Origin of the sequence: Mycolicibacterium austroafricanum, from assembly GCF_902705885.1 — a bacterium.
Taxonomy (GTDB): Bacteria; Actinomycetota; Actinomycetes; order Mycobacteriales; family Mycobacteriaceae; genus Mycobacterium; species Mycobacterium vanbaalenii_A.
This window is the reverse complement of sequence record NZ_CACSIP010000001.1, coordinates 43,918-496,914: the sequence shown is the minus strand read 5'-3', so window position 1 is coordinate 496,914 and position 452,997 is coordinate 43,918. Positions and strand designations below refer to the sequence as shown.

Genomic DNA, 452,997 nt, shown 5'->3' with positions numbered 1-452,997 from the left:
CGTCCGTCGACCCGGGTGGTTGCTCGACTTCGCCAGGGCCGGCCGGGTCCCTGACCTGACCGCCCCGAACCTGGCCGACGGCGGTGCGGCGCCGACGTTTTTCGGTGCCTACGGCGAGTGGATGCAGACCCCATTACCCACCTGGGACGACATCGCCTGGCTGCGCGAGCAGTGGGGTGGGCCGTTCATGCTCAAAGGCGTCATGAGGGTCGACGACGCCCGACGCGCGGTGGATGCCGGCGTGACGGCGATCTCGGTGTCCAACCACGGCGGCAACAATCTCGACGGCACCCCCGCCCCGATTCGGGCCTTGCCCGCGATCGCCGCGGCGGTGGGCGGACAGGTCGAGGTCGTGCTCGACGGAGGTATCCGCCGCGGCAGCGACGTCGTCAAGGCCGTGGCCCTCGGCGCGCGCGCCGTGATGATCGGCCGCGCCTACCTGTGGGGTCTGGCCGCCGGCGGGCAGACCGGCGTGGAGAACGTGCTGGACATCCTGCGCGGCGGTATCGACTCCGCGCTGCTCGGGCTCGGGCTGTGCTCGATCAGGGACCTCAGCGCGGCCGATGTGGTGATTCCCGACGGCTTCGGCCGGGTCCTCGGGGTCTGAACCGCTGCCACGTCGCGAAGCTGTCAGCTCGGAAGGTCCCAGGTGTGCACCGGGTCGTTGGTATGCATCTGCTCGCAGTACAACCGCAGCATCTCCGCGAGCGCCGCGGGCCGGGTCAAACCGCGGTCCTGGAGCGCGTCGACCGCGGCGGACTGCCACGCCGCGCCGTTGCGGCCGGTCTTGGCCCGGCCCTCGATCACCCCGAGGTAGCGGTCGCGCACGTCGGCGGCGACCTCCCAGCGGCGCAGCCCCTCCTCTGCCATCGGCAGCAGCTGGCGCAACACCAACTCGTCGGGGGTCACCTCACCCAGACCGGGCCAGTACATCCGTGCGTCCATGCCGTGCTGTGCGGCGGCCAGGAAATTGGATTGCGCCGCAGCAAAACTCATCTTCGTCCACAGCGGCCGGTCCTCCTCCGAGAGCGCCCGCAGCATCCCGTAGTAGAAGGCGGAGTTGGCCATCATGTCCAGCACGGTCGGCCCGGCGGGCAGTACCCGGTTCTCGACACGCAGGTGCGGCCGTCCGTTCACGACGTCGTAGACCGGCCGGTTCCACCGGTAGATGGTGCCGTTGTGCAGCCGGAGTTCTGACAGGTGCGGCGTGCGCCCCTGGGCGAGTTCGGCGACCGGGTCCTCGTCGGAGAGCTCGGGCAGCAGCGACGGGAAGTAGCGCACGTTCTCCTCGAACAGGTCGAAGATCGAGGTGATCCATCGCTCGCCGAACCACACCCGGGGCCGCACCCCCTGGGTCTTGAGCTCGTCAGGGCGGGTGTCGGTGGCCTGGGCGAACAACTCGATGCGGGTCTCCGACCACAGATGGTGGCCGAAGAAGTACGGCGAGTTGGCCCCCAGCGCCAATTGCGGACCGGCCAGCACCTGGGCGGCGTTCCAGTTGTCGGCGAAGTCCGCGGGGGACACCTGAAGGTGCAACTGCATGCTGGTGCAGGCGGATTCGGGCGCGATCGAGGCGGTCTGCAGGGACAGACGCTCGGGCCCGGCGATGTCGATCATGATGTCCTCGCCGCGGGCGGTGAAGATGGAGTCGTTGAGCGCCTGGTAGCGGTTCGACTCGCTCATCCAGTGCCCGGAGAGGTGTTCGGGCATCAGCGTGGGCAGGATGCCGATCATCACGATGTGCGCGCCGTGATTGTTGGCCTTGGCTTCGGCCGCGTTGAGGCTGGCGCGGACCTCGTCCTCGAGCTCGAGCGCGGCACGTCCAGGAAGCCGCTGCGGCGGGACGTTGAATTCGATGTTGTAGGCGCCCAATTCGGTCTGGTAGGCCGGGTCGGCGATCGAGGCCAGCACCTCGGCGTTGCTCATCGCGGGCTGGTATTCGGAGTCCACCAGGTTGCACTCGATCTCCATGCCGGTCAGCGGCTTCTCGAAGTCGAAGCTGGACTGGGCGAGCATGGTCTCGAACACATCGAGGGACAGTTGCACCTTGCGGCGGTAGTCGCGGCGGTGCACACGACTGAAGTCGCTGTGCCTTAGTTCCTCACCCACACCGCCCATTGTCGGCGAGCGCGCGGGTTTGCGCGCCGACACGCCGCGATTGCCGTCATTTGGCGCGCGGTCGCGGAGTTTCAGGGTGCGCGGGACGCCACCACGACCTGGGGACTGAGCAGCCCGCCGCGTAGCTGCACGTCGATGGCGGGGTCGGCATGGCGGGCCAGGGCCCGCAGCGCCGACGAGCTGTAGGCGCGCAACGAACTGATCACGCCGTCGTGGACGAAAGGGGCGAACGGGGCCAGCGGCAGCATCGTCGCCAGCCGCAGCAGGTGCAGCGGCGCCGGCGGCCGAGGCAGGTCGATGATCAACAGTTTGGTCGCCACCCGGGTGCCCTCGGTGAACACCCGCGCTGCCGCCGCCGGGGCCAAATGGTGAAACGACAAGACGAATACCGCCAGGTCGAACTGTCCGTCGGAGGCATCCATCGCGGTCGCGTCCATCTCCCGGACCGTCGCCCGCGGATGCGTCCCGAGATCCCCGGCCGCGATGGCGGCCACCGACGCGGGTTCGACGTCGGTCACCGTCACCGTCGCGGTCGGGTGCCATTCAAGCAGCGTGCGGGACAGCCCGCCGTGCCCGGCGCCCAGCTCGAGGATCGCCGGATCGGCGACGTCGGCCACCTCCTCGAGCGCGATCGCGGCGAATCTCTCGTGGTTGCCGAACACCTGGCCGGTCCAGTCCAGCGCGCGCACCACGCTGCGCTTGACCCGGGGGTCGACGTCGTCGCGGTCGAGGTACTCCTGCCGGTCGGTCTGCAACAACCGATCCAGACACGACGCGTCCGGGCCTCCCCGTGGCATCCGGGCGATCTCGTCGACTGTCGCCATCCTCATGCGGTCCATCATGGACGAATCACCGTCCCGGCCGCAGCCACTGTTCCCGGCCCGGGAACCCGTACGGCGGTCATCCAGCGGAAACACGCGGCTCACATACTTGAAATCCCCACGTCTTAGCGTCACGTCATCTTCGCACCGTCGTGGTGCGCCAGTGCCTAGGGACCGTGGCGGGCGGTCCGGGGAAGGAGCCCGATGGCCACCGACGGGGGCAACGACAGCAGCGGCATCCCGAGCCCGGAAGCCATCGTCGTCGCGTCGTCGCCGTCGGCTGCGGCCGTGGTCGACGGCTTCGTCGCATCAGAGGCGCACGGTTCGCTGCACAACGACGAACTTGCCCCGACTACACCGGCCCAGCGGAAATGGGGCTGGTTCGAGATCTTCAACGTCTGGACCAACGACGTCCAGAGCCTGGCCGGCTACACCCTCGCCGCCAGCCTCTTCGTCACCGCCGGCATCAACGGATGGTTCGTCCTGGCAGCCATTGTGCTGGCCGGGGCCCTGGTGATGTTCTTCGTGAACTGGTCGGGGCGGCCGAGCGTGAAGTACGGCGTGCCCTACCCCGTGGTGGCCCGGGCCTCGATGGGCGTCCGAGGGGCGATGTTCCCGGCGACCGTCCGGGGCATCGTGGCCATCTTCTGGTACGGCGCCCAGACCTACTTCGCCTCCACCGCAGTCGCATTGGCGATCAACGCGGTGCTCGGCGCGACGCCGACCGGAATGTTCCTCGGGATGACCTGGGTGGACTGGGTCTCCTACACCGTGGTGGCAGGCTTCCAGATCTGGCTGTTCGTCCGGGGTCTGGACGGAATCGTGAAGTTCCTCAACTTCGCAGGACCCGCGGTCTATGCGGTGATGATCCTGTTGCTGGTCGCGATCTGGTGGCAGGCCGGATCAGGTCTGCTGAGTTCGGTCGGGGATCTGTTCGCCGGTGAAAAGCAGGGCACCGCTGCGCTCGCCGCGTTCGTCGGGGTGGTGGGGACGATGATCGCGTACTTCTCGGCGGTGATCATCAACTTCGGTGACTTCGCCCGATTCACCCGCAGCGATCAGGAGATGAAGCGCGGCAACCTTCTGGGACTGCCGGTGAGCCTGACGGTGTTCACGCTGTTGTCACTGTTCATCACCGCCGGTGCCTACATCGTGTTCCAGGATGGGCAGGGCGACCCGATGACCAACCCGGCCGACATCGTCGGCGCGGTCGGCAACGTGTGGCTGAGCATCCTGGCCGCGGTCACCTTCTTCGTCGCGACGGTCGGCATCAACTTGGTCGCCAACTTCATTCCGCCGGTCTACGACATCGTCAACCTCAAACCGGAGAAACTCAACTTCCGGATCGCCGGATTCATCACCGCAGCACTGGGATTCATCATCGGAGCACTATGGGTGGCGGTGATCGGCAACGCCGGTCTGCCCAAGTTTGTCGACACGCTCGGTGCGGTGCTGGCGCCGCTGTACGGCATCATGATCGCCGACTACTTCCTGCTGCGGCGCCAGCATCTCAAGCTCCAGGACCTCTACTCGGTCGACCCCGCCGGCACGTACTACTTCACCAAGGGCTGGAACATCCGGGCCCTGTGGGCTTTTGCGGTGTCGGGCGTGTTCGCGATCTCCGCGGTGTGGGTGCCCGCGCTGCACGCGCTGTCAGGCTTTGCGTGGGTGTTCGGCGCAGCCCTGGGTGCGGCACTGCACATGCTGGTGATGCGGGGCCAGCCGCTGGATGCGCCGAAGCAGTCCGTCACCGCGTAAGGGCCGCTAGTCCTCTCCGAGGCTTCGGCAGCTAGTCCTCTCCGAGGACGTGGTAGATCTCGCGGCGGGCATTGTTGACGATGTCGACGATGCGCTGTTGCTGCTCCGGGGTCGCCGCGTGGGCGGATTGGGCCACCGCGCCCATCAGCTGCCCGACAGCGGTACGCAGGCCCATCGCGGCGGGGTCGGCGCCCCGGGTGATCTCGTCCCATGGCGCCGTCTCGATCTTCTCGGCGGCCGCGCGCCCGTCTTCGGTCAGCTCGAACAGCTTCTTGCTGCCCTCGGACTCCGTCGCCACCAGCAGGCCTTCGTCGACCAGCAACTGCAGGGTGGGGTACACCGAGCCCGGGCTGGGCTTCCACAACTGCTGACTGCGCTCGTTGATCTCCTGGATCATCTCGTAGCCGTGCATCGGACCCTCGGTGAGCAATGTGAGGATCGCGGCGCGCACGTCACCGCGCCTGCCGCGGCCGCCTCCCCGAGGCCCGCCGCGCCTGCCGCCGCGGCCACCGGGGCCGAAGCCGAACCCGAAACCCGGGCCGAATCCGCCGCCGGGGCCGCCGAAACCCGGTCCGAAACCGGCGTCACCGCGATGCTCGCGAACGTGATCCCGGAATTCGCGACGGGACTGCCTGCGCCGTTCATGGAGCACACGACGGTCCTGGGGGCTGAAACCCGCGCCGAAGCCTGCTCCGAAACCGATGCCGTGACCGCGTCCCGCGAACGGGTTCTCCGGAGATGTGAAAGGGGTGTCCATGTCTGTTGTCCTTCGTTCGACAGGAAGCACACCGTGTGCTTCCGATGCGTTGACGATATATCGGAAACTATCGCGATGCAACCAAGCCGGACTAGGTTCGGGTGCGCTCGTCGATGGACGCGACCAGCCAGCGGGCCCACTGCTCCTCCATGGCCACGTCCCGTAGCCCGAACTCCAGTGCCGCGCGACCGTAGAAACCGGCATCGGAGTCCACCCAGTTGATCGAATCGCGCAGTTGCTCGAGCCGTTTGAGCTCGGATGCGGCGCGTTCGGCGAACTCGACGGCGTATCTGCGGGCGTCTTCGGGGGGCAGTTCGCCGAGCAGGAAGACCCGTAGTACGTCCGGCCGGCGCATCGGCGGATCGTCGTGGAAGTCGCCGATCCACCGCAGGAGCTCGATGCGGCCGGCATCGGTGACGCGGTACTCCTTGCGGCCCCGCGGGCCGATGTCCGCCACTTCGATCAGCCCGGCGTCGGCCAGCTTGTTCAGCTCGCCGTAGAGCTGGCTCTGGGTCGCGGGCCAGACATTGGCCATCGACTTCTCGAAACGCTTGAGCAGGTCGTATCCGCTGCCCGGATGCTGAGCGAGCAGGCCGAGCGCAGCGAAGCGAAGACTCATGGCGGCATCGTACGGCCCGACATTCCTGGATTGGAGTATTGGCGGCGAGCACACTACCTTCCACCATTGACATGTCATTAATGAAGTGTCATCGTGGTCGGACACCCCGACAGGAGGTTCAGCCCATGACCGACACCGCCTCAGACCACACGGACACCGCCACGCTCTTCGGCGCCGGCGAGTTCTTCCAGCGCGGGAACTACGCCCCCGTCCCCGAGGAGTTGACCGCGTTCGATCTCGAGGTCGAAGGTGCGATCCCCGCCGAGGTGACGGGCTGGTACCTGCGCAACGGACCGAACCCCCGCGAGGCGACGGGCCACTGGTTCACCGGTGACGGCATGATCCACGGTGTCCGGATCGAGGGCGGCCGCGCGGCGTGGTACCGCAATCGGTGGGTCCGCACCGACAGCTTCGAGAACGACTTCCCGCTCTACGGCGACGACGGCACCCGCAATCTGCGGGCCAGTGTGGCCAACACTCACGTCGTCAATCACGCCGGCAAGACACTCGCCCTGGTCGAATCCTCACTGCCGTACGAGATCACCAACGACCTGGAGACGGTGGGCGCCTACGACTTCGGTGGCAAATTGACCAACTCGATGACCGCCCACCCGAAGATCTGCCCGACGACCGGAGAGATGCACTTCTTCGGATACGGCAGCCTCGTCGCACCTCATGTCGTCTACCACCGTGCGGACTCCGACGGGCAGTTGGTGATCAATCGGCCGGTGGAGGTCAACGCGCTGACGATGATGCACGACTTCGCGTTGACGGCCCGCCACGTCGTGTTCATGGACCTGCCCATCGTCTTTGATTTCGACATCGCATCGAGTGGTTCCGGCGCCATGCCCTACCGCTGGGACGACGACTACGGCGCCCGACTGGGACTGCTGCGCCGCGACGACCCGTACGGCGAGGTGCGCTGGTTCGAGATCGACCCCTGCTACGTCTTCCATGTCGCCAATGCCTACGAGCACGGTGACACCGTGGTCGTGCAGGGGGTGCGCTACCCCGAGTTATGGAGGGGAAACGATGGATTCGACGCCGACGGGATGATGTGGACGTGGACGGTGGACGTGCGGCGCGGCACGGTCACCGAAAGCCAACTCGACGAGCGCGCCGTGGAGTTCCCGCGGATCGACGACCGGCTCGCGACGCTGCAGGCGCGCTATGCGGTGTCCGTCGGTGACGGCAGCCTGGTACGTCACGACCTCGTCACCGGAGACGCCGCCGAGCACCGCTTCGGCACCCCGGATGCCCCCGGCGGACCCGGTGAAGCGGTGTTCGTGCCCGCAGCGGGCGCCGCCGACGAGAGCAGCGGCTGGTACCTGGGTTGCGTCTACGATCCCACGCGCGACGGCAGCGACCTGGTGATCATCGACGCGTCCGATTTCACCGGCTCACCGGTCGCCAGAATCAAGTTGCCGCAACGAGTTCCGTACGGCTTCCATGGCAATTGGATCGCCGACTGATCTCTGTGCGCGGGTCAGGACGGCGGGGTGAACGGACCCGGCTCCTGAGGGGGAGACGGCGTCGTCGACAGCGACGGGACCGGGTACCGGGGATCGGTCGGCCCCTGAGTGGGCCAGACCGGTGGCCGGCGCGAGGACTGCAACCTGCCCAGCTCCCGGCGGTGCCGCTCGGCGAGGACGGCGGCCAGGATCAACGGCGCCGGCGTGCCGGGTGGCGGCGGTGGTGAGATGCGGGCGACCACCTCGACGGTGATCCGATGTGCCATCTGCTCTCGCATCTGCGGGTTGAGTTGCGAAGCACGGGAGAGGAACTGACGGGCGAGTTCGGCCTGCTCGGCGTCCAACCCGGAAAGCTCGAGCGAGGTCGCCCACCACGCGAGCTGCGGAGGCATCGGAGGTGGCGGCGAAAGTTTCGCTGCACGTTCGCTGATGACCAGGGTGCCAGCGAACACATCGCCGATCCGCTTGCCCTTCGGTGAGAGCAGGCTGCAGATCACCGCCGGGCCTCCGGTGAGCATCCAGATCTCGACGACCCCGGACAACGCGCGAAACAGCGCCTGGCGGAATCGTTCCGGTCCGCCGTCTTCGGACACCACGCGCAAGCCCATCGCCATTTTGCCCAAGGACCGACCGCGCGTTGCGGTCTCGAAGATCACCGGGTAGCCCACCAACGCCAGCACGGTGAAGATGATCAGCACCGCACCGGAGAACGCCTCGTCGAGCTCCGACAGGGTCACCGCCCACAGCACGACGCCGATGACGTAGCAGACGAACACCACGGTGATGTCGATCAGCGCCGACAACGCGCGTACCGGGACCTGGGCGATCTGCACATCGAGGACCACCGCGTCTCCGGTCACCACGGGTTCTTGCTGACCGACCATGCCAGCCACGCTACTAGGATCGGCGAGGTGGATGTCGACGCGTTCGTGGTGGCGAATCGCCCGACCTGGGACCGGCTGGACCGACTGGTGAAGAAGCGCAGGCAGCTCACCGGCGCCGAGGTCGACGAGCTCGTCGACCTGTATCAGCGCGTGTCCACCCACCTGTCGATGGTGCGTTCGGCGTCCTCGGATGCGGTACTGGTCGGCAAGCTGTCCGGGCTGGTGGCCCGGGCCCGCTCCGTGGTCACCGGTGCGCACGCGCCGCTGTGGAGCGAGTTCGTCCGTTTCTGGACGGTGTCCTTCCCGGTGGTCGCCTACCGCGCGTGGCGCTGGTGGTTGGGCTCGGCGATCGGCTTCTTCGTCGTCGCGGTGCTGATCGCCGGATGGATCGCCGGCAACCCCGAGGTGCAGGCGGCCTTCGGCACGCCGAGCGAGATCGACCAGCTGGTCAACAACGACTTCGCCTCGTACTACAGCGAGCATCCGGCGGGATCGTTCGCGCTGCAGGTGTGGGTCAACAATGCGTGGGTCGCCGCGCAGTGCATCGGTTTCTCGATCCTGCTCGGCATCCCGATTCCCTATGTGCTGTTCCAGAACGCGGCCAATTTCGGGGTGACTGCGGGGTTGATGTTCGACGCCGGAAAGGGGGATATCTTCCTAGGCCTGATCACTCCGCACGGCCTCATCGAGCTGACCGCGGTGTTCCTTGCGGCCGGGGCCGGGATGCGCCTCGGATGGTCTGTGGTCTCACCGGGGAACCGACCGCGTGGTCAGGTGCTGGCCGAGCAGGGCCGGGCCGTGATCTCCGTCGCACTCGGTCTGGTGGTGGTACTGCTGGCTGCCGGAGTCATCGAGGCGTTCGTCACGCCGTCGCCGTTGCCGACGGCCGCGCGCATCGCGATCGGCATCGCAGCAGAGGTGGTGTTCCTGGGGTACGTGTTCTACTTCGGCCGCAAGGCGTCGCGCGCCGGGGAGACCGGCGACATCGACAACGCGCCGGACCTGGTGCCCACGGGCTAGCCGCCCCACCCTTGCCCCGCGATTGCCCCGCGCGGAGCGCCCCGCGAGCAGACACAAACTCGTGCGATTCCGGCCCGAAATGTGCGAGTTTGTGTCTGCTCGCGGGTCAACTGGCGATCGACGCACGCACCAGATGATCGGCGATCCGGCCGGCAAGTTGACCGGGGTACAGGCGGACGTCGGACACCACGATCGGGATCATCGTCCAGCCGAGCTGCTGGATCGCAGCGAATCGGCGCTTGTCGCGCAGCATCTCGGACCTGCCGGCGTGCCATTCGATGCTCTCGTACTCCGCGGCAACCCGGTGTTCCGGCCAGGCGAAGTCGACCCGCCAAGTCTCACCGGCACGGCCGTGGATCACGTACTGAAGCTGCGGACGTGGCAATCCGTGGTCGAGCATCACCAGCCGGGCTTCACTTTCCATCGCGGATTCGGCGCGACCGTCGGCCAGCTCCACGAGTGCGCGGACGGCGACGATACCGCGGCGCCCGCGCTGCTCGGACACCGCAGAAGCCAGATCGGCCGGCGTGCACCGGCCCGAGTGCAGGGCTGCGTCCAGCGTCGCCAACGCCCGCGGGCGCCGCAGTTCACGGGCCACCTCGACCGCCGTCCACGCAGGAGCAGTGGCGAGACGGCCGCGAACACGCTCCAGCGGTGCGCCGCCACGCTGATGCACCATCAGCCCCACCGTCGGACGGAGCCTGGTACCCGGGTCCAATACATGAACACAATCTGTTCCCTCGGTGTCGAATCCGTACAACGCGGCGGCAGTCCCCAAGCACGCGACCGAACGCTGGCCGAGGTACGCGTCCAGCGCCGTCAACCGGCCGAGGAGATCCGGCGTCGTGCGGCTGTAGACGCCGTGCCACACGCGGACCAGCCAGCCCTTTTTCACCTGCAGATCAAGCTGTTGACGGGACATCACCTCGAGTAGCTCGGCTGTGGTGACGTATCCGCCGCCATGTCGAAGCAGGTCGTCAAGCGCTGTGTGCACCCTCGAATCGTCAACCCGCACACGGTGGGGACTCGTCGGTGATACCACGGCCTGTGGATGAAATCCGGTTGTTGAATACCGGCTTGCCCGGCGAGCAGACACAAACTCGCACATTTCGGGCCAGAATCGCACGAGTTTGTGTCTGCTCGCGGAGAGAAGTTCTACAGCCGGCCGGTGGCCTTCATCGCCAGGTAGTGGTCGGCGAGCGCCGGCGCGATCTCCTCCGGCGGTGCGTCCACCACGTCGACGCCGCAGCGCCGCAGCCGGGACGCGACCTCGCGCCGCTCGTTGCGGGCACGCTCGGCGGCGGCGGCGTCGTAGACCGCCACGGCATCGGCGCGGCCTGCGGCGAGCGTGTCCACCCGCGGATCGCCGACCGCAGCCAGCAGCACCCGATGCTTGGCGGTCAACTGCGGCAGCACCGTGATGAGCCCCTCGTCGATCGCGGAGGCGTTGAGGTCGGTCAGCAACACCACCAGCGCGCGCCGGCGCGCCCGCCGCTGGATCGCGGTCACCAGCGCGCGCGGATCCGACTCGATAAGCGCGGGTTCCAGCGGCGCCATCGCCTCGACGAGCTTGGCCAGCAACCCGGTGCGTGAGGCGTTGAAGACGCCGGCCCGGGTGACGCGGTCGTGGGCCAGGAAGTCGACGTGGTCACCTGCCCGCGCGGCCAGCGCGGCCAGCAGCAGGGCCGCGTCCATCGACCAGTCCAGCCGCGGCCAGCCGGCCGGTTCGGCTCCCGGCGAACGCGCGCCGATCGGGTCCACGCCCACCCGCCCAGCCGAGGTGCGGCCGGTGTCGAGCACGATCACCACGCGCCGGTCACGCTCAGGCCGCCAGGTGCGCACCACCACATCGGCCCGCCGCGCGGTCGCGCGCCAGTCGATCGAGCGGACGTCGTCACCGACCACATATTCACGCAGCGAATCGAATTCGGTGCCCTGGCCCCGGATCAGCACCGGAGTCATGCCGTCGAGCTCCCGCAACCGTGCCAGCCGTGCCGGCAGATGCTTGCGCGACAGGAACGGTGGCAGAATCCGGATCTGCCAGGGCACCCGGTGCGAACCTTGCCTTCCGGCGAGGCCCAGCGGCCCAACGGATCTGGCGGTAACCAGAGCCGATACCTGATCACCGCGACGTACCGGCTGCAGCTGGGTCTCGAGGGCAACACGCTGGCCCGCTGCGAGATTCACCGGGTGGGTGCGGGGTTCGGCGCGCGCACTGGGAGCCCAGGCGTCACGAATCGCTCCGCGGAACCTGCGCCGGCCACCGCTGTCGACGCTCAGCTGCGCCACCACCGGCTGGCCCAGGCGTGCCGACGTCTGGCCGCTGCGCGTCAATGTGAGGGCTCGCGGGCTGCCTGCCAGGGCGACATCCACCGCCACAGCGATCGCAAGAACCGCCAGCAACACGGCGAAAGCCAGTGCGGGACGGGGGGAGAACGCGATGGGTACCACGCACAGCAGCGCGACCAGCCCGGTGCGCCCGGTGAGTATCACTGTTGAGCAATCATCTCGGCACCTGCACAGCGGCCAGGATGCCCTCGATCACCCCGTCTGCGCTCGCCCCTTCCAGCTCGGCCTCGGGGCGCAACGCGACACGATGCCGCAGCGTGGGTCTGGCCATCGCCTTGACATCGTCGGGAGTGACGTAGCTGCGGCCCGACAGCCACGCCCACGCCCGCGACGTGGACAGCAGAGCCGTCGCCCCGCGCGGGGACACCCCGAGCTGAAGGGACGGCGAATGCCTTGTGGCACCGACGATGTCGACGATGTAGCCGAGCACTTCATCGCCGACGAGCACCTGCCGGACCGCTTCTCGCGCGGCCGCCAGTTCGGCCGGACCCGCGACCGGTCTCACGGCGGACAGGTCGCGGGGGTCGAATCCGCGGGCATGGCGGTCGAGGATCGCGATCTCCTGATCGCGCGGGGGCAGCGGCACATTGAGTTTCACCAGGAACCGATCCAGCTGGGCCTCGGGCAGCTGGTAGGTGCCCTCGTACTCGATCGGGTTCTGAGTGGCCGCGACGATGAACGGGTCCGGCAGGGCGCGGGGTTCGCCGTCGAGGCTGACCTGACGCTCCTCCATCGCCTCCAGCAGCGCAGCCTGGGTCTTGGGTGGCGTGCGGTTGATCTCGTCGGCCAACAACAGGTTGGTGAACACCGGGCCCGCGCGGAACTCGAACTCCGCGGTGCGCGCGTCGTAGACCAACGACCCGGTGACGTCGCCGGGCATCAGGTCCGGGGTGAACTGCACCCGCTTGAAGTCCAGCTGCAACGCCGCCGCCAGCGTGCGCACCAGCAGGGTCTTCGCGACGCCGGGCACCCCCTCCAGCAGCACGTGTCCGCGGCACAACAACGCGATCACCAGGCCGCTCACCACGGCATCCTGGCCGACGACGACCTTGCCGATCTCGGTGCGCAGGGCCATCAGCGCGGTACGGGCGCTGTCATGCTCGGTGGGTTGTGTCACGACTGTGCGACCAGCCTTTCCATGTCGTCGAGTTCGCGTGCGAGGGTGACCAGTTCGGTATCGGTGGTCGGCGACGGTCCGTAGAGGGTGTGGGCGACTGCGCGGGCTTCCAGACCGCACCGTGCCGTGACCGCCTCGGCGACCGTCGATTGCCGGGCCGTCGGGCTCAGACCGAGGCGGGGCAGCATGCGCTGCAGTGTCGACGTCCGCAGCGCCTCGGCAGCCCGGTCCCTGGCGCGCCGCGAACGGTACAACCGGCCACGGCCCTCCACGGTCTCGGAGGCGCGCACCACGACGGGCATTCGCTCGGCCACCAGCGGGCCGATCCGGCGGCCCTTCCACAGCGCCAGCAGCACCACCGCGAGCGCCAGCTGCAGCGCCACCCAGGTGACCTGTGCGGGGATCAAGTCGGAAATCGTTGCGCCGCCGCCGGAGTCGTCGGGCTCGCTGCTCTGCGGTGCGTACCAGATCACCCGGGGGCTCTGTCCCGCGAGATTCATCGCGAGCGCGGCATTGCCCTCCTCGAGCAGGCCGTCGTTGGTCATGAAATGCGCGCTGCCCACAACGGTCGTCGTCCGGCCGTCTTCGGTGTAGCGCGCCAGCACACCGTCGTAGCACCGGGTCACCGGGGTTTCGCCGGACGCGTCGAAGCTGTCGGCCCCACCGAAGTGCACGGTTCCGGCCTGCCGGGCCTCCCGCAGGTCACACTCCGGGGCGAGGCCACCGAAACTCGTCGAATCCGCTCGGCGGACCGCCGGCGCGAGCTGTTCGCGAGTTCGCCCACCCGGCTCGACCAGGAGCAGATCAGACGGCACATCCGCGAGCCGGCTGAGCAGTTCATCGCCGAACAGGTGGGCCGTCTGTACCACCACCAGCAGGTTTCCGGGCTGCGCTTCGCGTTCGACGGCTTCCACCGTCTCGGCCTCGACGACCGTCACCCCGTTGTCACGCAGCAGCGTGACCAGGGCTCGGGCCCCGTCGGGAGACGTTGATGTCGCTTCCATCCGACCGCCGCTTCGCGGTGAGGTCAGGTAGGTCGTCACAGCGGCGACGGCGACGATGACAACGAGGGCGAGCAGCACCCATCGTCCGGTACGCCACCGCTGGCCCATGGTCGCGCCGACCACGGTCGACGAGGTATCTGTCATCGCACCTCGGCCCATGTCTGGGGTGACGAAGTGGCCGGCGGCTCGGCGGAGCGCCGCGCCGTGTGTGTTCCCAACTCGCTGTCCAGCGAGGCGATCATCCGGTACTGCGATTCCAGTCCCGGCCGCTCCCCATAGGTAACGTCGTTGAAAATCTCTGCTGCGGTGAATAATTCGTTGGTCAGAGCGGGTAGTGCCCGGCCGGCGGTTCGGGCCAGTTCGGTCGCTGTCCGGCCGGGAACGGGTTCCAGTACCCCGTTTTCCTCGAGTTGTCGCGCCACCGCGCGAAGCCGGTGGCGAATGGCGGCTGCCCACTCCCCGGTCGCGGCATGTGCTTCGGCGGTCGCGCGGTGTTCGGCCGCAGTGAGCTCGTGGCCGTCGAAAAGGCCGGCGGATTGGCTGCGTTCGGTGCGCATGGCGCGGCGGGCGATGCGCACCGCGACGAACACGGCGACGCCCAGCAGCATCAGCAGCACCGACACGGTGAACCAGCCGCCAGGGACGTCGGCGCTACCGGCGACCAGTCGGTAAAGCAGTTCGTCGATCCAGTCGAGGATCTGGTCGGTCAGTGACGGCCTGGGGTAAATCGGTTTGCCGAGCTCGCGTTGGGCCGCCTCGTGGGCCGCGTCGCGGTCGATGTCGATCGTCGGCATGTCAGCTCTGGCGCGTCAGCCAGAGGTCGTCGGTGGAATCCGGCGAGGCTGTCGGGCCGCCTGCTGCGCCTGTCTGCAGGACGAGGTCAAAGGCCTCCGACCTGATGCGACGGTCGGTGTACTGCAGCACGACCACCCCAGCGGTGAACGGGGCGGTGATGATTTGACCGATGGCGCCGCCGACGGCGAAGGCGACCAGGGCGAGCATTGCCGCCGTGGTGGACGCCGAGGTGGACAGCACGATCTGACCGCCGAAACTGAAGGGGATCGCGACCGCCCCGGCGATCAGGTTGGCCACCAGCGTGGCGAGCAGCCGGATCCCGAAGACCCGCCAGAAGTCACCCTTGATCAGCGCGAACGACCGCTTGATCGACGAGATGATGTCGCGGCGCTCCAGCACGATGGCCGCCGGGGTGAACGTCAGCATCGTGCCCAGATAGACCAGGGTCGCGATCAGCGCGAGGACCAGCGGAACGCCGAAGAGGAACGCGATCATCACGTCAGTCGCGAGCGCCACGGCCAGCACGGGCAGGAACACCAGCGCGATCAACAGCACCGCGCCGATGGTCTGCAGCACGGTGAACCCGATCAGCGCCCAAAGCCTCGGACGGAGTCGCCTCCAGGCGTCGCCGATCGTGATCCCGGCGCCGAACACCGCCCGCCCGACCACGACCGTCAGCAGGCCGCTGAGCAGGATCGCCGACACGAAGGTGGAGACGGAGGCGGTGAGGCTGGACGCCGCCCAGCTCACCAGCATCTCGGCGGTGGGCTCGTCGCTGCCCATGGACTGGGCGAGCTGGCCGGTGAACGCGAACGGCAGCAGTGACAGCACCAGCGTCAACAGCTGCGCAGCGACCACGACGATCGTCGTGACACCCAGCGTGGCTTTGGGATTGGCCCGGATGTAGGCCACTGCCCCGTTGAAGATGTCGGACAGGCTGAGCGGACGCAGGGGGACGACGCCGGGCTTGAACGCCGGCCGCGGACCGTATCCCGGCGGCGGGCCGTATCCCGGCGGCGGGCCACCGTAGGGCGGTGGGTAGCCCGGAGGTGGTCCGTAGTAGCCGTACCCCGGTGGTGGGTAGCCCGGGTAGCCGGGCGGGGGATAACCGGTGGGCGGGCCGCCGGGGGGAGGTGCCCCCGGCGGTCCGGAGCCGCCGGTGTCGTACGTCATGCGGACCATCCTGTCGATCGATGCCGGAATTGACAACGTCAGTCACTCCAGCCGCACGCGTCGGCGTCCCTGGCGCAACACCGTTTCGTAGCGGGGAGCCCGGGTATCCGAAGCCCATGACGCGTTTCGGCTACACCCTGATGACCGAGCAGAGCGGCCCCAAAGAACTTGTCCGCTATGCAGTTTCGGCAGAGAACGTCGGCTTCGACTTCGAAGTGTCCAGCGACCACTACTTTCCGTGGCTGTCGTCACAGGGCCACGCACCGTACGCCTGGTCGATGCTGGGAGCAGTCGCCCACGCCACCGAGCGGGTCGAGTTGATGACCTACGTCACCTGCCCGACCATCCGCTACCACCCCGCGATCGTCGCGCAGAAGGCGGCCACTCTCCAGATTCTGGCCGACGGCCGGTTCACGCTGGGGCTGGGCAGCGGGGAGAACCTCAACGAGCACGTGGTCGGCAAGGGCTGGCCCACCGTCGCGCGCCGGCACGACATGCTGCGCGAGGCCATCCAGATCATCCGCGAATTGATGACCGGCGAGATGGTCGACTGGAAAGGCGAGTACTTCGAGGTGGACTCCGCGCGCCTGTGGGACGTTCCCGAGATTCCGGTGGCGATCGCGGCGGCGGTCTCCGGTGACCGCTCGATCGAGGAGTTCGCCCCACTGGCAGACCACCTGATCGCGGTCCAGCCCGAGAAGTCGCTCGTCGACTCCTGGCACGACACCCGGCGGGCCACCGGTCTCCCGGGCGATGTCAGGGTGATCGGTCAGATCCCGATCTGCTGGGATCCCGATCGCGACGCCGCCGTGGCCCGCGCACACGATCAGTTCCGGTGGTTCGCCGGCGGCTGGGCGGTGAACTCGGATCTACCGACCACGGCGGGGTTCGACGGTGCGACGCAGTTCGTCCGACATGAGGACGTCGCCGAGTCCATCCCGTGCGGTCCCGACCTGGACGCTATCGTCGAATCGGTGCAAAAGTACTGGGAGGCGGGATTCACCGACATCGCGATGGTGCAGGTCGGCGGCGAAAGCCAGGAGCTGTTCCTCGAGGAGGCGGCGGGCCCGCTACTGGACAAACTCCGAAGCGCTTCGCAGTGAGAGGAACTCGATGACCCGCGGCAGAGGAATCTACGACGACGAAGAAGGTTCGGCCGCCTCCAAGAACGCCAAGGCGAAACAAGCCGACGGCGACGACCGCAAAGACACCCCCGACGTGGACGAGGATGCCGGCGAGCCGACAGACTGAGCCACATGACCTGGCTGTATCTCGGCGGCGCGATCCTCTGCGAGGTGGCGGCGACGCTGTCGCTCAAGGGGTCGGCCACCGTCCCGGTGCTCTACATCGTTGTGGTGGCGGGGTACCTCGCATCCTTCGTCTTCCTCACGGCTGTGCTCAAGCGCGGTATGGGAGTCGGCGTGGCCTACGGCATCTGGGCGGCGACGGGTGTCGCGCTGGTGGCGTGCCTGTCGGCGCTGCTGTTCGGCGAGGCGTTCACGATGGCGATGGCCATCGGGTTGGCCTGCATCATCGCCGGTGTGCTGATGGTCGAAACCGGTTCGCGCCCTGTGCGGACTGACGTCGGCGCGTCCGCGGCAGGCGACTGACGAGGTGCAGTACCTGCTGCTGGCGGGCGCGATCGTGTCCGAAGTCATCGCCACGCTGACATTACGGGCCGCCGCCGACGGCCGGCCACGGCTCTATGCGGTGGTCGCGATCGGCTACGCACTCGCCTTCACGATGCTGCTCGGTTCGCTGCGTCAGGGCATGCCGCTGGGAATCGCGTACGGAGTCTGGGCTGCGGCGGGAGTGGCCATCACGGCCGTCGCGTCCCGCTACCTGTTCAACGAGCCGCTGACCCGCCGGATGCTCGGTGGGATCGGACTCATCGCGGTGGGAGTCCTGCTCATCGAGATCGGCGCCGGACACTGAACCGCCATGCACGCCGTCGCGGTCAGGCGGTGGCGACCGGCAGCTCTGCCAGCCGCCACTCGAGCATGCCGTCGTTGAGTCGGATCGCCCGGCGACCGCGATCGGCGAGTAACCGCACCGCGTCGTAGGCGAAGACGCAGTATTCGCCCCGGCAGTACACCACGATCTCCCTGTCGTCGGGCAGTTCGTCGATCCGACTGGCCAGCTCGTCGACCGGGATGGACACTGCGCCGGGGATGTGGCCGGACTCGTACTCCTCGCGTGGCCGCACATCCAGAACCACCTGGGTGTCGTCAGCCATCCGGGCGACCAGTTCGTCGCGGTGCAGCGCTCCCGGATCGGTGCCGCCCGACAGGAGATAGTCGTCGCGGGCGGCGGGCACTTCGGCCCGGTGTGCTTCGGCGACCTTGCGCAGCAGCACAAACAGTTGGGCGACATCCTCGCCGGCAAGCCGATAGTAGATCCGGACGCCGTCACGCCGGGTGGTGACTAACCCGGCCGCCTTCAGGATCTGCAGGTGGGCGGACGCCGTGGTCAGGTTCAGGCGGGACGCTTTGGCCAGCGCGTCGACCGTCCGTTCCCCCTGTCCGAGCAGGTCCAACAGCTCGAGTCGGCTGGCGTGCGCCAGTGCTTTGCCGCTCGCGGCGAACGCGTCGTACAGCCTCGTCTTCCCGGGTGACCGATCTACTCCAGCCATATTCCACCTTTCCATGGATTAATGTACCTTAGGTACCCGTGTGGCGGCCGACCCACGGTCCGACACGGCGCGAGGAGAACACGATGGCCTTTGATGGCTTGGTCGCGGCGCTCCGATGACCACCGCCCCTGACCGGCGGGGACGCCCGGTGCGGCTGGGGCTGCGCGAGAACTGGTTGCAGTTCACCCTTCTGGTGATCGTCAACATCTGCGTCGGTGGTCTGGTCGGGCTGGAACGCACCACCGTCCCGCTGATCGGCACCGAGGTGTTCGGCCTGACCAACGACCTGACCGTGTTCGCGTTCATCATCGCCTTCGGGATCACCAAGGCGCTGACCAACCTTGCCGCCGGGGCCCTGACCGCGCGGTTCTCCCGCAAGCAACTGTTGCTGGCGGGGTGGGCACTGGGAGTGCCGGTGCCCTTCATGCTGGCATGGGCGCCGTCGTGGTGGTGGATCATCGCGGCGAACGTGTTGCTCGGTCTCAACCAGGGGCTCGCCTGGTCGATGACGGTCAACATGAAGATCGATCTGGTCGGGCCGTCCCGCCGAGGCCTGGCCACCGGGCTCAACGAGGCAGCCGGCTATGTCGCCGTCGGTGCCACGGCCCTGCTGACCGGATACCTCGCCACGTCCTACGGGTTGCGTCCGGTTCCGGAGTTGATCGGTGTGGTGTTCGTCGCCGCCGGGCTCGGCCTGTCCCTTGTGGTCCGCGACACCGCCGCCCACCTGGAGTTGGAGCTCTCCCAGCACACCGTGACGGAACCCGATGAGAAAAACGGCTTTTGGACGATCTTCAGCCGCACCTCGTGGAAGGATCGCAGCCTGCGCGGCGCCAGCCAGGCCGGGCTGGTCAACAACCTCAACGACGGCCTCACCTGGGGCGTGTTCCCGCTGCTGTTCACCGAATACGGGCTGGGGCTCGCTGCTGTCGGGCTGATCAAAGGCATCTACCCGCTGCTGTGGGGTCTGGGACAGATCCCGACCGGGCATCTCGCCGACCGCATCGGCCGCAAACCCCTCATCGTCACCGGAATGCTGGTCCAGGCCGCCGGTTTCGTGCTCGCCCTGACGCTTCTGGCTTGGCCCCTGCTCGCGGGTATCACCTCCGCTGTCGCTCTGGGCATCGGCACAGCGATGGTCTATCCTGCGCTGATCGCCTCGATCTCAGATCACGCCCACCCCACCTGGCGGGCGAACGCCCTGGGCACGTACCGGTTCTGGCGTGACATCGGCTACGCGGCCGGGGCCCTGATCGCCGGAGTGGTGGCCGACGCGCTGAACCTGCACGCCACCGTCGTCGTCGCCGCCATCATGACGGCGCTGTCGGGATTGTTGGCCGCCCACTGGATCACCGAGCGCGAACAATCCACTGCCCCCTCCGCCGCCTCATGATCGATCCGAAGCAACCCGCGGTGGCCCCGCTCGGCGCCACCCGCGCGCACCTCGACGCGGTCCAGAAACGTACCCTGCGGGTGCTGGTGGCCGCGCAGATCTTCAGTGGCGCTGGGCTGGCCGCCGGCGTCACCGTGGGAGCACTGCTGGCGCAGGAGATGTTCGGCTCCACCGGGATGGCCGGGATCCCGAGCGCGCTGTTCACCATCGGGTCGGCAGCCGCGGCGGCGGGCGTCGGTCAACTCTCGCAACGGTTCGGCCGTCGTGTCGGCCTGGCCTCCGGCTACCTCGCCGGAGCGCTCGGCAGCGTCGGTATCGTCGCCGCAGCCGTCCTCGACAACATCGCGCTGCTGTTCGCCGCTCTCTTCGTCTACGGCGCCGGCACCGCCACGAATCTTCAGGCACGTTATGCCGGTGCGGATCTCGCCCATCACGACCGCCGCGCCCGCGCGATCAGCACCGTGCTGGTCGCGACCACGGTGGGTGCGGTCATCGGTCCAAACCTCGTCGGGGTGCTCGGCGATCTCGCGGATGTGATCGGGGTGCCTCGGCTGGCCGGCCCGTTCCTGCTCGCCGCCGTCGCGTACGGCGCGGCAGGGATCGTCATCTGGATTCTGTTGCGGCCCGATCCATTACAGCTCGCGGCTGAGCTTCCCGACGCTCCGGTCGCCACGGTCGGGGTAGCCGAACCCCGCGAGAGAACATCGTCGTGGAATCCCGTGGTGCTGGCCGGGGCAGCGGTGATGATGATCACCCAGCTCGTCATGGTCGCCGTGATGACGATGACGCCGGTCTACATGCAGCACCACAACCACGACCTCGCGGCCGCCGGGCTGGTCATCTCGATCCACGTCGCGGCGATGTACCTGCCCTCGCCGATCTCCGGGTACCTTGTCGACCGGTACGGCCCGGCCGTCACCGCCGGTCTCGCCGCGGTCACCCTGATCGCCGCCGGCGCGCTGGCCGGCTTCGCCCCGGCCCATTCGATCGCCGCGCTCGCGGTGGCGCTGGCGCTGCTGGGGTTCGGCTGGAGCCTGGGTCTGATCGCGGGCACCACCGCGATCACCAACGCCACCGCGGTGGCCGGCCGGGCGAAAACACAGGGCACCGTCGACCTGTTCATCGCCGTTGCCGGTGCGGCCGGCGGTCTGGGCTCCGGTCTCGTCGTCGCCCAGACCAGCTTCCCCACGCTCGCGGTGATCGGCGCTGTGGTCGCCGCGACGATCGTGCCCATCCTGCTGCTGCGTCGCCGCGGCACCTGAGAAGACCGCACGCCGCGAATGAGGTACATTCATTTCACTGACCGACCGGACGGTATGTGAAAGGTGGAACGGTGACGAGGATGACGCGACGAGTTTCCGTGGTGGCCGCGTTGGTGGCAGTGATCTTCGGCGCCGGCCTCGCCGACGGGGGAGTGGGCCCGGCGGGCGCGTTCTCGCGACCGGGCCTGCCGGTGGAGTATCTGGATGTGCCGTCGCCGGCGATGGGGCGCGATATTCGCGTCCAGTTCCAGTACGGCGGTCCGCGCGCGGTTTACGTGCTCGACGGAATGCGCGCCCAGGACGACTTCAGCGGGTGGGACATCAACACTCCGGCCTTCGAGTGGTACGAGGGCTCGGGGCTGTCGTTGGTGATGCCGGTCGGTGGCCAGTCCAGTTTCTACACCGACTGGTATCAGCCTTCCGACGGGAACGGGCAGTCCTACACCTACAAGTGGGAGACGTTCCTGACCCGCGAGCTTCCCGCCTGGTTGAGTGCGACCAGATCCGTATCCGCCACCGGGAACGCCGTCGTCGGATTGTCGATGGCCGGGTCCTCGGCCCTGTCCCTGGCGATCTGGCACCCGACACAGTTCGTGTACGCCGGAGCACTTTCGGCGGCGCTGAACCCGTCAGAAGGGTGGTGGCCGACGCTGATCGGCATCGCGATGAAAGACGCCGGCGGGTTCGACGCCGAGAGCATGTGGGGCCCGTCCGACGACCCGGCCTGGCAGCGCAACGACCCCACCGTCAACGTCGCGAAACTCGTCGCCAACCAGACCAGGATCTGGATCTACTCCGGCACCGGAGCGGCCTCCGACTTCGACGCGCACGCCAGCGTCGGGAACCTGGCCGCGGCGCAGTTCCTGGAGAAGTTCCTGGGCCGAACCAGTCGCACGTTCCAGGAGCGCTATCTGGCCGCGGGCGGGAGCAACGGGGTGTTCAACTTCCCCCATGATGGCACCCACAGCTGGGGATACTGGGGTCAGCAGTTGTTGCAGATGAAGCCGGACCTGCAGCGGGTGCTCGGGGTCGCGACCTAGCGCAAGGCCGAACGAATCGGTTCGCGGGCAACCGATTACGCTGCGTCGCCCAAAAAGGCAAGCGTGGCCGGCGCCCGGTGACCGTCGCGATACCATGTGGCATGACCAGGCAGGAATCGGCGGCACGGACCCGGTTGTCATTGCTCGACGCCGGTGTCCGCGCGTCGAAGGACACCGGCCTGTCCGGTCTGAGCATCAACCGCATCGTCGAGGAAGCGGGCGTCTCCAAAGGCGCCTTCTTTCATCACTTTCCGGATCGTGCGGCCTATCTGCTGGCGTTGCACCGCGATTTCCACGACCGCATCCTCGACGAGACGCGGGGTGTGATGGACACCTACCCGCCGGGGGCGGAGCGGTTGCTGAGGGCGAGTCGCACCTATCTGGACGCCTGTCTGCGCGAGTACGGTGTCCGAGCGCTGCTGCTAGAGGCGCGGGCCGAGCCTGTCACCGCCGCCGAGGTCCGCAGGCGCAACCGGGACACCGCGCATCTGTGTGAGCCGGACTTCGCCGCGATGGACTGGCCCGACCCCTACCCGGCAGCACAACTGTGGGTCGGCATGACCGCCGAAGCAGCCCTGCTGGAGGTCGACGCGGGCCACCGCGTTCGGGCGCTGCGGCTGTCGCTGGCCCGGTATCTGGACGGCTCACCGGAATTCATCGGTGCCTGATGGCGCCACGGTCAGACGAACTCACCCGCTTCGTTCGCGAGGCGCTTCAGCGCGGCATCCCGCGTCCGGAGATCGAGCAGGCGCTCCGCGATGCCGGCTGGCAGCCCGAACAGGTGAAGAAGGCCCTCGCCGGTTTCGCCGAGGTCCCGTTCCCGGTCCCGGTTCCCCGGCCCGTTCTGCAGGTCTCGGCAGGAGAGGCGTTCCGCTATCTCCTGCTCTTCACTGCGCTCGGGATCACGGCGTTCTCGGTGGTGGGGCTCTTCTTCACGCTGATCGACTACCTGTTCTACGATCCGGCCGCGGTGCCGCTGGGTCCGGACATGTGGGTGCCGGGCGTCCTGTGGGCGGTAGCGCGGGTCATCATCGCCTTCCCGGTGTTCCTCGTCGCCTCGTGGCTCGTCGCCCGATCGCTGAGGCGCGACCCGGCCGAACGCGGATCGGCGATCCGCCGCTGGTTCACCTACCTCGCGATGTTCGTGGCGGTGGCCGTCATCATCGGCGACTTCGTGACGCTCGTCGCCTATGTGCTCGGCGGCGGCACCACGGCACGGTTCCTGCTGAAGGTGCTGGTGGTGGCGGTCGTCGCAGGGTTGATCCTCGGCTACTACCTCTGGGATCTGCGGGACACCGAGCGCGGTCGGCGGCCGGTCCCGGCACTGTTCCTCGGCGTCGCGGTGCTGGCGAGCGTGACGGCGGTGGGGGCGGGGCTGTGGCTGATGGGGCCGCCGTCCGAGCAGGCGGCCCGGCGTATCGACGACCGGAGGGTGGAGGATCTGCGTTCACTCGCCGCCGGGGTCGACCGCTATTACGAGCAGAACTCGGAGCTGCCGGAAAGCCTCGGCGAGCTGAGTGCGGCGCTGCCGACACCGATTCCGCTCGACGACCCGTCGACCCGTGCGCCCTACCGCTACTCGCCGGGCGCCGACAGGTCGTTCGAGCTCTGCGCCGATTTCGCCCAACCCTCGGGTGACACCCTGGTGCGCGACTCGGTCTGGACGCATGCCGCGGGCACGCAGTGCTTCACGCTGACAGCCGGAGACAAAGAGCGGCGTTGAGGCCTGGCCGAGTCGGTGGCCATGGTGCTCACCTGCTCGGGACCGTGGCCCGAATCCCGGCGAGCACGACGTCGACAATGCGCTCCGCGTCCGTGCGGGTAAACGGGCGGACGCCGCGGTTGACGATGAGATGCACCGGGCCAGAGAGCATTTCACCGAGAAAAGTGCTGTCGAATGGCGGCAGGTCACCCCGGTCGACAGCCACGTTCACCCGCTGCCGGATGGCAGCCCCGCGCTGCTCGAGGATCCTGGCCACTGTCTGCCTCACGGTTGAGCTTTCGCGAGTGGGCTGGATGGCCAGCCCGAGCGCCTGACCGAACGGTGTGTCCAGCCCATTGGCGAGCGCTGTCAGATAATCCACCAGATCACGGCGCAGGTCGCCCGTGTCAGCGATGGACGCCAGGTCCTCGGCGTACTGCAGAAGGGCCTCGGCGACCAACTCCTCGCGGTCGGGCCAGTTGCGGTAGACGCTGGTCCTGTGCACGCCGGCGACCTCGGCGACCTCCTCGTACCGGAAGCCGGCGATACCGTCGCGCGCGACGAGTTGGGCCGTCGCGGCGAGAATCCGACCGCGCACCAGCGCACTGCGCCCACCGGGCCGGCGTGCCGGCGACCGGCTGGCGGTGCCGTCGGTCATCCCCGTACCCACCTTCTGCCTCCGCTCGGGTGCCGATTGTCGTCACGTCGTGCGTTGCAGTGCAAGCGAATCATGACTAGCCTCACCTTAAAGAGACAAAATGTCGCTTTAAGGTTGGGAAGGCTCGTCGCTTCCATGCAGAGAACCCGGAGCAAGCACCATGCACATCCTCGTCTCCGGCGCCGGCATCGCCGGGCTCGCCGGCGCGCTTGAACTCGGCTCCGATGGACACGACGTCACCGTCGTCGAGCGCGCCCGCCGCATCCGACTCGATGGAACGCCCGTCGACATCCGTGGCGAGGCGATCGAGGCCGTGACCAGCATGGGACTGCTCGAGAAGATCAGACAGCAGCGGCTGCGTATGTCGGAGTCCAGCCAGTTCGTCGACGGTGCCGGGAAACCGGTGGGCCGCGTCGCGATGGCGGAGATGAGCGACTCCGACGCCGACATCGAGATCCTGCGTGAGGACCTCGTGCGCATCCTTGCCGACGCGCTCCCGCAAGCCGTGACAATCCGTTTCGGTGACTCGATCCGGACACTGACCGATTGCGGCCCCGACGTTCACGTCCGCTTCGGCTCCGGCCGCACCGGGCGCTACGACCTGGTGCTCGGCGCCGACGGTCAGCACTCCGTGGTCCGGCGGCTGATGTTCGGACCTGAACAGGACCATGTCCGGCATCTCGGTGTCTACTTCGCCCTCGCCGATCTCCCCGGCCAGGCCTGGTCCGAGCACGTCAATTCCGTCTACAACGTCCCCGATCGCCTGGCCGGCGTCTTCCGGTACAAGACCCGGACCGTCGCGGTCTTCCAGTTCCGCTCGGAACCGCTCCACTACGACCATCAAGACCTGGACGCGCAGAAGGCGATACTCCTCGCCGCCTTCGCTGACTACCGTTCCTGGAAGATTCCCCAGTTGCTCGACGCCGTCCGCGCCGCCCCCGACTTCTTCTTCGACGCCGCGAGCCAGATCGACCTGCCCTGCTGGCACCGCGGCCGCGTCGCCCTCGTCGGAGACGCGGGCTACTGCCCGGCCTTCCTCTCCGGTCGCGGCACCTCACTCGCCCTGACCGGCGCCCACGTTCTCGCCGAGGAACTCCGGTCGCGCGGTCCTGACCCCATCGCCGCGTTCGAACGGTACGAGACCCGGCTTCGGCCCCACGTCACCGCCGCCCAGCAACACGTTCACCGGGGCAGCGACCACTTGCTGCCAGCCAGCTGGGCCGCCATCACCGCACGCAACAACCGCCTGCAAAGCAACGAGCACGCGCGGCGCCGGGATGCGGCGGGAAGCGCCCGCTCCGGCTCCGGACAGCCTGTGCAGTGAACGTCACACAAGGTGCCTCCACTGTCCAGGAGCACCGGTGGAGCAGGCGACTCATCCTCTGGGTGGCCGTCCTGATCCTGGCGAACGTCCTGGCCGACGTCGCGATCGCCTCGCCGTTGATGGTGCTGCCGCAGATGTTGGCGCACTTCGACACCGACCAGGCCGCGTGGCTGAACGCGAGCGCGATGTTGGCCGGAGCCATCTGGTCACCGTTGCTCGCGAAGTGTTCCGACATTTACGGCAAGCGCCGGGTGCTCATCGCCACGCTGCTGCTGGCATGTGCCGGAGCGCTGATCTGCCTGATGGCCCCAACCATGTGGTTGTTCCTGGTGGGACGCTGCGTTCAAGGCGCCGCTTTCGCCGCGATCTTCATCACCGTGGCGCTCGCACGCCAGATCTGCACCCCGCGGGTGGCGATGGCCGTGGTGGGCCTCGTGACATCCGGCTCGTCGATCGTCGGAATCGTCGAACCGTTCCTGATGGAACCGGTCATCGAGGTCGTCGGCTACCGGGGCGTGTTCGTGGTGGCGGCAGTGCTCGCCGCGGCCGCTGCGGCGTCCGTGCACGCGTTCATCCCGGAGTCGCCGGTCCGCAGCACCGGCCGGATCGATGTGGTCGGGGCGTTTCTCCTCGGCGGCGGCCTCGCCGCGGTGCTCGCCTACACCAGCCTCGGCAGGGACTTCGGATGGCTCTCGGGAGGCATGATCATGCTGCTGGTCGCCGGTGCCACCGCGTTGGTCGGCTGGGCACTGCTCGCGCTGCGCGTCGACGAGCCCATCATCGACCTTCGGGTCCTCAGCCGCCCGGTCCTGCTGACGCTGTTGGCGCTGATACTGGCGGCAGGCTCGTTCCGGAGCATGCTGCAGCTGACGAGCCTCATTGCCCAGGTGCCAGCCGATCTCGGGCTCGGTTACGGGCTGGGTGACGGAGAGACTGTCGCGGTGCTGCTCGCCACGCCCAATGTCGGCATCGTGATCGGCGGGGTCGGCGCCGGGTGGTTGGCGGGACGTATCGGTCCGGCGATTCCGCTCCTCGGCGGTATCGCCCTCGGCGTCGTGGCGACCTTTACGATGCTCGCGGGGGTATCGGTGCTTCCGTTGGCCATCGTCTGTACAGCGATGCTCGGTGTGGCCGCCGGGGCGATCGGTGCGTCCGGCTACAACCTAGCGACCGACCTCGCACCGACCGAGCGGCAGGGCACCGTCGCCGGTCTGGTGTCTGTCATGCTCGCGCTCGGATCGGTCACCTTCAACGTCCTCGGAGGTGAGGTGCTCAAGGCCACCCGGATACCCGGTGCCCTCGCCGACGGCGCGCCCGTGAGCATGGCGATCGGCGTACACCTCTACGTCCTTCTGGCCGGGACACTGTTCGTCCTCGCGGCGGTGCCCGCGACGAACCTGGTGCGACACCGCCGGGGCATGCAGTCAGCGGATCGTCCGCGGCGGGCCGATTGGTGCTGACTGGAGGGCCTTCGTGCGTCACGACGGGGACCATCGGCCCTACAGAGTGATGCATAGGGGGCGCATCGTGGGTCGAAGACGACAAATCGGGCTGCGGTGGGGTGATTTCGGTGATGTATGGCGGCGACGGCTGGATGTGGAACCACGGCTGGGGTGGGGGCGGCTGGATCATGATGGGCCTGGTCATGGTGGTTTTTTGGGGGGTTGTGATCACTTTGGTGGTCTTGGCCGTCCGCTACTTCACCTCTGATCGTGGCGGGAGTAGAGGACCGCAGCAGGGCCCGAATGTGAACCGAGCCGAGGACCTGCTGGCTGAACGGTTCGCCCGGGGCGAGATCGACGAGGACGAGTTCCGGCGTCGCATGACCCTTCTGCGCGAACACCGCTGACGATCATGGCCACAAGACGTTTGCGGCTTGCTCTGCTGATCGGCTTGGCGGCCGTCGTACTCGGAGTGGCGAGCACCTTCGCCCTGGCAGCAACGGTTGGACCGGGCATTCGGAGTGCTGGACCTGGCGGGCCGGTCGCCCCGCGCTCATACCCGCCACAGTCGTGTGAGATCCCGCCGTTGCCCGGCACAGTCGTCGACGTCAACCTCACCGATACGCACGGCAGCATGATGGGGCCCCGGGTGATGCACGGCCAGGGCATGAGGGGTACCGGCCCGGGTGGCCCATACGGCCCGGCCACGATGAATCAGGAGTATCCGTGGCGCGGAATGCGGATGATGAGCATGGTGATCGACCCGGCCACTGTGCCCGCCGGTGAGGTGTCATTCAGGGTGCTCAATACCGGAGCGTGGATTCACGAGCTGACCGTTCTGCCGCTCGGTCCGGGCGAGTCGATCGGCCAGCGACGCATCGAGGCGAGTCATCAGGTTGATGAATCGGCGGGCCTCGGCCACGTGGAAGCCAGCTGCGGGGCGGGCGAGGGCGAGGGACTGGTCCCCGGCGCGGCGGGCTGGACGACCATCGCACTGGAACCCGGCCGCTACGAGCTGATCTGCAACATCGCCGGCCACTACTGGGCCGGGATGTACACCGAGCTCACCGTCACCGGCTGACAGGACCCGAGCCGAGCTCCGACCGAAACGGCGAACTAACGGCCTGACCGGTCTCAGCGGGTGCTGACCGGGTCGCCGCGACGTTTGCTCTCCAGTCGGTGCCAGGTCCACCAGAACAGCAGCGCGGCGGCCACCGAACCGGCAGCGGCCAGCCACTGCGACCCTAGAAACAGATGCCACTCGGCGGGCTCGTCGTTCAGATGGGCTGACGCCCCGCGCAGCACTTGCACCACGCCCAGGGCCAGGCTCGCCGATCCGGCGGCGCCGACCAGCACGACGAACACCGTACGAAGGGTGTAGCGCGTCGCCGGCGGGGAGATCACCGCGCGGATCCGACCGCTGCGGGCCAGGAAGTGCGACGCAGCGCAGGCCACGATGAGCGCCACCGCGTCGGCGGCCAGGGTGTCCGAGAGCCTGTGGGCCTTGATGATGACGGTGTAGGCACCGATGCCGACCGCCCAGGTGAGCGTGAAGAACATCGCGACACCGCGGAACCGGTACGGCATCACGATCAGCGTGGCGAACAACAGCGACATCGCCGCCGTGGTGTGCCCGCTGGGCAGTGTGTTGTCGGCGAACGTGCCGTTGATCGAGACCAGTTCGGGGCGCGACAACACGTGGTACTTCAGCACTTGGGTGACGGCCTGCCCGCCGAGGATCACCCCCACCCCGGCCACAGCCAGCCACACCTGGCGGCGCAGTAGCCCGATCACGGCGACGATCACCGCCGCGGCCAACTGCGACGTGACGGTGATGGTGTGGAACTGGTCCAGCGCCGCTTGACGCACCCCGGCGTCGACCTGGGTGGCGCCGCGCAGCGCCGCGTCTTCGAACCGCTGGCCCGTCGTCGTGTGCACGGCCAGCAGGTAGACCACGGTGCCGAACAGCAATGCGGCGATCAGCACTGCCGTCCACCGGTGCCGGGCCCGACGCAACCGGGCGTTCCCGTCGAGCGCCACCCGCCTTTCGGTCCTCGTCACCGTCCCAAAGCTCCCATTCGTGCGTCCGGATCGGACCGAACCCCCAGCGTTCGACCGAGCGTACTGGCCGTCGGTATCCCCCACCGTTTGTACGCAAGAGCGTGGCCGCCCGCAGAATGGGTCCATGACGGATGGGGTGAGCATCGCTGCGACGCCGGTGGACACCGTGGCCGTGGTCGACCTGGAGTCGGCGTGCGCACTGTTCGGCCGGGAAGCGCCGCCCTATCCGCTGGGGCGTAGCCGACCCGTCGGGTCGGTGTGGCTCGCCACCAGAGCCGGCGAGCCGGTTGCTGATCGCATCGCCGCTGGCGATCTTCCCGGAGTTCGATCATGGGTGGAAGCCCTTGTGCGAAGCGATGTCTGCGTGGAATGCCGGGTGACTCACTCAGACGCAGACACGCCGGACGTGCGGCTGCACGCGCTGCGTGGGGGCGAGTCCGGGTTCGTTGCGCGGCAGACCCGCGATCAGGACGGTGTCGACGTCGTCGACATCTACTCGGTGGCGCCGGATGCGTTGGCGACCGCGATTGCAGAATCGGTGGGACTGGTCGGCGCGGGTGCCCACCCGCGGATTGTGGTGGCAGCAGGAGAGAGCCGCCTGCCGACGATGCCGGAAACGGCGGAGGAATACGATGACCTCGGATTTCCTGTTCAGCGCGCCGATCCCGACGAATCCCCTGCCCGTATGATCGACGGCAGCGAGGTGGTGGCCACGGGGACGGTGCAGACTCGTCACGAGCCGGCGCGGCGCTGGGGTACGGATCCGCAGCGTCGGATGCTGCAGTGGGTGCAGATCAGCGGCGACGGCGACTACATCTACGAGTTCGACGGCCACGCCGAGCCGCTGAGCCGAGACATGCTGCGGGGGTTCATCGAAGGTTTCATCGCAGACGATATGGAGGCCGCGCGGGCGCACCGCGGCCTGATGTGAGGGCGGGGGAGTTGTGATCACCCGGGTGCTACGAGAGCCGACAACCGATCCCCGACGCGGTGCACAAGCGTCGTGTGCACCCGCCACACCTCGGTGGTTGAGGTGCGGGTCGAGCCCGGCAGCGCCCACAGTGTTTCGCACGTAGCCAGATCGACGCCCTCGGCCGGCGAACGGGAGCCCGACGTCACCACCACGTCTTCGCCGGACCCGATGTAGCCATACCCGAGTTCCTCCCGGTCGCAGACCGCGCCTTCGTGACCAGTACCCAGCTCAAACTGTCGCCACGTTCGATGCTCCTCGTCTGTGGAGATCAACAGGGTGGTGCCGGCCAGTCGGGTACGGGGATACAGAACGGATTTGGACAGCTCGAGCAGCGGCTTGCCGGCGATCGTGAGAACACGATCGTCGGTGTCGGTCTGGACCATGGGGAGGATGTCGGAGCCGCTGCGGAGTTGTACCGCACCAACGACGCGGCTGCGCGCACGACCGTTGTTGTCGAAGAACGCGATCCCGACCGTGGCGGAGGAACCGCTTCTGAGTTCGGCGGCGAATCCCCCCGGGTAGGCGACGGCACGCTGGACTGATTCACCGGGCGCCAGCTGTGGTGTGACCACCGTGCCGTCGGCGAGCGAGAACACCACGTCAGGCTCGCGGAGACGGGACTGTACGGCGACGACCGGTGCTGCGACGTCCAGTTCGTCGTCAAGGGGGAACGTCATGGATCCGGTGCCCGGGACGTGCCACGTCAGCTCGGCCTGCTGGCCGACGCCGTAGACGCCGACGCCATTCACGGTGGCGACCAGGTACTGACCGACCTGCTCGACGTAAGGGTCGCCGACATCGCGCTTCCACGTCAGGTCGGTGGCGCCGTCGTAGACCAATCTGCCGGTGCGGGTATCGATCACCCATGCGTGGTTGCGACGTTGCGCATCGGCGTCATCCCGCAGGCACACCGCCATGGTCGGCCCGTTCAGGAAGCACGCGGAGGCCATGATCGCTTCGGCATCGTCATGTGGACCCAACCAGACCGGCTCGAACAGGCGGCTCCCGTCGGCCACGTCGACACCGAAAACCCACCATTCTCGAGCGGAGTTCGCCAGAAAGATACCTCGGTTCTCGTCGTTGCCGATCGGGGAGTAGCGGATCCCTGCGCCTGATCTCATCCCCAGGTCGACGGCGTTGTGTGTCCACCCCGGCACAGGCTTGCGTCTCAGCGGGATGTCCAGCAGGAACTGTTCGGGCAGGCCGAGTTCCGTTGCGGACTGCCCAGAGTTGTTGGAGGTGGCCGGGGGCGGTTCACCGCGAACCGGGCGTCCGTCAGTGACGCATCCCGTGATTGCCGCTAGCGCGATCATGAGAAGTGCAGCTGTCGCCGCGCGGAATTGATGACCTCGAATCCGACGCGGTAGGCCAGACAAGTGCTTTGCCAATGTCATTCCACGGTGAACTTCTCGTCCTGGAGACGCTGCAGGCCGCGGCGGTCGACGAGTTCGTCGCGGAATTCGGGGTGCTGCCAATAGAACCGCACCCACTCACGAAGGGAGTCGCTGTTGCCGGTGACACAGTCTGAGAGCAGGGTGGCGCTTCTGCCCTCGGGCAGCACCAGCACGATCAACTCTCTGCCACGGAGTTTGCGACGCACTGGGTGATCCAGGATCTGCTCGATGTCCTCCCACTTGGCGCGCCGGAATGCCAGCCACGGCCCGTTCCACACTTCGCAGCGGTCGGGAGTCAAGCGCAGATAGCAGTCGCCGCCGTGAGCGATCATGCGCCACAGCGTTGCCACGCCTGCCACGAATACGAAGACCATGGCCCAAGCCAAGGAGGACCGGTATGTGGGTATGTCGACGACGTCGAAGAATGAAACAACGATATAGAGCAGGGCGCCAAAGGTGGCGCCGCCGATCCAGATCAGGGAAAGGACATCGAATAGTCTTCTCGGCCTGATGGTCGTCCCAGTAAGACTGCACTCGCCCCGGGGATCAGCCATCCATCTCATGACCGCCCACTGGACCGCGAAGAAAAAGAAGGCGCCGCTGAAGAGAAATGCGATCACTGAGGAGAAGGGGTTGCCATCGGAGATAGCCCCAATACCCCACCAGGCGAACATAATTACGCATGCGCTGAGAAAACCGAATAAGGCGGCATCGCGGGCGTTCGTCATCGCGAGCAGAACTGATTTCCGAGAAAGGTGCCGAATGCGCCGACCACTTGCGAGCCACCGATCGACATGATGCCTGCCGTAATCCAGCCTGCGCCTGGAACGAGCAGAGGGGCGAATCCGCCCGCGACAGATCCGGCACCGGTGTAGGTGTCAACGCACCGCTCGAAAGCACTTTGCGCGCCGGCGACATTGAACAACGTCTCAGCGATCCCGACGGCAGGGCCGGCGAACTTCGCTCCTACGCCGACATTCTTGAGTGCGTCCGCGCTCAAGCCCGGGATGGACCCACCCTGTCCGACGTATCGCTCCAAACCGGTGAGAGCACCGCCCGCGATGGCGGTAGGGGGGTTACTGAGAATCTCGATCGGGATGTCGCCTTCCCGCCCATCGGGTGTGTAGACCTTGGCTTCGGTCCTGCCGTTCGGCCACCGATGGGACTCTAAGAGCGTGCCGTCCGCAAGCCGTGTACTCGTCGTTGTGGCACCTCGGAGTGAATAGGTCGTCGAATCCTTCCACGTGACAGTGCTGGTCTGCGACAAGAAGTTCCCATCGTTGTCGTAGTGGGTGACGCGCAAGGTAGGGCCACGGTCCCACCGGTACTCGTTGTCCTCGGTCACCACTTGCTTGCTGCCATCTTGCATGGTGTGCGTTGTGGTGGTGGTGTCGCCGTCGACTTCCACCGCCGTGTCTCGGATCGTTTGTGACATGTCGATGTCACGCAGCATGGCCTGCTGCATCAGTCCGGTCGCTGCGGCCGGACTGGGCACCTCGTCGCTGGGCCTCGGCATTCCGGGAAGCAGGTTGTCCAGTCCGGTGGGATCGGGTGCTTCGAATCCGTGCTTCTTGGCGGCGGCGGTCACCGCGGCGGCGGTGTCGTCGTCGGCGGCGCCCACCGCGAGCAGCAACCCGTTGACGGTGATCTGTTCGGCTTGCGCGCGTCGCTCCAGCGCCGCCGCCTGTTCGGCGGTCATCGCGGCGCCGGTGATCAAGACCACCCACTGGTCGCTGACGTGCAACTGGCCGCTCGTGTCGATCTCGTCGGCCTTGTTCAGCAATGCTGTCCGCGCTTCGCCGATGGTGCCGGCGCCGTCCCGGAAGGCTGCGCCGACGGCCTTGGTGTAGGCCGCCAAGGCGCTGGCGGCCTCCGCGGCACGGCCGAGCATCTTGGAGGCGGCGGCGTGCGCGTCACCCGACCACGCTCTGGTCTCGGGCATGGTGTCGATGTTGTTGCTCATCGTGGTGACTGCTCCGGCGACAGCTCGGCCGCTGTCCTTGACCGCTTGTCCGGTGAAAGCCAGCGAATCGGGATTCCAGCGCTCCAACCGGGAACGAGACGGCAACACGGGTCAGAAGATTCCTTCGAAGCTGCCGGCGAGTTCGTCGTCGGTCACCTCGTAGCTGTTTCCCGCGCCGCGCACTGCGGTGCCCATGTCGCCGACCTGGGTGGCGATGTGGTCGGCGATCTCCTTGACGTGGGCGCCGACGAGTCGGGCCGCCCACTGGGTGGTCGAACCGTCCAGGCCGTCGGCCGCGGTGGCCACCTTGGCCCCGACATCGGCCTCGCGGATCAGCGCCGCGGCGTTATCGACCTGCCCGGCGAAGGCACGCAGAATCTCCGGGTCGACTTCCATGGTGGTCAGATTAATGCAGCCGGAGGGGTCGGCTGTGCACCAATTTGGACCGCCGATCCAATTACCTAGAGCCTGACCGCCCCCGGAGGCAACGAGGACTGCCGGCACGCGGTCGGGCATTCGGTCGGCGAATGCTAATGCCAGCGCGTTGCGTTCATGCCGCGCAACTCGCCAACCGAGGCTAGCGAAACCGCCACTCATACAAGGGTTCCGGACAGACCCGGGCATTCGGGTCAGCCGCTAAGAGTGTGGGCGGGTGGTGCGAGGAACGCCGTGAGAAGCGAGGTGTTTAGGGCCACGGCAGCGGCGTGTGGTGATTCCCAGGAGCGGGTGGTGGCGGTCATCGCGTGCGGTTGCGGGTTGCCGATGCAGTGCCGGGATAGGTCGGCGAAGAACGCGGTGGGGTCGAGCAGGATTTCGGGGGTGTGCACGCCGGGGCGAGCACTGGCGGCGACTAGAGGCGCGGCAACAGCTAGGGGGATGCCGGTGTTGGCGGCCATGGACAGGCCAGGGATCTGCGCGAGCGCGGTGGCAACTGTGGCGGGCTGGTTGTCGCGGCGGCCGGTGGCAATGGCGAAAAGGGGTGGCATGCCGCCGGGTTTGATGATGCTGGCGGGGTTGGCTGGGATCAGGCGCTCGGTCCAGCCAGCGAGCCGGGCAGCCCGCTGGGCAGACACGATGCGGCGGTCGATAGCCCGGCGCAGCGTCGAAAGTCCAGCCAGGGTGGCTCGGTCGCCGACGACGATGTTGGTGTTGTCACACAGCTCGGGAAACGCTCGGTTGAGGGTGACCGCCTCGGGGTGCCCAAAGCTGCGCCCAATCCCCGGCCCGATACCGGGGTAGTCGAACCTGATCTGTTCCAAGGCGGGTCGCTGCACCACTGTGCCGTCGCGGGTGAGCGGGATGGTACCGCTGATTTGGCGCATCGCGTGTAGCAGCGCGGCACTGGTTTGATGGTCGGCGCCCGGGCCGGGTTGTGCCGCAACAACATTCCATCCGGTCAACATCGTCTCGACAGTGTCGAGTTGACGTCCGGCAAGCACGGCGAGCAGGTTGGCGATGCCAGGGCTGGCGCCCATCCCGATCAATGCTGTCACTCCGGCGGCCTTGGCGCGCTCGCCCATTGCGAGCATCTCCAGGGTGGGCTGCGGATCGTCGCAGATATCGACGTAGTCGCGTCCGGTTTCGATGGCCGTCGCCAGGGTCGGCACCCCGAACCGGAAGAACGGGCCCACGGTGTTGACGACCAGATCGCAATCGCGCATCGCGGCCATCAGGGCGGGATGGTCGGTGACATCCAGCCCCCGCGCTGACACCTTCGAACCCAAAGTGTCCGCGACCGCGGCGGCACGCTGCTGGTCAAGGTCGGCCACGACCAGCCCGGTCACCCTCTCGTCGTCGGCCAGGACACGGGCAGCGACAGCGCCCATCTCACCGGCGCCGCCCAACGCCAAAATCCTCATCCGATCCGCCCCTCGTTGATAAGCTGACTGTCGTGACAGTAAACAAAGTCGGGCGGCCGAGCAAGGCCCGGGAACGGATCGCCGAAATCTTGCGGGCCACGGCCACGGTGGTCGCCCGCGACGGTCTGGCCAACACCACCCTGTCGCAAGTCGCCGCTGCGGCCGGGATGCAGCGCACGTTGGTGCTGCACTATTTCGGCAGCCGCGACAGCCTGATCCAAGCGTTCGTCGACGAGGCTGTCGCCGCCTACGGCACCGCGATGCTGCGCGTCGACAACGACGAGAAGCTATTGCGCCGCATTCATACGATGTTCGCCCCGGGCGCGTATCACAGCAGAGAGGACTTGGTGGTGTGGAGCGAGTTGGTCGCCCTGGGTGCGCGCGATCCTCATGTGCGGCAACGACTGCACGCGCTATGGGCACGGCGGTGGCTACCCGAACTCGAACAACAATTAGCCGATCAGTACCCCTCCGCAAGTCCGGACGAGATCAGTTCAGCCGCCTACGGACTGGCCTGCCTCTTCGAGGCCCACTGGGCGTTTCACCTACAAGGCATCACGGGCCCCGACCGCCAGCGCCAAGCCCAACACTCAGCCCAAGCCATCCTCGACAGCCTGACCACTACCGCCCCATAGCGAACCTTGCTCGCGAGAAGGCCGCCCGCACCGGAATCGGCGGCAGCCTCGCCACGTCAATCCACAGGTCTTGACAACTACTCCACAGCGGTACCTGCGTTTTGCCGGACATGAGGATCTGTGGTCGAGGCCTGAGCAACGCCTCGCGACATGAGTCTCGCGACGAGGCCGTGCAGGTGCCCTTCGTCGACACCTACGCGGACCTGTTTCCTGATGATCTGGAGATAGTGGCGGCCGCGCTGGACGACGCGAGGCGGGGCGCGCTCGAACGCCCGCGCGAATCTACTGCGGACTAGCTCGCGGACTGGACAGCAAGAAAGCCCTGACCGAACTACGGATCAGGGCCTCTGCGATCACACGAGTCGGGGTGGCGGGATTCGAACCCACGACCTCTTCGTCCCGAACCACGCCACCTGGGGTTTTGATGACGTTGGGTACGTTGGCCCGCGTAAGTTTTCCCAGCTCAGCTGCATTGGGTGGGTTGGCGCGCGCAGGAGTCGCGAAAATCTACTGCGGACTGCCTGCGGACTGAGACACCTTGGTGGTCAAGGCCGCCTTTGATTTACCGAGAGCGGGAACCTTGAAATCAGGATGTCAGTTTGGACGCTTACTCGACGGGCTTGCAACACCAGATCACGACGGATCCGCAACCAAAGATCACGTCTGCGAATGGACCTCGCGTTCCTCGCATTCCTCGCTTCCACTAGTAGTGCGTTGCTCCTTATTTCTGCGTGGCGGTGTCAGCTACTGGGGTCCGCGTTGCTTTGGAAGGCCACCAGCTGGCTTCGCGTAGAAGTGTGGCGATGGCGGGCACGGTGAGGGTGCGCACGAGGAAGGTATCGAGCAGCAATCCGAAGCCGATGATGAGGCCGGCTTGGATCATGATTGCGACTGAGCCGACCATGAGGCCGAACATGCTGGCGGCGAATATCAGACCAGCTGAGGTGATGACGGCTCCGGTGTTTGCCACGGTGCGCAGGACGCCGACGCGGATGTTGGTCCCGGATTCTTCGCGGAGCCGTGAGACGAGCAGCATGTTGTAGTCGGCGCCGACGGCGACGAGGATGATGAATGCCAGTAATGGTACGGGCCAAGCGATTTCGTAGCCCAGTCCCCATTGGAATACCACAACGCCGATGCCGAGCGAGGCGAGGTAGTTGAGCACGACGGTGCCTAAGAGGTAGAGCGGTGCCAGGAGTGCGCGCAGCAGTAGGACCAGGATGACGCCGACGATGATTATGGTGGCGACGGCCAGTTGTGCGAAGTCGGCCCATAGGAATCGTTGGATATCGGAGTTGACGGCGGGGAAGCCGGCGACGGATACGGTGGCGTCGGCGAGCGACGTGTTGGGTCGTGCGGTGTTGGCGGTGTCGGTGATGCGGCTGGCGAGCTCCATGGCTTCGACGCTGTAAGGGTCGTGGCTGCTTTCGATCATGAACCGCGCGGTCTTGCCGTCCGGTGAGAGGAATTGCTTGGCAACATCGGTGAATTGCCGGTTCTCGAATGCATTAGCGGGCAAGTAGAAACCGCTCGAGGAGTCGGAGTCCGCCGCTGCGCGTGAGGAATTCTGTAGTTGGGTGGCGATCTGGCTCATACCGGACAGCATTTCGATGTTGCTGTCGGCGAGGGTGCGGACACCGGTCGCGAGTGCTTGAGCGCCGGAGGCGAGCTGTCCGATTCCCTCCTGCAATCGGCGGAGATTGGTGGCTAGGTCGGCGGGGTCACCGAGGGCTCCGAATGCCTTGTCCAGCGAGGCGACTGCGTTCTGGACGTTGGAGAGGGTGCCACCAACGGTGGCATTGGTCGCGGGATCGTAGCGGTCCCCGAGGTCGGCGATCTGGTCGAAGAATCCGCTGTCGCGCAGGCTGACCAAAATCTTCACCTGGTCACGAATTTGGGCGCACTGCGGGGTGGCGGCACACCACGGTGAGGTGTTGAGCGCGCCCACGAGTGGATCGAGCTGGGTGATCGCGTTCTGCGCCTGGTTGGCCAGCGGTCGCAGTCCTGGGCCGGATTGGATGGCTTGGTCGACGGCGGGGGCGGTGGCGGAAAGTTGTTGCAGCAGTGGGCGGAACTGGTTGACCTGAGTTCCCGCGGATTGAGCTTGGGTGAGGATTCCGGCCAGTGGCGCGAGGGCGGTGCGCACCGTGCCATCGAGTTGGGCGAGGCCGTCGGCGAGCTGGTCGGCGCCGCCGGTGAGTTTGGCGAGGTCGTCCTTGCGTGAGTTGCCCTCGGCGACCGCGCCGGCCATTTTCTCGCCGATCTGGCCGTTCTGCCAGGCCAGTTCTGCTTGGTCGAGGCGCTCCCCGGTGGGGCGGGTGACTCCGGACACCCTGGTGACGCCGGGGATCTGGGAGACGCGAGAGGCCATCTCGTCGAGATCGGCCAGCCCCCTCCCGGTCCGCATGTCGGTCGGGTTCTCTACGACGAGGAACTCGCTGATGACGACGTCCTTGCGGAAGTGGCGGTCCAGAAGTTGGTAGCCCTGGTTGCTGGCCGTGGTGTCTGGTTGTCCCTTGCGGTCGTCGTAGCTGATTTTGATGGTCGCAGCGGCTGCCGACAGGGCGAGCAGGATGGCCAGGCTGACGATCAGCAGTGGCACCGGACGGCGGACCACGGCGACGGCGACGCTGTTCCAGTAGCGGCGGGTGCGATCGGATTTGGGTTCACCGATGCCGCGTTTGGCGGCTAGCGACAGCACGGGTGGCAGCAGGGTGACGGTCGCCAGAAATCCGAACAGCACGGCGATGGCACACGCGGGGCCCAGGGCGGCGAAGACGCTGAGCCGCGCGAAGACCATGGCCAAGAACGCGAGTGCCACGGTGGCGGCGGACGCCAGGATGACGCGCCCGATGCTGGCGGTGGCGTGGATGATCGCCTGATCGGCGGGTACTTGGGCGCGGCGCTGCTCGTGGTACCGGCTGATCAGAAAAACTGTGTAATCAGTTCCGGCGCCGAGCAGGATCGCCGTCATGAATGCGACGGTGAACTGGGAGACCGGCATGCCCATCTCGCCGAGGGCGGATAGCACGCCGCGCCCAACCGCCAGGCTCAACCCGATTACCAGCAGTGGCAACAGCGCGGTGAACACTGACCGGTAGACGATCAGCAAGATCAGGGCGATCACGCCGGCGGTAGCGATCGAGATCAACAGCAGGTCGTGCTCGGCGGAGGCGATCATGTCGCTGAAGGTCGCCGGTGGTCCCGTCACTTGGACGGTCGTGGTCGATCCGGTGAACACCTCCGCGGCGATGTCGCGCACCGCGTTCAAGGATTCGGCTGCCGTGGGGTCTCCGAGGGTGCCGGTGACACCGACGGGCAGATACCAGGCTTTGCGGTCGGCGCTGACTGCCTGAGCTTCGGTAATCGGATCGGCCAGCAGGTCCTGCACCAGCAGGACGTGGTCGCCCTCGGCCTGCAACCGGCGCACGAGTTCGCCGTAGCGCTGCCGTGCAGTTGGAGTCAAGCCAGTGGGGTCTTCCATGGCGACGAACACCATGGTTTTCGAGCCTTCTTCGCCGAACGCGGCGCTCATGCGGTCAACCGTCTGCAAGGACGGGGCGTCGCGAGGAATGAGGTCCACCGACTGTTGGCGCACCACGGTTTCCAGCTGTGGGAACAGCAGCGCGAGAACCACCGCGGCGCCTAGCCATACCCCGATGACGAGCGCTTTGTGTCGGAGGGTGAACCGGGCCAGGGTCGCCAACCGTTCGCTGTACTCGCGAGTGTCGGCCGGGTCGGTGGATCCGTTGGCGCGCCGACCAGGCCGCTTGGCCTGGCTTGGGGCATCTGCACTGCCGTCGGTCACTTGGCCTCCACTGGTAGCGATACTGCCGGTATCGGTACGCTACCGCACGTAGTGCAAGTGGTGACGGCGACCGGTGGGGGCCTCGCTCAAGAGCGTCATGAGTCGACTCCCTACGGGATTGCGGCGGGCCAGTCGGCCGCGAATACCTGCACGGCGTGCAGGGCGCCTCCTACCGCCACCGTCGCCAGTGCCGCACGATCACTGCTGGGGGCGGGAATGACGACAGCCGCTGCCACGTCTCTGAGAACTCGAAGTTTGAGCGTTCTGATCGTCAATCGCTGCCCTCCGCGGAGTCCTATGGTGGCACGCGCCCCCATTGGGGGCGGATGCTACCAAAGTGTTGCGACCTACTGTGGCTTGCCAAGATGGACATGTGCGGACGCGGTCGAAGAGATGGGGCGGGCGTACCGGTGCTGAACGCCGGGCGGAGCGCCGTCAGCGCCTCATTGATGCCGCGACGGAAATCTGGAGTGAAAGCGGTTGGGCAGCAGTCACGATGAGAGGAGTGTGCGCCAAAACCGGCCTGAACGACCGTTACTTCTACGAAGACTTCAAGACCCGCGACGAGTTACTTGTCGCTGCATGGGACGGCGTGCGCAACGAGATGCTCGGTGAGGTTTCTGCGACGCTCGCAGAACGCATCGGGCAGCCGCCGATGGAGACCATCCGCGTGACCATCGCCGCGGTGGTCGACCGGATTGCAGAGGATCCGGGCAGGGCGAAGATTCTACTGGCTCAACACGTGGGCAGTTCCCCGCTTCAGGATCGGCGCGCTGTCGCACTGCAGGAGGCGACACACCTGGTGATCGCAGCCAGTGAGCCACACCTGAGGCCGGAAGCCGATGAAACCGCCCTTCGGATGGACACACTGGTGGCCGTTGGTGGCTTCGTCGAATTGATCACCGCATGGCATGCAGGTTTGCTTGACGTCATCCAGGGGGAGATCGTGGAGCACACGAGTCGGCTTGCCGAGACGCTCGCCGAACGTTATTTGGTCGACGACGCTGGCCTCTAATGTTGTACAGCGGCGTTCATGTGTTCAGTCCGGAATGAAGCAAGCGGAGGCACCTCGACATTCGCGAAGCGCGGCCGGGAGGCGCCAGAAGCTAACTCTGAGGTTTGGCTTTGGTCGTGGCCGACTCGACTGCGTTCTGCAGCAGCACATAGCTGCCGAGGCTGCCCAGGAAACCTGCGCAGTGCTGAACGAGTTCATCGGTGGTGAACTCGAGTTCTCCGTCGAGCCAGCGGCGCAAGACTTCGAATAACCCACCCACACCCAATGTCGAGGCCAAATGGGCAACGCCCACTGCGGAGTCGGCGATGTCAAGGTGAAGTCTGGCCTCACGCAATACGAGGTCGGTGAAACCGGTCATCATGTCGCTGCGTAACTCCCGAAGCAGCGGCTCCGTTGCAGATTCCACGAACAAGATCCGACCCAGTCGAGGATCATTGTTGATCATGCTGACCAGCCCGCGGATCGGCGCGTACGCGAGCACCTCGGGTGGGGCGCCGGCATCGGGGATCGCGTCAACTATCACCTCCTGGAAGGTTGCGTAGAGCTGCTGGTAGACAGCTCGCAAGAGGGCGTCTCTGTCAGGGAAATGCTGATAGAAGTAGCGTGACGTCACGCCGGACTCAGCGCATACGGCAGTCACCGTGGCGGCGGCAACGCCGTGCGTGCCGATCAACTCCATCGCGGCCTCGATGAGACGCGTGCGCCTGTTCCGGTGACGCTCCTCGGCGGACATCCCGCTGTACACCCGCACCGATCGCACAACGCATAGCTTGCCATCTAATTCTGACTAGGCGTAAAGTCAGATCATCAGTGCCCATGACAACAGGAGAACAACATGAGCGACGATTCGTCCACACGGCCCACCACGCGGGTCGTCCCGAAGCCCCGCCGTGTCCGATTCGACATGCCTGCTGAGACCAGTCGGCAGCACTTCGTCGATGGCGACTTGGTGATGAGCCACTTTGTGTCCACCTTGTCGGCCACGTTCCCCGAAGGCGAAGACTTCTTCATCCGGTCAGTCCGCGAGTACCGGGACCACATCAGCGACGCTGACCTGAAGGAGGCGGTCAAGGGATTCATCGCTCAAGAGGCCACCCACCGGCACCAGCATCGGCTGCTCAACGATCGCCTTCAAGCGATGGGCTATCCCACCGAGGGGATCGATCGGCATATCAAGAAGTTGGTTGGCCGACTCGAGAAGCGTTTTTCTCCCAAGATGCGCCTGGCTGTGACGGCAGCCCTCGAGCACTACACGGCGACATTCGCCGAGATCATTCTCACCAGCGACGAAGCTCAAGAACTGATCGGCTACACCGAGGTGCGGCCGATTCTGCTTTGGCACGCACTGGAGGAATGCGAGCACAAGGCCGTCGCTTTCGATGTCTACGAGACGGTCGGTGGAAGCGAACGCACCAGGGTCTGGGGAATGCGGATCGCCAGTCTCCTATTGTTCACCGAGTTGGTCATCCAGACCACCCGCTCTCTGGCCGGCGATCGTGCCGCCTACAACCCGGTGCGGTTGCTGCGCAGCCTTCGAGCCTTCCGTCATAACCCGCTGTTCAGCCGAGCAGCGATTGAGCGCTTCCGTTCCTACACCCACGCCGGGTTCCATCCCGACGACTGGGATAGCGCAGAAATCCTCGAACGTTGGACCAAGGAACTCTTCGACGCCGATGGCGGCCAACAGCTACGGAGTAACGTGTAGGTCGACAAGTACTTTTGTGGTGAAAGCCGCCATATGGAACGACCTCTTCACGAAGAAGTGCGTTGCGCCGTGGCCGCATCGCGCGTTCAGGCATTCCGCTGATGCGGGCGGAAGGGCCATTACCGCCGTCCCGTCAGCGTCCGAAGACGTCCCGGCAAATCTGCACACAAGTTGGCGCCGTGTCAGCGAGCGCGCATGTCTTCTACGAATTGCTGTCCGGAGTTGCGATGCCGTTCGCGTCGGTGATTGGTCCGGTGCCGGCAGCGACGGGTTGGGGCATGAGCACCGCAGTAGTACTTCGCATGGCGGAACGTGCCGATAAGCGTCACGAGGCTGTCCTCGGTGTTGTGAACGGCCTGTTCCTGACGACCGTGTTGGCTCACTTCATACACTGGCCGAAGCGCTGGAGATTTGGTGTGCCAAGCCTGTCCGAGTGCGAAGGACTATGCGGCCCAATCCTGGTGCCTTACAACGGTATTCTTTACATTTCGGGGCTCAGTGCTGTAGCCGGATTGCTGGAGAATGGTCGCCGAGGTGCGGTCCGTGGTGCGATCGTCCCGCTGCTGGGTGTTCCAGTTCTCCTTCGACTGCAGCGGATGGAATTCCGTCGGCTCAGTCTTCAGGCCCGGCGCAATCCTCGGTGGTGGAATCGCCGTCTGCAGATGCAACCGCCCGACCGTTCGACATCGTCAGATCCCGACCAACAGGTGCTAGGGGCAGAGTCATAGCACGGAGTCGACATGGCGAGCCGATCACCCTTCAGTCAACGGAGGGTCGAACTCCGTCAGGGGGCCATCCTTCGAGGCCGTCTTCTAGCGGCACGTGCAAGGACCGCAGCAGCGCTGAGAACAATCTCCAATTCCCGATCGCGGCGACGAGTTCGACGAGGACGGCCGGGTCCCCGTGCAACGCGCGCTGACACTCAGCCCAGGTTTCATCCGAGATGGTGCCGTCACGCAACGTCTCGTCTGTCGCCGCCAGTACCGCCCGCTCGGCTTCGCCGAAGTGGCCGGCGTTCTGCCAGTCGCGCACCCCGAGCAGGTCGCGTTCGGGCACATCGAGCAAGCGGGCAACCCTCCAGTGTTGCGTCCACTCATAGACCGAATCAGTGACCCAGCCGATTCGCATGATGATCAGCTCCCGTAGCCGCGCATCCAGCGCGCCTTTCCACAGCAACGCCTCCAGCATTCCATGCAATGCGACGGCTACAGGGGGCTGATGAAGCGCGATCCTGAAAACAGACAGTTCAGCCATGGCGTCCGGAATCCCGCATTGAGCGGCGCGCTCGCGGGCATCTGTCAGGGCAAGCATGTCAACCCGGCTTTGGCTGCTCACGGTGGATCCTTCCGGTTGGGCGCTAGTTGGCGCTGTCAGGCGATCGGCACAAAGACGTTGTGCAGAGCGGGGACCCGGTCCGGCTCGTTGCCGGCCAGAAGGTCGAGCAGCCCGGGCAGGCCGGCGAAACCGGTGATCTCGCGGTGCAATTCTTCGAAGGGCCAACGCCTAGAGACCAGCAGCTCGATGGCGCTCTGGTAGGCGGGGTAGTCGACCCCCAACGAACCGAAGATGCGTAGTTCCTTGAATACGAGCAGGTCTGGCTCGAAGCCCGGCGCTCCGCCGCCGCCGCGTGTGCCCGCGACCACCACGCGTCCGCCGGGCTGCGCGAGTCCGACGGCGTCCGCGAATGCGGCTGGCGCCTTCGCGGTGACGTCGACGACGACATCTGCGAGCCGGCCGGTCGCCATTTGCAGGGCCTGCGCCGGGTCGTCTTCGGTGACGTCGATGGTCAGGTCCACGCCGAACTGGTGGGCTGCGGCTAGCCGAGTTCGGTCGCGAGGGCCGACCCCGGTCATCGCGACGAATGCCGCTCCGGCCTCCTTGGCGGCTACGGCAGCACAAATCCCGCGGATCCCTGGTCCGAGGACCGCGACGACGTCGCCCGGGCTTGTCTCGGGCAACATGGCAGCCCATTTGATCCCTGCCCCAAGCGGATTGAACAACGTCGCGACGATCGGGTCGAGTCCGTCCGGGACCGGCAACGGCATGGAATCGAACGGCAGATGCAGGTGGGTTGCATAGCCTCCCCACAGGCCGGGCGGGATGTTCACGTCGACGAAGCCGAACATGGTGGCGAGGCCGTTGCTCGAGCACCTGCGATACTCGCCGCGGCCGCACGAGTCGCACTCCCGACACGATCGGAACACCTCGACGGCGACTCGCTGACCCACCGAGACGCCCCAACGCTCGCGCGCGGCGTCACCGATTCCCTCGATGACGCCGATGATCTCGTGTCCGGGGATGAAGGCGAACCCCGTCGGCAGGTGTCCGCTGAACTGCTCGTGGTCGGTTCCGCAGAGCCCGCACGCCTCGATCCGCAGGAGACCGGACTCGTCGTCGATGCGCGGCACCGGAAGATGCCGCCGTTCAAGGGTGCGCGGCTTGGTCAGCACGAGCGCGTCGGCGTTCACGACAGTTCGAATTCGACGTGTCCGTCCGCCTGCCGCACGGCGACTTGGTGTCCGACGCACATGTCTCGTGACATTGCCACCGCCACCTCGGCATCGTCACTGCGCGCCGCGACGCGGCGGCCGTCGGTCATGCGCGCGAAAATCGGCACCCAGGAGGGGCCTTGGTCACGGTCGTGCACGACCGTGTATCCATCTATGGTCGCCTCTCCGGATGCGTCGGCGGGAGAAGCGACCGGGAGGGAGGTGCCGTCGATCGCAGACTGCGCATCGGCCATGTCCGGAGTCTGCCATCCCGTTGGCGGTGGAGTCGCCGACCACAGACCCAGCGAGTGCTTTGTGATGTACCAGCCCAGTCCGGACACGAGCCCGACGGCGTCCGGGTCGCTCCTGCAGCGTCGCACCATCTCGACGATCGAATGGCTGACATAGTTGTTACCCGGCCCTCCGTGGTAGGGCAGTCCGCCGGTCACCGTGAACCCGCGGTCATCCGCCGGGTCGAGATCCAAGGCGTCGATCGCCGCCTCGACCGCGGAAGGAAAGCAAGAGTAGAAATCAAACCATCTAATGTCGTCGATGTGAAGTCCACTGGCCGCCAATACCGCCTTGCCGGCGGCCCTTATTCCGGCGGAACGACCCAGATCAGGCCGCTGAACCGGGAAATACACGTCGTTGCATGTGGCCGACGACCACGGGAAGACCCAACGATCACTGGGCACTCCGAGTTCCTCGGCGACTTCGGCGGCCATGATCACGAAAGCGGCAGCCATATCCACGGCGATGATGCTGTTGAGCAGCTTCGGATACGGCTCGCACACCATCCGGTTAGCCGGGGAGACCGTGCTGAGCTCGTCTGCGCTACGGGCACGCGGAAACCAGGCCTGCTCGAGATGTCGGGACGCCTCAACCGTGAACGGAGCCATCAAGTCACCCAGCCAGCGGCGCTGTTCGTCGAATGTGCGGCCTGATCGGGCCGCGATCGCGGATTCGAAGATCGGGTACACCTCGTGCGGCCAATGTAACCCGGCGCCCACCTCGGCTTCGCTCAGTCCCGGGCGGGTGTCACCGAGTGACTCGTCCTGTGCTGCGATGGGTTTGGGCTCCAAAAGTGCGCTACCGGATGCGACTTTGCGTGCTGACGCGCCGCTTTCCGCTCCGACGATCAGAGCCCCGTCGCTGACGCCGCGCCAAATGCGGCGGCCGAGGACCTCGACCAGATACTGGGGGGTGTTGCCGCCGACCGGACAACTGATGCGATGATCCGGCGTCAGCCCAGTCGCTTCGGCAATCCTCGACGCGGGGTTGTCGCGTGGGATCATCAAGATTCCGGGCGTCGCCACGGTATCGATGCGATGCCCGATCGCGGCCGAAGCATCATGCAGCGCTCGACGCGCGGCCTCGGCGGCCAAATCGATGGGATCGACGGTGCCTTCACCGCGATGTGTCAGTTCACCGACGCCGACGACAACCGGAGTGCGTGGTGGGATGGCCAACGGTCAGATCACGCTCATCGTCGAGGTCTTCTATGCGACACGACTGCGATATTGTCACATCCGTTTCCATGCGACAACCGCGGGTGTTCGACAGAGCGGGTCCCTTGACAGGGCATACTCGTACCCGTGACGAAGAGATCGTTGCGGCGGGGCGACGCGACTCCTGGGCGAAACCGCGATATGGCGCGCGATCGCCTACTCGACGCCGCCGAAACGTGCCTGCAAGGCAAGGGGCTGTCGGGCACCACGATGGAGGATATCGCCAGGCATGCGGGCGTATCGCGCGCCACGGTCTATCGCTACTTCGCTAGTCGCGAATCCGTCGTATCCGGTGTCATCGTCCGCGCAGCGGAACGCTACCTGCACCGCACCAGCGGACGGATCTTGGCGCACACCGACTTGGGCTCTGCCATATTGGACTTCGTTGCAGTCACGGTGCGCGCGGCACGCCGCGAACCGATAATCGGCATGCTCTTCGCCAGCGACGATGAACTCGCCGGCGTGGGACTGGCCGAGGGAACGTCGGTGGCGCTGTTCGAACTCGTCGCCGAGTTTCTGCGACCCGTGTTCGCCGCACACTGGCATCAACTCGAAGCCGGCGTTTCGGTCGATGACGCCGCCGAATGGATTTTGCGCATCATCCTCAGCTTGCTCGCGGTTCGCGGCCCCCGGCACCGCAGCCCCGAAGGAATCGATGCTTTCTTGCGCCGATTCCTGCTTCCCGCGCTACTGGCCGACACTCACAGTTGCATTGCTGCGACAACTGCGGAGTAGTGTCTCAGCGATGGCATCGGTATCGCTGAACGAAACGAGGCGCTGACCATGGACTTCCCCCAGTTCAACAAGCAAATAGCCGAGGAGCTCCAGCACGCGGGGGGAACCTCGGGAGGGCTCGCCAAGTACTTGGACTTCCGCCACATCGAGTTCTCCGCCGGGAGACTGGTAGTGGAAATGGACGCCCGAGCCGATTTGTTGACTCCTTTCGGCACTCTGCATGGCGGATGCCTGTCAGCGATGGTCGACCACTGCTTGGGCGTGGTGTTCTATCCGGTGATCCCACCTGGGTCATGGGTGGCCACAACCGAATTCAAACTGAACCTCCTACGTCCGGTGTCCAGTGGAGTCTGCGTTGCGGTCGCCGACATCATCGCGCTGGGGAAGCGTAGCGGCGTCGCCAGGATCGACATCACCAATACGGGACGCCCGGTATGCGCCGCACAGGGAACAGTGACCGTCGTCGCCCAGAGCGCCTCGTGATCCGGTCGCGGAACGAGAACGCTGCCCAAGGCGACCATCGAGGACACAGCAAATGACCTCAACGTTCGAGCGCGTCCGCAACGAAGACGGAACCGCCCTTGCAGCCGATGTCTACCGACACGAATCCGCCCGCGCGGTCGTCATACTGCTGCACGGCGGTGGACAGAACCGCCATGCCTGGGCGACTACCGCGCGCCGCTTACACGCGCGCGGGTATACCGTCGTCGCTTACGACGCCCGCGGTCACGGCGACAGCGAGTGGGACCCCGATGGTCGATACGATCTCGACCGACTTGCATCCGACCTGCTGTCGATTCGCCGATATGCCAGCGATGGCCGCCCGCCAGCTGTCGTTGGCGCATCCTTGGGCGGCATGACGGTGTTGGGAACGCATTTGGTGGCGCCTGCCGATCTGTGGGGAGCCGTCGTACTGGTCGACATAACTCCGCGAATGGAGTTTCACGGAGCACGCCGCGTCGTGTCTTTCATGGGCGCCCATCCCGACGGATTCGATACGCTCGACGCGGCCGCGGACGTCATTGCCCAGTACAACCGGCATCGCGCTCGGCCCAAGAACTTGGACGGTCTCCGAAAGGTCTTGCAGCAGCGCGACGACGGTCGGTGGATCTGGCGATGGGATCCGGCGTTCATAGCTTCCAACTTCGAGTTCCTGCAGGGCGACCCAGCAACTGGTGCCAAAGAATTCGGCGCCATAAGCGACCTTCTCATCGAAGGGGCCCGCCGCGTGCGAGCACCAACGCTTCTCATTCGCGGCGTTCACTCCGACGTGACGTCGCAGCAGTCGGTCGAGGAGTTCCTCGAAGTCGTACCGCACGCCGAGGCTGTCGACGTTTCGGGCACGGGCCACATGGTTGCGGGCGACGACAACGACGCCTTCACTTCGGCAGTCGCAGATTTTCTCGACCGCACGCTGAACGACTCGTCGGACTGAGCGTCTTTCAGGGCCCTGCGATGGCCGCGGCCCGGCCACTCTGGTTCGTTGTCGAGGTGTCAGAACTACCTCCATGAACGGAACCCCGGCGGCGCAGTATCGGCGCATCCGAAGGCAGCGATGCCAAACCGTATGGTTCGACCATCGCCTGGGCCGAATTATCATTCGAACCGAAGCATTTTGCTGGTGGGCGCTGTCCAGGTCGGATCGAGCGGTCGGAGTTCTCCGAACCAGTGCCCGCACACCTTGACGAACACACCCGCCGCCGGGGCGACCCGGATCAGATCGGCGCTGCTGTTGGGATCTTGGAGTCAGTCGACGGCCGGGGGCGAGTCCAGAGGACAGCCTACTGCTATCCAGGCTTCAGCTTCGGTATGCGGGAGGCGGGCGGGCATATCCGGCGCCCGATTCGACCACCTCGTCAGAGCGGCGGGCGTTCCTTCGCATGAGCAGTTCCGGAAACTTCGTGGCCGAAACGATCGAGAAAGTCGTCTATTGCGGCCAGGGCGGTGCTGATCGTTCCTCGCAATGGGGCTGCTCCGGCCGCGAAGGCCGCAAACAAGGTTATTGCGAGCAGACAACTCATGCCTCCGCCTTCCTCTTCACGCGCATCCGTTCGCCGTGGCCCACAGCAATGCCTCGTTCGGCTGCTGAAATGGTAAAACGTGGCTCACCGCTCCTTAACAGCGTAGATACCCGGATCCGCGATCGGTATGTCTCGAAGGGTCGAACCTGCGGGCGTCTGTTGTCTCGCAAAGACAAGTAATCGAGTACGGTCGCAGCTGTGCTTGATTCATCCGAAGTTCAAGACACCCCCGGTCACGCGGTTCATCACCTATTCCGAGACCTCGGCGACCTCGTCAGAGAATTGCCCGAGTCCATACATGGCCTTCTGATTGAGCAAGTTGCCGAACTCGCTGCCGATCAACAGCTCAAAGAGCTACTGAGTGACACCGTCGCCGCGAACGTAGACACTTGGTTCTCCGTCGTCCGTCACTCGATCCCGTTCGACCGCATGGAGTCACCGACGGCCGCCCTTGAACACGCCCGGAGGATGGCGCAACGCGAGGTACCCGTCAACGCGCTGCTGCGGGCATACAGGCTCGGGCACCAGTATGGATTGAACCTCATCATCGCTGGCCTTCGGAGCGCGGACCTACCGCCCGAGGAGAAATTGGCGCTCATTGAACACATCACCCGTGTGTCTTTCCGCTACATCGACTGGATGTCTGAGCAGGTCTTGGAGACATATCAGACTGAACGCGCGGAGTGGGACGAGCGCCGACGAAGTTTGCGTGCACAAGCCATTCGAGACATCCTCAACGGACGCGACGTAGACCTGACCGAAGCGTCGTCGGCTATGAGGTACTTCTTGGGCGCAACGCATGTGGCTCTCATGGTATGGCTCGACCGAGATGCGGGCGCCGACACCGACGAGTTCATCGCCATGGAGCGCTTCATGCAACACGCGGTCTCCGCCACTGGAGCGAAGCAATCGGTCTACTTCTCCATCGACCGCCTCGTCGGATGCGCATGGATGACGGTTCACCGCCCGTCGGACTATTTATCGCAGCTGCGCGACTTCGTCCGGGCTCAACCTGACGGCCCAAGACTTTCCGTCGGTGAACCACTTCCGGGGATTGAAGGCTTCCGCCGCACCTACCGACAGGCTGAGCAGGCCCGTGTGGTCGCGGTGGCAGCCGACGGCTCCTCACGGCACCGGATCGTCGCTGCACGAGATCCCGGTGTGGCCCTGGCCTCGATGCTGATGACCGATGACGCGACTCTGAAGGAATGGATTTACGATGTGCTGGGCCCGTTGGCTCAGAACACTGCATCGGACCAGCGTCTACGAGACACGTTGAGGGTGTTCTTGCGTGCCGGTTCCAGCTTCAAAGCCGCCGCCAACGAATTGCAGATACACGCCAATACCGTCAAGTATCGCGTAAATCGAGCACTCGAGCGCCGCGGTCGCCCGATCGCCGCGGAACGATTAGACGTCGAGGTCGCCCTACTGATGTGCTATTGGCTCGGCGAAGTAGCACTGAACCCAACACAAGCCTTGGGGCGGTCCTAGTCGTTCGTGTCCCGCGAACGCCCTTGCTGCGTAACTGTGCCGTCTACTGACGAACACGCCGAATCTGAGGATGGTCAGCGCGACGATCCGGCGCCGCCCGGCCTGATAATCCGAGTTCGATTCATGTTTCGACGCTGCCGCGGGGCTCTGCTGCGGGCAGGCTGATCGAGTGGAGTCGTCGATCGCCGCCGTACGGAGCTGAAGCAACCCATTCACCGAAGCTCATCGACGTCAGACACGCTCAAGCACCCATCGCGCAAGGCGACAGGCGAGTCGTGGCGCAGGTTGCGACTTGTCGGCCCAGACAACCAGGAGGCATAAGCCTTGATCCACCGATGAGCTGTCGTGGCTGAGGCTGGAATGGTTTGGTGGTCGCTTGCTGGCTGTGAGCAGGGGGTATCGGCTGGTCTGTCCAGCTTTTTCCTGTGTGCTCCGGTCGTGGCCTTTCGGCGGATTGGTCAGGTGGGGGCGGTTGCTGGCGGGCTGTGGCCGATGGTGTTGCGCCACAATCGGAGCCAGTGCGTCGCCCACGGCCAGTGGGCTGGTAGGTGCAGGATGGGTCGGCGTTGGGGGCGGGCCAGTCGGGCCGGGATGGTGATGAGGCGTCGGCGCAGGGTGGCGCCGCGAGCCACCGCGTGTGCACCGCCGGCCAGGATGCCGGCGGCGCGCTGCAGGTTGTGGGCGATGGCCGCGCACAGTATCCAGGCAGAGTTCGCCCCGAAACGTCCCGAGGGCATGTGGGCCAGGGGTCCGTCGATGAGGTCGGCGAACACGGTTTCGATGATCGCGTGGCGGCGGTGAGTGATGTCAGCGACGTCGACGGGTTCGTCGGTGTCGGTGAAGAACGGGTGATATCGCCAGACCGGGAACAGGGCGTCGGGGTATCGGGCGTCTTTGACCCGGCGCACGATCAACCGTGCCGTGATCGGAGTCTTCGTGGAACTGAAAGCGGTGCAGGTGGTTTCGGCGACTTCGGCATCGGAGATCCAGGCACCGGTGTCGGGATCGCGGCGGGATAGCACACCGGGATCCACGCGGTGTCATTGATGTCGGCGATGGCCGCGACGACTGCGGCGGTCTTGGTCAGCACCAGCGAGAACCGGGCACCGGCGCGGCGGCAGGCGGTGACCACGCTGCTGTTGCCGTAGGCCGAGTCGCCGCGCACCAGGATGCGCCCGGTGACACCGGCGCCGCGGGCGGTGGCGACGGCTTGGGCGATCATGCGGGCCGCGCCTTTGCCCGAGTTGGTCTTGCCCGCCCGCAGTCGTGCTCCGGTGATCACCGGAGCGCAGTGTTCGGTGCTGATGGTGGTCACCAACGGGGAAAGACCCTTGCGCAGGATCTGCTTGCCGGCGATTTTGGTGTGGCCGTAGCTCGCACCTTGTTTGGCCTGGCCGTAGACCGGGCGCAGCAGTGAGTCGATGTCGATGAACACCCGCCCGTCGGCGCCGGGCAACAGATCGACACGCTCGCACAGAGCGCCCACGTGCTCACTGAGCACCGACTCCAGTTGCCGGGCATGGCCGAAGGTGAACTCCCGCAACAAGGTTCCGATGGTCGACGGGGCGTACACCTCGCCGAACAGGGTCTTCATCCCGCCGCTACGAACTACGTCGAGGTCGTCGATGCTGTCCGCGCCGGTGCACATCCCGGCGATCAGCGTGGTCAGCTTCGGCGACGGATTGGCCGCACCGGACTTGACCCGCTCGCAGCTGAACCGAACTTTGTCGGCCAATGACGATGACAGTCCGGTCTGCTCGGCAAGGGCCATCACCGGTACCAGGCCTGCGCACGACACCAGACGCTCATCATCGAAGACCGCCGACGATGCGGCGAACCTATGGGACACTTGCACCGGAAGTGCCTTTCCGAGTTGTGCCGATAAGTGCGTAGAGAACACTCATCATCGCAGCTCAGAGGGCACTTTCCTCATTCCGACACCCCACGACCAGCCAATTCATCGGTGGATCGAGGATAAGAACATCCGACAAGTGGCGCGCGTGGTCTTGCCACGCGCTAGACGTTAGCGACGATTAACATCTTCAGCTATTTGCAGCGGCGACCGTGGCTACTCGTCGTGACAACACTTCCCAAACCCGCGCTCCGCCTCCGGTGTCGTGCCTCAGCGCTGGACGACGCCGCCCTCGACGCCGGTGAATCGCTTGCGCAGCTCGGTCTTGAGGAGCTTGCCGGTGGCGTTGCGGGGCAGCTCGGGAAGGAGGTGCACTTCGCGGGGGCACTTGAAATGCGCCAGCCGTTCGCGGCACCAGGCGATCAGTTCGTCGGCGCTGGGTTCCTGCTCGGCGGCTGGGTCGGCCACCACCACCGCGACGACGCGCTCACCCCACTTGTCGTCCGGACCGCCGACCACCGCGGCGTCGAGCACACCGGGGTGACGGAACAGCACCTGCTCGACCTCGATGGGGTAGACATTTTCCCCGCCCGAGATGATCATGTCCTTCTTGCGGTCGACGAGCGTGATGTAGCCGTCGGCGTCGATCCGGCCGAGGTCGCCGGTGTGGAACCAGCCGCCCCGGAAGGCCTCGGCGGTGGTCGCCGGCTTCATCCAGTACCCGACGAACACGTTGGGTCCGCGCACCAGGAGTTCGCCGACGGTGTCGGCCGGGACGTCCCGGTCGTCGGCGTCCACGATGCGGGCATCGACGTGCATGGCGACCCGGCCGATTGATCCGGCCCGCGTCGTGATGTTGGCGGCGTCCAAGACCGAGACCATGGGTGCAGTCTCGGTCATCCCAAATCCCTCGGTGAAGGGGACGCCACGTTGCTGCATGAAGTCGATGACAGTCAGCGGCATCGGTGCGCCGCCGCCCATGGCCAGACGCAACGCGGAGAGATCGTAGGAGTCGAAGTCGGGCACCTGGGTCAGCGCCGACCACATCGCCGGCACCATGAACTGGACGGTGGCGCGGCTTTCGGCCATCGCCTTGAGCGTGCTCACCGGGTTGAACGACGGGAGGATCACGCTGGTCCCGCCGACGTAGAGCAATGGCAGCGTATGTACCCCGAGCCCGCCGATGTGGAACATGGGGGCGACTGCAACAGTCACGTCGCTGCCGGTCAGGCCTTGTTCGGCGCCCAGCACGTTGATGGCGTTCCACAGTAGGTTGTCGTGGGTGAGGATGGCGCCCTTCGGGCGGCCGGTGGTGCCCGAGGTGTACATGATGAACGCGGCGTCGCGGCCCTCGACGTCGCTGTCGAGAGGCTCGGGGGCGCCGCCGGAGAGCAGGTCTGGGTAGGCGATCTCGCCGTCGGCCGGGGCGCCCCCGGCCCGGACCGTGTGGCGGACCCGGACCCCCGGCTCGGCCAGCGCGCTGACCGCCGCCGCCGCGAGCGGCTCGTGGAACACGAACACGTCGGCGCCGGAGTCGGCGAGGATGTAGCCGATCTCCGGGCCTGCGAGTCGGACGTTGATCGGGATGGTGATGGCGCCGATCTTCGCGCAGCCGAGGAGGACCTCCATGAACTCGACCGAGTTCACCAGCAGTATGGCCACCCGGTCCCCCTTGCGGACGCCGAGACGCAACAGGTTCGAAGCGACCTGGTTGGTGCGCCGATCGAAGTCGGAGTACGTGAAGCTGGTGTCACCGCAGACGAACGCCGTGCGCTGCCCGTTGAGGAAGGCCCGTTTGGTGACCCACTGACCGATACCGCGATCCATGTTGATTTGCCTCCTCGGCAGTTTTGGTTGACAAATGCTCGGTAAGGCAGGACCCGGCCCCGGCGGGCGACCGATCACCACCGTCCGTCTTGTAGACCGAAGCGGACACGAACGGATGAAGGATGCTCAGTATGAGCGGGGCAGGTTCAGGCTGTGCTGAGCCACATAGTTGAGGATCATCTCTCGGCTGATCGGCGCGGTGCGCATCAGCCGCACCGGGCCCCAGAGAGTGGCCAGCCCGTACTCGGTGGCCAACCCGTTGCCGCCGTGGGTCTGGATCGCCTGGTCGAGGGCCAGGATGCCGGCCTCCGCCGCAGCGTATTTGGCCATGTTCGACGCCTCCGCGGAACCGGGGTCGCCGGCGTCGTGCAGTGAGGCCGCCCGCTGGGTCATCAGCCGGGCCAGCTCCAGCTGGATCTTGGCGTGCGCAAGCGGGTGGGACAGGCCCTGGTGGGCTCCGATCGGCACGTCCCAGACCTTGCGCTCGCGCGCGTAGGCCGACGCCTTGTCCAGCGCGTAGCGGCCGATGCCGTTGCCCAGGGCGGCGCCCATGATGCGTTCGGGGTTGAGGCCCATGAACACCTGACGCAGACCGTCGTTTTCCGCGCCGATCAGGTTCTCGGCCGGCACCCGCACGTCGTCGAAGAACAGCGTGAACTGCTTCTCCGGTGTCACCGCCTGCACCGGGATGAGGGTCTTGGTCAACCCGGGCGCGTCGGTCGGGACCACCAGCAGGCTCAGCCGTCCGCGGCCGCGGTCGTCGGTCGCGGTGCGGGTGACGACCAGGATGGCCTCCGCCTCGTCGACGCCGGAAATGTAGTACTTGGTGCCGTTGAGCACCCAATCCCCACCGACGCGCTTGGCGTGGGTGGAGATGTTGTGAGAGTTCGAGCCCGCATCCGGCTCGGTGATCGCGAACGCCATGATGATCTCGCCGCTGGCGATGCCCGGCAGCCAGCGCGCCTTTAGCTCGTCGCTGCCGAAAGCCTCGATGATCGTGCCGCAGATGGTGGGGGAGACCACCGTCATCAGCAGCGGGCAGCCGGCCGCGGCCAGTTCCTCACCGACGATCTGCATGTCGTAGATGCCGCCGCCACCGCCGCCGTACTGCTCGGCGATGTTGACCCCGAGGAACCCCTGCTTGCCCACGGCCTGCCAGAGTTCCGAACTCTTCTCCCCGCCGAGCGACTTGGCCACGTAGTAGTCGTGCCCGAAGTCCTTGGCGATCTCGGACACGGCCTTGCGCAGCGCTCGCCGTTCCTCGGTCTCGTGCAGTTCCATACCGCTCTCCTACTTCGAAGTCACCCGCCACCGGGGCCGGTGACGGGTCTGATGGTGCTCAATCCTCGTCTGCACTGTCGGCCGCTCCGACCACCGCGAGGGCATCGCCGGTGGACACCTGCTGACCCACCTCGACCGAGAGTTCGGCGACGATCCCGTCGATCGGGCTGGCGATGGTGTGTTCCATCTTCATCGCCTCCACCACGACCAAGGCCTGCCCGGCCGTCACGACGTCGCCCGCGGCGACGGGCAGCCGGATCACCGAACCCGGCATAGGCGCCGTCAGCGAGCCCGCCGGCTTGAGCGTGCTGGGGTCCAGGAACCGCGGTACCTGGGTGAACGCAGTGGACCCGGCAGGGCTGTCAACGTAGGCGATGTCGCCGTCGAGGACGACGTCGTAGCCGCGCCGTACCCCGCCGGTCTCCAGGACCACCCGGTCCGGCCGCTGCACGAGCACCCTGACGTCCTCGACCGGTTTGCCGTCGACTTCGACCTCGACGCCGTCGCGGAGCAGCGCATAGCCCACCCGACGCTCGCGGCCGTCGGCGGTCAGCCATCCGGTGGACTGCAGTTGGGACGGGTTGTTGCGCCACCCGGCAGGCAGCGTCGGCTGGACGGGGGCCGCCGCGCGGCGTCCCGCGACCTGGGCGAGTGTGGCCGCGATGGCGTGCAAGCCCTCCCCGTCGCGGTCGATGAGGGCTGCGCCGAGGTCGGCCACGTCGTGGCGGTCGAGGAACCCGGTGTCGGTGCCGCGTCCGGCGAACTCGTCGTGGCGCAGAACGCGAACCAGCAGATCCCGGTTGGTGGTGAGTCCGTGGATCCGGGCGCCGGCGAGCGCGGCGGACAGCGCGCCGAGCGCCTCGGCGCGGGTGGGCGCCCAGGCGATCACCTTGGCCAGCATGGCGTCATAGTGGTGGCTGACCACCGAGCCGTCGCGCACGCCGGAGTCCACCCGGACCCCGACGTGGTCGGGGATCTGCATCGTGCGCAGCGTTCCGGTCTGCGGCAGGTAGCCCTTCGTGGGGTCCTCGGCGTAGAGCCGGGCCTCGACCGCGTGGCCGGTGATCCGCGGCTTGCTCACCTCGGCAGGCAGTGGCCGACCCATCGCCACCAGCAACTGCAGGCGCACGAGGTCGAGCCCGGTGACGAGTTCGGTGACCGGGTGCTCGACCTGCAGCCGGGTGTTCATCTCCAGGAAGGCGAACGTCCCGTCGTCATCGCCGCCGTTCGCGTCGAGGACGAACTCGACCGTTCCGGCCCCGACGTAACCCACGGCCTGTGCCGCCGCGACCGCCGCCGCGCCCATCCGGGCGCGCAGGTCGTCGTCGACGACGGGCGAGGGCGCCTCCTCGATGACCTTTTGGTGGCGGCGCTGCACCGAGCACTCCCGCTCGAACAGCGAGACAACCGTGCCGTGCATGTCGGCCAACAGCTGGATCTCAACGTGGCGGGGACGCTGCACGTACCGCTCGAGGAACACCGTGCCGTCCGAGAACGCCGACATCGCCTCGCGCGAGGCCGAGGCCACGGCTCCGTCGAGGTCGTCGGCCGACTCGACAACCCGCATGCCGCGCCCGCCGCCACCCGCGCTCGCCTTGACCAGCAGCGGGTAGCCGATCTCGGCGCCGAGCTTGCGCAGCTTGTCGGGGTCCAGGCCGGTCGCGTCGCCGCCCGGGAGAACCGGCACGCCCGCATCGGCCATCATCGCCTTGGCCGTCAGCTTGGAACCCATCGCGTCGATGGCATCCGGCGGCGGGCCGACGAACACGAGCCCGGCGTCGGCGCAGGCCCGCGCGAAGCCGGCGTTCTCCGACATGAAGCCGTAGCCGGGATGCACGGCGTCGGCGCCGGTGAGGAGGGCGGCGGCGATCACCCGGTCACCGTCGAGGTAGGTCTCCGCCGGCGAGGAACCCGGTAGCCGGACGGCCTCGTCGGCATCGTCCACGTGCCAGGCGTCGGCGTCGGCGTCGGAGTACACGGCGACGGTCGCGATGCCGAGTTCGCGACAGGTGCGAAACACGCGTCGGGCGATCTCTCCCCGGTTGGCCACCAGCAGCTTCTTGATCACGGGCATCGCCATCACATCCGGAACACGCCGTAGCCACGCTGGCCACGGATCTCGCTGTTGTGGACCACGGAAAGGCAGAACCCGAGAACGGTACGGGTGTCGCGCGGGTCGATGATCCCGTCGTCGTAGAGCCTGCCGCTGTTGGCCAGCGCCAACGACTCACGCTCGATCTGGCCCTCGACGGCAGCGCGCATCTGGGCGTCGGCCTCCTCGTCGAACGGGAGCCCCCGGTCGGCGGCCGACTCGCGGGCCACGATCGACAGCACGCCCGCGAGCTGGGCCGGGCCCATGACGGCCGAACGCGAGTTGGGCCAGGTGAACAGGAAGCGGGGAAAGTAGGACCGCCCGCACATCCCGTAATTGCCCGCACCGTAGGACGCGCCCATCACGATCGTCAGGTGTGGGACAGCGCTGTTGGAGACGGCGTTGATCATCTTCGCGCCGTCCTTGATGATGCCACCCTGCTCGTACTCCGCGCCGACCATGTAGCCGGTGGTGTTCTGCAGAAACACCAGTGGCGTGTCGATCTGGTTCGCCAGCTGAATAAACTGGGCGGCCTTCTCCGCCTCCTCGCTGAACAGGATTCCGCGCGCGTTGGCAAGGATCCCTACCGGGTATCCGTGGATCGAGGCCCAACCGGTGACCAGCGAGGTGCCGTATAGCGGCTTGAACTCGTCGAAGGCGGACCCGTCCACGATTCGGGCGATGACATCACGTGGGTCGAAGGGAACCTTCGGGTCCACCGAAGCGATCCCGAGGAGTTGGTCGGGGTCTCGCAGCGGGGGGGTCGGTGGCTGTGTCGGGCCGGGCCCGAGCTTGCGCCAGTTCAGTCTGGCCATGATGCGCCGCCCGATCCGGATGGCGTCCTGCTCGTCCTCGGCCATGTAGTCGGCCAGCCCGGAGGTGCGGGCGTGCATGTCGGCGCCGCCGAGCGACTCGTCGTCGGACACTTCGCCGGTCGCCATCTTCACCAGCGGCGGACCACCGAGGAAGACCTTGGACCGGTTGCGGACCATCACCACGTAATCACACATGCCGGGGATGTACGCGCCGCCTGCCGTCGAGTTACCGAATACCAGCGCCAGTGTCGGCAGGCCCTGCGCGCTGTGCTGGGTGAGGTCGTTGAATAGCTGGCCCCCGGGCACGAAGATCTCGGCCTGCGTGGGCAGGTCCGCCCCGCCCGACTCGACGACGTTGATGATGGGCAGCCGGTTCTCGCGGGCGACTGCCATGCCCCGGAACACTTTTCGGAAGGTGTAGGGGTTCGAGGCTCCGCCGCGCACGGTCGGGTCGTGCGCGATGATCATCGACTCGACGCCTTCGACGATGCCGATGCCGACCACAACGCTGCCGCCCACCGGAAACTTCGTGCCCCACGCCGCGAACGGACAGAGTTCCAGGAAGGCCGTGTCGGGGTCGATGAGCAGCTCGACGCGCTCCCGAGCCAGCATCTTGCCGCGGCTACGGTGCCGGGCGACGTACTTCTCGCCGCCGCCACCGTTGGCCAGCGCCAGCTGTTCGGCGAGCGCATGGAGCTGCGCGATGAGTCCCTCGCGATTCTCGAGGTATACCGGCGCGCGGGTGTCGACCCGGTCGGGCAGGACGTCAATCAACTTTCCTCCAGGTGACATCAACGTCGATCTCCTGACACGCTACGTTATCGGTCATTAACATTCGACGACAATGGGGTCGACGTGGCAATCGTGCCGTCCCCGAGTGATCACAGCAGGAGCAACTCACATGAAACAGCCGGATCAGCGGGAAGCGGAGGCGGCCGCAGCCGACCCGTGGATGACGCCCGAGCGCATCTCGTTGCGCAACCTCGCGATGTCGTTCACCCAGAAGGAGATCGTTCCTCACCTGCAAGACTGGGAGGACGCCGGAGAGCTCCCTAGAGAACTCCACCGCCGCGCAGCCGCAGCGGGGTTGCTGGGCATCGGGTTCGCCGAAGAGATCGGTGGCTCCGGCGGTGACCTGCGCGACCTGGTGCTGCTCACCGAGGCCGTGATGGAGGCCGGCGGCTCGTCGGGCTTACTGGCCAGCCTACTTACGCATCACATCGCAGTGCCCCATATGGCCGCGCAGGGCGATCCCGAGCAGATCCGCAGCTTCGTGGCGCCGACCCTGGCCGGGGAGAAGATCGGCAGCCTTGGCATCACCGAACCCGACACCGGTTCTGACGTCGCCGGCATCCGCACTACCGCACGGCGCGACGGCGACCACTACGTGGTCAACGGTGCGAAGCTGTTCATCACCTCGGGTGTCCGCGCCGATTTCGTGACCACCGCCGTGCGTACCGGCGGCCCGGGCCCGTCGGGGATTTCTCTGCTCGTGGTGGAGCGTGGCGCCACGGGTTTCTTGGTCTCGCGGGCACTGAAGAAGATGGGCTGGCTGTGCTCCGATACCGCCGAACTCGGATTCACCGACGTGCGCGTGCCGGTGGTCAATCTGGTTGGCCCCGAAGGCAGCGGATTCCTGCAGATCATGCAACAGTTCCAGGTCGAACGTGCTTTCATCGCCGTCCAGTGCTACGCCACGGCCCAGCGCTGCCTCGACCTGACGCTGGATTGGGTGAAGAAGCGCGAAACCTTCGGTCGACCGCTATCCACCCGACAGGTGGTGCGGCACAAGATCGTCGATATCGCGACGGCCGTCGACGTCGCCCGTACGTACACCCGTGCCGCTGTGGACCGCATCGTCGCCGGAGACACCGACGTGCGGATGGTCTCGATGGCCAAGAACCAAGCCGTAGAGGCCTGCGCGCTCGCCGTTGACACGGCCGTCCAACTATACGGTGGCATGGGCTACCTACGCGAGACCGAGGTCGAAAGGCACTATCGCGATTCGCGCATCCTGGGTATCGGGGGCGGCACCACCGAAATCATGAAGGAGATCATCGCCAAGCAGATTGGCCTCTGAGTGAAGCCGCCATTCGACAGCAGGAGCGTCGGCTTGGCAGGTCGACGAGACGGACCTTCCACCGTTTCTAAGGTAAGTCAACGGTGTGTCACGACCCCTGCGGCCAATGCAGCCTCCGCCACCGGGAAATTGCCTCCGGAGTACCAGCTAGCCAAACTTATCAACCACGTAGCGGCGAGCCAGCGTCTCAGCAAGTCTACTCGTATGTTCGACGATGTCGACCTGACTTACATCGACCAGTAGTCCTGCGTGCCAAGCGCTGATCAGTTCGACGAAGCCGCCGACCGCTACAAACGTGTCCATACGCAGAGCCATTTCGTCTGCGTCAGGCTTCAGATGCGGCTTGCTGGCGGCCATGACGAGCTGGGTTGCTTCCTGCAAGGCCACCGCTCGGCGATCTTGCAATGTTGAACTGCCGACGTGCTGTGTCAGCAGGATCTGTGCTCGCCCGGCATCCTGCGCGATGCGGAGAACAACGATCGAGATTGCGGCGCGAATGGTTTCGATCGGTGGTTGACCGACGCGTTCGGCAAATGTTGCCGAAACCTCGCCGAGCATCTCGTCCCGCACGTTGTCCCACGCTGCTACGAGCAACTCATCGCGCGTCTTGAACTCCTCGTAGAAATATCGGTCGTTCAGCGCGGCTCTGGAGCAGACCCCACGCATTGTCACGGCAGCCCATCCGCTTTCCGTCCAGATCTCCGTCGCCGCGTTCACTAGGCGCCGCCGCCGGTCAGCCCGTCGTTCGGCGCCAGTACGCCCGCCCCACCTTGCTGCCTTTGTCCGCACGAATACATCTTGACAAAGGCAGGAGCGCCGCATCAAACTGGTGGCAGGCGACCACAATTGTGTTCGCCGCCACCAGATGGCTGCAGGCCGGCTTGTCTCACAGGTCAGGCGTCGCCGTAATCTGCAAAGGATTCAGTAGTGATGGATATCTTGAGGTGGGACAGACCGCCTCGCCTGAGCCGCCGCGCCAACGCGGTCGTAACGGGAGCGGGCAGCGGAATTGGCCGTGCCTTCGCGGTGGAGCTCGCCCGTAGAGGTGGACGAGTGGTGTGTGCCGACATCGACCCGGTGCGTGCCAAGGAGACGGTCGGGCTCGTCGTCCAAGCCGGCGGCGAGGGGCTCGACATCGCATGCGATGTCACGGACGAAGAGCAGGTCCGCGAACTCGCCGACAGCGCCGAGAAGTGGTTCGGCGCGGCAGCCAGCCTGGTGATCAACAACGCGGGCATCGGAATCGGTGGCAATGTCATCGGCGCGACGCCCAAGCGGGACTGGGAAGCGACACTTTCAGTCAACTTGTGGGGAGTGATTTACGGCTGCGAGATCTTCGTACCGCGACTTCGTGCGAAGGGCAGCGGGGGAATTATCAACGTCGCATCGGCTGCAAGTTTTGGAGCAGCGCCCCGGATGGGTGCCTATAACGTCAGCAAGGCCGGCGTGCTCTCGCTATCCGAGACTTTGGCGGCCGAGCTGAGTGGTACTGGTGTGGCGGTGACTGTACTGTGCCCGACATTTGTCAAGACCAACATCGTCGATAACCCTGGTATTGAGGAGTCGGCCGCCAAGCTGGCAACGAATTTGATGAAGTGGACCGGCGTGTCGGCGGAATCGGTGGCGCGCAAAACGTTGGACGCGAACGATCGCGGTCAGTTGCACGTCCTACCCCAAGTCGACGCGAAGATTCTCTGGTTATTTAAGCGGGCAGTGCCTGCCACGTATACCCGTGCGCTCGGTTTGGTTGAGCGAATCGCGCGCTAAGTCATTCCAGACAAAGACAAAGGAGACTCCAATGGCATTCAAATACAGCGATATGCTCGAGACGATCAAGAATCGGCAGTGGGCGCTGGCCGACATCGATTGGGATGCGCCGGGCGCCGATAAAATCACTGATGAGCAGCGGCCCGAACTGAAGCAGTTCATGGCTGACGTGGTGTGGATAGAACACGTCGGTGCACGCGCGTTCGCCGCCATGGCGCCGAAAGCGCCGTTCGAGGCTCTAGGTGACATCTACCGGTATTTCCATGCCGAGGAGCAGCGGCACGCCAACGCGGAGCTGGCGCTCATGCAGCGGTGGGGGATGCTCGAGGAAGGGGAAATCCCGGTGCCGAACAAGAATATTCGACTGGTCATCGAGTGGATCGACCGATACGCCGAGGCCCTCCCGCTGACGGTGATCGGAGCGGCGATCCCAGCCTTGGAGACTGCGCTCGACGGAGCATTGCTCAAGTTCCTTCTCGACGAGGTGCAGGATCCGCTCTGCGCCGAGGTCTTCAACAAGGTCAACAACGACGAATCGCGGCACTTGGCAGTGGGATTCCAGGTTCTGAACGACCTCGGCGCCAGCCCCATGCGCATTCATGCGACTCAGACGATGGGGGCGCTCATCGACCCGAGAATCCTTCTCGGCGGCGTCCTCTACGTGCCGTTGCTCACCAGGATGTTGACCAATCTCAACGCCATGGGATTGTCGGAGGAGAAGCTCTACAACGCGGTGATGCGGTACGAGAACGTCGGAGATCGTAGTGAGTTCACGCGCCGCGTTCCGGGCTACCACATCTTGAAGGCTCACATGTCCGCCAGCATCAAGCGTTCTCAGCCATTGCATTTCATTTCGCAGCGGCTGGGTACCGCGATCGACCACTTCCCCACCGAGGTGCTCGGTAAGTCACCGACGTGGACAGAAGAGCTGACCTACGAACCGGTGGCCAGATGAGCGACACCACGACCGTCTTGATCGTCGGTGCGGGTTTCGCCGGCCTGGGAACCGCAATCCGGTTGCTACAACAGGGTATCGACGATTTCGTTGTCCTTGAACGTGCCGACGAGGTGGGTGGTACCTGGCGGGACAACACCTATCCCGGCGCGGCGTGCGACATCCCGTCGCTGCTCTATTCCTACGGGTTCGAGCAAAATCCGGACTGGTCCCGCGCGTATTCGGGCAGCGCCGAGATCCTCGGCTACATCAAGACGATGGTCGACAAGTACTCGCTGTCGCGTTTCATCCGGTTCGGAGTGAACGTCACCGGTCTGGAGTTCGACGAGGAAAGCGCACTGTGGACGGCGCAGACAGCTGACGGCTCGCAGTTCACGGCGCGCACCGCAGTGATGGCCAGTGGGCCGCTGGCGAATGCGAGCCTGCCGGACATCCGCGGACTGGACACCTTCGATGGTCACAAGATCCACAGTGCGCGTTGGGATCACGACTACGACATGAGCGACAAACGTGTCGCCGTGATCGGCACCGGAGCCAGCGCTGTTCAGATCATTCCCGAACTGGTGAAGACTGCGCGGTCGGTCAAGGTCTTCCAACGCACCCCCGGCTGGGTCCTCCCTCGGCCCGACTTCTCCCATCCGCAGTGGGTGCGGACGGCGTTTCGTCGCTTGCCTCGCGTGCAGAACGTCGGACGGCAGGCGTGGTTTTGGGGCCACGAGCTCATGGCCGTCGGCATGGTCTGGGATACCCCGGTCACCACTGGCATCCAGCTACTGGCGAAGGCGAATTTGCGGAGGCAGGTATCGGATACTTGGCTCAGGCGCCAGCTGACGCCGAACTTCCGTGCCGGCTGCAAACGGATGCTGATGAGCAGCGATTACTACCCCGCTCTTCAGCGCGACAACTGCAAGCTCGTCTCATGGCCGATCGCGACCCTGTCGCCGAATGGCATACGGACCGCAGATGGCATCGAACACGAACTGGACTGCATCGTCTTCGCCACCGGCTTCGATGTATGCAAGGCTGGCACACCTTTTCCCATCCGAGGCGCGCATGGTCGTGAGCTCTCCGACGAGTGGTCCCAGGGCGCCTATGCGTACCGGAGCGTCACCGTCGCAGGCTATCCCAATCTTTTCTTCACCTTCGGACCAAATTCAGGGCCCGGCCATAACTCGGCCCTCGTGTACATGGAGGCCGAGATCAACTACATCGTCAAAGCCATCGGCGCGATCATCGCGAATGATCTCAGTACGCTCGAGGTCCGCGAAGATCGGCAAAATAATTACCACGGCGAGGTACAGCAGCGGTTGGGAAGTACGACTTGGAATTCGGGTTGCAAGAGCTGGTACCTCACGAATGACGGATACAACGGCACCATGTACCCCGGTTTCGCCACCCAGTTCAAGCGCGCACTGTCCAAGGTCGACATGGGTGATTATGTAACGACCCCGACAACCGCACGAACTGAGCACCACCCAACCGAACACGCCCAAAACGGCTCGAATGTGGCCAAGGTTGCCCAGGGCCGCAAGGCCAAGGTAGCCCAGGGCCGAAAAAGCGCAGGCGCCCTGCCAACGCGGTCTGACGTCAAAGCCGACATCCTGGACGTGGGCGTCGGGAAGGTACCGCCTAAGCGCGCAGCCTCGAGAGTGAGGAAAGACGCTTGAGTGTCCATGTTGCGGGCGACGAGAATGCCCCCACCTCCGGAGCCCCTACGTACGAGGTCCCCACCCACGAGATATTGGTCATCGGAGCTGGATTCTCCGGGATCGGAGTGGGCATCAAGCTGCTGAAGGAAGGTTTCTCGGACTTCCTCATCGTTGATGAGGCCCAAGGGGTGGGTGGAACCTGGTACTGGAATACCTACCCGGGGATTGCAGTAGACATTCCGTCATATAGTTACCAATTCTCCTTTGAGAAACGCCCGTCGTGGTCCCGTACCTATGCGCCGGGGATCGAACTGAAGAACTACGCGAAGCATTGCGTGAAAAAATATGGCCTCGCGTCGCGCATCCGCTTCGGAGTCACGGTTGTGAGGGCTGAGTTCGACGAAGAATCGACATTGTGGCGTTTGTTTACCTCGACGGACGAGGAACTGACAGCGAGGTTCGTCATCAATGCCTCCGGGGTTCTCACGCGACCAAAATCGCCGGACATACCGGGGGTCGGGGACTTCGGCGGGGTCACGATGCACACGTCGCGCTGGGACCACCAGCAGACCCTCACCGGAAAGAGGGTCGCCGTCATCGGGACGGGCGCCTCGGCGGTGCAACTGATCCCCTCGATAGCCAAGGACGTGGACACACTCACCGTCTTTCAGCGCACCCCGATATGGTGTCTGCCGAAATTCGACTTCGCGGTGCCCCGCCCGCTGAGTGCTCTTCTCCGGCTCGCACCCGGAGCGCAGATCGCCGCGCGGGGAGCCAGCCAGGCCTTTGTCGAACTCACCTTTCCCGTCGCAGCGCACTTCCATACCGCCATACCGCTGGCGTCGGCGATCGAGCGTGCAGCGATCAGCTATATGCGTCGGCAGGTCACCGACCCGGTCGTTCGGGAGAAGCTGACGCCGCGTTACGCGCTGGGCTGCAAGCGACCAAGCTTTCACAACGAATATTTGAAGACGTTCAACCGCGAGAACGTCCTTCTTGAAACCAACCCCATCACCCGGGTGGATGAGACCGCGGTAATTACGGCCGATGGCGTCAGACACGAGATCGACGTGCTCGTCCTGGCAACGGGATTCAAGGTCATGGAATCGGACAGCATGCCCACCTACTCGCTCAGAGGTGTCGCCGGCCGAGACCAGGCACAGTGGTGGGACGAGAACCGACTCCAGGCATATGAGGGAGTCAGCGTGCCAGGATTCCCGAACCATTTCTCAGTGTTTGGCCCGTACGGATACAACGGGTCGTCCTACTTCGCACTCATCGAGGCACAGGCGGGTCACATTCTCCGTTGCCTCCGGCATGCCAGGACGGCCGACTCGAACTACGTCGAGGTACGCGAGGAGGCGAATCAACGCTTCTTCGCGGAGATGCTGGCACGGCGGCATACGCAGGTCTTCTGGCAGGACAGCTGCGCGGGCGCGAACAGCTATTACTTCGACAAGCATGGGGACGTGCCTCTGCGTCCCACGACGACGGTCGAGTCGATCTGGCGCAGTCGACGATTCGACTTGGCCGACTACCGTTTCGAACGGCGACCGGCGAAAAAGGCGGACACTGCCCCACAGAAGGTGGACACCGCCGGATGAGTTCACCTGCCAGGCCGAATCCGAGCATGGCGAGCCACCTGGTCGCGGCAACGGCGCGAGGCGTTCTTCGACCTCTCACGCAAGTGATTCCGGCCAACGACCATGGCTTCGCGGTCATGGACCGCGTGCTACGGGGAACACTCGTGGTGTCGCGGCCAAGGCGCGCAATCAGTGTCGAGAAGGTAGACACGCCCTTCGCCGGTGAACGTGTGCGAGGCGACTGGGTCAAGGCGGCCAACGTGGCCTCGGATGCTCCGCCGATTCTTTATATACACGGCGGCGCATTTTCTATGTGCTCTCCCGAGACCCACCGTGGCCTCATCAGCGAACTGTCCGCGGCCGCCCGCAGGCCGGTATTTGCCGTGCGCTATCGATTGGTCCCGAAATATCCCTTCCCGGCGGCCGCAGATGATGCACTGATCGCCTATCGATGGTTGACAGAGGGAAGCGCGATCACCGCGTCTTCTGGCACGGTGGCGCTCGCCGGCGATTCCGCAGGCGGCCAGCTTGCTGCGGCGACGGCGCTTGGCGCTCGGGAACATCGACTGCCGACGCCGGATGCCATGCTGCTGATGTCGCCGGTGCTGGATTTGACATGCCAACTCGCGATGGACCGTGATCTGCGCAGACGGGACCCCTTTGCGTCCGCCATCTCTGCGTCGAGAACAATTGGTCTGTACGTGGCGGGCGCCGATCCAGCCGACCCGAGGATAAGCGTGCTCGATGCTGATCTCACGGACATGCCACCAACTTTGATTCAGGTCGGCGGACGAGAGATGTTGCTCGACGACTCCAGAGTCTTTGCCAAACGTCTGCAAACTGCAGGGGTCTCCTCGCAGTTGCAAGTTTTCCGCGGCCAGATCCATGTCTTCCAGGCGATGTTTCGCCTACTGCCAGAAGCACGTGAGGCCCTCAGGCTCGGTGGCGAGTTCTTGGCTACTTCGGCCACCGTCCGTTGACAGCGTCCCTGCGCACGCCTTGACCACGAGGCGCCCCAGCACGAAGGTTGTATGAGCTAACGATGAAACCCGTGAAACGTGAACCAACCCAGGACAATCCCCCTGGTAACCCCTCGATCGTCATCATCGGCGCTGGCTTCGCCGGAATTACCCTTGCACTTCGCCTCAAACGCGCAGGGTTCGACAGGGTCCTCATTGTCGAAAAGGGCGATGGTGTCGGGGGAGTCTGGCGGGAGAACACCTACCCAGGGGCGGCCTGTGACGTCCCGTCGCAGTTGTACTCGATCTCCTCGGCGCCGAATCCCAGGTGGGGTCGGCGTTACGCAGAACAAGGCGATATCCTCGCCTACCTTCGCCGCGTCGCCGACGAAAGTGGTTTGCTGTCCCTCCTTCGGACCAAAACCGAAATCGCTAAGGCGGCCTTCGATGAGCGCACGAACACATGGCGTCTGACCACGACTACCAGTCAGGAATTGGAGTGCGATGTCGTCATTTCGGCCGTGGGCCAGCTGTCCCGACCCTCAGTTCCTGATATTCCTGGAATCTCGGGCTTCGCGGGCCCGTCGTTTCATTCCGCGAATTGGGACCACGATCTGAATCTCAGCGGCAAGCGGCTTGCGGTCGTCGGCACCGGCGCTAGTTCGGTGCAGTTCGTCCCGGTGGTCGCCGCAGGCGCTGAGCACTTGGACGTTTTCCAACGGTCAGCCCCATGGGTGCTGCCCAAATTCGACCGTCAGTACGGTGGGCGGCATCACCAACTGCTGCGCAAGTTGCCCATTCTGCGGCTCAGCGAACGTCTGATGATTTGGACGATATTCGAGTTCTTGGCGTTGGCACTCGTCGACGCGAAGCCAGTAGCGCGAGTCTTGGGAGTCATCGCCCTCCGGCACCTAGGTCGCCAGGTGTCGGATGCCCGGCTGCGTTCCCACCTGACGCCGGACTATGCGCCCGGGTGCAAGAGGATTCTGTTCTCCAGCGACTATTACCCCGCGCTCGCACGTCCCAACGTTTCATTGGTCACCGACGATATCCGGGCAGTAGAACCTGGCGGAATCCGCACGGTGAACGGCGACTTCCACGCCGCCGACGTGATCATCTACGGCACTGGCTTCAGTGCCACCGAGTTTCTTTCCCCGATGGAGGTCTACGGCCGCTCGGACCGGAAATTGTCGGACGTGTGGGCGGATGGCGCGCACGCCTACTACGGCCTATCGGTGCCAGAGTTTCCGAATTTCCTCATGATGTACGGGCCCAACACCAACGTGGGATCCGGGTCCATCGTCTACATGCTCGAATCGCAGGCCCGACACATCGTCAGGTTGATGAAGGTTCTCCGTGCCCATCCAGGAAGTGTTATCGAGGTCCGTGCCGATGTGGAGAAGCGCTTCAACGACCGGTTGAGTCGCCGCCTGGACAGATCCGTGTGGACTATGTGCACGAGCTGGTATCGCTCGGCGCGGGGGTCGATCTCTACCAACTGGCCCAGCCCGACCTTCTTGTATCGCCTTCGTGCGCGCAGGCCGAAGCGGCGCGCTTACGTCCTGTCGCGTCCCGCGCCCGCGAACTCGTCGCGCAGGGGGACACCCGAGCCGGCCAACACCCATCTGGCCGACATGCCCTATGCCCCAAGCGGGGCCGATAGCGTCGACTAGTGGCGGCTCTGTTCAGTGACGGGTATCCGAGGACGGCGGGGAGTCGCTGACATTCGAGCGGCAACTGTGACCGCCGTTGACAGGGTGGTCACCGGTGTAAACGATGGGTGAAATCCTTCCGATAATGCGAGAAACAACATCAAGGGGGCACTCGATGACCAAATCGCCGTCCGGTTCGGCAAGCAAGTCCCGTGACCGGCTGTTGTCGGTACTACTGAATCCCCTCCCGCAGCGCGTCGAGCGCGCTATCCAGGAGTGAGTCGACGATGGCCGGTTCGCGAACTTGCCGCGCCGCCGACCGGTAGCGGATTGAAGCCAGTTATCGGCGATCAGGGATTGCCTCTCGTTGGCCTTCGCCCGGAACTTACCGGCGGCACGCTCGGGGCAGAATGGTGATTTACTCGCCGCGCTATGTGAGGCGCGCGCCAGGACGGCGAACGCTTCACTGATGCGGACAGCATAAATCAAATGATCTTTCTGATGATGGCCGCTCATGACACGTCAACGATCACCACTGCCGCTGTGGCGTACTTCTTGGCGAAGAATCCTGAATGGCAGGATCGACTTCGTGCTGAGTCTGACCGTCTAGGCGACGATCTGTCGGACATTGAGGACCTGGAGGGGCTTACGGCGATGGACTTGGTCATCAAGGAGTCGCTCAGACTAGTTGCACCGGTACCGTTGGTTATGCGTAAGACGGTGACCGACACCCTAATTGATGGCTACTACGTCCCCTCCGGAGTGCTCGTCGTCATCACGCCTGCGGTCAACCACTTTGCGCCCACAGTGTCGACCGAGCCGGACCGGTTTGACCCAACGCGACTCGAGCCGCCACGGCGCGAGGATCAGGCCCACCGCTTCGCCTGGCTTCCGTTCGGAGGAGGCGCGCACAAGCGCATCGGGATGCACTTCGGCACCTTGGAGGTGAAGGCAATACTGCACGAGATGCTGCGGGAATTCACCTGGAGTCTGGATGACGGCTACCGCGTTCGGTGGGACAATACGTCCCTGCCTGTTCCCTGTCGACGGCCTACCTATTACGTTGTGTCGCCGATGATATCTAGGTCATTCCACGAGACTTTTGAGTGCTTAGCCGAGCACATCGCCCTTACAGGGCGCCGGCGGAATCGACGCAGTCCTCCAAGTGGCCTCGGAGATCCTCAACAAACCCCGGCGAACCGTAGTCGGCAAACCTACGCAAACTGCCGGAAAGGATGGTCATGCTAGAACCATCAACAGCCGTCGTCACAGGAGCAGGTCGAGGGATTGGTCTGGAGATCGCGAGACAACTCGCCGCTGCCGGTCACAAGGTTTTGCTCACGGATGTGGATGGCGACGCAGCGGAGCGCGCTGCCACCGAGGTCGGCGGTGGCGCTTGGAGCGCCACGCACGACGTACGAGATCCGTCGGGTCATCGGGAAGTCGCTGCTCAGGCTTTAGCCGCTGGCCCTCTGGCGGTGTGGGTAAACAACGCTGGGATCCTACTCGCGGGTAACAGCTGGAGTCACAGCGATGCCGAGATTGCGTCGATCCTCGATGTCAATGTACGAGGTGTCGTTGCCGGCTCACACGCGGCAGTTGTCGCTATGGGCGCGGGTGGGGGCGCGATCCTCAACATCGCGTCCCTCTCGGCTCTGGCGCCCATCCCTGGATTAGCGATGTACGCAGCAACCAAAGCGGCCGTATTGTCGTTCACCACATCGCTGCAGGGCGACCTTGACCATGCGGGATTGCCAATCCACGCACGGGCGCTATGCCCTGACGTGGTAAGTACGAAAATGGTCACCGACCGGGTTGCCGACCCTGGGGCGGCGCTTCTGTTCGCCGGACCGCGTCCAATGGATGCTGCGGCCGTGGCCCGCGCGGGACTCGAGTTGCTGGAGAGTCGCCAGATATTCCGGGTAGTTCCTCGGTGGCGTGGCGTAGTTGCGCGCACTAGCGATGCTGCGCCGTCGCTTGGATTGAAAGCTTTCGCGTTGATGCGCGGCGTCGGTGAGCGGCGCCAACGCAATCATCGTTGATGGCGGTGTCGAAGACGGAGGGTTTAGCGTGGGGAGGCTCGAATTGTACCTGGTCAGGTTTTCGGTTCGCAGAGTGGTAAGTGGGGATCAAGCTGGAATCCCAGTTCCTGCAGCCTGTCATTGATTATCAACCAGGTTTGCCGTGTCAACCGAATGACGAGTTCGTCACGAGTGGAGTCGCGATGGTCCAGCCACCATAGGACCGAAGCGTCCATCAAGCCCATGATGGCGGCGACATTGCGGTCTGCCGCCTCTGAGTCCTCGCCGTAGCGAGGAAAGTAACGGGCACCCGCGACGGCGAGTTCAGAGGCGAATGCGCTGCTGCCGGGCGCGGTCTTCTCGGTGCTGCGCCGATAGTGTCGGTTCACCAGGAACCGATAGAGGTTGGGGTGTTCGTCAGCCCACATGACGTGCTGAGTGACCGGCGCGCGTATCACGTCTAGCGGCGATCCCTGGACATCCAGAGTTAGGCGAATCTTCGCAGTGAGTTCGCGGTGGACGTGACGAGCCACGGCAAGATCGAGTTCTTCTTTACTTGCGAAGTGGCGGTAGAAGTGTGTGCGTCCCAAACCGGCCTTGTCTGCGATTTGGCCCGTGAGTGCGTGGGGCCCGTTCTCTTCGATTGCGCTGAGCGCCGCTTCGATGATCTGTTCACGACGTAGTTCACGGCCCGGCAACCTACTGGCCGCGCGGCGTACCGCTGTGGTGTCCACCCAGTGCTGTCGCTCCACGATGTCACCGTAACGCCCCGCGCTCTGGAAAGTTCTGGGTACGTGTTGTACCCGGCGTGCGATTCGTGGTACACCATGTACCCACAGGCGAAGCGAGACCATTGCGGGATCGGTGCGCAAGCAAACACAGTGAGGACTTTGTAATGGCAGCCAACCGCTCTAGCTGGATGGACGACGACCTCGACGCACTGCGGGATTTGGCACGTACGTTCTGTGAGAAGGAGGTCGCGCCGCACAGTGCCCGCTTCATCGAGCAGCACCACGTGGATCGGGACCTGTGGACCCGGGCGGGTGATCTTGGGTTGCTGTGCATGTCAATCCCCGAGCAGTACGGCGGAGGTGGGGGAACGTTCGCTCACGAAGCAGTCTTGATTGAGGAACAGGCCCGCATCGGCGATTCGGCATGGGGCGCGCCGCTTCATAGTGGAATCGTCGCCCACTACCTGCTCGAGTACGGCACCGATGAGCAGAAGGAACGCTTTCTTCCCAGACTGGCAACTGGTGAGATGGTTGGCGCGATTGCGATGACGGAGCCGGGCACTGGCTCCGATCTCCAATCTGTCACGACCAAGGCATCGCGCGTTGGAGACGAATACGTTGTCAACGGTTCCAAAACGTTCATCACCAACGGCGCTCAGGCCGACCTCATCATCGTCGTTGCGAAGACCGACCCCAGTGCCGGAGCGAACGGAATCTCGTTGGTTTTGGTCGAAGGCGATCGACCGGGCTTTCGGCGGGGTCGGGTGTTGGACAAGGTCGGTCAGCGCGGACAGGACACCTCCGAGCTCTATTTCGAAGATGTGCACATTCCGGTTGAGAACCTCCTGGGTACGACTGAAGGCCAGGGGTTCATTCAGTTGATGCAGCAACTTCCCCAAGAGCGATTGATCCTTGCGCTTGGTGCAGTGACAGTACTAGAAACAGCGCTCGAGTTCACTGTGGAATACACCAAAGATCGGCATGCCTTCGGCAAGCCCGTCTTCGCCTTCCAAAACACCAAGTTCAAGCTCGCCGAGGTCGCCACCGACGCCCACATCAGCCGCGTTTTCATCGACGACTGCGTCGCCCGCCATCTGCGCGGTGAACTCGACATCCCCACCGTCGCGATGGCGAAATGGTGGACTACTGAGCGTGCGATGGTCGCCCTTGATGACTGCTTGCAGCTCCACGGCGGCTACGGCTATATGACCGAGTATCCCATCGGCAGGATGTGGGCCGATGCTCGCGTTCAGAAGATCTACGGTGGGACAAACGAGATTATGAAGGAGATCATTGCTCGGTCGCTTTAGATCGAATTCGACCGCTAGATTGGTTACGAGGGGCCGCGATAGCGAGGTGGCGTTCGCTTATCAAGTCGGTGGTGACTGTTCATTAGGCGGTCACTGTTCACTAGGCGGATACCCGGCGAGCTCGCTTCAAACGGGGGCCTTACTCGGCCGGCCTGGGCGCGCCGCGCCCGAGACAGGTTGACCTTGCTGCTGACGCCCTTCAGACGATATGCGCCGGCGGACGACCACCGGAGGCCTGCGTCGTCGACGATCACCCGCGTGGAGTCCCACCAACACTGCGCCTGGCCGCGCCGCCGCGCTCACTCGGCTGGCCAGGTTCACGGGGTTGCCGAACCAGTCGCCCGCGCGCGAGACCGCTGACCCGGACGCCACGCCAATCCTCAAGGAAGGCAGGTCATTTGCTGACGCGCTGTCGATCAGGTCCAGCATCGTCGTCACCAGCGGCGTCGGTCGTGATGAGACCAGCATGACCGCGCCCCGAGGGTTTCACGAATCTCAACCGGTGGGTTGGCAGCCTCGCGCGCAGCAGTCGCGAGTCGATTCGCGAGCCTCTCCAAATCGTCGGGCTGAAGCTTTCAACATGTTCAGCGCGCGAAGCCACGCATCATCTCCGTGGCCTGCCCGATGCCTTCCGTGAGGGCCCGCAATATGGCGACTGTTTCGTCTGGATTCCGGTTTCCGTGCTCAGCTCGCGCAGAGAGACGTACCGTCCCTCATCACCCAGTACGCGGCTTGTAGGAAGAAGGAGAGGGGTTGGGGCCACCAGTCGGCTTTGATCAATCGTGAAGCCCTGGGCATGCAGCCAGGCAATTAGATGAGTCCTTTCCTGGCGGCTGTCGCCCTCAAGACCGTCGTGCAGACATACTGAGCGAGGTCGTCTTCGTGTGTTGCTGACACCCTGGACCTGCTTAGTGCTGCGGCGTACCGGGACGCGGACAGGATGGTTCAGTGTTCACGCCGCGCACCTGGTGACTCGGCGCGGGGACGCCGAGCACGGCGTGACCCATCGCAACGAGCAGCGCAGAGGTCTGTTCGGGAGCCAGGCCAGTGCCGCGGTAGTGCAAGATCGATTGAATGGCTCCGATCGCTCCATGAACCATCGCCCGAAGTTCAATCTCATCGACCGCGGGCCGCAATTCTCCGACGAGGTGTACCCACTCTTCTAGATAGAGTCGCTGCTTTCGGCGCAACCGGCTCTGGTGCTGATCCGACAGATTGTGCACTTCGCGGTAATACACCATTGCCAGCTCGCGTTGATCCATTACCAAGGCGACTTGGTCTGACACCAGCAGGGTCAGCGCCTCCGCCTCGTCGCGGGACTGCTCGACGATCGCCGTCGCACGCTTAAGGAGTTTGTCCACCACTCGCTCGAAGAGGGCCGCCAGTAGATCGCTCTTACTGTTGAAATGGCGATAGATGGCCGGCCCGACAACCCCTGATGCAACGCCGATGTCGGCCATGGAGACAGCGTGGTAGCCCCGCTCGGCAATCAACTCGGTGGCAGAGGCGAGAATCCGTTCCCGACGTTCGCCGCCGACCCGGGTACGTCCGGCAACGACCACCTTGTTCACTACTACCTTCCTTCGCTCGCAACCAGGGCTCGCGCAGCACTGCAGCGCCGGGAGCTACACTACGAACGTTAACACCTGCTCACAATCCCAGGTTGAGTTGAAATGTAGACGCCCAGTGGCAGGTGGCTGGCGCCTGCGCGTGTGATCCCCATTCGTGGATGTGCCCGCTCATTGGCCAAGATCGGCAACCGCGTGGGCAGATCGCTGCGCCCTCTTTGGATGTCCAGTTCGGCAAGGAACTGGACAAAGCCATCTCTCCGTCTGCCGGACGCTGTTGGCGTCATCCGATCGTCATCACATCGTTCGGCAACACGGCTTTGGCAAAGGGGCTACGTCAAGCAGCAGGCAGAGGACGGCGACTTGATTGGCGATACGTCGACAGAGTGGCCCGGCTACTCCAAATTCGGGATTTGTCAGGTCGCGCCGACAAGGGATTGCGGTATGTCCACGATGCGGGAGCGCAGGTACTCGCACAAGCCCTTCGCCTGGGCATCCGGCCGGGTCGAGGATGCCACGCCTTCCCCCAGCAGCCCGTGCACCACAACGTTGAGCGCACGCAGGTTGGGCAGCTCGAATCGCTCTATGCGCAGCTGCGCAGCCTCCGGGCCGAGCAGCCCGCGCAGTCGCTCGACGGTTAAGTGCTCGCGCACCCAGGCATAGCCGGCGTCGTCGCGGGCCCAGAGACCAATATTGGCGTTGCCGCCCTTGTCGCCGGACCGCGCGCCCAGAACCGCGCCCAGCGGCGCGCGGCATGTCGGCTCGGTCGGCGGCGCGGCTGCCGCGCTGCCCCGGACCTTCGCGGCCGGCACGCTACCGGTCGGCGGATCGGCGATCCTCCGGCGCTCACCGTTGGGCAGCACCACGACCTGCGTCACGCTCGACCGGGGCACGGTCGCTGGGCGATACACGCCGAACACTGACTCCGACGTGGGTGGCGTGGTGGTGTGGAAGCCGGCATACCCGGCCAGAGCGATCTCCATGATTGCGCTCGAGAACGCCCGGCCGACCTTGCGCGGGTCGGTGTCCTTGACCGTGATCCGCAAGTGCGCGCACGCCTGGTCGTTGGTGGGGGCGTCCGGTGTGTCGAAACGCAGAAACCGGACGTCGACCTCGGCGAAGGATCCCCGGCCGCCGAGGATGTCGAACAGCTGCTGCTGCGCGAACGCGGCTTTCGCCTCCAGGTCCAAGCCGGTGAGCACCATCGTCATGGTGTTCCGGTAGCCCCCGACCTCGTTCAGCGCCACCTTGAGCGTCTCCGGTGGCGGGCTGCCGGTGACACCCGTGATCGCCACCCGGTGCTCGGCCTGCTGGGCCAGCGAGATCGTGTCGAAGTGAGTCACCACGTCGGGCCCCAGATAGGCCGGCTCGGCGATCTCGTAGAGCAGCTGGGAGGTGACCGTACCGACCGACACCAGCCCCCCGGTGTCGGCGTGCTTGGTGATCACCGACGAGCCGTCGGCCGCCACCTCCGCGATCGGGAAGCCCGGGTAGCGACGGTCGGTGATCTCGTCGAGGAAGGCGTAGTTGCCGCCCGTGGCCTGTGGTCCGCATTCGATGACGTGGCCGGCCACGACGGCACCGGCGAGCCGGTCCCAGTCGGTGCGCTCCCACCCGTGCCACCAGGCGGCCGGGCCGACGACCAGCGAGGCGTCTGTCACCCGTCCGGTGACGACGACGTCGGCGCCCGCACCCAGCGCTTCGGCGATACCCCAACCCCCGAGGTAGGCGTTGGCCGAGACCGGCTTGACCTCACCGACCGCAGGGGTGATCGCGGAGAGGTTCCCGCGCAAGTCGTCACCTTCGATGTGGGCGATCCGGACGGTGATACCGAGCCGGTCCGCAAGCTCGCGCAATCTGACGGCCAGCCCGGCCGGGTTGAGCCCACCGGCGTTGGCCACGATCTTGATACCGCGGTCGGAACAGGTGCCCAACACCTGCTCCATCTGGGTCAGGAACGTGCGCGCGTAACCGCCCGCCGGATCCTTCGCCTGGGCCTTCGCCAGGATGAGCATCGTCAGTTCAGCGAGGTAGTCCCCGCACAGCACGTCGATGCTCTGCTCGCCCGTCCCGCCCTCGACCATCTCCCGCGCCGCGGCGATCCGGTCGCCGTAGAAGCCCGAGCAATTTCCGATGCGTACCGGGTCCCTCACGACACACCTCCGTCGAACTGTCCTGCGGTGCGCCCGCCACCGGGAGGTCCGGCGAAGGCCTGCGCGATGGAGAGCCACTGGTCGGCGAGCGGACCGGTGACGTGCAGTGCGGTGTCGTCGCGATGCCTGCGCTGGGTGACGAGCAGGCAGAAGTCGTGCGCAGTGCCGGTGACCCGGTTGGGCACGCCGTCGGGGCCCCAGGTCCACAGCGTGCCCCCCGGTGCGGTGAGCTCGACACGGACGGGTTCCTCGGGCACCTCCAGGCCGTTGGCCATGTAGCTGAACGCCCGCGCTCCCACGCCGATGTGGGCGACGTGGCGCAACCGGGCCGAGGGCACACGGGTCACTCCCAGCGCGTCGGCGATGTCCTGACCGTGCGCCCAGGTCTCCATGATCCGCGCGGTCAGCGAGGAAGCCGCGCTCATGGGGAGGCCGAACCACGGCACCCGCATCGAGGGGTCGATCGCTGCGAAGGCAGCGACGAGGGCGCGGCGCGCGCCGTCGAACCAGGACAGCAGCTCCGCTGTCGGCATCGGCCGGTAGCGCTCGGCGATGGTGTCCGGGGAGATCCGGCCGTCGGCGAGCATGGGCAGCACCTCGGCCGTGAACCCTTCGGGGTCGGTGGCTGAGCGCACCGCGGCGTCGTCGAAGAACGCAAGATGGCTGATCTGATCGCGGACCGCCCAGCCTGCCGCGGGGGTGGGCGCGTCCCACCCGGCTTGCCCCTCGGGCAGCTCGGCGATCAGTGACCACAGCTCGGCCGTTTCCGCCCCGATGTCGGTGATCAAGGACTCCATCGGCACGGCCACGTCTAACGTCCCTTCCAAACCGGTGTGCGCTTCTCGCGGAACGCGGCGGGACCCTCTAGCGCGTCGGCGCTGAGGTACACCGGCTCCCATATCTGGTCGGCGTGGGCGTAGGCCTCCGTCAGGTGGTGCGCTGCGGAGAGGTATACGGTCTTTTTTGCCGCGAGTACGGACAGCGGTGCGTTGGAAGCGATCCGCAGGGCGATCTCCTGAACTCGTACCCGCAGCTCCGCTGCGGGCACGACCTCGTTCACCATGCCTACCTCGCGGGCGCGCTCGGCAGTGATCGGGTCGCCGGTCATCAAAATCTGCAGCGCAATCCGCGGCGGCAGCAGCCACGACAGCGGGACAGCCCATGGCGAGCCGCGGCCTACCTTGACCTCGCTGACCGCGAACCTGGCGTGCTCGGCTGCGATGACGAGGTCGCACTGCTGGGCCAGTAGGAATCCGCCGGCGAAGGCGACGCCGTTCACCGCGGCGATGGTCGGCTTGGCGACCTGGATGTTGCGCCCGAATTGCGGCGCGAAGTCTGGCGGCGGAACCGTGAGCGCCGTCTCCGCCATCTCTTTAAGGTCCCCTCCGGCGCAGAACGCCTTATCGCCTGCCCCGGTCAGCACCAGAACCTTGGCGGAGTCGTCGGCGTTGAAGCGGTGAACGCTGTGGAACAGTCCCTGCCGGACCGCCCCGTTGAGCGCGTTCCGTGCCTCGGGGCGATTGATCGTCAACCAGGCCACCCCGTCGACGACCTCGTAGGTGATCGCTTCCTCGCTCATCAATCCCCGTCCTGATCGGCACCCGCCCTCCCGATGTGAGGGCTCGTTCACTCGCAGTACGTTACCCGGCAGAATGTCGCGAGGACCAGTTGGTGAGCGAACGCGTTGCGTCCGGCGGCGCAACCCGACCGGCGTGGCCAGCTCCGTAAATGTTGGGTTCGCCACCTCGTCGGCCGCATTCGGTTCGAGCGATTGACGAGATCGGATCCCAAGGCCGCAACACGGGGTTGCATTCGTACGTCAAGTCCTCGGCAAGAATGTGGCCCTCTTCGGCCTTTTGGGATTGGCACGCCGGAGGTGCTCCTTGCCACCGTTTCACCCTTGGCTCCCAGAAACAATCGGTGCCAAATGCTGTGAACGCATGCGTCGCCGCGGGGAACCGCTCGTCAGCGTCCGAGGACTTGAAAACCTTCCCATGCTTTCCGGCGGTCGGCGTGGGGGTCGTTGTCCACTCGCGAAGCGCGATCGAAGACGAGGACCGGACGGGCGTCGCTGGTGTAGCGCGGCCAGCCGTCTCCTGGAACTCCGGTGCGTGCGAAAGCATCCCAGCGCCCTTGCATGTCGTCGCTCACGCGTAGGGCCGAGCGGCGATCGGCTCCGGCGCTGAGTAGCCGACCGAGCGGCGTGCGGTAGGCGTCGAACACCGCAAGAAGCTCCGTCGCATGGGTGGCACCCAGCCCGGCCCATTGCAGAGTTCGCGGGGCGAAGTCATAGCGGTACAGATATGTGGGGGCGTGCCGACTGTGGGAATCCGCGAGCTGCCACAGTGTCGATCCGAATGTGAAGTCGGCCCCCAGTCGGATACAGGCATCGGGGGCCGGATATTCGGGATAGGCAGCAGTAATTCGCTCGCGACAGGTGGGTTCCGCTCCCGCTAGTAACGCTTCGATCTTGGCTTCGTTCGTCGGGAGGAGTTTGAGGAAGCGAGTGAACAACCGGCCCTCGTCGGCGTTCGTACCGACGATCAGCGGCACACGGTACGCCTTGCCGTCGCGCATCGCTTGAATGGGCTCGGACGGTAGATAGTCGGTTCCGAATGTGCATCCCACCGGGTAACCGCCAGCAAGGTCCGATGCACTCGTGGTGAGCAAGCGATCGAATGCATTCACCAGTTGAGCCGGACGCGCCGCCAACAGGAGGCGGGCGGGCTCCCGCTCGTCGGCGCAGAGAATGGATGCGAACTTGGCGGCGAACTCCGCGGCCAGCTCCTGGGAGCGGGATAGCGCGCCGGCCGGACTTTGTGAGATAGCCTGTGCGAAAAGCCCTTTCGCCGCTGGCACGGCCAGCAAAGTGGTAACGGCGTGCGCGCCCGCGCTCTCTCCGAAGATCGTCACGTTATCGGGATCGCCGCCGAATGCCGCGATGTTCTCGCGTACCCACCTGAGCGCCGACACGAGGTCACGCAAGTAGAGGTTGTCGTCAATATGGATGTCTGCGGTGGACAGCGACGACAGGTCGACAGCCCCTAGCGCGCCGAGGCGGTAGTTTGCCGATACGTACACGCAACCGCTGCGGGCAAGCGACGCGCCATCATAGATCGGTGTCGCGGAACTGCCCAGGAAGTACGCCCCGCCGTGAATGAAGAACATCACGGGCAGAGGTCGGTCCGAGCCGCCGTCGGGTGCAACGACATTGAGGGTGAGGCAGTCCTCGCTCATGGGCTGGAACTTGCCCGGACCGACGATGGTGTATCGGCGGGGCTGTGGAGCGCAGTAGCGGAATCGGTGGCAGGGTCGGACGCCGTCCCACGCTTCGACCGGCTGGGGAGCCTTGAACCGCAGCGCGCCGACTGGTGGCTTGGCGTAGGGAATGGAACGCCAGCGATTGACGCCGTCCCGCGTGAATCCTTCGATGGCGCCCGAGGTGAGTTCGGTGCGGACTGTCTTCGCTGGCATGTATCGACAATAGCGAATGACTATTCACACCAGCGCCCGGCTCTGCCGTTCAGTCGCCGTGTCGGGCACGGTTTGGCCTGCTACTGATGACTCACTCGACTTCGGTCAGCGGCCTCCACGGCCGTTCGGTGACGTCGTGGCTGATTCTTAAGCACCGGTTACTTCTTTTCAGAAGAAGAAGCTACCCATGACCGGCTATCTCCGGGCGTGCGGGGACATCCTCAGCGTTGTGAGCGTCGGTACTCGCTCGGAGAGCGGCCGGTCCATCGCTTGAAGGCGTGTGAGAAGTTAGCAAGATCGCCGTATCCGAGCTCGGTCGCGATCTGGCTTGCCGACATTGATCGGGTGATTAACAGCATCATCGCGCTCTCCCGCAGACACGACTGGCGCAACTCGCGAAACGTGGTGCCCTCTTCGGCGAGCCGGCGTTTGAGTGTGCTGGTGGATACCGAGAGTTCGTCTGCGACCCGCTGGCAACTTCGCTGTCCGGGATCCTCGTCCAACAACCGTCTCACCTTCTTGGAGAAGGACGTGGCTCCGCTCTGCTCGTCGAGGGTCCGCCTCAGCTCGGCGACGGCGAGTCGATACGCAAGGGGATCGGAGAACCGGCACACTTCATTGAGCGCGTTGACGGGAACATGAAGGTAGGACATCGGTGCGTCAAAGAACAGGCGCCCGGCTAGTACCATCTCTGCCGCGAGTTTGTTCAGGGAGACCGGCGCTGACCAACTCAAGTGGAGCGTGACGGTCAGCGCGTCACTGACGAGCATGTCCAGCAGTCGTAACAACGCCGAGCCGGTATATGTGACTGCTAAGCAGTCCAGGGCCCGATCGCCTGTGTGCCCCCAGAGCCCGACGGTGAGACCTTGGTCGTTTGGACGGAATTGTGCATTGATCGCCGTGGTGATCAACGGTAGATAGGTGAGCAGCTCGACGATCTCGGCTACCGAGCCTGCGCTGACCAGCGGGACGCTCAACGGGCCGAAAGATGTCAACTGTGCCTGTCCTGCAAACGAGAAGCCGAGCAGGGTTGCCCGGTCGACGTCTAGATCGGGGTACAGATCGCGAAACCACCGCAGTGGCGCCTGGACATCGTGCTGCATCAGCGTCGCCTCGTCGGTTCCCTCGCGCGCCATGATGGTGCGAAGCCGCGCGACGGCGTCCGGGTCGAGTGCCTGGCTCTCCAGCATTTGCACGAACGCGACCGGAGGCACACCGGCGTTGCTGAACTTCACCGATCGTGCCCCCTGAGCCCAATCCACAAGTTCCTGATCCGCGCAAACATAGCGGAAGCGCTCGGATTGGACAATCCTGTTAACAAGTATTCACATTCAGGGCAACTTAAGAGGAGTCGGTAATGGCCGTTGTCACTTTTGTCTCCCACGACGGCGACAAGCACCAGGTGCCTCTCGATGAAGGCCAGTCACTCATGCAGGTCGCGACCAACAATGCAGTGCCTGGCATCGACGGCGACTGCGGAGGCGAAGCGGCGTGCGGTACCTGCCACGTCGTCGTCGATCCGCAGTGGTCCGATCAGGTCGGCTCCTCCGGCGTCGGCGAAGAGGAGATGCTCGCGATGAACCCCGAGCGTCAGCCGACCTCTCGGCTGTCCTGCCAGATGACGGCCTCCGAGGCATGGGACGGCTTGATCGTCCATCTGCCGGAGTTCCAGATGTGACGACGAAGGGAAGTGGTCAAACATGGTAAAAATCTCTGAAAAGGTCGCCGAGAAAGTTCAGGCGACCATCCCGATCGACCTGCAGATTCAAGGTGCACACGCCTACGACAAAACTCGGCGTTGGGTGACCGGTACGAACGGGAAGAAACTCTTTGTAGAGCGTCCTATTCCGCCGGCCGAGGAGGTCGAACTCGCCGACATCGATCTCAGCAATCCTTTTCTCTATCGCCAGGGGCGCTGGCAGTCATACTACGAGCGCCTGCGTAACGAAGCTCCGGTCCATTATCAGCGGCACAGTGCCTTCGGCCCGTTTTGGTCCGTCACCCGGCATGCCGACATCGTGGCCGTCGACAAGAATCATGAGGTCTTCTCCGCTGAGCCATTGATCGTCATCGGGGTGCCGCCCCGCTTCCTGGATATCAAGATGTTCATCGCGATGGATCCACCACGCCACGACCTGCAGCGGGCGGCTGTCCAAGGGGTGGTCGCACCCAAGAACCTACGGGAAATGGAGGGTCTGATTCGCTCGCGCGTAAGGGAGGTGCTGGATAACCTCCCCGTGGATCAGCCGTTCGACTGGGTTCACGACGTCTCGATCGAGCTGACCGCTCGAATGCTTGCGACCCTGCTGGACTTTCCGTACGAGCAGCGTCGCAAGCTTGTCGAGTGGTCGGATCTGGCAACCTCGATGGAGCAAACCAACGGCGGTCCCTCGGACCTTGACGAGACGTTCGTCGGCATGCGCGCCATGGCCCGAGATCTCAGCCGGCACTGGCACGACAAGGCGGCCCGGACCGGTGCCGGAGAAGAGCCTGGGTTCGATCTGATCACCATGCTGCAGAGCAATGAAAGCACCAAAGACCTGATCGACCGGCCGATGGAGTTCTTGGGCAACCTTCTGCTGCTGATCGTCGGAGGCAACGACACGACCCGGAACTCGATGAGCGGCGGCGTTCTCGCGTTGAACCGCTACCCGGACCAGTTCGAGAAGCTGAAAGCAAATCCCGACCTGATCCCCAACATGAACTCCGAGATTATCCGATGGCAGACGCCACTCGCCTACATGCGCCGGATCGCCAAGGCCGACACCATGCTGAATGGTCAGTTCATTCGCAAGGGTGACAAGGTCGTGATGTGGTACGCATCGGGAAACCGCGATGAGCGCGTATTCGATCGGCCCGACGACTTCATCATCGACCGGGACAACGCCCGCAACCACATCTCTTTCGGGTTCGGCGTCCACCGCTGTATGGGCAACCGGTTGGCCGAGATGCAGTTGCGGATCCTGTGGGAGGAGCTGCTTCCTCGTTTCGAGAAGATCGAGGTCATTGGTGAGCCCGAATACGTGCAATCCAACTTCGTCAGGGGAATCAGCAAGCTGATGGTCCGCCTCACCCCGAAAGCCGGCGCATGACTTTGCATCGAGCGGTCATCGTGGGCGCCAGCCACGCGGGCGCCCAACTGGCGGCCAGCCTTCGTCAAGAAGGATGGGACGGCGAGATCGTCCTCGTCGGCAATGAATCGGCAGCGCCCTACCAACGCCCTCCGCTGTCGAAGGCATATCTGGCCGGGAACTGCACAGTCGACAAGCTCGCGATCCGCAGCGCCGAGTTTTACACAAAGCTGCGAATCGAAGTTCTGGATGCGACGGTGGAGGCAATCGATCGCGCAGCGGGTCACCTCTCGCTGAGCACCGGCGAGGTGCTGCCCTACGACAGGCTCGCGCTGTGCACGGGCGCGCGCCCCCGTCGGCTCTCCACCCCAGGCGCCGACCTGGCCGGAGTCTTCTACCTACGCACCGCGGCGGACGTCGAGATGATCCGAGACGCCACCAGACCGGGGCGTCGAGCCGTGATCATCGGCGGCGGTTACATCGGATTGGAGACGGCTGCCTCCTTGCGTGCGTTGGGTCTAGAGGTCACCGTGCTCGAGGCGACGGAGCGCGTCCTCGAACGGGTGACCGCCCCGGAGGTATCGGCGTTCTTCGACCGGATCCACCGGGAGGCGGGCGTCAACATCCAGACGGGCGCGCGGGTCGAGGCTCTGTCTGGCGACGGCAAAGTCGGCGAAGTAGTCCTGGCCGGTGGCGAATCGATTTCCGCCGACCTCGTCATTGTCGGCATCGGCGTTGAGCCGAACACCGAGCTCGCCGCTGCCGCGGGCTTGGTCGTCGACAACGGCGTCGTGATCGACGACCAAGCCCAGACCAGCGACTCCGCCATCATGGCCGCCGGGGACTGCGTCAGCCACGACATGGCTCGTTACGGCCGCCGTATACGTCTGGAGTCCGTGCCCAGTGCGGCCGAGCAGGCCAAAGTCGCGGCGGCGACTTTGTGCGGGAAGTCCAAGAAGATATCAGCGCTGCCTTGGTTTTGGTCAGATCAATACGACCTCAAGCTCCAGATCGCGGGTCTCAACACCGGGTACGACGAGGTGGTCCTCAGCGGCGACCCGACCCGCGACCGCGACTTCACCTGCTTCTACCTGCGTGCCGGCGAGCTCATCGCCGCCGACTGCATCAATCGCCCCCGCGACTTCATGTTCAGCAAGCGGGTCATTACGCAGCAGGTCCCCGTCGAACGGGCCGAACTCATGCTCGCCGGCTCGGTCTGAGGTCATGGCTGCATGGGCGATGGGACGGCGACTGCGATTGCGACGCGTGTGTCGGAGACGAACGTCAGCGAGAACCGCCATCCAACTCCGCTGGCCGCGGGGACTGGCTAGCGGATGCCGCCGGGCACCTCGGCGGTGTTACCGCAGCGCATCAGAAGCTAGTGGAGGTCGCCAACAGGCGTGACGATTTTTGCGGGGGGAGCATCGTCTTGAGTCGATGCTCGCGACTGTTCTGTTCTGACAACGAGATTGGTGGAGATTGACGGTGGCGGTATTCAAGGACGAGGACGAGGTCTATGCCTTCTTGGGTGGGATCTTTCAACGGGGCTTGGAGAAGGAGGGACTGGCGGACAAGCTCGCAAATTCGGGTGTGGTGTTACGGGTGCACTACACCGATCCGGACGCGGTGGTAACGGTGGACATGCCGAAGAAGGTGGTGGAGACCGGAGCGGCCAGTACCGCGGTGCCCAACGTGGAGTTGTTCATGTCGGCGGACACTGGAAACAAGTTCTGGCTGGGCAAGGTGAACCTGACGATGGCGATGGCCAAGGGGACGGTGCGCGCAAAGGGCCCGGTGCCGAAGTTGATCAAGTTGATTCCGCAGGCCAAGAATCTGTTCCCCGAGTACCGGTTGATGCTGCAGAGTCAGGATCGGCAGGACCTCATCGATGCGTGACCGTCGCCTCATCAAGGGTTGTCGGGCGGGCTCTCGATGAGGAGCACGATGCAGGACGTTGCGTTGACGGTGCCCGCGATCGTGGCCCATGCTGCGGCAGTCCATGGCGATCGCGAGGTGTTGACCGCACGCGGACCCCAACAGATCTCTGGGGTGTCGTATCATGAGTTGGGGCAGCGTGCGGCGCGGTTGGCGAATGCGTTGCGCGAGATAGGCATTTGTGGAGACGAGCGTGTCGCGACGCTGCAGTGGAGCAACCAGGAGCACCTGGACTGTTACGCGGCGGTGCCGTCGATGGGTGCGGTGCTACATACGTTGAATCTGCGGCTGCCACCTGAACAGCTGACGTGGATCGCCAATCATGCCGAAGATCAGGTGATCATCGTCGACGGTACGGTGCTGAACCTGTTGGCGGCGGCGTTGCCGTCGATGACCTCGGTGCGCACGGTGCTGGTGACCGGCACGGGTGATCTTACCGCAGTGCAGGGCTGCGGAAAGGACGTCCTTCGCTACGACGATGTGGTGGCAGCCCAGCCGAGCACGTTCGACTGGCCCGACGTCGACGAGCAGTCGGCCGCAGCGATGTGCTACACGAGCGGTACTACCGGGCACCCGAAAGGCGTTGTCTACAGCCACCGTTCGACGTGGTTGCACTCTCAATCGGCGTGCACCTCGAACGCCTTGGGCATCGGTCATGACGACACGGTGTTGGCGATCGTTCCGATGTTCCACGCTAATGCCTGGGGGTTGCCGTATGCGGCGATGATGGCGGGGGCGCAGCTTCTGCTGCCTGACCGTTTCCTGCAGGCGGGGCCATTGGTGGAGATGATCGAGGCGGCCCGGCCCACGATGGCGGGCGCTGTGCCGACGATCTGGACCGATGTCTTGCACTACCTGCGCGACAATCCCGGCCACGACGTGAGTTCGCTGGAGATGGTGGCGTGCGGTGGTTCGGCGGTTCCGAGGTCGTTGATGACTGCCTATGACGAACTGGGCATCCGAATCGTGCAGGCCTGGGGGATGACTGAGACCTCCCCGCTGGCTGCGGTCGCTCTGCCGCGGAACACCGACACCCCGGAGAGGTCCCTTTACCTGCGGGGAACCCAAGGCAGGGTAGTGGCCGGTGTGCAGGCGCGCATCGTTGATGACAGCGGTGCAGAACAACCTTGGGACGGACTGTCGGTGGGGGAGATTCAGATCCGCGGCCCGTGGATCACTCAGTCCTATTACGAGCATGACAGTCCGGCGGTGTCGCCGGACGGTTGGTTATGCACCGGGGATGTCGGGACCATCAGCGCCGATGCGTTCATCACTCTCACCGACCGCGCCAAAGACGTGATCAAGTCTGGAGGGGAGTGGATCTCCTCGGTGGAATTGGAGAACGAGTTGGCCGCTCACCCTGCAGTACGCACCGCCACGGTGATTGGAGTGCCCGACGACAAGTGGCAGGAACGGCCGCTGGCAGTGGTGGTCCTGGCCGCTGACTGCACCGCCACCGCTGCGGAGTTGACTGAGTTCCTGCGTGCACGGGTGGCCAAGTGGTGGCTACCGGAACGGTGGGCGTTCGTCGCCGACGTTCCGTTGACGTCTACTGGCAAGTTCGACAAGAAGAAGCTGCGCCGCCAGCATGCCGACGGTGAGCTCGCCGTCGAGACGCTGGCGTGAACCATCCACTGCTACGGAAGCACCGACGTTGAGGAGAGGACACACATGAAAACACGCGCTGCCGTGCTCTGGGGCTTGGGAGAGAAGTGGGAGGTTGATGAGATCGAGCTGGATCCGCCCGGTGCGGATGAAGTGCTGGTCCGGTTGACCGCCAGCGGGTTGTGCCATTCAGACGAACACCTGGTGACCGGTGATCTGCCGTTTCCGCTGCCCGTCGTCGGTGGTCATGAAGGCGCCGGCACCGTGGTCGAGGTGGGTGCAGGTGTCGAGGACCTGGCCGAGGGCGATTCGGTCATCCTGACGTTCCTGCCGTCTTGCGGGCACTGCTCTTACTGCGCGCGCGGGATGGGAAACCTGTGCGACATGGGTGCGGCGATCATGATGGGACCCCAGATCGACGGCACCTACCGCTTCCATGCCCGCGGCGAGGATGTCGGCCAGATGTGCTTGCTGGGCACGTTCTCGGAATACACCGTGGTGCCGAAGGCCTCCTTGGTCAAGGTTGACCACGGGACACCGTTGGACAAGGCGGCCTTGATCGGTTGCGGTGTCACGACCGGTTACGGCTCGGCGGTACGCACCGGTGACGTGCGCGCCGGGGATACCGTGGTCGTGATCGGCGCCGGCGGCATCGGCATGAATGCGATCCAAGGCGCCCGCATCGCTGGCGCGTTGACCATCGTGGCTGTCGACCCAGTGGAGTTCAAGCGCGAACAAGCTGGCGGTTTCGGCGCGACGCATGCCGTTGCCACCATCGATGAGGCCTGGTCACTGATCAGCGACATCACCCGTGGCAAACTCGCCGACGTCTGCGTCTTGACCACCGACGTCGCCGAAGGGGCCTACACCGCTGAGGCGCTATCACTGGTCGGTAAACGCGGCCGTGTGGTCATTACCGCGATCGGACACCCCGAAGACACGTCGATGTCGGGCTCGCTGCTGGAATTAACGCTGTATGAAAAGCAGATCCGCGGTGCCCTCTACGGCTCGTCCAACGCCGCCCACGACATCCCGCGGCTCGTCGAACTCTACAACTCCGGACAACTCAAACTCGACGAGCTGATCACCCGTGAGTACACCCTCGATGAGATCAATGAGGGCTACGACGACATGCGGTCAGGCCGCAACATCCGAGGACTCATCCGATTCTGACAGAGCACCGAAAGCAGGGAAGCGCAAAACGGCACCAAGCGAGCTCAGTACAACGATGGCGATGCTGCGGGTCAGGGGCTCTCACCGTTGACGCTTTGATGCGGATAGCGATCGAAAGCAATGTTTCCCATAGTCATAGGCGGTCGAGCTGCGCGGGTGAGATTGGCTGCGGTCGACCAGTTCTGGCACCTACCGCCAGCCGCGACGCCTTGATGGAACGTAGCTTTCGATGAGTCTTAACAGTGCTATTGGACAAGAGAGGAAGCGGCGATGGCGAGGATTGAAATTCCCTATCCCCACAGGAGAGGAGGGCACTGTGGTTCCGGTGCGCTGCGTGACCTTACTGAATGGGCACAACTAGGATGGGGGACAGAAACACTCAGTGAAGGATTGGTCTTCACCCTCGGCGGAGCCTTGGACTTCTCGTACGTCCGCTCTACGCAATTGTTTCCCCAGATCTACCTGGTAGGACGAGGAAGCGACCTGGAAAAAGACTACCTCTCCCGAGTTGGTGCAAACTGCGTAGTGCGATCGACCGATGACGCAGACGTGGGATGGTCATTTGTTACCGACGAAGTCGACAAGGGCCGACCCGTCATGGTCTGGGCTGACATCGGCGAACTTCCTTACCTGCGCGTCCGATTGCACATGAGCCGTCACGACATCGTCATCACCGGATATGATGACGAACAAGGGGTTGCCTATGTGGTCGATAATGACCGCGAGACCACCCAAACGGTGGCTTATGACGACCTGCGCCGGGCGCGGTCCTCGGTAGGGTTCCCTACACCGACCCGGCACACCACATATCACGTCGACTGGCCGGAGCGAGTGCCCGACCTTGGGCCGATTGCCGCCACTGCATTAGCCGCGAGCGCAGCTTTCATGCGCGGCGGTGCCGTAGGTGCGCCGCTACTGCGCATCGAGGCAGCTGAAGTCGAGGCCTCCGGTTTGAAGGGTGTGCAGGAGTTCGCCGATGACGTACGGCATTGGCCAACGGTGTTTGATGACGACGCCCTGACCGCGGCATTGTTCGGGCTCGGGGCGTTCATCGAGAAAGCCGGAACCGGTGGCGGGCTCTTTCGTATGCTGCAAGCACAAGGTTGCCAGAATATCGCCGATCTCCTCGGGGACGCCGCCGCAGCCGAAGCGGCGGCCGCGGCCCGACACGCTTCCCAAGCGTGGTCTGAGCTTGCGGCCGCAGCCACCGATGCCGGCACATCGCTACGGAGTCGTAGTCTCGCTGCGGCCAAAATCGCCGCGACGATCCCGGACTCCGAAACACGCCTCGTCGAAGCCCTCGAAACGGCCAGTCGATCCGTTGGCACTGTCGATACCGGCCTCGAGGCTTATCTGAAAGGCTATCTGTGAGCGACACTTCAAACGAATCGAGTTTCCTGGAGACAACTGGGTTCCTCGATTGGCAGCACGACGATGTACAGCGCTTCACCGAGGACGCGGTCGGTGACGTTCGTGACCCTGTGCAGAAGGCGAGGTTGATCTTCACCGCTGTGCGGGACAGGATTTGGTACGATCCCTATAGCACCGACGACGATCCCGAGCATTATCGGGCGAGCTATGTAGCGACAGCGTCGAGGGCGTATTGCATACCGAAGGCGGTGCTGCTGACCGCGGCAGCTCGTGCGGCGGGCATTCCGGCCCGGCTCGGATTCGCGGACGTGCGCAACCATCTGCAGACCACCACATTGCGTGCCCGGATGGGAGGTACCGACGTGTTCGTCTACCACGGATATAGCGAATTACAACTCAACAACCGCTGGGTGAAGGCCACTCCGGCGTTCAATGCCGAGCTCTGCGCGCGATTCGGTGTACCTCCGATCGACTTCGACGGCCACACCGATGCGCTCCTCCATGCCTACGACGGTGGGGGAAGCCAACACATGGAGTACCTCAACGACCGCGGTTGGTACCACGATCTCCCCTTCACCGACATCGTTACAGAGTTGCATCACCGGTACGGCCCGCTCATGGCTGGCGCTGGAGCCCAGCGTGACGCCTTCTCCCAGGAGTTGTGAGGCGCTGCGGACTGTGTGCCAGTTCATTGTGACGCGATCTGGCCGGCTATGAATACACTGCAGTCCAAGGGATTACGGGCAGGACCAGATAGCCGACAGTGTCCTAATCGGAAGGTGTGTCGCAGCGATGATCTCGGCGGGCTAACGAGTCCTACATACATATCTACCGGCGATCAGCCCAGTCGACGCCGGCGCAATTCTTCAGTCGTGTGGTGAACCACGCGCTACGAGGGTCTATTTAGGAGGGTTTCGTCATCGAAGAGCAAGCGGAAGAAGATTCGGCCATCGCATGGTGGCATAGCTTTCAGGATCGTGCTGTCGCCGCCGACGGCGACTACCTTGATGCGCACCACCCGTGGTGCCTTGGTTGCGGCACAGACAATCCGCACGGTCATCGCCTGCGAGCGCGTCGGCATGGCGACGGGGTGGGTGCCAGGCATATCTTCGACGGCAGACATCGCGGCGCACCCGGTATCGCACATGGCGGCGCAGTCATGACCGTACTCGACGACATGGTGGGCATGTTGCTGTACGTCGTCGGTGAGATGGCCGTCACCCGCAGGTTCGATACCGAGTTCTACGCGCCGGTGTTGCTGGGGGTCCCCTACGAGGTCAGCGCGGAGCTGGTGTCCAAGACCGGCCGGAAACTCGAAGTCCGGACAGAATTGCGCGAGGAGACTACCGGTCAGCTAGTCGCGTCCGCCTCAGGGTTATTCGTCGTCGTCACGATGGCGCACTTCACTAGTTCCATACAGAAGGCGACTTCGACACCCTGCATTGTGCGGTCACCCAGGGAGGGAAGATGCTGAGCACCAGCCTTGGAGGTGGCGCACGGCTGGCCGCGCGCGTTCCACGTCTCTTACCCCGCTCGACGCAAACATCATCAACGCACTCATGTACCTGGTCGCCGAGGATCACCTCCACCAGACGGCGGCCACGGGTCAGCGCCGTCGTATTCGACGGCCCGCGCCCGCGCACAGGAGACCGGTCATGAGCACCTACGGCCTGTCGGTTCTCGGCGCGGATTTGAAGTCACTGGCCCAGACCGCACACGCCGCCGATGCGGCCGGGTTCGACGCCGTATGGGCCTCGGAGTTCTACTCCCGGTCGGGTTCGATCTCCATGGCCGCGATGGCCAACTGCACACAGAACTGCCGGATCGGTTCCTCCATTCTCTACGGCGTCGGCCGAAGCCCCCTGGTGCTGGCCACCGAGGCGCGTGATCTCGACGAACTCTCCAACGGACGGCTGGTGCTGGGCATCGGCAACGGCACCAAGCGGATGATGAGCGACTGGCACGGCGTGCCCGACACCTCCGCGCCCGCGCTGCGGATGGAAGAACTCGTGATGCTGCTGCGCCGGATATGGAACCTGCATGAAGGCCCGATCCATCACGAGGGTCGTTTTTACAGAATGAATCTCACGCCGACCGGCGACGTGGGACCCTCCAGCCGGCCGATCCCGATCGTCACCGCCGGTGTCCGGCCTCGGATGTGCGAGGCGGCCGGGCGGGTGGCCGACGGGCTGGCCGGACATCCCCTGTTCACCACCACCTACGTCGAGGAGATCGTCCGGCCCGCTATCGCCAGGGGTGCCGCGCACACCGGCCGCGACCCCAATGACGTGGAAATCATTTCCATGGTGATGTGCGCCATCCACGACGACGCCGAGGTCGCCAGGCGCGAACTGGCGCAGCAGATTGCGTTCTACTCCTCGGTCAAATCCTACGAGACGGTACTTGATGTGAACGGCTTCGCCAGCGAAGGCCGAACCATCCGGGAAGCATTCGCCCAGCGCGATTTCCCGGCGATGTTCGCCGCGGTGTCCGAGGAGATGATCGACACCATGGGCGTCGCGGGGACGGCACACGAGGTCCGTGAACAGCTGAGACGCTACGACGGCGTCCTCGACCACATCATGCTGTATTCACCATCGGTTGGCATCGCTCCCGAGCGCGTGCAGCAAAACCTCGACAGCATCATTCGGGAATGCTCGCCCGCCTCGATGTCGCCAGGGCAGTCCGGTCCACGTTCAATCTGATCCACGCATTGCCGCCGAAGTTGACCCGTCCCCGTCCGCGGTCGCATTTAGTGCGTCTGTCGCGCCGACCCCGCCGACGGTTGTGCGGCGTTGTTGAGGATGTTGGCGTCGTCGCTGTCGGGGAGGTCGTGGCGGACCACGCGTACCCGCCCCCGGGGTAGGCATGCCATGTAGCCGTGGCGCTTGCCGTACAACTCCCATGCCGTTTCCTCGGAATCGGGGTCGACGTCGATGCTGTGTCCACGCGAGAACCTCAGGTGTAGCCCTCCATCGTCGCCGGACCAGGCCTGAGTGCACACCGCGCCGGCGAGGTTCAACAACGGGCGTTCGTCAGTCGCGATCTTGAGTGGATCGATGCGTACCGCTTCTGCGGGATACGGGTCGACCGCAGGCAGTGTCAGCAGCAAGGGGCACGAGATGACAATCTCGTTGTAGTCGTCCAGGTCCAGGACCAGGCCGTCGCGCACGGAGACGCGTTGCACGACACAATTTTCGATCCATTGGGTATACATGGCACTCTCCTTCGCCGCGTCATCGAGCCTCGCCCTAAGGGTACTTCAGGTAGCGCTGCGATACTACTAGTATCGTTATGCGGTTTCCGCGGGTCGTGCGCGGCTGGTCACCACGCGCCGAGTGGCCAGGTCGATGCGTTCGCGAGTATCGGCGGCCGACGCTCGGTGGCCACAAAAGGCCACGAGGTTGGCCAGCCACACGTCGGAGATGATCGCGGCGATGTGTAAATCGGCTGGAGTCGGTTCGCCGCCCCTGAGCGTGCGGGCCAGCAGGGTCTGAATTTCGGCGGCGGCGCAGTCTAGTTCTGCGGCTGCCCGGGTGTCTGCAACGGCGAACGCTCGTGTCATGGCTGATGTCAGCCAGGGATCGCGCTGCCAGCGGTCATGTAGGTGTGTGGTGAGACGTTCGAGCCGTTCCAATGGCGTGCCGTCACCGCTAGCCCAGTCGTCAGCCGAGTCGAGTCGGCGAAACTCGCGCGATAGCGCCGCCACCAACAAGTTGGTCTTCGCCGGGAAGTGGCGGTAGAGCGTGCCGACGGCGATACCGGCCCGCTCGGCGACCGACCGCATCTGAACCGCCTCATAGCCACCTGACGTGGCCACGAGCAGGGCCGCGTCCAGAATCGCTTCCCGGCGCTGGGTGGATGAATGCGAGGCGGGCGCTACAGCGGTCCGCGTCCGGCCGCCGGCTGATTTTGCCTCCAGCGGTCGGGTTTTGCCATGGCTGCGAGAAAGGGGGAGCGTCATGGTCGCCCGTCGTCGAGGCCGCCGTGACGTGAGAACTGTTCGAGAAGGCCGCCAAAAGCACTGACGTCGCCGTGCGCAGCGAAGTGATCCTGGCTGACCGCGACAAATACCGCAGTGGCGGTGAAGCGGTTGGCCCCATCGGAATCAGTGCCCGTCGCCATGACGTGCAGAGCCCGTCCTTCGCGGCACCGGATGTGGGCGGTGATCCTGTGGGGTTGATGCAGAGGTACCGGCCGCAGATACTCCACTGTCAGGCTGCGAGTCACCGCTGGTGTGCCGGCGATCCACAATGTGAATCCCAAGACGTCATCGCACGCCGCCGCAACTGCTCCGCCATGGGCCAGCCCAGGAGCCCCGATGTGGCGCTCGTCGAAAATCACGTCGGAGTACACCGCGTCGCCGCGGCGGTGCACCACCAACTGCAGTCCGTGGGGATTGTCGGGGCCGCAACCCATGCACGTTGTCGTGTGCGAAGGTAACCGCTTCGGCAGCGACGCGCTTTCCGGCACAATCACGCTCCAATACTATCGGTTTCGCTTCGATACCGTTAGTACCACACTGCTAGACTGCCAGGACAGCATCGCGTGAAATCGACCGCCGAGGTGAATGAGTGAGCGACAGTCAGCCAGCGCCGGTCCCTGACGATGACGTGGACCCGCGGCGAATCCGGTCTCGAAATCGACTGCTGGATGCAGCCGCGACCCTTCTGAGCACTGGCGGCGTGGAAGCCGTCACGATCGATGCCGTCACCAAAGCGTCCAAAGTGGCCAGAACCACGCTTTACCGCCATTTCCAAAGTTCGTCGCACCTGCTCGCAGCCACGTTCGAACGCTTGCTTCCCCAGGTGGCGACTCCGGTACCGACCAGCGGCCCTCTGCGTGACCAGTTGATCGAATTGCTAAGCCGCCAAGCCGCTCTTTTCAACGACGCGCCACTGCATGTCACGACGCTGGCATGGCTGTCCCTTGGTCCCACCGGCCCGACGAACGAAGCCGATGATCGACACACATCCGGCGCGTTGCGGGCCCGAGTCGTCGACCAGTACCGGCAACCGTTCGACGCCATACTCTCTAGCCCGACGGCGCAAGCCGAGTTGGAGAACTTCGACCGAGAACTGGCGCTGTGCCAACTGGTCGGCCCACTGGCGTTTGCCCGGATGACCGGGATTCGCGGCATCACTCACGACGACTGCGAGAACCTCGTCGATGGCTTTCTCGCCGCCCACTGCAAGAGCGACGATGGCGAGACCAAGCGCGTGAAGGCCGCCAGTCTGCATGCAGGGCGACCGCTCGCATAGCCCTCTAGCGGCAACGAGTTTCACTGCGCCCAGTCTGGCTGGTCTTCGAACTTTCCTCTGCACTCCAGTCACGTCGGCGATGGCACCGGCGAAATGTTCGCCGTCACTCGCTAGGGGCCGTGCACGCAGATCGCAGGCATGCCCACGACGACTATGTCGGGCCAGGCGACGTGAACCGCCTCAGCGTTCGCAGTGCGGTTGCTCGCGTTGAGACCCCGTAGCACTTTCGTCAATGGCATTGCGGATCGATGCGTGTTTATCGTCCGACGAAAAGTGATCGTGCTGGCCCCAGAGTGCAAGAGGTGTGTCGGAATTGGAGGAACTGGCTGGCAGGGATGGCTTGGTGGCAAGCGGGGCGGGTTACTCGGCAGTGACGACAGCGGCCGGGGCGCGCCATCGGAAGTGACGCTGAGCGACGCGCGGAACTGAGACGAATGTGGCTGTGGTCGTGGACGAAACCTCGTGTTGCTTCGTAGGTTGTCGACATGACTGCTGTGTCGAAACTGGAGGCGCGTCGTCGCGCCGTCGAGGCGCAACGCCGAGCGAACGAAGTGCGAGCGCAGCAGGACCGTGCCAACGCCGATGACGCGACCGCCGTTCGGGCGTTGATCGGACGCCTGCAGGATGTGGACGAATGGCAGGCCCGTCGCGTCGCGCAGTCTCGCCAGCAAGCGGAGGCGGAGGCGCAGCGCAGGCGCAGCCGCTATTACGCGGAAGCCTGTGCATCGATCAAGGACATGCGGGAACGTGGCGCGACGTTGGCGGCTATCGCCGAGCTGGTCGGTGTTGATGTCAGAGAGATACGCGCGCTGCTGCGCAGCAAGGCGGCGAAAGCCGTTAAGAAGCAACCGGCTGCGCGCGCTGATGCATGGCGCGACGCTCGTGTGGACACGGAGTGGCCGCGGTGCGTGCGATGCGATGTGTTGATGATGGATCCTGAAGACAGGCCACGTCGCGGACGCTGCCGGCTCTACTGCTCGGACACGTGTCGGCGCGACTCATCTGCTGCACGCATGGCTGCCGAGCGCCACGGAACGCCGATCCGCGTCGTCGAGGTGCCGAGGGCCGGTTCCGCGACCGACCTCGCCCTGACGCCTGAAGATTCACCGGCTCCTGTCCCTGTCAGCGCGCTCGACGCCGCAGACATTGCCTCCCGGGACGAGCGGGCGCTGTGCACGCTGCTAGCGAGGCTCACGGAACGGGCACGGCACAAGGACCTCGACCGAGCGACTCTGACGGCGGCGCGTGATCTCGCCAAAGCTGTTTATCCGTATCGCGCCTGAACGGCTCAGCAACCGTATCGATCATCTGGTCGTCAACGCCCGTTGTGCCCGCGTGATGCGCGCTGCGTAACCTGGGTCACGTGGCAGATAACCCGCCAGGCAATCGATGTGCGTCCTGCGCAACATCGGCATCGGCGTTGCCGAGCGCCCTAGGGCGGATCCGTCGCCAGTGAGCGCAGTCGCTCGTAACCTGCCTTCTGACTCCGCGATCCGGCCGGGAGCGGACCGCGGCGTGCTTCGATAGGTACGTGGGGCCACCCTGTCCGAAATCAGCTGTGCGATTGGTGAGGCGGACACCCCGAGTGGGTCTATGCAAACCGTCCGCGCTCGAGAGTCGGCGCTTCGATGGGTACCGACGCGCGATAGAGTCGCACGGGGCATTTGTCGACCGTGAGGAAATGGATTGGTTCCCAAGTAATCCCGGCGGCGTTCAATGACTTCCGATGGGACTTCCATTCGTCGCGAAGCGGTTTCTTCTCCGACGGTCCGAAGCGGACGTCTGTCAGCACGAGTAGTCGCACACGCTTCGGATACAGTGTGGTCCCCTCGACGATCTCCAAACGAAGCTGTTCGACGTCATCGCACCAGTCCTGCGACTTCTTCGCCTTCGAAATGAGTTTGCGCAGAGCTTCGAATACCGGACCGGCAAGCGCATCGTGCACAGCAGGCCGGCCAAGTTTGCTGGCAAGGCGCTGTCCGAGAATGAGCTCGTCCTCAATCGAGGCGAACCCCACGACCGGTTCCTGCGCAGCGAGCAAACCCTTGCTGACCGGAACGATCGCGCGCAGGTCCACGGCCCAAACCGCTCCAGGAACCGGAGGCTCACTTAGCCAGACGTAGTCGGAGAGCTGATGGTCTTTGATCTGCTGGACCTTCTCCGTCGAAAAGACTGAGATGTCGCGTACCGGGCATGCCTGCACCAGCGGATGCCGCATCCCGGGACCGCCCGCAATGTCGCAGGTCTGTGACACCACCGCGGCATACCCGCTGTCACTCAATGGTGCTGACCGAGCACGCACCTCACCCAACGCTCCATCGGCAGCGGGTTCTCCGGTTACAGGGTCGTCTACCCACGCTGGGACGATCCATGCGCCGCGATCCATCGGGAGAAGATGCCCTTGCCGCCACCGCTCCAGAGCGAGAAGCGTGTGCGGGGGCCATCGCTCCGGCAGGAGTCGATCAATAGTCACCGGGCGAATCCGTCCTCGACGTTCTCGGTCACCACCGGACCACCGGTTCGAATGATCGGTGTCTCGACGTGTTCGGCGATCCCCTCGTATACCGAAGTGCCGATCTCTCGCCGAGGGAACGGCGTCCGATCCACAGCCAGGTCAACGAGGTCGTCGAACCGGCCGTCGAGTAGTGCGGAGGCTCGCTTCTTGTCGGCACGCAGCCACCTGTTCATCGGCTGGTCCAGTGTGCTGCGGAGGTCGTCGACGGCGTCCGCCAACTCCCACAGTCCACCCAAGCTGGCTACACGGGGCCGGCTGGCGGGGGGCTTTGCCGCCCACGAGTGGAACGTGCGCTTGTTGATGCCGGTGGCCTTGAACATCTCCTTCTGCGTTAGGCCCAGTTCGGCTCGGATTCGTTCGAAGGCATCAAGAACATCGACCGTCTCGTCGACCTGTTGCTCGTCGGACAGCACCGTATCGATGAATGTATACGGCATCGTCAACCACAGCGCCGAGCCCGGAAGGTTCATCTGCCCGTCGAGACTCTTGAAAACTTCGACGCGAACCTGATCCCATCCGCACGGGTCGAGGGCTCCAGAGAAATGCGCGACGACATCCCGCAACCCCGGCGATGAACTCATCTCCACGAACGTGCTGGACCAGAGTCCGTCCTCGCAAGGGGCCGGGTACAGGCCCTTTTGTGCTCGGGCCCAGGAAGGTGACCGGAGCACGCGGGAGCCGGTCGGCTGCTGCTCCATGATCGTCATTTCGCGCTCCCTTCTCGAAGCTCTTTCAGGTAGGTATCGGTAACCGACGCCTGAAAAAGTGACAACGAAGTGCGGTTCAGCCGCTCCGCTGAGATGACGACCTCTCGCACGTCGAACGTGAATGAGGAGTGGCGGAACACGTCCGTATCGAGTAGATACTGCACGCACTTGCCCGAATCATCGCGAACTGGTCCATGCCGCAGCAACGCGCCGTGATGATCATCAAGCCGGATCTCCACCTGCTGTTGAGCACCTCGAACACTGCCGCCGAACACTGGGTTAAGCACAGGGCCCAGAAGGGTGTCGTCGATCCGGCCACGCCAAGCCTCTGCAGAGTTGAACCCACTGTCATGGAAGCGGTCGACGTACCGCAGACCGATGCGGTGCACCAACGATGGCTTGACTAACCGTCCGAGAGATTCGACCAGAACGGTTAGCGGAGCCTTCATGCTGGTACGCCACCGCTCGTAGCGGTTGACCTGCATGATCAGGATGTCGGGCATGAGCGTGACGTGTGCTCCGTCCGCGGAAGCAATTTGCCACCCACTGGACTCCGCTGCCACCTGGGAAACGCCGTTGGCCCCGAAGTCGATCCTCATCTGCTGTTGGACGGTGGGTTGAATGCTCGGGAAGTCCACCCCCGTGTTCTCCACAAGGTCGTCCCGGAAAGCAGCGGCGACCTCCGGTGTGATCTCGTCGGTACGGGCGGTATACCGGATCTCGATCACTGCGACTTCGAGGGGAGCGTTTCCGAGCAGGGTCGGATCGGCCGAGGGCAGCCCCCCCAATGGAACGTCCTCAGCTGGGCGAAGTGTGTGTGGATCGATGGTCATACTGTCCTGTCCATAGAGATGCACCTTAGATGCACCTACCGACAAGTGTAGGCGCTATCGTCAGAGATGAGGAGCAGGAGAGGCAGCGGCCCCCGGTCCGGAAATAGCGAACGCGGCTTCAAGGGATCTATGCGCCGCTCGATCGCATCTCGTCTGTCGACACGGGAGTGCGAAAGGCCATTTCGAAGCGGATGGTGCCGCCGCAAAACGGAACCTACCTAAGGACGGCTTAGGCGCAGTGTGCTGCTCTGCCGCCGTTGGGCCGGCCCGCACGCCGTCAGAGAGCCATTTGCCCTTCCAACACCGTGGGCTGTCAACGCGGCGATCTCGGCAGGTAGGTCAGCCACGAAGCGGAGCTCCAGTTCGTCGATTGCGTCTCGTCGCGCCGCTTCGAGAAGCAGGGTCGCATCGTCACGATGGGGGAGAACTCCGTGATCGCGCGCATAGCGATCTGTGACGGTATCGATGAGATCGTCCAACGAGGTGGTGAGAAGAAGCGCATCGTCGCCGGCGTGGCGCTCTGCGAACTCCTCGCGGCGTTCGCTGGACCATGTTGCTGGATAAGAAAGATCTGACAGATACAGCTGCTTGATGGCCGCCTCCAACTGGCCTGACCACCCGTAGTCAGGCCAGTCGTGGATGACCGCCTGGACGATCGCGTCGAATTGCGTGCTCACGAAGACCACTCCTCCCGTTGAGGGACCTGGTCCAGATTCTGCCCGATGGTGCCGACGCCGCTAGCCCGACAAGCGCGGTCACGACGCCTCGACGTCTAGATCGTCGGCTGAATGACCCTTCGGGACAGTCTGGCGGTGCGCGGGCAGCTCTTGAACAGAGGACGACTGCTCCCGCGGAGCCGAAATGCGCGAGGGACGCGAGGATTGCGAGTGTTGTTTGGCCGACACATCTTTGTAGGGCGGGTAGACGGTCCACAACAGGACATTCCGATGATTTCGAGCGCCATCGTCTTCGATCGCCCAACCCAGACTCCGTAGCGCGGGTGCGTGCCGTCGTAGGACGGCCGTGACATCCCGCCCGTTCCGGGGCCACTCCTTCGGCCTGCGCCAGGTGTCGCCGGTTGGCGTGACTGTCGCCAGCAGGTCGCCTCCGGACTTTGCGACGAGCGGTTCCCGGATGTGCAGCCGTAGCTGTTCGATGAACGGGTCGGCGGACAGGCTGTCTTCGGAGAGTTGATTGGCGCGTGACAGGTAACGCCGGAAGCCATGGGTCGACAGAATCTCGTCAACGGCCGCCAGCGTGCGACTGAAGTCCGCCATCCGTGGCGACACGTCGACCGAAATGGTTTCCAGCCGTTGATGGACGACGGCGGCCAGATCGAGAAGCCCGCCCAAAATCCCTGGTAGAGCCGTGCGCCACTGTTGTCGCATCGTGGCTTCCGGTTGTCGCATGTGGCGATCAATGCGTCGCAGGTCGACAGTCGCCAGTCGCTCCGCGAGGTCGGGCCGCACTGCTCCGACGTCGATGCCGTTGATGATGACGCACCGCCGAAATTTGATGACTGCGAGATCGGAGTCTGTGTACAACGCCCGTTTGACGTTGCCGTCGCCGGTGGCGGCGCGGCACAGAGAATCCGACAACCACGGCGAGATAGTCGACAGGTTGTCCAAGGCAACGACCCACGAACCGGAGGCTGCAGTGACCCACGAGTCGGCGTCACGCGGTGCCTGCCGCAGGGGGACCGGTGACGGGTCGATGAGATCGACCAGCATGCGCGTGGTTGTGCTCTTGGCGCTGCCCTGCTCGGCGAACAGCGCCAAGATCGGGTGGGGGACGTCCGTCTGGACAAGAGCGGCAACGAGGGCAGCAAGGAGGACCGGTCGGTCTTCAAAGTCGACGTTGACGAAATCCCAGAGCTTCTCGACATTCCCGCCCTGAGCCGGCAGCGGCATCGCCCCGGTCAACTTGGTACGCAGAAAGCGCACAGGTGCCCGTTCGGTGAGCGTCCACCGGCCCTGTCGGATACGAATCGTCTGGACATCGGGCCGTCCGGTGTCGATGTAAATGGTGCCGTCATCGTCAGCGACGCGGAGGTTGAGGCGTTCGGGCGGCTTCGTGGCAGCCAAACCTTCGAGGATCAGGGTGGCGTCAGTCAGCGCCTGGCCGCCGGCGACCGCGCCGGTTTCGGCGAAGTACCGTGCGGCGAGGTCGGCGCGTAGACCGGCCTTGCCGGCGCGGAGCAGCATCACCAAGTGCGGGCGGTCGCGGTCAGCGCCGAACGGCTCGCCCTCTTCTGAGAGCCCGAGCAGGTAGCGTTCCTGTGCCATGCTGACCAAGCGTGCGGCTACCGACTTCTTGTCCGTCTCGGTGTTGTCGCTCATAGGATTTCCTGCATACGGTGCTTATGCAGGCTGCGTTGACGAGCTATTCTCATGTGGAACTTCCGTGTCGGATGATCAGGTGGTTCGAACAAAGACCTCGGCTAGGCCCCGGGGTCTTTTTCGTGGGTGCGGTTCACGCGGCGTCTCCGCCTCCGCGCCGGGTTGCGCTTTCTTGCTCCGAGATCCATCGCAGCACTTCGTCGCGCCGGTAGACGACTCGGCGGCCCAAGGTGAAACTGGCCGGTCCGATGTCGCAGTGGCGCCAGTAGCGGAGAGTTCCAACGGGAATGCCGATGATGTCTGAAACCTGTTTGGCACTCAGTAGATCCATGTAGCTGCTCCTCAATAGTGGGTTCTGTCAACGAATCCAACGGTGGTGGTGGCGCCCTGCATTTGTCCACCAGTACCCTCAACTTCGCCTATAAATTGGCTCCAGTCGAACGATTTCGTCGGCTGTCGGTGGTCGGTGGGAATCTGGCACCCAACGGAGGTGGCTCACATGCAGCGACGAAACCGCCGCGCCGGCGTCGAGGACAGGTGGCGTCGATCGGACGGGACCCCTGCCGCGCGCAATGGCAAAGGGCGCCGATGGTTGGCCCGGTATGTCGATGATCAAGGCGGTGAGAACACCCGTTCGTTCGACCGCAAGGTGGACGCTCAGGCCTTTCTCAACGAGATCACAGCCGCGCAGACGATAGGAACCTATGTCGCGCCAAAAGCCGGGCGCATTACCGTCCGTGAATTGCACGCCAAGTGGCTTGGTACCCAGGGCCATTTGAAGGAGACGACGGTTGCGACACGCGCGTTCGCATGGTCGGGCTACGTCGAAGGCCGGTGGGCCGCGGTCGCAGTAGCCGACGTGCAATCGTCGGATATCAGGGCGTGGGTGCAGCAATTGGCGGCGGGTGGAGCCAAACCGGCCACCATCGAGAATGCGCTTAGCGTCCTGAGACAGATTCTGGAGATGGCCGTCGACGATCGACGGATCCCCCGCAATCCGTGTATGGGAGTGAAGTCGCCGCGACGACAGCACCGAGCACGGGGCTACCTGACGCACCGGCAGGTGGAACTTCTGGCCCGCGAGGTCGGCGAGTACGCCATCGTTGTTCGATTTCTGGCCTACACCGGGTTGCGCTGGGGCGAGATGGCAGCGCTGCGGGTGGAGTCATTCGACATGCTGCGTCGCAGGGTGAATATCCGTGAGGCGGTCGCCGAGGTGAAGGGACGTGTGGTGTGGTCGTCGCCGAAATCCCACGAACGTCGCTCGGTGCCGTTCCCGGCGTTCCTGGCCGAGCCGCTGGCCGTGCTCATGATGGGTAAGCGGCGTGAGGACTTGGTGTTCACATCGCCAGGAGGAGCACTGCTGCGAGTGTCGACGTGGCGGCCGCGGGTCTTCAACGTGGCCGTCCAACGTCTCCAGGCAGCAGACCCGGCGTACCCCACCGTGACACCGCACGACCTTCGCCACACGGCGGCGTCGCTGTCGATCAGCGCGGGGGCCAACGTCAAGGCCGTCCAGACGATGCTCGGGCACGCGTCCGCAGTCCTGACCCTGGACACCTATGCAGACTTGTTCCCGGACGACCTGGAGCAGGTTTCGGTTGCACTAGATGCGGCGCGGATGCGGTCTTTGGAATCCACTGCGGACCAGCTGCGGACTGGGAAGTAAGAAGGCCCCGACCAGAATTCCCGGTCAGGGCCTCTACCTGCGAACACACCAGTCGGGGTGGCGGGATTCGAACCCACGACCTCTTCGTCCCGAACGAAGCACGCTACCAAGCTGCGCCACACCCCGCGTGAAGCCACGACAGCGTATCGCACTGGCCAGGGTTCAAGCCAAACGCCTATCGCCGGTGCGACACGCCGAGGGATGGATCTGGGTTGTCGGTGGCGTTATGCACACTGAAAGACAGATCCGAACGAAACGAGGCGTGCGATGACGGGGTTAGGCGCATCGATCTACCTGGGCTTCTTCGCGTTTGCAGCACTGTGGCTGTTCCTGACGTCCGACGGGCCGCTGTCACGCGGCGCCGATGACCGCGGCCAGCGTCCCGATCGTTCGAACTCGGCCAGCACATCGGCCGACGCGGACGGGTCGAGCCCCTGGCTGGTCAGCCACTCGTCGCAGAAGTAGGTGTCGGCATACCGGTCCCCGCTGTCGGCGAGAAGCGTGACCACCGAGCCGCTGCGGCCCTCGGCCGCCATCTCGGCCAACAGTTCGAAAGCGCCCCAGATGTTGGTTCCCGTCGACGGGCCGACACGACGGCCGAGCACCCGGCTGACGTGATGGGCGGCCGCGACCGACGCGGCGTCGGGCACCGACAGCATCCGGTCCACGACATGCGGGAGGAACGACGGCTCGACGCGCGGTCGGCCGATGCCTTCGATGCGAGACGACACCCCGGTGACGACGTCGGCGCCGCCGCTCGCGTACGACGGGAAGAACGCGGAATTCTCGGGGTCCACGACACACAACCGGGTGTCATGGCAGCGGTACCGGATGTAGCGACCGATCGTGGCGCTCGTCCCCCCGGTGCCCGCGCCCACCACGATCCACTCCGGCACCGGATGGGTCTCCTCGCCCAATTGCTCGAAGATGGACTCGGCGATGTTGTTGTTGCCGCGCCAGTCGGTGGCCCGCTCGGCGTTGGTGAACTGGTCGAGATAGTGACCGCCGGTCTCGGCGGCCAGACGCTGCGCCTCGGCGTACATCTGTGTCGACTCGGTGACGAAATGACAACGGCCACCTTGAGATTCGATCAGCGCAATCTTCGTCGCACTCGTCGACGCTGGCATCACCGCGATGAACGGCAACCCCAGCAGCGCCGCGAAGTACGCTTCTGAGACCGCCGTGGAGCCCGACGAGGCTTCGATGACGGTGGTGTTCTCGTCGATCCAGCCGTTGCACAGCCCGTAGAGGAACAGCGACCGCGCCAGCCGGTGCTTGAGGCTGCCGGTGATGTGGGTGGTCTCGTCCTTGAGATAGAGCGAGACGTCGACATTCTTGGTCCAGCTCGACGGCAGTGGGTAGCGCAGCAGATGAGTGTCGGCACTACGCCGGGTGTCGGCCCCGATCAACCGGACCGCGCTGTCCACCCAGGAACGTGACTGGCTGCAGCGGGCGGATAGGGCCGACGCGCTCACCGCGCCGCGACGGTCGGATGCGACTGTCCTGCCTGGGACCGGGCGTCCGAGCCTCCGGTGGGGGTCGCTACCAGCGTCAGCAGTGTCGCCTCGGGGCGGCAGCAGAACCGCAGCGGGGCGAACGGCGAGGTACCGATACCCGCCGACACATGCAACTGGGTGTGCGCGCCCCATCGTGACGGACCCTTGGCCCGCGACCGGTCGAGCTCACAGTTGGTGACGATCGCGCCGTAGAACGGCACGCACAGCTGGCCGCCGTGGGTGTGGCCGGCCATCACCAGCTGGTAGCCGTCGGCGGCGAAGCGGTCCAGCACCCGTGGTTCGGGGGAGTGGGTCAGGCCCAACGTCAGGTTCGCGGTGGCGTTCGCCGGCCCGGCGATGGTGGCGTACCGATCCCGGGACAGGTGCGGGTCGTCGACACCGGCGGCGGCGATGTACAGACCCGCGACCTCGAACTCGCGCCGGGTGTGTGTCATGTCGAGCCAGCCGCGCTCGGTGAACGCGGCGCGCAGGTCCTGCCACGGCAGCGGCTCGCCGTGAATCCGGTGGCTGGGGTTGGTCAGGTAGTTCGCCGGGTTCTTCAGCTTCGGGGCGAAGTAGTCGTTGCTGCCGAAGACGAAGACGCCGGGCACCGACAGCAGGTCGCCGAGGGCCTGCACCACCGCCGGAACCGCCTTCGGGTGGGAGAGATTGTCTCCGGTGTTGACGACGAAGTCCGGATCCCAGCCGGCGAGCTCCCGCAGCCACGCCTGTTTGCGTCGCTGACTCGGCCGCATGTGGATGTCGCTGATGTGCAGGACCTTCAGCGGCGACGAACCCGGTGAGAGCACCGGCATCGTCGCCTCACGGACGACGAATGCGTTGCGCTCGATCAACGAGGCGTATCCGATACCTGCCGCGAGGGTGCCGATGGAGGCGGCGGCGGTGGTCTTGAGGATGGACCCGGGTGAGCCAGAGGGCACGGCAGCCATACCTGCAGCCTACTGCCACCGGCCGGACGGCACCCACTGTCGTCCGGCCGTCGGCATCACACGCGTTACCCCGGCGGCGGTGGCGGAGGCGGCGGCGGACCCAGCACGGGCACCGTGATGGGCGGCAGGCCCGGTATCTCGATGACCGTCTGCCCGACCGGGGGTGGCGGGCCGCCGGGTGGCGGTGCACCGGGCGGCGGCGGCGGTGGTGCCGGGGCGACGCCGTTGGAGGTCTGGATCGTCACGATCGACCCGGGAACCGTCTGCCCACTCGGGGACGTGCCGACGACCGAGCCGTACGGTGCGGTGCTGTTCACTGGCGTCGATTGATCGGCCACCTGGAAACCGGCCTCACGCAGCCGCTGACGTGCGGTGCTCTGGTTCATCCCGGCGACGCTGGGCACCCGCGAGCCGGGTGCGCCGTCGACGTAGCGGGGATCGGTCGGAGGCAGCGTGACCTCGCCGAAGTTGGTCGCGATCGGCAACATGGCGGTGAACCACGTCCGGGCCGGCTCGTTGCCGCCGAACAGGTTGCCGCTGCCGCACTGACGCAACGGATACGAGCACAGCTCGCTCGGATTGGTGGAGTCGTCGTAGATGTAGCTGGCCCCGGCGAGCTGGTTGGTGAAGCCGAGGAATGCCGACGACCTGTTGGCTTCGGTGGTGCCGGTCTTGCCCGACACCGGCAGGGTCCAACCGGCCGAACCCGCGGCGCCGGCCGCGGTGCCCGCGCCGGTGTCGTCCTTGCTCATCGCGACCGCCAGCGTGTTGGACAACCCTTCCGGGACCGCCTGCTCGCAGGTCTCGGTGGTCACCGAGACCTCCTCGCCGTTGCGGTCGACGACCTGCTCGATCGGGTTCGGTGGGCACCACATGCCACCGGAGGCGAGCGTCGCCGCGACGTTGGACAGCTCCAGCGCGTCCACCTCGATCGGCCCCAGCGTGAACGAACCCAGGTTCTGCCGCTTGACGAAGTCGGCGAGGCTTTCGTTGCTGTCCGGGTCGTAGTCGCGTGCGGTCCCGGGCAGGGCGTAGGACCGCAGCCCCAGCCGCACCGCCATGTCGACGGTGCGCTGCACCCCGACCTGCGCGATCAGCTTGGCGAAGGCGGTGTTCGGGGACGTCGCGAGCGCGTCGGTGACGTTCATCGACCCGCGGTAGTTACCGGCGTTCTGCACGCACCATGTCGCCGGCGGGCACCCGCGCGCCCCGCCGCTGCCCAACCCCTTGGCCTCGAACCGTGACGGGGCGTCCAGCTGAGCGTTGATGCCCATCCCCATCTCCAGAGCGGCCGCCGTGGTGAAGACCTTGAACACCGATCCGGCGCCGTTACCGGCCAGCGAGAACGGCTGCGGCTGCATCGTCTCGCCGGCGTCGAGGTTCAGGCCGTAGGTGCGGTTGCTGGCCATCGCGAGCACCGGATGCGACTCCTTGCCCGGACGGATCACGCTCATCACGCTGGCGACACCGTCGAGATCGGGGCTGGCGAACTCGTTGATCGCGGACTTCACCGAGGCCTGCACGGCGGGGTCCAGCGTCGTCCTGATCAGATAGCCGCCCTTGGCGACCTGATCCTTGCTGATGCCGGCGCGCGCCAGATAGTCCAGTGCATAGTCACAGAAGAACGCACGGTCTCCGGCGGCGATGCAGCCCCGGGGCAGTTCCTGGGGCTGCGGGAGGATGCCCAGCGGCTGCTGGCTGGCTTCCCGCAGCTCGTCGGCGTATTCGGGCAGATTCTCGATCATGGTGTCCAGCACCACGTTGCGACGCGCCAGCGCGCCGTCGGGGTTGGTGTAGGGATTGAGTGTGCTCGTCGACTGCACCATGCCGGCCAACAGCGCGGCCTGCTGCCAGTTCAGCTCGGAGGCGTCGATGCCGAAGTAGGTCTGCGCCGCGTCCTGCACCCCGAACGCGCCGTTGCCGAAGGACACCAGGTTGAGGTAGCGGGTCAGGATCTCCGGCTTGGTGAACGTCTTGTCCAGCGTGAGCGCCATCCGGATCTCGCGCAGCTTGCGCGCCGGGGTGGTCTCGATCGCCGCGCGCTTCTCGGCGTCGGTCTGCGCGACCACCAACAGCTGGTAGTTCTTGACGTACTGCTGCTCGATCGTGGAGCCGCCGCGGGTGTCGAGATTGCCCGACAGATACCCGGAAAGCCCCGTCAGGGTGCCCTGCCAGTCGACGCCGTTGTGATCGGCGAATCGCTTGTCCTCGATCGAGACGATGGCCAGCTTCATCGCGTTGGCGATCTCATCGCTGGACACCTCGAAACGTCGCTGGCTGTACAGCCACGCGATGACATTGCCCTCGGCGTCGACCATCGTCGACACCTGGGGTACCTCACCCTCGACGAGCTGGGCCGAGCCGTTGGCGACGACGTCGGAGGCGCGGTTGGACATCAGCCCGAACCCGCCGACGGCCGGAAACATCAGCGCGGCGGCAACCACGCTGGCCAGCAGGCAGCACCAGGCGAGCTTGATGATCGTGACCGCAACCGGCGGTCGAGTCGGGCGGTCCTCCGGCATGGGTTACAGAGTAGCGACGAATCCGGACCCGGAATTCACGAGCAGCCGAGAAGAACGCCGAGAAGAATCGAGGCCGGTCGATGTCGAAAGCCGAGGTCCGGCACTGTACCGGGCTGACGGCACGGTCGTCCCAAAAAAGTGGTCACGAACGTATTGCGCAGAACGCCCCTGACCACCTAAGTTGAGCAGACAGTGCGATGCAGGTCACACCTGACACTCGCGGTGTGGCGCAGATCGCACTTGCGATCGACGCCGGTTTAGGAATTCGTCTGCGTTGTCGGGGCGCGGCCAGAACGAAGGGGATCTCAGGTGTTAGGTACCAAGCCCGCCGCTCGCAAGGCCACCGTAAATCCGACCGGCCAGTCTATTGTGCATGGCGCAGAGGCCGAAGCCCGTATTGCGTGGGTTTCGCAGGCCCGGTGTCGCCAGGCCGACCCGGACGAACTGTTCGTCCGCGGCGCTGCACAGCGAAAAGCCGCCGTGATCTGTCGGCACTGCCCCGTCATCGCCGAATGCGGCGCCGACGCCCTCGATAACCGCGTGGAGTTCGGGGTGTGGGGCGGCATGACCGAGCGTCAGCGTCGCGCGCTGCTCAAGCAGCACCCCGAAGTGGTCTCCTGGGCCGAGTTCTTTGCTGCGCAGCGCAAGCACCGCAGCGCGGGCTGATCCGCCCCAACGTCACGCCGCGGGAAGTTCCCCGGTGATCTGATCGGCGATGGCCCGCAGGGCCTCCAGGTCGGATACGTCGAACGGCAGTGACGGCACCCCCACGATCGCCACGTGCGGGTTCGCGCCGGTGAACCGCGACAGCAGCCGAACTTCCCGCTTGGCCGTGGACGCGCGGGCGGCATGGATGCGCAGGACGGCCACGGTCAAGCCGTCTGAACCGGACTTCTCCAACTCGTCTGCCGCTTCGGCGGCCTTGTCGGCGTGCAGGTTGCACAGCGTGGGATGGGTCCGGTTGAGGATCAGCCCCGCCAGCGGCATGTGCTCGCCGGCGAGCCGGTCGACAAAAAAGGACGCCTCGCGCAAAGCGTCGGGCTCGGCCGCTGAGACGACGACGAACTGGGTGCCGCGCCGCTTGAGCAGTTCGTAGGTGCGGTCCGCCTTCTCCCGGAAGCCGCCGAACGTCGCGTCCAGCGACTGCACGAAACCGGCGGCGTCGGAGAGCATCTGCGATCCCAGGATCGTCGACATCCCCTTCATCGCGAGCCCGACCGCGCCGGTGACCAGACGGCCGATGCCGCGGCCGGGTGCGAGCAGCAGACGCCACAGCCGGCTGTCCATGAAGCTGCCCAACCGCTTCGGCGCGTCCAGGAAGTCGAGCGCGTTGCGTGACGGCGGGGTGTCGACCACGATCAGATCCCATTTGTCTTCTGCCAGAAGCTGTCCCAGCTTCTCCATGGCCATGTATTCCTGCGTGCCGGCAAGTGACGTGGCGACCGTTTGATAGAACTGGTTGTCCAGGATGGCGTCCGCGGCCCCGGATCCGGAGTACTGGACCACCATTTCGTCGAAGGTCCGGCGCATGTCGAGCATCATCGCGTGCAGCTCGCCGGGTACCTCGGGCGCCAGCGGTACCCGCTGCGGGTTGTTGCCCAGGTCCTTGATCCCCAGCGCCTGGGCGAGCCGCTTGGCGGGGTCGATGGTGAGCACGACGACGGTGCGGCCGTACTCGGCGGCGCGCAACGCCATCGCGGCGGCGGTCGTGGTCTTGCCGACGCCGCCCGCGCCGCAGCACACGACGACCCGGTTGGACTTGTCGAGCAGGATCGAGGCCATGTCCAGGGCCGGCGGGGTGGTGCTCATCGTGCCCATCTCCTCTTCGCGCAAGCGCTCATCGACATCCTCCGGTTACCGGACGCCCTGCTGGGCGAGTGCTTCTGCCAGTTCGTACAGGCTTCCCAGGTCAACGCCATCGGGTAGGGAGGGAAGCTCGAGTCGTGCCACGTCGATCTCGACGAGCTCGTCGGAACTCTCGGTGCGCGCGGCGATCCGGGTCGCATGCTGGATGGTCTCGGTGAGCAAGCCGGCGAAGTCCTGATCGGACAGCCTGATTCCGACCTTCTGCAGCCCCGCCCGGACCGCGTCGGCGTCGATGTCACCCTCGGCGGCCTTGGCCAGGTCGTCGGGCGGCAGGTAGGCCGGGATGTTGCGGTTGACGATCACGCTGCCGATCGGCAGCTGCATCTGCCGCAGTTCCTCGATCGCCTCGACCGTCTCCTGGATCGGCAGTGACTCCAGGAGGGTGACCAGGTGGATCGCCGTCAGGTCGGAATGCAGGAGCTTGACCACGCCCTCGGCCTGCGAGTGCACCGGGCCGCCTTTGGCGAGGTCCGAGACCGCCTTGGTGACGTCGAGGAACCGGGCGATGCGACCGGTGGGCGGGGCGTCGACGACGACGGCGTCGTACGCGGTGTGGCCGCCGGCTCCCCTGTCCTCTTTCCCTACCTTCTCGTTGCGGACCACGATCTCCTTGATCTTGCCGGTGAGCAGCACATCACGCAGACCCGGTGCGATCGTCGTCGCGAACTCCACGGCACCGATCCGGCGCATGGCCCGCCCGGCCAGGCCCAGGTTGTAGAACATGTCGAGGTACTCCAAGAACGCCGCCTCGGTGTCGATCGCCAGCGCGTTGACCTGGCCACCGCCCTCGGCCGTCGCGATCTTGACCTCCTCGTAGGGCAGCGGCGGCACATCGAAGAGCTGCGCGATTCCCTGGCGACCCTCGACTTCCACCAGAAGCACCCGGCGGCCACCGGCGGCCAGCGCCAGCGCCAGCGAGGCGGCGATCGTCGACTTGCCGGTGCCGCCTTTGCCCGTCACGAAATGCAGGCGGGCTTTGGTCAGGCGAGCCGGCCAGCCGACGGGCTTGGGACCATCCGTTGTCCCGGTTGATGTGGTAGCCACCACTGCATGCTAGCCACAGGGGGTGTGCCGCCGGATAAGCTCGGCCGCATGAGCGAACCGACCCGCTGGGAGTACTCGACCGTGCCCTTGCTGACACACGCCACGAAACAGATCCTCGACCAGTGGGGTGAGGACGGCTGGGAGTTGGTGTCGGTCCTGCCTGGTCCGACCGGCGAGCAGCACGTCGCCTACCTCAAGCGGCCGAAGTGACCTCCTGGTCGGCCCGCATGGCAGATCAGGGCATCGAACTGCCGCAGGTCGTCGCGCCGGTGGCGGCCTACGTTCCCGCGGTCCGCACCGGCAACCTCGTCTACACGTCCGGTCAGTTGCCCATGACGTCGGGCCGGCTTCCGGTGACCGGCAAGGTCGGGGCGGAGGTGTCCGCGGAGCAGGCCAAGACTCTGGCCCGGCAGTGCGCACTGAACGCGCTGGCCGCCGTCGACTCGTTGGTCGGCGTCGACGCGGTGGTGCGTGTCGTCAAGGTCGTCGGGTTCGTCGCCTCGGCGCCGGGTTTCGGCGGCCAGCCCGGCGTCATCAACGGGGCGTCGGAGCTGTTCGGTGAGGTCTTCGGGGACGCGGGGGCGCACGCCAGGTCCGCGGTGGGAGTTTCTGAGTTGCCGCTCGATTCACCCGTCGAGGTCGAGGTCGTCGTAGAGGTCGCGTGAGCTCGCTGGAGCATCCCGCCTACGGCCTGCTACGGCCGGTGACCGACACCGCGTCGGTGCTGCTGTGTGACAACCCGGGGCTGATGACGCTGGAGGGCACCAACACCTGGGTGCTTCGCGGGCCGGGCAGCAACGAGATGGTGGTGGTGGACCCCGGGCCTGACGGCGCGGGCCCTGCCGACGAGCACATCGAGCGGCTTGCCGCCCTCGGACCGATTCCACTGGTGCTGATCAGCCACCGGCACTCCGACCACACCGGGGGGATCGACCGGATCGTCGATCTCACCGGCGCCGTCGTGCGGTCGGTCGGGAGCGGATTCCTGCGCGGTCTGGGCGGGCACCTGACCGACGGGGAGGTGATCGATGCCGCGGGCCTGCGGATCACTGTGATGGCCACCCCCGGGCACACCGCCGACTCGGTGTCGTTTCTCGTCGACGACGCCGTGCTCACCGCCGACACCATCCTGGGGCGCGGCACCACGGTGATCGATCACGAGGACGGTGACCTGGGCGACTATCTCGAGTCGTTGCACCGCCTGAAGGGCCTGGGGCATCGCACCGTGTTGCCCGGGCACGGCCCGGAACTCGACGACATGGTGGCGATCAGCGACACCTACCTGGCGCATCGCCAGGAGCGACTCGATCAGGTGCGGGGTGCGCTGCGCGACATCGGCGAAGGGGCCAGCTCCCGCGAGGTGGTGGAGCACGTCTACACCGATGTCGACGAAAAGCTGTGGGACGCCGCGCAATGGAGCGTTCAGGCGCAGCTCGACTACCTGCGCCGCTGAGCCCCGCCGGAACGGTATTCCAGCAGGCGCGCACTCCCACTTTTGCTGCTGGAACGCAGTTCCGGCGGAGGAGTCCTACCTCGCTCGGCGCTGGATTCTCGCTCGTTACCTCGCTCGGCGGGCCAGCCGCTCGGAGTCCGAGATCAGCACGCTCTTGCCCTCCAGCCGGATCCAGCCGCGGTGGGCGAAATCGGCCAGCGCCTTGTTGACCGTCTCGCGGGACGCCCCGACCAGCTGGGCGATCTCCTCCTGGGTCAGGTCGTGGGTCACCCGCAGCGCCCCGCCCTCCTGCGTGCCGAACCGCTGAGCGAGCTGCAGCAGCTGCTTGGCCACCCGGCCGGGCACGTCGGTGAAGATCAGATCGGCGAGATTGTTGTTGGTGCGGCGCAGGCGACGAGCCAGCACCCGCAGCAGCTGCTCGGCGATCTCCGGCCGGTCGGCGATCCACGCCCGCAAGGCCTCGCGGTCCATCGACACGGCGCGCACCTCGGTGATCGTGGTGGCGCTCGACGTGCGGGGCCCAGGATCGAAGATCGACAGCTCGCCGAACATGTCGGACGGGCCCATGATCGTCAGCAGGTTCTCCCGGCCGTCCGGTGAGCGCCGCCCGATCTTCACCTTCCCGGAGATGATGATGTACAGCCGGTCGCCGGGCTCGCCCTCGGCGAACACCGTGTGTCCGCGCGGAAAGTCGACTGGCTGTAGCTGCTTGGTCAGCGCGGAAACGGCGCTGGGTTCCACCCCCTGGAAGATTCCGGCCCTGGCCAGGATCTCGTCCACGTTGCCCCTCTTAAGCTGTTCGGTGATCAGAAATACGCAAGCCGACCTCATGTGCGGATCGTGCGATCAGTCTAGAGGTAGGCCCTGCCGACGTTGTCGGCAATTGAGCCTTCAGCGTGACCAGCCCACGCTACACAGGATTGGCATGGCGGGTCTGCTGAAACTCCGGATTGGCGCCGTGATGGAAGTACTGACGTGTCGGCAAACGCGGGGCCTGGTGCTGGACGGCGAGTCCGCCCGTCGCCGAATCCCGCTCGTCGAGCCGTCGGTGCAGTCCGTGCAGAGCGTGGTCCATGCCGTCGCGGGCGAGCGTGCCCACATCGCTGGCCTCGGCTTGGTCGAAGAACTCGGCAACATCTGACGCCGAGAGGATGTCGCGGTGCAGGCTCGATTCGAGACGCTCGAGACCGAGGGCCGCCAGCATCAGCAACCCCGGAATCAGCGCAACGAGCAACCAGGACACAAGGGTGAAGTAAACACGGCCAATGTCTCAGCACGATCACGAATAGCCGTCGGTAAAGACCGATCCGATCCTCGGCGCGTCGCACCCCGTCAGTAGGCTGGTCGGGTGACTGTGGGTGAGACGCCGGCGCGCGGATCCGGTGGTGAGACGCCGGTGCGGCGCGCGGCGGCCCGCAGGTCGGGCAGCAAGTGGGACGCAGAGACCCGGCTGGGTCTGGTGCGGCGCGCCCGGCGGATGAACCGCACTCTGGCCCAGGCCTTTCCGCACGTCTACTGCGAGCTGGACTTCACCAACCCGCTCGAGCTCACGGTGGCGACCATCCTGTCCGCGCAGAGCACCGACAAGCGCGTCAACCTCACCACGCCCGCGTTGTTCGCGAAGTACCGCACCGCCGTCGATTACGCCCGGGCCGACCGGCCTGAGCTCGAGGAGTTGATCCGGCCCACCGGCTTCTTCCGGAACAAGGCCAACGCGCTCATCCGGCTGGGCCAGGAGCTGACCGAGCGCTTCGACGGCGAGGTGCCCGCGACGTTGGAGGAGCTCGTCACCCTGCCCGGCGTGGGCCGCAAGACCGCCAACGTGATCCTCGGCAATGCGTTCGGGGTGCCGGGCATCACCGTCGACACCCACTTCGGCCGGCTGGTGCGCCGCTGGCGGTGGACGGACCTGGAGGATCCCGTCAAGGTCGAACACGCGGTCGGCGAGCTCATCGAGCGCAGCGAGTGGACGCTGCTCAGCCACCGGGTGATCTTCCACGGCCGCCGTGTGTGCCATGCCCGCAAGCCGGCGTGCGGCGTCTGTGTGCTCGCCAAGGACTGCCCGTCGTTCGGCCTCGGCCCCACCGATCCGCTGACGGCCGCTGCCCTGGTCAAGGGCCCCGAAACCGAGCACCTGCTCGCGCTGGCCGGACTCTAGGCGCCTCGTCTACCCCGATGAGCGTTTCTGTCCGGTGGAGCATTGTGGCGATGGTGGTGGTCATCGCGCTGAGCGTGGCGCTGTGGTCGGAGCTCGACGCCGGGAGCGGTGGAGGCGACGAGACGTCGTCGTCATCGTCGTCATCGTCGTCATCGTCGTCGCAGAACACCGTCTCTGCTCGGGACCGCCGCGACGCCGACACCCCTGAGGCGCTCGCGGGTCCGCGCGCCCGCGCCGATCTCGAACCCTGCCCCGCGCCCGGACCGTCCTCGGGTCCCGAGGCGTTGCGCGGCATCGTGCTCGAGTGCGCCGGCGACGGCTCGCGGGTCGACGTCGCCGCCGCCGTAGCCGGCCGGCCCACCGTGCTCAATCTCTGGGCGTACTGGTGCGCCCCGTGTGCCGACGAGCTACCCGCGATGGCCGAGTATGCCCGGCGCGTCGGGCCCGACGTGCTGGTCCTGACCGTGCACCAGGATGAAAACGAGGCCGCGGCGTTGCTGCGCCTCGCCGAACTGGGTGTGCACCTGCCCACTCTGCAGGACGGACGCCGCAGCATCGCCGCAGCGCTGCAGGTGCCCAACGTGATGCCGGCAACGGTGATCCTGCGACCTGACGGTAGCGTTGCCGAGATTCTGCCTCGGTCGTTCGCCACTGCCGACGAAATCGCCGAAGCGGTCGATCCGGAGCTGGGAGTGGCAGATATGGCGGGGACGGGGCGGTGAGCTGGGACGACCACGCCGGCGAGCTGAATCCCGACGCTGCTCCGGCTTGGCTGACACCGCTGGTGACGCAGCCCGATGCGGTCAAGGCCGCCTACCGCCGCCGGGTGCCCGCCGAGGTGCTGGCGGCGATCACCGTGGCCAACACCACCGCGGCAAGGACGCGTTCCCGCCGCGACGCCGCGGTGTTGGTGCTGTTCTCCGGCCCGGCCGACGGCGAACCCGGAACGCTGCCCGACGACGCCGACCTGCTCGTGACGGTGCGCGCATCGACGCTGCGCCATCACGCCGGGCAGGCCGCGTTCCCGGGCGGGGCTGCCGATCCTGATGACGACGGACCGGTCCACACCGCCCTGCGGGAGGCCGCCGAGGAGACCGGCATCGACACGGGTCGGTTGCATCCGCTGGCTACTCTCGAGCGGATGTTCATCCCGCCGTCGGGTTTCCACGTCGTGCCCGTGCTCGGGTACTCGCCCGACCCGGGACCGGTCGCCGTCGTCGACCGTGCCGAGACCGCCGTGGTCGCGCGGGTTCCGGTCCGGGCGTTCGTCAACCCCGAGAATCGGATCATGGTGTACCGCAGTGAGAACACCCGCCGCACCGCCGGTCCGGCGTTCCTGCTCAACGAGATGCTCGTGTGGGGGTTCACCGGGCAGGTGATCTCCGCGCTGCTCGACGTCGCGGGGTGGGCGATCCCGTGGGATACCGACAACGTGTCCGAACTCGACGAGGCAATGGCGCTGCTGGGCGTCACGGGCAGCTACGGTGAAGCCTGACCATGACATCGTCACAGTGGCTCGACATAGCCATCCTCGCCGTTGCGCTCGTCGCCGCCATCTCCGGTTGGCGGTCCGGGGCGCCGGGTTCCCTGCTGGCCCTGGTCGGCGTCGTCCTCGGCGCGGTGGCGGGGGTCCTGCTCGCGCCGTACGTCGTCGATCGCATCAGCGGCCCGCGCACCCAGTTGTTCGTGACGCTGTTCCTGATCCTGGCGTTGGTGGTGATCGGGGAGATCGCCGGCGTGGTGCTCGGCCGGGCGGTGCGTGGCGCGATCCGCAACCCCACCCTGCGCATCTTCGACTCGGTGGTCGGCGTCGCGGTTCAACTGGTGCTCGTCCTGACCGCCGCATGGCTACTCGGCACCGCGCTGACGTCGTCTCCGCAGCCCAATCTGGCCGCGGCCGTCCGTGATTCGCGGGTGATCGCCGAGGTCGACGCCGTCGCGCCGAACTGGCTCAGGTCGGTGCCCAACCGACTCTCGGCGCTGTGGGACACCGCTGGACTGCACGACGTGCTCAAGCCGTTCGGGCCGACCGATGTCGCCGCCGTCGACGCCCCCGACGCGTCACTGGCCGAATCGGCGGTCGTCGGTGCGACCCGTCCGAGCGTGGTGAAGGTCCAGGGAGTGGCGCAGAGTTGCCAGAAGGTGCTCGAGGGCAGCGGGTTCGTGGTCGCTCCGAACCGGGTGATGTCCAACGCTCACGTGGTCGCGGGCTCGGAGAGCGTCACCGTCGAGATCGACGGGCAGACCTACGAGGCGGGCGTGGTCTCCTACGATCCCGACGCCGACATCTCCATCCTCGACGTGCCCAACCTCCCATCCGCGCCGCTGCAGTTCGCCGAGGGCGAGGCCCCTCCGGGCGCCGACGGCATCGTGATGGGGTATCCCGGGGGCGGCGACTTTCTTGCGACCCCGTCGCGCGTCCGGGAGGTCATCGAGCTCAACGGCCCCGACATCTACCGCGCGACGACCGTCACCCGAGAGGTCTACACGATCAGAGGGACTGTGCGACAAGGTAATTCAGGTGGGCCCATGATCAACCGCAGCGGCAAGGTGCTCGGAGTGGTGTTCGGGGCCGCAGTCGATGACGTCGACACCGGATTCGTCCTCACCGCCGAGGAAGTGGCGCGGCAGATGGCCAGGGTCGGCAACGTCGATCGGGTGCCCACCGGCACCTGCATCAACTAGCGGCGTACACCTGCGCCAAGAAACGCGACAGATGCTCGTTGAGCATCTCGGGTGCCTCTTCGTGACCGAAATGCCCTGCGCTGTCCAGCGTTACGTACCGCCCGTGGGGAGCGTAGCGCTGCGTCCGGTGCACCGGATCAGCCAGCACGTAGGGGTCGGCGTCGCCACGCAGATGCAGCACCGGAACCGCCAGCGGCCGCTTCATCGACCGGATGAACCGGCGACCCTCGCTGCGCAGTTGGCTTCGCACCGCCCAGCGCTGGTACTCCAACGCCGAGTGCGCCGCCGATGGGATCTGGATGGCACGCCGCAGATGGTCGATGGTCTCTGAGAAATCTTCGCTGGCTTGCCATTTGGCGCTGGAGCGGCTGCGCACCAGCCGCTCCAGTTCGGCGCCGTCGTGGCGTGTCAGCGCACGCTCGGGCCATGCGGGCACCTGGTAGCGCAGCATCCACGGCAACAGCGCCGCCCCCTGATCGCGACGGGTCAGCGCCGAGGTGCGCAACGCGGCCGGATGCGGCGAGCTCACCACCGCGATGGCGTGCACCGCCCGGGGATGCAGAACGGCGGTGGCCCAGCAGACCAGTCCGCCGTCGGCGTGACCGACCAGGGTGGCCGACTTGTGTCCCAGCGCGCGCACCAGACCTGCGGTGTCCCCGGCCAGTGTCCAGCCGTCGTAGCCGCGCGGTGGTTTGTCGCTGCCCCCGTAACCACGCAGGTCGACGGCTACCACCCGGGCGCCGGTGAGGCCTTTGAGTTGGTGTCGCCAGGACCACCAGAACGAGCCGAAGCCGTGCAGCAGGATGACCAGCGGCCGGTCGGTGAGGGCTTTGGACCCGTCATCGGTGTCCGGGCGCCGCTCGGCTTCGACGACGTGAAACCGAATCCCGTTGGCGTGCACGTCCAGATGACGCCACGGCCCGGCGATGCGCACCACCGACGGACCGGGTGGGGCCATTACCAGCCTGACGGGTCGGCAGTCGACGCCGGCTTACCGTCTTTCGACGCTACCGCCCTCGCGGCCTTGTCCGGACCCGGGTTCAGGGCCTCGGGGATCTCTTTGACCGACTCGATCGTCTGCTGGGGTCCGCGGATCCGGCGCACCTTGAGATAGCCGACCAGGGCCAGCACCGCGGTCACCACGACCATGATGCCGAACACGATCAGGAAGGCGGCCCAGCGCCACAGCCAGCTGTCCAGCAGCTCGGCGACAAAGAAGAAGAAGAAGAACGTCGAGTAGAACAGCACCACCAGCGCCAAGATGAAGAAGACGCTTCCGGTCAACCCCTTCTTGACGTCGCGGGTGATCTCGGCCTTGGCCAACTCCACCTCGGCGCGGACCAGGGTCGACACCTGAGAGGTGGCGTCCTTGACCAGATCACCGATCGACGGGTCGGGCTTCGCCGCGTGCGGGTCCACCAGTGGTATCGAGGTCACAGTGGTCGGCACGCCGTTCTTGCGGTCGCTCACGGAAGCTTCCTTCCCGCATCTGCTGTCAGGTCGCGGTTCATAGCGGGACCAATATTGCCACGTGGCGTGGCGCTAAACGATTCCGGCCGACGATAGACTGCCATGGTTCCTTGAAGGGGCGGGGTCGGGCACGTCGATTGGGGAGTGATTCTTGAGGACCAGCGGCCTGGCGCTGACCGTCTCTGCTGTGATTGTGGCGCTGACCGCCGTGTTCACCCCCGCGATCGTCGCTCCCGCCCACGCCGACGCACCGGCGACGCTCGGCGGCGGCTCCGGACTTGTCGTCGACGGCGAGACGTTGTGCACCCTGACCACCATCGGCACCGACAACCGCGGCAGCCTGATCGGGTTCACCTCGGCGCACTGCGGCGGCCCGGGAGCGGTGGTGGCCGCCGAAGGAAACGAGAGCGCGGGTGTCGTCGGCACGATGGTCGCAGGCAACGACGGGCTGGATTACGCGGTGATCGAGTTCGACCGGACGAAGGTCATTCCGACCAGTTCGGTCAACGGGTTCCGTATCGACGGCCTCGGGCCGGATCCCAGCTTCGGGGATGTGGCCTGCAAACTCGGCCGCACCACCGGCTATTCGTGTGGCGTCACCTGGGGGCCCGGCGAGGAGCCCGGCACCATCGTCAACCAGGTCTGCGGGCAGCCCGGGGACTCCGGAGCGCCGGTCACCGTCAACAACAGGCTCGTCGGCATGATCCACGGGGCGTTCTCCGAAGAGCTGCCGACCTGCGTGATCAAGTTCATCCCGCTGCACACCCCGGCGGTCACGATGTCGTTCAACACCCAACTCGCCGACATCACCGCCAAGGGACGGCCGGGCAGCGGCTTCGTCCCGGTCGGGGCCGCGTGACGGCGACCTGTCGGCCTACTTGCTCTCCCTGATCGCCTCGAACACGCTGGGATCGACCAATGTCGAGGTGTCACCGAGTTCGCGGCCTTCGGCCACGTCGCGCAGCAGACGCCGCATGATCTTGCCGCTGCGGGTCTTGGGCAGCTCGGGCACCACGTGGATCTCCCGGGGTTTGGCGATCGGGGAGATCTCCCGCGCCACCTCGGCGCGCAGTTCGTCCACCATCTGCTCATGTGACATCTGGGCTGCGTGCGACTTGAGGATGACAAAGGCGCAGATGCCCTGACCCGTGTGCTCATCGGTGGCGCCGACGACGGCCGCCTCGGCCACCCCGGCGTGACCGACGAGTGCGGACTCCACCTCGGCGGTCGAGATCCGGTGACCGGAGATGTTCATCACGTCGTCGATGCGGCCCAGCACCCAGATCTCACCGTCGCTGCCGTACCGGGCGCCGTCACCGGCGAAGTACCAGCCCTGGTCGGCGAACCGCGACCAATAGGTCTCCTTGAACCGCTCCGGGTCGCCCCAGATGCCGCGCAACATCGCCGGCCACGGCTTGTCGAGCACCAGGTACCCGGTGACGTGCTCACCGTGGTCGGGGCTGGGCTCGAGGTCGTTGCCGTCGTCGTCGACGATCTTGGCCGAGATCCCGGGCAGCGGACGCATCGCCGAACCCGGCTTGCAGTCGGTCACCCCGGGCAGCGGCGAGATCATCGCCGCGCCGGTCTCGGTCTGCCACCAGGTGTCCACGACCGGGGTCTTGTCCCCACCGAACACCAGGCGGTACCACCGCCACGCCTCGGGGTTGATCGGTTCACCCACCGAGCCGAGCAGCCGGATGCTCGACAGATCGTGCTCGAAGGCGATTTCGCGGCCCCACTTCATGAACGTCCGTACCACCGTGGGGGCGGTGTAATAGATTGTCACACCGTATTTTTCGATGACCTGGAAGTGGCGGTGCTCGTCGGGGGAGGCCGGGGTGCCCTCGTAGACGACCTGCGTGACGCCATTGGCCAGCGGTCCGTACACGATGTAGGTGTGCCCGGTGACCCAGCCGATGTCGGCGGTGCACCAGTACACGTCGGAGTCCGGTTTGACGTCGAAGACGTTGTGGACGGTGTAGGCCGCCTGGGTCAGGTAGCCGCCCGAGGTGTGCATGATGCCCTTGGGCTTTCCGGTGGTCCCCGACGTGTACAGCAGAAACAGCGGATGCTCGGAGTCGAACGCCTCCGGCGTGTGGTCGGTGGAAGCTTGCGGAACGGTCTCGTCCCACCATTTGTCACGGCCCTCGGTCCACGGCACGTCGATGCCGGTGCGGCGCACCACGAGCACGTGTTCGACGGGGTTGTTGTCGCCGAGACCTTCGATGGCCTCGTCCACACCGGCTTTCAGCGGCGCCGCCTTGCCGCGGCGGAACTGACCGTCGGTGGTGATCACCAGCTTGGCCTCGGCGTCCTCGATCCTGGCCTTCAGCGCCGAGGCGGAGAACCCGGCGAACACCACCGAGTGCATCGCGCCGAGTCGCGCGCAGGCCAGCATCGCGATGATCGCCTCGGGCACCATCGGCATGTAGATGGCGACCCGGTCACCGGCGCGCAGGCCGAGGTCGGCGAGGGTGTTGGCCGCTTGGCACACTTCGTCTTTGAGCTGGGAGTAGGTGATGTCGCGGGCATCGCCGACGGGTTCGCCCTCCCAGTGGATCGCGACCCGGTCGCCGTTGCCCGCCTCGACGTGGCGGTCGACGCAGTTGTAGGCGACGTTGAGCTTGCCGCCGACAAACCACTTCGCGAAGGGGGCGTCGGACCAGTCGAGCACCTCGTTGAACGGGGTGTCCCACTTCAGGCGGTTGGCCTGGTCGGCCCAGAACGCCAATCGGTCTGCCTCCGCCTCGTCGTACAACGCTGCCGTCGCGTTGGCGTTGGTGGCGAACTCCGGTGCCGGTGGGTACGAAGACTGGACTTCCACGTGCGTCTCGGTCATGGCTGTGAGCGTAGTCACCGAAGGTTGCATCGACGTTGGCAACTCACAAGTAGGGCTGTGGGCGGCACCTGCGGCGCGACGAGCGTCGTGGCTGGCGGGTCCAGTGGTCGACTAGCGTGTGCGGGCGTGACCGGTGGTGAGTGCAGATGACGGCCGAGGGCTCAGCTGCCGGGGACCTGCTGGCGCCGTTGTCCCGGCTTCCCGGCGTCGCCGCGGCCGGCGACGAGGCGCGCGAAGCGCTCGGCAGGGCTCATCGGCATCGCACTAATCTACGCGGCTGGCCGCAATCGGCAGCCGAGGCGTCGTTACGGGCGGCCCGGGCGTCGTCGGTGCTCGACGGCGGCCCACTGCAGTTCTCCACCGGCGCAGCGGACGACGCCGGGCGCGACCCGGTGCTGGCCGGAGCGCTGCGGGTGGCCGAGGCACTCGAGGGCGGTGAAGGCGCGCTGGTCGGGGTGTGGCGGCGGGCGCCGCTGCAGGCCATCGCCAAGCTGCATGCGCTGGCGGCGGCGGACTTGGTTGACGCGGACCGACTCGGTCGGCCGCGCTGGGACGCCGACGTGGGCCGGCGACTCGAGTTGCTCGCCGACGTCATGACCAGCGGCACCCGGGTGCCGGCGACGGTGCTGGCGGCCGTCGGGCACGGCGAACTGCTGACCCTGCAGCCGTTCGGGACCGCCGACGGTGTTGTCGCCCGGGCGGTGTCGCGACTGGTGACGATCGCCAGCGGGCTGGACCCGCACGGTCTCGGCGTGCCGGAGGTGCACTGGATGCGGCGTTCGAGCGACTATCAGGCAGCGGCCCGGGGTTTCGCGTCGGGCACCGCCGAGGGACTGGCTGCCTGGCTGGTGCTCAGCAGCGAGGCGCTGCACGCCGGCGCCCGCGAGGCGTTGTCCATCGCCCAGTCGGCCTCGGGTTGACGCACGGCCCAGCAACTCCCCCCAGCAAAACGAGGCGGGCGGCGCCCGAAGTAATTCGAAAGTACTTCGGTTCGCCGCCCGCGAGCACGAATTCCGGTTACCAAGCGTGCTTGTCTGGGTTGCGTGGGTTGGCCTCGGCGTTCTTGCGAAGCGGTACGACTGCAACCCCACCCAAAGGGCTGTCGTGATCGTCCGTTCTTCGCAATTCCGCAGGCCCGCAACGCTTTTACCTATTTCGCGGTATGTGCTCCGCGTGGGTTCCGGGACCCGTGCTCGGGAGCTGGGATCGGGAGATAGAGCCTTCTCTTCCGGCTCGACCTTGGCCTCACCCGGCTTCCGTGCTTCCTTTGTACTCCGTGACCTCGGTCACAGCAAGGGTCAAACGGGTCGAGATCCCGGATCGTTACGACAGCCCACTGGCTACTGAGCGGTACGGAGCGTCAGAACGCGAACCGGCGCAGCAGCGTGTACGTCAGTGCGCCGGCGGCCAGGGCGCTGACGCCGACGGCGGCCGTCGTGGCGACGGCCGCTCCCGACGGCGCGGGAAGCCGGTCGCGCAGCGACACCGGCTTGGAGAAGGTCTGTACCGGCCAGTCGCGCGCGGCGGCTTCCTTGCGCAACGTCCGGTCGGGATTGACCACCGTCGGATGTCCGACGGCCTCGAGCATCGGTAGGTCGGTGATCGAGTCGGAGTAGGCGTAGCAATGTTCGAGCGCGTAACCCTCGCGGGCGGCGAGCGCGCGAATGGCCTCCACCTTGCCCTCGCCGTAGCAGTAGAACGCGATGTCGCCGGTGTACTTGCCGTCCTCGACGACCATCCGGGTGGCCATCGCGTGAGTGGCGCCCAGTGCGCGGGCGATCGGTGCCACGATCTCCTCGCCGGAGGCCGAGACGACCACCACGTCGCGACCGCAGAGTTTGTGGTCGGCGATGAGTTCGGCCGCCTCGGCGAAGACCAGCGGATCCACGATGTCGTGCAACGTCTCGCCGACGATCGACTTGACTTGTTCGACGTCCCATCCGGTGCACATGTTCGTGATGTAGGAGCGCATCCGGTCCATCTGGTCGTGGTCGGCGCCGGACATCAGGAAAAGGAATTGCGCGTACGAAGACTTGAGCACCGCCCGCCGATTGATTAGCCCTTGACTGAAGAAGGGTTTGCTGAAAGCCAAAGTGCTGGATTTAGCGATCACGGTTTTATCCAGATCGAAGAACGCCGCGGTGCGAATGGGGCGGTCCGATGAGGCCGGCATTCCGGGGGGTGGGCCCACCCCTGCCGCCGGGTCGGATGTGGTCACAACGCCAGCATAGAGGGGCCGTGCGTGACAGATCGTGTCAGATTGTACAAACTGGCAGTTCACGACACGTGTCTGGGACTGTTATTTTTCCTGGTCTTGGCCGACATCACCGGGTTTCGGTACTTGCGCTGGTGCACTCTCGCGTGTGTATAGTGGGCATCACTCGGCTTATGCCGGGTGTGCATCAGCCCGACCCCCCGGGGCTGATACACGACGACCTCCGCCTCCTCCCCCCCTGGCGGGGGTCGTCCCTTTTGTGGGGTGTTTTCGCAAAGCGGACAGGTCCCCGAATCTGAGAAGGTTGCGGAATACCGTTTTCGGTGAGTTTCCGGTGCATCCTCTGTCCCCATAACGGTGTTGATCCACAGATCCCGGCCGTGCTCTTTCGGGAATCCCGACCGCATCCGACGCTGGGGTCATGACGACGTCCCCGGGGATCCTGGCCGTGCTCGACGACCGGTCGCTCGATGCCGACATCGACCGCATCGTCGCAGCTGCGGGCCTGCGTGTGGTGCGTACCGAGGATCCATCGAGCCTGCGGGTGTGGACCAGCGCGGCGGCGATAGTGCTGGATATCGGCGCCGCCCGGCGGTGCGTGCAGCGGGGCCTGCCGCGCCGCGCGCGGATCCTGCTGGTCAGTCGCGCAGAACCCTGTCCGGCCGAATGGGAGGCGGCTGTTGCTGTCGGTGCGCAACAAGTTGTGATGTTGCCCACACAGGAGCGCGAACTGATGGCGTCGCTGTCGGACGCCGCCGAAGCAGCGGGCCAGAGTGGGACGCGCGGGCCGGTGGTCGCCGTTCTGGCAGGTCGCGGCGGTGCGGGGGCGTCGGTCTTCGCCGCCGCGCTGGCTCAGGCGGCAGCCGAATCACTGCTCGTAGACGGGGATCCGTGGGGCGGCGGGCTGGATCTGGTGCTCGGTAGCGAGGCCGAACCCGGCCTGCGGTGGCCCGATCTGTCGCTGGCGGGCGGACGGCTGAGCTATTCGGCCCTGCGTGACGCGCTACCGAGGCGCCATGGGGTCAGCGTGTTGTCGGGCAGTCGCGTGTTGTCTGAGGACCCTGCCAGCAACCACATCGGCGCCCTGCCCCTGGCCGCGGTGATCGACGCCGGAAGCAGGGCAGGGGTGCCGGTGGTCTGCGATGTCGCCCGCCAACCGACGGCTGCCGCGGAGACCGCACTGGCCGCGGCGGACCTCGTGGTGCTGGTCACCACGGCGGACGTGCGCTCCTGTGCCGCCGCGGCCGCCACCGGTCGATGGGCGTCGGCAGGTAACCCGAACACCGGCGTGGTGGTGCGTGGACCGTCGCCCGGCGGCCTGCGGCCGGTCGACGTCGCCAGGATCGTGGGGTTCCCGGTGCTGGCGTCGATGCGGCCGGAACCCGGTATCGCACCCCGACTGGAGCGCGGCGGCCTGACGCTTCGGCGGCGCTCCCCACTCACCGCGGCGGTCCGCAAGGTTCTCGGAATCCTCAGCCAGAACCCGCATCTGGGCCAGTTGACGGAATCCGCCGCGTGAGCACGCCGCTTGTCGACCGGGTCCGCGAGCGGCTCGCCGCCGAACGGGCGCCGCTGCGGCCCAGCGTGGTGGCGGCCGCAATCCGCGCGGAGTCCGGTGGTGTGCTCGGCGACACAGAGGTGCTCAGCAGCCTGCGTGAATTGCAGACCGAGTTGCTCGGCGCGGGAATCCTGGAACCGCTGTTGTCTGCACCGGGGACCACCGACGTGCTCGTGACAGCCCCTGATGCCGTGTGGGTGGACGACGGCGGGGGTTTGCGACGAAGCTCGGTGCGATTCGCTGACGAGGCCGCCGTGCGTCGGTTGGCGCAGCGGCTGGCGCTGAGCGCAGGCCGCCGCCTCGACGACGCTCAACCCTGGGTGGATGGCCAGATCGACCATCTTGATCCCGCCCATCCCGGCGAGCTGCTCAGTGTCCGGCTGCACGCGGTGCTGCCGCCGGTCTCCGCGGCGGGCACCTGCTTGTCGCTGCGGGTACTGCGGCCAGCCAGCCAGGGTCTCGATGCGCTCGCCGGCACCGGCGCGATCACCGCCGAGGCGACCGAACTCCTTCGCGGCATCATCGACGCCCGGCTGGCGTTCGTGGTCTCCGGCGGTACCGGCGCGGGCAAGACAACACTGTTGGCCGCGATGCTGGGCGCAGTCGCCGCCGACGAACGCATCGTGTGTGTGGAGGACGCCTCCGAACTCGCGCCCCGGCACCCTCATCTGGTCAAGCTCGTCGCCCGGTGCGCCAACGTCGAGGGAGTCGGCGAGGTGACGGTGCGCGATCTGGTCAGACAGGCGCTGCGGATGCGCCCCGACCGCATCATCGTCGGCGAGGTCCGCGGCGCGGAGGTTGTCGACCTGCTCACAGCGCTGAACACCGGCCACGACGGCGGCGCCGGGACGGTGCACGCGAACAAGCCCGCAGAGGTGCCGACCCGCTTCGAAGCGCTCGCCGCGCTCGGCGGCCTCGATCGGGCCGCGCTGCACAGCCAGCTCGCGGCGGCCATCCAGGTGGTCCTGCACGTAACTCGTGATCAGACGGGACGCCGCCACCTCAGCGAGGTGGGGATGTTGCAGCGAGCCGACGACGGCCGGGTGACGGTGGCACCCTGCTGGAGCTCTGCGGCGGGCTTCGGTTGCGGCGCCCAGGCACTGGACGACCTGATACGCGTGCGGAGCCGGACGTGACCGGCGCGGCCCTGGCCCTGGCGCTGTCGGTGATGATCGCTCCGGTCTCGTCGCGACGCCGGGCGCGAGGGCTGATCCCGGCGCCGCCGAACCACCGAAGACCTCCCGTGGTGCCGTGGGCGGTGGCCGGGTGGGCGGCGCTGCTGCTGCTGATCCCGTGGACTGCTGCCCTCGCGGTAGGCCTGCTGGGCGTCACCCTGCTCGCCCGGAGGCGTCTCACTCGTCGCAGGCGGGCGCGGGCCGACGAGGCATCCGCGCTGCAGGCCGCCCTCGACGTTCTGGTCGGGGAGTTGCGGGTCGGTGCGCATCCGGTTGCCGCGATGGGTGTCGCGGCCAAGGAATCGCACGGTCGCGTCGGCCGGTCGCTGAGCTCGGTTGCCGCCCGCGCGATGCTGGGAGCCGACGTGGCCGCAGGGCTGCGCGCCGAGGCGGAGCGCTCGGCATCCCCCAGCCACTGGGAACGGCTGGCGGTGTGCTGGGAGCTCGCGCAGTCCCACGGGTTGGCGATCGCCACGCTGCTGCAGGCCGCGCAGCGTGACATCTCCGAACGCGAACGGTTCGAGGGGCGCGTGGAGGCCGGCATGGCCGGTGCCCGCGCCACCGCGGCGATCCTCGCGGCACTGCCGGTGCTCGGGGTGCTGTTGGGACAGTCGATCGGCGCCGAGCCGCTGCGGTTCCTGCTCTCCGGAGGGGAGGGCGGCTGGCTACTGGTGATCGGCACCGGGTTGGTCTGCTGTGGCCTGCTCTGGTCGGACCGGATCACCGCGCGGGTGCGCACATGATCTGGGCGGCAGCATTTCTCGCGACAGCGCTGGTGGTGTCACCCGGCGCCTCCGGTGTCCGGCTGCGGGTCGGTCTGCACCAGCCGGTGGTTCGTCGCGGGCACGCCGCCGGTGACGATGCGCTCGCCACTGCGACGAGCCTCGATGTCCTCGCGGCGTGCCTGCGCTCCGGGATGGCGGTCTCGAGCGCGGCGTCGGGAGTCGCCGAGTCCGCGCCCACGGCCATGGCGGTGCTGCTTCGGCGGGCCGCCGATCTGCTGGCGCTGGGCGCCGATCCTGCTGTGGCGTGGGCGAGTCCTGCCGAGCCGGTGGACAGACACGCCGACGCGTTCCTGCGGATGGCGCGCAGGTCCGCGGCGTCTGGTGTCGCGCTGGCGCACGGGACCGAGGACCTTGCCGTCACACTGCGCGCAGCCGCCGCCGACAGCGCCAGCGCCGAGGCCGAGCGTGCCTCGGTGTTGATCGCGGCGCCGCTGGGGCTGTGTTATCTGCCGGCGTTCCTGTGCCTCGGCATCGTGCCCGTGGTCGCCGGATTGGCCGGCGAAGTCCTGCAATCGGGAGTGTTGTGACCAGAGATGAAGGAGACAATCCATGACCAGAGAACGCTTTCGGGACCTACGGGCCCGACTGATCGTGCTGGCGGTCGACGACGACGGAATGTCCACCGTCGAATACGCCATCGGCACGATTGCCGCAGCCGCGTTCGGGGCCATTCTCTACACCGTCGTCACCGGGGATTCGATCGTCGGCGCCCTGACCAACATCATCAGCCGGGCGTTGAACACCAACGTCTAGGTGGCGAGTCCGGAACCGCCACCGCCGAAGCCGCTTTCGCGATCCTGGCGCTGGTGGCGATCCTGGTCGTCTGCCTGGGCGGCCTGACCGCGGTGACCATGCAGGTGCGCTGCGTGGACGCGGCCCGGGAGGCGGCGCGTCTGGCCGCGCGTGGCGATGACACTGCCGCTGACCGGGCGGCGCGCAGGGTCGCGCCGGCGGGGGCGGTGCTGCACCTGCGCCGGGACGGTCACTACGTCGTGGCCACCGTCACCATGAGATCGTCTCTGCTACCCGGTGTTTCGATCAGCGCCGGCGCGGTTGCCGCGACCGAAACCGCTGGTGGATGAGCGCGGGTCGGCCAGCATCGTCGCGGTTGCCATGATCGCGGCGCTGGTGGTGCTCACCGCGGGCAGCGCCCACATCGGTGGGGCCGTCATCGCCAGGCACCGTGCGCAGGCGGCCGCAGACCTCGCCGCGCTCGCTGCGGCGGCCGCCCTGCCCACCGGAGTGCAGAGTGCCTGCGCGCAGGCATCAACGCTGGCGACCATGATGGGTACTGCGGCGGTGGACTGCTCGGTGCAGGGTCTTGATGTCGTCATCGCCGTGGAGGCGTCGTCGCCATCGGGTCCGGCCCGGGCGCTCGCCAGGGCGGGGCCGGCGGGGTCTAGTCGCTAGGCCCTGGTGGCTTTCTGCCTGCGGGAGCGCGACTTCCGGCTTCCGGCCGCCGGTTGGGTGCACTCCGGGAACCCGGCGGCGGCGCGTTCGGCGTCCGTGGGCAACCGCAGTGCCGCCAGCCCGGCGTAGACGCCCTTGTCGAGTTCGACCCGGTGCACCGTCATGTGCACGGGAGTCCAGCCGCCGTCGTGGGCGATCATCCGCAGCACGCCCGAGGTGGCGCCGGTCTCGAACTCCGCGTTCATCGCGGCCAGCGCCTCCTGGTCGTCCGGATGGAAGGCCGGGCCTTGGGCGATCGCGGCTCGCCAGTCGAAGAACGGCACCGGGTCATCGAGCCACTTCAACAGCGTCCAATGCCGGGGATCCACCAGTGCGCGGTGTACGCCGGGCGCGGCCAGGCTGTCGAGGATCCGTTGGCCCAGGATGTCCTCCTGGATGCTCGGCCGCTCCCGCAGACTGCGCCAGTTCATCGCCCGGCAGATCATCCGCTCCTTGCCGTCGTCCTGTACTTCCGGCAGCGACCTGGCAGCGAAACCAACCGTGATCCGTTCGCCCTGATAGTCGGTGACGTCCCAGGTGTTGCAGATCGTCAGGCCCACCTCCGGCTTGATCACCATGGTGAGGATCTCGGCTTCATTGGGGTTGAGGTCGCGGCGCGGCAGGTCGTCGGCGAACGCCCGCCCGTGAGTGGATTGTGTGGCGGGATCCCAGCCGCTGATCCGCAGTGACTCCGGGGTGTCGGTGGCGGTCCCGCGGCTCAGATCCCAGATCAACGGACCCACCGCCGGACGTGGCGGCGGTTCCTCGTCGGGCGGTCCCAGCCATATCTGGACCCCGTGGATCCGGCCGTCGGACATCTGCACCACCTCCGTGCAGATCACCCGATCATTCTTCGGCGTGATGCTCCGCAGGCCCTTGCCGGCGCGCACCGTCTCACCGATGGCGGACTGGATGGCCATCAGGTGCGGGTTTCTTCTCAGGAACGTGCTGATCGGCACCATGTCCTTGGTATGGGCGCCTTCTGCGACGACGGCAGGTTCACTGCCCAGTGTTTCCACGAGCAACCAGTCGTGGCTCATGCCGGACAGCTTACCGAGGGGGTGGAGCGGACCCCTGTCGATCAAGCGACGAAATCCGCAGCAACTCCGGCGACCTGTACGCCGACGTACCACCGGGGACCCTGTCTCGGCGTTGCGAACAGCCCTCTGACGAGGTAATTTGTCACCAACCTGAGAGTCGGGATCGGAAATCGAATCTCGTTGTCCAGGCTGTTCGTCGCCGCAGTCGTCGCCGTTGCCGCGCCGTTTCAGCTGACCTGCCACAGCCCCCAGTCAGAGGCGATCGTCGAGGGGTCGGTCGCCCGATGACTCAACCGACTTCCGCGTCCAGCGACCCGATCACCAGTCGCAACACCCGGATCGCGCCGGCCTTGTCAAGCGGGTCGTTGCCGTTTCCACACTTCGGCGACTGCACGCAGGACGGACAGCCCGTGGGGCACTCGCAGGCTTCGATCGCCGCCGCCGTGGCGGCCCACCAGGTGGTCAGGGTGCGGAATCCGCGCGCGGCGAAGCCGGCGCCGCCCGGGTGGCCGTCGTAGACGAAGATCGACGGCAGGCCGTCCACCGGGCCGACGGCCGTGGAGACCCCGCCGATGTCGCCGCGATCGCAACTGGCGACCAGCGGCAGCAACCCGATCGCGGCGTGTTCGGCGGCGTGCAGCGATCCGGGTATGCGCAGCAGATCGATTCCGCTGCGCTGCAATGCTTCTGGTGTGACCGTACACATCACGGCCATCGTCTCGAGGGTGCGGGTGGGCATCTCGAGCTCGACGAAATCGACGACCTCGCCGTTGCGGCGGCGGCGTAGATAGCCGGTCACGGTGTTGCTGACCGAGACAGGCACCAGTCCGACGGTGACCGCGCCGTGGTCGGCGCGTTCCCCCTGGCCGGTGACGCCGATGTCGGTCAGTTCCCGGGCGAAGGTCGTGTAGCCGGGATCCTCGGCGTGCACGAACGCGACGCCGTCTTCGAAGTCGAGGGAATCCACGACGTAGCTCTCGCCCTGATGCAGGTACACCGCTCCCGGATGGACCGACGCGGCCGCCTGGCCGGCCCCGGCGCTGCCGAGCATCCGGCCGGTGCCCGCCTCGAGGATCGCGATCTGGCCCCCGATGGAGCCGCGGATGTCCACGGCCGGATGCGGATCGACCCCGGGGGTGGGGAAGTAGCCGCTGGGCCGACGGCGCAGCAGGCCGTCGTCGACCAGGCTCTCGGCCACCGCCTCCGCGTTCCACATCCGCACCTCGGAATCCGTCAGCGGAAGCTCGGTGGCAGCGCAGAGGAGCTGAGGCCCGAGGACATAGGGGTTCTCGGGGTCGATCACGACGCGTTCGATGGGCTTGTCGAGCAGTGCCGCGGGGTGGTGCACGAGGTATGTGTCGAGGGGATCGTCGCGGGCGATCATCACGACCAGCGCCCCCTGACCGCGTCGGCCCGCCCGCCCGGCCTGCTGCCAGAACGACGCCACGGTGCCGGGGAAGCCGGCGAGCACCACGGCGTCGAGTCCCGCGATGTCCACCCCCAGTTCGAGGGCGTTCGTCGTCGCCACACCGCGCAGTTCACCGTCGGCAAGCGCGCGCTCCAGCCCACGCCGGTCCTCGGCGAGGTATCCGGCGCGGTAGGAGGCCACCTGATCGGCCAGGTCCGGGGCCGTCTCGGCCAGCCGCGCCCGCGCGCCCAGGGCGGTGAGTTCGGCACCCCGGCGGGAACGCACGAACGTCAGCATGCGCGCCCCCTCGGCGATCAGGTCGGCCATCACCCGGGCCGCCTCGGCGCCCGCCGACCGACGCACCGGGGCGCCGTTTTCCCCCAGGACATCGTCGATCAGCGCCGGTTCCCACAGCGCGACCGTGCGCGCGCCCTGGGGTGACCCGTCGTCGGTCACCTCCACCACCGTCTGCCCGATCAGCTCCGAGGCGGTGGTCGCCGGTTGCGCGGTGGTCGCGCTGGCGAAGATCACCGTGGGTCCCGACGAGTCGGCGCCGGCGGCCGAGTAGCGGGCGGACAGTCGCAACAGCCGTCGCAGCACCATCGCCACGTTGGATCCGAAAACACCTCGGTAGTAATGGCACTCGTCCACCACGAGGTAGTCGAGATTCCGCAGGAAGACTGCCCACCGGGCGTGGTTGCGCAGCATCGAGAGATGAATCATGTCCGGGTTGGAGAAGATCCACCGGGATCGTTCCCGGGCGAAGCGCCGCACTTCGGTGGGGCTGTCACCGTCGTAGGGAGTCGGTGCGACGTCGGCGAGACCGGGCACCGCGGCGGTCAGCGACGCCGCCGAACGCAACTGGTCGTGCCCCAGCGCCTTGGTCGGCGACAGGTACAGAGCGCGAGACCGCGGGTTCTCGGCCAGCCGCGTCAGGATGGGCAGCTGGTAGGCCAGAGACTTTCCCGACGCGGTACCCGTGCTCAGCACGACATGGCGGCCGTCGCGCGCAAGTTCGGCCGCCGCCAGCTGATGCGACCACGGAGATTCGACTCCCCGATCGCGCAACGCCCGCACCACGTCCGGGTCCGCCCAGTGCGGCCATGGCTGGGTTCGTGCCCGGCGCGGCGGCAGGTCGGCGACGTGCCGCAGCGGATGCTCGTCGGCCGCGGTGCCGTCGACCGCGCAAGCGAGCAGCTCGCGGCCGAAATCCGACCCCGGCTCTGCCACCTCGGACCCTCCCGGATGTCGCCGAAATCCCCCCGCTTGTGAATTGTTCACTACGTGATTCCTCCGTGACTGTCGCAGCAGCCCCGAACGTGATTGACTAACTGCGGTCGCAGCTTCTGTGTTCGTGTATTCGCACTCGCAGGATCGTCGTTGCGGCCGCGGTTCCTGCGAGGGTTGTAGGTCGGGTCGAGTTCCGAACACTCCACGAAGGTATGGCGGTCGGAACGGGCCCGGTACACCGGAAGTCGGTGGACCGCTCCCGGTAAGAAGAGAAGGAAAGTACGAGAGATGCCACAGGGAACTGTGAAGTGGTTCAACGCGGAGAAGGGCTTCGGCTTCATTGCTCCCGAAGACGGCTCTGCCGATGTGTTCGTCCACTACACGGAAATCCAGGGTAGCGGCTTCCGCACCCTGGAAGAGAATCAGAAGGTCGAGTTCGAGGTCGGTCAGAGCCCCAAGGGGCCGCAGGCCACCGGCGTTCGGGCTGTCTGAGCGAAGCGGACCAAACCAAACCTCCAATCACCCCCGCGTCCTCCGTCACGGAAGACGCGGGGGTGTTCTCTTCGGGGTCCACACCGGGACCCGGCCCGGCGACACCTCCGGATCCTCGGGCTGCCCTAGTGTCACTTCTGTGAGCCAGCTGTCCTTCTTCTCGGCGGAGTCGGTGCCACCGGCCATCGCCGACCTGACGGGGATCCTGGCTGCGCACGGGCAGGTGGTGCTGGTCGGCGCCGGCCCGCAGCGGGGCGCCCGGCTCTCGGTGGTGGTGGACCGGTTGTGGCGGGCCGACGCGCTGGCCGAGATGATCGGCGATGCCGGACTGCAGGCAGAGATCGCCCGCACCGACGAGGACACCCCGCTGGTGCGGACGGCGGTGGACGCCCGCCTGGTCGACCTCGCTGTGGAGTGGACGAGGGGGGCGGTCAAGACGGTGCCGCCGCAGTGGCTGCCGGGGCCGCGGGAACTGCGGGCCTGGACGCTGGCGGCCGGGGAACCAGAATCCGACCGATATCTGCTCGGGCTGGACCCGCACGCGCCGGACACACATTCGCCGCTCGCGTCGGCGATGATGAGGGTCGGGATTGCGCCGACGCTGATCGGGACCCGCGGCAGTCGTCCGGCGTTGCGGATCAGTGGGCGCCGCCGGCTATCGCGCCTGGTAGAGAACGTGGGGGAACCACCTGACAACGCCGAGGCGTTGTCGAAGTGGCCGCGGACGTAGCCGCCTTCGGGCACGCGGGGGGAGAGGGGCCAGTTTGCGTCGGCAGGCCGGGGGTGCGAAATTGTCAGTTGCCACGGGGGGTCGCACGAATGCGTGGCGGCCCTTTGGGCAGCAGAAGAAGTGGAGCTAGGCGAAGGTGGCAGACGAGAACCGCGGCAGCGGGAGCAACGGCGCTGACAGTGCTGTCCGGCGACTCGTCATTGTCGAGTCGCCCACGAAGGCGCGCAAAATCGCTGGTTACCTGGGCTCCAACTACATCGTGGAGTCCTCGCGTGGGCACATCCGCGACCTGCCCCGGGCCGCCGCCGACGTGCCCGCCAAGTACAAGTCCGAGTCCTGGGCGCGACTCGGGGTCAACGTGGACGCCGACTTCGAACCGCTCTACATCGTCAGCCCCGACAAGAAGAGCACCGTCGCCGAACTGAAGGATCTACTCAAGAACGTCGACGAGCTCTATCTCGCCACCGACGGTGACCGGGAGGGCGAAGCGATCGCCTGGCACCTGCTGGAGACCCTCAAACCGCGCATCCCGGTCAAGCGGATGGTGTTCCACGAGATCACCGAGCCGGCGATCCGCGCCGCGGCCGAGGATCCGCGGGACCTGGACAACGACCTGGTGGACGCGCAGGAGACGCGACGGATCCTGGACCGGCTGTACGGCTACGAGGTCAGCCCGGTGCTGTGGAAGAAGGTCGCGCCGAAGCTGTCCGCCGGCCGGGTGCAGTCGGTCGCGACCCGCATCATCGTGCAGCGGGAACGTGAACGGATGGCGTTCCGCAGTGCCGGCTACTGGGACGTCACCGCCGAACTCGATGCGAGCGTGTCTGACGCCGGCGCGTCGCCTCCCAGGTTCACTGCCAAGCTGAACACCGTCGACGGGCGTCGGGTCGCCACCGGCCGGGATTTCGACTCCCTGGGTGCGGTCAAGAAACCCGACGAGGTGCTCGTCCTCGACGAGGCCGCGGCGAGCGCGCTGGCCCAGGGGCTGCGCGGTGCGCAGCTGGCCGTGTCGTCGGTCGAGCAGAAGCCCTACACCCGGCGGCCCTACGCGCCGTTCATGACCTCAACGCTGCAGCAGGAGGCCGGCCGCAAGCTGCGCTTCTCCTCGGAGCGCACCATGAGCATCGCGCAGCGGCTCTACGAGAACGGCTACATCACCTACATGCGTACCGACTCGACGACGCTGTCGCAGTCGGCCATAGACGCCGCCCGCAACCAGGCCCGGCAGCTCTACGGCGAGGAGTACGTGCATCCGTCGCCGCGGCAGTACACCCGCAAGGTCAAGAACGCACAGGAGGCCCACGAGGCCATCCGCCCCGCCGGCGACGTGTTCCAGACGCCCGGTCAGCTGCACTCGGCTCTGGACACCGACGAGTTCCGGCTCTACGAACTGATCTGGCAGCGCACCGTGGCCTCGCAGATGGCTGATGCCCGGGGTACCACGCTGAGCCTGCGCATCGCCGGGACCTCGAGCCGCAGATCGATTGACGGCTCCGCCGTCGAAGAGCAGGTGGTGTTCAACGCCAGCGGCCGCACCATCACGTTCGCCGGCTTCCTCAAGGCCTATGTGGAGAGCCTCGACGAGCAGGCCGGCGGAGAGGCCGACGACGCCGAGAGCCGGCTGCCGAATCTGACGCAGGGGCAGCGCGTCGACGCCGCGGATCTGACCGCCGACGGGCACACCACCAGCCCGCCCGCCCGCTACACCGAGGCCTCGCTGATCAAGACGCTGGAAGACTTCGGCATCGGCCGCCCGTCGACGTACTCGTCGATCATCAAGACCATCCAGGACCGCGGCTACGTGCACAAGAAGGGCAGCGCGCTGGTGCCGTCGTGGGTGGCGTTCGCGGTCATCGGGCTGCTCGAACAGCACTTCGCGCGCCTGGTGGACTACGACTTCACCGCCGCGATGGAAGACGAGCTCGACGAGATCGCTTCCGGCAATGAGCGAAGGTCCAACTGGCTCAACAACTTCTACTTCGGAGGTGACCACGGCGTCGAGGGCTCGATCGCGCGCGCGGGCGGGCTCAAGAAGCTCGTCGGTGGCAACCTCGAAGAGATCGACGCCCGGTTGGTCAACTCCATCAAGCTGTTCGACGACGCCGAAGGGCGCGCGGTCAACGTCCGCGTCGGACGTAACGGCCCCTACCTCGAGCGGATGGTCGTCGACCCTGACAGTCCAAATGGTGAGCTCAAGCCGCAGCGGGCCAACCTCAGCGATGACCTGACGCCGGACGAGCTGACCTTGGAGCTCGCCGAAAAAGCCTTCGCCACACCGCAAGAGGGCCGTTCGCTGGGCGTCGACCCGGAGACAGGTCACGAGATCGTCGCCAAGGACGGGCGTTACGGGCCGTATGTCACCGAGGTGCTACCGCCGCCGCCGGAGGGTGACGACGGGTCAGCCGGGACCCCGGCGAAGAAGGGCAAGAAGCCGACCGGACCCAAGCCGCGTACCGGTTCGCTGCTGCGCACGATGGATCTGGAGACGGTGACGCTGCAGGACGCGCTGAAGCTGCTGTCGTTGCCCCGGGTGGTCGGCGTGGACCCGGCCACCAACGAGGAGATCACCGCGCAGAACGGCCGATACGGTCCATACCTCAAGCGTGGCACCGACTCTCGTTCGCTGGCGACCGAAGATCAGATGTTCACGATCACGCTCGACGAGGCGCTGAAGATCTACGCCGAGCCCAAACGGCGCGGCAGGCAGGGCGCGGCCGCGCCGCCGCTGCGTGAGCTGGGCAACGACCCCGCCAGCGGCAACCCGATGGTCATCAAGGACGGGCGGTTCGGCCCGTATGTGACCGACGGGGAGACCAACGCCAGCCTGCGCAAGGGCGACGATGTGCTGTCCATCACCGACGAGCGGGCCTCCGAACTGCTCGCCGATCGCCGGGCTCGGGGCCCGGTCAAGAAGGCGGCGAAGAAGGCTCCGGCCAAAAAGGCGGCCAAGAAAGCGCCCGCCAAGAAGGCAGCGAGCAAGGCCGCCAAGAAGAGCTAGCCGGGTTTCGCCGGCCTAGCGGGAGGCGCTGGCCCCGTCGACCGACATCAGGTGCGTGGGCCGGGCGAGCTGGGTCGGCGCGGTCCGGCCGCGCAACTCGACGATCTCGCCGACGTCCCAGCACAGCGCCTCGGAGTCCAGTGCGTCGCTGACCGCGATCGCCGATGCCAGCACGTGACCCTTCTCGTGCTTGGCCAGCTCCGTCAGCCGCGCGGCCTCGTTGACCGGGTCACCGATGACGGTGTACTCGAACCGGGCCTGGGCGCCGATGTGGCCGGCGATCGCCCGCCCGGCCGACACCCCGATGCCGAAGTCGGTCTCACCGAGGACGTCGATGAGCTCGTCGTGCAGTTCGCGGGAGGCGGCCAGGGCCGCACCGGAGGCATCGGGATGCTCGATGGGCGCGCCGAAGATCGCCAGCGCCGCGTCACCCTGGAACTTGTTGACGAAACCGCCGTGGCGGTGGACGGTGTCGACGACCACCCGGAAGAACTCGTTGAGCAGGCTGACCACGTCGGCTGCCGGTCGGGTGGCCGCCAACTGGGTGGAACCGACCAGGTCGACGAAGAGCACCGCCACGTCGCGTTCCTGACCGCCGAGTTCGGTGCCCCGCTCCAGCGCGCGGCGTGCGACGTCCTCGCCCACATACCGCCCGAACAGGTCCCGCAACCGTTGCCGTTCGGCCAGGTCACGCACCATGTCGTTGAACCCGGCTTGCAGCAGCCCGAGCTCGCTGGCGTCGTAGATCTGCATGTGGGCGTTGTAGTTGCCGCGCTGCACCTCACCCAGCGCCCAGCGCAGCTGGCGCAACGGGTCGGCGATCGACATCGCCACCAGCACCGTGCTCGACAGCCCGATCACCAACGCGGCGATCGCCAGCAGCAGGATCGTCGTGGTGAGCCGTTCGGCGGGAGCGGTGAGGATGGCGAACTTGCTGGCCACCAGCGCGAGCACGATCGCCAGCACCGGCACCCCGGTGGACAGCACCCAGGTCAGCACCTGGCGCAGGATCACACCCGGGGCGTGGAAACTCTCCGGCACGCCGCCGCGCAGGGCCGCGACCGCCACCGGCCGCAGCACCCGTTCGGACTGCAGGTATCCGATGATCGCGGTCGCCGTCGCGCCCAGCCCGGTCGCGACGGCCACCACGGGCGCGGACTTGCTGGCCACCGGCCAGCTGGCGACGATGAACACCACCGAGCCCAGCAGCCAGTTGGTGGCGCTGATCAGCGAGCGGTAGAACGGCATCTTCAGCGCCCGGATGCGGGCCACCGCGGTGTCGGCCGGGTCGCGGTCGCCGAGCAGCATGTCGCGACGCTGCCAGCGCATCACGGGGATGAGCATGCGCAGGGTCAGGTAGGACGCCACGGTGAAGGAGATGAACAGGTAGCCGAGGAAGATCGCCAGGTTGTAGGCGGGCAGATCCTGCAGCTGGATCCGGTCCTCGGGGGGCAGGCCGAACCGCAGGAATCCGAGGACCAGCAGTGCGCCGATGATGTCGGCCTGGAGCATGCCCAGCGTGAACACCGGCCACGGGGTACGCGCGACCCAGCGGACGAATGCGCTGATTCGTCCGATCTCGATCGGTTCGGCGGCCACCCGCTTACCGTATCGGGCGCTGCTGACCGAGACGGGGCGTCTGGGACGGACGTGTCGGTTCGCAGCATTACTGTTATCGGCGATGGCAGGTGTTTTTTCGCGTCTGGTGGGCCAGGACGCAGTGGAGTCGGAGCTGATCGCGGCGGCGCGGGCCGCACGCGGTGATTCGTCTCACAACGACCCCGATCAGGAGACGGACACCGCAGCCGGTTCGATGACCCACGCGTGGTTGATCACCGGTCCACCCGGTTCGGGCCGCTCAGTGGCGGCGCTGTGCTTCGCCGCGGCGCTGCAGTGCACCTCCGACGGCAGACCCGGGTGCGGCGAGTGCCGGGCGTGCACCACCACGATGGCGGGCACCCACGCCGACGTGCGCCGGATCATCCCGGAGGGGTTGTCTATCGGGGTGGACGCGATGCGCAGCATCGTCCAGATCGCGTCGCGGCGCCCCGGCACCGGCCGCTGGCAGATCGTGGTGGTCGAGGACGCCGACCGGCTCACCGAGGGGGCGGCCAACGCGCTGCTGAAGGTCGTCGAGGAGCCGCCGCCGTCAACGGTGTTCCTGTTGTGCGCACCGTCGGTGGACCCTGAGGACATCGCGATCACACTGCGGTCGCGCTGTCGGCACATCGCTCTGGTCACCCCGCCGGTGGACGCGATCGCCAGGGTGCTGGTCGAGTCCGACGGGCTGCCGGAGACAGACGCTGCGTGGGCCGCGTCGGTCAGCGGCGGGCATGTCGGGCGGGCCCGTCGGTTGGCGACCGATGAGCAGGCCAGGGAGCGCCGACTGCGGGCGCTGGGTCTGGCCCGGGACGCGGCCACCCCGTCGCGGGCCTACGCTGCCGCCGAGGAGTTGGTGGCCACCGCAGAGGCCGAGGCCAAGGCGCTGACCGGGGACCGCAACGAGTCCGAGGCCGAGGAACTGCGCACGGCGTTGGGCGCCGGAGGCACCGGAAAGGGCACGGCCGGGACGATGCGCGGCGCCACAGGCGCGATCAAGGACCTCGAGCGGCGCCAGAAGTCACGGCAGACCCGCGCGTCGCGCGATGCGCTCGACCGGGCGCTGATCGACCTCGCCACGTACTTCCGCGACGCACTGCTGGTGTCGTCGGGGGCGGCGGCGGTGGCGCCCTACCATCCCGACATGGCCGAGAAGGTCGCCGCGATGGCGGCCCACGCGCCCCCGGACAAGCTGTTGCGCTGCATCGAGGCGGTGCTGGAATGCCGGGAAGCGCTGGCGGTCAACGTCAAGCCCAAATTCGCGGTCGACGCCATGGTCGGCACCGTCGGACAGGCGCTGCGCGGCTGACTTGGGAGGCCGGCGGACCCTGCCGTAGACTCAGGCCGCCCGACGGCACGCCGCCTTAGCTCAGTCGGTAGAGCGTCTCACTCGTAATGAGAAGGTCGGGGGTTCGATTCCCCCAGGCGGCTCCACCCGAGCAGGGATATCATTTCCCCTGCAGCACCTCGCGCGCCACCGTGCGCGCAGAGCTGGCCGCCGGGAACCCGGCGTAACCGCTGGAGTGATAGATCACCTCGGCGATCTCGTCCTCGGTCAGGCCGTTGTTGCGGGCGATCTGGACATGGAACTGCAGCTCGTCGGTGGCGCGCAACGCGATCAGGATCCCCAGGGTGACCAGGCTGCGGTCGCGGCGGCTCAGCCCGGCGCGGCCCCACAGCCGGGCGAACACGCTCTCGATGCCGATCTCGAGCAATTCGTCACCGAACCCGCCGTCACCGATGCTGTCGGCGTCGTCGGGCAGGACCCCCGGCAGCAACTCACGGAAAACCTGGTAACCCGTCGCACGCATGTCGGTCATGGGGACAGCGTCTCACCGCTATCGGGGCGTCACAAAGCCGACCGGTCCCGAGGCCACACACACCGACAGCGCCGCGGTGACCGCCCGCACGGTGATGGCGTCACCGGCGCCGGGCAGTCGCACGTACACGCGGTTGAGGCCGGGGCGGACCGGCACCTTGACCTCGTCGCCCTGTGACAGCGACAGCAGCATCGAGCCGTCGCTGTTGGCCAGGTAATTGATCTCGACGGTCCAGTCGGCGGGCAGCAGCGGCCCGTCCAGCGGTATCTGCACCGGGAAGTCGGGTTGCACGAGATACCCACACTGCGGTGCCGGCCCCGGGCGCAGCGAGCGCACCCAGGTCACGTTCGCCTCGACGAGGCGGCCATCGGCGTCGAGCATACGTAATTCGGTTGTGGCGGGGGAGAACTCGGGCCGGTCGTCGAGAAGGGCGAACATGTGGCTCACCAGGTTCTCCGGCCACGCCACCCGTTGCAGCACCAGCGGGTCGACCTCCTGGTCGAGCATCGGCGCAGCCGAGGACGCACGCGCCTGCGCCAGCGCGGCCCGCGCGTTCTGCAGGTAGGGCTGGGCGGGGTTGTCGCGCCAACTGGTCAGAAACGTCGCAGTCGAGTACAGCGAACTCGCCACGAAGGCCACCGCGAACACGACCGTCGCGGCCGATCTGACGGCCGAGGCGTCCAGCCATCCCGACCGGGCGCGGTTCGGCGCGCACAGTCCGACGGCGGCCAGCAGCGCCAACACCACGACGAGGTCGGGCAGGTAACGCAACGTCTGGGCCAACTCCAGCGCGGTGAAACGCGACGACCGCATCAGATAGATCGGCACCTGGCAGGCCACCGCGTACCCGAGGGCCGCCAGCCACACCGGTCCGAGGCGCTGCTTGCGGATCACAGTCACCGCGACGACACCGGCCAGCGCCGCCCAGCCCAGGATCATCACCGCCGCCGACGGGGTGGCCCACGGTGACGCCGGCGCCCACCGCTGCCAGTCCCACGGCCCGCCGACCAGACCCGGCACGATGCCGTGGGTGACCGACCGCCACAACAGATCCCACGTCATCGCCAGGTCGAAACTCCAGCGTTGCTGGTCGACCACCAGCAGATATACCCCGATCCAGGCGGCGGTCAGGGCCAGGCACGCCGTCCACAGCCGCGCCCCCCGGTTCCAGACCTCCCGGGTGGATCCGCTGCCGGTGACATAGCAGTAGAGCGCGGTGACGGTGAACGCCACGAACGGGATGATCGCCGATTTCTCGAAGAACAGCAGCCCGCCGAGGTACGCCAGCGCGCCGGTGAGCGCATAGCGCCGGTTGCCGGTGCGTATCAGCAGGACCGCGTCCGCGCACACCCAGGCCAGCGCGGCCAGCATCGGCAGCGAGTTCAACGCCGCCGCCCACCACGCGAAGCCCGGCACCGCCAACGGTGTGAACAGCGCAAATGTCAAGGGCACCAACAACACCGGGCGCCAGCCCAGGATCACGTGCAGCGTCCGCAGCAGTGCCAGCGACGCGAGCGTCGCCAGGATCACCAGGCTGATCGCGGGACCCACCCAGTTCAGCGGGGACAGCCGGGTGATGGCGCCGGAGACCAGGAACGCGCCGGGCATCACGTGGCCGTCGTGGTCGTCGAACAGATACCCCGGCGACAGCAGGCTCTGGGTGCCGGCGCGGCCGACCAGGATCAGGTCGTCCCAGTAGAAGTACCCGCCGAACGCCAGTACGGCCCGAACGACCAGGTGCAGCGCGATCAACGCCAGCGCGGTGCGGGCGACCCAGGACCTCACGAGCGCGGGTAGGCGTCTCCGGCGCACTGGCGGGCCTTCCACGCCGAGGCGACCATCTGCTCGAGGGAATGCCGCATCTGCCAGCCCAGGTCCCGGGCGGCGAGGTCGCCGGCCGCCACGATCCGGGCCGGGTCACCAGGCCGGCGAGGCAGGATCCGGGGCTCGAAGTCGACGCCGGTGACGGTCCGCACCGCGGTCATGATCTCCCGCACCGACGTGCCCGCGCCGCTGCCCAGGTTGTACACCGGCTCGACCGCCAGCCCGTCGTCGAGTCGCTGCGCCGCGGCCACGTGAGCCGCGGCCAGGTCGCAGACGTGGATGTAGTCGCGCACGCAGGTGCCGTCGGGGGTCGGGTAGTCGGCCCCGTTGATGCTCGGCGTCGCTCCGCGGTAGAGCATGTCGAACACCTTCGGGAACAGATTGTGCGGGCTGGCGTCGAACAACTGCTGCGAGCCCGATCCGACGACGTTGAAGTACCGCAGGCTGGTGTGCCGCAGGCCGGTGGCGCGTCCGGCGTCGCGCAGCAGCCATTCACCGATCAGTTTCGTTTCCCCGTAAGGTGATTCGGGAATGGTCGGGGTGGCCTCGTCGACGATCTGCACATCGGGTGTGCCGAAGGTGGCGGCGCTCGACGAGAACACGATCCGGTCCACGCCGGCGGACTCCATCGCCTGCAGCAGGTTGACCGTGGTCGACACGTTCTGCTCGTAAGTGTGCAGTGGACGTTTGACCGACTCGCCCGCGTACTTGTAACCCGCGATGTGGATGACACCGCGGACCTCGAAGCGCTGCAGCGCGTCCTGGATCAGGTCCCGGTCCAACAGGGTGCCGCGGATGAACGTGGCCGACTCCGGGACGAACTGCTCGAATCCGGTGGACAGGTCGTCGATCACCACCACCGGGAGGTCGGCGTCGAGCAGGGCGCGGACCACGTGGGAACCGATGTACCCAGCGCCGCCGGTCACCAGCCAGCCCATGTCGTCTCCTCTGCTCTCGGTCGCCGCCCTGCGGGCAGCGTATTCGGCCGCTACCCGGCGGTGTGCAGGCGGGCGAGCGCGCCCAGGTGCACCGCCATCCCCAGCAGTGGCCCGCACAGCAGGGCGATCACCGTGCGCAGCTCCAGTTCCAGCGGCAGCAGCAACAGCAGCGTGGAGGCCACCGTGGCGCTCAGCCAGCCGACCGCATACGCCCGGTGCAACGCGGCGGCGACTGTCGCCGCGCCGGTCAGTGTGAGCAGCGCGATCGCCACCGCAGCAGCCGTGAACCAGGCCAGCAGCGCGCCGTCGGCGAGGTACTCGTCGCCGAAGCCTTCCCGCAGCAGCCAGGGCCCGAACGCCGCCGCGAGCGCGATCCCGACCGCACCCAGCCCACCGACCAGCGCGGCGGGCGCCGCCAGCGCCTTGAGCCGGTGGGTGCGCTGGTCGACGAAATGCGCGATCAGGTTGCCCTGCATGGCCGTCAGCGGCACCAGCAGCGGCGCCCGCGTCAACGTCACCGCGAGGATCACCACGCCGCCCGTCGCGCCGAGGTCGTCACCTGAGGTGGCCTTCAACAGCACCGGAAAGCCCATCACCAGAACCGCGCTGGCGCCGGCGGCGGCGATCGAGTGCCCGGTACCGCGCAGGAACGTCACGGTGTCGACCGAGGTGAGCAGTCGGGCGGCCGCCCTGGTCGTCGGCGAGGTGACGAGCAACAGCAGCCACGCGATCGCACCGGCGACCGTCGCCCACAGATACCCGCCGAGCCCCCAGCCCACCGCGAAGGTGGCCACCGCCACCGCGACCCGCAGCACGGCGTCGGTGACCATCAGGGCGCCGTACTGCGACCACCGGTCCGCCCCGGCGAGCGCGCCGAGCAGCGTGGTGTGCAGACAGAACCCGGCCAGCCCACCGCACAGCAGAACGACGCTGAGCACCCGGTCCTCGACGAAGACGTGCTGTGACCACAGCGGCGCGCTGGCGGCGATCAACACCGCGGCGGTGACCCCGACGCCCGCCCCGATCCGCAACGGGTGGGTGCGCGCCGCGGCCGGATCGGCAGAGGCGGCGGACCGGATCTCCCGGGTGGTCTCCTGCAGCAGTCCGAAGGCCGCGCCGCTGACCAGGCCGAACGCGCCCCAGAACACGCCGAAGACGGAGAACCCCGCCGGCTCGAGATCCCGCGCGGCCAGGTAGAGCACCGCGTATCCACACAGCGCGGTGAGCGCCGTCGCCGCGCCGACGCGGACCACGCTGCTGCGGGTCACCGCGCCGGAGGGCGCCGCCGCCGCGTCTGTCACATCCACCCGTCCAGCGGTGGCACCTTCGGCGAGTACAGCCACGCGGCCCACAGCGCGCGCAACGAATCGTCGCTGTAGCGGGCCGCCAGGTCGGTGAAGTCGTCGGTCACCACGCTGCCGTGCCGGTGGCGGCTCGTCCAATCCTTCAGCAATGCAAAGAAGTCGGCGTCACCGATCTGCTTGCGCAGGGCATGCAGGGTGAGCGCGCCGCGCTTGTACACCCGGTCGTCGAACATGTCGCGCGGACCCGGGTCGGCGAGGACCAGGTCCTGCGCCGAGTTGAGCAACTTCTGGTGGTAGTGCCGGGCGTGCTCGTCTGCGCTGCGTTCTCCGCAGTGTTCGGACCACAGCCACTCCGCGTAGCAGGCGAAGCCCTCGTGTAGCCAGATGTGGCGCCAGCGCTGCACGGTGACGGAGTTCCCGAACCACTGATGTGCCAGTTCGTGCGCGATCAGCCGCTCCGAATTCCGCTGCCCGTCACAGTGGTTGGCGCCGAAGATGGAGATTCCCTGCGCCTCGAGAGGTATCTCGAGATCATCGTCGGTCACCACGACGGTGTATCCGCTCGCCAGGGGATAGGGTCCGAAGAGCTTGACGAACAGCTTCATCATCTGCGACTGGCGGCCGAAGTCGGTGTCGAAGTTCGTGCGCAACCGGTCGGGGAGAACCGCGAAGATCTCGACGCCGTTCTTCGATATCCGCTGCCTGCTGTACGCGCCGATCTGCAGCGTGACCAGATAGGTCGAGGTGGGCTCGGCCTGCTCGTAGCTCCATGTGGTCATCCCGGCGCGGGCCCGCCGGGACAGCGGCTTTCCGTTGGCGATCGCGAAATAATTGCTCTCCGTGCTGATCTGGACCCGGAAGCTGGCCTTGGCGCTGGGGTGGTCGTCGCAGGGGAACCACGACGCCGCGCCGTTGGGTTGCCCCGCGACCAGCGCGCCTTCGGTCAGTTCCTCGAAACCGACTTCGCCCCAATGGGATCGGATCGGGCGCGGGGTGCCTCCGTAGCGCACTGCGATCGTCATCGCCGCACCGGCGGGTAGCCGCTCGGCCAGGGTGACGTGCAGTTTGCCCGCCTGGGTGCGGAACTGCGAGGGTCGCCTGCCGTTCACCGTCACCTTGGACACCGCGAGCGCATCCGACAGGTCGAGGGTGAACGTCGCGAGCTCGGCCAGCGTGACGGCGGTGATGGTGGCCGCTCCCGCGAGCCGGTTGATCGCGACCTTGTACTCGAGTTCGAGCTCGTAGCGCGACACCCGGTAGCCGAAGTTCCCGGAGCCGGGCAGGTACGGGTCGATGACCGGGGTCCCGTTCTTCTTGGCGACCCGCTTGCGTCCGCTCACGCGGCCGCCGGCTTCTTGGGTTTGGGACTCGACGAGTCGCCCTTCTTGCGCGACGGGTTCCAGGACGCGATCGGATTGCCCTGCCAGCGGGTTGACGGCGGAACCACGTCGCCGCGCATCACCAGCGACGCCGGCCCGACGGTGGCCCCTGATCCGATGCGGGCGGCGGGCAACGCCACACAGTGCGGGCCCAGCGTCGCGCCGCGCTCGAGCACGACGGTGTCCATCCGCATGATGCGGTCGTGGAACAGATGGGTCTGCACCACGCAGCCACGGTTGACGGTGGCCCCGTCCTCGAGTGTCACCAGGTCGGCCTCGGGGAGCCAGTAGCTTTCACACCACACCCCCCGTCCGATCTTCGCGCCCAGCGCCCGCAGCCACAGATTCATCACCGGTGTACCCGCTGCTGCACGGGCGAACCAGGGTGCCGCCACCGTTTCTACGAAGGTGTCCGACACCTCATTGCGCCACACGAACGACGACCACAACGGATGTTCGATCGCTGTGATCCTGCCCACCACAAGCCATTTGGCAGCCACCGCGATGCCGCCGGCCACCGCCCCGGCGGCCAGCAGGATCAGCCCGGTGGCCAGTGCGGCCCACACCCAGCCGGCGGTCAGCACCACGGCCTGCGCGGACAGCAGCACGGCCACCCCGATGGCGAAGGTGACGACCACGGGGACCAGCCGGAACGTCTCGACCATGGCGCGCAGCGCCTTCAGCCGCGCGGACGGATGGAACGTCCGCAGCACGTCGGCGGCTGTGGGCCGGCGGCGCAGCCGAACCGGCGGGCTGCCCAGCCACGACGAGCCCGCCTTGGCCTTGTGCGGGGCCGCTGACAGCACCGCGACCAGCCCGTCGTCGGGTACCCGCCGGCCGGGCTGGGTGATACCCGAGTTCCCCAGGAACGCCCGCTTGCCGATGGTGGCCCGGGCGACGTGGATCCAGCCGCCGCCCAGTTCGTAGGACGCGACCATGGTGTCGTCGGCGAGGAACGCGCCGTCCTCGATGACGGTGAACTTGGGGATCAGCAACGCGGTGGAGATCTCGGTGCCGCGGCCGACCTTCGCGCCGAGCAGCCGTAGCCACCAGGGGGTGAGCAGGCTGGCGTAGATCGGGAAGAGGTGATTGCGGGCGGCGTCCATCAGCCGTTCGGTGGCCCACAGCTGCCAGCCCGAGCGGCTGCGGACGGGGTGGTAGCCCTCGTTGAGGCCGAGAGCGAGCAGTCGCACCCCCACCACCGTCAGCGCCGCGTAGGTCAGCAGCGCGGCCAGCGTCGCCGGCACGGTCCACACCATCGCCGGGAGCACCGCCGCGCTCACCGACGCCGTACCGCGAAGCCCCCAGCCGATCACGGCGAGCCCCACCGCCAGCGCAGCCAGCGGAAGCGCACCCAGCAGCACCGACGTGGCGCCGTACATCGCGACCCACATCGGCGCGCTGGGCGGCCGGTGATCCGGCCACGGATGCTTGGCCTTCCCGGACTTGACCGCCGGCGAACCCTTCCAGTACTGCCTGTTCTTCACCTTCCCGACGACGGCGGAGCCGGGCGCCACGTCGGCGTTCTTACCGACCACCGCGCCGGGGAGCAACGTGGTTCTGGCGCCCACCGTCGCGTCGTTGCCGACGGCGACGGGGCCGACATGGAACAGGTCGCCGTCGATCCAGTGGCCGCTCAGGTCGACCTCGGGTTCGATGGAACACCGGTGGCCGAGCGTCAGCATCCCGGTCACCGGCGGCGCCGAGTGCAGGTCCACCCCATTGCCGACCGAGTTGCCCAGCGCGCGTGCGTAGTACACCAGCCACGGCGCACCGGCCATGTTCTCCGCGCCGCTGGCCTCGGCCAGCCGCTCGGCCAGCCACACCCGCAGGTGCACCGACCCGCCGCGACGGTAGGTGCCCGGCGCGAGGTCGCCGATCAGGACCCGCGCCCCGAACACGGCGATGCCCATCCGCCCCAACGGGGTGATGAACAGCAGGAAGCCGGCCACGATCCACCACCAGTCGATCGGCCTGACCCACGGCACCAGCGACAGTGCGGCGGCGATGTTGTTGGCCAGCGCGAGCCAGACCACCCACTGCATGCCGGCCAGCGTCGCCAGCGGCACGGTCGCGGCGATCTGCAGCGCCTGGGTCAGTCGGGGCACCGGCTTCACGTCACGGGTCACCACCGCGGGCGGTGGCGCGAGTTCATCCAGGTATCCCGCCAGTGACCCCAGCCGGGGATGGTCGTAGAGCTCGGCAACGGTCACCTGCGGGTAGCGCTGCCGCAGCGCGGCGATCAGCTGGGCCGCCGACAGCGACCCGCCGCCGAGGGCGAAGAAGTCCGCTTCCGGCCCGTCCACCGGCGCGGCCAGCACGTCACGCCACAGTCCGGCGAGCCAGCCGAGGGTGCCGCCCAGCTCGGGGGCGTCGTCGTCGGTTGCCGAGCCGACCGGCCACGGAAGGGCGTCGCGGTCGACTTTTCCCGACGTGCGGGTGGGCAGTTCGGCGACGACGACCAGCCGGGGCACCAGCGCTGCGGGCAGCGCCTCGGACAGCCGGGCGCGGGCGTCGACGACGTCGAAGGCCTGTTCGGCGCCCGGCGCGACGACGAGGTAACCCACCAGCAGCGGGGTGCCGCTCGCGGTCTTGCGCACCGCCGCGGCAGCGCCGCTGACACCGGGCAGGTTCACCAGCGCGGTGTCCACCTCACCGAGCTCGATGCGCCGACCGCCGACCTTGACCTGGTCGTCCGCGCGTCCCACGAAGTACAGCCCGTCGGATTCCAGCCGCACCAGGTCACCGCTGCGGTAGGCCCGGCTCCAGTGCGAGATCGGGCTTGGATAAGGCAGAGGGGCGTACTTCTCGGCGTCCTTCTCCGGGTCGAGGTAGCGTGCCAGTCCGACTCCGCCGATGACGAGCTCACCGACCTCGCCGATGGGCACCGGCGCACCGTCCTTGTCGACGACCGCCAGATCCCACCCGGGCAGCGGCAGGCCGATGCTCACCCCGCCGCCGGTGCCGTCGAGCCGGGCCGCGCACGCGACGACCGTGGCCTCGGTGGGCCCGTAGGTGTTCCACACCTCACGGCCGACGGAATCAGGACCGGCGGCCAGCCGTTCGACCAGTTCCGGGGGGCAGGCTTCGCCGCCGAAGATCAGCAGCCGCACCGACTCCAGCGCCTCGGCGGGCCACAGCGACGCCAGGGTGGGGACGGTGGAGACGACGGTGATGTCCCGAGACACCAGCCAGGGCCCCAGGTCCATCCCGCTGCGCACCAGCGACCGGGGCGCCGGCACCAGGCACGCGCCGTGCCGCCACGCCAGCCACATCTCCTCGCAGGACGCGTCGAACGCCACCGACAGCCCCGCGAGCACTCGATCGCCGGGACCGATCGGGTTGTCCTGCAAGAACATCCGGGCTTCGGCATCGACGAACGCGGCGGCGTTGCGGTGGGTCACGGCGACACCCTTCGGGGTGCCGGTGGAGCCGGAGGTGAAGATGATCCACGCGTCGTCGCGGCTCAGCGGCGCGGCCGCGCGCCAACCCCGTGACGAACCGGGTCCGCGCACCAGCCCCTTCTCGGTGATCACGGCGACGACGCCGGCTTCGGTGAACACCAACTCGGCGCGCTCGACCGGGTCGTCCGCGTCGACCGGAACGTAGGCCGCGCCGGTCGCCAGCGTCGCGAGGATGGCGACGTAGAGCGCGTAGCTGCCCGACGGCATCCGGATGCCGATGCGGTCACCGCGGCCGATGCCGCGCGCCGCGAGCCACGCGACGCTGTCCTCCACATCGGTGATCAGCTCGGCGTAGGTGAGCTGGATGGCGCCGTCGTCGAGCGCGGTGGCGTCGGGATGACGGGCAGCGGTGTCGTACAGGATGTCGATCAGCGTGCGCGGTTCCGCGGCGGATTCCGACAGCACGAATTGAGAAGGGATCTCGGGGGTTGGATCCGGTGCTGTCACGGGTACAAACTACTAAGCGTCCGGGGTGGCTTCGCGCCGTCGGGCCGCTCCTCATTTCGCGTGTCGGGGAGTCGGCTGGCAGAATCATCGATTTGGAGGGGAGTATTCCTTCGCCGCAGTGTCGTCATCTCGTCGCCCGCCCTCGGACGACCGGTGCCGCGGGCCCGCCAGTGACGCTCACGTCGGCGCGGGTGGAAGAGACCTCCGGCGTTGTCTGACGACCGGAGGTTTGATGAACGTATCTGGACTCGAGTGGGGCATCACCCTCGCTGTGACGATCGGCATTCTGCTGGTCGATGTGCTGATCTTCGGGCGTAGGCCCCACGAGCCGTCACGGCGGGAGACCGGGACCGCGCTGACCTTCTACATCGGCCTGGCGATCGCCTTCGGCCTGTGGACGTGGTTCTTCCACGGCAGCCAGTACGGGCTCGAGTTCTTCGCCGGGTGGCTCACCGAGTACAGCCTGTCGGTGGACAACCTGTTCATCTTCCTGATCATCATGGCCAGCTTCAAGGTGCCGCGGATCTACCAGCAGCAGGCGCTGCTCGTCGGGATCATCCTGGCGCTGATATTCCGTGGCATCTTCATCGCGCTCGGCGCCCTGGCGATCAACCAGTTCTCCTGGGTGTTCTACCTCTTCGGCGCGTTCCTGGTGTACACCGCCATCAAGCTCGTCCGGGACACCGAGCACGACGACGACGCCGACAACTCCGTGGTCCGGTTCGCTCAGCGGCACTTGAAGTTCACCGACCAGTGGGACGGCCTGAAGCTGTGGGTCAAGGAAAACGGAAGTCGCGTGATGACGCCGATGTTCCTGGTCATCGTCGCGCTGGGCACCACCGATCTGCTGTTCGCGCTGGACTCCATTCCGGCGATCTACGGTCTGACCCGCGAGCCCTACCTGGTGTTCACCGCCAACGTGTTCGCGCTGATGGGCCTGCGGCAGCTGTACTTCCTGTTGGGTGACCTGCTCAAGCGGCTGGTGTACCTGTCGCAGGGGCTGGCGTTCATCCTCGGCTTCATCGGCGTGAAACTGCTGCTGCACGCGCTGCACGAGAACGAGCTCCCGTTCATCAACGGTGGCGAGCCCGTGCCGGTGCCGGAGATCCCGACGCTGGCCAGCCTGGGCGTGATCATCGTCACGCTTCTGATCACCACCGCGGCGAGCCTGTACAAGACCCGGGTGCACGATGTCCGCAAGAACGGGGCCCCGACGAAGGTGCAGCCGGCCGACCTGACCACCGATCCGCAGGACGATCCCTCGCGCTGAGGGAAGGGCTAGGCTGCGGCGTCCCAGCGCTCGTTGACCCGCCGCAGCCCCTCCGGGGTCAGCCGCCCGAACAGCCGCAGCCGCGCCATCCCGCCGTCGGGGTAGATGTCCAGCCGGGCGTCGGTGACGGCGCGGTCGGAGTCGACAAGGAAGCGGTGCCTGGTGTCGGGCTGCAGTTGGGTCTGCGGCAGCAGGTCGAACCACTCCCCGTCTCCGTCGCGGCCCTGCAACCGGGCGGAACCCGGGGCGTTGCCGATGAAGTACGACGTGTCCAGTTCGGCCGCGGTGAGCACGCCCTGGCCGGCCAGACGCACCTGCACCCAGTCGTTGCCGCTGTCACGCCGCCGGGAGGTCTCCCAGCCCTCACCCATGGTCCTGGCCGCGCCGGGCAGCAACAGATTGTTGGGGGAGCTGTAGAACATGTTGGAGCAACCGGTGATCCGGCCGCCGTTGTCCAGCGCCGCCAGGTCCAGTGGGAGCTCGGTGAAGCGGGGGTCCAGCAGCCCTTCGCCGTGCACCCGCAGGCGGGCGACCCCGCCGTCGGGATAGATGCACAACCGCACATGGGTCCAGCGCTTCGGCGAGTCGACTGCGCACGGGTTGCGGGTGTCCCCGTTGACAGGGTGACGCGCCACGATCGTCGTCCACTCGACTTTCTCGGCCAGCTCCTGCGCGGTCGGATACCCGTCCACGAACGCGGCCTCGACCGCGACCTCGGGCGGATAGTTTCCGGTGAACCACGCCGTGTCCACCACGACCCCGCGGATGATGCCGGGCACCCCGAGACGGACGATCACAGAATCGTGCGAATCGGCGGTGGCGCCGCGGCGCCTGCGGGTCTCCCAACCGTCGTAGACCTGCCCCTTGTGGCCGAAGGTCGCCGGCCGGTGCTCGGCCGGGCCCGGCTTGATCAGGTTCTCCTTCTCGGCGAACACGTCGTCGTTGGCCCACAGCACCGCCCCACCGGCGGACCTCGCGGCGAGGTCGGGCAGCGACAGGAAATGGGAGTGACCCGGAGTTCTGGTCGGCGAACTGCTCACTCTCCGACCCTATTGGAGGGCTGGACGCCGGTTCTCACCAGTTGTCGTAGCCGCCTTCGGGACCGAGCATCCGCTCCAGCCGGGTGCGGTTGATCCGGGCCAGCTCGTTTCGGACCACCTTGCGCTCGGTGTCGTGGTCGTTGTGCAACCGGTCGCGCAGCGCGGCGAGCACGTCTTCGGCGCGGTAGCCGTTGATGAACATCACGAACCCGAAGCCGAAGTGCCGCAGGTAGGACTTCGACGCCGCTGCCAGCTCGGCCATCATCTCGGGGCGTTCGTCGGTGATGGCGCACTGTTCGGCCTGGGACTTCTCGCTGCCCGGCCGCCGGCCGACGTCCGGGTAGGCCTCCAGGATGGAGTCGATGGACTCCTCGCTGAGCCCGAACAGCAGCGAGTCGGCACAGCGGTACAGCTGGTCGTAGCTGTCGAAGGGACGTGAGCGTGCCAGGTCGGCGGCCAGCGGGACGCTGTAGCAGCACTCGTAGACGGCGTGGACGGCGCGACGCAATGGCATCGCGTTGAAGGCGTCCAGCCCGAGTCCCTGATGCAACAGCACAAGGCCATGATCGAAGGCCGAAGGGACGGCTGCGTTACGCCGTGTTACGGCCACGCAAAATCCCGCAGTGACATCGGTCTCGCACGGGCCGGTCAGTGACCTTCGGCCTTGAACCTCTCGATGGAGCGGTTGACCTCGGCCTCGGCCTCTTCGCGACCCACCCAGTCGGCTGCCTTGACGAACTTGCCCGGCTCGAGGTCCTTGTAGTGCACGAAGAAGTGTTTGATGGCGTCCAGCTCGAACTCCGAGACGTCGCCGATGTCGGTGATGTGGTCCCACCGGGGATCGGCGAGCACGCAGAGCACCTTGTCGTCGCCGCCCTTCTCGTCGGTCATCCGGAACATGCCGACGGGGCGGGCCTCGACGATGCAGCCCGGGAACACCGGCTCGGGGAGCAATACCAGCGCGTCGAGCGGATCCCCGTCCTCACCGAGGGTGTCCTCGATGTAGCCGTAGTCCGTCGGGTAACCCATCGCCGTGAACAGATAGCGGTCCAGCTTCACCTTGCCGCTGTCATGGTCCACCTCATACTTGTTGCGCGACCCCTTCTGGATCTCGATGAGGACGTCGAACTGCACGGTGGGGACTCCTTCAGATCAGGGTCGGATCAAGGGCCGTCTGCTGACGACGCGGGTTAACAGTAAACGAGCGATACCCTGCACTACAGGGGTGGCTCGGGTAGTCGTTCGAGAGCAGGAGAAACATGCGTCCCACTCGGTGGCGGCGGTCCACCCACGTGGTGGTCGGGGTGGCGGTGCTGGCGCTGGTCGCGGTGCTGGTGGCGGCCGCCGCGCTGCTCACCCGGCCGACGTCCGACCAGCAGGCCGCCGAACCGGCGCCGGCGCCCGCGTCCGCTGCGCCGGCAGTCGTTCCCGTCTCCGAATCTGCGCACGTCCCGACACCCGACGGCCTTGCCGCGGCCCTGGCCCCGGCGCTGGCCGACCCGAACCTGGGCAGGTTCACCGGCCGCATCACCGACGCGCTGACCGGCAGGCAGTTGTGGGAGCAGGGCGCCGATGTGCCGATGCAACCCGCGTCGGCGAACAAGCTCCTGACCGCCGCGGCGGCGCTGCTGACGCTGAACCGCGACGACCGGCTGACCACGCGGGTGCTCGCAGGGGACCGGCGCGGGGTGGTGGTGCTGGTCGGCGGTGGGGACCAGACACTGTCGGCTGCGCCGCGCGGCGAGGACACCTGGTACCGGGATGCGGCGCGCATCGTCGATCTGGCCGATCAGGTGCGCCGCAGCGGCACCGCCGCCACCGCCGTGGAGGTCGATGTCAGCGCCTACAGCGGTCCGACGATGGCGACCGGCTGGGACCCGCTGGACATCGACGGCGGCGACATCGCGCCAATCGAGTCGGTGATGCTCGACGCCGGACGGACCCAGCCGGTGAGCGTGGAATCGCGGCGGTCCAAGACCCCCGCGCTGGACGCTGGCCGTGCGCTGGCCGTGGCGCTGCGCATCGACCCGGCCAAGGTCACGGTGCGGTCCACGGCGGCGCGGGGAACCGAGATCGCCTCGGTTCAGTCGCCGCCGCTGATGCACCGGTTGCGCGACATGGTGAACCAGTCGGACAACGTCATGGCGGAGTCGATCGGGCGCGAGGTCGCCGCCGCGTTGAACCGGCCCCAGAGTTTCGACGGGGCCGCTCGCGCGGTGATCGGCACGCTGGAGGACGCCGGCATCAACACCACCGGCGCCCGGCTGTTCGACTCGAGCGGTCTGTCCGTCGACGACAGGTTGACCGCGAGCACTCTCGACGAGGTGATCAACGTGGCGGCCGGGGACACCGAGCCGACCCTGCGGCCGTTGGTCGACCTGCTGCCGATCGCCGGAGGCAGCGGCACGCTGTCCAACCGCTATCTCGACACCGAGGAGGGCCGGGAGGCCGCGGGGTATCTGCGCGCCAAGACCGGTTCGCTGACCGGGACCAACTCGCTGGCCGGAATCGTCACCGACGAGAGTGGGCGGGTGCTGACCTTCGCGCTGCTGTCCAACGACGCCGGTCCGACCGGCCGCACCGCGCTCGACGCCTTCGCGGCGGCGCTGCGCTCCTGCGGATGCCACACATGAGCCCGTCGGGCAGGTCCGGGTTCGCCGTCGGACGGGCCGTCGACTGGAACCTGGCCGCCACGCTCGGGGGCAAGCTGGCGCGCCCGGAACCCGCGGCCACCGACTACACGCGCAGGCAGGCGGTCGAACAGCTCACCGAATCGGCGCGGCTGTCCGAACTCCCGGTGCGCGAGGTGACCGGTCTGATCGAGGGCGGTGAGATCCCGGAGGCCCGAATCGTCGACCGGCCCCAGTGGATTCGTGCCGCGGCACACTCGATGCGGGCGATGACCGGGGGCGGCGACGAGCGCGATGCGTCGGGTAAGCCGCCGGCGATCACCGGCCGCATCGCCGGCGCCCAGACCGGGGCGGTGCTGGCGTTCGTGTCCTCAGGCATTCTCGGCCAGTTCGATCCGTTCGCCGGCGACTCGGAAGGCCGCGGCGGCGAACTGCTGCTGGTGTATCCCAACGTGATCGCCGTCGAGCGCCAACTCCGGGTGAAGCCTGCGGACTTCCGGATGTGGGTGTGTCTGCACGAGGTCACCCACCGGGTGCAGTTCCGGGCCAATCCCTGGTTGGCCGATCACATGACGGGCGCCCTCGCTGTGCTGACCGAGGACGCCGGCGAGGATGTCACCCAGGTCGTCGGCCGGCTGGCCGGGTATCTTCGCGACCGTCGCGCAGGCTCGAAATCCGATGATTCGCAATCCAATTCGGGCGGCATTCTGGGCCTGCTCCGCGCGGTGCAGTCCGAGCCGCAGCAGAAGGCACTCGACCGGCTACTGGTGCTGGGGACGCTGCTGGAGGGTCATGCCGAACACGTCATGGATGCCGTCGGGCCCGCGGTGGTGCCGACGGTCGCCACGATCAGGCGCCGGTTCGACGATCGCAGGCAGCGCAAGCAGCCGCCGCTGCAGCGGTTGATGAGGGCGCTGCTGGGAATCGATGCGAAGATGAACCAATACACCAGGGGCAAGGCCTTCGTCGACGAGGTGGTGTCCACGGTGGGCATGCGGCGCTTCAACACGATTTGGACCGACGCCGAGACCCTGCCACTGCCAAGCGAAATCGATGAGCCACGGCGATGGATCGACCGGGTGCTGTAGCCGAGCTGCGCGCGGTGGTCACCCGCTTCGCCCGTGACCATGCCGCAGGCCTCGACCGATGGTGCGTGGCGCTGTCGGGTGGACCGGACTCACTGGCGTTGGCGGCCGTTGCGGCCACGGCGATGCCGACCACCGCGTTGATCGTCGACCACGGCCTGCAGGTCGGCTCCGCCGCCGTCGCCGCCGACGCCCGGGATCACGCTCTCGCTGTGGGATGTGTTGATGCCCAAGTGCTTTCGGTTGTAGTCGGCAGTGAGGGCGGGCCCGAGGCCGCGGCCCGGTCGGCCCGGTACCGCGCGCTGGACCAAGCGCGCGCCGGTGCGCCGGTGCTGTTGGCGCACACGCTCGACGACCAGGCCGAGACGGTGCTGCTCGGGTTGGGCCGGGGGTCGGGGGCCCGGTCGATCGCCGGTATGCGGTCCCACGACCCGCCGTGGTTCCGGCCGCTTCTCGGGGTGCGACGGGAGCTGACCCACCGTGCGTGCGCGGAGCTGGGGCTGGCGCCGTGGCAGGACCCGCACAACGTCGACCGGCGGTTCACCAGGGTCCGGCTGCGCACCGAGGTGCTGCCGCTGCTCGAGGACGTCCTCGGCGGCGGCGTGGCCGAGGCCCTCGCGCGTACCGCGACGGCACTGCGGGAGGACACCGAGGCACTCGACGCGATGGCGGACCGCGTTCTCGACGGAATCGGCGACGGCGGCCTTGCGGTCAGCGTGCTCACCCCGCTGCCGGGCGCGGTCCGGCGCAGGGTCATCAGGGGCTGGCTGCTCGCCGGTGGGGCGGTCGGGCTGACCGACACCCAGATCCGCGCCGTCGACGCGCTGGTGATCGCGTGGCGGGGTCAGGGCGGGGTGGCGGTGCCAGGGGCGACACCCCGGACGCGGCTGTTCGCCGGTCGCCGAGACGAAGTGCTGATGTTGTACCGAGAACCGGTGTGAGACGCCGCGGCGCGGCACGGCTACTCTGTGGGCGTGCCTGCGCATACGGCGGAGTTGTACCCCGGGGACATCAAGTCGGTGTTGCTGTCGGAAGAACAGATCCGGACCAAGACCGCTGAACTCGGCGCGTTGATCGGCGCCGACTACCGCGACGCCGCCTCCGGGCCCGACGGGCGAGACCTGCTTCTCATCACCGTGCTCAAGGGCGCGGTCATGTTCGTCACCGATCTGGCCCGGGCAATCCCGGTGCCCACCCAGCTGGAGTTCATGGCCGTCAGCTCCTACGGGTCGTCCACGTCGTCGTCGGGCGTGGTGCGCATCCTCAAGGATCTCGATCGCGACATCAACGACCGTGACGTGCTGATCGTCGAGGACATCGTGGACTCCGGCCTGACGCTGTCGTGGCTGCTGCGCAACCTGGCGACCAGACGCCCGCGGTCGCTGCGGGTGTGCACGCTGCTACGCAAGCTCGAGGCTGTTCGGGCCGACGTCGCGATCGAGTACGTCGGCTTCGACATCCCGAACGAATTCGTCGTCGGATACGGGCTCGACTATGCCGAGCGCTACCGCGACCTGCCCTACATCGGCACTCTCGACCCCAGGGTGTACGAGGACCACTAGCGCGGCGCAGAATGCGGTGATGACCGACACAGCGCTGCGAATCTGCCCGTTCTGTGAGGCGACCTGCGGTTTGACGCTGACCATCGACGCCGGCCGGGTGGTCGGTGCGCGAGGTGACCACGACGACGTGTTCAGTGCGGGCTACATCTGTCCCAAGGGCGCCAGTTTCGCCGAACTCGACAACGACCCCGACCGGTTGAGGGCACCGCTGGTACGGCGGGACGGCGCGCTGACCGAAGCCACCTGGGACGAGGCGTTCGCCGCCGTCGCCGCCGGCCTCGGCGGCGTGGTCCGGGACCACGGTGGCGGCTCGGTGGGGGTGTACCTCGGCAACCCGAACGCGCACACCGTCGCCGGCGCGCTGTACCCGCCGCTGATCATCCGCGGCCTGGGAACCCATCAGGTCTACTCCGCGAGCACGTTGGACCAGATGCCCAAACACGTTGCGCTGGGGCTGATGTTCGGCAGTCCGGTCGCGTTCACGGTCCCGGACCTGGACCGTACCGACTATCTGGTGATCATCGGGGCGAACCCGCTGGTGTCCAACGGCAGCCTGGCCACCGCCGCCGACTTCGGCGGCAAGCTGCGCAGGATGCGCAAGCGCGGCGGCAGGCTCGTCGTCATCGACCCGGCCCGCACCCGGACCGCCGAGCTCGCCGACCGGCACCTGGCGCCGCGGCCCGGCACCGACGCCGCGCTGCTGTTCGCGATCGTGCACGTGCTCTTCGACGAGGACCTGGTCTCGCTGGGCGCTCTCGCCGACCACGTCGCCGGGGTGGACGAGGTCCGGGAACTCGCCCGCGATTTCCCGCCGGAGACCGTCGCTGCGCACTGTGGCCTCGTGGCCGACGAGATCCGCACGCTGGCACGGGAGATCGCCGCCGCTCCCGCCGCGGCCGTCTACGGCCGGATGGGTACGTCGACCGTCGAGTTCGGCACCGTGGGCAGCTGGCTGGTCGACGTCGTCAACGTCTTGACCGGAAACCTGGACCGACCCGGAGGGGCGATGTTTCCGCTGTCACCCGTCGCGCCGGCGCCCCGGGGGCCCAGGCCGGGCCGGGGCTTCCGAACCGGCCGCTGGCACAGCCGGGTCTCCGGCCGGCCCGAGGTGCTCTCCGAACTGCCCGTCGCGGTGCTGGCCGAAGAGATCGAGACCGCCGGCGAGGGGCAGATCAAGGCGATGATCACCGTCGCGGGCAATCCGGTGCTGTCCGCTCCGGACGGCGACCGGCTCGACCGCGCACTGGCCGGCGTCGGGTTCATGGTGAGCGTCGACCCGTATCTCAACGAGACCACCCGCCACGCCGACGTCATCCTTCCGCCCCCGCCGCCGTCGCACAGCCCACACTTCGACTTCGCGCTGAACAACCTCGCGGTGCGCAACAATGCGCGCTACTCGCCGCCGGCGCTTCCGTTACTGGGCCGTCCCGACGAAGCCGAGATCCTGGCGCGGATCGCGTTGGTCCTCTACGGAATCGGCGTCGACGGCGACCCGCGGATCGTCGACGAACAGGTCATCGCCGCCACCCTGGCCAAGGAGACCGCCGACGTGGGCTCGCCCGTCGCGGGCCGCGCGGTCGACGAGCTGACCGCGATGCTCGACGACGGCCCCGGCTATGAGCGCCGACTCGACATGATGCTTCGGCTCGGCGCCTACGGCGACGCGTTCGGCGCCCGACCCGACGGTCTGACGTTGACGCGGCTCAGATCGGCGCCCCATGGAATCGACCTGGGGCCGCTGCAGCCGCGGCTGCCGGACCTGCTGCGCACCCCGTCGGGTCTGATCGAGCTGGCACCGCCACAGCTGATCGCCGATGCCGCGCGGTTGCGTGACTCACTCGGGCACCGCGGCGGCGGATACGTGCTGATCGGCCGGCGGCACCTGCGCTCGAACAACAGCTGGATGCACAACCTGCCCGCGCTGGCCGGAGGCACGAACACCTGCACGCTGCGGATGCACCCCGACGACGCCGCCGACCTGGGAGTGTCGGACACCGCGGTGGTCAAGGGGCCCGGCGGGGAACTGGTGGTGCCCGTGGAGCTGACCGAGGACATCCGTCGCGGCGTGCTGTCGCTGCCGCACGGCTGGGGCCACGACCGCATCGGCACCGGGCAGACGCTGGCGGCCCGGCACCCCGGGGTGAACGCCAATCAGCTCAACGACGGATCGGTGCTGGACCCGCTCTCGGGCACCGCGGTGCTCAACGGCATCCCCGTGGTCGTCACAGTCGCAGGCACTCCCGCATGACGCAGTGGGTCAGGTCAACTCCCAGATCACCGTCACGCTGAAGCCGACGGTCTGCTCACCCGGCTCGAGCGGCACGGCAGCCTCCATCATTCCTCGTGGCGCCTGCATCGGCGTCGGCGGCGTGGGCCCGCCCGACTCCGAGATCGAGATGACCTTGCCGAGGGTCAGCCCGGACAACTCGGCGTACTGATCGGCGCGGTCCTTGGCGTCCTCGAACGCCCGGGCCCGGGCATCACGCACCAGTTGGGAATCGTCCTCGATGGAGTAGCTGATCGAATTGATCCGGGTGGCATTGCCGCCGGTGCTGACGATCAGGCCGATCGCATCGGAGGCCAGATCGAGGTCGCGGATCGTCACGTTGATCGAGTTGGTGGCGCGATAGGCGGCGATCGCGTTGTCGTCCGGACCGTACTGCGGCTGCAGGTCGGCCTGCGTCGTGGCCAGGTCGTTGCGGTCGATGCCGAGCTCGACGAGCCCCTCGATCACCGCTTGCTGGCGCTCGTTGGTCTGGTTCATCGCGGCCGTCGCATCGGGGGCCAGGAACTCCATCGACGCGTTCACCGTCAATGTGTCCGGCGCGCCCTGGACCTGCCCGGCGCCCACGACGGTCACCTGGCGGGTGTCGGCATCGGGTGTCAGCGTCGGGCCCGGCTGTGCGTCACACCCGGTCAGCGCCAGGGTGGTAGCTGCGGCGGCGGCCAAGCCCGCGAGCTTGGCCCTGGCTGATTTCGCTCCAGGTGCGATCGGCATGACTGGCACCCTAACCCGTCGGGTCCGCCAGAAACCGGAGCAGCTCGCGGGTGACTTCGTGCGGGCACTCCTCGGTGAGCCAGTGGCCGGCTCCGTCGATCATCACTTCGCGGTAGGCGCCGGTGACGACCTCGCGGGCGCGGTTCCGCGGGGTGTAGGACAGCGTGGCATCGGCGGTGCCGCCGAGGAACAGGGCGGGCACCTCGATCGTCGGCGCCGGCGGATCGGCCGTCAGCTCCCAGTTGCGATCGAAGCAGCGGTACCAGTTCAGCGGGCCGGTGAATCCGTTGCGGCCGAACTCGTCGACGTAGATCTGGAAGTCCTGCTCACTGATCCAGCCGGGAAGTCCGCCGGGTTCGGGAATGCGGGCCAGGAACCCCTCGGGTCCCGGCGCGAGCATCCGCAGCGCCGCGCCGTCGTCACCGGCGGGCGGGGTGGCGAACAACCGCCGCAGCGTGGTGGCCGGGTCCTCGGCCAGCTCGGCGTCGGCGGGGCCCGGTGTCTGGAAGTACAGGATGTAGAAGAAGTTGTCCCCGAAGATCCGCCGGAACGCCTGGGTGGTCGGCACCTTGGGGCGGGGCACCGGCGGCAGGCTCAACCCGGCGACCGCGCTGAAGCGCCCGGGGTGCAGCAGCGGGGCGGTCCAGGCGACGACGGCGCCGAAATCGTGGCCGACCAGTACCGCCTGCTCCGCTCCGACGTCGTCGAGCAGGCCGATCACGTCCGCGCTGAGCTCGACGACGTCGTAGGCGTCAACGGAAGCCGGGGTGTCGGAGCCGCCGTAGCCGCGCTGATCAGGGGCCAGTACGTGATAGCCCGCCTCGGCGAGAGCCCGAACCTGGTGGCGCCAGGAAAACGCCAGCTCGGGGAAGCCGTGGCAGAGCACCACCACAGGCGCGCCCGGCTCACCGGCCTCGGTCACCCGCAGCGAGACGCCGTTCGTTTGCACCATCCGCGACCGCACGCCCCCAGTTTCGCCGACCCTGCGCTCACGGTTGCACCGAGTCGGGAATCACGACAGGGAATGCACGTTCGGCACCTGCGCACCCGTCGGGAACTGCCAGACGTTGGTCTAGCGGTAGCCTTGACTTTTCCAGCTGCGCGTATTGGAAGGATTTGGCCCGAGGTCCGCCGACGGCCGTTGGTATCAATGAACCGCATACACACATGAACCGCAAGAATGTGATCCGCACCCTCACGGTGATCGCCGTGGTGCTGCTGCTCGGGTGGTCCTTCTTTTACTTCAGCGACGACACCCGCGGGTACAAGCCTGTCGACACCTCGGTGGCGGTCGCCCAGATCAACGGCGACAACGTCAACGAAGCGCAGATCGACGACCGTGAACAGCAGCTGCGGCTCGAGCTGAAGAACGGCAACGCGGACACCGAGGACAGCAACCAGATCATCACCAAGTACCCCACCGGTTACGGGGTCACGCTGTTCGAAGCGTTGCAGGCCAAGAACGCCAAGGTCAACACCGTCGTCAACCAGTCCAGCATGTTCGGCACCCTGCTGATCTACATGTTGCCGCTGCTGCTGCTGGTTTTTCTGTTCGTGATGTTCTCCCGCATGCAGTCCGGCGGACGGATGGGGTTCGGCTTCGGGAAGTCGAAAGCCAAGCAGCTGTCCAAAGACATGCCCAAGACGACGTTCGCCGATGTCGCCGGTGTCGACGAAGCGGTCGAGGAACTCTACGAGATCAAGGACTTCCTGCAGAACCCGTCGCGGTACCAGGCGCTCGGCGCCAAGATTCCCAAGGGCGTGCTGCTGTACGGCCCGCCCGGCACCGGCAAGACCCTGTTGGCGCGCGCAGTCGCCGGTGAGGCCGGGGTGCCGTTCTTCACCATCTCCGGTTCGGACTTCGTCGAGATGTTCGTCGGCGTCGGCGCCTCCCGGGTCCGCGACATGTTCGAGCAGGCCAAGCAGAACAGCCCGTGCATCATCTTCGTCGACGAGATCGACGCGGTCGGCCGCCAGCGCGGCGCGGGCATGGGTGGCGGACACGACGAACGTGAGCAGACGCTCAACCAGCTGCTCGTCGAGATGGACGGCTTCGGCGAACGCCAGGGTGTCATCCTCATCGCCGCGACCAACCGGCCCGACATCCTCGATCCGGCACTGCTTCGACCCGGCCGCTTCGACCGCCAGATCCCGGTGTCCAGCCCCGATCTGGCCGGCCGCCGGGCGGTGCTCAAGGTGCACTCGCAGGGCAAGCCGATCGCGCCCGACGCCGACCTGGACGGGTTGGCCAAACGCACAGTCGGAATGTCCGGCGCCGATCTGGCCAACGTCATCAACGAGTCGGCGCTGCTGACCGCCCGCGAGAACGGCACCGTCATCACCGGTGCCGCACTCGAGGAGGCCGTGGACCGGGTCGTCGGCGGGCCGCGCCGCAAAGGCCGCATCATCAGCGAGCACGAGAAGAAGATCACCGCCTACCACGAGGGTGGACACACCCTGGCGGCCTGGGCGATGCCCGACATCGAGCCGATCTACAAGGTGACGATCCTGGCCCGCGGCCGCACCGGCGGTCACGCCATGGCGGTGCCCGAGGACGACAAGGGGTTGATGACCCGCTCGGAGATGATCGCCCGGCTGGTCTTCGCGATGGGCGGCCGTGCCGCCGAGGAGCTGGTCTTCCGCGAGCCCACCACCGGCGCGGTGTCCGATATCGAGCAGGCCACCAAGATCGCCCGCGCCATGGTCACCGAGTACGGCATGAGCTCCAAACTCGGCGCGGTGCGTTACGGCACCGAGCACGGGGATCCGTTCCTGGGCCGCACCATGGGCACGCAGGCCGACTACAGCCACGAGGTGGCCCAGATCATCGACGACGAGGTGCGCAAGCTCATCGAGGCCGCGCACACCGAGGCGTGGGAGATCCTCACCGAATACCGCGATGTGCTCGACACCCTCGCCGGTCAGCTGCTGGAGAAGGAGACGCTGCACCGGGTGGAGCTGCAGGCCATCTTCGGTGACGTCAAGAAGCGCCCCCGCCTGACGATGTTCGACGACTTCGGCGGTCGGGTGCCGTCGGACAAGCCGCCCATCAAGACGCCCGGCGAGCTGGCCATCGAGCGCGGGGAACCGTGGCCCAAGCCGGTTCCGGAGCCGGCCTTCAAGACCGCGATCGCGCAGGCGTCCAAGGCCGCCGCCGAAGCCGCCCCGAAGAACGGTGCCAACGGCTCGGGTGCGAACGGGGCACCGCCGAACGGGCCCACGCAGCCCGACTACGGCGCGCCCGCCGGCTGGCATGCACCGGGTTGGCCACCGCCGCCGGGGACCCCGCAGCACGGGGCGCCGCCGCAGCAGCCCCAGGGGTACTGGTACCCGCCGCCGGCGGGGTGGCAGGGTGCGCCGCCACCACCTCCGCCGTATCCGGGTTATCCGCCCTACCAACATCATCCGCAGCCCGAGCAGTCGGCCCCTGCGCCCGACGGTGACGCGGCTGCTCCCGGTTCCACGGAGGAACCTGGCCACGATGGCGACCGGGACAAGAACCGGGCTGACCCGCCGAACCGCGGTTAGTCACTGGCTGACACCTGAAACGGAGACTTCGATGACGCGGTCGCGCCACAACAATTCGGCCACGCTCACCCCACCCGATTTCGACCAGGAGCGCGCCGAGCGGGCGGTTCGTGAGCTGCTGATCGCCGTGGGGGAGGACCCTGATCGCCAAGGTCTGGCCGACACGCCCGCCCGGGTGGCGCGGGCCTACCGGGAGATGTTCGCCGGGCTGTACACCGATCCGGACACGGTGCTCAACACCACCTTCGACGAACAACACGACGAGCTGGTGTTGGTCAAGGAGATCCCCATGTACTCCACCTGTGAGCATCATCTGGTGGCGTTTCACGGTGTCGCACACGTCGGTTACATCCCCGGGGCCGACGGCCGGGTCACGGGTCTGTCGAAAATCGCCCGTCTGGTCGACCTCTACGCCAAGCGGCCCCAGGTGCAGGAACGGTTGACCGCCCAGATCGCCGATGCGTTGATGCGCAAGCTGAACCCGCGGGGGGCGATCGTGGTGGTCGAGGCCGAGCACCTGTGCATGGCCATGCGGGGCGTGCGCAAGCCCGGCGCAGTGACCACGACCTCGGCGGTGCGCGGACAGTTCAAGCACGACAACGCCTCCCGGGCCGAGGCTCTGGATCTGATCCTGAGAAAGTGATCTCCGATCGGGGCGAGCGAAGCGACGGGGATTGTGCCCGGGGCGAGCGAAGCGACGGCCAACCGTCCCCGGCGGGGACGCACGTGCAGGTGATGGGGGTCGTCAACGTCACCGCCGACTCGTTCTCCGACGGGGGGCAGTTCCTCGACCGGGATCGGGCGGTCGAGCACGGCGTCGTTCTCGCCGGCCAGGGGGCCGCCATCATCGACGTCGGCGGCGAATCGACCCGCCCCGGCGCCACCAGGGTGGATCCGGCGGTCGAGACCTCCAGGGTTCTGCCGGTGGTCAAAGAGCTTGCCCAGCAGGGGATCACGGTCAGCATCGACACTATGCACGCCGCCGTCGCCCACGCGGCCCTGGAGAACGGCGCCGCGCTGGTCAACGATGTGTCGGGAGGCAGAGCCGACCCGGACATGGCCAGGGTGGTCGCCGAAGCCGGCGTCCCGTGGATCCTCATGCACTGGCGATCGGTGGGCAGCGACCGCCCGCACGAGGTGCCCGGCTACGGCGACGTGGTGGCCGAGGTGCGTGACGAACTCATGTCCGGGGTGGACGCCGCAGTGCGTGCCGGGGTGGACCCGTCGAAGGTGATCATCGATCCCGGTCTCGGATTCGCCAAGACCGCACAACACAATTGGGCGCTGTTGCACGCGCTCCCGGAGTTCGTCGCGACCGGTATCCCCGTCCTGGTCGGTGCGTCCCGCAAGCGATTCCTCGGCACCTTGCTGGCCGGGCCCGACGGGGACCCCAGGCCGCCCGGAGGACGGGAGACGGCCACCGCGGTGATCTCCGCGTTGGCCGGGTGGCATCGGGTGTGGGGGGTTCGGGTGCACGACGTGCGTGCCTCGGCCGATGCGCTCGCTGTGGTCGCGGCGTGGCGCGGAGGGTCCGATGGCTGATCGAATCGAGTTGCGAGGGTTGAAGGTTCGGGGAAACCACGGAGTCTTCGACCATGAGCGCCGCGACGGCCAGGACTTCGTCGTGGACATCACCGTGTGGATCGATCTCGCGCCCGCCGCCGCCAGCGACGACCTGGCCGACACCGTGGACTACGGCGGGCTGGCGCAGCGCGCCGCCGACATCGTCGGCGGACCCGCTCGGCAGCTGATCGAGACGGTGGTGGCGGAGATCGCCGATGACGTGATGCGCGACGAGCGGATCCACGCTGTCGAGGTCGTGGTGCACAAGCCGGGCGCGCCGATTCCGCTGGAGTTCGTCGACGTCGCGGTCGTGGCACGACGTTCCCGCCGCGGAGGCGGCCGGTGACAGCGGTGGTGTTGTCCATCGGCTCCAATGTCGGAGACCGGTTGCGTTGGCTGCAGTCGGTTCTCGACGGCCTCGGCCGAGCGGCGATGACGGTGTCGCCGGTGTACGAGACCGCGGCATGGGGCGGCGTCGAACAGGGCCCGTTCCTCAACGCCGTGGTCCTCGCCGACGACCCGGCCCTCGATCCGCACGGCTGGTTGCGCTGGGCTCACGAACTCGAGGACGCCGCACAGCGGGTACGTGAGCAGCGCTGGGGGCCCCGGACGCTGGACGTCGACCTCGTCACGTGCCGAGACTCCGGCGTGGAGCTGACCGTCGAGGACGAGGAGCTGACGCTGCCGCACCCCTACGCGCACGTGCGGGCGTTCGTGCTGGTGCCGTGGCTGGCGGCCGATCCGCACGCCACCCTGGGCGTGGCGGGTCGGTCGCGCGCCGTCGGGGAACTCGTCGAGGCGGTCGACCCGGCCGAGCGCGCCGGCGTGAGGCGCACCGAGTTGACGCTGCACCTCGGAAACGAGCGCTGACCGGCTGATGGGACCCACTCGTCTGCGCGATCTGGTTGCCGCCGTCCTGGTGACCGCGGTGGTGGGTTACCTGCTGGTGCGCGTCGTGTACCGGTGGTTCCCGCCGATCACCGTGTGGACCGGGGTGTCGCTTCTCGGCGTCGCGGTCGCCATCGCGGGCTGGGGTTTTTATGTCCGCGCCCGGATCCGTGACGGCGAGGTCGGGGTGGGGCTCGGCCGGCTGCACCCGCTGGCGGTCGCGCGGTCGGTGGTGATCGCCAAGGCGTCGGCGTGGATGGGCAGCGTCGTGCTGGGCTGGTGGCTGGCCGTGGCGGTCTACCTCCTGCCCCGCCGCAGTGCCCTGCGGGTGGCGGCCGAGGACGCCCCGGGCTCGGTGGTGGCCGCGCTGTGTGCGCTCGCACTGGTCGTCGCGGCGCTGTGGCTGCAGCATTGCTGCAGGTCTCCCGACGAGCCGCCGGAGAACGCCGACGCGGCACCCGGCTGACCGATTCGGCTGGCGGACCTGCCGAATCGCCGCAGAGGTCGACACGCTAGATGACCTGTGGCGGGTACAGTCGGCCCATGACCGATCCGACCCGTGGCGCGCGTATCAGGCGCGGCGCCCGTCGGCCCGGTTGGATCTTGATGTCGGTGTTGCTGGTGCTCGCCATCGCGGCGAGTTCGGCTCTGGTTTTCACCAACCGGGTGGAGTTGCTGAAGCTCGCGGTGATCCTGTCGCTGTGGGCCGCGGTGGTGGCCGCGTTCGTGTCGGTGATCTACCGCAGGCAGAGCGATACCGACCAGGCCAAGGTGCGCGACCTCAAGTTGGTTTACGACCTGCAGCTCGACCGCGAGATCTCGGCGCGTCGGGAGTACGAGCTCGCGGTGGAGGCGCAGCTGCGCCGTGAGCTGGCCTCCGAGTTGCGCGCGGAGTCAGCCGACGAGGTGTCGGCGTTGCGGGCAGAACTGGCCGCCCTGCGTGCGAACCTGGAGTACCTCTTCGACACCGACCTGTCGCATCGGCACGCGATCGAAACGGATCGCAGCAGTGACTCCCGGGAGTTGGGCGGATGGACTCCCGGCACGGACACCGCGGGACGAGTCCGCAGCAGCCGGATCGACACCGAGGATGTCGACGAGGTGTCCGATGCGGGATCCCACGCTCCGGACACCGAGGAGAGCCCGATCATCGACGTCCCCGCCGAACCGCACCCCCCGGACGAGGAACGGGTGTCCACCGCCGATGAGGCCGGCGGCGCGCACCGCAGATTCTCCGAAGGTGCCCGGACCGGAATGTATCGACCCGACGAGACCGCCGGCCGGCGGTGGGAAGCACCACCCGCCCCGCCGCCGCGCAACGTCCCGCCCACGCCCGAGCCGCACTTCCCGTGGCTCCCGCCGCCGGCTCCGCCCGCTGCGCCGGCCCCACCGCCGGCCCCACCGCCGCGTGCGCCCGGACCGGCTGCGCCTGCGGCCCCCCAGTGGCAACCGGCTCCTCCCGAGGGGCAGTGGATGCCGGGCGGCAACCGGGCAGCGCCACCCGGGGGCAACGGCGGTCCGGGTGAGTACGTGGGCAGACGTCGGGCGGACGACGCACCGGCCGAACCGCCGCGTGGCCGGCACTACGTCGACGCGGCCGCCGCACCGCCGCAGGCCGCTCCGCCGCCGCCCGCCGAACCGGAAGAGCACGAGGACGAGGATTCGTCCGGTGGTGCCCACACCGGTGGCCAGTCGGTCGCAGAGTTGATGGCACGGTTGCAGGCGACGCCGTCGGGAGGCGGTCGGCGTAGGCGCCGGGAGGATTGAGCTAGTCTCGTAGCGACCGTCCGGTACCTGCGCGACGCGGGACCGGAACGAAGCCATCAGAATCTGCGAGGTCGTCTGCGATGCTGCAGCCCCCCGCCGGCGGGAGCGCTCCCCACGACGGACTCCGCCCGGCACGCCTCACCATCGGTGTCATCTCTGCCGGCCGGGTGGGCACCGCCCTGGGTGCGGCGCTGGAACGCGCCGAACACGTCGTCGTGGGCTGTAGCGCGGTGTCGAGTGCGTCGCGGCAACGGGCCCGACAGTGGCTCCCCGACACCCCGGTGCTTCCGGTCGACGAGGTGGCCGCCCGCGCTGAGTTGCTGCTGCTGGCGGTTCCCGACGCGGAATTGCCGGCGCTGGTGAAGGGGCTGGCCGCCACCGGGGTGGTACGGCCGGCCACCATCGTCGTCCACACCTCGGGCGCCAACGGGGTCGCGGTGCTGGCCCCGCTGGCCGAGCAGGGATGCATCGCGTTGGCCATCCACCCGGCGATGACCTTCGCCGGCACGCCGGAGGATCTCGACCGGTTGCGCGGTACCTGTTTCGGCATCACCGCCGCCGATGAGATCGGCTATGCCGTCGCGCAGTCGCTGGTGCTCGAGATCGGTGGTGAACCGTTCCGGGTCCGCGAGGACGCCCGAACCCTCTACCACGCCGCGTTGGCGCACTCCAGCAACCATCTCGTCACCGTCGTGCTCGACGCCGTCGAGGCGTTGCGCGCGGCGTTGTCAGGCCAGGAGTTGTTGGGCCAGGAGCCCGTCGGGGACGCCCCGGGGGGAATCGCCGAACGGATCATCGGTCCGCTGGCGCGGGCGTCGCTGGAGAACGCGCTGCAGCGGGGTCAGGCCGCGCTGACGGGGCCGGTCGCCCGCGGTGACGCCGCCGCGGTCGCCGGCCATCTGCAGGCGCTCGACGAAGTGGGTCCGGACCTGGCGCGGGCGTATCGGACGAATTCGCACCGCACCGCACAGCGCGCGCACGCACCCGATGCGGTGTTCGAGGTACTGACGGAGGCAGGGCGATCGTGACCGGACGCAACCCCCCGAAGTTCGCCGCGGGTCAGCTCAACGTGTACGCGCGACCGCGTGAGGTCTCCGACGTGACCCGGGCGCTGCGGGCCACCGGACGCAGGATCATGCTGGTGCCGACGATGGGAGCCCTACACGAGGGCCACCTGACGTTGATCCGTGCCGCAAATCGGGTGCCGGGTGCCGTGGTCGTGGTGTCGATCTTCGTCAACCCCCTGCAGTTCGGGGCCGGCGAGGACCTCGACGCGTACCCGCGCACGCTGTCCGACGATCTCGCTGCGCTGCGGGCCGAGGGTGTCGAGATCGCGTTCACCCCGACCGCCGAGGACATGTACCCCGAGGGCAGCCGCACCACCGTGGTGCCCGGGCCTCTGGGAGCCGAACTCGAAGGCGCCGCGCGGCCAACACATTTCGCCGGCGTGCTGACCGTCGTGCTCAAACTCTTCAACGCTGTGCACCCCGATCGCGCATTCTTCGGGGAGAAGGACTATCAGCAGTTGACGCTGATCCGGCAGATGGTCACCGACCTGAACCTGGACGTCGCCGTGGTCGGGGTGCCCATCGTCCGCGAAGCCGACGGGCTGGCGATGTCGTCACGCAACCGCTACCTCGACCCCGTCGAACGGGAGCAGGCAGGTGCGTTGTCGGCGGCACTGCTCGCGGGGATGTACGGGGCGTCGACGGGGGTGTCGGCCGCGCTGGACGCCGCCGGTGCGGTGCTCGACGAGGTGCCCGCCCTCGAGGTCGACTACCTCGAGGTGCGTGACCCGATGCTGGGACCGGCGCCCGCCGAAGGTCAGGGCCGGATGCTGGTGGCCGCCAGGCTCGGGCGCACCCGGCTGCTCGACAACATCGCCGTCGACATCGGGGCGGGCACCGGCATCGACGGCCATCCGCAGGTCCCATCTGGTCAGAGCCACGAACTGCCTTGGAGGAACTGATGTTACGCACGATGCTGAAGTCGAAGATCCACCGCGCCACGGTGACGCAGGCCGATCTGCACTACGTCGGTTCGGTGACGGTGGACGCAGATCTGATGGACGCCGCCGATCTGATCGAGGGGGAGCAGGTCACCATCGTCGACATCGACAACGGCGCGCGCCTGGTCACCTATGTGATCACCGGCCGGCGCGGCAGTGGCGTGATCGGCATCAACGGCGCCGCAGCCCATCTGATCCACCCCGGCGATCTGGTGATCCTGATCGCCTACGGCACGATGGAGGACGCCGAGGCCAGGTCCTATCAGCCGCGGGTGGTGTTCGTCGATGCCGACAACCGGCAGGTCGACATCGGTGCCGATCCGGCGCATGTGCCGCCGGACGCCTCCGAGTTGATGTCACCGAGGTGATGGCGTGCTCCTCGCGATAGACGTCCGCAACACCCACACCGTCGTCGGTCTGATCTCCGGCTCCGGTGAACACGCCAAGGTGGTTCACCACTGGCGGATCCGCACCGAGGCCGAGGTGACCGCCGACGAACTGGCGCTGACCATCGACGGGCTGATCGGAGAGGACGCCGAGAGGCTCACCGGAGCCGCCGGCCTGTCGACCGTGCCCTCGGTGTTGCACGAAGTGCGGCTGATGCTCGAGCAGTACTGGCCGTCGGTGCCCCATGTCCTGATCGAACCCGGTGTGCGCACCGGCATCCCGCTGCTGGTCGACAACCCGAAAGAAGTGGGTGCCGACCGAATCGTCAATTGCCTTGCGGCCTACCACAAATACCGGTCAGCGGCGATCGTGGTGGACTTCGGAGCGTCGATCTGTGTCGATGTGGTGTCGGCGAAGGGCGAGTTCCTCGGCGGCGCGATCGCTCCCGGCGTGCAGGTGTCCTCCGACGCGGCGGCCGCCCGGTCGGCGGCGCTACGGCGCGTCGAGCTGACCCGGCCCCGTTCGGTGGTGGGAAAGAACACCGTCGAGTGCATGCAGGCCGGCGCGGTGTTCGGCTTCGCCGGGCTGGTGGACGGTTTGGTGAAAAGGGTGCGTGAGGACGTCGACGGCTTCGGGGGCGACGACGTGGCGGTAGTCGCGACCGGACACGGTGCACCCCTGGTGCTTTCCGACGTGCAGTCCGTCGAGCACTTCGACCGGCACCTGACGCTGGACGGGCTGCGGCTGGTCTTCGAGCGCAACCGCGACAGCCAGCGGGGCAAGCTGCGCCAGGCGCGCTGAGCCGCCTCAGAAGATCGTGCGGATCAGGTCGACCACCCGGTCGTCGCCGTCCACTTCCGGAATCAGCCGCCACTTGTCGAACACCGTGCAGGGATGTGAGATGCCGAACCGCAGCCACGCACCGACCGGCGCGGTGGAGCGGTCCCGGGGACCCAGCCGCAGGAACGCGTGTTGGTCGTTGAGCTTGGTGACCTCGCTGTCGGTCAGCTCGAGCGGGATGGGCATTCCCTGGTCGAACGCCACGTCGCGGCGGCCCATCGTCAGGATCGCCAGATCGCTTTCGGGCCGCGACACCACCTGAGCCCGCACCTGCAGGGCCGGTCGTAATCCCGGCGACCCGCCGCGGGTCAGCGGTGAGGTCCGCGCGTACAACCCGTGATCATGGGTGAGGTAGCAGCCGCTGCGCAGGATCGTGCGCACCGACATCCGGTCGGGCCAGCCCGTCAACGCCTCGGTGACCGCGTCGAAGTACGTGCTGCCGCCGGCGGTGGCCACGACGCTGTCGGTCTCGAACAGCGGGGCGAGCCGGATCACCGCCGACCGCACCTCGGCGAGATGATCTGCCACGGCCGACATCGCCGCCGGGGCCAGGTCCTGCCCGAGCGCAGCTTCGTAGCCGGCGACGCCGACCAGGCGCAGCCGCGGTGAAGCCGCTGCGGCACGTGCCACCTCGTCGGTGGCGCCGCGGGAGCGGCAGCCGCTGCGCCCGCCCGCCAGCCCCACCTCGACACACACGTCGACGGCTCGCCCGGCACCTGCCAGCGCCGCGGTCATCAGCTCGACGCCACGCACCGAGTCGACCCAGCACGTGAACCCGAACGTCTCGTCGCGATCCAGTTCGGCAGCCAGCCATGCCAGCCCGGCGTCGTCGACCAGTTCGTTGGCCAGCACCAGATCGCGGACACCGAAGGCGCGGTAGACAGCCGCCTGGCCGATGGTGGCCACCGAGATCGCGCAGGCGCCGGCGTCGAGCTGGCGGGTGGCCAGCTGCGGCGACATGTGGGTCTTGCCGTGCGGAGCGAGCTGCACCCCGCGCTCGCGGCACCACGACGCCATCGCAGCGAGATTGTGGGTGACCGCGTCGGCGTCCAGCACACACACCGGCCCGAAGGCACCCTCGCCGGAAAACCGTGGCGCGCGGGCGACGATCTCGGCGGATGTATGACCCCACCACCGGGCCGGAATCCCCTTGAAGCCGACGTCCAGCGGCTGGTGAGCAAGAGCCTGTACCGCCACCCGGTTGATCGGCGCGTTGAGGGACCCGGCCATCTGTTCATTTAAGCTGGCACGTCGTGACACCCCCCGACGCCCACCCCGATTCCGGCGATGCCGATTCCGACGAGGCACGCGACGTTCCCGAACAGTTCCGGATCCGCCAGGACAAGCGCGAGCGATTGCTCGCCGAGGGACGTGACCCGTATCCCGTCGAGGTGCCCCGGACCCACAGCCTCGCCGAGGTCCGCGAGGCCTACCCGGACCTGCCGACGGACACCGGCACCGGTCAGCAGGTGGGGGTGGCCGGCCGGGTCATCTTCGCCCGCAACTCCGGAAAACTGTGCTTCGCCACACTGCAGGAAGGCGACGGAGCCCAGCTCCAGGCCATGATCAGCCTCGATCAGGTGGGACGGGAATCGCTGGACGCCTGGAAGGCCGACGTCGACCTCGGTGACATCGTGTTCGTGCACGGCGAGGTGATCAGTTCCCGTCGCGGCGAACTGTCTGTGCTCGCAGACTCCTGGCAAATCGCCTCCAAGGCGTTGCGGCCGCTGCCTGTCGCCCACAAGGAACTCAGTGAGGAGGCCCGGGTCCGGCAGCGCTACGTCGACCTGATCGTCCGCCCGGAGGCCAGGGCCGTCGCCCGGCAGCGGGTGGCCGTGGTGCGTGCGGTGCGCGCTGCGCTGGAGCGCCGTGGATTCCTGGAAGTGGAGACGCCGATTCTGCAGACGCTGGCCGGCGGGGCCGCCGCGCGGCCGTTCGTCACGCACTCCAATGCACTCGATTCCGACCTCTACTTGCGGATCGCGCCGGAACTTTTTCTGAAGCGGTGTGTGGTCGGTGGATTCGACAGGGTCTTCGAGCTGAATCGGGTCTTCCGAAACGAAGGGGCTGATTCCACTCATTCACCGGAATTCGCGATGTTGGAGACATATCAGGCCTACGGCACGTACGACGATTCTGCGAAGACGACGCGGGAACTCATTCAAGAAGTTGCCGATGAGGCCATCGGGACACGTGAGGTGCCGTTGCCTGACGGGACTGTCTACGATCTCGGCGGTGAATGGCAGACCATTCAAATGTATCCGTCATTGTCCGAAGCACTCGGAGAAGAGATCACGCCGCAGACCGGGGTGGAGCGACTTTGGCAGATTGCCGACGGCTTGGGAGTCGAGATTCCCCGGGACCGCGGATTCGGCCACGGGAAATTGGTCGAAGAACTCTGGGAATTCGCCGTCGGTGACAAGTTGTGGGCGCCGACGTTCGTGCGCGACTTCCCCGTCGAGACCACCCCACTGACCCGGGAGCACCGCAGCATCGACGGTGTCACCGAGAAATGGGATCTCTACGTACGCCACATCGAGCTCGCGACTGGTTACTCCGAGCTGATCGACCCGGTAATTCAGCGAGAGAGGTTCGAGGCACAGGCGCGGGCAGCGGCGGCGGGGGACGACGAGGCAATGGCACTGGACGAGGATTTCCTCGCCGCACTCGAGTATGCGATGCCGCCGACAACGGGTACGGGAATGGGTATCGATCGTTTGTTGATGGCACTCACCGGCCTGTCGATTAGGGACACAGTTTTGTTCCCTATTGTTCGTCGCCACGGCAACTGAACGGCCCTGATTCATGCGTTGTTGAATGGGCGGCCCCTTTATGGCACATTGGTCCCGGGGTTTGGGATCACACCCGAGAAAGTAGTGCGCACGGAAGGGCAGTGGGGAAATGGCCAAGAAGGTCACCGTCACGTTGGTCGACGATTTCGACGGAGAAGGCGCCGCCGACGAGACGGTTGAATTCGGGCTCGACGGCGTGAGCTATGAGATCGACCTCTCTGCCAAGAACGCCGCCAAACTCCGCAGCGACTTGAAGCAGTGGGTGGACGCCGGTCGACGGGTCGGTGGCCGACGGCGTGGCCGTTCGGTCGGCACCGGTCGCGGGCGCGCGGCGATCGACCGCGAACAGAGCGCGGCGATCAGGGAATGGGCCCGGCGCAACGGCCACAATGTCTCCACTCGCGGCAGGATCCCCGCCGACGTCATCGACGCATTTCACGCAGCAAGCTAGCGGCCGATTGCCGGACAGTTTCCGGCCCGGATCTGCGTTCGCTGCTGGCGAACCGGTTGTGATCCGCGAGGGGAAACGAATCGGCGGGCCCGTGCGTTACTCCTAGCAGCGCCGGGTACTGGCCGATTCTTACGTCAGATGTCACTTCCGTTGTCTTCTGGAAGGACCTCCAGGCGGGGCACCCGGGGCCGCCGCCCATTAGAGTGGACGGCAGGTGCATAGCCACTGCAGTTTTGCAAGCGCTGTTGTGCGGTGTACCACCTATGCGATGGAGAGCAGGTAACCACGGATGTTCGAAAGATTCACCGACCGTGCGCGTCGGGTTGTCGTCCTGGCTCAGGAAGAAGCCCGGATGCTCAACCACAACTACATCGGCACCGAGCACATCCTGCTGGGACTCATTCACGAGGGTGAGGGTGTCGCCGCGAAGTCGCTGGAGTCGCTGGGCATCTCCCTGGAGGGCGTGCGCAGCCAGGTCGAGGAGATCATCGGCCAGGGACAGCAGGCGCCGTCCGGCCACATCCCCTTCACGCCGCGTGCCAAGAAGGTGCTGGAGCTGAGCCTGCGTGAGGCGCTGCAGCTGGGCCACAACTACATCGGCACCGAGCACATCCTGCTCGGCCTGATCCGCGAGGGTGAAGGTGTGGCGGCTCAGGTGCTGGTGAAGCTGGGCGCCGAGCTCACCCGGGTGCGCCAGCAGGTCATCCAGCTGCTGAGCGGCTACCAGGGCAAGGAGACCGCGGAAGCCGGGACCGGCGGCCGTGGCGGCGAGGCGGGCAATCCGTCCACCTCGCTGGTGCTCGACCAGTTCGGCCGCAACCTGACCGCCGCCGCGATGGAGGGCAAGCTCGACCCGGTCATCGGCCGGGAGAAGGAAATCGAGCGGGTCATGCAGGTGCTGAGCCGGCGCACCAAGAACAACCCGGTGCTGATCGGTGAGCCCGGCGTCGGCAAGACCGCCGTCGTCGAGGGCCTCGCGCAGGCAATCGTGCACGGCGAGGTCCCCGAGACGCTCAAGGACAAGCAGCTCTACACGCTGGACCTCGGTTCGTTGGTGGCGGGCAGCCGCTACCGCGGTGACTTCGAGGAGCGCCTGAAGAAGGTGCTCAAAGAGATCAACACCCGTGGTGACATCATCCTGTTCATCGACGAGCTGCACACGCTCGTCGGGGCGGGTGCCGCCGAGGGCGCGATCGACGCGGCCTCGATCCTGAAGCCGAAGCTGGCCCGCGGCGAGCTGCAGACCATCGGTGCCACCACCCTCGACGAGTACCGCAAGTACATCGAGAAGGACGCTGCCCTCGAGCGCCGGTTCCAGCCGGTGCAGGTCGGCGAACCGACGGTGGAGCACACAATCGAGATCCTCAAGGGTCTGCGGGACCGCTACGAGGCGCACCACCGGGTCTCGATCACCGACGGCGCGATGGTGGCCGCCGCGACGCTGGCCGACCGCTACATCAACGACCGCTTCCTGCCGGACAAGGCCATCGACCTGATCGACGAGGCCGGCGCCCGGATGCGGATTCGCCGGATGACCGCTCCGCCGGACCTGCGTGAGTTCGACGAGAAGATCGCCGACGCGCGCCGGGAGAAGGAGTCCGCGATCGACGCGCAGGACTTCGAGAAGGCGGCCAGCCTGCGGGACCGGGAGAAGACCCTGGTCGCACAGCGGGCCGAGCGGGAGAAGCAGTGGCGCTCAGGCGATCTCGATGTGGTCGCCGAGGTCGACGACGAGCAGATCGCCGAGGTTCTTGGCAACTGGACCGGTATCCCGGTGTTCAAGCTGACCGAGGAGGAGACCACCCGGCTGCTGCGGATGGAGGACGAGCTGCACAAGCGGATCATCGGGCAAGAGGATGCCGTGAAGGCGGTCTCCAAGGCGATCCGCCGCACCCGTGCCGGGCTCAAGGATCCCAAGCGTCCGTCGGGTTCGTTCATCTTCGCCGGTCCGTCCGGCGTCGGTAAGACCGAGCTGTCCAAGGCGCTGGCCAACTTCCTGTTCGGCGACGACGACGCGTTGATCCAGATCGACATGGGTGAGTTCCACGACCGCTTCACCGCGTCGCGGCTGTTCGGTGCCCCTCCGGGCTACGTCGGCTACGAAGAGGGCGGCCAGCTCACCGAGAAGGTGCGTCGCAAGCCGTTCTCAGTCGTTCTTTTTGATGAGATCGAGAAGGCCCACCAGGAGATCTACAACAGCCTCCTGCAGGTCCTCGAGGACGGTCGCCTGACCGACGGTCAGGGCCGCACGGTCGACTTCAAGAACACCGTGCTGATCTTCACCTCGAACCTCGGCACCTCCGACATCTCCAAGGCCGTCGGACTGGGCTTCACCCAGGGCGGTGGTGAGAACAACTACGAGCGGATGAAGCAGAAGGTCAACGACGAGCTGAAGAAGCACTTCCGCCCCGAGTTCCTCAACCGCATCGACGACATCATCGTCTTCCACCAGCTGACCCAGGAAGAGATCGTCAAGATGGTCGACCTGATGGTGGGCCGGGTGAGCACCCAGCTCAAGGCCAAGGACATGACGATGGAGTTGACGGACAGGGCCAAGTCGCTGCTGGCCAAGCGCGGGTTCGACCCGGTGCTCGGTGCGCGGCCACTGCGCCGGACCATCCAGCGCGAGATCGAGGACCAGCTCTCGGAGAAGATCCTCTTCGAGGAGGTCGGCCCCGGTCAGCTGGTGACCGTCGACGTCGAGAACTGGGACGGCGAGGGCGCAGGCGAGGACGCGGTGTTCACCTTCACCGGCAGTCGCAAGCCTGCCGTGAACGTCGAACCGGACCTGGCTCAGGCCGGTGCCGCCGGCACGCCGAGCGCAGCCGGCACGGACTGACCCAAACGAAGTCGGACGGGCGGTCACCCCACGGGGTGACCGCCCGTCTGTTTTTGGGCGTTCTCGTGGTGGCGGTGTGACGACGCGGGGTGTGCCTTACGATGCTCCTGTAATCGATGGACAGCGGAATCTGGTGAAAGCCCAGAACGGTCGCGCCACTGTGACAGTCAGACCCGATGTTCATCGCATCTCTCACTGGGACGCGAAATCCCGGAAAGGAATCCAGATGACTTCTCCAGACGTGACCAGCAGGGCAGGCGCGATCGATCTGTCGGGAACCAAGGCGGCGGCGTGGTTGTCGCTGACGGCGTTCCTGGCGCTGGTGGTGCTCTACTTCGTGGGCATGGACCAGGGCGCGACGTCGGTGCTCGGTAACAGCACCTACATTCACGAGTTCGTGCACGACGCACGGCACCTGCTCGGCTTCCCCTGCCACTGACACGCGGCAAGGTAGGAGTCGAGACAAATGGAGAAGCAGATCATCTGGCGCGGCCTGCTGGCCGGCGCCGCCGCCGGCGTGCTTGCGTTCCTGTTCGCCCGCGTCTTCGTCGAGCCACAGATCGGCCTGGCCATCGGTTACGAAGAGGGCGTCGGGGCCGCGCGCGAGGCCATCCAGCACGGCGCTGAACACGGCCACAGCCACAGCCACGGCGAAGCAGGCGGCGGGATCACCCGTGCCATTCAGATGAACGTCGGCCTGGGCCTGGGCCTGCTGGCGTTCAGCGTCGCGATCGGTGCATTGTTCGCCGTCGTGTTCGCCGTCGTCTACGGCCGGGTGGGCAACATCTCGGCCCGGCTGCTGTCGGTGTATGTCGCCGGGGCGATGTTGCTCAGCCTCTATGTCGTTCCGGGGCTGAAGTATCCGGCCAGTCCACCGGCATTGAGCCAGGACGAGACGATCCAGCAGCGCACCCTGCTGTACCTGCTGATGGTCGTTCTGTCGGCAGCGCTGCTGGCCGGCGCCGTGTATCTGGGCCGCCGGCTGGTCTCGCGGCTGGGCGGCTGGAACGCCGGACTGACTGCGGCGGGTGCCTACGTCGCGGCGATCGCGGTGGTGATGTTGGTGCTGCCGACGATCGACGAGACCCCGGGGCCGCTGACCGACGACACCGGCGCCATCGTCTACGAGGGGTTCCCGGCCGACGTGCTCTACGAGTTCCGGCTGTACTCACTGGGCACCCAGGTCGTCATGTACGTGACCATCGGGTTGGTGTTCGCCGCGCTGGTGTCGCGGTTGCTGGGTGAGCGCAAGCAGACAGTGGCCGTGTGAGCTTGCCCGGCGAGTCTGACGTGTGAGCGAGGTCGTCCGGCTGACGTTGCTGTCGCACGCCATGACAGACGCGATGGCAGCCGGACGATTTCCCACCGACGAGACGCTGTCGGTCGCCGGTAGGCGCCAGGTCGGCCCCGGCACCGAGCTCGGGACAGTCGAGCAGGCGTACTGCGCACCGGAGCAGCGCACCCGGCAGACCGCGGAACTGCTCGGGGTTGCGGCCACGATCGAGCCGAAGCTGTCCGATCTCGACTGTGGCCGCTGGCGTGGCGATGTGCTGGGCAGGGTGCAGCCGGCCGAGTTGGCGATCTGGCTGACCGATCCGGCCCGGGCGCCGCACGGCGGTGAGTCGGTGGTCGAACTGATCGAGCGGGTCGCCGGCTGGATGGATTCGCTGGCTGTGCAGCGGGGCCGGATCCTCGCCGTCACTCACCCCGCGGTGATCCGTGCGGCGATCCTGGTCGTACTGGACGCGCCGCCGAAGTCGTTCTGGCGGATCGACATCGCACCGGTCAGCCGGACGGTGATGCACTTCCGGGGGCACGCGTGGACACTCCGGTCGAACCGCTGAGTCAGCCGTTCGGGATCAGTTCGAACGCCTGCGTCACGATCGACATCAGCCATCCCGCCGCGGTCTGACTGCGGAATTCCGGCCAGTTCGCCTGCAGGCTGACCACCCAGGGCTGTCCGGTGTGATCGACGGCGTACCAACTGAACGTCAGATCACCCGGCAGGTTGCCCGCCTTGGCTCCGACGTACGGCCACTCCTCGCGGTCCAGGTCGATTCCGCGGACCGCTGACAGGATGTCCTTGACCGGGGCCGCCGCACCGACTGCCCCTTCCTGCAGAGCCACGTGAAGTCGGCAGATGTCGGCGGCGCTGCCGTACCATTCGGCGCCGATACCCGACGCCGGGGTGTGGGTGCGGGTGGGATCCGGTTCGTACGGGCGGGCGTTCGTCTGCTGTAGGAGTTGCGCGCGTCCCTGCGGCGAAGCCTGCTTCCACTGCTCGCGGAGGTCCGGTTCGCCCCAGCCGACGGAGAACAGTTCGTGCATCGTCGGAAACGGCGTCATGCTCGCGGGATCGTGGTGTCCGGCGGCGACGAGCGCACGCTCGATGGCGCCGGGCCCCAGCCGCTCGATCAGCAGATCGGTCGCCATGTTGTCACTGGCCGAGATCATCTGTTGGGAGGCCTCGCGCACCGTGACCGTCGAGCCGGGCGGCAGGTCGTCGAGCTCGGGGGAGCCGACCGCCTTGGCCTCCTCGGTGATCGTCAGCTCGTCGGTCCATTCCACGGTGCCCGCCTTCACCGCATCCGCGACCGCGAGCAGCACGTACAGCTTGAAGATCGACGCGAGCGGCAGCGACATGTCGGTGTTTGTGCCCGCCACCTTGTCGCAGCGGCCGTCGGTGACCTTCGCGATCTGGTATGAGTAGCGCGCATCCGACTTGGTCAGCTCGTCGTCGATGTCGGTCCACTCGTCGATCACCGGTGGGTCGAGCGACACCCAGAAGCGGTCGACCATCCCGGCGTCGTCGGTGTGCAGCTCGATGGTCTGGGCCACTCCGTAAGAAGTCAGCACGTTCAGGGTGGCGGATCCGGCTCCGATGTCGACATTCGTGACGGTGAACGGCCGATCCCACCAGATCCTGTCCAGCGTGACGCCGACGTGCTCGACGGCCTCGGGTGCGGCCAGCGTGCGCACCCCGTTCTCGCCGATCGGCCAGTCGCTGTTGAGCATGTCCATTGTCTGCTTGGCGCGCAGCCCCTGGGGGGTGTTGATCTGGATGGGCACGCCGTATGCGGCGTCGAGGGGCGCCGGACGCGACGTGGCACATCCGCAGGCCAGGGCTGCGACGAGGAGCAGTGCGACCGTCAGTTCGGTCACTCGCCGTCGGCCCCGGACTGCCTCACGCCGTGGCGTCAGTCCCCGCAACGTCGAGTACAACTTCGAACTCCAGCAATGATGCTCCGGTGGCCACCGGATTGGCGCGCTCACCGGCATGCGCCTCGATGGCGGGGCCGGTGGCCCAAGCCTGGAACGCCTCTTCGGACTCCCACTGGGTCACCACGAAGTAGCGATCCTCGCCCTTGATGGGGCGCAGCAGCTGGAAGCCGAGGAAGCCGGGCTGGTTGTCCACGGCGTGGGCGCGGTGGGCGAACCGCTTCTCCAGTTCCGGACCGGCGTCGGGCGGGACCTCGATTGCGTTGATCTTCACCACGGGGTTCTGGCTGGGCATGCGGTCAGGTTACCGCTACCCCTGGGCAAGATGAGCACATGGACTCACCACTGCTGGTCGACCACGGCGGCTCCGGGGTTCCGCTGGTGCTGGTACACGGGTTGATGGGCCGGGGCGCCACGTGGTCGCGCCAGCTGCCCTGGCTGACACAGTTCGGCGAGGTCTTCACCTACGACGCGCCGTGGCACCGTGGCCGCGGGGTGGACGACGGTTTCCCGATCTCCACCGAGCGGTTCGTCGCCGACCTCGGCGACGCGGTCGCCGGCCTCTGCAGGCCGGCGATCATGATCGGGCATTCGATGGGAGCGTTGCACTCGTGGTGCCTGGCTGCAGCACGACCGGAAATGGTCGCTGCCGTGGTCGTCGAGGACATGGCACCGGACTTCCGGGGCAGGACGACGGGGCCGTGGGAGCCGTGGCTACACGCGTTGCCCGCGGAGTTCAGCACCGCCCAGCAGGTGTACGACGAGTTCGGGCCGGTCGCGGGGCGGTACTTCCTGGAGGCGTTCGACCGCACCGATACGGGTTGGCGCCTGCACGGAGACCCGCAAAGGTGGATCGAGATCGCCGCTGAGTGGGGCACCCGCGACTACTGGACGCAATGGCGTGCGGTGGAGGCACCGACCCTGCTCCTGGAGGCCGGGAACTCGGTCACCCCGCTCGGCCAGATGGAGGCAATGGCGGAATCGGGGGCCCGGACGACGTTCCTGAAGGTGCCCGACGCGGGTCACCTCGTCCACGATGACGCGCCCGGGAAATACCGGGACGCCGTTGAAGCGTTCCTATCGACGTTCGCCCGTAACGCCTGAACTCGGCCAGATGGGCTGCTGCTCGAATCGGGCCCGGATGTCGGGGTCGTGACGAGTGGCGGAGGCGTCGTGGAAGAGCCGGCCGCCCATCGGGGCCGCGACATCGAACTGGTCGAGGTGCAGTCGCAGAGTGCCGGACCGGCGGGCCGCCCAGACGAGCGTTGCGACGAGGGCGAACGGGGCGAAGAGGTTGAGAAAGGTCAGTGCGCTACTCATGGCAGTAATGGTCCACTCAGGTAATATCATGCCAACAGTGGCAGAAGCGACACAGATGGCTAAGATGCTGCCATGGCGTTGAGAAGTGTCTCCGCATTGGTGCTCGACGGCCTTGCGGTCTTCGAGTTCGGCGTCATCTGCGAGGTGTTCGGCATCGACCGATCGGCCGACGGGGTGCCCAACTTCGACTTCAAGGTGTGCGGTCCGGAGCCGGCAAAGCCGCTGCGGACCGCCGTCGGGGCTACCATCATCCCCGATCACGGACTCGACGACCTGATCGGCGCCGACCTGGTCGCCATACCGGCCATCGGCGGGTCCGGCTATTCGCCGGACGCACTGGATGCCGTCCGCCGGGCGGCCGACTCGGGGGCGATCATCCTGACCGTGTGTTCGGGTGCGTTCGTCGCCGGTGCGGCCGGATTGCTGGACGGACGTCCCTGCACCACCCACTGGATGCATGCCGACCGACTGGCGGCCATGTACCCGACCGCCAAGGTCGACCGCAATGTGCTGTTCGTCGACGACGGTGACCTGATCACCAGCGCGGGAACGGCAGCGGGCATCGACGCGTGTCTGCACCTGGTGCGTCGCGAACTGGGAAGCGAGGTCACCAACAAGATCGCGCGCAGGATGGTGGTGCCGCCGCAACGCGACGGCGGCCAGCGGCAGTACATCGACCAACCGATCCCGGTGCGCTGCTCCGAGAGGTTCGCCCCCCATCTGGACTGGATTCTGACCAACCTGGACAAACCGCACACCGTGGGCACGCTCGCCAAGCGGGCGCACATGTCGGCCCGCACCTTCGCGCGCCGGTTCGTCGAGGAGACCGGCCGCACCCCGATGCAGTGGGTGACCGACCAGCGGGTGCTGTTCGCCCGGCGGCTGCTCGAGGAGTCCACGCTGGACATCGATCACATCGCCGAACAGTCCGGGTTCGGTAACGCGACGCTGCTGCGCCACCACTTCCGGCGTGTCATCGGCGTGACGCCCTCGGACTACCGGCGGCGCTTCGCCTGCGCTGATTCGGACAGCGCAGCTACGGCCTGACCGCGCTGAACCCCCGGGCTCATCCCTCGCCGCACAGCGCGAACCGGCCATCTGCCGTCTGCTCCACCAACCCGTCGACCAGCAGCGAGTCCAGTGCTCGGTCCCGCTGGGCGGTGTCGGTTGTCCACGCCAGGTCGAGCTCCGCCCGTGTGACAGGAAAAGCGTTGCCGCGCAACACATCGAGCAGTCGACCGCGTACCTGGCGGTCGGTGCCTGCGTATCGCTGCGTCCGCCGGGGCGGGCCGGTGCCGGCCGGGAACCCTCTCGACCGCCATGCGCACCGACTCAACGGGCATACCCCGCAGCGTGGCGCGCGCGCCGTGCACACCGTGGCGCCGAGTTCCATCAGTGCAACCGAGAACGCCGGTGCCCGCACATCATCGGGCAGAAGGGCCGCGACGTCGTCGAGGTCACGCGCCGACGGTGGCGCGGCGTCCTCGCGGCCGTGCACGGCCCTCGCGACCACCCGCCTCACGTTCGTGTCGACCACGGGGACCCGGCGCTGATAGGCGAAGCAGGCGACCGCGCGCGCGGTGTAGGTGCCGACACCGGGCAGCGCCAGCAGTGTGTCGACGTCCTCGGGCACGACGTCGCCGTGCTCGGTGGCGATCACCGTCGCGCATTCGTGTAGTCGCTTGGCCCGCCGGGGGTAACCGAGCTTGCCCCAGGCCCGGAGGACATCGGCGGCACTGGCTGCCGCCGTCGCCGACGGGGTGGGCCAGCGGGCCACCCACGCCAGCCAGATCGGCTCCACCCGAGCGACCGGTGTCTGCTGCAGCATGAACTCGCTGACCAGGATCTGCCACGCCGAGACTCCGGGACGCCGCCATGGCAGGTCGCGCTGGGCGTGTGCATACCAGTCGAGCAGTTCACCCGAATCGATCATGGAAGCCCAATCGGGCAGAATGACGACCATGCCCAACTCGAGTCCGTTAACCGCCTGGAAAGCACTCAAGGAGGGTAACGAGCGGTTCGTCGCAGGCAAGGCCGAGCATCCCAGCCAGAGCATCGAGCACCGGGCCAGCCTTGCCGGAGCCCAGAAGCCGACCGCGGTGGTGTTCGGATGCGCCGACAGCCGGGTGGCCGCCGAGATCATCTTCGACCAGGGCCTGGGCGACATGTTCGTGGTACGTACCGCCGGCCACGTCGTCGACAGCTCCGTGCTCGGGTCGATCGAGTACGCCGTAACCGTCCTGAACGTCCCGCTGATCGTGGTGCTGGGCCATGACAGCTGCGGCGCTGTCGGAGCGACGCTGACAGCCCTCGATGACGGACAGGTGCCGGGCGGCTATGTCCGCGACGTGGTGGAACGGGTCATTCCGTCGATCCTGTCCGGCCGCCGCGACGGACTGACCCGGGTGGACGAGTTCGAGGCCAGGCACGTCACCGAAACCGGCAAACAACTGCTCAGCAGGTCGACGGCGATTGCCGAGGCGGTGCAGAGGGGCGATCTGGCCATCGTCGGGCTGACGTACCAGCTCGCCGACGGGCAGGTGGTGTTGCGCGACCATATAGGTGATATCGGCGAAGGCTGAGGCGCGACACGCCGAGCGACCTCGAACGTGGTGGCCTGACGTGCCCTTACCGTGATGTGGTGCTGGATCTAGAACCGCATGGCCCCCTGCCTCAACAGATCTACTGGCGACGCAGGGCGCTGGCGCTCGGCATCGCGGTGCTCGTCATCGGCGTGATCGCCGCCATCGTCGCGGTGGTCGTGATGAACAGCACCAGCTCCGAACAGCCCACCGCGAACGAGTCCGCGGCGTCGGCAGAGGCCGCTCCACCCACCCCGCTGCCCGGGGAGAACCCCGAGGTCAAAACGCCGATCCAGCCGCCGGCTCAGGACGCTCCGCCGCCCACCCCCACTCCGACGGCCGCCGTCGTGCCACCGCCGCTGCTGCAGGAGGGTGACGACTGCCCCGACTCCACACTCGCGGTCAAGGGCATCACCAACGTGCCGCAGTACGTGGTCGGTGACCAGCCGAAGTTCACCATGGTCGTCACCAACATCGGCCTGGTCGCCTGCCAGCGTGATGTGGGCGCCGCCGTGCTGGCCGCGTACGTGTACTCGCTGGACAATCAACGCCTGTGGTCCAACCTCGACTGCGCACCGTCCAACGAGACGCTGATCAAGACCTTCCAGCCGGGCGAGCAGGTGACCACCGAGGTGACGTGGACCGGGATGAGTTCCGCCCCGAACTGCCCGCTGCCGCGCGAGCCCATCGGGCCGGGGACCTACAACCTGGTCGTGCAGTTGGGCAACCTGCGTTCGGCCCCCGTGCCGTTCGTCCTCGCCGATTCGGCCGCCCCGCCCGGGCAGGGCACCGCCGACGGCGCGCAGCACATGCCGATACCGGGTCCCGTCGGCTGAATGCGGCGGTCAGGCGAGCCGGTCGGCGATCGTGGATTCCGCCAGCGCTGACAGGCCTTCTCGGATGTGGCGGGCCCACATCGACCCGATCCCGTCGACCGATTGCAGGTCGCTGGCGCTGGCCGCCAGCAGACCCTGCAGTGATCCGAACGAGCGGACCAGCAGGTCGACATGGGCGAACTGCAGCCTGGAGATGCCCGCCATGGCGCGGTAACCGCGTGAGCTCATCGCGGAGTCCTGGGCTTCGGCGGTCGACGGATACCCGAAAACCCGTGCCAGGGTGGTGAAGTCGAGCAGCTCGCCGTCCGAGAGGCTGTCGAGCTCCTCGAGGGTGGCGCTGACCTGAGTCGTGGACGGGGGATCCGGGTTGGCGTGGTAGTCGCGCACGATCAGCTCACGGTCGGTGTCGTTGTCCCCGACGAGTTCCTCCAGTTGCAGCTTGAGCTGCCTGCCGTCGGTGCCCAGCTCGACGACGTCGGAGTCGATCTCGAGGCTGATCCGGCGCACCATCTCCAGCCGCTGCACCACCGTCATCACGTCGCGCAGCGTGACGAAATCCTCGATCTCGGCGGTGGACAGCTGCCTGCTGACCTCGTCGAGGCGGGTCTTGTAGCGCTCCAGGGTGTCGATGGTCTGATTGGCCCGCGACAGGATGGTGGCCGACTCGGGCACCACGTGGCGCTCGCCGGCGACGTAGACGGTGACGATGCTCATCGAGTGGCTCACCGAGATCACCGGGTAACCGGTCTGGATCGCGGTGCGCTCCGCGGAGCGGTGCCGGGTACCGGATTCCTCGGTGGGGATCGACGGATCCGGAACCAACTGGACATTGGCGCGCAGGATGCGGCTGCCGTCGCTGGACAGCACCACCGCGCCGTCCATCTTCGACAGCTCGCGTAACCGGGTCGGGGCATACCGGACGTCGAGGGAGAAGCCGCCGTCGCAGATGGTCTCGACGCCGTCGTCGTAGCCGATGACGATCAGGGCGCCGGTCCGACCCCGCAGGATGCGCTCCAGGCCGTCGCGCAGAGCTGTTCCCGGCGCCAGCCGGGCGATCGTCTCCCGCAGCGTGGGGCGCGCCAAGGGCACCACGGTGCGGGTGGCCCGACCCGTCGACTTCACGGCCATGTCTTCTCCACGGTTGGGTCGTCGGCTCTGCCCCGGACCTACTTCAGCTTGCGTCATTCTTGCTGATCCGTCGCAGCGCCTGCAACGCCGTGGTGATGTCGTCGGCCGAGACCACCTGCAGCCCGGGCGGCGCGGACGTCACACCGGCGGGGACCACCGCACAGGTGAACCCGAGCCGGGCGGCTTCGGCCAGTCGGCGGTCCATGCCGGTGACCCGCCGTAGATCCCCGGCCAGGCCCACCTCGCCGATGGCCACCGCGGTCGTCGGCATCGCCAGGTCCACGTATGCCGATGCGATCGCCAGCGCCACCGCGAGGTCCGACGACGAGTCCGTCAGCCGCATCCCGCCGACCGTGGACAGGTAGATGTCGTTCATCCCGACGCGGAGCCCGGCCCGTTTCTCCAGCACCGCGGTGATCATCGCGGCGCGCGAGGAGTCGATACCGCTGACCGCACGCCGCGGGCTGCCGCTCGCAGGCGAACCGATCAGCGCCTGCACCTCGCCGATCATCGGGCGTTTGCCGTCGAGCGTGACCGTCACCGCGGTGCCCGACACCGCCTTGGGGCGCTGGTCGAGGAACAGGCCGGAGGGGTCGGAGACACATTCGATTCCGTTGTCGTGCAACAGGAAACAACCGACTTCATCGGCCGCGCCGAATCGGTTCTTGACGCCGCGCACCATCCGCAGTGACGACGAGCGGTCACCTTCGAAGTGCAGCACGACGTCGACGAGGTGCTCGAGGGAGCGGGGGCCGGCGATGGCGCCCTCCTTGGTGACGTGCCCGACGAGCAGGATGGCCACGCCGGTCGTTTTCGCCGTCATCGTCAGCGCGGTCGTCACCGCGCGGACCTGGGTGACACCGCCGCTGACACCGTCGACCTCGGCGGTGGACATCGTCTGGACCGAGTCCACCACCACGAGCGAGGGCTGCACCGCGTCGATGTGACCGAGTGCAGTCTGCAGATCCGACTCCGCAGCGAGATACACCTCGTCGTGGGTGCAGCCCGTGCGTTCGGCCCGCAACCGGATCTGGCCGGCGGATTCCTCACCGGACAGGTACAGCGCGCGCCGCCCGGTCTGAGCCCAGCGGTGCACCACCTCGAGCAGCAGCGTCGACTTGCCGACGCCCGGATCGCCCGCCAGCAGCGTCACCGAACCGGGTACCAGGCCGCCGCCCAGAACCCGGTCCAGTTCGCTGACGCCGGTGCGGAAGTGCCGGGTGGTGCCGGGGTCGATCGAGCTGATCGGAACGGCAGGGGAGGACGGGGCGACCGCGCGTGCGGTGACGGACGCGGCAGCCGTCAGCAGGGCGACTTCGTCGACGGTGCCCCAGGTGCCGCACTCAGGGCAGCGGCCCACCCACTTGGCGGTGGTGTGCCGGCATTCCGAACAGCGGTACTGCGAACGCGTTTTCGAATTGACCCGGGCCACGCCGTGACGGTAACCGTAGGGACCGACATAACCTCGCCGATTATCGGCCGTGTCTCGAACCGATGAGCTCGGTCCGGCCGGGTCGGTCTAGTGACCGCCGCCCGAATGGCCGCCACCCGATTCGCCGCCACCCGATTCGCCGGAGTCGCGATGGGGCGCCTCACCGGCCGAGATCGGGACGGCGACGGTGGTCTCCCCCGCTTTCTCGAAGGTGAAGGTGAAGTCGTAGGTCAGGCCGTTGGTGACCGGCTTGGACAGCTCCACGGTGGCCTGGGCGGTGTCCGCGGGCTCGACGCTCTCCAGGGGGCTGGGCTGACCGTCGGGGGTCCCGACAACCAGAACGCCGTTGACCGGCACGCTGGTGTTGCCCTGCAGCGTCACCTCGCCGACGTCTGTGGTGATCGAGACGAGCTCGTCGCCGACGTCCGGTGAGGTGTTGGCGGCGACGAAGATCAGGTCGACGTCGGTGCCGGGCTCGATGTAGTCGGTCGTCTGGACGGCGTACATGTGGATGTTGCGCAGGGCGATGTCACCCGCAAGGCCACTGGTGCCGTTGATCGCCGCTTCCTGGGTCGCGGTCTGGGAGACCTGACCGGCACTGCAGCCGCTCAACGCAGCAGCCGCGGCCAGCCCGCACGTCGCGAGCGCGACGGGGACGGTCCGCCCGGGTGCACGAGTGCGCCGTTTGAAGGGGTTCACTTGGGCCTCCTGCTCGGCCGGCTGGGCGACGTGGCACGCCTGGTCCACGGTGGTTCCGGCGGTTCGACTATGCAGAGTAGTAGGTCATGGATGTGCGCGGTAGCGCAGGGGCGATGCGTCTCGCGGACAGCCGATTCCAGGCCTTGCCGGCGGCCGGGTGGCGACCGCGAACGCCCGGTTCAGCAGGGCCGGCCTTGCACGGATTCATTGGCCTGTCAACCCCTAGTGTTACCCAACGATGGCCCCTGACCTGCATCGTTGATCCGCACCCGATGGCGGCCCGTGTTAACATCGAGGGGTGAAAGGGGCTCGAAACTGATGATTTTTAAGGTCGGAGACACCGTCGTCTATCCACACCACGGTGCTGCGTTGATCGAGGCGATCGAAACCCGGACCATCAAGGGCGAACAGAAGGAATACCTCGTCCTCAAGGTCGCCCAGGGAGATCTCACTGTTCGGGTACCCGCTGACAATGCCGAGTACGTGGGCGTGCGCGATGTCGTCGGACAGGAGGGCCTGGACAAGGTCTTCCAGGTGCTGCGTGCCCCGCATACCGAAGAGCCCACCAACTGGTCACGTCGCTACAAGGCCAACCTCGAGAAGCTGGCCTCCGGGGACGTGAACAAGGTCGCGGAGGTCGTGCGTGATCTCTGGCGTCGGGACCAGGAGCGCGGACTGTCGGCCGGCGAGAAGCGGATGCTGGCCAAGGCGCGGCAGATCCTGGTCGGTGAGCTGGCGCTCGCCGAGAACACCGATGACGAGAAGGCCGCGACAATTCTCGACGAGGCACTCGCCGCCGCCTCCTGACGGCGCTGATGTCGACCCCGAGAGTCGGGCTCGGCACCGACGTACACCCCATCGAAGCCGGACGTCCGTGCTGGCTGCTGTGCCTGCTGTTCGACGACGATGACGGCTGCGCCGGACACTCGGACGGCGACGTGGCCGCGCATGCCCTCTGTGACGCGCTGCTGTCGGCGGCGGGCATGGGTGACATCGGTGCCGTCTTCGGCACCGGGCGTCCGGAATGGCGCGGAGTCAGCGGCGCCGACATGCTCCGGCATGTGCGTTCGCTGTTGGCCGACGCGGGATTCCGGGTGGGGAACGCCGCCGTGCAGGTCATCGGCAATCGCCCGAAGATCGGCCCGCGGCGCGCCGAGGCGCAGCGCCTGCTGTCAGAACTCCTCGACGCGCCGGTGTCGGTGTCTGCGACCACCACCGACGGCCTCGGTCTCACCGGCCGGGGAGAGGGGCTGGCGGCGATCGCCACCGCGCTCCTGACAGCCGATGTGGTCGGCGATGACGATCAGGCCTGAACTGGCCGGTAAGCTGGCCCGTCGTGACCGAACGCCCCGCATCTGGGATGCGGCTCTATGACACCTTGTCTGGCGGTGTGCGCGATTTTGCGCCACTGCGGCCCGGTCACGTCTCGATCTACCTGTGTGGCGCCACCGTGCAGGGACTGCCCCACATCGGCCACGTCCGCAGCGGTGTCGCCTTCGACGTGCTGCGCCGGTGGCTCTCGGCCAAGGGCTTCGACGTGGCGTTCATCCGTAACGTCACCGACATCGACGACAAGATCCTCCACAAAGCCGCCGACGCGGGACGGCCGTGGTGGGAATGGGCGGCGACCTATGAGCGGGCGTTCACAGCGGCATACGACGCTCTGGGGGTGCTCCCACCGTCGGCGGAGCCGCGAGCAACCGGGCACATCACCCAGATGGTCGAGCTGATCGAAGCGCTCATCGATCGGGGACACGCATATGCCGGTGACGGGGACGTGTACTTCGACGTCGCGACGTTGCCCGAATACGGCAAGCTCTCCGGACACAAGCCCGACGACGTCCACCAGGGAGAAGGCGTCGCGACCGGTAAGCGCGACCAACGTGACTTCACGTTGTGGAAGGGCGCCAAACCGGGGGAACCCTCGTGGCCGACGCCCTGGGGGCGTGGCAGGCCGGGTTGGCACACCGAGTGCGTCGCGATGTGTGAGGCGTACCTCGGTCCCGAGTTCGACATCCACGCCGGCGGCATGGATCTGGTGTTCCCGCACCACGAGAACGAGATCGCCCAGGCCGAGGCCGCCGGGAACGGGTTCGCCAACTTCTGGCTGCACAACGGCTGGGTCACCATGGGCGGCGAGAAGATGAGCAAGTCGCTGGGCAACGTGTTGGCGATACCCGCTGTGCTGCAACGGGTTCGGGCTGCCGAGCTGCGCTACTACCTGGGCAGCGCGCATTATCGGTCGATGCTGGAGTTCTCCGAGAACGCGCTACAGGACGCCGCCAGGGCCTACACCGGCATCGAGGACTTCCTTCACCGGGTGCGCAGTCGAGTGGGTGCGGTGGTGCCGGGTGAGTGGACCCCCAGGTTCGGTGCGGCCCTCGATGACGATCTCGCGGTGCCCGCGGCGATCGCCGAGGTGCACGCGGCCAGAGCCGAGGGCAACCGGGCACTGGATGCAGGCGATCACGAGACGGCGCTTACCCATGCGATGTCGATCCGGGCGATGATGGGGATCCTCGGAGCCGACCCGCTCGACGAACGCTGGGAGTCTCGCGACGAGACGTCGGCCGCGCTGGCGGCGGTGGACGTGCTCGTGCTCGCCGAGGTGCGGCGACGTGAAGATGCCAGGGCACGTCGCGACTGGGCGGAGGCCGACGCGATCCGCGATCGGCTCAAGGAAGCAGGCATCGAGGTCACCGACACCGCCGACGGTCCTCAATGGTCACTATTGGACGGGTCGGACAAGTAATGGCAGGCAACTCTCAGCGGCGCGGCGCGGTACGCAAAACCGGCACCAAAAAGGGGCCGACGGTCGGCTCCGGCGGTGTCCGGCGTCGTGGCCTGGAGGGCAAGGGCGCGACACCGCCGGCGAGTCAGCGGCCCCACCACCCGGCCGGCAAGCGCGCTGCGCAGGCTGCACGCAAGCAACAGGGCAGGCACAAGAAAACCGACGACACCGAGATCGTGCTCGGCCGCAACCCGGTACTGGAGTGTCTGCGCGCCGGTGCCCCGGCGACCGCGCTGTACGTGGCACTGGGCACCGACTCCGACGAACGGCTCACCGAAGCTGTGCAGCTCGCCGCCGATAAGGGGATCTCGATCCTCGAGGTACCGCGCCACGACCTGGACCGGATCGCCGCCAACGGCATGCACCAGGGCCTGGCCCTGCAGGTTCCACCGTATGACTATGCGCACCCCGACGACCTGCTCGCCGAGTCGAAACGTGATGCGGCGCCACCGCTTCTCGTCGCGCTGGACAACATCTCCGACCCGCGCAATCTCGGCGCGATCATCCGCTCGGTGGCTGCGTTCGGCGGGCACGGGGTGCTGATTCCGCAGCGCAGATCCGCGTCGGTGACCGCAGTGGCGTGGCGCACCAGCGCCGGTGCCGCGGCGCGGCTGCCGGTGGCCCGGGCGACGAACCTCAATCGCACCCTCAAGCAGTGGGCCGACTCCGGCCTTCAGGTCGTCGGGCTCGACGCAGACGGCGACACCGCGATCGACGAGATCGTCGGCGACGGACCGGTTGTGGTGGTGGTGGGCTCGGAGGGCAAGGGTCTGTCGCGACTGGTCCGCCAGAACTGCGATGCCGTCGTGTCGATTCCGATGGCCGGGCCGACCGAGTCGCTCAATGCATCGGTCGCAGCCGGCGTGGTGCTCGCCGAGATCGCCCGGCAGCGCAGGGGATAGCCGGACGCCGGGCAACCGGCGGTCAGAAGCGCCCGCGCAGGCGAGCGGCGATCTGCGCCCGGGACCGGATGCCGAGTTTGCGGTAGACGCGGGTGAGATTGGCCTCGACGGTCTTGAGGCTGATGAACAGCGCCGCGGCGATGTCACGGTTGTTCATCCCGGATGCGGCCAGTTCCGCGACGCGCTGTTCGGTGGCGGTCAAGTCGCCGGGCTGATTTCGGCTCGGCTTGGTGCGGGCGAGTTCGGCGTGGGCGCGCGCCGCCCATAGCGGTGTGTTCAGCTTCTCGAACGTGTTCAGTGCTTCGGTCAGCGCGGAGGACGCGGCTTCCCGCCTTCGTTGCCGGCGCTGGAGTTGACCGACAAGCAGCAGCGTGCGAGCGCGCTCGAACGGCATCGGCAGCCGGTCGTGTTCTCTGAGCGCCTGAGTTGCGGCGCTGATTGCGGCGTCGATGTTGTTGTCGAAAGCCAGCAGGGCGGCGCGGCCGCGGGCGCCGAGGGCGAGCATCCATGGCCGGTCCAGGCGGCGGCCATTGTTTTCCAGCCGCTCGATCAGGGCCTGCGCGTCAGCGCGGCGCCCCAGCCCGAGGAGCGCCTCGATGGCATCGGGCAGAAACGGTGCGACGTTGATCTCGGTGGCTTCCGGAGTCTGGTCCAGTCGTGCCAGTACCGGCGCGACGATCGCCTCCGCGGCAGGAAGATCAGCCACGGAGATCTCCAGAAACGCGAGGATCGCCACCGGCCACACGTCGATCGCGTCCGAGCCGAAACGGCGGGTGGCGGCGAGCGCCTCCCTGGCGTCGCGGCGAGCATCGTCGACCCGGCCGGCGAATGCGGCCAGGGCAGCGCGGGTGGTCAGCGCCACATACAGCGGAAAATCACCTCCCAGCTGGGACGCCCGTTCTACGGCGTCGTCGGTGATCGCCGTGGCCTCGGAGGGGTTGCCCCGCCACAGTTCCAACTGCGCGTGATGAAGGGCCAGGTAGATGAGGTCGACTTCGCGGCCGCCGGCGAGGCACCGCCTGCGAAGTGTGGCCATCAGCTCATGGGCGCGGTCCAGCTGTCCGGTCCACAGCGCCAGGAGCGCGTTGTTGGTGCTGGGGCGCAGCGCCAGCGGCATCGCGGCGCCGGGATCTTCCAGTTCGACGGCCCGAGCGAGTGCGTCCTCGTCGACGCCTTGCCCGAGAAGGAACCGCTGAACGGTCTGTATTCCCAGTGCTTGCGCGAGCAACTGCGGGTCGGCGAGATGCTCGGCGTCGGCCACTGCGTCATCGAGGGTGCGCAGCGCACTGGCGTGATCGCCGGCATTACCTTGAGCGAACGACAGGTTCACCGCGAGCTGCGCGCGGAGGCCCGGGTTGTCGCCGGCTTCTGCAAGCGCTTGGTTGAGTAGGTCGGCGGCCTCGCCGAAGCTGTCGTCGACCATCCGCACCTCGGCGAGCAGTCGCAGCGCCTGGATGCGGGCCTTGCCCGTGGTCGGCTCGGCGAGGACTTCGTCGAGCAGGGTCCTGGCCCGCCGGACATCCCCGGCGTGCAGCAGATAGCCCGCCATCCGGATACGTCGGGTCATGGTGCCGCCCCCGAGTCCGACGGACAGTTCGAGCAGCTCGGCCGCTGCTGCGGGGGCTCCACGCCGGCGCGCCGAAGCGGCGGCCGCGTCGAGGGACTCCCACAGAACCGCATCACCGTGGACGGAACCCAGGGCCAAATGTCTGGCCGCCAGCTCCGGTTCTTTCACGCTTTCGGCCAACCGCCGATGAATCGCCCGGCGCCGGCCGGCTGCGGCGCCGGTGTAGACGCCGTGGGCGAACAACGGGTGCGCGAAGCGCGGATGCTGGCCGTCGATGTTGATCACACCGTCGACTTCGGCAACCTCCAGTAGCTCGGCAGCCCGGGAGACATCGGTCCCGATGGCGTGGGCGACCAGGGCCACGGTGGGCGTTCCCGCGCAGGCCACCGCCAGGAGCGCGTCTTGAACAGCGCTGGGCAGGCTACCGATGCGGGCCCGCACCACTTCGGTCAGCGTCGCCGGGAGCGGCACCTGGTTGGCCGCACCCGAGGTGGGTGCGGCGGCGTCGATCGCCCGGGCCAGTTCCAGTGCGTAGAAAGGGTTTCCGCCCGAGGACTGGTGAATTCGGCGCAGCCCCGGACGCGTGAACGAGCGGTTGAGCCGTTCGGCGATCAACGCGCCGACTCCGCCGAGGCTCAGCGGCCGCACCCGAAGCCGGTCGACTGCGTCCGGACGGGACAACTGCACGCGTGCGCTTGCGGCGACGCCGGCGGCATCGTTGCGCGCGGTGACGAGCACCCCCACCGGTCCGGTGAAGCGGCGCGTGGCGAAGGTGATCACCGCCATGCTGGAGGGATCCAGCCATTGCAGGTCGTCGATGGCCAGCAACACCGGGGACGTCGCGGTCAGGTTGTCCAGAGCCGACACCATCGCGGCAGACAACGCGTGCTGGTCGGTGCCGCGTCCGTCCGCTTGGGTGCGCAACAGCACCGTCTCGACCGCGCCACGTTGCGGCGCAGGCAGTTCGGCGAGCACCGCATGGTCGACGTCGGTGAGCAAGTCCTCCAAGGCGGCATAGGCCAGAACCGACTCGGATTGCGCGCCGCGCGCCGAGAGCACCTTGAACCCCGACTCGGTTGCCTGCGACAACGCCGCCAGCCATAGCGTGGTCTTGCCGATGCCGGGCTCACCCTCGATCACCAGAGCCGCGGGGGCTACGGCCGCTGCGGCCAAGAACCCATCGATGGCGCGAGCTTCCACGGGTCGGCGCACCGTGGTCTGGTTGCGCAGTGGTGATGCGTTGCCTGCCGGGGGCGGCTGCGCTGGAGCACGCGGCCGTGGCAACCGTGACTCCACCAGTGGGAACCTCCCTGGGTTGCCAGGAATCGAGGGAATGACGAGCGTATCAGTTCGATCGGGTCGAGCAGGGGTTCCCCGATTAGCCAGCGGCGGTGTGACCTCGGCCGAGGGGGTTGACCCTCGCGATTGTTGACCGGCGGGAGCGAAAACATGAGGGAATTCCCTGATTTGTGGGGGCTTCGGCACGCCTACGGTTTGCACCGTGTGGACTGAGGAGTGCGGCTACTACCTGGTGGAGTGGTATCGCCCCGAGTTCACCGCACACGACCTCGACGCAATCGTGGCCGGCTTGTCCGGAGGCGCCATCGCCAGCGCCACCGACTCAGGATCCGCGCCGACGTTGATAGCGGTGTTGGCCGCTCCCGCCGACGAGGTCGTCTACGGTCTGTTCGCCGCGGCGTCGCCGGACTCGGTGATCGCGGCGTGCGCGCACGCCGGCACCCCCGCCGAGCGGCTCACCAGCGGGGTGGATGCGCGCATCCTGGAAAGCCAGGTGCGGTGAACGGGCGGATTGTGGGGGTTGGGGGTCAGATCCCGAACAGATGTATCCCCGCCCATAACCCCAGCACCGCTGCGATCAGCACCGCTGGGGTGGTGCACAGGCCTATCCGGCTGAACTCGCCGAAACCGGCGCCCAGGTCTCGCCGGACCACGGCCCGCCACAACAGGTTGGCCAGTGAGCCGACATAGGTCAGGTTCGGCCCGATGTTCACCCCGATCAGCACGGCGAGCACCGCGGGTGCGCCGGCCACCGTCACCAGCGGCAGCAGAACCAGCACGGCGGGCAGGTTGTTGACGACGTTGGACAGCACCGCGGCCACGGCGGCGATCCCGAGCAGCGAGAGCAGACCCGTACCGTCGGGAATCACCTGTCGCATAGCCGATTCCATGCCGCTGTTCATCGCTGCGTCGACGACGACGCCCAGGCACAGCACGAAGGCCAGGAACGGCACATCGGCGGCGGCGGCGATCCGCGTGACGGAGGTGTGCCCCCGTTGGAGACCGCGAACCCCGAGCACGACCGCCCCGGCCAGCGCGGCCCACGCGGGCGACAAGCCGGCCAGGGAGGTCACCGCAAAACCGACGAGCGTCAGTCCGAGGACCACGAGGGCGAAGACGGGTATCTCGATCGGCGTGCAGGCCGTGTCCCTTCGGGGTCGCACCGCCAAGTCCTTGGCGAAAAGCCAACGCAGGAGCACGAACTCCACGGCAACTGCGGCCAGCCAGGGCAGTGTCATCACCGCGGCGAAGTGCAGAAAAGTCAGTCCGGCGGCGCTGAACGCCAGCAGGTTGGTCAGGTTGGAGACGGGTAACAGCAGTGAGGCGCTGTTGGCCAGGTGCGCGGTCGCATACGCGTGTGGGCGGGGCGAGACGCTCAGGGTGCGCGCGGTGGCGAGGACCACCGGCGTCAGGAGTACCACGGTGGCATCCAGGCTGAGCACCGCGGTGACCGCGGCAGCTATGGCGAAAACCGCTGCGAGCAACCGATTCTGACTACCCGATGTGGCACGCGCCATCGCCGTGCCGGCCGCCTGGAAGAGGCCTTCGTCGTCGCACAGCCGCGCCAGTACCAGCACCGCTGCCAGGAAGCCCACCACCGGGAGCAACCTGCCCACCTCGGACACGGCCTCCTGCCAGGAGATCGCTCCGCCGCCCAGGACCAACGCGGCAGCAGGAACCGCGACAACGGCCTCCGGCCAGCGGTGCGGCCGCACGAGCGCGAACCCGAGCACGGCGATGAGCGCGACCAGCGCCAGAATCAACTCCACGGATCGCCGCGTCGCCACAGCGGGGGAAGGTGTAGTGCCACGCCGTCGTCGACGGCGAGCCGGGTCAGAATCCGCATCGACACGTCCAGGTCGTCGGCGGCATAGGGCAACGCGCGCAACGGTTGGTCGAGAGGCCGGAAGAAGTCGTCCCAGTGGATCAGCACTACGCGGCGGGCTCCGACCATCCGCACGGTCTGTGCCCAGTACTCGGTCAGGTAGCTCTGCGGCTGCAACCCCAATTGTCCGACGCCCAGGTAGGCCACCTCGGCCCGGTGGCCGGTCAGCGCGTCCGGAAGAAACCCGGCGCTGCCGACGATCAACAGCCGCCGGCCGGTGGGGCGGTGGTGCACGAGCATCGACCACGCCTCGCCGCAGCGGTATGCCGAGGCCTTCACCGGGGGAACGATGGGCGCGGTGATCGTTCCGGGGAACCGGTCGGGGGGACAGTGGTCACCCTCGATCAGCGTGATGTCGTAGTTCCCGACGGTGATCGGCTCCCCGGACTCGACAGTGCTGACTTCGTCGAGTCCCTGTCCGCGCCCGATCTGGGCGGTCGAGGTACCACCGATCAGGCGGGCGCCGGTCAGTCGGGCGACGACGGCCGAATCCATTGCGTGGTCGAAGTGGGTGTGCACCGGAACCAGGCCGTCGAGTCGGCTCACCCCGAGCTGGGACAGCCCGGCGCGGATTCGCTCGTGTGACGACGCCAGCTTTCGGGTGGCTACGGTGAGAAGACTTGGCCGGGAGAAGAACCCGTCGGTCATCAGCGCAGAACTGCCGTCGTCGATGTGCAGCGTGGTGACACCACCCCAGGCGACCGTGAGCGGGCTTGCCGGCGACGCCGGGGGCACGTCGAAGTGAGCGGAGTAGGAGTCCAGGTCGGGCCGGCCGAACTTCATTCGCACCACGCCACATTAGGCGCGTTACCCGTCGGATGGGGCGGGGAACTCCAGTCGAGTGCCCCAGATCCGCGAGGCCTCGGCATGGTGCGCGGGAGGTGCGGCGTTTGCCTTCGCCAGGAAGATCAACGCGTTCGCGGTGTCTTTCAACGGCACACCCGTCTGATGCACGACACGAGCGATCTCCTGGAAGGCTTCGTCTTCCGAGCACCGGCGCAGTCCCATGATGATTCCCACGGCGACATCGATACTCCTGCGGGCGGTGACGCCCGTTGCCGGTGTTGCGTACATCGCTGCGTCGAACCTCCCTCTCCCTCAAGTGGGAATGGTTTTCAATTACCGCCGTCGACTGTACGCTGATCCTCGAACTTAACGATAATCATTATCAATAACAGCATGCGGAGGTCGCACGTGAAGCCCGGAATCCACCCCGACTATCACCCGGTCGTCTTTCAAGACGCCAACACGGGGAAGGCGTTTCTCACCAGGTCCACGATCGCGAGCACCAAGACGATCGAGTGGGAGACGCCGGAGGGGGTGCGCGAGTATCCCCTTGTGGTCGTGGAGGTCAGCGCCGACTCCCACCCGTTCTGGACGGGTAGTCGCCGGATCGTGGACTCCGCGGGGCAGGTGGAGAAGTTCCGCCGCCGGTACGGCGCCCGGCAATCCGGCGCAAGTTGAAACGTTCGGTGAGTTTGGCCTAGACGGGACGGGTCTCAGCCGATCTCATCGCCCTCCTGCATCCCGCTCCTGCGCGGCGCCGTCATCAACCTTGTCGAAGTCCTCGCAGGGGTCCTCGTGCCACTCCCCGAACGGATCGTCGTAGGCCGCCCATTCTTGCGGCTGTGACAACTCCTCATCGGTGAGTAGGGCGCGGTGGAGCACTCCACGGATGCCGTCCGGATCGGCGCCGCAGACCAGGACGGTCAGTGCCACGTGGCGATCTGCGAAGCGTTCATTCCACAGTGGGGCAGCAAGCGCAACACGTTCGGGGTCGGCATCAGCGACCTCGGCGGGGCTCATCGCGGCCAGCCACTCGCCGGCGTGGCCGACCCGCAGTCCTCCGCCGGCGGATTCGATCCACACCACGGTGCCGGGCTGGCTGGCCAGCCATAGCCGCCCGCGGATTCGCACCACTCCCTCGAGGAGGTCGTCGATGGCGACGTGCAACCGGTGTGGGTGAAACGGCCGATCGGCGCTGAACTCGACCAACGCCACGTCGCCGTCCCGGCTCAGGGGAGGCTCTCCGCCGAGCAGATGCTCGTGTGGGTCGTGGTCTCGTCCGCGTCGGGTGTTGGAGCCCAGGCCCGCCAGCGCGGTCTCGAGGTTTTCGGTATCGATCGTCATCCGCGCCCGCGGGGCGAGCCGGCGCAGCACCGCGAGGGTCCGGCGATCAAACTCGGTGAGAACCAATAGATCCGCGAATTCCGCCTGGCCGACCGCGATCTGTGCCACGGTCCGGTCGTCGTCGAGCGCTTCTTCGCTGAGCGCCTGTGTGAGCCATTGTGTGGTGTCCACGGTGCTCACCACCGCATCGATGCGGACGTCACGCCCGGCCGGACCCTCGATGTATCCCGGCCCGACCTCGACGACGACGTTGTTGATCGCCCAGCACACCGGCTCTGGTTCCAGCCATGGCCCGAGATGAACGACGATTCGGTCGACGTCCTCGCGGCGATGGATTCGGCGCAACAAGATGAGCAGATCGTCGCGCGTGGTGCAGCCGACACAGCAATTGGCCAGTTCCAGCGGCCGTTCCGAAACGTGCACCTGATTGTCTCGCAGGATACTGACCGACCGGACGACGACCTGCCCGTCGAAGTGGTGTGTCACCACCACCGTTCCCGGGGTTCGCACCAAGACCTCACAGAGGCTGTCAGTCAGCAGTTGACCGGCTACTACGACCACCGGAGTTCGCATCACACATCCGCCCAATTGAAAACCGTTATCATTAGCGGTATCGACGCTACCTCTCGGAGGCCCGCTTGTCGAAACTCAGTAGACGTACGTGTTCGCAGGTGGCTCGATCTGCTGCACCATGGACACGACCATCGTCGGAATGGTCCGAAGAGATGAATCGTGCTGTCCGGTGGCGACTTTGCCCTCCACTCTGACCCAGGTGCCGTCCGGTAGGTCTGCGGCGTTGCCAGCTGCTGGCCCGCCGAGTGTGATGCGGGCCAACTGGCCGTCCGCCGCGCAGCACAAGATGACGATCCGGCCCAGATCGGTGCGGTCACCGTCCTTCATGGTGAATCCGGTGACGGTGACCAGCCGGTCGTTCAGCGATCCGGCCGAGTCGCGGGCGTTGCGAACCAGCAACTCCGGCAACGAGATCTCAGGCGCCCGTTCGTCGGGCAGCGGCGGGTACGGCCGCCGCAGCACGTCGGTGGAGACCTCGTTGACGGTGCGCAGCTGGGACTGCGCACCGAGCGCCGGTGGAACGACGAAGCCCAGTAGGCCGATCGGCAGCACAAGCAGCCAGACCACCTTGGAGCTGTGTCCGTGGTCGTCGTGGTCATGTCGCTCCGGCCCCCGTCGGACGTCTCGGGCAATCGACACCACGGCCAGGGCGATCAGCACGACGGCGGAGGCCAACAGCCAAGGCTGCAGTGACGGCCTGACGTAGCGCGTGTAGGCCCCGGTGACGGTGATGATCATCGTGCAGACGCCGACCAGCAGCAGCACCGCGTTCTCGGTTTCGCGGCTCACCGGTTGCCCACCACCAGTAGTCCCACACCCGTGGCCACCACCGTGGCGACCAGGAAGGTGATCGGGGCGAACCGCACCGCGAAGGCGCGGCCGAACATGCCGACCTGCATGGCAAATAGCTTGAGGTCGATGGCGGGGCCTACCACCAGGAACACCAGCCGCGGTACCAGGGGCAGCATCGACAGACTCGCCGCGACGAAGGCGTCGGCCTCCGAACACAGCGCCAAGATCACCGCGAGTAGCGCCATCACCGCGATACCGAGCATCAGCTGGCCGGCGAGGTGCTCGAACACCCACGACGGCACGAGGATGTGCATCGCGGCCGCGGCTGCGGCGCCGACCACCAGATACGACGAGGCCTGCAAGAAGTCGTGCCGGGCGGCTTCGGTGAACACGGTCCAGCGGGAGCCGTCGTGTTCGTGAGCCTTCGGGACTTGGCGGGTGATCCACCGGGCCCGGCCGAAGCGCGCCCAGAGACCGCCCATCACAAGGGCTGTCATCAGCGAGGCCACGCACCGCGCCAGCACCATCATCGGTTCGCCGGGAAACGCCACCGCAGTGGAGACCAGCACGATGGGGTTGATGGCCGGTGCGGCGAGCATGAACGTCAGCGCTGCCGCACCGACGGTGCCGGCGCCGAACAGCCGTCGGGCTATCGGAACCGAACCGCATTCGCAGCCGGGCAGAGCTGCGCCACTGACCCCTGCGGCCAGGATCGCGGCTGCGGGCCGCCGGGGCAGCCAGCGAGCCAACCGATCGGGCGTCACCAGGGCTGCCACCGCACCGCTGACCATCACACCGAGCGCCAGGAATGGCAGCGCCTGCACGAAGATCCCGGCGAACACGGTCGCGGCAGTGGCGATGTCGGGTGTTCCCCTGACCAGGCTGCGAAGCGTTCCACCCGCCAGCGCCAAAGCGATGATCACGGCGACGAACACCTGCATGGAGCCGATTCGCCGAGTCGTCGACTCTGTCCCTACGGCCACGGCGGCCATTGTGCCAGCCACGGCACAGTCGCTCGTGTAGTTGGACGGAGAGTGGGCCGGCAAAGGTGAACCGCGCCGACGACCTTCCCCGCCCGCTAAGGTGGGGGGATGGTTCTGGGTGCATTTTTAACGAAGGCGGCGTCGACTGTGGTCACGGGTGCCGTAGGTGTGGCGGCCTACCAAGGTGTTCGAAAGGTCGTCGCGAAAGCCCCGGTTCGAGAAGCTTCGGTGACTGCGACCGCGTGGGCGCTGCGCGGCGTCCGGCAAGCAGAAGAGGGCGCCGAGTCGGCGCGCCTGAAGGTGGCCGACGTGGTGGCCGAGGCCCGTGAGCGAATCGGGGAAGAGGCACCGCCGCCGGCTGTGGCCGACGGTGCGCACGGTCACGACCACTGACCGTCGTGGTGGCACTGTCGGTCGTTTCCGATGCGGCGGGACGAATGCGGCTGCAGGCGCCATGGTTTCGCCAGGATTCTGCACGCGCCGTCGCGATCGAGGATGCGGTCGAGCAGGTTCCAGGTGTACGTGCTGTGCATGCCTATCCCCGCACCGCGTCGGTGGTGGTGTGGTATTCGCCGAAGCGTTGTGATCGAACCGCGGTCCTCGCGGCGATCGAGTCGGCGGCCGGCGTCGCCAGAGAATTGATTCCCGCGCGGTCGCCTCGCTCTGCGGACATCGCGAACAGCGACGTACTGCGGATGGCGGTCGGAGGGCTGGCGCTGGTCCTGCTCGGCACCCGCAGATATGTGTTTGCGCGTCCGCCGCTGCTCGGGCCGACAAGTCGGCTCGTGGTCACCGGCGCAACGATCTTCACCGGATATCCGTTCCTGCGTGGCGCATTGCGCACGTTGCGCGGGAACCGTTCTGCAGGCACCGATGTCCTTGTCAGCGCTGCGACGATCGCCAGCCTGGTGCTGCGTGAGAACGTGGTCGCGCTGACGGTGCTGTGGCTGCTCAACATCGGTGAGTACCTGCAGGATCTGACTCTGCGGCGCACCCGTCGGGCGATCGCCAACCTGCTGCAGGGCAATCAGGACACCGCATGGGTGCGACTGCCTGACGGCACTGAGGTCGAGGTGGCGACCGCCGAACTGCGGGTAGGTGACGAGGTGATCACCCACGATCAGGTCGCGCTGCCGGTCGACGGCACCGTCGTCGACGGTGAGGCCATCCTCGATCAGTCGGCGATCACCGGCGAGAATCTGCCCGTCGCCGTCACATCGGGTGCGCGCGTCTTCGCCGGTTCGGTGGTCGTTCGCGGTCGCCTGGTGGTCCGAGCCGAGGCGGTCGGTAGCGAGACGACGATCGGCCGGATCATCGCGCGGGTGGAGGAGGCGCAGCAGCACCGTGCGCCCATCCAGACGGTGGGGGAGAGCTTCTCGCGCCGGTTTGTGCCCGCGTCGTTCCTGCTTTCGGCCGCGACGTTGATCGTCACCCGCGACGTGCGCCGTGCGATGACGATGTTGCTGGTGGCGTGTCCGTGCGCAGTCGGTCTGTCGACTCCGACCGCGATCAGCGCGGCGATCGGCAACGGTGCGCGCCGCGGCATCCTGATCAAGGGCGGCTCCCATCTCGAGGAGGCGGGCCGAGTGGACGCCGTCGTGTTCGACAAGACCGGCACCCTCACAGTCGGCCGGCCTGTCGTCACGAACCTTGTTGCTTTCCATAAGGATTGGCAACCCGAACAGGTGCTCGCCTACGCCGCGAGCTCGGAGATCCATTCCCGCCACCCGTTGGCCGAGGCGGTGATCCGGTCCACCAAAGAGCGACACATCGAGATCCCTCCCCACGAGGAATGTGAAGTACTCGTGGGCCTGGGGATGCGAACGTGGGCCGACGGCCGAACCCTGCTGCTGGGAAGCCCCTCACTGTTGCGCCAGGAGAAGGTCCGGGTGACCAAGAAGGCGACCGAGTGGGTGGACACCCTGCGTCGGCAGTCCGAGACACCGCTGCTGCTCGCGGTCGACGGAAAGCTGGTCGGATTGATCAGTCTGCGAGACGAGATCCGTCCGGAGGCGGCTGCCGTGCTGGATCAACTGCGGGCCAACGGCGTACGTCGGGTTGTCATGCTCACCGGCGACCATCCCGACACCGCTGCGGTGGTCGCTGAACAACTCGGTATCACCGAGTGGCGGGCCGAGGTGCTGCCTGAAGACAAGCTTGAGGTTGTCCGTGATCTGCGCGAGCAGGGCCATACGGTGGCGATGGTGGGTGACGGTGTCAATGACGCGCCCGCACTGGCAGAGGCCGACATCGGGATCGCGATGGGCCTGGGCGGAACCGATGTCGCCGTGGAGACCGCCGATGTCGCGCTGGCCAGCGATGATTTGACGCGACTGCTCGACGTGCGGGACCTCGGCGCTCGAGCGGTTGACGTGATCCGGCAGAACTACGCGATGTCGATCGCCGTCAACGCGATCGGCCTGGCGATCGGAGCCGGCGGCGCGCTGTCTCCGGTATTGGCCGCCGTGTTGCACAACGCATCCTCGGTTGCGGTGGTGGCCAACAGTTCCCGGCTGATCCGCTATGAACTCACCAGGGCGTCGACAGCAAGCGTCGGTGCGGGGACATCTGGTGCGGCAGCACCGCTATCAACGTAGAACTGAGGATTCGAGGAAACCGGCGTCCGGCATCACTTGCGGCGGTTCAATGCCAGCTGATCACGGCGCCGAATCGGCCGCCCGGGTTGGCGCTACCGACGACGTCACCTGACCCCGTAGACGACGTAGTCGTCGAGGTACTGCCACAGGGTGCCCACCTCCGAGAATTCCGCGCACCGTAAGGCCTCGGTGTGCAGGCCTGCCGTGGGCTTCCTGTTCTCGGGTGAATGGGCGAACCTGCGGTCGCGTTCGGCAATCAACTCTGCAAATCCATCGGATTCCCGCAGCGTGGCCCACCAGCTGTCCCAGTCCGCCACGCCGCGAGTGAAGGACAACCGCTGGTGCTCGCGGTCGTCGGCTTCGCCGACCTCGCGGAGGAACGAACCGGCTGCATGGGACAGATGATCGGCGTTGAAGAACATGCCGCCGCGGTCCAACACGTCCCCGAGGAGGTAGTACAGACGTACCAGGTCAGGGGTGGGAAGCCAATGCAGCGCGGTGCTCGACACGACCGCGTCCGGCCGGCTGCCGGACAAGGCCGCCGGCCATGCCGGGTCGCGCAGGTCGGCTTCGACGATCGACACTCGATCGGCATAGTCACGGAGATTGTGTCGCGCCAACTGCTGCAGAGCGGGGTCGTAGTCCAGTGCGGTAACAGTCACCTCCGGGAAGCGCTGCAGGATGAGCTTCGAGAAGGAACCCAATCCTGCCCCGATGTCGAGGACGGATCGCACCTCGGGAAGCGCGTAGGCGATCGCATCGAGGATTACCGAGAACCTGCCCGCCCGGTGCCGCACATAGGCGTCCTGCTGGTGCTCCCACGAGTCGATCAGGTCGTCGAGTCGGAGGGAGGAATCTACGGTGCTCACAGACTGCCTTTCGGTCGCGCTCCGCATCACGTACGGAGTCGTCATCGGCTACGCTCCATGCCGTGTCCATCGTAATGAAAACCATTACCGTTAGTGCGGTGGGGCTGATGGCGCTGGTTGTCGGTGCGTGCGCGTCCAGCGGCGATCATGCCGCGGCCATCGATTCACCGCGTTCCCAGGGCGAGGGCGCAACCGCCTATCCACTTGTGATCGAGAACTGCGGGGTCCCGGTGACGTATCCGGCACCGCCGCAGCGCGCTGTCACGTTGAACCAGACAGCTGCGGAGATCCTCATCCGGCTCGGAGTCGAGGACCGTATCGTCGGTACCGGATACGAGATCGAGAAGATCAACGACGATATCGCGCCTCAGTACGACGCCATTCCGCAGCTGTCTGCACATGGCCAGGAAATCAAGCACGAAGCGCTGCTATCCGCGCAACCCGACTTCGTCTACTCGTCGTTCGCGAGCTTCTTGACCGCTGAGCAGTCGGGCACCCGCGAGGAGCTCCACCGTCTGGGCGTTTCGACCTACCTGACCGAGTTCGACTGCACCTTCCATCAGGCCGTGGCCGGCGCCGGTTTCGATCTACTGTTCGACGAGTACCGGCAGCTGGCAAGCATTTTCGACGTCGCCGGACGCGGCGAGCAGATGGTCACCGAACAGCAGGCGGTGATCGACAGCGGGCTCGACGCCGCACAGCAGATCGACGGCACGCCGACGGTGATGTGGTTCTACTCCACCTACGGGGGAACTCCGTACGCGGCGGGGCCTGGCGGATTGCCCCAACACGTGTCCGAACTCATCGGCGTGGCGAACATCTTCGACGATGCGTCCACGAAATGGCCGGAAGTGAGTTGGGACGAGGTGGCGGCCCGCAATCCGGACATCATCGTCCTCGCCGACCTGACCCGCGGCGAACCCGGCGACACTGCGCAAGAGAAAGTCGAACTGCTCAGATCCGATGCACTGACCAGCCAGTTGCCTGCTGTCAAGAACAACCGTTTCGTGGTCATACCGGGCAGCTATATGGACCCGGGTTACAGCAGTGCCTACGCGGTTCCCGCGCTAGCTGAGGGCATCGTCGGACTCCAATGACCGGCATCGCGCTGGAACCGCAAGCAACCACAGGGCCGGCCTCGGGAGGCGGAAAACGGAGCCTCCGGCGGTCGATCGGACTGGGTGCCGGTTTTGCCGTCGCCGTCGTCTCGTTGCTGGTGTCGGTTGTCACGGCATCCATGGTCGGGACGGCCGATATCAGTCCCCTCGAGGTGGTGTCGACCATCCTGCGGCACACCGGCCTGAGTGCGATAGCGCCGACGGAACCGCTACCTCCGCTGCTCGATGCGCTGGTGTGGCAGTCCCGGGTGCCCAGGGTGCTGCTCGCCGGGGTGGTCGGTATCGCCTTGACCATCTCGGGTGCGGTCCTGCAGTCGGTGACGCGCAATCCGCTTGCCGATCCGTATCTGCTCGGTGTGTCGAGCGGGGCGTCGACCGGGGCGGTCGCGGTGCTGCTGCTCGGCGTCGGCGGCGGACTGTCGCTGTCGGCCGGTGCGTTCGTCGGAGCACTCGCTTCTTTCGGGGTGCTGCTGATGCTGATCGGAGGCGGACGGGTGGCCAACCCGGCACGCGTCGTCCTCACCGGTGTGCTCGTCTCCCAATTTTTTGCCGCCGTGACATCGGTGATCCTCATGGTCAGCGGTGATGCCAACTCGACCCGCGGCTTCATGTACTGGTTGCTCGGATCCCTAGCCGGTGCCCGGTGGGAGCCGGTTGCGCTGGCCAGCATCATCGTTTTCGTCGGAGTGGTGATGATCTACTTCTTCACCCCGGCGCTCGACGCCTTCACGTTTGGCTGGGACGCCGCTGAGGCTCTGGGCATCAACGTCTTTGCGGCCCGCTTCTGGCTGATGGCTCTCAGTGCGGTCGTCACCGCGGCGGCGGTGGCCGCTTCTGGTGCCATCGGCTTCATCGGGTTGCTGGTCCCTCATGTCGTCCGCATCCTGATCGGGCCGATGCACCGCACCTTGTTGCCGATGGCGGCCCTGGTGGGGGCGGTATTCCTGATCTGGGTCGATACCTTTGCCCGAACTGCGTTCTCGCCCAACGAACTCCCGGTCGGAGTCATCACCGCGCTGCTCGGTGCCCCGGCTTTCGCCTTGGTCCTGCGCCGGGTGAACTCATGACAAGTGGCATTGCCGCAAAGGATGTTTCGTGGTCGGTCAGAAAGCAACGCCTTCTCTCCAGTGTCTGCCTCGAAGCCGTGCCCGGTCGACTGGTCGGATTACTCGGACCCAACGGGTCAGGTAAGACGACGTGCCTGCGCCTGCTGGCCGGCCTCCGCAAGCCCGAAACCGGATCGGTCAGTTTCGACGGCGTGGATGTGCATAGCATGCCCCGGCGCGCCGTCGCGCGGCGTCTGGCAGTTGTCGAGCAGGATCTGTCGGCGCACACGGATCTCACGGTGCGCCAAGTCGTCGAGATCGGCCGCACACCGTTTCGCGGCCGCTTCGACGCACTGACTCCCCGGGACCAGGAGATCATCGACGGGGCGCTGAGGAAGGTAGACCTTCTCGACCTGCAGCACCGGCACTGGCACAGCTTGTCCGGAGGCGAACAGCAACGTGCCCAACTCGCCCGTGCGCTCGCACAAGAACCTCGCGAGATCCTGCTCGACGAACCGACCAACCACCTCGACATCCGGCACCAACTGGAGTTGCTCGAGCTGTTGCGCTCCATCGACGCCACTTGCGTGATCGCGTTGCACGATCTCAATCTCGCCGCCCGGTACTGCGATCAACTCGTCGTCCTCGACAGGGGGAGCGTGGCTGCGGCGGGAGCTCCCGAGCAGATCCTCACCCCGGAGCTCATCAGCAGGGTGTACGGGGTCGAAGCCGGACTCGACCGAGAGCCTGTCACCGGGTGCGTGCGCATCACCTTCCATGGGTCGGCGGCACGGTGACACGCGGTTCGCGCAGTTCTCGGTAACCGTGGGTGGCTATTTCACGATCTCGGCGAGTGTCCGCCAGCGCTGCTGTTTCAGCGGAGATCGGGAGTTCTGCAGAAAGGGACACCGTCCTCATGTGTCGATCATGCCGCCGGGGAAGTCTCAAACAAAGCGCTTGGCATCCCATCGATGCGCCCCGCTAGCTGAACGGCGACAGCGTCACACCCTCAGCGATCAACTGTTCCCGCACCGCCGTTGCGATCTGAACTGCGCCCGGCGAATCGCCGTGCACACAAACCGATTCCATCACAATGGGAATCGTCGAACCGTCCACAGCCACCACCCGTCGGTCGGTCACCATCCCAACCACCCGGGCAGCGATCTCAGCGGGATCGCTGAGCACCGCGTCGCGCTCCCGCCGCGAGACCAGCCGGCCGTCCGGGCGGTAGGCGCGGTCGGCGAACGCCTCGGCTACGGTGCGCAAACCCAGCCGCTCGGCCTCGGCGAACAGGGCTGACCCGGTCAATCCCAGCACCGCGAGCCCCGGGTCCACCGCGTGCACCGCTTCGACTACAGCGCGCGCTTGATCTTGATGTTCGACGATCGAGTTGTACAGTGCACCATGGGGTTTGACGTAGCTCAGCGAGGTCCCCGCCACCCGAGCGAGAGCCTGCAGGGCACCGATCTGGTAGATGACGTCGGCGGTCAGTTCCTCCGGCGGCACATCGATGAATCGCCGTCCGAAGCCCTCGAGGTCGCGGTAGCTGACCTGTGCACCGATGCGCACGCCCCGCTCCGCAGCGGACCTGCAGGTGCGTGCCAACGTGGCAGCGTCGCCGGCGTGGAAGCCGCACGCGATGTTGGCGCTGGTGACCAGGTCGAGCATGGCGTCGTCGTCGCCGAGGGTCCACACCCCGAAGCTCTCGCCGAGGTCGGCGTTGAGGTCGACGGATGCGCCGGTCATGGTGCCAAGACTAGTGCGTTCCGGCCCCGTCGATGTCTTTGTCGAGGTCGATTCGGTGGTCTGCCGCACCCGCTACGTCGGCGTCATGGGTCGCGGCGACGACCGTCGTCCCTGCGTCCGCGAGGCTGCGCAGGTGAGCGATCACCTGCGACCTCGACGAAGAATCGAGGCCGGTGGTCGGCTCGTCGAGCAGGAGAAGCGGCGCCTCCTGGGCGAACGCTTGCGCGAGCAGCACCCGCTGGCGTTGACCACCCGACAGTTCTCCGAGTGTGCGGCGCCGTAAGCCGGTGAGGCCGAGGGCCGTGAGCCAGTGTTCGACGACCGCGCGGTCCGCGGCTGTCGGGCGGCGCACGAGTCCGAGTCGGCGCCAGCGACCCATCATCACCGCCTCTGCGGTTGTGATCGGGAACGTATCGGTCACTTGGCTTCTCTGCACGGCAAACGCGACCTCACCGACACTGACGTGCACCGTCCCGCTGTCCGGCACCGAAACCCCGGCGAGCAACGCGAGCAGCGTCGACTTGCCCGCTCCATTGGAGCCGACGACCGCCGTGATGGCGCCAGGAGTCACCGACAGCGACAACCCACGGAAAACCGGGGCTTGCGCATAGCTGAAGTCGACGTTGCTCAGCTCGATGCGAGCTGAGTCGACCGCGGCCTCGGAGCTGCTCTTGTTGATAATGATTGTCATTACTGCTACCACTGTACGGCATGACGCCCTGGCTCACCGAACCGTTCGAAGCGGACGTCGTGCTGCGAGCACTGGTGGCCGGCGTGATCGCCTCCTGCTTGTGTGCACTGGTCGGATGCTGGGTGCTGTTGCGTCGCAGCGTGTTCCTCAGTGAGGCGATGACGCACGGCATGCTGCCCGGGGTGGCACTGGCAGCATTGGCCGGGTTCAGCCTGATGGCAGGCGGACTGACCGCTGCTCTGGTCATGGCCGTGGGCGTAGCCCTCGTCGGCCGCTCCTCGAAGCTCTCCTCGGACACCAGCACCGGGCTGCTACTGGTCGGCATGCTCGCGCTGGGGGTGATCATCGTCTCCCGGTCGCAGAGCTTCGCCGTCGACCTCACCGGCTTCCTGTTCGGTGACGTGTTCGCGGTACGAACCCACGATCTGGTCGTGCTCGCCCTGGCCTTGATCCTGGCGATCGGCGCGGTGATGGTCGGCCATCGGGCCTTCGTGGCCGTGACGTTCGATCCGCGCAAGGCCAGCACACTGGGTTTGCGCCCGCAATTGGCGATCCCGGCGCTGACGGCGCTGATAGCGGTTGCGATGGTCGCGTCGTTCCACGTGGTGGGGACGCTGCTGGTGCTCGGGTTGCTGATCGCGCCGCCGGCCACGGCGCTCACGTGGGCCCGTTCCATCCCGCGTGTCATGGCGCTGTCCGCGGTCATCGGTTCTGCCGCGGTGTACCTGGGTCTGGTCATCTCCTGGCACGCAGGCACCGCCGGCGGGGCCACCATCGCGGTCGTCGCCGTGCTGATCTTCTTCCTGTCCACGTTGTTGTCGCTGATGCGCACCAAGTGGAGGCGGGTCTTGATCGTCGCTGCCTCGGCCGGTGTGGTCGCCGGGTGCGCCGGCGGCGGCCCGCCATCGGCACCTCAGACGAACGTCGACAACGGGAACGGGAACGGGAACGGGAACGGGAACGGCGATGTAACCGTCGAGGGCGCCCGGGAACTCGACGGGCCGCTCACCAAGCTGGTGCTCGTCGACCCCGCCACCGGGGAGACGGAGGTCTATGACGCGGTCGACGAGATCGGAACCCGCATCGGCTCCTACGGGCCGGTGACCGCGATCAGCGGGGACGGTCGCTTCGCCTACCTGCAGACCGGCCAGACCACCACCGTGGTGGATGCCGGCGCGTGGACTTTCGACCACGGCGATCACTACCACTATTTCGCCACCGAGCCCGCGATGGTCGACACGATCGACTTGCCGGTGGTTGATGCGAGCGCCAGCAACACGCTGGTTGCCATCAAAACCTCCAGCGGCACGATTGATTTCGTCGACCGGGAGAAGCTCGGCGAGAAGTCGGTGGCCAAGCCCGCCGATCTCTCGGTGGATGACGATGTCGCCGTTGCGGTGCCCTACGGCAACCGGGTGGTCACCGTGAGCGGTACCGGTCAGCTCCGGGTGGTCGATGCTGACGGCACTACGGATCTGATCGGCGAGTGCCCGCAGCCTGGGTGGTCGTCGCCCACTCGGCGCGCGGTGGTAGTCGGGTGCGGTACCGGCGCGGTGCGGGTGACCGGAGGTGACGGCGACCTGACGGTCACCCCGATACCGTTCCCGGCCGGGGCTCCCGCCCAGGGCCCGAATCGGATGGATCACCGTGACCGCTCCGATGTGTTCGCAGGTGTGTCCGCCGCAACGGTGTGGGTGCTCGACAGCCGCCAGCGGCGGTGGACCCTGATTCCGGTGCCAGATGCCCTGGCAGCCAACACCGCCGGTGATGGCACCGTCCTGGTCCTGCACCGTGACGGGTCCCTGGGAGCATTCGACGTCAACACAGCCGTAGAGACTTCCCGGGTCCCATTGTTCGACGCCGCGGTGCCCGTGGACAAACCACAGCCGGTGATCGAGATCGACTCCGACCGTGCGTATGTGAACAATGCGTCCGCTCGGGAGGTCTACGAGATCGACTACGCCGACGGCCTGCGCATCGCCCGGACCCTGCGCACCGGGGTCCCGCCCGGTTTGATGGTGGAGTCCGGCCGATGATCCGCGCGTCGGTTGTCTGGTTGATCGCGCTGCTGGGCGCAGCGCTGACGGCATGCGGCGGTTCGACCTCCACCGGTGAGATCGTCGTCACCACGAACATCCTCGGAGATGTCGTCCGCAACATCGTCGGCGACACAGCCGACGTCCGAGTGCTGATGAAACCCAACGCGGACCCGCACTCGTTCGGGGTCTCCGCACAGGATGCCGCGGCCATGAACAGCGCCGGCCTGATCGTGTACAACGGTCTCGGGTTGGAGGAGAACATCACCCGCAATGTCGAAAGCGCCGAGGAGAACGGGATTTCGACGCTCGCGGTCGGCGAGCGGATCAACCCGATCGACTACCCGGAGGGCGAAAGCGCCGGCACACCGGACCCGCACTTCTGGACCGACCCGCAACGGATGATCACCGCTGTCGACGTCATCGAACGCACGATGATCCGTGAAGTCGAGGGAATCGACACGGCGGCCGTTTCACGAAACGCCGAGCAGTATCGACAACAACTTCGTGAACTCGACACCTCGATGGCCCGCGATTTCGCGGCCATTCCGCCGCAGCGCCGCAAGTTGGTGACCAACCACCACGTTCTCGGCTACCTCGCCCAACGGTTCGACTTCACCGTGATCGGCGCGATCGTTCCCAGCGGCACCACGCTGGCCGCACCCAGTCCCTCGGATCTGCAGTCGCTGGTCGGCGCGATAGACGCCGCCGGGGTGCCGGCCATCTTCGTCGACTCTTCCCAACCGGAGAAGCTGGCGAATGTCTTGGCCCAACAGGCTGGCGTGCACATCCGAATAGTGCCCCTCTACAGCGAATCCCTCAGTCCACCAGGCACACCCGGCGGCACCTACCTCGACATGATGCGAGCCAACGCCGACTCCATCGTTACCGGCCTGCGATAGCCGCAGGCATCTGAAATCAAGCTCGGAAGGAGCAATCATGTCCACATCGCGGTGGCTTTACCGCGTCGGAGCAGTGTCGTTCACGGTGGCCGCGCTGGCGGCGTGTTCGGGCAACACCTCTGAGGGTCCCGAGAGCGCGGAGCCGACGGCGGAACGCCAAGCGCCGAACGCTCCCATCACCGAGCCGTTGGTCGCCACCTACGACGGTGGCCTCTACGTGATCGACGGTGAGACGCTCGAGGTGGCACAGGACATCCCGTTGGACGGCTTCTTGCGTGTGAATCCGGCCGGAGACGCAGACCATGTCCTGGTCACGACAGCGGAGGGCTTCCGGGTACTCGACGCGACGGCTGGGACGTTGACCGATAACACCTTCCCGGCTGCCGACGCCGGGCATGTGGTCGCCCACGGGGAGCGCACGGTGCTGTTCGCCGACGGTTCGGGTGAGATCACTGCGTTCGATCCGCACGCTCTGGCGGACGGCATGCCGGAAACCCAGAACTTCGTGACGCCCGACGCGCATCATGGTGTGGCGGTGATCTTGAGTGACGGGACGCTGGTGCACAGCATCGGTGACTCGGAGAACCGCACCGGTGCGGTGGCGATGCAGGGTGACCGGGAGATCGCCCGCAGCGAGGACTGTCCCGGCATCCACGGTGAATCGGTGGCCGCCGACGAAGTCGTCATCCTGGGGTGTGAGAACGGGGTCCTGGAGTACGCAAACGGCGAGTTCACCAAGATCGCCAGCCCAACGCCCTACGGGCGGATCGGAAACACCCGTGGTCATGAGGACTCGCCGGTGGTGCTCGGTGACATGAAGGTGGATCCAGACGCCGAACTCGAGCGGCCGCAGCAGTTCTCGTTGATCGACACCACCACCGACCAGCTCCAACTGGTGCGGCTGCCCGAAGGGGTGAGCTACTGGTTCCGGTCGCTCGGCCGAGGGCCGCAGGCAGAGGCGCTGATCCTCGGCACCGACGGCAAGCTCTACGTGTTCGACCCGGTGACCGGCGACATGGTGCGGTCCATCCAGGTGACCCAGCCGTGGTCGGAACCCGACGACTGGCAGCAACCCGGACCGGCGGTCTTCACCCGCGAGGACGCCGTCTACATCAGCGACCCGGCGGCCAAGCAGATCCACCTGGTCGACCTGCAGGCCGGTCAGGTGACCACCTCAGCGACGGTGGAGCAGACGCCCAACGAGCTCAGCGGGGCCGTCGGCCACGATCACTGACAGCAACAGTTCGCCACGGCCGGTGGGCGGTCTCCGCTCACCGGCCGTGCCGGTCGATCGCTCAGTTCAGGCGGCTGGTCTTCGCAAGGTTGTAGTCGGCTTGCAAGCTCAAAGGCAGTTCGCCGCTGTCCCATCGGCCTGCGCTGATCCAGCGGCACACGGTGTCGGCCTCGGCCTCGGTGTGAATCGGTCCAGCCCACTGTAGGGCGGATACGGGCACCCGATCAGTGGTGCACGGCTGCAGTAGTAGCACTACTCCACGATCGGATCCCCGGGTGGCGCAACCGAATCTGCCCATGAGGCAGCGGGTCACGACGAGTACGCCGTGCGGACAGCTGCGAACCACCGCACGCAGTTTCGGCATGACCATGTCCGTGAGTTGCGGAGTGCACCCCTGACAGACGGCGATGGTGAATGGTCGGGCGGTGAAACTACGTTCGGTTCGCAACAGGTGCACTCCTCCGCGGATCGCATCGACGACGGTTAATGACAATGATTGTCAATAAATGTGGATTCAGGTTACAGTGCCACCGAAGCGTTGTCGAAAATCATTTCCATGTACGGAGGAGGTCGCTGATGGGTCGGATGACCGGCAAGGTCGCATTCGTCACCGGGGCTGCCCGCGGTCAAGGGCGCAGCCACGCCGTCGATCTCGCCGACGAGGGGGCCGATCTCGTGATCGTCGACATCGGCGAGGACATCACGACCAACGGATACCCTCTTGCCTCTCCGGCCGACCTCGAGGAGACGGTCCGCCTCGTCGAGAAGGCGGGCCGGCGGGTCATCTCCGCGCAGGTCGATGTCCGTGACCGCGTGGGGCTCAGCAAGGTCCTCGACGATGCGGTGGCCGAACTGGGCGGCCTGCACGTGATCGTGGCCAACGCGGGTATCTGTCCATTGGGAAACGACGTTCCCGTGCAGGGCTTCGTCGACGCGTTCGATGTGGACTTCGTTGGAGTCGTCAACACGGTCCACGCGGGGTTGCCGCATCTCGATCCCGGGGGATCGGTCATCGTCACCGGATCCGTGGCCGGGTTGGTTCCCCAGGCCGGCGGCGTCAACGGCCAAGGCGGGCTGCAAGGTGCTGGCGGTGACGGCTACGGTCTGGCGAAGAAGATGATCCGCGACTACACCCGTTCGCTTGCGCTGACCCTCGGACCCAGCAGGATTCGAGTCAACGCCATCCATCCGACGAACGTCGACACGGACATGTTGCAGAACCCGGCGATGTACAAGACCTTCCGTCCGGACCTGACCGATCCGACGCGCGAGGACGCCGAGGTCGCGTTCCCTTTCATGCAGGCGATGCCGATCCCGTACGTCGAGCCGTCCGACATCTCACATGCGGTGGTCTACCTGGCCTCCGACGAGTCCCGTTATGTGACCGGCCAACAGCTCTTTGTCGACGCCGGGGCCTCACTCAAACTCGGTATCTGAGCGCCCAGTTGGAATCCGCACACCGGATTCTCACGCCGACACTGGAATCGTGGGAATGGCAGCTGAGGGGGCTTTGTCGCGGGATGCCCTCGGAGGTCTTCTTCACTGCTGAGCACGACAAGGGGCAGAGGCGGCTCGACCACGAAAAGAGTGCCAAGCAGATCTGCCGAGCGTGTCCAGTGCTGCTTGAGTGCAGACGGTACGCTGTCGAGGCTGCTGAGCCCTATGGGATTTGGGGCGCTACGACACCGCAGGAGCGCAGGAGTCTCGGTCGCGAATCGGGCCCTGCGGTGAAGCCGGCTTCTTGACCGGCGACGTCGCGGTCAGCCGCTGTGGTTATGGGCGACAACCCACTTCGGCAACGGGTCTGAGTAGCGCCCCCACCCATCCTCACCTTGAGCCATCTCGGCATCCGTGAGCACCGCCGACTCCAGCAGCGCCGTCAGCCGCGGCCGATCGATTCGAACGCCGATGAACACGATCTCCTGCGAGGGCTCGATCTCGGTGGAGGACCAGTACTGTGCCGGTTCGATGACCATGTTGGGTCCGGCTTGCGACCAGATCGCCGCTATCGAGGGTCGCGTCGCGATCCAGCAGAATCCCTTGCTGCGCAACAGTCCACGCACTTGGTCGAGGGCATCCGACAGGCGTTGCGGATGGAATGGCCGGTCGGACCTGAAGGTCATCGAGCCGATACCGTATTCCTCGGTCTCCGGGGTGTGACCGTCGGCGAGTTCCTCGTCCCAGCCCGGAGCCTGGGCAGCGGCAATCGGATCAAACAGTCCGGTCTCGAGGACCTGGTCGAGGTCGACGACGCCGTTGTGGGTTCTGATCAGCTTGGCAGTGGGGTTGAGCCGACGCAACAGCGCCTCGACAGCGCCGAGTTGGTTGGGATTGACCAGATCGGTCTTGTTGAGCAGCAGCACATCGGCGAACTCGACCTGGTCGGTCAGGAGGTCGGCAATGCTCCTGGCATCGCCCTCGCCGGCGGCCATCTGCCGGTCGGCCAGCGCCTCGCCCTTGGCGAGTTCGGTGAGGAACGTCGACGCGTCGACGACGGTGACCAAGGTGTCCAGTTTCGCGAGCTGCCCCAACTGGAAGCCGTCCTCGAACTCCCACTCGAAGGTGGCCGCCACCGGCATGGGTTCGGAGATGCCGGTGGACTCGATCACCAGCTGATCGAAGCGGCCCTGGCGCGCCAAGGCGCCGACCGCCTCGATGAGGTCCTCGCGCAGCGTGCAGCAGATGCAGCCGTTGGTGAGTTCGACGAGCTTCTCCTCGGTGCGATCGAGATGACCCTGCCCGGCGACGAGAGCGGCATCGATGTTCACCTCGCTCATGTCGTTGACGATGACTGCCACCCGCCGCCCCTCGCGGTTGGCGAGGATGTGGTTGAGCAGCGTGGTCTTGCCGGCGCCGAGGAAACCGGAGAGGACGGTGACGGGGAGAAGCGAAGGAGTGGGGGACATAGCCTTAATGATAATCATTGCCAATAAGACGGTCGTCGCCCAGCGTCGTTTAGGCGGGAGGGAGTGGAAACGGTTATCGTTACCGAGTGATCATCTCTTCGTCCACCAAAATGCGGGTATTCGCCGCGTCGCTCATTCTGGCCACGCCGTTCGCGCTGTCAGCGTGCGGAAGCAATGACGAGACCGCTGCGCCCAGCGGGACCTCCCCGGCTGCTGACGGCGAGTGTCCGGCAACGCCCGTTGACGTCGTGGTGAGCGTTGACCAGTGGGGTGACATCGTCTCTCAACTCGGCGGAGCGTGTGCCAACGTGACGACGGTTCTGGCCAGCTCTTCGGTGGATCCTCACGATTACGAACCGGCACCATCGGACGCCGCGCTCTTCGACGGCGCGCAGCTCGTCGTGATCAACGGTGGGCACTACGACGAGTGGGCGGCCAAGCTGGCTGCGGCATCTGCCCCCGACGCACCGATCGTCAACGCCGTCGAATCGAGCGGTGGCCATGCCGACGAAGCGGGTCACGATCACGACGGCGGTGAAGCCGACCACGACCAGGACCAGGACCACGACCACGATCACGCCGACGAAGCGGGCCACGACCACGCCGGGGAGGGTAATCCGCACGTCTGGTACAGCCCGTCGGTGGTGACCTCGGTCGCCGAGGCGGTGACCGGCGAACTCAGCGAGCTGGCACCCGACGCCGCCGGTTACTTCGACGAACGGCACACCGCGTTCGAGAACGTGATGACGCCGTATTACGACACCATCGCCGCGATCAAGGCCGATTCGGTCGGAAAGAGTTTCGCGGCCACCGAGAGTGTTTTCGACGACATGGGCGCGGCGTTGGGCTTACAGAATCGGACCCCCGAGGGGTACCAGCTGGCTTCGTCGAACGAGGCTGAACCGGCGCCCGCCGACCTCGACGCGTTTCTGCGACTTCTCGGTGATCGTGGGGTCGACGTGTTGATCTACAACACGCAGACCGAAGGGTCGGTGCCCGAGCAGATCCGGGCAGCAGCCGAGCAGGCAGGCGTTCCGGTGGTCGAGGTCACCGAGACGGTGCCGCCCAACACCGAGTCTTTCCAGACCTGGCAGGTCGCGCAGCTGGACTCCCTCGCAGAGGCGCTCGGTGTCCCTGTATGAGTCCGGAGCCGAACCCGCGCTGACGTTCGACGACGTCAGCGTGGTCCGCGGTGGGCGGACGATCTGGTCGGATTCGACTCTGCAGGTCGACGCCGGCCGCTTCGTCGCAGTCATCGGCTCCAACGGCGCGGGCAAGACGACTCTGCTCAAGGTGATCCTCGGGCTGGTGCCCGTCGCTAAGGGAACGGTGCGCGTCCACGGGGAGCGTCCCGGCGTGCTGAACAACGAGATCGGCTATGTGCCACAGCATTACGACGCCATTTCAAGTGAAGCGATACGCGGCCGGGACGCGGTTCTGCTGGGGCTGACGGGCCGCCGGTGGGGGTTCGGCCGCCCGAGCGCGGCCGATCGCCGGCGGGTCGACGAGGCGCTGGGCTGGGTCGATGCCACCGACCTCGCGGATCGCCGACTCTCGGAACTCTCCGGCGGTCAGCGCCAGCGGATCGCGCTGGCCAGCGCACTGGTCGCGCACCCGAGGATGCTGATCCTCGACGAGCCACTGGCGTCGCTGGACCTACGCAATCAGCACGAGATCGTCGCCGTCCTGGCGCGTCTCAAGCGCGAACTCGGGGTGACCATCCTCGTCGTGGCACACGACCTGAACCCGCTGCTCGCGATCCTGGACAGCGCAATCTACCTGCTGGACGGGCACGCCCACCACGCCGCGATCGACCAGGTGGTCGATTCCGAACTCCTCACCCACATGTACGGCACGCCGATCAAGGTCGCGCACACCTTGCAGGGGGATCTCTACATGCGGAGTGTGTGATGACGCAGACCATCGTCGCGATGGGCTATCAGGACAACTGGATGCAGATTCTGAGCTCGTCTTTCATGCGCAATGCGTGGTTGGGCGGCACCATCGTGGCGCTGGCGGCAGGGCTGATGGGTTACTTCATCATCGTGCGCAACTCGTCCTTCGCGGCGCATGCGTTGGCGCATATCGGCCTGCCCGGAGCGACGGGGGCGGTGCTGCTCGGGGTGCCTGCCGCGGTCGGGCTGGGAGTGTTCTGCGTCGGCGGCGCGCTGGTGATCGGAGCCTTGGGCAAACGGGCCACCGACCGTGACGTCGCCACGGGGACGGTGCTGGCCTTCGCGACCGGTCTGGGGTTGTTCTTCAACTCGTTGGCCACCCGCAACTCGTCCACGTTGACCAACGTGCTGTTCGGAAATCTGCTGGCGATCACCACCAACCAGCTACTGGGATTCCTCGGACTGCTGGTGGTGTTGACCGCCTGTATCGCCTTCATCTACCGGCCCCTGTTGTTCACGTCGGTCAACAGTCAGGTCGCCGAAGCCAAAGGCGTTCCGGTACGCGGGTTGTCGATCGTGTTCATGGTGCTGCTGGGGATCACCGTCACCATGGCGGTGCAGGCGGTGGGCACCCTGCTGCTGTTCGCCCTCGTCGTCACGCCCGCCGCGGCAGCGCTGATCGTGACGGCGCGCCCGATCCTCGCGATGGCGGTCTCCGCGGCGATCGGGCTGGTCTCGGTATGGCTCGGTCTGACCGTGTCGGCGATGTTCAACCTGCCGCCCAGTTTCGTGATCGTGACGATCGCGTGTGGCGTGTGGCTGGTGGTCTGGGCGGGGAGCCGGGTGCCGCGCCGGAGGGCCAGGTCCTCGGCACAGTCCCGCCGGTCCACTAACGTCAACGTGCATGTCCAGGAGTCCGACGCCGCGGCGGCGCGCGACCCTGGCCTCCCTGGCCGCTGAGCTCAAGGTTTCGCGCACCACCGTCTCCAACGCCTACAACCGGCCCGATCAATTGTCGGCCGAGTTGCGCGAACGGGTGCTGTCCACCGCCAAGCGGCTCGGCTATCCGGGCCCGGATCCGGTGGCACGGTCCCTGCGCACCCGCAAGGCCGGGGCGGTGGGGCTGGTGATCACCGAACCGCTGAACTACTCGTTCAGCGATCCGGCCGCGCTGGATTTTGTTGCAGGCCTTGCCGAATCGTGCGAGGCGGTCGGTCAGGGCCTGCTTCTGGTCGCGGTCGGCCCGAACCGCAGCGTCCCCGAAGGCTCGGCGGCGGTGTTGTCCGCCGGCGTCGACGGCTTCGTCGTCTACTCGGCCTCCGACGATGACCCCTATCTGCCCGCGGTGTTGCAGCGGCAGCTGCCCGTCGTCGTCGTCGACCAGCCCAAGGACGTCCCCGGCGCCTCTCGGGTGGGCATCGACGACCGCGCCGGCATGCGCGGGTTGGCCGAACACGTCATCGAACTGGGCCACCGCGAGATCGGCCTGCTGACGATGCGACTGGGCCGTGACTGGCCCCACGGCGGGCCGAGTCCTGCGGTGGCGGATCCCGAGCGGGTTCAGACGCCGCACTTCCACGTCCAGAGCGAGCGCATCCGGGGCGTCTACGACGCGATGTCCGCGGCCGGACTGGATCCGGAGTCGCTGACCGTCGTCGAGAGCTACGAGCACCACACCACGTCGGGTGGTGTCGGCGCCGAGGTCGCGCTGGAGGCCAACCCACGGATGACGGCGCTGATCTGCACGGCAGACGTGCTCGCGCTGTCCGCGATGGACCATCTGCGCGCCCGCGGGATCTACGTGCCCGGTCAGATGACCGTGACCGGTTTCGACGGGGTGCCCGACGCGCTGCAGCGTGGCCTGACGACCGTCGTGCAGCCCGGCGTCGAAAAGGGGCGCCGCGCCGGAGAGCTGCTGCACAACCCGCCGAGATCGGGTCTGCCGGTCATCGAGGTGCTCGAGACTGAGTTGGTCCGCGGCCGCACGTCAGGTCCGCCTGCGTAGCGCACGCACCACGTCGTCATGGGTGTGTTGACCATCCAGTCCGGCGGGTTCTTCGCGTGGCCGGCGTCTTTGGATGCTGATGTCCCATTCGTCGCCCAGCATGGCAGCGACGTCATCGTGGCTCAGATAGTCGGCCGGGTCGAAGCCATACGATCTTGCCTTCTCCACATCGATGTCGGCGTGGTGCACGACCAGTAGCGTGCCTCCGGGCGCCACGGCCGCCAGCAGCGCCTTCTGCGCGTCGTGCCCCGGTGAGTGCCGTAGGGCCGGATAGTGCGCCGTCACCAGGTCGAAACCAGCTCCGGAGAGCTCGGCGTCCTCGAGGCGGGCGCACACCCACTGCACGTGGACACCGGCTTGCCGGCCCCTGGATCGAGCGCGTTCCAACGCCACTCGGGACACGTCGAGCGCCGTCACTTCCCACCCCTGGCCGGCAAGCCAGACAGCGTCGGCGCCGACACCACAGCCGATCTCGAGCGCCCGTCCCGGCGCCAGCTCACCAGCCACGGCCATCAACACCGCACTGGGTGCGCCATCGGGAATCTCCGCTGCGAGTGAGGTGTACCGCTCATCCCATTCGTCCGCAAGGGCATTCGCGGCATCCGAAGAACCTGTCATGCAGACAAGCTTGGCCTGTCTTCGTCAGAACGCCAACGGAGATTGCTGATCTGACAAACGGCGGCGGGCGTCGAGGAGCTGACGCAGCGCCGTCGCGACGTCCTCCGGTGAGCCGATGCGGTACCGGGCCAACGTTTCCCCCGGCCCGACCTTCACCCCGATGTCCGCGTCACGGAGCCGCCGGAACGCCTTCTCGTCGGTGACGTCGTCGCCGAAGAACACCACGGAAGTCGCGGAGTGCTGATCGCGCAGGATGTCGATCGCCTCCCCCTTGTCGGTGGAGATCACCGCGAACTCCAGCACCGCTTTGCCCGCGGTCGCATGTGCCTCCCAGGCCTCGGACGCTGCGCGCGCCTCACGCAGCGCCCCGTCGCCGTCGGATTCCGAGGCGTTGCGGACGTGCAGTGCCACGCTGGCCGGCTTCGTTTCGACCGTGACACCGGGCCGGCCCGACGCGATGGAGTTCAACGCGTCGGTGATCTGCTGCAACAGGTCCTGGTCGATGTCGTGGGAGAAACCCGAATCGAACTCTGCGCCGTGGCTGCCGACCAACTGCACCGTCGGCGGCATCGACGACAACGTCCGCAGGTCGCGCAGCGCCCGCCCGGAGATCAACGCGGCGGCGGTCGCGGGCAGGTCGGCGAGTTCGATCAGGGCCTGGCCGGCGTGCGGGAGCGGCCGGGCGTCGGCCGGGTTGTTGACGATCGGCGACAGGGTCCCGTCGAAGTCGGAGGTGACCAGCAGCCGCGCACTGGATGCCGCTTCGTCGAGTGCGGTCGTCAGCTCGGGCGGGACGTCGCTCACCCGTCAGATCTTAGGCTGGTCGCCGTCTCCGATGAGCAGCCGCACGGTCAGATCCAGCCGCTTGCTGACGTCGGTGGCCGAGGCGCGCCGCGTCAGCCAGGCCAGCAGATTCGATAGCCACACATCCGAGATCACCCGGGCGATGTGGTACTGATCCTCGGTGGGCTCACCGTCGCTCATCGCGCGCGCGAACATCGAGTCCATCAGCTTGCCGACGTGATCGACCTCGCCGGCTGCCGAGGCGTCGGCGAAGACGAACGCCCGCGTCATCGCCTCGGTGAGCAGCGGGTTGCGCTGCATCGCCCGGTTGAGTTTGCCGACCATGATGTTCAGCCGCTGGTAGGCGGTGGCACCCGCCGACAGTGCCGCCCTGTCGGTCTTGGCGTCGATGCGCTCGAACTCCCGGCCCAGCGCAGACACCAGCAGATGGACCTTCGACGGGAAGTACCGGTACAGCGTTCCCACTGCGACGTCCGCGCGTTCAGCCACGGCCCGCATCTGGACGGCCTCGTAACCACCCTTCGACGCGATCGCCAAGGTGGCGTCCAGGATGCGCTTTCGGCGCTCGCGCTGCGCTTCGGACCCCAGCTCGGACTCGGCCAGCACCGCCACGTTCAGCACCTGACGCGGGCGCGAGTCAGATCCGGCGGCACGCGCCGGCGTCGGCGAGGCGCCGGCTGACAACTCAGACGTCCCAGACATGCGACGAGCGTCTCCTTCGTGATGCGGTCTCGCGGAAAACGATACGCATACCGGCCCCCAACTTCTCACCTCAGTGCCATGTAGACACCGTCCTGCCTGCTGCGATGACGGTCGACTTGACGGTCGAACGCTGGCACTATTAGAACACGTTCTAGTGGGAAGCACCGTCTTCTCCCCCCAAACGCTTAGGAGTCCCGGTGTCGGCTGGATCTTTGAAGAACTCGGCGGCCATCTCCGATGAGCAGTCGGACGCCCGCGAGCTGGTGCGCAGCTGGGCGGCAGGGTCCGCGGTGGTGGACGCGGCACGGGACGTGGAACAAGGCGATCCGGGCGCGTGGCGGGCACCGTACGACGGGCTGGCGCAGCTGGGGATCTTCGGGGTGGCGCTGCCGGAGGAACACGGCGGCGCCGACGGCACCGTCGCGGACCTGTGTGCGATGGTCGACGAGTCGGCCGCGGCGATGGTGCCCGGCCCGGTGGCCACGACGGCGCTGACCACACTGGTCCTGGACGGCACCCACGCCGAACTGCTTGCGGCGCTGGCGTCGGGTCAGCGCACCGCCGGCGTCGCGCTGACGGCCGAGTTCTCCTACTCCGACGGGCGGGTCTCCGGCAGCGCACCGTATGTGCTCGGGGTCGGCGAGGACACAGCTGACGTGGTGCTGCTGCTGCCTGCCGGTGATCGCTGGCTGCTCGTCGACGCCGCGGCCGACGGTGTGACGGTGGAGCCGCTCAAAGCCACAGATTTCTCCCGGCCGTTGGCGCGGGTGGTGCTGGAGGACGCGGCAGCCGAGGAGCTCACGGCGTCCGCGCAGCGCGTCGTCGATCTTGCGGCGACGGTGCTGGCCGCCGAGGCGGCGGGCCTGGCCCGGTGGCTGCTGGAGACCGCGACCGACTACGCCAAGGTGCGGGAGCAGTTCGGCAAGCCGATCGGGAGCTTCCAGGCGATCAAGCACATGTGCGCCGAGATGCTGCTGCGCTCCGAGCAGGCTTCGGTGGCCGCGGCCGACGCGGCCCGCGCCGCCAGTGAAGACGACGATGAACAGCTCTCCATCGCAGCGGCGCTGGCGGCCTCGGTCGGCATCGAGGCCGCCAAGGCGAACGCCAAGGATTGCATCCAGGTTCTGGGCGGCATCGGGATCACCTGGGAGCACGACGCGCACCTGTACTTGCGGCGTGCCTACGGCATCTCCCAGTTCCTGGGCGGGCGGTCGCGCTGGCTGCGACGGGTGGCAGCGTTGACCCAGCAGGGGGTGCGCCGGAACCTGCACATCGATCTGGAGTCGGTGGCCGACCTGCGGCCCGAGATTGCTTCTGCGGTCGCCGAAGTCGCAGCGGTCGCCGAGGAGAAGCGACAGGTCGTCCTGGCCGAGACGGGCCTGCTGGCGCCCCACTGGCCGCGACCCTACGGCCGGGCAGCGGGACCGGCCGAGCAGTTGCTGATCGACCAGGAGTTGGCGGCAGCGGGGATCGCCCGTCCCGATCTGGTGATCGGCTGGTGGGCGGTTCCGACGATTCTCGAGCACGGCAGCCCCGAGCAGGTCGAGCAGTTCGTCCCCGCGACATTGCGCGGTGATCTGCAGTGGTGCCAGCTGTTCAGTGAGCCGGGAGCCGGGTCGGACCTGGCCGCACTGCGCACCAAAGCTGTGCGCGCCGACGGCGTGACCGCGAGCGGCGCAAAGGTTTCCGGCTGGAAGCTGACCGGACAGAAGGTGTGGACCTCAGCCGCGCAGACCGCGCACTGGGGCGTCTGCCTGGCCCGCACCAACCCCGACGCTCCGAAACACAGGGGCATCACCTATTTCCTGATCGACATGAAGTCGCCGGGCATCGTGATCCGGTCGCTGCGCGAGATCACCGGCGACGAGCTCTTCAACGAGGTGTTCTTCGACGACGTGTTCGTGTCCGACGAGATGGTGGTGGGCGAGGTCGACAACGGCTGGCGGTTGGCGCGCACCACGCTGGCCAACGAGCGGGTGGCGATGGCGCAGGGCACCGCGTTGGGCAACCCGATGGAGGAGCTGCTGCGCGCCGTGCGGGAAGACCCAGCGCTCGAAGCCGATGGCGCGCAACAGGATCAGCTCGGTGCGTTGATCGTCACCGCCCAGATGGGATCGTTGCTCGACCAGCGCATCGCCCAGCTCGCGGTGGGCGGCGGGGATCCCGGGCCGCAGGCCAGTGCCCGCAAGCTCATCGGTGTGCGGTATCGGCAGGCGCTCGCCGAGTTCCGGATGGATCTTTCCGAAGGGGCCGGCGCAGTGGAGAACAGCCCGGTGCATGACTTCCTCAACACCCGCTGCCTGACGATCGCCGGTGGCACCGAGCAGATCCTGCTGACGATGGCGGGGGAGCGGTTGCTGGGCCTGCCCCGCTGAGCGAAAATTCTGTCACCGGCGCGGATGCGGTCGGGAGATAATCGAACGCATGTCCGCCGTGCTCGGTGCCTTCCTGTCGACATGGTCGAACGCCAGGCAGACCTTCGGACAGGGGGCGCCTGCACCCGGCGTGGTATTCGACCAGAGCCCACAATTGACCCGGCTGCACTCCGAGGTGTCGTCCGCGAAACCTGATGCGGTTTGGTCTGGTGGGGCTGCCAACGCCTACGGCACCGTCAACATCGGCCGGGCGAACGTCATCGCCCGCATGGCCGAGCTCGATCAGCACCTCGCCGCGCAGGTCGACCGTTCGGCCGCCATCGTCACCGCGGGTAGGCAGAACCTGGATTCGGTCCGGCAATGGGTGGTGTCCGCTGCCGCCATGGTGCCGCCGACCGCGCTCGGGGAACAGATGATGCTGCCCATCGTCGAGAAGGGTCTCGGCCAGGTCGCAGGTATCGTCGAGACGTCCAATGCCGAACTGAACCTTGTGGGTGCCGAGATTGACCGGTTGGCAGGCGAATACACGTTGCTCGGCGGGCACACGTTCAAACAGGGCCCCGCCGAGGCGCCCCCGCCCACCCCTGACGAGGAAAAGCGCAGGCGGCTCGACGAGATCCTGGAGAAGTACCGGGTGCGCGAAGATCCGGGAGGGACACACGATTTCGACGCCCCGGCATTCCTGGACTGGCTCAACGGCGAGGAAATCCCGACCCAGCAGCTCACACAGACCGAGATCGAGATGCTGCTGGCCGATCCCACGCGGATCACGACGGTGATGGACATCAGAGACCAGGCCACCGCTGCGGCGAAGGCCAGGTTCCCTCCGCCCAATGGCAGTGAGATCGACAATCAGACCGATGCGTTCCGCCACGCGTACGGAAGCGCCCTGATGACGCAGGAGTTCGGTGAGGAGTGGACTGCGGTGTTCACCGCAGCCCACGAAGGCCGGGAGGCGAACTACCAGTCAAGTGAGTCGATGGACCTCTACAACAACCAGGTGGGTCGCGACATCGCCCTTGCGAATCCCGACGCGTCGCCCCAAGAACTGGCCGATCTGGTCCAGCAATCCGTCAGCTCCGGTGACATGGTTGTCATCGGGCCGGACGGGAAAAGTCTCGAGTGGAGCGACAGTACGCTGCCGATCGGTGACTCGAGCCTGAGTTCCCCGGGCCCCGCCGGCGCCGGAGCCCCGCTACCGTCGCCGTATCCGAGTGTGGGTGGATCGTGATCCGTTTCCTTCGAACTGTTTGTCTGGCGGTGTGCTGCGCCATCGTTGTGACGGCCTGCGGCCTGTTCTTCACATCTGAAGACGATCCGCTGGAAGCGAAGCTGGCGACCGTCAGGGACGGAACCCAACCGGTGCCGCTGCGCGAGCTGACTGATTTCCGCTGGGACGAAGTCCACCTGTTCAACGAGTACACCGACGGGGCTTTCATAGAAAAGACCGTCGGCGAGCCGGTGATCTCCGCGGACTATCACGCGGCGGGCAGTCTGCTCGTTTTCGAGGAGACCGGCTCGGTGGTCAAGACGGTCACGGTCACAGGCGATTATCTGCGCGCGGATCAGCCCACTTTTTCTGCAGATGTCCTCGCGGCACCGAACGGCAGCGGCGCATTGCGTCTGGTGTCGCCCGGCCGGGCGGCACCTAACTGAACGTGGTCTGTGAGCAGGCGTCGGGGGTCGTGAGGTTGACGCCGGCGTACACCACCTGGATGTGTGAGCAGACGATGTAGTCGGCGTCCAGCTTGGGCTGGCCGGTGGACCAATCCGTCGGCCAGGTGTTGCCGCGAAGCTGATACTTCTCCACCGGGCCGCCACCGAAGTAGATCGTGGTGAACTCAACGGGGCCAATCGATTTGAACATCCGGGTGTTCTCGCCGACGAAGCTGGAGTCCAGGTACACGCTACGGTCCATCGACCGCAGCGTCGTGGTCTGGCGGGCCCACAGGTCGTCGGGGAAACCGATCGCGCCCGCAGGGGTCCGCAGATTCGCACTCGCGGTGAAGAAGCACTGGTTCACGGCGCGCACGCAGTCGGCGGTGGTGTGCACTTCGATCGCGGTCACGGGGTCGACGGGGATCGACGCGTCCGCGGTGTCCACCGCGGCCTGTGCCCCGGGGGCGGACGCGAACAACGCCAGCGCAGCCGACGTCGCCGCGACCATGGAAATCCTGGAAATCCTGGAAATCCCGGACATTCGGGCAAATAGCTTCACGTGTGCCTCCCGTGGCGGAATGGTAGCCCGCAGCTCATTCGTCGTATGTGACTTCAACCGAATCCGAGCGCGGGTGCGCCTGGCAGGCCAGGATCAGGCCCTCGTCGAGATCCTGCTGTTCGAGGACATCGTTGACCTCCATCTCGACGTCCCCCGACTTGGTCAGGACCGCACACGCGCCGCAGTGCCCCTCGCGGCAGGAGAATGGCGCGTCCAGTCCCTTGGCGAGTAGCACGTCCAGCAGCTTCGCGCTGCGCGGCCAGGACACCTCGTGGGTGTCGCCGTCCAGCGTCACGGTCGCGGTGGCGGGGCCCTCGTCGCTGTCGTCCTCCTCCACCACCACCGCGGCGAACGGGTCGGACTCCAAGGACTTGAACACCTCGATGTGAATGCGTTCGCCCGGGACTCCCGCCGACTTCAGCGCTTCCTCGGCGGCGGCCATGAACGGTCCGGGACCGCAGATGAACGCTTCACGCGCGGTGTAGGGGGCGACCAGGCCGGACAGGTCGGTCGCGCTGGGCAGCCCCTGCACCGATTCCAGCCAGTGGACCGCGTTGAGCCGATCCGGGTACTTGGCGGCCAGTTCACGCAGCGCGGTGGCGAAGATGACGGACTTCTCGTCGCGGTTGGCGTAGACCAGCGTCACCTTGCCGCTGCCCTCGGTCAGCGCGGACTTCAGGATGGCCATCATCGGGGTGATACCGCTGCCCGCGGCGAGCAGCAGGAAGTCGGTGTCCAGGTCCTTGGGCACGAACGTGCCCGAGGGTGCCAGCACGTGCATCTTCATGCCCGGTGCGGCGTGGTCGCACAGCCAGTTCGACGCGTAGCCGTCGGCGGTCCGCTTGACGGTGACGGTCAACGGATCGCCGCTGAACGGCGAGCTGCACAGCGAATAACACCGCGCCACCGAACCCGTTCGGTCGCTGGGCACCCGCAGCGTCAGGAACTGGCCGGGGGCGTAGTGAAGTTTTTCGGCAGGGATCGCCGGGTCGTCGGGCACTTTGAACACCAGTGAGCGCGCGTCGGCGGTCTCGTCGACGACGTCGGCCACCTCCAGCTCGAGCACGTGGGCGCCAAGCGGCTCATCCGTCACTGCTGTGCCCTCCTCGCATCGATAACTAGAACAGGTTACAGAAATGCATGTGCGCTGGTCCAGCGGCCACAGCAATGCGCTGCTCGACACAAATCGTAACGTGTTCTAATCTTTCCATAGCGATCTGCTCTTTACCCAAGACACTCATCGCCAGGCCCTAGCTCCGGGAGGTAAATCCGTGACGTCCATTCAACAGCGTGACGTGCAGGCGGTGCTAGCCGGCATCGACGATCTGCTGCCGCTGATCGCCAAGCGTGCTCAGGCCGCCGAAGAATTGCGGCGCCTTCCCGATGAGACGGTGAACGAACTCGACGAGGTGGGCTTCTTCAAGCTGCTCCAGCCCGAGCAGTGGGGCGGTCTGCAGTGTGACCCCACCGTCTTCTATGAGGCCGTCCGGCGCATCGCCAGCGCGTGCGGGTCCACCGGGTGGGTGTCGTCCATCATCGGCGTGCACAACTGGCACCTGGCCCTGTTCGACCAGCAGGCGCAGGACGAGGTGTGGGGCAGTGACCCCACAGTGCGCGTGTCGTCCTCGTACGCGCCGATGGGCGCCGGCACCGTCGTCGACGGCGGGTATCTGGTCAGCGGCGCGTGGCAGTGGTCCTCGGGCTGTGATCATGCGACGTGGGCGTTCCTCGGCGGGCCGGTCATCAAGGACGGCAAGCCGGTCGACTTCGGAAGCTTCCTGATTCCGCGTGACGAGTACCGCATCGACGACGTCTGGCATGTCGTGGGGTTGAAGGGCACCGGCAGCAACACCGTCGTCGTCAAGGACGTCTTCGTGCCCCGGCACCGGTTCCTGTCCTACAAGGCGATGAACGACCGCACGGCGGGCGGGTTGGAGAACAACACTGCGCCTGTGTACAAGATGCCCTGGGGGACAATGCATCCCACCACCATCTCAGCTCCCATCATGGGCATGGCGTACGGTGCGTACGACGCCCATGTCGAACACCAGGGCAAGCGGGTGCGTGCCGCCTTCGCCGGTGAGAAGTCCAAGGACGACCCGTTCGCCAAGGTGCGCATCGCCGAGGCCGCCAGCGACATCGACGCCGGCTGGCGACAGCTGATCGGCAATGTCCGCGAGGAGTACGAACACCTCAAGGCCGATGAAGAGATTCCGTTCGCGTTGCGTGCCCGCGCCCGCCGCGACCAGGTGCGCGCCACAGCTCGCGCGATCGCCTCCATCGACCTGCTGTTCGAGAGTGCCGGCGCGACTGCGCTGCAATCCGACGCTCCCGTGCAGCGGTTCTGGCGCGACGCCCACGCCGGCAGGGTCCATGCGGCGAACGAGCCCGAGCGGGCCTACCTGATCTTCGGCAACAACGAGTTCGGCCTGCCGCCGCAGGACACGATGGTCTGATCGGCCGGCCCCTGATGACATCCTTCGCAGCCGAAGCAGCCCAGCAGCAAGAGATCACGTTCGAATCGACGTCGCGTTACGCGCAGGTCCGCGAGGACATGCGACTGCACTACCACGAGGCCGGCTTCGAGCACCGGGAGACGGCAGGAACGGTCGTGCTGCTGCACGGCGGCGGGCCGGGCGCGTCCAGCTGGTCGAACTTCGGGCGCAACATCCCGGTGCTGGCCAAGCACTTCCACGTGCTGGCCGTCGACCAGCCCGGCTACGGCCATTCGGACAAGCACACCGAGCACGAGCAGTACAACCGCTACAGCTCCACGGCTCTGCTGAACCTGTTCGATCAGCTGGGCCTGGAACGTGCGGCGCTGGTGGGTAACTCGCTCGGCGGGGGCACCGCCGTGCGATTCGCTCTGGACAACCCCAAGCGTGCGGGACGGCTCGTGCTGATGGGCCCGGGCGGGTTGAGTGTCAACCTGTTCTCGCCCGACCCGACCGAAGGCGTGAAGCTGTTGGGCCGGTTCGCCGCAGACCCGACGCGCGAGAACATCGAGAAGTTCCTGCGCATCATGGTGTTCGACCAGAGCCTGATCACACCCGAGTTGGTGGAGGAACGGTTCCAGATCGCCAGCACCCCGGAGTCTTTGGCCGCCACCAAAGCGATGGGTAAGTCCTTCGCCGGGGCGGATTTTGAGCTCGGCATGATGTGGCGCGACGTGTACAAGCTCCGTCAGCGGGTATTGCTGATCTGGGGACGTGAGGACCGGGTCAACCCGCTCGACGGGGCACTGGTGGCGCTCAAGCAGATTCCCCGCGTTCAGCTGCATGTGTTCGGGCAGTGTGGGCACTGGGCGCAGCTGGAGAAGTTCGACGAGTTCAACAAGCTGACCATCGATTTCCTCGGAGGCACAGGATGAGCATCCGATCGCTGGGATATCTCCGCATCGAGACCACCGATATCGGTGCCTGGCGCGAGTATGGGCTCAAGGTGCTCGGCATGGTGGAGGGCAGCGGCAGCACCGAGGGTGCCCTCTATCTGCGCATGGACGAGTTCCCCGCCCGGCTGGTGATCGTGCCGGGCGAACACGATCGGTTGCTCGAGTCCGGGTGGGAGACCGCAAACGCCGCGTCCCTGCAGAACATTCGCAAGCGCCTGGAAGTCGAGGGCACGCCCTACAAGGAGGCCACGGCCGCCCAGCTCGCCGATCGCCGCGTCGACGAGATGATCGTGTTCGACGATCCGTCGGGCAACACGCTGGAGGTTTTCCACGGCGTCGCGCTGGAGCATCGGCGCGTGGTGAGCCCGTACGGTCACAAGTTCGTCACCGAAGAGCAGGGCCTCGGGCACGTGGTGCTGACCACCCGCGACGACGCGGAGACGCTGCACTTCTACCGGGATGTGCTCGGGTTCCACCTGCGGGACTCGATGCGGCTGCCACCACAGCTGGTCGGTCGGCCGGCCGACGGTGCTCCCGCCTGGCTGCGGTTCCTGGGCGTCAACCCGCGACACCACAGCCTGGCGTTCATGCCGGGTGAGACGCCCAGCGGGATCGTGCATCTCATGGTGGAGGTGGAGAACGCCGACGACGTCGGACTCTGTCTGGACCGGGCGCTGCGCCGCAAGGTCAAGATGTCGGCGACGCTGGGTCGGCACGTCAACGACAAGATGCTGTCCTTCTACATGAAGACACCGGGCGGTTTTGACGTCGAGTTCGGTTGTGAGGGACTCGAAGTCGAGGACGACGACAAGTGGGTTGCTCGGGAGAGCACTGCAGTGTCACTGTGGGGCCATGACTTCAGCGTGGGCTTCAAGTAGTAATGACGAGCGCTTGCGCGAGGAGCCATCGTCGATGAGTAGTCCTCCCATCGACCCGCGCACCTTCCGCAGTGTGCTCGGGCAGTTCTGTACGGGCATCACGGTGATCACCACGGTGCACGAGGGCGTGCCCGTCGGCTTCGCGTGCCAGTCGTTTGCGGCGCTGTCCCTGGATCCGCCGCTGGTGCTGTTCTGCCCGACGAAGGTGTCGCGATCCTGGCAGGCAATCGAGGCGAGCGGAAACTTCTGCGTCAACATCCTGCACGAGAACCAGAAGGACGTCTCGGCCCGCTTCGGTTCCCGGGAACCGGACAAGTTCGCCGGTATCGACTGGGCACCATCAAAATTGGGCTCGCCGATCATCGAGGGCTCACTGGCCCACATCGACTGTGCGGTGAACTCGGTGCACGACGGCGGCGACCATTTTGTGGTCTTCGGTGCGGTGCACTCGTTGTCCGACGTCCCGAAGAAGAAGCCGCGGCCGCTGCTTTTCTACCAGGGCGGGTACACCGGCATCGAGCCCGACAAGAACTCGCCCGCGGATTGGCGCAACGACCTCGAGGCGTTCCTGACCGCGACGACCGAGGACACCTGGCTATGACGCCGAGTGGACGAACTCGACGATCGCCGCGGCGACGTCACGGTGGACGGTTTCGTTGAGGATGTCGTGGCGGGCGCCAGGGAACTCCGCGAGTTCCAGCGCGTCGATCTGCTTGGCGTAGGCGCGTACCGCGCCGATCGGTGCGATCGGGTCGTTGACGCCGTGCACCGCCAGGGTGCGCACCGACAGCGACGGCAGGTCCAGGCCGAAGCGGTCCCACCCCCTGTCCAGCTCCCGCACTAGAGCCGCACCGTCGGCGTGGACGAATGCCAGGGGATCGTTGACCAGCGAGTCCAGATAGAACGGATCTGCGGACAGTAAGCCCGGTTCCAACTCGAACGAGGTGTCGGCGTCGAGAAGTTCGGGGACCGGGACGACCGGTGCCCCGGAGACGATGGCGCCACGATACCGATCCTTGAGATCCAGCAACCGGAACAGCGTCACAATCGCGCCGAACGAATGACCCTGTGCGAGAACCGGAATGCCCGGCTGCTGCTCCTCGGCGAGGTCGGTCAGGCTGTCGGCCAGCGCCGAACTGTCCTCGATGGACCCGAAGTCGCCGCGCCCGCCCGGGCTGAGGCCGTGCCCGAACTGGTCGACGGCCCACAGGTCGATGCCCGCCGCGTTCAGGGCGAACCCATACCGGTGGTACAAGCCGGTGTGCTCGCCGAATCCGTGCAGAAAGACCACGGCGGCGGTCGGCTCGGCGGCGGCCCAGTGGCGGTAGTACGCGCGGCCACGTTCGTGTTCGATGAAGGGCATGCCATGACTGCACCAGTCTGGGCGCCCGAGCGCAATACCCCGGAGACGGTGGGTCGGTGGGTACTTACGCAGTCACCGGATCAGCGTCGGGCATGGGATTTCAGACGGCTGAGCCTGCCCCGCGCCCGAGAAGCATGTCGCGCTGCTCGTCCATACGCGTGGTGATCGCATCGACCACCGCGGCGACTTCCGGCCGCCGCAGCGTTTCGGCGCGGGTGACCAGCCAATAGGTCAGCTGGATCGACACCGACTCGGTCAGAACCCGGACCAGGTCACTATGACGGTCGGCCATGAAGCACGGCAGCAGCCCGAGTCCGGCGGATGCTCTGGTGGCTTCGACGTGGACGAAGACGTTGGTGGATGTCACCGACTCCCGCATCGCCGGAGCGAAGCTCGTGGCCAGATCGAGGTCGTCGACCTGGAGCATCGAGTCGATGAAGTAGACCAGTGGAAAGCGTTGCAGATCGGCGATATTCGTCGGCGCACCGTTGCCGCGGAGATAGTCCCGCGATCCGTACAGGCCGAGGCAGTAGTCGCCGAGTCTCAGTGCCTTGGCGCGGTGCACCGTGGGTTCGCCGACAACCACCTCGACATCCAGTCCCGAGCGCTGCTGGGTGGCACGCCGGGTGGCGGCGACGATCTCCACCGCCACCTTGGGGTGGTCGCGCTGCACCGCGGCGGCCGCGGGAGCGGCGATGTAGGCGGAGAACCCGTCGGTCGCCGAGATCCGGACCACTCCTTCCAGTGCCCGCCGCCCTCCGGCGTCGACGGCCAGCGACCTCACAGCGGACTCGACGGCCTCCGCGGCCGTCAGCGCCTCGCGCCCGAGGTCGGTGAGTTCCCACCCGCCGCCCACCCGGGCCAGCACCCGCCCGCCCATCGCCTGTTCGAGAGCGGCGATGCGGCGACTGATCGTGGTGTGGTTGAGGCCGAGTTCATCGGCCGCCGTCGTGTACCGACCGGTCCGGCCCACCGCAAGCAACACCAGCAGGTCGTCGGGGCTGGGGTGGCGATCCACTGGGGACATATCTGCATTTTTGCAGAAGCTTCCTGCAGTTCTGGTCATTGCCGTGGGTGGTGGACTGCATGAATACTCACACTGAACTGTGGGCGGCATCACATAGGAGGGGAATGACATGAGCACTCAACACAGACCTCGGCCCGACGGCCCCGGGTCGGCACCGACCGGCCTCAAACGCGTCGTGGTCGCCTCGATGGCCGGGACCGTCGTCGAGTGGTACGAGTTCTTCCTCTATGCCACCGCTGCCACGCTGGTGTTCAACAAGATCTTCTTCGCCCAGGGCACCAGCGACGCCAACGCGCTGATCGCGGCACTGCTGACCTACGCGGTCGGGTTCGTCGCGCGGCCGCTGGGCGGCATCGTCTTCGGGCACTTCGGCGACAAGTACGGCCGCAAGAAGTTGCTCCAGTTCGCGATCCTGCTCGTCGGCGGCGTGACGTTCCTGATGGGCTGCCTGCCGACGTACGGACAGATCGGAGTATGGGCGCCGATCCTCCTTGTGGTCCTGCGGTTCTTCCAGGGCTTCGCGGTCGGCGGCGAATGGGGCGGGGCGGTGCTGCTGGTCGCCGAGCACAGCCCGAACAAGGACCGCGCCTTCTGGGCCAGTTGGCCGCAGGCCGCCGTGCCCGTCGGCAACATGCTCGCCACCGTGGTGCTGTTGGTGCTGACCGGCGTGCTGTCGGACGAGGCGTTCCTGTCCTGGGGTTGGCGTGTCGCGTTCTGGCTGTCGGCGGTGGTGGTGCTGATCGGCTACTACATCCGCACGAAGGTCACCGACGCGCCGATCTTCCTGGAAGCCCAGGAGGAGGTCGAGCGGGTCAAGGCAGTGTCCTACGGCGTGTTCGAGGTGCTGAAGCGCTATCCCCGCGGAGTCTTCACGGCGATGGGCCTGCGTTTTGCGGAGAACATCATGTACTACCTCGTCGTCACCTTCTCGATCGTCTACCTCAAGACCCACGTCGGTGCCGACACCGGAGACATCCTGTGGTGGCTGTTGGCCGCGCACGCGGTGCATTTCCTGGTGATCCCGCAGGTCGGCAGATTGTCCGATCGGTACGGACGACGGCCGGTGTACATCGTCGGTGCCATTCTCGCGGGTACCTGGGGATTCTTCGCGTTCCCGATGATGAACACCGCGAACTACCTGATGATCATGGGTGCGGTCATCCTGGGCCTGATGATCCACGCCCTGATGTACGCACCACAGCCGGCCATCATGGCCGAGATGTTCCCCACCCGGATGCGGTATTCCGGTGTCTCCCTTGGCTATCAGGTGACGTCGATCGTGGCCGGATCGCTGGCGCCGGCGATCGCCACCTGGTTGCTCGACAGGTTCGACTCGTGGGTGCCGATCGCCCTGTATCTCGCCGGCGCCGCAGCGATCACCTTGGTGGCGGCCCTGTTCAACCGGGAGACCAACGGTCTGGACCTCAAGACACTCGACGAGGCGGACCGCGAGCAGCTCGCCAAGGCGGGCATCGTATGAGCGGTCTCGACGGCCGCACCGCGCTGGTGACCGGCGGCGCGAGCGGCATCGGTGCGGCCTGCGCGCGTGAGCTGGCCGGCCGTGGGGTCACCGTCACGGTCGCCGACATCGACGACGCCGGCGCCAGGTCCGTGGCCCAGGAGATCGGTGGAACGGCTTGGGAAGTCGATCTTCTCGACGTGGAGGCGCTGGAGAGCCTGCAGCTGAGAACCGACATCCTGGTCAACAACGCGGGTGTGCAGAGCATCCACGAAATCGCCGAGTTCCCGCCGGAGCGGTTCCGCATGATGATGACGTTGATGGTGGAGGCGCCGTTCCTGTTGATCCGTGCCGCGCTGCCGCACATGTACCGCAGCGGGTTCGGCCGCGTCATCAACATCTCGTCGGTACACGGCCTTCGTGCTTCCCCGTTCAAGGTCGCCTACGTCACCGCCAAGCATGCCCTCGAGGGCCTGTCCAAGGTGACCGCGCTGGAAGGCGGTCCGCACGGCGTCACCAGCAACTGCATCAACCCCGGCTACGTCCGGACCCCGCTGGTGACCAAGCAGATCGCCGACCAGGCCAAGACCCACGGAATCCCGGAGGATCAGGTGATCGCCGAGATCCTGCTCAAGGAGAGCGCGGTCAAACGTCTCGTCGAGCCGGAAGAAGTCGGCGACTTGGCGGGTTGGCTGGCATCACCGGCGGCTGGCATGGTTACGGGAGCCTCGTACACGATGGATGGCGGATGGAGTGCGCGTTGATGTCGACGGCAGTGCCGAGGGCGGTGGGCCGCCCATGAAGCCCCAGTGGAATCCCACGGACCACGATGTCGCCGACGCCCGCGTCACCGACTTCGTGCGGTTCGCCGAGAAGCGGACGGGTTGCGGTTTCCCCGATTACCACGCCCTGTGGCGGTGGTCGGTGGCGGACATCCACACCTTCTGGGCCACTTTGTGGGACTACTTCGAGGTCGGTGACCGTGGACCCACGGTCCTCGAGAACGGGGACATGCCCGGCGCTCGGTGGTTCCCCGGCACCACACTGAACTACGTCGACCAGATCGTGCGCAACGCGCGCACCGACCGACCCGCGATCATCCACGTCAGCGAAGCGGGACCGGACCGCGAGGTGTCCTGGGCCGAACTGCTCGGACGCACCGCCGCATTCGCCGACACGCTGCGAGCAGCCGGTATCGGCCCCGGCGACCGCGTCGCCGGGTACCTGCCCAACATCCCGGAAGCAGTGATCGCGTTCCTGGCCACCGCCGCCGTCGGCGCCGTCTGGAGCGCCTGCGGACAGGACTACTCGGCGAAGGCTGCGCTGGACCGACTCGGCCAGCTCGAACCCAAAGCGCTGGTGACGGCGGACGGGTACACGTTCGGCGGGAAGTACCGGGACAAGACCGACGAGGTCGCCGCGCTGCGAGACGGATTGCCCACCTTGGCCGCGACGTTCACCGTGGACGACGTCGCCGCACACAGCGACCGCGAGATCGACACTGTCGCAGTTCCGTTCGACCACCCGCTGTGGATCCTCTTCTCGTCGGGCACCACGGGACTGCCCAAAGGAATTGTGCACGGCCACGGCGGGGTGGTGCTGGAACACCTCAAAGCTGTCGCGCTGCAGTCCGACATCGGCCGAGACGACACCTTCTTCTGGTTCACCAGCCCCAGCTGGATGATGTGGAACTTCCAGGTCGCGGGACTCCTCGTCGGCGCGACGATCGTCTGCTACGACGGCAGCCCGTCGGCAGGGCGGCCGGATGCCTTGTGGGAGATCGCGGCCCGGGTTCGGGCGACGGTGCTCGGCACCAGTCCCGGTTATGTGCTCGGCTGCATGAAGGCCGATGCCGACCCGAAGGGGACCCACGACCTGTCGGCGCTGCGGACCGTCGGGATCACCGGATCGTCGCTGCCGCCTGCGTCGTCGTTGTGGCTGAGCGAGCATGTCGGTGAACATGTCCAGGTTGCGTCGATCAGCGGCGGCACCGACGTGGTGTCGGCATTCATCGGTGGTGTCCGCACCGTTCCGGTCTGGCCCGGCGAGTTGTCCGCCCCGTTTCTCGGCGTCGCATTGGACGCGTGGGACGAAGCGGGCACGCCGGTCAGAGGCGAGGTCGGCGAACTCGTGGTCACCAAGCCGATGCCCTCGATGCCGGTGTGTTTCTGGAACGATCCCGACGGACAGCGTTACCGCGCAGCGTATTTCGAGACGTACCCGGGTGTCTGGCGTCACGGTGACTGGATCACCATCACCGACCACGGCAGCGTCATCGTGCACGGTCGGTCGGATTCCACCCTCAATCGCCACGGCATCCGGATGGGCAGCGCCGACATCTATCAGGCCGTCGAGAGCCTGCCGGAGATCGTCGAGGCATTGGTGATCGGTGCCGAACAACCCGACGGTGACTACTGGATGCCGTTGTTCGTGGTTCTCGATGAAGGCGTCGAACTCGACGATGCATTGCGCGACCGCATCAACGGCACCATCCGATCCGAGGTGTCCCCGCGCCACGTGCCCGACGAGATCGTCGCCGCCCCCGGCGTTCCGCACACCCGCACCGGCAAGAAACTCGAGGTGCCGATCAAGAAGCTGTTCCAAGGCGGCGACCCGGCCAAGGTCGTCGAGCGCAGCGCCGTCGACGATCCCGCCCTGCTCGACTGGTATGTCACGCAGCGTCGAAAGTGACCAGGTCGATGCTGAGTTGGCCTTCGATGAGGCTGAGTCGTCGGCGTACTGGTGGTCCGGGTAGGGGTGGGGCGGTGGACTGGTAGACCGCGCCGGTGGGGGTGCGGTATTCGGCGTGGTGTTCCCCGTCGATACCGGTCGTGGTGCTGACCTGCCAGCCGGGGGCGTCTTTGGCGTAGTTGCAGGCTTCGCAGTCACCGAGGCCGTTGAGTGCGCTGGTGGGGCCGCCGTCACGGACCGGGGTGGCGTGGTCGCAGTGCCGGATCGGGGCGTCGCAGTACGGGGTCCGGCANNNCTGGTCGCGCAGTTGCAGGAATCGTGCCAGCGCTTTGGGGAAGATCCTCGCCCGGGATTCCATCGCCACCAACTGCCCCGAGGTGGGGTGGCGGTACAGCCGGCGCAGCGTGGCTTTCACCGTTTTGTCGGTGGCGGCGTCGCCGGTCAGCTTGCANGCCAGCCCGGCCGGGATAGGACCAAACCCNTNCAGCCANGCCGGTTCGGTGTCGTCNCCGGCCAGGGTGGTGTCGGCCATCACCATGTTCAGTGCCACCGGCACCGGCTTGGTGGCCGGGCGCCCGGTGATCCGCTGATAGGCGGTATCGGCCATCACCTGACCCCGCGACCGCCCATCACCGCTCAGGTCGGCTTCGCGCTTCAGCGCGGCGTACATCGCGACTCCCTGCGCCACGGGCAGCAGGACCGTCAGGTAGGTCATGGTGTCCGGGGCCGGGCGGATCCACACCCCACGATCAGCGGCGGCTTTGGCGGAGCGGGCCACCACCGCCGCCGCATCCAGGCGGGCAGCGATCTTCTTGGCTTCGGCTTCGACCTGGNNNTTNCCCCACCCGGACAGACGCGAGGTGTCGGCGCACAGNTCGGCGTCNANNTNNCGGCGNTGCTCCACGCTCAAACACGCCGATTGTTTGACGATCAGGGTGGCCCGCCANTCCGAGAGCATCCCGGTTTCNAGNGCGGCCAGGGTGTGGGGCATCTCGTGCACCAACGCCTGGGCGAACCCGAGATGGCGGTTCCCGCACGTCGGGGCCTCNCGNCGGGCCAGCGCCACCTCCGACGCCAACCCTTTGCCGCGGCGCCGCGCCGGCACCCCGGCAGCTTGCTCGGCAGCGCGGCGTTTGGCCGCCCACAACGCCGTCACCCTCGCCTGGGCCGCCGCCGCCACCGACTTCAACGTCTCGAAGCGCTCCACCGCAGCCCGCAACTCAGCCTCATCGGCCCCGGGGTCGATATCGAACACACTATCGAACATGAACCCACGCTAAACCACAGCGCCGACAAGTCCGGTCACCTCAGGGTGAGTTGCCGAGCGCGGTGGTACTGCTCGAGCACCTGAGGCGTCGCGGCGGCGTCATACGCAGTGGTCACCCCGACCGACCATGGCGGGGGTGACTCATTCCCGGACAGCACCCAGGCCGCCTGCCGGGCCGCCCCGAGGGCGACGTACTCGGCAGGGGTCGGTACGTGCACCGCGGTGTTGAACACCGCAGGCGCGATGCGCCGCACGGCCTCGGATCGTGCGCCACCGCCGTCGCGGTGATTGCCGAAGAGGTGCTCGGCGATCGCTCCGGCGTTGGCATCGTTGGCCGCGTACACCGGCAATTGTGTTGCCGCACTGAGGGCTTGACCGATCTCGACATCGTGCCAGTCGAGATTCGGCGCGAGCTGCACCGTTGATTCGGGGCCGTGCACCAATCCCGGCACCGCGACGCCGAGGGCGGTGATCGACCGTCCGGGGCCGATGGTGGAGCGGATCCGGTGCACTTCTTCTGCCGCGATGGCCACGGTGTCTGCGGGGGTCGGCACCCGCTCGGTCGGGCAGCGCACCACGTCGAGCACCGCACCACCCATCGCCACCACTCCCACCGTGACGGCGTCGACCTCGGGGGTGACCGTCACGGCGAGCACGCGCCTGCCCGGGCGCACTATCTGGTCACCGGCGGGGTGTTGCTACTCGCCGCGAGTGTTGATGCGAGCTCGCGCCGACGGCGCTCGTCCGCCGGCCTGGGTGGAGCGGTGTACTAAGTCAGCCACGAACCGATCCGCCGCAGCGCCTCCTCGATGTCGGCGGACGAACCGGCAAACGACAGCCGCACGAACGCGCCGCCGCGGACGGTGTCGAAGTCGACCCCCGGCGCAATGGCAACACCGGTCTCGGCCAACAGCTTCGAGCAGAACGCCAACGAATCGGTGGTCAGGTGCGAGACGTCGGCGTAGACGTAGAACGCGCCGTCGGTCGGGGCGAGCCGGTCGATACCGATCGATCGCAGACCGTCGAGCAGCAGCGTCCGGTTCGCCGCGTAACCCTCCAGCAGAGAGTCGGCCTCCGCAACCGACTCCGCAGTGAACGCCGCGACTGCGGCCTCCTGGGCGAGCGTCGGCGGGCAGATGGTGAAGTTGCCGGTCAGGCAGTCGACAGCCCGCCGCAGTTCCTCGGGCACCAGCAGCCAACCCAGCCGCCACCCCGTCATCGCGAAGTACTTCGAAAAACTGTTGACCACCACGGCTTCTCGCGACGTCTGCCACGCGCTACTGGTCGCCGGGGAACCCTCATACACCAGGCCGTGGTAGACCTCGTCGCTGATCAGGCGCACCCCGGTGGTGGCGCACCACGACGCGACCGCGGCGAGCTCCTCGGGAGGGATCACCGTGCCGGTCGGGTTCGCCGGGCTCGCCACCACCACCCCCGCGACGGGCGGATCCAGTTCGGACAGCATCTGCGCCGTCGGCTGGAAGCGGGTCTCGGGACCGCACGGCAGCTCGACCACCTCGCAGCCGAGCGCCGAGAGGATGTTGCGGTAACACGGATAGCCGGGGCTGGCGATCGCCACCCGGTCGCCGACATCGAAGCAGGCCAGAAACGCCAACAGGAACCCGCCGGATGAGCCGGTGGTCACCACGACATCGCGGGCCTCGACCTCCAGCCCGTATCGGCTCCAGTACGAGTCCGCGATCGCCGACCGTAGTTCAGGCTTTCCCATCGCCACCGTGTAGCCGAGTTGGTTGTCCTTCAGCGTCGACACCGCCGCGTCGCGCACCGGCGACGGCGCCCCCGCGCTGGGCTGGCCTGCCGACAGGTTGACCAGATCACCGTGAGTGCGCTGTCGCTCGGCCGCGGCCAGCCACACGTCCATGACGTAGAACGGCGGAATCCCTGCCCTCAGCGAGACCCGGCCCGAATTGCTCCTCGCGTCCGCAGTCACCGAATTGCTCCTCGCGTCCGCAGTCACCGGTTCAGGCTAGAACACGTCTGATTCGAGGCGACGGAGATGCTCGCGCGGCGGGCCCAACAGCTGCGCGCTGGCGTGGGCGCGTTTGAAGTACAGCTGGATGTCGCTCTCCCAGGTGATCGCGATACCTCCATGAAGCTGGATCGCCTCACCGGCCACCGTCGAGAACGCCTCGCTGGCCGCGAGACGGGCGAGCGAGGCCGAGGTCGGTGACGGATCGGCCACGGCCTCGTCGACCACCGCCCGTGCGGATTGCACGGCGACGTAGAGGTCGGCCATCCGGTGTTTGAGCGCCTGGAAGCTGCCGATGGGACGGCCGAACTGGACGCGGTCCTTGGTGTACTGCACGGTCAGGTCCAGGCACCGCGATGCCGCACCGATCTGTTCGGCTGCCAGCAGGATCGCCGCGATGTCCAGCAGGCCGGGGTCCGGCCCGATCGCGGAGGTTTCAGCGGGCTGTACCCGGGCGAGCCGACGGGTCGGGTCCATCGAGACCGCGGGATCGGCGGTGAACTTTGTCCAGCGCGTCAGGTTCTCCCCGTCCGCGGCGACGACGACGTCGGCGACGTCACCGTTGACGACGTATTCCGGATCGAAGACCACCGCCCCGATCGACGATCCCTCCGCCAGCTTCTCCAGAGAATCGGTGTCGGGCTCGTCGGCCGACAACAGAGCCAGTTCCGCCAGCGTCGTACCCCACAGCGGCGTCGGTACCAGCGACCTGCCCAGCTCTTCGAGTGCGACCGCGGCGTCGGCGACTTCGCCACCGGCGCCACCCGATTCCTCAGGCACCACCAGTGCTGCGACCCCGACCTGTTCACACAGCATCTGCCAGAGCGATTCGTCATAACCCCGCGGCGAATCCATCGCCTCGCGCACCGACTCGGGTGTCGCATGCTTTTCGACGAGCGCGGCGACGGTCTCGCGCAGCAGTTCCCGTTCTTCTGTCATGCGCGATCCGCCTTCGCTCCTCGCTGAACCGTCATGCGCGATCCGCCTTCGCTCCTCGCTGAACCGTCATGCGGTCAGTGCCTGCAATACTCGGCGTCGGTGCCACGTCGGATCGCCCCACGCCGGCCGCAGGGCCTGGACCCGCACCAACAACAGCGAGAGATCGTGTTCCTGCGTGAAACCGATGGCGCCGTGGGTCTGCAACGCCGAGCGCGCGGCCAACAGCGCCGCATCGGCCGCGGCGGCCTTCGCGGCGCTGACGTCCCGCGCGGCGTCGGCGGATCCTTCGGCGAGCGCGATCGCCGCCCCGTAGACCAGCGGCCGCGCCATCTCCACCGCGATGAGCACGTCGGCGAGCTTGTGTTTGATGGCCTGGTAGGTTCCGATGACCGTGCCGAACTGGCTGCGCTGCTTGGCGTATTCGACAGCGGTGTCCAGCATCGCCTGTCCCGCCCCCACCAGCTGTGCCGCGGTGGCCAGGGCGCCGAACTCGAAGGCGCGGGCCACATCGGCGGACTGGGGATCGCCGGAAGCTGTGACGTCGAAGAGCTTTCGGCTCATGTCGACCGACTCGTGCCGGGTGCCGGCCACCGCGTCACGTACCTGTCCGTCCTCGGCGAGCAGGATCAGGCCGGCGGTGTCGGCGTCGACCGCACGAGGGGCCAGCGGTGGCAGTGCCACCGTCGCGATCAGCTCACCCGACGCCAGCCCGGCGCTGCGCTCATCGGCCGCGAGCAGAATCGGTGCCACCGCGATGGACTCGGCCACCGGGCCCGGGACGCCCCAGCGTCCGACCCGCTCCAAGGCCACCACCAGGTCGACAGGGTGTGCCTCGATGCCGTCGTACTTCTCCGGCACCATCAGGGCTGTCACGCCGAGGTCGGCCAGTTGCGCCCACACCTTGCGTCCGGGCGCGGTGTCACCCTCGCCCCAGGCGCGCACGGCTGCGGGGAGATCGGCGGAACCCAGCGCCGCGTCGATGCTGGCGGCGAAGTCCCGCTGCTGGTCGTCTATCTCAAAGTTCACGGTCGCTACTTTCGGGGCAGGCCCAGCAGGCGCTCGGCGATGATGTTGCGCTGGATCTCGTTGGTACCCGCATAGATCGGGCCTCCCAGCGCGAACAGCAGGCCGTCCGTCCAGTTGCAGGATGCCTCCTCGTGCCCGGCGGTCTCGGCGACTTCACCGTCGGCTCCGCGCAGATCCAGCGCGGTCTGGTGCAGTGCGACATCCAGATCGGACCAGAACACCTTCGTCACCGACGACTCCGCGCCCAGCTCGCCGCCCCCTGTCAGACGCGTGACGGTTCCGAAGGTGTGCAGTCGGTAGGCTTGGGCCTTGATCCACGCGTCGGCGACGCGGTCGATGAACGCCGGATCAGGATTGTCACGCCATTGTGCGACAAGGCGTTCGGCAGGGGCGAGGAAGCGTGCCGGGCTGCGCAGCGACATGCCGCGCTCGTTGCTCGACGTGCTCATGGCGGACTTCCAGCCGTCGTGCACGGCACCGATCACGTCCTCGTCGGGCACGAACACATCGTCGAGGAAGATCTCGCCGAAACCGGTGTCACCGCCCAGCTGGGCGATCGGCCGCACGGTCACCCCGTCAGCCTTCAGGTCGAACATGAAGTAGGTCAGCCCCTTGTGACGCTGCGCCTCCGGGTCTGACCGGAACAGGCCGAAGGCCCGTTCGCCGAACACCGCCCGCGAACTCCAGATCTTCTGTCCGTTGAGAAGCCAGCCTCCGTCGGTCCGGGTTGCCGTCGAGCGCAGCGACGCCAGGTCGCTGCCCGACTCCGGCTCCGACCAGGCCTGCGCCCAGATCTCCTCGCCGCTGGCCATTTTCGGCAGGATCCGCCCCAGCTGCTCAGGGGTGCCGTGGGTGAACAGGGTGGGCGCGAGCATCGATGTGCCGTTGGCGCTCGCACGTCCTGGCGCGCCTGCACGGAAGTACTCCTCCTCGAACACGATCCACTGCAACAGCGTCGCGTTGCGCCCGCCGTACTCCTCGGGCCAGGTGATCACCGACAGACCGGCGTCGAAGAGCACCTTGTCCCAGTGCCGGTGCTGCTCGAAACCCTCGGCGGTGTCATAGGACTTCGTCGGGAACGAATCCTTGTTCGCGGCCAGAAACTCGCGCACCTCGTGTTGGAATTCGACGGTTGCGTCGTCGAACGTGAGGTCCATCTCAGCCCCTTTCTGTGTTCTCGGAGCGGCGACGGAGCTGCGGCTTGACGACCTTGCCGCCCGGGTTGCGCGGCAGCGCGTCGAGGAACTCGACTGTCCGCGGCCTCTTGAAGTTCGCGAGATGTTCGCGGGTGAAGTCGATCACGGTCTCGGCGTCCAGCTCGGCGCCGGGCAATGCGACGACGAAAGCCTTGCCCACCTCGCCCAGTCGCTCGTCGGGCACCCCGATCACGGCGGCCTCGGCGACACCCTCGAGGCGGGCCAGGACCTGCTCGATCTCGGCGGGGTAGACGTTGAAGCCGCCGCAGATGTACATGTCCTTGAGGCGGTCGGTGATCTTGAGATTGCCGGCCTCGTCGAGCTCGCCGACGTCCCCGGTGTGCAACCAGCCCTCGTCGTCGATCGCAGCGGCGGTGGCCTCGGGGTCGTCGAGGTAACCGAGCATCACGTTGGGCCCGCGCAGCAGGACCTCTCCTGTCTCGGCGCCGCTGATCGCCGCTATCCGCAGTTCGAAGTCCGCGATCGGCCGACCGGAGGTGGTGGCCACGGTGACGGCGTCGTCGTCGGCGCGGCACATGGTGCCGAAACCGCTGGCCTCGGTCAGCCCGTAGGCGGTGAGCACGATGTCGATGTCGAGTTCGCTCTGCATCCGCTCGATCAGCACGACCGGAATCGTGGCGGCCCCGGTGACCGCGAATCGCAGCGAGCCGAGGTCGTACCGGCTGCGTTCAGGGTGGTCGAGCAGGGTCTGATAGATCGTCGGCGGCCCGGGCAGCACGGTGATCCGGTGGTCGGCGACCGCCCTCATCGCCTGCACCGGGTCGAACGTCAGCTGCGGAAACAGCGTGGCGCCGGTCTGCAGGCACGCCAGGATGCCGGCCTTGTAGCCGAAGTTGTGGAAGAACGGGTTGATACACAGGTAGCGGTCATCGCTGGTGACCTGGCCGCACGCCGCCCACGCGGCGGAGGCGTCGAGCGACTGCCGGTGCGCGCAGCGCACGCCCTTGCTGCGGCCGGTGGTGCCGGACGTGAACAGGATGTCGGCGATGTCGTCGGGGGAGACGGCCTCGGCGCGGGCGTCGACCGCAGCCAGGTCGGTGCCCGACCCGACGAACTCGTCCCACGTGCCGTCGGCCTTCTCGATCGGGATCCGCACGATGTGGCGCAGCGCGGGCAGGGCGGGACGATCGACGGCGGCGGCCTTGTCCGCTCCCAGGAATTCACCGGAGGCGAACAGCAGCGGCGCTGCCGTACGGGCCAGGATGTCGGTGGCCTCGCTCGCGGTGTAACGCGTGTTCAGCGGCACCAGCACACCACCCGCGTGGTGGGTGGCCAGGCACGCCACCACCCAGTGCCAGGTGTTCGGCGACCAGATCGCGACTCGGTCGCCAGGTGCGACGCCCAGGTCGATCATCGCCGCCGCGGCCTGCCGGACCTCGGATCGCAATTCGGCGTACGTCATCGTCCTGTCCGCCGTCACGACGGCGGGATGATCGGGTAGCTCGCGCGCGATCCGGTCGAGAACGGCCGGAGTGGTTCTCAGCTGTGACATTCCGGGGGCGTCCCTGTCCCTCTCTAACAAAGCAAGTGCTTGGTAGGTTAGCCTACAGGGGTGATAGAGGTCCAGGAGTTCAGGGCTGAGGTACGCGACTGGTTGGCCGACAACCTCGTCGGCGAGTACGCCGCGTTGAAGGGTCTCGGAGGGCCCGGCCGCGAGCACGAGGCGTTCGAGGAGCGCCGGGCATGGAACCAGCATCTGGCGGCCGCGGGGCTGACGTGCCTGGGCTGGCCCACCGAGCACGGCGGCCGCGGCCTGTCCGTCGCACACCGCGTCGCGTTCTACGAGGAGTACGCCAAGGCGGACGCCCCCGACAAGGTGAACCATTTCGGCGAGGAGCTGGTAGGTCCGACGCTCATCGCCTACGGCACCGCCGAGCAGCAGAAGCGCTTCCTGCCCACGATCCTCGATGTCACCGAGCTGTGGTCGCAGGGCTACTCCGAACCTGGTGCCGGCAGCGACCTCGCCAACGTCTCGACGACGGCGACGCTGGACGGTGATCGATGGGTGATCAACGGGCAGAAGGTCTGGACCTCGCTGGCGCACTGGGCGCAGTGGTGTTTTGTCGTCGCCCGCACCGAGAAGGGTTCCAAGCGGCATGCGGGTCTGTCCTACCTGCTGGTTCCGCTGGACCAGCCCGGCGTCGACATCCGCCCGATCATCCAGTTGACAGGTGACTCGGAGTTCAACGAGGTGTTCTTCGACGACGCCCACACCGAAGCCGGCCTCGTCGTCGGTGAGCCCGGCGACGGCTGGCGGGTGGCGATGGGGACGCTGACGTTCGAGCGGGGCGTTTCCACTCTCGGCCAGCAGATCCGTTATGCGCGAGAGCATTCCAACCTCGTCGAGCTGGCCAAGCGCACCGGGGCCGCCGACGACCCACTGATCCGGGAACGGCTGAGTCGGTCCTGGGCCGGCTTGAAAGCGATGCGGTCGTATGCGCTGGCGACCATGGATGTGGAAGGGACCGCGCAGGCCGCCGGAAAAGATTCGGTGTCGAAACTGCTGTGGGCCAACTGGCACCGCGAGCTCGGCGAGATCGCGATGGAGGTGCAGGGCATGGCGGGTCTGACGCTGCAAGACGGCGAGTTCGACGAGTGGCAGCGGCTGTATCTGTTCTCCCGCGCCGACACGATCTACGGTGGCTCCAACGAGATCCAGCGCAACATCATCGCCGAGCGAGTGCTCGGCCTGCCGCGGGAGGTCAAGGGATGAGCGATCTTTCAGTCGCTCCCAAGGAGATCGACGGACACGGGCTGTTGACCGGGAAGGTGGTCCTGGTGACCGCGGCCGCGGGGACGGGCATCGGTTCCTCGGTGGCCCGGCGTGCGCTTGTCGAGGGCGCCGACGTGGTGGTCTCCGACTATCACGAGCGCAGGCTGGGGGAGAGCCGCGACCAACTGGCCGAACTAGGGCTGGGCCGCGTCGAAGCCGTGGTGTGTGACGTGACCTCCACCGCCGCAGTGGATGCGCTGGTCACCGACGCGGTGGCCGCGATGGGGCGACTCGACGTGTTGGTCAACAATGCCGGGCTCGGGGGGCAGACTCCCGTCGTCGACATGACCGACGACGAATGGGACCGGGTCCTCGACGTCACGCTGACATCGACGATGCGGGCCACGCGCGCCGCCCTACGGTACTTCCGCGACGTGCCGCACGGCGGTGTCATCGTCAACAACGCCAGCGTCCTGGGGTGGCGGGCGCAGCATTCGCAGGCGCACTACGCGGCGGCCAAGGCCGGCGTGATGGCGCTGACCCGGTGTAGCGCGATCGAAGCCGTCGAACACGGAGTGCGGATCAACGCCGTGTCGCCCAGCATCGCGCGGCACAAGTTCCTCGAGAAGACAAGCAGTTCCGAACTCCTGGACCGACTGTCGGAGGGAGAGGCGTTCGGACGGGCCGCCGAACCGTGGGAGGTTGCGGCCACCATCGCGTTCCTGGCCAGCGACTACTCCAGTTACCTGACCGGCGAAGTTATTTCGGTGTCGAGCCAGCACCCATGAGTGGGGAGCGCCCGGCCGCTGCGGCGACCCAGCAGACCAACACCAGACGCGACGAGCTTCTCGGGCTCGCCGCGACGATGTTCGCCGAGCGTGGGCTGCGCGCCACCACTGTGCGGGACATCGCCGACTCGGCGGGAATCCTGTCCGGCAGCCTGTACCACCACTTCTCATCCAAAGAGGAGATGGTCGACGAGGTGCTGCGCGGCTTCTTGGACTGGTTGTTCGAGCGCTATCAGCAGATCGTGGAGACCGAGTCCAATCCGCTGGAGCGGCTCAAAGGGCTGTTCATGTCCTCATTCGAGGCGATCGAGACCCGACACGCCGAGGTCGTGATCTACCAGGACGAAGCGAAGCGACTCTCCTCGCAGGAGCGGTTCGCCTACGTGGACGAGCGCAACAGAGAACAGCGCAAGATGTGGGTCGACGTGCTGAACCAGGGCATCGAGGAGGGCTACTTCCGCCCCGATGTCGACGTCGACCTGGTGTACCGGTTCATCCGCGACACCACCTGGGTTTCGGTCCGTTGGTACCAGCCCGGCGGGCCACTGACCGCGCAGCAGGTTGGGCAGCAATATCTTTCGATCGTCCTCGGCGGGATAACCGCCGACTCAACAAGCAAGGAGAGCAGCAATGGCTGAGGCCTACGTGATCGACGTGGTTCGCACCGCGATCGGAAAGCGCAACGGTTCGCTGGCCGGCGTGCATCCCGTCGACCTGGGGGCGGCGGTCTGGCGCGGCCTGTTCGAGCGCGTCGACGTAGACCCGGGTGCGGTCGACGACGTCATCGCCGGCTGCGTCGACGCCATCGGTCCGCAGGCGGGCAACATCGCCCGGTTGTCCTGGCTCGCAGCCGGATTCCCCGAGGAAGTCCCCGGTGTCACCGTCGACCGGCAGTGCGGTTCCAGCCAGCAGGCGATCTCGTTCGGCGCGCAGGCCATCATGTCCGGCACCGCCGACCTGATCGTCGCCGGCGGCATGCAGAACATGAGCCAGATCCCGATCAGCTCGGCGATGATCGTCGGGGAGCAGTTCGGGTTCACCTCTCCGACAAACGAATCGAAGAGCTGGCTGCACCGCTACGGCGACCAGGAGATCTCGCAGTTCCGGGGGTCCGAGCTGATCGCCGAGAAGTGGGATTTGTCCCGCGAAGAGATGGAGCAGTTCGCACTCACCAGCCACCAGCGTGCCCAGGCCGCAATCCGGGCCGGCCATTTCGAGAACGAGATCATCCCGGTGGACGGCTTCGCCGTCGACGAAGGTCCTCGAGACACGTCGCTGGAGAAGATGGCCGGACTCAAGACGCTGGTAGAAGGCGGCAGGCTGACCGCGGCCATGGCCAGCCAGATCTCCGACGGCGCCAGCGCGGTGCTGCTCGCCTCGGAGGAAGCGGTGAAGACGCACAACCTGAAGCCGAGGGCCCGGATTCACCACATCAGCGCGCGCGGCGCCGACCCGGTGTTCATGCTCACCGGCCCCATCCCCGCGACCCGTTACGCACTGGACAAGACAGGCCTGTCGATCGAGGACATCGACACCGTCGAGATCAACGAGGCGTTCGCCCCCGTGGTGCAGGCCTGGCTGAAGGAGACCAAGGCCGACCCGGAGAAGGTCAATCCGAACGGCGGTGCGATCGCGCTCGGGCACCCGCTCGGCGCCACCGGGGCGAAGCTGTTCGCGACCATGCTCAACACGCTGGAGCGAACCGGCGGCCGCTACGGCTTGCAAACCATGTGCGAGGGCGGCGGCACCGCCAACGTCACCATCATCGAGCGGCTCTGATCGCGCGCCACACCCGGGCCGGATCCAGGTCCAGAAATCTGCCCGTCATGTCGGCTCGCTCAACAGGCGCTCGAGGCGCAGCCGGTTGATCTTGGCCAGCTCGTTGCGCATGACCCGGCGCTCGGTCTCCGGATCGTTGTCGAGCCGATCGGTGAGGATGGCCAGCAGTTCATCGGCGGGGCGTCCGCTGGCGCACACCAGGTAGACATAGCCGAACCTGTCCTCGTACTCGCGGTTCTTCGCTGCCAGTGCGGTTTTCACGGCTTCGCCGGCGTCGGCGACCCGGGCCTGCTCGCGGGCCGACGACGGATTGTGCGCCGCCGAAACCGAAGCGCCGATGCGTGGGTGGCCATCGAGGGCCGCGTCGATCTCGGCATCGGGGAGCTCGGCGAGTATCCGGTCGGCCCGGTCGTAGAGCGCCTCGGCGTCCCGGAACGGAGAGCCCGCCACCACTCGTCTGGCCCAGATCGGCGACGAGCACACCTCGAACAACAGATGCATCCGTTGCCGGTCGGACAGCGCGTTGAAGTCCTTCAGACCGATCGCTTTCACGAGAGTTCGTTGAGCCTGCCGAACCGAGCCGCGGCAATGGGATTGGCGTCGGCGACCAGATCGGTGAAGCGGTAGTTGGCGATCTTTGCCACCTCGATCAACGCGTAGGCCTTCTCGGTGGCCGCGGAGTTGTCGATCCGTGACCAGCCATTGCGCAGCACCCTATCGAAGCGCTCGGTCTCCCGTGCACAGATGATCAGCGGGAACCCGAAGTGTTCGCGGTAGGCGGCGGCCAGACCCACGACATCCTGATGGTCGTCCTCGTCGAGATTGCGCAGCGCCACATGGTCGGCCGCCAGCACCTGCCCCGTCTCGTCCTCGGCGCCCAGATCGTGGAAGGCGTTGAGCAGTTCCTCTTGCTGCTCGGTGGAACCGGTGAGCACCGCATCCTGGAATGCCTCCCGCAGCGCCGCGGTGTCGGCGAACGGCCGCTGCTCGAAGGCACGATCGGCCGCCCACGCGACGTCCTGCACGACGTGCCCGAACACCTCGGTGAATCGCTCCCGGGTCATGGAGTTGACCTCGTTGAGCGAGATGGAGCCGCCGCCGGCCACCCGGGGCCCCTTCATGCCGAGATGGAAGAAGACGATGTTGAGCGCGATCGCGGCGATGGCGCCGGTGCTGATACCGCTGCCGAACAGGATGTCCAGTCCCGCGGGCAATGCCGAGGAGATGCCCGGGTATGAGGTCACCAGCAGGGCCAGCGCCAAGCTGGTGGTCACGATGATGACGTTGCGGTGGTCGGTGAAGTCGACCTTGCCCAGCGTCTGGATGCCGACGACCGCAACGGTGGCGAACAGCACCAGGGCGGCGCCACCGAGCACCGGATTCGGAATGGACGCCACGATGGCGGCCACCTTCGGCAGGAAGCCCAACATGATCATGATGACGCCCGCCGCCGCCACCACCCACCGGCTCTTCACCCCGGTGAGTCGTACCAGGCCGACGTTCTCGGAGAACGCGGTATACGGGAACGAGTTGAAGATGCCGCCGATGGTGGTGGCCACGCCGTCGGCGCGCAGCACGTTGCCGATATCGGACGGTCGGACCCGCTTGCCGACGATCTCACCGGTGGCCAGCGTGCTGCCGGTCGACTCCACCGCGATGATCATCATCACGATGATCATCGTGATGATCGCGACGATGTCGAACCTCGGCATGCCGAACGCGAAAGGCGGCGTGAAGCCGAACATCGAGGCCTGCCCGACCCGATCGAAGTCCATATCGCCCAACGCGAACGCGACCGCGCATCCCGCTATCAGACCCAGCAACACGGCGATGGTGGACATGAAGCCGCGGAAGATTCGCTGGATCGCCACGATCACGGCGATGGTGCCCAACGCGTAGAGCACCCAGCGCAGGTTGGTGGGATCGGGCTCGTGGGTGGCCGGGTTGGTCACCGCGTCCAGGGCGCCGATGGGCACCAGGCACAAGCCGATGATGGTGATGAGTGTGCCGGTCACCACGGGTGGGAAGAACTTGAGCAGCTTGATGAAGACGGGTGCGATCAGGAACGTGAAGACCCCGGCCACGATCACCGCGCCGTAGACGTAGAGCAGGCTCGCGGTCCCACCGCCGTGGGCCAGCCCGATAGCGATGATCGGCGTGACGCCCGCAAACGTCACGCCCTGCAGCAGCGGCAGGCGCACCCCGACGTTCTTGAAACCGACCGCCTGGATGATCGAGGCGATACCGCATGTGAACAGGTCCGCCGTGATGAGCATGACGAGCTCTTCACTGGTCAGTCCGAGCGCATTGGCGATGAGGATCGGTACCAGCACCGCACCCGCGTAGAACGCGACCACGTGCTGAAAGCCGTAAGCGGCCAGTTTCGGAAGGGGCAACACCTCATCGACGGGGTGCACGCGCTTGCGCTGGCTCTTGGTGGGTGCCGACATGGAAACAGAATCGGGCAGCTTCGCTGTTTTCTGGTTTCCTCCGGGTTTCGCCTGCGTTGCCGGCGCACCAGGGCCGTTCAGTGGTCGTGCAGGATGACGCCGCGGATGTTGCGGCCCGCGCGCATGTCCTCGTAACCCTCGTTGACCTCGGCGAGCTTGTATTCGTGCGTCACGGTTTCGTCGAGCAGCAGCTTGCCTTCGCGGTACAGGTTCAGGAGCCGCGGTATGTCGGCACGCGGGTTGGCCTCGCCGTAGAGGCTGCCCAATAGCCGCTTCTGGAACAGCGTGAACATCATCAGGCCCAGGGTCGGCGAGTTGTCGGCCATCGTCGACAGTGCCGTCATCACAACCGCGCCGCCTTTGCGGATGATGTTGGCGGCGTCCTCGAGGATCGAGCCCTCGAGCAGGCCCATGGTCAGGATCGCCGAATCGGCCATCACCCCCCGGGTAAGCTCGGCGACAAGCTCGGTGGCCTCAGGCAGCGAGGTGGCGAAATGGGTCGCCCCGAACTGAAAAGCCTGCTGCCGCTTGGCTTCGACCGGTTCGACGACGATGATCTTCTCCGCCCCGGCCAACCGCGCTCCCTGAACCGCCCCGCTGCCGATCCCGCCCAGACCGATCACGACGACGGTGTCGCCCGGCGACACATCCGCGGTGTTCACCGCTGACCCCCACCCCGTCGTGACACCGCACCCGAGCAGGCAGGCGCGCGCCAGTGGAATGTCGTCGTCGATCTTGACGATTGAGGCTTCGGGTACGGTGCCGTACTGCGAGAACGTCCCGACCAGCGCCATCACGCCGACGCCCTGTCCGCGGACGTGACGCCGGTAGGTGCCGTCAAGTTGGGTGCCTGCCATGATCATCGCGCCGAGGTCACACAGATTCTGATGGCCTGTCGAGCAGAACCGGCACCGCCCGCAGGCCGGCAGGAACGACGCGACGACGTGGTCACCCGGAGCCAGCCCGATGACACCGGGGCCGACCTCCCGGACGATCCCGGCTCCTTCGTGGCCACCGATCACTGGCAGCGGCGCGGGCAGATCACCGGTGCGGATGTGTTCGTCGGAATGGCACAGACCGGTGGCCTCCCAGGAGACCAGCACCTCGCCATCCTTCGGTGGGTCGAGGTCGATCTCCTCCACGGTCCAGTCGCCGCCGAACTCCCACAGAATCGCCGCGTTGGTCTTCATCCGTCGGAGTCTAGGAACCCGCGCCTGCTCCCACGGCCGAATGGGCTCAGAAGATGAAGCCCGACGCCTTCTGTAGCTGTTCGACGGCCTCGGCGACGATGGAGTCGATCAACTCCGCACACGACGGCAGGTCGTCGATGATGCCCGCGACCTGACCCGAGGCCAGCACGCCGGCCTCGGTGTTGCCCTCGACCAGACCGGCTTTGAGCAGCATCGGGGTGTTGGCCGCCATCACCACTTGCGCCCAGGTCAGCTCCTTGCCGTGGCGCATGGCCAGGCCGTCGCGGACCATCGACCGCCAGGTCATGCCGGACATCTTCTTGAACTTCTGGGCGTTGCCCACCGCGGCGGCGAGCCCGCGGACCGGGGAGCCACCCTCGAGCTTCTCGACCAGGCCGGTGCGCAGCACCCGGTGCGGCATCCCGTCCACCCGGGTGGACACCACGGTGCCGTCGAGGGCAGCGTGCAGATAACGCTGCTTGACCGCATCGGGAACGGTGGAGTCCGACGTCAACAGGAACCGGGTTCCCATGGCGACGCCGGCGGCACCGTAGGACAGTGCGGCCGCCAGGCCCCGCCCGTCGAAGAAGCCGCCCGCGGCGATCACCGGCATGCCGGTGTCGGCGACGGCGTCCAGCACCGACGGCAACAGCAACGTGGTGGCGATCGGGCCGGTGTGCCCGCCGCCCTCGCCGCCCTGCACGATGACGGCGTCCGCACCCCAGCCCGCGACCTTCTTGGCGTGTTTGGCCAGTCCCACCGACGGGATGACCACGACGCCGGATTCCTTGAGGCGTGCGATGAGGTCCGGCTTGGGTGCCAGGGCGAAGGAGGCGACTTTGACTCCTTCGCTGATCAGGAGGTCGACGCGCTGGTCGGCATCGCCGGCGTCGGCGCGGATGTTGATGCCGAACGGCTTGTCGGTGGCGGCCTTGACCTTGGCGACCGCCGTCCTCAGTTCATCGAGGGTCATCGTCGCCGACGCCAGGATGCCCAGCCCGCCGGCGTTGGAGGTAGCGGCCACCAGGCGTGCACCCGCCACCCAGCCCATGCCGGTCTGTACGACCGGATGCTCGATGCCGACCAGTTCGGTCAGCGGGGTCTTCAGCCTACCCATGCTCAGGCCTCAACTCTGCTCTTCGCGCAACTGCTCATCACTTGACTTCTTTGTCGCGCAACGACTTCGGGTCGATGACCTCGCGCAGGAGCCTCTGCTCCTCCTCGGTGGGCAGTCGGGTGGTCTCTGCGGTGTCCAACCCGTGCACCTCGAACGAGGTGTTTTCGGCCACCTGCCCGGCCTCGATGCCCGGATGCAGCGACACTGCTCGCATCTGGTGGTCGGGGCCGTTGAAGTCGAAGACTCCGAGGTTGGTCACCACCCGGTAGACGTTGACGAAGCGGTAGGCGGGATTGTCCGGATCGACCTTGTCCCAACCGATCCCGGAAACGATGTCCACGGAATTGCCGAAGACCCGTTTGGAATGGTTTCCCACCCAATAGCTGGTGGCGTGGTTGATGGTGTTGCCGGGTGCGCCCCGCACGCCGAACATCTGACGGGTCGGGTGCTGCACCGGTCCGAACGCCGACAGGTTCTGGTTGCCGTACCGGTCGATCTGGTTGGCGCCCATCACCACATGCCGGCGGCCCCATGCCAACGTCTCGAAGACCCGGCCGAACGGCATCCACCCCTCGATCGCTGCCGTCGCACCGATAGCCGGGGTGTCGGCGATCAGTCGGGCTTCGCCGTCGCTGAGCACGATATCGGGGGAGAACGTCAATCGGGCCAGTCGGGCGCCCACCGCGACGATGGTGGTCATCGGCGAGACCATGATCTCGCCGGCGTCGCGGAACAGTTCGGCGCACGCTACCGCACACACCTCGGCGCGGGTCACCGACATCACTTGGCCTCCTCTGCCTTGAACTTGCGGACGGCCGCTTGGTAATCCGCCTCGCTTCCGGACAGGTAGGTGCTGACGAATTCGGCCCAGGTGTCGTCGGAAGCGGCCGCTTCGGCGTAGTGGCGCTGGAACTTCTCGTCACGCCGGTAGTCGGGCTCGGCGGTGGTGAAGTGTGCGCCGTTGGGTGCCTCGACCACCGAGTCGACCATCATCCGGTTGATCAGCAGAGCTTGCGGTGGAACCGATTTCACCAATTCATCGGTGGGTACCACTTTCTCCACGGACAGGTAGCGCTTCTGGGCGGCCATCAGGAACAGGTCATCGAAGTACGGGTCGATCCCGGTGTAGGCCGCGTTGCCTCGTTCGTCGCCGACGTTCATGTGCACGAACGCCGCATCCAGTGTCAGCGCCGGCATCGCGACCAGCTCCTCAAAATCTTGACCGGTGGGATACGGCGAGCGCACGGTCTTGAGCTCGTCGCCCCAGAACGCCCGGACGTCACTGCCCAGCCCCGCGCGGATCGGCAGGAACGGAAGCCGTTGCGCTGCCGCCTGAAGACCGCAGCGCAGCATGCCTTCGTCCATCTCACGTGCCTCGATGGCCCCGCTGGTGCGCGCCTTGGCGAACCACGGGTCGTAGAACGGCGGCGAGTCCAGCGACACGAAACCGTAGTAGACCCGCCTCACCTTGCCCGCCGAGCAGAGCAGGCCGAGGTCGGGGCCGCCGTAGGCGACCACGGTGAGGTCGGTGACGTCGGTGCGGAGCAGCGCGCGAACGAACGCCATCGGCTTGCGCCGGGAACCCCAGCCGCCGATGCCGATGGTCATGCCGCTCTCGATGGACGAAACGGCCTCGTCCAGAGTTGTTCTCTTGTCTGTCATCCTATTTCGATCCCTTGTCGGTGCCGGCGAACGCGTCGCGGTGCTCATCGGACACCCCGGCGAGGTTCAGCTCGAAGGTGAACCCCTGCTCCATGCGATAGCTCGAATTCACCTGCTGCACGTCGATCAGGTTCAGCGCCTCCTTCGCGGCGCGGATCACCCGGGTGTCCTTGGCGGCGATGTCACGGGCGACGCGCAGTGCGGACTCGTCCAGGTCTGCGCGTGGCACCACCTCGTGCACCGACCCGAAGTGGTGCAGGGTTTCGGCGTCGACAGTGGCGGCGGTGAAGAACAGCCGCCGCATCATGTGCTGCGGGACCAGACGGGACAGGTGGGTGGCCGCACCCAACGCGCCGCGCTCCACCTCGGGAAGTCCGAACTTGGCGTCGTCGGAGGCGACGATGACGTCGGAGTTGCCCACCAGGCCGATACCGCCGCCGACGCAGAAGCCGTTGACGGCGGTCACGACGGGAACCTCACATTCGTAGACCGACCGGAACGCGTGGAAGCAGCCACGGTTGGCATCGATGAGCGCGGTGAAGCCGTCGGTGTTCTGCATCTCCTTGATGTCGACACCGGCATTGAAGCCGCGCCCCTCGGCGCGAAGGATCACCACGTGGGTGCTCATGTCGCGGCCCGCGGCGGTGATGGCATCGCCGAGTTCGAACCAGCCGCGCGACGGGATCGCGTTGACGGGCGGGTAGTCGACGGTGACCGAGACGATGCCCGGCTCCGCGGTCTTGGTGCTGATGGTCATGAAGGGCTCCGGTGACTCTCAAGTGGGGTGGCTACCTAAGCAAGCACTTGCTTGGTACGCTAGCACAGTGACTGACACCGCCGACAGCGACCTTCAAGCCGTCAATCTGGGTCTGGCCGACCGCGTCGTCCTCGTCACAGGCGGGGTGCGCGGCGTCGGTGCCGGCATCAGCAAGGTGTTCGCCGACCAGGGCGCCACCGTGGTGACCTGCGCGCGCCGCCCGGTCGAGGGTCTGGCATACGACTTCCATTCCTGCGATATCCGCGACGACGACGCGGTCAAATCGATGATCGGGGCGATCATCTCCGATCACGGCCGCCTCGATGTCGTCGTCAACAACGCCGGCGGTTCGCCCCATGTCCCGGCCGCCGATGCCTCGGCGAAGTTCAGCAGGAAAATCCTCGAGCTCAACTTTCTTGGCGCGCTCTCGGTCTCGACGCACGCGAACGCGGTGATGCAGAGCCAGGAGTCGGGCGGATCCATCGTGAACATCACCAGTGTCAGCGGCAGGCGGCCTACCCCCGGCACTGTGGCCTACGGTGCGGCAAAGGCGGGCATGGAGAACATGACGGCCACGCTGGCGGTGGAGTGGGCCCCCAAGGTACGGGTGAACTCCGTGGTGGTCGGGATGGTCGAAACCGAACAATCCGAGCTGTTCTACGGCGACGCCGACTCGATCGCCGCGATCTCGAAGAACGTGCCGCTCGGCCGTCTCGCCAAACCGTCTGACATCGGCTGGGCGACAGCATTTCTGGCGTCCGAGGCGGCGTCCTATATCAGCGGGGCATCGCTGGAGGTGCATGGCGGTGGCGAGCCGCCGCACTACCTGTCGACCACCACCGCCGACATCAAATAGTTGAAGGAGACAACTCATATGGGATTGCTCGACGGCCGTGTGGTCATCGTGACGGGTGCGGGTGGCGGAATCGGCCGGGCGCATGCCCTGGCGTTCGCCGCCGAAGGAGCCCGGGTGGTGGTCAACGACATCGGAGTGGGGCTGGACGGTTCACCGGCCGGTGGCGGCAGCGCCGCGCAGGGTGTCGTCGACGAGATCGTCGCTGCCGGTGGCGAAGCCGTCACCAGTGGCGCCAACGTCGCGGACTGGGCCCAGGCCGAGGGGCTCATCCAGACCGCGGTGGACTCGTTCGGCGGGCTCGACGTACTGGTGAACAACGCAGGCATCGTGCGGGACCGGATGTTCGCCAACACCAGCGAGGAGGAGTTCGACGCGGTCACCGCCGTGCACCTCAAGGGGCACTTCGCCACCATGAAGCACGCCGCCGCGTACTGGCGCGCCAAGTCGAAAGCGGGCGAGAGCGTGGATGCCCGGATCATCAACACCAGTTCCGGCGCCGGGCTGCAAGGCAGTGTGGGACAGGCGAACTACAGCGCGTCGAAGGCGGGCATCGCAGCGCTGACGCTGGTGGCCGCCGCCGAGATGGGACGCTACGGGGTGGCCGTCAACGCGATCGCGCCGTCGGCGCGCACCCGGATGACCGAGACCGTCTTCGCGGACATGATGGCCACCCAGGACGCCGAGTTCGACGCGATGGCACCGGAGAACGTCTCGCCGCTGGTGGTGTGGCTCGGCAGCGCGCAGTCCCGTGAGGTCACCGGCAAGGTGTTCGAGGTCGACGGCGGCAAGATCCGTGTTGCGGAGGGCTGGGCGCACGGTCCGGAGATCGACAAGGGAGCCAAGTGGGATCCCGCCGAGCTGGGACCGGTCGTCACCGACCTGCTGGCCAAAGCCCGCCCGCCGGTTCCGGTGTACGGGGGCTGAACCCGGCGGCGGCAGGCCTACTTCTTGGTGCGACGGCTGCCGCCGTGCCAGTCTTCTTCCTCACCCACTTGCGCGGGGTCGACGCCGAACCCGGCCAGCTGCGGGCGTTCCCGCAGTGACCGCTTGAGTTCGGCGAACCCGGGAAACGAGGCGAGCCCGACGACGTGGTCCCACAGGGCGACGGCGTCGGCCTCGCCGGGCAGCCTGCTGATCACCGGGCCGAAGAACGCGGTACCGCTCGGCGGCCGGAAGTGCAGGATCGGGGTGCCGACGTCGCGTCCCGTCAACGCGAGCGCCTCCTCGGTCTCGGCCCGGATGAGTTCGTCGAGCGACTCGTCATCCAGCGCGTCGGCCAACCCGGGCGCAAGGCCGACGGAGGTGAGCAGCGGCTCCAGGACCTGCCGGGTGCCCTGGTCCGATGCCGAGAGCGGGTCCACCTCGCGGGTCGTGTCGAACATGCGTGTGCCGATCGCCTCGTACAACGGGCCGACGGCACCGCGGCCGTGTTCGGCGCGCACCCGGGCGGCCACCCGCAGCAGCCGGAGCCCTGCGGTGTGGCCGGCCTCGTACTCGGGCGGAAAATGTGCGGCGTAGTCGACGTTCGCGTTGATGATCCGCAAGGAGATGAACCGCCAGTGCACCTGATAGTCACGCTGTCCGGCGACCATGCGCACCCACTTGCTGGTCATCCAGGCGAAGGGACAGACGGGGTCGAAGTAGAAGTGCAGATCCGCCGGCGTCGGGGCGGTCACGCCGGCTCGCAGATCACCAGCGGGATCTTGCGCTCGGTCCAGGATTGGTAGTCCTCGTAGGTCGGATACATCGCAACGAGCTTGGGCCAGTAGAGGTTCCGCTCGTCCTCGGTGGCCTCACGGGCGACGAGGTTGAGCGTCTCGTCCCTGATCTGGACCTTCACCTTCGGGTCGGCCCTGAGGTTGAGGTACCACATCGGGTGCTGGTCGCTGCCGCCCTTGGACGCCGCGAAGACCACTGTGTCACCGTCTCGGAGGAAGTACAGCGGGCTGGTTCGTGGTTGACCGGTCTTGCGCCCGGTGGTGATCAGCAACGCGACCGGGATTCCCCCGATGGTGCTGCCCAGTCCTGTTCCGTTGCCGCGCCGGTAGAGGAACGTGTTCAGGCGCGATATCCACTTCACGACGAAGTCGCCGGCGGCGGTGTCCATGTACCTGGGGCGGGAGTTGGCCATGGTCGGATCCTATTCCCGACGACCCTCGCCGCCCACCGGCACAGAGCGCCGGAGGTCAGACGGGGTCGCAGAGGATGATCGGGATCTTGCGGTCGGTGTAGGTCCGGTAGTTGGCGAAATCCGGGTACATCGCATCGAGCTTGGGCCAGTACTCGTCGCGTTCGGCGTCGGTCGCGTCGCGAGCGACCAGCTCCAGGACCTCGTTCTTGATCTGGAACGAGACCCGGGGATTGGCCTGGATGTTCAGGTACCACATCGGATTGGTGGCGCGGCCGCCCTGCGAGGCGACCAACACCACGCGGTTGCCCTCGCGAAGGAACAGCAGCGGGCTTTCGCGGGGTTCTCCGGTCTTACGGCCGATGGTCGTCAGGATGCCGACCGGAGGAGGGGCGCTGAAGCGGTTGGAGCCACCGCGCCACTTGGACCCGAGCCGGCCGCCGGTGGCCTTGAACGCCCACGTGTTGAGCTTCGACATCCACTTGATGCCGACGCCGACCGCCTTCGAGTTGAGTCCTTCGACCTGCTTGGAAGTCAGGGGGCGTGGGGGCCGCGGGGGTGTGGCCATGACGGGATCCTATCGGGTCAGAAACGGGCGGATGTCGGCCCGGATGTGGTGGATCCGCGCCTCACCGGCGGGGTCGTCCGCCGGGATCAGGAACGTCTCGTCGATGTGAGCCCCGACGCGACGCCCGGCCAGCGTCGGCTTGGTCGACAGGTCGAACCGGGCCCGGACCATGTCGCCGTCGACGGTGAACTCCGGGTCGGTGACCGACTGGATCACACGGTACTGAAAACCCCGGTTGAGGCTGCGGCGCAGGTGATTCCCCGAGAACCCGGTCTTGACGCCGACCTCGACCCGCGTGCAACCGGGTGCGAACGGCACCGCGTCAGCATCGTGACTGGCCAGTGCGCTGATGTACGCCTGAGCCGCGGCGATGCGGTCGGCTGCCGGAACCGGCGGGGCCCCCACTAGATCCGCTCGATGATGGTGCCAGTCGACAGCGCGCCGCCGGCGCACATCGTGATCAGCGCCGTGGTCTTGTCGGTGCGCTCCAACTCGTGCAGCGCGGTGGTGATGAGCCGGCTGCCGGTGCTGCCGACGGGGTGACCCAGCGCGATGGCGCCGCCGTTGACGTTGACGGTGTCCATGTCGGGCTCGTGCACCCTGGCCCAGGACAGCACAACCGATGCGAACGCCTCGTTGATCTCGGTGATGTCGATGTCGCCGATCTTCATCCCGGCCTTCTCCAGCACCTTCGCCGTCGACTGGACGGGCCCGTCGAGGTGGTAGTACGGCTCCGCGCCGACGAGAGCCTGGCTGACGATGCGAGCGCGGGGAACAAAGCCCTGCGCGCGTGCCACGGCCTCGTCCATCCACAGCACCGCGGCCGCACCGTCGGAGATCTGCGACGAGGTGCCCGCGGTGTGAATTGCGCCCTCCATCACCGGGTTCAGCGACGCCAGGCCTTCCAAGGTGGTGTCGCGCAGTCCCTGGTCGCGCGTCACGAGGGCGCGCTCCGAGGTGGGCTGCTTGTTCTCGTCGAGGACCGGCGCCTCGATGGGGCTGATCTCGCGGTCGAACCGGCCTTCGGCCCACGCCTGCTTGGCCTTGCGCTGGGAGTCGAAACCGAACTGGTCGATGTCCTCGCGGGTGATGCCGCGACGCTTGGCGATCCGCTCGGCGGCGGTGAACTGGTCAGGCAGGTCGATGTCCCAGGATTCGGGGCGGATGATGCTGCGATCCGGACCCGCATTGGCGCCGAGTCCGACCCGGCTCATCGCCTCGATACCGCAGGCGATGCCGACATCGATGGCGCCCGCGGCGATCAGACCCGCGATCAACCCGTTGGCCTGCTGACCGCTGCCGCACTGGCAGTCGACCGTCATCGCGCCGACGTGGTCCGGGAGCCCGCCGACCAGCCAGCTCACCCGGGTGATGTTGTTGGACTGCTCGCCGTACTGTGTGACGCAGCCGCCGATCACCTGTTCCACAATGCCGGGATCGATGCCCGACTTCTCCACGAGAGCCCGCTGAGTGGCCCCGAGTAACTCGGTGGCGTGCAGGCCTGACAGCCATCCCTTTCGCTTGCCGATGGGGCTGCGGGTGGCTTCGACGATGACAGGGTTACCCATTGCGTCAGGCTAGAACACGTTTCATAAGCCTGACAAGCTGCGATGCAGCCACACCTTTGATCTGCGGTGGAGGCATGTTTTACTGGCACTAGAACACGTTGCAATTGAGGAGAGCTTTCCTATGCCCGGCCCGAACTCATGTCCGATCTCGCCAGAATTCGATTTCCTCGACGCGACCCTGAATCTCGAGCGTCTGCCGGTCGAGGAGTTAGCCGAACTCCGTAAGTCCGAGCCTATTCACTGGGTCGACGTGCCGGGAGGTACGGGCGGCTTCGGCGACAAGGGCTACTGGCTCGTGACCAAGCACGCCGACGTCAAAGAGGTGTCCAAGCGCAACGACATCTTCGGAAGCTCCCCCGACGGTGCCATCCCGACGTGGCCGCAGGGCATGACCCGCGACGCGATCGATCTGCAGAAGGCCGTCCTGCTGAACATGGACGCCCCCCAGCACACCCGGCTCCGCAAGATCATCTCCCGCGGTTTCACCCCGCGCGCCGTCGGACGGCTCGAGGAAGAGCTCAGGAACCGCGCCCAGAAAATCGCCGAGACGGCCGCGGCCGAGGGCTCCGGCGACTTCGTCGAGCAGGTGTCCTGCGAGCTGCCGCTGCAGGCGATCGCCGGGTTGCTGGGTGTCCCGCAGGAGGACCGGGACAAGCTCTTCCGCTGGTCCAACGAGATGACCGCGGGTGAGGATCCGGAGTACGCCGACGTGGATCCGGCGATGTCCTCGTTCGAGCTCATCACGTACGCGATGAAGATGGCCGAGGAGCGGGCCAAGAATCCCACCGACGACATCGTCACCACGCTGATCGAGGCCGACATCGAGGGCGAGAAACTCTCCGACGACGAGTTCGGCTTCTTCGTCGTGATGCTCGCGGTGGCCGGCAACGAGACCACCCGTAACTCGATCACTCACGGAATGATCGCGTTCTCCCAGCACCCCGACCAGTGGGAGCTCTACAAGAAAGAACGCCCGGAGACCGCTGCCGACGAGATCGTGCGCTGGGCCACCCCGGTGTCGGCCTTCCAGCGCACCGCGCTCGAGGACGCCGAGCTGGGCGGGGTCAAGATCAAGAAGGGCGAGCGGGTCGTGATGTCCTACCGCTCGGCCAACTTCGACGACGAGGTCTTCGACGGTCCCGCGTCGTTCAACATCCTGCGCAACCCGAATCCGCACGTCGGATTCGGTGGCACCGGCGCGCACTACTGCATCGGCGCGAACCTCGCCAAGATGACGATCAATCTGATCTTCAACGCCGTCGCCGACAACATGCCGGATCTCAAGCCGATCGGCGAGCCCGAGCGGCTGAAGTCGGGATGGCTCAACGGCATCAAGCACTGGCAGGTGGACTACACCGGCACCGGCTGCCCCGTCTCGCACTGACGCGGTCACTCATCCAGGATCAAGGAGGATTCGGGTGGATTTCAGTCCCGATGAAGGACAACAGGCTGTCGCCGATGTGGTGACGTCGGTGCTGTCCCGCGACAACAGCTGGGATGCCCTCGTCGCCGGCGGCGTGGCTGCTCTCGCGGCACCCGAACGTCTCGGTGGCGACGGCCTCGGACTGGCAGAGCTCGGCACCGCGCTGACGGAGATCGGCCGGCACGGCACAGTCGGCCCGGCACTGGCCACGCTCGGTGCGACGGCCGTGCTGCTGGATCTGGCGTCCGACGCCCAGCAGGACCGTTACCTGGCCGCCGTCGCGAAGGGTTCGGTGCTCACGTTCGCGCTCAACGAACCCGGCGCCTCGTTGCCGGATCGGCCGGCGGTGTCGCTGGCCGGCAACAAGCTCAACGGCACCAAGATCGCCGTCGGCTATGCCGGACAAGCGGATTGGATCATCGTCAGCACCGACGGCGGTGTCGTGGTGGTTCCCGGAAACGCCGACGGACTGACGGTCACCAAGACGCCGACCTCCAACGGCTCCGAGGAATTCGTGGTGTCCTTCGCCGATGTCGCGATCTCCGGGGACGACGTGCTCGAGGGCGCCACGCCGCGCCGGGTGAACCAATTGGTGTTGGCGGCGGTCGGCGCATTCGCGGCCGGGCTGGTGGCCGGTGCGTTGCGGCTCACCGCCGACTATGTCGCCACCCGCGAACAGTTCGGCCGGCCGCTGTCGACGTTCCAGACCGTGGCCGCTCAGCTCTCCGAGGTCTACATCGCCTCGCGGACCATCTCGCTGCTGGCCACCTCGGTGGTGTGGCTGCTGTCCGAAGGCCGCCCGGACGATCCGGCAGCCGAGGACGACCTCGCAATTCTCGGATACTGGCTGGCCTCGCAGGCCGCGCCCGCGATGCGGATCTGCCATCACCTGCACGGTGGTATGGGTATGGATATCACCTACCCGATGGACCGCTTCTACTCCTCGATCAAAGATCTCACCCGATTCCTGGGTGGGCCCTCACACCGCCTCGACCTGGTGGGAGCGTAGTGGGGCGAGCGAAGCGACGGGAGAACTAATGGGGCGAGCGAAGCGACGGGAGAACTGATGGGGCGAGCGAAGCGACGGGAAAACTGATGTACATCGAACTGACGCCCGAGCAACGGCAGCTGCAAGCCGAACTGCGGCAGTACTTCTCGACCCTCATCACGGCCGAGGAGGCCGAGGCGATGGAGTCCAACCGGCACAACGAGGCCTACCGCGCGGTGATCAAGCGGATGGGCTCCGACGGGAAACTCGGCGTCGGCTGGCCCAAGGAGTTCGGAGGGTTGGGCTTCGGCCCGATCGAACAACAGATCTTCGTCAACGAGGCCAACCGGGCGGACGTTCCGTTGCCGTTGGTCACCCTGCAGACGGTGGGCCCCACGCTGCAGGTGTACGGCACCGACGTGCAGAAGAAAAAGTTCCTGCCCGGGATCTTGTCCGGCGACATCCATTTCGCCATCGGCTATTCCGAGCCCGATGCGGGAACAGACCTCGCGTCGCTGCGGACCACGGCGGTGCGGCATGGCGACGAGTACATCGTCAACGGCCAGAAGATGTGGACCACCGGCGCCCATGACGCCGACTACATCTGGCTCGCCTGCCGCACCGACCCGGAAGCTGCAAAGCACAAGGGCATCTCGATCCTGATCGTCGACACCAAGGATCCCGGGTTCTCCTGGACCCCGATCATCCTGTCCGACGGTGCCCATCACACCAACGCGTCGTACTACCAGGATGTCCGGGTGCCCGCCGACATGCTCGTCGGTGAGGAGAACGGCGGCTGGAAGCTCATCACCACCCAGCTCAACCACGAGCGGGTCGGGCTGGGTCCGGCCGGGCGCGTCGCGGGCATCTACGACAGGGTCCGCGAGTGGGCCTCCAAGCCGGGTTCAGACGGGGTGACCCCGATCGAGCACCCGGACGTCGCCCGGCTGCTGGGGCAGATCAAGGCCATCTGGCGGGTCAACGAGCTGCTCAACTGGCAGGTGGCGGCCTCCGGCGAAACCATCGCGGTCGCCGACGCCGCGGCCACCAAAGTCTTCTCCACCGAACGCATCCAGGATGTCGGCCGGTTGGCGGAGGAGATCGTCGGCAAGTACGGCAACCCGGCGGACCCGGAGACCGGCGAGCTCCTCGACTGGCTGGACACGATCACCAAGCGCAACCTGGTGATCACGTTCGGCGGAGGGGTCAACGAGGTGATGCGGGAGATGATCGCCGCGGCGGGGCTGAAGGTCCCGAGGGTTCCGCGATGAGCGCTTGCGCGAAGAGCAGAAGGCAGCGGTCATGAGCGCAGTCGAGGACATCAAGGCCGCCGCCGAACGGGTCAAGGCCGAAGGAAAGAGCAAGCCGCGCACCGGGCGCCACCCGGTCAACCAACCGATGGTCGACCACTGGCTCGACGCGATGGGCGACAAGAACCCGATCTACGTCGACGAAGAAGCGGCTAAGACCGCGGGCCATCCCGGTGTCGTCGCGCCGCCGGCGATGATCCAGGTGTGGACCATGATGGGGCTCGGCGGCGTCCGTCCCGATGACGACCCGCTCGGCAAGATCCTCGAATTGTTCGACGACGCAGGCTATGTCGGTGTGGTCGCCACCAACTGTGAGCAGACCTACCACAGGTATCTGCGCCCGGGTGAGGAGGTCAGCGTCGCCGCGGAGCTGACCGACGTCATCGGCCCCAAGCGCACCGCGCTCGGCGAGGGCTTCTTCATCACGCAGAAGATCACGTGGCACTGTGGCGATGACGAAGACAGTCCAGTAGCCGAGATGATTTGGCGAATCATGAAGTTCAGGCCCGCTGATCAAGATGCGCCCGCCTCGGCGGTGCCCGAGGATCTCGACGCGGCCTCGATGATGCGGCCCGCGTCCTCGAAGGACACCAAGTTCTTCTGGGACGGCGTCAACGCGCACGAACTGCGGATCCAGAAGCGCGGCGACGGCACCTTGCAGCATCCGCCGGTTCCGGCTTTGTGGGCGGATAAAGAAGCGCCGACCGACTACGTGGTGGCCAGCGGAAAAGGCGCGGTGTTCAGCTTCGTCGTGCACCACGCCCCGAAGATCCCGGGTCGCAAGTTGCCGTTCGTGATCGCGCTCGTCGAACTCGAAGAGGGCGTGCGGATGCTCGGCGAGCTCCGCAACGTCGACCCAGCCACCGTGGAGATCGGAATGCAGGTTCGCGCAACATATATCGACTTCCCCGAGGGAGATTCTGGTCCCGCGTGGACGCTCTACGCGTGGGAGCCTGCCAAGTGAGCGCCCCGGTGGCGGAGGTCGGGACCAAGCTTCCCGAACTCAAGCTCTACGGTGACCCCACGTTCATCGTCTCGACGGCCATCGCGACGCGCGACTACCAGGACGTGCATCACGACCGGGACAAGGCGCAGGCCAAGGGTTCTAAGGACATCTTCGTCAACATCCTCACCGACACCGGTCTGGTGCAGCGCTTCATCACCGACTGGGCGGGCCCGACAGCCGTCATCAAGTCGATCGGTCTGCGACTCGGGGTCCCGTGGTACGCCTACGACACCGTGACGTTCACCGGTGAGGTGACCGCCGTCGACGGTGACCTCGTTACGCTGAAGGTGACCGGCAGCAACAGCCTCGGCGACCATGTGATCGCCACCGCCACACTCACCTTCGGGGGTGCTGCATGACCGACAGTCTGTCCGGCAAAGCGGCGATCGTCGGTATCGGCGCCACCGACTTCTCGAAGAACTCCGGCCGAAGCGAACTGCGGCTTGCCGCCGAGGCGGTGCTCGACGCACTCGACGACGCGGGCCTGAGCCCGGCAGACGTCGACGGCATGGTCACGTTCACGATGGATTCCAACACCGAGGTCGCCGTGGCGCGGGCCACCGGCATCGGGGAGTTGAAGTTCTTCTCCAAGATCCACCACGGTGGCGGCGCAGCCTGCGCGACCATCCAGCAGGCCGCGCTCGCGGTGGCGACCGGGGTGGCGGAATGTGTTGTGGCATACCGCGCCTTCAACGAGCGTTCGGGAATGCGGTTCGGCCAGGTGCAGATGCGATTGGTGGAGAACGCCGACTCCACCGGTGTCGACAACTCGTTCTCCTATCCGCACGGGTTGTCCACGCCCGCAGCCCAGGTGGCGATGATCGCGCAGCGATACATGCACCTGTCCGGGGCGACGAGCAAGGACTTCGGGGCGGTGTCGGTGGCTGATCGCAAGCACGCGGCCAACAACCCGAAGGCGTACTTCTACGGCAAGCCGATCACGATCGAGGATCACCAGAACTCACGGTGGATCGCCGAGCCGTTGCGGTTGCTGGACTGCTGTCAGGAGACCGACGGCGGTGTGGCCCTGGTCGTCACGACGCCCGAGCGCGCCAAGGATCTCAAACACCGGCCCGCCGTCATCGAGGCCGCGTCCCAGGGATCCAGCCCGGACCAGTACTCGATGGTCAGCTACTACAGGCCGGAGTTGGGACTGCCCGAGATGGGTTTGGTGGGAAGGCAGCTCTGGGCGCAGTCCGGGTTGGCGCCCACCGACATCCAGACCGCGATCCTCTACGACCACTTCACGCCGTTCACGCTGATCCAACTCGAGGAACTCGGTTTCTGCGAGCCGGGGGACGCCAAGGATTACATCGCCGACGGAGCCATCGAGATCGGTGGCCGGCTGCCGATCAACACCCATGGCGGCCAGTTGGGGGAGGCGTACATCCACGGCATGAACGGCATCGCCGAAGGGGTGCGCCAGCTGCGCGGCACCTCGGTGAACCCGGTGCCCGATGTGGAGCACGTGCTGGTCACCGCGGGAACGGGCGTGCCCACGTCCGGGCTCATTCTGGGGTGAGCCTTCGACGCGTGTCCTGCGGCGCCTACTACCCTTGGCCAGATGAGCTCCCACGAGCCAGAACCCGACGATGACGACACCGGGCCGCTGCCTGTCGAGCGCACGCGGGAACAGGACCGGCAACCGCGGGATCGCCGTTTCGACCAGCCGCTGTCGGTTGACCCGCGGCCGGTGCATCAGGACCGCCGGCCCGTCGTACTGATCGCCGTGGCGGCCGTCGCGGTCGTGGGTCTCGGCGCCATCGCCTGGCTGTTCTGGCCATCGGCGGATGACTCGGACGCGTCGGCCGCCGACACCACGACACCCGACTCCACAGAAATCGCCGAGGCGGACTCCGCATCGCCGCAGGAGGCCGAGGGTCGGCTGATGAGCCTGTTGCCCCGCGGCTACTCCGCAGCTGCGTGTGAAGGTGTCGTGCCACCGAAAGGCGCTCTCGCACAGGTCAGTTGCAGCGAGAACACCGACCCCGGCGGGCCACTGACGGCCACGTACACCCTCGCCGGGGACAACGAATCGCTTCTGGCGATGTTCGACGGTGTGGTCGGTGCGTTGTCGGTGGTGAACTGTCCGGGCAACATCCAGTCGCCCGGACCGTGGCGGCGCAACGCGACACCGGACGAGGAGGCCGGCACCCTGGTCTGCGGATTTCAGCAGAGCAAGCCCACGGTCGCGTGGAGCACCGAGGCGAACCTGATGGTGAGCGAGGTGCAGTCCGGCCCGCAGGGCCCGAACATGGTGCAGCTGTACACCTGGTGGGCTTCCCACTCCTGAACCCCCGCGCCGCCCGTCCGGGCAGACGACGCGGGGGTTCAGCGAGTCGTAGTGTCAGGCCGGCGGCGCGGGAGCCACGACGGTCGTGGTGGGTGCCGCGCCCTCGGGCGCCGGGGTGCCCGTGCTGCCCTCGGGCAGCGGGGTGCCCGAGCTACCCTCCGGCGCGACCGCCGCCGGCACCGGGGAAGGGGCCGCGTCCGGGGCCGGAGCGGCACCCTCGGGCAGCGGCGTACCTGAGCTGCCTTCGGGTAGCGGGGTGCCCGAACTGCCTTCCGGGAGTGGCGTTCCCGCGCTTCCGGCCGGCACAGGGGTGGCCGTGGGCGCTGGTGTCTCCTCGGCAGCCCCGGCCTCCGGGGCCGGTTCCGCCGTCTCGGCGGTGTCCGAGGAATCCGAGGGGGCCGATGGGGTGGTGGTGGTGTAGGTCTGTGCCGGCACTGAAGTCCCTGTGGATCCGGAGGCCGGGGCCGGGGGCGCTTCCACCCACACCAGCAGATCCTGGCCGCCGGCGTTGTACGCGACGCTGTCGGGCTGCTCCCCGGTGACGTCGAAGTAGACCTTCCCCGTGGTCGTCTCCCCCGGAGCGAGCGTCGCCGGGTTGACACCCTGCGACGTCGCGACACCGAACAAGACCCGGTAGGTGTCGCCGTTCTCGGCCCGCGCGTTGAGGTTGGCCACGATCGGGATGGCCGATCCCGAGATCGCCTCGTCGGTGGCTGTGGCCTCCCACAACGTGCCGGTCGGCTGGTACGGGATGGTGTCGGTGCTCGGCTTGAGGCCGGTCACGGTCCAGTGCTGGACGACGTCGCCGTTGACGAGTTCACCCGGCTCGCCCAGGCTCTGGATCTCGACGTCCTCAGCCGAAGCGAACGGTGCGGCTGCGACGCTGATGGCGGCTGCGGCGGCAGCGGCCGTGGCGACGAATGCCGGCTTGATCTTCACGTGGTGCCTCCTGGATTCCTTAGAGCGCAGCGAGGTGTTCCCCCCGGCGAAGTAAATTATCAAATCGGTGCAGGCAGGCGGCGGGATGCCCGATCGAAGGGTCCGCATTGCCGCCTCTGGCATTGCGGCGGACTTTTTGCTGGATACGGGACTGGAGCCACTCCCGGTGCGTAACTGCGATTTCGGCGGTGGCGGGTAGTGCGGAGTCGGTACCGTGGCGTTTGCCGAGATTTCTGGCGACGTTCCCCGCCGGTTTCTCCAAACGCGTGACATTGCGTCCGGAAAAGGCCTAGATTCCAATGTGCTGATGTGTCATCAGCCTCGGTAGTGGGCGCTACCTAGCAACGACACTTTGGGGGGTAGACCCATGGCTCGACATTCCCGGAAGACTTCTCGTTCGACCAAGATCCGGACGTACCTGAGTGCCGGTGTGACCGCCGGCGTCACCAGTGCGGCAATGGCGGGCCTCGGGACGCTGATGCTCACCGCGACCGATTCACCCGAACAGCCGCGCACCACCCAGGTGCAGTTGGTCAACGACGAAGAGGATTTGCTGCTCTGGGGCATGACGATTGGTGACCGGTCCGCAGCCACTACCGAGGAGTCGACCTTCCGGCCGATGATCGGTGATGGTGGCTGGCTGATCGGCAACGGCCTCGACGCCGCCGCCGATTGCACGGGTGATGCCTGCAACGGTGGTAACGGCGGCATCTTCGGAGGAAATGGTGGCGACGGCGCCAACGGCGGCAATGGTGGCAACGCCGGAGCCTGGTTCGGGTCCGGCGGTGACGGAGGTGACGGTGCGGACGCGGTGTACGTCGACGGCGTGCGGGTGTCGTTTGCGGGTGACGGCGGCAACGGGGGCGACGGCTCGCTTTTCGGCCCGGGCGGCAACGGCGGCAACGGCGGCGAGGACATCAACGAACTCGACGTGGCCGACGATCCCGAGACCGAAGACGTCGACGAGTCGAACCTGAACAACGCGTTCGGCGGTGACGGCGGCGCTGGAGGCCATGGCAGCGGCTGGCTCGGCAACGGCGGCCTCGGAGGCAGTGGCGGGTACGCGTACTCGGAGAACGGATCGGCTGTCGGCGGAAACGGCGGTGACGGCGGTGGCGCCGGTATCGGTGTCGGTGGAAACGGCGGAGCCGGAGGTGAGGGCGAGGCCTACGCCGACGGTGAGACCGCATTCGGCGGCGACGGCGGTGACGGCGGTGACGCCGAGTTCTACGGCGGTGTCGGCGGCAACGGCGGCCAGGGCGGCTTCGGTGACGCCTGGGAGGACGCCGACGGTGTCGGTGGCGATGGGGGCGCAGGCGGCGACTCCCAGGTCGGCCAGAGCGGCGACGGCGGCGACGGCGGCGACTCCACCACCGAATACGGCGATGGGACCGGTGGCGCGGGCGGTGACGGCGGGTCGTCCGCGTCCGTCGGCGACGGTGGCGACGGTGGCGACGGCGGATTGGCCGACGGCTACGAGGAGGGCACCGGCGGTGACGGCGGAGCCGGCGGCGGCGGCGGCCTCTTCGGTGGTGACGGTGGTGACGGTGGTGACGGTGGTGACGGACTCTCCGTCGAGCCCGACGGTGCCACGGCGGGTAGTGGCGGCGCAGGCGGTACGGGCGGGTTGCTCGGCAAGCGCGGCGAGGACGGGGCCGACGGCACGGCGACGGACAACAGTGAAGGCGAGTCCGAGTCCGAGTCCGAGTCCGACAGCGATTCCGACTAGTCGCCATTGCGGCAACTGACTGACCGGGTACGGGCGCCGAACCGGGCGCCCGTACCCGGTCATCTGTTTTGAATCGCCAATTTCCTTGCCGCGTGCCGATTTTCGACCCCAAGCAGGCGCCGGGCTATGATCGCGTGATGTCAGACTCCAAACCCAGCTGGATCGCCCCGGCCGCGCTCGTCCTCGCCATCGTCGCTGTGGGGCTCGCGGTGTGGGGACTGGTGCGGTCGCCCTCGTCGGGCGGCGGCTCCTCCGCCGGCGCCGAGCAATCCGCCGAGGCCGAGACCCGGGTCTGCGGGGCGTTCGAGATGGTGCGCAACGCGGTGTCACTGCAGACCAACAGCAACCTCGGCACCGACCCGGTGGCCACCCAGGCGGTGGCTGCCAACGCCCGCCTGGCCACCCTCGGCGGCGGCCAGTTCCTGCTCTCCCGCCTCGACGACTCGGTATCGGCCGAGCTCGCCGACGAGGTCCGGGCGTTCGCGAACAACCTCGAGTACATCGGGATGGGACAGCTTGCCGGCGCGTCCAGTCAGGATCCGGCGCAGACCAGCCGCCTCAACGATGTTCAGGCGTCCGCCGAGCGCATCACCGAGCTGTGCGCATAGCGGGTCAGGCGGGAACGAACTCGACCCCGGACAGCGCGACGGCGTTGTCCCGTTCCGGGGCGGTCACGACGGCGCTGAACCCCTCGTCGCCCTTCCACACGCTGACCCGCAGCGTCTCACCCGGGAACACCACCCCCGCCATCCGTGCGCCAAAGGACTTGAGCCCGGTGACGTCGCCGTCGAGCAGCTTGTCCACCAGCGCTTTGCAGGTCATCCCGTAGGTGCACAGGCCGTGCAGGATCGGACGCGGAAAGCCTGCTGCCGCAGCGAAATCCGGGTCGGAATGGAGCGGGTTGCGGTCCCCGCACATCCGGTACAGCAGCGCCTGCGCAGGCGACGTCGGCACAGACAACTCGAGGTCCGGTGCCCGGTCCGGTGCGCCCGCCGAGGTCGAGGGGCCACGGTCTCCGCCGAAACCACCTTCACCGCGGGCGAAAATCGACCGCTTCTGTGTCCAGAGCAGTGCGCCCCGGGGGTCCGTCACGGTCGTTTCCGACCAGATCACCGCGGCCTTGCCCTTGTCCCAGATCTCGGTGAAGCGGGTGACCGCGGTGCCCGACCCCGTCGCCGGGATGGCTCCGGGGACCGCGACGGCCTCGCTCGCGTGCAGCACCTTGCTGAGCTCGATGTCGATGCCGGGGAACTTCACCGCGGGTGGCTCGGTCAAGTGGAAGCTCTGCGCCACGTTGCCGAAGGTCGGCAGCACCTGCGGGGTGTCGTCGACCAGGTAACGCAGCTCGCGCTTGTCCATCGGGTCGCCGCCGGCGCCCAGGCCGAGGTGATAGAGCTGGACATCGTTACTGGTCCAGGAGAACTCGACGGCGGGTAGTTCGGCGCCGATGGCTTCATCGAGATTGATGGGCACGACTCACTCCTTCCCGGCTGAGGCCAGATGCAGGGCCGCGAGATATCCGAACGTCATCGCCGGGCCGATGGTGCCGCCGGGACCGGGGTAGGTGTGGCCCATCACCGGGGCACTGACGTTGCCCGCCGCGTAGAGGCCTTCGATCACCGAACCGTCGTCGCGCAACGCACGACCGTGCACGTCGGTGACGACGCCCCCTTTGGTGCCCAGGTCGCCGGGGACCATCTTGGCTGCGTAGAACGGCCCGTGATCGATCTCGCCGAGGTTGGGGTTCGGCTTGTTGGTGGGGTCGCCGTAGTAACGGTCGTAGGCGCTCTCGCCGCGGTGGAAGTCATCGTCGACCCCCGAGCGCGCGAAACCGTTGAACCGTTCGATCGTCTCCGTGAAGGCGCCGGCGGGCACGCCCGTCTTCGCCGCCAACTCCTCGAGGGTCGGGGCGGAGACGATCACGCCCGACTCCAACCACTTCTTCGGGATGCGCTGTCCGGGCTGCAGACCGGCGAAGATGTAGCGGTCGCGGTAGCGCTGGTCGAACACCAGCCAGGCCGGGATGTTCTCGCCCGGCCCCGGGCCCTGCCCGTACTCGCCGCCGTACATGTGGTGGCAGGCCTCGACGTAGGGCATCGACTCGTTCATGAACCGCTTGCCCGACATGTTGACGATGATCGATCCGGGCGAGTTGCGCTCGGACAGTGCGAACCACGGCGCGTCGACCAGCGGCACCGTCGGGCCCCACCAGGCGTCCTCCATGACGTCCAGCGCGGCACCGAGCTTCTCGGCGGCCAGGATCCCGTCACCGGTGTTGGCCTTCGCGCCGACCGTCCACTCGGTGGTGATCGGCGCGCGCTGGTACTTCACCCTCATCTGCTCGTTGTGCTCGAACCCTCCGCTGCCCAGGATCACCCCGCGGCGGACGCGGATCAACTGCGGCTCAGCGCTTTCCGGTCCGGTGGTGTCCCGTACGTAGACGCCGCGGACGACCCCGTCCTCGACATAGAGGTCGGTCAACGCGGTGTTCAGCAGGACCGGGACGCCGGCCTTCTGGAGGCCGATTCGCAGCGGGGCGATCAGTGCACGCCCCATGCCGACGAGGTTCTTCCCGGTGACCTTGCCCCACGTCGCGCGCACGCCGACCTTCAGGCTGCGCAGCACTCCGCGGGGGTGGCGCTTGAGCTGATTGAGCCGGACGTAGTCCTGCTGCAGCACGACCATGTTCATCGGCACCTTGCCGTACGGCGGCTCCAGGCCGGGCAGATCAGCGCCGAGCTTGTTGGCATTGAACGGCCTGGGCTCCACCGACCGGCCCGATGCCTTGCCGCCCGGGGTCTCGGGGTAGTAGTCGGAGTAGTTCGGCACCCAGCACAGCTTGAGCGGCGAGTGCTTCAACACGAACGACAGCATCTCCGGACCACGGTCCAGATATGTGTCGATCTTCTCCGCCGGAACCACGTTGCCGATGATCGAATGCAGGTAGGTCCGGGCTGCCTCGGCACTGTCGCGGACCCCGTCACGCTTGAGGATCTCGTTGTTCGGGATCCATACGCCGCCACCCGACCGCGCAGTGGAACCGCCATAGTGCGGGGCCTTCTCGACGACTACTGTTGAGAGACCCTGGTGGGCGGCTGTGAGGGCGGCAACCATACCCGCGGCGCCGCTGCCGACCACGACGACGTCATACTCCTGCTCCGTCATGTAGAACACGTTATAGAATTGCCCGGCCGACCCACAACTGTGCCGGTCGACGAAACGAGGGGACTTCACCTAGATGCTCAGTTCGGAGGTGCGTGAGCAACTTGCTGCTGACCTGGCCCAGGCGGAACGGGGTCGGGTTCCGATCTCTCCGCTCACTGATCGGAATGTGGACATCGATGTGGTGGATGCCTACGAGATCCAGCTGATCAACATCCGTCAGCGAGTCGCCGACGGTGCCCGGATCGTCGGGCACAAGGTCGGGCTGTCGTCGGAGGCCATGCAGAAGATGATGAACGTCGACGAGCCCGACTACGGGCATCTGCTCGACGACATGCAGGTCTTCGAAGAGGTCCCGGTCCGCTCGGACCGTTACCTGTATCCGCGGGTGGAGGTCGAGGTGGGGTTCGTGCTCGCCGACGATCTACCCGGGGCGGGGTGCACTGAGGACGACGTGCTGGCGGCGACGGCGGCGTTCGCGCCGGCCATCGAGCTGATCGACACCCGCATCACGAACTGGCAGATCAAGCTGTGCGACACGATCGCTGATAATGCGTCGTCGGCGGGGTGGGTGCTCGGTGAGGCGCGGGTGTCGCCGAAGGACATCGATATCAAGAGCATCGACGCGGTGCTGACCAACAACGGTGAGGTCGTCGCGCAGGGGCGCAGTGATGCGGTGTTGGGGAATCCGGTCACGGCGGTCGCGTGGTTGGCGCGCAAGGTGGAGGGTTTCGGGGTCCGGCTCAAAGCCGGTGACATCGTGCTTCCTGGGTCGTGCACCCGTGCGATAGATGCACCTGCGGGCAGCCACTTCGTCGCCGACTTCAGCGGGTTAGGTTCAGTGCAACTGAGTTTCGAATGACAGGGTTTCGAATGACTGGGTTTCGAATGACTGGGTTTCGAATGACTGGGTTTCGAGTGACAGGGAGAATCCATGCCTGACAAGGCATCCGTGGCGATCGTGGGGTCGGGCAACATCAGCACCGATCTGTTGTACAAGTTGCTGCGCTCGCAGTGGTTGGAGCCGCGGTGGATGATCGGGATCGACCCCGATAGCGAGGGTCTGGCCCGGGCGCGCAAGCTCGGCCTGGAGACCTCGCACGAGGGTGTGGACTGGTTGCTGGCGCGCGAGGAAAAGCCGGATCTGGTGTTCGAGGCCACCAGCGCGTACGTGCACCGGGATGCGGCGCCGCGCTACGCCGAAGCCGGTATCCGGGCGATCGATCTGACCCCGGCGGCGGTCGGGCCCGGGGTGATCCCGCCGGCGAACCTGCGGGAGCATCTGGATGCGCCGAACGTGAACATGGTGACCTGTGGCGGTCAGGCGACCATCCCGATGGTGTACGCGGTGTGTCGCGCGGTCGCCGAGCAGGGGGGAACGGTGCCGTATGCGGAGATCGTGGCGTCGGTGTCCTCGGCGTCGGCCGGTCCGGGGACCCGGGCCAACATCGACGAGTTCACCAAGACCACCAGCGCCGGTGTGCAGACCATCGGGGGGGCGGCGCGCGGCAAGGCGATCATCATCTTGAATCCGGCCGATCCGCCGATGATCATGCGCGACACCATTTTCTGCGCGATCCCCGAGGACGCCGACCAGGACGCGATCACCGCGTCGATCAAAGACGTGGTGGCCCAGGTGCAGACCTATGTGCCGGGTTACCGGCTGCTCAACGAGCCGCAATTCGACCCGCCGTCGGTGAACTCGGGCGGTCAGGCTGTGGTGACGACGTTCGTGGAAGTCGAAGGTGCCGGTGACTATCTACCGCCGTATGCGGGGAACCTGGACATCATGACCGCGGCAGCGACGAAGGTCGGCGAGGAGATCGCCAAAGAGGTGCTCGCGGCCACGACAGGAGGGCACGCATGAGTACTGAGGAGATCTATTTCGATCCGATGTGGGACATCCGGATGACCGACACGTCGCTGCGTGACGGCAGTCATCACAAGCGCCACCAGTTCACTTCTGAGGAGGTGGGCGCGATCGTCGCTGCGCTCGATACCGCCGGGGTGCCGGTCATCGAGGTGACCCATGGTGACGGGTTGGGTGGTTCGAGTTTCAACTACGGGTTTTCCAAGACCCCGGAACAGGAGTTGATCAAGCTCGCGGCGCAGACGGCCCGCAACGCCAAGATCGCGTTCTTGATGCTGCCCGGGGTGGGCACCAAGGAGGACATCAAAGAGGCGCAGAACAACGGCGGGTCGATCTGCCGGATCGCCACCCACTGCACCGAGGCTGATGTGTCGATCCAGCATTTCGGTCTGGCCCGTGAGCTCGGTCTGGAGACCGTGGGGTTTCTGATGATGAGTCACACCATCGCGCCGGACAAGCTCGCCAAGCAGGCGCGGATCATGGCCGATGCCGGGTGTCAGTGTGTGTATGTGGTCGATTCGGCGGGGGCGTTGGTGCTCGAGGGTGTCGCCGATCGGGTGTCGGCGCTGGTGGCCGAGCTCGGTGACGATGCCCAGGTGGGCTTTCACGGTCACGAGAACCTCGGTTTGGGGGTGGCCAACTCGATCGAGGCGGTGCGCGCCGGGGCCAAGCAGATCGACGGGTCGTGTCGGCGGTTCGGCGCCGGGGCGGGAAACGCGCCGGTCGAGGCGTTGATCGGGGTGTTCGACAAGATCGGTGTGAAGACCGGGATCGATTTCTTCGAGATCGCCGATGCCGCCGAGGAGGTGGTGGCCCCGGCCATGCCGGCCGAATGCCTGTTGGATCGCAACGCGCTGATCATGGGCTATTCCGGGGTGTACTCCAGCTTCCTCAAACACGCCATCCGCCAATCCGAGCGTTACGGCGTACCCGCCCACCAACTCCTGCACCGCGCCGGGCAGCGCAAACTCATCGGCGGCCAGGAAGACCAACTCATCGACATCGCACTCGAGATCAAACGCGAAATGGACGCCCCGGCGTAGATATTTCTCAGATCACTCCTCGATGGGTCTGGCCTGCGGCGACGCCGTTCGGGCCGGGCCGGTGGAGCGCGCCGGGTGTTTGGCGGGCACGTCGATCGGCTAGGCCTCGGGGTGCGACCGAATGGTCGCGTGCTCGACCGATTGACGAGGAGTGATTTCCATGAACACCTCCGCTACCACCGTGCGCCGCGGTCTGTTCGGCGTGTTCGCCGGCGGATTGCTCGCCTTCGGCTCGGCGGCCATCGTCGCGCCGGTCGCCAATGCCCAGCCTGCTCCAGGCCCGGACTGCTCCGCGGCCGGCGTCGCGGGCACCGTCAGCACCGCTACCGCCTCAGAGGGCGCGTACCTGACGGCCAATCCGCAGACCAACGAGGCCCTGTCGACCATCACGTCGCAGGCCCAGCCCGAGGCCCAGGAAGCCTTCCAGACGTTCTTCGCCGAGAACCCCGAGGTCGAGGAGCAGTTGACGGAGATCTACCAGCCGGTCAGCGCCATCAACAGCCAGTGCAATGTCCAGGTGACACCGACACCGGTGGCCCAGGCCGTCTGGGGCGGCATGGACACATCTGCCACCTCGGCGGAGACCCCGGCTACGCCGGCACCGGCAGAGACCCCAGCACCCGCGGAGACGCCGGAAACCCCGTGATCGACTGAGATCACGCGCAGCTGAAGACCGCTTGCCGCGCCCGCGCTCCGGCGCAGGCGCGGCAAGCGCGTTCTGGTGCCTCGGCGGGCCCGGCCGAGCAGGCTGTCGCACCCGCCGGGCACGATGGGGCCATGGCGACACGAGCCGAGGCCCAGACGATTCTCGAACAGCTGGCGGGCCCGGACGCCCGGCTGCGTGACGACCAATGGACGGCGATCGAAGCGTTGGTGGTGCAGCGTCGCCGGGCGCTCGTCGTGCAGCGGACCGGCTGGGGAAAATCAGCGGTGTACTTCATCGCCGCGAAGCTGCTGCGCGCCGAGGGCCGCGGGGCCACGGTCATCGTGTCGCCGCTGCTGGCGCTGATGCGCAACCAGGTGGCCGCGGCCGAACGGGCGGGTGTCAACGCCGCCACCATCAACTCGAGCAACATCGCCGACTGGTCGGAGATCCACGACCGGGTTCGGGGCGGCGAGCTCGACGTGCTGCTGGTCAGCCCGGAACGACTGAACAACCCCGATTTTCGTGATCAGGTACTGCCCGCACTGGCCCGCGACGCCGGGCTCGTGGTCGTCGACGAGGCGCACTGCGTGTCGGATTGGGGACACGACTTCCGGCCCGATTACCGACGCATCCGCACGCTGATCGCAGAACTCGGCGCCGACGTCCCGGTCCTGGCGACCACAGCCACTGCGAACGACCGTGTGGTCACCGATGTCGCCACTCAACTGGGCGTCGGCTCCGGCGCGGGTAATGACACGCTGGTGTTGCGCGGCGGGCTGGACCGGGAGTCGCTCCGGTTGTCGGTGGTGCAGGCGGGCGGCCCTGCGCAGCGGGCGGCTTGGCTTGCCGCGCATATCGATTCACTTCCGGGTTCCGGCATCGTGTACACGCTGACCGTCGCCCAGGCGCACGACATCGCAGCACTGTTGCGTGAGCAGGGGCATGAGGTCGCGTCCTACACCGGCTCCACCGAGGCGGCCGAACGTGAGCAACTCGAGGCGGATCTGCTCGCCAACCGGGTCAAGGCGCTTGTCGCGACCTCGGCGCTGGGGATGGGCTTCGACAAGCCTGATCTCGGGTTCGTCGTGCACCTGGGTGCGCCCTCCTCGCCGATCGCCTACTACCAGCAGGTCGGCCGTGCGGGCCGGTCGACGGCGAGCGCCGAGGTGATCCTGCTGCCCGGCCGCGAGGACCAGGACGTCTGGCGTTACTTCGCCTCGGTGGCCTTTCCGTCAGAAGTCATGGTGCGCAAAGTGATCGGCGAGTTGGATCGGGAGCGCCCGCTGTCGACGCCGGCACTGGAACCACTGGTGGACCTCGGACGGTCCCGGTTGGAGATGGTGCTCAAGGTGCTCGATGTGGACGGTGCGGTGCGGCGCGTGAAGGGCGGCTGGGTCGGTACCGGTGCAGCCTGGGAATACGACGAACCCCGCTACCGCAATCTGGACGAGGCCCGCAAGCGTGAGCAGCAGGCGATGCTCGACTACCAGAGCACCGCGGAATGCCGGATGGCGTTTCTGCGCCGCCAACTCGACGATCCCGAACTCGGCGCCGAGGAGCGGTGCGGGCGGTGTGACAACTGCACGGGTATCCGGCCGGCGGTTGATGTCGACGCGACCGCGGCGGAGGACACCCGGCAGCGCCTGATGCGTCCGGGAGTGGAACTCACCCCCCGCAAGCAGTGGCCGTCGGGGCTGGGCAAACTCGGCGTGGAGCTCAGCGGGCGGATCACCGACGGCCCTGCGCCGGGGCGGGCGATCGGCCGGCTGACCGATCTGGGTTGGGGCGCCCGACTGCGCAAGCTGCTCGACGACGCCGATGCCGAGGCGTCCGACGACATCGTGCAAGCGGCGGTAAAAGTACTGGCGTCGTGGGACTGGGCGGCCAGGCCTACGGCGGTGATGGGTTTGGACTCCGACTCCCATCCGCTGTTGATCTCGTCGCTGGCTCGCAAGCTCGCCGAGTTGGGGCGGCTGATCGACCTCGGCACGCTGCGCTACGCGCCGGGACGTCGGCCGGTGACCGCGGCCAACTCGGCCTACCGCGTCGCGGCACTGGAGCGTGCGTGGTCGCCACCTGAGCCGGACCCGATCGAGGCGGCCGGCGGGCCGGTGTTGCTGGTGGATGACATGACCGACTCCGGGTGGACGCTGACCATGGCGTCGCGCGTGGTGCGCGCCGCGGGAGCCCCCGCGGTGCTTCCCTTCGCGCTGGCGGCCACCAGCTAGCGGTCCGGTTTCGAGCCGCCGAGTTGGGCCGTCACCTCGTCTGCTGTCGCCACCAGCGACCGGGCGCGTTCGGTGATCTCGTTGTCCGTCAACGGCTCTCCGATGTGCATCGACGCGACCATGATCTGCCGCTGATGATGGTCGAACACCGGCGCCGAGATCACGCTGATATCGGAGCGGGCATTGCGGCGCCCGGTCTTGTTCTCCCGCAAGTACACCCGCTCACCGATGTCGGACACCAGTTCACCCAGCAGGGCTCGCAGTTCGTCGGGCAGGGTGCTGGACATCCCGGCCATCAGTGAGTACAGGCGCCGCCCGCCGGGGGTCTGGCGTTCGACCAGATGGCCGGCGGTCCGGCATTCGGCGATCACCCGGTCCAGGCGTGCGGTGTCGGTGCGCAGCGGGATCGTGGGTTCCTTCGCCAGCCAGTCGCGCAGTGCCTCGTCGTCCCAGAGCACGAACATCAGCCCCACCGGCGGCGCGAACGGATAGCTCTGGCCCACCTGCACACCGGCATCGGCGCCGGGCGGCCCGACGAGTTCGAGCAGGGTGATCCGGTCGTCGATGACCGCGGACAGCGCCGCGGTGGTGCCGTACATCGTCGACAACCGGCGCAGTTCGGTGCGCGCCGAGGGGTTGACCCGCATGGACTCCTGGGCGGTGTGGCCGAGCGCGATCAGCCTGGGCCCGATCCGATACGTCTTGTCCCGGGCGTCACGAACGAGGTAGCGGGCGTCGCTCAGGGTGGTGACGATCCCCAGGCACGTCGGCTTGCTCATCCCGAGCCGGCGGGCCAGCTCCGACAGACCGAATCCGTCGTGCGGGTGCTCGGCGAGAAAATCCAGGACGGCGACGACGCGCTCGGTCGGGGGTGAGGCTCGACCGGCCCGCGCCGACGATTCCTGTGACTCCCGCATGCCCCCGCCCGTTGACTCGAATTAGAACGCGTTCTAGTGTCAGGTCGGAAACTCTACCAGTCCGGTCCAATATTGGAACGGCCTGGAAAGTGAGAGGTTGTCACCGTGATGTACTCCCAGCCGTTGGCCGACGCCATCGCCGAAGCCGAACAACTCGTCGCCGCCGCCCCGTTCATCGAGACCGAGGCCGACCTGCTCGAGGGGTTGCAGTACCTCGCGGGGTGCATCGCGGCCTGCACCCACGTGGCCTTCGACTACGACCGCGACCACCCGTTCCTGCACAGCGGCACCGGGCCGTTCACCAAGATGGGCCTGGACAATCCCGACACCATGTACTTCGGCACCCGCGTCCAACCCGGCCACGAGTACGTCGTCACCGGCCGGCGCGGCACCACCACCGACGTGAGCTTCCAACTGCTCGGCGGCGATTACACCGACGACAACGTGCCCGACAGTGAGACGGCGTTCGACGACCGCAAACTCGACATCGCTTCCGACGGCAGTTTCGAATGGCGCTTCACCCCGCCCGGGCCGTCGCAGTTGGTGATCCGCGAGGTGTACAACGACTGGTCGGCCCAGCGCGGGACCTTCGCGATCGCGAGGACCGACACGGCGGGCACGGCGCCACCACCGTTGACCAAGGAACTCATCGAGAAGCGCTACGCCGTCGCGGGCAAGCAGTTGGTGCAGCGTGTCAAGACCTGGCTGCAGTTTCCGCAGTGGTTCTACAACGACAGCCCCGCCAACACGATGGTCGCGCCCCGGCTGACGCCGGGTGGGCTGGCCACCCAGTACTCGTCGGCCGGACAGTTCGAGTTGACCGAGGACCAGGCGCTGATCATCACGCTGCCGGTCACCGACGCCCCGTATCTGGGCTTCCAGCTGGGGAGCCTGTGGTACATCTCGCTGGACTACATCAATCACCAGACGTCGCTGAACGGCACTCAGGCGCAGGCAGATCCGGACGGCAAGATCCGGATCGTGGTGTCGGACAAGAACCCGGGCGTCACGAACTGGGTGGAGACGCTGGGGCACCGCAAGGGATTCCTCCAGTTCCGCTGGCAGCGGGTCTCCCGGGAGCTGACCGAGGCCGACGGCCCGACCGTGGACCTCGTCGACTTCGACGACGTGGCCGCCGCGCTGCCGCACTATGACAGCAACAAGATCACCGAGGAAGATTGGCGGGCGCGGATCGCGCTGCGTCAGAAGCAAATTGGCGAGAGAATGGTGGGCTGACAGATGGCCGGACTTCTGGAAGACAAGGTCGTCGTCATCAGCGGCGTCGGACCCGCGCTGGGCACGACGCTCGCGCGACGATGCGCCGAGGAGGGCGCCGATCTGGTGCTGGCGGCGCGCACGGTCGAGCGACTCGAGGATGTTGCCAAGCAGATCACCGACCTCGGCCGGCGCGCGTTGTCGGTCGGTACCGACATCACCGACGAGGCGCAGGTGGGCAATCTGGTCGAGGAGTCGATGAAGGCCTACGGCCGGGTCGATGTGTTGATCAACAACGCGTTCCGGGTGCCGTCGATGAAGCCGCTGGCCAACACCACGTTCGACCACATGCGCGATGCCATCGAGCTGACGGTGTTCGGCGCGCTGCGGATGATCCAGGGCTTCACCCCGGCGCTGGCCGCTTCCAACGGCTCTGTGGTGAACGTGAACTCGATGGTGGTGCGGCATTCGCAGGCCAAGTACGGCGCGTACAAGATGGCCAAGTCGGCATTGCTGGCGATGTCGCAGTCGCTGGCCACCGAGTTGGGGGAGCAGGGCATCCGGGTGAATTCGATTCTGCCCGGGTATATCTGGGGCGGCACCCTGGAGAGTTACTTCAACCATCAGGCCGGTAAGTACGGCACCACCGTCGACGAGATCTACAAGGCCACCGCGGCGGCGTCTGATCTCAAGCGGCTGCCCACCGAGGCGGAGGTCGCGGCGGCCATCCTGTTCATGGCCAGCGATCTGTCGAGCGGGATCACCGGGCAGGCACTGGACGTGAACTGCGGGGAGTACAAGGCGTGAGCGAAACCAATGCCCGGACCAACGTGGGCACCGTCGAGGACCTGCATGCCTCGGCCACGAAGGCCTGCGGGCTCGACGACTTCGGCAGTGACGACGACAACTACCGCGAGGCTCTCGGCGTGCTGCTCGAGGCGTTTCAGCGTGAGGCCGATCTGACCGAGTTCGGCAGCAAGATGCAGCGGTTCTTCGTCCGCAACGCGCTGGTGGCCCGACTGGTCTCCGAGGCGGCCTTCAAGCAGTACCCGGAGCACGCCGACGTCCCGATCGAGCGGCCGATCTTCGTCACCGGGCTGCCGCGCACCGGCACCACGGCGATCCACCGGCTGCTGGCCGCCGATCCGCGGCACCAGGGTCTGGAACTGTGGCTCGCGGAGTTCCCACAACCGCGCCCGCCGCGCGAGACCTGGTCGCAGAACCCGGTTTTCCAGCAGATCGACGCCCAGTTCACCAAGGCGCACGAGGAGAACCCGGACTACACCGGGCTGCACTTCATGACCGCCGACGAGGTGGAGGAGTGCTGGCAGTTACTGCGTCAGTCCCTGCACTCGGTCTCCTACGAGACGCTGGCGCATGTGCCGACGTACTCGCAGTGGCTGGCCCGGCAGGACTGGACCAAGTCCTATCAGCGTCACCGCAAGAATCTGCAACTGATCGGGCTCAACGACCGCGAGAAGCGCTGGGTGCTGAAGAACCCCAGTCATCTGTTCGCGCTGGACGCGTTGCTCGCCACCTATCCGGACGCACTGGTGGTGCAGTGCCACCGACCGGCCGAGACGATCATGGCCTCGATGTGCTCGCTGGCCCAGCACACCACCGAGGGATGGTCGAACACTTTCGTCGGGGACGTCATCGGCGCTGACTCGATGGAGACCTGGTCACGCGGCCTGCGGTTGTTCAATGCCGAACGGGCCAAACACGATCCAGCGCAGTTCTACGATCTGGACTACTTCGCGCTGATCAAAGACCCGATAGCCGCGGTGGAGGGCGTGTACGCGCACTTCGGCATCGAGATGACCGACGCCGCCCGGCAGGCCATGGCGGCCACTCATGCCGAGAGCAGGCAGGGGCCGCGTGCGCCGAAGCACACGTATTCGCTGGCTGACTACGGTCTGACCGACGAACAGGTCAAGGAGCGCTTCACCGGGCTCTAGAGTGCGGCACATGTCTGATTCGCTTTTTGATCTGACCGGCCGCACCGCGGTCGTCACGGGTGCCTCACGGGGGATCGGCCAGGCGATTGCCGCCGGTCTGCTGCGTGCGGGGGCCGACGTCGTCACCCTCCAGCGTGCAGAGCCGGGTCCGGAGCTGCACGCTGTCGCTGCGCAGCGCGGGCGACGGTTGTCCCACCAGGGTATCGACCTCGCATCGGAGGAATCGATCACCGAGGCGGTCACCTCCGTGCTGGACGCCGGCAGGGTCGACATCCTCGTCAACAACGCCGGAACCCAGATCCGCCACGACGCCGTCGAGTTTCCGCTCGCGGATTTCGACACCATGCTCGCCGTCAATCTTCGATCGGTGTTCCAACTGTGCCAGGGTTTCGGTGCACCAATGCTCCGGCGCGGCGAGGGAAAGATCATCAACCTGGCGTCACTGTTGAGCTTCCAGGGCGGCTACCGGGTGCCGGCATACGCGGCCGCCAAAGGTGCGGTGGCCCAACTGACCAAGGCGCTGTGCAACGAGTGGGCCGCTCACGGGGTCAACGTCAACGCCGTCGCGCCGGGCTATGTGAGCACCGACATGAACGAAGCGCTGATCGCGGACAGCGCCCGCAACGAGGCGATCTCGGTGCGAATACCCGCCGGCCGGTGGGCGACACCCGACGACATGGCCGGTGCCGTGCTGTTCCTCGCGTCCCGGGCGTCGGACTACGTACACGGTGCGGTGATCCCCGTCGACGGGGGCTGGCTGGCGCGGTAGGCGGTTCAGCCGTCGCCGGGGGACGGGGCGGTGGACACCTCGTCGAGACATCCCTCGGCAACAGCGTGCTTGATGCTGTCGGCCAGGCGCGGGCAGGTTCGCGCCCGCGCCGGATCACCGCCGGACTCGCGGATCTCGGCGAAGTACGCGCACCGCTGTGACGCCTGCGTGTTCCACTGCACCGCTGTGTGCTGCGGGCCCAGCTTCTTGACCGAGACGGACACGTGGCAGAAGCGGCAGTCGATGGGCACCAGGCCGGACGTCAGATACCGCTCCCGGTCCCGCGCGGTGCTCTCGCGCACTGCGGCGGCCCGCTCCGGATCAGACGCGAAATCCGGTGCCTTGCGCCATGATCCGCTGTTGTTGGCATCGCCACCGGATCCATGCTCGTGATCGTCGTCGTCATGGCCGCCGTGGAGCAGCAGCATCGACCGGGCCAGCCGATCGACGTCCGGTGGTCGTCGGTCCGAGGTCATGTCATGACACCTGAGGGGAGTGCTCCGCGTCTTGTGTGTCCCCGGACGCCTCGGACTCGGCCTGACGCCTGAGGTTCTCCTCGACCTCGACATGCCACTTCTCGTTGGCCGCCGTGGTGTCGACCTCCATCTCGAACCGGTCGGTCATCTCCGGTGTCACGTCCGCTGCGTCCACATAGAACTGCTGGTACCAACGGCGCATCTGGTAAACCGCGCCGTCCTCCTCGACCAACAGCGGATTGTCGATGCGGGTCTTGTGCTTCCAGATCTCCACGTCCTGCAGGAAACCCTTGCTGACACCGTCGGTGAACACCCGCGCCAGCTTGTCCGAGGTCTTCTCGTCCACGCCCTTGGGCTTCTCCACCATGACACCCCACTGCAGCATGAACGAGTCCTGGGTGACCGGGTAGTGGCAGTTGATCAGAATGGATTCCGCTTTGTAGCCGCCGTAGTTGTTGTGCAGCCAGTTGATCATGAACGACGGCCCGAAGTACGAGGCCTCCGAGTCCAGGTGTGCCTCACCGTAGGTGGTGCCCATGTCGGTGATGTCCGGACGACCGACGTTGTGCAGGTACTGGCTGGCGATGTGGCCTTCGAACACGTTCTTGAAGTACGTCGGCAGCCCGTAGTGGATGTAGAAGAAGTGCGCCATGTCGGTGACGTTGTCGATGATCTCGCGGCAGTTGGAGCCCTCGATGAGCATCGAGTTCCAGCGCCAGTCGGTCCACTGATCGTCGGTGAACTCGGGAATCTCCGGGATGCGGACCTCGGGCTGCGGGGGGTTGCCCTCGTGGTCGTGCCACACGAACAGCAGCCCACCCCGCACGTCGGTGTGCCAGGCTCGGGTGCGTGCCAGCCGCGGCGTCCGCTTGGCGTACGGCACCAGCTTGCACTTGCCGTCGCCACCCCAGCGCCAGTCGTGGAACGGGCATGCCACCTCGTCGCCCTTGATGGTGCCCTGGGACAGGTTCCCGCCCATGTGGCGGCAGTAACCGTCCAGGACCTTGAGCTCGCCCTGCGAGTCGGCGAAGACGACGAGCATGGTGCCGAAGATCTCGACGCCATGCGGCTTGCCGTCGCGGTAATCCGCGACCGGGCCGAGGCAGTGCCAGCCCCTGGCGAACCGGTCGGGCAGCGCGCCGGTGTCGATCTCGCGGATACCCGCGCTTCCCGCGGATGTATCAGTACTCACGGTGGGCCTCCCGCTTGTATGTGTCTCGAATTAGAACACGTTACAGTTTTTCTACTCATCAGCGCAATCCAATGACGGTTTACCTGCGATAAGTGTCGCGAACACCACTGCCTTTAGGGGTGAGTACCCGTTCGTCGGCTCGCTGCTACCCGAGTTGCCGGGACCTATATAGTGGACAGAGTGTTCAGTAATAATAGGGACCGGCCGTGACGGCTCTGGTCTCCCAGCAGCCGCTCGAGGTCCCAGGGCTGCGCCCGTCCCGGGGGTGGCTCACGGTGGCCGCGGCGACCTGCGCGATCGCCTGGGGCGGCAACGAGTTCACGCCGCTGCTGGTGATGTACCGGTCGCATGGTGGATTCTCGGCGTTGACCGTCGACCTGTTGCTGTTCGCCTATGTGCTCGGCATCGTCCCCGCGCTGCTCATCGGTGGGCCGCTGTCGGACCGTTACGGCCGTCGGCCGCTGATGCTGCCCGCCCCGGTGCTGGCAGCGCTGGGCTCGATGATCCTGGCCGTAGGAGCAGATTCTGCGCTGATGCTGGCCCTGGGCCGGGTGTTCAGCGGAATCGCGCTCGGGCTGGCGATGGCGGTGGGCGGCGCCTGGATCAAGGAACTATCCGGTCCGCCGTGGGAGGAGGACGGGCGTTCCGGTGCCCGGCGTGCCGCGATGAGCCTGACAGCGGGTTTCGGCCTGGGCGCCGGGGTGGCCGGGACGCTGGCCCAGTGGGCGCCGGCGCCGACGGTGCTGTCCTACGCGGTCAACATCGTGCTCGCGGTGGCCGCCGCCGCGCTGCTCACCGCCGCACCCGAAACCCGCACCCCCCGCCGGAACGGTATTCCAGCAGCGCCTCACTCGATTTTTACCGTCTGGAATGCAATTCCGGCGCAGGTTCGTCACCGCCGTTTCCTGCTCGTGGTGGTGCCGGTTGCCCCGTGGGTGTTCGGCGCCGGCGCCTCGGCCTACGCTGTGCTGCCAGCGCTGATGACGGACCGCGCGGCCGCGGCGCCGATCGCGTTCTCGGCGCTGATGTGCGTGGTCACGCTAGGCGTGGGCTTCGCGGTCCAGCACCTGGGACGCAGGCTGGGCAGCGGTGGCCGTCGCGGCGTGGTGATCGCCCTGGGGCTGTTGGTCCTCGGCATGGCGACCGCCGCCTGGGCGGCTGCGGTGCTGACGATCTGGGCCGCGCTGGCCGCGGCCGCGGTGCTCGGCGCCGGGTACGGGATGGCGCTGCTGGCGGGGCTGCAGGAGATCCAGCGCATCGCGGGTCCCGACGATCTGGCCGGGCTGACGGCGATCTTCTACGGGCTCAGCTATCTCGGCTTCGCGGTGCCCGCGGCGTTGGCGTTCCTGTCCCAGCGGTGGGCGGCGCTGACCTACCCCGCGATGTTCGGCTTCGGCGCGTTGGCCGCGGCCGCGTGCCTTGTCGTCGTGGCCCTGGGAGCGAAGCGGCAGCGCGCAATAGGCTGAGCGGATGGGCTCTGCTCAACGCCGCGGCCGTCCGCGCAGTGAGGCCGTGCGCGGTGCAGTGCTCGAAGCCGCGGCTGCGCTCGCCCTCGACGGTGGACCCGCCGCGGCGACGGTCGAGGCCATCGCCCGGCGCGCCGAGGTGAGCCGCACGACGATCTACAAGTGGTGGCCCTCGGCGGCGGCGATCGTGTTGGAGGGTCTGCTCGACTCGGTGCGCGATTCGATCACCCGTCCGCCGGGCAGCACGGCGGTGCAGGCGGTCACTCACCACGTCAGTGCGCTCAACTCGATCCTGGCCGACCCTGCCGTCGGTCCGCTGCTGCGCAATGTGATCGCCGCGTCGCCCTCCGACCCCGCCATCGAACGGGCGCTGCTCGACCAGTGGATCAGCCCGCGGCGCGCGGCCGTCGCGGTGACCCTGCGGGAGGCCGTCGACGGCGGCGAGCTGCCCCCAGACACGAACGTGGAGGTGGCGGTTGACGCGCTGGTGTCGCCGCCGTACTACCGGCTGATGTTCGGGATGGCACCGCTCGACGAGGAAGCGGTCACCGCGCTGGTCCGGATGGTGTGGCACGGCTGCCACCCCTAGCGCCGGAACGGTATTCCAGCAGCGCTTTCCCGAGAAACCACCTGCTGGAATACAGTTCCGGCGACGAGGGGGCCGGCTAGGTGTTCTGCCAGCCGGAATGGATGTAGGTGTCGGCGAACCGCTTGAGGGAATCCTTCTTCTGCTCGATCGGCGCGTCGAAGCCCAAGCCGTCGAAGACCCACGGGATCACGATGTTGTCGGTGACACCGGCCTCGGCCAGCTCGCGGTGGCCGTCGACCCCGAACTTGTCGATGCACACCGCCTGGAACTCGAAGGGCTGGTCGGCGCGGCCGTACTCGGCGCGCAGCGTGTTCAGCTTGGTGATGGTCTCGGCGAGCTGCTCACCGGTCATCATCGCGCTGGTCCAGCCGTCCCCGACGCGCGCCGCGCGTTTGAGTGCGACGTCGGTGTGCCCACCGACGTAGAACGGGACCGGGCGACTCGGCGCCGGACTCATCTGCAACCGGTCGAAGTCGTAGAACTCGCCGTGGAATTCGACCATGCCGCCGCCGAGGACCAGCTTGATCACCTCGATCATCTCGTCGACCCGCTTGCCACGTTTGGCGTAGGGCACCCCGCACCACTCGAACTCCTCGGGCGCCCAGCCGATCCCGACCCCGAATCCGAATCGGTCACCCGTGAGGTTCGCCACCGAACCGACCTGCCGGGCCAGTAGCAACGGGTTACGGGAACCGAGCTTCATCACGTTGGTGTAGAAGCGCAGCGTGGACGTCACCGCCCCCATCGCGCCCGCGGCGATGAGCGGGTCCACCCACGGGGTGTCCTCGTTCCACATCCGGGAGCCGTCAGGGGTGTACGGATAGTCGGCGGCCTGTTTCTCCATGTAGAACAGCGAATCCGGAAGCGCGATCGAGTCGAACCCGACTTCCTCTGCGGTCCTGGCGATCTCGACGAGCTGATCCACCGGCCCCATGGCGACGCTGCAGGTGTACTGCATCCGTGTCACGGCTTGACTGGCTTCTCAGCGCCGACTACCCACATCGAGAAGTACTGCGCACCACCGCCATAGGCGTGGCCGAGGGCCTTGCGTGCCCCTTCGACCTGGTGCTCGCCGCCCTTGCCCATCACCTGGATGGCCGCCTCGGCGAAGCGGATCATGCCCGACGCGCCGATCGGATTCGACGACAGCACCCCGCCCGACGGGTTGAACGGGATCCGGCCGTCCATCGCGGTCTCCCCGGCCTCGGTGAGCTTCCATCCCTCACCTTCCGGCGCGAAGCCCAGGCTCTCCAGCCACATCGGCTCGTACCAGGAGAACGGTACGTAAACCTCTGCGACGTCGATCTCGTCGATGGGGCTGGTGATCCCGGCCGCCTTCCACAGGGCGGCCGCGGCATCACGACTCGCCTGCGGGTTGACCTGGTCGCGCCCGGCGTACGCGAGCGGTTCGGTGCGCAGCGCGGTGGCGTGGATCCAGGCGACCGGATGGCCTTCCGCGACACGCGCATCGGCGCTGGCCTCGTCTCCGATGACCATCGCCGCGGCGCCGTCGGAGGACGGACAGGTCTCGTCGTAGCGGATCGGATCCCACAGCATCGGCGACTCCATCACCTTCTCCAGCGTGATGTCGGGCTGATGCAGATGGGCGAGCGGATTCCTGGTCCCGTTGAGCCGGTCCTTGACCGCGACCATCGCCCCGATGTGGGTCGGTGCGCCGGACCGCCGGATGTAGGCGCGGATATGAGGCGCGAAGTAGCCACCGGCGCCTGCGCCGACAGGCTTGGTGAACGGCACCGGGATGCTCAGTGCCCACATGGCATTGGACTCGGACTGCTTCTCCCACGCCATCGTGAGCACCCGCCGGTACTTGCCCGCCTGCACCAGGCTCGCGGCCACGATCGCCGTCGAGCCGCCGACCGAGCCCGCCGTGTGCACCCGGATCAGCGGCTTGTTCGTCGCACCCGTGGCGTCGGCCATGAACAACTCGGGCATCATCACGCCCTCGAAGAAGTCCGGTGCCTTGCCCACCACAACCGCGTCGATGTCGGCCATGGTGACCCCCGCGTCGGCCAGCGCGCGGTCGATCGCCTCGCGTACCAGGCCGTTCATCGAGACGTCCTTGCGCTTGGCGACGTACTTGGTCTGACCGGTGCCGAGGACGGCTGCAAGCTTCTTGGTCATTACTTTCCGTCCCTTCCGTCGAGAACCGCGACCAGATTCTGTTGCAGCGCAGGCCCGCTCGTCGCATGGGCCAGCACCCGGGAGGCGTTGCCCTCGAATATGTGGCGAGCCGCGAACCCGATGCGCTCCAGCCCCGCCGAGAACATCGGGTTGGCGGCCAGCGCGCCGCCGGACGGGTTGATCTTCGTCGATCCGTTGAGGCCGATCGCCTCTTTGAGGATCAGCTGCTGGTGGCTGAACGGGGCGTAGAGCTCGGCGATCTCGATGGATCCGGCGTCCCCACCGGTGGCCGCGTGCGCCGAGGCCGCGGTCGACGGCGACGTGGTCAGATCCCGAGCGCCCAGCACGGGCGTCTCGATGCGGTGCTCGATCCCGGCGATCCACGCGGGACGTTCCCGCAGTTCGCGGGCACGGTCCCCGGAGGCCAGCACGATCGCCGATGCACCGTCGGTGATCGGGGCGATGTCGTGGCGGCGAAGCGGATCCGCGAAGTAGGGACGCTCCAGGAGTTCCTCGACGCTGTTGGCGGGCTCCACCGAGTCGGTCCGCGGTGCGGCCGCCATCGCCTCGAGCGCCACCTGGGCCATCTCCTCGGCGGTCCACTTGCCCGAGTCCAGCCCGAACCGTGCCTGCAGACCGGCCATGCTGACCGAATCAGGCCACAGCGGGCCGACGGTGTACGGGTCGGTCTGCAACGCGAGCACCCGGCGCAGGACGCCCGCCGACGACTTCCCGAAGCCGTAGACCAGCGCGGTGTCGACCTCACCGGTGAGCAACTTGATGTAGGCCTCGTACAGTGCCCAGGCCGCGTCCATCTCCACGTGCGACTCGTTGATCGGCGGCACCGCGCCGATCGAGTCGATGGCAGAGATGAACGAGAACGCCCGGCCGGCAAGGTAATCCGAGGACCCGGAGCACCAGAACCCGATATCGGTCTGTTTGAGACCGAGGTCGGCGTAGATCTCGGCGAAACACGGCATCAGCATCTCGACGCCGTTGGTGGTCCCTTCGGTGCGACGCACGTGGGGTGCGTGGGCGAAGCCGACCACGGCAACTGAATTCTCTGAGGTCATGGGGAGCCGCCTTTACAAGTGCTGCTTGTAGGTGTCGTAGTCGGCGTCGGGTTCGCCTGTGGGCCGGAAGTAGTCGATGTTGTCGATGCCCAGGCCCCACTCCTCGCGGGGTTTCCACACGGCCTTGACCCGCATGCCCATCCGCACGTCGGCCGGGTCGATCTCCGTGACCAGATGCAGGAACGGGATGTCGGCGCCGTCGAGCAGCACGTAGGCCGCGACGTAGGGCGGCTTGATGCGTTGACCGGCGAACGGGATGTTGATGATCGCGAACGTCGTCACCGTGCCCACATCAGGCAGTTCGAGGTAGTTGTCGAGCTCGAGGCCGGTGGCCGGATTCGCCTCCCGCGGCGGGAAGTAGACCTTGCCCGTTTCGCCGGTGCGGGCACCGAGAAGCTTGCCCTGCTCCAGGGCGCGCAGGAACGTGCTTTCGGGAAGCGATGCGGTGTGCTGGATCTCGATGCTGCTCGGCGACACCTGGATGGTCACCGGATCCACGCCCTCGGCGGGAGGCGGCACCTCTTCCGGCTGATCACCCAACGCGAAGTGCGCGATGTCGGTGATCGCGCCGACGGTCTCGTCCGCCCAGTGCGCGTGCACCCGGGCGCCGGTGCTGATCGCCTCAGAGGATGCGGCAGCTCCCACATCGACGGCGTGCAGCATCGGGGTGTCGGCGCCGTCGAGCTTGATCAGCGCCCACGCGAACGGACGCTGCAGCGGTTGACCCTCGAGCGGCTCGGGCTGCCACGTCCACGACAGCACCGTGCCGACGCTGGCCACCGGTACCACCTCGGTCAGGGCCTCGTAGGTGACGGGGTCATACTCAGCGGGCGGAACGAGCACCCGCCCATCGGACCCGCGCACCCCGACGATGCGACGCTCTCGGAGGGCGGTGAAGAACTCACCGAGGAGTGGTCCTACTGAACGGGTGTAGTCGAAGGACAGCTTCAACGGCGCCGAAAGTGGCGGCTCATGGGGATCGATCTGCACCGGGCTGCTTTGGCTGGCGGTCACGGCATCGAGTAGAACAGGTTCTAAGAATGGATTCAAGGACAGGTCTGAAGGGTCGGGTGGCGAAGCGATGAAACTGGGACTTCAGCTGGGATATTGGGGTGCGCAGCCGCCGACCAACCACGCCGAGTTGGTGGCGACGGCCGAGGAGGCCGGTTTCGACACCGTCTTCACCGCCGAGGCGTGGGGGTCGGACGCCTACACGCCGCTGGCGTGGTGGGGGCGCGAGACCACGCGAATGCGGCTGGGCACCTCGGTCATCCAGCTGTCGGCGCGCACCCCTACCGCGTGCGCGATGGCGGCGCTGACACTGGACCATCTCTCCGGCGGCAGACACATCCTGGGTCTGGGGGTGTCCGGGCCGCAGGTGGTGGAGGGCTGGTACGGGCAGAAGTTCCCCAAGCCGCTGGCCCGCACCCGTGAGTACGTCGACATCCTGCGCCAGGTGTGGGCCCGCGAGGCCCCGGTGCACAGCGACGGCCCGCACTACCCGCTACCGCTGAGCGGCGAAGGCACCACCGGGCTGGGCAAGAACCTCAAGCCGATCACCCATCCGTTGCGCGCCGACATCCCGGTGATGCTGGGCGCCGAGGGGCCCAAGAACGTCGCGCTCGCCGCCGAGATCTGCGACGGCTGGTTGCCCATCTTCTACTCCCCGCGGATTGCGGGGATGTACAACGAGTGGCTCGACGAGGGGTTCGCCCGTCCCGGTGCCCGGCGGACGCGGGAGACGTTCGAGATCTGCGCAACAGCCCAGGTCGTCGTCACCGACGACCGCGCCGAGATCATGGAGCTGATGAAGCCCCACCTGGCGCTCTACATGGGCGGCATGGGCGCCGAGGACACCAACTTCCACGCCGACGTCTACCGCCGGATGGGCTACGCCGAGGTCGTCGACGACGTGACGAAGCTGTTCCGCAGCGACCGCAAAGATGAAGCGGCCAACGTGATCCCCGACGAACTCGTCGACGACTCGGCGATCGTCGGCGACCTCGGCTACGTGCAGGAACAGATCAAGGCGTGGGAGGCCGCCGGGGTCACCATGATGGTGGTGGGCGCACGCTCCCCCGAGCAGATCCGCGATCTGGCGGGCCTGGTCCACAAAGCGTAGACACTTCTTGCAGCTTGTCTAGAACACGTTCTAGATTGAGGGTGTGACCGACCACACCCTGTCCTCGCAGCACACCATCGCCGACACCGTTCTGACGATGCCGGTGCGGGTCCGCACCGCCTATCAGCACACGGCGATGTTCGTCGTGGACGCCGACGCCGCGCAGCGGATGATCGACTACAGCGGGCTGCGGGTGTGCCGGTTCGGCAAAGGCCGGGCGCTGGTGGTGCTGATGCTGATGCGCTACGAGGACACCGACCTCGGTCAGTACTACGAGTACGGCACCAACGTGATGGTGAACCCGCCCGAAACCCCGCAAGCCAGCGGGTTGCGGGCCCTGCAGTCCGCGGGCGCGTTTGTCCACCACCTTCCCGTCGACCAGTCGTTCACGCTGGAGGCGGGCCGCACGATCTGGGGCTATCCGAAGGTGATGGCCGATTTCACCGTCCGCAAGGGGCGCCGGTTCGGGTTCGACGTGACCATCGACGGGCAGCGGGCGGTCAGCATGGAGTTCAGCCCCGGCCTCCCCGTGCCGTCGGCGTTCACCTCGGGACGGCAGGTCCACAACACCTACTCGTACATGGACGGCGTGATCCGGGAGACCGCCGGGGAGATGCTGCTGAGCGGGGTGCGGTACCGGCCCGGCGGTGTCGAGGTACGGCTGGGTGACCACCCCTACGCGGCCGAACTCGCCGCACTGGGTTTGCCGAAACGGGCGCTGATGTCCAGTTCGGCTGCCAATGTCGACATGACCTTCGGCAACGCCCGCCTGATCTCGCAATGACCACCGAGCACCCACGACCAGCAGGAGCACCATGACGTCCACAGCCCCCGTCGCCGGTCTCGACGTCGACCTCGCCGACGGCCGGTTTTATGCCGACGGCCCGGCGGCGCGCGAGGCGTACAAGTGGATGCGGGCCAACCAGCCCGTGTTCCGGGACCGCAACGGTCTGGCCGCAGCCACCAGTCATCAGGCGGTGCTCGACGCCGAACGCAACCCCGAGTTGTTCTCCAGCGCCGGTGGCATCCGGCCGGATCAGCCGGGAATGCCGTACATGATCGACATGGACGATCCGGCTCATCTGCTGCGGCGCAAGCTCGTCAACGCCGGCTTCACCCGAAAGCGGGTGATGGACAGGCTCCCGTCGATCGAGGCGCTGTGTGACACGCTCATCGACGCGGTGTGTGAGCGCGGCGAGTGCGACTTCGTGCGCGACATCGCCGCGCCGTTGCCGATGGCGGTCATCGGGGACATGCTCGGGGCGCTGCCCGAAGAGCGCGACATGCTGTTGAAATGGTCTGACGACCTGGTCGGTGGCCTGAGCTCACACGTCGACGAGCTGACGGTGCAGAAGTTGATGGACACCTTCGCGGCGTACACCGCGTTCACCATGGACGTCATCGCCAAGCGCCGCGCCGAGCCCACCGACGACCTGTTCTCCGTGCTGGTGAACTCCGAGGTCGAGGGGCAGCGGATGTCCGACGACGAGATCGTCTTCGAGACCCTGTTGATCCTGATCGGCGGCGACGAGACCACCCGCCACACGCTCTCGGGCGGCACCGAGCAGTTGCTGCGGCACCGGGACCAGTGGGAGTCGCTGGTGGCGGATCCGGAGAAGCTTCCTGCCGCGATCGAGGAGATGCTTCGCTGGACGTCGCCGGTGAAGAACATGTGCCGGGTGCTCACCGCGGACACCGAGTTCCACGGGACCGAGCTGCGCAAGGACGAGAAGATCATGCTGATGTTCGAATCCGCCAACTTCGACGAGAGCGTGTTCGGCGATCCCGAGAACTTCCGGATCGACCGAAACCCGAACAATCACCTGGCTTTCGGCTTCGGTACCCACTTCTGCCTGGGCAATCAGCTGGCCCGCCTCGAACTGTCGAAGATGACCAGCCGGGTGCTCGAGCGGTTGCCCGATCTGCGGCTCGCCGAAGGGGCCGAGGTGCCGCTGCGGCCGGCGAACTTCGTCAGCGGCCCCGAAGCCATGCCGGTGGTGTTCACGCCGACCAACCCGGTACTGGCCTGACCCCCTCGCCGGAACTGTATTCCACGCGCATTTTCGGCCGCGGATACCGCCTGGAATACCGTTCCGGCGGACTCAGCGCATCTGGAAGTTCGGGGCGCGCTTCTCTTTGAACGCCCGCGGACCTTCCTTCGCGTCCTCGGACAGGAACACCGGGATGCCGTTGGCGGTGTCGGGCTTGAACGCCTCCTCCTCGTGCATCCCTTCGCTCTCGCGAATGGTCTTCAGGATTGCCTGCACCGCCAGCGGACCGTTGTTGTTGATCACCTCGGCGATCTCGAGTGCCTTGTCGAGCGCGGTGCCGTCGGGCACCACGTAACCGATCAGCCCGTACGCCAGAGCCTCGGCGGCGGTGATGTGCCGGCCGGTCAGCAGCAGATCGCAGGCGATGGTGTACGGGATCTGACGGGGCAGCCGGACAGCGGACCCGCCCATCGGGTACAGGCTCCACTTGGCTTCGGAGATACCGAATTTGGCGCTTTCGCCGGCGACCCGGATGTCGGTGCCCTGCAGGATCTCCGTCCCGCCGGCGATCGCGGGGCCCTCGACGGCGGCGATCAGCGGCTTGGTCAACCGTCGGCCCTTGAGCAGGCCCTCGATCTTCGACGGGTCGTAGCTGCCGTCTTTGAATGAATCACCCGGCGGCTTCGCGGTGGCCGCCTTGAGATCCATACCGGCGCAGAAGTAGCCCCCGGCCCCGGTCAGGATGCAGGTGCGGATCTCGGGATCGGAGTCGACCCGGTTCCAGGCGTCGACCATGATCGTGAGCATCTCGGTGGACAGCGCATTGCGTGCCTCGGGCCGGTTCAGCGTCAGGATCAAAGTGTGTCCGCGCTGCTCAATGAGGGCGTCGGGAGCTTTTTTCGATGTCTTCTCGTCACTCACGGACTAGTCCGCCTTCCAGCGTCGATGCCACAGACTTGTCTGGAAATGTAACACGTTCTAGTTTAGAGCTGTGGCTCTGAATATCGCCGACCTCGCCGAGCACGCCATCGACGCTGTGCCTGACCGCATCGCCCTGATCGGGGGTGACAGTCAGCTGACCTACGCCCAGTTGGAGGAGAAGGCCAACCGGCTGGCCCACTACCTCATCGACCAGGGGGTGAAGAAGGACGACAAGGTCGGGCTGTACTGCCGTAACCGCATCGAGATCGTCATCGCGATGCTGGGCATCGTCAAGGCGGGCGCCATCCTGGTCAACGTCAACTTCCGCTACGTCGAGGGCGAACTCAAGTACCTGTTCGACAACTCCGACATGGTCGCCCTGGTGCACGAGCGCCGCTACGCCGACCGCGTGGCCAACGTGCTGCCGGAGACGCCGAAGGTCAAGACGATCCTGTCCGTCGAGGACGGCAGTGAGGACGACTTCGAACGCTACGGCGCCGTCGAGTTCTACTCGGCGCTGGAGCAGAGTTCACCCGAGCGCGACTTCGGCCCGCGCAGCGCCGACGACATCTACCTGCTCTACACCGGCGGCACCACCGGCTTCCCCAAGGGAGTGATGTGGCGCCACGAGGACATCTACCGGGTGCTGTTCGGCGGCACCGATTTCGCCACCGGCGAGCCGATCGCCGACGAGTACGACCTTGCCAAGCAGGCCGCCGCGAACGCGCCGATGGTCCGGTACCCGATCCCGCCGATGATCCACGGCGCCACCCAGTCCGCGACCTGGATGTCGCTGTTCTCCGGCCAGACCGTGGTGCTGGTACCGGAGTTCGACGCCGACGAGGTGTGGCGGACCATCGCGGAGCACAAGGTGAACCTGCTGTTCTTCACCGGTGATGCGATGGCCCGGCCGCTGCTCGATGCGCTGCTGGCCCACCAGGAAAAAGGTAACGAGTACGACCTGTCGTCTCTGTTCCTGCTCGCCAGTACCGCGGCGCTGTTCTCCACCAGCATCAAGGAGAAGTTCCTCGAGCTGCTACCGGACCGGATCATCACCGACTCCATCGGATCCTCGGAGACCGGTTTCGGCGGCACCAGCGTCGTCGCCAAGGGGCAGTCGCACACCGGCGGTCCCCGCGTGACGATCGACAAGAACACCGTCGTCCTCGACGAGGACGGCAACGAGGTCAAGCCCGGTTCCGGAGTGCGCGGCATCATCGCCAAGCGCGGGCACATCCCGGTCGGATACTTCAAGGACGAGAACAAGACCGCGGAGACGTTCAAGACGATCAACGGTGTGCGGTACGCGATCCCGGGTGACTACGCCGAGGTCGAAGCCGACGGCACCGTCACGATGCTGGGCCGCGGCTCGGTGTCGATCAACAGCGGCGGCGAGAAGATCTACCCCGAGGAGGTCGAGGCCGCGCTCAAAGGTCACCCCGACGTGTTCGACGCGTTGGTGGTCGGGGTGCCCGACCCGCGTTTCGGTCAGCACGTCGCCGCCGTCGTGCACGCCCGGGAGGGCACCAAACCGACCCTGGCCGAGCTGGATGCGTTCGTGCGCAAGGAGATCGCCGGCTACAAGGTGCCGCGCAGCCTGTGGTACGTCGACGAGGTCAAGCGCTCGCCCGCAGGCAAACCGGACTACCGGTGGGCCAAGGACACCACCGAGGAACGTCCGGCCGATGATGTGCACGCCAAGCACGCAGAGGCGAAATGATGCTGGGGCGAGCGAAGCGACGGGAGAAATGATGCGCACCGAGTTGTGTGACCGCTTCGGCATCGACTACCCGATCTTCGTCTTCACGCCGTCGGAGAAAGTGGCCGCGGCCGTCAGCAAGGCCGGTGGGCTGGGCGTTCTGGGATGCGTGCGGTTCAATGCCGCCGACGAACTCGAGAACGTCCTGCAGTGGATGGACGCCAACACCGACGGCAAGCCATACGGCGTCGACATCGTGATGCCGGCCAAGGTGCCGACCGAGGGCACCAGCGTCGACATCAACAAGCTGATCCCGCAGACCCACCGCGATTTCGTCGACAAGACACTCGCCGACCTGGGGGTGCCGCCGCTTCCGGAGGACGACGAGAAGTCCGAAGGTGTTCTGGGGTGGCTGCATTCGGTGGCGCGCAGCCACGTCGAGGTGGCGCTGCGCCACCCGATCAAGCTGATCGCCAACGCACTGGGCTCGCCGCCAAAGGATGTCATCGACCAGGCGCACGAGGCAGGCGTCCCGGTGGCGGCGCTCGCCGGTTCGGCCAAGCATGCGCTGCGCCATGTCGAGAACGGCGTCGACATCGTCGTCGCGCAGGGGCATGAGGCGGGCGGACACACCGGCGAGATCGGATCGATGGTGTTGTGGCCGGAGATCGTCGACTCCGTGGCCGGAAAGGCGCCCGTGCTCGCGGCGGGCGGCATCGGCACCGGACGGCAGGTCGCGGCGGCGCTGGCGCTGGGCGCGCAGGGAGTCTGGATGGGTTCGGCCTTCCTGACATCGGCCGAATACGACCTCGGTGTCCGGCTGGATTCGGGGCGTTCGGTGGTGCAGGAGGCCATGCTGAACGCGACCTCTGCCGACACGGTGCGCAGACGCATCTACACGGGTAAGCCGGCGCGGCTGCTCAAGAGCCGGTGGACCGATGCCTGGGACGCCGAGGGAGCACCCGAGCCGCTGCCGATGCCACTGCAGAACATCCTGGTCAGCGAAGCGCATCAGCGCATGAGTGACTCCACCGATCCGACCGCTGTGGCCATGCCTGTCGGTCAGATCGTCGGCCGGATGAACGAGATCCGGCCGGTCGCCGACATCATCGCCGAACTCGTCGCCGGGTTCGAGGAAGCCACGAAGCGACTGGACGGCATTCGCGAAGGCTAATCCGGCAGGAGCTCGAAAAGGGCTCGGGTGGAAGCGATGCCGTTGACGCGGATGTCGATGGCGTGTGGGCCCGGGTAGTAGCGCCGGGTGGTGATCGGCCGCAATGAGTGCTCCTTGGTGACGGTGACCCGCTCACCAGGGGCTAGCGTGCGGGTGGTCAGCTTGAACACCTTGGGTGTCTGCGTGCCGTTGGCCCTGCGGTGATGTACGGCGTAGTCGATCGCCAACCGGGCCGGCCGCTCGCCGTCATTGCTGATCGTCGCCGAGAACCTGACGCTGCCGCCGAAGGGCACCGTCGCCCGGTCCACCACGGGCCCGTCCACCGCGACCGTCACCGCGCCGAAACCGAGCAGCTGCAACGCATCCGGGTGTCCGCGTTTGACGAGGGTACGTAGCCCGTGGCGGACCACGGCGGCGGTGTCGGCATTCGGGGCGGTAAGCCAGCGCCGCGCTGCGCTGACCACGAGGTCGGGGTGGTCGCGGCTGAGGTCGTTGAGGTGGTTGGCCACCGAACGGCGCACCGCCGGGTCGGTGTCGCGGTAGAGCGCATCCAGGATCCACACGGTGGCATCGGGTTTCGCGGCGAGCTGCGGAACCCGTGTCGCCCACGGCAGGTACGGCCGGGTTCCCTCGGACGCCAACCGGCGGACTGCGGCGTCCGGCGATGTGGTCCAGGCGCTGATGAGTTCCAGCGCGCGGTCCGGGTCATGACGCAACAGTGCGCGGATCGCGAACTCCGAACTCAGCCGTCCGGTCAGATCGGCGAGAAGCCCCATCGCGTCGTCGAACGCCGCACCGCCCCCGTCGGCCACGGCCCGCTCGGCGAGAGCGGTGGACACCGGCCAGATCATCCACCCGTCGAACGCGGCATCGCCGTCTCGGGCCGACCGCACCACCGCCGCGAGCGTCGCGTAGTCACCCGGGATGTCGGTGAGCAGCGCGTCGCGCAACAGGTCGGCACGCGAGCGCAGCGCAAGCCCCGTCAGGGCGGTGCGCGCAGCCCGCAGAGCGGCCAGCGGGTTCTGTGGAGCGGCACCTTCGATGGCGGTGGCCAGGGCCGTTGCCGTTTCCTCGTTGATCAGCTCTTCGGCCAGCGGCATGTCGCGATGGTAGCCACCGGGTCCGACAGACCAGCGTAGGTTGACTCGGTGTGAACGGAGCCCGAGCCCTGCTTTCCACGCTCGTCGACAGCGGGGTCGAGGTGTGCTTCGCCAACCCCGGCACCTCGGAGATGCACTTTGTCGCGGCGCTGGACGCGGTGCCGGAGATGCGTGGTGTGCTGACGTTGTTCGAGGGCGCGGCGNCGGGTGCTGCCGACGGCTACGCGCGGATGGCCGGCAAACCGGCCGCGGTGCTGCTGCACCTGGGTCCGGGTCTGGCCAACGGCCTGGCCAACCTCCACAACGCACGCCGGGGCCACACCCCGATGGTCGTCGTCGTCGGCGATCACGCGACCTATCACAAGCGCTACGACGCCCCATTGGAATCCGACATCGACGCGGTGGCCGGCACGGTATCCGGCTGGGTGCGCCGCACCGTGACGACCGGGGACGTCGGCGTCGACGCCGCTGAGGCGGTGAGCGCCTGCCGCGGCGGGACGGTCTCGACGTTGATCCTGCCCGCTGATGTGTCGTGGACCGGCGGGGCGAACCCCGCGCCGGCTGCGCCGGAAGGCGTCGCGCCCGGTGTGGACGAGGACCGCATCCGCGCCGCGCTGGCCGCGCTGCGGTCCGGTGCGCCGACGGTCATCCTGCTCGGTGGGGATGCGACGCGGAACCCGGGCCTGGCGGCGGCGGTACGCATCGCGAGGGCCACCGGGGCCAGGGCGCTGTGTGAGACCTTCCCGGCCCGGATGGAACGCGGGGCGGGCGTGCCCGCCGTCGAGAGGTTGGCGTACTTCGCCGAGGCCGCCGAGGTGCAACTCGCCGGCGTCGCGCACCTCATCCTGGCCGGCGCGAAGTCTCCGGTGTCGTTCTTCGCCTACCCCGACAAGCCCAGCGACCTGGTACCCCAGGGGTGCGAGGTGTATGCGCTGGCCGACCATGCCGGCGCCGCAGCGGCACTGGAACTCCTCGCCGACGAACTGGCCCCGGGCACGTCCGCGGCTGGGGCCGCCCCTGCCCGGCCCGAACTGCCTACCGGCGAGCTGACCGCCTTCACTGCTGCGGCCGTGGTGGGAGCGCTTCTTCCCGAGAGTGCGATCGTCGTCGACGAATCCAACACCGCCGGAGTGGGAGTCGCCGCCGCGACGGCGGGCGCGCCGGCCCACGATGTGTTGACACTGACCGGAGGAGCGATCGGTTATGGGATCCCCGCGGCGATCGGCGCCGCGGTCGCCGCGCCGGATCGACCGGTGCTGTCGTTGCAGGCCGACGGGTCGGCGATGTACACCATCTCCGGGTTGTGGACTCAGGCGCGGGAGAACCTCGATGTGACGACGGTGATCTTCGACAACGGCGCCTACGACATCCTTCGCATCGAACTGCAGCGCGTCGGCGCGACGAATGCGCAGCCGCCGGGACCCAGAGCGCTGGACCTGCTCGACCTTGGCAGTCCCACAATCGATTTCGTCAAGCTCGCGGAGGGCATGGGTGTCCCGGCGCGGCGGGTGACCACCGCCGAGCAGTTGGCGGCCGCGTTGGCCGATGCGTTCGCCGAGCCGGGCCCGCACCTGATCGACGCGGTGGTCGGTTCGCTGGCCGGCTGAGCTCCCGTCAGGGCGTGATCACGGTTTCGTCGTCGATGATGTTCGTCGCGGCGCCGACGATGTCCATCTGGCTCTCGAGACCGTCGGCGTTGAGTTGCAACACGTACAACCCGTTGGACCACGGAATCACGACTGTCTTCTGCGCGACGATCTTCTCCACACCGTCCTGCACCCACGTGCCGCCGAGCTGGTAGGCCGGAAAGCCGCTGAGTGAGCTGGACCTGCCACTGGTCAACGGACTCCAGCCGGGCAGGTTGTTGAGCTCGCCCGGCGCGTGGTCGAGTATTTCCTGCGGGTCGACGTCGCCGTCGAGCCTGGACACCAGTGCGACGATGCTCGGCGTGTATTCCCGCGCTTCGGGGCCCTCGTAGAGAATTGCGCCGAAGGCCCACTCGGGGGTATCGGATCCGGCGGGTCGCCAGCCCTCCGGAATTGGGAGATCGATGCGTGGTGCGCTGCGATCGCCCGGCTTGATCGGTGTTTCCTCAATGCCGTTCGCGACCAGATAGTCCACGATCGTCGGGTTGGGCCCCTGCGGGTCCTCGCCGCGCGGGGCGATCCGGGCCGTCGAGGGCGCCGCCGTCGCGCCGGAGGACGTGGTTGTTTCAGTGGTCGTTTCGGACTCCGACGCCGTGGTGCCGGAGCCGGTCGTGGTGTTGGAACCACAACCCGTTGCGGCGACGGCCAGCGCCGCCGCGATCGCAGCGGCCCGGGTGATGACCGAGAGCTTCATGGCTGAACTCCTGTCGGTATCAATTGTCTATTGAAGCCTAGAACGGGAGGCCGCGGTTGCTCTGTGGGTAGATGTACTCAATTCCCCGTGCTCACGCCGTGATGGTGATCCCGCGGTCGACGGCACCTGTTGCGTCACCGACGAACTCCATCTGGCTCTCCAGGCCGTCAGCGTTGAGCTGCAGCACGTACAGCCCGTCGCTGTCTTCGATCACCGCTGTCTTCTGCCCCACCACCTTGGTCACGCCGTCCTGCTCCCAGGTGCCGCCGAGATGGAACGCCGGAAAGCCGGCGAGCGTGCTGGACCGGCCGGTGCTCATCGGGTCCCAGCCGGGCAGGTTGTTCAGCTCGCCGGCCGCGAGGTCGAGGATTTCCTGCGGGTCGACATTGCCGGTCAGCCGGGACACGACTGCGATGATGCTCGGCGTGTATTCCCGGGATTCGGGTCCGGTGTAGACGATCGCGCCGTAGGCCCACTCGGGGGTGTCGGGACCGGCGTCGCGCCAACCGTCCGGAGAAGGCAAGGTGACGACGGGGGCGCCGGGATCGCCCGGAAAGACCGGCGTTTCCTGAATGTTGTTGGCGACGATGTAATCGGCGATCGTCGGGTTCGGCCCCCGCGGGACCGCCTCGCGCGGAGCGGTTCTGTCGGTCGTTGGCGCCGCCGCTGCACTGGTGGCTGTGGTTTCCGACGCGGTGGTCCCCGACGCGGTGGTGCCGGACCCCGTCGTGGTATCGGAACCACAGCCGGTTGTGATGGCGGCGAGGGCGGCAGCGATCGCGGCGGCCCGGGCGGCGGCGGCCGAGAGCTTCATGGCTGAACTCCTGTCGGTATCAGGGCGTTCAGAAAAGCCTAGGTCAGAAAGGGGCTCCTGCCGGTTGGGTACTTGTACTCAACTTCGGGCGCGGGCCGCGAGGTTCTCGGCGACCTCCTGCTGCCACAGATCGTTGGCGTGGGTGGTGTCGACCTCCTGCTCGAACCGGTCGGTCATCTCCGGTGTCACGTCCGCTGCGTCCACATAGAACTGCTGGTACCACCGGCGATGCTGGTACACCGGCCCGTCCTCCTCGGTGAGCAGCGGATTGTCGATGCGGGACTTGTTCTTCCAGATCTCGACATCCTCGAGAAAGCCGTCACCGAACGAACTGTTCATCGCCGCGGCGAGTTTGGCGGCCTTGTCGGCGGGCAGCCCCGGCATCTGCTGCACGGCCACCCCCCACTGCAGGACGAACGAATCGTGGCTGACCGGGTAGTGGCAGTTGATCAGTGCCACCTCGACGGTGAAGTCCGGACCGAGGTCGTTGTGCAGCCAGTTGATCATGTACGCCGGACCGAAATAGGTGGCCTCCGAACGAAGATAGGTTCCGTCCCAGAGCTTGTCGAAGTTGGCGGTGAAGTCGGGTCGTGGTTTGGATTCCATGTACTGGCTGGCGGTGTGGCCTTCGATGACGTTCTTGAAGTACGTCGGGTAGGCGTGGTGGATGTAGAAGAAGTGCGCCATGTCGACGTTGTTGTCGACGATCTCGCGACAGTGCGCCCCCTCGATCAGGATCGAACTCCACTGCCACGGTGACCACAGACCTTCGTCGTAGCCCTCGATCGTCGGCGGTGTCAGTTCGGCTGGGGGAGTGGAACCTTCCGGGTCGTGCCAGACCAGTAACTGTCCGTTGACCTCGGTGGTGAGCCAGGCCCTGGTACGGGCCAGCCGCGGGGTGCGCTTGGCGTACGGCACCAGCGTGCACTTGCCGTCGCCACCCCAGCGCCAGTCGTGGAACGGGCAGGCGACGGCATCGCCTTTGATGGTGCCCTGGGCCAGGTTGCCGCCCATGTGGCGGCAGTACCCGTCGAGAACGTTGAGGGTGCCCTTGGAGTCCTCGAACACCACGAGCATGGTGCCGAACGCGGTGATGCCATGGGGTTGGCCGTCGCGGAAGGATTCGGCCAGGCCCAGGCAGTGCCAACCCCGGGCGAACCGCGTCATCGTGGCGCCGGTGTCGATCTCGCGTACGTTCTCGGTCGCTGCCTCACTCATGGCTGACTCCTTTTGTCATGTCCAGCGCAGCCAGGTGGCTGAAGACCATGCTGGTTCCGATCGGATTGCCGCCGCCGGGGTAGACGGTGCCGCTGGGGGCCGCCATCGTGTTGCCGGCAGCGTAGAGTCCGGCGATCACATTGTCCGCCGCATCGAGCACGCGCGCGGCGGTATCGGTGCGCAGACCGCCCTTGGTGCCCAGATCGGACACGCCGAACGCGGCCGCATGGAACGGTGGACGTTCGATCGCGTACAGCGGTGACGCGCCACCGGAGAACGCGCGGTCGTACGGTTCGTCGCCGCGGCCGAAGTCGTCGTCACTGCCCCGCCGCACGAATTCGTTGAACCGCATCACCGTATCGACCAGGTTCTGCGGCGGCACGCCGATCTCGACGGCGAGTTCTTCGAGGGTGTCGGCGGTCCGCCACAGCCCGGCCTCCACGTATTCCGCCGTCTCGACCATCGAGACGTTTGTCGCCTTGACCGGCGGCACGACCCCCGCCCCGTCGCCACTGTGGTCGTAGACCATCCAGTACGGCAACGTCACTCGTCCGTCTGCCATCGCCGTGAGTACCGCTCGCCCGAGACGGTCGTAGGCCGCTGATTCGTTGACGAACCTGCGTCCGTGATCGTCGACGAAGATCCCACCGGTGAACCACAGCGCAAAGGCTGAGGTGCCGTCGGGGTGTGTCAGTCCCGGCGACCACCATGCCTGGTCCATCAGGTCGGTGTCGGCCCCCACGGCCATCGCGGCCAGGTGGGCCAGGCCACGATTCCCCGGCGGCCCCATGGTGTCTCGCGAGTTCCCGGGAACGCCGTACCTCCGCCGCATTTCGTCGTTGTGTTCGAAACCGCCGGCGGCCAACAGCACCCCGCGCCGCGCCCGGATGGCTCTTCGCTGTCCGTCGTTTTCGACGATCGCGCCGACGACGGCGCCATCCTCGATCACCAGCTCGGTCAGCGCCGTGTCCCGGCGGGCCGAGAAGTGCGGGTATTTCTCGGAGGCCGCCAGGAACCGGGCGATCAGCGCCCGCCCGCCGACAAAGTAGTCGTCCGGCTGCGGCCGGCCGAGCCGGTCGGCGTCCAGCGGTCCGCGGACGAGCTCGCGCAGCGCGGGTGCGGCCGCGACCTTGAGGGGCTTGGCCGCGATGTGCCGCATGCCGTCGGCGCGTGCCTTCGGGGCCTTGCCGAAATAGTCGGGCCAGGGCAGCAGGCTGAACTTCAGCAATTCGTCCGACTCGAGGTACGCGACAAGCGGCGCACCACCGCGGACGTAGGCCTCCTGCAGCGCTTTCGGCGTGCGGTCACCGACCACCGCGGTGTAGTACTCGAGTGCGTCGTCGATGCTGTCGTCGGCGCCCGCCCGCAGCAGAACCGGGTTGCAGGGAAACCACATCCCACCCCCGCCCGAGTAGGCGGTGGTACCGCCGAACTTCTCGGTGGCCTCGATCAGGACGACGTCGAGGCCCTCCCGCGCGGCGGTATATGCCCCGGTGACGCCACCCGCTCCGGAACCGGCGACCAGCACATCGGTCGTCTCGTGCCATTCACGCATGGACTTTCCTTCCGTGCTTGGCGAATTCGGCGTCCAGGGTCTGCCGGTCGGCGTCGGTCATCCGCCGGTACTGCGGACGGCCTCGGCCCGCCCAGCGGTACACGGGTTCCGCGGTGTGCCAACGCTGCGCCTGTAGATCCCGTTTGAGCACCTTGTTGGATCCGGTCGCGGGCAGACTCGCCGACACCCGGACGAACCGCGGAGTTCCCTTGGCGCCCAGATCATGCTGGGCGGCCAAGAACGCCGTGAAGCCTTCGATGTCGAACGTCTCGGGATCGGCGACCTCGACGGCAGCCATCACCTGATCACCGGAGCGTGGATCGGGGACGCCGAAGACCCCGGCGGTGATCACGTCAGGACAACGACGGATGACGCGTTCGATGTTGAGCGCGGAGATGTTCTCGCCGTCCACGCGGATCCAGTCTCCGCGCCGGCCGGCGAAGTACAGGAACCCGTCACCGTCCAGATACCCCAGGTCACCAGACCAGTACCAGCCGTTGCGGACCCGCTCGGCCTCCGCGGCGTCGTTGCGGTAATAACCCTCGAAATCCCGTGCGCCGCGCTGGTCGACGATCTCCCCGATGGCCTCGTCAGGGTTGAGTACCTTGCCCTGCGCATCGAGAATCGCTGCCGGACAGCGGTTCAACGAATCCGGCTCGACGATGACGACCCCGGGGTGTGCCGGCCGGCCGAGTGCCCCGGCGGGTGCGGCCGGGTCGGGGGTGGCCACTGCACCGCCCTCGCTGGAACCGTATCCCTCGAACAGTTCGGCGGCGAAGCGGCGGCGGAACTCGTTCTGGTCCTCCGGCGAGGCCTCGGTGCCGAACCCCCGCGTCAGCGTGTTGTCGGCATCGTCTGCACGCTGCGGTGTCGCCAACAGGTAGGCCAGTGCCTTGCCGACGTAGGTGAAGAACGTCGCGCCGAAGAACCGGACGTCGGGCAGGAACCCGGCAGCGCTGAACTTCGGTGTCAGGCACACGGTGGCGCCGTTGGCCAGTGCCGGCGCCCACAACGCCATGATCGCGTTGCCGTGGAACAAGGGCATGCAGCAGTAGTCGACGTCCCCCCGGTGATGTCCGTACTTGTCGGTGGCGGCGTAGGCGATCCGGGCCAGCCGACCCTGGCTGCATTTCACAGCCTTGGACACGCCGGTGGTTCCTGATGTGAACAGCAGCAGTAACAATGACCGTGCGTCGACGCCCGCCGCAATCGACGGCGGGGCCTGATGCTGCTCGAGTTGTTGCGAATATCCCGGATCGTCGACGAGCAGGAACCGGGACGGGTCCAGCCCGTGGTCGAGTTCCTGCAGTCGGCCCATGCCGGGTGCGTCGGTGACGATCAGCCGGCAGTCCGCGTGCCGGATGTCGGCGGCCAGTTCTGCGGCGCCGCGGGTGGGGTTCAACCCGACGATCGTCGCGCCGGACAGTGCGGCCGCCCCGAGCCAGAACACGAAGTCCGGCACGTTGTCGAGCAGCACACCGATGTGGAACGGCGCAGCCCGGAAGTTCCGCTCACGCAACTGGAGAGCCAGGCCGGCGCGCGCCGCCGACTCTCGCACCACCTCGTCCCAGCTCCAGTCGTGATCGCGGGTCCGCAGCCCCGGGTGTGGGTCGCCGAGTCGGTCGAGCAGCATCGTGGCCACGTCGTCACGGCGGACGGATGTCACGGCCGCGTGATCCGGTAGACGGGATCTGGGCACCCGGTGGCTTCTGCGCTGAGTTGTCTCTTGAGGATCTTGAAGGTCTCGGTGCGGGGCAGCGTGGTGCCTACCCGTACGAACGCAGGCCACTGTTTCGGGCCGAGATCGTCTTGCCGGCAAAGGAACCGGGTGAACTCCTCGGGGTCGAAGTGTGTGCCCTCGGGCAGCACCAGGGCGGCCATCACCTGATCGCCCACCGAGGGATCCGGGATCGGGTACACCGCGGCCTCGGTGATCCCGGGATAGCGCGACAAGATCCGCTCGATGGGCGCGGTGCCGAGGTTCTCACCGTCGACCCGCATCCAGTCACCGAGTCGACCGGCGAAGTAGGCGAAGCCGTGTTCGTCGCGGTAGGCGAGGTCGCCGCTGTGGTACACGCCGCCCCGCATCCGTTCGGCCTCTGCCTCGGGGTCTTTGTAGTAGCCCCGGAACTGGCCGCGCCCTTCGGTGTTGACCAGCTCACCGACGACGCCCGGCGCACACTCGACGCCGCTGTCGACGTCGACGATCGTCACCCCGGCCATCAGTGGGCCCAGAGCGCCGTCGGGTGTGTCGGGGGTGCGGGCGATCGACACCCCGCCCTCGCTGGATCCGAACCCGTCGACCACCTGCACCCCGAAGCGCTGCGCGAACCTGGTCAGATCACCGGGAGCGCCCTCGTTGCCGTAGGCGACTTTCAGCGGATTGTCGCCGTCGTCCGGCTGCTCGGGCGTGGCCAGGATGTAGGACAGCGGTTTGCCCACATAGTTGGCGTATGTGGCGCCGAACCGCCGCACGTCGGGAATGAACTGGGACGCAGAGAACTTGCGCCGCAACGCGATCGACGCTCCGGCGGCCACTGCGGGGGCCCATCCCGCCATGATCGCGTTCGAATGGAACAGCGGCATCGACAGATAACACGTGTCGGCGGGACCCAGCCCGAAGCGCTGCGCGAGCATCGTACCCGGGAACGCCACCTTCTCATGGGTGCACCGCACCGCTTTCGGGTCGCCGCCGGTGCCGGACGTGAAGATCAACATGAACAGGTCGTCGGGATCGGCACGGTGAAACTCGACCGGCGCACCGTCGAACACTTCGAGTTCCGCAGCGAATTCCGGTGATCGGACATCCAGCGCGGCCACCCCGTGCTGCGGACTGTCGGCCAGCACCAGCTGGCAGTCCGCGTGCCCGACGTCGCGCAGCAGGGCCGCGCCGCGCCGGGTCGGGTTCAGTCCCACCGGAACGATCCCCGACAGGGCCGCGGCGGCCAGCATCGTGCAGAAGAACGGCGTGTTGCCCAGCAGCACGCCGACGTGCGGCGGCCGGGTGGGATCCAGCCGTGACTGCAGTGCGGCTGCCAGCCGGGCGGCCTGGCGAAGGTGGTCGCGCCAACTGACGAACGACACCGAAGGGGCCACACCGTCGGCAGTGTCGGGGTCAACCGAGAACACGCCCCGATCGTCGACCTCGGCCAGCGGTCTCAACAGATCCGGGACGGTCGGGGTGAGGGTGGTGGCCACCGGGCAGAGGCGAATCAGGCCGGTGTGTCGGCCAGTTCGCGACCGATGGCCAGCAGCGCTCCGGTTGCACTGCCCACAGCGAACTCGGATTGTTTGGCGGCCAGGAAGTACCGGTGCACCGGATGGTCGGTGTCGATGCCGACGCCTCCGTGGACGTGCACCGTCGTGTGGGCAACCCGGTGGCCGGCCTCGGCCGCCCAGAACGCCGCCGAGCGGACATCGATATCGGCAGGCAGGTCCTCGGACAGCCGCCAGGCCGCCTGGGTCAGCGTCAACCGCAGTCCCTTGATGTCGATGTAACCGTCGGCCAGTCGCGAGGACACCGCCTGGAAGCTGCCGATCGGCCTGTCGAACTGTTCGCGTTCGCGCGCGTACTGCGCGGTGAGTTCGAGCGCCCGGTCCACCACGCCCAGCTGGAACGCCGACAGACCCAGCAGCTGGCGGATCTCCAGCCAGTTCAGCACGGCGTTCCCGTCGTCACCGACCACGCGCTCGGCGCCGAGTTCGACGCCGTGCAGTTCGAGGTGCCCGACGCTGCCGTGCCCGGTGGTGCTCAGCGCCGTCGCTGTCACGCCAGGATCGTCCGTGGCGACGACGAAGACCTTTGTCCCCGAATCGGTTTGGGCGGGGATCAGGAATGCGTCCGCGGCCGGGCCGTACGGCACCAGGGCGCGGGTGCCGGTCAACCTGTACCCGTCGCCGGCGGCCTGCGCCTGCACCGGGCCGTCACCCATCTCTGCGGCCAGCGCGACGGTGAGGATCTTGGTGCCGTTGACGGCGGGCACCCCCCACTGCTGCTGCAGGGCCTCGGAACCGAATTTCGCCACAGCGCCCGCGGCGACCACCACCGATTCCAGATAGGGCACCGCGGCCAGTTGCCTGCCCAGGGCTTCGAGGACGGTGATCTGCTCGAGGACACCGAACCCGCCGCCCCCCAACGATTCCGGAGCTGCGGCGGTCAACACGTCGGCGTCGACGAGCTTGGACCACAGGTCGCGGTCGAAGCGGTTCTCCGCGCCGTCGAGGGCACGTTGATGTTCGGGTGTGCACACCGATTCGGTGATCGTGCGGACCAGTCCGCCGAGGTCCTCCGCCGCTTCCGGTTTCGAGAAGTCCATGCAATATCTCCTATTGTCTCAGCGGTTTACCCGGGGCAGGCCGAGCGCGACCATGCCGATGATGTCTCGCTGGATCTCGTTGGTGCCACCGCCGAAGGTCAGGATCAGGCAGGACCGGTGCATCCGTTCGATCCGGCCGCGTAGCAGCGCGCCGGGGGAATCGGTGCGCAGCGTTGCGGCGGTGCCCAGCACCTCCATCAGCAGGCGGTAGGCCTCGGTGGCCAGTTCGGTGCCGTACACCTTGGCCGCCGAGGCATCAGCCGGCGACGGCGCGGCATCGCTGGAGGCCAGCTCCCAGTTGATCAGCTTGAGCACCTCGGCCTTGGCATGTACCCGGGCCAGGTTGAGCTGCACCCATTCTGAGTCGATGTGGCGCCTGCCGTGGGCATCCTTGGTGTTCTGCGCCCACTCGCGGACTCCGTCGAGTGCCGAGAAGATCGGCTGCGCCGACACCAGAGCGACGCGTTCGTGGTTCAGCTGGTTGGTGACCAGCTTCCACCCGGCGTTCTCCTCGCCCACCAGGGCCGACGTCGGAACCCGGACGTCCTGGTAATAAGTGGCGCTGGTGTCGACCCCGGACATGGTGTGCACCGGGGTCCAGGAGAAGCCGTCGGCGGTGGTCGGAACGATCAGCATCGAGATGCCGCGGTGCTTCTTGGCTTCCTGGTTGGTGCGGACCGCCAGCCAGACATAGTCGGCGTAGGCGATCAGGCTGGTCCACATCTTCTGGCCGTTGATGACGTAGTCGTCCCCGTCCCGCACCGCGGTGGTCCGCAGCGCGGCGAGGTCGGTGCCCGCGCCGGGCTCGGAGTAGCCGATCGAGAAGTGCAACTCGCCCTTGGCGATCCTGGGCAGGAAGAACTTCTTCTGTTCGTCGCTGCCGAAGTGCATGATCGTCGGTGCGACGCTGTTGATGGTCAGGAACGGCACCGGGACATTGGCGATCGAGGCCTCGTCGTTGAAGATCAGCCCGTCCATCGGCGGGCGGGCCTGTCCGCCGAACTCCTCGGGCCACGACAGCGTCAGCCAACCGTCCTTGCCCATCTGCGCGACGGTCTCGCGATAGACGTTGCCGCGTCCCATCTCGCCGTCGTTGGACGCCAGCGCCTCGGCCCGCTCGGGTGTCATGAGCTTGGTGAAGTACGCGCGCAGTTCGCGGCGCAGGTCTTCCTGCTCGGGGGTGTAGCCGATTCGCATCGCGCCGTCCTCACTTCTCTGCGAGCCTTGAATTGCAGTGCCATCCCGGGGCCCGGGCATACCTCATGCCTTCTGCGGTTGTAACACGTTCTAGTCTTACGGTCCAGGGTGGTGTCACACTACGGGCAGGAGGTTGTTATGCGAGTGGAAGTGGATCGTGACCGTTGTGAGGGCAACGCGGTGTGCGTGGGCATTGCCCCGGACCTGTTTGACCTCGATGACGAGGACTACGCGGTGGTGAAGGCCGACCCGGTCCCCGCCGAGGAGGAAGCGGTGGCCGAGCAGGCCATCGCCGAGTGTCCCCGCGCCGCCCTGATCCGCCACGACTAGAGGTATTCGTACTTTGACTCATTCAGACCCCGTCACCCAGATCGATCTGTCCGGCCGCACAGCCGTGGTGACCGGCGCCGCCGCCGGGCTGGGCCGGGCCGAGGCCATCGGCCTGGCTCGGGCCGGCGCCACCGTCGTCGTCAACGACATCGCCGCGGCGCTGGATCAATCCGACGTCCTCGACGAGATCGCCGCAGCGGGCACCAAGGGTGTCGCCGTGGCCGGCGACATCAGTGAACGCAGTACCGCTGACGAGCTGGTCGAGACGGCCGACGGACTCGGCGGCCTGAACATCGTCGTCAACAACGCGGGCATCACCCGCGACCGGATCCTGTTCAACATGACCGACGAGGAGTGGGACGCGGTCATCGCGGTCCATCTGCGCGGGCATTTCCTGTTGACCCGCAACGCGGCCACCTACTGGCGGTCGAAGGCCAAACAGGGTGGTGACGGCGCAACGGTGTACGGCCGGATCATCAACACCTCCTCGGAGGCAGGGCTCTCGGGTCCGATCGGGCAGCCCAACTACGGCGCGGCCAAGGCGGGTATCACCGCGTTGACGTTGTCGGCGGCCAGGGCGCTCGGCCGGTTCGGGGTGCGTGCCAATGTGATCGCACCGCGCGCGCGGACGGCGATGACCGCGGGAGTGTTCGGAGACGCACCCGAGCTGCCGGAAGGGGCGGTGGACCCGCTGTCGCCCGACCATGTGGTCAACCTGGTCCGGTTCCTGGCGTCGCCTGCGGCCGAAGGGGTCAACGGGCAGCTGTTCATCGTTTATGGTCCGACGGTGACGCTTGTCGCCGCGCCCACCGCCGAAGCGCAGTTCAGTGCCTCCGGTGACGCATGGGATCCGGCGGACCTGTCCGATACCTTGCGGAGCTACTTTGCTGACAGGGATCCGGAACGGAGTTTCTCGGCCGCGATCGGGCTGGGAGATCGAGACTGACAGTCTTGATTGTCAGTGCTGCGTGTCAATTGGAACACGTTCTAGGATGATCTGCGTCACAGTGGGCCTGAACAGGGAAAATGAAAGAGTTTGGACTGGATCTACCGTTCTTTGACACTCCGAACGTGTTCTAGTTAATATGATCCGGCTCACTAAGAGCAGCGCTTAGCCAAGGGGCGGGTAGCCATCGCGGCCGACCAACGGCGGATTCTTCGCCACGGTGTTCCCCCGCCCCACCCCGCCCGAGAACGGAGCCGAGGTTGATCGAACAGCTTGCGGCGCCGGCGCGGGCCGTAGGTGGGTTCGTCGAAATGTCCTTGGACACGTTCGTCAAAACCTTCCGCCGGCCGTTCCAGTTCCGTGAGTTCCTCGACCAGACGTGGATGATCGCGCGCGTCTCGCTGATCCCGACGCTGCTGGTGGCGATCCCGTTCACCGTGCTGGTGGCCTTCACGTTGAACATCCTGCTCCGCGAGATCGGCGCCGCCGACCTGTCGGGTGCCGGCACCGCGTTCGGAACCGTCACCCAGCTCGGTCCGGTGGTGACCGTGCTGGTGGTCGCCGGCGCCGGTGCCACCGCGATCTGCGCGGACCTCGGTGCCCGCACCATCCGCGAGGAGATCGACGCGATGCGGGTGCTGGGCATCGACCCGATCCATCGCCTCGTGGTCCCGCGGGTTCTGGCCTCGACGTTCGTGGCGCTGCTGCTCAACGGTCTGGTCTGCCTGATCGGCCTGACCGGCGGTTATGTCTTCTCGGTCTTCCTACAGGGAGTGAATCCCGGATCGTTCATCAACGGCCTCACCGTGCTGACGGGGCTGCCCGAGCTGCTGCTCGCGGAGGTCAAGGCGTTGTTGTTCGGCTTGGTCGCCGGGCTGGTCGGCTGCTACCGCGGCCTGACGGTGAAGGGCGGCCCGAAAGGGGTCGGCAACGCCGTCAACGAAACGGTCGTCTACGCGTTCATCTGCCTGTTCGTGATCAACGTGATCATGACCGCCATCGGGGTCCGGGTGCTATGAGCTACGACGCCACTGTCCGCTTCCGCCGCGCGCTGCGTGTGGTGCCCAAGGCCGTCGACGTCGTCGGGGAACAGGCGCTGTTCTACGGCGAGTCGGTGCGCTTCATCCCGAACGCGCTGACCAAGTACCGCAAGGAGACGATCCGGCTGATCGCCGAGATGTCCATGGGCACCGGCGCGCTCGTGATGATCGGCGGCACGGTGGGAGTGGCCGCCTTCATGACGCTCGCGTCCGGCGGCGTCATCGCCGTGCAGGGGTACTCGTCGCTCGGCAACATCGGCATCGAGGCGCTCACCGGCTTCCTGTCGGCCTTCCTCAACGTCCGCATCGTCGCGCCGGTGATCGCCGGTATCGCGCTCGCGGCGACCATCGGCGCCGGCGCCACGGCCCAGCTGGGCGCGATGCGTGTCGCCGAGGAGATCGACGCCGTGGAGGCGATGGCGGTGCACGCCGTCTCGTATCTGGTGTCCACCCGGATCATCGCGGGGCTGATCGCGATCGTCCCGCTGTACGCGCTCTCGGTGCTTGCGGCGTTCTTCGCCGCGCGTTTCACCACGGTCTACATCAACGGCCAGTCAGCCGGGCTCTACGACCACTACTTCAACACGTTCCTGATACCGAGCGACCTGCTGTGGTCGTTCCTGCAGGCGATCGTGATGGCGGTCGCGGTGATGCTCGTGCACACCTACTACGGCTACAACGCGTCGGGCGGCCCGGTCGGGGTCGGCATCGCGGTCGGGCAGGCGGTGCGCACCTCGCTGATCGTAGTGGTGACGATCGTGCTGTTCATCTCCCTCGCCGTTTACGGCTCCTCCGGCAACTTCAACCTGTCCGGATAGGTGACTGGACATGGCCGACGGTGACGCCAAGCGCAGCCACGTGCGGATCGCTGCGGCGATTCTTGCTGCGTGTGTCCTCGCCGCCGCGGTGTTCACCTACCTGTCCTACACCGCGGCGTTCACCCCGACCGACAAGGTGACGGTGCTCTCGCCGCGCGCCGGCCTGGTGATGGAAGACAAGGCCAAGGTCAAGTACCGCGGTGTCCAGGTCGGCCAGGTCGAATCCATCGAGTACACCGGAAACGAGGCGAAGCTGACGCTCGCCATCAGAAGCGGTGAGCTCGGCTACATCCCGTCGAACGCGAGCGTGCGGATCGCCGGCACCACGATCTTCGGCGCCAAGGCCGTCGAGTTCCTGGCCCCCGAGGATCCGGACGGCAGGTCCCTGCGCCCGGGCGCCGAGGTCCAGGCCAAAGACGTTCAGCTGGAAGTCAACACGTTGTTCCAAACCCTGACCGACGTGCTCGCCAAGATCGACCCGATCAACCTCAATGCGACGCTGTCGGCTCTCGCCGAGGGCCTGCGCGGCAACGGGGACGACGCCGGTGCCATCCTGTCCGGCCTGAACTACTACCTGCAGCAGCTGAATCCGAAGTTGCCGACGCTGCAGGAGGATCTCCGGATGACCGCGCAGGTGGCCGCCATCTACGGTGACGCCGCGCCGGATCTGGTGCGAATCCTCGACAACGCACCGAGCGTCGCGCAGACCGTGATCGACGAGCAGGACAACCTGAACGCGACGCTGTTGGCCGCGACCGGCCTGGCCAACAACGGCACCGCCACGCTGGAACCGGCGGCCGACGACTACATCGCCGCGATCCAGCGGTTGCGGGCACCACTGAAGGTGGCCGGTGAGTACTCGCCGGTGATCGGTTGTGTCCTGAGGGGCACGGCGGTGGCTGTGGACCGGTTCGCCCCCATCATCGGTGGCATCCGACCGGGGCTGTTCGTGTCGTCCAGCTTCATCCCCGGTGCGCCGGCCTACACCTACCCGGAGAGCCTGCCGATCGTGAACGCCTCCGGCGGCCCCAACTGCCGTGGCCTGCCCGATGTTCCGAGCAAGCAGTTCGGCGGCTCCTGGTACCGGACACCGTTCCTGGTCACCGACAACGCCTACGTTCCCTACCAGCCGAACACCGAATTGCAGTTCGATGCGCCGTCGACACTGCAGTTCCTGTTCAACGGGGCGTACGCCGAGAGGGACGAGTGGTGATCAACCGATGAATCAGAAGCGCACCTTGGTCAACGTCTCGGTCTTCACCGTGGTCATGGTGCTGGTGGCGGCGGGACTGATCGTGGTGTTCGGCGAATTCCGGTTCGCCTCGGACAGGGGCTACCACGCCACGTTCGCCGATGCCTCACGGTTGAAGTCCGGTGAAGATGTCCGCATCGCCGGTGTACCCGTCGGCAGCGTCAAGGACGTCACTCTCAACGAGGACAACACCGTCAACGTGGCGTTCAGCGTCAGCGAGCAATACCAGCTCTACACGTCGACCCGGGCAGTGGTCCGCTACGAGAACCTGGTCGGCGACCGGTACATGGAGATCACCTCGGGCCCGGGTGATCTGGTGAAATTGCCGCCGGGGAGCACCATTCCCGAAGACAACACCGAGCCCGCCCTCGATCTCGACGCCCTGCTCGGCGGCCTGCGCCCCGTGCTCAAGGGGTTGGACGGCGAAAAGATCAACGAGGTCAGCAACGCCGTCATCGAGTTGCTTCAGGGCCAGGGGGGCGCGCTGGCGAACATGTTGTCGACCACCAGCGCGTTCACCCAGAACCTCGCGGCCCGGGACCAGCTCATCGGCGACGTGATCACCAACCTCAATACCGTGCTGGCCACCGTCGACGAGAAGGGGGCCCAGTTCGACGCCAGCGTGGATCAGTTGCAGCAGCTGCTGACCGGGCTGGCAGAGGGACGTGACCCGATCGCGGGAGCCATCGGTCCGCTGGCGTCGGCGTCTACCGATCTGACCGACATGCTCGAGCAGTCGCGGCGACCGATCCAGGGAGTCATCGAGAACGCCCGGCCGCTCGCGCAGCGTCTCGACGATCGCAAGGCTGACGTCAACAAGGTCATCGAGCCGTTGGCCGAGAACTACCTGCGGCTGAATGCACTTGGCGCGTACGGTGCGTTCTTCAACATCTACTACTGCTCGATCCGGATGAAGATCAACGGCCCCGCCGGCAGTGACATCCTGATCCCGTTCGGCGGCCCACCGGACCCGACCAAGGGGAGGTGTTCTGAGGATGGCTAGGCCCGGACCCAACGATGCGAGCAATCCGCTCCGCACAGGCATTTTCGGTATCGTGCTGGTCACCTGCCTGGTGCTGGTGTCCTTCGGCTACAGCGGGCTGCCGTTCATGCCCCAGGGCAAGACCTACGAGGCGTTCTTCACCGACGCCGGTGGCATCTCACCCGGTGACGATGTCAACGTCTCGGGGATCAACGTGGGTTCGGTCAAGGATGTCGCGCTGGCCGGAGACGCCGCCAAGGTGACGTTCACCGTGGACCGGAAGGTCCGTGTCGGTGACCAGACGATGGTGTCGATCAAGACGGACACCGTGCTGGGCCAGAAGTCCCTCGCGGTGAAGCCGCAGGGCGCCGGATCGGTGACATCGATCCCGCTGGGGCGCACCACGACTCCCTACACCCTCAATACCGCCCTGCAGGATCTCGGCCAGAACGCCAGTGAGCTGGACAAGCCGCGCTTCGAGCAGGCCATCCAGACCCTGACGGACACGTTGCAGGACGCCACCCCACACCTGCGCAGCGCACTCGACGGCGTCACCGATCTGTCCCGCAGCCTCAACAGGCGCGATGCGGCGCTCGAGCAGCTGCTGATGCACGCCAAGAGGGTTTCGGACACCTTGGCGCAACGCTCCGGGCAGGTCAACCAGTTGATCGTCGACGGCAACCTGCTGTTCGCCGCGCTGGATGAGCGCCGTCAGGCACTGAGCAACCTGATCGCCGGTATCGACGATGTCTCCCAGCAGCTCTCGGGTTTTGTCGCGGACAACCGCCGGGAGTTCGGACCCGCCCTGGAGAAACTCAACCTCGTGATGGACAACCTGCTGGAACGCCGCGAGCACATCGGTGAGGCGCTGCGCCGGCTGCCGCCGTATGCCACGGCGCTGGGAGAGGTGGTCGGCTCGGGATCGGGCTTCAACATCAACCTCTACGGCCTGCCTCCCGCCAGCCTGGCAGAGGTCCTGCTGGACACCTACTTCCAGCCGGGCAAGCTGCCCGACAGCCTCGCCGACTATCTGCGCGGATTCATCTCCGAGCGCATGATCATCAGGCCGAAGACACCATGACCTCAGCCGACACCGCCTTCGCACAGAGCCGCTGGTTCAAGGTGGCCCTGGCCGCCACCCTGGCGGTCATCCTCGCCATCGGCGCCTACCTGGTGTGGCCCTCGCGCAGCGGGACCAAGATCGTCGGCTACTTCGAGTCCGCCGTGGGGATCTACGCCGGTGACCAGGTCCGGATCGTCGGTGTCCCGGTGGGCACCATCGACTCGGTCGAACCGCGCGCCAACGACGTCAAGATCACGATGACGATGGACCGCGACGTGCAGGTGCCCGAGGACGCCCGGGCGCTGATCATCGCACCGAACCTGGTGGCCGCCAGGTTCATCCAGCTGACACCGGCGTACACCGGGGGTCCGGCGATGACCGACGGTGAGGAGATCGGCGCCGATCGCACCGCGGTGCCCGTCGAGTGGGACGAGGTCAAAGAACAGCTCACCCAACTCAGCGCGCAACTCGGCCCGCAGCAGGGGTCGGTCCAGGGGCCGCTGACGGAGTTCGTCAACCAGGCCGCCGATACCTTCGACGGCAACGGCGATTCGTTCCGTCAGGCGGTGCGCGAATTGTCGCAGACAGCAGGCAGATTGGGCGATTCCCGCACGGATCTGTTCGGCACCGTCCGCAACCTGCAGGTTCTGGTCGACGCGCTGTCCAACAGCAACGAGCAGATCGTGCAGTTCACCAACCACGTGGCGTCGGTGTCGCAGGTGCTCGCGGACAGCTCGGCCGACCTCGATAACACCCTGGGCACCCTGAATCAGGCGCTCACCGATGTCAGCGGCTTCCTCGGGGAGAACAACGAGGCGCTGATCGGTCAGATCAGCAGGCTGGCCGATTTCACCCAGATCCTCACCGACCACAGTGACGACATCGAGCAGATCCTGCACATCACGCCGAACGGGTTGTCGAACTTCTACAACATCTACAACCCAGCCCAGGGCACCGTCGGTGGTCTGCTGTCGCTGCCCAACTTCGCCAACCCGGTGCAGTTCATCTGCGGCGGCACCTTCGACGTCGGCGCCTCTCCTGACAACTACAAGCGCGCCGAGATCTGCCGTCAGCGAATGGGCCCGGTGTTCAAGCGCATCGCGATGAACTATCCGCCGGTGCTGTTCCATCCGATCAACAGCATCACCGCCTACAAGGGACAGGTTATCTACGACACCCCGGCCACCGAAGCCAAGGCTGAGACCCCGGTGCCGTATCTGCAGTGGCAGAACACCCCCGGCGTCACCCCGCCGGTGATTCCGCCCGATGCCGACCTGGCGTCACTTCTGGTTCCTGAGGCACCCGAGGCTTCCAACTCGCACAACGGCGGTCCGGAGACAGCACCAGCACCGGGAGCGGGCGGATGATACGCAGGGTCGTCACCATCTCGTCGCTGTCCGTGCTGCTCGCGGGCTGCCAGTTCGGTGGGCTGAACTCGCTGGACATGCCGGGCACCGCAGGGCACGGACCCGGGTCCTTCACCATCACGGTGCAGCTGCCGGACGTCTCGACGCTGCCCCAGAACTCACCGGTGATGGTCGACGACGTCACCGTGGGCAGCGTGTCAGGCCTCGACGCCGTGCAGCGTGCGGACGGAACGTTCTTCGCGGCGGCCGAGCTGTCGTTGGACCGGGACGTGAACCTGCCCGCCAACGCCACCGCCAGGGTGGCCCAGACCTCGCTGCTGGGTTCACAGCACGTGGAACTCGCCGAACCCCTCGACGAGGACCGGGTGGGGCGCCTCGGTGAGGGGTCGGAGATTCCGCTGGAGCGGACCGGTCGTTACCCGACGACCGAGGAGGTGCTCGCCTCGCTGGGTGTCGTGGTCAACAAGGGCAATCTGGGTGCGCTGCAGGACATCACCGAAGAGACCTACAACGCGGTGGCCGGCCGTGAGGGCACCTTCACCGACCTGATCCCGCGGCTGGCCGAGCTGACCAGTTCCCTGGACCGCCAGACCTCCGACATCATCGCCGCGGCCGAAGGACTCAACCGGTTCGCCGGCATCCTGGCGCGCAGCAAGGACAGCCTGGGCCGGACCCTGGACACCCTGCCCGCGGCGCTGGAGGTGCTCAACCGCAACCGGACGAACATCGTCGACGCCTTCGCCGCGCTGCGCAGTTTCGCCACCGTCGGTTCGCGGATACTGGAGCAGACCAAGGACGACTTCGCCGCGGACTTCAAGGATCTGTTCCCGGTCATCAAGTCGCTCAACGACAACGCCGACGAGTTCATCAAGTCGCTGGAGTTCCTGCCCACGTTCCCGTTCCACTACAAGTACCTGCGCAACGCGGTCCGTGGCGACTACCTGAACGTGTTCGTGACGTTCGACCTGACGTTGCGGCGGCTCGGTGAGACCGTCTTCACCACGTCGAAGGGTCTCGACCCGAACATGAAGCGGATGGACGAGATCATCACCCCGCCCGACTTCCTCACCGGCGCGGTGGCGAACCTGTCCGGCCAGGCGGCCGACCCGTTCGAGGTGCCGCCGGGAACGGCGACCCAGCACGAGGGGACGCCCTGATGATCGACCGGCTCACCAGGATCCAGCTGATGATCTTCGCTGTCGTGACGGTGTTGACCGTCGGCGCGATCTCGATCTTCTATCTTCGTGTGCCCGAGGCCGTCGGGGTGGGTTCCTACAAGGTGACCGCGAACTTCGTGGCCGGCGGCGGTCTCTACGAGAACGCCAACGTCACCTACCGAGGGGTGACCGTTGGCCGGGTGGAGTCGGTGGGGCTCAGCGACGACGGCGTCGTCGCGCACATGCGCCTGCAGAGCGGCACCCCGGTGCCGGAGAACGTGACCGCGACGGTAAAGAGCGTGTCCGCGATCGGTGAGCAGTACATCGATCTGGTGCCACCGGAACAACCCGCGCAGGCGTTACTGAGCAACGGCGCCGACATCGGCGTGGACCGCACCGCGATCGGTCAGGACATCTACGGGCTCCTTCAGCAGGCCGACGCATTGGTGAGCAGTGTCGGTGACAGCCGCATCCGGGACCTGCTCGACGAGACCTTCAAGGCGTTCAACGGATCCGGGCCCGAGCTCGCTCGGCTGATCCAGTCCTCCAGGCTGCTGATCGATGAGGCCAACGCGAACTACGAGCAGACCACCCAGCTCATCGATCAGGCCGGTCCGTTCCTCGAGGCCCAGATCCGCAGCGGCGACGACATCAGGTCGCTGGCCGAGGGGCTGGCCCGGTTCACCACCGAGGTCGCCAACGCCGATCCACAGCTGCGCTCGGTGCTGCAAACCGTGCCCGGTGCGACCGAGACGGCGAACACGACGTTCGAGGGCATCAGGCCGACGTTCCCGGTCCTGGCGGCCAACCTGGCCAACTTCGGCCGCATCGGCGTGATCTACAACAAGTCGCTGGAACACTCGCTCGTGGTGTTCCCGGCGTTGTTGGCCGCGCTCAACACGGTCGCCGGTGGCCTGCCCGCCGACGAGGGCGGCAAGCTGGACTTCAAGGTCGACCTCGGTGATCCACCGCCGTGTTCGGTCGGTTTCATCCCGGCGCCGCAGATCCGCTCACCCGCCGACACCACGCTGCGGGAGCTGCCCACCGACCTGTACTGCAAGGTGGCGCACAACGATCCGAGCGTGGTGCGCGGCGCCCGCAACTACCCGTGCCAGGAGTTCCCGGGCAAGCGTGCGCCGACGATCCAGCTGTGCCGCGACCCCAAGGGTTACGTCCCGATCGGCACCAACCCGTGGCGTGGCCCGCCGATTCCGTACGGCACGCCGATGGATCAGCGCGAGGACAACCACTACGAACCACCCGGGCGGAATACGTTCCCGCCCAACAAGTTCCCGTTCATCCCGCCGGAGATGGATCCGGATCCGGGGCCACCTTCGGTTCAGTTGCCGCCGGGGGTCGAGCCGGGCCCTGGGCCGGCTCCGCACGCGCCGTACCCGCTGCCGGTGCCACCCAACGAGCCCGATCAGCTGCCGCCGCCGTGGCCGTACTTCTCCCCGCCGGACCAGGTGGTGCCGCCGTACGGCCGCACCCCACCGGCACCGGCACCGGCACGCGCCCCGGCACCTTTTCCGGCGCCGGCTCCCGCGCCGCCGCCTCCGCCGCCGGCCCCGCTGCCCGCGGAGGCGCCGATGGCCTCGGGTCCTACGATGGCCAGCTACGACCAGAACGGGGAGTTCGTCGATCCCGCCGGCGGGACCGGCATCTATGCCCCCGGTACTGACAAGCTGGCGCCCGCGGAGAACTGGGTCGATCTGATGCTGTCGCCCAAACAGGCATAGTGGATGGGGCCCGCAGCAAGTCGGGCAGCCACGCTTTGACGGTGGAGTCGTTTCGCCGTCGTGAGCAACCAGCAACGTGAGCAACCAGCAACGTGCAGCAACAGGCAATGAGCAATGAGCAATGAGTAGGCATAGGAAGACGCAGTGGTAGAAGACGCACCCCACCCGACCCGGTCGCGACGCCGCGCGTCGCGTGCCGCGGGACCCGCGGCCGGCAGCGCCGACCGCGGCGCTGCCGCCCCTGTCGCCGTCGGGGGCGTGACGATCGAGGGGCCGACCCCGCCGCAGGTACGGTCGGTGCTTCCCGCAGGGCCCCCTCCGCGGCGGGCCCCCAACCGGGCGCGGGTCGCGCTGGTGGCTGTGCTGACCCTCGTCGTTCTGGTCGCAGGACTGGCGGGTGGGGTCGCGTGGATGTTGTTCGACCAGCGGGAGGCGCAGGCCGAACAGGCGCGGTCCCAACGCTTCGTCGACACTGCCTCCCAGCTGGTTACCAACATGTTCAGCTATACGCAGGACAACATCGACGACAGCGTGAACAGGTTCGTCGACAGCACCAGCGGCCCGCTCCGCGACATGCTCAGCCAGGGCAACAACGTCGAGAACCTCAAGGCGATGTTCCGCGACACCAACGCCAGTTCTGAAACCGTGATCAACGGCGCCGCACTGGAGAAGGTCGACGACATCGCCAACAACGCCGCGGTGCTGGTGTCGGTGCGAGTCACCGTCACCGATATGGAAGGCAACAACAGGCCGTCACAGCCCTACCGGCTGCGGGTGATCGTGCACGAGGACGACAACGGTCACATGACCGGCTACGACCTCAAGTACCCGGACGGTGGCAACTGATGCGGGCCGCTCGGGTCTGGGGCGCGCTGGCGCTGGTGCTCGCCGCGGCCGTGGTGGGCTTGTCCGCGTTCGGCGGCTCGGTCTACTGGAACGGTGTGCAACTGCACGGGCAGCAGGCCGCCCGAGAAGAGCTCGCGCCGTTGGCCGCAGAACAGATCCCGCAGGTGTTCGGGTACGACTATCAGACCGTCGAGCGCAGCCTCAATGAGGTCTACCCGCTGCTCACCCCCGATTACCGCCGGGAGTTCCAGGACCGCGCGACCGAGGACATCATCCCGCAGGCGCGGGATCGTCAGCTCGTCAGCCAGGCCAACGTCGTCGGCGTCGGAGTTCTCGACGCCCAGCGGGAGTCCGCGTCGGTGATGGTCTACATGAACCGCACGGTGACCGACAAGGAGCGCCAACCGATCTACGACGGCAGCCGGCTACGTGTCGACTACCAGAAGATCAACGGCAAGTGGCTGATCAACTACATCACTCCGATTTAGGCTCGGTTCCGGCCAGGGCCTCCAGGAACGATCGTGCCCAGCGGTCGACATCGTGGGCCAGGACCTGCCGGCGCAGCGCCCGCATGCGGCGTCGGCCCTCCTCGGGCGTCTGGTTGAGGGCCGCCTCGATCGAGTCCTTGATGCCCTGCGGGTGATGCGGGTTGGTCAGGTAGGCCTGGCGCAATTCGGCTGCGGCGCCGGTGAACTCGCTGAGCACCAGGGCGCCGCCCAGGTCGCTGCGGCACGCGACGTACTCCTTGGCCACCAGGTTCATGCCGTCGCGCAACGGTGTGACGAGCATGACGTCGGCGGCGACGAAGAACGCGAGCAGGTCCTCGCGCGGAACGGGCCGGTGCAGGTAGTGCAGGACCGGGTGGCCCACCTCGCCGTACTCGCCGTTGATGTGCCCGACCTGGCGTTCGATGTCCTCGCGCATCATCTTGTAGCTCTCCACCCGCTCCCGGCTCGGCGTGGCGAGCTGGACCAGCACGGTGTCCTCGCGGTTGACCCGGCCCTCCTCGAGGAGTTCGGAGAACGCCTGCAGCCTGACGTCGATGCCCTTGGTGTAGTCCAGTCGGTCGACGCCGAGCAGAATCTTGCGCGGGTTGCCCAACTCGGCGCGGATCTCCCGGGCGCGCCGCCGGATCGCCTTGCTGCGGGCCTTCTGGTCGAGGTCGGTGGAGTCGATGGAGATCGGGAAGGCACCGACCTTGACGGTGCGGAAACCGACGTTCACCTCGCCGAAGCGGGACCGTACCCCGACGGATGCGCGTGAGGTGTTCGCGCCGGCGAGCCGGCGCGCCAAGATCATGAAGTTCTGCGCGCCGCCGGGCAGATGGAACCCGACCAGGTCGGCGCCGAGCAGGCCGTCGACGATCTCCGAACGCCACGGCATCTGCATGAACAGCTCAACCGGGGGAAACGGAATGTGCAGGAAGAACCCGATGGTCAGGTCGGGGCGCAGCATCCGCAGCATCTTCGGGACCAGCTGCAGCTGGTAGTCCTGAATCCACACGGTGGCGCCCTCGGCGGCCGTTCGGGCGGTGGCCTCGGCGAAGCGCCTGTTGACCTCGACGTAGCGCTCCCACCATTGCCGGCGGTAGATCGGCTTGACGATCACATCGTGGTAGAGCGGCCACAGCGTGCCGTTGGAGAAGCCCTCGTAATAGTCTGCGACGTCATCGGTGCTCAGGCGCACCGGGACCAGGGTCAGATCGTCCTGCTCGATCGGCTGGTCGTCGGATTCGCCGGGCTCCTGGGGGACGCCGGGCCAGCCGATCCACGCGCCGCGTCGCCGCCGCAGCAGTGGTTCCAGCGCGGTCACCAGGCCACCGGGACTCTGTTTCCACTCCGTGGTGCCGTCGGGCAGCTGCACCATGTCGATCGGCAGCCTGTTGGCCACCACGACGAAGTCCGCCGACGCCGACGCCGGAGGCGGAGCAGGGCCTGAAGACGCCGACGCCGACGCCGGAGGCGGAGCAGAGCCTGAAGCCCCGGAGCGGGCCTCGGGGCCGCTCTCGGGACTCATTACGCGTCGGCGAGCTTCGCAGGTCCGATGCCGAGCATCGACAGGAAAGTCCGGCATTCGTCGGCGTCGGTCGCGTAGGCGGCGACGACGCGGCGGGCCTGCCGTTCGGTACTGTCGGCAATCGGTTCGACGTCGCCGAGCTCGGCGGGATCAGATTTTGCAGGCATGCGTCAACTCTAGCCAACTGTCGACGCGATACCGACCACTCGGCCACTTGTCCGCACGTCAACCGTAGTGTGCTTGATGTGGCGAACCCCGAACAGGTGACATACGAAACCCTCGATGAGGGACGCATCGCACGAATCTGGCTGAACCGTCCCGACGCCCAGAACGCGCAGTCGCGGACCCTGCTGGTGCAGCTGGACGAGGCGTTCGGGCGCGCAGAGGCCGACGACGACGTGCGGGTGGTGATCCTGGCCGCGCGCGGCAAGAACTTCTCGGCCGGCCACGATCTGGGTTCGGAGGAGGCGCTGGCCGAGCGCGCACCCGGTCCCGACCAGCATCCGACCTTCCAGTTCAACGGGGCCACCCGGGCAGCGGTTGCCGAACGGACCTATCTGCAGGAGTGGCACTACTTCTTCGACAACACCCGCCGCTGGCGGGACCTGCGCAAGATCACCATCGCCCAGGTGCAGGGCAACGCGATCTCCGCGGGACTGATGCTCATCTGGTCCTGTGACCTGATCGTCGCGGCCGACGACGCCAAGTTCAGCGACGTGGTCGGGGTGCGGATGGGGATGCCGGGCGTCGAGTACTACGCCCACCCGTGGGAGTTCGGCGCCCGCAAGGCCAAGGAGCTGCTGCTGACCGGCGACGCGATCGACGCCGACGAGGCGCATCGGCTGGGGATGGTGTCGAAGGTCTTCCCCCGTGCCGAGTTGGAGGACAAGACCCTCGAGTTCGCCCGCCGAATCGCCGAGCGGCCGACGATGGCGGCACTGCTGATCAAGGACTCGGTGAATGCGGCCAGCGATGCGATGGGCTTCACCGAGGCGCTGCGACACGCCTTCCACATCCATGAGCTCGGGCACGCCCACTGGGCCGCGCACAACGAGAACCGGTATCCGGTCGGGCTCCCGCCCAACGTGCCGGACTGGCGCACGTTGGGGGCGCCGAAGCTGGCCCGCCGCGATGAACCGTGACGTATAACTAGAACCTGTTCTTGTTAGACAGGCTTCCAGTCGGAGGGATCCCCCATGCTGCTCTCGTTGAAGGATCGAACGTTCCTGGTCACCGGCGGTGGCAGCGGGATCGGCAGGGCGGCGGCAGCCGCGGTCGTCGCCTCCGGCGGCAACGCCATGCTGGCGGGCCGCAATGTCGACAAGCTGGCGGCGGCCGCCACGGAGATCGAAGCGATCGCGGCGCACGGCGGGCAGGTGCGCTACGAACCCGCCGACGTGACCGACGAGGACCAGGCGGCCCGGGTGGTGGCGGCGACGACCGCCTGGAACGGCCGACTCGACGGTGTCGTGCACAGCGCCGGTGGTTCCGAGACGATCGGTCCGCTGACCCAGATCGATTCCGCGGCATGGCGTAACACCGTCGACCTCAACGTCAACGGCACCATGTACGTGCTCAAGCACGCCGCCCGCGAGATGGTCCGCGGGGGCGGGGGCTCGTTCGTCGGCATCTCGTCGATCGCGTCGAGCAACACCCACCGGTGGTTCGGTGCCTACGGACCGAGCAAGGCGGCGCTGGACCACCTGATGATGGTGGCGGCCGACGAACTCGGCGCCTCGTCGGTGCGGGTCAACGGCATCCGGCCCGGTCTCACGCGCACCGACATGGTCGCCCCCATCATGGAATCCCCGGCGGTCAGTGAGGACTACCGCGCCTGCACACCGCTGCCCAGAGTCGGTGAGGCCGAGGATGTGGCCAACCTGGCGGTGTTCCTGCTCAGCGACGCGGCCGGGTTCATCACCGGCCAGGTGATCAATGTCGACGGCGGACACGGCCTGCGGCGAGGGCCGGACCTGTCGGGAATGCTCGAGCCGATCTTCGGGGCAGACGGGCTGCGCGGCGTCGTCTGACGTCTCTCCGCCGGAACGGTATTCCACGCGGGCTTGTTGCGTGATTTCGCGCGCTGTGTGCAGCCTCGGCGCGAACTCACATCGTCTCTGCCGCGCGTTTCACCGCGTTGACGATGCCCTGGTAACCGGTACACCGGCAGAAGTTTCCGGACAGGCCCTCGCGGATCTCGTCGTCGGTGGGTGTCGGGTTGTCGCGCAGCAGCGCGGTGATGCTGGTGACGAAGCCCGGTGTGCAGAAGCCGCATTGCAGCCCGTGACACTCGCGCATGGCGGCCTGCACCGGGGAGAGCTCGCCGTCGTCGCCGGCCACACCCTCGACCGTCGTCACCTCCTGCCCGTCGGCTTGAACCGCGAAGATCAGACAGGACCGCACCGCCTGGCCGTCGAGCAGCACCGTGCAGGCTCCGCAGGCGCCGTGTTCGCAACCCAGATGGGTGCCTGTCAGTCCGCACTTCTCGCGCAGGAAGTCGGCGAGGGTCAGGCGTGGCTCGACGGTGCCGCCGTGAGGGCGCCCGTTCACCGACAGCTCGACCGGCAGTTCATGCATTGAGGGCCTCCGTCGTTTCCAGAGCCGCAGCGGTTGCCTCGGTCCATGCGCGCGCCACCATCGCAGCGCCGACGCGGGTGCGATAGGACGCCGTGCCCTGCTGGTCGGCGGGAACATCCTCCAACCCCGACATGGCAAGCCGTCCGAGTTCCGCGGCGGTGATCTCGGTGACGGCGCGGCCGATGACGGCCTCCTCGGCCGAAGCGCCCCGCTCCGGCCTGGAGCCCAGGCCGAGAAGCCCGATCCCGCAACGGGTCACCGTGTCCCGGTCGTCGAGCTCGACGGCCACCGTTGCACCCGCAATCGCGAAATCACCGTGCCGCCGCGCGAACTCCTGCACCGAGAAGCCGCAGCGGCCCGACCACACCGGGAAGGCGACGGCGGTCAGGATCTCATCGGAGGCCAACGACGTCTCCCAGAGTCCGGTGAAGAACTCCGCCGCCGGGATCTGCCGGCTCCCGCGAGGCGAGAGCGCCTCCATTGTCGCGTCCAGGGTCACCGCCACCGCGGCGTACTCCGCAGCGGGGTCGGCGTGTGCAATGGCGCCACCAAGGGTGCCGCGGGTGCGGATCTGGAAATGCCCGATGTGCGGGGTGGACAGCGTGAGCAGCGGAACCGACTCGGCGACTTCGTCATCCATGCCCACCAGCGCGTGCGGAGTGCCCGCGCCCACCCATACGGCGCCGTCACGCAGCTCGACGTTGCGCAGCTCTTCCACCCGGGAGATGTCGACGAGGTTCTCGAAGTGCGTCAGTCGCATCGCGAGCATCGGCACCAAACTCTGGCCCCCGGCGAGGATCTTGGCGTCGTCGCCGTGCTCGGCGAGCAGCCCGACCGCGTCGGCGACGTTGTCGGGACGGTGATAGGCGAACGGTGCGGCTTTCATGAGTGAGCTTTCACGACAACAGCCGCGCGAGTGCGGCTTGCAGGTCGTCGGCGAGTACGGCGGCCGGGCCGCGGCGCCTGCGGCGGCCCACCAGGAAGCCGACCGCCCCTGCTGCGGCGGCGGCGAGCAGCACCGGGGCGAACCGTTTGGCCATCGGTACCGCGACCACCTTGAGCAGGTCGACGGAGTCGCCGGCATCCGGCACCGCGCTGACCGCTGCCGGCGCGGCGGCCGACGTCGGAGCAGCCGAGGGTGCCGTGCCGCCGAGCAGTTCGGCTTCCAGGCTGCGGGCGAACTGCGCGATCAGATTGCCCGACACGTCGGCGAGCACCCCACGACCGAACTGTGCGGCCTTCCCGGAGATCGCGAGGTCGGTGACGATGTCCACATGCGTCGAGTCGCCGTCGTCCTTGAGTTGGGCGGTGACGGTGGCCGCGGCGGTGCCGTTGCCGCGGGTCTCCTTGCCCTCGGCCCGCAGCACGATCCGCTGCGCGGCGGTGTCCTTCTCCTGATAGGTGGCAACGCCCTTGTAGGACACCGTGATCGGGCCGACCTTGACCTTGACCGCGCCGTTGAACTCGTCGCCGTTGACCGACAGCAGCGTGGCACCGGGCAGGCACGGCGTCACCCGTTCGACATCGGTGAACACCTCCCAGACCTTCGCGGCGGGGACCGCCACCCGGAATTCGTTGTGCAGTTCCACCTCTAGTGGTCCTTTCCTTCGATCAACGCGACGATCGCTGCGGGGGTGGCCGGAAGCTGGGTAACCGACACACCGAGCGGGGCGAGCGCGTCGTTGACGGCGTTGATCACCGCCGGCGGCGAGCCGATGGCCCCGCCCTCGCCTGCGCCCTTGTAGCCGCCCACACCGGTCCCGGGGATCTCGACGTGGCCGAACTCGATGGGCGGCACCTCGGTGGCAGTGGGCAACAGATAGTCGACGAACGTCGACGCCACCGGGTTGCCCGCGTCGTCGTAGGCGAGGTGTTCGAGCAGCGCGCCGCCGATGCCCTGGGCGGTGCCGCCCGCGACCTGACCCTCGACCACGTTCGGGTTGATCATCGGTCCGACGTCCTCGCTGACGATGTAGCGGGTCAGCGTCACGTGTCCGGTCTCGACGTCGACCTCGCAGGTGCACACGTGGGTGGCGTTGGCCCAGTGGATCATCGCCTGGGAGTTGAACCGCGCCGTGGCTTCCAGCGTGGGGGAGATGCCGCCGAGCTGTGCGGGTTCGTAGTAGGAGCGGTAGGCGATGTCGGCGAAGCTGACGCTCTTGGCGGGGTCGGTCCGCACCCGGGCCCGCGAGTCCGCGAGCTCGACCTCGGTGTCCTCGACGCTGAGCATGCTCGCGGCGATCGCGACGATCTGGGTGCGCAGCATCGTGCCCGCCTCGTGCACGGCACCGGCTGTCATGGGCCCGCTGCGGCTGCCCTGGGTGCCCGCGCCATACGGCGTCACCGCGGTGTCGCCCTGGATGGTCGACACGTCATCGAAGTTGGCGCCCAATGCATCCGCGGTCAGCTGCACGACGGTGGTTTCGATGCTGTTGCCGGCGGAACCGCCGTTGACGTAGACGTTGATCTTGCCCGTCGGCTCCATCCGCATGGTGGCGCCCTCGGTCGCGAGGTGTCCGGTCGCGGCGCCGGTGGGCTCGATGTAGGCGGAGAAGCCCAGCCCGAGGTAGCGGCCCTGCTCGAGCGCGTCAGCCTGCTCTTTGCGGAAGCCCTCGTGATCGAGGATCTTCACCGCTTGCTCGAAGGTGTCGGCGGGGGCGCAGTTGTCATACGGCATCCCGTTGGGATTGAAGAACGGCATCTCGTCGCCGCGCAGGATGTTGATCCGGCGCAGTTCGACGGGATCCATCCCGATCTTGCGCGCGGCGGAGTCGAGAAGCATTTCGCGGGTGAGGGTTTCGTATTGCCAGGGGCCGCGGTAGGCGTGCAGGCCCGGGGTGTTGGAGAACACCGTCTTGTAGTTGAAGCTGGCCTTGGGCACCCGGTAGGGCCCGGGGAAGAACATGCCGATCGCGGCGGTGGTGAGCACCGGGTACGGCGTCGGGTAGGAGCCGACGTCCTGGACGAAGTCGATGTCGGCGGCCAGGATCTTGCCGTCTTCGTCGAAGGCCATCCGGACCGTGCCGTCGACGTGGCGGGACTGCCCCGCCGACATCAGGTTCTCCCGCCGGTCCTCGATCCACTTCAGCGCGGCCGGAACCCTGCGGGCAGCCAGCAGCAGGCACATGTCCTCGCGCATCGGCACCACCTTCTGGCCGAAGGCTCCACCGGTGTCGCGCACGATCACCCGGACACCCTGGGCCGGGATCCCGAGCAGTCGGGCAGCGAACGCGCGCAGTTCGTGTGGTGTCTGCGACGATGCCCACACGGTGAGTTCGCCGGTGGCGGCGGTCCATTCGACGACCATGCCGCGGGTCTCCATCGGCACCGGCACGTACATCTGTTGATAGATGTGCTCTTCAACCACGTGCGCGGCGTTGGCGAACACCTCTTCGTCGGGCGGGGCGCCGCCCATGCCCCCTGCGACGTTGTCGGGATAGGCCTCGTGCACCACGGGGACCCCGGCCTCGGCGCCTCCGATGGCCTTTCGGAAATCTGCGACCGCGGGCAGGGGCGTGTAGTCGACGTCGACCAGGTCGACGGCGTCCTCGGCGAGATAACGGCTGTCGGCGACGACGAGGGCGACCGGGTCGCCGACGAACTTCACCTCACCCTCCGCCAATGGCGGCCGGGGAGTGTCGGGGATGTCCTTGCCGGCGACGGCGTGCCAGGCCTCCTTGACCTCCGGGTTGAGGTCCTCGGCTGTGAACACGGCGTGGACGCCGGGCAGGGCCAGCGCTTCCGAGGGGTCGATGCCGTTGATGGTGGCGCGGGCGAACGGGCTGCGCACGAAGCAGGCGTGCAGCATCCCGGGGCGCTGGACATCGTCGACGAAAGTGCCGTGACCTGTGAGAAGCCGACTGTCCTCGATGCGCGGAACCCTGCTGCCCGCGTAGCGCGCGGTGACGGCTGGCACGGTTTCGGTCACTTCACATCACTCTCCTGAGGGCTTAGAGAGTGACGTTATCGCATCGGAGAGCGACATTTCCACCGCCTGTGTCTCATTCGCTCTCAAGTCTTGTGGTGAATGCGCCCGTCGGTCTCCGTCAGAGGTCGGCCCCGGCCGCCCCAGCGGCGAGCGATGATCTCCGCGGCGATCGACACCGCGGTCTCCTCGGGCGTCCTGGCACCGAGGTCGAGTCCGATCGGGCTCGCCAGCCGGGACAGCTCCGCCTCGGTCAGGCCCGCGTCGCGCAACCTGCGCATCCGGTCGTCGTGAGTGCGTCGCGAGCCCATCACCCCGATGTAGCCGACCTCGCGCAGGCGCAGCGCGACCTCGAGGACGGGCACGTCGAACTTGGGGTCGTGGGTCAGCACGCAGATCGCGGTCCGTGCGTCGATGGCGCCGGCCTCGATCTGCGCGGCGAGGTAGCGGTCGGGCCACTCGACGACGACGTCCTCGGCTGCGGGGAAGCGTGCCGGGGTCGCGAACACCGGCCGGGCGTCACACACCGTCACCCGGTATCCCAGGAACTCACCCTGCTGGGCGAGCGCCGCGGCGAAGTCGATCGCGCCGAACACCAGCATCCGCGGCCGGGGCGCGTAGCCGGCGACGAAGACCTCCATCCCGGCGTCCTGTCGCTGGCCGTCGGGCCCGTAGGACAGCACCGCCGAGCGGCCCGCCGCGAGCAACCCGCGGGCGTCGTCGGCGACCGCGTCGTCGGCGCGGGCCGAACCCGCCGAACCTTGGGTGGAATCGACCCCGACGATGAGTCGCAGGCCCACCCGGCGCGAGTCCGGGTGCTCGATCACAGTCGCGACGGCGATCGGACGATGGGCGGCGATGGCGTCGGCAACCAGTTGCAGCTGCGGAAAGGTGCTGCGCGATACGGGTTCGGTGAACACCTCGATGGTGCCGCCGCATGTCAGTCCCACCGCGAACGCGTCGTCGTCGCTGACCCCGTAGCTCTGCAACTCGGGCCGGCCGGTGGCCACGACGTCGTTGGCGACCTCGTAGACGGCGGCCTCGACGCATCCGCCCGACACCGACCCTGCCACGCTTCCGTCGGGCGCAACCACCATCGCGGCTCCCGGCGGGCGGGGCGCGGACTTCATCGTGCGGACGACGGTGGCCAGTCCAGCGGTGCCGCCGGACTGCCAGACCGCCAGCAACTCCTCGAGGACATCGCGCACGAGCGCAGTGTATGCCCGCTTACAGTGCAGTGATGGGTGCTGTTCACCGGATTGTCGTGTTGTGCGGCTCGCTGATCGGGCTCGCCGCCGCGACCAGCCCTGTAGCGGCGAGCCCGGTTCCGCCGGTCTCCGACCAGGCGCGCGCGGCAGGCTTCGTCGACGTTCGCAGCGTGGTCCCGGACGCAGTGATCGACCTGCGCTACGCGACGGCGGACAATTTCGTCGGCGTGCCGCTGTATCCGGGCGGGGCCCGGTGCCTGGTGCACGAATCGCTGGCTGCGGGGCTCGGCACGGCTGCGGACCTGTTGCGACAGGGTGGGGAACGGCTCGTCTTCTGGGATTGTTACCGCCCGCACGACGTTCAGGTGGCGATGTTCGAGGCGGTGCCCGACCCGGCGTGGGTCGCCCGTCCCGGGTCGTACGCACGCGGCCATCAGACGGGCCGCTCGGTGGACGTGACGTTGGCGGGACCGGGCGGGCTGGTGGACATGGGCACCGGCTTCGACGACTTCTCCGCCCGCAGTCACGCCCGGGCGAGCGAGGGTGTCAGCGCCGCGGCACAGCGCAACAGGGCGCGACTGCGTGAGGCGATGGCCGCCGGTGGCCTGTCGGTGTACGCGGGGGAGTGGTGGCACTTCGACGGTCCCGGCGCCGCGGTGGACCGCCAGATCCTCGATGTGCCGGTCGGTTAGGTCAGAGCTTCGTGAGATCGGTTCGCATCAGCATGATGTTGTACTCCGACCACAGCGACAGGTTCCAGTAGAGGTCTGAGCCGGTACCCACCGTCGACGGCGACCACGGATGCAGCATCGGCGCATAGATCCCGCCGTTCTGCTGACCCATCAGCACCGTCGCTTCCGACCATTCGCCCTCAGGGGTGTCGGAGGTGCGCATGACGATGTTGTTGGATTGATCTCCGTAGAGAACGATGTACTTCTCCAGGTAGTCGTTGTACTGGACCGACATCTCGCTGACGGTGTTGCCGGGTTTGGTCGAACCGCAGGCGCCGCCGGTTTTACCGATGATGGGTGACGCCGAGGACGGGTTGCCCTGCACCCACCTGGCGGGGCTGCCGCCGAACCATCCCGAGGACGCCTTCTTGTAGTACTCGTATTTGGACACGTTGAGGATGTCCTTTTCGGCGACGCGTGCGAGGTGGGCGGCGCCCTGGCGGCCGTTCGGGGTTCCGTACATGTAGACGTGACCGTCGTCGCCCTTGACGAAGGCGGACTGCTGGAAGTTCCGGTTGCCGCTGAAAATCGAGTTGTAGCGCACACTTTCGCGCGCGACGGTGAAGTTCTCGCCGTTGTCCGTCGAGTACGCGATGGCCGAGTAGTTCGTGGTCCACCGGCCCGAGGAGCCCCAGTTCGACACCGACATGAAGCTGACATACTGCGTCGCGCCGAACTCCGTGTCGGGTGTGGGCAGCGAGATACCCGCCGTCGGGATGAGCGTCACCGAGTTCGGTGCCCACGACGGGCGGTTGATGATGGGCCGCGCCTGCGTCGGCCCGGACAGCGGCGCGCCGCCGAACATGTTGCCGTTGAACCATTCTCCGTCCGGGATGGTCATGCCGTCCGACAGGTCGTCGTCGGAACTGCGGAACAACGTGTTGTAGATCCACCTGCCGCTCATGTTGGCCGAACCGAAGGTGTCGCCGACGGCGATGAGCACCTGATTCTCGTTGATGTCGGGAGTGCTGGGATCGTCGGGAATCCCGTTGTCCCACATCACGCCGACGTCGGTTCCGTACACCTGGTAGCGGGCGAGCGTGTTGGCCAGCGTCTTGTCGCTGTAGACGTTCTTGCCCGTCACCCAGCTGACGAAGTTCGTCGACGGACTGACTTGAGGGTTCAGCCACGGCGAATACGGCACGAAGGCCGCGGCGGTGGTGATCTCGTCGGCCGTCAGGGCCAGGCTGGTCGGCGCCACGATGGTGGACCTCGCGGCGCTGACCGTGCTGCGTGACACGAAGAGGTTCTCGAGCTCGCGCCGGGCAAACGACATCAGCGCCCAGAGGAACGGTGGCTGCGCCGGGCTGTCCGGGGTTGCGTCGGCCTTCTGGCGCGCCCAGTCCAGCATGCTGTTGACGACATTGACGACGGCGGTGACCAGACTCGGCTTCGGTTCCTGCGCTGTCGCTGTGGGCGACGAGAGCAGCGCCGCCACCCGCGGCGACACGGTGGTGGGGCTCGCCGCGGCAAGGCTGCTCGCGCTGGCGAACACCGCGACCTTCTCCGGCTCCTGCGGTGCCACCGCAGGATCGGTCGGCACCTTGGTGGTGTCGGTCTTCGATTTCTCCGATACAGAAGCCTTCTCTGCTGCGGAGGTCTCCTCGGATGCGGATGGCTCCGCCGGGGCGCTCTGCGACCGCTTGGTGGTGGGCGGCGCCGACGAGGTATCGGGCTCCGGCTCCGGCTCAGCGTCTTCTGCGTCGTCGTCTTCTACGTCGTCGTCTAGGTCTTCTTCTATGTCCTCGACTTCGTCAGGCGCGTCGTCCTCGGGCTCAGCGTCCTCATCGTCGTCGGGCGCGTCGTCCTCGATCTCGTCGTCGACCTCAGGTTCGGGGTCGTCATCGTCGGGGTCCGCGGCCGCGTCGTCTTTGGCTGCGTCGTCGTCTCTTGTTGCGTCCCGTTTGCTGGGCGCGTCGCTGCCGCTGTCGCGGTCCGAGGTTGCTGACGAGGCCGACGTCGACGGGGACGAATCGGTTTCGTCGGCCCACGCCACTCCCTGGCCTGCAAAGACTGCTGAGCCGACGCCCAACGCGACGGCCAGACCGCCGACCCGACCCACGTACGCTGCGGCACCCATGAAACCCCTTCGATCCAGCCTTGTTCGACCCCCGTCGTCGTGGCCATTGAACCGCGTCGATACCGGAAGTGGTGAGCAAATAGTTAAATCGTCACTGCTTTCGCAACGTTACTGTGACCATAGGGCTTTCTCAGGGGTGACTTTCCTCAGCAAATCAGCTGGGTGACTATCCGTCGAGGCTCTCCAGCGCCTTCTCGTAGAGCGCGACCGCCTCGGCAATTCCGTCACCCACCCAGGCGTCGACGACTCCCACCTGGTCGGCGACGAGCTGGACACGGTTGAGCCACACCTCGAAGTCGGGATCCCGGCGAAGTGCGTCGATCTGAGCGACGGAGCCCTGGATCAGGATGAAACCACCGAGTTCGATGCTTTGCGGCTTGAGTAACACCCTGTCGAACTTCTCGATGTGCCCCTGTTCCCGGAGGCCGGAGAGGTAGCCCTCGGTTTCGATCAGCAGCGCCAGGGCCGACCGCTCGCGCCCGGTCGTCGGCACTCCCCATGCGACCCACAGTCCTGCTTCGGCCAACGGTCCTCCTCGGTCGGACTGGTCACGGCGCTCCGTTCACGATAGCCACTGCCGTCGGGGCCGATTGCGGGCACGATGTAGGCGGGCCGAGGTCGAGCGCTGTCAGCCAAGGTGCAGCGGGCCCGGGCGAACGGAGCGGCGATGATCGATGACGAACCCGTCTCGACACAGCAGGAGCCCGCCGCTCGAGGTGGCCTGCGATGGCGTAGCCCCCTGAGGGGTTTGTGGCTGACGTCGGTGTTCGGCGCGGTGCTGCTGGTGACGCTGCCGATCGTCACCGTCACCGGCCTGCTGTCCTACATCGCTTACGGTCCGCAGTTCGGCCAAGCCATCCCTTCCGACGTCGGCATCCTGAAGCTGCCCACCTTCGAATGGCCCACCGACCCATCCTGGTTGTACCGCCTCAACCAGGGCCTGCACGTCGGTCTGGGCCTGGTGCTGATCCCGGTGGTGCTGGCCAAGCTGTGGTCGGTGATCCCCCGCTTCTTCACCTGGCCGCCCGCGCGGTCCATCGCCCAGCTGCTGGAACGGGTTTCGTTGATCATGCTGGTCGGCGGACTGCTGTTCGAGATCGTCACCGGCGTGCTGAACATCCAGTACGACTACATCTTCGGGTTCAGCTTCTACACCGCGCACTACTACGGCGCCTGGGTGTTCATCGCCGGGTTCGTGGTGCACATCGCGATCAAGATCCCGAAGATGTGGGCTGGACTGCGGTCCCGGTCGATGCGGGAGGTGTTGCGCACCGGTCGCGCCGACACCGAACCGGAACCCTACGAGCCCGACGGCCTCGCCCCCGCCGACCCGGTCGAGCCGACGATCAGTCGCCGCGGCGCGCTGGCTCTGGTGGGAGGGGGCGCCGTGTTCATCGCGGTGCTCACTGCGGGCCAGACCGTCGGCGGATGGACTCGGCACGCCGCGCTGCTGCTGCCCCGCGGCCGTGACTCGGGTGACGGACCGAACGATTTCCCGATCAACCGAACCGCCCGGGCAGCAGGGATCACCGACGACGCCGCAGGCGACAGTTGGCGTCTGACGTTGCTGGGTGGCGACGGGCCGATGGACCTGAACCGCGTCGAGTTGAGTGCTCTGCCGCAGCACACCGCGGTGTTGCCGATCGCCTGTGTCGAAGGGTGGTCCACGGTGCAGACCTGGACCGGGGTGCGATTGCGTGACCTCGCGGCACTGGTCGGTGTGATCGATCCCAGCCCGGCGCTGGTTTCGTCGATCGAGAGGTTCGGCGCTTTCAACCGCGCGATGTTGCAGGCCAATCAGGTAGCCCATCCGGACTCGCTGCTGGCGCTGAAGGTCAACGGCGTCGACCTGTCGCTGGATCACGGATTTCCGGCGCGGATCATCGTTCCGGCGCTGCCCGGGGTGCACAACACCAAATGGGTCGGGTCCATCGACTTCGCGGCGGGACGTGGCCGATGAGTTTTCGCGCCGTCTACGGCTCGCATCCGCTGCATCTGCTCACGCTGGTCGCCGGTTTCGCACTGTTCGGCTATGTGGTCGCCACCATCGGGGCGGCGGCACTATGGAATCCCGACACCTGGTGGCAGTCGATCGTGGTGTGGTTCGCCGCGGCCATCATCGCCCACGATCTGATTCTTTTTCCGGCGTACGCGTTGGCCGACCGCGTCCTGGTGGCCGCTCGGGGGCTCCGGCCCGCAGCGGCACGGCGAGCACGGGTACCGGTGCTGAACTACATCCGGGTGCCGGCGCTCGGCGCGGGTCTGACGCTGCTGGTGTTCCTGCCCGGCATCATCGAGCAGGGGCACCGGGCGTACTTCGCGGCCACCGGTCAAACTCAGGAGCCCTTCCTGGGGCGCTGGCTGCTGCTGGTGGCGGCGTTGTTCGCGGCCAGCGCGGTGGTCTACGGGATCCGGCTCGTGGTCGCGGCACGGGCGACGGCAGGCACCGACTGATGCTGCGTGGAGCCTCCTGTCAGGATTGAACTGACGACCTTCGCTTTACAAGAGCGGTGCTCTACCACTGAGCTAAGGAGGCGTAAAACGGGCCTAGCTTAACGGCTCGTCCTCGACGTCGATAACCCGCTGCGACGTCACCGGCCGATTGATCGGCCTGCCCCGCGGGCGCCGGCCCGGAAACGGAATCCGGTCGGCGATGTTGCTCAGCGGGTTGACCACCTGGCTCAGCACGATCACCGCCTCCCGTAGCGCCTCGATCGTGGGCTCGAGAGCTTCCAGCCCCGGCGCCAGGCGGTTCAGCGTGTCCGCGACGGTGGCGAGTTGCTCGAGCGGGCCGTTGCGGGCGGTCAGCGTGTCGACCACACCCCCCTCGGCGAACAGTCGGTCGGCCACGCCGTCCTCGGCCAACAACCTGTCGACCAGGCCGTCCTCGGCAAGCAGTTGATCCACCAGTCCGCCGGGCTCGATGGCGCGCATCAACCCGCCCTCGTCCTCGGTCAGCCGGTCCAGTGCGCCGCCGGGCGCGGTCAACCGGTCGACCACCCCGCCCGGTCTCAAGAGCCGGTCCAGCGCTCCGTCCGGTGCCAGCGCGCGTCCCAGCGGCTGATCCTCGTCCATCAGCCGGGCCAACCGGTTCGCCCGCTCCACGGCGTCGTCGATGCCCAGCAGGTAGGCCAGCGACGGAGGGCCCGGCTTGGCTCCGTCCTGGGGGTCACCCAATGTCCGGTATGCCGCTTCGATGCCACCCTTGGCCACGCCGATGCCCGCGTCCGCGACGGCCAGGCCGACGCGGACGGGCGCGAAGGCGAGGTCGGTCAGCGCTTTGCCAAGGTTCATCCGATCAGTCTATGGACAGCGCAAGGACAAACTCACAGGAAGTGCACAGGTAGTCGGCAGCATATTTCCAAGTGAACTGGTGGAGATTGAAACCCATGGCCATGCCCGTGCAGGAGAACGTCCCCGAGGCGCGCGTGCTGGTGGTCGACGACGAGGCCAACATCGTCGAACTGCTCTCCGTGAGCCTGAAGTACCAGGGCTTCGAGGTCCACACCGCCTCCAATGGAGCGGCCGCGCTCGACAAGGCGCGTGAGGTGCACCCCGACGCGGTGATCCTCGACGTCATGATGCCGGGCATGGACGGCTTCGGGTTGCTGCGCCGGCTGCGAGCCGACGGCATCGATGCTCCGGCGCTGTTCCTGACCGCGCGCGACACCCTGCAGGACAAGATCGCAGGACTCACGCTGGGAGGCGACGACTATGTCACGAAGCCGTTCAGCCTCGAAGAGGTGGTGGCGCGGTTGCGGGTGATCCTGCGGCGGACCGGCCGTGGTCACGAGGAGCCCCGGACCTCGCGGCTCACGTTCGCCGACATCGAACTCGACGAGGACACCCACGAGGTGTGGAAGGCCGGCGAGCCGGTGTCCCTGTCACCGACCGAATTCACACTGCTGCGGTACTTCATCATCAACGCGGGCACGGTGCTGTCCAAGCCGAAGATCCTCGACCACGTGTGGCGCTACGACTTCGGCGGCGATGTCAACGTCGTCGAGTCCTACGTTTCCTACCTGCGCCGCAAGATCGACACCGGCGACAAGCGGCTGCTGCACACCCTGCGCGGGGTCGGCTACGTCCTGCGCGAGCCGCGATGAGTTCTTGCGTGAAGGGCAGACAATAGGGGCGTGGCTGCTCGGGTCGGGAACACCGGAGGACGTGCCAGAGGACGTGCCAGAGGACGTGGCGTTCCGCTCCGAGTAGGGCTGGTGGCCGCCACTCTGGTGCTGGTGGCCTGCGGACTCCTGGCTTCGGGCGTCGCGGTCACGACGATCCTGCAGCACAGCCTGATGAACCGGGTGGATGACACCTTGCTCGACGCGTCCCGGGGGTGGGCCCAGGTGCCCCGGCGACTGCCCGTCACCCCCATCGACGACCCCAACCCCGCGCGTCCTCCGTCCGACTTCTTCGTCCGTGGTATCGATCCGGACGGGCAGATCTGGATGGCGGTGAACGACCGCGTGGCGGAACCGGCGCTGCCCGCGGACAACGACGTCGGGCCGGTGCCGGTCACCGTCGGCTCGGTCGACCATTCCGATGTGCAATGGCGGGCGATGACGGTGCGGGGGCTGGGAGGCGAGCTCACCACGGTGGCCATCGACCTGTCCGACGTGAAGTCGACGATGCGTTCGCTGGTCTACGCGCAGGCGGGCATCGGGGCGGCGGTTCTGGTGGTGCTCGCCATCGCCGGCTACGCCGTCGTGCACCGCAGCCTGCGGCCGCTGGCCGAGGTCGAGCAGACCGCGGCGGCGATCGCGTCGGGGCAGCTGGATCGGCGCGTTCCCGAACGTGACCCGCGCACCGAGGTCGGCCGACTGTCGTTGGCGCTCAACGGAATGCTCGCGCAAATCCAGCGTGCGATGGCCTCCTCGGAGTCATCTGCGGCACAGGCCCGGACCTCCGAGGAACGGATGCGTCGCTTCATCACCGACGCCAGTCACGAGCTGCGGACACCGTTGACGACGATCCGCGGCTTCGCCGAGCTGTACCGCCAGGGTGCTGCCCGTGACGTCGAGATGCTGATGAGCCGGATCGAGAGTGAATCGCGGCGGATGGGTTTGCTCGTCGAGGATCTGCTGCTGTTGGCCCAGCTCGATGCGCAGCGTCCGCTGGAACGCAAGCGGGTGGATCTGCTCGCGCTGGCCACCGACGCGGTGCACGACGCCCAGTCGATCGCGCCGCAACGCAGGATCCGCGTCGAGGTCTTCGACGGACCCGGCACCCCGGAAGTGGTGGGTGATGAAGCCAGGTTGCGGCAGGTGCTGAGCAACTTGATGGCCAACGCGCTGCAGCACACCCCCGAGGGCACCGGTGTCACCGTGCGGGTGGGAACCGACGAGGACAGCACTGTCGTGGAGGTGTGCGACGAAGGGCCGGGGATGGGACCGGAGGACGCGCAGCGCATCTTCGAGCGGTTCTACCGGGCCGACTCGTCGCGGACGCGGGCCAGCGGGGGCACCGGGTTGGGGCTGTCGATCGTCGACTCACTGGTGTACGCGCACGGCGGCCGCGTCAGCGTGACCACCGCCCCCGGCCAAGGGTGCCGCTTCCGGGTGATGCTGCCACGATTTGCCGAGGCGTCGGTCTCGGTCAGCGCAGCGTCGCCAGCGCCGCCCTGATCTTCGACTGAGCCTCGTCGAGGGACTCCGCTGACGGATTGCGGTCGACGTTGGCGAATCCGAAATCGGACAGGTCGCGAGCCGGGAAGACGTGTACGTGTAGGTGGGGGACTTCCAGGCCGGCGATGATGACGCCCGCGCGCTCGGCGTCGAACGCTTGGCACACTGCCTTGCCGATGAGCTGAGAAACCTCCATGACCTTGCCGAACACGGCGGGGTCGAGGTTCTGCCACTGGTCGATCTCGGCCCGCGGCACGACCAGCGTGTGGCCCTGCGTCATCGGCTCGATCGTCAGGAACGCCACGATGTCGTCGTCCTCGTAGACGAACCTGCCGGGGATCTCCCCGTTGATGATTTTCGTGAAGACGGTCGCCATGACGCCCACGCTACTCAGAAGGGTGGTGGGTCGTGAATGGCGCTCGGCTGTTTCGCGCTCACGTGAGGCCACGAACCGCCCTTCGCGCACATCTTGACATAAGGCAACTTGCCGACAAGTCATGTCACCCTCGATAGCCTGGCCGAATGCTGGGATTGATGCAGGACAGGCCGCTGATGATCTCGTCACTGATCGAGCACGCGGCGACGTTCCACGCCGACACCGAGATCGTGTCGCGGCCGCCGGAAGGACATCTTCGGCGCACCACCTGGTCGCAGGTCAGGGACCAATCGAAGCAGGTCGCCAACGCCCTCGCCGAACTGGGCATCAACCAAGGGGACCGGATCGCGACCCTGGCCTGGAACAGCGACCGCCATCTCACGCTGTACTTCGGCGTCTCAGGTGCGGGCGCTGTCATGCACACCGTCAACCCGCGGTTGTTCGTCGAGCAGATCGTCTACATCATCAACCACGCCGAGGACCGGGTGTTGTTCTTCGACACCACCTTTGCGCCGCTGGTGGGCCAGCTGGCTGGCGAACTGAGCTCCGTCGAGACCTATGTCGTGATGACCGACCGTGAGCACATGCCCGATATCCCGGGCCTTCCCGAAGGTCGCCTGCGGTGTTGGGAGGGCTTCATCGGCGGGCAGTCCACCCACTATGACTGGCCCGAGTTCGACGAGCGAAGCGCGTCGTCGCTGTGCTATACCTCGGGCACCACCGGGAACCCGAAGGGTGTTCTCTACTCCCATCGTTCGACGATGCTGCACACCCTGATGATCGCGGCGCGCGACGCCATCGACATCCACAGTGGGTCCCGAATCCTGTTGGTGGTTCCCATGTTCCATGCAAACGCGTGGGGGACGCCCTACACCGCGGCCATGGTCGGTGCCACGCTCGTGATGCCGGGACCGCACCTCGACGGTGAATCCGTCTACAACCTGATGAAGTCAGAAGGCGTCAACCAGAGCCAGGGTGTGCCGACGGTGTGGATGATGCTGTTCTCCTACCTCGACGAGCATCCGGAAATCGACCCGCACGAACTCGGACTCCGCGTCGCAGGCACCGGTGGGGCAGCCCTTCCGCAGTCGATGATCGAGCGGTTCGACCGGGAGTTCGGTGCCGAATCGATGCAGGGCTGGGGGATGACCGAGACGAGCCCGCTCTGTGTCATCGGCAGGCTGCTGCCCAAGCACGAGGGGCTCTCCGACGAGGAGCGCACCCAGATCAGGCTTAAACAGGGCCGTGGCATCTGGGGTGTGGACCTCAAGATCGTCGACGACGACGGTAACCGACTACCCTGGGACGGCAAGGCTTTCGGCGAGGTCTGGGTGCGCGGTCCGTGGATCGCCAGTGGCTACTTCAAGGGGGAGGGTGGCGAGAAGCTGGACGCCGAGGGCTACTTTCCCACCGGGGACGTCGCAACCATCGACCCCGACGGTTACCTCCAGCTCGTCGACCGCGCCAAGGATGTGATCAAATCCGGTGGCGAGTGGGTGAGTTCGATCGACCTGGAGAACGCCGCGATGGGGCACCCGGCCGTCGCCGAGGCCGCGGTCATCGGGGTGCCCCACCCGAAATGGCAGGAACGTCCGGTGCTGATCGCCGTGTTGCGCAAGGGGTGCAGCGCCACCCGGGAGGAACTCCTGGAGTATCTGGCCGGTGAGGTCGTCAAGTGGTGGCTGCCCGACGACGTGGTGTTCGTCGACGAACTGCCCCACACCGCCACCGGCAAGGTCGTCAAACTCAAGCTGCGCGAGCAGTACCGCGACCACCGGCTTCCGGGCTAACCGATCTGTGCGGCGATCTCCTCGATCGACCACGGCGGCGAGTCGTGGTGATCCCGGTAGGCCACGATCGCCGGTGTCGGCCGATCGAACCGGCCGACGAAACCGCCTGCGGCGATGAAGATCTGGCCCGTCACATCCTTGGCGAGATCGCTGACCAGGTAGGCGTACGTCGGTGCGACGTACTCGGGAGGTGCGGCGTCGAGCGCACCCTGCATGCTGACCTCGTCGAGCAGTCCGCGCCGGTTGAGTTCGGCGATGTGGGCCTCGTAGTCCGGCCCGGTGGACAGCCTGGTCCTGGCTCCGGGGCACACCACATTCGCGCGTACCCCGTGCTCGGAGAGTTCGGCGGCGATCGCCGCTGTCAGACCGTTGACCGCGCCCTTGCCTGCCGGGTACCCGGTGCCGCCGTAGTCGCCGAGAAACGCGAACGAACTGGTGTTGACGATCGCCCCGGCGCCCTGCTGCACCATTCGCGGTGCTGCCGCCCGGCACATCTGAAATGCGGTGCCCAGGTGGGCGTCTATCAGCTCGTTGAACTGCTCGGTGGTGATGTCGAGGATCGACGAGCCTGCCGGTTCGGCGGTTCCCGCGCAGTTGACCAGGATGTCGATGCGGCCGAACCGACGGACGCAGGTATCCACCAGTGCGTCGGCCACCGACGGATCGGCGGATGATCCCGGATGGGCGACGGCGCCGGGAATGCGTTGCGCCGCTTGGGTGGCCGCCGCCTCATCGCGTCCATTGACGATGACGCCGGCACCGAGGGCCGCCAGAAGCTCGGCGACCGCCAGGCCGACACCACGAGTACCACCGACGACCACCGCGCCGCGGCCTGCCAGCGGCTGGCTAATCCGCCTTCTCCGTGAACGTCATCGCATCCATGTTCCAGAAGCCGCGCAGGTTCGTGATCAGCCCCGCGTCGTCGACGCGGTAGGTGAACACGCCCCGGACCGTAGCCACGAAACCGTTGGGGAACGTGGTCTCCAGTACCAGGATGTAGGCGATCTCCGTCGGACTGCTCGACGGGAACGTCTCCTGACAGGTGATGCGTAGCTGATTCGGCCCGATGTTGGCGTCGAAGAAGTCGCCGACGGCCGCCTTCCCGCGTACGCCGGTGCCGTCGGGGTTGGTGACGGCCTCGCCGATCGGATCCTCGATGACGACGTCGTCGGACATCAGGGCCAGCCAGCCCGCCTTGTCACCGGATTGGACGCATCGCCACGAACTCTGAGAGGCCGCGACTACCGGCGAGAGCTCGGCGGTCTCCGTTGCGCTGTCGGTCATCCCGCGCTACCGATCGGCATCGGTGTAGCGGATCACACCACGGATGTTCTTGCCCTCCAACATGTCCTTGTAACCCTCGTTGATCTGCTCCAGCTTGTACTGCCGGGTCACCATGTCGTCGAGGTTGAGCCTGCCGGCCTTGTACATCGACAGTAGCTGCGGGATGTCGTAGTGCGGGTTGCCGCCGCCGAAGATGGTGCCCTGCAGGTTCTTCTGCATCAGGGTGAGCATCGCCAGGTTCAGGGTGACGCTGGTTTCCATCATGTTGGCCACCGCAGTGACCACACAGGTGCCGCCCTTGGCGGTCATGTTGAGGTAGTTGTCGATGTCCTCGCCCTTGAGCTCACCGGTGGTGATGATGGTCTTGTCGGCCATCTTGCCGTGGGTGACCTCGGCGACGCCCATCATCGCCGACGCGAGATCGGGGTAGACGTGCGTCGCGCCGAACTTGAGTGCCTGATCCCGCTTCCAGTCCACGGGGTCGATGGCGAAGATGTTGCGTGCGCCGGCGTTGAGCGCGCCCTGCAGAGCGCCCATGCCGACGCCGCCGATCCCGGCGATCGCGATGTCGTCACCGGGGCGGACGTCGGCGCTGCGCACCGCCGAGCCGTAGCCGGTGGTGACGCCGCAGCCGACCAGGCAGGCCACCTCGAACGGGATGGACGGGTCGATCTTCACGACCGAACTCTTGTGCACCACCATGTAGGGGCTGAACGTCCCCAGCAGCGTCATCGGGATGACGGGCTTGCCGTTGGCCGTGACCCGGTGGGTCCCGTCGGAGACGGCGGTACCGGTGAGCAGCAACGCGCCCAGGTCACACAGGTTGCGTTTACCGCTCTGGCACGTCGGACACTCACCGCACGACGGGATGAACGACAGCACGACGTGGTCTCCCGGGGCGACGTTCTCCACGCCGGGTCCGACTTCGGTGACGATGCCGGCGCCTTCGTGCCCACCGAGCACCGGGAACCCGGCCATCGGGATGTCGCCGGTCACCAGATGGTGGTCGGAATGGCACATGCCCGCCGCTTCCATCTGAATCTTGACCTCGTCCTTGACGGGATCGCCGATCTCGATCTCCTCGATCGACCACGGCTGGTTGAAATCCCAGATCAGAGCGCCTTTGGTCTTCATCTCTCCTGCTTTCGACTAGAGCCTCTAGTTAAAGACTAGAGGCTCTAGTTAGCCATATCACAGCGCCCCCAAGCAACCGCTTGGGTGGGAGCTACCAGATTGGGGTGGGGGCCTCGCCGAGCGGGTAGTAGCCGGGCAGCTTCTCGCCGGCAAGGGACCGCTCGATACGTTTCTGCATGGTCGGGGTGAGGTCCCCGGACTCGATCAGCTTCATGAACGCTTTCTGCACGTGACCGAAGTCGAAGAAGTCGCGTTGCCACTCGATCAGCAACTGGTCGTCGTCCCCAACGGCGACGAGCCGGAACCAGCTGCCGCCGATGCCGTAGATCTCGTCGCGCGTCCCGTCGCTCTTGTTGGCGATCTGCTTCCAGAATCCGACGATCTCGTTCTGCTTCTCGTCGATCAGCACCTTCTGATACTCGTAGACCCAGTTCTCCAGGCCCTCCATCTCCAGGCCGAGGGCGACGTCGCGGATCTCTTCTTTGCCGATGCACATGACGTCTTCCTTGGGGCCGATGTTCCAGCCGTAGGTGGCGTCTTCGGTGTAGAAGTCGGCCAACGGCTTCCAGTCACCGGCCTTCTCGGCGTCCTGGTTGGCCTCGAGCCAACGGTCGGTCCAGGCCTCCAATTGCTCACGTGACGCCATCGGCTACACCTTTCTTTCGTTCTCTTTCAAAGAGATTGCTTGAGTGGGACACATCTCGATCGCTCGCTCGACATCCTCGCGGAGGTCGTCGGGTGGTTCCGGGTCGAGGATTTCGACGACACCCCGCTTGGGCACCCGGAACACATCCGGGGCTTCCAGTTCGCACATGGCGTGGCCCTGGCACAGGTCCTCGTCGAGCTCCACGCGGTAGCAACCCATCGGCTCAGTCCTTGACCCGCCTGCGGTAACGGACCTTTGCCGGTCTGGCCAACTGCACGACCATCTTGGAGTGGTCGTTGCGATAGCTCTCGGGCGGCTGGGCCATCTCGAACTCGTATTCGCGCAACAGAACCGAGAAGATCGCCTTGATCTGCATCTGCGCGAACGCGGCTCCCACACAGCGGTGTTTGCCTGCGCCGAACGGGATCCAGGTCCAGCGGTTGATCAGGTCTTCCTGCCGGGGCTTCTCGTAGCGATCGGGGTCGAACGCGTCCGGGTCGGGGAAGTCCTCGGGAATCCGGTTGGAGATCGCCGGCGAGGCGGCGACCATCTGGCCCTTGTGGATCGGATGGCCCGCCACCTCGAACTCGTCCTGGGCCACCCGCATCAGGATGATCAGCGGCGGATGCAGCCGCAGGGTCTCCTTGAGGGCGTTGTCCAGATTCGGGATCTGGCGCAGTGCATGGAAACTCACTTCCTGGCCGTCGGCGTAGAGGTCGTCGAGCTCCTGCTGGACCTTGGCGTAGAAGTCGGGGTGGCGCAGCAGCTCGATCAGCGTCCACGACGACGTACCCGAACTGGTGTGATGGCCGGCGAACATCAACGAGATGAACATGCCGGTGACCTCGTTGGCCGAGAAGCGGGGGTTGCCCTCCTCGTCCTTGATCGAGACCAGCACGTCGAGCAGGTCGCGATCGCTCTTGTCCTTGGGGGGGTTGGCGATTCGGCCGTGCATGACCTCCTGCACCAACTCGACCAGGTTGGCCCGGGCCTCGTCGCGGATGCGGAAGCTCTCGATCGGCAGGTAGGGGTCGACGTAACACAACGGATCGGTGCCGCGCTCGAGCAGGTGGTAGTAGTTGGCGAACCTGTGGTCGAGCTGGTTGCGGAACTTGAGGCCGATCAGGCATGCCGTCGAGGTGTAGATCGTCAGCTCGGAGAAGAAGTCCAGCAGCTCGATCTCGCCCTCGTCGCCCCAGCCGGCGATCATCTTGCGGACTTCGTTCTCGATCGTGGTGGCGTGGCCCTTCATCTGCTCGCCGCGAAGCGCGGTGTTGTGCAGCATCTCGGCCCGGCGCTCGGGGTCGGCGTCGAACACCACCCCCTCGCCGAAGATCGGCGTCATGAACGGGTAGGCCTCGGCCTGGTTGAGCTCGCTGTCGCTGGAGCGGAAGAAGAACTCGTTGGCCTCCGCACCGGACAGCAGCACCACCTGCTTGTCGGCGAGCTGGAACCAGCCGACGTCACCGCATTCCTCGCGGATCCGCTTCATCAGACCGATCGGGTCGGTCCGGAACTCCTCGAGATGGCCGTGTTCCTCTTCGCCACCGGAGACGCGGGGCACTATCGCAGTCGTCATGCTCTTCCTATTCTCCCGTCGCTTCGCTCGCCCTGGAAAATTCTCCCGTCGCTTCGCTCGCCCTGGAAAGTGCTTGTTCGTCGACTTTCAGTTGCTGGCGTTCCTTCGTCGTCGCCAGCGGGGCTTCGGGCTGAAGCTCCATGTTGGCGATGTAATGGCCCCGCGGGGTCTCGGCCACGAAGGTGATCGCCCGGGCAAGGTCGGAGGCGCGCATGAAGTAGTCGTGGCGGGCCTGGCCCCATTTGGCCCAGTCCTCGAGGGCCGGGCCGAGCAGGTCGGCGGGCAGGCTCCAGCCCATTCCGGTCTTGGTCGGGCCGGGGTGCACGATCGACGCCCGCACACCGGTGCCTTCGAGTTCCATCTGGAGGTTGTTGACCATCGCGACCAGCGCCGCCTTGGCCGCCCCGTAGGCACCCATGTGTGGGCGCTGACGTAGTGCCACGTCGGAACCGACGAAGATCAGGTCGCCCCTCTGACGCTCGATCATCCCGGGCAACACCGCTGCGGCGACCCGGTTGGCACCGATCAGGTGGATCTGGATCTGCGAGTCGAACTGTTCGGTGCTGATGGCCTCGATCTTGCCGAAGTACGTGTCGCCCGCGCCGGCGACCAACAACTCGATCTCGCCGAGTTCGGAGGTCGTCTGCTCGACACAGGACTTGACCGAATCCGGATCGGTGACGTCCAGGTGGACCGCGATGGCTTCGCCGCCGTCAGCCCGGATCTGCTCGACGAGCTCCTGGCACTTCTCCACCCGGCGCGCGCCCAGAGCGACCGGAAAGCCGTGGGCGGCAAGGTCGACGGCTGTCGCCGCACCGATACCAGAGGAGGCGCCGGCCACCAGGGCGGGACGACGGTCGGGCAGTGGGTCGAAACGGGGCATCTGAGACCTTTCCGGCCGTGCTAGCGGACCTGGACAGTGATCGGGAGATGGGCGAATCCGCGCACGTTGCTCGAATGGACGCGGACGGCATTGGCCTCGTCGACCTCGTACCCTCGGATTCGCTTGAACAACTCGGCAAGTGCCACCCTTGCCTCCATCCGCGCGAGGTGTGCGCCGAGGCAGAAGTGGGCACCACTGCCGAAACTCATCAGTTTCGAACCGATCTCGCGACCGATGACGTAGTCGTCGGGGTTCTCGAAGACCCGCTCGTCGCGGTGCGCGGAGCCCGGGAGCAGCAGCACCACATCACCTTCGGGAATCGTGGTGTCGTACAGCGTCAGCTCGCCGGACACGGTGCGGGCCAGGATCTGACTGGACGTGTCGTAACGCAGCGTCTCCTCCACCCACAGCGGCACCCGCTCGATGTCGTCGTACACCGCCATCAGCTGGTCGGGGTTCCGGTGACCCCAGAAGGCGGCATTGGCAAGGAGTTTGGTGGTGGTCTCGTTGCCTGCGATCACCATCAGGAACATGAAGCCGAGGATCTCGTCGTCGGTGAGCCGGTCTCCGTCGATCTCGGCTTCCAGCAAGGCCGATGTCAGGTCGTCGGTGAGTTGCTTGCGGCGCTCGGCGACCATCGCCTGGTAGTAGACGATCAGGTTGATCGACGCCTCGACCGCCGCGGCGGGAACGTCGTTGACACCTTCGTCGCGGTGCATCACGCCGTCGGCCCAGGCGCGGACCTGGTCACGGTCGGCCTGCGGCACCCCCATCAGCTCGGAGATGACGTCCATCGGCAGCTTGCCGGCGAATTGGTTGACGTAGTCCACAGTCTCGCCGCTACGAGCCTTCTCCAGCATCGTGTCCAGATGCCCGACGGTCAGCTCGGTGACCCTGGGCTCGAGCTCTCTGATGCGCCGCGGCGTGAACCCCTTGGACACCAGGGTGCGCAACCGCAGATGGTCCGGATCGTCCATCGCCAGAAAGGACATCGTCTTCGAGGCGTGCGGCCCGCGCGAGGCCGGATCGAGCGAGACACCATAGGAGTTGGACAGGGTGGTGCTGTTGCGGAAGCCCTGGAGCACGTCACGGTGCCGCGACAACGCCCAGAAGCCGAGGTCTTCATTGCGGTAGAGGGGCGCCTCGTCGCGCAGCCGCTGATAGTAGGGATACGGATCCTCGTGGAAGTCGTAGTCATACGGGTCGAGGATGGCGTCGCTCACGGCGCCGCTGTTGGTGGTCATCGGTCCTCCCCGACGATGAGGCCGACCACATAGCTCAAGCGGTCGGCGATCTGGTGATAGGTGAAGGCCCCGCTGCCGGCGTTGACCAGTGCGCCGAAGAACGTCATCTCCAGCGCGGCCGGTGTGCGCGGGTCGCTGTCCGGTCCGACGGCGGCGCGGATCCGGCGATGGATCTCGGCGCCGATCCGCTCCCGTACCGCCCGCACGGCCGGATCGTTGCCCGACAGCAGCGCGGTGGTGCACGCCGCGGCGACCTCGGGCTCGTCGGCGAGCGTCAGCGTCATCGCCCGCAGGGTCTTCTCCACGCGGCTGGCCCTGCTGTCGTTGACGTCGGTGAAGTACTCGACCTGCTGCATGAGGTCCAGGTAGACCTCGGCGATCAGGTGGTTCTTCGACGAGAAGTAGGTGTATGCGGTTGCGGGTGCGACCTTGGCCCGTGCTGCGACCGCGCGAACGGTCAGGTCGGCGTACGACGATTCGCGCAGCATCTCGACGCCGGCGGACAGGACTTTGCGGAAAGTCTCTTCCTGCCGCCTGTTTCGAGGTGGTTGCCGCGCCTCATTGGTAACCGCGGCAGCTGCATCACTGGACACATGTCCAAGTTATCGGAAACTGCCACTCGCAAGCAAGCCCAGGGGCAAAGCAGCAGTTCAGGGTGCATTAGCGTCGCGTCTATCCTCTTCGACCTTGCCTCGCCCGGCGATCGGGGGCTATCGTTCGAGAGAAATCAGTCGGACAGTTGTCCAGGACGCTTAGACAGGAGGTCGGATGCCAATCCTGGCCGATCGCGAAAGCCGGCTGCTCATCGACGGCAAGCTCGTCGCTGGCAGCTCGGGAACGTTCCCCACCCTCAACCCGGCGACCGAGGAGACGCTCGGAGTCGCGGCCGACGCGAGCGTCGAGGACATGAGCGCGGCGGTCGGGGCTGCCCGGCGAGCCTTCGACGAAACGGACTGGTCCACCGACACCGCCCTGCGGGTGCGTTGCATCCGCCAACTCCAGGACGCACTGTCCAAGCACGTCGAAGAGCTACGGGAACTGACGATGTCCGAGGTCGGTGCGCCACGGATGCTGACCTCGACCGCCCAGCTGGAAGGGCCGATCGCCGACCTGTCGTTCTCGGCGGACACTGCCGAGAACTACCAGTGGCGAACAGATCTCGGGATCGCGTCCCCGATGGGAATCAAGACGCAGCGAACCGTCGCTCGTGAGGCCGTCGGGGTGATCGGAGCGATCACCCCGTGGAACTTCCCCCATCAGATCAACTTCGCCAAGATCGGACCGGCGCTGGCCGCGGGCAACACCGTCGTCCTGAAGCCGGCGCCGGACACCCCGTGGTGCGCCGCGGTGCTCGGCGAGCTCATCACCGAGCACACCGACATCCCCGCCGGCGTGCTCAACATCGTCACCTCCAGCGACCACGGGGTCGGGGCACTTCTGTCGAAAGACCCTCGGGTGGACATGGTCTCGTTCACCGGGTCGACTGCGACCGGGCGCGCGGTGATGGCTGACGGCGCCGCCACGCTGAAGAAGGTCTTCCTCGAACTAGGCGGCAAGTCGGCGTTCCTGGTCCTCGACGACGCCGACCTGGCCGGCGCCTGCTCGATGGCGGCGTTCACCGCGTCGATGCATGCCGGGCAGGGTTGCGCGATCACCACCCGACTGGTGGTGCCGCGCGACCGTTACGACGAGGCGGTCGAGGCCGCCGCTGCGACCATGGGTGGGCTCAAGCCGGGCGATCCCACGGACCCGGGCACCATCTGCGGGCCGGTGATCTCGGCGAGGCAGCGTGATCGCATCCAGGAGTACCTGGATTCGGCGATCGCCGAGGGCGGTAGATTCGCCTGCGGCGGCGGCCGTCCCGCCGATCGTGACACCGGCTTCTTCATCGAGCCGACGGTCATCGCCGGGCTGGACAACTCCGCGAAGGTGGCGCGCGAAGAGATCTTCGGCCCGGTGCTGACGGTGATCGCACACGACGGCGACGACGACGCGGTCCGGATCGCCAACGACTCTCCCTACGGCCTGTCGGGCACCGTGTTCTCGCCCGATCTCGATCGGGCGAACTCGGTGGCGGCGCGGCTGCGGGTGGGCACGGTCAACATCAACGGTGGTGTCTGGTATTCGGCGGACATGCCGTTCGGAGGTTACAAGCAATCCGGTATCGGCCGGGAGATGGGGCTCGCAGGTTTCGAGGAGTACCTCGAGATCAAAGCGATTGCCACAGCAGCTGGTTGAGAAAGAACCGCCGAACGTGCAGTTGTGACACGCAGATCGGCGGATAGCGTGCCATAACGACACGCTCGGACTTCAGAGAGGATTCGGTATGGGATTGTACGGAGATCAGTTCACCGGGAAGGTGGCCATCGTCACCGGGGCCGGCGGTGGTATCGGCCAGGCCTACGCCGAGGCACTCGCCCGCGAGGGGGCGGCGGTGGTGGTGGCCGATATCAACACCGAGGGCGCCCAGAAGGTCGCCGACGCCATCTTGGGTGAGGGCGGCAACGCGCTCGCCGTCCGGGTCGACGTCTCGGATCCGGATTCGGCCAAGGAGATGGCGGCGCAGACGCTTTCGGAGTTCGGGGGCATCGACTACCTGGTGAACAACGCCGCCATCTTCGGTGGGATGAAGCTCGACTTCCTCATCACCGTGGACTGGGATTACTACAAGAAGTTCATGAGCGTGAACCTCGACGGCGCGTTGGTGTGCACCCGCGCGGTGTACCGCAAGATGGCCAAGCGCGGCGGCGGGGCGATCGTCAACCAATCCTCGACCGCGGCGTGGCTGTACTCGAATTTCTACGGGCTGGCCAAGGTCGGCATCAACGGCCTCACCCAGCAACTGGCCACCGAACTCGGTGGCCAGAACATCCGGGTCAACGCGATCGCACCCGGGCCGATCGACACCGAGGCCAACCGGACCACCACCCCGCAGGAGATGGTGGCCGACATCGTCAAGAACATCCCGCTGTCGCGAATGGGCGAGCCGGAAGACCTCGTCGGCATGATGCTGTTCCTGCTCTCGGATCAGGCCAAGTGGATCACCGGTCAGATTTTCAACGTCGACGGCGGACAGATCATCAGATGACCGACGAGCGCTCGCGCGAGGAGCAGACGAGCACCGAACTGAAGCTGGGCTACATCGGCCTGGGCAACCAGGGCGCGCCGATGGCCAAGCGACTCGTCGACTGGCCCGGTGGCCTCATCGTGTTCGACGTCCGCACCGAGGCGATGGCCCCGTTGGCCGAACTGGGTGCAACGCCGGCGGACGATGTCACTGACGTCGCAAGGGCGGCCGACGTCATCAGCGTCACCGTCCTGACCGACGCGCAGGTGCGCGACGTGGTCGGTGAGCTCGCGGCCCACGCGCGGCCGGGTACCGTCATCGCGATCCACTCCACGATCGAGCCCGATACAGCGGGCGAGTTGGCTGAGCGACTGCACCCCCAGGGAATTCACATCGTCGATGCCCCGGTCAGCGGCGGGGCGGGGGCAGCCGACAAGGGTGAGCTGGCCGTCATGGTCGGCGCCGACGAGGAGGCCTATGCCCTGGTCAAGCCGGTCTTCAAGAAGTGGGCTTCGATGGTGGTCCGTGCCGGCGAGCCGGGAGCGGGAACCCGGATGAAGCTGGCACGGAACATGCTGACCTACATCGGTTTCGCCGCGGCGTGCGAGGCGCAGAGGCTTGCCGAGGCGGCAGGGATCGACCTTCAGAAGCTCGGGCGCGTGGTACGGCACAGCGACGCGCAGAGCGGCGGGCCCGGTGCCATCATGGTCCGCGACGACACCACACCGCTGCAGCCCGACCACTTCGTGTACGACATGTTCGTCCACACCCGCGGTCTGGCCGAGAAGGACCTGCGGCTGGCGCTCGGGCTCGGTAAGGCCACGGGAGTCGACCTGCCGCTGGCCAAGATTGCGCTACGGGACCTGGCCGCCGGACTCGGTGTGCCGCACACGACTTCGACGGTGAAGGAGTAGCCACATGGATGAGTTGCGCCGCAAGGGCCTCGAGAAGATGAACGAGGTCTACGGCTGGGAGATGCCCGACATGCCGGGCGACTACTTCGCCCTCACCGCCGATCACCTCTTCGGCACCATCTGGACCCGGCCCGGACTGTCGATGCGGGAGAAGCGGATGATGACGCTGACCTGCGTCACCGCGCTCGGCATCACGGATCTGGCCGAGATCCAGGTCAATGCCGCGCTGAACAACGGCGAGCTGACCGTCGAAGAGCTCAAGGAAATGGCGATCTTCCTCACTCATTACCTCGGCTTCCCCCTCGGGTCCAAGCTCGACGGCGTGGTCACCAAGGTGGCGGGCAAGCGCAAGAAGGACGCCGAGAAGGGTGCGGGCGAGGACAAGCGGGCGAACGTGAACGCGGCGCTGAACATGCACTCGGGAAGCACGCTCGATGATGCCCAAGACCGATGATGCCCAAGACCGATGATGAGTAGGTATGCCGCGCTGTCGCGCGACGAACTCGCCACGCTGGTGCCCGAGCTGCTGTTGATCGGTCAGCTGATCGACCGGTCGGGAATGGCCCACTGCATCAGCGCCTGGGGTCGCGACGAGATGCTTCAGGTGGCCATCGAGGAGTGGGCCGCCTCCAGTCCGCTCTACACGAAGCGGATGCAGAAGGCGCTCAAGTACGAGGGCGTCGACATCTTCACCTTGTTCAAAGGACTGCAGCTGGATATCGGTGCCCCACCGCAGTTCATGGACTTCCGCTACACCGTGCACGACCGATGGCACGGGGAGTTCCACCTCGACCACTGTGGCGCACTACTCGACGTCGAGCCGATGGGCGAGGACTACGTGCACGGGATGTGCCACGACATCGAGGATCCGACGTTTGATGCCACGGCGCTGGCCACCAATCGCAAAGCCCAGGTGCGGCCGATCCACCGGCCGCCCCGGGTGCCGTCAGACCAGCACCCGCATTGCCGATGGACGGTGATCATCGACGAGTCCTATCCCGAGGTGCCGTTCATCCCGGCGATGGACGTCGTCGCCGCCAGCCACGCACACTCCTGCGAACTCGAGCCGATCGATCCGAACGACGAAGGCATGGCCGACTATTCGGGGGAGTTGCTCGCCGATGTCGACTTCGGCGCGTTCTCGCATTCGGCGCTGGTCCGGATCGCCGACGAGGTGTGTCTGCAGATGCACCTGCTGGTGCTGTCGTTCACGATCGCGGTCGAGAAGCGCGCCAAGGACGATGCGGCGCTGGCGCGTTCGATCCGCACCAAACAGTTGATCGGCATCGCCGGAGTCGCCGCCGAGCGCATCCACAAGGCGCTCAGGCTGTCCAGCGATGTCAAGGGTGCACTGCGGGTTCTCGAGCTGCACCCGCTGCTCAATCCCGCCGCGTACGTGTGGGCCGACGTCGGCCCGGAATCGATTCATGTGCGACCGTCGCCGGCCCACGAGGACGATTCCTGGATCTCTCTGGTCTCGCCCGTCGCCGACCTTCCGTTGCAGGCGATCGTCCAGGGCGTCGACCCGCATCTTCGCGCCGAGGTTTCGGGCAGCGAAACCGACTGGACCGTGCGCATCGTCGAGACCGACACCGCGGCAAAGGAACTGCCCGAGGTTGCGGTGTGCAAGTTCAGCGGTGGGGCATCCTGGGTGTTCGAGGAACGCAAGTCGTTGCCGCTGACGGTGGTGTGAGCATGTTGCCCACCCACCTGCGCAGGTAGGCACGCAGCTCGTCGCCCTGCCGTGGCGGGCGTCCCGGGTCGATGACAAACGACTGGATGATCCGCAGCAGATGCTCGGCCAGTTCGTCGAGATCGGCGCCGGAATAGCCCGCCGCTGTCCAGTCGACGTCCAGACGTCCCACCATGTCCCGGCCGAACCGCAGGGCGATGTCCGAGGTCACCGATTCGACGTGGGAGGCGCCACCGGGGACCATCAGCAGGCCGATGTATTTCTCCCGCGGCAGCCACTCCAGCGCCGTGGCAACGGCTTCGGTGACCGCTTCGGCCGGATCATGGATCCCGGCCAGGTGCGCGGCCAATCGGTCCAGGAAGCCGTCGACGGCGTGCACCGCCGCGGCGACGAGCAGTGCCTCGGTGCTGGCGAAGTACCGGTACACCGTCTGCCGGGTGACCCCCACCGTGCGGGCCACATCGGAGATGCTGAAGTCGGCCCCCTTGTTCTCGATCGCCTTGCCGGCGGCGGCGAGGATCCGCGCGACTGCCTCCTCGTCGTTGGCAGGCGCTGAACCGGACCAGCCGTGGGTGCGCACGAACGAACTCTAAGCCACCCCGTCGGCCGCTACCGGTAGGAGACCTGCAGGTCCTTGACGCCGTTGATCCATCCCGACCGCAGCCGCTGCGGCTCGGCGAGCTTGGTGATGTCGGGAATCTGGTCGGCGATCTCGTTGAACATCAGCTTGATCTCCATCCGGGCGAGGTTGGCGCCGATGCAGAAGTGTGCTCCGTTGCCGCCGAATGCCAAGTGCGGATTGGGATTCCGCAGGATGTCGAACTCGAAGGGCCGGTCGAAGACGTCCTCGTCGAAGTTCGCGGAGCTGTAGAACAGTCCGACTCGCTGCCCCTCGGCGATCTTCGCGCCACCGATCTCCACGTCGGTGAGTGCGGTGCGCTGGAAACAGTGCACCGGGGTGGCCCAGCGGATGATCTCCTCGACGGCGGTCTCGGGCCGTTCGCGTTTGAACAGCTCCCACTGGTCGGGGTTCTCCAGGAACGCATTCATGCCGTGGGTCATCGCGTTGCGGGTGGTCTCGTTGCCGGCCACCGCGAGCAGGATCACGAAGAACGCGAACTCGACGTCGCCCAGGGGCTCGGTGGTCTCGCCGCCTGGTTCGCTCAAGTCGGCCTGGATCAGCCGGGTGACGATGTCGTCGGCGGGGCAGCGGCGGCGTTCTTCTGCCATGTTGTACGCGTAGCCCATCAGCTCGGCGTTCGCGACGGTCGGATCGGAGTCGAAGTCCGGATCGTCGGTGTTCATGATGCAGTTGGTCCAGTGGAACAGCTTCTCGCGGTCGCCCTCGGGGACCCCGATGAGGTCGGCGATCGCCAGCAGCGGCAACGGCATCGCGATGTCGTCGACGAAGTTGCCGGAGCTTCGTTCCGCGGCCGACCGCACGATGTCGCGCGCGGCGACCGCCAGCTTCTCCTCCAGGGCGACGATCGCCCTGGGGGTGAAGAGGCGCGAGACGATCTTGCGCAACCGGGTGTGCTCAGGTGCGTCGTGGTTGATCAGCAGGGCCTTGGTCAGGTCGAGTTGGTCGGCGGTGACGCCGTCGGGCAGGCGCATCACGGCGCCCTTGCGGTTGGTCGACCACAACGCGCCGTCCCGTGAGATCGCCTTGATGTCCGCGTGCCGGGTGATCACCCAATAGCCGCCATCGTCGAAGATCGACTCTTCCTGGGCGTTCCACCACACCGGCGCGGTCTTGCGGAGTTCGGCGAACTCGGTGATGGGAATGCCCTTGAGCAGGACATCCGGGTCGGTGAAGTCGTATCCCTGGGGGAGGAGCGGGCAACTCTGCAGCCCGTCGTTCGTCGTGGTCATGTCGATTCACTCCTGATGTGACGTGCAGCACTTTCCCTAGACCATACACCGATCCGCATAACTGTATGGCCGATGGGGTCGGGCTTCCGTGCCTCGGTGCGATTAGGGTGGGCTGCTGTGCACGTCCTGGTGGTCGGATCCGGAGCCCGTGAACACGCGCTGCTGCTCGCGCTGCGCCGAGACCCGGAGGTCGACGCGCTCACAGTGGCGCCCGGCAACGCGGGCACGGCGGCCCTTGCCGACCAGTACGAGCTCGACGTCACCTCGGGTGAGGCGGTCGTCGCGCTCGCGCGTCGCGTCGGGGCCGACCTCGTTGTCATCGGACCCGAGGTGCCGCTGGTCCTCGGTGTCGCCGACGCGGTGCGGGCGGCGGGCATCGCCTGCTTCGGGCCGACGAAGGACGCTGCCCGAATCGAGGGGTCGAAATCCTTCGCCAAGGACGTGATGACCGCTGCGGGGGTGCGCACCGCGGGCAGCGAGATCGTCGACAACCCCGCCCGCCTCGACTCCGCGCTGGACCGGTTCGGCCCTGCCGGCGGGGACCCGGCATGGGTGGTCAAAGACGACGGCCTGGCGGCCGGTAAGGGCGTGGTGGTCACCGCCGACCGCGACGCCGCCCGCGCGCACGCCGCGAGCCTGCTCGAGGCCGGCCACCCGGTACTTCTCGAGTCGTTCCTCGACGGCCCGGAGGTGTCGCTGTTCTGCGTCGTCGATGGGGAGACGGTGGTCCCGCTGCTGCCGGCGCAGGACTTCAAGCGCGTCGGCGACGGCGACAGCGGACCCAACACCGGCGGTATGGGGGCCTACACCCCGCTGCCGTGGCTGCCCGACGAGATGACCGGACGCATCGTCGACGAGGTCGTCAAACCCGTTGCCGCCGAACTCGTCAAGCGGGGCTGCCCGTTCTCGGGCCTGCTGTACGCCGGGCTGGCCATCACCTCACACGGCCCTGCGGTTGTTGAATTCAACTGCCGCTTCGGTGATCCCGAGACCCAAGCGGTGCTCGCGCTGCTCGAATCCCCTCTGGGGCAGCTGTTGCGCGCCGCCGCCACCGGGGAACTGGCCGCTCAGCCGGCGCTACGGTGGAGCGACGGCGCGGCCGTCACCGTCGTCGTCGCCGCGGAGAACTACCCGGGGCGCCCCAGGGTGGGCGACGTCATTCACGGCGCCGATCCGGGCTCCGAACACGGCGGGAGCGTGCTGCACGCCGGCACTGCCCGCCGCGACGACGGCGCTGTGGTGTCCGCGGGTGGCCGAGTGCTGTCGGTGGTGGGAGTTGGCGCCGACCTGGCAGCCGCGCGCGAGGCCGCCTACCGGCGGATCGCTTCGATCCGGCTGCCGGGCAGTCATTTTCGGACCGACATCGGCCTAGCGGCAGCGGAGGGGCGCATCTCTCTCTAGGCGGTGAGCAGCGGTGCGGCCCAGGTGAGCTCGCCGGTCAACTGCGAGGACCAATACGACGCATTGTGCCCGCCGGGGGAGAAGCCGCCGGCCGGCGGCGCCGCCAACTGCGCGATGAACTGCTGGGTTGCCGGGTAGAACGGATCGTCGTACCCGCAGTCGATTCGCAGCGGGATCCCGTCGAGCGCGCCCAGGCCCCACACGCTGTTGGCGGCGTAGTCTTCGGCGCCGTCGAACGCACCCGGCGCCACCGACGCCGACGACGTCCACAGGGCAGGGCTGACAGCACAGATCGCGGCGGTGCGTCCGGCGCCCAACCGCGAGCCCAGCAGCATCGCGCCGTAGCCGCCCATCGACCACCCCAGGAAGCCCACCCGCGACGTGTCGAGGCCGTGCTCGCCCAGGAGTGGGAGGAACTCGTCGAGCACCATCGCTCCGGAATCGTCACCGGAGGCGCGTCGGTGCCAGTAACCGTTGCCCCCGTCGACCGCGGCGAGGGCGAACGGCGCGACGCCCGCCCGGACCGCGTCCGCCAGGAACTGCTCGGCACCCATCGACATCACGGTCTGGGCGCTGGAATCCTTGCCGTGCAGCAGGATCACCGGCCTCAGCGGAGCCGTCTGGCCGGGTGGGCGCGCGATGACCCAGTTGGTCACCGCCCCGCCCCGGGCAGCGGACACAAAGGATCCGGCGTCGTAGGTCGGAGCCGGGACGGGTGGTGCCTGCGGTGCCGGCGGTGCGCCTGCGGCCAGTGCGGCGCCCAATGTGTACCCCCCGGCGGCCACGACGCCAGTGCCCACGCCGATTTGCAGGAGCGCGCGGCGGGTGAGGACTGGCATGGGCGCCATCATGCCATCACCGCGTCAGGGCAATGGTTGGTGATTAGGCGAAAGCCCGATGCCGAAACCTCCTGACTGGCACGATGCTAGAGGTGACGGCAGCAGTCACTCCCAAGGGAGAACGTCGGCGGTATGCGCTGGTCAGCGCAGCTGCCGACCTGCTCTGCGAAGGGGGCTTCGACGCGGTGCGACATCGTGCCGTGGCCCGCCGGGCCGGGTTGCCGCTGGCGTCCACCACCTACTACTTCTCGTCGCTGGAAGACCTGATCGCCAAGGCGGTCGAACATGTCGGTACCCGGGAATCGGTGGAGTTGCGGGAGCGGGTCGCCACCCTGCCGCGCCGCCGCCGCGGCGCCGAGTCCATCGCCGACATCCTCGTCGACCTACTCGTCGGAGACAGTCCCGAACTGATTACCGAACAACTGATCTCGCGGTATGAACGATTGATCGCCTGCGCTCGGCAACCCGGCTTGCGGGACATCCAGCGGCGCATCCTCGCCCAGCGCACCAACGCCGTCGTCGAGGTGGTCGAACGGTCCGGCAGATCTGTACGCGCCGAACTGCTCACCGCTCTGGTGTGCGCGGTCGACGGTGCGGTGGTGGCAGCGCTTGTCGGGGACGGGGACGGTCCGCGGGCAACGGCCAGGGCGACCCTGATCGACGTGATCGACATGCTGGCTCCGTTCCACCCTCAACATCTGTGATCGACGAGGTTTGCGGTTGACCCCGGATGGCAAGTCCGACTGTCTCATGATGGTTTTTCCAGTGAGCGGTCAGGGGAGGCGCGATGACGGAGTCCGGCGCTGGGGCAAAGGTCGGTGATCAACAACCCGAGTTGAAGCGGGTGATGGGTCCGGGCCTACTGCTGTTGTTCATTGTCGGGGACATCCTCGGGACCGGCGTGTACGCGCTGCTCGGCGACGTCGCCGGCGAGGTCGGCGGTGCCGCGTGGCTGCCGTTCCTGATCGCGTTCGGTGTCGCCACCATCACCGCATTCAGCTATCTGGAGCTGGTCACCAAGTACCCCCAGGCCGCGGGCGCGGCGCTGTACGCGCACAAGGCTTTCGGCATCCACTTCGTCACCTTTCTGGTGGCTTTCGTCGTGATGTGCTCCGGAATCACCTCGGCGTCAACGGCATCCAGAGCATTCGCGGCGAACTTCTTCGAAGGCGTGGACTACGACGCGCCGAAGCTGGCGGTCGCCGTGCTGGCGTTGCTGTTCATGGCCGGGCTCGCGGCGATCAACTACCGCGGGGTCGGGGAGAGCGTCAAGCTCAACGTCGTCCTGACCATCATCGAGATCACCGGCTTGATCGTGGTGATCATGGTCGGCTTCTGGGCCTTCACCGGCGGCGCCGATGTCGATTTCTCCCGGACCGTCGCGTTCGAGACCGGTGAGGACAAGAGCACCTTCCTGGCGATCACGGCCGCCACGTCGCTGGCGTTCTTCGCGATGGTCGGCTTCGAGGACTCGGTGAACATGGCCGAGGAGACCAAAGATCCGGTCAACACCTTCCCCAAGATCCTGTTGAGTGGCCTGTCGATCGCCGGCGTGGTGTACATCCTGGTGTCCATCGTGGCGGTGGCCCTGGTGCCGGTCGGTGAGCTCAAGGAGAGCGACACCCCCCTCGTGGAGGTGGTCAAAGCCGGAGCGCCGGGCCTGCCGATCGACGACATCCTGCCTTTCATAACGATGTTCGCGGTGTCGAACACCGCGCTGATCAACATGCTGATGGCAAGCCGGCTGATCTACGGCATGTCCCGCCAGCACGTGCTTCCGCCGGTGCTGGGGTCGGTCCATCCCACCCGTCGGTCGCCGTGGGCCGCGATCATCTTCACGACGCTGATCGCGTTCGGCGTGATCATCTACGTGTCGACGTTCGCCAGCAGCAGTGCGATCTCGATCCTGGGTGGTACCACCTCGCTGCTGCTACTCGCGGTGTTCGCGGTGGTGAACGTCGCAGTGCTGGTGCTGCGCCGCGATGTGCAGAAGTCCGGCGGCCACTTCAGGACGCCGACTGCGCTGCCCGTCGTCGGGTTCCTGGTGTCGCTGTATCTGGTCACCCCGCTGTCGGGCCGCCCAGCCCAGCAGTACATCGTGGCCGGCGGACTGGTCGTCATCGGTGTGGTGCTGTTCTTCATCACCCAGGTGATCAACCGGCAACTCGGCATCAGGGACGGCCGGATCACCGATCCGACGCACCTGGGAGCAGGACCGAACTAGCCGAAGGTGCCGTTGAGTCGCTGAAATCGGCTTTCCAGCAGTGCAATCCGATCATTGTTGCCGTCCAACTGCAGATACTGGGTGCCGAACACCGCGAGCAACACGTCGTCGAGCCTGCGCACCGCGCCTGCCGGGTAGCGGTAACCCATCGCGTCGTTGACCGCGGTCGTGTCGACGCGGCTGAGGATCGCATCGACGCCGTCCACGGAGTCGATGCCGAGTTCGAGCAGCAGCCCCGCGATCCAGGCGTAGTGCTCGGTGCGTGACCATCCGGCGTCGGGGAACCGGTTACCGAGATAGGTGGCCAGCACCGGCGTCGGGATGCGGGGATCACTGGTGGTCTGCGGGGCACGTTCCGACGGCACGGTCGAGCGGAGTCTTTCGCGGATTGCCGAGAACTCACGGTCGGCCAGCTCGAGCAGGCCCGCGGCCAGCGTGAACCGCCGATTGAGATCGGGCGCGTCCTCCTCGGGCACCGAACCCTTGTAGCGGATGTCGTGCTCGAACTCGGCCCACGCGTGCTGCAGGATGGTCCGGACCTGGACCGAGGCCGGTTGTTGCTCACCCTCGACCGCGACCAGCAGGTGCCTGCTCGCGTAACCCCAGCGGCCTTCGCTCGCCGTCTCGACCCCCATGTCCCGGTCGTCGAGCAGCCGCATCTCCTCTCCGAGCAGGTTGGCGACCGCGGCGACGTCGTCGCGGAGATAGGTGATCACCCGCAGCCCGATCTGGTCGGTGATCTCGGAGAGCGGATCGGTGTAGAGCCGACGCCCCTCGACGGTGCGGTCCGCCTTCGCGGCGAACGACGCAACGGTCTTGGTGCGCGCCGTGACACTGAGGTAGTTGATCCCGGCGTCGTCGAGCAGGCCCATGACCTCCGACAGGTAGCGCCCGGTCGAGCGGGTCAGCGACGGCCGGCGCTCGGCGTAGGTCGCGATGGCGTCGTGAATGGCGCCGGGCGTCGGCTCCGGCGGCGCCGGGACCAGGTCGGACGGCAACGTCGGCGTGACGATGTAGCCGGTCTCGCCGTCGCCGTAGACCGTCACGTCCGACGGCCGGCGCACCGCGTACATGGCCACATACGCACACATCACCGCGTCGACCGGATCCTCGACCAGACGGAGATCGCTCTTGCGCTCGGCGTTCTCCGCCATGTCGCGCAGCTTCGCCCAATCCGGGCTGTCGGCCGTGCGTAGCGGCGGGTCCGTCTGCGCGAGTGCCTCGATGTGCTCCATCAGACGCAGCAGTTCCGCACGCAACTGGGCGACGCCGCGGCCGGGCTTGGCCTTGTACTTCAGGGTCCGGCCGAGCCGGAACAACGCCACCGTCGCCGGGTGCGGGTAGACCTCGATGGCGCGGCGCGCAGCTGTGGAATACGGGTCCATGTCGAGGTCCAGCGCACTGGCGATGCGGGCGCCCCGGGGAACGTCCGCGAACTCCGGCTTGCCCGTGTTGGACGGGTGGGCACCGGCCTGGAACCGACCGAAGTCGGCGTTGAGTTCCCGTTCGGCAGGGCGCTGCCCGGTCGGGTTGGTGACGATCAACGGAGCATCGATCGCGACTAGACAGGCGCCCTCGGTGTAGGGCGCCAACGCGGCCCGGATGCTGGCGTCGTCGGTGGCCGAGCCGGCATAGACCAGCCGCCCGGCATCGTCGATCGCGGCGACACCTGTGGGTTTGCGCTGGCCCCAGGCCAGGTCGAGTCCGACGAAGTGCACGCGTCCACTGTGCCCTACGGACGGATCGAAGACGGTGTCCTGTGGCCCGATAGGCTGTGCTTTCGTGAGCATCCCGAACGTGTTGGCCCAGCGCTACGCCAGCGATGAGATGGTGGCGATCTGGTCCCCGCAGGCCAAGATCGTCACCGAGCGGCGGCTGTGGCTGGCGGTGCTGCGGGCGCAGATGGAACTCGGTGCGGGGAATTCAGACGTGCCGGAGGCCGTCCTGGCCGATTACGAGCGGGTGCTCGAGAACGTCGACCTGGAGTCGATCGCCGCGCGGGAACGGGTGTTGCGCCACGACGTCAAGGCACGCATCGAGGAGTTCAACGCGCTTGCCGGACACGAACACGTGCACAAGGGCATGACCAGCCGGGACCTCACCGAGAACGTCGAACAGCTGCAGATCCGCCGGTCGCTGCAGCTCGTGCACGCCCACGGCGTCGCAGTGGTCGCCCGTCTCGCCGAGCGCGCCGCGCTCTACCGCGACCTGGTGATGGCCGGCCGCAGTCACAACGTCGCCGCCCAGGCGAGCACCCTCGGCAAGCGGTTCGCCTCTGCCGCACAGGAGATGCTGGTCGCGTTGCAGCGCGTCAGCGAGCTCATCGACCGTTACCCGCTGCGCGGCATCAAGGGCCCCATGGGCACCGCGCAGGACATGCTCGATCTGTTCGACGGGGACACCGAGCGGCTGGCCGAATTGGAGACGCGTGTCGCGCAGTTCCTGGGCTTCACCGAGATCCTCACCAGCGTCGGGCAGGTGTACCCGCGTTCGCTGGACCATGACGTGGTGTCCGCACTGGTTCAGCTCGGCGCCGGACCGTCGTCGCTGGCGCACACCATTCGGCTGATGGCGGGCCACGAACTGGTGACCGAGGGCTTCGCGCCCGGGCAGGTCGGGTCGTCGGCGATGCCGCACAAGATGAACGCCCGCAGTTGCGAACGCGTCAACGGCCTGCAGGTGGTGCTGCGTGGCTACGCGTCCATGGCGGCCGAACTCGCCGGCGCGCAGTGGAACGAAGGTGACGTCTTCTGCTCCGTGGTGCGCCGGGTCGCCCTGCCCGACGCCTTCTTCGCTCTCGACGGTCAGACCGAGACCTTCCTGACGGTGCTCGACGAATTCGGCGCCTACCCCGCGGTGATCCAGCGCGAGCTGGACCGATATCTGCCGTTCCTGGCCACCACCCGCATCCTGATCGCCGCGGTGCGGGCGGGGGTCGGCAGGGAGACCGCCCACGAGGTGATCAAGGAACACGCGGTCGCGGTGGCCCTGGCGATGCGCGAGCACGGCGCCGAGCCCGACCTGCTGGACCGGCTCGCCGCTGACCCGAGATTGCCGCTGGACCGGGTCGCGCTCGACGCGGCACTGGCCGACAAGCAGGCATTTACCGGCGCGGCGGGTGATCAGGTCGACCGGGTGGTCGCGGCGGTCGACGACCTGGTCGGGCGTTTCCCAGAAGCCGCCAGGTACACCTCGGATGCGATTCTGTGAGCCCGGCCGCGGAGCTGGCCCGGATCGACTTCACCGATCTGGACAACTTCGCCGACGGCTTCCCGCACCACTTGTTCGCCCTGCACCGTCGCGTGGCGCCGGTCTGCTGGCACGAGCCCACCGAGAACACCCCGGACGGCGAGGGTTTCTGGTCGGTCGCCACCCACGCCGAAACCCTTGCGGTGTTCCGTGATCCGCAGACCTATTCGTCGGTGACCGGGGGCAGCCGGCCGTTCGGTGGCACGTTGCTGCAGGACCTGTCCATCGCGGGCCAGCTGCTCAACATGATGGACGACCCGCGGCACGCCGACGTGCGCAGGCTGGTCAGCTCGGGTCTGACGCCGCGGATGATCCGCCGCGTCGAGGACGACCTGCGGGACCGGGCGCGTCGGCTGCTCGATGACGTGACCCCTGCGGTGCCTTTTGATTTCGTCACCGACGTGGCCGCCGAGGTACCGATGCAGATGATCTGCATCCTGCTGGGAGTGCCTGAATCCGAACGCCATTGGCTGTTCGAGGCGATCGAACCCAGCTTCGACTTCGGCGGCTCCCGCAAAGCGTCCATCACCCGGCTCTCCGTCGAGGAAGCCGGCTCGCGGATGTACGCATACGGCCAGGAGTTGATCGCCGCCAAGCGGGCCGCACCGACCGACGACATGCTCTCGGTCGTGGTCAATTCCGACGATCCCGCGCTGTCGGACATCGAGAGCTACCTGTTCTTCAACCTGCTGTTCAGCGCGGGTGCCGAGACCACCCGCAACTCGATCGCCGGTGGGCTGCTGGCGCTGGCCGAGAACCCCGGAACGTTCGAGGCGCTGCGTGCCGACCCGGAACTGTTGCCGACGGCCATCGAGGAGATGGTGCGCTGGACCTCGCCGTCGCCGTCGAAGCGGCGCACCGCGACCCGCACCGCCACGCTGGCCGGGCACCACATCGAACCCGGGCAGAAGGTCCTCGTCTGGGAAGGTTCCGCCAACCGTGACGCCGCCGCATTCGCGAACCCCGATCGATTCGACATCACGCGTAAACCGAACCCGCACTTGGGTTTCGGTCAGGGAGTGCACTACTGCCTCGGGGCCAACCTGGCGCGGCTGGAACTGAGGGTGATCTTCGAGGAGTTGCTCGGCCGCTTCACCTCGGTGCACATCGCCGAGCCCGTCGAGTGGACGCGCAGCAACCGGCACACCGGCATCCGGCACCTGATGGTCGACTTCGCCGGTTAGACGCCGAGCTTGAGACCGGCACCGGCGTCGATGAACAACTGTTGCCCGGTGACATAGCGGGATTCGTCAGAGGCCAGATACACCACAGCATGCGAGATGTCTTCGGTCTCGACGTAGGGGATCGGCATGACCTGCAGCAGCGGGAACACGAGTTCGGCTTCCTCACGTGTCGGCTCGGCGAGGTCGGGCCGGAACGTGCGGTACATCGGGAGGTTGTGCAGCATATCGGTGTTGACATTCGTCGGGTGTACGGTGTTGATTCGGATGTTCTGTGGCCCCAACGTCAGTGCGAGTGCTTTCGTGTAGTCCCGCACCATTTTCTTGGCCAGACCGTAGCCTGCTCCGCCCGGGCCCGACGGTCCGCCGCCGGTGGCGAGGTCCTTCTGATCCACCAAGCCGGCGATCGAACCGGTGACAATGACCGATCCGCCGGCCGTGAGGTGGTCGAGCGCGACGTGAACGGTGTTGACGACGCCGACGAAGTCGACATCGAACGCGTCGATGAAACCGCGGAAGGGAATGTGGTTGCCCTGTGGGCAGATTCCGGCATTGGCGACCACGACGTGCAATCCACCCAACTCCGCGACCGCCGAATCGAGAGCGGACTTGAGGGCGGCGCGGTCGCGCACGTCGACCTGCGCGGCGACCACTCGACGCCCCGACTTCTCGACCAGTTTCGCGGTCTCGTCGAGGTCTGCGGGGGTGGCCAGGGGATACTCGTTGGAATCGATGTCGGCGCAGATGTCCAGGGCGATGATGTCGGCGCCTTCGTCAGCCAGGTATACCGCGTGGCTGCGGCCCTGCCCACGTGCGGCGCCGGTGACCAGAGCGACCTTGCCGTTGAGACGGTTCATTCTTCCTCCAATGCTGTCGGACGGTCGCCCCACGGAATGGATAATAGAACACTCAGTGTTAATCTGTCACGCACAGTCCACGTGCCGTAGAGGGGCGGCGTAGTTGTACACGCGATGCGTCATCGCTTCTGCATTCGCCGAGTACATTGCCGGGGTGGCGATTTGGGGGAAGATCGACGAGGTCGCAGGTCACATCGCCGTCCGACCGTCGTGACCCATCGACGCCGGATCCTTGTTGAACCCACGCACCATCGCCTGCACCGTGTACGACGCGGCGAGCCGGCCATCGCGGGTGTACACCCGGCCATCGCCCTGTACCAGGCCGCGGCCGGACCAGAACGCATGATTGCGGTACAGCAGCCAGTCACCGACATCGGCGTCATCGTGAAAAGCTATGGAGATCTTCATGATCCCCGTGGACAACGTGGAATGCGCGTGCGCTTCGCCGTAACCGCGGTGTGGCAACATCCCGGCAGCGATTGTCCAGTGTGTCGCGGATTGCGCCAACAGGGCAGACTGCAGATCTGGCCGGTGCGGGCTGTCCCGAAATCGCGTCCATACGTCGATCACCGGTGGTGCCACCCGGTCGGGTTCGGGGTCATAGGCGGCGTCGACGACCCGGATCTCACGACCTGGCATCCCGAACCCGCCGAACGGCACTGCTTCCTCGGGGCCCGGAACCTCCGGCATGGGCGCGACGTCGCGGATGGAGTCGGAGGCGCCGGTGTCGGCCAGCAACAGCCCCACCGCGCGCAGGGAGTCATGCTGCACCACACGGACCTCGGTCGTGGAGAACGTGCTGCCGCGGCGGAGTACCTCGACGGACAGTTCGACAGGGGCATCGAACGATGCGGCTTTGGTGAAGATCATCGACGCCGAGGTGATGCGCTGATCGGTCAGCGATTTGGAGGTGGCGACGATCGCTTCGGCGAGCAACTGACCACCCTCGACGACGTTTCGCCGGGTGGGGCCGTGCGCCGGCCCCACGAATCGGCCCGGGCTCAGCTGTTCCACATCGATCAGCCGTAGCAACTCCGCGGAGTCACCCCACAGCGGGAAATCCGACGCGACCGTTGAGCCATCAGGCCAGGTCTCCAGCACCGATGTCCGCGGGATGCCGTACTGAAAGCACACGTGTCCGGCCAGCGGCGCCACCTCAGCCATCGGATGCCGATACGTCCACACGAGGTCACGATCCGTCGATTCGCCTACCGTGCAGTCCCAATAGGACGCCAGCCCCTTGAACGGGCACACCGAGGTGGTCCGCGACGGCGCGAAATGCTGCCACCGGACCGAGTCATCCGGAAAGTACAGCCGATCCACATGATCAGTCTCGGTGACCACCAGGCAGCGGTCGCTGTCGGCGAGCAGAACGTCACCGAGCCAGACCTGGCCGCGGTACCGACTGGGGACGATATCGATGCGGTAGTCCGGAAAGGCGGGCCATGCCGGCTCGATCTGAGACTCCATTGCTCAGTCGCTGGCCGGCAGGGGTTTGGCCTCCTTGAGGTCCAGTGGTGTCTTGCCGATACTCAATGTCCCCTGGCCCGCCTTGCTCACCAGAACCTCGGCGCCGGAGTCGTCGGTATAACGTTTTCCCATCGCGGTGCCGGTGGCGAGTCCAGGGTCGGGGGCGCCGCTGAGTCCGCCGGATCCCACGAGAACCATCGGGGCGCCTCCGCAGCGCAGGTCATCGACGCTGTCCGCACTGCGCACGACGATGACCTGGGTCTGGTCGACCTGGCTCTGTAGCCGGGTGCCGTTCTTGATCATGGTTGATCTCCTTCCTCGTCACGACACAGACAGGTTGTCCGCGAGATCGCGCCACTCACGTGCGCATCGGTCCGGTTGGAGAGACAACGGTGATGTGCTGCAGGCCCACCCCGGGTTGCTCAACGGCCGAGGCGATGGTGCCGGCGAGTACCTCGGCCACGGCCTCGGGTGTCATCCTTGCCTCTTGGACCAGGCCACGGCGCAGCCATTCATGGAGCGCGACGTCGAGAACTTCCGGATCGAAGGCCGATGTGAAATCGGTGGGGACGGTGCCGCCGACCTCGACACAACTGAAGCGGTAGCCGGGGTGTTCGATCCGCCACTGTTGCAGACAGCGTTCCAGCGCGGCCTTGCTCGAGGAGTAGGCACCCAAAGCCGTGTGCGGGTTGGCAACCGAATCCGACGACAGCACCGCCACGATGGCCGACGGCGTCAGGACCGGTAGGTGTGCGCGGATCACTTCGTGCACGCCGATGACGTTGGTTTCGAACACGTCCCGCCAATCCTGGGCTGTGGTGTCGCTGAACATCTTCAGTGGCGCGTAGCCCGACGACACCAGCAGCACATCGACGTTCCCGAGCACCTCCTGCGCGACCCGCCCGATGCGCTGACAGTCCGCCGAAATCCGGACGTCGGCCGATACTGTGGTGGCGCCGACGCAGTCCGTGACCACTTCGGCGAGGCGCTCTTCGCGCCTGGCGGCGAGCACCATCTTGGCGCCCTCCTTCCCAGCGCGAATCGCAAAGGCTCGGCCGATGCCGGCAGAGGCTCCGACGACAACGATGCGCCGACCTGCCAACGAACGCTCAGCCATTGCGGGCTCCCTCCGCGATCACCTTGATCTCGAGGTACTCCTCGAAACCCGCGACGCCCATCTCGCGGCCTATGCCACTTTGCCGGTAGCCGCCGAACGGTACGTCGGCGCCGTAGAAGACTCCGCCGTTGACGTTCACAGTTCCGGTCCGCATGCGGTTGGCAACTGCCCGGGCGCGGTCATGCGAGGTGCTGACGACGGCACCCGACAGCCCGTACCGCGAGTTGTTGGCAATCGCCACCGCGTCGTCGTCTCCGTCATGGGCGATGACGGCGAGCACCGGACCGAAGATCTCCTCCTGGGCTACCGTTGCGTCCGGATGAACGTCGGTCAGCACGGTCGGCTCCACGTAGAAGCCTTTCGGTAGATGGCCGGGGATGCCTCCTCCGGCCGCCACGCTGGCGCCCTCGGCGATGCCGGTTTCGATGTAACCCAGGACGCGCTGGCGCTGTTCCTCGCGAATGAGCGGGCCCATGAGATTCGACGGGTCGGTCGGATCACCGAAGGGCCAACCGTCCAGCGCCGCGGTGAGCGCTTGAACGCCCTCGTCGTACCTCTTGCGCGGCAGTAGCAGTCGCGTCGTATTGGCGCAGCCCTGGCCTGCGTGAGTGGTGGCCGCGAAGGCTGCTGATGTTGCGACCGCGCCGATATCGGCGTCGTCCGGGCCACGAGCGCGGATTTACCGCCGAGCTCGAGGAAAACCTTCTTGATGGTCGCCGAGGCAGCAGCCATGATGCGGCTGCCGGTGGCCGTCGATCCGGTGAAGGAGATCATGTCGACGCGCGGGTCTTCGCAGAGCTGTCGGCCGACCCCGTGAGCCGAGGACGTCACGATGTTGACCACACCAGCCGGAATGTCGGTCTCCTCAGCGATGATCTGACCGAGAAGAGTTGCGCTCCAGGGGGTGTCGGGCGCTGGTTTCAGTACCACGGTGTTGCCGGCCGCCAAGGCGGGAACCATTTTGGCGAGGTTGATCTGCACCGGATAATTCCACGGGGTGATCGCAGCCACTACTCCGGCTGGTTCGCGTCGGATGAAGCGCTGGGTTCTCATGCCGAAAGGTTCGGCAAAGCCGAGATCCTGTTCCCAGGCGTAGTCCTGCACAAGATCTGCCACCCACTGCACACCGGCGAGGGGCGCTTCGATCTGTGGGCCGTAGGTGAGCGTCACCGGACATCCCACCTCGGCCACCACCGAGGAGCGGAGTTGGTCTGCGTGCCCGGCCAAGGCCGCGTGCAGCTGCCGGATGCACGCCACACGACGCCCATGGTCGGTAGACCATTCGGTGTCATCAAACGCGGTCCGTGCTGCCGCGATTGCGGCAGCCATGTCATCTGCACCACCGTCTGCGGTGACACCGATGATTTCCTCGGTGGCCGGGTTGACGTTGTCGAAGGTGCGGCCATCGCGGGCGGGGACCAACTTACCGCCGATCAGCATCCGCTCTTCGCGCCACATGTCTGCCATGAATCTCCTGAACTGGGTACTGGCCTCCAGCCACACTGGAGAACAATAGTACACAATTTGTTCAGTTGGATCACCAGAACAAAGTGGTGGGCGATCAGCGCAGACCGTTGATGGCGAAGGTCTCGACGTAGCGTCGCACTGTGTCGGGCTTGGACATGTCGAAGGTCTGTGCCTCATTGACCGTCGAGAACGAGTAGATGATGCGGGCCAGCCACTCGCTGGCGGCGGTGACGTCGACGGAACCGCCGACCTCGCCGCGCTCCTGGGCGTCCTTGACGTAGGGCATCAGGAACTGGGTCGACCTTCGGACCGCGGTGTCGCCATCGGCGATCATGTGCCGCATCAACTCGCTGTCGTCGGCCATCAGGCGGTTGCGCGTGCGGTGATCGAGCAGGATCGCGGCATGCGTTTCCGCCATGGCGCCCAGCTTCTCCGCCAGCGTCGTCTTCTCGGCCATCGCGTCGGCGACCAGTCGATAGAACTTCTGCGCTCCGAACTCGATGGCAGCGTCGATCAGGACATTGCGATCTTCGAAATAGCGATACACGGTGCCGCGGGAAACATTGGCCATCCGTGCGACGTCCTGCACGCTCGTGCGGTGGATCCCCAGCTGGGTGAAGCACTGGTTGGCCGCCTCCAGGATCTGATCCCGGCGATCGAACTCATCGGTTTCGGTGAGGCCGGACGCGGCCGAGTCGGTCGACATTTCGCTCCTTACCCCCATCGGTAATCACTCAGTTCGAGAAATGTTACGCGACAAATACGCGGTCGGTGTTCTACCGGTGCCGGATGGAGCGTCGGATGGTGGCGCAAAACATGCCAATATGACACCCCTCGTTCATATGCGCACTCCGAGGTGGAGGCGAGGGGCGGCACCGATTCTGATGGAACGCCGCCGCGGGCCGACACGATGGTCGCTGCGGCTAGATGCCGGTCCTGTCGGCCAGCTGCCTGCGGTGATGTCCCGCGCTCCCCAGCAGATGTCCGGACGACTTGGCCCGCTTGTAATAGAGGTGGGCCGGATGTTCCCAGGTGAAGCCGATCCCGCCGTGGATTTGAATGTTGGCGGCAGCCGCGCGTTCGTATGCCTCGGACGCGTACGCCTTGGCGATGGAGGCAGCCGCGGGCAGCGTCTCGTCGTTCTGAGCCGCAGCGCTCAGCGCGTACTGCGCGGCGCCGCGCGCGCATTCGACGTCGAGCAGCATGTCGGCGCACCGGTGCCGGATAGCTTGAAAGGAGCCGATGGGCTTACCGAACTGCCGGCGCACTTTGGCGTACTCCACGGCCATGTCCAGACAGCGCTGGGCGCCACCCACCTGCTCAGCGGACAACGCAGCCGCGGCGTCGTCGAGCGCACGGCGCAGGGTCGGCGCTGCGCCACCGTCCGTGCCCACCAACGTGGCCGGCGTACCCGTGAATTCCAGTCGGGCCTGCCTGCGCGTAGGGTCCAGGGTGGACAGGGTTCGTCGGTTGACCCGCTCGGTCGGATTCTCCACGGTCAGCAGCGACAGTCCGGCGTCGGTTCGGGCCACCACCACGACCATGTCGGCGACATGGCCGTCGAGGACGAAGTTCTTCACCCCGTCGAGAATCCAGCAGTCTCCGCTGCGCTCCGCCCGCATCGTCACCGAGTCGACATCCCAGCTGCCGGCTTCCTCGGTCAATGCCAGCGTGGCGATGGTGCGCCCCGACGCGATTCCGGGAAGCCATCGTTGAGCTGCCGACTCGTCGCCACTGTGCAGAAGCGCACCACCGGCCAACACCACCGATGCCAGGAAGGGGGAGGGCAGTAGGGCGCGGCCCATCTCCTCCATAACAATTCCGAGTTCGACGAGCGAGAAGCCGAGGCCACCGAAGTGTTCAGGAATCGCCAGGCCCTGAAGGGCAAGCTGGTCGGACATCTGTTGCCAGACCGCCGGGTCGTATCCGGAGTCGCCGGCCATGACCTCGCGCACCCGTTCCTCGGTGCACTTCGCGGCGAGAAATGACCGGACGGTGCGGCGCAGATCGTGCTGTTCCTCGGAGAGGGCGAAGCCTTGTGTAATGGACGTCATCGCGGGTGCCCTGGCAGGTCTGCGGTGCGTCCCGTGGGGTCGACCCGCGGCATGGCGGTACCCCGGCGCAGCGTCCGCAGCCACGCGCCGACCGGCGCGGGGGCCGGTACCGGCGCGTCGAGACGTCCGCGGTCGGCATTCCAGAACGTCTCCCATGAGGGAAAGGCATCGTGAAAAGTGCCGCGGTGTGGGTCTGAACCGGGCCATCGCATCTTGTCCGGACCGATCGGGGGATCGGTGATGTCGCTCTGGTACCAGAACAACGGGGTGCGACGCAGGAAAAACCAATGACCGCCGCATCTCTGGTAACTGTCGAGATAGGCGAGAAGCTCTATGAACCAGGCTGTTTCAGTCTCGAGATCGTTTCGGGAGTAGACCAGACCGGAGGCTTCGTCGGCACCGTGGATGTCGATGACATGGCCTAGTACACCGTGGGCGGAGCCCAGCAGTGAATGCCGCATCTCGGTGTCGTACCAGTTACGCAAAGCCTGCCGACCGCGGCGCTTCCCCGGGACACCGACGTCCTCGACGAACAGGTTGACCAGCGAGTCGAGATCCCGCATGTCCAGTGCCACGGTGTACTTGGCCGCCAGTTGACGGATCTCGTCGAGCGCTTCGAGCCTGGCCACGCGTTGCTCCAGGGTCAGATCCGAGGCTTCTGTGGTCACCGCAGCGCCCCGGCAGTGAGCAGGTCGATGAGCCGGGTCTTGTCGATCTTGTTGGTCGTGGTGTAAGGCAGCTTCTCCGTGTCGGGCAGGATGAACCAGTTCTTCGGGACTTTGTATGCCGCCAGCTGCTTTCGGCACGCGGCGACGAGGTCGGTGGCGCTGATCTGGGTTCCTTGGTTGGGTACGACGACGGCGCTGACCACGGCGCCCTTGGCAGGGTCCGGAATCCCCACGACATAGGCGATGCGAACACCGTCGATGCGCGCCAACGCAGCTTCGACCTCGATCGGAGCGACGTTGGCCCCCGACGTCTTGATCATGTCGTCGGTGCGTCCGGCGAAGTAAAGGTGTCCGTCCTCGTCGCGGTAGCCGGAATCTCGGGTGTGATACCAGCCGTCAGCGTCGACGATATCGCTGCGCTGCCTGCCGACGATGCCACGCATCAAAGCCCAGCCGCGGACACAGATCTCGCCGATCTCTCCGTCGGGCACCTCCCTGCCGCAGCCGTCGACGATCTTGTGTTCGTATCCCGGGGCCGACACTCCCAGCGAGCCGCGCTTCGATTCGATGACCTGTTCGTGCGGCGGCCACCAGGTATGTGAGCTGCAGGTCTCGGTCATCCCCAGTTGGGCAACCCGCAGCGAGGGATCGGCGGCGCGGTGCTGAGGCGGCAGCAGCACCTGTTGATAGCCCTCGCGTAGGTTCGACAGATCTCTGGAAGAGAAATCTGGATGGTTGGTCAGCGCCGGGCCGACATGTGGGAAACCTGTGGCATAGGTGGCCCGTTCGACCTCCAGGAGTCGCAGAACGTCACCGGGTTCGAAGCGGTGCTCGGTCAGGATCGCCACGCCGGTCTGCATGGGTCCGAGCAGACCGAATACCAGCCCGCCGACCCAGAAGAAGGCCATCGGGATGTAAACCCGGTCTTCAGTGGTCCATTCGTGCTGGGTGGCGATGAACCGGGAATGGGTGATGGCTGTCTCGTGGGTGTGGATGATGCCTTTGGGATCCGACGTGCTGCCCGACGTGTAGATCACGACGAGGTCGTCGGCCGGTCGCACCGTCGCTTCGCAGGCAGCCAGAAGCGGCTCGTCGATCGGTTCGGGCCAGGAGCTGGGCCAGTGCCGATCGACCTCCCCGAGCGGCAGGATGTTCCGCAGGTGGGGAAGCTGCGGCAGATGCAGCGGACCGGCGGTCTCCTGCAGGCCACCCGCGGCGTCGCCGAGCCGGTCCAGCATGTCCTTGCCCAGCAGCGTGTCCACGGCCAGAACCGTGTGGATGTCTGCGTCCCGCAGCAGCCATGCGAGTTCTCCGGCCTGGAAGAATGTGTTGATGGGAACGGCCACCGCACCGATCCGGGTCACGGCGAGGAAGGCGACGGCGAACTCGGGACCGTTCGGGGCGAGTATGCCGACGCGCACGCCCTTGGTGATGCCGGTGGCGAGCAGCCGACGCGCCATCTCTGCCGACCGGGAGTCGGCCTGCGCGTAAGTGATTCGTTCATCCACTCCGTCGCCACGGGAAGCGACGATGAAGTCGTTGTCGCCGCGCGCGGCAGTAAGTGCGCTCAACACGGCCGGCATCACCGGAGGGTGGGGCAACGGTTCGTAGGTGAACACCCGCGAAGCGGAGGTGTCCGCGGCGCTGCGGGCAACCATCAGTCGACGACCCATCGCGGTTGTCGCTTCTCGGCGAACGCCGCCATGCCCTCGTGGTAGTCCGGGTGGGTCATCTGGTGGTGCAGCACGTACCGGTAGGCGACGTCGTTGGCCGCGTGCAGGCCGACATCCAGGCTCGCCCACATGGCTTTGATGGATGCCTGCACGGTCGCGGGGGACAGTTCTGCGATCGACAACGCGATCTCGCGGGCACGCGCCTGCAGCCGGTTGGCGGGCACGACCTCGTTGATCAAGCCGATCTCGTACCCCCGTTGGGCGCTGATGCGGCCCGCCTTGGTCATCAGCGCGAGTTGCATGACCATCGAAATCGGCATGCGCCGCAACAGCACTGCCGCTTCGAGGGCGAAGACGTTGCCGACCTGCAGATGGGTGTCGATCAACTCGGCGTGCTCTGCGGCGATGATGAGGTCGGAGTCGGCCACCTGGTGCAGGCCGCCGCCGACCGCCATCCCGTTGATTGCGCAGATGACGGGCTTCCAGACGTTGTGGTGCAGGCGCGACCCGGGCACCTTGTTGCGGATGCCGCTCTCTGCCGTCGCCCGGATGTCCTGGCCGGCGCAGAAGGCACGGTCACCGGCCCCGGTGATGATCGCGACCCTGATGTCCGGATCTTCGCGGACCCGAGCCCAACACGCGCCGAGTTCGGAGCGCGCCAGATCGTCGGTGGCGTTCAGGCGTTCTGGACGGTTGATGGTGATGGTCGCGACGTGGTCGCTGACGTCGAACAGGAGTCGCTCTAATTCCACTGATTCCCCTGGCATCGGTGCGCAACGGGTGGGGACCCGCCGGCCGGTGAACACTGTATCAGAAACTGTCTTATCGTACTGTCTTTTTGAGATCACGGCATCCATTGCCCGCCGGAAACCGAAAGCATCTGTCCGGTAATGTGTTTGGCTGCGTTGGAACACAGGAACGCCACCGCCTGCGCGACATCCGATGGTTCTCCGAGTTGACCGGTGAGGGTGCTCTCGCGCATCCGGGCGAGTTCATCGTCGCTCTTGCGGGACAGCAGCCATGGCGTGGTGGTGGTGCCGACGACCACCGTGTTGACCCGCACACCCAGCGGGCCGAGTTGCACCGCCATCAGTCGGCTCAGCCCCTCGACCCCGGCCTTGGCGGCGGCGTAGGCGGGCGGGCCGGTGCGTACGCCGTGTGCAGATACCGAGCTCACATTCACGATCGCGCCGGTCCCGGCATCGACCATCTGTCGAGCGGCGATCTGGGACATGATGAACGTGCCCGTCAGATTCACCGTGACGATACGATCCCAGTCGTCGTCGGTCTGGTCGAGAAAGCTTGAGGGAAGAGTCATTCCGGCGTTGTTGACCAGTGATCTGATCGGACCGAAGCGGGTGGCCAGGCCGGCCATGGCCGCCTCGGCGGCGGCGCGATCGGTGATCGAGAGCTGTTGGGCAACGACCAGTCCGGCCCGCGCAGCCGGACGCTCTGCGGCGCGTGCGACGGCCTTGTCGTTGACGTCGACGATGGCGACCCGATTGCCGCTGTCCACCAGGGCATCGACGATCGCCTCGCCGATTCCGCGGGCTCCTCCGGTGACCACCGCCAGCGGCAGGCTTTCATCCGGCACGTTTACCTCCGTCGCCGCCGCTGTCGGCGCGCTCGATCGCGCTGATAGACGGGCGGAGCAGGGCCAGAGCGTCCGCCATGATCGTCGGCAGATCACCGCCGCACGACATCCAGGTGTCGATCGCGGCGCGGTTTGCGCCGTTGACGAGCGTGGCGGCCAGCCGGGGGCGGAGGTCTGTCGTCTGGTCCGTTTGCAGCCAGCGCGCCACCTCGCCGGCCATCTGATCGATCCATTCCTCGTTGATGCGAAGCATGCTGGCCCGCAGTGCGGGCAGGCTGTGGTAGAGCCGGGCGCGCACGACGAAGATGTCGGGATGGTCGGTGATCGCGGACGCCACGGCCGTCGAGGCTTCGGTCAGCGCCTCCCACAGCGAGTCTGAGCGCGAGGCCCTGAACCGCCGGGTGGCTTCAGCGAGGCGCTCGGCGTATCCGTCGAACAAGATGTCATCCTTGGCGGCGAAATGATGAAAAAACGTCCGCGGCGCCACTCCTGCCGCGGCGGAGATCTGCTCCACCGTGGTCTGTTCGTAGCCGTTGGCGGTGAACAACGCTGTTGCGGCGCTGATCAGGGCCTCTCGGTTGCGTTGGCCGCGGGCCCGCCGTTGGTCCACGTCAGAGCCCAGTCATTGTGGCCGAACCGGAACTGAGTGCCACCACGGAGTCGCCGCCGTTGTCCTGCATGGTGCGAAAACGTACCGTTCCACGCTCATCTCGCCAGATTTCCGTGCACAACTCCGTATCCAGTGCCACCGGTTTGGCGAACCGGCAGCTGATCGACCTCAGGCGGTCCGGGTTCCCGCCGCCGACCTGATTGATCAGCGCCCGCGCGGCGAAGCCGAAGGTGCACAGTCCGTGCAGGAACACGTCGGCGAAGCCGGCACGCTGGGCGGCGGCCGGATCGATGTGCAGCGGGTTGCGGTCACCGGAGAGTCGATAGACCGCTGCCTGCTCGGGGCGGATGACATCGTCGTAGGTGACATCGGGAGGGCCCGGCGGGTCCTCCCGGGCCGCGGGTCCGCGGGTCCCCCCGAACCCGCCCGCGCCCAGCACCATGGTCTGACCCACCGCGGTGAACAATGCTCCACTCGCATCGTGGCCCCGCGTGGTCACTTCGATGGCGGCGTGCTTGCCCTTGTCCCAGACGGCGGTCACAGAACCATCCACGGTGACCTCGCCGTGTGGTGCCAGGGTTTGATGCATCTCCAGGGACTGGGCGGCGTGCACGATGGGATAGGTGCCGAGGTCCAGCAAGGAACGCAGATCGCGGACCGCCCACCAGTTGGCGAGCAGCGCGAAGGTCGGTAGCACCGCCGGGCCCAGATGTTCGGAAACCAGGGCCGTCTCCGCGGGAGGGCGGGCACCGACACCGAGCGCATAGAGGATGACGTCGTTCTCGTTCCACTGAAAGGTGGTGCGCGCGAGAGCCGTACCGACGGTGTTCGCGCTGAGGGTCGCGCTGGTTGTCACCGAACCTCCAGGATCTGCATATGAACATATTGACGATATATGTTCTATCGTGCAATATATTGGCAGTAACTGCAAGTAACTTGCCGCAGATGCCCCCGAACAGAGAGGAACCGACATGAAGTTCGGTGTGTTCATCCTCGGTGACAAACCGAATCACCTGACCCACCGGCAGGTCTTCGACAACGTGCTGGAAGAAGTGCGATGGGCCGAAGAGCTCGGATACGACGAAGTGTGGCTGGCCGAGCACCACTTCTCGCCCTATGGCACGCTGGCGGATCTCCCTCTCGTCGCCGCCGCGATCGCCGCGCAGACCGACCGTATTCGAATCGGCACGGCATGCATGGTGGCGCCGTTCCACGACCCGATCCAGCTCGCGGAACGCATCGCGATGGTCGACAACCTCAGTGGCGGCCGATTCGACGCCGGTTTCGGCCGCGGCTACCAGGCACACGAGTTCAAGGGCTTCGGCATCCCGATGGACGAAGCCACCGGTCGCTACCAGGAATGCCTCGAGATCGTCGATGGACTGTTGACCCAGGAGAGCTTCAGCTACGAGGGCAAATACTGGCAGCTCGAGGATGTGACGATCCATCCGCGGCCGGTCCAGAAGCCAATCCCGTTGTGGGGCACGGTGATGAAGACGCCGTCGAGCTTTGAATGGCTGGCAGACAAGGGATTCGGCGCGATCATCGGTAATCCATACCAGGTCGACCCGGATCTTCAAGGTGCGCTCGACATCTATCTGGAAACGCAGGCGAGAAGGGGAAAGACCGCCGAGACAGGCAATGTCTGGGCTCTTCTCAACGCGTTCTGCGACAACGACGATGCTTTCGCCCGTAGTTATCCCCGGGAGAGTGTCGAGTTGTCGATCCAAACACACCGTCAGTACTCGAACCCGTTCGAGCGTGGCGGTGAGATTCCGGCCGACTACAAGGCCTATTCCGACTGGTTCGACAAGCACGACAAGCAAAGCTATGAGCAGGTGCTGAATTCGCACCTGACACTGATGGGCGATCCGGATCGCATCATCGACAAGATGGAGACCGTTATCGGTATGGGATGGCGCAACATCATGCTGCGGATGTCCCGCGGCGGTGCGATGGATCGCGAAAAGGTCCACGAGTCGATGAAGCTGTTCGCCAAAGAGGTCATTCCGGCGGCGACCGAACTCGCGGGGGCGCCGGCTTGAGTCAGCCCCTTGCGGATCGGATCCAGACGGTCCTCGCTCTCGATCCGCAGGCACCTGCCATCGAATTCCAGGGTCGCTGGACGACCTGGGGTGAATTGGGCGGCATCGCGGCCGGTGTCCGCGAGCTGTTGTCGGTCGGCGGGCTCGGGCAGGGGGCGCCGGTCGGCGTGGTCCTGCGAAATCACCCAGCGCTGGTCGGGGCGCTGCTCGGGGTGCTGTCAGCCGGCGAGTGCATCGTGACCGTCAATGCCGCTCACGGCGACGCGGGCCTGACCGCCGACATCGCGGGTCTGGATGTGCCCGCGGTGGTTGCGCTGGGCACTGATTGGGCCCGCAGTGGCGTACCCGAGGCGGCGCGCGGCGCGCTGGGCCTGCAGGTCGGACTGGATCCGGCCGGGGTCAGCCGGCATCCCGAGTTGCCGCGACCCGGGCCCGGTCCGTTCCGCGCCGAGCCGCCCGGAATCGCCGTGGAAATGCTGACCAGTGGGACCACCGGACCGCCGAAACGGATTCCGTTGTCCTATCGCTCGTTTGAGCACGCCATGGCTGCAGCGGGGGAGCACTACGCCAGTGGGGGCGGCGAAGCTCAGACGCCACGACTGCGCTCCGGGGTGGCGATCGTCAGCTCACCGCTGGTGCACATGTCGGGACTGTTCCGCACCCTGCTCAACATCCTGGAGGGCCGGCGGATCGCGTTGCTCGAACGGTTCCGGGTGCCCGACTTCGTGGACGCCGTGGTCCGACACCGACCGCGGGCGGTGAGCCTGGTGCCCTCCGCGCTGGCCATGGTCCTGGACGCCGACGTGACCCCGGACGTGTTCGACAGCGTGCAGGTGGTCACATCGGGAACAGCGCACCTGCCGGTAGCGGTCCAGGAGAAGTTCCAAGACCGCTACGGTGTGGCTGTGCTGCCGTCATACGGTGCCACGGAGTTCTCCGGGGGCGTGGCGGGGTGGAGCCTCGCGTTGCATCGTGAATGGTCGAAGGCCAAGCGCGGCAGCGTAGGTCGCCCCCAGCGTGGCCGCGAGGTACGGGTGGTGTCGCCGGATGACGGCGAGGAGCTCCCGGCTGGACTGCAGGGCCGGATCGAGGTCAGAACGCGCGGCGAAGACTGGGTGAGCACCACCGACCTCGGGCGGGTGGACGGCGACGGCTTCGTCTTCATCGACGGTCGCACCGACGATGTGATCGTGCGCGGTGGGTTCAAGGTGACACCTTCCGACATCGTACACGTGCTGCGAGAACATCCCGCTGTGCGTGATGCCGGCGTTACCGGGATACCCGACCAGCGTCTCGGGGCGGTTCCCGTCGCGGTGGTGGAGTTGCACGACGGTGCCGACGCCGAGCCCGACGAGCTCCTGGCCTTCGTGCGTGAGCGGGTCAGCCGCTATCAGGTGCCCGCACGCCTGATGGTCGTTGATCAACTCCCGCGTACCCCGTCGCTGAAGATCAGCCAACCAGCAATACGGGAACTATTCGACAAGGTGGACAGTTGACCCCGATCCGAGGTGCGGCGGCCATCGTCGGCGTCGCTGATGAGGTGTCACCTACCGGCGTCATCGACATGCCGCTGCGTGAACTGGAGGCCCGCGTCATCGCCGACGCACTGGCGGACGCCGGGCTGTCCCTCGACGACGTCGACGGTCTGTGCACGTGCACCGGCGGCACGTTGATGCACTCGGTCGAACTCGCCGAGTACCTGGGCATCACACCGCGGTTCACCGACGCCACCCAAGTCGGCGGAGCCAGTTACGGTCTCTACATCGAACATGCGGCGGCGGCCATCGCCGCCGGGATGGCCGAGACGGTCGTGATCGTCTACGCTTCGACGCCGCGCGCGGCGCGCAAGCGTGGCGAGAAGGGCCTGGGGGTCTTCGCCACTCCCGAACGTCTGGAGTGGGAGACGCCGTTCGGCGTGATGCTGCCGATCAGCGCCTACGCGCTGGCGGCTAACAGGCACATGTCGATGTACGGGACCACGGCTGAACAACTCGCCGCGATCGCCGTGGACACCCGCAAGTGGGCCTCGCTCAACCCGCGGGCGCACCTGCAGGACCCGATCACGGTAGACACCGTGCTCGCTTCCGGGTATCTCGCCGAGCCGGTGCACAAACTGGAGTGCTGCCTGGTCACCGACGGCGCCGCCGCCGTCGTTGTCACCAGCGCCGAGCGTGCCCGCACACTGGCCCGCCCATCGGCCTATGTCTTGGGCGCTGCGTCCGCAGCCTCGCACGCGATGATCTCGCAGATGCCCGATCTCACCGTCACCCCCGGAGCGGTATCCGGACCGTCGGCATTCGCGACCGCCGGACTCACTCCCGACGACATCGACGTCGTGCAACTCTACGACTCCTTCACCATCACGGTGTTGCTCGCGTTGGAGGACTTGGGGTTCTGCGGCAAGGGCGAAGGGGGGCCGTTCGTCGGCGAGAGCGTCCTGGCGCCCGGCGGCCGGCTGCCCGGTCAGACGACCGGCGGGGGACTGGCCTACACCCACCCGGGCGCGTTCGGCGCCTTCCTGTTGGTCGAGGCGACCCGGCAATTGCGGGGCGAATGCGGCGAACGCCAAGTCGCCGATGCGCAGACGGCATTGGCACACGGCACCGGCGGGGTGTTGTCGGCGACGTCGACGGTCATCTTGGGAACGGAGGCGACCCTGTGACGGATGTCAGCGATCCGATCCCGGTTCCTGCGCCGAGTGCGGCGTCGGCACCCTTCTGGGACAGCACCCGCAGCCGGGTGTTGTCGATGCAGAGGTGCGCCGCCTGCCGGCTGCTGGTCTGGTACCCCCGTCACCTCTGCAGGTACTGCGGTGCTACAGATCTGGTCTGGGAGCAGCTGTCGGGGCGTGGCGTTGTCTACGCGGTGAGCGTGCACCACCGTCCGGCTCTGCCCGCGTTGGCCGACAAGGTCCCGTACTCGGTCGTACTGATCGACCTCGATGAGGGGGCTCGGGTGATGTCTACGGTTTTCGGCCCGCCCCCGGCAGTGGGCGACGCGGTCACGGTCTCGTGGCTGCCCCTCGACGACGGACGCCACCTGCCGATCTTCGAACCCCGCTGAGGTACCGGAGATGACCGTTTCGCAGAGTCACCGTGAGGACCTGGTGTTGCGCCACGTCAAGGCGGAGAACGGCCGGGATCTGGATGCGATCATGGCGACGTTCAGCTACCCCCGCTACGAGATCGTCCCGACCGCGGCCGTGTACGACGGGGACAGTGAAGTGCGTGCCATGATCCTGGCGCAGTGGGAGCAGCTACCACAGCTGCGCTTTGACGCCGTCGCGTTGTACCACGGCAGTCAGGGGTTGGTCGTCGAGACTCGGACCACATGCCAGGGGACCCCGATCGACATGCTCAGCGTCAATGTGTTCGTCTTCGACGACGACAGGCTCATCCTCGAGCGGTGCTATTTCGACCGGATGTTATTTGCCGCCGAACTCGGCAAGGCATCTCCTTGAACGATTGAACACAATTCGTCATATTGTAGAATCGTCCGTCAATCGGCAAGGGAGTTCGAATGGCCACCGAGTTAGGCACCGAGACGTCGTCGTCGACCCGTGCTCGCGCGCTGGCGCTCTATCGACTGATGAGCAAGATCCACCATGGCGACAAGCGGGTTCGCAAAGGCCTGTCCTCAGGTGAGATTGCGATGAGTTACTGGCCGGTGGACGGGCAGGAAGCGATGTCGGCCGGTGCGGCGCTTGCGCTTTCCGACGCCGATCAGCTCGTGACGACCTACCGTGGCCTCGGCGACGTGCTGGCGAAGGGGGTCGACCTGCCCGGATATTTCGGGGAGATACTCGGGCGCAGTTCGGGGTTGTCGAAGGGCAAGGCCGGGGCGATGGGAATCTACGATCCCGCGCACGGCATCGCGTGGACGACCGGGATCGTCGGAGCGGGCCCGCTGATCGCCAACGGCATCGCACTTGCCGCCGCGCGGCGGAAAACGGGGCAGGTGGTCCTGGTCAGCTTCGGCGACGGAGCGACGAGCATCGGGTATGTGCACGAGGCGATGAACATGGCCGCACTCTGGGCGCTGCCGGTGGTGTTCTTCTGTCAGAACAACGCGTGGGCGGAGTGCACCTCCTACGATCGCTACACCCGGACAGCGCAGCTCTCGGACCGCGCAGCCGGCTACGGCATGCCGGGAGCCACCGTTGACGGGACCGACCCGCACGCCGTCTACGAGGCGGTGTCGGCCGCTGTCGGCCGGGCCAGGGCCGGCGACGGTCCTTCGTTCGTCGAGGCGACGGCCTACCGATTGCAGGGGCACTACTTCGGTGACGCGATGGCCTACGCCGACCCGGACGAACTGGCCGCCAAACGGGGCGATCCGCCCTTCGCCCGCTACCGGGCCGGCCTCCTCGCAGCCGAGGTGGCCAGCGCAACCGAACTCGACGGAATGGACGCCGAGATCAGCGCCGAGATCGACGCCGCGTTCACTTCTGCCGTGGAGTCGGCTCCGCCGGAACCCGCGGAACTGAAGCGGGATGTCTTCGCGTGCAATGGTTCCGAACTTGCTGCCGGAGGGGTGCACGCCAACATTCCCAGCGGCGAGAGCGAGGAACTCGGGCTGGTGCAAGCCATCCACCGCACTCTGGACCGGGCGATGGCTGCCGACGACTCGATTCTGCTACTCGGCGAGGATATCGGCGACGCCTCCGGCGGGGGAATGTTCAAGGTCACCGCGGGCCTCTCCGCCAAGTACGGCGAAGACCGGGTGCTGGACACACCCATCGCGGAGTCGTCCATCATCGGGGCAGCGGTGGGCGCGTCTCTGGCCGGCCTGCGACCCGTCGCCGAGCTGATGTTCATGGACTTTCTCGGGGTGGCGATGGACCAGATCGCCAACCACGCGGCGAAGGTCCGATACATGTCGGGGGGCCGCAAGGGAGCACCGCTGGTCATCCGGACGATGGTCGGAACGGGTGCCGGACCGCAGCATTCCCAGGCCTTCGAAGCGTGGGCTATGCACACGCCCGGGCTGAAAGTGGTGTGGCCGAGCACTGCCGCCGATGCGGCCGGCCTGCTGAATGCCTGCCTGGCCGAGAACGACCCCTGCCTGTTCATCGAATCCATGAAGCTCTACTACGGGGGTGGCAAGGGGCCGGTGCCGGTCGCCGACTACGTCATTCCGCTCGGTCAGGCCGATGTCAAGCGGACGGGCGGAGACGTGACCATCTGTACTTACGGCGCGATGGTTCACACTGCGTTGGAGGCTGCGCAGCGTCTCGAAAAAGAGGGTGTGTCAGTGGAGGTCGTGGACCTTCGCACGCTGGTGCCGTTGGACCTGGCCACCGTCGTGACGTCGGTGCGAAAGACCACCCGGCTCGTCGTCGCGCACGAGTCGGTGGGTTTCTGCGGGCCCGGAGCCGAGATCGCCGCCGCGGTGGGAAGCGAACTTTTCGGCACGCTGAGCACACCCATTCAGCGCGTTGCCGCGAGCTACACACCGGTCCCGCGCGCGGGCACACTCGAGGCTGCTTGCCGACCGGACGCCGAGCAACTGATCGAAGCCATCGGGAGGATCGTGTGACCAGTCAGCCGACCGAAGTGCGGATACCCAAGCCCGGGGATGCGATCACCGAGGCCGAGGTCACGGAGTTCTACGTGGCGGACGGTGAATCGGCCACCGAGGGAGATCCGCTGTACTCGATCGCGACCGACAAGGTGGAGATGGACATCGAAGCTCCGGCCTCCGGGACAGTGTCCTGGAAAGCCGAAGTCGGCAACACCTACGATGTCGGTGAGCTCATCGCCGTGATCTCATGACGGAGTTGCCCGCCGAGGTCGATCTGACTGCCGAAGAGTTGGTCGGTCGCATCAAGGGTGACACGTTGACCGTCACGATCAATCGGCCCGAGAAGCGCAATGCACTGACCGCGGACGGTTACCACGGCATCAAGCGGGCGGCCATGATCGTCGCCGACGAGCCGGCACTGAGCTTCCTGGTGATCACCGGTACCGGCGAGACATTCTGTGCGGGCGGCGACATGAATGCAGTCGGCAACGACGACCGCCGCTGGGACTCCTTCACCGATGCCTATGACGTCACCCCGTTCGAGACGTTGGGCAAGATACCGAAGATCGTCGTGTGCGCGGTCAACGGAACAGCCCTTGGGGGCGGGTTGGTGATGTCGTTGTACTCCGACCTCGTGATCGCCTCCGACCGCGCGCGCTTTCGGGTTCCTGACCTGACCCGGGGCGTCTACGAGGCGTTCATCGCCGCGCGGATCCCGCAGCGGATCGGCACTTTGCGCGCCAATCATCTGATATACGGCAATGATTGGATCGATGCCGCGGAAGCCGAGCGCCTCGGGCTGGTGGGAAGGGTGGTCGCCCACGAGGCGCTGGCGGCTGAGACCGAAGCGCTGCTCGATCGCGTGCGCCAGACCGGACCGACGGCACGGGCGGCGATGAAACGGGAGATGGCTCGTGCACTGCCCGCCGTCGACGTTGCAGGCTACTGGTCCTCGATGGGAACCCAGGAGCAGATCGAGGCGTTCACCGCCTTCCTGCGGAAGCGCCCACCGCAGTGGTCGGTGAACTCTGAGCGAGATGCCTTCGTCCACACCCGCAGGCCGGCGTGGATGCCGCCCGCAAGCATATCCGAAGGGAACGAGAATCGTTGATAAGGACCAGATTCACCGAGGCGTTCGGTGTCGAGCACCCGATCGTGCAGGGCGGAATGCAGTGGGTGGGGCGCGCCGAACTGGCTGCTGCGGTTTCGGAGGCAGGCGGCTTGGGGCTGATCACTGCGTTGACGCAGCCCACCCCGGCAGACCTGGCCGATGAGATCGCCCGGGCGCGGGATTTGACGGCCAAGCCGTTCGGAGTGAACCTGACGATCCTGCCCACGATCAATCCGCCGCCGTATGACGAGTACCGGCAGGTGATCGTCGACGCCGGCATCAAGATCGTCGAAACGGCGGGGTCGAATCCTGGTCCCCACCTACCGATGTTCCACGACAACGGCATCAAGGTCCTGCACAAGTGCACTTCAGTGCGCCACGCGGTCAAAGCCCAGTCACTGGGTGTGGACGGCATCAGCATCGACGGGTTCGAATGCGCCGGCCATCCTGGCGAAGACGACATCCCCGGGCTGGTGCTGATACCCGCTGCTGCCAAGGAGATCGAGATCCCGATGATCGCGTCGGGCGGCTTCGCCGACGGGCGCGGCCTGGTGGCCGCTCTCGCGCTGGGTGCCGACGGAATCAACATGGGGTCGCGATTCATGTGCACCGCCGAGTCGCCGATCCACCAGAAGGTGAAGGACGCTATCGTCGCCGGCAACGAGCGTGGCACCGAACTGATCTTCCGAACGCTGCGCAATACCGGCCGGGTGGCCAGCAACACCATTTCGCGCGAGGTGGTCGACATCTTGGACAAGGGCGGCCAGTTCGAGGACATCGCCCACCTGGTGTCGGGTAAGCGGGGGGTGAAGGTCTACGAGACAGGCGATTTGGAAGCAGGGATTTGGTGGATCGGCACCGCGATGGGGCTCATCGATGACATCCCGACCGCAGGGGAGTTGGTCTCGCGCATCGTATCCGATGCCGAGGATCTCATCCGCTCGCGCCTGGCAGGAGCCATTGCGTGAGCGCTCTCCCGGTGGGCACCTCGGATCTGACCGGGTGCGACGAGATACTGGTCGCCGTTGACGGGCCGGTGCGAATCGTCACCCTGAACAACCCGGGCGACGCCAACGCGGTCAACAACACCATGCACACGGCGTTCGCCCGGTTGTGGGCGACATTGGCCGACGACGCCGAGGCCAGGGCTGTACTGCTCACCGGAACGGGAGACTTCTTCTCGGCGGGTGGCGATCTCGTCGAATGGCTGCATACCCACGTCGAGAACCCGGTGACCCGGCGGGCGGGAATGCGTGATGCCCGGCGAATCGTGCGCGACATGGTGGACTTCCCGCTGCCGATCGTCGCCGCGGTCAACGGACCCGCGATCGGATTCGGCTGTAGCATCGCCGTGCTCTGCGACATCGTGCTGATGTCGGACCGGTCCTTCCTGGCAGACACGCATGTGGCCAGCGGACTGGTCGCCGGGGACGGCGGATCCGTCCTGTGGCCCCTGTTGATGAGTCTGCTGAAGGCCAAGGAGTACCTCTTGCTCGGCGAGCGGATAAAGGCCGAAAAAGCAGTGGATTTGGGATTGGCGAACCGGGTGGTGCCGCACGCGGACATCAAGACCGAGGGGCTGGCGCTGGCACACCGATTGGCTGCATTACCGGCCCGCGCCGTGCAGGACACCAAGCGGACCTTGAACCTGCACGCGCAGCGTGCCATCACCGGAATCCTCGAATACGGGATTTCGGCCGAAACGGAATGCTTCACCACTCCCGAACACCGCGCCGCCATCGACAAGTTCCTCGACCGCACATGACTGGAGGGCACGAAACCACCCCCGAGCCGCTGGTACTCAAGGAGGTTCGGGACGGTATCGGGCTGATCCTGCTGAATCGGCCCCGGCAGCGAAACGCATTGCGTTGCGAGTCGTGGACCGAGCTGTCTGCGGCCCTGACGGCCTTGGTTGGTGACGACTGTGTGGGCGGGGTGGTCATCGCCGGATCCTCCGGATTCTTCAGCGCCGGTGGGGATCTGAAGAGCGGACCCGCGCACGGCACCGGAGCGATGGCACCTGCCGGCAGAGTCGAGCACGCCCAGCAGGTGCTCGCGCAACTGCGGGCCCTGCCGGTACCGACGCTGGCTGCCGTCGAGGGAGCGGCCGTCGGTCTGGGCTGGAGCCTTGCGCTGTCCTGTGATCTGCTGGTGTCAGCGCAGGACGCGTTCTTCTCCGCACCGTTCGTGGCCCGCGCGGTGGTCCCCGATGGTGGGTTGGCGTGGCGGTTGACGCAGCAGGTCGGGCGGCAGCGTGCGGCGTCGCTGTTGCTGCGGGGCAGCCGATTGTCCGCGGCCGAGGCGCACCGGATGGGCCTGGTGACCGAGCTGGCTGCCGCCGGCGCCGCGGTGGACACCGCCCTGGCCATCGCGGCCGAATTGGCGTCCGCCGATCGAGGCGCCGTGGAGATGACCAAGCGTCTGATCGAATCCGCGGAGGCTGCCCAGTTGGCGGCGTTCCAGCCGTTGGAATTGGCGGTGGCCACCGTTGCCCAACACCGGTCGGCTGCGGCGACCGCACGCGCTTACTACGTCTAAGGTCAGCGGGGTCTAGGGTCAGCGGGGCAGTCCGAGGCCGGCAGTCGAGATCAGATCGCGCTGGATCTCGCTGGTTCCGCCACCGATCTGGTGAAGGATCGACAGGAGAAGTCCCTCGGAGAAATGGCCGTCGAGCACGGCATCGGGATCGTCGGGCATGAGTTCGCCGGCCGGCCCCAGTAGCGCAGCTCCCAGCGCCCGCAGTTCGGCGGTCAACTCGGAGTGATAAAGCTTCGACAACGAGGGCAGCCCGGGGTCCAGCGCGCCGGCGGCCTGCAGGTGAGCGACCCGGTAGGACAGGGCGCGCCCGACCTCGACACGTTCGACTGCTCGGGCCAGTGCGACCCGGTTGACGGGGTCGGCAAGCGGGTCGATGGAGGACCCTCTGCGGGCATGGCACCAGTCGATCAATTCGTCGAGGTACCGCTGAGCCTGGGCGGCGCGTGTGACATTCGAGCGTTCCTGGTCGAGTAGCGCCTTGGCCACTCGCCAGCCCTCACCTTCGGCACCCACCAGGTTCGCCGCCGGCACCCGGGCGCCGTCGAAGAACTCTTCGGCGAAAGTCGGATAACCCGTCATGGACCGGATGGGCCGCCGGGTGATTCCCGGCGTGTCCAGGTCCACCAGGAAGAACGAGATGCCGTCCTGCCGCTTGCCCGCGACCGGCGAAGTCCGTGCCAGCACGAATATCCAGTCGGCCAGCACTCCGTTGCTGGTCCAGGTCTTCTGACCGTCGAGGATGTATGCGTCGCCGTCTCGGCGGGCCGTCATCCGCAGCGAGGCGAGATCCGATCCGGCCTCTGGTTCTGAGTAACCCTGCGCCCACATCCGCTCGGAACGAGCGATCTTGGGCAGTTGCTCGGCTTTCTGCTCGGGCGTGCCGAACCGAAACAACACCGGCGCCAGCATGTTGACACCATTGGTGTTGACCAGGGGCGCGCCCGCATAGGCGAGCTCCTCACGGATCACCACCTGCTCCACGACGTTTCGACCACCGCCTTCGTACTCGTCGGGCCAGTGCGGAACGAACCACCCCTGCGCGTGCAGTTCCCGGCAGAACGCGACAGCGCGCTCGTGACCATCGCGCGACAGGTAGTCGGGATTGGCGGAGGTGCGCCGGAACTCGTCGGAAAGGTGTTCTGACAACCACTGCCTGATGTCGGCTCGCAATGCGTCGACATCGGATCCACCGCCGAAGCGGATGATCGGTTCCAATGGCACTGCCTATATCCGATCAGCCGGCTTGGCCGCCTTCTTCATCAGCTCGACCACGTAGTCCTGGAACTCCTTCGACCCGGTCACCACGGCCTGCAGGTCATTGCTGGCCTGTTGGTGGGTCCGGAAGCCCATGTTCTCCCAGGCGCGCAAGATGCCGGCCTTGGTGGCCTGCAAAGTGATCAGCGGGGCCTTGGCGATCTTCGCGGCGAGTTCCTCGACGGTGGCTTCGAGCTCATCTCGCGGCACCACCCGATTCACCAGCCCGAACTCGAGCGCCTCTGCGGCAGTGATCTTCTGCGCGGTGTACAGGTACTCGGCGGCCCGCTTGTAGTTCATGAACACCCACGGTTCGAACATCGTCTCCGAACCGGGCAGGCCGAACCCCGGAACCAGCGGCATCTGGAACCAGGCGTCATCGGAGCACACGGTGAGCTCGGGAATCAATGCCCATGTCGTTCCGCCGCCGATGGCGTAGCCGTGGACCTGGGAGATCACCGGCTTGGGAAATTCCCACAGCTTGAGCACCGGCCAGAGGAACAGCTGGGCGGCTGAACGCCACACCTTGCCTGAGGCGTCGAGCTCGGCCTTGAACTCCGGATAGCTACCGTCCGGGATGTGGCCCGAGCAGAATCCCTTGCCATTGGCCTTGATGATCACGACTTTGATGCCGTAGTCGTACTGCGCGTCGTCGAGTGCTTCGTTGACGCTGTGCACCATCTCGGAGGTCTGCGCGTTGGCGCGGTCCGGGTTGTTCAGGATGATGCGCGCGATCGGCCCGTCCTTTTCGTAGATGACGTGGTCCAACTCTCGCGTTTCCACCTGCGGGCCTCCTCGATTTGGGCGCTGTGGCCCCTGAACGATACTGAATGATAGCGAATGATAGTGCAATTAAACAGATTGTGTAATAGTGTTTAGTAGGAGGAGGGTGACATGACGACGATGGACCTGCGCTGGGATCCGTTCGACCGCACCTTGCACGCCGAGCCCTACTCGGTATGGAAGCGTATGCGTGACGAAGCGCCGGTGTACTACAACGACGAGTACGACTTTTACGCGTTGAGCCGGTTCGACGACGTGATGAACGCATCGCTGGACACCGAGACCTTCTCCTCCGAGCACGGCATCACCCTCGACATGATCACCGCCGACCCGTGGGGTCCGCCCAAGGCGATGATCATGATGGATCCTCCCGATCACACGACGCTGCGGAAGATGGTCAACCGCACCTTCTTTCGCAGTAGGATCGCCCAGCTCGAGGACTATGTCCGGCGGCTGAGTCGGGCGTACCTCGATCGGTATGTCGGGACCGGGGGCTTCGACTACGTCGCGGACTTCTCGGCGAAGCTGCCCGTGATGGTGATCAGCTCGCTGCTGGGGTTCCCCGAGGAGGATCACGACAATCTGCGCGAATGGTCGGACGCTCAGGTGCACCGCGATGAAGGCAATCCGGAACGCACCGCGGCCGGGGACGAGGCCTCGGCGAACTTGTTCGCCTACTACCGGGATCAGATCGTGCAGCGCCGCCAGCTTCACACTACCGATGTCGTCAGCGATCTGATGGCCTCCGACCTCGTCGTTCCCGGCGTGGATCCACGACAGTTGGATGACGGAGAGCTGCTGGTGTTCATCGCGATGATCAATGTCGCCGGAAACGAGACGGTGGCCCGTCTGCTCGGTTGGGCGGCGCTGACGCTTGCGCGCAACCCTGACCAGCGGGCCAAACTGGTCGAGGATCCGGGGCTCATCGGCGGCGCCGTCGAGGAGCTGTTGCGCTACGACGCCCCGTCTCCGGTGCAGGGGCGCTTCAGTCTTCGGGAGTCCACCTATCACGGCATCACCATCCCGGCGGGGTCGAAGGTGGCGTTGCTGACGGGCTCGGCCGGTCGCGACGAGCGCCAGTACGAGCGTCCCGACACCTTCGACGTGACACGAACGGGCATCCGGCACATCAGTTTCGGGCACGGCGCGCACTTCTGCCTCGGAGCAGCGCTGGCTCGATTGGAGGCCAGGGTGGCGCTGGAGGAGACGCTCAAGAGATTCCCGGAGTGGGATGTCGATGAGCAGAACGTGTCCTACGTCCACACCAACTCCGTCCGGGGTCCGGCCAGCGTCCCCATCACGTTGTGAGCACCGGGCTGACGGTGCGCACCGAGGGTGCGGTGCGCTGGCTGGTGCTCGACCGGCCGGAGGTCGGGAACTCGGTGACCCGCGCGATGCAGCGGGACCTGATCGACCAACTGACCTCGGCGTCCAGTGACCCCCAGGTCCGCTCGGTGGTGTTCACCGCCGCCGGGGAGCGGCACTTCTGCACCGGGCCCAATCTGCGTGACCCCAACATGCGGCCCAGCCAGGACCGCGCCGCCGGAGATGCGGCGAGAATCCTGCGCACCGGGTCGCAGGCCGTGGTGGCTGCCCTGCTCGACTGCGAGAAACCGGTGATCTGTGCGCTCAACGGCACCGCGGCCGGTGTCGGTGCCAGTATGGTGCTGGCCTGCGATCTGGTCATCGCCGTGCGGAGCGCCGCACTGATCGAGTTGTTCGTCCGCCGTGGACTGGCTCCCGACGGCGGTGCGGCTTACCTGCTGACCCGCAAGGTTCCGTTCAACGTCGCCAAGCAGCTGATTCTCTTCGGTGAGCAACTGTCGGCCGTCGATGCGCATCGCGTCGGTCTGGTCAACGAACTCGTCGCCGACCGCGAGCAGTTGGACGCGCTGGCCGGCGATTGGGCGCAGCGTCTGGCCGACGGGCCGACTCGCGCGCTGGCCGCAGCCAAGATGATGCTCAACCAGGCCCTCGACGTCGACAGGGCTACGGCGTTCGGTACCGAGGCGCTGTTGGTCGAACAGGTCGCCGGCACCGACGACGTCGCCGAGGGCGTCGCCGCCTTCACCGAGAAGCGAGACCCGCTGTTCAAAGGGCGGTGACCTTCGGGCGTGCAGGCGATCAGCCCAGCAGGCCGCTCAAGGGAGTGACGTGCCCGATTCGCCCTCCGGTCAGCATCGGTTCGATGAGCAGGAGTTGACGCATTACTCGGCGATGGAGCAGCACGATCAGAGCGGCATCCTGTGCGGGCCCGGCCGTCAGCACGAATCGCTCCAGGGCCTGATCGCCGACTGCCCGGTCGGCGGGGCGTGCCCCGAGTAGTTCCTCGAGGTCATCGAGGTCCGCGGCGTCGATGGCGTGGGCGTATGTGCTGGCCCGGTGAGACAACCGGGCCACGGTCGCGACAGACTGCCGCTGGTACTCGGCGATGCCGGTGGGCACGTCCAGCGACTCGATCATGGACGGCAGACCGGCGATGGCCCCGGGATAGGGCGTCGGTACCGGGTCGGGGAGCGAGACCGTCGACAAGGCAACGTCGGCCTGCCGCGCGATGGATTCGATCGTGTGCAACGACAGCAGATGAAACCATTCGATGTACTGGACGATGTCGGGCAAGGGCAGGTCGAGGTGCAGGACTATCGCAACTCCCAGCGGGGTGCACAGCGCGAACTTGGCGGTGTGGAACTCGATCGCCGCGCGGTCCAGCGGTTCCCCTGAGCGGTCTTCGTATGTTCGTAGAAGACGACCCAGATCGCCCATCGGTTCGGTCACGTTGCGTAGTCGAAGGCCCGCGAGGTCGTGGGAGACGTCGCCGATGTGGGCGAGCTCGACGTCGATCAGTCCGGTGATCCGGCGGTCGGCGTACATGAATTGCCCGGTATCGCCCAACACGAAACTCGGGGTGGACCGGTGCGTCGGCACGTGGCGCCGCAGCCAGCCGATGGCGAACTCCAGCAAGGGCTCCGGGCGCTGCTTGAACTCGCGGTAGCGCGTCACGAACGTCTCGAAGTAGCCGAGGGCGACCGCGTCGGGGCCGGTCGGGATCTCCAGGCCGGCGGCGGCAAATGCCGCCGGATCGATGTCGTGGGCACGCACCAGAGCATCGACGTAGTCGTCCATCACAGCGTGAACCTGCTCGGCCTCGTCGGCGCTGCAGGGGTTGGGCTCGCCAGGCAGCCAGTCCATCACGACCGCTGACGCTTCTGGGATCTCGCCGTAGATGTGCGGGACCGCGATGCCATGCGCTTTCATCACACGCAGGACTGTCGCTTCGGCTGAGACAGTTGCGAAGCCGAACCCCTCGCGATCGCCCCGCACGTAGAGGCGGATTTCCTGACCGTCGCGGTCCGCCGTGACGAACCACGCTGGTCGCCAACGCTGTTGGCGTTCGATGGTACGAACCGGACCGATGTTGATCGAGACCCAGCTTTCGACGACGGAGTCTTTCACGGGCCCTGCCTCCAGACAATAGTGCTGGTCTGCGCCGACCAATCGGGCTCAACCAATTTGCTATTTAACACTAGAACACTATGTGTACTCTTGTATGAGCGTTGGGGCCACGCCGGCCTCGTGACCTGCTCCAGGAGGCGCCTTGAGTCTGTTCGACGCTTTTTCCTACCAAGGCAAGCGTGTGCTCGTCGTCGGTGGCGCTACCGGGATGGGCAACGCCACGGCACGGTTGGCCCTCGACGCGGGAGCCGAGGTCGTGGTGATGGACTACGCGACATGTGATCTTCCGGGCGTGACGGCCATCGGGCTGAACCTGGCCGACAAAGCCAGCATCGATGCAGCGGTCGCCGAATGCGGTGGCACACTGGACGCGTTGTTCGCGTGCGCCGGCGTTGCCGACGGTCCCGGCATCGAGCGGATCAACTTCATCGGACACCGCTACCTCATCGATCGCCTACGAGACAGCGCCATGCTGCCGCGAGGGTCGGCGATCGGATTCATTTCTTCAGCGGCCGGGTTGGCCTGGCGCTCGAACATGGTGCAGCTCAACGAGTTCCTCGACGTCGCCGACTTTGAGACAGCGGCCGCATGGACGGTCGACAACGGCTGTGCCCACTACATGTTCACCAAGCAGGCGGTGTGCGCATACGTGGCGCGGGAGGCGATGAGTCTGGTGTCCGAGGGCATCCGCGTCAACGCGATCTGCCCCGGACCTACCGATACCCCCTTGGCTCAGGCCAATGCGGAACTTTGGCTGGATTTCGGCGCCGACTACCGCGCAAAGGTGGGTGTTGATGCGGCGACGCCACTGGAGCAGGCCTACCCGCTGCTGTTCCTGTGCAGTGCCGCGGCCAGTGTGGTCAGCGGCATCACGATGGTCACCGATTCCGGCTATCTGAGCGCCGGAATCACCGAGGTGTTTCCCGCGGGTACCCCCATGGCCAAAATGCTGCTGGACGGGTAGCGGCCGTGAGTTCCGATTTCACCGGTCAAGTCGTCGTCATCACCGGGGCCAGTGGGGGAATCGGGCGTGTGCTGGCACGACGATACGCCGCGCGCGGGGCGAACGTCGCCCTGGTCGCGAGGCGGTCTGACGAACTTGCGGTCACGGCCGGCGTCATCGCCGAGGAGGGCGGTGCCGCGTCGGTGCATGTGGCCGACATCCGCGAGGAGTCGCTGTGCCACGAAGTCATCGGTGCCATCATGCAACGATGGGACAGGCTCGACGTGCTGGTCAACAACGCGGCGGTGCCCGGCATCGACCAACGCGTCAGCGACGCCACTGTCGCCAACTGGCAGAACGTGTTCGCGACAAATCTCTTCGCGCCTATGGTGCTGGCACGGGAAGCGCTGAGCCAAGCGATGATTCCGGCGGGTAGCGGCAATCTACAGTTCGTGTCGTCAGCGGCAGCGCGTGTGGTGCAGCCGAAGAAGGCGCACTATGCGGCTGCCAAGCTCGGTCTGAGTGCGCTGGCGCAGACGTTGGCACTCGAGCTCGGCACCAGCGGAGTTCGGGTCAACACCGTGGTCGTCGGTAGCGTTGCCGGTGAGCTCTTCGACTCCTACGTGGCCCGCCGCGCAGCCGAGGACGGCCTTGACCCGGGGGAGTTGCGCAGTCGACTCGCTGCGCTCAACAAGCTGGGCCGGTTGGTGCAGCCCGATGAGGTCGCCGAAGTGTCCCTGTGGCTTGCCTCTGATGCGGCTTCGGCCATCACCGGCCAGGACATCAACGTGACGGGTGGATGAGTGTCCGCCACCGAGGTCGATCCGATCGAGGCGCTACTGGCCCGCGACGAGATCCGATCGTTGCCGATCCGCTACGCCGCCGCAGTGGAGGCGCGAGACGTCGACGCGATGGCCGAGCTGTTCTCTCCACACGCCCGTTTCGGTAAGTACGGCCAGGGGCCTGACGGACTGCGCCGGTTGATGACCGACAGCCTGGCGGGAAGCCTGTTCGCGGTGATGCTGGTGGCCAACCACCTCATCGATCTGCAGGACGATACCCACGGGTCCGGGCAGGTCTGGGCACACTGCTACGCCCAGACCCGCGAGGACGGTTTTCTCGAGCAGCTGATCAAGTACGAGGATCGGTATGAAAAGCTCAGCGGGCGATGGCTGTTCGCGCATCGCCGGCACAGGCTGTGGTACGGCACCTCGCACGACCAGTCACCTCTTTCCCAGCCCGCCGCGAACTGGCCTCAGGGCCAGGTCGGCGTCGGTGACATCCCGCTCGCCGATCCCGAGTTCGCTGCCTGGTGGCGGTCGGTCCGGTGACTGACGTGCGTTGTGTGGCAGCGGGCCTCGCATTCCCGGAAAGCCCGATCGCATGTCCCGACGGCTCGGTCCTGCTCTCCGAGATGGCGGCCGGACGCATCTCTCGGGTTCGGCCCGACGGGGCCGTCGACCTGGTCGCCGACACGGGCGGCGGGCCCAACGGAGTCGGGCTGCTACCTGACGGCCGGCTGGTGGTGTGCCAGAACGGTGGCTCGACATTCGGTATCGGGTGGTGGCCCTACGACTTCGACGGCTGTGCGCAACTGTTCCGGCCGGTCGGGGCGGCCGACGAACCCGTGACCCCGCAGCTTCAGCTCGTCGAGCTCGACGGGTCGGTGCACACGCTGGCAGTGGAGTTCGATGCTCGCTCCGGCCCCACCCCTCTGGTCCGTCCCAGTGATCTGTGCGTCGATTCCGAGGGCGGCTTCTATGTGACCGACGGCGGTACCACGCGCGGCCGAAGTCGTACCGTGACGGGCCTGTTGTACGGAACGCCGGACGGGTGTCTCGAGGAGATCGTGTACCCGCTGGAGATGCCGAACGGCGTCGCGCTGTCGCCGGATGGCGACCGCCTCTATGTTGCGGAGACGCGCACCCGCCGGGTGTGGGAATTCACGTTGTCGGGCCCAGGGTGCGTCGTCGGCGGTCGTGGACTCGCGACCGTGCCCAGCGGCGGTCCGCTGAACATCGGCGGAGCGGACGGCGTGTGCGTCGCGCGCGACGGCACCATTCTGGTGGCGACGTTGGGCGCAGGCGGAGTCACCGCTTTCGCGCCCTCCGGACAGCTGCTCGGGGCGCTGCCGCTTGACGATCCGATGACCACCAACATGACACTCAGCGACGACGAGGCGACGCTCTATCTCACGCTCGCGTCGTCCGGGCGCCTGATGGCCGTCGACGATTGGCGATCGGCGCTCGGTGCTCCCGGTGCCTAGTCCTTCTGCTCCTTGTTCGCCATCTGGTTGGCGAGGTTCTCGATGAAGGCGCCGTAGCCGATGCCACCGTGGTCCGACATCACCGCGTCGTAGTCATACTCCGGCGGCGCACCGTTGTTCGGACGCCATCCGCTGTCAGCTGTCGAGGCCTTGAATCCCTCCTCGGGGAAGGCGTACCAGCGCCGGGCATTCAGTTCGACGATTTTGGCGGCCTCGTCGTCGGGGACGTTCGCCAGCATCTCCTCGGCCCGTGCCCGGCTCTTGGGCCAGAACGAATCGGAATGCGGGTAGTCGCACTCCCAGGTGATGTTGTCGACACCGATCTTGTGGCGCAGCGAGACGCCGACCTCGTCTTCGATGAAGCAGCCGGTGATGTTGCGCTTGAACAGTTCCGAGGGGGCGATCGTCGGATGGATGTTCTGGTAGTACTTGTGCTTGCGCCAGACGTAGTCGGCTCGCTCGACGAGGTAGGGCATCCACCCGATGCCGCCTTCGGAGAACGCGACCTTCAAATTCGGGTGTTTGTGGAACACCGGGGAGAAGACCAGCTCGATGGCAGCGGCCATCGACGTCGTCCCCATCAGGGTGACCATCACCGCGAACGGCGCCTCGGACGCTGTCGAGGGCGGCAGCCCGCCCGACCCGAAGTGCATGACCGCGGTCATGTTGGTTTCTTCGAGGGCCGACCAGACCGGGTCCCAGTGCGGGGTGTGGAAGCTCGGCAGGCCGAGGTTCATCGGGTTGTCGGGCAGCCCGACGGCGCGGCAGCCCTTGGCCGCGTTGCGTTCGATCTCGGCCACCATCAGCGAGGTGTCCCACAACGGGCTGATCATCATCGGGATGAAGCGCGCCGGGTCGGTGGCGCACCATTCGTCGAGCGAGAAGTCGTTCCACGCTTGGACGCCGAGCAGGGCCAGGTCCTTGTCCGTGCCTTCCAGGAACACCGTGCCGCAGAATCGCGGGAAGGAGGGAAAGCAGAGCATGGCGTGGACGCCGTCGATGTCCATGTCGGCCAGCCGTGCCTTCGGGTCGTAGCAGCCAGGGATCATGTCGTCATAACGCACCGGCTCGACGCCGAACTCCTCGGGCGACTTCCCGGCCACGGCGTTGAGGCCGATGTTGGGATAGGCGCGGCCTTCGTAAACCCATTGGTGCATTGGCGGTTTACCCTCACGGGGGAACTCGACGATGCGGGGGCCGTCCTCCCGATACTTCCTGGGCAGGCGGTCGGTCCACACGTGCGGGGGTTCGATCATGTGGTCATCGACGGACAGGAGCTTCATCGAGGGCTGCAGAGGCATCGTCGATCCTTACTCTGGTGTGTGCTGTTAGGCTCGAAAGCCAGCGGAACAAATGAACACTGACTGCTTATTTGACTATAGCGTGGGCGGTAAGAAAGGGCGACCATGGATCCAAGGGATCGCATCCCGCGGGATGACTGGACCGACCAGGATCTTTTGACACGCAGTGAGGCCGCCGAGCGGCTCGAAGCGGAGATAGCGGAGATCGCCAAGAAGATTGAGGCGGGCCAGAGCGATGATCTGCTGGAACGCAGGCTAGCCGGCATGCGCGAGGCGCTGCAGCACTACCGGGAGCGTTGAGAGGCGCTGCGGGGCAGGCCCAGGACACGCTGGGCGACGATGTTGCGTTGAATCTGCGCTGTCCCACCGTAGATTCCCGCAGCCCGCGACCACACGTACAGATCCCATTCCAGCCCCTCGGCGAGCACCGGCGCGCTGCCGCGAAGGTCCATCATGGTGTGGCCGAAGGTCTGATCGGCTCTGGCCATCAAGAGCTTGTCGACAGAGCCCTCGGCGCCCGGCAGGGCGCCGCCGACGCGCTCGGTCAACGAACGCTGCACCTTGACCTGCAGCGCGCGCAGCTCGCAGTAGGCCTCGCCGAGCCGAGAACGCGCTGACGGAGTATCCGGCAGGAGGCCGGAGCGCACGTCGGCCTCCAGCGCCCGCAGCTGGACGGCCAGCCGGCTGATCCAGTTGATGTCGCTGGGGCCCCGCTCGTAGGCCAGCAGCTGGTTGGCGATCGACCAGCCCTGACCGCGCTCGCCCAATAGATTCTCGGCCGGCACCAGCACGTCGGTGAAGGTCACCTCGGCGAACTCACGGTTGCGGGCGGCGTTGACGATCGGCGCCACCTCGATGCACGGCGTCGACATCGGTACCAACAGCACCGAGATTCCGCTGTGCTTGGCAGCGTCGGGTTCGGTGCGGCACAGCAGGAAGCACCAGTCGGCCACGGCGGCGAAACTGGTCCAGATCTTGCGCCCGTTCACACGGAACACCGGACGGTCTTGGTCTTCGACGGCATCGGCCCTGGTCTTGAGGCTGGCGAGGTCTGATCCGGCCTCCGGCTCACTGAACCCCTGGCACCAACGCACGGCGCCGGACAGCAGGCCCGGTAGCAGGTCGGCACGTTGCTGCTCGGAACCGAACAGACGCAACGCATTCGACAGATGGCCGACTCCCTCGATCGGTGGAGCGCCCGCCCTGCCGAGTTCGTCGTTGAGAATCGCCTCGTAGATCGGCGACAGGCCGTGGCCGCCGTACTCCTGGGGAAATGACAGCCCGATATAACCGGCGTCGTAGAGAGTGTGATGCCAGGCGTTGGCGGCGTCGGCGCGTGCGCCCGGATCGTCGGGCACGACCGCGTCGGCGGCATGCTCGGCCAACCAGGAGCGCAATCGGTCGCGGAACTCGGCCTCTTCGGCGGTGTCGGTGAAGTCCATGATCCTCGTCAGCTCAGCGTCGGGTCGGCCAGCCGCATGTCCGCGATAGCCGGGTAGTGGGTGGACTCATCACCGAAAACTCGTCGCCCCAACAGCATTCGGCGTAGCCGCAGATGTGCCGGGTGTTCCCAGGTGATCGAAATACCGCCGAGCACCTGCATCGATGTCTCCACCACCTCACGACCTGCGGCCGAGGTGTAGGCCTTGGCCGTTCGCGCGGCGAGCAGGGCTTGGTCGGCGGGCAAGTGGTCGACTGCCCATGCTGCGTGCCACACGCAGCTGCGTGACCCCTCCACGCGGATCAACGAATCGGCGAGCAGGTGCTGAACCGCCTGGAAGCTGCCGATCGCCGAGCCGAACTGGATGCGTTCGCCCGCGTAGCGCACCGCGTCGTCGAGCGCGCCCTGCATCACCCCCAGCAGATCGGCGGCGACGGCGGTCAGTGCTGTGGCGTGCACGCGCGTCCAACGATCGGCCTCGATCGGGTTGCCCACCGGTGTCGCGGAGTCGGCGTCGCCGGCTCGTACCGTCCGCATCGCGCGGGTGAGGTCGAGGCCGGCATCATCGGCGCGGTCGTGCAGCGGCGCGCACAGCAACGTGCGGGCGTCACCTTCTGCGACGGCGACGAGCGCGTGAGTGGCTCCTGCGGCGTCCAGCGCAACACTGAGGGCGCAGGTACGTGCGAAGTCGGACAGGTCCGCGGTGAGCGCAGGCGCCAGCCGCAGCTGGCCGTCGGCGACCAGTTCGATCTCCTTGTCGGCGCCGGCGGCGTGGAGCAGTTCGACCGCCAGGACTGCCTGGCCGAGTGCGGGAACCGCGGTCAGTGTGCGGGCGAGTTGCTCAAGGGCGACCGCGGTCTCGACGCCGCTGGGCTCGAGACCGAAGGCCGCGGGTGCACGTAGCGTGGGCAACCCGAGCTCGGTGATGCGTTGCCACTGCGTGTCGAGGCGGTCGCCGGCGGCGATGTCGTCTGGATCGGTGGTCGCCATGGTCTCGGCGAGTCGCGCCACGGTGTCGCGGAGGAGTTCCTGCTCGGTGGTCAACCCGATGTGCATGGTGGTCCCTCTACGCGCATCGAATACCCCTTCCGCACACCGATTGAGCAAGCTCTGTCACAATACTGGATGATAGAACGGTCAGTGTTCAACTGTTACATCCCTCAGGAGGATCCCCATGGCTCGCCTCGACGGTCGCAAGGCCCTGGTCACCGGTGGCGCTCAGGGGCTGGGTCGCGCCATTTCCCGCCGGTTGGCAGCCGAGGGAGCCGCCGTGACGATCGTCGATCTGAACGACGAGAAGGCCGCCGAGTGCGTTGAGCTGATCGAGAACGACGGTGGCAGCGCCGGATTCGTCCGGGCGAACGTGGCCAAGCGGGAGGACATCGCGCGAGCTGTCGAGGCTTCGGCGGTCGACGGCGCGTTGCACGTGCTGGTCAATGCCGCGCAGTACTTCGCGATGCCCAAGGCACTCGAACTGGTCGCCGACAAGGACTGGGAACTCTCCGAGGCGACCGGACCGAAGGCGACATTCCGTTTCATGCAGCTCGCGTACCCCTATCTCAAAGCTGCCGGCAAGGCGTCGGTGATCAATTTCGTGTCGGGCTCGGCCCTGGGCGGGATCGCCTACACCGGTCCGTACTCGGCGGCCAAGGGTGCCATCGGTGCGCTGACCAAGGTGGCGGCAAATGAGTGGGCGGCCCACGGCATTCGGGTGAATGCGTTGTGTCCGTTCGCATTGACCGACGTCCAGCGCGACATGATCGGGACCGGATGGGACAACTACACCAGAACCGCCGAAGCATCGCCGATGAGGCGCGGCGCCGACCCGGAGACCGAGATCGCCCCTGCGGTGGCCTTCCTGGCCTGCGATGATTCCGCGTTCGTGACCGGAACGGTGCTGCATGTCGACGGTGGGATGACCGAACTGTCGACGGTTGACTATGCGAAGTCGCCCGGGGTGTTCGGCTGACCGGGCCGGCTCACCTCAGCGTCATCTCCACCCGGGTGTAACCACGCACGGTCGCGGTCAGTGTCCGCTCGTGGGCCCCGATGGTGTAGCGCGGAAATCTCCTGGCGATGTGCTCGAACACCATCTGTGCCTCGCGGCGTGCCAGCCACTGGCCCAGGCAGATGTGGATTCCCCAGCCGAAGTACACATCGGTGCCGCGCGGTCGATCGAGGAGGAAGCGGTCGGGGTCCTGGTAGCGGCGCTCGTCCCGATTGGCGCTGCCCAGTAGCAGCAGAACCCAGTCTCCGGCCTCCATCGCCACGCCGTGCAGCGTGACCGGGCGGGTCAGGGTACGGGCCACCCAGTGGCTCGGAGTGTCGTAACGCAGTGCCTCGTTCACCGCAGTGGGAATCAGGCTCGGGTCGTTGACGATTCGTTGCCACTGATCTGGGTGGTCATGCATCGCGACCAGCCCGTTGGAGATGAGCTTCTGCGTCGTCTCCGAGCCTGCGGCCGACAGCAGGTTGCAGAACATCAGCACCTCGTGCGGGGTCAGCGCTCGGTCGGCGCTCACCTCTGGATCGTGGAACGTGGCTTGCAGCACGATGCTGATCAGGTCGTCACCGGGGGTGGCGCGCCGCTGCTCGATGAGCTCTCCGATGTAGGCGCTGATCTTGCGGTTGGCTTCGATGGCGGCGGGCGGCATCGCGACCTCGCCCTCGTTGCGGGTCAGAAATGCCTCCCACCAGACGCGCAGCTGTTCACGATCGGCTTGGGGCACTCCGAGCAGGTCGCCGATGACATCGGTGGGCACCGGAAAGGCGAACGCTTCCATCGCATCGACGGTGGTCCCCGACTGGAGTTGGCCGAGGTGGCGATCTACGGTCGCCTGGAGTGCGCCCTCCATCGCGGCCACGGCGCGCGGAGTGAAGAATCCTTTCAGGACGCCTCGAATGCGGTCGTGCCGCGGGGGGTCCATCGAGATGACCGAGTACTTGCGGCCGTCGTCGTCGGGATTCTCCGGCGCGGGGCCGAGTTTGGAGGAGTACGTCTCCCAGTCGCGCAGCGCGCTGGTGACGTCGTCGAAGCGGGACAGCACCCACCACCGCTGCTCGGGATCCCGGTAAACGGGCGCCTCATTGCGCAGGCGCCGGTACACGGGATAGGGGTCGTCGAAGACTGCCTTGGAGAACGGCGAGTACATCAACTCACTGGTCGCGGGCACCCGCCAACCTTATCACCGGATGGAACAATCAAACGAAATCTGATTCATTGCCTAATCCGTCCCGGCTGTGCGCTCGATGAATTCCAACAGGTTTCCGTCGGGGTCGGTTAGCATCATGGCCCGATTGGGGCCGAAGCTGACGGTGCGCTGGCTCAACAGCCGACCACCGTGTTCGACCACCGCAGCGGCCAAGGAGTCGATGTCGTCAACCCGGAACGACAGGTGAGTGAATCCGAGTGCATTCATCGCGCGGGGCTCGGTGTCGCCGGTGACGGCGGGTCGGGTATAACCGATGAGCTCGAGCCGGAAGCCGTCCCGGTGCAGATACACCAGATCCAGGATCAGGTCGTCGACGTCGAGTAGTTGCGCGGTGGCCTCGTCGGCGACGTGCATCTCGCCGATCTTCTCGAACCCCAAGGCCGAGCAGTAGAACTCGGTAGCGCGTTCGATGTCGCGTACGCAAAGTCCGATGTGGGTCAGGCGGTGCCCGGACATCACGGTGCCAGTTCGTCGAGCAGCGCATTGTGCTCGCCCAACAGCGGTGCGCGTGGTGGCGGTCCGCTGGTGTCGGCGCTGAACAGGTACGGCGTTCCGGGATAGACCACGGTACGGCCCAACTCGGGGTGCTCGACCGGCACCTGCATGCCACGGGCAACGGTGTGCTCGTCGTCGAATGCCTCGTGTGGGGCGAGGACGGCTCCCGCCGGGAAGCCCCGCTGCTGACTGGTGACGAAGAACTCCTTGGCCGGCAGTCGAGAAGCGATCAGCCGGATGGCTTCTCGGGCTGCGCTGAGGATGGCTGTCGTCTCATCCTCCGCACCGATGGCAGCCATATCCACCGGCGCGTCCCGCTCGGCGGCCATTCCCAGGAAGACGGCCTCAGGAAGTTCTTCGAGCAGATCCAGGTCGGCAAGCCACGCGCGCAGGCGGGCGAACTCCTCGGGTTTGCGTGGCAATACTCCAGTTGTCGCATAGTTCCCGTCCGCACAGCGCACCTGGACTGGCGCGCTCGGCACCGGAGCGGCGTGGCGTCCGGTCTGGCGGAAACACATGGCGTTCTTGACCAGCCAGTAATAGGTCGTCTGCTCGCACGTCACGTTGCACGCTGCCGTGACGTTGACGTCGATGAGTTGCCCAGAGCCGGTGTGGTCCCGGTGGGAGAGGGCGATGAGCGCTCCGAGCGCGGCGTACATCCCGCCGATGTTGGCGGACTGGTCCCCGGCGCCCCGAATGGGTGGGATGGAGTGATCGTCGTAGCCGCAGTTCCACAGCGGCCCGGCGCCGGCGAGCAGCGTCAGATCGGTGACCGGGTCTGCGGCGCGGGTGCTGCCGAGGCCGAACGGGGTGACCGAGACCCAAATCAGGCCGGCATGGGTGCGCGCGCATTCTTTGTAGCCGAGTGCACCTCCGGCCACCCGATCGCCTCCGGCGAGCACGATGTCAGCACCGGCAATCAGCCGCCGCAGGGTGTCCAGGCCTTCGTCAGAGTCGAGATCGAGGGTGACACTTCGCTTTCCGAGGCTCAATCCGAACCACCGCAGGCTGCGATCGACACCGGGCTCGTCGTCGACGAACGGTGGCCGGCGACGGTGTGCGGACCCCTCTTGTGGTTCCACGACGATGACGTCGGCACCCAGCTCGGCCAGTGTCCGTCCAGCCACCGGGGTGAGCTGATCGATGATCTCGATGACCCGCAGGTCGTTCAAAGTGTTCAGATCACACCCCGTTTCGTCCAGTCGTCGATGGTGGCGTCGTCGTGTCCGAGGAGTCCGCCCAGGACTTCGCGGTTGTGCTGACCCAGCACGGGAGCACTCGAGTCGATCTGCCAGGGGGTCGCGGAGAAGGTCATCGGTATGCCCTCCACGCGGACCGTCCCGATCTTGGGGTGAGTCACATTGGGGAACAAGCCCATTCGAGCCAGATCAGGGTCCTCGTCGATGCGCTCGGGTGGACTCTTGACCACGCTGGCCGGGACTCCCTCACTGATCAGGTCCTGGGCGAGCGGCGCTGCCTCCCGTGCTGCGGTGCATCCGCCGATGATTCCGTCGAGTTCGTCGGCTGCCGCCAACCGCTTGGGCAGCGTGGCGAATCGGTCGGCTGTCAGTGAGGGTTCGTCGAGCACCTTGGCCAGCAGGGCCAGCTCACGGTCGTTGCGGCAGCACAGGGCGACCCATCGGTCGTCGCCGCGGCAGGGGTAGATGCCGTGGGGCGCGAACTCCCCGAAGTCTGCCCGGTTGCCGCCGGCCCGGGTGGGCCGCCCGTTGACGGTCCAGTCGAGGATCTCGGTGGGCAGCATCGCCATGCCGGCGGGAACCGTGGCCAGGTCGACGTGCTGTCCCTGTCCAGTGCGGTCGCGGTGGTGCAGGGCCGCCATGATGGCCACGGTCATGTAGAACGCCGATCCGTGGTCCATGTAGGAGAAGCCCCACCCCGCCGGCTCTTCGTCGGGTAGGCCGGAGGTGAACGTCAGCCCACTGACGGCCTGCACGATCGGGCCCCACGTCTTGAAGTCGCGGTAGGGCCCGGTGTGGCCGAACCCGCAGTTGGAGACGTACACGATGTCGGGCTTGATCCGGCGCAGTTCGTCGTAGCCGAAGCCCCGGTTCTCCATCACTCCCGCGGCGAAGTTCTCACAGACCACGTCGCTGACCGAGATCAGTTCGCGCAGCAGTTGTTTACCCTCGTCGACCCGCAGGTTGAGGGTGACACCGTACTTTCCGACATTGTGGTTGTTGAAGCCGGCGCCGAGATCGACCCCTCGGCGATCGTCGACGTAGGGTCCGACGCCGCGCAGCGCGTCCCAGAGGCCCCGGGTGACCGGATCCTCGACGCGGATGACTTCGGCGCCGAAGGCCGCCAGGATCTTCGTTGCGCCCGCGCCGGCCAGCTGCCCACTGAGGTCACACACCCGAAGATGAGACAACGCGCCCGTCACCAGGCCACCATATCGCAAAGAGACAAATAGTGTTCTATTGTTCAAGCCAGGGTGGGTGTGACCAGGGAGAGGCCATGATGACCGGACCGATGAGCGGACCGATGACCGGGGTGCGGGTGCTGGAAGTCGCCCAGTGGACATTTGTTCCCGCGGCAGGCGCGGTGCTCGCGGACTGGGGTGCCGATGTCATCAAGGTCGAGCATCCGCAGACCGGCGATTCGCAGCGCGGTCTGCGGCAGCTGGGCCATATCACGATCGACGGAGACCGCAACCCGGTCATGGAGCACGCCAATCGCGGAAAACGCTCGGTCGCCATCGACATGTCGACCCCGGATGGACACGAGTTGCTGATGGACATCGCGCGCTCGAGCGATGTCTTCCTGACCAACTTCCTGCCCGACGCGCGTAAGAAGCTCCGCATCGACGTCGAGGACCTGCGAGCGGTCAACCCCGACATCGTGTACGCCCGGGGCAGCGCCTACGGCCCCCTTGGTCCCGACGCCGGAACCGGCGGCTACGACATGACCGGGTTCTGGAGTCGGGCGGGCGGAGCGCTGGGATCCACGCCGTGCGACATGGACGGCGTGGTGCCGCAACCGGGACCCGCATACGGGGATTCGATCGGCGGCTTGACGATCGCCGGGGGCGTCGCGGCAGCCTTGTTCGAGCGCGAACGTACCGGACATGCCCGAGTCGTGGACATCTCGCTGTTGGGGGTCGGGGTATGGGCATCGGGCGTGGCGGTCAACGCCGCCCTGGTGAGCGGCCAACCGTGGCAGACCAATCCCGCCGGCGCCAATGTCACACCCAACAACCCGCTGGTCGGGTTCTACCGGACCGCTGACGGACGCTTTCTCGGACTGTCCATGCTGCAGGGGTTCCGCTATTTCGCAGAGTTCTGTCGGCGGGTGGGTGTCGCCGAACTCGTTGCCGACGAACGTTTCGCAGACCACGCCTCGCTCGCGGCCAATGCACCGGCGGCCATCGAAGCGCTGCGTGCAGCCATCGGCGCACAACCGCTGGAGCACTGGCGCGCTGCGCTCGACGGATTCGACGGCCAGTGGGCACCGGTGCAGAACACCGCGGAGGTGGCCACCGATCCGCAGGTGCGGGCCAACGGCAACATCGTCGCGGTGGAACACGACGGTCAGAGCTACGACCTGGTGGCCAGTCCGGTGCTCTACGACGAGACCCCCGCCCAGCTGGCTCCGATGCCGGAATTCGGCTCCCACACCGAGGAACTCATCCTCGAGCTGGGTGGGGACTGGGACCGCGTCATGGCGCTCAAGGAGAGTGGCGCCATCGCGTGATCATGCGCGCAGCACCGCCGCCGCACACGATCCGCCGCCGCCGACCGCCTGGACGAGCCCGATTCGGGGCTCATCGACCTGCCGCGCTCCGGCCTCGCCGCGCAGCTGAGTGACGATCTCGGCGGCTTGCGCGAGTCCGGTCGCACCGATGGGGTGGCCGCGGGCGATACAGCCACCGTCGGTGTTGGTCGGCAGTTCGCCGTCACCGGCGAGTCCGCCGGCTTCGATCAGGGCGGACATCCGGCTCGAGTCCACCAGCCCCATCGCGATCAACGCGGTGATCTCCTCGCTGGCGCACATGTCGTGCAGCGAGACCACACCGATCTCGGAGGGCTCGATTCCGGCCGCGGCGTAGGACTGCCGCGCGGTGAGCGTCAATTGCGAGGGTGGGCCGACGACGGGTCCGACCAGCGGCCACTGCGGGTCGGCGGGCCAACTGGTCTGTTCGATGGCCAGCACGCTCACCGAGCGCGGCGCCGGATTCGCGGTGACAACGACCGCCGCGCCGCCGTCCACCGATGCGTGGCACATCATTTTGGTCAGCGGGTCGGCGACCATACGGGCGGACAGCACGTCCTCGACGGTCACCGGGGCGTCTCGTCGTCGGGCCGCGAGTGGGTTCAGTCGGGCCTGATTGTGTGACTTCGCGGCGACGGCCGCGATCGCCTCTGGTCCGCACCCGGCGTCGTGGAGCCACCGCGCAGCCTCGATTGCGTAGTGCGTCTGCGGCGGGAACCGGTCCCAGAAGCCCACGGCCGCCGGCACCACGCCGCCGGGCTCCAGTGCGGTGGTTTTCTCGTAGCCGATCGCCAGTGCCGTCCTGCAGCGTCCGGAGGCTACGGCCCAGACGGCATGGCGCAGCGCGACCATGCCACCGGCTGAAGCACTCTCGATGGCTGTCACCGGTATCCCGGTGCGGCCAAGTTCCAGCGCAACTCTCATTCCGGTCTGCGGTGCGGCCAGCGCAGAGGCGGTGAACACTTCGCCGACGTCGGTATAGTCGATATCTGCATCTGCCAAGGCGTTTCGTGCTGCCTCAACACCGAGATCGACCAACGGTGTGCCGGCGTGCTTTCCGAACTCGGTGACGCCGACACCGGAGATCCGCACGCCCGTCATGCGGGATCCGCCACGAACATGTCGACCGACTCGCCGTCGAGTGTCGAGGTCACCAGCCACCCGACCGTGCCCGGCGCCGGGCGGTCGCCGTCGACCAGCACCTGCAGACGACCCGATGCGGTATCCGCCCATGCCACGCTGTAACCCTGCTGGCCGTAGTCGGTGTAGGGCGACGCGTACGGTACGAATGTCGAGGACCACACGGTCGCTGTGCGGTCAGGCGGTGGTGTCGGCACGCAATGTCCTTTCGTAGCGGGTGTTGGCACTGCCCAGTGCAGGTGGAGGTGCGAGCGGGACGGGTCCCTCGCCCGCGAATCGCCATGGCAGCCCGACCAGCCGGCTGCGACCGATACCGGGATCGGGATGATCGATCTCGGGGAAGAATCCGCGGGCCTCGAGGTGGGGGTCGGCCACCAGCTCCTCGGCGCGCCGGACCACGGCCGTGAGGATCCCCGCCCCGCGCAGTTTGCCGACAGCATCGTCGGCACGATTGGTCTCGATCAGTGCCGTGACAATCTCGACGCGCTCCTGGTCACATTGGGCGTCGGTCAATTCCACAGCGACCCAACGCCCGTCGGTTGTGCGCCGGACGGTGCGGACCACGCGTACGGGCGGGTCGGCTGGACGTGCTGAGGCGGCCGTGACGAACTCGGAAATGGTTGACGCGACCACCTCGGACATCGACAGGTCCAGCACTGCACCCGTCGTGGGCGCACGTCCCAGCGCCCATGCGGCGATCGCTACCGCGCCGACGACCGAGGACAACGGATCGGCCAGGACAGTGCCCAGGCGTGCCGGAAGGCCGGACGCGTCGGTGCACACGCCCGCGAGTCCGCCGTAGGACTGGACGTTGTTGGCGTATACGCGGTAGCCGGCCAGTGGCCCGGCCGAACCGAACCCCGAGACGCGCAGGGCCAGCCGGCCGGACTCGGCGAATGCCGCTGGGTCGACCTTCAAACGGCGCAACCGCGATGAGCCGACGTTCTCGATCAGCACGTCGGAGGCTGCCAACATCGAGGCGACGTGCTCGGCGGCGCTCGCCGGGTTGATCAGCACACTGTGCTTGGAATGGTTGGCCACGGCATAGTAGGCGCCGCGTTCGGTGCCCGCCACGCCATCGGCGAAAGGTCCGGTGCGCCGGTAGATGTCGAGGCGGTCCGGATCCTCCAGGCGGACGACGGTGGCGCCCATGGCGCCCAGTAGCGCGCCGACGATGGGACCGGCGAGCACATGGGTGAGTTCTGCGACACGCAACCCGGCGAGGCCGGGAGTTCGCTCGGTGGGCGGGCCCGCCGGTTCGAGACTCCAGGGTGGGCCCAGGAACGTGACATCGTCGTCGCCGACATGAGAGTGCAGCAACGAATTCCGATACGCGAGTTGCGGCGAGTCCAGAAGTTCGCCGGGTTCGTTCACCGGTGTCGACGGCACCCCATTGGCTTGGAGCAATGCCGCGCAGTCGGCTTTGTCCCTTGAAGCCGCCCACTCCGATACCTTGGCGTTGATCAACTCGGCATGTTCGATGCGCGCCGCGCGTTCGTCCAACCCTGCGGACCAGTCCGGTTCACCGAGAGCCGCTCGCAAGCCCGTCCACTGGTGGTTTTCGACCGCGGTGATGCGGACTAGTCCGTCGCGGCAGGGGAACAGGCCGGACGGTGCGAGGTACCGGCCGCTGCCCGCTCGTCCAGGGCAGCGATAGAGAAGGTGTGCGCATTCGGGCAACGCCGCGGTGAAGATCACCGCTTCCTGGGCTGATACATCGACGGTGACCGCGTCGCCGGTGCGCCTGCTGCGATCGAGCCCGTGCAGGGCTGCCAGCGCGGCGACCGCGCCGACGGCCTTGGATGCGACGTAACCCGGCGCCGGGACGGGCGCTCCGTCGGCGCCCTCGATGGTGCCCAGCAGTCCGCCGCTGGCCTGCGCGATCAGTTCCCCGCCGGGAAGGTGGCTGTCCGGTCCGTCGAGCCCGAACGGCCGGATGCCGACGACCACCGCTCCCGGTGTCGCTGTCGGGGCCTCGACACCGTCGACGATGACGATGTCGGCGTCGGCATCGCGGTTATCCGGTCCCTGAGTCCACCGTCTGAGTACCAGGTCGACAGCGGCGACCGGTCCGTCCGGGGTGTGCAGCCAAGGGCCCGCGCGGTGCGACCGCGCGTCAGTGACCGTGGACGTGACTTCGGCACCGAGGCGGGCCAACAGCGCCGCTGCGGCCGCGCCGGCGACCCCGTCGCCGAGTTGTCGTACCCGCACCCCGGTCAGGAAGGTGGGGGGAGGCGAGATCGCCGTCCCCGCCGTGCCGCTGGTGGCCATTCCGGAACAATAGGACATTATGCGTCCGATTGATAAGTCTGTGTCATGACTTCACACATTCACACAGTCTGTTCTATTGTTCATAGTATGGCGACGACTGGTGCGCGCTTCGACGTGCGGTTCGACGATGCCGAGTTCTACCTCGGAGATCCCAACGCGACGTTCCGAGCGCTGCGTGAGACCGATCCCGTGCACTGGTACGAAGAGGGCAAGTTCTGGGTCGTGACGAAGTATGACGACATCAAGGCGATCTCGGCCCGCCCGGAGAAGTTCACCTCGGAACGAATCGGCATCATGATGGATCTGATCGCGCACCGCGAAGGCCGGGACCCGCAGGGGTATCAGAACCGAGGAATCCTGTTCATGGATCCGCCGGAGCACCGGGCCCACCGCAAGGCGATCGGGGTGCGCTTCACCCCGTCGGCGGTGGCGAAACTGGAGGAGCGCGTCCGACAGGTGGTCGGCCAGATCTTCGATGGGTTGCCCGACGGTGAGTTCGACTGGGTCGAACGTGTCGCCGAACCCTTCCCCGTGTACGTGTTCGCGTATCTGCTCGGGGTGCCCGAGCCGGATTGGTCGAAGGTGGCCGGTTGGGCCACCACGATCGCCAACGTCGGCAGCGGCGTGGCCGAAGACAGCGACATGGAGTTGATTTTCGGAGAGGTGGCGCCGTACCTGATGGCGTTGGTCGCCGAGCGCGCGGAGAACCCGACGGATGATCTGCTGTCGATGTTGTCGCAGGTCCGGATCGACGGCGAACCGCTCAACGAGATTCAGGTGATGACCTACGCGCTGACGCTGCTCGCGGCCGGCAGCGAGACGACCCAGAGCCTGATCGCAGGCATCGCGGCATGTTTCGACATGCACCCCGACCAGGCCCAGAAAGCGTTCGCCGATCCTGATGTGGCTACCAATGCGGTCGAAGAGGTGTTGCGCTGGTGGACCCCGGTGATGAGCATGGCCCGCCAGGCCGCCCACGATGTCGAGGTGCGGGGAGTCACCATTCGCGAAGGTGATGGGTTGTTGCTGGCGTACGCATCCGCCAATCGCGACGTCGACCACTGGGGGCCGACGGCCGAAGATTTCGACGTGACTCGCTCCGACGCGTCAGGACACCTGGGCTTCGGCGTCGGAGAACACTTCTGCATGGGTGCTGCGCTGGCGCGCCGGGAAGCCCGCCTGGTTCTCGACGAGGTGATCAAGCGTGCCAAGGGCATCCATGTGACGGGGACGGCGGCCTTGCGGCCGTCGGCCCTGGTGCACACCTATGACAGATTGCCGGTGACCCTCGACTACCGCTGATCGTCAGCGGGATTGCAGCCAGGCGGCGACCGTCTCGCGGTGGCGGTGGCGTGCCCCCAGGTGGGCGGCCAGCGTCGCCGCGCGCCGCAGGTAGACGTGCGCATCGTGCTCCCAGGTGTAGGCGATACCGCCGAAAACCTGAACGGCGCCTTCGGGAACGCGCCGAAGTGAGTCGATCGCCCAGAACGCCGTCAGCGAAACCAGCGCCGGGGTCTCGGGATGCTGCTGTTCGCAGGCGTCGGCGGATCGGTTCACGAGCGCCCGCGCGACCTCGATGACACCGCGTTGGTCGACCAAGCGGTGTTTGATCGCTTGGCGGCTGCCGATCGGCCGGCCGAAGGTGACGCGTACCTTCGCGTAGTCGGCGGCGGCGCGGTTCGCGGCCTCGGCGATTCCGATCAGTTCGGCGACCGTGGCGATGCGGACCCGGAACAGGGCCTCGCGATACCGCCGCGCGGCCGACGGCTCAGCGTCTAGTTGTTCGAACGCTGCGCCGTCGATGGCGATGGCGGCGGCGGGCTGATGATCAAGAGGCTGTTGGGCCTGCCGCGTGACGCCTGGATCTGCGGGATCGACGGCACCTAGTACCGGCTCTCCGTCGCGGTCGGCGAGGATCAGCAGCCGGTCGGCGACCGCACCGTAGGGGACCGATCCCCAGGACCCCGTGAGGCCCGCCGACGACAAGGTGGGCCGGGGGTCGGAATCGTCGAGCACCAGGGTGATTCCGTCGGTGCAACGCCGCTGCAACCAGCTTGCGGCAGCCGTCGCCGGAAGCGGCACCGGCAGCGCCACGGCACCGGCTGCTTCGGCGAGGACACAGAGCTCCCGCAGGCTGCCTCCGCCACCGCCGTCGGCGTCATCGACGAGCACATCGGGCCATCCCACTTCGCAGATCGTGCGCCATAGTTGGCCATCGAACGCGGGGCGGGTGCCGTCGAGCAGCGCCCGGGTACGTTCGACCGCCCAGGCGTGGCGCAAGATGTCGTCCGCCGCATCGCGCAGCTCGGCGAGATGGGCGGCGTTATCGGCGATCTCGGTCAGGGAGGGAGTGGCGTCAGGGGTCACGTGGCAGCCCTAGCAATCTCTCGGCGATGACATTGCGCTGGATCTCCGAGGTGCCGGCGCCGAAGGTGGCCGCGCGCATCAACAGGTAACTCTGCGCGACGTTGCCGTTCTTCGCCGCGCCTGGCGACCCGGCCTCAAGAACTCCGGCAGGCCCGGAGAGGTCGAGCCCGAAATTGGCCATGGCCTGATCGAGTTCGGAGGTGAGCAGTTTGGCCAGCGAGGCTTCGGGGCCCGGGCTCATACCGCGCACGCCTGCCGCGGTGGCCTGTGCGGCGATCTGGCGCAAGGCCTCGACCTGGGCGGCAAAGCGCACCATCTGGTCGGAGACGTATTCGTCGGCGAACGCTTTTTCGGTCAGTGCGTTGGGCTGCTTGGCCATTCCGACCAAGATGTCGAGGCGGCGCTCGATCCGGTGGGTACGGCTCTGTCCCACGCGCTCATAACCGAGGGTGGATTTCGCGACCCGCCACCCGCCGTGCAACGGCCCCAACACGTTGGAAAGTGGCACCCGCGCCTCGTCGAGGAACACCTCGTTGAACTCGGATGCTCCGGTGATCTGGCGTACCGGGCGCACTTCGATGCCAGGCGTCGCGAGATCTGCCAGCACATAACTGATCCCGTCGCGGGGCTCAGCGCGAGTATCGGTCCGGACGAGCAGATAGATCCGGTCGGCGTACTGGGCCTTCGACGTCCACACCTTCTGACCGGTGATTACCAGGTGGTCGCCGTCAATAGTGGCTCGGGTCTTCAATGAAGCCAGATCGCTGCCGGCATCGGGTTCACTGAACCCCTGGCACCACACATCCTCGGCCGACAGGATGCGCGGGAGGTAGTGGGCGCGTTGCTCGTCGGTGCCCCACTGGATGATGGTCGGGCCGAGCTGGTTGATCGCGCTGCGGTTGATCGGCTCCGGTGCACGCGCTGCAGCCATCTCGGCGTTGAAGATCAACTGTTGGACCGGTGTTGCGCTGCGGCCGCCGAACTCGGTCGGCCAGGAGATCGCGGCCAGGCGCGCCTCGTGGAGTCGGGTCTGCCACCAGCGCATCCGCTCCAGGCGCGTCTTCTCACCTCGGGTCCGGGTCTGGGTCGGGGTGTCGGCGGTCAGTGCCGAATCCAGGAACGCGCGGACCTCGTCGCGGAAAGCGCGATCGCGCAATGACAGGGATACGCCGTAGTCAGCGTCGGTCACGTTCCACCCGTCATCACGGAGGCCAGCCGCTGCCGCATGTCGCCGTAGGTGATGGCGGAGGTGCCGGCCCTGGGGGCGCGGCCGGCATCGACTTTGGGGGCCGTCAAGTCCAGGCCGGCGTTGCGCTGTCGCAGCGACGACACCGTGCAGTGGTCACGGCCGAGCCGCTCGACACCGTCGTACCGGTAGGTGCGGGCGGCGTTCTGCCAGGTGATCTTCTCGACCTCATCGAGGGTGCAGCCCTCCAGTTGGGCGGCCAGCTGTTCCGGGGCGTCCGGCCAGCTGCTGTCCGAGTGCGGGTAGTCCATCTCCCAACAGATCGAGTCGACGCCGATGCGGTCGCGCAGTTCGACCCCGACTCGGTCCCGGATGAAGCAGGCGATGAAATTGCGGCGGAAGACGTCCGTCGGCGTGACGCCGACCCCCAGGTCGTCACCGGTCCACGCCCGCTGACGCGAGTACAGGTCCTCATACCTCTCCAGCGCGAACGGGATCCATCCAATGCCGCCCTCCGAAAGCGCGAACTTGATCGTCGGGAACGTGGTGACCACACGAGAAAACAGCAAGTCGGAGGTGAAACGCACGGTGTCGAAGGCAATCATCGAGTTGTAGGCGAGGTAACTGGTCAGATCCGAGGGCACCGGTACACCGCCGCCAGTGCCGATGTGGATGTTGACCACCGTGTCGTGTTCGCACACCGCTTCCCACATCACGTCCCACTGTGGATCCTGCCACGGCGGCTGTCCGTAGTTGCCGATGTGCTGGGGCATCGTCACCGAATGACAGCCCATGGAGTCGAGACGGGCGATCTCGCGTGCAGCCAGCGCCGGATCCCACAACGGCAGGATCCCCATCGGGATGAATCGGTCGGGGTGGCGCCCGCACCAGTCTTCGGCATGCCAGTCGTTGTATGCGCGGACCATCACCTCGGACACGTCGCGGTCCCCGCGGAAGGTGAACAGGGCTCCGGAGATCGTCGGAAAAGACGGAAAGCACAGCGAGGCCAGCACGCCCGAGGCGTTCATGTCGGCTACCCGGGCGTCGACGTCATAGCAGCCGGTACGCATGTCGGTGAAGCTGGAGGGTTCGAAGCCCCACTCATCGTTGGGCCGACCCGCCACGGCGTTCAGGCCGATGTTGGGCAGCGGCACTCCTGCGTACTCCCAGAAGCACACCCCGTCGTCGGTCTCGACGATGCGGGGTGCCTGGTCGGCGAATCGAGCGGGCACCCGACCCTCGAACATGTCGGGCGGTTCCACGGTGTGGTCGTCGACGCTGATGAGCACGAGCCGGTCGGGATCGATCATGCGACCATCATAAACGTATGTACATAGTTTGTATTACTGTTCAGTCGCGGTTGCAGTCGTCGGTTGCTGCTTCGGTCAGCCAGCCCGCCATCATCTCGTAGACGGCCTCCACGGCATCTCGGGCGGCTCGGGCATCGGCCTCGGAGTCGCCGACGGGGTCGAAATCGACGGTCCATGCGATGCGCGACAAGGAGGGTCTCTCGTCGTCGCCGATCTCCTCGTTCACCGTGACGGTCGCTTCGAACCGGCTCACGGGCAGTGGGTTGTCCGTGATCGTGTAGCTCAGGGTCATCTTCTCCGGCTGGAGTCCGGTGAGCTTCTCGACCACGGGGACGGGACCGCTGCCGTGGATGCACCGCCGCATTCCGATGCCTGACCCGATGACTTCGACCTGGCCGGCGATGGGGATCCAACTGACATCGCCGAAATCGGCGAGGATGGCCCACAAGGCGTCAGCGGGGGCCGCGACGACCTTGGTGATGACGCTGATCGGCATTATGGGAAGCTATCACCTTACTGAACAGATAATCGGATAGTGTTCTGATGTCTCACTGAGTGGCGGCAAGGCGGGAGGTGACGTGCGGTGGGCGATCCGGGCGAGTTCGAGGTCGACGACGACTGGGTGCGGTACGAGGTCGTCGAGCCACACATCGCGCAGATCACCATTGATCGGCCGGACCGCCGCAACGCGATTCTGTCGCCGGACATGCACAACCTTTTCAAGGACCGGCTCGACCGGGCGGAGGGTGACGACGACATCAAGGTGGTCGTCCTGGTTGCCGAGGGCAAGGACTTCTCCAGCGGTGACGATGTCGGACGGCTGCCCGTCGAGCAGGCGGGTCTGCAGAAGGGGAAGCGGCTGGCGCAGACCGCGCGGATGGGCAATGCCCGCCGCCTGCACCGGCACTTGACGAACTGGCTGGAATTCCCCAAGACCGTGATCGCCGCGTGTCAGGGCGCCACCCTCGGCGCCGGCATGAACCTGGCTTTGGCCGCCGATATCCTCGTGGTGTCCGACGACATGTATCTGGCGCGTCCGCAGGCGCGGATCGGCTTCGCGGGATTTTCCACGGCGATGCCGCTGGCACTACTCAAACTTGGCCCGAACCGCGGCTACGAGGCGATGATCACCGGCCGAAAGGTGCGCGCCGACGAACTCGAGCGCTGGGGTGTGGCGTCGTCGGTCGTACCGGCAGCAGAACTGCGCGGCGAGGCGATGCGGTACGCGAGAGCGATTTCGCACCATTCGGCCGACGGCCTGATGGTCGGCAAGCACGCGCTCATTACGTTCTGGAATGCCGTCGGAATGGCGCAGTTCGCCGACTTCGTCCCGATGGCGCACACCGTTTTCAGCAACTTGTCCTGGCGTGACGACGAATTCAACTTCATGAAGGAGCGCACGAGCCGGGGTGGACGCGAGGCGATGGCGGAGTTGGAACGCCGCTACACCGAATGGGGATTCGACTGACAATGGGTAGACAGATATACACATTTCGTACTTGTGTTCTGTATCGTGGTAGCGACTGACATCGGCGCGAGGAGCTGACGAGCAATGGGAGTTCTTGACGGGCGGACCGCTCTGGTCACCGGCGCGGGGCGGGGCATCGGCGCGGCAATCGCCGAAGGGCTGGCCGCGGAGGGGGCCATCGTGATGGTGTCCGATGCCGGTGTCGCGGTCGACGGGTCCGGACACGACACCGGCCCGGCCGAGACGGTCGCCACGGCGATCAACGAGCGGGGCGGCAAAGCCTTTCCGGACTGCACCGACATCACTGATTTCGCCGCATGCGCCGACCTGATCAACCGCGCGGCGTCCACCCTCGGCGGGTTCGACATCATGGTCAACGCCGCCGGTATCCTGCGGGACGGCATGGTTTTCAAAATGCCCGAACAGGACTGGGATTCGGTCATCGCGGTCCATCTCAAGGGCACGTTCAACCTGACCCGCCATGCTTCGGCGTGGTGGCGGGAGAACCGAGGCGGGCAGTACCGTCTGATCAACTTCACGTCCATGTCGGGTCTGCAGGGCGCGCCGAGCCAACCCAACTACGCGGCCGCGAAGATGGGCATCGTCGGACTGACCTTTTCCTGCGCCAACGCGCTCAAAGGATACGGAGTGCGCTCGAATGCGATCGCGCCGATCGCGGGAACCCGTATGACGCAGGGCATCAAGGGTGGGGGCAGCATGGACTACTCGGCAGCCAATCAGCGATTGTCTCCGGCGAACGTGGTTCCACCGGTGGTCTATCTCGCCAGCGAACAGTCGGACTGGCTGAACCGGCGAGTGATCTTCGCCGGCAACGGCCGAATCAGCCTGATGTCCAACCCGGTCGTCGAACGCGAGATCGTCTCCTCGTCGGGGACATGGGACATTCCGACCGCCTTCGCCGAGATCGAGACCTCGTTCAAAGAAGCGGTGCTCTACCCGAACATCTTCGACAAACCGTCTGCCAGCTAGACCACAGAAGGGGTGCGCGATGACGTCTATCGATGATGTCGCCGACGCCGACGCCACCGGAAAGGTGCCCGAGCGTTACGCCTGCGGTGAGACTTTCGTGCCGAAGACGCGCTACGTCGACCCGGATTTCCTCGCCCTCGAACTCGACCGGCTCTTCACACAGGTGTGGCAACCGGCCTGTCGCGAGGAGGAGATCCCGCAGCCCGGCAGCTATTACGAGTACACGATCGGACGGCAGTCGATCATGGTGGTGCGACAAAAGGACGACACCATCAAAGCGTTCTACAACGCCTGCACGCATCGCGGCATGAAGGTCGTCCGGGGCGCGGGCTGTGCTAGCGAGGGCGACCTGCGTTGCCCCTTCCACGGCTGGCGGTTCGGCCTCGACGGCAGGTCGGCGTTCGTCCCGGCACGGGACGAGTTCCTGCATCGCCCGCGTGAGCAGTGGTCGCTCAAACCGGTGACGGTCGGCACCTGGGGTGGCTGGGTGTTCATCAGCATGGCCGACGATCCGCCCGATCTTCTCGGTTGGCTGGATCCGCTACCAACCGCGCTGGCATCGTTCCGATTGCAGGACATGCGTTTTCGTTGGCGAAAGCGCACTTTCCTGCAGGCGAACTACAAGACCGTCATCGATGCCTTCATCGAGGGCTATCACACACCGGGGACACACCCACAGACGTTGCGTGCGGCCCAGGGGCCGCGCCCCTCGGCCGAACCTGCCCCGCCGCAGGAGTTCAGCTACGCCCCTTACACACCGACGATTCCATACCGGAACCATTCGCGCTTCATCTACACCGCGCGTCCGGACAGCGGCAACCGGGACAGCGCTCGCAAGGCACAGGCGGCCCGGCCCGAAGTCTTCGCGAACTCGATGCAGTACAACTACCTCGAGGTCGGTTCGCTGGTCACCGAACGGGACTACCGCGCCGCACAGCAGCTCGCGGCCATGGAACCAACCGACGTACCCCCGTTCGTGCGCTACCACCAGCTGTGCGAGGAACTCGCACTGGCCGAGGGGGTTGATTTTCCGACGATGACGATGGAGCAGTACTTCGCGGGCAACGGCGACTGGCACGTGTTTCCCACGTTGGTGATTCTGGTGGAGAAGTCATGCGTGTTGGGCTACCGCATGTTGCCGGACGCCGAAGACCCCAACCGGTGTGTGTTCGAGATGTTCTCCCTGGAGCATTTCGCATCCGCTGAAGTACCCGAAACCGCCTGGCAGGAGTTTCCCCGCTGGCAGGATCACGATGGGTGGGGTGAGCTGCCTACCCAGGACCTGATGAACATCGACGCCATCCATGCGGGCATGCACTCCAGGGGCTTCGACGGCCTATGGCTGAACACCGCCCAGGAGATGTCGATCCGCAACGAACATGCAATCGCCGACCGGTTCATCTTCGGTTCCGAGGAAGTCTCCGCCGGTGACTGACGGCGCCGCCGGGTGGGGCCGACCGGGTCCTGCCCTGACTGAATTGAATCGGACGTACTGGACATCCGGCGCCGAGGGGTTGTTCAGGCTGCAGCGTTGCCCTGAGTGCGAACGCCTGATCCATCCGCCGGCACTGCGGTGTCAGCGTGACCACGCCAGCCCCGAGTGGGCGACGCTGTCCGGCCGCGGCGTCGTCGAGAGCTGGACGGTGAACCGTCATCCGTTCTATCCGGGTTTTCCTGATCCGTACGTCATTGCATTCGTCAACCCGATCGAAGATGTCCGTACTCGGGTGTTGACGAACCTCGTCAACATCGACCCTGACGATATCGCGCCGGGGATGCCGGTGCGGGTGCGCTTCGAGAGCGACGACGAGAACGTGGTGTTCTTCCCGCTGTTCGCCCCGGACGACCGGTGACGTCGCCGCTCACCGACCGGGTGATCATCAGCGGTGTCGGCCAATCTGACATCGGTCGCCGCCTCGGCCGGGATCCGTTGCAGCTCACAGTCGATGCATGCCTGGCCGCCGTCACAGACGCCGGCCTCACCCTTGCCGACATCGACGGCCTCACGACCTACCCTGGCGCTTCGATGGCGGGCAGGGGATTCTCGGGTGCCGGCATACGGGAGATCCACGATGCTCTCGGCATCAAACCGAACTGGGTGGCCGGCGGGGTCGAGTACCCGGGTCAGCTCGGCGCGGTCGTCGACGCCATGCTCGCGGTCGCGGGCGGATTGGCCGATCATGTGCTGTGCTGGCGCAGCATCTGGGAGGGAACAGCGCAGGGCAGCGGCCGACGCCGCGGTTACAGCACCCCGGAAGGCACCAAGGCCGCCGGTCAGCTCGGCTGGCAGTTGCCCTACGGCGCGTCTGCCGCCAACCTCGCCGGGCTGCAGATCCGCACCCGCATGCACCGTTTCGGTCTCACCCGTGAACAACTCGGCCAGATCGCGGTGGTGCAACGTAGACACGCCGCGCTGAACCCGAAGGCCGTGTATCGCGATCCGATCGATCTCGACACGTACCTCGAGGCGCGGATGGTTTCGGATCCGTTGTGCATGTACGACTGCGACATCGCCTGCGACGGAGCCACCGCATTCGTCATCTCCAGGGCCGAGCATGCCGCCAGCCTCCAGCACCCTCCCGTCGTCGTGGAAGCCCTCGACTGTGCCCACCGCGACCGCTTCCTGTGGGAGGGTGGCGAAGATATCGCCAGGATCAGCTCGCGGTGGTCGCGGATCTGGGAGCGCACGGACTTCTCACCAGGCGACGTCGACTACGCGTCGCTCTACGACGGCTTCAGCGTGTTCGTGTTGTGCTGGTTGGAGGACTTCGGCCTGTGCGAGTTCGGCGAATCCGGTGAGTTCGTCGCAGACCCGAGGCGCATCTCGTTGGCGGGTGAGTTGCCGATCAACTCGGGCGGCGGACAATTGTCGGGTGGCCGACTGCACGGCTTCGGCCACCTCCACGAAGCGTGCCTGCAGATCCGCGGTGAAGCGGGCGAGCGGCAGGTCAAGGATGCCGGTCTTGCCGCTGTGGGTGTCGGGGCTGCCAACAGCGGAACCACCGCGATGCTGTTGCGCACGTGCTGATCTGACCTGGCCCTGGTCGCAGTTGCACGCGAGCATAAGCTCGGTGTACATGGATACCCCACCCGAAATGAGGGCCTCGGACGCCGACCGCGCCGCAGTGACCCAGATTCTGGAGCAGGCCGTCGGGCAGGGCATGCTCTCGCTCGACGAGTACACCGAGCGGGTGGACGTCGTGCTCGCCGCTCGGACCCGCCGCGAACTGGACACCGTGATCGCCGACCTGCCTCACGTCCGTCGTCAAGCCGCGCCCGCGCCTCCCGGAGTGCTGCGCAGCTGGATGTCGAGCATCACCCGCAAGGGGCAGTGGACGGTGCCACCGCGGCTGCAGCTGGTCACCAGGATGTGTTCGACGACGCTGGATTTCACGTCAGCGACGTTGCAGAGCCCGGTGGTGCAGATCGAGATCGACGACTACTTCAGCTCCAGCGAACTGATTCTGCCCGACGGCGCGACCGCCGACCTCAACGGCGTGGACAATGTCGGCTCCTCCACCTCGGTCAAAGTGGGGACCAGCCCGCCGTCGAACCGGCTGCACGTCGTAGTCACCGGACGGGTCCGGTTCGGCTCGCTGACCGCTCGGCACCCGCTGGGGACCACGCTCAAGCGACTGCTGCGCTGAACCCCGCCCCCCGCCGGAACTGTATTCCAGCAGCGAAAATGCGAGTGGACGCCTGCTGGAATACCGTTCCGGCGGTCGGGTCACTGATGCTTGAGGCCGGCGGCGCGGATCCCGGACGCCCGCAACTCGAGCGCGGCGAGACCCCGGATGGCGATCGGATCCTGCTCCCGCCAGGCCCCCACCGGGTCGGCGCTGACCGCCGCCAGCTTCGCCAGTGGGCGGTTGGCCAGCGCCCGCAACGCAAGCAGTTGCTCACCGGCCGCGGTGGACGCCAGCGTGACGGCGGTCCACTTGCGCCGGAAGAACCGCACCCGCAGGAACAGCCACGGCATCATCAGCGCCAGGATCGGTGGTGCCGCCACTGCGAGGGCGAGAAGCCAGGCCAACCACCCGGCCGTCACCCCCAGGTTCTGCCCGGCACCGGCGATCTCGCGGGCCGCGTCGCCGGCGGCGGTCAGCGGACGGGCCAGCGAGTCACCGATCAGCGGGATGTCGTCGGCGCTGTTGCCCGCCGAGTCGAGGTTGCCCGCCACCCCGTTCGCGCCGCTCTCCAGCTGGTAGCCGAAATCGGCGATGATCGACACCGCGGAGTGCACCGCCATGCCGACCAACACCCAGATCGTTGTCCAGATGATCACCACGACGTCGCTGAGCAGCTGCCACAGCAGCCGACCGGGCGTTGTGGCGTAGGGAACCCACCGCGATTTCATGGGTTCGATCACAACACACCGCGGCCGTTAGGCTGGCCGAATGCGCCCCGCTCTGTCCGACTACCAGCACCTGGCCAGCGGCAAGGTTCGTGAGCTGTACCGGGTCGACGACCAACTCCTGCTGTTCGTCGCCTCGGACCGGATCTCGGCCTACGACCACATCCTGGACTCGGAGATACCCGACAAGGGCCGGGTTCTGACAGCCATGAGTGTGTTCTTCTTCGATCATCTGGATTCGCCCAACCACCTCGCGGGCCCGCCCGACGACACGCGCATCCCCGAGGAGGTGCTGGGACGAGCGCTGGTGGTGGAGCAACTCGAGATGCTTCCGGTGGAAGCGGTGGCCCGCGGCTACCTGACCGGGTCGGGACTGATCGACTATCAGCACACCGGCGCGGTGTGCGGAATCGCGTTGCCGGCCGGTCTGGTGGAGGCCAGCAGGTTCGCCGAGCCGTTGTTCACCCCGGCCAGCAAGGCTGAATTCGGCCAGCACGATGAGAACATCACCTTCGACCGGGTGGTCGAACTCGTCGGTGCCGCCCGCGCCGACGAACTGCGCGACCGCACGTTGCAGACCTACGCCCAGGGCGCGGAGCACGCGCTGAGCCAGGGCATCATCGTCGCCGACACGAAATTCGAGTTCGGAGTGGATGCCGACGGCGTACTCAAACTCGCCGACGAGGTGTTCACACCCGATTCGTCGCGCTACTGGCGCGCCGAGGACTACGTCGAGGGCGAAGCGCAGAACAGCTTCGACAAACAGTTCGTCCGAAACTGGTTGACCAGCCCCGAGTCCGGCTGGGACCGGGCAACCGACACTCCGCCGCCGCCGCTGCCCGCCGACATCGTCGACGCCACAAGAGCCCGCTACATCGAAGCTTACGAACGAATTTCGGGTCTGAGGTTCGACGACTGGATCGGCGTGGCCGCGTGAGCGCGGGGCAGGCGCCGGTCGCCAGGCGGGCAGCGCACCGCCGGGAACATCACGGCGACGTGTTCATCGACCCCTACGAGTGGCTGCGGGACAAGTCCAGCCAGGAGGTGATCGATCACCTCGAGGCCGAGAACGCCTACACCGATCACGTTACCGCGGCACTCGAGCCCCTGCGACAGAAGATCTTCGACGAGATCAAGTCCAGAACCAAGGAAACCGACCTCTCGGTGCCCACCCGTCGGGGTGACTGGTGGTACTACGGACGCAGCTTCCAGGGAAAGCAGTACGGTGTGCAGTGCCGTTGCCCGGTGACCGATCCCGACGACTGGACACCCCCGCAGTTCGACGAGCACACCGAGATTCCGGGCGAGCAGGTGCTGCTGGACGAGAACGTCGAGGCCGAAGGGCACGACTTCTTCTCGCTGGGCGCAGCCACCGTCAGCGTCGACGGAAACGTCCTGGCGTACTCGGTCGACGTCAAGGGCGACGAGCGGTACACGTTGCGCTTCAAGGATCTGCGGACCGGTCGGCGCTACGAGGACGAGATCGCCGGAATCGGCGCCGGCGCCACCTGGGCGGCAGACAACCACACCGTGTATTACGTCACCGTGGACGACGCATGGCGGCCGGACACCGTGTGGCGCCACCGGTTGGGCGCCGGGTTGCCGGCCGAACGGGTGTACCACGAACCCGACGAACGATTCTGGGTCGCAGTGGGACGCACCCGCAGCAACAAGTACGTGATCATCGCCGCGGGCAGCGCCGTGACCTCCGAACTGCGATACGGTGACGCTGCCGACCCGCAGGCCGAGTTCACGTCGGTATGGCCGCGGCGGGAGAACGTCGAATACTCGGTCGACCACGTCGTCGTCGACGGGCAGGACCGATTTCTCATCCTGCACAACGACGGAGCGGAGAACTTCACCCTCGTCGAGGCGCCGGTCGACGATCCCACGCGGTCCCGAACCCTGATCGAGCATCGCCACGACGTCCGGTTGGACTCCGTCGACGCCTTCGGTGGACACCTGGTGGTCAGCTACCGCAAGGACGCGTTGCCGCGAATTCAGCTGTGGCCCATCGAGGAAGAAGGATACGGGCAGGCCCAGGACATCACCTTCGACTCCGAACTGATGTCGGCAGGGCTGTCGGCCAACCCGAACTGGAGCGCACCCAAACTGCGCATCGGTGCGACGTCGTTCGTCACCCCGGTACGCATCTACGATCTGGATCTGGATACCGGTGAGCGCACGCTGTTGCGGGAGCAGCCCGTCCTGGGTGACTACCGCCCCGAAGACTACGTCGAGCGCCGGGACTGGGCGGTCGCACCCGACGGTGCGCGGATACCGATCTCGATCATCCACCGGGCCGGTCTGCGGTATCCGGCACCGGTGCTGCTGTACGGCTACGGCGCCTACGAGTCGTGCGAGGACCCGAGATTCTCCATCGCCAGGCTGTCGTTGCTCGATCGGGGGATGGTGTTCGCGATCGCCCACGTGCGCGGTGGCGGTGAACTCGGCAGAGGGTGGTACGAGCACGGCAAGTTGCTGGAGAAGCGCAACACGTTCACCGACTTCATCACGGCGGCAAGTCATCTCGTCGGTACCGACGTCACGCTGCCGGAGAACCTGGTGGCCTACGGCGGTAGCGCGGGCGGCCTACTGATGGGGGCGGTGGCCAACCTGGCACCCGATCTCTTCGCCGGGATCCTGGCCGCGGTGCCCTTCGTCGACCCGCTCACCACGATCCTGGATCCGTCGCTGCCACTGACGGTCACCGAGTGGGACGAGTGGGGTAACCCGCTGGAGGATGCCGACGTGTACGAGTACATGAAGTCCTACTCGCCGTACGAGAACGTCGCGGCCAGGAAGTACCCGGCGATCCTGGCGATGACCTCGCTCAACGACACCAGGGTGTATTACGTGGAGCCGGCGAAATGGGTTGCCGCGCTTCGTCACGTCCAATCCGACCCGGCCAACGACGCCGCCAAGGTGCTGCTCAAGACCGAGATGAACGCCGGCCACGGCGGCATCAGCGGGCGCTACGAGCGGTGGAAGGAAGCCGCCTTCCAGTACGCGTGGCTGCTGGACCGGGCTGGTCTGGGCAGCAACGAGTCCAGCGTCTAAACGGCTGTCTCGTCAAGTCGTCGAACGGCGTCCGCCCAATCCGGGGGCGACGGTTCGGCAGTCTCCCAGAAGGTGAAGACGGAGTCGGCCATCCGTGTTCGGAACCTGGCCATCGTCGCGGCGTGCGGTTGGGCGGCGACCGCCGCGTCGAGTGCACTGCGATCGCTCCATGCCGACAGCGTGAAAAACGTCCTTCGCAACGGCCGGGTGATCAGGGACACTCCGATGACGCCGGGCGACTTCAGCATCTGATCGCGAACCCGCAACGACGCGAGGAAGAAGCCGGGCACATCTCGCCACCGCTTCATCTCGAAGCGGGAGGCCATCACCAATGCCCCGGGTGCGCGGTGGTGGGAGTCGCCGCTGGGGGTGGTCCACGGAAGGGTCGGCATGGAGATCCTCTCCAAGTCGGAGCCTCGACAGAGGCCGCACTATCTTGACAGTGACAAGTTCGATGCTAGGAGGGCCAACTAGGCAGTGTCAAGATCGTGGGTACGATGGTGCGATGACCAGGGACTCCTACCATCACGGTGATCTGAAAACGGTGATCCTCGAACGGGCTGCGATCCTTGTCGCCGAGCGAGGAGCAGACGGTGTCTCACTGCGTGAACTGGCTCGCGCCGCAGGTGTTTCCCATGCCGCGCCGGCGCATCACTTCGTGGACCGGCGCGGCGTGTTCACCGCACTGGCCGCCCAGGGGTGGCGCAACATGGCGTCCGCCCTCGCCGAGGCGCGGCCCCAGTTCGACGACGCGGCCCTGGCGTACGTGCGTTTCGCCGTGGACCACCCCGGCCACTACGAGGTGATGTTCGACCGTTCGCTGGTGGACCCCGACAACGCCGAGCTGATCGCGGCCCAGGATGCCGCGGGTGCAGAACTCGCGGCCGGCGTAGGCACGCTGAATGATCCACGTGCCCAAGAGGATCCGCAGGCTGCCGCCCTGGCCGCGTGGTCGCTGGTGCACGGGTTCGTGATGCTCTGGCTCAACGAGGCGATCGAGACCCGCGAGGATCCGGTCGCCACCGTGCAGCGGGTGGCCCGGATGCTGTTCACAAAATGAGCCGCGGGTAGCGTCGTGTGCATGACCGAAACGCCCTTGACCGACATCGCGCTCACCACTCTGGACGGCCGCTCCACGACGTTGGCCGAGTTGGCCGGCGGTGCCGCGCTGGTGGTGAATGTCGCCTCCAAATGCGGGTTGACACCGCAGTACAGCGCACTCGAACAGCTCGCGAAGGACTACGGCGGCCGCGGACTGACGGTGATCGGAGTGCCGTGCAACCAGTTCATGGGCCAGGAGCCCGGCAGCGCCGAGGAGATCGAGACCTTCTGCTCGACGACGTACGGCGTGACGTTTCCGCTGCTGGCCAAGACCGAGGTCAACGGTCCCGGCAGGCACCCGCTCTACGCTGAGCTCACCAAGGTCGCCGACGAGCAGGGCGAAGCCGGTGACGTGCAATGGAACTTCGAGAAGTTCCTGTTGGCTCCCGGCGCCACCGAGGTCAAGCGGTTCCGTCCCCGCACCGAGCCCGACGCCCCTGAGGTGATCTCGGCGATCGAAGCGGTCTTGCCGCGCTAGCCGAACCGACACCTGCGGTCGGAGTGTTCGCAACCGTCCGGACACCTGGTGTTGCGACACTGCGGACGTGGCAGGACAACTGATCGTCTCGATCTCCGGTGTCAGCGAGCGCACGCTCGCCGACGTCGCATCATTTCGTGCTCAACTCCACGACCGCGGCGTGCCGGCATCGTTCCTGGTGGCGCCGCGTCTGAAGGGCGGGTACCGGCTCGACCGTGACCCCGGCACCGTGGACTGGCTGGCCGGCCGTCGCGCCGACGGTGACGCCATCGTGCTGCACGGGTTCGACGAGGCCGCCACCAAAGCGCGCAAGGGTGAGTTCGCGACATTGCCCGCCCACGAGGCGAACCTGCGGCTGATGGCCGCCGACCGCACCCTCGAACACCTCGGTCTACGCACCCGGCTGTTCGCGGCCCCGGGGTGGAATGTCTCCCCGGGTGCGGTGACAGTATTGCCCCGCAATGGGTTTCGCCTTCTGGCCGGTATCAGCGGCATCACCGACCTGATCCGCGACCAGACGGTGCGCACCCGGGTGCTCGGGATCGGGGAAGGTTTCCTGGCCGAGCCGTGGTGGTGCCGCACCTTGGTGCTGTCCGCCGAGCGCACCGCGCGGCGAGCAGGTGTTGTGCGGGTCGCGGTGGCGGCGCGCCACCTGCGCCGCCCGGGCCCCCGCCAGGCGATGCTCGACGCCGTCGACCTGGCGCTGATGCACGGTTGCGTCCCGACCGTCTACCAGTGGCGCGCACGACCTGCGCTGTCCGACGCCGCGTGAGGACTGCCGGGCCGTAGATTGGGCCAATGGCTGACGCTGATGTCATCGTCGTGGGTGCCGGACTGGCGGGCCTGGTGGCCGCGTGCGAACTGGTCGAACGCGGCCGCCGTGTCCTGATCGTCGACCAGGAGAACGAGGCGAACATCGGTGGCCAGGCGTTCTGGTCGTTCGGCGGGTTGTTCTTCGTCGACAGCCCTGAACAGCGCCGCCTCGGCATCCACGACAGCCACGAGTTGGCGTTGCAGGACTGGCTCGGCACCGCCGGGTTCGACCGCCCCGAGGACCACTGGCCCAGGCAGTGGGCGCACGCCTACGTCGACTTCGCGGCGGGGGAGAAGCGCAGCTGGCTGCGCGACCGGGGATTGCAGACCTTCGCCCTGGTCGGCTGGGCCGAACGGGGCGGCTACGACGCCAGGGGGCACGGCAACTCGGTACCGCGCTTCCACATCACCTGGGGGACCGGGCCGGCCCTGGTCGACATCTTCACCCGCCGGCTGGCCGGGGTGCGGTTCGCCCACCGGCACCGCGTCGACGAACTCGTCGTCGAAGGCGGATCCGTGGTCGGGGTCCGCGGCGCGGTGCTGGAGCCATCATCGGCAGCGCGTGGGGTGGCGTCGTCGCGCGAGGTCGTCGGTGATTTCGAGTTCCGGGCACAGGCGGTCGTGGTCGCCAGTGGCGGCATCGGCGGCAACCACGATCTGGTCCGCAAGAACTGGCCTGCGCGGATGGGGCGGGTTCCCGAACAACTGCTCAGCGGGGTTCCGGCCCATGTCGACGGCCGGATGCTCGAGATCTCCGCCTCGGCCGGCGGGAACCTGATCAACAGCGACCGGATGTGGCACTACACCGAGGGCATCACCAATTACGACCCGATCTGGCCGCTGCACGGCATCCGGATCCTGCCCGGGCCGTCGTCGCTGTGGCTGGACGCCACCGGCAAGCGTCTTCCCGCGCCGCTGTACCCCGGGTTCGACACCCTGGGCACGTTGGAGTACATCGCCAAGACCGGCCACGACTACACCTGGTTCGTGCTGAACTCCCGGATCATCGACAAGGAGTTCGGCCTGTCGGGCCAGGAGCAGAACCCCGATCTGACCGGCCGGAGTGTGCGCGGCGTGCTCGAGCGGGCCCGCAACGGTCCCGCGCCGGTACACGCGTTCGTCGACAAGGGCGTCGACTTCGTCACCGCGCATTCGCTGCGGGATCTGGTCGCTGCGATGAACGCGGTACCCGACGTCGAGCCACTGGACTTCGCGGTCGTCGAGGCGGAGGTCACCGCGCGGGACCGGGAGGTGGCCAACCGGTTCACCAAGGACAGCCAGGTTACCGCGATCCGTGCCGCCCGCGGCTACCTGGCGGACCGGATCAGCCGGGTGATCGCCCCGCACCGGCTGACAGATCCGAAAGCCGGACCGCTGATCGCCGTGAAGCTACACATCCTGACGCGTAAATCGTTGGGCGGGTTGGAAACCGACCTCGATTCCCGCGTCCTGCGCAGTGACGGGACAGTGCTCCCCGGGCTGTACGCCGCCGGCGAGGCCGCCGGGTTCGGGGGCGGCGGGGTGCACGGCTACCGGTCGCTCGAGGGAACCTTCCTCGGCGGCTGTGTGTTCTCCGGCCGGGCTGCGGGGCGCGCCGCCGCGCGTGCGGTCTTGTGAATCAGGCGCGTAAAGCGACACCTACGGTGCTTTCGCGCGCCCGATTCGCATCAGAACTGCGTTCCGCTCTCGGGTTCGAGGACCTGGAAGTCGGTGTCGGTCATCTCGGTGAGCCGCCCGTAAAAGATGGGTCGCGCAACCGGGTCGATGATCGCCTGGTGGATCGGCACCGCGTGTGTTGGTGCCACCGCACGTAGATAGTCCACCGCCTCGGAGATCTTCATCCACGGGGCCGCCGCCGGGGTGGCCAGCACGTCGACCGGCTCGCCGGGCACGAACAACGCGTCGCCGGGGTGCATCAGCTTGGCGGCGTGCTCACCGTCACCGACGAGGTAGGAGATGTTGTCGATGACCGGGATCTCGGGGTGGATCACTGCGTGGGTGCCGCCGACGCCGCGCACCGTCAGGTGGCCGATGGACAGCTGGTCGCCGACATTGACGGGCTGCCACGGCGCACCCAGCTGGGCGGCGGTCTGCGGGTCGGCGTAGAGGGCCGCCTGAGGGTTGGCCTCGATCAGCGTGGGCAAGCGCTCGGTGTCGGCGTGATCGGGATGCTGGTGGGTGATCAGGATCGCCGACAGGCCGCTGATGCCCTCGAAGCCGTGGGAGAAGGTGCCAGGGTCGAACAGGACCGTCGTCTGCGAGCCCGAACCGTCCGCAAAGCTCGCCAGCAGGCAGGAATGACCGAAATGTGTGAGCTGCATGCCCTTATGCATACCCGCTTCGGGGCGATGCGTGCGCGCGCTCCGGTGATCAGATGTCGCCGCAGGTAGAGTGATCGCCGTGGCAAAAGTGGTAGTGCACGTCATGCCGAAGACCGAGATCCTCGACCCGCAGGGACAGGCCATCGTCGGCGCCCTGGGCAGGCTGGGTTTCGACGGCGTCTCCGATGTCCGGCAGGGCAAGCGGTTCGAGCTCGAGGTCGACGAGGGCATCGACGACGAGAAGCTCGCCGAGATCGCCGAGTCCCTGCTCGCCAACACCGTGATCGAGGACTGGACCGTCAGCCGGGAGGACAGCGCATGACCCGCGTCGGGGTGATCACGTTCCCCGGCACGCTCGACGACATCGACGCCGCCCGCGCGGTGCGCCTCGCCGGGGCCGAAGCCGTCAACCTCTGGCATGCCGACGCCGACCTCAAGGGCGTCGACGCGGTGGTGGTGCCGGGCGGCTTCTCCTACGGCGACTATCTGCGTTGCGGGGCGATCGCGCGGTTCGCGCCGGTGATGGGCGAGGTGGTCGCCGCTGCCGGGCGCGGCATGCCGGTGCTGGGGATCTGCAACGGGTTCCAGGTGCTCTGCGAGGCCGGTCTGCTGCCGGGAGCGCTGACCCGCAATGCCGGGCTGCACTTCATCTGCCGCGACGTCTGGCTGGAGGTCGCCTCCAACTCGTCGGCCTGGACGTCGCGCTACGAGAAGGGCGCCGACCTGCTGGTGCCGCTGAAGTCCGGCGAGGGGCGCTACGTCGCCGGCCGGGACGTGCTCGACGAACTCGAGGGCGAGGGACGCGTGGTGTTCCGGTACCGGGAGAACCTCAACGGCTCGATGCGCGACATCGCCGGGATCAGTTCGGCCAACGGCCGTGTCGTCGGGTTGATGCCGCACCCCGAACACGCCACCGAAGCCTTGACCGGCCCGTCCGACGACGGGCTCGGGCTGTTCTACTCCGCGCTGGACGCGGTGCTCGCGGCTTAGCCGATCACCGGCCGTCAACGATCGCTGCGGCGCCACATGAACTTCAGCCCGGACCACGTTTCGTCGACCGCCGCCACCTTGATGTCGACCAGGCCGGTGGCCAGGCCGATGGCTCGCACCCGGTTACCGTCAAGATCGGTGCTGACCCCGGACGTCTTCTTGGGCCAACTCACCCACAGTGCGCCGGTCTTGGCCAAATGGTCCTTGAGCACGGGTATGTCGGCATCCAGGTCGGCCTCCCTCGTGGCGAAGTAGTGGATGAACGCAGCCTCCGGCGCCAGCACATCGGTGACCTGCAGCTCGACGCCGCTGTCGAACAACTCCGGATACGAGCCGGGGTAGCCCCTGACGACCACCGGCTCGGCGGGATTGATCCCGAGTTTGCGGTGCGCCTGGGTACCGGACACGTTCGCCCGATTTCAGGCGCCCGGGGCACTCAGGGCACTAGGCCGTGAGCGCGACCGACGCCTCCGCGGTGTAGCACAGGAACGTCATCGTCTCCTCCAGATACAGTGCGACGGTGTCCGCGTCGTGGGACAGATACCCGATCGACACGTCGGTGCCCAGCTGCAGGTCGAAATCACCGCCGCGGGTGGACAACACGAAGGCTCCGTCGATGGCCGGGGCCCAGATGATGTCGCCGTCGACCAGCCGGTTGAGGTGCTCACGGATGGGATAACCGTGGGCGGTGGTCTCGCTGACCTTGGTGTACACCTCTGCCGACAACAGCACGCTGTAGGGGCCGTCGACGCCGGCCAGTCGCAGTTCTGAGAGCGCCTGGCTGATCACATCCGGGATCTCGCGGGGATCTTCGGGAAGTGCGAGGTTCGGGCAGGAGCTCGATGTGCGGATCCCGCTGATCTGGGCGTCCTCGTACCCTTCGAAGATCGCTCGGTCCTCGACGAAGGCCAGCTTCCTGGCGGCCTCCTTGACTGGATCCCAGTCCGAATCCTGAGATCCCCGCTCGACGTCGTCGATGTCGATCCGGTTGACGGTGAACGGCACCCGTAACCGGACCAGCGGGCGGGCGTCACGCAGGTGGGCGATGACCCCGTCACCGGGGGCGGCGACATCGGTCAGGTGTCCGGTGCTCACTGCGGCCGTCACCGGTCCGCCCGGTTCGCTGACGTCGACGACCCGGCGGCCGGCGATGTGGCGCTTGAACGTACGGGTGGCCTCCAGCTCGATCTCCGACCAGGCGGCCTCGGTGATCGGTGCCAGCTCGCGGTACAGGTTGTTCATTGAGGTTGTCCTTTCAGGCTGCCGATCGTCAGGGACCCGTCGTTGTCGGCGGAAGTCACCGTCGTGACCACCTCGCCTTCGACGGTCGAATCGGGCAACGGCGGTGGGTCGTTGAGGAAATCTGTGATCGGGGTGAAGAACATCGATCCGGTGACCGCGGTGGAGAAGTCCAGGACGCGGTCGGTGTTTCCCGGCGGGTCACCGAGGAACATGTTCTGCAGCATCCGTTCGGTGACCACCGCGGAGCGCGAATAGCCGATGAAGTAGGTGCCGAACTCGCCCTTGCCGATCTCGCCGAACGGCATGTTGTGTCGCACGATCTTCAACTCGGTGCCGTCGTCGTCGGTGATGACGTTCAGCGCCACATGTGAGTCCGCGGGCTTGACGTCGTCGGCGAGCTCGATGTCGTCGAGCTTGGTGCGGCCGATCACGCGTTCCTGTTCGCCGGTCGTGAGCGCATTCCAGGAGGCCATGTCGTGGACGTACTTCTGCACGTGGACGTAGCAGCCGCCGGCGAAGTCGGGGTCCTCGTCCCCGATCTGGGTGGCGCTGTCGGCCAGCGGGCCGTCGGGGTTCTCGGTGCCGTCGACGAATCCCAGCAGGTCGCGGTTGTCGAAGAACCGGAAGCCGTGCGTCTCGTCGACGACGGTGATCGCATCCATCGCGGCCACCAGCTTGGTCGCCAGCTCGAAACAGACGTCCATCGACTCCGCACGGATGTGGAACAGCAGATCCCCGGGGGTCGACGGGGCATGGTGGCGTCCGCCGGCGAGTTCGACGAACGGGTGCAGCTCGGCGGGGCGGGGGCCGGAGAACAACCGGTCCCAGGCGTGCGACCCGATCGACGTCACCACCGACAGCCGCTTGGCCGGATCGCGGAACCCGACCGCCCGCACCAGACCGGCGATGTCACCCAGCGCATCGTGAACGGTCTGTTCGCCACCCTCGTCGATTGTTGCGACAAGGAAGATGGCCGCAGGGGTCAGGGGCGCGAGGATCGCCTGCGGCAGGGGAGCGGGCACGCGTCTGACCCTAGATCAAGATCATCGCCGATGATCGACGATGATGGAGAACATGTCTGCAACTCCGCAGGGCCTGTGCGAGTTCATCGACGCGTCGCCCTCGCCGTTCCACGCCTGTGAAACGGCAGCGGCGAGGCTGCGCGCGGCCGGGTTCGGCGAACTGTCCGAGAGCGAGCCGTGGCCGGCGTCGGGCGACCACTTCGCCGTGCGGGCCGGTTCGCTGATCGCGTGGCGGTCCGACGGGGATCCGAGCTCGCCGTTCCGGGTCGTCGGCGCCCACTCCGACAGCCCCAACCTGAGGGTCAAGCAGCATCCGGACCGGTTCGTGTCGGGCTGGCAGGTGGTGGCGCTGCAACCCTACGGCGGCGCGTGGCTGAACTCGTGGCTGGACCGCGACCTCGGGATCAGCGGCAGGCTGTCGGTGCGCAGGGGCGACACGGTCACCCACCAGCTGGTCAAGATCGACGAGCCGATCCTGCGGGTGCCCCAGTTGGCCATCCACCTCGCCGAGGACCGCAAGGCCGTCGAGCTCAACCCGCAGCGGCACGTCAACGCGGTCTGGGGGGTGGGCAGCGGCGCCAGGTCGTTCCCGGCGTACGTGGCCGCGCGGGCCGGGGTCGACGTCGAGGACGTGCTCGGAGCCGATCTGATGACACACGACATCAACCCGTCGCGGCTGGTCGGTGCCGAAGGTGACCTGCTCAGCGCGCCGCGCCTGGACAATCAGGCGACGTGCTACGCGGGGCTGGAGGCGTTCCTGGCGGCACCGCCGTCCGGTATCGCGCCGGTGCTGGTGCTCTTCGACCACGAGGAGGTGGGCTCCCAGTCCGGCCACGGCGCCCAGTCCGACCTGCTGGTGACGGTGCTGGAACGGCTCACGCTGGCCGCCGGGGGCGGGCGGGAGGACTTCCTGCGTCGGCTGCCGGAATCGATGGTCGCCTCCGGGGACATGGCGCACGCCACCCACCCGAACTACCCGGAACGGCACGAGCCCGGCCACCTCATCGAGGTCAACGCGGGACCGGTGCTCAAGGTGCAGCCCAACCTGCGGTATGCCACCGACGGCCGCACCGCTGCGGCGTTCGCACTGGCGTGTGCGCAGGCGGGGGTGGCGCTGCAACGGTACGAGCACCGCGCCGACCTGCCGTGCGGGTCGACGATCGGGCCGATGACGGCGGCGCGTACCGGCATCCCCACCGTGGACGTCGGAGCCGCCCAGTTGGCGATGCACTCGGCGCGCGAGGTCATGGGGGCTTCCGATGTCGCCGCCTACTCCGCTGCACTTCAGGCGTTTTTGTCACCGGCCTGATCTAGGGTCGGCGTATGGCACTTGGCATCGAGATGATCACCATCGATTGTGTTGACCCCGACGGGCTTGCCGACTGGTGGGCCAAGGCTGCCGGTGGCGACGTGAACGCCGTGGCACCAGGAGAATTCGTGATGGTCACCGGCGAGGGACGCCCGGCGCTGGGCTTCCAGCGGGTGCCGGACCCGACGCCGGGCAAGAACAAGGTGCACCTGGACTTCCACTCCGCGGACAAGGAAGCCGAGGTGGCGCGCCTGGTCGGTCTGGGAGCCCGGGAAACCGGCCGGCACAGCTTCGGGCCCGAGTTCGACTGGGTGGTGCTGGCAGACCCCGAGGGCAACGCGTTCTGCGTCGCCGGGGGCTGATCGGCCGCGCCGTTAGACTGTTTCGGTGACGTCTGGGCTGACCCAAGAGGTAGACACTGTCGAGCGGGCGGCCGCGACGCCTGACCAACCCCAGCCGTTCCGTGAGCTGGGGCTCAAGGACGACGAGTACGAGCGGATCCGCGAGATCCTCGGACGTCGGCCCACCGACGCCGAGCTGGCGATGTACTCGGTGATGTGGAGCGAACACTGCTCCTACAAGTCGTCCAAGGTGCATCTGCGCTACTTCGGCGAGACCACCACCGCCAAGATGCGCGAGGCGATGCTCGCCGGTATCGGTGAGAACGCCGGCGTCGTCGACATCGGCGACGGCTGGGCGGTCACCTTCAAGGTGGAGTCCCACAACCACCCTTCCTACATCGAGCCGTACCAGGGCGCCGCCACCGGCGTGGGCGGCATCGTCCGCGACATCATGGCGATGGGCGCCCGGCCGGTGGCGGTGATGGACCAGCTGCGGTTCGGTGCCGCCGACGCCCCGGACACCCGGCGCGTCCTCGACGGCGTCGTGCGCGGTGTCGGGGGGTACGGGAACTCCCTCGGGTTGCCCAACATCGGCGGTGAGACGGTGTTCGACGCCTGCTACGCGGGCAATCCGTTGGTGAATGCGCTGTGCGTCGGCGTACTGCGCAAAGAGGATCTGCAGCTGGCGTTCGCATCCGGTGCCGGCAACAAGATCATTCTGTTCGGGGCCCGCACCGGTCTAGACGGTATCGGCGGGGTGTCGGTGCTGGCCTCGGAGACCTTCGGTGGCGACGAGAGCGGCTCCGGCCGCAAGAAGCTGCCGAGTGTTCAGGTCGGTGACCCGTTCACCGAGAAGGTTCTGATCGAGTGCTGCCTCGAGCTCTACGCCAACGATCTGGTGGTCGGCATCCAGGATCTTGGTGGCGCCGGGTTGTCCTGTGCCACTTCCGAACTCGCATCCGCAGGTGACGGTGGCATGCGGGTGGAGCTCGACACGGTGCCACTGCGAGCCACCAACATGACGCCCGCCGAGATCCTCTCCAGCGAGTCCCAGGAACGAATGTGTGCGGTCGTCACCCCGGACAATGTCGACGCTTTCATGGCCGTGTGCCGTAAATGGGATGTCCTGGCCACCGTCATCGGCGAGGTGACTGACGGCGACCGGCTCGAGATCACCTGGCACGGTGAGACCGTCGTCGACGTGCCGCCGCGCACGGTCGCGCACGAGGGCCCGGTCTACGAGAGGCCGGTGCAGCGGCCCGACACGCAGGACGCCCTCAACGCCGACACGTCGGCGTCGTTGCCGCGGCCGTCCGGCGGAGCCGAGCTGCGCGCGACGCTGCTCGACATGGTCGGCAGCCCGCACCTGTGCAGTCGCGCGTTCATCACCGAGCAGTACGACCGCTACGTCCGTGGCAACACCGTGTTGGCGGAGAACGCCGATGGCGGTGTACTGCGGGTCGACGAGCAGACCGGGCGCGGCGTCGCGATCTCCACCGACGCGTCGGGCCGCTACACGGCACTCGATCCGTATACCGGCGCCCAGCTCGCGCTGGCCGAGGCCTACCGCAACGTCGCGGTCACCGGCGCCACTCCGATCGCGGTGACCAACTGCCTGAACTTCGGCTCTCCCGAGGATCCAGGGGTGATGTGGCAGTTCTCGCAGGCTGTCCGCGGACTGGCTGATGGCGCTGCGACACTTGGCATTCCGGTTACCGGGGGGAACGTCAGCTTCTACAACCAGACCGGGACCACCCCGATCTTGCCCACCCCGGTGGTCGGTGTGCTCGGTGTCTTAGACAATGTGAGCCGACGTCTTCCTCCAGCGTTCGGCAACGAACCCGGTGAGTCGCTGATTCTGCTGGGCGAGACTCGCGACGAGTTCGACGGCTCGATCTGGGCTCAGGTCACCGCCGACCACCTCGGTGGTGTACCCCCCGTGGTCGACCTGGAACGGGAACGACTGCTTGCCGACGTGCTGACCGCGGCATCGCGCGACGGTCTGGTGTCCGCCGCGCACGACCTGTCCGAGGGCGGCTTGATCCAGGCTGTCGTCGAGGCGGCGCTCACTGGCGAAACCGGTTGCCGCCTGGTGCTTCCCGAGGGCTTCCAGGAAGGTACCGCGCCGTTCGTCTTCCTCTTCAGCGAGTCGGCGGGCCGGGTGCTGGTCGCGGTGCCCCGCACCGAGGAGAGCAGGTTCACCGCGATGTGTCAGGCCCGCGGGCTGCCGGCCACCCGCATCGGGGTCGTCGACGAAGGACCCGACGGAGCCGAGGCGACCATCGAGGTGCAGGGCCAGTTCACAGTGACCCTGGAGGAGTTGCGGCGCACGTCGGAGGGCGTGCTGCCCGGGTTGTTCGGGTGACCGCACAAGTCCACGAGGAACATCCGTTCTATCTCTGGGCTTTTCGGATGCTGCGCCTGGATTTCACCGGCGCCGCGTTCGGCGCGCTGTTCTTCTGCCTGTCGATGACCCCGTCGCTGCTGCCTCGGGACTGGCTGTTCCAGGGACTGATCGGCGGTGTGACCGCAGCAATCGGTTATGGCATCGGGGTATTCGTGTCGAAGATGGTGCGCCGATTCCTCCTGGCGCGCCGTCGCTGGTGGCCACCGTCCTCGGTCGTCTCCTACACGCTGAAGACGGTCACCGTGGTGCTGTCGGTCGCGGCGTGCGTGCTCATGGTGATCCCGGCGGCCGCATGGCAGCGTCAGGTTTCCTCGCTGATGGGCATGCAGGGCCCCAGCACCCTGACCTATCTGCGCACCTTTGTGATCGCGGTGGCGGTCGCGGGAGTTTGCGTCGCCGTCGCCCGGGTGCTGCTCGAAATCATCAAGACCATGGCCCGGATGCTCATCCGCCGCTGGCGGTTGTCCGACGAGGTGGCGCTGTTCGTCGGTACCGCCATCGTCGTGGTCCTGGTGATCACGTTGGTCAACGGTGTGCTGCTGCGAGGCTTCCTCGCCGGCGCCAACCGAGTGTTCCAGCCGCAGAACACCACAACGCGGGAAGGGGTGGTCCAGCCTCAGCAACCCGAGAGATCCGGCAGCCCTAAGTCTTTCGCATCGTGGGACTCCCTCGGGTACCAAGGTCGCAGCTTCGTCGCGGGCGGACCCGACGCCGAGGAACTGGCCCGGATCAACGGGCGCCCGGCCATGGAACCGATCCGGGCTTATGTGGGTTTGCAGACCGCCGACACTGACGAAGCCCGGATGGCGGTGCTGCTCAGCGAGCTCGAGCGCACGGGCGCCTTCGAGCGCGAGGTGCTCGCGATAGTCCCGACGACCGGCACCGGGTGGGTCAACCCGATCGCGGCCAGCGCGCTGGAGCTCATGTACAACGGCGACACCGCGATCGTCGGATCGCAGTATTCGTATCTGCCGAGCTGGATCTCGGTCCTGGGTGACCAGCGCAAGTCGATGCAGGCCGGCCGGCTGATGATCGACGCGGTACACGACCGGTGGGCTGAGCTGCCGCCCGGTCAGCGTCCGCGGCTGCTGCTCTATGGCGAGAGTCTGGGCTCGATGGCGGGCCAGGGCGCATTCGATTGGCTGCCCGACATCTCCCGTATGGGCTTCTCCTCGGTGCTCTGGGTCGGCCCACCCAACGCCAGCCCGCTGTGGCGGGCGATCACGGCGCGCCGCGATCCGGGCACTCCCGAGGTGGAGCCTCGCTACGACGGCGGTAGGACCGTGCGCTTCTCCCAGGGCAACAGCGCCACTGAGATCGCCGCCGACACCGCAGCTCCGTGGGACGGAACCAGGGTGCTGTTCCTGCAGCACGCCTCCGACCCGATCGTCTGGTGGTCGCCGGATCTGCTGTTCAGCCGTCCGGACTGGCTTGCCGAGCCGCCGGGGCGGGACCGTACGTCGTCCATGCGGTGGTATCCCATCATCACGTTCTGGCAGGTCGCGGCCGATCTGACGAACGCTGCGTCGGTGCCAGGCGGTCACGGGCACAACTACGGCGACTTCATCCTCGACGGCTGGGTGGGCGTCGCCGCACCGCCGGGATGGACACCGGCTGATACCGAACGGATCCGGCTGGCGTTGGAGCGGGACGGCTCCTACGACAGCCTGAAATAGTGCGCGACAAACTCAGGACGGCTGCGCTGGCGGCGGTGCTCATCGGGTGGAGTGCGACGAAGCCGCGAATCCCGTTGCGGTGGAACCCGATTCCGCACGCGGCTTTCGGCACGTCGGTGTCGGTGGCCAGCGGTGCGTCGCATGGTCTGCGGCCTCCTGAGCTGTGGGCGGGACTGCGGTGGGGCTCGGCGGTCGCTGCGCCGGTAGTGCTCGCCGTGGCGGCGGGGACGGTGATCCGGCCGGTGCGGGCCGGAATGGCCGAACGCACGCTGCCGGGGTCGGCCGGTCACTGGCTGCTGGTGCGGATCCCGGTCGGCACGGTGTGGACCGAGGAGGTGACCTACCGGGCCGCGCTGGGTACCGCCGCGAGGCAGGCGTTCGGTGCGCCCGGCGGGCGGCTGGTCGCCGCGGCGGTCTTCGGGCTGTCCCATGTACCCGACGCCCGCGCGGCCGGGGCGTCGGTGTCAGGCACGGTGCTGGTCACCGCCGCCGCCGGGTGGGTCTTCGACTGGTTGTACGTGAAGTCGGGCAGCCTGGCAGCGCCGATGCTCGCCCATCTGGCGGTCAACGAGGCGGGAGCCGTTGGGGCGCTTGCTGTTCAGAGCCAAGGGCGGGTCAGCCGACGTTTCTGACGTGGGCGACGAGCTGGTGCGGCTCGGTGGTCTGGTCGTCGATCCCGAAGCTGATCACCCGCCGCGGCGTGATGCGGATGATCGCGTGGTCGAGCGGATCGCCGTTGGGTTCCCGTGGTGCTTCGTCGAGCTGTGCCTGTACGGCGGTGCCACGGATCTCCAGGCAGCGCACCCGCCACGGATCCCGGGACGGGATGTCATCGACGACGAAGGCCACCTTGTTGTTTCGCGCGAGGTTGCGGAACTTGCGGCTGCGGGACATCTCGTATCCGCTGATGTCGATGGTGCCCAGTTGCTCGTTGAACGTGAAGCCGACCGGGCTGTTCTGCGGGGTGCCGTCAGGTTGGATGGTGGCCAGCCTGCCGATGTCGGCCTGGTTCATGAACTCGATCTCGAATGCGGTGAAGGTCATGTCGACCAACGTAGAACCTCAACGATTGTTCAGGTCAAGCGTCACGGATTGATCGTCGGGGCGCCGATCTGCCGGCCCCACACGTAGTCGACGAGCATCGGCTGCGGGATCCCCGCATGGTTGTAGGGGGCCAGGCTGTAGCCGGTATCCATCACCAGATAGGGCATCGGCCACAGGTCGCGGGTGACCTTCTGCCAGCAACCCGGTCGGCCTCCCGGGCCACCGCTGGCGTTCACCCTCGGGAGATTGTCGGGATAGACGAACGGATCTCCGGCGCCGAGCACCGTGCCCGCGGCCCGCAGCGAATACCCGTTGTCGCCGAGGGTGCGTGCGATCTCCGGGCCGACCTCGGCGTAGTTACGGATGGTGCAGAAGATCATGCCGCGGTACTCGTCGAGCAGCATCGACGTCGGCACCAGGTCGGCCGCACCGCGCACCAGATACGGCCCGGCGCGCCGGAACACCGCCGTGTTGTCGTCGGCGAAGCCGAGTGCGGCCATCAACGCCGAGTCGATGTCACCTGAGCGCTCGGTGAGCGTCCGTGCCGTCGTGACCGCGTCCGCCAAACCGTCGAACAGATCCGGGGACGCAGCGGCGTACACGTCGGCCAGTGCCGCCACCTGCTCGATGTCGTGACGCAACCGGGGCAGCTGGGGAGTCAGTTCATCGAGAATGCGGTTGCCGTCGAGCAGGGATTCGCCGAAGCGGTCACCAAGGCCGGTCAGCGCTTCGGCTGCAGCGCTCAAGGTCTGGTTCAACTTGACCGGATCCACCTGCTCGGCGATCTCGGTGACGGTTTCGAACAACGTGTTGAACTCGGTTGTCACCGTCGCGACCTGGAGCACATCGTCAGACGAGATACGTTGAGCGACAGGGTCCTTCGGTGAGCTGAAGGACACGTACTTGTTTCCGAACACCGTGGTCGCACGGATCTCGGCCACCACATTGGCCGGGATGAAGCGCACGTAGTCCGGATCGACGTCGAGCATCAGCCTGGCTCCGGTGGTGCCGTGGTCCGACGTCCCCTCGATCCGGTCCACCCGGCCGATCTCGACGCCGTTGTAGGTGACCTTGGCGCCGGGTTCCACCACCAGGCCGGCGCGCAGGGATGACAGCGTCAGCGTGGTCTTTTCCGCGAACTCGCCACGGAACTGCAGAAAGAGCAGCGTGCCGGCGCAGACCGTGAGCGCCAGGAAGAGCGCGCCCGCGAGCTTGTACGGCGGGTCGTCGCGGTCGACAGACACTTTGAGACCATAGATTGTGGCCGCCCGCCGTAGTGTCGATCCGGTAAAGACCCGCGCCGCGGTGGCAGCGGTTGCCGACTGGCTGCGCGACGACAGCGTGGCCGAACCCGCCCGCGCCGACCTGGCCGATGCGGTGCGGTTGACCGCCAGGACGCTCGCCGAGTACGCGCCGGGTGCCAGCGTCGAAGTCAGGGTGCCGCCGTTCGTGGCCGTGCAGTGCATCGCGGGGCCCAAGCACACCCGCGGCAACCCGCCCAATGTGGTCGAGACCGCGCCACGCACCTGGCTGCTGCTGGCCACCGGTCTGTTGTCAGTCGCCGACGCGGTCGCCGCCGGGGCACTCCAGATGTCGGGAACCCGAGCAGCGGAGATCGCCGATGTGCTGCCGGTCGTCCGCCTCCCCGACTGAACGAGGCGGCTGCCTACCCGAAGAAGGGCTCCTCCGAGAAATGTCGGCGGGGCCGTCGTTGTTGAATCGGGCGTTGAATCGGGCGTTGTGGAATTCACCGACGACACCGCCGTGCGATTCCACCTTCGCCCGGCGTTCACCGTAGACTTGCTGAAGTCACCCACCCGCCCCCAGGGAGCAGCCATCGTGACCGACGTGCCACCCGAAGACGATCCCAAGGAAGAATGCGGAGTTTTCGGGGTGTGGGCGCCCGGCGAGGAGGTGGCCAAGCTCACCTATTACGGCCTCTATGCACTGCAACACAGAGGCCAGGAGGCCGCGGGCATCGCCGTCGCCGACGGATCGCAGGTGCTGGTGTTCAAGGATCTCGGGCTGGTGAGCCAGGTGTTCGACGAACAGACCCTGGCCGCGATGCCGGGCCACGTCGCCGTCGGCCACTGCCGCTACTCCACCACCGGCTCCACCACGTGGGAGAACGCCCAGCCTGTCTTCCGTAACACCGCCGCCGGCACCGGGGTGGCCTTGGGCCACAACGGAAACCTGGTCAATACCGCCGAACTGGCTGCACGCGCACGTGACGAAGGGCTGATGGGCAACCGCGGCGCCGTCACCGCCACCACCGACTCCGACATTCTGGGTGCGCTGCTGGCCCACGGCGCGGCGGACTCGTCGCTCGAGCAGGCCGCTCTGGAACTGCTGCCGACGGTGCGCGGCGCGTTCTGCCTGACCTTCATGGACGAGAACACCCTCTACGCGGCCCGTGACCCCTACGGGGTGCGGCCGCTGTCGCTGGGCCGGCTCGACCGTGGCTGGGTGGTCGCATCGGAGACCGCCGCGCTGGACATCGTCGGCGCGGCGTTCGTCCGGGACATCGAGCCGGGCGAGCTGCTCGCCATCGACGCCGACGGTGTCCGTTCGACGCGCTTCGCCAACCCGACGCCCAAGGGATGTGTCTTCGAGTACGTCTACCTCGCCCGGCCGGACAGCACGCTGGCGGGTCGCTCGGTGCACGGCACCCGCGTCGAGATCGGTCGCAGGCTGGCCGCGGAGTCGCCCGTCGAAGCCGACCTGGTGATCGGCGTCCCCGAGTCGGGAACCCCGGCCGCGGTCGGCTACGCGCAGGGCTCCGGAATCCCTTACGGGCAGGGTCTGATGAAGAACGCGTACGTCGGGCGGACCTTCATCCAGCCGTCCCAGACCATTCGGCAGCTCGGTATCCGGCTCAAGCTCAACCCGCTCAAGGAGGTCATCCGCGGCAAGCGGCTGATCGTCGTCGACGACTCGATCGTGCGCGGCAACACTCAGCGCGCGCTGATCCGGATGCTGCGCGAGGCCGGGGCCGTCGAGGTGCACGTGCGGATCGCGTCTCCGCCGGTCAAGTGGCCGTGCTTCTACGGCATCGACTTCGCCACGCCCGCCGAGCTCATCGCCAACGCCGCGAGCAACTCGGCGAACGAGGACGAAATGCTCGACGGCGTGCGCCGGGCGATCGGCGCGGACACCCTGAGTTACATCAGCAGGCAGGGCATGATCGCTGCCACCGAGCAGCCGGCGTCGCGACTCTGCGCGGCGTGCTTCGACGGCGTGTATCCGATCGAGCTTCCCGGGGAGACCGCGCTGGGCAAGAACGTGATCGAGCACATGCTCGAGACCGCGGCCCGCACCGGTATCCCGCTGCAGGTGGACAACGACAACGTCTCGGCGCTGCGGCGCCCTTGACGGCTCCGGCCCGACAGGGACGTCACTGTGCCGTCGTGGGGCTCCAACGCATCAACATGCGGCGACCGGCCTTGGGGTGGTGCTCACTCTGCAGCGCCAGGGACACCGAGTCGCGGTAGCCGGTCAAGCCGGTGGCCGGCGGCGGAATGACGGTGTCGATGTCGTGTTCGAGGGCTATCGCGTCGCATTCCAGCGACGCGACCAGCGGCCGGGCAAGCCCCAGCGGAATGGGCGTCACCAGACCGACCCACCAGCTTGCGATCGCGGGGGTCAGGAACGGGATGGCCACGATGAGGCGCCTGCTCAACCCGGCGACATCGGCGTAGACCTGCATGGCCTCGCCGTATTCCAGAACATCGGGTCCGCCCACGTCCCAGGTCCGTGATCGCGGTACCGGTGCGGTCGCGGCCTCGACCAGGTAGTACAGGATGTCGTCGATCGCGATGGGCTGGATCTTGTTGTGAACCCACTTCGGGGTGGTCATGACCGGCAGCCGGTCGGTCAGATGGCGGATCATCTCGAAGGACGCCGAACCGGAGCCCACCACGATGCCGGCCTGCAGCACCAGTGTCTCGATGCCCGACCCGATGAGGATGTCACCGACGGCCGCGCGCGACGCCAGATGCGGCGACAGCTCACCCTCGGGATGCAGACCGCTGAGGTAGACGATGCGTTTGACGCCGGCGGCCTTGGCGGCGCTCACCACGTGCTGCGCGGCGCGCTTCTCCTCGGCGACGAAGTCCTTGGAGGTGCCCATCGAGTGCACCAGGTAGTACACGACGTCGATGTCCTGGAACGCCGCGACCAGCGAGTCCGGATCGGACAGGTCGCCTCGGACCACCTCGGCGCGGTCCCGCCACGGGGCGTCGGCGAGCTTGTCCGGGGTGCGGGCCATCGCGCGCACCTGGTGGCCGCGCCCGATCAGCGCGGGCGCCAACTGACCTCCGATGTAACCGGTCGCCCCGGTCACCAAGCACCTGATCTGCGCTGCCACTACCGCTCCGTTCGTCGTCACCCGCGAAACGCTCTCGAAGAGTTTTCGTTGCCGGTGCCGACGTGGAGTGCCCGCTGAGCAGATTTGCTAACCGTTACGGGCAGCTTGTTCGGCTCCGGCGCCCGCCGATCACCTCCACAATGAGGTCGTGGCGTTTCAAGGATGGCCGATCGAGGCCGTCGAGTTCTACGAAGGTCTCGAGGCCGACAACTCGAAGGTGTACTGGCAGGAGCATCGATCGGTCTACGACACCCACGTGCGGGCACCGATGGAGGAACTGGTGGCTGAGCTGGCCGACGAGTTCGGCGAAGGCAGATTGTTCCGGCCCTACCGCGACGTTCGATTCAGCGCGGACAAGACGCCGTACAAGACCAGCTGCGCGGCGACGATCGGGGACGGGTACGTGTCGTTCTCCGCCGACGGGCTGTCGGCGGGAAGCGGCCTCTACATGCCGGACTCCGCATCGCTGCAGCGCTACCGCGCCGCGGTCGACGCCGACGCCGAGGGTGAGGAACTGGCCGCGATCGTCGCCGAGCTGCACCGCAACGGCTACCAGACCATGGCCCACGAGGTCCTCAAGACCGCTCCGCGGGGATACCCGAAGGACCATGAGCGGATCGAACTGCTCCGTCACAAGGGCATCGCGATGATGAGAACCTGGCCGGTCGGTGCCTGGCTCGGCACCAGAAAGGCCAAGGATCGTGTGGTGACGACCTTTCGCGCGGCCAAACCGCTCAATGGGTGGCTGGCTCGCAACGTCGGCTGAGGGCCGGCCCATACCGGCAGCGGTTCGCCACCAAAACGCGGGGTAGCCTTGCTCTCGATGACCGAGCGCGCCGAACAACACGGCATTTCCTATGCGTCGGCAGGGGTGGACATCGAAGCAGGTGACCGCGCCGTCGAACTCTTCAAGCCGCTAGCCAAGAAGGCCACAAGGCCCGAGGTGCGCGGTGGGCTGGGCGGGTTCGCCGGGCTCTTCGCGCTGCGTGGTGACTACCGCGAGCCGCTACTGGCGTCGTCGACCGACGGGGTGGGTACCAAGCTCGCCGTCGCCCAGGCCATGGACAAGCACGACACGGTCGGCATCGACCTGGTCGCGATGGTGGTCGACGACCTCGTGGTCTGCGGTGCCGAGCCGCTGTTTCTGCAGGACTACATCGCGGTCGGGCGCACGGTCCCCGAACGGGTCGCCGAGCTCGTCTCCGGCATCGCCGACGGATGCGTTCTCGCCGGGTGCGCGCTGCTCGGTGGCGAGACAGCAGAGCATCCCGGGTTGATGGCCCCCGACCACTACGACATCTCCGCCACCGGCGTGGGTGTCGTCGAAGCCGACGACGTCCTGGGCCCCGACCGGGTCAGGCCCGGCGACGTCATCATCGCCATGGCGTCGACCGGGCTGCACTCCAACGGCTACTCGTTGGCCCGCCACGTGCTTCTCGAGATCGACCACATGAACCTCGCGGGGCATGTGGAGGAGTTCGGGCGCACCCTGGGTGAGGAACTGCTGGAGCCGACGCGCATCTACACCAAGGACTGCCTCGCGCTGGCGGCCGAGACCCAGGTGCGGACCTTCTGCCACGTCACCGGTGGCGGGCTGGCCGGAAACCTGGAGCGGGTCATCCCGCACGGTCTGGTGGCCGAGCTCGACCGGGGCACATGGACGCCCGCACCGGTGTTCGGCATGATCGCCCAGCGCGGTCGCATCGACCGGGTGGAGATGGAGAAGACGTTCAACATGGGCGTCGGAATGGTCGCCGTCGTCGCGCCGGAGGACACCGACCGCGCGCTGGCTGTGCTCACTGCCCGCCACCTGAACTGCTGGACCCTGGGAACCATCGAAAAGGGGAGCAAGGACGCCGCACGAGCTGTGCTCGTGGGCCAGCACCCCAGGTTCTGAGAAGGGGGCGGCCTAGCGCCGCCAGTCGTCCTCGTCTACCCAGCCGTCGTCTGCCGGTACGTCGCTGCCGTTGAGGCGATCGTCGTCCGGCGAACCCGACAGCTCGCGCTGTAGCCGCTCGAAGTCGGTCTGCGGTGAACTGTATTTGAGATCACGTGCAACCTTGGTCTGCTTTGCCTTTGCCCGGCCGCGGCCCATGGGGGAACCCCCTCGCGCAATTACGGAGCGGCCCAATCAACAGGCGGCTCCGATCTGAGTGTGTTTATTGTCCTGCCAACACTTTACCGTGCCCGTCGCCGGGGCGCTGGCAGACCCTGGCCGCACGTCGTCAACGGGCGCCCCCGCGCAGCCGCTCGACCGCCAACCGGCCCGCGCCGACCCCGTCCGTGGACGGCATCGAATCGGGGTCGATGGCAGCCGCTGTCGCGACATCACCCCCGGTGGTGAGTGCCGTGTCCGCAGGCAGGCCGCGCTTGACCAGGGCGAGCGCGATCACCCCGTCGTCGACGTGGTCGACGACAGTGCCCAACCGGCCCACCGTGCGGCCGCCGGCCTGCAGCGGGTCGCCTGGTGCGGGTCGGTCGCCGTCTCCGTCGAGGTGCAGCGACACCAGCATCCGGGGCGGTTTTCCCAGGTTATGGACTCGCGCGACGGTTTCCTGGCCGCGATAGCACCCCTTGTCCAGGTGTACGGCGGGACCGATCCAGCCGACCTCGTGGGGAATCGTGCGTTCGTCGGTGTCCACACCGAGGCGGGGACGGCGCGCGGCCACCCGGTGGGCTTCGTAGGTCCATACCCCTGCGGGCCGGACTCCGGCCGCCACCAGACGGTCACGCCACCCGGCGACCTGGGACCGAGGCACCACCACGTCGACCTCGATCGCCGGCCCCCACAGGCGGCGGATGAAACCGCCCTCTGCCAGGGCCGTCGCCGTCCCCTCCGCGGGCAGTTCGGGTAGACCCAGGGTCTCGAGAACCGGCGTGTCGGCCAACCGAGGCCCGAGCAGGGACAGCACCGCCAGGTCGGCGGGCTCCACGGTGACGTCGGACCAGAACACCATCCGGCGTAGGTAGGCCAGCAGCGGTTCCCCGCGCCAGGGTTCGGTGTCCAGGAATGTGACACCTTCGAGCTCGGTCTGCAACCAGTGATCTTCCACACGCCCCTGCCCGTCGAGGCTCAGATTCTGGGTGACGACACCGTCGGGAAGATCACTGACGTGCTGGGTGGTGAGGTTGTGCAGCCAGGACTTGCGTTCGGCGCCGGTGAGCGCCAGCACGGCGCGGTGGGAGCGCTCGATCAGGACCGCGCCCTGCGCCGCCGCCCGCTGTTCGCCCAACGGGTCGCCGTAGTGCCAGGTGGCGCCTGCGTCGGGTCCGGTGGTGGGAGCCGGCACCCCGGAAGTGGTCGAAGACATAGCTCAACTCTACGGTCAGCCGGCAGGCCGACCCGGCTACGCTTTCGGCCCATGGCGGTGGTGGTCACTCTGGATGGGAAACTTCACGATCCGCAGGCGCCGCTTCTGCACGCAGACGATCTGGCTGCCGTGCGTGGCGACGGGATCTTCGAGACCCTGCTGGTCCGCGACGGTAGGCCCTGCCTGCTCGAAGCCCACCTGGGCAGGCTGGCCCACTCCGCACACCTGCTCGACCTGGCGCCCCCCGACCTGCCGCGGTGGCGATCGGCGGTCGAGGTCGCAGTGCAGACCTGGCTCGCCGACGGCGGCGGTGAAGGTGTGCTGAGGTTGGTGTACAGCCGAGGTCGGGAAGGTGGCGCCGACACAGCGGGCACCACCTACGTGACGGTGGGCCCAGTGCCTGCGCGGGTGTCAGAGGTCCGGCGTGCCGGGTTGGCGGCCCTGACCTTGCAGCGGGGAATGTCCGCCCATGGGATCGACGAGATGCCCTGGCTGCTCGCGGGCGCCAAGACGCTGTCCTACGCGGTGAACATGGCCGCGCTGCGGCACGCCGCGCGTCACGGCGCCGGCGACGTAGTCTTCGTCAGCACCGACGGCCTCATTCTGGAGGGGCCGCGCTCCACCGTCGTCATCGCCACCTCGGGTTCGGACGGCCGCACCTGCCTGTTGACCCCGCCGCCGTGGTATCCGATCCTCCGGGGCACGACCCAGCAGGCGCTGTTCGAGGTCGCGCGCGGCAGCGGCTATGACTGTGACTACCAGGCGCTGACATCGGCCGATCTGGTTGCTGCGCAGGGAGTCTGGCTGGTGTCGAGCATCACGTTGGCGGCGCGGGTGCACACGCTCGACGGCGCCCTTTTGGCGCCGACGCCGCTGGCCGACGACATCTCGGCGTTGGTCGACGCCGCGATCCTGTCCGATCGCGCGTGATTAATTCCCTTGTCGCGCTGCCGCATCGCGAGTACCTTCGCCTGTACACAGGGAAGGAGGTGGTCCGAGAAATTGAGTGACTTATGGACATGTGAGGTGGCTGCGAGCTAGCAGCGCCGGGAGGCCGTTGACGCACCTGTGCGCGCTGGCGAAATCCCCGCAGTCACCCGGCCCCCGAGCCCCTCGGTCTTGTCCGACCAGGAACAACGGCTCGGGGGCCGCTCCATGTCCGGGGGGTGGCGGCTCGACGAGCGTTGTCGGGTGGTCAGCCTGCCGGACCCGGTGCCAGCGACGAACATTCGGCCATGGCCTGCTCCCAGGCCGCGGGGTCCACGCCCGGGGGCGCGTCGGCTGTCGGGCCGGGTGGTGCCGGCATCCCGTGCTGGCTCAGGCAGTAGGCGAGGGATCCGTGGCCCACGCTGGGCTTCACCGAGGTCGAGGTCGACTCCGAGTTCGAGGTCGGCTCCGGGGTCGAACCGCTCGGCGGGTCTGCCGGCGCAGCGCAGGCCGCCACTGTGACCCCCGCTGCGACCAACGCCGCGACCTTCGACAGCCGACCCATCAGCCGACGAACCTGGTCAGGCGGGCGGACAGGTGGGGGACCAGTCCACCGTCGGCGTCCACGCGCTCTTCCACGTAGGCGAGGTCGCCACCTTCGACGATGCCGTACAGCCGTTTGGCCCCGCCCACGAGCAGGCCGGACTTGCTGCGGGCAAGTGCGTCGGTGACCAATTCCCAGGATGACTGGGTGAGTGGCCGGCCGTAGAACAGTTCGACGTAGCCCGCGGAGTGCGACAACAGCAGTTCGATCGCCTGCGACTCGCCGGCGTCGTTCGGGTCGTCGACAAAACGCCAGAAGCCGGTCTCGCGCAGTGCGGGCCGGTCGTACACACCGTCGTCGTTCAACCGCCAGGAGCGAGCTTCCCAATTCAGATAGTCGCCGCCGTCGTGGGACACCACGATCTGCTGACCGAATCGGTAGTCGCCGTGGGTGTCGCGGCCCTCACCGTCACCCCGCCAGACACCCACCAACGGCAGCAGCGCCAGCAGCGCATCGTTGAGGTTCGCACCCTTGCGCAGGTTGGCTGTGTCGGCAGGAAGCGGAAGGTCGCCGAACACCGGAATGTTGCGTGCGGCAGTTTCTCTGGCGCGTTCGGCAGCCGCGGCGACCGCGTCGTCGCCGGACGTCATGTTGCTCCTCGCGTGCGCAGGGTCACGACTCGTCAGTGACGAGCCGGTAGACCGCGTACAGCGCGAACCATGTGATCACCACAACGGCCGCAACGAGCAGGATCTCGAAGAACAGGACCACGGCAGGAAGTCTAGCCGCCGGGAGTGCGGGCCTTTCGGCGGCCCACGGTGCCGGCGCGGTCAGCCGATCAAGTGCTCGTACTCGGGGCAGAACGCACCTGTGGCCGCCCCGATGAAATAACCGGCCTGGTAGTCCGACCAGGAGGTCACGCTGGTCAGGTCGGCGACTTCCTGTTCGAAGGTGACCCCACTGGCCCAGTCCTGACACACCGCATAACCGGTCTCGATCACCTGAGCGGTCTTGTCCGAGGGCCAGGTGATGCCCCCGTCGGCGACGACCGTCAGGAAGTCGCCCTCCGGGTCCGCGACGGCGACGGCGGCGCCGCCCAGGGCAACTGCACTGAAGGCCGCTGCCGCGGCACAGGCGAACATGATCTTCATGGTCGGTCCTAGAGGTAACCGCGGCGAGCCGCGCACCGGTCTGCGCGGCGGACCGCTGAACCGATGGGTTGACCCGCGCCGAGCAGCGCGGGGTCAACACATTTTCGCCGACACCAGCCGATCTTGCAGCGTTTTCACAGCGTCGTCAGGCGAGCTCTGATTGCCCGACTCCTGCGTCGTCAGGCGAGCTCTGATTGCCTGACTCCTGCGTCGTCAGGCGAGCTCTGATTGCCTGACTCCTGCGTCGTCAGGCGAGCTCTGATTGCCTGACTCCTGCGTCGTCAGGCG

Annotated in this window: 436 protein-coding genes, 3 tRNA genes and 6 pseudogenes (1 of these 445 only partly in view); 237 read left to right on the top strand and 208 right to left on the bottom strand. The window is 66.8% G+C overall.

What is annotated here, in order from left to right:
* On the top strand, positions 1-607 hold the 3' portion of the coding sequence (mftD, locus tag BEMPMBAN_RS02470; RefSeq protein ID WP_159228763.1) for a pre-mycofactocin synthase MftD. 563 nt of this gene lie to the left of the window's left edge; the window shows 607 of its 1,170 coding nt (coding positions 564-1,170); the start codon falls outside the window, past its left edge; it ends in the stop codon at positions 605-607.
* A gap of 23 nt (positions 608-630) precedes the next feature.
* Here mftD and BEMPMBAN_RS02465 read toward each other — a convergent pair whose 3' ends face one another.
* Together BEMPMBAN_RS02465 and BEMPMBAN_RS02460 are read right to left on the bottom strand one after the other, a co-directional pair.
* Entirely contained in the window at positions 631-2,118 is a 1,488-nt protein-coding gene (locus tag BEMPMBAN_RS02465; protein ID WP_159228826.1) for a glutamate-cysteine ligase family protein, read from the bottom strand.
* A gap of 71 nt (positions 2,119-2,189) precedes the next feature.
* The gene (locus BEMPMBAN_RS02460; protein ID WP_425294913.1) at positions 2,190-2,948 is read right to left on the bottom strand and encodes a class I SAM-dependent methyltransferase; all 759 of its coding nucleotides are present in this window, start codon (positions 2,946-2,948) and stop codon (positions 2,190-2,192) included.
* A gap of 195 nt (positions 2,949-3,143) precedes the next feature.
* On the opposite strand from BEMPMBAN_RS02460, the gene BEMPMBAN_RS02455 reads away from it, so the two are divergent.
* Positions 3,144-4,697 carry an NCS1 family nucleobase:cation symporter-1 gene (locus BEMPMBAN_RS02455; protein WP_159228762.1) on the top strand — a complete coding sequence of 518 codons (1,554 nt, stop codon included), beginning with the start codon at positions 3,144-3,146 and terminating at the stop codon, positions 4,695-4,697.
* A 31-nt stretch (positions 4,698-4,728) separates the two neighbouring features.
* On the opposite strand, the gene BEMPMBAN_RS02450 is transcribed toward BEMPMBAN_RS02455, so the two are convergent.
* Together BEMPMBAN_RS02450 and BEMPMBAN_RS02445 are read right to left on the bottom strand one after the other, a co-directional pair.
* Complete coding sequence (locus BEMPMBAN_RS02450) at positions 4,729-5,454, bottom strand: PadR family transcriptional regulator (RefSeq protein WP_159228761.1); 726 nt, start codon at positions 5,452-5,454, stop codon at positions 4,729-4,731.
* Between the two features lie 91 nt (positions 5,455-5,545).
* On the bottom strand, positions 5,546-6,073 hold the full coding sequence (locus BEMPMBAN_RS02445; RefSeq protein ID WP_159228760.1) for a PadR family transcriptional regulator: 528 nt from the start codon (positions 6,071-6,073) through the stop codon (positions 5,546-5,548).
* Between the two features lie 125 nt (positions 6,074-6,198).
* Between BEMPMBAN_RS02445 and BEMPMBAN_RS02440 the strand changes: the two genes are divergently transcribed.
* Positions 6,199-7,545: a carotenoid oxygenase family protein gene (locus BEMPMBAN_RS02440; protein WP_159228759.1), complete on the top strand. Its 1,347-nt coding sequence runs from the start codon at positions 6,199-6,201 to the stop codon at positions 7,543-7,545.
* A gap of 14 nt (positions 7,546-7,559) precedes the next feature.
* Here BEMPMBAN_RS02440 and BEMPMBAN_RS02435 read toward each other — a convergent pair whose 3' ends face one another.
* Positions 7,560-8,372 (bottom strand): RDD family protein, encoded by an 813-nt coding sequence (locus BEMPMBAN_RS02435; RefSeq protein WP_337761522.1) that lies wholly within the window; start codon positions 8,370-8,372, stop codon positions 7,560-7,562.
* An 84-nt stretch (positions 8,373-8,456) separates the two neighbouring features.
* Here BEMPMBAN_RS02435 and BEMPMBAN_RS02430 point away from each other — a divergent pair, with 84 nt between their 5' ends.
* Positions 8,457-9,449 (top strand): stage II sporulation protein M, encoded by a 993-nt coding sequence (locus tag BEMPMBAN_RS02430; protein ID WP_159228757.1) that lies wholly within the window; start codon positions 8,457-8,459, stop codon positions 9,447-9,449.
* 106 nt (positions 9,450-9,555) lie between these two features.
* On the opposite strand, the gene BEMPMBAN_RS02425 is transcribed toward BEMPMBAN_RS02430, so the two are convergent.
* The 6 genes from BEMPMBAN_RS02425 to BEMPMBAN_RS02400 all read right to left on the bottom strand — a co-directional run bounded on the left by BEMPMBAN_RS02425 (position 9,556) and on the right by BEMPMBAN_RS02400 (position 15,887).
* Positions 9,556-10,443, bottom strand: a complete 888-nt coding sequence (locus BEMPMBAN_RS02425) for a type IV toxin-antitoxin system AbiEi family antitoxin domain-containing protein (protein WP_159228756.1) — start codon at positions 10,441-10,443, stop codon at positions 9,556-9,558.
* 161 nt (positions 10,444-10,604) lie between these two features.
* Positions 10,605-11,942: a DUF58 domain-containing protein gene (locus tag BEMPMBAN_RS02420; protein ID WP_159228755.1), complete on the bottom strand. Its 1,338-nt coding sequence runs from the start codon at positions 11,940-11,942 to the stop codon at positions 10,605-10,607.
* 10 nt (positions 11,943-11,952) lie between these two features.
* Positions 11,953-12,873: an AAA family ATPase gene (locus BEMPMBAN_RS02415; protein WP_425294917.1), complete on the bottom strand. Its 921-nt coding sequence runs from the start codon at positions 12,871-12,873 to the stop codon at positions 11,953-11,955.
* Positions 12,874-12,911: 38 nt separating this feature from the next.
* Positions 12,912-14,078, bottom strand: coding sequence for a DUF4350 domain-containing protein (locus BEMPMBAN_RS02410; RefSeq protein ID WP_425294912.1), 1,167 nt, complete (start codon positions 14,076-14,078; stop codon positions 12,912-12,914).
* Positions 14,060-14,713, bottom strand: a complete 654-nt coding sequence (locus BEMPMBAN_RS02405; protein WP_159228752.1) for a DUF4129 domain-containing protein — start codon at positions 14,711-14,713, stop codon at positions 14,060-14,062. The genes BEMPMBAN_RS02410 and BEMPMBAN_RS02405 overlap by 19 nt, the downstream gene beginning before the upstream one ends.
* A gap of 1 nt (position 14,714) precedes the next feature.
* Positions 14,715-15,887, bottom strand: a complete 1,173-nt coding sequence (locus BEMPMBAN_RS02400) for a DUF7847 domain-containing protein (RefSeq protein ID WP_200845832.1) — start codon at positions 15,885-15,887, stop codon at positions 14,715-14,717.
* A gap of 116 nt (positions 15,888-16,003) precedes the next feature.
* On the opposite strand from BEMPMBAN_RS02400, the gene BEMPMBAN_RS02395 reads away from it, so the two are divergent.
* The 4 genes from BEMPMBAN_RS02395 to BEMPMBAN_RS02380 are packed head-to-tail and all read left to right on the top strand — an operon-like array spanning position 16,004 to position 17,822.
* A complete protein-coding gene (locus tag BEMPMBAN_RS02395) occupies positions 16,004-16,990 on the top strand; it encodes an LLM class F420-dependent oxidoreductase (RefSeq protein ID WP_159228750.1) in 987 nt (328 codons plus the stop codon).
* Between the two features lie 10 nt (positions 16,991-17,000).
* Positions 17,001-17,138, top strand: coding sequence for a hypothetical protein (locus BEMPMBAN_RS02390; RefSeq protein ID WP_159228749.1), 138 nt, complete (start codon positions 17,001-17,003; stop codon positions 17,136-17,138).
* A gap of 5 nt (positions 17,139-17,143) precedes the next feature.
* Positions 17,144-17,497, top strand: a complete 354-nt coding sequence (locus tag BEMPMBAN_RS02385) for a DMT family transporter (RefSeq protein ID WP_159228748.1) — start codon at positions 17,144-17,146, stop codon at positions 17,495-17,497.
* Between the two features lie 4 nt (positions 17,498-17,501).
* Positions 17,502-17,822: a DMT family transporter gene (locus BEMPMBAN_RS02380; protein ID WP_159228747.1), complete on the top strand. Its 321-nt coding sequence runs from the start codon at positions 17,502-17,504 to the stop codon at positions 17,820-17,822.
* 22 nt (positions 17,823-17,844) lie between these two features.
* Here BEMPMBAN_RS02380 and BEMPMBAN_RS02375 read toward each other — a convergent pair whose 3' ends face one another.
* A complete protein-coding gene (locus BEMPMBAN_RS02375; protein WP_159228746.1) occupies positions 17,845-18,519 on the bottom strand; it encodes an ArsR/SmtB family transcription factor in 675 nt (224 codons plus the stop codon).
* A gap of 115 nt (positions 18,520-18,634) precedes the next feature.
* Here BEMPMBAN_RS02375 and BEMPMBAN_RS02370 point away from each other — a divergent pair, with 115 nt between their 5' ends.
* From BEMPMBAN_RS02370 to BEMPMBAN_RS02350, 5 genes are all read left to right on the top strand, one after another.
* Positions 18,635-19,912 carry an MFS transporter gene (locus tag BEMPMBAN_RS02370; RefSeq protein ID WP_159228745.1) on the top strand — a complete coding sequence of 426 codons (1,278 nt, stop codon included), beginning with the start codon at positions 18,635-18,637 and terminating at the stop codon, positions 19,910-19,912.
* Positions 19,909-21,174 carry an MFS transporter gene (locus BEMPMBAN_RS02365; protein ID WP_159228744.1) on the top strand — a complete coding sequence of 422 codons (1,266 nt, stop codon included), beginning with the start codon at positions 19,909-19,911 and terminating at the stop codon, positions 21,172-21,174. The genes BEMPMBAN_RS02370 and BEMPMBAN_RS02365 overlap by 4 nt, the downstream gene beginning before the upstream one ends.
* Positions 21,175-21,254: 80 nt before the next feature.
* On the top strand, positions 21,255-22,214 hold the full coding sequence (locus BEMPMBAN_RS02360; RefSeq protein ID WP_159228743.1) for an esterase family protein: 960 nt from the start codon (positions 21,255-21,257) through the stop codon (positions 22,212-22,214).
* A 101-nt stretch (positions 22,215-22,315) separates the two neighbouring features.
* The gene (locus tag BEMPMBAN_RS02355) at positions 22,316-22,882 is read left to right on the top strand and encodes a TetR/AcrR family transcriptional regulator (protein WP_159228742.1); all 567 of its coding nucleotides are present in this window, start codon (positions 22,316-22,318) and stop codon (positions 22,880-22,882) included.
* Positions 22,882-23,937, top strand: coding sequence for a DUF5671 domain-containing protein (locus BEMPMBAN_RS02350; protein WP_159228741.1), 1,056 nt, complete (start codon positions 22,882-22,884; stop codon positions 23,935-23,937). Before BEMPMBAN_RS02355 ends, BEMPMBAN_RS02350 begins: the two co-directional genes overlap by 1 nt.
* Positions 23,938-23,965: 28 nt before the next feature.
* On the opposite strand, the gene BEMPMBAN_RS02345 is transcribed toward BEMPMBAN_RS02350, so the two are convergent.
* The gene (locus BEMPMBAN_RS02345) at positions 23,966-24,574 is read right to left on the bottom strand and encodes a TetR/AcrR family transcriptional regulator (RefSeq protein ID WP_159228740.1); all 609 of its coding nucleotides are present in this window, start codon (positions 24,572-24,574) and stop codon (positions 23,966-23,968) included.
* A gap of 160 nt (positions 24,575-24,734) precedes the next feature.
* On the opposite strand from BEMPMBAN_RS02345, the gene BEMPMBAN_RS02340 reads away from it, so the two are divergent.
* The 4 genes from BEMPMBAN_RS02340 to BEMPMBAN_RS02325 all read left to right on the top strand — a co-directional run bounded on the left by BEMPMBAN_RS02340 (position 24,735) and on the right by BEMPMBAN_RS02325 (position 28,421).
* Positions 24,735-25,898: an FAD-dependent monooxygenase gene (locus BEMPMBAN_RS02340; protein ID WP_159228739.1), complete on the top strand. Its 1,164-nt coding sequence runs from the start codon at positions 24,735-24,737 to the stop codon at positions 25,896-25,898.
* Positions 25,895-27,358 (top strand): MFS transporter, encoded by a 1,464-nt coding sequence (locus BEMPMBAN_RS02335; RefSeq protein WP_159228738.1) that lies wholly within the window; start codon positions 25,895-25,897, stop codon positions 27,356-27,358. The genes BEMPMBAN_RS02340 and BEMPMBAN_RS02335 overlap by 4 nt, the downstream gene beginning before the upstream one ends.
* 113 nt (positions 27,359-27,471) lie before the next feature.
* Positions 27,472-27,747 carry an SHOCT domain-containing protein gene (locus tag BEMPMBAN_RS02330; protein WP_159228824.1) on the top strand — a complete coding sequence of 92 codons (276 nt, stop codon included), beginning with the start codon at positions 27,472-27,474 and terminating at the stop codon, positions 27,745-27,747.
* A 5-nt stretch (positions 27,748-27,752) separates the two neighbouring features.
* Positions 27,753-28,421 carry a hypothetical protein gene (locus BEMPMBAN_RS02325; protein ID WP_159228737.1) on the top strand — a complete coding sequence of 223 codons (669 nt, stop codon included), beginning with the start codon at positions 27,753-27,755 and terminating at the stop codon, positions 28,419-28,421.
* A gap of 53 nt (positions 28,422-28,474) precedes the next feature.
* Here BEMPMBAN_RS02325 and BEMPMBAN_RS02320 read toward each other — a convergent pair whose 3' ends face one another.
* Positions 28,475-29,401, bottom strand: a complete 927-nt coding sequence (locus BEMPMBAN_RS02320) for a phosphatase PAP2 family protein (protein WP_234897252.1) — start codon at positions 29,399-29,401, stop codon at positions 28,475-28,477.
* Positions 29,402-29,525: 124 nt separating this feature from the next.
* Between BEMPMBAN_RS02320 and BEMPMBAN_RS02315 the strand changes: the two genes are divergently transcribed.
* Positions 29,526-30,332, top strand: coding sequence for an ESX secretion-associated protein EspG (locus BEMPMBAN_RS02315; protein WP_159228735.1), 807 nt, complete (start codon positions 29,526-29,528; stop codon positions 30,330-30,332).
* Between the two features lie 17 nt (positions 30,333-30,349).
* On the opposite strand, the gene BEMPMBAN_RS02310 is transcribed toward BEMPMBAN_RS02315, so the two are convergent.
* The 5 genes from BEMPMBAN_RS02310 to BEMPMBAN_RS02290 form a co-directional block, all read right to left on the bottom strand.
* The gene (locus tag BEMPMBAN_RS02310; RefSeq protein WP_159228734.1) at positions 30,350-31,687 is read right to left on the bottom strand and encodes a 9-bladed beta-propeller domain-containing protein; all 1,338 of its coding nucleotides are present in this window, start codon (positions 31,685-31,687) and stop codon (positions 30,350-30,352) included.
* 77 nt (positions 31,688-31,764) lie between these two features.
* Entirely contained in the window at positions 31,765-32,496 is a 732-nt protein-coding gene (locus tag BEMPMBAN_RS02305) for a hypothetical protein (protein ID WP_159228733.1), read from the bottom strand.
* On the bottom strand, positions 32,493-33,839 hold the full coding sequence (locus BEMPMBAN_RS02300) for a hypothetical protein (protein WP_159228732.1): 1,347 nt from the start codon (positions 33,837-33,839) through the stop codon (positions 32,493-32,495). The genes BEMPMBAN_RS02305 and BEMPMBAN_RS02300 overlap by 4 nt, the downstream gene beginning before the upstream one ends.
* 3 nt (positions 33,840-33,842) lie before the next feature.
* Positions 33,843-34,127 (bottom strand): type VII secretion target, encoded by a 285-nt coding sequence (locus tag BEMPMBAN_RS02295; protein ID WP_159228731.1) that lies wholly within the window; start codon positions 34,125-34,127, stop codon positions 33,843-33,845.
* A 233-nt stretch (positions 34,128-34,360) separates the two neighbouring features.
* Positions 34,361-35,590, bottom strand: a complete 1,230-nt coding sequence (locus BEMPMBAN_RS02290) for a saccharopine dehydrogenase family protein (RefSeq protein ID WP_159228730.1) — start codon at positions 35,588-35,590, stop codon at positions 34,361-34,363.
* 32 nt (positions 35,591-35,622) lie between these two features.
* Here BEMPMBAN_RS02290 and BEMPMBAN_RS02285 point away from each other — a divergent pair, with 32 nt between their 5' ends.
* The gene (locus tag BEMPMBAN_RS02285; protein ID WP_159228729.1) at positions 35,623-36,225 is read left to right on the top strand and encodes a TetR/AcrR family transcriptional regulator; all 603 of its coding nucleotides are present in this window, start codon (positions 35,623-35,625) and stop codon (positions 36,223-36,225) included.
* A 721-nt stretch (positions 36,226-36,946) separates the two neighbouring features.
* Here BEMPMBAN_RS02285 and BEMPMBAN_RS02280 read toward each other — a convergent pair.
* Positions 36,947-40,033: an MMPL/RND family transporter gene (locus BEMPMBAN_RS02280; protein ID WP_067992162.1), complete on the bottom strand. Its 3,087-nt coding sequence runs from the start codon at positions 40,031-40,033 to the stop codon at positions 36,947-36,949.
* 373 nt (positions 40,034-40,406) lie between these two features.
* On the opposite strand from BEMPMBAN_RS02280, the gene BEMPMBAN_RS02275 reads away from it, so the two are divergent.
* Complete coding sequence (locus BEMPMBAN_RS02275; RefSeq protein WP_085981140.1) at positions 40,407-41,048, top strand: TetR/AcrR family transcriptional regulator; 642 nt, start codon at positions 40,407-40,409, stop codon at positions 41,046-41,048.
* Positions 41,049-41,139: 91 nt separating this feature from the next.
* Here BEMPMBAN_RS02275 and BEMPMBAN_RS02270 read toward each other — a convergent pair whose 3' ends face one another.
* A complete protein-coding gene (locus tag BEMPMBAN_RS02270; RefSeq protein ID WP_232783764.1) occupies positions 41,140-41,808 on the bottom strand; it encodes a TetR/AcrR family transcriptional regulator in 669 nt (222 codons plus the stop codon).
* A gap of 75 nt (positions 41,809-41,883) precedes the next feature.
* Between BEMPMBAN_RS02270 and BEMPMBAN_RS02265 the strand changes: the two genes are divergently transcribed.
* Both BEMPMBAN_RS02265 and BEMPMBAN_RS02260 read left to right on the top strand, forming a co-directional pair.
* On the top strand, positions 41,884-42,753 hold the full coding sequence (locus tag BEMPMBAN_RS02265; RefSeq protein ID WP_011895469.1) for a metal-dependent hydrolase: 870 nt from the start codon (positions 41,884-41,886) through the stop codon (positions 42,751-42,753).
* A gap of 179 nt (positions 42,754-42,932) precedes the next feature.
* A complete protein-coding gene (locus BEMPMBAN_RS02260; RefSeq protein WP_052537336.1) occupies positions 42,933-43,481 on the top strand; it encodes a hypothetical protein in 549 nt (182 codons plus the stop codon).
* Positions 43,482-43,512: 31 nt separating this feature from the next.
* Here the strand turns inward: BEMPMBAN_RS02260 and BEMPMBAN_RS02255 are convergent, their stop codons facing one another.
* From BEMPMBAN_RS02255 to BEMPMBAN_RS02245, 3 genes are read right to left on the bottom strand one after another with little or no spacing between them, the layout of a single operon-like run.
* Entirely contained in the window at positions 43,513-44,088 is a 576-nt protein-coding gene (locus BEMPMBAN_RS02255; RefSeq protein WP_041800308.1) for a carboxymuconolactone decarboxylase family protein, read from the bottom strand.
* A gap of 35 nt (positions 44,089-44,123) precedes the next feature.
* The gene (locus BEMPMBAN_RS02250) at positions 44,124-45,221 is read right to left on the bottom strand and encodes a zinc-dependent alcohol dehydrogenase (RefSeq protein WP_067992164.1); all 1,098 of its coding nucleotides are present in this window, start codon (positions 45,219-45,221) and stop codon (positions 44,124-44,126) included.
* Positions 45,218-46,711, bottom strand: coding sequence for an acetyl-CoA acetyltransferase (locus tag BEMPMBAN_RS02245; RefSeq protein ID WP_067992167.1), 1,494 nt, complete (start codon positions 46,709-46,711; stop codon positions 45,218-45,220). Before BEMPMBAN_RS02245 ends, BEMPMBAN_RS02250 begins: the two co-directional genes overlap by 4 nt.
* Before the next feature lie 180 nt (positions 46,712-46,891).
* On the opposite strand from BEMPMBAN_RS02245, the gene BEMPMBAN_RS02240 reads away from it, so the two are divergent.
* From BEMPMBAN_RS02240 to BEMPMBAN_RS02220, 5 genes are all read left to right on the top strand, one after another.
* Positions 46,892-47,485, top strand: coding sequence for a TetR/AcrR family transcriptional regulator (locus BEMPMBAN_RS02240; RefSeq protein WP_011895464.1), 594 nt, complete (start codon positions 46,892-46,894; stop codon positions 47,483-47,485).
* 48 nt (positions 47,486-47,533) lie between these two features.
* Entirely contained in the window at positions 47,534-47,968 is a 435-nt protein-coding gene (locus tag BEMPMBAN_RS02235) for a PaaI family thioesterase (RefSeq protein WP_011895463.1), read from the top strand.
* A 52-nt stretch (positions 47,969-48,020) separates the two neighbouring features.
* Entirely contained in the window at positions 48,021-48,920 is a 900-nt protein-coding gene (locus tag BEMPMBAN_RS02230; RefSeq protein WP_011895462.1) for an alpha/beta fold hydrolase, read from the top strand.
* Positions 48,921-49,386: 466 nt separating this feature from the next.
* On the top strand, positions 49,387-49,686 hold the full coding sequence (locus BEMPMBAN_RS02225; protein WP_131805205.1) for a hypothetical protein: 300 nt from the start codon (positions 49,387-49,389) through the stop codon (positions 49,684-49,686).
* An 18-nt stretch (positions 49,687-49,704) separates the two neighbouring features.
* Positions 49,705-50,997: a PucR family transcriptional regulator gene (locus BEMPMBAN_RS02220; protein ID WP_078290120.1), complete on the top strand. Its 1,293-nt coding sequence runs from the start codon at positions 49,705-49,707 to the stop codon at positions 50,995-50,997.
* A gap of 458 nt (positions 50,998-51,455) precedes the next feature.
* Here BEMPMBAN_RS02220 and BEMPMBAN_RS02215 read toward each other — a convergent pair.
* The 5 genes and pseudogenes from BEMPMBAN_RS02215 to BEMPMBAN_RS02195 all read right to left on the bottom strand — a co-directional run bounded on the left by BEMPMBAN_RS02215 (position 51,456) and on the right by BEMPMBAN_RS02195 (position 59,638).
* Positions 51,456-52,852: pseudogene (locus BEMPMBAN_RS02215) on the bottom strand (IS1380 family transposase).
* 267 nt (positions 52,853-53,119) lie between these two features.
* The gene (locus BEMPMBAN_RS02210; RefSeq protein WP_067992169.1) at positions 53,120-54,676 is read right to left on the bottom strand and encodes an acyl-CoA synthetase; all 1,557 of its coding nucleotides are present in this window, start codon (positions 54,674-54,676) and stop codon (positions 53,120-53,122) included.
* A gap of 126 nt (positions 54,677-54,802) precedes the next feature.
* Positions 54,803-55,957, bottom strand: a complete 1,155-nt coding sequence (locus tag BEMPMBAN_RS02205; protein WP_067992172.1) for an acyl-CoA dehydrogenase family protein — start codon at positions 55,955-55,957, stop codon at positions 54,803-54,805.
* Between the two features lie 58 nt (positions 55,958-56,015).
* The gene (locus BEMPMBAN_RS02200) at positions 56,016-58,031 is read right to left on the bottom strand and encodes an acetyl/propionyl/methylcrotonyl-CoA carboxylase subunit alpha (RefSeq protein WP_172527842.1); all 2,016 of its coding nucleotides are present in this window, start codon (positions 58,029-58,031) and stop codon (positions 56,016-56,018) included.
* Between the two features lie 5 nt (positions 58,032-58,036).
* Positions 58,037-59,638 (bottom strand): acyl-CoA carboxylase subunit beta, encoded by a 1,602-nt coding sequence (locus tag BEMPMBAN_RS02195; RefSeq protein WP_067992181.1) that lies wholly within the window; start codon positions 59,636-59,638, stop codon positions 58,037-58,039.
* Positions 59,639-59,744: 106 nt separating this feature from the next.
* Here BEMPMBAN_RS02195 and BEMPMBAN_RS02190 point away from each other — a divergent pair, with 106 nt between their 5' ends.
* Entirely contained in the window at positions 59,745-60,944 is a 1,200-nt protein-coding gene (locus tag BEMPMBAN_RS02190; protein ID WP_370492758.1) for an acyl-CoA dehydrogenase family protein, read from the top strand.
* A gap of 147 nt (positions 60,945-61,091) precedes the next feature.
* Here the strand turns inward: BEMPMBAN_RS02190 and BEMPMBAN_RS02185 are convergent, their stop codons facing one another.
* The gene (locus BEMPMBAN_RS02185; RefSeq protein ID WP_085981139.1) at positions 61,092-61,733 is read right to left on the bottom strand and encodes a TetR/AcrR family transcriptional regulator; all 642 of its coding nucleotides are present in this window, start codon (positions 61,731-61,733) and stop codon (positions 61,092-61,094) included.
* A gap of 141 nt (positions 61,734-61,874) precedes the next feature.
* Between BEMPMBAN_RS02185 and BEMPMBAN_RS02180 the strand changes: the two genes are divergently transcribed.
* From BEMPMBAN_RS02180 to BEMPMBAN_RS02145, 8 genes and pseudogenes are all read left to right on the top strand, one after another.
* Positions 61,875-62,711: an SDR family NAD(P)-dependent oxidoreductase gene (locus tag BEMPMBAN_RS02180; RefSeq protein WP_011895452.1), complete on the top strand. Its 837-nt coding sequence runs from the start codon at positions 61,875-61,877 to the stop codon at positions 62,709-62,711.
* Positions 62,712-62,742: 31 nt separating this feature from the next.
* Positions 62,743-63,666, top strand: a complete 924-nt coding sequence (locus tag BEMPMBAN_RS02175; protein ID WP_011895451.1) for a hypothetical protein — start codon at positions 62,743-62,745, stop codon at positions 63,664-63,666.
* Positions 63,663-65,333: a flavin-containing monooxygenase gene (locus BEMPMBAN_RS02170; protein WP_011895450.1), complete on the top strand. Its 1,671-nt coding sequence runs from the start codon at positions 63,663-63,665 to the stop codon at positions 65,331-65,333. Before BEMPMBAN_RS02175 ends, BEMPMBAN_RS02170 begins: the two co-directional genes overlap by 4 nt.
* A gap of 71 nt (positions 65,334-65,404) precedes the next feature.
* The gene (locus BEMPMBAN_RS02165) at positions 65,405-66,919 is read left to right on the top strand and encodes a flavin-containing monooxygenase (protein ID WP_041800854.1); all 1,515 of its coding nucleotides are present in this window, start codon (positions 65,405-65,407) and stop codon (positions 66,917-66,919) included.
* Positions 66,916-67,878: an alpha/beta hydrolase gene (locus BEMPMBAN_RS02160; protein ID WP_067992185.1), complete on the top strand. Its 963-nt coding sequence runs from the start codon at positions 66,916-66,918 to the stop codon at positions 67,876-67,878. Before BEMPMBAN_RS02165 ends, BEMPMBAN_RS02160 begins: the two co-directional genes overlap by 4 nt.
* Positions 67,879-67,940: 62 nt before the next feature.
* Complete coding sequence (locus tag BEMPMBAN_RS02155; RefSeq protein ID WP_068001988.1) at positions 67,941-69,530, top strand: flavin-containing monooxygenase; 1,590 nt, start codon at positions 67,941-67,943, stop codon at positions 69,528-69,530.
* A gap of 352 nt (positions 69,531-69,882) precedes the next feature.
* A pseudogene (locus BEMPMBAN_RS02150) lies at positions 69,883-70,587 on the top strand (cytochrome P450); the annotation flags it as partial.
* Between the two features lie 163 nt (positions 70,588-70,750).
* The gene (locus tag BEMPMBAN_RS02145) at positions 70,751-71,551 is read left to right on the top strand and encodes an SDR family NAD(P)-dependent oxidoreductase (protein ID WP_109558230.1); all 801 of its coding nucleotides are present in this window, start codon (positions 70,751-70,753) and stop codon (positions 71,549-71,551) included.
* Between the two features lie 53 nt (positions 71,552-71,604).
* Here the strand turns inward: BEMPMBAN_RS02145 and BEMPMBAN_RS02140 are convergent, their stop codons facing one another.
* Complete coding sequence (locus BEMPMBAN_RS02140; RefSeq protein ID WP_225397498.1) at positions 71,605-72,282, bottom strand: TetR/AcrR family transcriptional regulator; 678 nt, start codon at positions 72,280-72,282, stop codon at positions 71,605-71,607.
* A gap of 143 nt (positions 72,283-72,425) precedes the next feature.
* Here BEMPMBAN_RS02140 and BEMPMBAN_RS02135 point away from each other — a divergent pair, with 143 nt between their 5' ends.
* Positions 72,426-73,571 (top strand): acyl-CoA dehydrogenase family protein, encoded by a 1,146-nt coding sequence (locus tag BEMPMBAN_RS02135; RefSeq protein WP_011895443.1) that lies wholly within the window; start codon positions 72,426-72,428, stop codon positions 73,569-73,571.
* Between the two features lie 604 nt (positions 73,572-74,175).
* Here the strand turns inward: BEMPMBAN_RS02135 and BEMPMBAN_RS32440 are convergent.
* The 7 genes from BEMPMBAN_RS32440 to BEMPMBAN_RS02100 form a co-directional block, all read right to left on the bottom strand.
* A complete protein-coding gene (locus tag BEMPMBAN_RS32440) occupies positions 74,176-74,373 on the bottom strand; it encodes an adenylate cyclase regulatory domain-containing protein (RefSeq protein WP_231963591.1) in 198 nt (65 codons plus the stop codon).
* Between the two features lie 106 nt (positions 74,374-74,479).
* Positions 74,480-75,142: a TetR/AcrR family transcriptional regulator gene (locus BEMPMBAN_RS02125; protein WP_159228728.1), complete on the bottom strand. Its 663-nt coding sequence runs from the start codon at positions 75,140-75,142 to the stop codon at positions 74,480-74,482.
* Between the two features lie 413 nt (positions 75,143-75,555).
* The gene (locus tag BEMPMBAN_RS02120) at positions 75,556-77,292 is read right to left on the bottom strand and encodes an acyclic terpene utilization AtuA family protein (RefSeq protein WP_067992188.1); all 1,737 of its coding nucleotides are present in this window, start codon (positions 77,290-77,292) and stop codon (positions 75,556-75,558) included.
* On the bottom strand, positions 77,289-78,101 hold the full coding sequence (locus BEMPMBAN_RS02115; RefSeq protein ID WP_011895439.1) for a TIGR03084 family metal-binding protein: 813 nt from the start codon (positions 78,099-78,101) through the stop codon (positions 77,289-77,291). Before BEMPMBAN_RS02115 ends, BEMPMBAN_RS02120 begins: the two co-directional genes overlap by 4 nt.
* 2 nt (positions 78,102-78,103) lie before the next feature.
* Complete coding sequence (locus BEMPMBAN_RS02110) at positions 78,104-78,871, bottom strand: enoyl-CoA hydratase/isomerase family protein (RefSeq protein ID WP_011895438.1); 768 nt, start codon at positions 78,869-78,871, stop codon at positions 78,104-78,106.
* 386 nt (positions 78,872-79,257) lie between these two features.
* Complete coding sequence (locus BEMPMBAN_RS02105) at positions 79,258-80,766, bottom strand: carboxylesterase/lipase family protein (protein ID WP_067992190.1); 1,509 nt, start codon at positions 80,764-80,766, stop codon at positions 79,258-79,260.
* A 221-nt stretch (positions 80,767-80,987) separates the two neighbouring features.
* The gene (locus BEMPMBAN_RS02100) at positions 80,988-82,001 is read right to left on the bottom strand and encodes a helix-turn-helix domain-containing protein (RefSeq protein ID WP_041800299.1); all 1,014 of its coding nucleotides are present in this window, start codon (positions 81,999-82,001) and stop codon (positions 80,988-80,990) included.
* A gap of 122 nt (positions 82,002-82,123) precedes the next feature.
* Between BEMPMBAN_RS02100 and BEMPMBAN_RS02095 the strand changes: the two genes are divergently transcribed.
* From BEMPMBAN_RS02095 to BEMPMBAN_RS02060, 8 genes are all read left to right on the top strand, one after another.
* Positions 82,124-82,444, top strand: coding sequence for a 2Fe-2S iron-sulfur cluster-binding protein (locus tag BEMPMBAN_RS02095; RefSeq protein WP_011895435.1), 321 nt, complete (start codon positions 82,124-82,126; stop codon positions 82,442-82,444).
* Between the two features lie 22 nt (positions 82,445-82,466).
* Positions 82,467-83,858 (top strand): cytochrome P450, encoded by a 1,392-nt coding sequence (locus BEMPMBAN_RS02090; protein ID WP_011895434.1) that lies wholly within the window; start codon positions 82,467-82,469, stop codon positions 83,856-83,858.
* On the top strand, positions 83,855-85,057 hold the full coding sequence (locus BEMPMBAN_RS02085) for an NAD(P)/FAD-dependent oxidoreductase (protein ID WP_067992193.1): 1,203 nt from the start codon (positions 83,855-83,857) through the stop codon (positions 85,055-85,057). Before BEMPMBAN_RS02090 ends, BEMPMBAN_RS02085 begins: the two co-directional genes overlap by 4 nt.
* A gap of 265 nt (positions 85,058-85,322) precedes the next feature.
* A complete protein-coding gene (locus BEMPMBAN_RS02080) occupies positions 85,323-85,733 on the top strand; it encodes an SCP2 sterol-binding domain-containing protein (protein WP_067992196.1) in 411 nt (136 codons plus the stop codon).
* A 48-nt stretch (positions 85,734-85,781) separates the two neighbouring features.
* Positions 85,782-87,398, top strand: coding sequence for a fatty acid--CoA ligase (locus BEMPMBAN_RS02075; protein ID WP_078290122.1), 1,617 nt, complete (start codon positions 85,782-85,784; stop codon positions 87,396-87,398).
* Positions 87,399-87,443: 45 nt separating this feature from the next.
* Positions 87,444-88,550: an NDMA-dependent alcohol dehydrogenase gene (locus BEMPMBAN_RS02070; RefSeq protein WP_067992199.1), complete on the top strand. Its 1,107-nt coding sequence runs from the start codon at positions 87,444-87,446 to the stop codon at positions 88,548-88,550.
* A gap of 270 nt (positions 88,551-88,820) precedes the next feature.
* Positions 88,821-89,921, top strand: coding sequence for a BtrH N-terminal domain-containing protein (locus tag BEMPMBAN_RS02065; protein ID WP_067992202.1), 1,101 nt, complete (start codon positions 88,821-88,823; stop codon positions 89,919-89,921).
* Positions 89,918-90,586 (top strand): transglutaminase-like domain-containing protein, encoded by a 669-nt coding sequence (locus tag BEMPMBAN_RS02060; protein ID WP_043985051.1) that lies wholly within the window; start codon positions 89,918-89,920, stop codon positions 90,584-90,586. Before BEMPMBAN_RS02065 ends, BEMPMBAN_RS02060 begins: the two co-directional genes overlap by 4 nt.
* Before the next feature lie 224 nt (positions 90,587-90,810).
* Here the strand turns inward: BEMPMBAN_RS02060 and BEMPMBAN_RS02055 are convergent, their stop codons facing one another.
* Positions 90,811-91,044 carry a hypothetical protein gene (locus BEMPMBAN_RS02055; protein ID WP_162291742.1) on the bottom strand — a complete coding sequence of 78 codons (234 nt, stop codon included), beginning with the start codon at positions 91,042-91,044 and terminating at the stop codon, positions 90,811-90,813.
* Here BEMPMBAN_RS02055 and BEMPMBAN_RS02050 point away from each other — a divergent pair.
* Together BEMPMBAN_RS02050 and BEMPMBAN_RS02045 are read left to right on the top strand one after the other, a co-directional pair.
* Positions 91,012-91,395: a PaaI family thioesterase gene (locus tag BEMPMBAN_RS02050; protein WP_078281697.1), complete on the top strand. Its 384-nt coding sequence runs from the start codon at positions 91,012-91,014 to the stop codon at positions 91,393-91,395. The genes BEMPMBAN_RS02055 and BEMPMBAN_RS02050 overlap by 33 nt on opposite strands.
* A gap of 181 nt (positions 91,396-91,576) precedes the next feature.
* Entirely contained in the window at positions 91,577-92,626 is a 1,050-nt protein-coding gene (locus BEMPMBAN_RS02045) for an LLM class flavin-dependent oxidoreductase (protein ID WP_062655119.1), read from the top strand.
* Between the two features lie 47 nt (positions 92,627-92,673).
* On the opposite strand, the gene BEMPMBAN_RS02040 is transcribed toward BEMPMBAN_RS02045, so the two are convergent.
* The 3 genes from BEMPMBAN_RS02040 to BEMPMBAN_RS02030 all read right to left on the bottom strand — a co-directional run bounded on the left by BEMPMBAN_RS02040 (position 92,674) and on the right by BEMPMBAN_RS02030 (position 94,340).
* Positions 92,674-93,138 carry a DUF6188 family protein gene (locus tag BEMPMBAN_RS02040; protein WP_062655118.1) on the bottom strand — a complete coding sequence of 155 codons (465 nt, stop codon included), beginning with the start codon at positions 93,136-93,138 and terminating at the stop codon, positions 92,674-92,676.
* Between the two features lie 75 nt (positions 93,139-93,213).
* Positions 93,214-93,885 (bottom strand): TetR/AcrR family transcriptional regulator, encoded by a 672-nt coding sequence (locus BEMPMBAN_RS02035; protein ID WP_067992207.1) that lies wholly within the window; start codon positions 93,883-93,885, stop codon positions 93,214-93,216.
* Positions 93,882-94,340 carry a PaaI family thioesterase gene (locus tag BEMPMBAN_RS02030; RefSeq protein WP_218620378.1) on the bottom strand — a complete coding sequence of 153 codons (459 nt, stop codon included), beginning with the start codon at positions 94,338-94,340 and terminating at the stop codon, positions 93,882-93,884. Before BEMPMBAN_RS02030 ends, BEMPMBAN_RS02035 begins: the two co-directional genes overlap by 4 nt.
* Positions 94,341-94,495: 155 nt before the next feature.
* On the opposite strand from BEMPMBAN_RS02030, the gene BEMPMBAN_RS02025 reads away from it, so the two are divergent.
* Positions 94,496-95,182, top strand: a complete 687-nt coding sequence (locus BEMPMBAN_RS02025; protein ID WP_067992211.1) for a TetR/AcrR family transcriptional regulator — start codon at positions 94,496-94,498, stop codon at positions 95,180-95,182.
* A gap of 485 nt (positions 95,183-95,667) precedes the next feature.
* On the top strand, positions 95,668-96,465 hold the full coding sequence (locus BEMPMBAN_RS02020) for a coiled-coil domain-containing protein (protein ID WP_067992214.1): 798 nt from the start codon (positions 95,668-95,670) through the stop codon (positions 96,463-96,465).
* A 308-nt stretch (positions 96,466-96,773) separates the two neighbouring features.
* Here BEMPMBAN_RS02020 and BEMPMBAN_RS02015 read toward each other — a convergent pair whose 3' ends face one another.
* From BEMPMBAN_RS02015 to BEMPMBAN_RS01990, 6 genes are all read right to left on the bottom strand, one after another.
* Positions 96,774-97,568, bottom strand: coding sequence for a hypothetical protein (locus BEMPMBAN_RS02015; protein WP_070953155.1), 795 nt, complete (start codon positions 97,566-97,568; stop codon positions 96,774-96,776).
* An 83-nt stretch (positions 97,569-97,651) separates the two neighbouring features.
* A complete protein-coding gene (locus BEMPMBAN_RS02010; protein ID WP_043985060.1) occupies positions 97,652-98,404 on the bottom strand; it encodes a helix-turn-helix domain-containing protein in 753 nt (250 codons plus the stop codon).
* Positions 98,401-99,237, bottom strand: coding sequence for a TIGR04255 family protein (locus BEMPMBAN_RS02005; RefSeq protein WP_070953156.1), 837 nt, complete (start codon positions 99,235-99,237; stop codon positions 98,401-98,403). The genes BEMPMBAN_RS02010 and BEMPMBAN_RS02005 overlap by 4 nt, the downstream gene beginning before the upstream one ends.
* Positions 99,238-99,455: 218 nt before the next feature.
* The gene (locus tag BEMPMBAN_RS02000; protein ID WP_131822210.1) at positions 99,456-99,914 is read right to left on the bottom strand and encodes a transposase; all 459 of its coding nucleotides are present in this window, start codon (positions 99,912-99,914) and stop codon (positions 99,456-99,458) included.
* A 78-nt stretch (positions 99,915-99,992) separates the two neighbouring features.
* A complete protein-coding gene (locus BEMPMBAN_RS01995; RefSeq protein WP_067992223.1) occupies positions 99,993-101,576 on the bottom strand; it encodes an AICE element replication initiation protein in 1,584 nt (527 codons plus the stop codon).
* Between the two features lie 133 nt (positions 101,577-101,709).
* On the bottom strand, positions 101,710-101,907 hold the full coding sequence (locus BEMPMBAN_RS01990) for a helix-turn-helix transcriptional regulator (RefSeq protein ID WP_062657835.1): 198 nt from the start codon (positions 101,905-101,907) through the stop codon (positions 101,710-101,712).
* 168 nt (positions 101,908-102,075) lie between these two features.
* On the opposite strand from BEMPMBAN_RS01990, the gene BEMPMBAN_RS01985 reads away from it, so the two are divergent.
* Positions 102,076-103,245, top strand: coding sequence for a tyrosine-type recombinase/integrase (locus BEMPMBAN_RS01985; RefSeq protein WP_067992226.1), 1,170 nt, complete (start codon positions 102,076-102,078; stop codon positions 103,243-103,245).
* 52 nt (positions 103,246-103,297) lie between these two features.
* On the opposite strand, the gene BEMPMBAN_RS01980 is transcribed toward BEMPMBAN_RS01985, so the two are convergent.
* From BEMPMBAN_RS01980 to ponA2, 4 genes and pseudogenes are all read right to left on the bottom strand, one after another.
* Positions 103,298-103,371: transfer RNA gene (locus BEMPMBAN_RS01980), tRNA-Pro, on the bottom strand.
* A gap of 248 nt (positions 103,372-103,619) precedes the next feature.
* Positions 103,620-104,720 (bottom strand): annotated as a pseudogene (gene cds1, locus BEMPMBAN_RS01975) (L-cysteine desulfhydrase Cds1); the annotation flags it as partial.
* The gene (locus tag BEMPMBAN_RS01970; RefSeq protein WP_159228726.1) at positions 104,717-105,691 is read right to left on the bottom strand and encodes a metallophosphoesterase; all 975 of its coding nucleotides are present in this window, start codon (positions 105,689-105,691) and stop codon (positions 104,717-104,719) included. The pseudogene cds1 and the gene BEMPMBAN_RS01970, both read right to left, overlap by 4 nt.
* A gap of 65 nt (positions 105,692-105,756) precedes the next feature.
* Entirely contained in the window at positions 105,757-108,213 is a 2,457-nt protein-coding gene (gene ponA2 / locus BEMPMBAN_RS01965) for a transglycosylase/D,D-transpeptidase PonA2 (protein WP_159228725.1), read from the bottom strand.
* A 309-nt stretch (positions 108,214-108,522) separates the two neighbouring features.
* Between ponA2 and BEMPMBAN_RS01960 the strand changes: the two genes are divergently transcribed.
* Positions 108,523-108,879, top strand: a complete 357-nt coding sequence (locus BEMPMBAN_RS01960) for a WhiB family transcriptional regulator (protein ID WP_159228724.1) — start codon at positions 108,523-108,525, stop codon at positions 108,877-108,879.
* 12 nt (positions 108,880-108,891) lie between these two features.
* Here BEMPMBAN_RS01960 and bagB read toward each other — a convergent pair whose 3' ends face one another.
* Both bagB and bagA read right to left on the bottom strand, forming a co-directional pair.
* On the bottom strand, positions 108,892-110,022 hold the full coding sequence (gene bagB, locus BEMPMBAN_RS01955; RefSeq protein ID WP_159228723.1) for an ATPase BagB: 1,131 nt from the start codon (positions 110,020-110,022) through the stop codon (positions 108,892-108,894).
* A 45-nt stretch (positions 110,023-110,067) separates the two neighbouring features.
* On the bottom strand, positions 110,068-111,123 hold the full coding sequence (gene bagA, locus BEMPMBAN_RS01950; protein ID WP_159228722.1) for an ATPase BagA: 1,056 nt from the start codon (positions 111,121-111,123) through the stop codon (positions 110,068-110,070).
* A 48-nt stretch (positions 111,124-111,171) separates the two neighbouring features.
* Between bagA and sp36 the strand changes: the two genes are divergently transcribed.
* From sp36 to BEMPMBAN_RS01935, 3 genes are read left to right on the top strand one after another with little or no spacing between them, the layout of a single operon-like run.
* Positions 111,172-111,333 carry a Sp36 family protein gene (gene sp36, locus BEMPMBAN_RS01945; protein ID WP_159228721.1) on the top strand — a complete coding sequence of 54 codons (162 nt, stop codon included), beginning with the start codon at positions 111,172-111,174 and terminating at the stop codon, positions 111,331-111,333.
* Between the two features lie 17 nt (positions 111,334-111,350).
* Positions 111,351-111,788, top strand: coding sequence for a RidA family protein (locus tag BEMPMBAN_RS01940; protein WP_159228823.1), 438 nt, complete (start codon positions 111,351-111,353; stop codon positions 111,786-111,788).
* A gap of 5 nt (positions 111,789-111,793) precedes the next feature.
* Positions 111,794-112,576: an MBL fold metallo-hydrolase gene (locus BEMPMBAN_RS01935; protein WP_159228822.1), complete on the top strand. Its 783-nt coding sequence runs from the start codon at positions 111,794-111,796 to the stop codon at positions 112,574-112,576.
* A gap of 105 nt (positions 112,577-112,681) precedes the next feature.
* On the opposite strand, the gene crp is transcribed toward BEMPMBAN_RS01935, so the two are convergent.
* On the bottom strand, positions 112,682-113,356 hold the full coding sequence (crp, locus tag BEMPMBAN_RS01930) for a cAMP-activated global transcriptional regulator CRP (protein WP_003931718.1): 675 nt from the start codon (positions 113,354-113,356) through the stop codon (positions 112,682-112,684).
* A 130-nt stretch (positions 113,357-113,486) separates the two neighbouring features.
* Positions 113,487-113,780: a hypothetical protein gene (locus tag BEMPMBAN_RS01925; protein WP_234897262.1), complete on the bottom strand. Its 294-nt coding sequence runs from the start codon at positions 113,778-113,780 to the stop codon at positions 113,487-113,489.
* Positions 113,781-113,972: 192 nt separating this feature from the next.
* On the opposite strand from BEMPMBAN_RS01925, the gene nth reads away from it, so the two are divergent.
* The 4 genes from nth to marP are packed head-to-tail and all read left to right on the top strand — an operon-like array spanning position 113,973 to position 117,419.
* The gene (nth, locus tag BEMPMBAN_RS01920; RefSeq protein WP_159228821.1) at positions 113,973-114,734 is read left to right on the top strand and encodes an endonuclease III; all 762 of its coding nucleotides are present in this window, start codon (positions 113,973-113,975) and stop codon (positions 114,732-114,734) included.
* A gap of 17 nt (positions 114,735-114,751) precedes the next feature.
* A complete protein-coding gene (locus BEMPMBAN_RS01915; protein WP_159228719.1) occupies positions 114,752-115,456 on the top strand; it encodes a TlpA family protein disulfide reductase in 705 nt (234 codons plus the stop codon).
* A complete protein-coding gene (locus BEMPMBAN_RS01910) occupies positions 115,453-116,229 on the top strand; it encodes an NUDIX hydrolase (protein WP_159228718.1) in 777 nt (258 codons plus the stop codon). The genes BEMPMBAN_RS01915 and BEMPMBAN_RS01910 overlap by 4 nt, the downstream gene beginning before the upstream one ends.
* Positions 116,230-116,231: 2 nt before the next feature.
* The gene (marP, locus tag BEMPMBAN_RS01905) at positions 116,232-117,419 is read left to right on the top strand and encodes an acid resistance serine protease MarP (protein WP_159228717.1); all 1,188 of its coding nucleotides are present in this window, start codon (positions 116,232-116,234) and stop codon (positions 117,417-117,419) included.
* Here marP and BEMPMBAN_RS01900 read toward each other — a convergent pair.
* The gene (locus tag BEMPMBAN_RS01900; RefSeq protein ID WP_159228716.1) at positions 117,412-118,377 is read right to left on the bottom strand and encodes an alpha/beta fold hydrolase; all 966 of its coding nucleotides are present in this window, start codon (positions 118,375-118,377) and stop codon (positions 117,412-117,414) included. The two genes, marP and BEMPMBAN_RS01900, sit on opposite strands and share 8 nt — an antisense overlap.
* On the bottom strand, positions 118,377-118,889 hold the full coding sequence (locus tag BEMPMBAN_RS01895) for a phage holin family protein (protein WP_159228715.1): 513 nt from the start codon (positions 118,887-118,889) through the stop codon (positions 118,377-118,379). Before BEMPMBAN_RS01895 ends, BEMPMBAN_RS01900 begins: the two co-directional genes overlap by 1 nt.
* Before the next feature lie 151 nt (positions 118,890-119,040).
* On the opposite strand from BEMPMBAN_RS01895, the gene BEMPMBAN_RS01890 reads away from it, so the two are divergent.
* Entirely contained in the window at positions 119,041-119,748 is a 708-nt protein-coding gene (locus tag BEMPMBAN_RS01890; protein ID WP_159228714.1) for a chymotrypsin family serine protease, read from the top strand.
* Between the two features lie 15 nt (positions 119,749-119,763).
* Here the strand turns inward: BEMPMBAN_RS01890 and acs are convergent, their stop codons facing one another.
* Positions 119,764-121,728, bottom strand: a complete 1,965-nt coding sequence (gene acs, locus BEMPMBAN_RS01885; protein WP_159228713.1) for an acetate--CoA ligase — start codon at positions 121,726-121,728, stop codon at positions 119,764-119,766.
* A gap of 146 nt (positions 121,729-121,874) precedes the next feature.
* Between acs and BEMPMBAN_RS01880 the strand changes: the two genes are divergently transcribed.
* Positions 121,875-122,648 carry a Fic family protein gene (locus BEMPMBAN_RS01880; protein ID WP_159228712.1) on the top strand — a complete coding sequence of 258 codons (774 nt, stop codon included), beginning with the start codon at positions 121,875-121,877 and terminating at the stop codon, positions 122,646-122,648.
* Between the two features lie 440 nt (positions 122,649-123,088).
* Here BEMPMBAN_RS01880 and BEMPMBAN_RS01875 read toward each other — a convergent pair whose 3' ends face one another.
* Positions 123,089-123,901: an HAD-IB family hydrolase gene (locus BEMPMBAN_RS01875; protein WP_159228820.1), complete on the bottom strand. Its 813-nt coding sequence runs from the start codon at positions 123,899-123,901 to the stop codon at positions 123,089-123,091.
* 463 nt (positions 123,902-124,364) lie between these two features.
* Here BEMPMBAN_RS01875 and ssd point away from each other — a divergent pair, with 463 nt between their 5' ends.
* Genes ssd through BEMPMBAN_RS01840 form a run of 7 tightly spaced genes read left to right on the top strand, consistent with a single transcriptional unit; the run spans position 124,365 to position 128,871 of the window.
* Positions 124,365-125,462 carry a septum site-determining protein Ssd gene (gene ssd, locus BEMPMBAN_RS01870; protein WP_159228711.1) on the top strand — a complete coding sequence of 366 codons (1,098 nt, stop codon included), beginning with the start codon at positions 124,365-124,367 and terminating at the stop codon, positions 125,460-125,462.
* Complete coding sequence (locus BEMPMBAN_RS01865; RefSeq protein ID WP_159228710.1) at positions 125,459-126,637, top strand: TadA family conjugal transfer-associated ATPase; 1,179 nt, start codon at positions 125,459-125,461, stop codon at positions 126,635-126,637. Before ssd ends, BEMPMBAN_RS01865 begins: the two co-directional genes overlap by 4 nt.
* Positions 126,634-127,419: a type II secretion system F family protein gene (locus tag BEMPMBAN_RS01860; protein WP_159228709.1), complete on the top strand. Its 786-nt coding sequence runs from the start codon at positions 126,634-126,636 to the stop codon at positions 127,417-127,419. The genes BEMPMBAN_RS01865 and BEMPMBAN_RS01860 overlap by 4 nt, the downstream gene beginning before the upstream one ends.
* On the top strand, positions 127,416-127,988 hold the full coding sequence (locus tag BEMPMBAN_RS01855) for a type II secretion system F family protein (RefSeq protein WP_159228708.1): 573 nt from the start codon (positions 127,416-127,418) through the stop codon (positions 127,986-127,988). Before BEMPMBAN_RS01860 ends, BEMPMBAN_RS01855 begins: the two co-directional genes overlap by 4 nt.
* Before the next feature lie 22 nt (positions 127,989-128,010).
* Positions 128,011-128,214 carry a DUF4244 domain-containing protein gene (locus tag BEMPMBAN_RS01850; RefSeq protein ID WP_159228707.1) on the top strand — a complete coding sequence of 68 codons (204 nt, stop codon included), beginning with the start codon at positions 128,011-128,013 and terminating at the stop codon, positions 128,212-128,214.
* A gap of 41 nt (positions 128,215-128,255) precedes the next feature.
* Positions 128,256-128,543 (top strand): TadE family type IV pilus minor pilin, encoded by a 288-nt coding sequence (locus tag BEMPMBAN_RS01845; RefSeq protein ID WP_200845842.1) that lies wholly within the window; start codon positions 128,256-128,258, stop codon positions 128,541-128,543.
* Positions 128,536-128,871 carry an Rv3654c family TadE-like protein gene (locus BEMPMBAN_RS01840; RefSeq protein ID WP_234897251.1) on the top strand — a complete coding sequence of 112 codons (336 nt, stop codon included), beginning with the start codon at positions 128,536-128,538 and terminating at the stop codon, positions 128,869-128,871. The genes BEMPMBAN_RS01845 and BEMPMBAN_RS01840 overlap by 8 nt, the downstream gene beginning before the upstream one ends.
* Here BEMPMBAN_RS01840 and BEMPMBAN_RS01835 read toward each other — a convergent pair.
* Both BEMPMBAN_RS01835 and BEMPMBAN_RS01830 read right to left on the bottom strand, forming a co-directional pair.
* Positions 128,868-129,950, bottom strand: coding sequence for a PAS domain-containing protein (locus BEMPMBAN_RS01835; protein ID WP_159228706.1), 1,083 nt, complete (start codon positions 129,948-129,950; stop codon positions 128,868-128,870). The genes BEMPMBAN_RS01840 and BEMPMBAN_RS01835 overlap by 4 nt on opposite strands.
* A gap of 289 nt (positions 129,951-130,239) precedes the next feature.
* A complete protein-coding gene (locus BEMPMBAN_RS01830) occupies positions 130,240-132,588 on the bottom strand; it encodes a DNA 3'-5' helicase SftH (protein ID WP_159228705.1) in 2,349 nt (782 codons plus the stop codon).
* Between the two features lie 288 nt (positions 132,589-132,876).
* Here BEMPMBAN_RS01830 and BEMPMBAN_RS01825 point away from each other — a divergent pair, with 288 nt between their 5' ends.
* The 3 genes from BEMPMBAN_RS01825 (at position 132,877) to topA (ending at position 136,808) form a co-directional block, all read left to right on the top strand.
* Positions 132,877-133,080, top strand: coding sequence for a cold-shock protein (locus tag BEMPMBAN_RS01825; RefSeq protein WP_006243848.1), 204 nt, complete (start codon positions 132,877-132,879; stop codon positions 133,078-133,080).
* A 139-nt stretch (positions 133,081-133,219) separates the two neighbouring features.
* Positions 133,220-133,810, top strand: coding sequence for a hypothetical protein (locus tag BEMPMBAN_RS01820; protein WP_159228704.1), 591 nt, complete (start codon positions 133,220-133,222; stop codon positions 133,808-133,810).
* Between the two features lie 136 nt (positions 133,811-133,946).
* A complete protein-coding gene (gene topA, locus BEMPMBAN_RS01815; protein WP_159228703.1) occupies positions 133,947-136,808 on the top strand; it encodes a type I DNA topoisomerase in 2,862 nt (953 codons plus the stop codon).
* Between the two features lie 15 nt (positions 136,809-136,823).
* Here topA and BEMPMBAN_RS01810 read toward each other — a convergent pair whose 3' ends face one another.
* Positions 136,824-138,407 carry an adenylate/guanylate cyclase domain-containing protein gene (locus BEMPMBAN_RS01810; protein WP_159228702.1) on the bottom strand — a complete coding sequence of 528 codons (1,584 nt, stop codon included), beginning with the start codon at positions 138,405-138,407 and terminating at the stop codon, positions 136,824-136,826.
* Positions 138,408-138,489: 82 nt separating this feature from the next.
* Here BEMPMBAN_RS01810 and BEMPMBAN_RS01805 point away from each other — a divergent pair, with 82 nt between their 5' ends.
* On the top strand, positions 138,490-139,716 hold the full coding sequence (locus BEMPMBAN_RS01805; RefSeq protein WP_159228701.1) for a DNA polymerase III subunit delta': 1,227 nt from the start codon (positions 138,490-138,492) through the stop codon (positions 139,714-139,716).
* A 49-nt stretch (positions 139,717-139,765) separates the two neighbouring features.
* Positions 139,766-139,841 (top strand) — tRNA-Thr (locus tag BEMPMBAN_RS01800).
* 14 nt (positions 139,842-139,855) lie between these two features.
* On the opposite strand, the gene BEMPMBAN_RS01795 is transcribed toward BEMPMBAN_RS01800, so the two are convergent.
* From BEMPMBAN_RS01795 to BEMPMBAN_RS01770, 6 genes are read right to left on the bottom strand one after another with little or no spacing between them, the layout of a single operon-like run.
* The gene (locus BEMPMBAN_RS01795) at positions 139,856-140,227 is read right to left on the bottom strand and encodes a carboxymuconolactone decarboxylase family protein (protein ID WP_159228700.1); all 372 of its coding nucleotides are present in this window, start codon (positions 140,225-140,227) and stop codon (positions 139,856-139,858) included.
* Positions 140,228-140,245: 18 nt separating this feature from the next.
* Complete coding sequence (locus BEMPMBAN_RS01790) at positions 140,246-142,012, bottom strand: hypothetical protein (protein WP_159228699.1); 1,767 nt, start codon at positions 142,010-142,012, stop codon at positions 140,246-140,248.
* On the bottom strand, positions 142,009-142,989 hold the full coding sequence (gene galE, locus BEMPMBAN_RS01785; RefSeq protein ID WP_159228698.1) for a UDP-glucose 4-epimerase GalE: 981 nt from the start codon (positions 142,987-142,989) through the stop codon (positions 142,009-142,011). Before galE ends, BEMPMBAN_RS01790 begins: the two co-directional genes overlap by 4 nt.
* Positions 142,990-143,039: 50 nt before the next feature.
* On the bottom strand, positions 143,040-144,290 hold the full coding sequence (locus BEMPMBAN_RS01780; protein WP_159228817.1) for a hypothetical protein: 1,251 nt from the start codon (positions 144,288-144,290) through the stop codon (positions 143,040-143,042).
* Positions 144,287-145,633, bottom strand: coding sequence for a M1 family metallopeptidase (locus tag BEMPMBAN_RS01775; RefSeq protein ID WP_159228697.1), 1,347 nt, complete (start codon positions 145,631-145,633; stop codon positions 144,287-144,289). The genes BEMPMBAN_RS01780 and BEMPMBAN_RS01775 overlap by 4 nt, the downstream gene beginning before the upstream one ends.
* The gene (locus BEMPMBAN_RS01770) at positions 145,630-149,583 is read right to left on the bottom strand and encodes a Pls/PosA family non-ribosomal peptide synthetase (protein ID WP_159228696.1); all 3,954 of its coding nucleotides are present in this window, start codon (positions 149,581-149,583) and stop codon (positions 145,630-145,632) included. The genes BEMPMBAN_RS01775 and BEMPMBAN_RS01770 overlap by 4 nt, the downstream gene beginning before the upstream one ends.
* 232 nt (positions 149,584-149,815) lie before the next feature.
* Between BEMPMBAN_RS01770 and BEMPMBAN_RS01765 the strand changes: the two genes are divergently transcribed.
* A complete protein-coding gene (locus tag BEMPMBAN_RS01765; protein ID WP_159228695.1) occupies positions 149,816-150,853 on the top strand; it encodes a TerC family protein in 1,038 nt (345 codons plus the stop codon).
* 8 nt (positions 150,854-150,861) lie between these two features.
* Here the strand turns inward: BEMPMBAN_RS01765 and alc are convergent, their stop codons facing one another.
* The 3 genes from alc to BEMPMBAN_RS01750 all read right to left on the bottom strand — a co-directional run bounded on the left by alc (position 150,862) and on the right by BEMPMBAN_RS01750 (position 153,027).
* Complete coding sequence (alc, locus tag BEMPMBAN_RS01760) at positions 150,862-151,893, bottom strand: allantoicase (protein ID WP_159228694.1); 1,032 nt, start codon at positions 151,891-151,893, stop codon at positions 150,862-150,864.
* 34 nt (positions 151,894-151,927) lie between these two features.
* A complete protein-coding gene (locus BEMPMBAN_RS01755) occupies positions 151,928-152,449 on the bottom strand; it encodes a 2-oxo-4-hydroxy-4-carboxy-5-ureidoimidazoline decarboxylase (protein WP_159228693.1) in 522 nt (173 codons plus the stop codon).
* A gap of 92 nt (positions 152,450-152,541) precedes the next feature.
* A complete protein-coding gene (locus BEMPMBAN_RS01750; RefSeq protein WP_159228692.1) occupies positions 152,542-153,027 on the bottom strand; it encodes an inorganic diphosphatase in 486 nt (161 codons plus the stop codon).
* A 125-nt stretch (positions 153,028-153,152) separates the two neighbouring features.
* On the opposite strand from BEMPMBAN_RS01750, the gene dacB reads away from it, so the two are divergent.
* The 5 genes from dacB to BEMPMBAN_RS01725 are packed head-to-tail and all read left to right on the top strand — an operon-like array spanning position 153,153 to position 159,418.
* Positions 153,153-154,526 (top strand): D-alanyl-D-alanine carboxypeptidase/D-alanyl-D-alanine endopeptidase, encoded by a 1,374-nt coding sequence (gene dacB / locus BEMPMBAN_RS01745; protein ID WP_159228691.1) that lies wholly within the window; start codon positions 153,153-153,155, stop codon positions 154,524-154,526.
* Entirely contained in the window at positions 154,523-155,611 is a 1,089-nt protein-coding gene (locus BEMPMBAN_RS01740) for an Rv3626c family coenzyme F420 biosynthesis-associated protein (protein WP_159228690.1), read from the top strand. Before dacB ends, BEMPMBAN_RS01740 begins: the two co-directional genes overlap by 4 nt.
* Positions 155,590-156,549 (top strand): tRNA lysidine(34) synthetase TilS, encoded by a 960-nt coding sequence (tilS, locus tag BEMPMBAN_RS01735; RefSeq protein ID WP_159228689.1) that lies wholly within the window; start codon positions 155,590-155,592, stop codon positions 156,547-156,549. Before BEMPMBAN_RS01740 ends, tilS begins: the two co-directional genes overlap by 22 nt.
* Positions 156,550-156,576: 27 nt before the next feature.
* Complete coding sequence (gene hpt / locus BEMPMBAN_RS01730) at positions 156,577-157,170, top strand: hypoxanthine phosphoribosyltransferase (protein ID WP_159228688.1); 594 nt, start codon at positions 156,577-156,579, stop codon at positions 157,168-157,170.
* Between the two features lie 19 nt (positions 157,171-157,189).
* Positions 157,190-159,418 carry a molybdopterin-dependent oxidoreductase gene (locus BEMPMBAN_RS01725; protein ID WP_159228687.1) on the top strand — a complete coding sequence of 743 codons (2,229 nt, stop codon included), beginning with the start codon at positions 157,190-157,192 and terminating at the stop codon, positions 159,416-159,418.
* 9 nt (positions 159,419-159,427) lie between these two features.
* Here the strand turns inward: BEMPMBAN_RS01725 and BEMPMBAN_RS01720 are convergent, their stop codons facing one another.
* Positions 159,428-160,168, bottom strand: coding sequence for an SIMPL domain-containing protein (locus BEMPMBAN_RS01720; protein ID WP_159228686.1), 741 nt, complete (start codon positions 160,166-160,168; stop codon positions 159,428-159,430).
* 10 nt (positions 160,169-160,178) lie between these two features.
* Positions 160,179-161,120: an alpha/beta fold hydrolase gene (locus BEMPMBAN_RS01715; RefSeq protein WP_200845830.1), complete on the bottom strand. Its 942-nt coding sequence runs from the start codon at positions 161,118-161,120 to the stop codon at positions 160,179-160,181.
* A gap of 215 nt (positions 161,121-161,335) precedes the next feature.
* On the opposite strand from BEMPMBAN_RS01715, the gene ftsH reads away from it, so the two are divergent.
* From ftsH to BEMPMBAN_RS01660, 11 genes are all read left to right on the top strand, one after another.
* Positions 161,336-163,696, top strand: coding sequence for an ATP-dependent zinc metalloprotease FtsH (gene ftsH, locus BEMPMBAN_RS01710; RefSeq protein WP_159228684.1), 2,361 nt, complete (start codon positions 161,336-161,338; stop codon positions 163,694-163,696).
* A 31-nt stretch (positions 163,697-163,727) separates the two neighbouring features.
* A complete protein-coding gene (gene folE / locus BEMPMBAN_RS01705) occupies positions 163,728-164,339 on the top strand; it encodes a GTP cyclohydrolase I FolE (RefSeq protein ID WP_159228683.1) in 612 nt (203 codons plus the stop codon).
* A 92-nt stretch (positions 164,340-164,431) separates the two neighbouring features.
* Positions 164,432-165,238 carry a dihydropteroate synthase gene (folP, locus tag BEMPMBAN_RS01700; protein WP_159228816.1) on the top strand — a complete coding sequence of 269 codons (807 nt, stop codon included), beginning with the start codon at positions 164,432-164,434 and terminating at the stop codon, positions 165,236-165,238.
* The gene (folB, locus tag BEMPMBAN_RS01695; RefSeq protein ID WP_159228682.1) at positions 165,231-165,605 is read left to right on the top strand and encodes a dihydroneopterin aldolase; all 375 of its coding nucleotides are present in this window, start codon (positions 165,231-165,233) and stop codon (positions 165,603-165,605) included. The genes folP and folB overlap by 8 nt, the downstream gene beginning before the upstream one ends.
* Positions 165,602-166,129, top strand: a complete 528-nt coding sequence (folK, locus tag BEMPMBAN_RS01690) for a 2-amino-4-hydroxy-6-hydroxymethyldihydropteridine diphosphokinase (RefSeq protein ID WP_159228681.1) — start codon at positions 165,602-165,604, stop codon at positions 166,127-166,129. The genes folB and folK overlap by 4 nt, the downstream gene beginning before the upstream one ends.
* A 7-nt stretch (positions 166,130-166,136) precedes the next feature.
* Positions 166,137-166,613 carry a DUF3180 domain-containing protein gene (locus BEMPMBAN_RS01685; protein WP_159228680.1) on the top strand — a complete coding sequence of 159 codons (477 nt, stop codon included), beginning with the start codon at positions 166,137-166,139 and terminating at the stop codon, positions 166,611-166,613.
* Positions 166,614-166,690: 77 nt separating this feature from the next.
* The gene (locus tag BEMPMBAN_RS01680) at positions 166,691-167,914 is read left to right on the top strand and encodes a DUF6779 domain-containing protein (RefSeq protein ID WP_200845829.1); all 1,224 of its coding nucleotides are present in this window, start codon (positions 166,691-166,693) and stop codon (positions 167,912-167,914) included.
* 80 nt (positions 167,915-167,994) lie between these two features.
* Positions 167,995-168,942 (top strand): Rossmann-like and DUF2520 domain-containing protein, encoded by a 948-nt coding sequence (locus BEMPMBAN_RS01675; RefSeq protein ID WP_159228678.1) that lies wholly within the window; start codon positions 167,995-167,997, stop codon positions 168,940-168,942.
* Positions 168,939-169,883, top strand: a complete 945-nt coding sequence (gene panC / locus BEMPMBAN_RS01670; RefSeq protein WP_159228677.1) for a pantoate--beta-alanine ligase — start codon at positions 168,939-168,941, stop codon at positions 169,881-169,883. Before BEMPMBAN_RS01675 ends, panC begins: the two co-directional genes overlap by 4 nt.
* Entirely contained in the window at positions 169,883-170,290 is a 408-nt protein-coding gene (panD, locus tag BEMPMBAN_RS01665; RefSeq protein WP_159228676.1) for an aspartate 1-decarboxylase, read from the top strand. The genes panC and panD overlap by 1 nt, the downstream gene beginning before the upstream one ends.
* A gap of 4 nt (positions 170,291-170,294) precedes the next feature.
* A complete protein-coding gene (locus tag BEMPMBAN_RS01660) occupies positions 170,295-171,110 on the top strand; it encodes a type III pantothenate kinase (protein ID WP_159228675.1) in 816 nt (271 codons plus the stop codon).
* A 6-nt stretch (positions 171,111-171,116) separates the two neighbouring features.
* On the opposite strand, the gene BEMPMBAN_RS01655 is transcribed toward BEMPMBAN_RS01660, so the two are convergent.
* Entirely contained in the window at positions 171,117-172,379 is a 1,263-nt protein-coding gene (locus BEMPMBAN_RS01655) for an alanine racemase (protein ID WP_159228674.1), read from the bottom strand.
* A gap of 23 nt (positions 172,380-172,402) precedes the next feature.
* Between BEMPMBAN_RS01655 and lysS the strand changes: the two genes are divergently transcribed.
* The 6 genes from lysS (at position 172,403) to BEMPMBAN_RS01625 (ending at position 179,075) form a co-directional block, all read left to right on the top strand.
* Entirely contained in the window at positions 172,403-173,941 is a 1,539-nt protein-coding gene (lysS, locus tag BEMPMBAN_RS01650; protein ID WP_159228673.1) for a lysine--tRNA ligase, read from the top strand.
* 109 nt (positions 173,942-174,050) lie between these two features.
* The gene (lsr2, locus tag BEMPMBAN_RS01645) at positions 174,051-174,392 is read left to right on the top strand and encodes a histone-like nucleoid-structuring protein Lsr2 (protein WP_159228672.1); all 342 of its coding nucleotides are present in this window, start codon (positions 174,051-174,053) and stop codon (positions 174,390-174,392) included.
* 289 nt (positions 174,393-174,681) lie between these two features.
* Positions 174,682-177,231 (top strand): ATP-dependent protease ATP-binding subunit ClpC, encoded by a 2,550-nt coding sequence (clpC1, locus tag BEMPMBAN_RS01640; RefSeq protein ID WP_159228671.1) that lies wholly within the window; start codon positions 174,682-174,684, stop codon positions 177,229-177,231.
* A gap of 226 nt (positions 177,232-177,457) precedes the next feature.
* Positions 177,458-177,670 carry a CbtB domain-containing protein gene (locus tag BEMPMBAN_RS01635; RefSeq protein WP_159228670.1) on the top strand — a complete coding sequence of 71 codons (213 nt, stop codon included), beginning with the start codon at positions 177,458-177,460 and terminating at the stop codon, positions 177,668-177,670.
* Positions 177,671-177,697: 27 nt separating this feature from the next.
* Entirely contained in the window at positions 177,698-178,501 is an 804-nt protein-coding gene (locus tag BEMPMBAN_RS01630; protein ID WP_159228669.1) for a CbtA family protein, read from the top strand.
* 22 nt (positions 178,502-178,523) lie between these two features.
* Complete coding sequence (locus BEMPMBAN_RS01625) at positions 178,524-179,075, top strand: histidine phosphatase family protein (protein WP_159228668.1); 552 nt, start codon at positions 178,524-178,526, stop codon at positions 179,073-179,075.
* Between the two features lies 1 nt (position 179,076).
* Here BEMPMBAN_RS01625 and BEMPMBAN_RS01620 read toward each other — a convergent pair whose 3' ends face one another.
* Both BEMPMBAN_RS01620 and mhuD read right to left on the bottom strand, forming a co-directional pair.
* Positions 179,077-180,441, bottom strand: a complete 1,365-nt coding sequence (locus BEMPMBAN_RS01620; RefSeq protein WP_200845841.1) for a serine hydrolase — start codon at positions 180,439-180,441, stop codon at positions 179,077-179,079.
* Complete coding sequence (gene mhuD / locus BEMPMBAN_RS01615; protein WP_159228666.1) at positions 180,416-180,745, bottom strand: mycobilin-forming heme oxygenase MhuD; 330 nt, start codon at positions 180,743-180,745, stop codon at positions 180,416-180,418. The genes BEMPMBAN_RS01620 and mhuD overlap by 26 nt, the downstream gene beginning before the upstream one ends.
* 38 nt (positions 180,746-180,783) lie before the next feature.
* Here mhuD and BEMPMBAN_RS01610 point away from each other — a divergent pair, with 38 nt between their 5' ends.
* Entirely contained in the window at positions 180,784-181,554 is a 771-nt protein-coding gene (locus BEMPMBAN_RS01610; protein WP_159228665.1) for an alpha/beta fold hydrolase, read from the top strand.
* Here the strand turns inward: BEMPMBAN_RS01610 and BEMPMBAN_RS01605 are convergent.
* Positions 181,528-181,770, bottom strand: a complete 243-nt coding sequence (locus BEMPMBAN_RS01605) for a hypothetical protein (protein WP_159228664.1) — start codon at positions 181,768-181,770, stop codon at positions 181,528-181,530. The two genes, BEMPMBAN_RS01610 and BEMPMBAN_RS01605, sit on opposite strands and share 27 nt — an antisense overlap.
* A gap of 72 nt (positions 181,771-181,842) precedes the next feature.
* Between BEMPMBAN_RS01605 and BEMPMBAN_RS01600 the strand changes: the two genes are divergently transcribed.
* Complete coding sequence (locus tag BEMPMBAN_RS01600; RefSeq protein ID WP_159228663.1) at positions 181,843-182,817, top strand: helix-turn-helix domain-containing protein; 975 nt, start codon at positions 181,843-181,845, stop codon at positions 182,815-182,817.
* A 19-nt stretch (positions 182,818-182,836) separates the two neighbouring features.
* Here the strand turns inward: BEMPMBAN_RS01600 and BEMPMBAN_RS01595 are convergent, their stop codons facing one another.
* Positions 182,837-183,703: an iron-sulfur binding domain-containing protein gene (locus tag BEMPMBAN_RS01595; RefSeq protein WP_159228815.1), complete on the bottom strand. Its 867-nt coding sequence runs from the start codon at positions 183,701-183,703 to the stop codon at positions 182,837-182,839.
* Between the two features lie 28 nt (positions 183,704-183,731).
* On the opposite strand from BEMPMBAN_RS01595, the gene BEMPMBAN_RS01590 reads away from it, so the two are divergent.
* Complete coding sequence (locus tag BEMPMBAN_RS01590; RefSeq protein ID WP_159228662.1) at positions 183,732-184,352, top strand: carbonic anhydrase; 621 nt, start codon at positions 183,732-183,734, stop codon at positions 184,350-184,352.
* 59 nt (positions 184,353-184,411) lie between these two features.
* Positions 184,412-185,188 carry a hypothetical protein gene (locus tag BEMPMBAN_RS01585; protein ID WP_200845828.1) on the top strand — a complete coding sequence of 259 codons (777 nt, stop codon included), beginning with the start codon at positions 184,412-184,414 and terminating at the stop codon, positions 185,186-185,188.
* A 9-nt stretch (positions 185,189-185,197) separates the two neighbouring features.
* On the opposite strand, the gene disA is transcribed toward BEMPMBAN_RS01585, so the two are convergent.
* The 3 genes from disA to BEMPMBAN_RS01570 form a co-directional block, all read right to left on the bottom strand.
* Positions 185,198-186,316, bottom strand: coding sequence for a DNA integrity scanning diadenylate cyclase DisA (disA, locus tag BEMPMBAN_RS01580; RefSeq protein WP_159228661.1), 1,119 nt, complete (start codon positions 186,314-186,316; stop codon positions 185,198-185,200).
* A gap of 43 nt (positions 186,317-186,359) precedes the next feature.
* The gene (gene radA / locus BEMPMBAN_RS01575; RefSeq protein ID WP_159228660.1) at positions 186,360-187,748 is read right to left on the bottom strand and encodes a DNA repair protein RadA; all 1,389 of its coding nucleotides are present in this window, start codon (positions 187,746-187,748) and stop codon (positions 186,360-186,362) included.
* Positions 187,749-187,835: 87 nt separating this feature from the next.
* Positions 187,836-188,447, bottom strand: coding sequence for a copper chaperone PCu(A)C domain-containing protein (locus BEMPMBAN_RS01570; protein ID WP_159228659.1), 612 nt, complete (start codon positions 188,445-188,447; stop codon positions 187,836-187,838).
* Between the two features lie 318 nt (positions 188,448-188,765).
* Between BEMPMBAN_RS01570 and carD the strand changes: the two genes are divergently transcribed.
* The 4 genes from carD to rlmB are packed head-to-tail and all read left to right on the top strand — an operon-like array spanning position 188,766 to position 192,140.
* Positions 188,766-189,254 (top strand): RNA polymerase-binding transcription factor CarD, encoded by a 489-nt coding sequence (gene carD, locus BEMPMBAN_RS01565; RefSeq protein WP_043412998.1) that lies wholly within the window; start codon positions 188,766-188,768, stop codon positions 189,252-189,254.
* 8 nt (positions 189,255-189,262) lie between these two features.
* Positions 189,263-189,760 carry a 2-C-methyl-D-erythritol 2,4-cyclodiphosphate synthase gene (gene ispF / locus BEMPMBAN_RS01560; protein WP_159228658.1) on the top strand — a complete coding sequence of 166 codons (498 nt, stop codon included), beginning with the start codon at positions 189,263-189,265 and terminating at the stop codon, positions 189,758-189,760.
* Between the two features lie 47 nt (positions 189,761-189,807).
* Positions 189,808-191,199, top strand: a complete 1,392-nt coding sequence (gene cysS / locus BEMPMBAN_RS01555) for a cysteine--tRNA ligase (protein ID WP_159228813.1) — start codon at positions 189,808-189,810, stop codon at positions 191,197-191,199.
* Positions 191,199-192,140, top strand: coding sequence for a 23S rRNA (guanosine(2251)-2'-O)-methyltransferase RlmB (rlmB, locus tag BEMPMBAN_RS01550; RefSeq protein ID WP_159228657.1), 942 nt, complete (start codon positions 191,199-191,201; stop codon positions 192,138-192,140). Before cysS ends, rlmB begins: the two co-directional genes overlap by 1 nt.
* A gap of 22 nt (positions 192,141-192,162) precedes the next feature.
* Here the strand turns inward: rlmB and BEMPMBAN_RS01545 are convergent, their stop codons facing one another.
* Complete coding sequence (locus tag BEMPMBAN_RS01545; RefSeq protein WP_234897250.1) at positions 192,163-194,907, bottom strand: helix-turn-helix transcriptional regulator; 2,745 nt, start codon at positions 194,905-194,907, stop codon at positions 192,163-192,165.
* A gap of 301 nt (positions 194,908-195,208) precedes the next feature.
* On the opposite strand from BEMPMBAN_RS01545, the gene BEMPMBAN_RS01540 reads away from it, so the two are divergent.
* The gene (locus BEMPMBAN_RS01540) at positions 195,209-195,508 is read left to right on the top strand and encodes a hypothetical protein (RefSeq protein WP_159228656.1); all 300 of its coding nucleotides are present in this window, start codon (positions 195,209-195,211) and stop codon (positions 195,506-195,508) included.
* Positions 195,509-195,533: 25 nt separating this feature from the next.
* On the opposite strand, the gene BEMPMBAN_RS01535 is transcribed toward BEMPMBAN_RS01540, so the two are convergent.
* Genes BEMPMBAN_RS01535 through BEMPMBAN_RS01525 form a run of 3 tightly spaced genes read right to left on the bottom strand, consistent with a single transcriptional unit; the run spans position 195,534 to position 197,965 of the window.
* The gene (locus BEMPMBAN_RS01535; RefSeq protein ID WP_159228655.1) at positions 195,534-196,775 is read right to left on the bottom strand and encodes an SLC13 family permease; all 1,242 of its coding nucleotides are present in this window, start codon (positions 196,773-196,775) and stop codon (positions 195,534-195,536) included.
* Entirely contained in the window at positions 196,766-197,680 is a 915-nt protein-coding gene (locus BEMPMBAN_RS01530) for an MBL fold metallo-hydrolase (protein WP_159228654.1), read from the bottom strand. The genes BEMPMBAN_RS01535 and BEMPMBAN_RS01530 overlap by 10 nt, the downstream gene beginning before the upstream one ends.
* 18 nt (positions 197,681-197,698) lie before the next feature.
* Positions 197,699-197,965, bottom strand: a complete 267-nt coding sequence (locus tag BEMPMBAN_RS01525; RefSeq protein WP_159228653.1) for an ANTAR domain-containing protein — start codon at positions 197,963-197,965, stop codon at positions 197,699-197,701.
* Between the two features lie 120 nt (positions 197,966-198,085).
* On the opposite strand from BEMPMBAN_RS01525, the gene BEMPMBAN_RS01520 reads away from it, so the two are divergent.
* Positions 198,086-198,355 (top strand): type B 50S ribosomal protein L31, encoded by a 270-nt coding sequence (locus tag BEMPMBAN_RS01520; RefSeq protein ID WP_159228652.1) that lies wholly within the window; start codon positions 198,086-198,088, stop codon positions 198,353-198,355.
* 45 nt (positions 198,356-198,400) lie between these two features.
* On the opposite strand, the gene mrf is transcribed toward BEMPMBAN_RS01520, so the two are convergent.
* From mrf to BEMPMBAN_RS01505, 3 genes are all read right to left on the bottom strand, one after another.
* Positions 198,401-199,594: a ribosome hibernation factor-recruiting GTPase MRF gene (mrf, locus tag BEMPMBAN_RS01515; RefSeq protein WP_159228651.1), complete on the bottom strand. Its 1,194-nt coding sequence runs from the start codon at positions 199,592-199,594 to the stop codon at positions 198,401-198,403.
* 75 nt (positions 199,595-199,669) lie between these two features.
* Positions 199,670-200,383 (bottom strand): TIGR03943 family putative permease subunit, encoded by a 714-nt coding sequence (locus tag BEMPMBAN_RS01510; RefSeq protein WP_159228650.1) that lies wholly within the window; start codon positions 200,381-200,383, stop codon positions 199,670-199,672.
* Positions 200,380-201,378, bottom strand: coding sequence for a permease (locus BEMPMBAN_RS01505; protein ID WP_159228811.1), 999 nt, complete (start codon positions 201,376-201,378; stop codon positions 200,380-200,382). The genes BEMPMBAN_RS01510 and BEMPMBAN_RS01505 overlap by 4 nt, the downstream gene beginning before the upstream one ends.
* A gap of 99 nt (positions 201,379-201,477) precedes the next feature.
* Here BEMPMBAN_RS01505 and BEMPMBAN_RS01500 point away from each other — a divergent pair, with 99 nt between their 5' ends.
* Both BEMPMBAN_RS01500 and BEMPMBAN_RS01495 read left to right on the top strand, forming a co-directional pair.
* Positions 201,478-201,762: a DUF1490 family protein gene (locus BEMPMBAN_RS01500; RefSeq protein WP_159228649.1), complete on the top strand. Its 285-nt coding sequence runs from the start codon at positions 201,478-201,480 to the stop codon at positions 201,760-201,762.
* 44 nt (positions 201,763-201,806) lie between these two features.
* Entirely contained in the window at positions 201,807-203,966 is a 2,160-nt protein-coding gene (locus tag BEMPMBAN_RS01495) for a heavy metal translocating P-type ATPase (protein WP_272952203.1), read from the top strand.
* Positions 203,967-204,070: 104 nt separating this feature from the next.
* Here the strand turns inward: BEMPMBAN_RS01495 and BEMPMBAN_RS01490 are convergent, their stop codons facing one another.
* The gene (locus BEMPMBAN_RS01490; protein WP_159228647.1) at positions 204,071-204,835 is read right to left on the bottom strand and encodes a class I SAM-dependent methyltransferase; all 765 of its coding nucleotides are present in this window, start codon (positions 204,833-204,835) and stop codon (positions 204,071-204,073) included.
* 62 nt (positions 204,836-204,897) lie between these two features.
* Between BEMPMBAN_RS01490 and BEMPMBAN_RS01485 the strand changes: the two genes are divergently transcribed.
* Genes BEMPMBAN_RS01485 through BEMPMBAN_RS01475 form a run of 3 tightly spaced genes read left to right on the top strand, consistent with a single transcriptional unit; the run spans position 204,898 to position 207,796 of the window.
* Positions 204,898-205,932, top strand: a complete 1,035-nt coding sequence (locus BEMPMBAN_RS01485) for an ABC transporter substrate-binding protein (RefSeq protein WP_234897249.1) — start codon at positions 204,898-204,900, stop codon at positions 205,930-205,932.
* On the top strand, positions 205,929-207,020 hold the full coding sequence (locus tag BEMPMBAN_RS01480; protein WP_159228646.1) for a FecCD family ABC transporter permease: 1,092 nt from the start codon (positions 205,929-205,931) through the stop codon (positions 207,018-207,020). The genes BEMPMBAN_RS01485 and BEMPMBAN_RS01480 overlap by 4 nt, the downstream gene beginning before the upstream one ends.
* Entirely contained in the window at positions 207,017-207,796 is a 780-nt protein-coding gene (locus tag BEMPMBAN_RS01475) for an ABC transporter ATP-binding protein (protein WP_159228645.1), read from the top strand. Before BEMPMBAN_RS01480 ends, BEMPMBAN_RS01475 begins: the two co-directional genes overlap by 4 nt.
* A 184-nt stretch (positions 207,797-207,980) precedes the next feature.
* On the opposite strand, the gene BEMPMBAN_RS01470 is transcribed toward BEMPMBAN_RS01475, so the two are convergent.
* Entirely contained in the window at positions 207,981-208,745 is a 765-nt protein-coding gene (locus BEMPMBAN_RS01470) for a LamB/YcsF family protein (protein WP_159228644.1), read from the bottom strand.
* Positions 208,746-208,755: 10 nt separating this feature from the next.
* The gene (gene aztA / locus BEMPMBAN_RS01465; protein WP_159228643.1) at positions 208,756-209,436 is read right to left on the bottom strand and encodes a zinc ABC transporter ATP-binding protein AztA; all 681 of its coding nucleotides are present in this window, start codon (positions 209,434-209,436) and stop codon (positions 208,756-208,758) included.
* 20 nt (positions 209,437-209,456) lie between these two features.
* On the opposite strand from aztA, the gene aztB reads away from it, so the two are divergent.
* The 5 genes from aztB (at position 209,457) to BEMPMBAN_RS01440 (ending at position 215,353) form a co-directional block, all read left to right on the top strand.
* The gene (aztB, locus tag BEMPMBAN_RS01460) at positions 209,457-211,472 is read left to right on the top strand and encodes a zinc ABC transporter permease AztB (RefSeq protein WP_159228642.1); all 2,016 of its coding nucleotides are present in this window, start codon (positions 209,457-209,459) and stop codon (positions 211,470-211,472) included.
* Positions 211,469-212,374, top strand: a complete 906-nt coding sequence (gene aztC, locus BEMPMBAN_RS01455) for a zinc ABC transporter substrate-binding protein AztC (protein WP_159228641.1) — start codon at positions 211,469-211,471, stop codon at positions 212,372-212,374. The genes aztB and aztC overlap by 4 nt, the downstream gene beginning before the upstream one ends.
* A gap of 37 nt (positions 212,375-212,411) precedes the next feature.
* A complete protein-coding gene (aztD, locus tag BEMPMBAN_RS01450; RefSeq protein ID WP_159228640.1) occupies positions 212,412-213,608 on the top strand; it encodes a zinc metallochaperone AztD in 1,197 nt (398 codons plus the stop codon).
* A gap of 576 nt (positions 213,609-214,184) precedes the next feature.
* Positions 214,185-215,045: a mycofactocin-coupled SDR family oxidoreductase gene (locus BEMPMBAN_RS01445; RefSeq protein WP_159228639.1), complete on the top strand. Its 861-nt coding sequence runs from the start codon at positions 214,185-214,187 to the stop codon at positions 215,043-215,045.
* 8 nt (positions 215,046-215,053) lie between these two features.
* Positions 215,054-215,353: a WhiB family transcriptional regulator gene (locus BEMPMBAN_RS01440; RefSeq protein ID WP_272952198.1), complete on the top strand. Its 300-nt coding sequence runs from the start codon at positions 215,054-215,056 to the stop codon at positions 215,351-215,353.
* 15 nt (positions 215,354-215,368) lie between these two features.
* On the opposite strand, the gene BEMPMBAN_RS01435 is transcribed toward BEMPMBAN_RS01440, so the two are convergent.
* Positions 215,369-216,514, bottom strand: coding sequence for a GTP-binding protein (locus tag BEMPMBAN_RS01435; protein WP_159228637.1), 1,146 nt, complete (start codon positions 216,512-216,514; stop codon positions 215,369-215,371).
* Positions 216,515-216,624: 110 nt separating this feature from the next.
* Here BEMPMBAN_RS01435 and BEMPMBAN_RS01430 point away from each other — a divergent pair, with 110 nt between their 5' ends.
* The 4 genes from BEMPMBAN_RS01430 to BEMPMBAN_RS01415 are packed head-to-tail and all read left to right on the top strand — an operon-like array spanning position 216,625 to position 220,414.
* Positions 216,625-217,656 (top strand): metal ABC transporter solute-binding protein, Zn/Mn family, encoded by a 1,032-nt coding sequence (locus BEMPMBAN_RS01430; protein ID WP_159228809.1) that lies wholly within the window; start codon positions 216,625-216,627, stop codon positions 217,654-217,656.
* Positions 217,643-218,425: a metal ABC transporter ATP-binding protein gene (locus tag BEMPMBAN_RS01425; RefSeq protein WP_159228636.1), complete on the top strand. Its 783-nt coding sequence runs from the start codon at positions 217,643-217,645 to the stop codon at positions 218,423-218,425. The genes BEMPMBAN_RS01430 and BEMPMBAN_RS01425 overlap by 14 nt, the downstream gene beginning before the upstream one ends.
* On the top strand, positions 218,425-219,369 hold the full coding sequence (locus BEMPMBAN_RS01420) for a metal ABC transporter permease (protein WP_159228635.1): 945 nt from the start codon (positions 218,425-218,427) through the stop codon (positions 219,367-219,369). Before BEMPMBAN_RS01425 ends, BEMPMBAN_RS01420 begins: the two co-directional genes overlap by 1 nt.
* Positions 219,314-220,414: an Rv3575c family transcriptional regulator gene (locus tag BEMPMBAN_RS01415; RefSeq protein ID WP_159228634.1), complete on the top strand. Its 1,101-nt coding sequence runs from the start codon at positions 219,314-219,316 to the stop codon at positions 220,412-220,414. Before BEMPMBAN_RS01420 ends, BEMPMBAN_RS01415 begins: the two co-directional genes overlap by 56 nt.
* Here the strand turns inward: BEMPMBAN_RS01415 and BEMPMBAN_RS01410 are convergent.
* From BEMPMBAN_RS01410 to kstR, 3 genes are read right to left on the bottom strand one after another with little or no spacing between them, the layout of a single operon-like run.
* Entirely contained in the window at positions 220,397-221,032 is a 636-nt protein-coding gene (locus BEMPMBAN_RS01410) for a class I SAM-dependent methyltransferase (protein WP_159228633.1), read from the bottom strand. The genes BEMPMBAN_RS01415 and BEMPMBAN_RS01410 overlap by 18 nt on opposite strands.
* Positions 221,033-221,056: 24 nt before the next feature.
* Positions 221,057-221,836, bottom strand: coding sequence for a trehalose-phosphatase (gene otsB / locus BEMPMBAN_RS01405; protein WP_159228632.1), 780 nt, complete (start codon positions 221,834-221,836; stop codon positions 221,057-221,059).
* Positions 221,837-221,839: 3 nt separating this feature from the next.
* Positions 221,840-222,538 carry a cholesterol catabolism transcriptional regulator KstR gene (gene kstR, locus BEMPMBAN_RS01400; protein ID WP_159228631.1) on the bottom strand — a complete coding sequence of 233 codons (699 nt, stop codon included), beginning with the start codon at positions 222,536-222,538 and terminating at the stop codon, positions 221,840-221,842.
* A gap of 197 nt (positions 222,539-222,735) precedes the next feature.
* Here kstR and BEMPMBAN_RS01395 point away from each other — a divergent pair, with 197 nt between their 5' ends.
* Genes BEMPMBAN_RS01395 through BEMPMBAN_RS01385 form a run of 3 tightly spaced genes read left to right on the top strand, consistent with a single transcriptional unit; the run spans position 222,736 to position 226,569 of the window.
* A complete protein-coding gene (locus BEMPMBAN_RS01395) occupies positions 222,736-224,913 on the top strand; it encodes an acyl-CoA dehydrogenase family protein (RefSeq protein ID WP_159228630.1) in 2,178 nt (725 codons plus the stop codon).
* 49 nt (positions 224,914-224,962) lie between these two features.
* The gene (locus BEMPMBAN_RS01390) at positions 224,963-226,144 is read left to right on the top strand and encodes a DUF6973 domain-containing protein (RefSeq protein WP_200845826.1); all 1,182 of its coding nucleotides are present in this window, start codon (positions 224,963-224,965) and stop codon (positions 226,142-226,144) included.
* Positions 226,141-226,569, top strand: coding sequence for a hypothetical protein (locus tag BEMPMBAN_RS01385; protein WP_234897248.1), 429 nt, complete (start codon positions 226,141-226,143; stop codon positions 226,567-226,569). Before BEMPMBAN_RS01390 ends, BEMPMBAN_RS01385 begins: the two co-directional genes overlap by 4 nt.
* Here the strand turns inward: BEMPMBAN_RS01385 and BEMPMBAN_RS01380 are convergent.
* Together BEMPMBAN_RS01380 and BEMPMBAN_RS01375 are read right to left on the bottom strand one after the other, a co-directional pair.
* Positions 226,562-227,080 carry a hypothetical protein gene (locus BEMPMBAN_RS01380; RefSeq protein ID WP_159228629.1) on the bottom strand — a complete coding sequence of 173 codons (519 nt, stop codon included), beginning with the start codon at positions 227,078-227,080 and terminating at the stop codon, positions 226,562-226,564. The genes BEMPMBAN_RS01385 and BEMPMBAN_RS01380 overlap by 8 nt on opposite strands.
* Before the next feature lie 85 nt (positions 227,081-227,165).
* Complete coding sequence (locus tag BEMPMBAN_RS01375; RefSeq protein WP_159228628.1) at positions 227,166-228,224, bottom strand: ferredoxin--NADP reductase; 1,059 nt, start codon at positions 228,222-228,224, stop codon at positions 227,166-227,168.
* Positions 228,225-228,402: 178 nt separating this feature from the next.
* On the opposite strand from BEMPMBAN_RS01375, the gene hsaA reads away from it, so the two are divergent.
* From hsaA to hsaB, 4 genes are read left to right on the top strand one after another with little or no spacing between them, the layout of a single operon-like run.
* Positions 228,403-229,587, top strand: a complete 1,185-nt coding sequence (gene hsaA, locus BEMPMBAN_RS01370) for a 3-hydroxy-9,10-secoandrosta-1,3,5(10)-triene-9,17-dione monooxygenase oxygenase subunit (RefSeq protein WP_159228627.1) — start codon at positions 228,403-228,405, stop codon at positions 229,585-229,587.
* 14 nt (positions 229,588-229,601) lie between these two features.
* Positions 229,602-230,501, top strand: a complete 900-nt coding sequence (gene hsaD, locus BEMPMBAN_RS01365; RefSeq protein WP_159228626.1) for a 4,5:9,10-diseco-3-hydroxy-5,9,17-trioxoandrosta-1(10),2-diene-4-oate hydrolase — start codon at positions 229,602-229,604, stop codon at positions 230,499-230,501.
* Positions 230,498-231,400, top strand: coding sequence for an iron-dependent extradiol dioxygenase HsaC (gene hsaC, locus BEMPMBAN_RS01360; RefSeq protein WP_159228625.1), 903 nt, complete (start codon positions 230,498-230,500; stop codon positions 231,398-231,400). Before hsaD ends, hsaC begins: the two co-directional genes overlap by 4 nt.
* Positions 231,401-231,434: 34 nt before the next feature.
* Positions 231,435-232,001: a 3-hydroxy-9,10-secoandrosta-1,3,5(10)-triene-9,17-dione monooxygenase reductase subunit gene (gene hsaB, locus BEMPMBAN_RS01355; RefSeq protein WP_159228624.1), complete on the top strand. Its 567-nt coding sequence runs from the start codon at positions 231,435-231,437 to the stop codon at positions 231,999-232,001.
* Here the strand turns inward: hsaB and BEMPMBAN_RS01350 are convergent.
* Positions 231,996-232,763, bottom strand: a complete 768-nt coding sequence (locus BEMPMBAN_RS01350) for an alpha/beta fold hydrolase (protein WP_159228623.1) — start codon at positions 232,761-232,763, stop codon at positions 231,996-231,998. The genes hsaB and BEMPMBAN_RS01350 overlap by 6 nt on opposite strands.
* A 100-nt stretch (positions 232,764-232,863) precedes the next feature.
* Positions 232,864-233,790, bottom strand: coding sequence for a LysR family transcriptional regulator (locus BEMPMBAN_RS01345; protein ID WP_425294911.1), 927 nt, complete (start codon positions 233,788-233,790; stop codon positions 232,864-232,866).
* A gap of 109 nt (positions 233,791-233,899) precedes the next feature.
* Here BEMPMBAN_RS01345 and BEMPMBAN_RS01340 point away from each other — a divergent pair, with 109 nt between their 5' ends.
* Genes BEMPMBAN_RS01340 through BEMPMBAN_RS01330 form a run of 3 tightly spaced genes read left to right on the top strand, consistent with a single transcriptional unit; the run spans position 233,900 to position 237,940 of the window.
* The gene (locus BEMPMBAN_RS01340) at positions 233,900-235,270 is read left to right on the top strand and encodes an MFS transporter (protein ID WP_159228621.1); all 1,371 of its coding nucleotides are present in this window, start codon (positions 233,900-233,902) and stop codon (positions 235,268-235,270) included.
* Positions 235,267-236,013: a 3-hydroxybutyrate dehydrogenase gene (locus BEMPMBAN_RS01335; RefSeq protein WP_159228620.1), complete on the top strand. Its 747-nt coding sequence runs from the start codon at positions 235,267-235,269 to the stop codon at positions 236,011-236,013. Before BEMPMBAN_RS01340 ends, BEMPMBAN_RS01335 begins: the two co-directional genes overlap by 4 nt.
* 34 nt (positions 236,014-236,047) lie before the next feature.
* A complete protein-coding gene (locus tag BEMPMBAN_RS01330; protein WP_159228807.1) occupies positions 236,048-237,940 on the top strand; it encodes an acetoacetate--CoA ligase in 1,893 nt (630 codons plus the stop codon).
* Here BEMPMBAN_RS01330 and BEMPMBAN_RS01325 read toward each other — a convergent pair.
* The 7 genes and pseudogenes from BEMPMBAN_RS01325 to fadD3 form a co-directional block, all read right to left on the bottom strand.
* Entirely contained in the window at positions 237,921-239,207 is a 1,287-nt protein-coding gene (locus BEMPMBAN_RS01325) for a 13E12 repeat family protein (protein WP_159228619.1), read from the bottom strand. The genes BEMPMBAN_RS01330 and BEMPMBAN_RS01325 overlap by 20 nt on opposite strands.
* 35 nt (positions 239,208-239,242) lie before the next feature.
* A pseudogene (locus BEMPMBAN_RS33075) lies at positions 239,243-239,884 on the bottom strand (ROK family protein); the annotation flags it as partial.
* Positions 239,885-239,976: 92 nt separating this feature from the next.
* Positions 239,977-241,089: a pyridoxal phosphate-dependent aminotransferase gene (locus tag BEMPMBAN_RS01315; protein WP_159228805.1), complete on the bottom strand. Its 1,113-nt coding sequence runs from the start codon at positions 241,087-241,089 to the stop codon at positions 239,977-239,979.
* Positions 241,090-241,194: 105 nt separating this feature from the next.
* Positions 241,195-242,136, bottom strand: coding sequence for an acyl-CoA dehydrogenase IpdE2 (gene ipdE2 / locus BEMPMBAN_RS01310; protein WP_159228618.1), 942 nt, complete (start codon positions 242,134-242,136; stop codon positions 241,195-241,197).
* A 66-nt stretch (positions 242,137-242,202) separates the two neighbouring features.
* Positions 242,203-243,162 carry an acyl-CoA dehydrogenase family protein gene (locus BEMPMBAN_RS01305; RefSeq protein ID WP_159228617.1) on the bottom strand — a complete coding sequence of 320 codons (960 nt, stop codon included), beginning with the start codon at positions 243,160-243,162 and terminating at the stop codon, positions 242,203-242,205.
* Between the two features lie 5 nt (positions 243,163-243,167).
* Complete coding sequence (locus BEMPMBAN_RS01300; RefSeq protein ID WP_159228616.1) at positions 243,168-244,319, bottom strand: acyl-CoA dehydrogenase family protein; 1,152 nt, start codon at positions 244,317-244,319, stop codon at positions 243,168-243,170.
* 1 nt (position 244,320) lies between these two features.
* Positions 244,321-245,871, bottom strand: coding sequence for a 3-((3aS,4S,7aS)-7a-methyl-1,5-dioxo-octahydro-1H-inden-4-yl)propanoate--CoA ligase FadD3 (gene fadD3, locus BEMPMBAN_RS01295; RefSeq protein WP_159228615.1), 1,551 nt, complete (start codon positions 245,869-245,871; stop codon positions 244,321-244,323).
* Positions 245,872-245,931: 60 nt separating this feature from the next.
* Here fadD3 and ipdE1 point away from each other — a divergent pair, with 60 nt between their 5' ends.
* The 4 genes from ipdE1 to fadA6 are packed head-to-tail and all read left to right on the top strand — an operon-like array spanning position 245,932 to position 249,659.
* Positions 245,932-247,092: an acyl-CoA dehydrogenase IpdE1 gene (gene ipdE1 / locus BEMPMBAN_RS01290; protein ID WP_159228614.1), complete on the top strand. Its 1,161-nt coding sequence runs from the start codon at positions 245,932-245,934 to the stop codon at positions 247,090-247,092.
* A complete protein-coding gene (ipdF, locus tag BEMPMBAN_RS01285) occupies positions 247,089-247,880 on the top strand; it encodes a (5R,7aS)-5-hydroxy-7a-methyl-1-oxo-2,3,5,6,7,7a-hexahydro-1H-indene-carboxyl-CoA reductase (protein ID WP_159228613.1) in 792 nt (263 codons plus the stop codon). The genes ipdE1 and ipdF overlap by 4 nt, the downstream gene beginning before the upstream one ends.
* Positions 247,877-248,518, top strand: coding sequence for a TetR family transcriptional regulator KstR2 (gene kstR2, locus BEMPMBAN_RS01280; protein WP_159228612.1), 642 nt, complete (start codon positions 247,877-247,879; stop codon positions 248,516-248,518). Before ipdF ends, kstR2 begins: the two co-directional genes overlap by 4 nt.
* Entirely contained in the window at positions 248,511-249,659 is a 1,149-nt protein-coding gene (gene fadA6, locus BEMPMBAN_RS01275; protein ID WP_159228611.1) for a steroid 3-ketoacyl-CoA thiolase FadA6, read from the top strand. Before kstR2 ends, fadA6 begins: the two co-directional genes overlap by 8 nt.
* Positions 249,660-249,704: 45 nt before the next feature.
* Here fadA6 and uraD read toward each other — a convergent pair whose 3' ends face one another.
* From uraD to echA20, 7 genes are all read right to left on the bottom strand, one after another.
* Positions 249,705-250,211: a 2-oxo-4-hydroxy-4-carboxy-5-ureidoimidazoline decarboxylase gene (gene uraD, locus BEMPMBAN_RS01270; protein ID WP_159228610.1), complete on the bottom strand. Its 507-nt coding sequence runs from the start codon at positions 250,209-250,211 to the stop codon at positions 249,705-249,707.
* Positions 250,208-252,109 (bottom strand): PbuX/PucJ/PucK family nucleobase permease, encoded by a 1,902-nt coding sequence (locus BEMPMBAN_RS01265; RefSeq protein WP_159228609.1) that lies wholly within the window; start codon positions 252,107-252,109, stop codon positions 250,208-250,210. The genes uraD and BEMPMBAN_RS01265 overlap by 4 nt, the downstream gene beginning before the upstream one ends.
* 77 nt (positions 252,110-252,186) lie before the next feature.
* On the bottom strand, positions 252,187-253,299 hold the full coding sequence (locus BEMPMBAN_RS01260; RefSeq protein WP_159228608.1) for an NDMA-dependent alcohol dehydrogenase: 1,113 nt from the start codon (positions 253,297-253,299) through the stop codon (positions 252,187-252,189).
* Between the two features lie 46 nt (positions 253,300-253,345).
* Positions 253,346-254,416, bottom strand: coding sequence for a (3aS,4S,5R,7aS)-5-hydroxy-7a-methyl-1-oxo-octahydro-1H-indene-4-carboxyl-CoA dehydrogenase (ipdC, locus tag BEMPMBAN_RS01255; protein ID WP_159228607.1), 1,071 nt, complete (start codon positions 254,414-254,416; stop codon positions 253,346-253,348).
* A gap of 37 nt (positions 254,417-254,453) precedes the next feature.
* Positions 254,454-255,200: a cholesterol ring-cleaving hydrolase subunit IpdB gene (gene ipdB, locus BEMPMBAN_RS01250; RefSeq protein WP_159228606.1), complete on the bottom strand. Its 747-nt coding sequence runs from the start codon at positions 255,198-255,200 to the stop codon at positions 254,454-254,456.
* Positions 255,197-256,078, bottom strand: a complete 882-nt coding sequence (gene ipdA / locus BEMPMBAN_RS01245; protein ID WP_159228605.1) for a cholesterol ring-cleaving hydrolase subunit IpdA — start codon at positions 256,076-256,078, stop codon at positions 255,197-255,199. Before ipdA ends, ipdB begins: the two co-directional genes overlap by 4 nt.
* Position 256,079: 1 nt before the next feature.
* Positions 256,080-256,835, bottom strand: coding sequence for a (7aS)-7a-methyl-1,5-dioxo-2,3,5,6,7,7a-hexahydro-1H-indene-carboxyl-CoA hydrolase (gene echA20 / locus BEMPMBAN_RS01240; RefSeq protein WP_159228604.1), 756 nt, complete (start codon positions 256,833-256,835; stop codon positions 256,080-256,082).
* A 67-nt stretch (positions 256,836-256,902) separates the two neighbouring features.
* Here echA20 and BEMPMBAN_RS01235 point away from each other — a divergent pair, with 67 nt between their 5' ends.
* Together BEMPMBAN_RS01235 and BEMPMBAN_RS01230 are read left to right on the top strand one after the other, a co-directional pair.
* The gene (locus tag BEMPMBAN_RS01235; RefSeq protein ID WP_159228603.1) at positions 256,903-257,691 is read left to right on the top strand and encodes an SDR family oxidoreductase; all 789 of its coding nucleotides are present in this window, start codon (positions 256,903-256,905) and stop codon (positions 257,689-257,691) included.
* 18 nt (positions 257,692-257,709) lie between these two features.
* Entirely contained in the window at positions 257,710-258,615 is a 906-nt protein-coding gene (locus BEMPMBAN_RS01230) for an SDR family oxidoreductase (RefSeq protein WP_159228602.1), read from the top strand.
* Positions 258,616-258,632: 17 nt separating this feature from the next.
* Here the strand turns inward: BEMPMBAN_RS01230 and BEMPMBAN_RS01225 are convergent, their stop codons facing one another.
* From BEMPMBAN_RS01225 to BEMPMBAN_RS01205, 5 genes are read right to left on the bottom strand one after another with little or no spacing between them, the layout of a single operon-like run.
* The gene (locus tag BEMPMBAN_RS01225; RefSeq protein WP_200845837.1) at positions 258,633-259,304 is read right to left on the bottom strand and encodes a mycothiol-dependent nitroreductase Rv2466c family protein; all 672 of its coding nucleotides are present in this window, start codon (positions 259,302-259,304) and stop codon (positions 258,633-258,635) included.
* 59 nt (positions 259,305-259,363) lie between these two features.
* Positions 259,364-259,822 carry a nitroreductase family deazaflavin-dependent oxidoreductase gene (locus BEMPMBAN_RS01220; protein ID WP_159228600.1) on the bottom strand — a complete coding sequence of 153 codons (459 nt, stop codon included), beginning with the start codon at positions 259,820-259,822 and terminating at the stop codon, positions 259,364-259,366.
* Positions 259,823-259,877: 55 nt separating this feature from the next.
* The gene (locus BEMPMBAN_RS01215) at positions 259,878-260,387 is read right to left on the bottom strand and encodes a nitroreductase family deazaflavin-dependent oxidoreductase (protein ID WP_234897247.1); all 510 of its coding nucleotides are present in this window, start codon (positions 260,385-260,387) and stop codon (positions 259,878-259,880) included.
* 9 nt (positions 260,388-260,396) lie between these two features.
* Entirely contained in the window at positions 260,397-260,792 is a 396-nt protein-coding gene (locus BEMPMBAN_RS01210; RefSeq protein WP_159228599.1) for a DUF8021 domain-containing protein, read from the bottom strand.
* Positions 260,792-261,955, bottom strand: a complete 1,164-nt coding sequence (locus BEMPMBAN_RS01205; protein WP_159228598.1) for a steroid 3-ketoacyl-CoA thiolase — start codon at positions 261,953-261,955, stop codon at positions 260,792-260,794. The genes BEMPMBAN_RS01210 and BEMPMBAN_RS01205 overlap by 1 nt, the downstream gene beginning before the upstream one ends.
* Before the next feature lie 121 nt (positions 261,956-262,076).
* On the opposite strand from BEMPMBAN_RS01205, the gene BEMPMBAN_RS01200 reads away from it, so the two are divergent.
* The 7 genes from BEMPMBAN_RS01200 to BEMPMBAN_RS01170 all read left to right on the top strand — a co-directional run bounded on the left by BEMPMBAN_RS01200 (position 262,077) and on the right by BEMPMBAN_RS01170 (position 268,975).
* The gene (locus BEMPMBAN_RS01200) at positions 262,077-263,339 is read left to right on the top strand and encodes a cytochrome P450 (RefSeq protein WP_159228597.1); all 1,263 of its coding nucleotides are present in this window, start codon (positions 262,077-262,079) and stop codon (positions 263,337-263,339) included.
* A gap of 34 nt (positions 263,340-263,373) precedes the next feature.
* Positions 263,374-264,387: an acyl-CoA dehydrogenase family protein gene (locus BEMPMBAN_RS01195; protein WP_159228596.1), complete on the top strand. Its 1,014-nt coding sequence runs from the start codon at positions 263,374-263,376 to the stop codon at positions 264,385-264,387.
* A gap of 86 nt (positions 264,388-264,473) precedes the next feature.
* On the top strand, positions 264,474-265,637 hold the full coding sequence (gene fadE29, locus BEMPMBAN_RS01190) for an acyl-CoA dehydrogenase FadE29 (RefSeq protein WP_159228595.1): 1,164 nt from the start codon (positions 264,474-264,476) through the stop codon (positions 265,635-265,637).
* A gap of 31 nt (positions 265,638-265,668) precedes the next feature.
* Positions 265,669-266,640: a bifunctional MaoC family dehydratase N-terminal/OB-fold nucleic acid binding domain-containing protein gene (locus tag BEMPMBAN_RS01185; RefSeq protein WP_159228594.1), complete on the top strand. Its 972-nt coding sequence runs from the start codon at positions 265,669-265,671 to the stop codon at positions 266,638-266,640.
* A complete protein-coding gene (locus BEMPMBAN_RS01180; RefSeq protein WP_159228593.1) occupies positions 266,637-267,041 on the top strand; it encodes a MaoC family dehydratase in 405 nt (134 codons plus the stop codon). The genes BEMPMBAN_RS01185 and BEMPMBAN_RS01180 overlap by 4 nt, the downstream gene beginning before the upstream one ends.
* The gene (locus BEMPMBAN_RS01175; RefSeq protein WP_159228592.1) at positions 267,038-268,204 is read left to right on the top strand and encodes a 17-hydroxy-3-oxo-4-pregnene-20-carboxyl-CoA lyase; all 1,167 of its coding nucleotides are present in this window, start codon (positions 267,038-267,040) and stop codon (positions 268,202-268,204) included. The genes BEMPMBAN_RS01180 and BEMPMBAN_RS01175 overlap by 4 nt, the downstream gene beginning before the upstream one ends.
* Before the next feature lie 42 nt (positions 268,205-268,246).
* The gene (locus tag BEMPMBAN_RS01170) at positions 268,247-268,975 is read left to right on the top strand and encodes a hypothetical protein (protein ID WP_159228591.1); all 729 of its coding nucleotides are present in this window, start codon (positions 268,247-268,249) and stop codon (positions 268,973-268,975) included.
* 54 nt (positions 268,976-269,029) lie between these two features.
* On the opposite strand, the gene BEMPMBAN_RS01165 is transcribed toward BEMPMBAN_RS01170, so the two are convergent.
* Positions 269,030-269,914, bottom strand: coding sequence for an MPT63 family protein (locus tag BEMPMBAN_RS01165; RefSeq protein ID WP_159228590.1), 885 nt, complete (start codon positions 269,912-269,914; stop codon positions 269,030-269,032).
* A 367-nt stretch (positions 269,915-270,281) separates the two neighbouring features.
* Here BEMPMBAN_RS01165 and BEMPMBAN_RS32890 point away from each other — a divergent pair, with 367 nt between their 5' ends.
* Complete coding sequence (locus BEMPMBAN_RS32890; protein ID WP_159228589.1) at positions 270,282-271,643, top strand: hypothetical protein; 1,362 nt, start codon at positions 270,282-270,284, stop codon at positions 271,641-271,643.
* A 137-nt stretch (positions 271,644-271,780) separates the two neighbouring features.
* On the top strand, positions 271,781-272,251 hold the full coding sequence (locus BEMPMBAN_RS01155) for a hypothetical protein (RefSeq protein WP_159228588.1): 471 nt from the start codon (positions 271,781-271,783) through the stop codon (positions 272,249-272,251).
* A 4-nt stretch (positions 272,252-272,255) separates the two neighbouring features.
* On the opposite strand, the gene BEMPMBAN_RS01150 is transcribed toward BEMPMBAN_RS01155, so the two are convergent.
* Entirely contained in the window at positions 272,256-273,116 is an 861-nt protein-coding gene (locus tag BEMPMBAN_RS01150; protein ID WP_159228587.1) for an enoyl-CoA hydratase ChsH3, read from the bottom strand.
* 3 nt (positions 273,117-273,119) lie between these two features.
* On the bottom strand, positions 273,120-274,808 hold the full coding sequence (gene kstD / locus BEMPMBAN_RS01145) for a 3-oxosteroid 1-dehydrogenase (protein ID WP_159228586.1): 1,689 nt from the start codon (positions 274,806-274,808) through the stop codon (positions 273,120-273,122).
* 73 nt (positions 274,809-274,881) lie between these two features.
* On the opposite strand from kstD, the gene BEMPMBAN_RS01140 reads away from it, so the two are divergent.
* From BEMPMBAN_RS01140 to BEMPMBAN_RS01120, 5 genes are all read left to right on the top strand, one after another.
* The gene (locus BEMPMBAN_RS01140) at positions 274,882-275,667 is read left to right on the top strand and encodes a 2-keto-4-pentenoate hydratase (protein ID WP_159228585.1); all 786 of its coding nucleotides are present in this window, start codon (positions 274,882-274,884) and stop codon (positions 275,665-275,667) included.
* A gap of 72 nt (positions 275,668-275,739) precedes the next feature.
* Complete coding sequence (locus BEMPMBAN_RS01135) at positions 275,740-276,672, top strand: acetaldehyde dehydrogenase (acetylating) (protein ID WP_159228584.1); 933 nt, start codon at positions 275,740-275,742, stop codon at positions 276,670-276,672.
* Positions 276,669-277,718, top strand: coding sequence for a 4-hydroxy-2-oxovalerate aldolase (gene dmpG, locus BEMPMBAN_RS01130; RefSeq protein WP_159228583.1), 1,050 nt, complete (start codon positions 276,669-276,671; stop codon positions 277,716-277,718). The genes BEMPMBAN_RS01135 and dmpG overlap by 4 nt, the downstream gene beginning before the upstream one ends.
* 160 nt (positions 277,719-277,878) lie before the next feature.
* Positions 277,879-278,364, top strand: coding sequence for a hemophore-related protein (locus BEMPMBAN_RS01125; RefSeq protein ID WP_159228582.1), 486 nt, complete (start codon positions 277,879-277,881; stop codon positions 278,362-278,364).
* 131 nt (positions 278,365-278,495) lie between these two features.
* Positions 278,496-280,592, top strand: coding sequence for a RecQ family ATP-dependent DNA helicase (locus BEMPMBAN_RS01120; protein ID WP_159228581.1), 2,097 nt, complete (start codon positions 278,496-278,498; stop codon positions 280,590-280,592).
* Here the strand turns inward: BEMPMBAN_RS01120 and BEMPMBAN_RS01115 are convergent.
* The gene (locus BEMPMBAN_RS01115; RefSeq protein WP_159228580.1) at positions 280,589-281,509 is read right to left on the bottom strand and encodes an IclR family transcriptional regulator; all 921 of its coding nucleotides are present in this window, start codon (positions 281,507-281,509) and stop codon (positions 280,589-280,591) included. The genes BEMPMBAN_RS01120 and BEMPMBAN_RS01115 overlap by 4 nt on opposite strands.
* 108 nt (positions 281,510-281,617) lie before the next feature.
* Here BEMPMBAN_RS01115 and BEMPMBAN_RS01110 point away from each other — a divergent pair, with 108 nt between their 5' ends.
* From BEMPMBAN_RS01110 to BEMPMBAN_RS01095, 4 genes are read left to right on the top strand one after another with little or no spacing between them, the layout of a single operon-like run.
* A complete protein-coding gene (locus tag BEMPMBAN_RS01110; RefSeq protein ID WP_159228803.1) occupies positions 281,618-282,745 on the top strand; it encodes a hypothetical protein in 1,128 nt (375 codons plus the stop codon).
* 3 nt (positions 282,746-282,748) lie between these two features.
* Complete coding sequence (locus tag BEMPMBAN_RS01105; protein WP_159228579.1) at positions 282,749-283,531, top strand: SDR family oxidoreductase; 783 nt, start codon at positions 282,749-282,751, stop codon at positions 283,529-283,531.
* Positions 283,528-284,682: a sulfotransferase family protein gene (locus tag BEMPMBAN_RS01100; RefSeq protein WP_159228578.1), complete on the top strand. Its 1,155-nt coding sequence runs from the start codon at positions 283,528-283,530 to the stop codon at positions 284,680-284,682. The genes BEMPMBAN_RS01105 and BEMPMBAN_RS01100 overlap by 4 nt, the downstream gene beginning before the upstream one ends.
* Before the next feature lie 10 nt (positions 284,683-284,692).
* Complete coding sequence (locus tag BEMPMBAN_RS01095) at positions 284,693-285,451, top strand: SDR family oxidoreductase (protein WP_159228577.1); 759 nt, start codon at positions 284,693-284,695, stop codon at positions 285,449-285,451.
* A gap of 5 nt (positions 285,452-285,456) precedes the next feature.
* On the opposite strand, the gene BEMPMBAN_RS01090 is transcribed toward BEMPMBAN_RS01095, so the two are convergent.
* Together BEMPMBAN_RS01090 and BEMPMBAN_RS01085 are read right to left on the bottom strand one after the other, a co-directional pair.
* The gene (locus tag BEMPMBAN_RS01090; RefSeq protein ID WP_159228576.1) at positions 285,457-285,927 is read right to left on the bottom strand and encodes a hypothetical protein; all 471 of its coding nucleotides are present in this window, start codon (positions 285,925-285,927) and stop codon (positions 285,457-285,459) included.
* Position 285,928: 1 nt separating this feature from the next.
* Entirely contained in the window at positions 285,929-287,119 is a 1,191-nt protein-coding gene (locus tag BEMPMBAN_RS01085; RefSeq protein WP_159228575.1) for a 3-ketosteroid-9-alpha-monooxygenase, oxygenase component, read from the bottom strand.
* A 206-nt stretch (positions 287,120-287,325) separates the two neighbouring features.
* On the opposite strand from BEMPMBAN_RS01085, the gene BEMPMBAN_RS01080 reads away from it, so the two are divergent.
* The gene (locus BEMPMBAN_RS01080; RefSeq protein ID WP_425294910.1) at positions 287,326-288,585 is read left to right on the top strand and encodes an MFS transporter; all 1,260 of its coding nucleotides are present in this window, start codon (positions 287,326-287,328) and stop codon (positions 288,583-288,585) included.
* A 4-nt stretch (positions 288,586-288,589) separates the two neighbouring features.
* A complete protein-coding gene (locus BEMPMBAN_RS01075; RefSeq protein WP_159228574.1) occupies positions 288,590-289,174 on the top strand; it encodes a TetR/AcrR family transcriptional regulator in 585 nt (194 codons plus the stop codon).
* Positions 289,175-289,250: 76 nt separating this feature from the next.
* Here the strand turns inward: BEMPMBAN_RS01075 and BEMPMBAN_RS01070 are convergent, their stop codons facing one another.
* Genes BEMPMBAN_RS01070 through BEMPMBAN_RS01055 form a run of 4 tightly spaced genes read right to left on the bottom strand, consistent with a single transcriptional unit; the run spans position 289,251 to position 293,403 of the window.
* Positions 289,251-290,132 (bottom strand): TIGR03619 family F420-dependent LLM class oxidoreductase, encoded by an 882-nt coding sequence (locus tag BEMPMBAN_RS01070; RefSeq protein ID WP_159228801.1) that lies wholly within the window; start codon positions 290,130-290,132, stop codon positions 289,251-289,253.
* A 5-nt stretch (positions 290,133-290,137) separates the two neighbouring features.
* Positions 290,138-291,316, bottom strand: a complete 1,179-nt coding sequence (locus BEMPMBAN_RS01065; RefSeq protein ID WP_159228573.1) for a thiolase family protein — start codon at positions 291,314-291,316, stop codon at positions 290,138-290,140.
* Entirely contained in the window at positions 291,316-292,389 is a 1,074-nt protein-coding gene (locus BEMPMBAN_RS01060) for a thiolase family protein (protein WP_200845825.1), read from the bottom strand. The genes BEMPMBAN_RS01065 and BEMPMBAN_RS01060 overlap by 1 nt, the downstream gene beginning before the upstream one ends.
* A 12-nt stretch (positions 292,390-292,401) precedes the next feature.
* Positions 292,402-293,403, bottom strand: a complete 1,002-nt coding sequence (locus tag BEMPMBAN_RS01055) for a Zn-ribbon domain-containing OB-fold protein (protein ID WP_200845824.1) — start codon at positions 293,401-293,403, stop codon at positions 292,402-292,404.
* A gap of 67 nt (positions 293,404-293,470) precedes the next feature.
* Here BEMPMBAN_RS01055 and BEMPMBAN_RS01050 point away from each other — a divergent pair, with 67 nt between their 5' ends.
* The 3 genes from BEMPMBAN_RS01050 to BEMPMBAN_RS01040 all read left to right on the top strand — a co-directional run bounded on the left by BEMPMBAN_RS01050 (position 293,471) and on the right by BEMPMBAN_RS01040 (position 296,541).
* Positions 293,471-294,511, top strand: coding sequence for an LLM class F420-dependent oxidoreductase (locus BEMPMBAN_RS01050; protein WP_159228572.1), 1,041 nt, complete (start codon positions 293,471-293,473; stop codon positions 294,509-294,511).
* Positions 294,512-294,608: 97 nt separating this feature from the next.
* Positions 294,609-295,295 carry an acetoacetate decarboxylase family protein gene (locus BEMPMBAN_RS01045; protein ID WP_159228798.1) on the top strand — a complete coding sequence of 229 codons (687 nt, stop codon included), beginning with the start codon at positions 294,609-294,611 and terminating at the stop codon, positions 295,293-295,295.
* Positions 295,296-295,326: 31 nt separating this feature from the next.
* The gene (locus tag BEMPMBAN_RS01040; protein WP_159228571.1) at positions 295,327-296,541 is read left to right on the top strand and encodes a cytochrome P450; all 1,215 of its coding nucleotides are present in this window, start codon (positions 295,327-295,329) and stop codon (positions 296,539-296,541) included.
* A gap of 72 nt (positions 296,542-296,613) precedes the next feature.
* On the opposite strand, the gene BEMPMBAN_RS01035 is transcribed toward BEMPMBAN_RS01040, so the two are convergent.
* The gene (locus BEMPMBAN_RS01035) at positions 296,614-297,423 is read right to left on the bottom strand and encodes a crotonase/enoyl-CoA hydratase family protein (RefSeq protein WP_159228570.1); all 810 of its coding nucleotides are present in this window, start codon (positions 297,421-297,423) and stop codon (positions 296,614-296,616) included.
* 70 nt (positions 297,424-297,493) lie between these two features.
* Here BEMPMBAN_RS01035 and BEMPMBAN_RS01030 point away from each other — a divergent pair, with 70 nt between their 5' ends.
* Together BEMPMBAN_RS01030 and BEMPMBAN_RS01025 are read left to right on the top strand one after the other, a co-directional pair.
* The gene (locus BEMPMBAN_RS01030; RefSeq protein WP_159228569.1) at positions 297,494-299,143 is read left to right on the top strand and encodes a medium/long-chain-fatty-acid--CoA/3-oxocholest-4-en-26-oate--CoA ligase; all 1,650 of its coding nucleotides are present in this window, start codon (positions 297,494-297,496) and stop codon (positions 299,141-299,143) included.
* A gap of 31 nt (positions 299,144-299,174) precedes the next feature.
* On the top strand, positions 299,175-300,296 hold the full coding sequence (locus BEMPMBAN_RS01025; RefSeq protein WP_159228568.1) for an NAD(P)H-dependent flavin oxidoreductase: 1,122 nt from the start codon (positions 299,175-299,177) through the stop codon (positions 300,294-300,296).
* On the opposite strand, the gene BEMPMBAN_RS01020 is transcribed toward BEMPMBAN_RS01025, so the two are convergent.
* On the bottom strand, positions 300,293-301,396 hold the full coding sequence (locus tag BEMPMBAN_RS01020; RefSeq protein WP_159228567.1) for a DNA alkylation repair protein: 1,104 nt from the start codon (positions 301,394-301,396) through the stop codon (positions 300,293-300,295). The genes BEMPMBAN_RS01025 and BEMPMBAN_RS01020 overlap by 4 nt on opposite strands.
* A gap of 50 nt (positions 301,397-301,446) precedes the next feature.
* On the opposite strand from BEMPMBAN_RS01020, the gene BEMPMBAN_RS01015 reads away from it, so the two are divergent.
* A complete protein-coding gene (locus tag BEMPMBAN_RS01015; RefSeq protein WP_159228566.1) occupies positions 301,447-303,003 on the top strand; it encodes an acetolactate synthase large subunit in 1,557 nt (518 codons plus the stop codon).
* A gap of 7 nt (positions 303,004-303,010) precedes the next feature.
* On the opposite strand, the gene lpqN (BEMPMBAN_RS01010) is transcribed toward BEMPMBAN_RS01015, so the two are convergent.
* The 8 genes from lpqN (BEMPMBAN_RS01010) to BEMPMBAN_RS00975 all read right to left on the bottom strand — a co-directional run bounded on the left by lpqN (BEMPMBAN_RS01010) (position 303,011) and on the right by BEMPMBAN_RS00975 (position 312,836).
* Positions 303,011-303,736 carry an envelope biogenesis lipoprotein LpqN gene (gene lpqN / locus BEMPMBAN_RS01010; RefSeq protein ID WP_159228565.1) on the bottom strand — a complete coding sequence of 242 codons (726 nt, stop codon included), beginning with the start codon at positions 303,734-303,736 and terminating at the stop codon, positions 303,011-303,013.
* Between the two features lie 91 nt (positions 303,737-303,827).
* Entirely contained in the window at positions 303,828-304,550 is a 723-nt protein-coding gene (gene lpqN, locus BEMPMBAN_RS01005) for an envelope biogenesis lipoprotein LpqN (protein WP_159228564.1), read from the bottom strand.
* A 78-nt stretch (positions 304,551-304,628) separates the two neighbouring features.
* Positions 304,629-305,768, bottom strand: a complete 1,140-nt coding sequence (locus tag BEMPMBAN_RS01000) for a 3-ketosteroid-9-alpha-monooxygenase, oxygenase component (protein ID WP_159228563.1) — start codon at positions 305,766-305,768, stop codon at positions 304,629-304,631.
* Positions 305,761-307,323, bottom strand: coding sequence for an FAD-binding protein (locus BEMPMBAN_RS00995; RefSeq protein WP_159228562.1), 1,563 nt, complete (start codon positions 307,321-307,323; stop codon positions 305,761-305,763). The genes BEMPMBAN_RS01000 and BEMPMBAN_RS00995 overlap by 8 nt, the downstream gene beginning before the upstream one ends.
* Positions 307,316-308,989 carry a steroid-22-oyl-CoA synthetase gene (gene casI, locus BEMPMBAN_RS00990; RefSeq protein WP_159228561.1) on the bottom strand — a complete coding sequence of 558 codons (1,674 nt, stop codon included), beginning with the start codon at positions 308,987-308,989 and terminating at the stop codon, positions 307,316-307,318. Before casI ends, BEMPMBAN_RS00995 begins: the two co-directional genes overlap by 8 nt.
* Positions 308,986-310,521 (bottom strand): long-chain-fatty-acid--CoA ligase FadD17, encoded by a 1,536-nt coding sequence (fadD17, locus tag BEMPMBAN_RS00985; protein WP_159228560.1) that lies wholly within the window; start codon positions 310,519-310,521, stop codon positions 308,986-308,988. Before fadD17 ends, casI begins: the two co-directional genes overlap by 4 nt.
* A gap of 14 nt (positions 310,522-310,535) precedes the next feature.
* Positions 310,536-311,639 carry an acyl-CoA dehydrogenase family protein gene (locus BEMPMBAN_RS00980; RefSeq protein ID WP_159228559.1) on the bottom strand — a complete coding sequence of 368 codons (1,104 nt, stop codon included), beginning with the start codon at positions 311,637-311,639 and terminating at the stop codon, positions 310,536-310,538.
* Between the two features lie 18 nt (positions 311,640-311,657).
* Complete coding sequence (locus BEMPMBAN_RS00975) at positions 311,658-312,836, bottom strand: acyl-CoA dehydrogenase family protein (RefSeq protein WP_159228558.1); 1,179 nt, start codon at positions 312,834-312,836, stop codon at positions 311,658-311,660.
* A gap of 138 nt (positions 312,837-312,974) precedes the next feature.
* On the opposite strand from BEMPMBAN_RS00975, the gene BEMPMBAN_RS00970 reads away from it, so the two are divergent.
* From BEMPMBAN_RS00970 to BEMPMBAN_RS00915, 12 genes are all read left to right on the top strand, one after another.
* The gene (locus tag BEMPMBAN_RS00970; protein WP_159228557.1) at positions 312,975-313,166 is read left to right on the top strand and encodes a ferredoxin; all 192 of its coding nucleotides are present in this window, start codon (positions 312,975-312,977) and stop codon (positions 313,164-313,166) included.
* A gap of 13 nt (positions 313,167-313,179) precedes the next feature.
* Positions 313,180-314,112, top strand: coding sequence for a 3-oxoacyl-ACP reductase (locus BEMPMBAN_RS00965; protein ID WP_200845823.1), 933 nt, complete (start codon positions 313,180-313,182; stop codon positions 314,110-314,112).
* Between the two features lie 260 nt (positions 314,113-314,372).
* Positions 314,373-315,131: an MlaE family ABC transporter permease gene (locus BEMPMBAN_RS00960; RefSeq protein WP_159228556.1), complete on the top strand. Its 759-nt coding sequence runs from the start codon at positions 314,373-314,375 to the stop codon at positions 315,129-315,131.
* Positions 315,128-315,970 carry an ABC transporter permease gene (locus tag BEMPMBAN_RS00955; RefSeq protein WP_159228555.1) on the top strand — a complete coding sequence of 281 codons (843 nt, stop codon included), beginning with the start codon at positions 315,128-315,130 and terminating at the stop codon, positions 315,968-315,970. Before BEMPMBAN_RS00960 ends, BEMPMBAN_RS00955 begins: the two co-directional genes overlap by 4 nt.
* A 10-nt stretch (positions 315,971-315,980) precedes the next feature.
* Complete coding sequence (locus BEMPMBAN_RS00950; protein ID WP_159228554.1) at positions 315,981-317,183, top strand: MCE family protein; 1,203 nt, start codon at positions 315,981-315,983, stop codon at positions 317,181-317,183.
* A gap of 7 nt (positions 317,184-317,190) precedes the next feature.
* Positions 317,191-318,225 (top strand): MCE family protein, encoded by a 1,035-nt coding sequence (locus BEMPMBAN_RS00945; RefSeq protein ID WP_159228553.1) that lies wholly within the window; start codon positions 317,191-317,193, stop codon positions 318,223-318,225.
* Complete coding sequence (locus BEMPMBAN_RS00940; protein ID WP_159228552.1) at positions 318,218-319,285, top strand: MCE family protein; 1,068 nt, start codon at positions 318,218-318,220, stop codon at positions 319,283-319,285. Before BEMPMBAN_RS00945 ends, BEMPMBAN_RS00940 begins: the two co-directional genes overlap by 8 nt.
* Positions 319,282-320,634: an MCE family protein gene (locus tag BEMPMBAN_RS00935; RefSeq protein WP_159228551.1), complete on the top strand. Its 1,353-nt coding sequence runs from the start codon at positions 319,282-319,284 to the stop codon at positions 320,632-320,634. The genes BEMPMBAN_RS00940 and BEMPMBAN_RS00935 overlap by 4 nt, the downstream gene beginning before the upstream one ends.
* Positions 320,631-321,791 (top strand): MCE family protein, encoded by a 1,161-nt coding sequence (locus tag BEMPMBAN_RS00930; protein ID WP_159228550.1) that lies wholly within the window; start codon positions 320,631-320,633, stop codon positions 321,789-321,791. The genes BEMPMBAN_RS00935 and BEMPMBAN_RS00930 overlap by 4 nt, the downstream gene beginning before the upstream one ends.
* Positions 321,791-323,530 (top strand): MCE family protein, encoded by a 1,740-nt coding sequence (locus BEMPMBAN_RS00925; protein WP_159228549.1) that lies wholly within the window; start codon positions 321,791-321,793, stop codon positions 323,528-323,530. Before BEMPMBAN_RS00930 ends, BEMPMBAN_RS00925 begins: the two co-directional genes overlap by 1 nt.
* Positions 323,531-323,674: 144 nt before the next feature.
* Positions 323,675-324,376, top strand: coding sequence for an Rv1363c family protein (locus BEMPMBAN_RS00920; RefSeq protein ID WP_159228548.1), 702 nt, complete (start codon positions 323,675-323,677; stop codon positions 324,374-324,376).
* On the top strand, positions 324,376-324,864 hold the full coding sequence (locus BEMPMBAN_RS00915) for a mammalian cell entry protein (RefSeq protein WP_159228547.1): 489 nt from the start codon (positions 324,376-324,378) through the stop codon (positions 324,862-324,864). Before BEMPMBAN_RS00920 ends, BEMPMBAN_RS00915 begins: the two co-directional genes overlap by 1 nt.
* Here the strand turns inward: BEMPMBAN_RS00915 and BEMPMBAN_RS00910 are convergent.
* Entirely contained in the window at positions 324,851-326,392 is a 1,542-nt protein-coding gene (locus BEMPMBAN_RS00910) for an alpha,alpha-trehalose-phosphate synthase (UDP-forming) (RefSeq protein ID WP_159228546.1), read from the bottom strand. The genes BEMPMBAN_RS00915 and BEMPMBAN_RS00910 overlap by 14 nt on opposite strands.
* Complete coding sequence (locus BEMPMBAN_RS00905) at positions 326,392-326,559, bottom strand: hypothetical protein (protein ID WP_200845822.1); 168 nt, start codon at positions 326,557-326,559, stop codon at positions 326,392-326,394. The genes BEMPMBAN_RS00910 and BEMPMBAN_RS00905 overlap by 1 nt, the downstream gene beginning before the upstream one ends.
* Positions 326,560-326,637: 78 nt before the next feature.
* Between BEMPMBAN_RS00905 and BEMPMBAN_RS00900 the strand changes: the two genes are divergently transcribed.
* Together BEMPMBAN_RS00900 and BEMPMBAN_RS00895 are read left to right on the top strand one after the other, a co-directional pair.
* Positions 326,638-327,534 carry an enoyl-CoA hydratase gene (locus BEMPMBAN_RS00900; protein WP_200845821.1) on the top strand — a complete coding sequence of 299 codons (897 nt, stop codon included), beginning with the start codon at positions 326,638-326,640 and terminating at the stop codon, positions 327,532-327,534.
* A 54-nt stretch (positions 327,535-327,588) separates the two neighbouring features.
* Entirely contained in the window at positions 327,589-328,422 is an 834-nt protein-coding gene (locus BEMPMBAN_RS00895; protein ID WP_159228544.1) for an SDR family oxidoreductase, read from the top strand.
* Between the two features lie 76 nt (positions 328,423-328,498).
* Here the strand turns inward: BEMPMBAN_RS00895 and BEMPMBAN_RS00890 are convergent, their stop codons facing one another.
* From BEMPMBAN_RS00890 to BEMPMBAN_RS00870, 5 genes are all read right to left on the bottom strand, one after another.
* Complete coding sequence (locus tag BEMPMBAN_RS00890; protein ID WP_159228543.1) at positions 328,499-328,969, bottom strand: (2Fe-2S)-binding protein; 471 nt, start codon at positions 328,967-328,969, stop codon at positions 328,499-328,501.
* A complete protein-coding gene (locus BEMPMBAN_RS00885; RefSeq protein WP_159228542.1) occupies positions 328,962-329,855 on the bottom strand; it encodes an FAD binding domain-containing protein in 894 nt (297 codons plus the stop codon). Before BEMPMBAN_RS00885 ends, BEMPMBAN_RS00890 begins: the two co-directional genes overlap by 8 nt.
* Positions 329,856-329,865: 10 nt before the next feature.
* Positions 329,866-330,558: an SRPBCC family protein gene (locus tag BEMPMBAN_RS00880; RefSeq protein WP_159228541.1), complete on the bottom strand. Its 693-nt coding sequence runs from the start codon at positions 330,556-330,558 to the stop codon at positions 329,866-329,868.
* Between the two features lie 2 nt (positions 330,559-330,560).
* The gene (locus BEMPMBAN_RS00875; protein ID WP_159228540.1) at positions 330,561-332,897 is read right to left on the bottom strand and encodes a xanthine dehydrogenase family protein molybdopterin-binding subunit; all 2,337 of its coding nucleotides are present in this window, start codon (positions 332,895-332,897) and stop codon (positions 330,561-330,563) included.
* 83 nt (positions 332,898-332,980) lie between these two features.
* A complete protein-coding gene (locus tag BEMPMBAN_RS00870) occupies positions 332,981-334,102 on the bottom strand; it encodes an XdhC family protein (protein ID WP_159228539.1) in 1,122 nt (373 codons plus the stop codon).
* Positions 334,103-334,134: 32 nt separating this feature from the next.
* Here BEMPMBAN_RS00870 and BEMPMBAN_RS00865 point away from each other — a divergent pair, with 32 nt between their 5' ends.
* Complete coding sequence (locus BEMPMBAN_RS00865) at positions 334,135-334,794, top strand: M15 family metallopeptidase (protein ID WP_234897246.1); 660 nt, start codon at positions 334,135-334,137, stop codon at positions 334,792-334,794.
* Position 334,795: 1 nt separating this feature from the next.
* Here BEMPMBAN_RS00865 and BEMPMBAN_RS00860 read toward each other — a convergent pair whose 3' ends face one another.
* Both BEMPMBAN_RS00860 and BEMPMBAN_RS00855 read right to left on the bottom strand, forming a co-directional pair.
* On the bottom strand, positions 334,796-336,913 hold the full coding sequence (locus tag BEMPMBAN_RS00860) for a glycoside hydrolase family 183 protein (protein ID WP_159228537.1): 2,118 nt from the start codon (positions 336,911-336,913) through the stop codon (positions 334,796-334,798).
* A gap of 166 nt (positions 336,914-337,079) precedes the next feature.
* Positions 337,080-337,439, bottom strand: a complete 360-nt coding sequence (locus BEMPMBAN_RS00855; protein WP_159228536.1) for a hypothetical protein — start codon at positions 337,437-337,439, stop codon at positions 337,080-337,082.
* Between the two features lie 141 nt (positions 337,440-337,580).
* Between BEMPMBAN_RS00855 and BEMPMBAN_RS00850 the strand changes: the two genes are divergently transcribed.
* Together BEMPMBAN_RS00850 and BEMPMBAN_RS00845 are read left to right on the top strand one after the other, a co-directional pair.
* Positions 337,581-338,873 (top strand): molybdopterin-dependent oxidoreductase, encoded by a 1,293-nt coding sequence (locus BEMPMBAN_RS00850; RefSeq protein ID WP_159228535.1) that lies wholly within the window; start codon positions 337,581-337,583, stop codon positions 338,871-338,873.
* Positions 338,870-339,367, top strand: a complete 498-nt coding sequence (locus BEMPMBAN_RS00845) for a hypothetical protein (protein ID WP_159228534.1) — start codon at positions 338,870-338,872, stop codon at positions 339,365-339,367. The genes BEMPMBAN_RS00850 and BEMPMBAN_RS00845 overlap by 4 nt, the downstream gene beginning before the upstream one ends.
* 7 nt (positions 339,368-339,374) lie before the next feature.
* On the opposite strand, the gene BEMPMBAN_RS00840 is transcribed toward BEMPMBAN_RS00845, so the two are convergent.
* A tRNA-Thr gene (locus tag BEMPMBAN_RS00840) sits at positions 339,375-339,449 on the bottom strand.
* 11 nt (positions 339,450-339,460) lie between these two features.
* Entirely contained in the window at positions 339,461-340,207 is a 747-nt protein-coding gene (locus BEMPMBAN_RS00835; protein ID WP_159228533.1) for a hypothetical protein, read from the bottom strand.
* 95 nt (positions 340,208-340,302) lie between these two features.
* Between BEMPMBAN_RS00835 and BEMPMBAN_RS00830 the strand changes: the two genes are divergently transcribed.
* Together BEMPMBAN_RS00830 and BEMPMBAN_RS00825 are read left to right on the top strand one after the other, a co-directional pair.
* Entirely contained in the window at positions 340,303-341,019 is a 717-nt protein-coding gene (locus BEMPMBAN_RS00830; RefSeq protein WP_159228532.1) for a response regulator transcription factor, read from the top strand.
* A gap of 108 nt (positions 341,020-341,127) precedes the next feature.
* On the top strand, positions 341,128-342,540 hold the full coding sequence (locus tag BEMPMBAN_RS00825) for a sensor histidine kinase (protein WP_425294916.1): 1,413 nt from the start codon (positions 341,128-341,130) through the stop codon (positions 342,538-342,540).
* Here BEMPMBAN_RS00825 and BEMPMBAN_RS00820 read toward each other — a convergent pair.
* Positions 342,512-342,916 carry an HIT family protein gene (locus BEMPMBAN_RS00820; protein WP_159228530.1) on the bottom strand — a complete coding sequence of 135 codons (405 nt, stop codon included), beginning with the start codon at positions 342,914-342,916 and terminating at the stop codon, positions 342,512-342,514. The two genes, BEMPMBAN_RS00825 and BEMPMBAN_RS00820, sit on opposite strands and share 29 nt — an antisense overlap.
* A gap of 146 nt (positions 342,917-343,062) precedes the next feature.
* Here BEMPMBAN_RS00820 and BEMPMBAN_RS00815 point away from each other — a divergent pair, with 146 nt between their 5' ends.
* Entirely contained in the window at positions 343,063-344,706 is a 1,644-nt protein-coding gene (locus BEMPMBAN_RS00815; protein WP_159228529.1) for a long-chain-fatty-acid--CoA ligase, read from the top strand.
* Here the strand turns inward: BEMPMBAN_RS00815 and BEMPMBAN_RS00810 are convergent.
* The 9 genes from BEMPMBAN_RS00810 to BEMPMBAN_RS00770 all read right to left on the bottom strand — a co-directional run bounded on the left by BEMPMBAN_RS00810 (position 344,703) and on the right by BEMPMBAN_RS00770 (position 352,069).
* Positions 344,703-345,527 (bottom strand): SDR family NAD(P)-dependent oxidoreductase, encoded by an 825-nt coding sequence (locus BEMPMBAN_RS00810; protein ID WP_159228528.1) that lies wholly within the window; start codon positions 345,525-345,527, stop codon positions 344,703-344,705. The genes BEMPMBAN_RS00815 and BEMPMBAN_RS00810 overlap by 4 nt on opposite strands.
* A 25-nt stretch (positions 345,528-345,552) precedes the next feature.
* Positions 345,553-345,990, bottom strand: a complete 438-nt coding sequence (locus BEMPMBAN_RS00805) for a nuclear transport factor 2 family protein (RefSeq protein WP_159228527.1) — start codon at positions 345,988-345,990, stop codon at positions 345,553-345,555.
* 6 nt (positions 345,991-345,996) lie between these two features.
* Positions 345,997-347,124 carry an NDMA-dependent alcohol dehydrogenase gene (locus tag BEMPMBAN_RS00800; RefSeq protein ID WP_159228526.1) on the bottom strand — a complete coding sequence of 376 codons (1,128 nt, stop codon included), beginning with the start codon at positions 347,122-347,124 and terminating at the stop codon, positions 345,997-345,999.
* A gap of 91 nt (positions 347,125-347,215) precedes the next feature.
* Positions 347,216-347,770 carry a nuclear transport factor 2-like protein gene (locus tag BEMPMBAN_RS00795; protein ID WP_159228525.1) on the bottom strand — a complete coding sequence of 185 codons (555 nt, stop codon included), beginning with the start codon at positions 347,768-347,770 and terminating at the stop codon, positions 347,216-347,218.
* A gap of 3 nt (positions 347,771-347,773) precedes the next feature.
* Entirely contained in the window at positions 347,774-347,989 is a 216-nt protein-coding gene (locus BEMPMBAN_RS00790; RefSeq protein ID WP_159228524.1) for a ferredoxin, read from the bottom strand.
* Positions 347,990-347,993: 4 nt separating this feature from the next.
* Positions 347,994-349,349, bottom strand: coding sequence for a lanosterol 14-alpha demethylase (locus tag BEMPMBAN_RS00785; RefSeq protein WP_159228523.1), 1,356 nt, complete (start codon positions 349,347-349,349; stop codon positions 347,994-347,996).
* A gap of 7 nt (positions 349,350-349,356) precedes the next feature.
* The gene (locus BEMPMBAN_RS00780; RefSeq protein WP_159228522.1) at positions 349,357-350,232 is read right to left on the bottom strand and encodes an SDR family oxidoreductase; all 876 of its coding nucleotides are present in this window, start codon (positions 350,230-350,232) and stop codon (positions 349,357-349,359) included.
* A 20-nt stretch (positions 350,233-350,252) separates the two neighbouring features.
* Positions 350,253-351,476: a cytochrome P450 gene (locus tag BEMPMBAN_RS00775; protein ID WP_159228521.1), complete on the bottom strand. Its 1,224-nt coding sequence runs from the start codon at positions 351,474-351,476 to the stop codon at positions 350,253-350,255.
* Positions 351,473-352,069, bottom strand: coding sequence for a TetR/AcrR family transcriptional regulator (locus BEMPMBAN_RS00770; RefSeq protein WP_159228520.1), 597 nt, complete (start codon positions 352,067-352,069; stop codon positions 351,473-351,475). Before BEMPMBAN_RS00770 ends, BEMPMBAN_RS00775 begins: the two co-directional genes overlap by 4 nt.
* A gap of 175 nt (positions 352,070-352,244) precedes the next feature.
* On the opposite strand from BEMPMBAN_RS00770, the gene BEMPMBAN_RS00765 reads away from it, so the two are divergent.
* From BEMPMBAN_RS00765 to BEMPMBAN_RS00745, 5 genes are all read left to right on the top strand, one after another.
* Positions 352,245-353,714 carry an aldehyde dehydrogenase gene (locus BEMPMBAN_RS00765; protein WP_159228519.1) on the top strand — a complete coding sequence of 490 codons (1,470 nt, stop codon included), beginning with the start codon at positions 352,245-352,247 and terminating at the stop codon, positions 353,712-353,714.
* Between the two features lie 88 nt (positions 353,715-353,802).
* Positions 353,803-354,564 (top strand): SDR family oxidoreductase, encoded by a 762-nt coding sequence (locus BEMPMBAN_RS00760; RefSeq protein ID WP_159228518.1) that lies wholly within the window; start codon positions 353,803-353,805, stop codon positions 354,562-354,564.
* A complete protein-coding gene (locus tag BEMPMBAN_RS00755; RefSeq protein ID WP_159228517.1) occupies positions 354,561-355,457 on the top strand; it encodes an NAD(P)-dependent oxidoreductase in 897 nt (298 codons plus the stop codon). Before BEMPMBAN_RS00760 ends, BEMPMBAN_RS00755 begins: the two co-directional genes overlap by 4 nt.
* 4 nt (positions 355,458-355,461) lie before the next feature.
* On the top strand, positions 355,462-355,911 hold the full coding sequence (locus tag BEMPMBAN_RS00750; protein WP_159228516.1) for a carboxymuconolactone decarboxylase family protein: 450 nt from the start codon (positions 355,462-355,464) through the stop codon (positions 355,909-355,911).
* Between the two features lie 12 nt (positions 355,912-355,923).
* Complete coding sequence (locus BEMPMBAN_RS00745) at positions 355,924-357,150, top strand: hypothetical protein (RefSeq protein ID WP_159228515.1); 1,227 nt, start codon at positions 355,924-355,926, stop codon at positions 357,148-357,150.
* Here the strand turns inward: BEMPMBAN_RS00745 and BEMPMBAN_RS00740 are convergent.
* Complete coding sequence (locus BEMPMBAN_RS00740) at positions 357,089-357,730, bottom strand: TetR/AcrR family transcriptional regulator (protein ID WP_159228514.1); 642 nt, start codon at positions 357,728-357,730, stop codon at positions 357,089-357,091. The genes BEMPMBAN_RS00745 and BEMPMBAN_RS00740 overlap by 62 nt on opposite strands.
* A 29-nt stretch (positions 357,731-357,759) precedes the next feature.
* Positions 357,760-359,022 carry a cytochrome P450 gene (locus BEMPMBAN_RS00735; protein ID WP_159228513.1) on the bottom strand — a complete coding sequence of 421 codons (1,263 nt, stop codon included), beginning with the start codon at positions 359,020-359,022 and terminating at the stop codon, positions 357,760-357,762.
* A 117-nt stretch (positions 359,023-359,139) separates the two neighbouring features.
* Between BEMPMBAN_RS00735 and purD the strand changes: the two genes are divergently transcribed.
* Complete coding sequence (gene purD, locus BEMPMBAN_RS00730; RefSeq protein ID WP_159228512.1) at positions 359,140-360,423, top strand: phosphoribosylamine--glycine ligase; 1,284 nt, start codon at positions 359,140-359,142, stop codon at positions 360,421-360,423.
* Here purD and BEMPMBAN_RS00725 read toward each other — a convergent pair.
* Positions 360,420-361,271: an alpha/beta hydrolase gene (locus BEMPMBAN_RS00725; RefSeq protein ID WP_272952202.1), complete on the bottom strand. Its 852-nt coding sequence runs from the start codon at positions 361,269-361,271 to the stop codon at positions 360,420-360,422. The two genes, purD and BEMPMBAN_RS00725, sit on opposite strands and share 4 nt — an antisense overlap.
* Positions 361,272-361,345: 74 nt before the next feature.
* Between BEMPMBAN_RS00725 and BEMPMBAN_RS00720 the strand changes: the two genes are divergently transcribed.
* Positions 361,346-361,966 carry a TetR/AcrR family transcriptional regulator gene (locus BEMPMBAN_RS00720; RefSeq protein ID WP_159228510.1) on the top strand — a complete coding sequence of 207 codons (621 nt, stop codon included), beginning with the start codon at positions 361,346-361,348 and terminating at the stop codon, positions 361,964-361,966.
* Between the two features lie 83 nt (positions 361,967-362,049).
* A complete protein-coding gene (locus BEMPMBAN_RS00715) occupies positions 362,050-363,486 on the top strand; it encodes an APC family permease (RefSeq protein WP_159228509.1) in 1,437 nt (478 codons plus the stop codon).
* Here the strand turns inward: BEMPMBAN_RS00715 and relZ are convergent.
* Positions 363,483-365,204, bottom strand: a complete 1,722-nt coding sequence (relZ, locus tag BEMPMBAN_RS00710) for a bifunctional ribonuclease/(p)ppGpp synthase (RefSeq protein ID WP_159228508.1) — start codon at positions 365,202-365,204, stop codon at positions 363,483-363,485. The two genes, BEMPMBAN_RS00715 and relZ, sit on opposite strands and share 4 nt — an antisense overlap.
* Positions 365,205-365,268: 64 nt before the next feature.
* Between relZ and purB the strand changes: the two genes are divergently transcribed.
* A complete protein-coding gene (purB, locus tag BEMPMBAN_RS00705; RefSeq protein ID WP_159228507.1) occupies positions 365,269-366,696 on the top strand; it encodes an adenylosuccinate lyase in 1,428 nt (475 codons plus the stop codon).
* Positions 366,693-367,919: a cytochrome P450 gene (locus BEMPMBAN_RS00700; RefSeq protein ID WP_159228506.1), complete on the top strand. Its 1,227-nt coding sequence runs from the start codon at positions 366,693-366,695 to the stop codon at positions 367,917-367,919. The genes purB and BEMPMBAN_RS00700 overlap by 4 nt, the downstream gene beginning before the upstream one ends.
* Here the strand turns inward: BEMPMBAN_RS00700 and BEMPMBAN_RS00695 are convergent.
* The 13 genes and pseudogenes from BEMPMBAN_RS00695 to BEMPMBAN_RS00635 all read right to left on the bottom strand — a co-directional run bounded on the left by BEMPMBAN_RS00695 (position 367,916) and on the right by BEMPMBAN_RS00635 (position 380,282).
* A complete protein-coding gene (locus tag BEMPMBAN_RS00695) occupies positions 367,916-368,773 on the bottom strand; it encodes a mycofactocin-coupled SDR family oxidoreductase (RefSeq protein WP_159228505.1) in 858 nt (285 codons plus the stop codon). The two genes, BEMPMBAN_RS00700 and BEMPMBAN_RS00695, sit on opposite strands and share 4 nt — an antisense overlap.
* 189 nt (positions 368,774-368,962) lie before the next feature.
* Positions 368,963-370,243 (bottom strand): DUF427 domain-containing protein, encoded by a 1,281-nt coding sequence (locus BEMPMBAN_RS00690; RefSeq protein ID WP_159228504.1) that lies wholly within the window; start codon positions 370,241-370,243, stop codon positions 368,963-368,965.
* A 3-nt stretch (positions 370,244-370,246) separates the two neighbouring features.
* A complete protein-coding gene (locus BEMPMBAN_RS00685; RefSeq protein WP_159228503.1) occupies positions 370,247-370,546 on the bottom strand; it encodes a hypothetical protein in 300 nt (99 codons plus the stop codon).
* Positions 370,547-370,601: 55 nt separating this feature from the next.
* Positions 370,602-371,360 (bottom strand): SDR family oxidoreductase, encoded by a 759-nt coding sequence (locus BEMPMBAN_RS00680; RefSeq protein WP_159228502.1) that lies wholly within the window; start codon positions 371,358-371,360, stop codon positions 370,602-370,604.
* Positions 371,353-372,827 (bottom strand): annotated as a pseudogene (locus tag BEMPMBAN_RS00675) (aldehyde dehydrogenase). The gene BEMPMBAN_RS00680 and the pseudogene BEMPMBAN_RS00675 overlap by 8 nt, the downstream one beginning before the upstream one ends.
* A gap of 94 nt (positions 372,828-372,921) precedes the next feature.
* On the bottom strand, positions 372,922-373,533 hold the full coding sequence (locus BEMPMBAN_RS00670; protein WP_159228501.1) for a TetR/AcrR family transcriptional regulator: 612 nt from the start codon (positions 373,531-373,533) through the stop codon (positions 372,922-372,924).
* Between the two features lie 217 nt (positions 373,534-373,750).
* A complete protein-coding gene (locus BEMPMBAN_RS00665) occupies positions 373,751-374,881 on the bottom strand; it encodes an acyl-CoA dehydrogenase family protein (protein WP_159228500.1) in 1,131 nt (376 codons plus the stop codon).
* Positions 374,878-375,549: a nuclear transport factor 2 family protein gene (locus BEMPMBAN_RS00660; protein ID WP_159228499.1), complete on the bottom strand. Its 672-nt coding sequence runs from the start codon at positions 375,547-375,549 to the stop codon at positions 374,878-374,880. Before BEMPMBAN_RS00660 ends, BEMPMBAN_RS00665 begins: the two co-directional genes overlap by 4 nt.
* Positions 375,546-377,222 carry a class I adenylate-forming enzyme family protein gene (locus BEMPMBAN_RS00655; RefSeq protein ID WP_159228498.1) on the bottom strand — a complete coding sequence of 559 codons (1,677 nt, stop codon included), beginning with the start codon at positions 377,220-377,222 and terminating at the stop codon, positions 375,546-375,548. The genes BEMPMBAN_RS00660 and BEMPMBAN_RS00655 overlap by 4 nt, the downstream gene beginning before the upstream one ends.
* On the bottom strand, positions 377,207-377,974 hold the full coding sequence (locus tag BEMPMBAN_RS00650; RefSeq protein ID WP_159228497.1) for an enoyl-CoA hydratase/isomerase family protein: 768 nt from the start codon (positions 377,972-377,974) through the stop codon (positions 377,207-377,209). Before BEMPMBAN_RS00650 ends, BEMPMBAN_RS00655 begins: the two co-directional genes overlap by 16 nt.
* A gap of 92 nt (positions 377,975-378,066) precedes the next feature.
* Entirely contained in the window at positions 378,067-378,816 is a 750-nt protein-coding gene (locus tag BEMPMBAN_RS00645; protein ID WP_159228496.1) for an SDR family NAD(P)-dependent oxidoreductase, read from the bottom strand.
* A complete protein-coding gene (locus BEMPMBAN_RS00640) occupies positions 378,806-379,426 on the bottom strand; it encodes a TetR/AcrR family transcriptional regulator (protein ID WP_159228495.1) in 621 nt (206 codons plus the stop codon). The genes BEMPMBAN_RS00645 and BEMPMBAN_RS00640 overlap by 11 nt, the downstream gene beginning before the upstream one ends.
* Position 379,427: 1 nt before the next feature.
* On the bottom strand, positions 379,428-380,282 hold the full coding sequence (locus BEMPMBAN_RS00635) for a MaoC/PaaZ C-terminal domain-containing protein (RefSeq protein ID WP_159228494.1): 855 nt from the start codon (positions 380,280-380,282) through the stop codon (positions 379,428-379,430).
* Between the two features lie 115 nt (positions 380,283-380,397).
* Here BEMPMBAN_RS00635 and BEMPMBAN_RS00630 point away from each other — a divergent pair, with 115 nt between their 5' ends.
* The 12 genes and pseudogenes from BEMPMBAN_RS00630 (at position 380,398) to BEMPMBAN_RS00580 (ending at position 390,643) form a co-directional block, all read left to right on the top strand.
* Positions 380,398-381,471, top strand: a complete 1,074-nt coding sequence (locus tag BEMPMBAN_RS00630) for an LLM class flavin-dependent oxidoreductase (protein ID WP_159228493.1) — start codon at positions 380,398-380,400, stop codon at positions 381,469-381,471.
* The gene (locus BEMPMBAN_RS00625) at positions 381,468-382,967 is read left to right on the top strand and encodes a class I adenylate-forming enzyme family protein (RefSeq protein ID WP_159228492.1); all 1,500 of its coding nucleotides are present in this window, start codon (positions 381,468-381,470) and stop codon (positions 382,965-382,967) included. The genes BEMPMBAN_RS00630 and BEMPMBAN_RS00625 overlap by 4 nt, the downstream gene beginning before the upstream one ends.
* A complete protein-coding gene (locus tag BEMPMBAN_RS00620) occupies positions 382,964-384,133 on the top strand; it encodes an acetyl-CoA acetyltransferase (RefSeq protein ID WP_159228491.1) in 1,170 nt (389 codons plus the stop codon). Before BEMPMBAN_RS00625 ends, BEMPMBAN_RS00620 begins: the two co-directional genes overlap by 4 nt.
* Complete coding sequence (locus BEMPMBAN_RS00615) at positions 384,130-384,534, top strand: Zn-ribbon domain-containing OB-fold protein (protein ID WP_234897245.1); 405 nt, start codon at positions 384,130-384,132, stop codon at positions 384,532-384,534. The genes BEMPMBAN_RS00620 and BEMPMBAN_RS00615 overlap by 4 nt, the downstream gene beginning before the upstream one ends.
* Positions 384,535-384,544: 10 nt before the next feature.
* Positions 384,545-384,931, top strand: a complete 387-nt coding sequence (locus BEMPMBAN_RS00610) for a nuclear transport factor 2 family protein (protein ID WP_159228489.1) — start codon at positions 384,545-384,547, stop codon at positions 384,929-384,931.
* Between the two features lie 59 nt (positions 384,932-384,990).
* Positions 384,991-385,935: pseudogene (locus BEMPMBAN_RS33070) on the top strand (thiamine pyrophosphate-dependent dehydrogenase E1 component subunit alpha); the annotation flags it as partial.
* A gap of 81 nt (positions 385,936-386,016) precedes the next feature.
* Positions 386,017-387,009 (top strand): alpha-ketoacid dehydrogenase subunit beta, encoded by a 993-nt coding sequence (locus tag BEMPMBAN_RS33065; protein ID WP_425294915.1) that lies wholly within the window; start codon positions 386,017-386,019, stop codon positions 387,007-387,009.
* Complete coding sequence (locus tag BEMPMBAN_RS00600) at positions 387,006-387,245, top strand: biotin/lipoyl-containing protein (protein WP_159228487.1); 240 nt, start codon at positions 387,006-387,008, stop codon at positions 387,243-387,245. Before BEMPMBAN_RS33065 ends, BEMPMBAN_RS00600 begins: the two co-directional genes overlap by 4 nt.
* Positions 387,242-388,105, top strand: a complete 864-nt coding sequence (locus BEMPMBAN_RS00595; RefSeq protein ID WP_159228486.1) for an enoyl-CoA hydratase/isomerase family protein — start codon at positions 387,242-387,244, stop codon at positions 388,103-388,105. The genes BEMPMBAN_RS00600 and BEMPMBAN_RS00595 overlap by 4 nt, the downstream gene beginning before the upstream one ends.
* Positions 388,102-389,073, top strand: coding sequence for an NAD(P)H-dependent flavin oxidoreductase (locus BEMPMBAN_RS00590; RefSeq protein WP_159228485.1), 972 nt, complete (start codon positions 388,102-388,104; stop codon positions 389,071-389,073). The genes BEMPMBAN_RS00595 and BEMPMBAN_RS00590 overlap by 4 nt, the downstream gene beginning before the upstream one ends.
* Positions 389,070-389,870, top strand: a complete 801-nt coding sequence (locus tag BEMPMBAN_RS00585; RefSeq protein ID WP_159228484.1) for an enoyl-CoA hydratase/isomerase family protein — start codon at positions 389,070-389,072, stop codon at positions 389,868-389,870. Before BEMPMBAN_RS00590 ends, BEMPMBAN_RS00585 begins: the two co-directional genes overlap by 4 nt.
* Positions 389,867-390,643: an enoyl-CoA hydratase/isomerase family protein gene (locus BEMPMBAN_RS00580; protein ID WP_159228483.1), complete on the top strand. Its 777-nt coding sequence runs from the start codon at positions 389,867-389,869 to the stop codon at positions 390,641-390,643. The genes BEMPMBAN_RS00585 and BEMPMBAN_RS00580 overlap by 4 nt, the downstream gene beginning before the upstream one ends.
* Before the next feature lie 18 nt (positions 390,644-390,661).
* Here the strand turns inward: BEMPMBAN_RS00580 and BEMPMBAN_RS00575 are convergent, their stop codons facing one another.
* Together BEMPMBAN_RS00575 and BEMPMBAN_RS00570 are read right to left on the bottom strand one after the other, a co-directional pair.
* Positions 390,662-391,864, bottom strand: coding sequence for an acyl-CoA dehydrogenase family protein (locus BEMPMBAN_RS00575; protein ID WP_159228482.1), 1,203 nt, complete (start codon positions 391,862-391,864; stop codon positions 390,662-390,664).
* Positions 391,865-391,867: 3 nt separating this feature from the next.
* Positions 391,868-392,680, bottom strand: coding sequence for an enoyl-CoA hydratase-related protein (locus BEMPMBAN_RS00570; RefSeq protein ID WP_159228481.1), 813 nt, complete (start codon positions 392,678-392,680; stop codon positions 391,868-391,870).
* A 111-nt stretch (positions 392,681-392,791) separates the two neighbouring features.
* On the opposite strand from BEMPMBAN_RS00570, the gene BEMPMBAN_RS00565 reads away from it, so the two are divergent.
* Together BEMPMBAN_RS00565 and BEMPMBAN_RS00560 are read left to right on the top strand one after the other, a co-directional pair.
* Positions 392,792-393,988, top strand: coding sequence for a cytochrome P450 (locus BEMPMBAN_RS00565; RefSeq protein WP_159228480.1), 1,197 nt, complete (start codon positions 392,792-392,794; stop codon positions 393,986-393,988).
* Entirely contained in the window at positions 393,985-394,785 is an 801-nt protein-coding gene (locus BEMPMBAN_RS00560) for an enoyl-CoA hydratase/isomerase family protein (protein WP_234897244.1), read from the top strand. The genes BEMPMBAN_RS00565 and BEMPMBAN_RS00560 overlap by 4 nt, the downstream gene beginning before the upstream one ends.
* Before the next feature lie 19 nt (positions 394,786-394,804).
* Here BEMPMBAN_RS00560 and BEMPMBAN_RS00555 read toward each other — a convergent pair whose 3' ends face one another.
* Entirely contained in the window at positions 394,805-396,133 is a 1,329-nt protein-coding gene (locus tag BEMPMBAN_RS00555) for a phosphotransferase (protein WP_159228479.1), read from the bottom strand.
* Between the two features lie 142 nt (positions 396,134-396,275).
* Here BEMPMBAN_RS00555 and BEMPMBAN_RS00550 point away from each other — a divergent pair, with 142 nt between their 5' ends.
* From BEMPMBAN_RS00550 to BEMPMBAN_RS00535, 4 genes are read left to right on the top strand one after another with little or no spacing between them, the layout of a single operon-like run.
* On the top strand, positions 396,276-397,097 hold the full coding sequence (locus BEMPMBAN_RS00550; RefSeq protein ID WP_159228478.1) for an SDR family oxidoreductase: 822 nt from the start codon (positions 396,276-396,278) through the stop codon (positions 397,095-397,097).
* Between the two features lie 5 nt (positions 397,098-397,102).
* On the top strand, positions 397,103-397,879 hold the full coding sequence (locus BEMPMBAN_RS00545; protein WP_159228477.1) for an SDR family NAD(P)-dependent oxidoreductase: 777 nt from the start codon (positions 397,103-397,105) through the stop codon (positions 397,877-397,879).
* Positions 397,880-398,407 carry a nuclear transport factor 2 family protein gene (locus tag BEMPMBAN_RS00540; protein ID WP_159228476.1) on the top strand — a complete coding sequence of 176 codons (528 nt, stop codon included), beginning with the start codon at positions 397,880-397,882 and terminating at the stop codon, positions 398,405-398,407.
* A complete protein-coding gene (locus tag BEMPMBAN_RS00535) occupies positions 398,404-399,342 on the top strand; it encodes an SMP-30/gluconolactonase/LRE family protein (RefSeq protein WP_234897243.1) in 939 nt (312 codons plus the stop codon). The genes BEMPMBAN_RS00540 and BEMPMBAN_RS00535 overlap by 4 nt, the downstream gene beginning before the upstream one ends.
* Here the strand turns inward: BEMPMBAN_RS00535 and BEMPMBAN_RS00530 are convergent.
* Positions 399,339-400,643 (bottom strand): amidohydrolase family protein, encoded by a 1,305-nt coding sequence (locus tag BEMPMBAN_RS00530; RefSeq protein ID WP_159228475.1) that lies wholly within the window; start codon positions 400,641-400,643, stop codon positions 399,339-399,341. The genes BEMPMBAN_RS00535 and BEMPMBAN_RS00530 overlap by 4 nt on opposite strands.
* 105 nt (positions 400,644-400,748) lie before the next feature.
* Between BEMPMBAN_RS00530 and BEMPMBAN_RS00525 the strand changes: the two genes are divergently transcribed.
* Positions 400,749-400,943 (top strand): hypothetical protein, encoded by a 195-nt coding sequence (locus tag BEMPMBAN_RS00525; RefSeq protein ID WP_159228474.1) that lies wholly within the window; start codon positions 400,749-400,751, stop codon positions 400,941-400,943.
* Here BEMPMBAN_RS00525 and BEMPMBAN_RS00520 read toward each other — a convergent pair.
* Positions 400,928-402,085 carry an acyl-CoA dehydrogenase family protein gene (locus BEMPMBAN_RS00520; protein WP_159228473.1) on the bottom strand — a complete coding sequence of 386 codons (1,158 nt, stop codon included), beginning with the start codon at positions 402,083-402,085 and terminating at the stop codon, positions 400,928-400,930. The genes BEMPMBAN_RS00525 and BEMPMBAN_RS00520 overlap by 16 nt on opposite strands.
* A gap of 8 nt (positions 402,086-402,093) precedes the next feature.
* On the bottom strand, positions 402,094-403,140 hold the full coding sequence (locus BEMPMBAN_RS00515) for an acyl-CoA dehydrogenase family protein (RefSeq protein WP_159228472.1): 1,047 nt from the start codon (positions 403,138-403,140) through the stop codon (positions 402,094-402,096).
* Between the two features lie 118 nt (positions 403,141-403,258).
* On the opposite strand from BEMPMBAN_RS00515, the gene BEMPMBAN_RS00510 reads away from it, so the two are divergent.
* Positions 403,259-404,053: an SDR family NAD(P)-dependent oxidoreductase gene (locus BEMPMBAN_RS00510; RefSeq protein ID WP_159228471.1), complete on the top strand. Its 795-nt coding sequence runs from the start codon at positions 403,259-403,261 to the stop codon at positions 404,051-404,053.
* 10 nt (positions 404,054-404,063) lie between these two features.
* On the opposite strand, the gene BEMPMBAN_RS00505 is transcribed toward BEMPMBAN_RS00510, so the two are convergent.
* The 4 genes from BEMPMBAN_RS00505 to BEMPMBAN_RS00490 are packed head-to-tail and all read right to left on the bottom strand — an operon-like array spanning position 404,064 to position 408,192.
* The gene (locus tag BEMPMBAN_RS00505) at positions 404,064-405,257 is read right to left on the bottom strand and encodes a cytochrome P450 (protein WP_159228470.1); all 1,194 of its coding nucleotides are present in this window, start codon (positions 405,255-405,257) and stop codon (positions 404,064-404,066) included.
* A 51-nt stretch (positions 405,258-405,308) separates the two neighbouring features.
* Complete coding sequence (locus BEMPMBAN_RS00500) at positions 405,309-405,752, bottom strand: VOC family protein (RefSeq protein ID WP_234897242.1); 444 nt, start codon at positions 405,750-405,752, stop codon at positions 405,309-405,311.
* On the bottom strand, positions 405,752-406,963 hold the full coding sequence (locus tag BEMPMBAN_RS00495; protein WP_234897241.1) for a CoA transferase: 1,212 nt from the start codon (positions 406,961-406,963) through the stop codon (positions 405,752-405,754). The genes BEMPMBAN_RS00500 and BEMPMBAN_RS00495 overlap by 1 nt, the downstream gene beginning before the upstream one ends.
* Positions 406,964-406,968: 5 nt before the next feature.
* On the bottom strand, positions 406,969-408,192 hold the full coding sequence (locus BEMPMBAN_RS00490) for a CaiB/BaiF CoA transferase family protein (RefSeq protein ID WP_159228468.1): 1,224 nt from the start codon (positions 408,190-408,192) through the stop codon (positions 406,969-406,971).
* Between the two features lie 77 nt (positions 408,193-408,269).
* On the opposite strand from BEMPMBAN_RS00490, the gene BEMPMBAN_RS00485 reads away from it, so the two are divergent.
* Positions 408,270-409,502 (top strand): CaiB/BaiF CoA transferase family protein, encoded by a 1,233-nt coding sequence (locus BEMPMBAN_RS00485; RefSeq protein WP_234897256.1) that lies wholly within the window; start codon positions 408,270-408,272, stop codon positions 409,500-409,502.
* Here the strand turns inward: BEMPMBAN_RS00485 and BEMPMBAN_RS00480 are convergent, their stop codons facing one another.
* From BEMPMBAN_RS00480 to BEMPMBAN_RS00470, 3 genes are read right to left on the bottom strand one after another with little or no spacing between them, the layout of a single operon-like run.
* Positions 409,503-410,621, bottom strand: coding sequence for a thiolase family protein (locus tag BEMPMBAN_RS00480; protein ID WP_159228467.1), 1,119 nt, complete (start codon positions 410,619-410,621; stop codon positions 409,503-409,505).
* Positions 410,618-410,857, bottom strand: a complete 240-nt coding sequence (locus tag BEMPMBAN_RS00475; protein WP_159228466.1) for a hypothetical protein — start codon at positions 410,855-410,857, stop codon at positions 410,618-410,620. Before BEMPMBAN_RS00475 ends, BEMPMBAN_RS00480 begins: the two co-directional genes overlap by 4 nt.
* A complete protein-coding gene (locus BEMPMBAN_RS00470; RefSeq protein WP_159228465.1) occupies positions 410,838-412,931 on the bottom strand; it encodes a CoA transferase in 2,094 nt (697 codons plus the stop codon). Before BEMPMBAN_RS00470 ends, BEMPMBAN_RS00475 begins: the two co-directional genes overlap by 20 nt.
* A gap of 87 nt (positions 412,932-413,018) precedes the next feature.
* Between BEMPMBAN_RS00470 and BEMPMBAN_RS00465 the strand changes: the two genes are divergently transcribed.
* Complete coding sequence (locus tag BEMPMBAN_RS00465; protein ID WP_159228464.1) at positions 413,019-414,233, top strand: cytochrome P450; 1,215 nt, start codon at positions 413,019-413,021, stop codon at positions 414,231-414,233.
* A gap of 3 nt (positions 414,234-414,236) precedes the next feature.
* On the opposite strand, the gene BEMPMBAN_RS00460 is transcribed toward BEMPMBAN_RS00465, so the two are convergent.
* The 4 genes from BEMPMBAN_RS00460 to BEMPMBAN_RS00445 are packed head-to-tail and all read right to left on the bottom strand — an operon-like array spanning position 414,237 to position 418,290.
* Positions 414,237-415,298, bottom strand: coding sequence for an acyl-CoA dehydrogenase family protein (locus tag BEMPMBAN_RS00460; protein WP_159228463.1), 1,062 nt, complete (start codon positions 415,296-415,298; stop codon positions 414,237-414,239).
* On the bottom strand, positions 415,288-416,487 hold the full coding sequence (locus BEMPMBAN_RS00455) for an acyl-CoA dehydrogenase family protein (RefSeq protein ID WP_159228462.1): 1,200 nt from the start codon (positions 416,485-416,487) through the stop codon (positions 415,288-415,290). Before BEMPMBAN_RS00455 ends, BEMPMBAN_RS00460 begins: the two co-directional genes overlap by 11 nt.
* The gene (locus BEMPMBAN_RS00450) at positions 416,484-417,794 is read right to left on the bottom strand and encodes an amidohydrolase family protein (protein ID WP_159228461.1); all 1,311 of its coding nucleotides are present in this window, start codon (positions 417,792-417,794) and stop codon (positions 416,484-416,486) included. The genes BEMPMBAN_RS00455 and BEMPMBAN_RS00450 overlap by 4 nt, the downstream gene beginning before the upstream one ends.
* Positions 417,795-417,834: 40 nt before the next feature.
* Complete coding sequence (locus BEMPMBAN_RS00445) at positions 417,835-418,290, bottom strand: SRPBCC family protein (protein ID WP_159228460.1); 456 nt, start codon at positions 418,288-418,290, stop codon at positions 417,835-417,837.
* An 87-nt stretch (positions 418,291-418,377) separates the two neighbouring features.
* Here BEMPMBAN_RS00445 and BEMPMBAN_RS00440 point away from each other — a divergent pair, with 87 nt between their 5' ends.
* From BEMPMBAN_RS00440 to BEMPMBAN_RS00415, 6 genes are all read left to right on the top strand, one after another.
* Entirely contained in the window at positions 418,378-419,262 is an 885-nt protein-coding gene (locus BEMPMBAN_RS00440) for an enoyl-CoA hydratase/isomerase family protein (RefSeq protein ID WP_159228459.1), read from the top strand.
* Positions 419,263-419,346: 84 nt separating this feature from the next.
* The gene (locus BEMPMBAN_RS00435; protein WP_159228458.1) at positions 419,347-420,252 is read left to right on the top strand and encodes an SDR family NAD(P)-dependent oxidoreductase; all 906 of its coding nucleotides are present in this window, start codon (positions 419,347-419,349) and stop codon (positions 420,250-420,252) included.
* A 19-nt stretch (positions 420,253-420,271) separates the two neighbouring features.
* Entirely contained in the window at positions 420,272-421,687 is a 1,416-nt protein-coding gene (locus BEMPMBAN_RS00430; RefSeq protein WP_159228457.1) for an aromatic ring-hydroxylating oxygenase subunit alpha, read from the top strand.
* The gene (locus BEMPMBAN_RS00425) at positions 421,680-422,105 is read left to right on the top strand and encodes a Zn-ribbon domain-containing OB-fold protein (RefSeq protein WP_234897240.1); all 426 of its coding nucleotides are present in this window, start codon (positions 421,680-421,682) and stop codon (positions 422,103-422,105) included. Before BEMPMBAN_RS00430 ends, BEMPMBAN_RS00425 begins: the two co-directional genes overlap by 8 nt.
* Positions 422,102-423,280: a thiolase family protein gene (locus BEMPMBAN_RS00420; RefSeq protein WP_159228455.1), complete on the top strand. Its 1,179-nt coding sequence runs from the start codon at positions 422,102-422,104 to the stop codon at positions 423,278-423,280. The genes BEMPMBAN_RS00425 and BEMPMBAN_RS00420 overlap by 4 nt, the downstream gene beginning before the upstream one ends.
* Positions 423,281-423,329: 49 nt before the next feature.
* Entirely contained in the window at positions 423,330-423,899 is a 570-nt protein-coding gene (locus BEMPMBAN_RS00415) for a DUF1707 SHOCT-like domain-containing protein (protein ID WP_159228454.1), read from the top strand.
* Between the two features lie 80 nt (positions 423,900-423,979).
* Here BEMPMBAN_RS00415 and BEMPMBAN_RS00410 read toward each other — a convergent pair whose 3' ends face one another.
* Positions 423,980-424,609, bottom strand: a complete 630-nt coding sequence (locus BEMPMBAN_RS00410; protein WP_159228453.1) for a hypothetical protein — start codon at positions 424,607-424,609, stop codon at positions 423,980-423,982.
* Positions 424,610-424,649: 40 nt separating this feature from the next.
* Here BEMPMBAN_RS00410 and BEMPMBAN_RS00405 point away from each other — a divergent pair, with 40 nt between their 5' ends.
* Positions 424,650-425,543, top strand: a complete 894-nt coding sequence (locus BEMPMBAN_RS00405) for a phosphoribosylaminoimidazolesuccinocarboxamide synthase (protein WP_159228452.1) — start codon at positions 424,650-424,652, stop codon at positions 425,541-425,543.
* Positions 425,540-427,666 (top strand): S9 family peptidase, encoded by a 2,127-nt coding sequence (locus tag BEMPMBAN_RS00400; protein ID WP_159228451.1) that lies wholly within the window; start codon positions 425,540-425,542, stop codon positions 427,664-427,666. The genes BEMPMBAN_RS00405 and BEMPMBAN_RS00400 overlap by 4 nt, the downstream gene beginning before the upstream one ends.
* Here the strand turns inward: BEMPMBAN_RS00400 and BEMPMBAN_RS00395 are convergent.
* Positions 427,663-428,058 carry a DUF3291 domain-containing protein gene (locus BEMPMBAN_RS00395; RefSeq protein WP_159228450.1) on the bottom strand — a complete coding sequence of 132 codons (396 nt, stop codon included), beginning with the start codon at positions 428,056-428,058 and terminating at the stop codon, positions 427,663-427,665. The genes BEMPMBAN_RS00400 and BEMPMBAN_RS00395 overlap by 4 nt on opposite strands.
* A 113-nt stretch (positions 428,059-428,171) precedes the next feature.
* Between BEMPMBAN_RS00395 and BEMPMBAN_RS00390 the strand changes: the two genes are divergently transcribed.
* From BEMPMBAN_RS00390 to BEMPMBAN_RS00375, 4 genes are all read left to right on the top strand, one after another.
* Entirely contained in the window at positions 428,172-428,726 is a 555-nt protein-coding gene (locus tag BEMPMBAN_RS00390) for a TetR/AcrR family transcriptional regulator (RefSeq protein ID WP_159228449.1), read from the top strand.
* A 21-nt stretch (positions 428,727-428,747) separates the two neighbouring features.
* Positions 428,748-429,245 (top strand): glutathione peroxidase, encoded by a 498-nt coding sequence (locus BEMPMBAN_RS00385; protein ID WP_159228448.1) that lies wholly within the window; start codon positions 428,748-428,750, stop codon positions 429,243-429,245.
* A 67-nt stretch (positions 429,246-429,312) separates the two neighbouring features.
* A complete protein-coding gene (locus BEMPMBAN_RS00380) occupies positions 429,313-430,017 on the top strand; it encodes a DUF2334 domain-containing protein (protein ID WP_159228447.1) in 705 nt (234 codons plus the stop codon).
* Between the two features lie 26 nt (positions 430,018-430,043).
* On the top strand, positions 430,044-431,675 hold the full coding sequence (locus tag BEMPMBAN_RS00375; RefSeq protein WP_159228446.1) for an FAD-binding dehydrogenase: 1,632 nt from the start codon (positions 430,044-430,046) through the stop codon (positions 431,673-431,675).
* 50 nt (positions 431,676-431,725) lie between these two features.
* Here the strand turns inward: BEMPMBAN_RS00375 and BEMPMBAN_RS00370 are convergent, their stop codons facing one another.
* Positions 431,726-432,379, bottom strand: a complete 654-nt coding sequence (locus BEMPMBAN_RS00370) for an MBL fold metallo-hydrolase (protein ID WP_159228445.1) — start codon at positions 432,377-432,379, stop codon at positions 431,726-431,728.
* 79 nt (positions 432,380-432,458) lie between these two features.
* On the opposite strand from BEMPMBAN_RS00370, the gene purS reads away from it, so the two are divergent.
* Both purS and purQ read left to right on the top strand, forming a co-directional pair.
* Complete coding sequence (gene purS / locus BEMPMBAN_RS00365) at positions 432,459-432,701, top strand: phosphoribosylformylglycinamidine synthase subunit PurS (protein WP_200845818.1); 243 nt, start codon at positions 432,459-432,461, stop codon at positions 432,699-432,701.
* Positions 432,698-433,369 (top strand): phosphoribosylformylglycinamidine synthase subunit PurQ, encoded by a 672-nt coding sequence (purQ, locus tag BEMPMBAN_RS00360; protein ID WP_159228443.1) that lies wholly within the window; start codon positions 432,698-432,700, stop codon positions 433,367-433,369. Before purS ends, purQ begins: the two co-directional genes overlap by 4 nt.
* 14 nt (positions 433,370-433,383) lie before the next feature.
* Here purQ and BEMPMBAN_RS00355 read toward each other — a convergent pair whose 3' ends face one another.
* From BEMPMBAN_RS00355 to BEMPMBAN_RS00345, 3 genes are read right to left on the bottom strand one after another with little or no spacing between them, the layout of a single operon-like run.
* Complete coding sequence (locus tag BEMPMBAN_RS00355) at positions 433,384-433,776, bottom strand: DUF3052 domain-containing protein (protein WP_159228442.1); 393 nt, start codon at positions 433,774-433,776, stop codon at positions 433,384-433,386.
* 37 nt (positions 433,777-433,813) lie between these two features.
* On the bottom strand, positions 433,814-434,611 hold the full coding sequence (locus BEMPMBAN_RS00350; RefSeq protein WP_159228441.1) for a family 1 encapsulin nanocompartment shell protein: 798 nt from the start codon (positions 434,609-434,611) through the stop codon (positions 433,814-433,816).
* Positions 434,608-435,633: a Dyp-type peroxidase gene (locus BEMPMBAN_RS00345; RefSeq protein WP_159228440.1), complete on the bottom strand. Its 1,026-nt coding sequence runs from the start codon at positions 435,631-435,633 to the stop codon at positions 434,608-434,610. Before BEMPMBAN_RS00345 ends, BEMPMBAN_RS00350 begins: the two co-directional genes overlap by 4 nt.
* A 52-nt stretch (positions 435,634-435,685) precedes the next feature.
* On the opposite strand from BEMPMBAN_RS00345, the gene BEMPMBAN_RS00340 reads away from it, so the two are divergent.
* From BEMPMBAN_RS00340 to BEMPMBAN_RS00320, 5 genes are read left to right on the top strand one after another with little or no spacing between them, the layout of a single operon-like run.
* Complete coding sequence (locus BEMPMBAN_RS00340; RefSeq protein WP_159228439.1) at positions 435,686-436,942, top strand: M18 family aminopeptidase; 1,257 nt, start codon at positions 435,686-435,688, stop codon at positions 436,940-436,942.
* A gap of 14 nt (positions 436,943-436,956) precedes the next feature.
* On the top strand, positions 436,957-437,304 hold the full coding sequence (locus BEMPMBAN_RS00335; protein WP_159228438.1) for a VOC family protein: 348 nt from the start codon (positions 436,957-436,959) through the stop codon (positions 437,302-437,304).
* 25 nt (positions 437,305-437,329) lie between these two features.
* Positions 437,330-439,648 (top strand): phosphoribosylformylglycinamidine synthase subunit PurL, encoded by a 2,319-nt coding sequence (purL, locus tag BEMPMBAN_RS00330; protein WP_159228437.1) that lies wholly within the window; start codon positions 437,330-437,332, stop codon positions 439,646-439,648.
* A 47-nt stretch (positions 439,649-439,695) separates the two neighbouring features.
* On the top strand, positions 439,696-441,366 hold the full coding sequence (locus BEMPMBAN_RS00325; RefSeq protein WP_159228792.1) for an alpha/beta hydrolase: 1,671 nt from the start codon (positions 439,696-439,698) through the stop codon (positions 441,364-441,366).
* Entirely contained in the window at positions 441,366-441,998 is a 633-nt protein-coding gene (locus BEMPMBAN_RS00320) for an Rv0804 family intramembrane glutamic endopeptidase (RefSeq protein ID WP_159228436.1), read from the top strand. The genes BEMPMBAN_RS00325 and BEMPMBAN_RS00320 overlap by 1 nt, the downstream gene beginning before the upstream one ends.
* On the opposite strand, the gene BEMPMBAN_RS00315 is transcribed toward BEMPMBAN_RS00320, so the two are convergent.
* Positions 441,982-442,410, bottom strand: a complete 429-nt coding sequence (locus BEMPMBAN_RS00315; RefSeq protein WP_159228435.1) for a PPOX class F420-dependent oxidoreductase — start codon at positions 442,408-442,410, stop codon at positions 441,982-441,984. The two genes, BEMPMBAN_RS00320 and BEMPMBAN_RS00315, sit on opposite strands and share 17 nt — an antisense overlap.
* Before the next feature lie 41 nt (positions 442,411-442,451).
* On the bottom strand, positions 442,452-443,654 hold the full coding sequence (locus BEMPMBAN_RS00310) for an MCE family protein (protein ID WP_200845817.1): 1,203 nt from the start codon (positions 443,652-443,654) through the stop codon (positions 442,452-442,454).
* A gap of 16 nt (positions 443,655-443,670) precedes the next feature.
* Between BEMPMBAN_RS00310 and BEMPMBAN_RS00305 the strand changes: the two genes are divergently transcribed.
* Both BEMPMBAN_RS00305 and purF read left to right on the top strand, forming a co-directional pair.
* A complete protein-coding gene (locus BEMPMBAN_RS00305) occupies positions 443,671-444,063 on the top strand; it encodes a sterol carrier family protein (RefSeq protein ID WP_200845816.1) in 393 nt (130 codons plus the stop codon).
* A 186-nt stretch (positions 444,064-444,249) separates the two neighbouring features.
* Entirely contained in the window at positions 444,250-445,782 is a 1,533-nt protein-coding gene (gene purF, locus BEMPMBAN_RS00300; protein ID WP_159228432.1) for an amidophosphoribosyltransferase, read from the top strand.
* A gap of 22 nt (positions 445,783-445,804) precedes the next feature.
* On the opposite strand, the gene BEMPMBAN_RS00295 is transcribed toward purF, so the two are convergent.
* Positions 445,805-446,776, bottom strand: coding sequence for an NAD(P)H-binding protein (locus BEMPMBAN_RS00295; RefSeq protein WP_159228791.1), 972 nt, complete (start codon positions 446,774-446,776; stop codon positions 445,805-445,807).
* 148 nt (positions 446,777-446,924) lie between these two features.
* Here BEMPMBAN_RS00295 and BEMPMBAN_RS00290 point away from each other — a divergent pair, with 148 nt between their 5' ends.
* Positions 446,925-447,542 carry a DUF2461 domain-containing protein gene (locus BEMPMBAN_RS00290; protein ID WP_159228431.1) on the top strand — a complete coding sequence of 206 codons (618 nt, stop codon included), beginning with the start codon at positions 446,925-446,927 and terminating at the stop codon, positions 447,540-447,542.
* 57 nt (positions 447,543-447,599) lie between these two features.
* The gene (gene purM, locus BEMPMBAN_RS00285; protein ID WP_159228430.1) at positions 447,600-448,673 is read left to right on the top strand and encodes a phosphoribosylformylglycinamidine cyclo-ligase; all 1,074 of its coding nucleotides are present in this window, start codon (positions 447,600-447,602) and stop codon (positions 448,671-448,673) included.
* Between the two features lie 12 nt (positions 448,674-448,685).
* Here purM and BEMPMBAN_RS00280 read toward each other — a convergent pair whose 3' ends face one another.
* Both BEMPMBAN_RS00280 and ygfZ read right to left on the bottom strand, forming a co-directional pair.
* On the bottom strand, positions 448,686-448,871 hold the full coding sequence (locus BEMPMBAN_RS00280; protein ID WP_159228429.1) for a DUF3073 domain-containing protein: 186 nt from the start codon (positions 448,869-448,871) through the stop codon (positions 448,686-448,688).
* Positions 448,872-449,001: 130 nt separating this feature from the next.
* Positions 449,002-450,087, bottom strand: coding sequence for a CAF17-like 4Fe-4S cluster assembly/insertion protein YgfZ (ygfZ, locus tag BEMPMBAN_RS00275; protein ID WP_159228428.1), 1,086 nt, complete (start codon positions 450,085-450,087; stop codon positions 449,002-449,004).
* Between the two features lie 51 nt (positions 450,088-450,138).
* Between ygfZ and BEMPMBAN_RS00270 the strand changes: the two genes are divergently transcribed.
* Entirely contained in the window at positions 450,139-451,017 is an 879-nt protein-coding gene (locus BEMPMBAN_RS00270; protein WP_159228427.1) for an aminodeoxychorismate lyase, read from the top strand.
* Positions 451,018-451,282: 265 nt separating this feature from the next.
* On the opposite strand, the gene BEMPMBAN_RS00265 is transcribed toward BEMPMBAN_RS00270, so the two are convergent.
* The 3 genes from BEMPMBAN_RS00265 to BEMPMBAN_RS00255 all read right to left on the bottom strand — a co-directional run bounded on the left by BEMPMBAN_RS00265 (position 451,283) and on the right by BEMPMBAN_RS00255 (position 452,709).
* Positions 451,283-451,579: a hypothetical protein gene (locus tag BEMPMBAN_RS00265; RefSeq protein ID WP_159228426.1), complete on the bottom strand. Its 297-nt coding sequence runs from the start codon at positions 451,577-451,579 to the stop codon at positions 451,283-451,285.
* Positions 451,579-452,208, bottom strand: coding sequence for a heme-binding beta-barrel domain-containing protein (locus BEMPMBAN_RS00260; protein ID WP_159228425.1), 630 nt, complete (start codon positions 452,206-452,208; stop codon positions 451,579-451,581). The genes BEMPMBAN_RS00265 and BEMPMBAN_RS00260 overlap by 1 nt, the downstream gene beginning before the upstream one ends.
* Positions 452,209-452,388: 180 nt before the next feature.
* Entirely contained in the window at positions 452,389-452,709 is a 321-nt protein-coding gene (locus BEMPMBAN_RS00255) for a DUF732 domain-containing protein (RefSeq protein WP_159228424.1), read from the bottom strand.
* Positions 452,710-452,997: the final 288 nt, after the last annotated feature.

Excerpts from the sequence above, each read along its gene's own strand:
- BEMPMBAN_RS01350 (WP_159228623.1), bottom strand. The coding sequence starts at position 232,763 with ATGCCCTTCATCGAACACGAACGTGGCCGCGCGTACTACCGCCACTGG.
- BEMPMBAN_RS02315 (WP_159228735.1), top strand. The coding sequence starts at position 29,526 with ATGACGGATGGGGTGAGCATCGCTGCGACGCCGGTGGACACCGTGGCC.
- BEMPMBAN_RS00325 (WP_159228792.1), top strand. The coding sequence starts at position 439,696 with ATGCTGCGCCTGGATTTCACCGGCGCCGCGTTCGGCGCGCTGTTCTTC.
- BEMPMBAN_RS01630 (WP_159228669.1), top strand. The coding sequence starts at position 177,698 with ATGGAGAAGCAGATCATCTGGCGCGGCCTGCTGGCCGGCGCCGCCGCC.
- BEMPMBAN_RS00720 (WP_159228510.1), top strand. The coding sequence starts at position 361,346 with ATGCTAGAGGTGACGGCAGCAGTCACTCCCAAGGGAGAACGTCGGCGG.
- BEMPMBAN_RS01000 (WP_159228563.1), bottom strand. The coding sequence starts at position 305,768 with ATGAGTGAGGCAGCGACCGAGAACGTACGCGAGATCGACACCGGCGCC.
- BEMPMBAN_RS00515 (WP_159228472.1), bottom strand. The coding sequence starts at position 403,140 with ATGCACATCGGGTTGACCACCGAGCAGGAACTCCTCCGCGACACCGTG.
- ftsH (WP_159228684.1), top strand. The coding sequence starts at position 161,336 with ATGAACCGCAAGAATGTGATCCGCACCCTCACGGTGATCGCCGTGGTG.
- ipdA (WP_159228605.1), bottom strand. The coding sequence starts at position 256,078 with ATGACAGACAAGAGAACAACTCTGGACGAGGCCGTTTCGTCCATCGAG.
- ipdC (WP_159228607.1), bottom strand. The coding sequence starts at position 254,416 with ATGGGTAGGCTGAAGACCCCGCTGACCGAACTGGTCGGCATCGAGCAT.
- BEMPMBAN_RS01045 (WP_159228798.1), top strand. The coding sequence starts at position 294,609 with ATGCCGGTGCGGGTCCGCACCGCCTATCAGCACACGGCGATGTTCGTC.
- BEMPMBAN_RS02210 (WP_067992169.1), bottom strand. The coding sequence starts at position 54,676 with ATGGATCGCGGTATCGGTCAGTGGGTCACCAAACGGGCCTTCCTCAAC.
- BEMPMBAN_RS02075 (WP_078290122.1), top strand. The coding sequence starts at position 85,782 with ATGCAGGACGTTGCGTTGACGGTGCCCGCGATCGTGGCCCATGCTGCG.
- BEMPMBAN_RS01050 (WP_159228572.1), top strand. The coding sequence starts at position 293,471 with ATGAAACTGGGACTTCAGCTGGGATATTGGGGTGCGCAGCCGCCGACC.
- BEMPMBAN_RS00835 (WP_159228533.1), bottom strand. The coding sequence starts at position 340,207 with ATGAACCTTGGCAAAGCGCTGACCGACCTCGCCTTCGCGCCCGTCCGC.
- BEMPMBAN_RS00395 (WP_159228450.1), bottom strand. The coding sequence starts at position 428,058 with ATGCCGACCCTTCCGTGGACCACCCCCAGCGGCGACTCCCACCACCGC.
- BEMPMBAN_RS00750 (WP_159228516.1), top strand. The coding sequence starts at position 355,462 with ATGGATGAGTTGCGCCGCAAGGGCCTCGAGAAGATGAACGAGGTCTAC.
- BEMPMBAN_RS02360 (WP_159228743.1), top strand. The coding sequence starts at position 21,255 with ATGACGCGACGAGTTTCCGTGGTGGCCGCGTTGGTGGCAGTGATCTTC.
- BEMPMBAN_RS00500 (WP_234897242.1), bottom strand. The coding sequence starts at position 405,752 with ATGTCCGGGCACCGCCTGACCCACATCGGACTTTGCGTACGCGACATC.
- rlmB (WP_159228657.1), top strand. The coding sequence starts at position 191,199 with ATGGCAGGCAACTCTCAGCGGCGCGGCGCGGTACGCAAAACCGGCACC.
- BEMPMBAN_RS02095 (WP_011895435.1), top strand. The coding sequence starts at position 82,124 with ATGGCCGTTGTCACTTTTGTCTCCCACGACGGCGACAAGCACCAGGTG.
- BEMPMBAN_RS32890 (WP_159228589.1), top strand. The coding sequence starts at position 270,282 with ATGGCTCGACATTCCCGGAAGACTTCTCGTTCGACCAAGATCCGGACG.
- disA (WP_159228661.1), bottom strand. The coding sequence starts at position 186,316 with ATGGCCGTGAAGTCGACGGGTCGGGCCACCCGCACCGTGGTGCCCTTG.
- BEMPMBAN_RS01595 (WP_159228815.1), bottom strand. The coding sequence starts at position 183,703 with ATGATCGATTCGGGTGAACTGCTCGACTGGTATGCACACGCCCAGCGC.
- BEMPMBAN_RS00410 (WP_159228453.1), bottom strand. The coding sequence starts at position 424,609 with ATGAAATCGCGGTGGGTTCCCTACGCCACAACGCCCGGTCGGCTGCTG.
- BEMPMBAN_RS02400 (WP_200845832.1), bottom strand. The coding sequence starts at position 15,887 with ATGACGTACGACACCGGCGGCTCCGGACCGCCGGGGGCACCTCCCCCC.
- BEMPMBAN_RS02310 (WP_159228734.1), bottom strand. The coding sequence starts at position 31,687 with ATGATCGCGCTAGCGGCAATCACGGGATGCGTCACTGACGGACGCCCG.
- BEMPMBAN_RS00935 (WP_159228551.1), top strand. The coding sequence starts at position 319,282 with ATGACCTCAGCCGACACCGCCTTCGCACAGAGCCGCTGGTTCAAGGTG.
- echA20 (WP_159228604.1), bottom strand. The coding sequence starts at position 256,835 with ATGACCATCAGCACCAAGACCGCGGAGCCGGGCATCGTCTCGGTCACC.
- BEMPMBAN_RS01605 (WP_159228664.1), bottom strand. The coding sequence starts at position 181,770 with ATGAGTAGCGCACTGACCTTTCTCAACCTCTTCGCCCCGTTCGCCCTC.
- BEMPMBAN_RS01415 (WP_159228634.1), top strand. The coding sequence starts at position 219,314 with ATGTCCAGGAGTCCGACGCCGCGGCGGCGCGCGACCCTGGCCTCCCTG.
- BEMPMBAN_RS00465 (WP_159228464.1), top strand. The coding sequence starts at position 413,019 with ATGGCGACGACTGGTGCGCGCTTCGACGTGCGGTTCGACGATGCCGAG.
- BEMPMBAN_RS01110 (WP_159228803.1), top strand. The coding sequence starts at position 281,618 with ATGTACTCCCAGCCGTTGGCCGACGCCATCGCCGAAGCCGAACAACTC.
- BEMPMBAN_RS01610 (WP_159228665.1), top strand. The coding sequence starts at position 180,784 with ATGGACTCACCACTGCTGGTCGACCACGGCGGCTCCGGGGTTCCGCTG.
- BEMPMBAN_RS01430 (WP_159228809.1), top strand. The coding sequence starts at position 216,625 with ATGCGGGTATTCGCCGCGTCGCTCATTCTGGCCACGCCGTTCGCGCTG.
- BEMPMBAN_RS00595 (WP_159228486.1), top strand. The coding sequence starts at position 387,242 with ATGACGGAGTTGCCCGCCGAGGTCGATCTGACTGCCGAAGAGTTGGTC.
- BEMPMBAN_RS01200 (WP_159228597.1), top strand. The coding sequence starts at position 262,077 with ATGCCCGGCCCGAACTCATGTCCGATCTCGCCAGAATTCGATTTCCTC.
- BEMPMBAN_RS00510 (WP_159228471.1), top strand. The coding sequence starts at position 403,259 with ATGGCTCGCCTCGACGGTCGCAAGGCCCTGGTCACCGGTGGCGCTCAG.
- BEMPMBAN_RS01265 (WP_159228609.1), bottom strand. The coding sequence starts at position 252,109 with ATGTCGGCACCCACCAAGAGCCAGCGCAAGCGCGTGCACCCCGTCGAT.
- BEMPMBAN_RS02175 (WP_011895451.1), top strand. The coding sequence starts at position 62,743 with ATGGCATTCAAATACAGCGATATGCTCGAGACGATCAAGAATCGGCAG.
- BEMPMBAN_RS00980 (WP_159228559.1), bottom strand. The coding sequence starts at position 311,639 with ATGGACTTCTCGAAACCGGAAGCGGCGGAGGACCTCGGCGGACTGGTC.
- BEMPMBAN_RS00485 (WP_234897256.1), top strand. The coding sequence starts at position 408,270 with ATGACCGGACCGATGAGCGGACCGATGACCGGGGTGCGGGTGCTGGAA.
- BEMPMBAN_RS00930 (WP_159228550.1), top strand. The coding sequence starts at position 320,631 with ATGATACGCAGGGTCGTCACCATCTCGTCGCTGTCCGTGCTGCTCGCG.
- BEMPMBAN_RS01495 (WP_272952203.1), top strand. The coding sequence starts at position 201,807 with ATGCGGCTGCAGGCGCCATGGTTTCGCCAGGATTCTGCACGCGCCGTC.
- BEMPMBAN_RS02155 (WP_068001988.1), top strand. The coding sequence starts at position 67,941 with ATGAAACCCGTGAAACGTGAACCAACCCAGGACAATCCCCCTGGTAAC.
- BEMPMBAN_RS01675 (WP_159228678.1), top strand. The coding sequence starts at position 167,995 with ATGCTGCAGCCCCCCGCCGGCGGGAGCGCTCCCCACGACGGACTCCGC.
- ygfZ (WP_159228428.1), bottom strand. The coding sequence starts at position 450,087 with ATGTCTTCGACCACTTCCGGGGTGCCGGCTCCCACCACCGGACCCGAC.
- BEMPMBAN_RS00890 (WP_159228543.1), bottom strand. The coding sequence starts at position 328,969 with ATGCATGAACTGCCGGTCGAGCTGTCGGTGAACGGGCGCCCTCACGGC.
- BEMPMBAN_RS02145 (WP_109558230.1), top strand. The coding sequence starts at position 70,751 with ATGCTAGAACCATCAACAGCCGTCGTCACAGGAGCAGGTCGAGGGATT.
- carD (WP_043412998.1), top strand. The coding sequence starts at position 188,766 with ATGATTTTTAAGGTCGGAGACACCGTCGTCTATCCACACCACGGTGCT.
- BEMPMBAN_RS01185 (WP_159228594.1), top strand. The coding sequence starts at position 265,669 with ATGAGCGCAGTCGAGGACATCAAGGCCGCCGCCGAACGGGTCAAGGCC.
- BEMPMBAN_RS00910 (WP_159228546.1), bottom strand. The coding sequence starts at position 326,392 with ATGAGTCCCGAGAGCGGCCCCGAGGCCCGCTCCGGGGCTTCAGGCTCT.
- BEMPMBAN_RS02240 (WP_011895464.1), top strand. The coding sequence starts at position 46,892 with ATGGCGCGCGATCGCCTACTCGACGCCGCCGAAACGTGCCTGCAAGGC.
- hsaD (WP_159228626.1), top strand. The coding sequence starts at position 229,602 with ATGACATCCTTCGCAGCCGAAGCAGCCCAGCAGCAAGAGATCACGTTC.
- lpqN (WP_159228565.1), bottom strand. The coding sequence starts at position 303,736 with ATGAAGCTCTCGGTCATCACCCGGGCCGCTGCGATCGCGGCGGCGCTG.
- BEMPMBAN_RS01680 (WP_200845829.1), top strand. The coding sequence starts at position 166,691 with ATGACCGATCCGACCCGTGGCGCGCGTATCAGGCGCGGCGCCCGTCGG.
- BEMPMBAN_RS00530 (WP_159228475.1), bottom strand. The coding sequence starts at position 400,643 with ATGCCTCTGCAGCCCTCGATGAAGCTCCTGTCCGTCGATGACCACATG.
- BEMPMBAN_RS01825 (WP_006243848.1), top strand. The coding sequence starts at position 132,877 with ATGCCACAGGGAACTGTGAAGTGGTTCAACGCGGAGAAGGGCTTCGGC.
- BEMPMBAN_RS00520 (WP_159228473.1), bottom strand. The coding sequence starts at position 402,085 with ATGGACTTCACCGACACCGCCGAAGAGGCCGAGTTCCGCGACCGATTG.
- BEMPMBAN_RS02340 (WP_159228739.1), top strand. The coding sequence starts at position 24,735 with ATGCACATCCTCGTCTCCGGCGCCGGCATCGCCGGGCTCGCCGGCGCG.
- BEMPMBAN_RS01260 (WP_159228608.1), bottom strand. The coding sequence starts at position 253,299 with ATGAAGACCAACGCGGCGATTCTGTGGGAGTTCGGCGGCGACTGGACC.
- BEMPMBAN_RS01330 (WP_159228807.1), top strand. The coding sequence starts at position 236,048 with ATGAAGCCCCAGTGGAATCCCACGGACCACGATGTCGCCGACGCCCGC.
- BEMPMBAN_RS00480 (WP_159228467.1), bottom strand. The coding sequence starts at position 410,621 with ATGACGGGCGTGCGGATCTCCGGTGTCGGCGTCACCGAGTTCGGAAAG.
- galE (WP_159228698.1), bottom strand. The coding sequence starts at position 142,989 with ATGGGCTGGCTGGTGACCGGCGGCGCTGGGTACATCGGTTCCCACGTG.
- BEMPMBAN_RS01445 (WP_159228639.1), top strand. The coding sequence starts at position 214,185 with ATGGGTCGGATGACCGGCAAGGTCGCATTCGTCACCGGGGCTGCCCGC.
- BEMPMBAN_RS00970 (WP_159228557.1), top strand. The coding sequence starts at position 312,975 with ATGCGAGTGGAAGTGGATCGTGACCGTTGTGAGGGCAACGCGGTGTGC.
- ipdE2 (WP_159228618.1), bottom strand. The coding sequence starts at position 242,136 with ATGACAGAAGAACGGGAACTGCTGCGCGAGACCGTCGCCGCGCTCGTC.
- BEMPMBAN_RS01600 (WP_159228663.1), top strand. The coding sequence starts at position 181,843 with ATGGCGTTGAGAAGTGTCTCCGCATTGGTGCTCGACGGCCTTGCGGTC.
- BEMPMBAN_RS02325 (WP_159228737.1), top strand. The coding sequence starts at position 27,753 with ATGGCCACAAGACGTTTGCGGCTTGCTCTGCTGATCGGCTTGGCGGCC.
- ipdF (WP_159228613.1), top strand. The coding sequence starts at position 247,089 with ATGAGCGATCTTTCAGTCGCTCCCAAGGAGATCGACGGACACGGGCTG.
- folB (WP_159228682.1), top strand. The coding sequence starts at position 165,231 with ATGGCTGATCGAATCGAGTTGCGAGGGTTGAAGGTTCGGGGAAACCAC.
- BEMPMBAN_RS01720 (WP_159228686.1), bottom strand. The coding sequence starts at position 160,168 with ATGCCGATCGCACCTGGAGCGAAATCAGCCAGGGCCAAGCTCGCGGGC.
- BEMPMBAN_RS02235 (WP_011895463.1), top strand. The coding sequence starts at position 47,534 with ATGGACTTCCCCCAGTTCAACAAGCAAATAGCCGAGGAGCTCCAGCAC.
- BEMPMBAN_RS00820 (WP_159228530.1), bottom strand. The coding sequence starts at position 342,916 with ATGGCGACCGTCTTCACGAAAATCATCAACGGGGAGATCCCCGGCAGG.
- BEMPMBAN_RS00335 (WP_159228438.1), top strand. The coding sequence starts at position 436,957 with ATGGCACTTGGCATCGAGATGATCACCATCGATTGTGTTGACCCCGAC.
- BEMPMBAN_RS00390 (WP_159228449.1), top strand. The coding sequence starts at position 428,172 with ATGACCAGGGACTCCTACCATCACGGTGATCTGAAAACGGTGATCCTC.
- BEMPMBAN_RS01155 (WP_159228588.1), top strand. The coding sequence starts at position 271,781 with ATGTCAGACTCCAAACCCAGCTGGATCGCCCCGGCCGCGCTCGTCCTC.
- hsaB (WP_159228624.1), top strand. The coding sequence starts at position 231,435 with ATGAGTAGTCCTCCCATCGACCCGCGCACCTTCCGCAGTGTGCTCGGG.
- BEMPMBAN_RS00255 (WP_159228424.1), bottom strand. The coding sequence starts at position 452,709 with ATGAAGATCATGTTCGCCTGTGCCGCGGCAGCGGCCTTCAGTGCAGTT.
- ssd (WP_159228711.1), top strand. The coding sequence starts at position 124,365 with ATGACGACGTCCCCGGGGATCCTGGCCGTGCTCGACGACCGGTCGCTC.
- BEMPMBAN_RS00690 (WP_159228504.1), bottom strand. The coding sequence starts at position 370,243 with ATGGAGTCTCAGATCGAGCCGGCATGGCCCGCCTTTCCGGACTACCGC.
- BEMPMBAN_RS02110 (WP_011895438.1), bottom strand. The coding sequence starts at position 78,871 with ATGAGCGAGGAAGCGATCACCTACGAGGTCGTCGACGGGGTGGCCTGG.
- BEMPMBAN_RS02410 (WP_425294912.1), bottom strand. The coding sequence starts at position 14,078 with ATGGGCCGAGGTGCGATGACAGATACCTCGTCGACCGTGGTCGGCGCG.
- dacB (WP_159228691.1), top strand. The coding sequence starts at position 153,153 with ATGCGTCCCACTCGGTGGCGGCGGTCCACCCACGTGGTGGTCGGGGTG.
- aztB (WP_159228642.1), top strand. The coding sequence starts at position 209,457 with ATGACGCCCTGGCTCACCGAACCGTTCGAAGCGGACGTCGTGCTGCGA.
- kstD (WP_159228586.1), bottom strand. The coding sequence starts at position 274,808 with ATGACGGAGCAGGAGTATGACGTCGTCGTGGTCGGCAGCGGCGCCGCG.
- fadE29 (WP_159228595.1), top strand. The coding sequence starts at position 264,474 with ATGTACATCGAACTGACGCCCGAGCAACGGCAGCTGCAAGCCGAACTG.
- BEMPMBAN_RS01090 (WP_159228576.1), bottom strand. The coding sequence starts at position 285,927 with ATGACCTCGGACCGACGACCACCGGACGTCGATCGGCTGGCCCGGTCG.
- BEMPMBAN_RS01685 (WP_159228680.1), top strand. The coding sequence starts at position 166,137 with ATGGGACCCACTCGTCTGCGCGATCTGGTTGCCGCCGTCCTGGTGACC.
- BEMPMBAN_RS00695 (WP_159228505.1), bottom strand. The coding sequence starts at position 368,773 with ATGAACCGTCTCAACGGCAAGGTCGCTCTGGTCACCGGCGCCGCACGT.
- mhuD (WP_159228666.1), bottom strand. The coding sequence starts at position 180,745 with ATGCCCAGCCAGAACCCCGTGGTGAAGATCAACGCAATCGAGGTCCCG.
- BEMPMBAN_RS00565 (WP_159228480.1), top strand. The coding sequence starts at position 392,792 with ATGACGACGATGGACCTGCGCTGGGATCCGTTCGACCGCACCTTGCAC.
- BEMPMBAN_RS00850 (WP_159228535.1), top strand. The coding sequence starts at position 337,581 with ATGATCGATGACGAACCCGTCTCGACACAGCAGGAGCCCGCCGCTCGA.
- BEMPMBAN_RS01500 (WP_159228649.1), top strand. The coding sequence starts at position 201,478 with ATGGTTCTGGGTGCATTTTTAACGAAGGCGGCGTCGACTGTGGTCACG.
- BEMPMBAN_RS00680 (WP_159228502.1), bottom strand. The coding sequence starts at position 371,360 with ATGGCTGAGCGTTCGTTGGCAGGTCGGCGCATCGTTGTCGTCGGAGCC.
- BEMPMBAN_RS02385 (WP_159228748.1), top strand. The coding sequence starts at position 17,144 with ATGACCTGGCTGTATCTCGGCGGCGCGATCCTCTGCGAGGTGGCGGCG.
- BEMPMBAN_RS00780 (WP_159228522.1), bottom strand. The coding sequence starts at position 350,232 with ATGCCCCGTTTCGACCCACTGCCCGACCGTCGTCCCGCCCTGGTGGCC.
- BEMPMBAN_RS01025 (WP_159228568.1), top strand. The coding sequence starts at position 299,175 with ATGCGCACCGAGTTGTGTGACCGCTTCGGCATCGACTACCCGATCTTC.
- marP (WP_159228717.1), top strand. The coding sequence starts at position 116,232 with ATGACATCGTCACAGTGGCTCGACATAGCCATCCTCGCCGTTGCGCTC.
- BEMPMBAN_RS01655 (WP_159228674.1), bottom strand. The coding sequence starts at position 172,379 with ATGGCCGGGTCCCTCAACGCGCCGATCAACCGGGTGGCGGTACAGGCT.
- BEMPMBAN_RS01215 (WP_234897247.1), bottom strand. The coding sequence starts at position 260,387 with ATGGCCACACCCCCGCGGCCCCCACGCCCCCTGACTTCCAAGCAGGTC.
- BEMPMBAN_RS01470 (WP_159228644.1), bottom strand. The coding sequence starts at position 208,745 with ATGACCGGCGCATCCGTCGACCTCAACGCCGACCTCGGCGAGAGCTTC.
- BEMPMBAN_RS02020 (WP_067992214.1), top strand. The coding sequence starts at position 95,668 with ATGACTGCTGTGTCGAAACTGGAGGCGCGTCGTCGCGCCGTCGAGGCG.
- aztC (WP_159228641.1), top strand. The coding sequence starts at position 211,469 with ATGATCCGCGCGTCGGTTGTCTGGTTGATCGCGCTGCTGGGCGCAGCG.
- BEMPMBAN_RS00685 (WP_159228503.1), bottom strand. The coding sequence starts at position 370,546 with ATGATCAAGAACGGCACCCGGCTACAGAGCCAGGTCGACCAGACCCAG.
- BEMPMBAN_RS01985 (WP_067992226.1), top strand. The coding sequence starts at position 102,076 with ATGCAGCGACGAAACCGCCGCGCCGGCGTCGAGGACAGGTGGCGTCGA.
- BEMPMBAN_RS02015 (WP_070953155.1), bottom strand. The coding sequence starts at position 97,568 with ATGGATCGCGGCGCATGGATCGTCCCAGCGTGGGTAGACGACCCTGTA.
- BEMPMBAN_RS01795 (WP_159228700.1), bottom strand. The coding sequence starts at position 140,227 with ATGACCGACATGCGTGCGACGGGTTACCAGGTTTTCCGTGAGTTGCTG.
- BEMPMBAN_RS02375 (WP_159228746.1), bottom strand. The coding sequence starts at position 18,519 with ATGGCTGGAGTAGATCGGTCACCCGGGAAGACGAGGCTGTACGACGCG.
- BEMPMBAN_RS00905 (WP_200845822.1), bottom strand. The coding sequence starts at position 326,559 with ATGCCTGCAAAATCTGATCCCGCCGAGCTCGGCGACGTCGAACCGATT.
- BEMPMBAN_RS02370 (WP_159228745.1), top strand. The coding sequence starts at position 18,635 with ATGACCACCGCCCCTGACCGGCGGGGACGCCCGGTGCGGCTGGGGCTG.
- purQ (WP_159228443.1), top strand. The coding sequence starts at position 432,698 with ATGACCCGCGTCGGGGTGATCACGTTCCCCGGCACGCTCGACGACATC.
- BEMPMBAN_RS00405 (WP_159228452.1), top strand. The coding sequence starts at position 424,650 with ATGCGCCCCGCTCTGTCCGACTACCAGCACCTGGCCAGCGGCAAGGTT.
- BEMPMBAN_RS00260 (WP_159228425.1), bottom strand. The coding sequence starts at position 452,208 with ATGACGTCCGGCGACGACGCGGTCGCCGCGGCTGCCGAACGCGCCAGA.
- BEMPMBAN_RS01140 (WP_159228585.1), top strand. The coding sequence starts at position 274,882 with ATGCTCAGTTCGGAGGTGCGTGAGCAACTTGCTGCTGACCTGGCCCAG.
- BEMPMBAN_RS01120 (WP_159228581.1), top strand. The coding sequence starts at position 278,496 with ATGGCGACACGAGCCGAGGCCCAGACGATTCTCGAACAGCTGGCGGGC.
- BEMPMBAN_RS01590 (WP_159228662.1), top strand. The coding sequence starts at position 183,732 with ATGCCCAACTCGAGTCCGTTAACCGCCTGGAAAGCACTCAAGGAGGGT.
- BEMPMBAN_RS00725 (WP_272952202.1), bottom strand. The coding sequence starts at position 361,271 with ATGGCGCCCATGCCAGTCCTCACCCGCCGCGCGCTCCTGCAAATCGGC.
- panD (WP_159228676.1), top strand. The coding sequence starts at position 169,883 with ATGTTACGCACGATGCTGAAGTCGAAGATCCACCGCGCCACGGTGACG.
- BEMPMBAN_RS02070 (WP_067992199.1), top strand. The coding sequence starts at position 87,444 with ATGAAAACACGCGCTGCCGTGCTCTGGGGCTTGGGAGAGAAGTGGGAG.
- BEMPMBAN_RS01170 (WP_159228591.1), top strand. The coding sequence starts at position 268,247 with ATGAGCTCCCACGAGCCAGAACCCGACGATGACGACACCGGGCCGCTG.
- ponA2 (WP_159228725.1), bottom strand. The coding sequence starts at position 108,213 with ATGCCGGAGGACCGCCCGACTCGACCGCCGGTTGCGGTCACGATCATC.
- BEMPMBAN_RS02230 (WP_011895462.1), top strand. The coding sequence starts at position 48,021 with ATGACCTCAACGTTCGAGCGCGTCCGCAACGAAGACGGAACCGCCCTT.
- BEMPMBAN_RS02085 (WP_067992193.1), top strand. The coding sequence starts at position 83,855 with ATGACTTTGCATCGAGCGGTCATCGTGGGCGCCAGCCACGCGGGCGCC.
- BEMPMBAN_RS02415 (WP_425294917.1), bottom strand. The coding sequence starts at position 12,873 with ATGGCCCTGCGCACCGAGATCGGCAAGGTCGTCGTCGGCCAGGATGCC.
- BEMPMBAN_RS00830 (WP_159228532.1), top strand. The coding sequence starts at position 340,303 with ATGGCCATGCCCGTGCAGGAGAACGTCCCCGAGGCGCGCGTGCTGGTG.
- BEMPMBAN_RS01420 (WP_159228635.1), top strand. The coding sequence starts at position 218,425 with ATGACGCAGACCATCGTCGCGATGGGCTATCAGGACAACTGGATGCAG.
- dmpG (WP_159228583.1), top strand. The coding sequence starts at position 276,669 with ATGAGTACTGAGGAGATCTATTTCGATCCGATGTGGGACATCCGGATG.
- BEMPMBAN_RS02305 (WP_159228733.1), bottom strand. The coding sequence starts at position 32,496 with ATGACGAACGCCCGCGATGCCGCCTTATTCGGTTTTCTCAGCGCATGC.
- BEMPMBAN_RS01135 (WP_159228584.1), top strand. The coding sequence starts at position 275,740 with ATGCCTGACAAGGCATCCGTGGCGATCGTGGGGTCGGGCAACATCAGC.
- BEMPMBAN_RS01225 (WP_200845837.1), bottom strand. The coding sequence starts at position 259,304 with ATGACCAGCAAGTGGGTGCGCATGGTCGCCGGACAGCGTGACTATCAG.
- mrf (WP_159228651.1), bottom strand. The coding sequence starts at position 199,594 with ATGCGAACTCCGGTGGTCGTAGTAGCCGGTCAACTGCTGACTGACAGC.
- BEMPMBAN_RS00860 (WP_159228537.1), bottom strand. The coding sequence starts at position 336,913 with ATGGGTGCCGCAGCGTACGTGGGTCGGGTCGGCGGTCTGGCCGTCGCG.
- BEMPMBAN_RS01380 (WP_159228629.1), bottom strand. The coding sequence starts at position 227,080 with ATGGTCGCGGCGACGTCGGCTGCGCTGGCGTTGTTCGCGTCCGCCCCC.
- BEMPMBAN_RS02135 (WP_011895443.1), top strand. The coding sequence starts at position 72,426 with ATGGCAGCCAACCGCTCTAGCTGGATGGACGACGACCTCGACGCACTG.
- BEMPMBAN_RS02390 (WP_159228749.1), top strand. The coding sequence starts at position 17,001 with ATGACCCGCGGCAGAGGAATCTACGACGACGAAGAAGGTTCGGCCGCC.
- BEMPMBAN_RS00580 (WP_159228483.1), top strand. The coding sequence starts at position 389,867 with ATGACTGGAGGGCACGAAACCACCCCCGAGCCGCTGGTACTCAAGGAG.
- BEMPMBAN_RS00865 (WP_234897246.1), top strand. The coding sequence starts at position 334,135 with ATGGGTGCTGTTCACCGGATTGTCGTGTTGTGCGGCTCGCTGATCGGG.
- BEMPMBAN_RS00525 (WP_159228474.1), top strand. The coding sequence starts at position 400,749 with ATGGATCCAAGGGATCGCATCCCGCGGGATGACTGGACCGACCAGGAT.
- BEMPMBAN_RS01065 (WP_159228573.1), bottom strand. The coding sequence starts at position 291,316 with ATGACCAAGAAGCTTGCAGCCGTCCTCGGCACCGGTCAGACCAAGTAC.
- BEMPMBAN_RS00800 (WP_159228526.1), bottom strand. The coding sequence starts at position 347,124 with ATGAAGACCAAAGGCGCTCTGATCTGGGATTTCAACCAGCCGTGGTCG.
- BEMPMBAN_RS00415 (WP_159228454.1), top strand. The coding sequence starts at position 423,330 with ATGGATACCCCACCCGAAATGAGGGCCTCGGACGCCGACCGCGCCGCA.
- BEMPMBAN_RS02090 (WP_011895434.1), top strand. The coding sequence starts at position 82,467 with ATGGTAAAAATCTCTGAAAAGGTCGCCGAGAAAGTTCAGGCGACCATC.
- BEMPMBAN_RS01855 (WP_159228708.1), top strand. The coding sequence starts at position 127,416 with ATGATCTGGGCGGCAGCATTTCTCGCGACAGCGCTGGTGGTGTCACCC.
- fadD3 (WP_159228615.1), bottom strand. The coding sequence starts at position 245,871 with ATGTCACAGCTGAGAACCACTCCGGCCGTTCTCGACCGGATCGCGCGC.
- BEMPMBAN_RS01925 (WP_234897262.1), bottom strand. The coding sequence starts at position 113,780 with ATGCTGGCGGCCCTCGGTCTCGAGCGTCTCGAATCGAGCCTGCACCGC.
- BEMPMBAN_RS00955 (WP_159228555.1), top strand. The coding sequence starts at position 315,128 with ATGAGCTACGACGCCACTGTCCGCTTCCGCCGCGCGCTGCGTGTGGTG.
- clpC1 (WP_159228671.1), top strand. The coding sequence starts at position 174,682 with ATGTTCGAAAGATTCACCGACCGTGCGCGTCGGGTTGTCGTCCTGGCT.
- BEMPMBAN_RS00315 (WP_159228435.1), bottom strand. The coding sequence starts at position 442,410 with ATGACCTTCACCGCATTCGAGATCGAGTTCATGAACCAGGCCGACATC.
- BEMPMBAN_RS02290 (WP_159228730.1), bottom strand. The coding sequence starts at position 35,590 with ATGAGGATTTTGGCGTTGGGCGGCGCCGGTGAGATGGGCGCTGTCGCT.
- BEMPMBAN_RS01475 (WP_159228645.1), top strand. The coding sequence starts at position 207,017 with ATGACAAGTGGCATTGCCGCAAAGGATGTTTCGTGGTCGGTCAGAAAG.
- BEMPMBAN_RS00665 (WP_159228500.1), bottom strand. The coding sequence starts at position 374,881 with ATGACGTCCATTACACAAGGCTTCGCCCTCTCCGAGGAACAGCACGAT.
- BEMPMBAN_RS02295 (WP_159228731.1), bottom strand. The coding sequence starts at position 34,127 with ATGGAAGTCGACCCGGAGATTCTGCGTGCCTTCGCCGGGCAGGTCGAT.
- BEMPMBAN_RS00845 (WP_159228534.1), top strand. The coding sequence starts at position 338,870 with ATGAGTTTTCGCGCCGTCTACGGCTCGCATCCGCTGCATCTGCTCACG.
- BEMPMBAN_RS01635 (WP_159228670.1), top strand. The coding sequence starts at position 177,458 with ATGACTTCTCCAGACGTGACCAGCAGGGCAGGCGCGATCGATCTGTCG.
- BEMPMBAN_RS02440 (WP_159228759.1), top strand. The coding sequence starts at position 6,199 with ATGACCGACACCGCCTCAGACCACACGGACACCGCCACGCTCTTCGGC.
- BEMPMBAN_RS02460 (WP_425294913.1), bottom strand. The coding sequence starts at position 2,948 with ATGAGGATGGCGACAGTCGACGAGATCGCCCGGATGCCACGGGGAGGC.
- BEMPMBAN_RS02040 (WP_062655118.1), bottom strand. The coding sequence starts at position 93,138 with ATGTATACCCAATGGATCGAAAATTGTGTCGTGCAACGCGTCTCCGTG.
- BEMPMBAN_RS00885 (WP_159228542.1), bottom strand. The coding sequence starts at position 329,855 with ATGAAAGCCGCACCGTTCGCCTATCACCGTCCCGACAACGTCGCCGAC.
- BEMPMBAN_RS02160 (WP_067992185.1), top strand. The coding sequence starts at position 66,916 with ATGAGTTCACCTGCCAGGCCGAATCCGAGCATGGCGAGCCACCTGGTC.
- BEMPMBAN_RS02405 (WP_159228752.1), bottom strand. The coding sequence starts at position 14,713 with ATGCCGACGATCGACATCGACCGCGACGCGGCCCACGAGGCGGCCCAA.
- BEMPMBAN_RS00610 (WP_159228489.1), top strand. The coding sequence starts at position 384,545 with ATGACCGTTTCGCAGAGTCACCGTGAGGACCTGGTGTTGCGCCACGTC.
- BEMPMBAN_RS02345 (WP_159228740.1), bottom strand. The coding sequence starts at position 24,574 with ATGACCGACGGCACCGCCAGCCGGTCGCCGGCACGCCGGCCCGGTGGG.
- BEMPMBAN_RS01335 (WP_159228620.1), top strand. The coding sequence starts at position 235,267 with ATGAGCGGTCTCGACGGCCGCACCGCGCTGGTGACCGGCGGCGCGAGC.
- fadA6 (WP_159228611.1), top strand. The coding sequence starts at position 248,511 with ATGGCTGAGGCCTACGTGATCGACGTGGTTCGCACCGCGATCGGAAAG.
- BEMPMBAN_RS00655 (WP_159228498.1), bottom strand. The coding sequence starts at position 377,222 with ATGGGTCGTCGACTGATGGTTGCCCGCAGCGCCGCGGACACCTCCGCT.
- cysS (WP_159228813.1), top strand. The coding sequence starts at position 189,808 with ATGCGGCTCTATGACACCTTGTCTGGCGGTGTGCGCGATTTTGCGCCA.
- BEMPMBAN_RS00925 (WP_159228549.1), top strand. The coding sequence starts at position 321,791 with ATGATCGACCGGCTCACCAGGATCCAGCTGATGATCTTCGCTGTCGTG.
- BEMPMBAN_RS01725 (WP_159228687.1), top strand. The coding sequence starts at position 157,190 with ATGACCGACACAGCGCTGCGAATCTGCCCGTTCTGTGAGGCGACCTGC.
- BEMPMBAN_RS00445 (WP_159228460.1), bottom strand. The coding sequence starts at position 418,290 with ATGCCGATCAGCGTCATCACCAAGGTCGTCGCGGCCCCCGCTGACGCC.
- BEMPMBAN_RS00940 (WP_159228552.1), top strand. The coding sequence starts at position 318,218 with ATGGCTAGGCCCGGACCCAACGATGCGAGCAATCCGCTCCGCACAGGC.
- BEMPMBAN_RS00775 (WP_159228521.1), bottom strand. The coding sequence starts at position 351,476 with ATGACCACCAACAGCGGCGCCGTGAGCGACGCCATCCTCGACCCGTAT.
- BEMPMBAN_RS01995 (WP_067992223.1), bottom strand. The coding sequence starts at position 101,576 with ATGAGCGACAACACCGAGACGGACAAGAAGTCGGTAGCCGCACGCTTG.
- BEMPMBAN_RS01505 (WP_159228811.1), bottom strand. The coding sequence starts at position 201,378 with ATGGCCGCCGTGGCCGTAGGGACAGAGTCGACGACTCGGCGAATCGGC.
- BEMPMBAN_RS02205 (WP_067992172.1), bottom strand. The coding sequence starts at position 55,957 with ATGGAACTGCACGAGACCGAGGAACGGCGAGCGCTGCGCAAGGCCGTG.
- BEMPMBAN_RS01835 (WP_159228706.1), bottom strand. The coding sequence starts at position 129,950 with ATGAGCCACGACTGGTTGCTCGTGGAAACACTGGGCAGTGAACCTGCC.
- acs (WP_159228713.1), bottom strand. The coding sequence starts at position 121,728 with ATGACCGAGACGCACGTGGAAGTCCAGTCTTCGTACCCACCGGCACCG.
- BEMPMBAN_RS01715 (WP_200845830.1), bottom strand. The coding sequence starts at position 161,120 with ATGGTGCAAACGAACGGCGTCTCGCTGCGGGTGACCGAGGCCGGTGAG.
- BEMPMBAN_RS01850 (WP_159228707.1), top strand. The coding sequence starts at position 128,011 with ATGACCAGAGAACGCTTTCGGGACCTACGGGCCCGACTGATCGTGCTG.
- BEMPMBAN_RS01740 (WP_159228690.1), top strand. The coding sequence starts at position 154,523 with ATGAGCCCGTCGGGCAGGTCCGGGTTCGCCGTCGGACGGGCCGTCGAC.
- folP (WP_159228816.1), top strand. The coding sequence starts at position 164,432 with ATGGGGGTCGTCAACGTCACCGCCGACTCGTTCTCCGACGGGGGGCAG.
- BEMPMBAN_RS00670 (WP_159228501.1), bottom strand. The coding sequence starts at position 373,533 with ATGTCGACCGACTCGGCCGCGTCCGGCCTCACCGAAACCGATGAGTTC.
- BEMPMBAN_RS02045 (WP_062655119.1), top strand. The coding sequence starts at position 91,577 with ATGAGCACCTACGGCCTGTCGGTTCTCGGCGCGGATTTGAAGTCACTG.
- BEMPMBAN_RS00350 (WP_159228441.1), bottom strand. The coding sequence starts at position 434,611 with ATGAACAACCTGTACCGCGAGCTGGCACCGATCACCGAGGCCGCCTGG.
- BEMPMBAN_RS00280 (WP_159228429.1), bottom strand. The coding sequence starts at position 448,871 with ATGGGCCGCGGCCGGGCAAAGGCAAAGCAGACCAAGGTTGCACGTGAT.
- BEMPMBAN_RS02445 (WP_159228760.1), bottom strand. The coding sequence starts at position 6,073 with ATGAGTCTTCGCTTCGCTGCGCTCGGCCTGCTCGCTCAGCATCCGGGC.
- lpqN (WP_159228564.1), bottom strand. The coding sequence starts at position 304,550 with ATGAAGCTCTCGGCCGCCGCCGCCCGGGCCGCCGCGATCGCTGCCGCC.
- BEMPMBAN_RS02035 (WP_067992207.1), bottom strand. The coding sequence starts at position 93,885 with ATGACGCTCCCCCTTTCTCGCAGCCATGGCAAAACCCGACCGCTGGAG.
- BEMPMBAN_RS02395 (WP_159228750.1), top strand. The coding sequence starts at position 16,004 with ATGACGCGTTTCGGCTACACCCTGATGACCGAGCAGAGCGGCCCCAAA.
- kstR2 (WP_159228612.1), top strand. The coding sequence starts at position 247,877 with ATGAGTGGGGAGCGCCCGGCCGCTGCGGCGACCCAGCAGACCAACACC.
- BEMPMBAN_RS01070 (WP_159228801.1), bottom strand. The coding sequence starts at position 290,132 with ATGCAGTACACCTGCAGCGTCGCCATGGGGCCGGTGGATCAGCTCGTC.
- lsr2 (WP_159228672.1), top strand. The coding sequence starts at position 174,051 with ATGGCCAAGAAGGTCACCGTCACGTTGGTCGACGATTTCGACGGAGAA.
- aztA (WP_159228643.1), bottom strand. The coding sequence starts at position 209,436 with ATGACAATCATTATCAACAAGAGCAGCTCCGAGGCCGCGGTCGACTCA.
- folE (WP_159228683.1), top strand. The coding sequence starts at position 163,728 with ATGACGCGGTCGCGCCACAACAATTCGGCCACGCTCACCCCACCCGAT.
- BEMPMBAN_RS01875 (WP_159228820.1), bottom strand. The coding sequence starts at position 123,901 with ATGCCGGCCTCATCGGACCGCCCCATTCGCACCGCGGCGTTCTTCGAT.
- sp36 (WP_159228721.1), top strand. The coding sequence starts at position 111,172 with ATGAGCGAACCGACCCGCTGGGAGTACTCGACCGTGCCCTTGCTGACA.
- bagB (WP_159228723.1), bottom strand. The coding sequence starts at position 110,022 with ATGAGCACCACCCCGCCGGCCCTGGACATGGCCTCGATCCTGCTCGAC.
- BEMPMBAN_RS02200 (WP_172527842.1), bottom strand. The coding sequence starts at position 58,031 with ATGCCCGTGATCAAGAAGCTGCTGGTGGCCAACCGGGGAGAGATCGCC.
- BEMPMBAN_RS01525 (WP_159228653.1), bottom strand. The coding sequence starts at position 197,965 with ATGTACGCAACACCGGCAACGGGCGTCACCGCCCGCAGGAGTATCGAT.
- BEMPMBAN_RS00815 (WP_159228529.1), top strand. The coding sequence starts at position 343,063 with ATGCTGGGATTGATGCAGGACAGGCCGCTGATGATCTCGTCACTGATC.
- purM (WP_159228430.1), top strand. The coding sequence starts at position 447,600 with ATGACCGAGCGCGCCGAACAACACGGCATTTCCTATGCGTCGGCAGGG.
- BEMPMBAN_RS01345 (WP_425294911.1), bottom strand. The coding sequence starts at position 233,790 with ATGTCCCCAGTGGATCGCCACCCCAGCCCCGACGACCTGCTGGTGTTG.
- BEMPMBAN_RS00805 (WP_159228527.1), bottom strand. The coding sequence starts at position 345,990 with ATGACCGACAGCGCAACGGAGACCGCCGAGCTCTCGCCGGTAGTCGCG.
- BEMPMBAN_RS00975 (WP_159228558.1), bottom strand. The coding sequence starts at position 312,836 with ATGCGAATCGGCTACACCCCCGAGCAGGAAGACCTGCGCCGCGAACTG.
- BEMPMBAN_RS02010 (WP_043985060.1), bottom strand. The coding sequence starts at position 98,404 with ATGACGATCATGGAGCAGCAGCCGACCGGCTCCCGCGTGCTCCGGTCA.
- BEMPMBAN_RS00765 (WP_159228519.1), top strand. The coding sequence starts at position 352,245 with ATGCCAATCCTGGCCGATCGCGAAAGCCGGCTGCTCATCGACGGCAAG.
- BEMPMBAN_RS02030 (WP_218620378.1), bottom strand. The coding sequence starts at position 94,340 with ATGGGTTGCGGCCCCGACAATCCCCACGGACTGCAGTTGGTGGTGCAC.
- BEMPMBAN_RS00450 (WP_159228461.1), bottom strand. The coding sequence starts at position 417,794 with ATGATCGATCCCGACCGGCTCGTGCTCATCAGCGTCGACGACCACACC.
- BEMPMBAN_RS01880 (WP_159228712.1), top strand. The coding sequence starts at position 121,875 with ATGACGGCCGAGGGCTCAGCTGCCGGGGACCTGCTGGCGCCGTTGTCC.
- BEMPMBAN_RS00945 (WP_159228553.1), top strand. The coding sequence starts at position 317,191 with ATGAATCAGAAGCGCACCTTGGTCAACGTCTCGGTCTTCACCGTGGTC.
- BEMPMBAN_RS01020 (WP_159228567.1), bottom strand. The coding sequence starts at position 301,396 with ATGCCGCTGGCCGAAGAGCTGATCAACGAGGAAACGGCAACGGCCCTG.
- BEMPMBAN_RS01125 (WP_159228582.1), top strand. The coding sequence starts at position 277,879 with ATGAACACCTCCGCTACCACCGTGCGCCGCGGTCTGTTCGGCGTGTTC.
- BEMPMBAN_RS02065 (WP_067992202.1), top strand. The coding sequence starts at position 88,821 with ATGGCGAGGATTGAAATTCCCTATCCCCACAGGAGAGGAGGGCACTGT.
- BEMPMBAN_RS00790 (WP_159228524.1), bottom strand. The coding sequence starts at position 347,989 with ATGGGTTGCTACCGCGTGGAGCTCGACGAGGACCTGTGCCAGGGCCAC.
- BEMPMBAN_RS00385 (WP_159228448.1), top strand. The coding sequence starts at position 428,748 with ATGACCGAAACGCCCTTGACCGACATCGCGCTCACCACTCTGGACGGC.
- BEMPMBAN_RS02450 (WP_159228761.1), bottom strand. The coding sequence starts at position 5,454 with ATGGACACCCCTTTCACATCTCCGGAGAACCCGTTCGCGGGACGCGGT.
- BEMPMBAN_RS00375 (WP_159228446.1), top strand. The coding sequence starts at position 430,044 with ATGGCTGACGCTGATGTCATCGTCGTGGGTGCCGGACTGGCGGGCCTG.
- BEMPMBAN_RS01040 (WP_159228571.1), top strand. The coding sequence starts at position 295,327 with ATGACGTCCACAGCCCCCGTCGCCGGTCTCGACGTCGACCTCGCCGAC.
- BEMPMBAN_RS00895 (WP_159228544.1), top strand. The coding sequence starts at position 327,589 with ATGCTGCTCTCGTTGAAGGATCGAACGTTCCTGGTCACCGGCGGTGGC.
- tilS (WP_159228689.1), top strand. The coding sequence starts at position 155,590 with ATGGATCGACCGGGTGCTGTAGCCGAGCTGCGCGCGGTGGTCACCCGC.
- BEMPMBAN_RS02330 (WP_159228824.1), top strand. The coding sequence starts at position 27,472 with ATGTATGGCGGCGACGGCTGGATGTGGAACCACGGCTGGGGTGGGGGC.
- BEMPMBAN_RS02055 (WP_162291742.1), bottom strand. The coding sequence starts at position 91,044 with ATGTCTGCCGTCGAAGATATGCCTGGCACCCACCCCGTCGCCATGCCG.
- BEMPMBAN_RS01115 (WP_159228580.1), bottom strand. The coding sequence starts at position 281,509 with ATGCGGGAGTCACAGGAATCGTCGGCGCGGGCCGGTCGAGCCTCACCC.
- BEMPMBAN_RS01060 (WP_200845825.1), bottom strand. The coding sequence starts at position 292,389 with ATGACCTCAGAGAATTCAGTTGCCGTGGTCGGCTTCGCCCACGCACCC.
- BEMPMBAN_RS02180 (WP_011895452.1), top strand. The coding sequence starts at position 61,875 with ATGGATATCTTGAGGTGGGACAGACCGCCTCGCCTGAGCCGCCGCGCC.
- BEMPMBAN_RS02365 (WP_159228744.1), top strand. The coding sequence starts at position 19,909 with ATGATCGATCCGAAGCAACCCGCGGTGGCCCCGCTCGGCGCCACCCGC.
- BEMPMBAN_RS00270 (WP_159228427.1), top strand. The coding sequence starts at position 450,139 with ATGGCGGTGGTGGTCACTCTGGATGGGAAACTTCACGATCCGCAGGCG.
- BEMPMBAN_RS01805 (WP_159228701.1), top strand. The coding sequence starts at position 138,490 with ATGGCAGGTGTTTTTTCGCGTCTGGTGGGCCAGGACGCAGTGGAGTCG.
- BEMPMBAN_RS01765 (WP_159228695.1), top strand. The coding sequence starts at position 149,816 with ATGAACGTATCTGGACTCGAGTGGGGCATCACCCTCGCTGTGACGATC.
- BEMPMBAN_RS01970 (WP_159228726.1), bottom strand. The coding sequence starts at position 105,691 with ATGGCTGCCGTGCCCTCTGGCTCACCCGGGTCCATCCTCAAGACCACC.
- BEMPMBAN_RS02170 (WP_011895450.1), top strand. The coding sequence starts at position 63,663 with ATGAGCGACACCACGACCGTCTTGATCGTCGGTGCGGGTTTCGCCGGC.
- kstR (WP_159228631.1), bottom strand. The coding sequence starts at position 222,538 with ATGTCTGGGACGTCTGAGTTGTCAGCCGGCGCCTCGCCGACGCCGGCG.
- BEMPMBAN_RS01075 (WP_159228574.1), top strand. The coding sequence starts at position 288,590 with ATGGGCTCTGCTCAACGCCGCGGCCGTCCGCGCAGTGAGGCCGTGCGC.
- BEMPMBAN_RS01105 (WP_159228579.1), top strand. The coding sequence starts at position 282,749 with ATGGCCGGACTTCTGGAAGACAAGGTCGTCGTCATCAGCGGCGTCGGA.
- BEMPMBAN_RS02105 (WP_067992190.1), bottom strand. The coding sequence starts at position 80,766 with ATGCCAGCGAAGACAGTCCGCACCGAACTCACCTCGGGCGCCATCGAA.
- BEMPMBAN_RS02465 (WP_159228826.1), bottom strand. The coding sequence starts at position 2,118 with ATGGGCGGTGTGGGTGAGGAACTAAGGCACAGCGACTTCAGTCGTGTG.
- BEMPMBAN_RS01990 (WP_062657835.1), bottom strand. The coding sequence starts at position 101,907 with ATGGATCTACTGAGTGCCAAACAGGTTTCAGACATCATCGGCATTCCC.
- BEMPMBAN_RS00435 (WP_159228458.1), top strand. The coding sequence starts at position 419,347 with ATGGGAGTTCTTGACGGGCGGACCGCTCTGGTCACCGGCGCGGGGCGG.
- BEMPMBAN_RS00430 (WP_159228457.1), top strand. The coding sequence starts at position 420,272 with ATGACGTCTATCGATGATGTCGCCGACGCCGACGCCACCGGAAAGGTG.
- BEMPMBAN_RS01915 (WP_159228719.1), top strand. The coding sequence starts at position 114,752 with ATGAGCGTTTCTGTCCGGTGGAGCATTGTGGCGATGGTGGTGGTCATC.
- BEMPMBAN_RS00265 (WP_159228426.1), bottom strand. The coding sequence starts at position 451,579 with ATGGGTCGGCTGTCGAAGGTCGCGGCGTTGGTCGCAGCGGGGGTCACA.
- aztD (WP_159228640.1), top strand. The coding sequence starts at position 212,412 with ATGTCCACATCGCGGTGGCTTTACCGCGTCGGAGCAGTGTCGTTCACG.
- BEMPMBAN_RS00950 (WP_159228554.1), top strand. The coding sequence starts at position 315,981 with ATGGCCGACGGTGACGCCAAGCGCAGCCACGTGCGGATCGCTGCGGCG.
- BEMPMBAN_RS00755 (WP_159228517.1), top strand. The coding sequence starts at position 354,561 with ATGACCGACGAGCGCTCGCGCGAGGAGCAGACGAGCACCGAACTGAAG.
- ispF (WP_159228658.1), top strand. The coding sequence starts at position 189,263 with ATGTCGACCCCGAGAGTCGGGCTCGGCACCGACGTACACCCCATCGAA.
- hsaC (WP_159228625.1), top strand. The coding sequence starts at position 230,498 with ATGAGCATCCGATCGCTGGGATATCTCCGCATCGAGACCACCGATATC.
- BEMPMBAN_RS02355 (WP_159228742.1), top strand. The coding sequence starts at position 22,316 with ATGACCAGGCAGGAATCGGCGGCACGGACCCGGTTGTCATTGCTCGAC.
- BEMPMBAN_RS01900 (WP_159228716.1), bottom strand. The coding sequence starts at position 118,377 with ATGGCCCCACCCGGTCCGTCGGTGGTGCGCATCGCCGGGCCGTGGCGT.
- BEMPMBAN_RS02455 (WP_159228762.1), top strand. The coding sequence starts at position 3,144 with ATGGCCACCGACGGGGGCAACGACAGCAGCGGCATCCCGAGCCCGGAA.
- BEMPMBAN_RS01315 (WP_159228805.1), bottom strand. The coding sequence starts at position 241,089 with ATGGACGTGTGGCTGGCCGCGGCCGAGCGACAGCGCACTCACGGTGAT.
- BEMPMBAN_RS01480 (WP_159228646.1), top strand. The coding sequence starts at position 205,929 with ATGACCGGCATCGCGCTGGAACCGCAAGCAACCACAGGGCCGGCCTCG.
- BEMPMBAN_RS01175 (WP_159228592.1), top strand. The coding sequence starts at position 267,038 with ATGACCGACAGTCTGTCCGGCAAAGCGGCGATCGTCGGTATCGGCGCC.
- BEMPMBAN_RS01410 (WP_159228633.1), bottom strand. The coding sequence starts at position 221,032 with ATGACAGGTTCTTCGGATGCCGCGAATGCCCTTGCGGACGAATGGGAT.
- BEMPMBAN_RS01390 (WP_200845826.1), top strand. The coding sequence starts at position 224,963 with ATGTCCGCCGTGCTCGGTGCCTTCCTGTCGACATGGTCGAACGCCAGG.
- BEMPMBAN_RS00630 (WP_159228493.1), top strand. The coding sequence starts at position 380,398 with ATGAAGTTCGGTGTGTTCATCCTCGGTGACAAACCGAATCACCTGACC.
- BEMPMBAN_RS01300 (WP_159228616.1), bottom strand. The coding sequence starts at position 244,319 with ATGGACCTCACGTTCGACGACGCAACCGTCGAATTCCAACACGAGGTG.
- BEMPMBAN_RS00995 (WP_159228562.1), bottom strand. The coding sequence starts at position 307,323 with ATGCGTGAATGGCACGAGACGACCGATGTGCTGGTCGCCGGTTCCGGA.
- BEMPMBAN_RS02350 (WP_159228741.1), top strand. The coding sequence starts at position 22,882 with ATGGCGCCACGGTCAGACGAACTCACCCGCTTCGTTCGCGAGGCGCTT.
- BEMPMBAN_RS00745 (WP_159228515.1), top strand. The coding sequence starts at position 355,924 with ATGATGAGTAGGTATGCCGCGCTGTCGCGCGACGAACTCGCCACGCTG.
- BEMPMBAN_RS00735 (WP_159228513.1), bottom strand. The coding sequence starts at position 359,022 with ATGACCACGACGAACGACGGGCTGCAGAGTTGCCCGCTCCTCCCCCAG.
- BEMPMBAN_RS02005 (WP_070953156.1), bottom strand. The coding sequence starts at position 99,237 with ATGACCATCGATCCACACACACTTCGCCCAGCTGAGGACGTTCCATTG.
- BEMPMBAN_RS00715 (WP_159228509.1), top strand. The coding sequence starts at position 362,050 with ATGACGGAGTCCGGCGCTGGGGCAAAGGTCGGTGATCAACAACCCGAG.
- BEMPMBAN_RS00795 (WP_159228525.1), bottom strand. The coding sequence starts at position 347,770 with ATGGCGTCACGTGAGCAATTGGAGGCCTGGACCGACCGTTGGCTCGAG.
- BEMPMBAN_RS01230 (WP_159228602.1), top strand. The coding sequence starts at position 257,710 with ATGGGATTGCTCGACGGCCGTGTGGTCATCGTGACGGGTGCGGGTGGC.
- BEMPMBAN_RS02265 (WP_011895469.1), top strand. The coding sequence starts at position 41,884 with ATGAGCGACGATTCGTCCACACGGCCCACCACGCGGGTCGTCCCGAAG.
- BEMPMBAN_RS01435 (WP_159228637.1), bottom strand. The coding sequence starts at position 216,514 with ATGTCCCCCACTCCTTCGCTTCTCCCCGTCACCGTCCTCTCCGGTTTC.
- BEMPMBAN_RS01220 (WP_159228600.1), bottom strand. The coding sequence starts at position 259,822 with ATGGCCAACTCCCGCCCCAGGTACATGGACACCGCCGCCGGCGACTTC.
- BEMPMBAN_RS01095 (WP_159228577.1), top strand. The coding sequence starts at position 284,693 with ATGTCTGATTCGCTTTTTGATCTGACCGGCCGCACCGCGGTCGTCACG.
- BEMPMBAN_RS00785 (WP_159228523.1), bottom strand. The coding sequence starts at position 349,349 with ATGACGACTGCGATAGTGCCCCGCGTCTCCGGTGGCGAAGAGGAACAC.
- BEMPMBAN_RS00915 (WP_159228547.1), top strand. The coding sequence starts at position 324,376 with ATGCGGGCCGCTCGGGTCTGGGGCGCGCTGGCGCTGGTGCTCGCCGCG.
- BEMPMBAN_RS00370 (WP_159228445.1), bottom strand. The coding sequence starts at position 432,379 with ATGCAGCTCACACATTTCGGTCATTCCTGCCTGCTGGCGAGCTTTGCG.
- BEMPMBAN_RS01340 (WP_159228621.1), top strand. The coding sequence starts at position 233,900 with ATGAGCACTCAACACAGACCTCGGCCCGACGGCCCCGGGTCGGCACCG.
- BEMPMBAN_RS00470 (WP_159228465.1), bottom strand. The coding sequence starts at position 412,931 with ATGGCCACCAGCGGCACGGCGGGGACGGCGATCTCGCCTCCCCCCACC.
- BEMPMBAN_RS01940 (WP_159228823.1), top strand. The coding sequence starts at position 111,351 with ATGGCAGATCAGGGCATCGAACTGCCGCAGGTCGTCGCGCCGGTGGCG.
- BEMPMBAN_RS00340 (WP_159228439.1), top strand. The coding sequence starts at position 435,686 with ATGTCTGCAACTCCGCAGGGCCTGTGCGAGTTCATCGACGCGTCGCCC.
- BEMPMBAN_RS01205 (WP_159228598.1), bottom strand. The coding sequence starts at position 261,955 with ATGGGTAACCCTGTCATCGTCGAAGCCACCCGCAGCCCCATCGGCAAG.
- BEMPMBAN_RS00760 (WP_159228518.1), top strand. The coding sequence starts at position 353,803 with ATGGGATTGTACGGAGATCAGTTCACCGGGAAGGTGGCCATCGTCACC.